The organism is Thioalkalivibrio sp. ALJ12, assembly GCF_000378305.1.
GTDB lineage: Bacteria > Pseudomonadota > Gammaproteobacteria > Ectothiorhodospirales > Ectothiorhodospiraceae > Thioalkalivibrio.
On the sequence record NZ_KB899539.1, the window covers coordinates 211,197 to 616,569 of the forward strand.

The 405,373-nt window shown below is 65.1% G+C and carries 359 protein-coding genes, 6 tRNA genes, 1 other RNA gene and 3 pseudogenes (1 of these 369 running past the window's edge); 212 read left to right on the forward strand and 157 right to left on the reverse strand.

The genetic code is table 11. The features are described from left to right. The 3 genes from F467_RS0108365 to F467_RS0108375 form a co-directional block, all read left to right on the forward strand. On the forward strand, nucleotides 1–165 hold the final stretch of the coding sequence (locus F467_RS0108365; protein WP_018139657.1) for a histidine phosphatase family protein. The gene continues 408 nt to the left of window position 1, outside the view; only the last 165 of its 573 coding nucleotides appear in the window; its start codon lies off the left edge, out of view; it ends in the stop codon at nucleotides 163–165. A gap of 109 nt (nucleotides 166–274) precedes the next feature. Next, nucleotides 275–1,045 carry an adenosylcobinamide-GDP ribazoletransferase gene (gene cobS, locus F467_RS0108370; protein WP_018139658.1) on the forward strand — a complete coding sequence of 257 codons (771 nt, stop codon included), beginning with the start codon at nucleotides 275–277 and terminating at the stop codon, nucleotides 1,043–1,045. A 74-nt stretch (nucleotides 1,046–1,119) separates the two neighbouring features. Next, nucleotides 1,120–1,749, forward strand: coding sequence for a YIP1 family protein (locus F467_RS0108375; protein WP_018139659.1), 630 nt, complete (start codon nucleotides 1,120–1,122; stop codon nucleotides 1,747–1,749). Between the two features lie 187 nt (nucleotides 1,750–1,936). Here the strand turns inward: F467_RS0108375 and F467_RS0108380 are convergent, their stop codons facing one another. Both F467_RS0108380 and F467_RS0108385 read right to left on the reverse strand, forming a co-directional pair. Further along, nucleotides 1,937–2,434 (reverse strand): hypothetical protein, encoded by a 498-nt coding sequence (locus F467_RS0108380; RefSeq protein ID WP_018139660.1) that lies wholly within the window; start codon nucleotides 2,432–2,434, stop codon nucleotides 1,937–1,939. Next, the gene (locus F467_RS0108385; protein ID WP_018139661.1) at nucleotides 2,431–2,730 is read right to left on the reverse strand and encodes a nucleotidyltransferase family protein; all 300 of its coding nucleotides are present in this window, start codon (nucleotides 2,728–2,730) and stop codon (nucleotides 2,431–2,433) included. The genes F467_RS0108380 and F467_RS0108385 overlap by 4 nt, the downstream gene beginning before the upstream one ends. Before the next feature lie 648 nt (nucleotides 2,731–3,378). Here F467_RS0108385 and F467_RS13885 point away from each other — a divergent pair. The 5 genes from F467_RS13885 (at nucleotide 3,379) to F467_RS0108410 (ending at nucleotide 7,998) form a co-directional block, all read left to right on the forward strand. After that, nucleotides 3,379–4,755: a flagellin gene (locus F467_RS13885; RefSeq protein WP_018139662.1), complete on the forward strand. Its 1,377-nt coding sequence runs from the start codon at nucleotides 3,379–3,381 to the stop codon at nucleotides 4,753–4,755. Nucleotides 4,756–4,830: 75 nt separating this feature from the next. Then, entirely contained in the window at nucleotides 4,831–5,265 is a 435-nt protein-coding gene (locus tag F467_RS13510; RefSeq protein ID WP_231362277.1) for a flagellar protein FlaG, read from the forward strand. A gap of 495 nt (nucleotides 5,266–5,760) precedes the next feature. Continuing rightward, nucleotides 5,761–7,110, forward strand: a complete 1,350-nt coding sequence (gene fliD, locus F467_RS0108400) for a flagellar filament capping protein FliD (RefSeq protein WP_018139664.1) — start codon at nucleotides 5,761–5,763, stop codon at nucleotides 7,108–7,110. Between the two features lie 41 nt (nucleotides 7,111–7,151). Continuing rightward, complete coding sequence (fliS, locus tag F467_RS0108405; RefSeq protein ID WP_018139665.1) at nucleotides 7,152–7,565, forward strand: flagellar export chaperone FliS; 414 nt, start codon at nucleotides 7,152–7,154, stop codon at nucleotides 7,563–7,565. Between the two features lie 49 nt (nucleotides 7,566–7,614). Continuing rightward, nucleotides 7,615–7,998, forward strand: a complete 384-nt coding sequence (locus tag F467_RS0108410) for a flagellar protein FliT (protein ID WP_020614800.1) — start codon at nucleotides 7,615–7,617, stop codon at nucleotides 7,996–7,998. A gap of 110 nt (nucleotides 7,999–8,108) precedes the next feature. Here F467_RS0108410 and F467_RS0108415 read toward each other — a convergent pair whose 3' ends face one another. After that, a complete protein-coding gene (locus F467_RS0108415; RefSeq protein WP_018139667.1) occupies nucleotides 8,109–10,310 on the reverse strand; it encodes a bifunctional (p)ppGpp synthetase/guanosine-3',5'-bis(diphosphate) 3'-pyrophosphohydrolase in 2,202 nt (733 codons plus the stop codon). A gap of 118 nt (nucleotides 10,311–10,428) precedes the next feature. Between F467_RS0108415 and F467_RS0108420 the strand changes: the two genes are divergently transcribed. From F467_RS0108420 to F467_RS0108470, 11 genes are all read left to right on the forward strand, one after another. Further along, the gene (locus F467_RS0108420) at nucleotides 10,429–11,286 is read left to right on the forward strand and encodes an alpha/beta hydrolase (RefSeq protein ID WP_018139668.1); all 858 of its coding nucleotides are present in this window, start codon (nucleotides 10,429–10,431) and stop codon (nucleotides 11,284–11,286) included. Between the two features lie 164 nt (nucleotides 11,287–11,450). After that, nucleotides 11,451–12,344 carry a hypothetical protein gene (locus F467_RS0108425; RefSeq protein WP_018139669.1) on the forward strand — a complete coding sequence of 298 codons (894 nt, stop codon included), beginning with the start codon at nucleotides 11,451–11,453 and terminating at the stop codon, nucleotides 12,342–12,344. Nucleotides 12,345–12,416: 72 nt separating this feature from the next. Further along, entirely contained in the window at nucleotides 12,417–13,163 is a 747-nt protein-coding gene (locus F467_RS0108430) for a class I SAM-dependent methyltransferase (protein WP_018139670.1), read from the forward strand. Between the two features lie 5 nt (nucleotides 13,164–13,168). Then, complete coding sequence (locus F467_RS0108435) at nucleotides 13,169–13,426, forward strand: DUF167 domain-containing protein (RefSeq protein ID WP_038038896.1); 258 nt, start codon at nucleotides 13,169–13,171, stop codon at nucleotides 13,424–13,426. A 66-nt stretch (nucleotides 13,427–13,492) separates the two neighbouring features. Next, on the forward strand, nucleotides 13,493–14,530 hold the full coding sequence (gene pyrC / locus F467_RS0108440; protein WP_018139672.1) for a dihydroorotase: 1,038 nt from the start codon (nucleotides 13,493–13,495) through the stop codon (nucleotides 14,528–14,530). A 123-nt stretch (nucleotides 14,531–14,653) separates the two neighbouring features. Beyond that, nucleotides 14,654–15,118, forward strand: coding sequence for a hypothetical protein (locus tag F467_RS0108445; protein WP_018139673.1), 465 nt, complete (start codon nucleotides 14,654–14,656; stop codon nucleotides 15,116–15,118). A 7-nt stretch (nucleotides 15,119–15,125) separates the two neighbouring features. Then, nucleotides 15,126–15,617: an O-acetyl-ADP-ribose deacetylase gene (locus F467_RS0108450; protein WP_018139674.1), complete on the forward strand. Its 492-nt coding sequence runs from the start codon at nucleotides 15,126–15,128 to the stop codon at nucleotides 15,615–15,617. Between the two features lie 3 nt (nucleotides 15,618–15,620). Beyond that, nucleotides 15,621–15,989: a DUF1992 domain-containing protein gene (locus tag F467_RS0108455; protein ID WP_018139675.1), complete on the forward strand. Its 369-nt coding sequence runs from the start codon at nucleotides 15,621–15,623 to the stop codon at nucleotides 15,987–15,989. Between the two features lie 287 nt (nucleotides 15,990–16,276). Next, nucleotides 16,277–17,362 (forward strand): PA0069 family radical SAM protein, encoded by a 1,086-nt coding sequence (locus F467_RS0108460; protein ID WP_018139676.1) that lies wholly within the window; start codon nucleotides 16,277–16,279, stop codon nucleotides 17,360–17,362. Between the two features lie 57 nt (nucleotides 17,363–17,419). Then, nucleotides 17,420–18,226 (forward strand): hypothetical protein, encoded by an 807-nt coding sequence (locus F467_RS0108465; protein ID WP_018139677.1) that lies wholly within the window; start codon nucleotides 17,420–17,422, stop codon nucleotides 18,224–18,226. Between the two features lie 11 nt (nucleotides 18,227–18,237). Then, a complete protein-coding gene (locus tag F467_RS0108470; protein WP_018139678.1) occupies nucleotides 18,238–19,176 on the forward strand; it encodes a mechanosensitive ion channel family protein in 939 nt (312 codons plus the stop codon). Here F467_RS0108470 and F467_RS0108475 read toward each other — a convergent pair. Continuing rightward, the gene (locus F467_RS0108475; protein ID WP_018139679.1) at nucleotides 19,173–20,837 is read right to left on the reverse strand and encodes an ExeM/NucH family extracellular endonuclease; all 1,665 of its coding nucleotides are present in this window, start codon (nucleotides 20,835–20,837) and stop codon (nucleotides 19,173–19,175) included. The genes F467_RS0108470 and F467_RS0108475 overlap by 4 nt on opposite strands. Before the next feature lie 24 nt (nucleotides 20,838–20,861). Next, on the reverse strand, nucleotides 20,862–21,293 hold the full coding sequence (locus F467_RS0108480) for an Rrf2 family transcriptional regulator (protein ID WP_018139680.1): 432 nt from the start codon (nucleotides 21,291–21,293) through the stop codon (nucleotides 20,862–20,864). 258 nt (nucleotides 21,294–21,551) lie between these two features. Between F467_RS0108480 and F467_RS0108485 the strand changes: the two genes are divergently transcribed. Then, nucleotides 21,552–22,433 (forward strand): undecaprenyl-diphosphate phosphatase, encoded by an 882-nt coding sequence (locus F467_RS0108485; protein ID WP_018139681.1) that lies wholly within the window; start codon nucleotides 21,552–21,554, stop codon nucleotides 22,431–22,433. A gap of 15 nt (nucleotides 22,434–22,448) precedes the next feature. On the opposite strand, the gene F467_RS0108490 is transcribed toward F467_RS0108485, so the two are convergent. Continuing rightward, a complete protein-coding gene (locus F467_RS0108490; RefSeq protein ID WP_018139682.1) occupies nucleotides 22,449–24,971 on the reverse strand; it encodes an ABC transporter permease in 2,523 nt (840 codons plus the stop codon). Next, nucleotides 24,968–25,678 (reverse strand): ABC transporter ATP-binding protein, encoded by a 711-nt coding sequence (locus tag F467_RS0108495; RefSeq protein WP_018139683.1) that lies wholly within the window; start codon nucleotides 25,676–25,678, stop codon nucleotides 24,968–24,970. The genes F467_RS0108490 and F467_RS0108495 overlap by 4 nt, the downstream gene beginning before the upstream one ends. Between F467_RS0108495 and F467_RS0108500 the strand changes: the two genes are divergently transcribed. After that, nucleotides 25,677–26,444 carry an arylesterase gene (locus tag F467_RS0108500; RefSeq protein ID WP_018139684.1) on the forward strand — a complete coding sequence of 256 codons (768 nt, stop codon included), beginning with the start codon at nucleotides 25,677–25,679 and terminating at the stop codon, nucleotides 26,442–26,444. The two genes, F467_RS0108495 and F467_RS0108500, sit on opposite strands and share 2 nt — an antisense overlap. Here F467_RS0108500 and F467_RS0108505 read toward each other — a convergent pair. The 5 genes from F467_RS0108505 to F467_RS0108525 all read right to left on the reverse strand — a co-directional run bounded on the left by F467_RS0108505 (nucleotide 26,352) and on the right by F467_RS0108525 (nucleotide 29,833). Next, on the reverse strand, nucleotides 26,352–26,678 hold the full coding sequence (locus F467_RS0108505) for a hypothetical protein (RefSeq protein WP_018139685.1): 327 nt from the start codon (nucleotides 26,676–26,678) through the stop codon (nucleotides 26,352–26,354). The two genes, F467_RS0108500 and F467_RS0108505, sit on opposite strands and share 93 nt — an antisense overlap. Before the next feature lie 332 nt (nucleotides 26,679–27,010). After that, nucleotides 27,011–27,087, reverse strand: a tRNA-Arg gene (locus F467_RS0108510). A gap of 75 nt (nucleotides 27,088–27,162) precedes the next feature. Next, the gene (locus F467_RS0108515; protein ID WP_018139686.1) at nucleotides 27,163–28,068 is read right to left on the reverse strand and encodes an HPP family protein; all 906 of its coding nucleotides are present in this window, start codon (nucleotides 28,066–28,068) and stop codon (nucleotides 27,163–27,165) included. Nucleotides 28,069–28,187: 119 nt separating this feature from the next. Next, complete coding sequence (locus F467_RS0108520) at nucleotides 28,188–29,006, reverse strand: OmpA family protein (protein ID WP_018139687.1); 819 nt, start codon at nucleotides 29,004–29,006, stop codon at nucleotides 28,188–28,190. Nucleotides 29,007–29,008: 2 nt separating this feature from the next. Further along, nucleotides 29,009–29,833, reverse strand: a complete 825-nt coding sequence (locus F467_RS0108525; protein ID WP_018139688.1) for a motility protein A — start codon at nucleotides 29,831–29,833, stop codon at nucleotides 29,009–29,011. 139 nt (nucleotides 29,834–29,972) lie between these two features. Between F467_RS0108525 and F467_RS0108530 the strand changes: the two genes are divergently transcribed. The 4 genes from F467_RS0108530 to F467_RS0108545 all read left to right on the forward strand — a co-directional run bounded on the left by F467_RS0108530 (nucleotide 29,973) and on the right by F467_RS0108545 (nucleotide 35,095). Continuing rightward, nucleotides 29,973–30,557 (forward strand): LemA family protein, encoded by a 585-nt coding sequence (locus F467_RS0108530; protein ID WP_018139689.1) that lies wholly within the window; start codon nucleotides 29,973–29,975, stop codon nucleotides 30,555–30,557. Nucleotides 30,558–30,566: 9 nt separating this feature from the next. Beyond that, nucleotides 30,567–32,540 carry a M48 family metallopeptidase gene (locus tag F467_RS0108535; RefSeq protein WP_018139690.1) on the forward strand — a complete coding sequence of 658 codons (1,974 nt, stop codon included), beginning with the start codon at nucleotides 30,567–30,569 and terminating at the stop codon, nucleotides 32,538–32,540. A 43-nt stretch (nucleotides 32,541–32,583) separates the two neighbouring features. Further along, nucleotides 32,584–32,670 (forward strand) — tRNA-Leu (locus tag F467_RS0108540). A gap of 148 nt (nucleotides 32,671–32,818) precedes the next feature. Next, nucleotides 32,819–35,095 (forward strand): diguanylate cyclase, encoded by a 2,277-nt coding sequence (locus F467_RS0108545; protein WP_018139691.1) that lies wholly within the window; start codon nucleotides 32,819–32,821, stop codon nucleotides 35,093–35,095. Between the two features lie 26 nt (nucleotides 35,096–35,121). On the opposite strand, the gene mnmD is transcribed toward F467_RS0108545, so the two are convergent. The 4 genes from mnmD to F467_RS0108565 all read right to left on the reverse strand — a co-directional run bounded on the left by mnmD (nucleotide 35,122) and on the right by F467_RS0108565 (nucleotide 40,433). Next, on the reverse strand, nucleotides 35,122–36,981 hold the full coding sequence (gene mnmD, locus F467_RS0108550) for a tRNA (5-methylaminomethyl-2-thiouridine)(34)-methyltransferase MnmD (protein ID WP_018139692.1): 1,860 nt from the start codon (nucleotides 36,979–36,981) through the stop codon (nucleotides 35,122–35,124). Nucleotides 36,982–37,041: 60 nt separating this feature from the next. Continuing rightward, a complete protein-coding gene (locus F467_RS0108555; RefSeq protein ID WP_018994337.1) occupies nucleotides 37,042–38,412 on the reverse strand; it encodes a peptidoglycan DD-metalloendopeptidase family protein in 1,371 nt (456 codons plus the stop codon). A 264-nt stretch (nucleotides 38,413–38,676) separates the two neighbouring features. Beyond that, nucleotides 38,677–39,459, reverse strand: a complete 783-nt coding sequence (locus tag F467_RS0108560; protein WP_018139694.1) for an ABC transporter permease — start codon at nucleotides 39,457–39,459, stop codon at nucleotides 38,677–38,679. Further along, nucleotides 39,456–40,433, reverse strand: a complete 978-nt coding sequence (locus F467_RS0108565) for an ABC transporter ATP-binding protein (protein ID WP_018139695.1) — start codon at nucleotides 40,431–40,433, stop codon at nucleotides 39,456–39,458. The genes F467_RS0108560 and F467_RS0108565 overlap by 4 nt, the downstream gene beginning before the upstream one ends. A gap of 88 nt (nucleotides 40,434–40,521) precedes the next feature. Between F467_RS0108565 and F467_RS0108570 the strand changes: the two genes are divergently transcribed. Beyond that, complete coding sequence (locus tag F467_RS0108570) at nucleotides 40,522–41,913, forward strand: M17 family metallopeptidase (RefSeq protein ID WP_018139696.1); 1,392 nt, start codon at nucleotides 40,522–40,524, stop codon at nucleotides 41,911–41,913. Between the two features lie 8 nt (nucleotides 41,914–41,921). Here the strand turns inward: F467_RS0108570 and F467_RS0108575 are convergent, their stop codons facing one another. Together F467_RS0108575 and F467_RS0108580 are read right to left on the reverse strand one after the other, a co-directional pair. Beyond that, nucleotides 41,922–42,725, reverse strand: coding sequence for a creatininase family protein (locus tag F467_RS0108575; protein ID WP_018139697.1), 804 nt, complete (start codon nucleotides 42,723–42,725; stop codon nucleotides 41,922–41,924). 32 nt (nucleotides 42,726–42,757) lie between these two features. Then, nucleotides 42,758–43,546 (reverse strand): FkbM family methyltransferase, encoded by a 789-nt coding sequence (locus F467_RS0108580; protein ID WP_018139698.1) that lies wholly within the window; start codon nucleotides 43,544–43,546, stop codon nucleotides 42,758–42,760. A 123-nt stretch (nucleotides 43,547–43,669) separates the two neighbouring features. Here F467_RS0108580 and F467_RS0108585 point away from each other — a divergent pair, with 123 nt between their 5' ends. From F467_RS0108585 to F467_RS0108595, 3 genes are read left to right on the forward strand one after another with little or no spacing between them, the layout of a single operon-like run. Then, nucleotides 43,670–44,800 (forward strand): ChaN family lipoprotein, encoded by a 1,131-nt coding sequence (locus F467_RS0108585; RefSeq protein ID WP_018139699.1) that lies wholly within the window; start codon nucleotides 43,670–43,672, stop codon nucleotides 44,798–44,800. 13 nt (nucleotides 44,801–44,813) lie between these two features. Further along, nucleotides 44,814–46,790, forward strand: coding sequence for a M1 family metallopeptidase (locus tag F467_RS0108590; protein WP_018139700.1), 1,977 nt, complete (start codon nucleotides 44,814–44,816; stop codon nucleotides 46,788–46,790). Continuing rightward, entirely contained in the window at nucleotides 46,787–47,206 is a 420-nt protein-coding gene (locus F467_RS0108595) for an HIT domain-containing protein (protein ID WP_018139701.1), read from the forward strand. The genes F467_RS0108590 and F467_RS0108595 overlap by 4 nt, the downstream gene beginning before the upstream one ends. A 6-nt stretch (nucleotides 47,207–47,212) precedes the next feature. On the opposite strand, the gene F467_RS0108600 is transcribed toward F467_RS0108595, so the two are convergent. Both F467_RS0108600 and F467_RS0108605 read right to left on the reverse strand, forming a co-directional pair. Next, a complete protein-coding gene (locus F467_RS0108600; protein WP_018139702.1) occupies nucleotides 47,213–47,863 on the reverse strand; it encodes an OmpW family protein in 651 nt (216 codons plus the stop codon). 92 nt (nucleotides 47,864–47,955) lie between these two features. Continuing rightward, complete coding sequence (locus F467_RS0108605; RefSeq protein WP_018139703.1) at nucleotides 47,956–48,660, reverse strand: SDR family NAD(P)-dependent oxidoreductase; 705 nt, start codon at nucleotides 48,658–48,660, stop codon at nucleotides 47,956–47,958. Nucleotides 48,661–48,720: 60 nt separating this feature from the next. Here F467_RS0108605 and F467_RS0108610 point away from each other — a divergent pair, with 60 nt between their 5' ends. The 4 genes from F467_RS0108610 (at nucleotide 48,721) to F467_RS0108625 (ending at nucleotide 52,334) form a co-directional block, all read left to right on the forward strand. Further along, nucleotides 48,721–50,241 carry a DUF1538 domain-containing protein gene (locus tag F467_RS0108610; RefSeq protein ID WP_018139704.1) on the forward strand — a complete coding sequence of 507 codons (1,521 nt, stop codon included), beginning with the start codon at nucleotides 48,721–48,723 and terminating at the stop codon, nucleotides 50,239–50,241. Beyond that, nucleotides 50,238–50,585, forward strand: a complete 348-nt coding sequence (locus tag F467_RS0108615; protein ID WP_018139705.1) for a hypothetical protein — start codon at nucleotides 50,238–50,240, stop codon at nucleotides 50,583–50,585. The genes F467_RS0108610 and F467_RS0108615 overlap by 4 nt, the downstream gene beginning before the upstream one ends. A 13-nt stretch (nucleotides 50,586–50,598) precedes the next feature. Continuing rightward, nucleotides 50,599–50,991 (forward strand): CBS domain-containing protein, encoded by a 393-nt coding sequence (locus tag F467_RS0108620; RefSeq protein ID WP_018139706.1) that lies wholly within the window; start codon nucleotides 50,599–50,601, stop codon nucleotides 50,989–50,991. Between the two features lie 68 nt (nucleotides 50,992–51,059). Further along, complete coding sequence (locus F467_RS0108625) at nucleotides 51,060–52,334, forward strand: sensor domain-containing diguanylate cyclase (RefSeq protein ID WP_018139707.1); 1,275 nt, start codon at nucleotides 51,060–51,062, stop codon at nucleotides 52,332–52,334. 78 nt (nucleotides 52,335–52,412) lie between these two features. Here the strand turns inward: F467_RS0108625 and F467_RS0108630 are convergent, their stop codons facing one another. After that, a complete protein-coding gene (locus tag F467_RS0108630; RefSeq protein ID WP_026182236.1) occupies nucleotides 52,413–53,174 on the reverse strand; it encodes a class I SAM-dependent methyltransferase in 762 nt (253 codons plus the stop codon). Nucleotides 53,175–53,357: 183 nt separating this feature from the next. Between F467_RS0108630 and F467_RS0108635 the strand changes: the two genes are divergently transcribed. Together F467_RS0108635 and F467_RS0108640 are read left to right on the forward strand one after the other, a co-directional pair. Then, nucleotides 53,358–54,704 (forward strand): phosphomannomutase/phosphoglucomutase, encoded by a 1,347-nt coding sequence (locus F467_RS0108635; protein ID WP_018139709.1) that lies wholly within the window; start codon nucleotides 53,358–53,360, stop codon nucleotides 54,702–54,704. Nucleotides 54,705–54,709: 5 nt separating this feature from the next. After that, nucleotides 54,710–56,140, forward strand: a complete 1,431-nt coding sequence (locus F467_RS0108640) for a mannose-1-phosphate guanylyltransferase/mannose-6-phosphate isomerase (RefSeq protein WP_018139710.1) — start codon at nucleotides 54,710–54,712, stop codon at nucleotides 56,138–56,140. A 21-nt stretch (nucleotides 56,141–56,161) separates the two neighbouring features. Here F467_RS0108640 and F467_RS0108645 read toward each other — a convergent pair whose 3' ends face one another. Continuing rightward, entirely contained in the window at nucleotides 56,162–59,296 is a 3,135-nt protein-coding gene (locus F467_RS0108645; RefSeq protein WP_018139711.1) for an error-prone DNA polymerase, read from the reverse strand. 113 nt (nucleotides 59,297–59,409) lie between these two features. On the opposite strand from F467_RS0108645, the gene F467_RS0108650 reads away from it, so the two are divergent. Together F467_RS0108650 and F467_RS0108655 are read left to right on the forward strand one after the other, a co-directional pair. Further along, complete coding sequence (locus F467_RS0108650) at nucleotides 59,410–60,021, forward strand: bifunctional 2-polyprenyl-6-hydroxyphenol methylase/3-demethylubiquinol 3-O-methyltransferase UbiG (RefSeq protein ID WP_018139712.1); 612 nt, start codon at nucleotides 59,410–59,412, stop codon at nucleotides 60,019–60,021. A 464-nt stretch (nucleotides 60,022–60,485) separates the two neighbouring features. Next, complete coding sequence (locus tag F467_RS0108655) at nucleotides 60,486–61,085, forward strand: hypothetical protein (protein WP_018139713.1); 600 nt, start codon at nucleotides 60,486–60,488, stop codon at nucleotides 61,083–61,085. A gap of 96 nt (nucleotides 61,086–61,181) precedes the next feature. Here F467_RS0108655 and ubiG read toward each other — a convergent pair whose 3' ends face one another. From ubiG to F467_RS0108670, 3 genes are all read right to left on the reverse strand, one after another. Further along, complete coding sequence (gene ubiG, locus F467_RS0108660; protein WP_018173895.1) at nucleotides 61,182–61,940, reverse strand: bifunctional 2-polyprenyl-6-hydroxyphenol methylase/3-demethylubiquinol 3-O-methyltransferase UbiG; 759 nt, start codon at nucleotides 61,938–61,940, stop codon at nucleotides 61,182–61,184. Between the two features lie 392 nt (nucleotides 61,941–62,332). Beyond that, a complete protein-coding gene (locus tag F467_RS0108665; RefSeq protein WP_018139715.1) occupies nucleotides 62,333–62,686 on the reverse strand; it encodes a hypothetical protein in 354 nt (117 codons plus the stop codon). A gap of 606 nt (nucleotides 62,687–63,292) precedes the next feature. Continuing rightward, nucleotides 63,293–65,584 (reverse strand): EAL domain-containing protein, encoded by a 2,292-nt coding sequence (locus F467_RS0108670; RefSeq protein WP_018139716.1) that lies wholly within the window; start codon nucleotides 65,582–65,584, stop codon nucleotides 63,293–63,295. A gap of 863 nt (nucleotides 65,585–66,447) precedes the next feature. Between F467_RS0108670 and F467_RS0108675 the strand changes: the two genes are divergently transcribed. Both F467_RS0108675 and F467_RS0108680 read left to right on the forward strand, forming a co-directional pair. Then, nucleotides 66,448–66,726 (forward strand): type II toxin-antitoxin system Phd/YefM family antitoxin, encoded by a 279-nt coding sequence (locus tag F467_RS0108675; protein ID WP_018139190.1) that lies wholly within the window; start codon nucleotides 66,448–66,450, stop codon nucleotides 66,724–66,726. Next, a complete protein-coding gene (locus F467_RS0108680) occupies nucleotides 66,701–66,970 on the forward strand; it encodes a Txe/YoeB family addiction module toxin (RefSeq protein ID WP_018875306.1) in 270 nt (89 codons plus the stop codon). The genes F467_RS0108675 and F467_RS0108680 overlap by 26 nt, the downstream gene beginning before the upstream one ends. 37 nt (nucleotides 66,971–67,007) lie before the next feature. On the opposite strand, the gene F467_RS0108685 is transcribed toward F467_RS0108680, so the two are convergent. From F467_RS0108685 to F467_RS0108700, 4 genes are all read right to left on the reverse strand, one after another. After that, nucleotides 67,008–67,958 carry a PDC sensor domain-containing protein gene (locus F467_RS0108685; protein ID WP_018139192.1) on the reverse strand — a complete coding sequence of 317 codons (951 nt, stop codon included), beginning with the start codon at nucleotides 67,956–67,958 and terminating at the stop codon, nucleotides 67,008–67,010. A gap of 502 nt (nucleotides 67,959–68,460) precedes the next feature. After that, nucleotides 68,461–68,724 (reverse strand): Txe/YoeB family addiction module toxin, encoded by a 264-nt coding sequence (locus tag F467_RS0108690; RefSeq protein WP_018139193.1) that lies wholly within the window; start codon nucleotides 68,722–68,724, stop codon nucleotides 68,461–68,463. Continuing rightward, a complete protein-coding gene (locus F467_RS0108695; RefSeq protein ID WP_018139194.1) occupies nucleotides 68,721–68,963 on the reverse strand; it encodes a type II toxin-antitoxin system Phd/YefM family antitoxin in 243 nt (80 codons plus the stop codon). The genes F467_RS0108690 and F467_RS0108695 overlap by 4 nt, the downstream gene beginning before the upstream one ends. A gap of 291 nt (nucleotides 68,964–69,254) precedes the next feature. Next, complete coding sequence (locus tag F467_RS0108700) at nucleotides 69,255–70,157, reverse strand: complex I NDUFA9 subunit family protein (protein ID WP_018139195.1); 903 nt, start codon at nucleotides 70,155–70,157, stop codon at nucleotides 69,255–69,257. A gap of 234 nt (nucleotides 70,158–70,391) precedes the next feature. Between F467_RS0108700 and F467_RS0108705 the strand changes: the two genes are divergently transcribed. The 57 genes and pseudogenes from F467_RS0108705 to F467_RS0108970 all read left to right on the forward strand — a co-directional run bounded on the left by F467_RS0108705 (nucleotide 70,392) and on the right by F467_RS0108970 (nucleotide 136,209). Next, nucleotides 70,392–71,177 carry an HNH endonuclease gene (locus tag F467_RS0108705; protein ID WP_018139196.1) on the forward strand — a complete coding sequence of 262 codons (786 nt, stop codon included), beginning with the start codon at nucleotides 70,392–70,394 and terminating at the stop codon, nucleotides 71,175–71,177. Between the two features lie 177 nt (nucleotides 71,178–71,354). Continuing rightward, on the forward strand, nucleotides 71,355–73,334 hold the full coding sequence (locus tag F467_RS0108710) for a class I SAM-dependent DNA methyltransferase (protein ID WP_018139197.1): 1,980 nt from the start codon (nucleotides 71,355–71,357) through the stop codon (nucleotides 73,332–73,334). Next, nucleotides 73,331–74,749 carry a restriction endonuclease subunit S gene (locus F467_RS0108715; protein ID WP_231362278.1) on the forward strand — a complete coding sequence of 473 codons (1,419 nt, stop codon included), beginning with the start codon at nucleotides 73,331–73,333 and terminating at the stop codon, nucleotides 74,747–74,749. The genes F467_RS0108710 and F467_RS0108715 overlap by 4 nt, the downstream gene beginning before the upstream one ends. After that, on the forward strand, nucleotides 74,746–75,696 hold the full coding sequence (locus F467_RS0108720) for a GIY-YIG nuclease family protein (protein ID WP_018139199.1): 951 nt from the start codon (nucleotides 74,746–74,748) through the stop codon (nucleotides 75,694–75,696). The genes F467_RS0108715 and F467_RS0108720 overlap by 4 nt, the downstream gene beginning before the upstream one ends. Nucleotides 75,697–75,864: 168 nt before the next feature. Continuing rightward, nucleotides 75,865–79,407, forward strand: a complete 3,543-nt coding sequence (locus F467_RS0108725) for an AAA domain-containing protein (RefSeq protein ID WP_018139200.1) — start codon at nucleotides 75,865–75,867, stop codon at nucleotides 79,405–79,407. A gap of 472 nt (nucleotides 79,408–79,879) precedes the next feature. Continuing rightward, entirely contained in the window at nucleotides 79,880–80,143 is a 264-nt protein-coding gene (locus tag F467_RS13520; protein ID WP_081601219.1) for a BrnT family toxin, read from the forward strand. Next, nucleotides 80,133–80,402 (forward strand): type II toxin-antitoxin system BrnA family antitoxin, encoded by a 270-nt coding sequence (gene brnA, locus F467_RS0108730; protein WP_018139201.1) that lies wholly within the window; start codon nucleotides 80,133–80,135, stop codon nucleotides 80,400–80,402. Before F467_RS13520 ends, brnA begins: the two co-directional genes overlap by 11 nt. Before the next feature lie 147 nt (nucleotides 80,403–80,549). Next, nucleotides 80,550–83,756, forward strand: coding sequence for a type I restriction endonuclease subunit R (locus F467_RS0108735; RefSeq protein ID WP_018139202.1), 3,207 nt, complete (start codon nucleotides 80,550–80,552; stop codon nucleotides 83,754–83,756). Nucleotides 83,757–84,000: 244 nt separating this feature from the next. Beyond that, nucleotides 84,001–85,590 carry an AAA family ATPase gene (locus F467_RS13185; protein ID WP_038050444.1) on the forward strand — a complete coding sequence of 530 codons (1,590 nt, stop codon included), beginning with the start codon at nucleotides 84,001–84,003 and terminating at the stop codon, nucleotides 85,588–85,590. Beyond that, nucleotides 85,577–86,455 carry an HNH endonuclease gene (locus tag F467_RS13820; RefSeq protein WP_026182222.1) on the forward strand — a complete coding sequence of 293 codons (879 nt, stop codon included), beginning with the start codon at nucleotides 85,577–85,579 and terminating at the stop codon, nucleotides 86,453–86,455. Before F467_RS13185 ends, F467_RS13820 begins: the two co-directional genes overlap by 14 nt. Nucleotides 86,456–86,798: 343 nt before the next feature. Next, nucleotides 86,799–86,915 (forward strand): annotated as a pseudogene (locus tag F467_RS13920) (hypothetical protein); the annotation flags it as partial. Between the two features lie 241 nt (nucleotides 86,916–87,156). Continuing rightward, complete coding sequence (locus tag F467_RS0108755; protein WP_018139206.1) at nucleotides 87,157–88,389, forward strand: DUF6361 family protein; 1,233 nt, start codon at nucleotides 87,157–87,159, stop codon at nucleotides 88,387–88,389. Further along, complete coding sequence (locus F467_RS0108760; RefSeq protein WP_018139207.1) at nucleotides 88,389–90,191, forward strand: phospholipase D family protein; 1,803 nt, start codon at nucleotides 88,389–88,391, stop codon at nucleotides 90,189–90,191. Before F467_RS0108755 ends, F467_RS0108760 begins: the two co-directional genes overlap by 1 nt. Continuing rightward, on the forward strand, nucleotides 90,178–93,318 hold the full coding sequence (locus F467_RS0108765) for a helicase-related protein (RefSeq protein ID WP_018139208.1): 3,141 nt from the start codon (nucleotides 90,178–90,180) through the stop codon (nucleotides 93,316–93,318). The genes F467_RS0108760 and F467_RS0108765 overlap by 14 nt, the downstream gene beginning before the upstream one ends. A gap of 172 nt (nucleotides 93,319–93,490) precedes the next feature. After that, nucleotides 93,491–93,567, forward strand: a tRNA-Val gene (locus F467_RS0108770). Nucleotides 93,568–93,703: 136 nt separating this feature from the next. Next, a complete protein-coding gene (locus F467_RS0108775; RefSeq protein WP_018139209.1) occupies nucleotides 93,704–95,266 on the forward strand; it encodes a phospholipase D family protein in 1,563 nt (520 codons plus the stop codon). Between the two features lie 38 nt (nucleotides 95,267–95,304). Beyond that, nucleotides 95,305–95,775, forward strand: a complete 471-nt coding sequence (locus F467_RS0108780; protein WP_018139210.1) for an SgcJ/EcaC family oxidoreductase — start codon at nucleotides 95,305–95,307, stop codon at nucleotides 95,773–95,775. Nucleotides 95,776–95,798: 23 nt separating this feature from the next. Then, on the forward strand, nucleotides 95,799–96,356 hold the full coding sequence (locus tag F467_RS0108785) for an RDD family protein (RefSeq protein ID WP_018139211.1): 558 nt from the start codon (nucleotides 95,799–95,801) through the stop codon (nucleotides 96,354–96,356). A 136-nt stretch (nucleotides 96,357–96,492) separates the two neighbouring features. Then, a complete protein-coding gene (locus F467_RS0108790) occupies nucleotides 96,493–97,497 on the forward strand; it encodes a class I fructose-bisphosphate aldolase (RefSeq protein ID WP_018139212.1) in 1,005 nt (334 codons plus the stop codon). A gap of 475 nt (nucleotides 97,498–97,972) precedes the next feature. Continuing rightward, nucleotides 97,973–99,706: a thiosulfohydrolase SoxB gene (gene soxB, locus F467_RS0108795; RefSeq protein WP_018139213.1), complete on the forward strand. Its 1,734-nt coding sequence runs from the start codon at nucleotides 97,973–97,975 to the stop codon at nucleotides 99,704–99,706. A 96-nt stretch (nucleotides 99,707–99,802) separates the two neighbouring features. Next, nucleotides 99,803–100,897, forward strand: coding sequence for a 23S rRNA (cytidine(2498)-2'-O)-methyltransferase RlmM (gene rlmM, locus F467_RS0108800; protein WP_018139214.1), 1,095 nt, complete (start codon nucleotides 99,803–99,805; stop codon nucleotides 100,895–100,897). Nucleotides 100,898–100,915: 18 nt separating this feature from the next. Beyond that, nucleotides 100,916–101,276: a transfer-messenger RNA gene (gene ssrA / locus F467_RS13525) on the forward strand. 54 nt (nucleotides 101,277–101,330) lie between these two features. Further along, entirely contained in the window at nucleotides 101,331–101,750 is a 420-nt protein-coding gene (locus F467_RS0108805) for a secondary thiamine-phosphate synthase enzyme YjbQ (protein WP_018139215.1), read from the forward strand. A gap of 86 nt (nucleotides 101,751–101,836) precedes the next feature. Next, nucleotides 101,837–105,712, forward strand: a complete 3,876-nt coding sequence (gene purL / locus F467_RS0108810; RefSeq protein WP_018139216.1) for a phosphoribosylformylglycinamidine synthase — start codon at nucleotides 101,837–101,839, stop codon at nucleotides 105,710–105,712. Between the two features lie 70 nt (nucleotides 105,713–105,782). After that, the gene (locus F467_RS0108815) at nucleotides 105,783–106,316 is read left to right on the forward strand and encodes a PilZ domain-containing protein (RefSeq protein WP_018139217.1); all 534 of its coding nucleotides are present in this window, start codon (nucleotides 105,783–105,785) and stop codon (nucleotides 106,314–106,316) included. 86 nt (nucleotides 106,317–106,402) lie between these two features. Further along, nucleotides 106,403–107,791 carry a sigma-54-dependent Fis family transcriptional regulator gene (locus F467_RS0108820; RefSeq protein ID WP_018139218.1) on the forward strand — a complete coding sequence of 463 codons (1,389 nt, stop codon included), beginning with the start codon at nucleotides 106,403–106,405 and terminating at the stop codon, nucleotides 107,789–107,791. 185 nt (nucleotides 107,792–107,976) lie between these two features. Beyond that, nucleotides 107,977–109,350 (forward strand): sigma-54-dependent Fis family transcriptional regulator, encoded by a 1,374-nt coding sequence (locus F467_RS0108825; RefSeq protein ID WP_026182223.1) that lies wholly within the window; start codon nucleotides 107,977–107,979, stop codon nucleotides 109,348–109,350. A gap of 121 nt (nucleotides 109,351–109,471) precedes the next feature. After that, the gene (gene fliE, locus F467_RS0108830) at nucleotides 109,472–109,801 is read left to right on the forward strand and encodes a flagellar hook-basal body complex protein FliE (protein WP_018139220.1); all 330 of its coding nucleotides are present in this window, start codon (nucleotides 109,472–109,474) and stop codon (nucleotides 109,799–109,801) included. A gap of 29 nt (nucleotides 109,802–109,830) precedes the next feature. Next, nucleotides 109,831–111,489, forward strand: coding sequence for a flagellar basal-body MS-ring/collar protein FliF (gene fliF, locus F467_RS0108835; protein WP_018139221.1), 1,659 nt, complete (start codon nucleotides 109,831–109,833; stop codon nucleotides 111,487–111,489). After that, nucleotides 111,476–112,492, forward strand: coding sequence for a flagellar motor switch protein FliG (gene fliG / locus F467_RS0108840; protein WP_018139222.1), 1,017 nt, complete (start codon nucleotides 111,476–111,478; stop codon nucleotides 112,490–112,492). The genes fliF and fliG overlap by 14 nt, the downstream gene beginning before the upstream one ends. Further along, entirely contained in the window at nucleotides 112,489–113,190 is a 702-nt protein-coding gene (locus F467_RS0108845) for a FliH/SctL family protein (RefSeq protein WP_018139223.1), read from the forward strand. Before fliG ends, F467_RS0108845 begins: the two co-directional genes overlap by 4 nt. Continuing rightward, nucleotides 113,187–114,563, forward strand: a complete 1,377-nt coding sequence (locus F467_RS0108850; protein ID WP_018139224.1) for a FliI/YscN family ATPase — start codon at nucleotides 113,187–113,189, stop codon at nucleotides 114,561–114,563. Before F467_RS0108845 ends, F467_RS0108850 begins: the two co-directional genes overlap by 4 nt. Before the next feature lies 1 nt (nucleotide 114,564). Then, nucleotides 114,565–115,017, forward strand: a complete 453-nt coding sequence (locus F467_RS0108855) for a flagellar export protein FliJ (RefSeq protein WP_026182224.1) — start codon at nucleotides 114,565–114,567, stop codon at nucleotides 115,015–115,017. Between the two features lie 63 nt (nucleotides 115,018–115,080). Further along, the gene (locus F467_RS0108860; protein ID WP_018139226.1) at nucleotides 115,081–116,166 is read left to right on the forward strand and encodes a flagellar hook-length control protein FliK; all 1,086 of its coding nucleotides are present in this window, start codon (nucleotides 115,081–115,083) and stop codon (nucleotides 116,164–116,166) included. 289 nt (nucleotides 116,167–116,455) lie between these two features. Then, on the forward strand, nucleotides 116,456–116,944 hold the full coding sequence (gene fliL, locus F467_RS0108865) for a flagellar basal body-associated protein FliL (protein ID WP_018139227.1): 489 nt from the start codon (nucleotides 116,456–116,458) through the stop codon (nucleotides 116,942–116,944). Between the two features lie 8 nt (nucleotides 116,945–116,952). Then, a complete protein-coding gene (gene fliM / locus F467_RS0108870) occupies nucleotides 116,953–117,927 on the forward strand; it encodes a flagellar motor switch protein FliM (RefSeq protein WP_018139228.1) in 975 nt (324 codons plus the stop codon). A gap of 12 nt (nucleotides 117,928–117,939) precedes the next feature. Then, entirely contained in the window at nucleotides 117,940–118,539 is a 600-nt protein-coding gene (gene fliN / locus F467_RS0108875; RefSeq protein WP_018139229.1) for a flagellar motor switch protein FliN, read from the forward strand. Nucleotides 118,540–118,542: 3 nt separating this feature from the next. Then, entirely contained in the window at nucleotides 118,543–118,986 is a 444-nt protein-coding gene (gene fliO / locus F467_RS0108880; RefSeq protein WP_018139230.1) for a flagellar biosynthetic protein FliO, read from the forward strand. Continuing rightward, complete coding sequence (gene fliP, locus F467_RS0108885) at nucleotides 118,986–119,753, forward strand: flagellar type III secretion system pore protein FliP (RefSeq protein ID WP_018139231.1); 768 nt, start codon at nucleotides 118,986–118,988, stop codon at nucleotides 119,751–119,753. Before fliO ends, fliP begins: the two co-directional genes overlap by 1 nt. Before the next feature lie 11 nt (nucleotides 119,754–119,764). Continuing rightward, nucleotides 119,765–120,034: a flagellar biosynthesis protein FliQ gene (gene fliQ / locus F467_RS0108890; RefSeq protein WP_012982568.1), complete on the forward strand. Its 270-nt coding sequence runs from the start codon at nucleotides 119,765–119,767 to the stop codon at nucleotides 120,032–120,034. A gap of 18 nt (nucleotides 120,035–120,052) precedes the next feature. Next, a complete protein-coding gene (fliR, locus tag F467_RS0108895; RefSeq protein ID WP_012982569.1) occupies nucleotides 120,053–120,814 on the forward strand; it encodes a flagellar biosynthetic protein FliR in 762 nt (253 codons plus the stop codon). Between the two features lies 1 nt (nucleotide 120,815). Then, nucleotides 120,816–121,967: a flagellar biosynthesis protein FlhB gene (gene flhB / locus F467_RS0108900; RefSeq protein WP_018139232.1), complete on the forward strand. Its 1,152-nt coding sequence runs from the start codon at nucleotides 120,816–120,818 to the stop codon at nucleotides 121,965–121,967. After that, nucleotides 121,967–124,078: a flagellar biosynthesis protein FlhA gene (gene flhA, locus F467_RS0108905; RefSeq protein ID WP_018139233.1), complete on the forward strand. Its 2,112-nt coding sequence runs from the start codon at nucleotides 121,967–121,969 to the stop codon at nucleotides 124,076–124,078. The genes flhB and flhA overlap by 1 nt, the downstream gene beginning before the upstream one ends. Before the next feature lie 104 nt (nucleotides 124,079–124,182). Then, nucleotides 124,183–125,433 (forward strand): flagellar biosynthesis protein FlhF, encoded by a 1,251-nt coding sequence (flhF, locus tag F467_RS0108910; RefSeq protein WP_018139234.1) that lies wholly within the window; start codon nucleotides 124,183–124,185, stop codon nucleotides 125,431–125,433. Beyond that, nucleotides 125,420–126,244, forward strand: coding sequence for a MinD/ParA family protein (locus F467_RS0108915; RefSeq protein WP_038049714.1), 825 nt, complete (start codon nucleotides 125,420–125,422; stop codon nucleotides 126,242–126,244). The genes flhF and F467_RS0108915 overlap by 14 nt, the downstream gene beginning before the upstream one ends. Then, a complete protein-coding gene (locus F467_RS0108920; protein WP_018139236.1) occupies nucleotides 126,241–127,002 on the forward strand; it encodes an RNA polymerase sigma factor FliA in 762 nt (253 codons plus the stop codon). Before F467_RS0108915 ends, F467_RS0108920 begins: the two co-directional genes overlap by 4 nt. Before the next feature lie 59 nt (nucleotides 127,003–127,061). Beyond that, nucleotides 127,062–127,442, forward strand: a complete 381-nt coding sequence (gene cheY / locus F467_RS0108925) for a chemotaxis response regulator CheY (RefSeq protein ID WP_018139237.1) — start codon at nucleotides 127,062–127,064, stop codon at nucleotides 127,440–127,442. A 102-nt stretch (nucleotides 127,443–127,544) separates the two neighbouring features. Further along, the gene (locus F467_RS0108930; RefSeq protein ID WP_018139238.1) at nucleotides 127,545–128,321 is read left to right on the forward strand and encodes a protein phosphatase CheZ; all 777 of its coding nucleotides are present in this window, start codon (nucleotides 127,545–127,547) and stop codon (nucleotides 128,319–128,321) included. A 79-nt stretch (nucleotides 128,322–128,400) separates the two neighbouring features. Then, nucleotides 128,401–130,533: a chemotaxis protein CheA gene (locus F467_RS0108935; protein ID WP_018139239.1), complete on the forward strand. Its 2,133-nt coding sequence runs from the start codon at nucleotides 128,401–128,403 to the stop codon at nucleotides 130,531–130,533. A 2-nt stretch (nucleotides 130,534–130,535) separates the two neighbouring features. Further along, a complete protein-coding gene (locus F467_RS0108940; protein WP_018139240.1) occupies nucleotides 130,536–131,642 on the forward strand; it encodes a chemotaxis response regulator protein-glutamate methylesterase in 1,107 nt (368 codons plus the stop codon). After that, on the forward strand, nucleotides 131,643–132,386 hold the full coding sequence (locus tag F467_RS0108945) for a flagellar motor protein (protein WP_018139241.1): 744 nt from the start codon (nucleotides 131,643–131,645) through the stop codon (nucleotides 132,384–132,386). A gap of 7 nt (nucleotides 132,387–132,393) precedes the next feature. Continuing rightward, nucleotides 132,394–133,311, forward strand: coding sequence for a flagellar motor protein MotD (gene motD / locus F467_RS0108950; RefSeq protein ID WP_018139242.1), 918 nt, complete (start codon nucleotides 132,394–132,396; stop codon nucleotides 133,309–133,311). Further along, nucleotides 133,308–134,114 (forward strand): ParA family protein, encoded by an 807-nt coding sequence (locus tag F467_RS0108955; protein ID WP_018139243.1) that lies wholly within the window; start codon nucleotides 133,308–133,310, stop codon nucleotides 134,112–134,114. The genes motD and F467_RS0108955 overlap by 4 nt, the downstream gene beginning before the upstream one ends. Further along, nucleotides 134,111–134,842, forward strand: coding sequence for a chemotaxis protein CheW (locus F467_RS0108960; protein WP_018139244.1), 732 nt, complete (start codon nucleotides 134,111–134,113; stop codon nucleotides 134,840–134,842). Before F467_RS0108955 ends, F467_RS0108960 begins: the two co-directional genes overlap by 4 nt. Nucleotides 134,843–134,926: 84 nt before the next feature. Next, nucleotides 134,927–135,385 carry a chemotaxis protein CheW gene (locus tag F467_RS0108965; protein WP_018139245.1) on the forward strand — a complete coding sequence of 153 codons (459 nt, stop codon included), beginning with the start codon at nucleotides 134,927–134,929 and terminating at the stop codon, nucleotides 135,383–135,385. Nucleotides 135,386–135,484: 99 nt separating this feature from the next. Then, complete coding sequence (locus F467_RS13530) at nucleotides 135,485–135,706, forward strand: hypothetical protein (RefSeq protein ID WP_081601217.1); 222 nt, start codon at nucleotides 135,485–135,487, stop codon at nucleotides 135,704–135,706. Between the two features lie 83 nt (nucleotides 135,707–135,789). Beyond that, nucleotides 135,790–136,209 (forward strand): DUF2802 domain-containing protein, encoded by a 420-nt coding sequence (locus tag F467_RS0108970; RefSeq protein ID WP_018139246.1) that lies wholly within the window; start codon nucleotides 135,790–135,792, stop codon nucleotides 136,207–136,209. A 21-nt stretch (nucleotides 136,210–136,230) separates the two neighbouring features. Here the strand turns inward: F467_RS0108970 and F467_RS0108975 are convergent, their stop codons facing one another. Both F467_RS0108975 and F467_RS0108980 read right to left on the reverse strand, forming a co-directional pair. Beyond that, nucleotides 136,231–136,590 carry an EscU/YscU/HrcU family type III secretion system export apparatus switch protein gene (locus F467_RS0108975; protein WP_018139247.1) on the reverse strand — a complete coding sequence of 120 codons (360 nt, stop codon included), beginning with the start codon at nucleotides 136,588–136,590 and terminating at the stop codon, nucleotides 136,231–136,233. A gap of 9 nt (nucleotides 136,591–136,599) precedes the next feature. Beyond that, entirely contained in the window at nucleotides 136,600–137,835 is a 1,236-nt protein-coding gene (locus F467_RS0108980; RefSeq protein WP_018139248.1) for a flagellar hook-length control protein FliK, read from the reverse strand. Nucleotides 137,836–138,058: 223 nt separating this feature from the next. Here F467_RS0108980 and F467_RS0108985 point away from each other — a divergent pair, with 223 nt between their 5' ends. Further along, on the forward strand, nucleotides 138,059–138,553 hold the full coding sequence (locus F467_RS0108985; RefSeq protein ID WP_018174324.1) for a low molecular weight protein-tyrosine-phosphatase: 495 nt from the start codon (nucleotides 138,059–138,061) through the stop codon (nucleotides 138,551–138,553). Nucleotides 138,554–138,627: 74 nt separating this feature from the next. Here the strand turns inward: F467_RS0108985 and F467_RS0108990 are convergent, their stop codons facing one another. Beyond that, a complete protein-coding gene (locus F467_RS0108990) occupies nucleotides 138,628–141,462 on the reverse strand; it encodes an Rne/Rng family ribonuclease (protein ID WP_018139250.1) in 2,835 nt (944 codons plus the stop codon). 432 nt (nucleotides 141,463–141,894) lie between these two features. Between F467_RS0108990 and F467_RS0108995 the strand changes: the two genes are divergently transcribed. From F467_RS0108995 to F467_RS0109005, 3 genes are read left to right on the forward strand one after another with little or no spacing between them, the layout of a single operon-like run. Next, complete coding sequence (locus F467_RS0108995; protein WP_018139251.1) at nucleotides 141,895–142,869, forward strand: RluA family pseudouridine synthase; 975 nt, start codon at nucleotides 141,895–141,897, stop codon at nucleotides 142,867–142,869. Between the two features lie 8 nt (nucleotides 142,870–142,877). Beyond that, complete coding sequence (locus tag F467_RS0109000) at nucleotides 142,878–143,576, forward strand: HAD family hydrolase (protein WP_012982591.1); 699 nt, start codon at nucleotides 142,878–142,880, stop codon at nucleotides 143,574–143,576. 9 nt (nucleotides 143,577–143,585) lie between these two features. Next, on the forward strand, nucleotides 143,586–144,551 hold the full coding sequence (locus F467_RS0109005) for a S49 family peptidase (protein ID WP_012982592.1): 966 nt from the start codon (nucleotides 143,586–143,588) through the stop codon (nucleotides 144,549–144,551). A 40-nt stretch (nucleotides 144,552–144,591) separates the two neighbouring features. Here F467_RS0109005 and F467_RS0109010 read toward each other — a convergent pair whose 3' ends face one another. The 5 genes from F467_RS0109010 to F467_RS0109030 form a co-directional block, all read right to left on the reverse strand. Next, nucleotides 144,592–145,254: a CsiV family protein gene (locus F467_RS0109010; protein ID WP_018139252.1), complete on the reverse strand. Its 663-nt coding sequence runs from the start codon at nucleotides 145,252–145,254 to the stop codon at nucleotides 144,592–144,594. After that, nucleotides 145,255–148,728: a transcription-repair coupling factor gene (gene mfd / locus F467_RS0109015; RefSeq protein WP_018139253.1), complete on the reverse strand. Its 3,474-nt coding sequence runs from the start codon at nucleotides 148,726–148,728 to the stop codon at nucleotides 145,255–145,257. It abuts the gene before it with no gap. 99 nt (nucleotides 148,729–148,827) lie between these two features. Beyond that, nucleotides 148,828–149,727, reverse strand: a complete 900-nt coding sequence (locus F467_RS0109020; protein ID WP_018139254.1) for a carbon-nitrogen hydrolase — start codon at nucleotides 149,725–149,727, stop codon at nucleotides 148,828–148,830. 6 nt (nucleotides 149,728–149,733) lie between these two features. Beyond that, nucleotides 149,734–150,804, reverse strand: a complete 1,071-nt coding sequence (locus tag F467_RS0109025) for an agmatine/peptidylarginine deiminase (protein WP_038049141.1) — start codon at nucleotides 150,802–150,804, stop codon at nucleotides 149,734–149,736. Then, nucleotides 150,801–151,199 (reverse strand): hypothetical protein, encoded by a 399-nt coding sequence (locus F467_RS0109030; RefSeq protein ID WP_018139256.1) that lies wholly within the window; start codon nucleotides 151,197–151,199, stop codon nucleotides 150,801–150,803. Before F467_RS0109030 ends, F467_RS0109025 begins: the two co-directional genes overlap by 4 nt. A gap of 91 nt (nucleotides 151,200–151,290) precedes the next feature. On the opposite strand from F467_RS0109030, the gene F467_RS0109035 reads away from it, so the two are divergent. Together F467_RS0109035 and F467_RS0109040 are read left to right on the forward strand one after the other, a co-directional pair. Next, nucleotides 151,291–152,541, forward strand: coding sequence for a lipoprotein-releasing ABC transporter permease subunit (locus F467_RS0109035; protein ID WP_018139257.1), 1,251 nt, complete (start codon nucleotides 151,291–151,293; stop codon nucleotides 152,539–152,541). Beyond that, entirely contained in the window at nucleotides 152,534–153,247 is a 714-nt protein-coding gene (locus F467_RS0109040) for an ABC transporter ATP-binding protein (RefSeq protein WP_026182225.1), read from the forward strand. The genes F467_RS0109035 and F467_RS0109040 overlap by 8 nt, the downstream gene beginning before the upstream one ends. 68 nt (nucleotides 153,248–153,315) lie before the next feature. Here the strand turns inward: F467_RS0109040 and F467_RS0109045 are convergent, their stop codons facing one another. Continuing rightward, on the reverse strand, nucleotides 153,316–153,885 hold the full coding sequence (locus tag F467_RS0109045) for a DUF2062 domain-containing protein (protein WP_018139259.1): 570 nt from the start codon (nucleotides 153,883–153,885) through the stop codon (nucleotides 153,316–153,318). 113 nt (nucleotides 153,886–153,998) lie between these two features. On the opposite strand from F467_RS0109045, the gene F467_RS0109050 reads away from it, so the two are divergent. The 17 genes from F467_RS0109050 to galU all read left to right on the forward strand — a co-directional run bounded on the left by F467_RS0109050 (nucleotide 153,999) and on the right by galU (nucleotide 173,725). Next, complete coding sequence (locus tag F467_RS0109050; RefSeq protein WP_018139260.1) at nucleotides 153,999–156,329, forward strand: DNA internalization-related competence protein ComEC/Rec2; 2,331 nt, start codon at nucleotides 153,999–154,001, stop codon at nucleotides 156,327–156,329. 12 nt (nucleotides 156,330–156,341) lie between these two features. Beyond that, nucleotides 156,342–157,418 (forward strand): S-methyl-5-thioribose-1-phosphate isomerase, encoded by a 1,077-nt coding sequence (gene mtnA / locus F467_RS0109055; RefSeq protein WP_018139261.1) that lies wholly within the window; start codon nucleotides 156,342–156,344, stop codon nucleotides 157,416–157,418. A 141-nt stretch (nucleotides 157,419–157,559) separates the two neighbouring features. Next, nucleotides 157,560–160,172 carry a DNA gyrase subunit A gene (gyrA, locus tag F467_RS0109060; RefSeq protein ID WP_018139262.1) on the forward strand — a complete coding sequence of 871 codons (2,613 nt, stop codon included), beginning with the start codon at nucleotides 157,560–157,562 and terminating at the stop codon, nucleotides 160,170–160,172. After that, nucleotides 160,169–161,254, forward strand: a complete 1,086-nt coding sequence (gene serC / locus F467_RS0109065; protein ID WP_018139263.1) for a 3-phosphoserine/phosphohydroxythreonine transaminase — start codon at nucleotides 160,169–160,171, stop codon at nucleotides 161,252–161,254. The genes gyrA and serC overlap by 4 nt, the downstream gene beginning before the upstream one ends. Before the next feature lie 38 nt (nucleotides 161,255–161,292). After that, complete coding sequence (locus F467_RS0109070; protein WP_012982605.1) at nucleotides 161,293–162,456, forward strand: 3-phosphoglycerate dehydrogenase family protein; 1,164 nt, start codon at nucleotides 161,293–161,295, stop codon at nucleotides 162,454–162,456. A gap of 60 nt (nucleotides 162,457–162,516) precedes the next feature. Beyond that, entirely contained in the window at nucleotides 162,517–163,575 is a 1,059-nt protein-coding gene (gene pheA / locus F467_RS0109075; protein WP_018139264.1) for a prephenate dehydratase, read from the forward strand. Between the two features lie 12 nt (nucleotides 163,576–163,587). Then, entirely contained in the window at nucleotides 163,588–164,745 is a 1,158-nt protein-coding gene (hisC, locus tag F467_RS0109080; protein ID WP_018139265.1) for a histidinol-phosphate transaminase, read from the forward strand. Next, entirely contained in the window at nucleotides 164,742–165,623 is an 882-nt protein-coding gene (locus F467_RS0109085) for a prephenate dehydrogenase/arogenate dehydrogenase family protein (protein WP_012982608.1), read from the forward strand. The genes hisC and F467_RS0109085 overlap by 4 nt, the downstream gene beginning before the upstream one ends. Nucleotides 165,624–165,626: 3 nt before the next feature. Then, the gene (aroA, locus tag F467_RS0109090; protein ID WP_018139266.1) at nucleotides 165,627–166,931 is read left to right on the forward strand and encodes a 3-phosphoshikimate 1-carboxyvinyltransferase; all 1,305 of its coding nucleotides are present in this window, start codon (nucleotides 165,627–165,629) and stop codon (nucleotides 166,929–166,931) included. Then, complete coding sequence (gene cmk, locus F467_RS0109095) at nucleotides 166,928–167,635, forward strand: (d)CMP kinase (RefSeq protein WP_012982610.1); 708 nt, start codon at nucleotides 166,928–166,930, stop codon at nucleotides 167,633–167,635. The genes aroA and cmk overlap by 4 nt, the downstream gene beginning before the upstream one ends. Before the next feature lie 82 nt (nucleotides 167,636–167,717). Continuing rightward, the gene (rpsA, locus tag F467_RS0109100) at nucleotides 167,718–169,388 is read left to right on the forward strand and encodes a 30S ribosomal protein S1 (protein ID WP_012982611.1); all 1,671 of its coding nucleotides are present in this window, start codon (nucleotides 167,718–167,720) and stop codon (nucleotides 169,386–169,388) included. 39 nt (nucleotides 169,389–169,427) lie between these two features. Beyond that, nucleotides 169,428–169,784 carry an integration host factor subunit beta gene (locus F467_RS0109105; protein ID WP_255349327.1) on the forward strand — a complete coding sequence of 119 codons (357 nt, stop codon included), beginning with the start codon at nucleotides 169,428–169,430 and terminating at the stop codon, nucleotides 169,782–169,784. A gap of 5 nt (nucleotides 169,785–169,789) precedes the next feature. Then, a complete protein-coding gene (locus tag F467_RS0109110; RefSeq protein WP_018139267.1) occupies nucleotides 169,790–170,107 on the forward strand; it encodes a lipopolysaccharide assembly protein LapA domain-containing protein in 318 nt (105 codons plus the stop codon). 342 nt (nucleotides 170,108–170,449) lie between these two features. Next, nucleotides 170,450–171,676, forward strand: coding sequence for a tetratricopeptide repeat protein (locus tag F467_RS0109115; protein WP_012982615.1), 1,227 nt, complete (start codon nucleotides 170,450–170,452; stop codon nucleotides 171,674–171,676). 23 nt (nucleotides 171,677–171,699) lie between these two features. Next, the gene (pyrF, locus tag F467_RS0109120; protein WP_018139268.1) at nucleotides 171,700–172,431 is read left to right on the forward strand and encodes an orotidine-5'-phosphate decarboxylase; all 732 of its coding nucleotides are present in this window, start codon (nucleotides 171,700–171,702) and stop codon (nucleotides 172,429–172,431) included. 63 nt (nucleotides 172,432–172,494) lie between these two features. Then, nucleotides 172,495–172,779 (forward strand): ComEA family DNA-binding protein, encoded by a 285-nt coding sequence (locus tag F467_RS0109125; RefSeq protein WP_012982617.1) that lies wholly within the window; start codon nucleotides 172,495–172,497, stop codon nucleotides 172,777–172,779. 55 nt (nucleotides 172,780–172,834) lie between these two features. After that, nucleotides 172,835–173,725, forward strand: a complete 891-nt coding sequence (gene galU / locus F467_RS0109130; protein WP_012982618.1) for a UTP--glucose-1-phosphate uridylyltransferase GalU — start codon at nucleotides 172,835–172,837, stop codon at nucleotides 173,723–173,725. A 4-nt stretch (nucleotides 173,726–173,729) separates the two neighbouring features. Here galU and F467_RS0109135 read toward each other — a convergent pair whose 3' ends face one another. From F467_RS0109135 to hspQ, 3 genes are read right to left on the reverse strand one after another with little or no spacing between them, the layout of a single operon-like run. Beyond that, nucleotides 173,730–174,416, reverse strand: coding sequence for a rhomboid family intramembrane serine protease (locus F467_RS0109135; protein ID WP_012982619.1), 687 nt, complete (start codon nucleotides 174,414–174,416; stop codon nucleotides 173,730–173,732). A gap of 11 nt (nucleotides 174,417–174,427) precedes the next feature. Continuing rightward, nucleotides 174,428–176,113: a dihydroxy-acid dehydratase gene (gene ilvD / locus F467_RS0109140; RefSeq protein ID WP_018139271.1), complete on the reverse strand. Its 1,686-nt coding sequence runs from the start codon at nucleotides 176,111–176,113 to the stop codon at nucleotides 174,428–174,430. 40 nt (nucleotides 176,114–176,153) lie between these two features. Next, nucleotides 176,154–176,474, reverse strand: a complete 321-nt coding sequence (gene hspQ, locus F467_RS0109145; protein ID WP_012982621.1) for a heat shock protein HspQ — start codon at nucleotides 176,472–176,474, stop codon at nucleotides 176,154–176,156. Between the two features lie 124 nt (nucleotides 176,475–176,598). Here hspQ and F467_RS0109150 point away from each other — a divergent pair, with 124 nt between their 5' ends. After that, entirely contained in the window at nucleotides 176,599–177,147 is a 549-nt protein-coding gene (locus tag F467_RS0109150; RefSeq protein ID WP_018139272.1) for an NUDIX domain-containing protein, read from the forward strand. A gap of 1 nt (nucleotide 177,148) precedes the next feature. Here F467_RS0109150 and F467_RS0109155 read toward each other — a convergent pair whose 3' ends face one another. After that, nucleotides 177,149–177,811, reverse strand: coding sequence for an L-fuculose-phosphate aldolase (locus tag F467_RS0109155; RefSeq protein WP_018139273.1), 663 nt, complete (start codon nucleotides 177,809–177,811; stop codon nucleotides 177,149–177,151). Between the two features lie 229 nt (nucleotides 177,812–178,040). Here F467_RS0109155 and F467_RS0109160 point away from each other — a divergent pair, with 229 nt between their 5' ends. Both F467_RS0109160 and F467_RS0109165 read left to right on the forward strand, forming a co-directional pair. Further along, entirely contained in the window at nucleotides 178,041–178,508 is a 468-nt protein-coding gene (locus F467_RS0109160) for a cytochrome c (RefSeq protein WP_018139274.1), read from the forward strand. Between the two features lie 3 nt (nucleotides 178,509–178,511). Further along, on the forward strand, nucleotides 178,512–179,438 hold the full coding sequence (locus F467_RS0109165; protein WP_020404939.1) for a cytochrome c: 927 nt from the start codon (nucleotides 178,512–178,514) through the stop codon (nucleotides 179,436–179,438). Between the two features lie 64 nt (nucleotides 179,439–179,502). On the opposite strand, the gene F467_RS0109170 is transcribed toward F467_RS0109165, so the two are convergent. Both F467_RS0109170 and F467_RS0109175 read right to left on the reverse strand, forming a co-directional pair. Beyond that, nucleotides 179,503–179,578 (reverse strand) — tRNA-Asn (locus tag F467_RS0109170). A 55-nt stretch (nucleotides 179,579–179,633) separates the two neighbouring features. Next, nucleotides 179,634–180,824 carry a pyridoxal phosphate-dependent aminotransferase gene (locus F467_RS0109175; protein WP_018139276.1) on the reverse strand — a complete coding sequence of 397 codons (1,191 nt, stop codon included), beginning with the start codon at nucleotides 180,822–180,824 and terminating at the stop codon, nucleotides 179,634–179,636. Nucleotides 180,825–180,926: 102 nt separating this feature from the next. Between F467_RS0109175 and uvrB the strand changes: the two genes are divergently transcribed. The 5 genes from uvrB (at nucleotide 180,927) to F467_RS0109200 (ending at nucleotide 186,016) form a co-directional block, all read left to right on the forward strand. Beyond that, nucleotides 180,927–182,960 carry an excinuclease ABC subunit UvrB gene (uvrB, locus tag F467_RS0109180; RefSeq protein ID WP_018139277.1) on the forward strand — a complete coding sequence of 678 codons (2,034 nt, stop codon included), beginning with the start codon at nucleotides 180,927–180,929 and terminating at the stop codon, nucleotides 182,958–182,960. Between the two features lie 78 nt (nucleotides 182,961–183,038). After that, entirely contained in the window at nucleotides 183,039–184,046 is a 1,008-nt protein-coding gene (gene nagZ, locus F467_RS0109185) for a beta-N-acetylhexosaminidase (RefSeq protein WP_018139278.1), read from the forward strand. A gap of 126 nt (nucleotides 184,047–184,172) precedes the next feature. Continuing rightward, on the forward strand, nucleotides 184,173–184,541 hold the full coding sequence (locus F467_RS0109190) for a DsrE family protein (protein WP_012982643.1): 369 nt from the start codon (nucleotides 184,173–184,175) through the stop codon (nucleotides 184,539–184,541). A 157-nt stretch (nucleotides 184,542–184,698) separates the two neighbouring features. Further along, a complete protein-coding gene (locus tag F467_RS0109195) occupies nucleotides 184,699–185,250 on the forward strand; it encodes a hypoxanthine-guanine phosphoribosyltransferase (RefSeq protein WP_018139279.1) in 552 nt (183 codons plus the stop codon). Between the two features lie 13 nt (nucleotides 185,251–185,263). Next, complete coding sequence (locus F467_RS0109200) at nucleotides 185,264–186,016, forward strand: S-methyl-5'-thioinosine phosphorylase (protein WP_018139280.1); 753 nt, start codon at nucleotides 185,264–185,266, stop codon at nucleotides 186,014–186,016. A 138-nt stretch (nucleotides 186,017–186,154) separates the two neighbouring features. Here F467_RS0109200 and F467_RS0109205 read toward each other — a convergent pair whose 3' ends face one another. Genes F467_RS0109205 through F467_RS0109230 form a run of 6 tightly spaced genes read right to left on the reverse strand, consistent with a single transcriptional unit; the run spans nucleotide 186,155 to nucleotide 191,274 of the window. Further along, on the reverse strand, nucleotides 186,155–187,129 hold the full coding sequence (locus F467_RS0109205) for a hypothetical protein (RefSeq protein ID WP_018139281.1): 975 nt from the start codon (nucleotides 187,127–187,129) through the stop codon (nucleotides 186,155–186,157). A 9-nt stretch (nucleotides 187,130–187,138) separates the two neighbouring features. Beyond that, nucleotides 187,139–188,644 carry an FHA domain-containing protein gene (locus F467_RS13255; RefSeq protein ID WP_026182226.1) on the reverse strand — a complete coding sequence of 502 codons (1,506 nt, stop codon included), beginning with the start codon at nucleotides 188,642–188,644 and terminating at the stop codon, nucleotides 187,139–187,141. Next, on the reverse strand, nucleotides 188,641–189,444 hold the full coding sequence (locus tag F467_RS0109215) for a PP2C family serine/threonine-protein phosphatase (protein WP_018139282.1): 804 nt from the start codon (nucleotides 189,442–189,444) through the stop codon (nucleotides 188,641–188,643). Before F467_RS0109215 ends, F467_RS13255 begins: the two co-directional genes overlap by 4 nt. After that, nucleotides 189,441–190,073 carry an FHA domain-containing protein gene (locus F467_RS13825; protein WP_020614801.1) on the reverse strand — a complete coding sequence of 211 codons (633 nt, stop codon included), beginning with the start codon at nucleotides 190,071–190,073 and terminating at the stop codon, nucleotides 189,441–189,443. Before F467_RS13825 ends, F467_RS0109215 begins: the two co-directional genes overlap by 4 nt. 25 nt (nucleotides 190,074–190,098) lie before the next feature. After that, the gene (locus F467_RS0109225) at nucleotides 190,099–190,905 is read right to left on the reverse strand and encodes a MotA/TolQ/ExbB proton channel family protein (RefSeq protein WP_018139284.1); all 807 of its coding nucleotides are present in this window, start codon (nucleotides 190,903–190,905) and stop codon (nucleotides 190,099–190,101) included. 3 nt (nucleotides 190,906–190,908) lie between these two features. Next, nucleotides 190,909–191,274: an FHA domain-containing protein gene (locus tag F467_RS0109230; protein ID WP_018139285.1), complete on the reverse strand. Its 366-nt coding sequence runs from the start codon at nucleotides 191,272–191,274 to the stop codon at nucleotides 190,909–190,911. 162 nt (nucleotides 191,275–191,436) lie between these two features. On the opposite strand from F467_RS0109230, the gene F467_RS0109235 reads away from it, so the two are divergent. The 6 genes from F467_RS0109235 to F467_RS0109260 all read left to right on the forward strand — a co-directional run bounded on the left by F467_RS0109235 (nucleotide 191,437) and on the right by F467_RS0109260 (nucleotide 201,431). Further along, a complete protein-coding gene (locus F467_RS0109235) occupies nucleotides 191,437–193,032 on the forward strand; it encodes a protein phosphatase 2C domain-containing protein (RefSeq protein ID WP_018139286.1) in 1,596 nt (531 codons plus the stop codon). After that, nucleotides 193,029–195,314 (forward strand): M4 family metallopeptidase, encoded by a 2,286-nt coding sequence (locus F467_RS0109240; RefSeq protein ID WP_231362279.1) that lies wholly within the window; start codon nucleotides 193,029–193,031, stop codon nucleotides 195,312–195,314. Before F467_RS0109235 ends, F467_RS0109240 begins: the two co-directional genes overlap by 4 nt. Nucleotides 195,315–195,332: 18 nt before the next feature. Next, the gene (locus tag F467_RS13540; protein ID WP_018994338.1) at nucleotides 195,333–198,014 is read left to right on the forward strand and encodes a protein kinase; all 2,682 of its coding nucleotides are present in this window, start codon (nucleotides 195,333–195,335) and stop codon (nucleotides 198,012–198,014) included. 322 nt (nucleotides 198,015–198,336) lie between these two features. Then, nucleotides 198,337–198,888 (forward strand): hypothetical protein, encoded by a 552-nt coding sequence (locus F467_RS0109250; RefSeq protein ID WP_231362283.1) that lies wholly within the window; start codon nucleotides 198,337–198,339, stop codon nucleotides 198,886–198,888. Further along, on the forward strand, nucleotides 198,885–199,721 hold the full coding sequence (locus tag F467_RS0109255; RefSeq protein WP_018137565.1) for a hypothetical protein: 837 nt from the start codon (nucleotides 198,885–198,887) through the stop codon (nucleotides 199,719–199,721). The genes F467_RS0109250 and F467_RS0109255 overlap by 4 nt, the downstream gene beginning before the upstream one ends. Nucleotides 199,722–199,733: 12 nt before the next feature. Further along, a complete protein-coding gene (locus F467_RS0109260; protein ID WP_018994339.1) occupies nucleotides 199,734–201,431 on the forward strand; it encodes a serine/threonine-protein kinase in 1,698 nt (565 codons plus the stop codon). 345 nt (nucleotides 201,432–201,776) lie between these two features. On the opposite strand, the gene F467_RS13830 is transcribed toward F467_RS0109260, so the two are convergent. From F467_RS13830 to F467_RS0109275, 3 genes are all read right to left on the reverse strand, one after another. Continuing rightward, entirely contained in the window at nucleotides 201,777–202,061 is a 285-nt protein-coding gene (locus F467_RS13830) for a hypothetical protein (protein ID WP_018139431.1), read from the reverse strand. A 455-nt stretch (nucleotides 202,062–202,516) separates the two neighbouring features. Continuing rightward, nucleotides 202,517–203,215 carry a LuxR C-terminal-related transcriptional regulator gene (locus F467_RS13835; RefSeq protein ID WP_038038767.1) on the reverse strand — a complete coding sequence of 233 codons (699 nt, stop codon included), beginning with the start codon at nucleotides 203,213–203,215 and terminating at the stop codon, nucleotides 202,517–202,519. Nucleotides 203,216–203,438: 223 nt separating this feature from the next. Continuing rightward, nucleotides 203,439–204,800 carry an adenosylmethionine--8-amino-7-oxononanoate transaminase gene (locus tag F467_RS0109275; protein ID WP_018139429.1) on the reverse strand — a complete coding sequence of 454 codons (1,362 nt, stop codon included), beginning with the start codon at nucleotides 204,798–204,800 and terminating at the stop codon, nucleotides 203,439–203,441. A gap of 178 nt (nucleotides 204,801–204,978) precedes the next feature. Here F467_RS0109275 and F467_RS0109280 point away from each other — a divergent pair, with 178 nt between their 5' ends. Beyond that, nucleotides 204,979–206,097, forward strand: coding sequence for an aminotransferase class V-fold PLP-dependent enzyme (locus F467_RS0109280; protein ID WP_018139428.1), 1,119 nt, complete (start codon nucleotides 204,979–204,981; stop codon nucleotides 206,095–206,097). A gap of 21 nt (nucleotides 206,098–206,118) precedes the next feature. Here the strand turns inward: F467_RS0109280 and F467_RS0109285 are convergent, their stop codons facing one another. The 10 genes from F467_RS0109285 to fabD form a co-directional block, all read right to left on the reverse strand. Beyond that, complete coding sequence (locus F467_RS0109285; protein ID WP_018139427.1) at nucleotides 206,119–206,457, reverse strand: PilZ domain-containing protein; 339 nt, start codon at nucleotides 206,455–206,457, stop codon at nucleotides 206,119–206,121. An 83-nt stretch (nucleotides 206,458–206,540) separates the two neighbouring features. Then, nucleotides 206,541–207,548, reverse strand: coding sequence for a hypothetical protein (locus F467_RS0109290; protein ID WP_018139426.1), 1,008 nt, complete (start codon nucleotides 207,546–207,548; stop codon nucleotides 206,541–206,543). Continuing rightward, nucleotides 207,515–208,174 (reverse strand): dTMP kinase, encoded by a 660-nt coding sequence (tmk, locus tag F467_RS0109295; protein ID WP_018139425.1) that lies wholly within the window; start codon nucleotides 208,172–208,174, stop codon nucleotides 207,515–207,517. The genes F467_RS0109290 and tmk overlap by 34 nt, the downstream gene beginning before the upstream one ends. Continuing rightward, complete coding sequence (mltG, locus tag F467_RS0109300) at nucleotides 208,171–209,208, reverse strand: endolytic transglycosylase MltG (RefSeq protein ID WP_018139424.1); 1,038 nt, start codon at nucleotides 209,206–209,208, stop codon at nucleotides 208,171–208,173. The genes tmk and mltG overlap by 4 nt, the downstream gene beginning before the upstream one ends. Beyond that, nucleotides 209,195–210,004 (reverse strand): aminodeoxychorismate lyase, encoded by an 810-nt coding sequence (gene pabC, locus F467_RS0109305; RefSeq protein WP_018139423.1) that lies wholly within the window; start codon nucleotides 210,002–210,004, stop codon nucleotides 209,195–209,197. Before pabC ends, mltG begins: the two co-directional genes overlap by 14 nt. After that, nucleotides 210,001–211,332 (reverse strand): aminodeoxychorismate synthase component I, encoded by a 1,332-nt coding sequence (locus F467_RS0109310; protein WP_018139422.1) that lies wholly within the window; start codon nucleotides 211,330–211,332, stop codon nucleotides 210,001–210,003. Before F467_RS0109310 ends, pabC begins: the two co-directional genes overlap by 4 nt. Before the next feature lie 9 nt (nucleotides 211,333–211,341). Continuing rightward, nucleotides 211,342–212,562 (reverse strand): beta-ketoacyl-ACP synthase II, encoded by a 1,221-nt coding sequence (fabF, locus tag F467_RS0109315; RefSeq protein WP_018139421.1) that lies wholly within the window; start codon nucleotides 212,560–212,562, stop codon nucleotides 211,342–211,344. Nucleotides 212,563–212,692: 130 nt separating this feature from the next. After that, nucleotides 212,693–212,932 (reverse strand): acyl carrier protein, encoded by a 240-nt coding sequence (gene acpP / locus F467_RS0109320; protein WP_012982657.1) that lies wholly within the window; start codon nucleotides 212,930–212,932, stop codon nucleotides 212,693–212,695. A 130-nt stretch (nucleotides 212,933–213,062) separates the two neighbouring features. Further along, the gene (gene fabG, locus F467_RS0109325; protein WP_026182229.1) at nucleotides 213,063–213,800 is read right to left on the reverse strand and encodes a 3-oxoacyl-ACP reductase FabG; all 738 of its coding nucleotides are present in this window, start codon (nucleotides 213,798–213,800) and stop codon (nucleotides 213,063–213,065) included. A gap of 46 nt (nucleotides 213,801–213,846) precedes the next feature. Continuing rightward, complete coding sequence (fabD, locus tag F467_RS0109330) at nucleotides 213,847–214,791, reverse strand: ACP S-malonyltransferase (protein ID WP_018139419.1); 945 nt, start codon at nucleotides 214,789–214,791, stop codon at nucleotides 213,847–213,849. A 205-nt stretch (nucleotides 214,792–214,996) separates the two neighbouring features. On the opposite strand from fabD, the gene infA reads away from it, so the two are divergent. After that, nucleotides 214,997–215,215 carry a translation initiation factor IF-1 gene (infA, locus tag F467_RS0109335; protein ID WP_012982660.1) on the forward strand — a complete coding sequence of 73 codons (219 nt, stop codon included), beginning with the start codon at nucleotides 214,997–214,999 and terminating at the stop codon, nucleotides 215,213–215,215. Nucleotides 215,216–215,325: 110 nt separating this feature from the next. Here infA and clpA read toward each other — a convergent pair whose 3' ends face one another. From clpA to icd, 3 genes are all read right to left on the reverse strand, one after another. After that, nucleotides 215,326–217,593 (reverse strand): ATP-dependent Clp protease ATP-binding subunit ClpA, encoded by a 2,268-nt coding sequence (gene clpA, locus F467_RS0109340; protein ID WP_018139418.1) that lies wholly within the window; start codon nucleotides 217,591–217,593, stop codon nucleotides 215,326–215,328. Between the two features lie 5 nt (nucleotides 217,594–217,598). After that, nucleotides 217,599–217,925 (reverse strand): ATP-dependent Clp protease adapter ClpS, encoded by a 327-nt coding sequence (clpS, locus tag F467_RS0109345; protein WP_018139417.1) that lies wholly within the window; start codon nucleotides 217,923–217,925, stop codon nucleotides 217,599–217,601. 143 nt (nucleotides 217,926–218,068) lie between these two features. After that, nucleotides 218,069–219,325, reverse strand: coding sequence for an NADP-dependent isocitrate dehydrogenase (gene icd / locus F467_RS0109350; protein ID WP_018139416.1), 1,257 nt, complete (start codon nucleotides 219,323–219,325; stop codon nucleotides 218,069–218,071). A gap of 125 nt (nucleotides 219,326–219,450) precedes the next feature. Between icd and F467_RS0109355 the strand changes: the two genes are divergently transcribed. From F467_RS0109355 to F467_RS0109385, 7 genes are read left to right on the forward strand one after another with little or no spacing between them, the layout of a single operon-like run. Then, entirely contained in the window at nucleotides 219,451–219,912 is a 462-nt protein-coding gene (locus F467_RS0109355) for an NUDIX hydrolase (RefSeq protein WP_018139415.1), read from the forward strand. Beyond that, complete coding sequence (mnmA, locus tag F467_RS0109360; protein ID WP_018139414.1) at nucleotides 219,909–221,030, forward strand: tRNA 2-thiouridine(34) synthase MnmA; 1,122 nt, start codon at nucleotides 219,909–219,911, stop codon at nucleotides 221,028–221,030. Before F467_RS0109355 ends, mnmA begins: the two co-directional genes overlap by 4 nt. Nucleotides 221,031–221,083: 53 nt before the next feature. Beyond that, nucleotides 221,084–221,713: a high frequency lysogenization protein HflD gene (gene hflD / locus F467_RS0109365; RefSeq protein WP_018139413.1), complete on the forward strand. Its 630-nt coding sequence runs from the start codon at nucleotides 221,084–221,086 to the stop codon at nucleotides 221,711–221,713. A gap of 16 nt (nucleotides 221,714–221,729) precedes the next feature. Beyond that, a complete protein-coding gene (acnA, locus tag F467_RS0109370) occupies nucleotides 221,730–224,477 on the forward strand; it encodes an aconitate hydratase AcnA (protein ID WP_018139412.1) in 2,748 nt (915 codons plus the stop codon). A gap of 15 nt (nucleotides 224,478–224,492) precedes the next feature. Then, the gene (locus F467_RS0109375) at nucleotides 224,493–224,885 is read left to right on the forward strand and encodes a hypothetical protein (protein ID WP_018139411.1); all 393 of its coding nucleotides are present in this window, start codon (nucleotides 224,493–224,495) and stop codon (nucleotides 224,883–224,885) included. Then, a complete protein-coding gene (locus tag F467_RS0109380) occupies nucleotides 224,882–225,721 on the forward strand; it encodes an HDOD domain-containing protein (RefSeq protein WP_018139410.1) in 840 nt (279 codons plus the stop codon). Before F467_RS0109375 ends, F467_RS0109380 begins: the two co-directional genes overlap by 4 nt. 45 nt (nucleotides 225,722–225,766) lie before the next feature. After that, on the forward strand, nucleotides 225,767–227,716 hold the full coding sequence (locus F467_RS0109385) for a bifunctional diguanylate cyclase/phosphodiesterase (protein WP_018139409.1): 1,950 nt from the start codon (nucleotides 225,767–225,769) through the stop codon (nucleotides 227,714–227,716). Between the two features lie 3 nt (nucleotides 227,717–227,719). Here F467_RS0109385 and F467_RS0109390 read toward each other — a convergent pair whose 3' ends face one another. Further along, the gene (locus F467_RS0109390; RefSeq protein WP_018139408.1) at nucleotides 227,720–229,108 is read right to left on the reverse strand and encodes a lyase family protein; all 1,389 of its coding nucleotides are present in this window, start codon (nucleotides 229,106–229,108) and stop codon (nucleotides 227,720–227,722) included. A 118-nt stretch (nucleotides 229,109–229,226) separates the two neighbouring features. Between F467_RS0109390 and purB the strand changes: the two genes are divergently transcribed. Both purB and F467_RS0109400 read left to right on the forward strand, forming a co-directional pair. After that, nucleotides 229,227–230,594, forward strand: a complete 1,368-nt coding sequence (gene purB / locus F467_RS0109395; protein ID WP_018139407.1) for an adenylosuccinate lyase — start codon at nucleotides 229,227–229,229, stop codon at nucleotides 230,592–230,594. A gap of 4 nt (nucleotides 230,595–230,598) precedes the next feature. Continuing rightward, nucleotides 230,599–231,762, forward strand: a complete 1,164-nt coding sequence (locus F467_RS0109400) for a cupin domain-containing protein (RefSeq protein WP_018139406.1) — start codon at nucleotides 230,599–230,601, stop codon at nucleotides 231,760–231,762. Nucleotides 231,763–231,773: 11 nt separating this feature from the next. Here F467_RS0109400 and dusA read toward each other — a convergent pair whose 3' ends face one another. Further along, nucleotides 231,774–232,751 (reverse strand): tRNA dihydrouridine(20/20a) synthase DusA, encoded by a 978-nt coding sequence (gene dusA, locus F467_RS0109405; RefSeq protein WP_018875309.1) that lies wholly within the window; start codon nucleotides 232,749–232,751, stop codon nucleotides 231,774–231,776. Nucleotides 232,752–232,814: 63 nt separating this feature from the next. Here dusA and F467_RS0109410 point away from each other — a divergent pair, with 63 nt between their 5' ends. Beyond that, nucleotides 232,815–234,242 carry a Glu/Leu/Phe/Val dehydrogenase gene (locus F467_RS0109410; protein WP_018139404.1) on the forward strand — a complete coding sequence of 476 codons (1,428 nt, stop codon included), beginning with the start codon at nucleotides 232,815–232,817 and terminating at the stop codon, nucleotides 234,240–234,242. A gap of 41 nt (nucleotides 234,243–234,283) precedes the next feature. On the opposite strand, the gene ribA is transcribed toward F467_RS0109410, so the two are convergent. Further along, nucleotides 234,284–235,429: a GTP cyclohydrolase II RibA gene (ribA, locus tag F467_RS0109415; RefSeq protein ID WP_018139403.1), complete on the reverse strand. Its 1,146-nt coding sequence runs from the start codon at nucleotides 235,427–235,429 to the stop codon at nucleotides 234,284–234,286. 146 nt (nucleotides 235,430–235,575) lie between these two features. Here ribA and F467_RS0109420 point away from each other — a divergent pair, with 146 nt between their 5' ends. After that, entirely contained in the window at nucleotides 235,576–236,364 is a 789-nt protein-coding gene (locus F467_RS0109420) for a RibD family protein (RefSeq protein ID WP_018139402.1), read from the forward strand. A 37-nt stretch (nucleotides 236,365–236,401) separates the two neighbouring features. Here F467_RS0109420 and thrC read toward each other — a convergent pair whose 3' ends face one another. The 3 genes from thrC to alaC are packed head-to-tail and all read right to left on the reverse strand — an operon-like array spanning nucleotide 236,402 to nucleotide 240,199. Next, nucleotides 236,402–237,544: a threonine synthase gene (gene thrC / locus F467_RS0109425; protein ID WP_012982677.1), complete on the reverse strand. Its 1,143-nt coding sequence runs from the start codon at nucleotides 237,542–237,544 to the stop codon at nucleotides 236,402–236,404. Between the two features lie 38 nt (nucleotides 237,545–237,582). Beyond that, nucleotides 237,583–238,896 carry a homoserine dehydrogenase gene (locus tag F467_RS0109430; RefSeq protein ID WP_018139401.1) on the reverse strand — a complete coding sequence of 438 codons (1,314 nt, stop codon included), beginning with the start codon at nucleotides 238,894–238,896 and terminating at the stop codon, nucleotides 237,583–237,585. 55 nt (nucleotides 238,897–238,951) lie between these two features. Next, nucleotides 238,952–240,199 carry an alanine transaminase gene (gene alaC / locus F467_RS0109435; protein ID WP_018139400.1) on the reverse strand — a complete coding sequence of 416 codons (1,248 nt, stop codon included), beginning with the start codon at nucleotides 240,197–240,199 and terminating at the stop codon, nucleotides 238,952–238,954. A 195-nt stretch (nucleotides 240,200–240,394) separates the two neighbouring features. Between alaC and F467_RS0109440 the strand changes: the two genes are divergently transcribed. Continuing rightward, a complete protein-coding gene (locus tag F467_RS0109440; protein WP_018139399.1) occupies nucleotides 240,395–240,775 on the forward strand; it encodes an Mth938-like domain-containing protein in 381 nt (126 codons plus the stop codon). 24 nt (nucleotides 240,776–240,799) lie between these two features. Here the strand turns inward: F467_RS0109440 and rpoS are convergent, their stop codons facing one another. From rpoS to surE, 5 genes are read right to left on the reverse strand one after another with little or no spacing between them, the layout of a single operon-like run. Continuing rightward, nucleotides 240,800–241,876, reverse strand: coding sequence for an RNA polymerase sigma factor RpoS (rpoS, locus tag F467_RS0109445; protein WP_018139398.1), 1,077 nt, complete (start codon nucleotides 241,874–241,876; stop codon nucleotides 240,800–240,802). Nucleotides 241,877–241,901: 25 nt separating this feature from the next. Continuing rightward, a complete protein-coding gene (locus F467_RS0109450; RefSeq protein WP_018139397.1) occupies nucleotides 241,902–242,642 on the reverse strand; it encodes a peptidoglycan DD-metalloendopeptidase family protein in 741 nt (246 codons plus the stop codon). Nucleotides 242,643–242,673: 31 nt separating this feature from the next. After that, entirely contained in the window at nucleotides 242,674–243,258 is a 585-nt protein-coding gene (locus F467_RS0109455) for a YqaA family protein (protein WP_018139396.1), read from the reverse strand. A gap of 47 nt (nucleotides 243,259–243,305) precedes the next feature. Continuing rightward, complete coding sequence (locus F467_RS0109460) at nucleotides 243,306–243,971, reverse strand: protein-L-isoaspartate(D-aspartate) O-methyltransferase (RefSeq protein ID WP_026182228.1); 666 nt, start codon at nucleotides 243,969–243,971, stop codon at nucleotides 243,306–243,308. Then, entirely contained in the window at nucleotides 243,961–244,734 is a 774-nt protein-coding gene (gene surE, locus F467_RS0109465; protein ID WP_018139394.1) for a 5'/3'-nucleotidase SurE, read from the reverse strand. The genes F467_RS0109460 and surE overlap by 11 nt, the downstream gene beginning before the upstream one ends. A gap of 125 nt (nucleotides 244,735–244,859) precedes the next feature. On the opposite strand from surE, the gene F467_RS0109470 reads away from it, so the two are divergent. The 3 genes from F467_RS0109470 (at nucleotide 244,860) to F467_RS0109480 (ending at nucleotide 246,872) form a co-directional block, all read left to right on the forward strand. After that, entirely contained in the window at nucleotides 244,860–245,420 is a 561-nt protein-coding gene (locus F467_RS0109470) for a Smr/MutS family protein (RefSeq protein WP_018139393.1), read from the forward strand. Nucleotides 245,421–245,638: 218 nt separating this feature from the next. After that, nucleotides 245,639–246,247 (forward strand): DUF3365 domain-containing protein, encoded by a 609-nt coding sequence (locus F467_RS0109475; protein WP_038038771.1) that lies wholly within the window; start codon nucleotides 245,639–245,641, stop codon nucleotides 246,245–246,247. A 181-nt stretch (nucleotides 246,248–246,428) separates the two neighbouring features. Further along, nucleotides 246,429–246,872, forward strand: coding sequence for a PAS sensor domain-containing protein (locus F467_RS0109480; RefSeq protein WP_018139391.1), 444 nt, complete (start codon nucleotides 246,429–246,431; stop codon nucleotides 246,870–246,872). A 13-nt stretch (nucleotides 246,873–246,885) separates the two neighbouring features. Here the strand turns inward: F467_RS0109480 and truD are convergent, their stop codons facing one another. Genes truD through mrcB form a run of 5 tightly spaced genes read right to left on the reverse strand, consistent with a single transcriptional unit; the run spans nucleotide 246,886 to nucleotide 253,501 of the window. Beyond that, on the reverse strand, nucleotides 246,886–247,935 hold the full coding sequence (truD, locus tag F467_RS0109485; RefSeq protein ID WP_081601220.1) for a tRNA pseudouridine(13) synthase TruD: 1,050 nt from the start codon (nucleotides 247,933–247,935) through the stop codon (nucleotides 246,886–246,888). Continuing rightward, a complete protein-coding gene (gene tsaB / locus F467_RS0109490; RefSeq protein ID WP_018139389.1) occupies nucleotides 247,932–248,633 on the reverse strand; it encodes a tRNA (adenosine(37)-N6)-threonylcarbamoyltransferase complex dimerization subunit type 1 TsaB in 702 nt (233 codons plus the stop codon). Before tsaB ends, truD begins: the two co-directional genes overlap by 4 nt. Beyond that, nucleotides 248,624–250,567, reverse strand: a complete 1,944-nt coding sequence (locus F467_RS0109495; RefSeq protein ID WP_018139388.1) for an ATP-dependent DNA helicase — start codon at nucleotides 250,565–250,567, stop codon at nucleotides 248,624–248,626. The genes tsaB and F467_RS0109495 overlap by 10 nt, the downstream gene beginning before the upstream one ends. A 43-nt stretch (nucleotides 250,568–250,610) precedes the next feature. Next, on the reverse strand, nucleotides 250,611–251,159 hold the full coding sequence (locus F467_RS0109500) for a tetratricopeptide repeat protein (RefSeq protein WP_018139387.1): 549 nt from the start codon (nucleotides 251,157–251,159) through the stop codon (nucleotides 250,611–250,613). Then, nucleotides 251,159–253,501, reverse strand: coding sequence for a penicillin-binding protein 1B (gene mrcB / locus F467_RS0109505; RefSeq protein WP_155987371.1), 2,343 nt, complete (start codon nucleotides 253,499–253,501; stop codon nucleotides 251,159–251,161). Before mrcB ends, F467_RS0109500 begins: the two co-directional genes overlap by 1 nt. Nucleotides 253,502–253,653: 152 nt before the next feature. On the opposite strand from mrcB, the gene F467_RS0109510 reads away from it, so the two are divergent. Genes F467_RS0109510 through F467_RS0109525 form a run of 4 tightly spaced genes read left to right on the forward strand, consistent with a single transcriptional unit; the run spans nucleotide 253,654 to nucleotide 257,177 of the window. After that, nucleotides 253,654–255,216: a bifunctional aminoglycoside phosphotransferase/ATP-binding protein gene (locus F467_RS0109510; RefSeq protein WP_018139385.1), complete on the forward strand. Its 1,563-nt coding sequence runs from the start codon at nucleotides 253,654–253,656 to the stop codon at nucleotides 255,214–255,216. A gap of 51 nt (nucleotides 255,217–255,267) precedes the next feature. Then, nucleotides 255,268–256,041: a hypothetical protein gene (locus F467_RS0109515; RefSeq protein WP_018139384.1), complete on the forward strand. Its 774-nt coding sequence runs from the start codon at nucleotides 255,268–255,270 to the stop codon at nucleotides 256,039–256,041. Nucleotides 256,042–256,087: 46 nt separating this feature from the next. After that, on the forward strand, nucleotides 256,088–256,618 hold the full coding sequence (locus tag F467_RS0109520) for a C40 family peptidase (RefSeq protein ID WP_231362281.1): 531 nt from the start codon (nucleotides 256,088–256,090) through the stop codon (nucleotides 256,616–256,618). 40 nt (nucleotides 256,619–256,658) lie between these two features. Further along, a complete protein-coding gene (locus F467_RS0109525; protein ID WP_018993886.1) occupies nucleotides 256,659–257,177 on the forward strand; it encodes a DUF302 domain-containing protein in 519 nt (172 codons plus the stop codon). Nucleotides 257,178–257,258: 81 nt separating this feature from the next. Here the strand turns inward: F467_RS0109525 and secF are convergent, their stop codons facing one another. From secF to queA, 5 genes are all read right to left on the reverse strand, one after another. Next, nucleotides 257,259–258,206: a protein translocase subunit SecF gene (gene secF, locus F467_RS0109530; protein WP_018139381.1), complete on the reverse strand. Its 948-nt coding sequence runs from the start codon at nucleotides 258,204–258,206 to the stop codon at nucleotides 257,259–257,261. 13 nt (nucleotides 258,207–258,219) lie between these two features. Beyond that, entirely contained in the window at nucleotides 258,220–260,088 is a 1,869-nt protein-coding gene (secD, locus tag F467_RS0109535; RefSeq protein ID WP_018139380.1) for a protein translocase subunit SecD, read from the reverse strand. Between the two features lie 11 nt (nucleotides 260,089–260,099). Further along, nucleotides 260,100–260,429, reverse strand: coding sequence for a preprotein translocase subunit YajC (gene yajC / locus F467_RS0109540; RefSeq protein WP_018139379.1), 330 nt, complete (start codon nucleotides 260,427–260,429; stop codon nucleotides 260,100–260,102). 98 nt (nucleotides 260,430–260,527) lie between these two features. Continuing rightward, a complete protein-coding gene (tgt, locus tag F467_RS0109545) occupies nucleotides 260,528–261,643 on the reverse strand; it encodes a tRNA guanosine(34) transglycosylase Tgt (RefSeq protein ID WP_018139378.1) in 1,116 nt (371 codons plus the stop codon). Next, nucleotides 261,633–262,700: a tRNA preQ1(34) S-adenosylmethionine ribosyltransferase-isomerase QueA gene (gene queA, locus F467_RS0109550; protein ID WP_018139377.1), complete on the reverse strand. Its 1,068-nt coding sequence runs from the start codon at nucleotides 262,698–262,700 to the stop codon at nucleotides 261,633–261,635. The genes tgt and queA overlap by 11 nt, the downstream gene beginning before the upstream one ends. A gap of 102 nt (nucleotides 262,701–262,802) precedes the next feature. Between queA and F467_RS0109555 the strand changes: the two genes are divergently transcribed. Together F467_RS0109555 and F467_RS0109560 are read left to right on the forward strand one after the other, a co-directional pair. Further along, nucleotides 262,803–262,889, forward strand: a tRNA-Leu gene (locus F467_RS0109555). A 45-nt stretch (nucleotides 262,890–262,934) separates the two neighbouring features. Then, nucleotides 262,935–263,010 (forward strand) — tRNA-Thr (locus F467_RS0109560). A gap of 70 nt (nucleotides 263,011–263,080) precedes the next feature. Here F467_RS0109560 and F467_RS0109565 read toward each other — a convergent pair. Beyond that, nucleotides 263,081–264,469 carry a TolC family outer membrane protein gene (locus F467_RS0109565; RefSeq protein ID WP_026182227.1) on the reverse strand — a complete coding sequence of 463 codons (1,389 nt, stop codon included), beginning with the start codon at nucleotides 264,467–264,469 and terminating at the stop codon, nucleotides 263,081–263,083. Nucleotides 264,470–264,878: 409 nt separating this feature from the next. Here F467_RS0109565 and F467_RS0109570 point away from each other — a divergent pair, with 409 nt between their 5' ends. Both F467_RS0109570 and F467_RS0109575 read left to right on the forward strand, forming a co-directional pair. Beyond that, nucleotides 264,879–265,556: a transglutaminase-like cysteine peptidase gene (locus F467_RS0109570; protein ID WP_018139375.1), complete on the forward strand. Its 678-nt coding sequence runs from the start codon at nucleotides 264,879–264,881 to the stop codon at nucleotides 265,554–265,556. A 10-nt stretch (nucleotides 265,557–265,566) separates the two neighbouring features. Continuing rightward, nucleotides 265,567–267,474, forward strand: coding sequence for a LapD/MoxY N-terminal periplasmic domain-containing protein (locus tag F467_RS0109575; protein WP_018139374.1), 1,908 nt, complete (start codon nucleotides 265,567–265,569; stop codon nucleotides 267,472–267,474). Between the two features lie 62 nt (nucleotides 267,475–267,536). Here the strand turns inward: F467_RS0109575 and F467_RS13260 are convergent, their stop codons facing one another. The 13 genes from F467_RS13260 to F467_RS0109645 form a co-directional block, all read right to left on the reverse strand. Then, on the reverse strand, nucleotides 267,537–269,210 hold the full coding sequence (locus F467_RS13260; protein WP_051068176.1) for a retention module-containing protein: 1,674 nt from the start codon (nucleotides 269,208–269,210) through the stop codon (nucleotides 267,537–267,539). A gap of 209 nt (nucleotides 269,211–269,419) precedes the next feature. Then, nucleotides 269,420–271,276 carry a retention module-containing protein gene (locus tag F467_RS0109590; RefSeq protein WP_018139371.1) on the reverse strand — a complete coding sequence of 619 codons (1,857 nt, stop codon included), beginning with the start codon at nucleotides 271,274–271,276 and terminating at the stop codon, nucleotides 269,420–269,422. A gap of 144 nt (nucleotides 271,277–271,420) precedes the next feature. Next, nucleotides 271,421–271,753, reverse strand: coding sequence for a hypothetical protein (locus F467_RS0109595; protein ID WP_018139370.1), 333 nt, complete (start codon nucleotides 271,751–271,753; stop codon nucleotides 271,421–271,423). 97 nt (nucleotides 271,754–271,850) lie between these two features. Then, nucleotides 271,851–276,071 (reverse strand): retention module-containing protein, encoded by a 4,221-nt coding sequence (locus F467_RS0109600; protein WP_018139369.1) that lies wholly within the window; start codon nucleotides 276,069–276,071, stop codon nucleotides 271,851–271,853. Nucleotides 276,072–276,381: 310 nt separating this feature from the next. Beyond that, nucleotides 276,382–276,996, reverse strand: a complete 615-nt coding sequence (locus tag F467_RS0109605; protein ID WP_018139368.1) for a response regulator transcription factor — start codon at nucleotides 276,994–276,996, stop codon at nucleotides 276,382–276,384. A gap of 5 nt (nucleotides 276,997–277,001) precedes the next feature. Beyond that, nucleotides 277,002–278,426, reverse strand: a complete 1,425-nt coding sequence (locus F467_RS0109610; protein WP_012982711.1) for an HlyD family type I secretion periplasmic adaptor subunit — start codon at nucleotides 278,424–278,426, stop codon at nucleotides 277,002–277,004. Beyond that, nucleotides 278,423–280,594, reverse strand: coding sequence for a type I secretion system permease/ATPase (locus F467_RS0109615; RefSeq protein ID WP_018139367.1), 2,172 nt, complete (start codon nucleotides 280,592–280,594; stop codon nucleotides 278,423–278,425). Before F467_RS0109615 ends, F467_RS0109610 begins: the two co-directional genes overlap by 4 nt. Before the next feature lie 215 nt (nucleotides 280,595–280,809). Beyond that, entirely contained in the window at nucleotides 280,810–281,337 is a 528-nt protein-coding gene (gene tadA / locus F467_RS0109620) for a tRNA adenosine(34) deaminase TadA (protein ID WP_018139366.1), read from the reverse strand. Then, entirely contained in the window at nucleotides 281,327–281,830 is a 504-nt protein-coding gene (locus F467_RS0109625; protein ID WP_018139365.1) for a glutathione peroxidase, read from the reverse strand. Before F467_RS0109625 ends, tadA begins: the two co-directional genes overlap by 11 nt. Beyond that, nucleotides 281,823–282,476, reverse strand: coding sequence for an ABC-type transport auxiliary lipoprotein family protein (locus F467_RS0109630; protein WP_018139364.1), 654 nt, complete (start codon nucleotides 282,474–282,476; stop codon nucleotides 281,823–281,825). Before F467_RS0109630 ends, F467_RS0109625 begins: the two co-directional genes overlap by 8 nt. A gap of 2 nt (nucleotides 282,477–282,478) precedes the next feature. Next, entirely contained in the window at nucleotides 282,479–283,492 is a 1,014-nt protein-coding gene (locus tag F467_RS0109635) for an MlaD family protein (RefSeq protein ID WP_018139363.1), read from the reverse strand. Further along, the gene (locus tag F467_RS0109640) at nucleotides 283,489–284,268 is read right to left on the reverse strand and encodes an ABC transporter ATP-binding protein (protein ID WP_018139362.1); all 780 of its coding nucleotides are present in this window, start codon (nucleotides 284,266–284,268) and stop codon (nucleotides 283,489–283,491) included. Before F467_RS0109640 ends, F467_RS0109635 begins: the two co-directional genes overlap by 4 nt. A 3-nt stretch (nucleotides 284,269–284,271) precedes the next feature. Then, on the reverse strand, nucleotides 284,272–285,420 hold the full coding sequence (locus F467_RS0109645) for an MlaE family lipid ABC transporter permease subunit (protein ID WP_018139361.1): 1,149 nt from the start codon (nucleotides 285,418–285,420) through the stop codon (nucleotides 284,272–284,274). 139 nt (nucleotides 285,421–285,559) lie between these two features. On the opposite strand from F467_RS0109645, the gene F467_RS0109650 reads away from it, so the two are divergent. From F467_RS0109650 to F467_RS0109660, 3 genes are read left to right on the forward strand one after another with little or no spacing between them, the layout of a single operon-like run. Then, entirely contained in the window at nucleotides 285,560–286,486 is a 927-nt protein-coding gene (locus tag F467_RS0109650) for a MoxR family ATPase (protein ID WP_018139360.1), read from the forward strand. Continuing rightward, the gene (locus F467_RS0109655; RefSeq protein WP_018139359.1) at nucleotides 286,468–287,502 is read left to right on the forward strand and encodes a DUF58 domain-containing protein; all 1,035 of its coding nucleotides are present in this window, start codon (nucleotides 286,468–286,470) and stop codon (nucleotides 287,500–287,502) included. The genes F467_RS0109650 and F467_RS0109655 overlap by 19 nt, the downstream gene beginning before the upstream one ends. Beyond that, on the forward strand, nucleotides 287,499–289,541 hold the full coding sequence (locus tag F467_RS0109660) for a DUF3488 and transglutaminase-like domain-containing protein (RefSeq protein ID WP_018139358.1): 2,043 nt from the start codon (nucleotides 287,499–287,501) through the stop codon (nucleotides 289,539–289,541). The genes F467_RS0109655 and F467_RS0109660 overlap by 4 nt, the downstream gene beginning before the upstream one ends. A 106-nt stretch (nucleotides 289,542–289,647) precedes the next feature. On the opposite strand, the gene iscR is transcribed toward F467_RS0109660, so the two are convergent. From iscR to leuC, 17 genes are all read right to left on the reverse strand, one after another. After that, nucleotides 289,648–290,127, reverse strand: coding sequence for a Fe-S cluster assembly transcriptional regulator IscR (iscR, locus tag F467_RS0109665; RefSeq protein WP_018139357.1), 480 nt, complete (start codon nucleotides 290,125–290,127; stop codon nucleotides 289,648–289,650). Between the two features lie 298 nt (nucleotides 290,128–290,425). Continuing rightward, a complete protein-coding gene (locus tag F467_RS0109670) occupies nucleotides 290,426–291,019 on the reverse strand; it encodes a L,D-transpeptidase (protein ID WP_018139356.1) in 594 nt (197 codons plus the stop codon). A 10-nt stretch (nucleotides 291,020–291,029) separates the two neighbouring features. Next, entirely contained in the window at nucleotides 291,030–292,538 is a 1,509-nt protein-coding gene (purF, locus tag F467_RS0109675; protein ID WP_018139355.1) for an amidophosphoribosyltransferase, read from the reverse strand. A 29-nt stretch (nucleotides 292,539–292,567) separates the two neighbouring features. Continuing rightward, nucleotides 292,568–293,146, reverse strand: a complete 579-nt coding sequence (locus F467_RS0109680; protein WP_018139354.1) for a CvpA family protein — start codon at nucleotides 293,144–293,146, stop codon at nucleotides 292,568–292,570. Nucleotides 293,147–293,240: 94 nt separating this feature from the next. Further along, a complete protein-coding gene (locus tag F467_RS0109685) occupies nucleotides 293,241–293,822 on the reverse strand; it encodes an SPOR domain-containing protein (RefSeq protein WP_018139353.1) in 582 nt (193 codons plus the stop codon). A gap of 102 nt (nucleotides 293,823–293,924) precedes the next feature. Continuing rightward, a complete protein-coding gene (locus F467_RS0109690; RefSeq protein WP_018139352.1) occupies nucleotides 293,925–295,247 on the reverse strand; it encodes a folylpolyglutamate synthase/dihydrofolate synthase family protein in 1,323 nt (440 codons plus the stop codon). Nucleotides 295,248–295,255: 8 nt separating this feature from the next. Beyond that, nucleotides 295,256–296,212 carry an acetyl-CoA carboxylase, carboxyltransferase subunit beta gene (gene accD / locus F467_RS0109695; protein WP_018139351.1) on the reverse strand — a complete coding sequence of 319 codons (957 nt, stop codon included), beginning with the start codon at nucleotides 296,210–296,212 and terminating at the stop codon, nucleotides 295,256–295,258. A gap of 35 nt (nucleotides 296,213–296,247) precedes the next feature. Beyond that, the gene (trpA, locus tag F467_RS0109700) at nucleotides 296,248–297,081 is read right to left on the reverse strand and encodes a tryptophan synthase subunit alpha (RefSeq protein WP_018139350.1); all 834 of its coding nucleotides are present in this window, start codon (nucleotides 297,079–297,081) and stop codon (nucleotides 296,248–296,250) included. Next, the gene (trpB, locus tag F467_RS0109705; protein ID WP_018139349.1) at nucleotides 297,078–298,286 is read right to left on the reverse strand and encodes a tryptophan synthase subunit beta; all 1,209 of its coding nucleotides are present in this window, start codon (nucleotides 298,284–298,286) and stop codon (nucleotides 297,078–297,080) included. Before trpB (F467_RS0109705) ends, trpA begins: the two co-directional genes overlap by 4 nt. Beyond that, nucleotides 298,283–298,912 (reverse strand): phosphoribosylanthranilate isomerase, encoded by a 630-nt coding sequence (locus tag F467_RS0109710; protein WP_018139348.1) that lies wholly within the window; start codon nucleotides 298,910–298,912, stop codon nucleotides 298,283–298,285. Before F467_RS0109710 ends, trpB (F467_RS0109705) begins: the two co-directional genes overlap by 4 nt. A 69-nt stretch (nucleotides 298,913–298,981) precedes the next feature. Next, entirely contained in the window at nucleotides 298,982–299,770 is a 789-nt protein-coding gene (truA, locus tag F467_RS0109715) for a tRNA pseudouridine(38-40) synthase TruA (RefSeq protein ID WP_018139347.1), read from the reverse strand. Nucleotides 299,771–299,846: 76 nt separating this feature from the next. Then, nucleotides 299,847–300,560 carry a hypothetical protein gene (locus tag F467_RS0109720; protein ID WP_018139346.1) on the reverse strand — a complete coding sequence of 238 codons (714 nt, stop codon included), beginning with the start codon at nucleotides 300,558–300,560 and terminating at the stop codon, nucleotides 299,847–299,849. 36 nt (nucleotides 300,561–300,596) lie between these two features. Beyond that, entirely contained in the window at nucleotides 300,597–302,981 is a 2,385-nt protein-coding gene (locus F467_RS0109725; protein ID WP_018139345.1) for a FimV/HubP family polar landmark protein, read from the reverse strand. A gap of 181 nt (nucleotides 302,982–303,162) precedes the next feature. After that, nucleotides 303,163–304,188, reverse strand: a complete 1,026-nt coding sequence (locus F467_RS0109730; protein ID WP_018139344.1) for an aspartate-semialdehyde dehydrogenase — start codon at nucleotides 304,186–304,188, stop codon at nucleotides 303,163–303,165. A 99-nt stretch (nucleotides 304,189–304,287) separates the two neighbouring features. Further along, entirely contained in the window at nucleotides 304,288–305,361 is a 1,074-nt protein-coding gene (leuB, locus tag F467_RS0109735; protein WP_018875312.1) for a 3-isopropylmalate dehydrogenase, read from the reverse strand. A 462-nt stretch (nucleotides 305,362–305,823) separates the two neighbouring features. Then, nucleotides 305,824–306,468 carry a 3-isopropylmalate dehydratase small subunit gene (gene leuD / locus F467_RS0109740; protein ID WP_018139342.1) on the reverse strand — a complete coding sequence of 215 codons (645 nt, stop codon included), beginning with the start codon at nucleotides 306,466–306,468 and terminating at the stop codon, nucleotides 305,824–305,826. 3 nt (nucleotides 306,469–306,471) lie between these two features. Further along, on the reverse strand, nucleotides 306,472–307,884 hold the full coding sequence (gene leuC / locus F467_RS0109745) for a 3-isopropylmalate dehydratase large subunit (protein ID WP_018139341.1): 1,413 nt from the start codon (nucleotides 307,882–307,884) through the stop codon (nucleotides 306,472–306,474). A 371-nt stretch (nucleotides 307,885–308,255) separates the two neighbouring features. Between leuC and F467_RS0109750 the strand changes: the two genes are divergently transcribed. Then, nucleotides 308,256–309,128, forward strand: coding sequence for a LysR family transcriptional regulator (locus F467_RS0109750; protein ID WP_018139340.1), 873 nt, complete (start codon nucleotides 308,256–308,258; stop codon nucleotides 309,126–309,128). Between the two features lie 26 nt (nucleotides 309,129–309,154). Here the strand turns inward: F467_RS0109750 and arsJ are convergent, their stop codons facing one another. The 3 genes from arsJ to F467_RS0109765 form a co-directional block, all read right to left on the reverse strand. Further along, on the reverse strand, nucleotides 309,155–310,384 hold the full coding sequence (gene arsJ / locus F467_RS0109755) for an organoarsenical effux MFS transporter ArsJ (protein ID WP_018139339.1): 1,230 nt from the start codon (nucleotides 310,382–310,384) through the stop codon (nucleotides 309,155–309,157). Nucleotides 310,385–310,389: 5 nt separating this feature from the next. Beyond that, nucleotides 310,390–311,403, reverse strand: coding sequence for an ArsJ-associated glyceraldehyde-3-phosphate dehydrogenase (locus F467_RS0109760; protein ID WP_018139338.1), 1,014 nt, complete (start codon nucleotides 311,401–311,403; stop codon nucleotides 310,390–310,392). Between the two features lie 74 nt (nucleotides 311,404–311,477). Next, the gene (locus tag F467_RS0109765; RefSeq protein WP_018139337.1) at nucleotides 311,478–311,954 is read right to left on the reverse strand and encodes a TspO/MBR family protein; all 477 of its coding nucleotides are present in this window, start codon (nucleotides 311,952–311,954) and stop codon (nucleotides 311,478–311,480) included. A 161-nt stretch (nucleotides 311,955–312,115) separates the two neighbouring features. Here F467_RS0109765 and F467_RS0109770 point away from each other — a divergent pair, with 161 nt between their 5' ends. Genes F467_RS0109770 through F467_RS0109780 form a run of 3 tightly spaced genes read left to right on the forward strand, consistent with a single transcriptional unit; the run spans nucleotide 312,116 to nucleotide 317,995 of the window. After that, the gene (locus F467_RS0109770) at nucleotides 312,116–313,345 is read left to right on the forward strand and encodes an efflux RND transporter periplasmic adaptor subunit (RefSeq protein WP_018139336.1); all 1,230 of its coding nucleotides are present in this window, start codon (nucleotides 312,116–312,118) and stop codon (nucleotides 313,343–313,345) included. Further along, nucleotides 313,342–316,416, forward strand: coding sequence for an efflux RND transporter permease subunit (locus F467_RS0109775; RefSeq protein ID WP_018139335.1), 3,075 nt, complete (start codon nucleotides 313,342–313,344; stop codon nucleotides 316,414–316,416). The genes F467_RS0109770 and F467_RS0109775 overlap by 4 nt, the downstream gene beginning before the upstream one ends. Next, the gene (locus F467_RS0109780; RefSeq protein ID WP_018139334.1) at nucleotides 316,409–317,995 is read left to right on the forward strand and encodes a TolC family protein; all 1,587 of its coding nucleotides are present in this window, start codon (nucleotides 316,409–316,411) and stop codon (nucleotides 317,993–317,995) included. Before F467_RS0109775 ends, F467_RS0109780 begins: the two co-directional genes overlap by 8 nt. Before the next feature lie 27 nt (nucleotides 317,996–318,022). On the opposite strand, the gene F467_RS0109785 is transcribed toward F467_RS0109780, so the two are convergent. Genes F467_RS0109785 through F467_RS0109795 form a run of 3 tightly spaced genes read right to left on the reverse strand, consistent with a single transcriptional unit; the run spans nucleotide 318,023 to nucleotide 320,262 of the window. Then, a complete protein-coding gene (locus F467_RS0109785) occupies nucleotides 318,023–318,787 on the reverse strand; it encodes an ABC transporter permease (protein ID WP_018139333.1) in 765 nt (254 codons plus the stop codon). Continuing rightward, nucleotides 318,784–319,746 (reverse strand): daunorubicin resistance protein DrrA family ABC transporter ATP-binding protein, encoded by a 963-nt coding sequence (locus tag F467_RS0109790; RefSeq protein WP_018139332.1) that lies wholly within the window; start codon nucleotides 319,744–319,746, stop codon nucleotides 318,784–318,786. The genes F467_RS0109785 and F467_RS0109790 overlap by 4 nt, the downstream gene beginning before the upstream one ends. Before the next feature lie 45 nt (nucleotides 319,747–319,791). Further along, entirely contained in the window at nucleotides 319,792–320,262 is a 471-nt protein-coding gene (locus F467_RS0109795) for an aminoacyl-tRNA deacylase (protein ID WP_018139331.1), read from the reverse strand. 123 nt (nucleotides 320,263–320,385) lie between these two features. Between F467_RS0109795 and F467_RS0109800 the strand changes: the two genes are divergently transcribed. From F467_RS0109800 to F467_RS0109830, 7 genes are all read left to right on the forward strand, one after another. Continuing rightward, nucleotides 320,386–321,384: an LLM class flavin-dependent oxidoreductase gene (locus F467_RS0109800; RefSeq protein ID WP_018139330.1), complete on the forward strand. Its 999-nt coding sequence runs from the start codon at nucleotides 320,386–320,388 to the stop codon at nucleotides 321,382–321,384. 83 nt (nucleotides 321,385–321,467) lie between these two features. Next, nucleotides 321,468–322,667 (forward strand): tryptophan synthase subunit beta, encoded by a 1,200-nt coding sequence (gene trpB, locus F467_RS0109805; RefSeq protein ID WP_018139329.1) that lies wholly within the window; start codon nucleotides 321,468–321,470, stop codon nucleotides 322,665–322,667. Nucleotides 322,668–322,733: 66 nt separating this feature from the next. Then, a complete protein-coding gene (locus F467_RS0109810) occupies nucleotides 322,734–323,000 on the forward strand; it encodes a DksA/TraR family C4-type zinc finger protein (protein WP_018139328.1) in 267 nt (88 codons plus the stop codon). A 36-nt stretch (nucleotides 323,001–323,036) separates the two neighbouring features. After that, nucleotides 323,037–323,966, forward strand: a complete 930-nt coding sequence (locus tag F467_RS0109815) for a histone deacetylase family protein (protein ID WP_018139327.1) — start codon at nucleotides 323,037–323,039, stop codon at nucleotides 323,964–323,966. 29 nt (nucleotides 323,967–323,995) lie between these two features. Then, nucleotides 323,996–324,553: a CPBP family intramembrane glutamic endopeptidase gene (locus F467_RS0109820; protein ID WP_018875313.1), complete on the forward strand. Its 558-nt coding sequence runs from the start codon at nucleotides 323,996–323,998 to the stop codon at nucleotides 324,551–324,553. Between the two features lie 67 nt (nucleotides 324,554–324,620). Further along, nucleotides 324,621–325,913, forward strand: coding sequence for a ferric reductase-like transmembrane domain-containing protein (locus F467_RS0109825; RefSeq protein WP_018139325.1), 1,293 nt, complete (start codon nucleotides 324,621–324,623; stop codon nucleotides 325,911–325,913). A gap of 7 nt (nucleotides 325,914–325,920) precedes the next feature. After that, on the forward strand, nucleotides 325,921–326,289 hold the full coding sequence (locus F467_RS0109830) for a cytochrome b5-like heme/steroid binding domain-containing protein (protein WP_018139324.1): 369 nt from the start codon (nucleotides 325,921–325,923) through the stop codon (nucleotides 326,287–326,289). Between the two features lie 6 nt (nucleotides 326,290–326,295). Here the strand turns inward: F467_RS0109830 and F467_RS0109835 are convergent, their stop codons facing one another. The 3 genes from F467_RS0109835 to F467_RS0109845 form a co-directional block, all read right to left on the reverse strand. Beyond that, the gene (locus F467_RS0109835; protein WP_018139323.1) at nucleotides 326,296–328,668 is read right to left on the reverse strand and encodes an HDOD domain-containing protein; all 2,373 of its coding nucleotides are present in this window, start codon (nucleotides 328,666–328,668) and stop codon (nucleotides 326,296–326,298) included. A 126-nt stretch (nucleotides 328,669–328,794) separates the two neighbouring features. Beyond that, nucleotides 328,795–329,820: a DUF2235 domain-containing protein gene (locus tag F467_RS0109840; RefSeq protein WP_018875314.1), complete on the reverse strand. Its 1,026-nt coding sequence runs from the start codon at nucleotides 329,818–329,820 to the stop codon at nucleotides 328,795–328,797. An 86-nt stretch (nucleotides 329,821–329,906) separates the two neighbouring features. Then, nucleotides 329,907–330,437: an Hsp20/alpha crystallin family protein gene (locus F467_RS0109845; RefSeq protein ID WP_018139321.1), complete on the reverse strand. Its 531-nt coding sequence runs from the start codon at nucleotides 330,435–330,437 to the stop codon at nucleotides 329,907–329,909. Nucleotides 330,438–330,578: 141 nt separating this feature from the next. Here F467_RS0109845 and F467_RS0109850 point away from each other — a divergent pair, with 141 nt between their 5' ends. The 4 genes from F467_RS0109850 (at nucleotide 330,579) to F467_RS0109865 (ending at nucleotide 334,651) form a co-directional block, all read left to right on the forward strand. Next, on the forward strand, nucleotides 330,579–331,196 hold the full coding sequence (locus tag F467_RS0109850; protein WP_018139320.1) for a rhomboid family intramembrane serine protease: 618 nt from the start codon (nucleotides 330,579–330,581) through the stop codon (nucleotides 331,194–331,196). 81 nt (nucleotides 331,197–331,277) lie between these two features. Next, nucleotides 331,278–332,645: a sialidase family protein gene (locus F467_RS0109855; RefSeq protein ID WP_018139319.1), complete on the forward strand. Its 1,368-nt coding sequence runs from the start codon at nucleotides 331,278–331,280 to the stop codon at nucleotides 332,643–332,645. Further along, nucleotides 332,645–333,568 carry an isoaspartyl peptidase/L-asparaginase family protein gene (locus F467_RS0109860; RefSeq protein WP_018139318.1) on the forward strand — a complete coding sequence of 308 codons (924 nt, stop codon included), beginning with the start codon at nucleotides 332,645–332,647 and terminating at the stop codon, nucleotides 333,566–333,568. Before F467_RS0109855 ends, F467_RS0109860 begins: the two co-directional genes overlap by 1 nt. A 75-nt stretch (nucleotides 333,569–333,643) precedes the next feature. Then, nucleotides 333,644–334,651: an adenosine deaminase gene (locus tag F467_RS0109865; RefSeq protein WP_018139317.1), complete on the forward strand. Its 1,008-nt coding sequence runs from the start codon at nucleotides 333,644–333,646 to the stop codon at nucleotides 334,649–334,651. 26 nt (nucleotides 334,652–334,677) lie between these two features. On the opposite strand, the gene F467_RS0109870 is transcribed toward F467_RS0109865, so the two are convergent. Further along, entirely contained in the window at nucleotides 334,678–336,207 is a 1,530-nt protein-coding gene (locus tag F467_RS0109870; RefSeq protein ID WP_018139316.1) for an amidase family protein, read from the reverse strand. A 216-nt stretch (nucleotides 336,208–336,423) separates the two neighbouring features. Here F467_RS0109870 and F467_RS0109875 point away from each other — a divergent pair, with 216 nt between their 5' ends. The 5 genes from F467_RS0109875 (at nucleotide 336,424) to F467_RS0109895 (ending at nucleotide 341,398) form a co-directional block, all read left to right on the forward strand. Then, a complete protein-coding gene (locus F467_RS0109875) occupies nucleotides 336,424–337,734 on the forward strand; it encodes a diguanylate cyclase (protein WP_018139315.1) in 1,311 nt (436 codons plus the stop codon). 143 nt (nucleotides 337,735–337,877) lie between these two features. Further along, nucleotides 337,878–338,627: a bifunctional 2-polyprenyl-6-hydroxyphenol methylase/3-demethylubiquinol 3-O-methyltransferase UbiG gene (locus tag F467_RS0109880; RefSeq protein ID WP_018139314.1), complete on the forward strand. Its 750-nt coding sequence runs from the start codon at nucleotides 337,878–337,880 to the stop codon at nucleotides 338,625–338,627. A 90-nt stretch (nucleotides 338,628–338,717) separates the two neighbouring features. Further along, the gene (locus F467_RS0109885) at nucleotides 338,718–339,035 is read left to right on the forward strand and encodes a hypothetical protein (protein WP_012982770.1); all 318 of its coding nucleotides are present in this window, start codon (nucleotides 338,718–338,720) and stop codon (nucleotides 339,033–339,035) included. A gap of 56 nt (nucleotides 339,036–339,091) precedes the next feature. Then, entirely contained in the window at nucleotides 339,092–340,351 is a 1,260-nt protein-coding gene (locus F467_RS0109890; RefSeq protein WP_018139313.1) for a GspE/PulE family protein, read from the forward strand. A 39-nt stretch (nucleotides 340,352–340,390) separates the two neighbouring features. Continuing rightward, the gene (locus tag F467_RS0109895; RefSeq protein WP_018139312.1) at nucleotides 340,391–341,398 is read left to right on the forward strand and encodes an MDR family oxidoreductase; all 1,008 of its coding nucleotides are present in this window, start codon (nucleotides 340,391–340,393) and stop codon (nucleotides 341,396–341,398) included. A 9-nt stretch (nucleotides 341,399–341,407) separates the two neighbouring features. Here F467_RS0109895 and thiI read toward each other — a convergent pair whose 3' ends face one another. Together thiI and F467_RS0109905 are read right to left on the reverse strand one after the other, a co-directional pair. Then, nucleotides 341,408–342,889 carry a tRNA uracil 4-sulfurtransferase ThiI gene (gene thiI / locus F467_RS0109900; RefSeq protein ID WP_018139311.1) on the reverse strand — a complete coding sequence of 494 codons (1,482 nt, stop codon included), beginning with the start codon at nucleotides 342,887–342,889 and terminating at the stop codon, nucleotides 341,408–341,410. Continuing rightward, nucleotides 342,882–343,820, reverse strand: coding sequence for a DUF523 and DUF1722 domain-containing protein (locus F467_RS0109905; RefSeq protein ID WP_018139310.1), 939 nt, complete (start codon nucleotides 343,818–343,820; stop codon nucleotides 342,882–342,884). The genes thiI and F467_RS0109905 overlap by 8 nt, the downstream gene beginning before the upstream one ends. A gap of 97 nt (nucleotides 343,821–343,917) precedes the next feature. Between F467_RS0109905 and F467_RS0109910 the strand changes: the two genes are divergently transcribed. The 5 genes from F467_RS0109910 to F467_RS0109930 all read left to right on the forward strand — a co-directional run bounded on the left by F467_RS0109910 (nucleotide 343,918) and on the right by F467_RS0109930 (nucleotide 349,089). Then, the gene (locus F467_RS0109910) at nucleotides 343,918–344,913 is read left to right on the forward strand and encodes a patatin-like phospholipase family protein (RefSeq protein WP_018139309.1); all 996 of its coding nucleotides are present in this window, start codon (nucleotides 343,918–343,920) and stop codon (nucleotides 344,911–344,913) included. Further along, nucleotides 344,910–345,893, forward strand: coding sequence for a pentapeptide repeat-containing protein (locus tag F467_RS0109915; RefSeq protein ID WP_018139308.1), 984 nt, complete (start codon nucleotides 344,910–344,912; stop codon nucleotides 345,891–345,893). The genes F467_RS0109910 and F467_RS0109915 overlap by 4 nt, the downstream gene beginning before the upstream one ends. Before the next feature lie 203 nt (nucleotides 345,894–346,096). Further along, the gene (locus tag F467_RS0109920; RefSeq protein ID WP_018139307.1) at nucleotides 346,097–346,510 is read left to right on the forward strand and encodes a hypothetical protein; all 414 of its coding nucleotides are present in this window, start codon (nucleotides 346,097–346,099) and stop codon (nucleotides 346,508–346,510) included. A 312-nt stretch (nucleotides 346,511–346,822) separates the two neighbouring features. Then, nucleotides 346,823–348,391, forward strand: coding sequence for an EAL domain-containing protein (locus tag F467_RS0109925; protein ID WP_018139306.1), 1,569 nt, complete (start codon nucleotides 346,823–346,825; stop codon nucleotides 348,389–348,391). Next, entirely contained in the window at nucleotides 348,388–349,089 is a 702-nt protein-coding gene (locus F467_RS0109930; RefSeq protein WP_018139305.1) for an OmpA family protein, read from the forward strand. Before F467_RS0109925 ends, F467_RS0109930 begins: the two co-directional genes overlap by 4 nt. A gap of 1 nt (nucleotide 349,090) precedes the next feature. Here F467_RS0109930 and F467_RS0109935 read toward each other — a convergent pair whose 3' ends face one another. Further along, nucleotides 349,091–349,888 (reverse strand): GGDEF domain-containing protein, encoded by a 798-nt coding sequence (locus tag F467_RS0109935; protein WP_018875317.1) that lies wholly within the window; start codon nucleotides 349,886–349,888, stop codon nucleotides 349,091–349,093. Nucleotides 349,889–350,406: 518 nt separating this feature from the next. On the opposite strand from F467_RS0109935, the gene F467_RS0109940 reads away from it, so the two are divergent. Further along, a complete protein-coding gene (locus tag F467_RS0109940) occupies nucleotides 350,407–350,853 on the forward strand; it encodes a PRC-barrel domain-containing protein (protein ID WP_018139303.1) in 447 nt (148 codons plus the stop codon). Nucleotides 350,854–351,100: 247 nt separating this feature from the next. Then, a complete protein-coding gene (locus F467_RS0109945) occupies nucleotides 351,101–351,838 on the forward strand; it encodes a Crp/Fnr family transcriptional regulator (RefSeq protein ID WP_018139302.1) in 738 nt (245 codons plus the stop codon). A gap of 46 nt (nucleotides 351,839–351,884) precedes the next feature. Here the strand turns inward: F467_RS0109945 and F467_RS0109950 are convergent, their stop codons facing one another. From F467_RS0109950 to F467_RS0109960, 3 genes are all read right to left on the reverse strand, one after another. After that, on the reverse strand, nucleotides 351,885–352,097 hold the full coding sequence (locus F467_RS0109950; protein ID WP_018139301.1) for a CsbD family protein: 213 nt from the start codon (nucleotides 352,095–352,097) through the stop codon (nucleotides 351,885–351,887). 243 nt (nucleotides 352,098–352,340) lie between these two features. Next, nucleotides 352,341–353,876, reverse strand: coding sequence for an L-lactate permease (locus F467_RS0109955; RefSeq protein WP_018139300.1), 1,536 nt, complete (start codon nucleotides 353,874–353,876; stop codon nucleotides 352,341–352,343). Nucleotides 353,877–353,948: 72 nt separating this feature from the next. Then, entirely contained in the window at nucleotides 353,949–354,572 is a 624-nt protein-coding gene (locus F467_RS0109960; RefSeq protein ID WP_018139299.1) for a hypothetical protein, read from the reverse strand. A 130-nt stretch (nucleotides 354,573–354,702) separates the two neighbouring features. Here F467_RS0109960 and F467_RS0109965 point away from each other — a divergent pair, with 130 nt between their 5' ends. Further along, nucleotides 354,703–355,080 carry an MliC family protein gene (locus tag F467_RS0109965; protein ID WP_018139298.1) on the forward strand — a complete coding sequence of 126 codons (378 nt, stop codon included), beginning with the start codon at nucleotides 354,703–354,705 and terminating at the stop codon, nucleotides 355,078–355,080. Here F467_RS0109965 and F467_RS0109970 read toward each other — a convergent pair. Then, a complete protein-coding gene (locus F467_RS0109970; protein ID WP_018139297.1) occupies nucleotides 355,022–355,699 on the reverse strand; it encodes a hypothetical protein in 678 nt (225 codons plus the stop codon). The genes F467_RS0109965 and F467_RS0109970 overlap by 59 nt on opposite strands. A gap of 194 nt (nucleotides 355,700–355,893) precedes the next feature. On the opposite strand from F467_RS0109970, the gene F467_RS0109975 reads away from it, so the two are divergent. Beyond that, complete coding sequence (locus tag F467_RS0109975; protein WP_018139296.1) at nucleotides 355,894–357,021, forward strand: flagellin; 1,128 nt, start codon at nucleotides 355,894–355,896, stop codon at nucleotides 357,019–357,021. A 17-nt stretch (nucleotides 357,022–357,038) separates the two neighbouring features. Here F467_RS0109975 and F467_RS0109980 read toward each other — a convergent pair whose 3' ends face one another. Beyond that, nucleotides 357,039–357,797 carry a hypothetical protein gene (locus tag F467_RS0109980; RefSeq protein WP_018139295.1) on the reverse strand — a complete coding sequence of 253 codons (759 nt, stop codon included), beginning with the start codon at nucleotides 357,795–357,797 and terminating at the stop codon, nucleotides 357,039–357,041. A 241-nt stretch (nucleotides 357,798–358,038) separates the two neighbouring features. Here F467_RS0109980 and F467_RS0109985 point away from each other — a divergent pair, with 241 nt between their 5' ends. From F467_RS0109985 to F467_RS0110000, 4 genes are all read left to right on the forward strand, one after another. Next, nucleotides 358,039–359,346: a PAS domain-containing methyl-accepting chemotaxis protein gene (locus F467_RS0109985; protein ID WP_018139294.1), complete on the forward strand. Its 1,308-nt coding sequence runs from the start codon at nucleotides 358,039–358,041 to the stop codon at nucleotides 359,344–359,346. Between the two features lie 222 nt (nucleotides 359,347–359,568). After that, nucleotides 359,569–360,711: a hypothetical protein gene (locus F467_RS0109990; RefSeq protein ID WP_018139293.1), complete on the forward strand. Its 1,143-nt coding sequence runs from the start codon at nucleotides 359,569–359,571 to the stop codon at nucleotides 360,709–360,711. A 19-nt stretch (nucleotides 360,712–360,730) separates the two neighbouring features. After that, nucleotides 360,731–361,678 carry a hypothetical protein gene (locus F467_RS0109995; protein ID WP_018139292.1) on the forward strand — a complete coding sequence of 316 codons (948 nt, stop codon included), beginning with the start codon at nucleotides 360,731–360,733 and terminating at the stop codon, nucleotides 361,676–361,678. A gap of 257 nt (nucleotides 361,679–361,935) precedes the next feature. Beyond that, a complete protein-coding gene (locus F467_RS0110000) occupies nucleotides 361,936–363,174 on the forward strand; it encodes a bifunctional diguanylate cyclase/phosphodiesterase (protein ID WP_018139291.1) in 1,239 nt (412 codons plus the stop codon). A 65-nt stretch (nucleotides 363,175–363,239) separates the two neighbouring features. Here F467_RS0110000 and F467_RS0110005 read toward each other — a convergent pair whose 3' ends face one another. Both F467_RS0110005 and F467_RS0110010 read right to left on the reverse strand, forming a co-directional pair. After that, nucleotides 363,240–363,635: a DUF4168 domain-containing protein gene (locus tag F467_RS0110005; RefSeq protein WP_018139290.1), complete on the reverse strand. Its 396-nt coding sequence runs from the start codon at nucleotides 363,633–363,635 to the stop codon at nucleotides 363,240–363,242. A gap of 332 nt (nucleotides 363,636–363,967) precedes the next feature. Then, the gene (locus tag F467_RS0110010) at nucleotides 363,968–364,672 is read right to left on the reverse strand and encodes a DUF4197 domain-containing protein (protein WP_018139289.1); all 705 of its coding nucleotides are present in this window, start codon (nucleotides 364,670–364,672) and stop codon (nucleotides 363,968–363,970) included. Between the two features lie 428 nt (nucleotides 364,673–365,100). Here F467_RS0110010 and F467_RS0110015 point away from each other — a divergent pair, with 428 nt between their 5' ends. Then, nucleotides 365,101–366,189, forward strand: coding sequence for a lecithin--cholesterol acyltransferase (locus F467_RS0110015; RefSeq protein ID WP_018137593.1), 1,089 nt, complete (start codon nucleotides 365,101–365,103; stop codon nucleotides 366,187–366,189). A gap of 19 nt (nucleotides 366,190–366,208) precedes the next feature. Here F467_RS0110015 and F467_RS0110020 read toward each other — a convergent pair whose 3' ends face one another. Both F467_RS0110020 and F467_RS0110025 read right to left on the reverse strand, forming a co-directional pair. Beyond that, nucleotides 366,209–366,907: an ABC transporter substrate-binding protein gene (locus F467_RS0110020; RefSeq protein ID WP_018137592.1), complete on the reverse strand. Its 699-nt coding sequence runs from the start codon at nucleotides 366,905–366,907 to the stop codon at nucleotides 366,209–366,211. A 103-nt stretch (nucleotides 366,908–367,010) separates the two neighbouring features. Further along, nucleotides 367,011–368,534, reverse strand: coding sequence for an NAD(P)H-dependent oxidoreductase (locus F467_RS0110025; RefSeq protein ID WP_018137591.1), 1,524 nt, complete (start codon nucleotides 368,532–368,534; stop codon nucleotides 367,011–367,013). Nucleotides 368,535–368,648: 114 nt separating this feature from the next. Here F467_RS0110025 and F467_RS0110030 point away from each other — a divergent pair, with 114 nt between their 5' ends. Beyond that, the gene (locus F467_RS0110030) at nucleotides 368,649–369,110 is read left to right on the forward strand and encodes an SRPBCC family protein (RefSeq protein WP_018137590.1); all 462 of its coding nucleotides are present in this window, start codon (nucleotides 368,649–368,651) and stop codon (nucleotides 369,108–369,110) included. Here F467_RS0110030 and F467_RS0110035 read toward each other — a convergent pair. Continuing rightward, nucleotides 369,107–369,655: a cyclin-dependent kinase inhibitor 3 family protein gene (locus tag F467_RS0110035; protein WP_018137589.1), complete on the reverse strand. Its 549-nt coding sequence runs from the start codon at nucleotides 369,653–369,655 to the stop codon at nucleotides 369,107–369,109. The two genes, F467_RS0110030 and F467_RS0110035, sit on opposite strands and share 4 nt — an antisense overlap. 102 nt (nucleotides 369,656–369,757) lie before the next feature. On the opposite strand from F467_RS0110035, the gene F467_RS13755 reads away from it, so the two are divergent. The 4 genes from F467_RS13755 to F467_RS0110055 all read left to right on the forward strand — a co-directional run bounded on the left by F467_RS13755 (nucleotide 369,758) and on the right by F467_RS0110055 (nucleotide 371,971). After that, nucleotides 369,758–369,901 carry a hypothetical protein gene (locus tag F467_RS13755; protein WP_018137588.1) on the forward strand — a complete coding sequence of 48 codons (144 nt, stop codon included), beginning with the start codon at nucleotides 369,758–369,760 and terminating at the stop codon, nucleotides 369,899–369,901. Between the two features lie 35 nt (nucleotides 369,902–369,936). Further along, nucleotides 369,937–370,557 (forward strand): phosphoribosyltransferase, encoded by a 621-nt coding sequence (locus F467_RS0110045; RefSeq protein ID WP_018137587.1) that lies wholly within the window; start codon nucleotides 369,937–369,939, stop codon nucleotides 370,555–370,557. 126 nt (nucleotides 370,558–370,683) lie between these two features. Then, complete coding sequence (locus F467_RS0110050) at nucleotides 370,684–371,337, forward strand: phosphoribosyltransferase (protein WP_018137586.1); 654 nt, start codon at nucleotides 370,684–370,686, stop codon at nucleotides 371,335–371,337. Next, nucleotides 371,324–371,971 carry a dienelactone hydrolase family protein gene (locus tag F467_RS0110055; RefSeq protein WP_018137585.1) on the forward strand — a complete coding sequence of 216 codons (648 nt, stop codon included), beginning with the start codon at nucleotides 371,324–371,326 and terminating at the stop codon, nucleotides 371,969–371,971. The genes F467_RS0110050 and F467_RS0110055 overlap by 14 nt, the downstream gene beginning before the upstream one ends. Here the strand turns inward: F467_RS0110055 and F467_RS0110060 are convergent. The 5 genes and pseudogenes from F467_RS0110060 to F467_RS0110080 all read right to left on the reverse strand — a co-directional run bounded on the left by F467_RS0110060 (nucleotide 371,946) and on the right by F467_RS0110080 (nucleotide 375,951). Continuing rightward, nucleotides 371,946–372,398, reverse strand: coding sequence for an SRPBCC family protein (locus tag F467_RS0110060; RefSeq protein ID WP_018137584.1), 453 nt, complete (start codon nucleotides 372,396–372,398; stop codon nucleotides 371,946–371,948). The genes F467_RS0110055 and F467_RS0110060 overlap by 26 nt on opposite strands. Nucleotide 372,399: 1 nt before the next feature. Continuing rightward, nucleotides 372,400–372,879 carry a VOC family protein gene (locus F467_RS0110065; protein WP_018137583.1) on the reverse strand — a complete coding sequence of 160 codons (480 nt, stop codon included), beginning with the start codon at nucleotides 372,877–372,879 and terminating at the stop codon, nucleotides 372,400–372,402. Nucleotides 372,880–373,265: 386 nt separating this feature from the next. Continuing rightward, a pseudogene (locus F467_RS13925) lies at nucleotides 373,266–373,568 on the reverse strand (VOC family protein); the annotation flags it as partial. 88 nt (nucleotides 373,569–373,656) lie between these two features. Continuing rightward, on the reverse strand, nucleotides 373,657–373,845 hold the full coding sequence (locus F467_RS0110075) for a hypothetical protein (protein WP_018137790.1): 189 nt from the start codon (nucleotides 373,843–373,845) through the stop codon (nucleotides 373,657–373,659). A 48-nt stretch (nucleotides 373,846–373,893) separates the two neighbouring features. Then, nucleotides 373,894–375,951, reverse strand: coding sequence for a sodium-translocating pyrophosphatase (locus F467_RS0110080; RefSeq protein WP_018137791.1), 2,058 nt, complete (start codon nucleotides 375,949–375,951; stop codon nucleotides 373,894–373,896). A gap of 452 nt (nucleotides 375,952–376,403) precedes the next feature. On the opposite strand from F467_RS0110080, the gene F467_RS0110085 reads away from it, so the two are divergent. Then, nucleotides 376,404–376,940, forward strand: a complete 537-nt coding sequence (locus F467_RS0110085) for an HIT family protein (protein WP_018137792.1) — start codon at nucleotides 376,404–376,406, stop codon at nucleotides 376,938–376,940. Between the two features lie 53 nt (nucleotides 376,941–376,993). On the opposite strand, the gene F467_RS0110090 is transcribed toward F467_RS0110085, so the two are convergent. Then, the gene (locus F467_RS0110090; RefSeq protein ID WP_018137793.1) at nucleotides 376,994–377,764 is read right to left on the reverse strand and encodes a hypothetical protein; all 771 of its coding nucleotides are present in this window, start codon (nucleotides 377,762–377,764) and stop codon (nucleotides 376,994–376,996) included. Nucleotides 377,765–377,957: 193 nt separating this feature from the next. Between F467_RS0110090 and F467_RS0110095 the strand changes: the two genes are divergently transcribed. Next, nucleotides 377,958–379,241, forward strand: coding sequence for a hypothetical protein (locus F467_RS0110095; protein ID WP_018137794.1), 1,284 nt, complete (start codon nucleotides 377,958–377,960; stop codon nucleotides 379,239–379,241). Nucleotides 379,242–379,290: 49 nt separating this feature from the next. Here F467_RS0110095 and F467_RS0110100 read toward each other — a convergent pair whose 3' ends face one another. Beyond that, nucleotides 379,291–379,710 carry a CBS domain-containing protein gene (locus tag F467_RS0110100; protein ID WP_018137795.1) on the reverse strand — a complete coding sequence of 140 codons (420 nt, stop codon included), beginning with the start codon at nucleotides 379,708–379,710 and terminating at the stop codon, nucleotides 379,291–379,293. A gap of 297 nt (nucleotides 379,711–380,007) precedes the next feature. On the opposite strand from F467_RS0110100, the gene F467_RS0110105 reads away from it, so the two are divergent. The 4 genes from F467_RS0110105 (at nucleotide 380,008) to F467_RS0110120 (ending at nucleotide 385,405) form a co-directional block, all read left to right on the forward strand. Continuing rightward, entirely contained in the window at nucleotides 380,008–381,711 is a 1,704-nt protein-coding gene (locus F467_RS0110105) for an HAD family hydrolase (RefSeq protein ID WP_018137796.1), read from the forward strand. 234 nt (nucleotides 381,712–381,945) lie between these two features. Then, nucleotides 381,946–382,728 (forward strand): hypothetical protein, encoded by a 783-nt coding sequence (locus F467_RS0110110; RefSeq protein ID WP_018137797.1) that lies wholly within the window; start codon nucleotides 381,946–381,948, stop codon nucleotides 382,726–382,728. Between the two features lie 342 nt (nucleotides 382,729–383,070). After that, a complete protein-coding gene (locus F467_RS0110115; protein WP_018137798.1) occupies nucleotides 383,071–384,309 on the forward strand; it encodes an MFS transporter in 1,239 nt (412 codons plus the stop codon). A gap of 157 nt (nucleotides 384,310–384,466) precedes the next feature. Further along, complete coding sequence (locus tag F467_RS0110120; protein ID WP_018137799.1) at nucleotides 384,467–385,405, forward strand: hypothetical protein; 939 nt, start codon at nucleotides 384,467–384,469, stop codon at nucleotides 385,403–385,405. Between the two features lie 53 nt (nucleotides 385,406–385,458). Here F467_RS0110120 and F467_RS0110125 read toward each other — a convergent pair whose 3' ends face one another. Together F467_RS0110125 and F467_RS0110130 are read right to left on the reverse strand one after the other, a co-directional pair. Beyond that, nucleotides 385,459–386,583 carry a site-2 protease family protein gene (locus tag F467_RS0110125; protein WP_018137800.1) on the reverse strand — a complete coding sequence of 375 codons (1,125 nt, stop codon included), beginning with the start codon at nucleotides 386,581–386,583 and terminating at the stop codon, nucleotides 385,459–385,461. Nucleotides 386,584–386,759: 176 nt separating this feature from the next. Further along, nucleotides 386,760–388,301, reverse strand: a complete 1,542-nt coding sequence (locus tag F467_RS0110130; protein ID WP_018137801.1) for an AAA family ATPase — start codon at nucleotides 388,299–388,301, stop codon at nucleotides 386,760–386,762. A 200-nt stretch (nucleotides 388,302–388,501) separates the two neighbouring features. Here F467_RS0110130 and F467_RS0110135 point away from each other — a divergent pair, with 200 nt between their 5' ends. The 3 genes from F467_RS0110135 (at nucleotide 388,502) to F467_RS0110145 (ending at nucleotide 391,985) form a co-directional block, all read left to right on the forward strand. Further along, nucleotides 388,502–389,512, forward strand: a complete 1,011-nt coding sequence (locus F467_RS0110135; protein ID WP_018137802.1) for a TIGR00341 family protein — start codon at nucleotides 388,502–388,504, stop codon at nucleotides 389,510–389,512. Between the two features lie 236 nt (nucleotides 389,513–389,748). After that, nucleotides 389,749–391,200, forward strand: coding sequence for a diguanylate cyclase (locus F467_RS0110140; protein ID WP_018137803.1), 1,452 nt, complete (start codon nucleotides 389,749–389,751; stop codon nucleotides 391,198–391,200). Nucleotides 391,201–391,778: 578 nt separating this feature from the next. Continuing rightward, nucleotides 391,779–391,985, forward strand: coding sequence for a cold-shock protein (locus F467_RS0110145; RefSeq protein WP_018137804.1), 207 nt, complete (start codon nucleotides 391,779–391,781; stop codon nucleotides 391,983–391,985). 598 nt (nucleotides 391,986–392,583) lie between these two features. Here F467_RS0110145 and F467_RS0110150 read toward each other — a convergent pair. The 5 genes and pseudogenes from F467_RS0110150 to F467_RS0110165 all read right to left on the reverse strand — a co-directional run bounded on the left by F467_RS0110150 (nucleotide 392,584) and on the right by F467_RS0110165 (nucleotide 400,537). Further along, entirely contained in the window at nucleotides 392,584–395,256 is a 2,673-nt protein-coding gene (locus tag F467_RS0110150; protein ID WP_018137805.1) for an AMP-binding protein, read from the reverse strand. A gap of 392 nt (nucleotides 395,257–395,648) precedes the next feature. After that, nucleotides 395,649–396,365 carry a nuclease-related domain-containing protein gene (locus F467_RS0110155; protein WP_018137806.1) on the reverse strand — a complete coding sequence of 239 codons (717 nt, stop codon included), beginning with the start codon at nucleotides 396,363–396,365 and terminating at the stop codon, nucleotides 395,649–395,651. A gap of 24 nt (nucleotides 396,366–396,389) precedes the next feature. After that, a pseudogene (locus F467_RS13685) lies at nucleotides 396,390–396,473 on the reverse strand (DUF2442 domain-containing protein); the annotation flags it as partial. A gap of 121 nt (nucleotides 396,474–396,594) precedes the next feature. After that, complete coding sequence (gene ftsH / locus F467_RS0110160) at nucleotides 396,595–398,718, reverse strand: ATP-dependent zinc metalloprotease FtsH (RefSeq protein WP_018137807.1); 2,124 nt, start codon at nucleotides 398,716–398,718, stop codon at nucleotides 396,595–396,597. Between the two features lie 82 nt (nucleotides 398,719–398,800). Further along, complete coding sequence (locus F467_RS0110165) at nucleotides 398,801–400,537, reverse strand: HAD hydrolase family protein (protein ID WP_018137808.1); 1,737 nt, start codon at nucleotides 400,535–400,537, stop codon at nucleotides 398,801–398,803. 351 nt (nucleotides 400,538–400,888) lie between these two features. On the opposite strand from F467_RS0110165, the gene F467_RS0110170 reads away from it, so the two are divergent. Further along, a complete protein-coding gene (locus F467_RS0110170; protein ID WP_018137809.1) occupies nucleotides 400,889–401,149 on the forward strand; it encodes a diguanylate cyclase domain-containing protein in 261 nt (86 codons plus the stop codon). Between the two features lie 157 nt (nucleotides 401,150–401,306). Next, entirely contained in the window at nucleotides 401,307–402,662 is a 1,356-nt protein-coding gene (locus tag F467_RS0110175) for an MFS transporter (RefSeq protein ID WP_018137810.1), read from the forward strand. 10 nt (nucleotides 402,663–402,672) lie between these two features. On the opposite strand, the gene F467_RS0110180 is transcribed toward F467_RS0110175, so the two are convergent. Together F467_RS0110180 and F467_RS0110185 are read right to left on the reverse strand one after the other, a co-directional pair. Then, on the reverse strand, nucleotides 402,673–403,005 hold the full coding sequence (locus F467_RS0110180) for an antibiotic biosynthesis monooxygenase (protein ID WP_018137811.1): 333 nt from the start codon (nucleotides 403,003–403,005) through the stop codon (nucleotides 402,673–402,675). Nucleotides 403,006–403,063: 58 nt separating this feature from the next. Beyond that, complete coding sequence (locus tag F467_RS0110185; protein ID WP_018137812.1) at nucleotides 403,064–403,384, reverse strand: hypothetical protein; 321 nt, start codon at nucleotides 403,382–403,384, stop codon at nucleotides 403,064–403,066. Nucleotides 403,385–403,759: 375 nt separating this feature from the next. Between F467_RS0110185 and F467_RS0110190 the strand changes: the two genes are divergently transcribed. Then, nucleotides 403,760–405,229, forward strand: a complete 1,470-nt coding sequence (locus F467_RS0110190; RefSeq protein WP_018137813.1) for an amidohydrolase family protein — start codon at nucleotides 403,760–403,762, stop codon at nucleotides 405,227–405,229. Nucleotides 405,230–405,373: the final 144 nt, after the last annotated feature.

The following is a 405,373-nucleotide window of genomic DNA, read 5'->3' on the forward strand; positions in this document are numbered from 1 at the left end:
GTGGCGCCGGGCGGTCGTGTCCTCGTCGTTACCCACGGCGGGGTGATTCGCCTGCTGCGCGCACAACTGGAGGGCTGGCCGTTGGAGAAGCTATTGTCGATCGAAGTGCCGTTGGCCTCTTTGCACGTTGTCGAGCCGGGCCAGCGCGAGGAGATGCCCTCGTGATCAAGCAAAACAAATGTAGGAGGCCAGCCCTCTGGCCGATCGGGAATATGCCAACGCCCCATCGGCCAGGGGGCTGGCCTCCTACAGCAGGAATGGAAGGGGGGGCGCAATGAACTCCGTATTTGCGCCCTTCTGGCTGGCCCTGCAGTTCCTGACCCGCGTGCCGACGCCGGCACAGGAGCCACGGCCCGAGGACCTCGGCCGTTCGGTCCTGGCCTATCCGCTGGTGGGGCTGATCCTGGGTCTGGTTCTGGTGTTGGTGGGGATCGGTCTGTCCGCGATCCCCGGGGCGCCGGTGTTGCTGGTCGCGGCGCTGGTGCTGACATTCTGGGTTGCGCTGACCGGCGCGCTGCACCTGGACGGCCTGGCAGACACTGTGGACGCCTGGGTGGGCGGCCAGCGGCACCCGGAGCGGGCCCAGGCCATCATGAAGGACCCGGCCTGTGGCCCGATGGCGGTCGCGGCGCTGATCCTGATCCTGTTGCTGAAAGGCACGGCGCTGGTGGCGGTGGTCGAGACCGGCGCCTGGGTCGCGCTGCTGCTTGCGGTGCTGCTGGGGCGCGTGGTGCCGCCGGTGCTGTTTCTGACCACTCCCTACGTAAACCCCGTCGGATTGGGCGCGGACATGGCCAGGCACCTTCCACGCAGCGCCGCCATCGGCGTTGTCGCAGTCTCGGCCGCAGTGGTGCTGGTGCTGGGCCTGCTCTCCGGCCTTTGGGGGGTGATACCGGCCCTGCTCGCCGCCGGGCTGACGCTGTGGATTGCAACGCGCGTACTGCGACACTGGCTGGGAGGCTTCACCGGCGACACGGCCGGGGCCACGCTGGAGCTGGTAGAGACCCTGACCCTCGTGATTCTGGTGCTGACGCTCGCGGGCTGAGCCCGGGTCGATCAGGCCAGGGTCAAGGCAAGCGTTGTCACGAAACCGTCACGGGATTGCCACATACTGACGGGATGAGCTCATTCCCCTCTCGCCTGAACCCGGGCCTTCTGGTCCTGCGCACGCTGACGAACCCCCTGCGGGCGGTGCGGGAGGTGGGCGAACTGGAGGCGATACCCCCCTGGTGGCAAACCTTTCTGCGTCTGGCGCTCCCGGTGCTGCTGCTCAGCGTGATTGCCAGCCAGTGGCTGTACCAGGTCATCCCGACCGGGCTGCCGCCGGAGGCGATGCCGGGGGCCTGGGGCTTCGGCGTCTACAGCGTGCTGGCGATGAGCATCGGGGTGCTGGGTCTGGCCTGGTCCGCGCACTACCTGACCGAGCTGTTCCAGGGCTACTCCCATCCGGACCGGGCGATGCTGGCGGTGACCATCGGCCTGCTGCCCGCCTGGGTAGGCAAGGTGGCCGCCGCCTTTCCCTGGCCCTGGGGCAACACCGTCGGCCTGCTGCTGATCTTCTACAGCCTGTGGCTGCTCTACTGGTCGCTGCGCGGCATCCTCGGCCTGAAGCGCGGCAACCGCATCGGCCTGTTCGTGGCCACCGTCTTCTGTGGCGCCTTCATCACCCTCATCTTCGGCTGGCTGCTGATGGACCTGATCCCCGGCGCCACCCCCGAGACCCGCATCGGCACCACCTGGCTGATCTGAGACCCCTCGTTCGCGGGATAACACTCGTAGGAGCCCAGCCCTCTGGGCGATGGGGGGTTGGCCAGCCCCAATCGGCGAGAGGGCTCGCCTCCTACAGTAGCGGGATCACACCTGGGGGAGATGCTGATCTAATCGCCCGATGGGCAGGGGCTTGTGACGCCTCAAGGAAACATTGATCAGTGTTTCCTTAATGGCTGGCGGGCCCGATCCTCAGGTGCTCCTGCGCGTAGGTGCGCAGGGTCTGGTAGTCGGTGTGCATCTGGTCGGTGAAGTGGCAGGCGCGCTGCAGGGCCGGGGCCAGGTCGGCCGGCTTTTCCATGTATTCGTGGACCAGGCGGTTGCGCAACTGGCGCATCTGCAGCCATGCGTCGGCGTTCTGGATGAGGCCGAGCTTTTCCAGGCGGGATAGGTTGTCGATAGCCGGACCCGCGTTCTCCCCGGCGCTGGCGAGAAATGCAGGAATGAACTTGTCCATGATGGTGTCCTGCATACGGCCGAACTTTGCGCCAAAGGATTCGAGCCGGTCCACCCCGGTGTCGGTGGCGAGCAGCGCCTGAACGCGGTCGGGATCGACGGTGCAATCGCCTTCAAGCAAGCGTTCTCTCACCGCCAGCAGGTGCTTGTCCTCGCGATCCACCAAATCAATCAGCCGCGCGAGCCGCTGCGGTGGCGTCGCGACGGTCACAGGGCGACACCCGTGCGGTCGGCATGCGCATCGATGGGGCGGTGCGGCGTCCCTCGCGGATGCACCACGATGTCCACACGGCGTTCGCCCAAGCGGCGTTGCAATGCCGCAGACAGCCGAAGTTCCCGGTCCAGCAGGTCATTCGGGGTGCCGTCTGCCTCGATGTAGAGGTCGATGTCGCCACCGCGCGCGGTATCATCCACGCGCGAGCCGAACAGCTTCACGTGTGCATCCGGCCCGAATGCACGGGCCACTTCCTCGCGGATAATCGTCTGTTGTTCGTCGCTCAGGCGCATCGCTCAAGTATATCAAGGCCCTGGGCACATACCCGAACCGTCTCGCCTTCAACCACCACCGTCATCCCGCGCACCCACCACACCCCTGTCATTGCGAGGAGCGCAGCGACGAAGCAATCGGTCGGGAGCAGCAAGGTGCTGGAATCAAGCGGCTTGCCACATGCAGCCGATTGCCACGTCGCTGCGCTCCTCGCAATGACGGGGTGAAATCGCCACCCTTGAGGGGCCGGGGCGCGGCGCCCGTTTCCGTACCATCCTGCCACCCGAGTCATCTCGGAAGCCGCGCAGCCACCACTCCCACAGCACAGTCATTCCGGAAACCGCGCAGCGGTTATCCGGGATCTCTGCAGTGCGGGCTGCCCGGCGGTTGCGGGATGGTCCGGCGTGTGGAGATCCCGGCCGCAGCGCTGCGGCCGGGATGACGGGGGGTGTCTGGTGCGGATGATGGTGTGGCTGTGGCGCGTGGTGTGGCGCGTTGGAGGGCGCATGTGCCGCAGGCGGCAACGATTTGCCGCCCGCGGCGAAAAAAATTTGGTGGATGGGCTAAAGGTTCTGTGGGGGAGGTCGTTAAGGGTCCTGAGAGCGGGGATTGGCCCGTTCACCAGAACCGCCCGAGGCGGTGACGAACGACTCTACAGGAGAGCGATCATGTCCCAAGTAATTAACACCAACGTTCTTTCCCTGAACGCGCAGCGCAATCTGGGCAACTCCCAGGGCGCGCTGGCTCAGAGCCTGGAGCGTCTGTCCTCGGGCCTGCGTATCAACAGCGCCAAGGACGACGCGGCCGGCCTGGCCATTTCCGAGCGTTTCACCTCCCAGATCCGCGGCCTGAATCAGGCCGCGCGCAACGCGAATGACGGGATTTCCTTTGCCCAGTCTGCAGAAGGTGCGCTGGGTACGATTGGGGATGCAATGCAGCGAATTCGCGAGCTTGCTGTGCAGGCCGCTAACGACACCAACTCCTCTTCCGATCGTCAGGCACTGAATAATGAAGTTCAGCAACTGGTAGAGGAAATCAACCGGGTTGCGAACTCCACTGAGTTCAACGGCGAAAACATCCTTAATGGAGAACTGGAGGATTTGGTATTCCAAGTGGGTGCCAACCAGAACCAGACCATTTCCGTTGACGGTGTGGATGCACGTGGTTCCCAGTTGGGCACCGCCAGCCTTGGCGGGGACAGCTTGCTTCTCTCTGAGCTTCCAGAGGACGACGGTGATTTGAACTTGACGGACATCGAGATCAATGACCGCACGATCAGCCTTGGCTCAGCAGAAGACCTTGACGACGTCGTTGCTGCAATCAATGCCGCGACGGATGATACCGGCGTGACTGCGGCTCGGGCCGATGAAGTAGTTCACACGATCGAGACACTTAATACCGATGGCGGCGGCACTGTAACGATCAATGGTGCTGAGATCACGATCGCTGATGGCGCCTCTGACCAGGAAGTGCTTGACGCCATCAATGCCGAAAGTGCTCAAACCAACGTTACGGCTTCGTTTGATAGTGATGGTGATCTTGTCCTCACCGGAACTGGTGATGATATCGAAATCAGTGCTACGGATGCTGGCGATTTCGACTTCGGTGGTTTGGATAGCGACGGTGAAACCTACCTTCGTGCGATCGAATTGATGGCTTCGCCGGCCGACGGTATTGATGTTAGCGGGACCGATGCAGCAGATTTGGGTCTCGATGGTGATGTGGATGTGAACACCTTGGATGGTGTCAGCGTCGAGACCCGAGAAGATGCAACCGAAACCATCGGTACGATCGATGCTGCTCTTCAGCAGATTAGCGGGCTGCGTTCCGAACTGGGTGCGGTGCAAATCCGATTCGAGAACACCATCGCCAACCTGGAGATCTCCTCGGAGAATCTGTCGGCCGCCCGTTCGCGCATCATGGATGCCGACTTTGCATCCGAGACCGCAGAGCTGACCCGTGCCCAGGTGCTGCAGCAGGCGGGTACCTCGGTGCTGTCGCAGGCGAACGCCGTTCCGCAGAACGTGCTGGCTCTGCTCCAGTAAGCTCGATCACTCGAGCTTCCGAGTTGAGGCTGGATGGCGGTAACGCCATCCAGCCCTTCTGACGAGGACAGTGTCATGAGTGATGGTATTGGAAGTATCAGCTCGCCACTGGTGGCTGTGAATGTCCGGGGTGCCCAGGGTGGAGAACGTATGGCCACCGGTCTGGGGCAAATAGCCAAGGAAGGTAGCTCGGCGGTGTCGGCCAGCAGTGGGTCTAGTGCTTCGCGGGTGGCCGAGCAGGCCATAGCGGAGCGGACCAAGCCGGCTGAACCGGTCGAGGCCTCGGACATGGATCGTGTCGTGGAATCGATCAATGCCTATCTGCAGTCGACTAAGCGGGCGCTGGAGTTCAGCGTGGATGATGTTAGTGGCCGGACCGTGATCACCGTGATGGATGCGGATCGGGAGAACGTCATTCGGCAGATCCCGCCGGAGCAGATGTTGGCCCTGGCTGAACAGCTGCGCGACGAGCAGGTACTGGAGGGAACCGGGCTAGTGGACCGGGCCTGAGGGCCGTGGGTTTACCCGCACGTTTGATGTGTTGTTGAGCCGGACCCGGCAACGGGTCCGGCTTTTTTCGTTCCAGGACCCGGGTGTTCTTGCCTGGCAGGTCCTCGGCCTCTCTTTTCCTGCGCGGTACGCCCAGGCCGTCATCCCGGCCGGAGCGCAGCGCAGAGCCGGGATCTCGGGGGCTGGTGCCACCCCGGCAGTGTGGGTTGGTCACGCGCCGGAGATCCCGGATAACCGCTGCGCGGTTTCCGGGGTGACGGTAGTGGCGGTGTGGTGTGATCGGGGGATGGTTGTGCCGGTGGCGGTGGTGGGTGCTGGCTTATGGTTGTTCGCAATGACCGGTAAGGCCTGCGGCTGGAGGTTGGGCCTTGGGTGTGGGGGATGCCAGCGGGTTTTTTCTGCGCGGGGCTCAAGATTTGGGCTAGGCTGCCGTAATAGCAAGTACAAGCACGTGCATGGGGCCCGAGACGTCGGGTGCCGAGGAGCGGAAAGACGATGGCAATCAGTTCACTGGGTGTGGGTTCCGGGCTGGATCTCAATCAGATCGTCGGGGACCTGGTCAACGCGGAGCGCGCACCGCGCGAGGAGCGTCTGGACCGCCGCGAGCAGAAGGTCGAGTCACAGATTTCGGCATTCGGGGAACTGACCAGCAGCGTTGACCAGCTCGGCTCATCGCTGTCTTCGCTCGCGGGCTTCGAGCCGCAGCAGGTGGTATCAGTCGGTGACGAGAGCGTCGCCCGCGTAACCACGGATGGCACTGCCGAGAACCGCAGTTTTTCGCTGGAGGTGGAGCAACTGGCGCAGGCGGAGATTCGTGCGACGGCTTCAGGCGCGTTTGCCGATGGTGACGAAGAAGTGGGCGCCGGCCAGCTCACGATTCAGGTGGGCGGTAACGACGTAACGCTGGATATCGAGGAGGGCATGACCCTTCGCGACGTGCGTGATGCGATCAACGAATCCGGCGCGGGTGTTGCCGCGTCCATCGTGAACGACGAGAACGGCGCTCGGTTGGTTTTTGAATCGGACGAGACCGGCGCCGCCAATTCCATTGGGATTTCGGTAACCGGTGGCACGCCCGAGGGGCTGGGACGACTGGAAAATACTGAGGTGGCGCGCGAGGCGCAGGATGCCAGGGCGTTCATCAATGGTCTGGAGATCAACAGCGCCAGTAACACCCTGGACAACGCGATCGATGGGGTGGAAATCGAGCTGACCGGCACCTCGGGGGGCGCACCGACGACCGTCTCGATCGACGAGGACCGCGACGAGCTCCAGCAGCTGCTGGAGGGCTTTGTCGAGAACTACAACGCATTGGTCGGACAGACCAGCCAGCTGACCCGGTTCGATCCGGAATCGGAAGAAGGCTCGGTACTGACCGGCGACAGTACGGTACGCAACATCCGCAGCCGACTGGGCAATGCGCTGATGGGGAACGCACAGGTGCCGGAAGCGACGGCCTCGACGTTTGCGGAACTGGGCATTGTCTCCAACCGGGACGGGACGCTCAGCTTTGATTCCAGCCGTTTCAACGAGGCACTGGACCGGGATGGATTCGACACGGTGGCTGACGTGGTGCGCGACATCAGTGGTCAGGCGGAGGGTATCGCGAACAGCTTTACCGGGCGTGATGGCTTGATTGCGGCGCGCACCGATGGCCTGCAAGGAGAGCTGCGCCGCATCGGGTCGCAACGTGAAGACCTGGACATGCGTATGGAGCAACTGGAGCAGCGACTGGTGCGGCAATTCTCGCGGATGGACCAGATGGTGGCCCAGATGCAGAGCACTGGCGATTACCTCACCAACCAGCTGGCGAACATGCCGCTGGCCAACAACAACTCTCGTTGATGACCGCCGCCACGCGGTGAATAGATAACGGAGACACGCAGATGTATGGACCGGGGATGAATCGCGGCGTGAATCAGTACCGCCAGTCGGGGGCGTTGGCCGAGGCGCAAGTGGCCGACCCGCACCGGTTGATTCAGATGCTGTTTGAAGGTGCGCTGGAGCGGATTGCTGTAGCCAAGGGGGCAATGCAGCAGGGCAACGTGGGCCTCAAGGGCGAGAAGATCGGTAAGGCGATTGATATCGTCGAATCGCTGCGGGCCGTGCTGGACCACAAGCACAGCCCCGAGCTGTCCGGCAATCTGGATGCGCTATACGAATACATGAGCCGCCGTCTGCTGGAAGGCAACGCCCAGAACGACCCGGCGGCGCTGGACGAGGTCGCCAAGCTTCTGCGCGAGATAAAGGCTGGCTGGGACGAGATTCCGCCCGAGGAACGTCAGCGCAAGGCCGGTTGAGGCGTCCGATCTTGACCGCGGGGTTGCCGCGTGCTGTCGTTCGCCGATCATGACGACAAACGATGCGGGTACAGAGGACTCCGGTGCAACGCTGGAGGATGCGGTGGAGGCCGTACGCGGCCTGATGGACCAGGCCATCCGCGAAGAAGACTGGGACCGCCTGGAAGAGCTGGATCTGAAGGCGCGTGTGCTGGTCGAGCGCGCCTTTGGCGAAGAGCCCGTACCGTTGCGCGATGACACAGGCGAGGCACTGCGCAGCGCACTGGAACGCCTGTCGGCGTTCTACGAAGAAACTGTCCCGATCCTGGCCGAACGCCGCGGCGATGCCAGCCGCCAGTTGCGCGAACTGCGCGCGGGGCGGAAAGGCACCAACGCCTACGAGAACACCCGCCGCAACTCCATGCGCTCCGGGCCGATGAAGCCCGGCGGTTAGGGGCCTGTTCTACGTTGGATCGCGCAGAGGGCTGCGCTCCTACAGGTGGCCGTGTTGGCGTAGGAGGCCAGCCCTCTGGCCGATGCAGTAGTGCTTACGCAGCCGGAAGCTCAGGCTGATGGATTGGGGATGCGGCGCACGGACTGGACGCTGCCGAGGGATTGCAGGCGGTCGAACAGGGCGCTGAGTTCGCCGAGGTCGGTGATCTCGGCTTCGAGTTCCATGTGGACGCTGCGGTCGTAGGGGTCGGTGCGGGTGTTCACGCGCAGCAGGTTGATGCCGCTGGCGGAGAAGGCATTGCCGACTTCGCCGAGCAGGCCGGCGCGGTCGTGGGCCTCGAGTTCGAGGGTGATGGGTTCGCGTTCGGGTTCGTCGCCCCAGGAGACGGGGATCAGGCGGCCGCGCTTCTCCTCCGGCATACGCAGGATGTTGATGCAGTCGCTGCGGTGGACGGATACGCCGGCGCCGCGCGTGATGAAGCCGACGATCGGGTCGCCCGTTTGCGGGTTGCAGCAGCGCGCGCGGGAGGTCAGCAGGCCGCCGACGCCGCGGATGCGGATCTCGTCGTCCTGGATGCGTTCTTCCCGGCGCGGTTCGGTGGGCTGGGGCGGGGCCGCCTCTTCGGCACGGGCCTTTTCCGCCTGGCGCTGCTCGCGCAGTTGCTGGGAGATGCGCCCGGCGATCTGGCTAGTGGTGATATCCCCGGCGCCGAGCGCGATCAGCAGCTCGTCGAAGGTCTGGAACTTCATGGCCTCGGCGAGCGCGGTGCGATCCAGGTTCGAGCCGCAGCCCAGACGCTGACATTCCCGGTCGATCAGGTGTTTGCCGGTGGCCAGGTGTTCGTCCTGGTGCTGCTGGCGGAACCAGGTGCGTACCTTGGAGCGGGCGCGGGCGGTGTTCAGGTAGCCGAGATTGGGGTTGAGCCAGTCGCGGCTGGGGCCGCCCTCGCGGGTGGTCAGCACCTCGACGCGTTCGCCGGATTTCAGCTTGTAGGTCAGCGGGACGATATGCCCGTCCACCTTGGCCCCCCGGCAGCGGTGGCCGACCTCGGTGTGCACGGCGTAGGCGAAGTCCAGTGGCGTGGCGCCCTGGGTCAGGTCCATTACCTCGCCCTGGGGTGTGAGCACGAATACGCGCTGGTGTAGCGGCTCGCTCTGGATCTCGTCGAGCAGGTTCTGGTCGGAGTTGTCGGCGGCCTCCAGCAACTGGCGCAGACTGCTGATCGCTCGGTTCAGCGCCTGATCCTCGCGCCCACCTTCCTTGTAGCGCCAGTGCGCGGCGACCCCGAGTTCGGCGAAGTCGTCCATCTCGCGGGTGCGGATCTGCACCTCGACGACCTTGCCCTCGGGGCCGACCACCGCGGTGTGCAACGACTGGTAGCCGTTGTCCTTGGGATTGGCGATGTAGTCATCGAACTCGCTGGGCAGGTGGCGCCAGTCGTTGTGCACGATGCCGAGCACGGTGTAGCAGGTGGCGAGCTCATCGACGATCACGCGGGTGGCGCGCAGGTCGTAGAGCTCGTCCAGCGAGGTCTGCTTGCGCTGCATCTTCTTCCAGATGCTGTAGATGTGCTTGGGCCGCCCGAACACGCGCGCCTGGATGCCGGCTTCGGCCAGCCGGTCGCGCAGGGTATGGGCGAAGCGCTCTACATACGTCTCGCGCTCAGTGCGGTTCTCCTCCAGCCCCTTGGCGATCTCGCGGTAGGTCTCGGGTTCGAGGATGCGCAGCGCGAGGTCTTCCATCTCCCATTTCAGCTGGCCCACGCCCAGACGGTTCGCCAGCGGGGCGATCACGTCCAGGGTCTCCTGGGCGAGCACGCGCGCGCCGTCGTCCGGCTCCTTCACGGTCAGGCGCAGGTGCTGCACCCGGTAGGCGAGCTTGATCAGCACCGCGCGCACGTCGTCGACCATCGCCATCAGCATGCGGCGCAGGCGTTCGGCCTGTTCCGGTCGTCCGACCGGGGCCTCGAAGCGACGGCTGACCAGGGCCGCGACGTTGACGGTCAAGCGCGCAATCGAGTCGCCAAAGCGCTCCTTGAGGGCGCGCTCGTCGATCTGTCGGGCCAGATAGGCGCTGACCAGGAGCGCGGCGGTGATGGTCTGCCGGTCCACGTTCAGATGGCGCAGGACCTCGGCCACGTCCAGCGGATGAGACTCCAGGCCGGAGGCATCCACCGAAGCCAGCGCCAGGTCCAGCGCATCCGCCAGCGCGGTTGCCGACGCGGCATCGCCGTTGGGCCCGGCAAAGCGCGCGACCAGCTGGTCGCGGTCCAGGCCCTGCAGCTCGGTGTTGGTGAGTAGCGAATGGCGCATGATCGCTAGGTATTGTACGTCAGCCGTCCGCCGGGCAAAGGCTTTGTCTGAAGGGGATTCATACGACGGCCTACCGCTTTGGCTTGCCATCGGACCCCTGCCGGGTCACGATCGGATCATGCTGAACCTGTTCAAACTGGCGCTGATTCTGGCGGTTGGGTACGCCCTGTTCGTGGGGCTGATCTACCTGACGCAGGACCGGCTGATCTACATGCCCAGCAGCAATGTGGTCGGCAGTCCCGCGAACATCGGGCTGGAATACGAGGATGTGGCGCTCGAGACCGAAGACGGCGTGCGGCTGCACGGGTGGTACCTGCCGGGTCCGGAGGATGATGCGCCGGTCTTGCTGTTCCTGCATGGCAATGCGGGGAATATCGGCCACCGCCTGGAGTCGCTCGAGCAGTTCCATCATCTGGGGCTCGCGGTGCTGATCATCGACTACCGTGGGTACGGCAACAGCCAGGGGCGACCTGACGAGGAGGGCACCTATGAAGATGCCCGTGCGGCGTGGAACTGGCTACGCGAGCATCTGGAGTACGAACCCGAGGAGATCGTACTGTTCGGCCGTTCCCTGGGCGCAGCCGTGGCGGCGCGGCTGGCCGAGACCAAGAGCCCTGCGGCCGTTATCCTGGAGGCGGCCTTCACCTCGGCAGCCGATCTCGGCGCGGAGGTCTACCCCTGGCTCCCGGTGCGTGCGTTGATCCGGCATGAATACGACGTGCTCGGACGGGTCGGGGCGATTGAGGCGCCGCTGCTGTTTGCCCATGCGCGCGACGACGAGATCGTGCCGTTTGCGCATGCCGAACGCCTGCTGGAGGCGGGCGGCGATGGGGCACAGTTGATGGAGATGGACGGCGGGCACAATGACGCCTTTCGGGCGACCGGCTCGCGCTACATCGAGGGGCTGCGCGAGTTTCTGGAGGATGCAGGCCTGGAGCTGCGCCCGCGGGATGCGACGAATGGGGACGGGGAGTAGGTGCGGTGCTAGAATCGGCGTCTTTTGTGCCCGTCTTGAACGGCATGGACGCATGAATGCCTCAGCTTGAATTAGGCCCACCGGGGCTCGCGATCAGCCGGCAGGAAGGCCGGGGTGACGCACCGGTACTCACGCTGCGTTTCGGTCCCGTTACCGGGGCCACGTTGCGCCCGGACGGGATCGATATTGCCCTTGGCCTCGAGCCACTGGAGATCCCGGAAGGCCGCGAGGCGGCGCCCGAGCTCTGGTACGCAGCGGGTGCGGTGCGCACCGAGCAGATCGATGACCTGATGCTGGCGCATGCGGGGGACCGGCTCGTGGGCTGCTGGTATCGGCCGCATGGCGCCGCCGAGGACCCCGGGGCCATCACCGAGCAGGCCTATCATGCGATCCTCGAGGCCTGCCAGGAGCGGGGGTTCGGACACCTGGTGCGGGCCTGGAACTACTTCCCTGCGATCAACCAGGAACTGAACGGCCAGGAGCGCTACCGCAGTTTTTGTGCCGGGCGCGCCCGGGTGTTCGAGGCCCTGCCGGATTTCGAGCGGCACCTGCCGGCGGCGACGGCCATTGGCACGCATGCCGACGGCATGCTGATCTACTTCATCGCCATGCGCGAGGCCACGCTGCGGATCGAGAATCCGCGCCAGGTCAGCGCGTTTCGCTATCCGCGGCAGTACGGGCCGCGCAGCCCGTCGTTCGCGCGGGCGCGGATGAGCCAGGAGGCGTGCGGGGCCGCGGAACTGTTCATCTCCGGCACGGCCAGCATCGTGGGCCACGAAAGCCGGCACGCGGAGGATCTCGAGGCCCAGATCGACGAGAGCCTGCGCAATATCGGGGTGCTGCTGGCGGCGGCCTCCGAGGAGGGCGCTGTGGCTCTGCGCGATCCCGGCGACCTCTCGATGCTGAAGGTCTATCTGCGCCACCGAGCAGACGGTGCTCGCGCGCAGCGGCATCTGCGCGAGTGCCTGGGCGAAGACGTCGACATCCTGCTGTTGCATGGGGATATCTGCCGCAGCGAACTGTTAGTGGAAATCGAAGGGCTGTACCGCGAGGGCTAGCCCGCAGGGCCCCGCCTCTCGCGGGCATTGAACTGGCATTGGGCGCGCGCGGCGCGCAGAAGGGGGAAGTGGATGAATGATCCGGGGTACAAGCCGCATCCGGTATTGAAGGACTATTACGGCGACGAGTCGGAAAAGCGGGCGTTTGTTGATGACCTGTTCGACCGGACGGCACCGCATTACGACCGCATCCTGCGCTGGGGCTTTCTGGGCACCGGCCAGGCGTATCGCCGCTACGCGCTGAAGCAGTCCGGCCTGAAGCCCGGTATGGATGTCCTGGATGTCGCGACGGGCACGGGCCCGGTGGCGCGCGAGGTGCGCAAGGTGGTCGGTGACGAGAACATCACCTGTGTCGATCCCAGCCGCGGCATGATCGACGTGGCCCGGCGCTCGATCAAGGCGCGCTTCATCGAGGGTCTGGGCGAGCAGTTGCCGCTGCCGGACAAACAGTTCGACCGCGTGTACATGGGGTACGGCCTGCGCCATGTGCGCGACCTGCACGAGCTGTTTGGCGAGTACTTCCGTGTGCTCAAGCCGGGCGGTCGCTGCATGATCCTCGAGGTCTCGCGCCCCAGCACGGAGCGCCAGTTCAAGATGGCGCGGTTCTACTTCCGCGACTTCATCCCGTTTCTCAGCCGCCTGCTGACCCGTGACCCGGATGGACATCTGCTGATGCGCTATTTTTGGGACACGATCAACGAGTGCGTGCCGCCGGAGAAGATCATGGGCGTGCTGGAGGATGTCGGTTTCCGCGAGGTCGAGCGCGATGTGCAGCTCGGCGTATTCAGCGCCTACCTGGCGACGCGGCCGGCCGACTAGGCGGTTTGGCTCGCCTTAGGGTCCGCGTGGCGCCGGGCAGCAAGCGCGATGCGATTGGCCCCTGGATGGGGGATATCCTCAAGCTTCGCGTGCAGGCCCCACCAGAGAAAGGCCGGGCAAACGAGGCCGTTTGCGCCCTGCTGGCGAAGACGCTGGGCTGCCCGGCCCGTGACGTGACCGTCGTGGCGGGTGCGACCGCGCGCGACAAGACCGTGGCGATCGAGGGTTACGGCGAGGAGCAAATCCGCCGCGCGTTATCCTGATCGCCGGATACAATCAGCGTTTCCTCAATGGAGCCGCCAGGGCTCCCGCGACTCTTCCAGGATCCCATGAACCGTCTGACGATTACCCGACCCGACGACTGGCACCTGCATCTGCGCGATGGCGATGTGCTCGGCAGCGTGCTGCCGGATACCGCCCGGCGTTTTCGCCGCGCGATCATCATGCCGAACCTCAAGCCGCCGGTGACGACGGTCGAGGCGGCGGCCGAGTATCGCGAGCGCATCCTCGCGGCGCTTCCGGAGGAAGCGGACTTCGAGCCGCTGATGACGCTTTATCTGACCGAGGCGACCACGCCCGGGATGATCGAGGCGGCAAAGGCCAGCGGGTTCATTCACGGCGTGAAGCTGTACCCGGCGGGGGCGACGACCAACGCAGCCAGCGGCGTGTCGGATATCCGGCGTTGCTACCCCGTGTTCGAGGCGATGCAGCGGGTCGACCTGCCGCTCCTGGTGCATGGAGAGGTGACCGATCCGGAGGTCGACATCTTCGACCGCGAGGCGGTGTTTATCGAACGCCACCTGCAGCCGCTGATTCGCGAGTTTCCGGACCTGCGGGTGGTGCTGGAGCACACCACGACCGAATCGGGGGTGGCGTTTGTCGAATCGGGCCCGGAGAACATCGCGGCGACCATCACCCCGCAGCACCTTCTGTACAACCGCAATGCGCTGTTCGTCGGCGGCATCCGGCCGCATCATTACTGCCTGCCGATCCTGAAGCGCGAGCGCCACCGCCAGGCCCTGTTGCGTGCTGCTACCAGCGGGCACCCACGCTTCTTCCTCGGGACCGACAGCGCCCCGCACCCGCGGCATGCGAAGGAGTCCGCCTGTGGCTGCGCGGGCATCTATTCAGCCCACGCGGCGATCGAGTTCTATGCCGAGGCCTTCGCCTCTGTGGATGCGCTGGACAAACTGGAGGGCTTCGCCAGCTTCCACGGCCCGGATTTCTACGGGCTGCCGCGCAACACGGACACCATCACGCTGGAGCGGGTGGACTGGACCGTGCCCGAAGCGGTGCTGTTCGGCCATGACCCGGGCGTACCCCTGCGTGCGGGCGAGACGGTCGCCTGGCAGCTGGCGCGCCACTGACCTCGCGGCGTGACGGACCCGGCACCGACGGTGGCGGGTCCGAACCTCGAGCCGTCCCCGTGGTCCCCGGTAGTACAGACATTGTTTGCATGACGTATCCAATTCCGACCCCAGGGAGGGCACATGACCGAACCGGACGTACAACGCGGAACCCTGTGGTTCTGGCTGCTGATCAGTGTGGGGGTAGGCCTGCTGATCATCGCGCTGGGCGTGGGCCTGGAGCCGCATGGCGCGGCTATCCTGCGCGCGCCGCTGGAGTCGCCGGCCGCAGGCGCGCTGGCGTTTGGCATGGTGATGGTCTGGGCCGCCTATGGCTACGCATTGACCGCGGGGCGTGCCGCCGGCTCGCAGGAGCTGGGCGTGGTGTTCCTGAATCTGGCGCTGCCGGTGGCCTTGATCGTGCTGTGGAGCAACGAGATCTTTGCACTGGCGTTTTTCGTCGCCTTCGGCTGGGCCCTGACGCTCATCGGGATGGCCTTCCGCCTGTTCCGGCGCGAGGCGCTGGCCGGAGTCATGATGCTGCCGGTGATCGGCCTGAGCATGACGGCCATTCTGCTGTCACTGACCCTCTGGATGGTGCCGGCGTAGGGCAGCCATGATCTCGGTCGTACAGGGCGACATCACCACCCTGGAGGTGGATGCGATCGTCAACGCCGCCAACGAGAGCCTGCTGGGCGGCGGCGGTGTCGACGGGGCCATTCATCGCGCCGCTGGCCCCGAGCTGCTGGAGGCGACCCGGGCCCTTGGTGGCTGCCCGACCGGCGAGGCGCGCATCACCCCCGGGTTTCGCCTGCCGGCCGAGTACGTGATCCACACCGTCGGCCCTGTGTGGCAGGGCGGCCAGGCGGGCGAGGACACGCTGCTGGCCTCCTGTTACCGCGCAAGCCTGGAACTGGCGATCGAATATGGCCTGCGCGAGGTGGCCTTTCCCCTGATCAGCACCGGCGTCTACCGCTTTCCCAAGGACCGCGCGGCCGGTATCGCGCTGAAACAGCTGCGGGCGCAGGAGGACCAGTTTCGCAGCTTGGTGGTCTGCGCATTCAGTGCGGCGGATGCGGATGTCTACCGCATCCGGCTCGAGCGGTGACGCATGCTGCTCTCCGAGACACAAGTCGAGGCGAAGCTCGCCGAGGCCGCTCGGCGGGGCGAGTTCGATGATCTGCCCGGGGTCGGGCGGCCGCTGGAACTCGACGATGACCGCGATGTGCCACAGGAGCTGCGGCTGGCGTTTCGAGTGATGAAAAACGCAGGGTATGTGCCGGAGGCCGTGCGCCTGCGCGGCGATATCGCCTCGGCGGAGGCCTTGCTGCAAGCCGCTGACGACGCGGCCACCCGCGACCGGGCGGCGCGGCGCCTGCGGATGCTGCTGGATCGGCTGAACCAGTCGGAAGAGGGGCGCGGCCTGATCTCCGAATCCGGGTATTTTCGCCAGCTCTGCGAGCGGCTAGGGAAACACTGATCCATGTACACACTCGCGTTGGCACCCCAGGTTTTCCGAGACAGGGCGCGGTGCGTAGCCGGTAGTGGTTCTACCGACAAGGGACGCAACGCGGGATCGGGGAACCTGGGGTGCCAACCCCGAAGGGGCTCGGCCGCCCGTTGTTATCAAAAACGGGTGCGCGCACGGCGTTGCGGCTCCCTTGTGCAGAATGACTGCACGGCAGTCGCCGCGCCTTGTTCGCACGCTAAAGCGACTCGAGCGCGAGCGTGTACATGGATCAGTGCTTCCCTTGACGGCCCGCGCCGATGAACCAGCGTGATGGACCGGTTCGTGGCCGCGGCGCGACGATCCAGCCCCTCGCGCGCTTCGAAACCACCCACCGCGAAGCGTTTGACGATGGCTGGGTGGGCGACGACGAGGAGCCTCGGCCGCTGCGCACCGAGGTGACACCGGAGCACCCACGCAAGGCGCTGTCCTGGAACCAGTCGCCGGATGTCCCGTTCGAGCTGTCGCTGAACCCTTACCGGGGCTGTGAGCACGGCTGCGCGTACTGTTTCGCGCGACCGGCACATGCCTATGTCGGGCTGTCGCCGGGGCTGGATTTCGAGAGCCGATTATTCGCCAAGGTGGGCGCGGCCGACTGCCTGCGCCGCGAACTGGCACGCCCCGCGCACCGCGTGACCCCGTTGGCTCTGGGCATCAATACGGATGCCTATCAGCCCGTGGAGCGCGAGTGGCGTATTACGCGGGAGGTCCTGGAGGTGCTAGCCGAGGCGCGGCATCCGGTCTCGATCGTGACCAAGTCCGCGCTGGTTGAACGGGACCTCGACCTGCTGGGACCCATGGCGGAGGAGGGGCTGGTTCAGGTGGCGGTCTCCGTGACCACGCTGGATCGGGCGCTGTCGCGCCATCTGGAACCCCGCGCGGCCGCGCCCCAGCGGCGTCTGGAAACCATGCGGCGACTGAGCGAGGCCGGGGTGCCGGTGGCGGTGCTGGTCGCGCCCCTGATCCCGGTGCTGACTGACGGCGAGCTCGAATCGTTGCTGGACGCAGCGCGCGAGGCCGGGGCGAGCAGCGCCGGCTATGTCCTGTTGCGCCTGCCGCGGGAGGTGGCGCCGTTGTTCGAGGACTGGCTGCGCACGTACCACCCGCTGAAAGCGGACCATGTGCTGCAGCGCTTGCGCGAGGCGCACGGGGGCCAGTTGTACGATTCGACCTTCGGCCACCGGATGGTCGGGGCGGGCCCCTATGCAACACTGCTGCGTCAGCGCTTTCGCCTGGCCCGGCGCCGTGCGGGTCTGGCCGGCCGCCTGGCGGAACTGGATACGACGCGCTTCTCCCCGCCGGCAGCACCGGAGGCCGACCGCGGCCCCCAGATGGATCTGTTTTAGGAGTGCGCTACAGTGGTCGTCGAGCACATCGGCAACGGACACAGGACACCACCAGGGATGACCGACAAGGACAAGACAGGGAAGCGGCCGACCTGGTGGGGGCGCTGGTCGTTGCCACAGGGGCGTATCGGACGCTGGTCCGTCGGGCCGCTGGATATCTGGCTCGAACATACCCCGGCGGAATGGCGCCTGGGCCTGGATCGGCCGCGCGACGCCGCCGATGCGACGCTGGATATCGAGGTACCGACCGACGCCGAGTGGCCCGAGTCGCTCTCCGAGCGTCTGCGCTTCGCCGGTGCTACCGGCGACACCCAACCGGAACTGCGGATCGCTCTGGCCGACCGTCCGATGGTCAGTCGGCCGGAAAACCCGTTCTACGTGCCGGCTCAGGGCCGGGTCACGCTGTTTCTGAGTTCGCCCGCCTGGGTCCAGTTCTATCTGGGCGATGCGCGGGCACATGAATTCCCGGTCTATGTGCCTTCGGACACCTGGTTCGGTCCCAGTACGGTCGAGGGGGAGCTGTGCTACGCCACGCGCACCCAGGCGCGGCTGGCTCTGGAGGATGTCCCGGAGCGTCCGCACCGCGTGGTCACGCCGCTGACGATCCACAACAAGGCGCTCGATGCGCTGTTCCTGGAGCGCGTGAACCTGCCGGTGCCGCGTCTGCCGGTCTATGCCGATCGCCACAACCGCCTGTGGACCCCGGCGGTCCGCATGGAGCGCGAGGAAGACAAGGACATGGCGGCGATGAAGATCGATGCCGGGCCGCCCGCTGAGGCCGAGGGGGCCGAGCGGATCGCCGAGCCGCGCGAGGTGGGCGGGCGGCATGTGATGGTGCGGGCGTTCAGCGCCCTGTTCCAATAGGGAAACACTGAATGGACGGCTGGATACAAGGCACCATGGACTTTCTGACCAGCGACGGCTTTCTGGCCGCGCTGCGGGCCTCGCTCTACATCGTCGTCGGGTTGATCGTGGCGCGACTGGTCTCGCGCAACCTTACGCGTGCCTTCGGCCGGCATATGGATGCCCAGCAGATCATGCTGATGCGCCGCATCAGCTTCTACGTGATTATCGTCCTGGCGGTTGTGTCCGGGCTGCGCGAGCTGGGTTTCGATCTCACCGTGCTGCTGGGGGCGGCCGGCATCCTGACGGTCGCGCTGGGCTTTGCCTCGCAGACCTCGGCGTCCAACCTGATCTCGGGGCTGTTCCTGATCGGGGAGCGGCCCTTCTCGGTGGGTGACATCATCAAGGTGGGGGACGCGACCGGGGAGGTGCTGTCCATCGACCTGCTGTCGGTGAAGCTGCGTACCTTCGACAACTTACTGGTGCGGGTTCCGAACGAGAGCCTGGTGAAGTCGCAGATCACCAATATGACGCGCTTCCCGATCCGCCGCCTGGACATGCAGATCGGGGTGGCCTATCGCACCGACCTGAAGGCGCTGCGCGACATCCTGATGGACGTGGCGGATCGCAATCCGGTCTGTCTGGAGGAACCCAAACCGCTGTTCATCTTCCTCGAGTACGGGGATTCCGCGCTGAAGATTCAGCTGTCCGTCTGGGCGCGGCGCGAGAAATTCCTGGATCTGCGCAACAGCATGCACATGCAGGTGAAGGGCGCTCTGGACGAGGCGGGTATCGAGATCCCGTTCCCGCAGCGCACGCTGAGCCATATCGATGGCGGGCCGATCCCCGTGCGGCTTATCCAGGACAACCTGAGCGACGAGGAGACGGAGGCCGCCGAGAAGGTTGGGGAAAAAGCCACCGAGCCGGAGGCCGACGCAGGAGCGTCAGAACAACTCCCGACCCGTGACTAGTCGACCCGCAGGTCCAGCCAGACGGGGTCGTGGTCGGAGGCGCGCCATGGCCCGTCGACGGGCTGGCTCCCGTCAAATCCCAGAAAGGCCGGTTCGTCGGCGTTGATCGCCCAGGAGCCGGCGTCCCCGACGTGTTCAGCGATTCCCCCGGGGCCGAGCAAGTAGTCCAGTTGCCCGGACTGGCCGCGAAAGACATAGCTGTAGGCCCGGTCAGGCTCGGTATGGACCAGATCCCGTTTCCCCGCCTCGCGTAGCACACGGAGCGGGTCTTCCGCGGCGTAGGCGTTCAGGTCGCCGGCAATGATCACGGGCAGCCCGTCGCGACGCTCCTGTTTGATCCACTGTGCCAGGCGTTCGGCCTGGGCCGTGCGCCGCTCGTTCCAGCAGCCCTGGCCGTGATCGACGTCACCGCTGGACGGACATCCGGATTTGGCCTTGAAGTGCACCGCCACGACTCCGAACAGGGGTTCACCTTCCGGTGTGCCGAACCATGCAAGCAGCGGTGGACGGTGATGCACACGGTCTTCGTCGGCGACGACTTCCAGTAATTTCAGCCGATCGGGGCGGTAGGTTATGCCCACCTTGATCGCGTCTGTCCCCGGCGCGGGATGCCGTACCGCCTCGTAGGTGAGGTCGCCGTGCTGATTCAGGCGCTCGATCAGGCGTTCGCGGGCGACGGGGCGGTTTTCCAGTTCGATGGCCGCAATCAGGTCGGCGTTCAGAGGGAGCAGGGCGGCATTCAGCTTGGCCTCCTGCCGCTGGCGTGCGGCGCGATTGGCCGCGCCACGCTCGCCCAGCGTGACAAAGTCATTCTCCATGTTGGCAGTAACGATGCGCAGTGCACCGCCTGTCGCCGGGTTCGGCGCCTCGGGTCGGGTGCCCCCCTCCCACTCAGGCGTTTCGGTCGGATGCAGGCGGTGGGCATCGAAGGCGTGGGTCAGGATGCCGGTCAGGCCCGTGACCTGGCTGCCGACGCGCCGCGTCCCCTGGTCGTCGAGATAGGGGATGGGGTCCGGACGGGCGCGGTAGCTGCCATCGTCCAGCACGATGCGGCGTTCGGCATGGTCGTGGTCGTCGAACGCGCCCGTTTGTCCCGGGTGCCACAGGCGCCCGCCGGCGGAGAGTTTCAGGTTGCCGTAGCGCTCGAGTTCATGGTGGCCCGATACGGTCAGCGTCTGATCAAAGCGCACGCGCACGTCCTCGAAGTCAGACAGTCGTTCGGCGTCGCGCGGGAGCTCGAGTGTCACCGGCTCGGGCAGCCGACCGTTTCCGCAGGTCTCGATGCCGTCGATGCGGGCGAGCTGGGGACGGCCGTGGTGATGGCCAAAGCGGCCCTGTACGCGCAACCGATCACCCGGCGTAACCGGCTCTTGGCGCGGGGCATAGACGAACAGCCCGGTTGGCCTGTCGGACTCGTCGTTCTGCAGGTAGAAGCCGCCCAGTTGATCGTCGCCCATGAAGACGCCGGTCACGATGCCCTCCAGAACGACGGAGGCGTCGTCCGCCGGAGGTTCGGCCAGCAGTTCGTCGGTCGTGAGGCTGGCTCTGTCGGACGGGCAGGCGGGTGCCAGCGCAAGCGCAGGCGGTGCGGCAAGCGCAAGGGCCACAAGCAGCGGGGTTGCGGCCGATAGCGGTCGGCGGGAGGTCACGTGCCGATCCATGGCGGCGTCCTCGGGGCAGTGGGGTCAGGCGCTATAGCGTAGCAGGGACCGCAGGTGCTCGGGTGACTGGGTGACATCGCGCACCGTGTATTGATCGAGCACCGCGAGGAAGGCATCGCGGGCGTCGTCCAGTACCCCGCGCAGCTGGCAGCCGGGCAGGATCGGGCACATCGGGCTCTCGCAATCGACGACCTTGAGGTTGGGCTCCATGTCGCGTACGACGGCCCCGATATTGATCGACTCGGGTGCGCGAGCGAGCGAGATGCCGCCGCCCTTGCCACGGCGGGTGATCAGATACCCCTTCTGGCCCAGCTGGTGAACGATCTTGACCAGGTGGTTGCGCGGAATGCCGAAGCGTTCGGAGATCTCGGTGACGGTGACGCGCTGGTCGTCGGGCTGGACCGTGAGGTACATCAGGACGCGCAGGGAGAAATCAGTGAAGCGAGTTAGTTGCATGGGGTGACTCGTTGGCGGTTTGCAGGCCAGATCGGCGCTCGCCAGGTCCCGTACGTTCTCGCGGGTCGCACGGGTTCGGTTGGTCGGCTGCCAAATATACGGCTATGTGAATGTATAACGGCAAGATAAGGGTGTACTGGCGCAAAAACAAGTACGTTGGGTATATGAAAGCGAGTGCCGGGGCGCGAACCCGGTAACACCGTTTCCCGGGCCGTTTCCGTATACTGCGCCCGCCTTTGGGACAAAACCGGAATCGGAATGACAGTTTGGGTTGCCACCCTGCTCGGCGTCGTGCAGGGCATCTTCATGTTCTTGCCGGTCAGTTCGACCGCGCACCTGGTGCTCACCCAGCACTGGCTGATTCTCAGTGGCGAGCCGCTGCCGCCGCCGGAAAGCCCGGAGATGATCCTGTTCGATCTGGTTGTGCATGTCGGCACGCTGGTATCGATTATCTACGTATTCCGCCAGAGTCTTTGGCGCCTGAGCGGCGGGATCGCCCGCGAGAGCTGGCAATGGGCGTCGGCCGGTGGCAGCGCGGGCCGAGAGATGCTGTTCCTGCGCCTCGCGCTGCTCTGCGGCTTGTCGGTTTTCGCCACCGCCGCAATCGGCTTTACGCTGAAGGCGAGCTTTGAGCACGTGTTCGCCAATCCGACGCTGATCGCCGGCACCCTCACGCTGACGGGCATCCTGCTGTGGTGGACGGATCGCCTGAGCCGACGTCCGCTGGGGCTGCGCAAGCTGGGGCCGAAGATCGCCACGGTGATTGGCGTGGCCCAGGGCTTTGCGCTGGTCCCCGGGCTGAGCCGCAGCGGGATGACCATCACCTTCGCGCTGTTCTCGGGCCTCAAGCGGCGCTGGGCAGCCGAATACAGCTTTTTCCTTGCAATCCCGACGATCCTGGCGGCCACCGCCGTTCAGTCGCTGGATGTCTGGACGAATGGCAATGGGCTGGGGGATCTGACCTGGACGCCGCTGATCGTCGGGTTCGTGGTCTCCGCGGTGGTCGGGGTGGTCTCCCTCAAGATGGTGCTGTTCTTCCTCTATCGCGCGCGCCTGAAGGTCTTTTCCTTCTATGTCTGGGCGCTGGCGGCCCTGGTGCTGTTCGGCTTCCTCGACGTGGACATCATGTACGGCCACTGATGGTCGTCGGGCGCATCACTCGGGGCCGCGCAGGACCCCGAGTGGCGCCTGGCGCAGTACGCTGCGCGTCCCCAGCCATCCGGCCAGCGCGATCCCCAGGGTCCCGCCGACGATCCCGAAGACGAAGGTCATCGGATTGATCCGGTAGTCGAACTCGAACACCTGCCAGGCCAGCAGGGCCCCCACCGCGGTGGCGATGATGGCTGCCAGCAGACCCGCCAGAAAACCCAGGCTGCCGAACTCGGCCAGCAGTGCCCGTCGGATGTGGTGCCGCCGCGCCCCCAGCGTGCGCAGCAGTGCGGTCTCGCGGCGGCGGACGTCGCGCGTGGCCTGTACCGCCGCAAACAGCACGGTCAGGCCCGCGACCAGGGTAAACAGAAAGACGTACTCGACCGCGCGGGTGGCCTGGTCCATCACGTCGCGGACCTGCTCGATGATCGCGCCGACGTCGATCGCGGAGACGGCCGGGAATTCGCGCAGCCAGCGGTTCTGCTCCGCTCCCATACCTTCCGGCACATGCAGCGCGGTGATATAGGTGCGCGGCTGCTCGCCCAGCAGGGCGGGCGGGCCGATCACAAAGAAATTGACCCGGAAGCTGTCCCAGTCGACCTCGCGTACGTTGGCGATGACCCCGCGCACGGGTTGCCCGCCCACCCGGAAGGTCAGGCTGTCGCCGATCTCCAGTCCAAAGCGTTCCATCAGCCCGGCCTCGACGGACCAGGCACCGTCGGCCGCCTCGCCGGTCGGCCCGTGGTGGAACCAGTGGCCCTCCGTCACGCGGTTGTGCTCCGGCGGTTCCTCCGCGTAGGAGAGGTTGAACTCGCGATCCACCAGGCGCCGGGTCTGGTCGTCGTCAAAGTCATCGGGCTGGACCGGCTGGTCGTTGATCGCGATCAGGCGTCCGCGAATCATCGGGTCCATCTGCGGGCGTTCGAGCCCGGAGGCCTCGATCCGGTCGGCGAACGCCTCTTCCTGTCCGGGCTGGATATTGACGAAGAACTGGTTTGGTGCATCGGCGGGGATGCTGGCATCCCAGGCCGAGAGCAGGTCCACACGCACAATCGCCAGCAGCAATAGCGCAAGGATGCCGATGCTGAAGGCAACCAGTTGCACGGCGCTCAGCCCGCCGCGGCGGGAGAGGTTGGCCAGACCAAAGCGCATGGCCATGCCCCCGTGATTGCGCAGCGGGCGCAGGGCCAGCACCAGCAGCAGGCCCAGTGCGCCGAGTACGACCAGGGCGCCCGCGGTCCCCAGCAGGACCCAGGCGGCCAGGCGCGGGTCGGCCGCCTGCCAGTACAACAGCGCACCGAAGGCCAGAAGGGCCAGCAGCCCCGACAGCCAGACGGAGGCGGGCGGGAGCCCCAGATCACGGCGCAGTACGCGCAGGGGGGACACCTGGCCGATGCGCAGCAACGCGGGCAGGGCGAAGCCGATCGCGGTAATCAGGCCCACACCGAGGCCCGCCGCTACTGGGCGTAACCCTGGCGGCGGCAGGTCGCCCGCCAGCCACTCACCGAGCAGCGCGGAGAGCACGAACTGCGCCGCGAACCCAATGACCAGGCCCAGTGCACTGGCCAGCAGCGCAATGATCAGGACGTGGCCAAAATAAAGCCTGAGTACATGGCGTCCGCTGGCCCCCAGCGCGCGCATGACCGCGGCGGCGTCCGCACGGCGCTGGGCAAAATGATGGGCGGCCACCGCGATCGCCGCGCCGGCCAGCAGGACCGCCATCAGAGAGGCCAGCCCGAGGAAGCGCTCGGCTCGCTCGATCGCGACCTGCAACTGCGGATTGGCGTCGTCCAGCCCGCGCAGTCGCTGGCCCGGCTCCAGGCGCTCCTCGATCCAGTCGCGGTAGCTTTCGATCGGGGCCGCCGGGCCGGTCACGAAGAGCTCGTAGCGCACGCGGCTGCCGGGTCCGATCAGGCCGCTGACCTCGAGATCCTCATAGGCGAGCATCAGCCGGGGTGCGATATCCAGCAGGGCGCTGCCGCGGTCCGGCTCCCGCGTGATCTCGCCGGCCACTTGCAGTTCCAGTTCGCCGACCTCGACGGTATCGCCGACCTCCAGTTCCAGCGCCTGCAGCAGGGCGCCCTCCAGCCAGGCCGTACCGGGTTCCGGTCCCTGGGTGCGTACCTCGGGGTCCGCGTCCGGGTCGGTTCGTACGAGGGCCTCGCCCAGCAGGGGCCAGTCACGATCCACCGCGCGCAGCGCGGACAGGCGGGAGTCGTCCTCGGGGGTGAACAGCACGCTGGGCAGGGCCGCGGTGCGGGCGGTCTGCAGGCCTCGACGTTCGGCCTCCGCGAGCCAGTCCTCCGGGATCGGCTGGTCGCCGACCACGGCCATGTCACCGCCCAGCAGCAGGGTCGCCTGCTGCGCCATGCCGCGATCCACCCGATCAGTGAAGAACCCGACCGCCGCGACCGCCGCCACCGCGACGACCAGGGCTGCGGCGAGCACACGCAGTTCGGCACTGCGCCATTCGCGCCAGGTGCCACGAATCCATTCGCGCGGACCGCCGCGCCTAGAAAGCCAGGTCATGCCAGCACGCCGTCCTCGATATGAAGGATGCGATCGCATTGCTGCGCGAGATCGGCGTCGTGTGTCACCAGGATCAGCGCCGTGCGCTGGCCCTGGTCATCCGGTTGGAGGGCCAGGCTGAACAGCAGTTCGATGATGCGGCTGCCGGTCTGGCCGTCGAGATTGCCGGTGGGCTCGTCCGCAAACAACACGGCCGGGCGATCCACAATCGCGCGGGCGATGGCGACCCGCTGCTGCTCGCCTCCCGAGAGCTGGTGCGGGTAGTGGGCTTCGCGCTCGCTGAGCCCGACGCGCTTCAGCGCGTCGCGGGCCCAGCCGGAGATCTCGGTTTGCGAGCGCGCCTCGTGCTCGGGGTTAAGCTCCAGCGGCAGCAGCACGTTTTCAAAGGCCGTCAGTGCCGGGAGGAGCTGGAAAGACTGGAACACGAAGCCGACGCGCCCGGCGCGCAGGGCTGCCCGGCCATCTTCGTCCAGCTCACTGATCGTTTGGCCGAGCAAGCGAACTTCTCCGGCACTTGGGGCGTCCAGACCTGCAAGAAGTCCGAGCAATGTGGACTTGCCGGAGCCGGAGGCGCCGAGGATCGCGACCGTCTCGCCGGCGTGCACCGCGAGCGAGACTCCGCGCAGAATATCCAGTACACCGCTGGGGCCGGCGATCCGCTGTTGCAGGTCGCGGGCTTCCAGAACCGAAGATGAGGATGCATCCATGTGGCGTTATTCCCTGGTCATTTTTGCGTGGCTCGCGTTGCTATGGAGTCCGCTTGGCCTTGCGAATTCCATCAGCTCGGAAAATTCAGGGGAAGAACCCGCGAAGGTGCTGGTGTTCGGTGATTCCCTGAGCGCGGCATTCGGGATGAACGATTCCGAAAGCTGGGTGGGGCTCCTGGAGGCGCGTCTGAGCGAGCGCAATCATCCCTGGCGTGTGGCCAATGCCTCGATCAGTGGCGAGACGACGGCCGGGGGGCGCGAACGGCTGCCGGAGGTCCTCGAACGCGAGAACCCTGACCTCGTGATCCTGGCCCTGGGAGGCAATGACGGCCTGCGCGGGCTCTCGCCACGGGCCATGCGCGAGAACCTGGAGGTGATGCTGGAGGCGATCGACTCGGCGGGCGCCCAGACGCTGTTGCTCGGGATTCGCATTCCGCCCAACTACGGCCCCCAGTACAGTCAGCGCTTCGAGGCCGTCTTCGCCGATCTGGCCCGGGAGCGTGGGCTGGTGTTCGAGCCCTTCTTCCTGCACGAGGTTGCTCTTCGCGACGGGATGATCATGGATGACGGGATCCACCCGACGCCCGAGGCGCAGCCCTACATGCTGGATGCCGTGTGGCCTCATTTGGAGCCCATGATGCGCGGGATAGAGGCTTGTCTGGACGACGGGGTTTCAGTTTCCGAGCGCGCGGCGCAGATCGGTCAGGACGTCCTCGGGGAGGAGCTGGCGCAGCACTGGATGGATATCGCGTTCGACCTCGGATAGCAGCGGCAGGGTGCGAACCAGCGAGTGCCGCGAAAGTGGGTCGCCGTACTGATTCGTCTGAATCGGGCGGTCCAGGCCGGTCTCCATCAACGCGATACCCGGCTCGCCGCGGGGGCCCTCGTCGAGGACCTCGACCAGTTCCACCATGCGGCCATCCACTTCCCCCTGCACCCCGATCAGCGGTGCCAGGAGATCGACCAGTCGTTCGGCCTGTTCCGTGGTGAGCGTCTCCATTGGGGTACCTTACGGTGGATTTTCCGCCGACACCAGTTCGTTAAGGAAACACTGATCAACGTACACGCTCGCGCTCGAGTCGCTCTTGCATGCGAACAAGGCGCGGCGACTGCCGTGCAGTCATTCTGCACAAGGGAGTTGCAACGCCGTGCGCATGCAAAAGCGGCCGAGCCCCTTCGGGGTTGGCACCCCAGGTTCCCCGATCCTGCGTTGCGGCACTTGCTGGTAGAACCACTACCCGCTGCGCACCGCGCCTTGTCTCGGAAAACCTGGGGTGCCAACGCGAGCGTGTACGTTGATCAGTGTTTCCTTAAGGAAACACTAATGGAAGGTGGTGTCCCCGGCAGGATTCGAACCTGCGACCTGCCCCTTAGGAGGGGGCTGCTCTATCCAGCTGAGCTACGGAGACAGCCGCGCCGCGAGTATAAGCATGTGTCGGGATTCGCGCCAAAGCGATGTGGCGGTTCCCAGGCTGTGGCGACGGTCACCCTTGAACGTCCAGGCGATGGTGGGCCCAGGCGACAAAGTCCATCACAGGGCAGCGACCTTCCTCGGGGACGCCTGCGCCGCTAATGACGCGATACGTGATCAGGTCGCCATCTCGCGCCAGGACCTTGCGCACGCTCCAGGCGTGGTCCGCGGCGCCGTTGCTGTAGCACTGTCCGGGACGAACATCCGCAGGATCGATCGCGTCCGGGTGCGCATGGTGGCGTCGTGCCAGGAGGTACAGGCGGGCCAGGTCGTCCTCCGTCATGTCGAGATACAGATTGAGATCGCGCATCGCGTGTTCCAGGTCGGCCTGGCTGAGGCCGGCACGCTCCAGTGCACCGGATGGGCCGGCGGGCGAGGGCTCGCCCAGGCGCGCCAGGGCGGCCGGGTAGCGGCGCCATGGAAACGGGTAGTTGATCATGAAGGCGACCAGCAGCATGACGGCCACGCTGGAGAGAACGGGGTGCAGGATGAACAGCAACCCCAGCTCCTCGACCGAGGCGCCGCCCAGCACGGCATACAGCGCCGTGGCACCCCCGGGAGGGTGCAGGCAGCGCAGGTAGTACATCGCGTAGACGGTGAGGCCGACCGCGAGTGCGGCGGCCACCAGCGGGTGATCGACCAGGTGACGGACGGCGACCCCGACCATAGCCGCAATGGCATGCCCGCCGAGGACATTCCAGGGCTGCGACAGCGCGGCCCGGGGTGCGGCAAAGAGCAGGACGGCGGTAGCGCCCAGGGAGGCGAGGATGAGCCCGTTGATCCCGCTTTCGGTGACCGAGGCCGCGACCTCCAGTGACAGATACAGGCCGATCACGGCCCCGATCAGCGCGATCAGCTTGTCCTTGTGATTGGTGGTGTCGAGGAAGTCGCCGAGTAGGAGGCCGCGTCCTGTGCGCATGTCTGCCCGTTGCTCATAAGTTGAATAAAGTGCACAGCTTTAGGGGCGCAGGGCCCGTGGTCAAGTGGTGGGTTGCGTGCTGCGGGATTCCCGGGGAAGGCATGGGAATCCTTTGGGCGTCATGGATCCGCGGCGGTTGGAGACTCGAGGATCAGCGCGACGCGCCGATTCTCGGAACGGCCGCGTGCGGTGTCGTTGCTGGCCACAGGCTGGGTGTCGGCGCGGCCCACGGCGCGCAGTCGCTCGGCGTCGAGTCCCTGGTCCAGCAGGTAGCGGACCACGCCGCTGGCGCGGGCGGAGGAGAGCTCCCAGTTGGAGGGAAAGCGCTCCGTCCCAATCGGGATGTTGTCGGTGTGCCCCTCGACGGTAACCAGGCCGTCGTGCTCGTCCAGTAGGGTCTCCAGCTGCGCCAGTAGCGCCCGGCCTTCCGGTTGCAGGTCGGCCTGTCCGCTGGCGAACAGGATCTCGTCCTGGATGCGCAGCTCGGTGCGGCCGGGGTGCTCGACGACCTCGACGCCCTGAGGTGCCTGCTCGCGCATCCTGGATGCGGTCGTGGCCGTGCCCTCGGGATCGGGGTCGTCCACTTCCGGCAGCAGTTCATGGAGCCGGCCTTCGAGATCGCCCAGGTCTCCTGTTAGGGGCGCGACCAACGGGTCGAGGAGGGCCTGGTGATCGGGGTGGGCGAGCTGGATCGGTTGGGCCGCGCTGGCCAGTGGGCGGTCGTCGCGCGGGTCCATGAAGGTCAGCATGATCACGAATATGACGATGACCAGGGTGAGCACGTCGAGATAGGTGAGGATCCAGGCGTGCTCGTCGTCGCGCTGGCGCTCGCCCGGATAGGAGCCGAGAAAGGCCTGTTCCGGTCGCGTGGCCGCCTGGGCATCCATCTCGGCCTGCATGGCCGCGCGGTTGGAGGTGGAGTATCCGGGGCTGGGCATGCTCAGGTGCGTTCCTGGCGTTCGGCTTCATCCGGATCGGGTTCGCCGTTGGGCTCGGTCTGGCGGATCTCGTCGCGGTGGTTCTCCATGAACGAACGCAGGGTCTCGCGGATGTACCCCGGGGTGCGGCCCTTGCGCATCAGCATGATGCCTTCGAGCACCATCGTCATCAGCACCACGCGGCCCTCGGTGCGCCGTTCCAGCTTGATCGCGATCGGGCGGAACACGAGGTTTGCCAGCAGGATGCCGTAGAACGTGGTGATCAGGGCGATCCCGAGGTTGACCGCGATGATGGTGAAGTCATCGGTCTCGGTGGTCAGCAACAGGTTAATCAGTCCGATCAGCGTCCCCAGCATGCCGAAGGCCGGGGCATAGGTGGCCATGGTGCGAAACATCTGCGCATCGGCCTGTTCGCGGGCGCGCAGGCGGGCCATGCGCCAGTTGAGCAGGTCCTGGATGTCGTCCATCGGGGTGTCATCGATCACCAGCTGGATGCCGGTGCGCAGGAACGGATTCTGGACCTGCTCCAGGCGCTGCTGGACGCCGCGCAGGTTCTGCGAGTACCAGTAGCGCGAGACCTGAACGATCTCTTCCAGGTCGCTGGCGATGTCGTAGCGCTCCTCGCGGATGGCATGCGCCCCCGCACGGAAGACTCGCACCACCTCGTGAAAGGGATAGCTCATCAGGGTCGCGGCGATCGTACCGCCGAGCACGATACCCAGCCCCGGCAGGTTCAGGAAGGCATGCAGGTCCTGCGAGGAAAAGGCGATCACGCTGCCGAAAACCAGCAGGCTGCCGATGATGCCGAGAAGGGTCGAGAGATTCATTCAGGAATCCGTAAGGCTCCGGGATTGATGGGGGTCAGGGTATAGCACGGCCGCGCCGGGTTCACGCAGTCCCGGGCGTTCGCCGGCGGCGTCGTTCCTGCGTACACTCGGGGCTTTGTTTGCTGAGGGAGAGGCCGGCATGGAATGGGTGCTGATCGCGATTGTGGTGCTGCTCGTGGTCTGGGCGGTCTGGACATACAACCGGCTGGTGACGGCGCGCAACCGCTACAAGAACGCGTTTGCCCAGATCGACGTCCAGCTGACCCGCCGCTACGACCTGATCCCGAACCTGGTGAAGGTCGCGGAACGCTACATGAGCCATGAGCGCGACACGCTGGAAGCAGTGATCCAGGCGCGCAATCAGGCGATGGACCGGCTGAAGCAGGTGGGCGGGGACCCCACGAACACCGAGGCCGTGCGCCAGCTGTCCGGGGCCGAGCAGGGGCTGTCCGGCGCCCTGGGACGCTTGTTCGCGCTGTCCGAGAACTATCCGGACCTGAAGGCGAACGAGAACATGATGCAGCTCTCCGAAGAGCTGACCAGCACCGAGAACCGGGTGGCCTTCGCGCGTCAGGGCTATAACGATGCGGTGATGCAGTACAACATCCTGCGCGAGATGTTCCCGAACACCCTGATCGCGAACAACTTCGCCTTCCGCCCGGCGCAATTGCTGGAGATCGAGGACCCGCAGAAGCGCGAGCCGGTCGAGGTCAACTTTTCCTAGGGACAGGGCATGAATTTCTTTGAACATCAGGACCGTGCCCAGCGGCGCACGCGGGTGCTGCTGGGCCTGTTCATGCTGGCTGTGCTGGCGATTGTGGTGGTGATGAACCTGATCGCGCTGGTGCTGTTCGGCCAGGCGCAGGCGACCGCACCGGGCGAACCCTGGCTGACCCGGGCGTTTCTCCGCGACAACCTGGACGTGGTTGGCTGGACCAGTGCGTTCACCGTGGGGCTGATCGGTCTGGGCAGTCTCTATCGCATGCTGAGCCTGCGCGATGGCGGTGGCGCGGTTGCGCGCGAGCTTGGGGGCACGCGGATTGAAGGGGACACCCGTGATCCGTTGCGCCGCCGCCTGATGAACGTGGTGGAAGAGGTCGCGATCGCCTCGGGGGTTCCGGTGCCCGAGGTCTACGTGCTGGAGCAGGAGCCGGGCATCAATGCCTTCGCGGCCGGGTATTCGCCGTCCGATGCCGCGGTCGCGGTGACGCGCGGCGCGCTGGAACACCTGAACCGGGACGAGCTGCAGGGCGTGGTCGCCCACGAGTTCGGGCACATCCTCAATGGCGATATGCGCATGAACATTCGCCTGGTGGGGATGCTGTTCGGGATTCTGGTGATGGCACTGATCGGGCAGCGTGTGCTGTTGGCGATGCGCTTTTCCCGCAACAACCGGAACGCCGGTGGGATCGTGGTCGCGGGCCTGGTGCTGATGATCGTGGGTTACATCGGTCTGTTCTTCGGGCGTTGGATCCGGGCATCGGTTTCGCGTCAGCGCGAATACCTGGCGGATGCCTCAGCCGTGCAGTTCACGCGCCAGCCGGAGGGTATTGCGGGGGCGCTGAAGAAGATCGGGGCCAGCTACTCCGGGCTCAACGCGGACAGCGAAGAGGTCGGACACATGCTGTTCGTCAATGGGGGGCTGGGCCGGATGTTTGCGACCCATCCGCCGCTGGAAGATCGTATCCGCAAGATCGAGCCGAGTTTTGATCCCTCGGAGCTGGAGGCTGTACAAAAGCGCATGCAGGACGATGCGCGGCGCCGGCGCGAGGAGCAGGAGGCCGAGGCCGCGCGCGAACAGGCCGAGCCGAAGGCCGGGGGTGGGCTGGCGTTGCACCCCGAGGCCCTGCTCGAAGCGATTGGCGACCCCGGCCTTGCGCATATCCTCGGCGCCGGCTTCCTGGTCGCCGCAGTGCCCAGCGCCCTGGAACGCTCGGTGCATTCCGATCGCTGGGCCGCCGAGGCCGTGCTGTATCTGTTGATCTCCAATGACGCGGAGGTGCGAGATGCCCAGCTGATGCGCATCCTCGAGACGCGCGGCGAGGACAGCGAGAAGCGCGTGCGCGACCTGCTGCAGGCAGTACCGGAGCTCAGTCCCGATCTGCGCATCCCGGTGCTGGAGATGGCCTTCCCCGTGCTCCGCCGTCACCCCCCACAGGAACGCGAGGTCTTGTCAGGGCTTGTAGATGAGCTGATTCAGGCCGATGGACGGGTGTCGGCCTTCGAGTACGCGCTCGGGCGCCTTGTACGGCGTCAGCTGCAGGATATCGAACGGCCGTCGCAGGCCCGTTCAGGTGGCCGCCGCCGGCTGGCCGACAACAGTGGACAGGCACGCTACGTGCTGGCGGTCCTGGCCCACCACGGGCACCCCGACGATCCCGATGCGGCCATCACGGCGTTCAATGCCGGCGTGGCGGCGCTGACCGGCATCATGCCGCTGGAGTCGGAGGCCCCGCCCGAACTCGAGCAGGCCACCACCGGCAATGCCTGGGCAGCCGTGCTGGACAAGGCCCTGGAGCGGCTCGACGACCTGCGGGTCAAGGACAAGCGGACGCTGGTAGAGGCGATGCTGGCGACGGTTCAGCGCGGCGGTGGCGTCCAGGTAGCCGAGATCGAGTTGCTGCGCGCGATGGCCGCTGCGCTGCACATCCCGTTGCCCATCGCCGAGATGGCGGATGGCTCGCAGGGGAGCGGGTCAGCGGGATAAGGCTCCACACCCGGCTGGTGTAGCCGGTATGATGCGAGTCCCCGGGGGCGTGGCGGAACGGGTAGACGCAAGGCACTTAAAATGCCTCGGCCGCAAGGCTGTGCCGGTTCGAGTCCGGCCGCCCCCACCATTATCTTTCCTTGCACTTGAAGTGCCACGGCTAATCGTCACTTCCAAAAGCATATTTCTGCGCCTCGGGTGAGCAGCGATCTCACCGTTCACAGGGGGGTGTTTTAGGCGCATAGTGGGTACTACCGCTGGTAGTGACAGGTCTGGGCATGGATGACAGCACCCACACGCGCACGGAAGCCCCGCACGACGCGCCTCGGCACAGGGGCCGGGATTCGGGGTCCACGGCGGGCCCCTTTGCCCTGGGCCTGGTGGCCGCCCTGATATTCCTTGGGCTGTTTCTGCTGATTGATCGCGCCTGGAAGATCGAGCTGGAAGATCGCCAGAGTGCCGCGGTGGCGAGCGAGCTCGCCAGTCTGCGCACGCAGGTGGAAAGCGTGATCAATGGGCTGGTGCATTCGACCATCGGGCTGGCGGCCTACGCCTATGTTCATCCGGACCTGGGGACCGACGAGTTCGAGCGCGTAGCCGAGCGCATTTACCGCGGGCATGAAGACCTCGTGATTTCCCTGACGCTGGCACGGGGGCCGATCGTCGAATTTGTCTATCCCCTTGAGGGGAACGAAGGCGTGGTCGGGCTCAACCTCGCCACTCACCCGGAACAGGCGGATTCCTTTCGCCGAGTCCTGAACGAACGAGAGGTGGTCGTAGCGGGCCCCTGGCCGCTGGTTCAGGGCGGTTATGGGCTCCTGGTGCGCGCCCCGGTCGACACGGAGCCCGTTCCAGACAGTCCTGCTCACCTCGCCGCTGACGAGCCTATGGACCAGCTGAGTATCAGCAGCATAGCGCTGGATTTTGAGGCCTTGCTCGAGCGTGCGGGCATCGGCGAACAACTGGGTACGCTGTTGCTTGCCCTGCGCGGCCGGGATGGTGTGGGTGAGGCTGGCCCGTTTTTCTACAATCCTCATGACCTCGCCGAGGAGGCGCCACACCGGCATCGGATTCGTTTCCCGGGGGGCGAATGGCAACTCCTGGCCGATGTAGATCCGGCGCACAGGGATACGGATCGTCCCATGGCCTGGTGGGCATTGGGGTTCGTGGGCGCACTGGCAGTGGGCGGCTACACCTATCGCGTCGGGACGGGCATGCAGGCACGTCGACGTGACCTTGATCGCTACCGGGGCCTGGTGAATCGCTTGGAAGACCCGACGCTCGTGGTGTCCGGGCGACGTATCCTCTGGGCAAACCCGGCGTTTGTTCGAATGCTGGGACAACAACCGCCTGTGAATACGGAGCTGGCACAGTTGGACCTTGTGCACCCGGATGATCTCGACCGGCTTCCACCCAACCTCGATTTCACCGATTCACCGCCCGAGACGCATGGACGCGAGGTACGGATATGCGTGTTTCACGGGGGATGCCGCTTTTTCCTGTTGCGCTGGGTGCCTGTGGACTGGGAGCGAGGCCGTGCGTGGCTGCTGACCTTCGTCGACGTCAACGAAAACCGATTGCTGTTCGATGCCCTGACCGCCGCGCGGGATCTGCAGGATGCGATGTTCGAGGCCATTCCGGGGTATGCCTTTGTGGTCGATTCGGAGGGCACGGTTCGACACGTGTTCGGGGAGGCTTGCCATCGACAGGAGATGGCCCCGGCCCTCCTTGGCGACACCCTGGATCAGTTGTTTCCCTCGGACGTGGCGGCGAACTTCCTCGAGATGGTGAACCGGGCGATCGATGAGGGGACGCTGCAGATGCACGAATACCGCCTGGATGTGGATCTGTTGAAGCGCCTGGGGATTCCCGAGCATGAAACCGGCGCGCGCTGGTTCGAGGCACGGATCCGGCCTCTGGCGCGCGCAATCAACGGCCTCCCCGCAGTCGTCTGGCACGCGCTTGATGTCACGGATCGGCGGGAGCTGGAGGTCAAGCTGAAGACCATGGCCTGGGAAGACCCCCTGACCGGGATGGCCAATCGGGCGGCACTGGATCGTGCGTTCCCGCGGCTTGTGGCGCGTGCCGAGCGTCAGGGGGGACGCCTCGCGCTGCTGTTCATCGATCTGGACCACTTCAAGCCGGTGAATGATCGCTATGGCCATGTCGTGGGCGATCAGCTCTTGCGCCGGGTCGCGGAAAGGCTGAAATCGCATCTGCGCCCGGACGACGTCCTCGTCCGTCTGGGCGGGGACGAGTTCATCGTCCTGACCGCGCCGCTGGAGGAGCGTGAAGAGGGCCTTCATCTAGCCCAGCGGGTGCAGCAGGATCTCGATAACGCGTTCGAGGTCCACACCGGTCCTGGCGAATTCGTGGAGCTAAAGGTCACATCCAGTATTGGTGTGGCCTTCTATCCGGATGTGGGCCGGCATCTGTCGGACCTGATGGTCGCAGCCGACCGGGCCATGTATCAGGTGAAGGCGCAGGGGCGCAATGATGTCGGCCTGGCCGGTGATGCCCCCCCTAACCATGGGCGCCCCACGCCGAGGGTGTAGTCCACAACAACCGGCGAATGGGACGACTAGGCGAGCGGGCGTTGCGGGTCGAGGCGGCCGGCGGTGCTGTCCAGCAAGGGCTCTGGCAGACCCAACAGGCGGTCGGCCACCAATTCCGCGGCCAGGGGTGCGTACAACAGCCCGCGCGAGCCGTGGGCCACATTGAGCCAGACGCGGCGGCCGGGGTCGCGAAGACTCGCACCGGCCAGAGGCAAGCGATCACGTACCACGGCACGGTTACCCGCCCAGCGTTCCAGCGTCACGACCTGGGTGGGGTCACCCAGACCGGGAACCCAGCTCAGGTGCTCGAGGTTGAGCTGGTCGTCCTCGCGGCGAGGCGTGGTGTCGGGTGCGGCTTCCACTGCATCCGGCATCTGTGTCCGCCGATACGTAGCGCCAATCCAGGCCTCGCCCGGGCCTAGCGGGATGCAGTACCCCTGGCCCGTCGTGACCTGGCCACCCCAGTCTGGGAGCGGGGCACGGATCCGGGTCATTTGCCCCGACACGGTCGATACCTGTTCCAGTTCGGGGCACAGGGCGTGTAATCCGGGAGCCGCTGTCGCGACCACTACGTGATCCCATGGGAGAGAATCGGCGCTGGACCCGGCCGGTTGGCCTTCCAGTATCAGGCCCTCGTCGGTGAGGCGCAGGCCGGCGATCCGGCGGGTCTCCACAGGCGGGAGCGACTGCGCGAGGGCCGTACAAAGCCGGGCGAGATTGAGGCCGCAGCCCCCGGGATAGTACAGACGTGGCTCCGGACCCGAATCCGGTCCGCCCTCGAGGTCGAACAAAGCCCCGGTGTACTCCCGCCCAGCGCGCAGCAGGCGCTGCACCCGTTTGCGGCCGTGGGCGCTGACACCATGAAAGGAGACCCCTTCCGCCAGCACGGGGTCAATGCCGGTTTGCGCGGTAATCTCGCCGAGCAGGCCCCGGGTCGAGCGCATGCCGGCCAGGGCCAGATGATTCAACTCCGTGTCCCTGGGGTGGGGGTTCGGCAACAGGACCGCGGCCGGGTTTCCGGATGCGCCGCCCCCGGCGCCGGCAGGGTCGAACAGTCGAACCTCGCAGCCTCTGTTATGCAATGCAAATGCAGAGGCCAGCCCGGCAACGCCGGCACCGATGATCGCAACCCGGGGCCGCTTGAGCGCGTCGGGTACAGGTCCGCGATAGCTGCCTTCCAGGCGTTCACGCTTCTGGCCATGTCCCGGGGCACGTTGGACTTCAAATCCCACTGCCTCCAGATCCCGGCGTACCTGTCCGGCGGCGGTATAGGTGCCAAAGGTGGCGCCGGGGCGCGAAAGGCGCGCGATCTGGCGAAAGACCGCCGTGTTCCACAGGCCCGGGTTCGAGCGTGGCGCGAAACCGTCCAGGAACCAGGCATCGATACCGCCGCGGATCTGCGCCAGCAGGGGAGCGGCATCGCCCAGGCCGAGCGTCAGGATTGCGCGGGCTCCGGGAAACACAATCCGGTGCAGGCCACTGATCGGTGGGGGGTACTGCGCACGGAGGGCCCGGCTATCGGCGTCGTCCAGGTCCAGGTGCCGATGGACCTCCCGCAGATCGTCGAGTGACAATGGATGGGCTTCCAGACTCAGTATCGACAGGAAGGCCCCGGGCGGCGCGTGTTGCCGCCACTGTTGCAGCGTCAGCAGGACGTTGAGGCCTGTACCAAAACCAGTTTCCCCGATGGTGACCGTTCCGCCGGCGGCAAACCGACGCGGGAGGTCGTTGGCCTCGATGAAGACCTCGAAGGCCTCGGCCCCGGGGTCGTCCGAGCCGAAATAGGCGTCCTGGTATTCGGGTGCGTACGGTCGCCCGTCGCGCCAGACGAGGCGCGCGTGCGCCAGTGGTTCACATGGAATAGCGGGAGAATGTGCGGGGGTCACAATCGAAGCGCGCCCCACCTGTAAAGGGGTGGGGCGCCGACCTTTGGCAAAAGCAATGCGTTACTGGCTCAGCAACTCGTCGTAGGGTGTGAACGCGACCTGCGTGTTGCGCACGCCGTTGTCGAGTTGCGCCAGGAGGGTCCGGCTCAAACTCTTGAACTTCTCCAGTTCCTCGCCCGCGAGCGACTCGCTTTCGGGGAGCTCCACACGCATCGGGTCGCGCGGCTGGTTGTTCACGTGGACCTCGTAGTGCAGGTGTGGCCCGGTCGAGCGGCCGGTGTTGCCGGACAGCGCGATACGGTCCCCGCGTTCCACGGTGTCTCCGACGCTGACCAGTTGCCGGTGCAGGTGGAGGTACCGGGTAGAGTAGCCCTGCCCGTGCTCGATCACGATAAAGCGGCCTGCGTAGGGATGGTTCTCCACACGGGTGACGCGGCCGTCAGCTGGCGCGTTCACCGGGGTGCCGATCGGCATGGCGAAATCCGTCCCGGAATGCGGTGCCACACGGCCCGTGACCGGATGCCGCCGACGCGGATCAAAACCGGAACTGATGCGGTAATTGCCCGAGAACGGACGACGATCAAATGGTGGCAAAAGGCTTTCGCCGTCCGGCGTGTAGAAGCGGCCATTGGAGTTGCGGGCCGCGCGTACCGTGATGCGCTGTCCCTCGTAGTCGAAGGCAAGCAGGCGGAGATTGTGCGGGGTGTCGTCACCGACCAGGGTTTCCATCTCCAGCAGCAGAGTGAACTCGTCGCCGGTACGGGCGTGTGTGCGGACCGGGAGGTAGCGGTCCAGCAGCACGGCGATGGCGCCGGCCGCGCGAGGCGAGAGGTCGGTGCGTTGTGCTAGCGCGGCGGACACATTGCCCTCAATCTCGGCACTGATCACCATGTGGCTGACTTCGCGCCCGTTCTCGACCTCACCGCGCTGGAAATCCCAGCCATCTTCCTCGCGGACCCATTCGTAGCCGCTTGCGCGGTCGGTCCAGAGACGCAGGTGGGTCAGGTAGCCGTCTTCGTCCACCTGCCACTCGATCTCCTGCCCCGGCCGTATGCGGTTGAGGATCGATGCGTTCTCGTCATCGTCCAGGAGTCGGTAGAGGGTTGCCAGCGGCAGGTCCCAGTCGCGTTGCCACAGGCTGGTCAGGCGCTCGCCGCTCTCGAGCTTGTGGTTGTTCCAGTCCGAGCGGTCCTCTTCGGCCACGCGGTCCTCGCCTTCGTCGAGGTCGAAGGTTTCGTATGAAGTGGGGTAGTCGGTCTCGTCGTCGAACCCGGAATCATTAATCAGGTCGGTTGCGTAGGCGACCTTGGTGGCTTCGGCGTCGAAGTGCGAACCGGCAGATCCGGCCGCTCCCGGTCCATGCGGCTGGGAGAGTTGCTCGGCCTGGCCGTTCTGGCTATCGGGGGAAACGGTGGGGACCATCGGCGACATCTTGCCGTTGGCCCCGGCTTGCAACGCCGCGATATCGAGCGGTTGCGAGGTTTCTGCGGGCTGAGAAGCGAGAAGAAGACTGGCGCTGATTGCAACAGCGACCCCGGCTGCGCCGAGAAGAAAGACGGGTGGGATCTTTCGTTTGACGCCCATATGGCCTCTGCCCGGAAAAGTTTCCGCTTTATACCACGTTTTTTCCGGTAATAAACCCCCTCTTGCCCACGTTGCGCGGTGTCGCAGGCAGGGTGGCGTTCTCGTGATGCATCAGGACCGGATCCCGATGCCCTTGTTCAACAGTATCAGGGCCGCCGTGTACAGGGCCGCGATGAAGGCCACAATTACGGCAAACGAGACCATGATCGGGAAGTCGCTGGACCCGAGGCTGCCGTAGCGGAAGCCGTCCACCATGTAGAGGATCGGGTTGAGCATCGATACGCCCTGCCAGAACTCCGGGAGCAGGCTGACGGAATAGAACACCCCGCCGAGATAGGTCAGGGGCGTGAGCACGAAGGTGGGCACGATCGCGATGTCGTCAAAGGTACGCGCGAACACGCCGTTGATCAGCCCGGCCAGTGCGAACAGGATCGAGGTGAGCAGGACCACGATCAGCATCACGCCTGCGTTGTGGATACTCAGAGGGCTGAAGAACAACGAGACCAGCAGCACTGCCACGCCGACGCTGAGCCCGCGGGCGACACCCCCGAATACAAAGCCCAGGATGATCACGCTGTTGGGGATCGGCGAGACCAGCATCTCCTCGATGTGGCGCTGGAACTTGGAGCCAAAAAAGGACGAGACGACGTTCGAGTAGCTGTTGGTGATTACCGCGAGCATGATCAGCCCGGGGACGATGAAGTCCATGTAGCGAAAGCCGTCCATGTCTCCGATGCGTTCGCCGATCAGCCCCCCGAAGATGATGAAGTACAGGGCGGTGGTAATCACCGGCGGCAGGATGGTCTGCACCCAGATACGCGCGAAGCGCAGCACCTCCTTGGTCACAATGGTGCGAAAGGCGACCCAGTAGTCATGCAGGTGGCGCTCGCTCATTGCGGGTTCTCCGGCTGCTCGGCGGCGCCCGTGGCCCCCTGCGTCAGGTGGCTGGGGGCGGCGTCACTGCGGGTCATGCGCAGAAACAGCTCTTCCAGCCGGTTCGACTTGTTGCGCATGCTCTGAACCCGCAGCCCGGCATGGTCCAGGACACGGAAGAGGTCGTTCAGGTGCTGCCCGCGCTTGATGTCGGCCTCCAGGGTCAGTTCGTCGATTTGCCGCAACGGGATCTCGGAGTCGTGGGGCAGCTGCCGGACCGGCTCGCTCAGGTCCAGAACCATGGTCTCGGTCTCGAGCTTCGCGAGGAGCTGCTTCATCGTGGTGTTTTCGACGATCTGGCCGTCATCGATGATCGCGATGTTGCGGCAGAGGGACTCCGCCTCTTCCAGATAGTGCGTGGTCAGGATGATGCTGCGGCCATCGGTATTGATGCGACGGAGAAAATCCCACATCGAGCGACGCAGCTCGATGTCCACTCCGGCCGTGGGTTCGTCCAGGATCAGCAGTTTCGGTTCGTGCACCAGGGCGCGGGCGATCATGAGCCGGCGTTTCATCCCGCCGGACAGGGTGCGTGCCATGTCCTTGCGCTTCTCCCACAGCCCCAGCTCGCGCAGGTAGTGCTCGGTGCGGCGCCAGGCCTCGTGGCGCGGGATGCCGTAGTAGCCGGCCTGGTTCACCACGATCTCGCCGATCGGCTCGAAGTTGTTGAAGTTGAACTCCTGCGGGACCAGGCCGATCGAGCGCTTCACGGACTGTTGATCACGGTCGAGGTCGTACCCGAACACGCGCACCTCACCGGCCGTCTTGTTGATCAGCGAGGTGATGATGCCGATGGTGGTCGACTTGCCCGCCCCATTGGGCCCGAGCAGGGCGAAGAAACTCCCGGGCGCCACCTCCAGGTCGATGCCCTTGAGGGCCTCGAATCCGTTCTTGTAGGTCTTGCGCAGGCCGCGAATTTCCAGCGCTGGTGTCATGCTCACATCCTGTGACGGTGGGTGTACCGGCCGGGGCGGCCGACGGGCGTTATTATGGCCGTTTTGACCGAACCGGGAGGAAAGCCGCGTGGATTCTGCCTTTGTTGAAGCCGCCGACGATGCCATCGATCTGGTACCCGTCACCACCGACACCCTGGAGTCCCGTCTCGAGGCGGCCCCGCCAACGTGGCGCGCCTGGGCCGAGGCGGGGCGCTTCGAGGGCAAGGACGGGCAGGTCCTGCGTGTTCCCGGGGATCAGGGACAGCTTGCCGCGGTCCTGGTGGGATTCGATGCCGAGACACCCCTGTGGATGCTAGCCGCGGCGGCCGAGACCCTGGCGACGGGCCACTATCGCCTGGTCACGGCGGGTCTCGACCCGACCATTCAGGAGCAGGCCGCGATCGGCTGGGGGCTGGGGTGCTACCGCTTCGACCGCTATCGGGCGGCCGAGGATCGGCCGGCGCCCAGGCTGGTCTGGCCCGAGGCGGTCCATCGCAAGCGAGTGATGGCCTATATCGACTCCATCGCCATGACCCGGGACCTGATCAACACCCCGGCCGCCGACATGATGCCAGCGAACCTCGCCCTGACGGCGCGCGAGCTGGCCGAGGCCTTTGGCTGCAGCCTGCACGTGGTCAGCGACAGCGACGCGCTGGAGAAGTCGTTCCCCTGCGTGTACGCGGTGGGCGAGGCGAGTGCGCACGGCCCGCGGGTGATCGAACTCACCTGGGGCCCCGCGGGTGCTCCGTCCGTCGTGCTGGTGGGCAAGGGCGTCTGTTTCGATTCCGGAGGCCTGAACCTGAAACCGGGCAACTCCATGCGCCAGATGAAAAAGGACATGGGCGGGGCTGCGATCGTGCTGGGGCTCGCGCGCCTGATCATGGCGACGGAACTGCCGGTTCGGCTGACAGTACTGATCGGCGCGGTCGAGAACGCGGTGGGTTCGCGTGCGTTCCGCCCCGGGGACGTGCTGACCGCGCGCAATGGCAAGACGATCGAGGTGGACAACACCGACGCGGAAGGAAGGCTGGTGCTCGCGGACCTGCTGGACCGGGCGGGCAGCTTCCACCCGGACCTGCTGGTCGACTTTGCCACCCTGACCGGCGCGGCCCGCGTCGCGGTGGGGACGGAGATCAGCGCTGTCTTTGCCAGCGATGAGAACTGGGCGAACGCGCTGGAAGCCCCGGCCAGAGCCTGGGACGACCCGGTCTGCCCGCTACCGCTGCATGCCCCGTATCGCTACATGCTGGACAGCGATGTCGCCGACATCGTCAACAGCTCGACCGGTGGCTACGCCGGCGCGATCACCGCAGGGCTGTTCCTGAAGGAGTTCGTGCCGGAAGACGTGCCGTGGCTGCACTTCGACATTATGGCGTTCAACGTGCGCGCCCGGCCGGGCCGCCCCAAGGGGGGCGAGGCGATGGGGCTGCGCGCGCTGCACGGGGCACTCGAAGAGCGCTACGCCAGCCAGAAAGCGTAAGCGGGGATTCAGCGGGCGAGGCGTTCGATCGGGAAGGCGGCGGTATCAGTGATCGCCTGGGCCAGCCCCTCGGCGTAGTGGTCGATCAGGGCCTGACCCAACTCGGGCGTGGCGCGGTCCGCGGCGCCTACGACGCCCTCTGGATTGAGGTCATCCGCCATCCAGGCGAACGCAGTCTCGCCGGTGGGACCCAGGCGTCCGGTCGTGCCCTCGAGATCCTCGCCCAGCGAACGGGCGTCCGGCGCGCGGTCCATCTGGACGAGTGTCGGTGCCAGCACACGCATCATTGCGGTCTCGCTAAGACCACCGTGCAGGCCATGTCGGCACTCGCGTTCGGGGATGTCGATGGTGTCCGGCAGTGGCTGCAGGAAGTAGTGGTGCTTGGTGACCAGCAGTCCATGGTCCCGGCGCAGATCCAGTGCGGCGAGCTCCATGATCGCGGTGTTGCCCCCGTGGCTGTTGGCCAGCACCAGGCGGCGAAAGCCGGCGTGGGCGACGCCCGCGCCGATCTCGCGCAACACCGCGAGCGCCGTCTCCGGTGTGAGGCTCAGCGTCCCTGCGAAATGGGTGTGTTCGGCGCTGGTAGCGATCGCCAGCGGCGGCAGCACCAGCGGCTCGAGATCGCTCGGGAGTATCGTCGCCGCCGCGTCCAGCAGGCCCAGGCCGATGCGCAGGTCCGTTTCCAGCGGCAGGTGGGGGCCATGCTGCTCGATCGCGGCCATGGGCAGCACCACGACCGCGTCGCGACGGGCATGGTCGGCAATGGCCTCGGTGGTCAGGTCCTGCCAGCGGATCAGGGTGCGGGTGTCCATTCAGGCAGCGTTGTCCGCGAGCGCGGTCCGGGTCAAGCCCCGCGCAGCCGGGCGTAGATGTCGCCGGAACCTACACGCTCCACATGCTGTTCCAGCCAGGCGCGGATGGCATCCGCGCTCTGCCAGGTGTCGAACCGGAAGCGGCGCTGTTCACCCACGATCAGGTTGTACTCGTAGTCACCCAGGGCGGTCAGTTGCGCCAGGCACTCCTCGGTGACCTCGTCGGCGCCGGCGACGAACTCGAAGGACAACGCCGGGACGGGTTGGCTGAGTCCGCGCAGGACCTCGGCCTCCAGACCCTCGACATCGATCTTGCAGAAGGCCGGCAGGCCGTGATCGGCGATGAGCTGGTCCAGGGTGACCATGGGAACCGCGATCTGGTCGTCCCAGGTCACCTTGCGGAAGCTGCGATTGCGTTTCGCGATCTCGCTTGTGAAACGTCGCGAGACCGAGGAGACGGTCGGGGTGCTGCGACTGACCTCGAGCTGCGCGGTACCATTCTCGGGGCCTACGGCCTCGCGGCGGACCCGCACGCCCGGGAGCCTGGCGGTGGCTCTGCGCAGCAGCCGCAGGATATGGGGCTGCGGCTCGAGCGCGATCACGTGCGCCCCGAGTGCGGCGAAGGCGCGGGTGCGATCTCCGATATGGGCGCCGATGTCGAACACGAGGTCACCGGGCCGCACGAACCCGGCGTAGAGGCGGCGCAGGCCGGCCTGGCGCCCGGGTCGCCAGTAGATCGCCATCGAGCGCAGGGTGCCCAGCCATGCCTGCAGGTGCTGGGGGAGCCGGTTGCGCGCGGCGGTGTCCTCGGGCGTGTCCATGTCGGCAGGCTACCGGACGCGGAACGTGCCGGCCATCGGGGGGTCCGAGAGTAGGTCTACCACCGGGGATGGTGCCTCAAACAGGAGAATTGCATGCAAGGCAGAGTAATCCGACGGCATGGCATGGGCGTGATGCTGGCCGCGATGCTGGCCGCGCCGCTGGTGCCCGGTGTGGCCAGCGCGGCGTGTCCGGCCCCGGGGCAATGGGCCACGCCGGCCGGCGAGGAGCTGGATCGCGCGGAGCTGTTCGCCGAGTTGGCGCAGGCGGATGCGGTGCTCCTGGGCGAGCGCCACGATCGCATGGATCACCATCGCTGGCAGTTGGGAACACTGGCTGCCCTGCACGGGCAGCGCCCGGACATGGTCATCGGCCTCGAGATGCTGCCGCGCTCCGTGCAACCGGTGCTGGATCAGTGGGTGGCCGGCGAACTGGACGCGGATGCATTTCTGCGCGACAGCGACTGGTATACCCACTGGGGCTTCGACCCGGAGCTGTACTGGCCGATTCTCCATTTTGCCCGTGTACATGATGTCCCGCTGGTGGCGCTGAACGCCGAACGTGCACTGGTTCAGCGGCTCGGACAGGAAGGCTGGGACGCGGTCCCGGAGGATGAGCGCTACGGCGTCAGCCAGCCGGCCGATCCGCCCGAGGCCTACCGCGAGTATCTGGTGGAGGTGATGGAACGCCATCCGGCGGGCATGGAGCGCGACTCCGACCGGTTCATCGGGTCGCAGCTGGCGTGGGACCGCATGATGGCCGCCGGCATCGCCGAGGTCCTGGAGGCTTCGGACGAGCCGCCACTGGTGGTCGGGATCATCGGTTCCGGCCACCTGCAATATGGCCATGGCGTGCCGCATCAGCTGGCCGATCTGGGCTATGAACAGGCCCCGGTCCTGCTGCCCCGCGAGTACCGGGAGGACTGTTCCGCGGCCGATCCGGGCCTGGCCCGGGCGGTATTCGGCATCACGGATGGAGATCGCTTTGACCGCGCTTCACCGATGCTCGGCGTGCAGCTGCGCGGCGACGAGGACGGCGGAGTGACCATCCAGGGTGTGCAGTCGGGCTCCGTGGGTGAGGCCGCGGGCCTGGAGGGGGGCGACCGAGTCCTTCGTGCCGGCGACCAGCCAGTGGAGCGCCCGTCGGATCTGCAACGGATCGTCCAGCGCGTGACACCGGGCACCTGGCTGCCGCTGGAGATCGAGCGCAACGGCGAGGCCGAAGAGCGCGTAGCCCGATTCCCGTACGCCGATTAAACGAGGGGGCAATATGCGCGCGGCATGGTGGATCTCGATGGGCCTTATGGCGTTGCTGGGCTTCCCGGTCGCTTCGGCGGCCGGTAACGATTACGCCGAACCCGATTCCGACTTCCCGCTCGGCCTGAGCGTGCACCTGCACCCGGGCGAATCGACCTTCGACGGGCGTCTGGCGCTGGATCTGGAGCTCCTGGACCGGGACCCGCCGAGCCGATTGCGCCTTGATCCCGCCATGGGGATTGATGCCGTGACCCTGGATGGTGAGCCCATCGAACACGAGCTGACCGAGTCGGGCTGGCTGGAACTGGGGAGTGTGCTGTCCGATCGCGATGCCGGGCTCCTGGTGATCGCGTATGGCGCTCGGTTGTCGCGGCCTGATCAGGCGCGTCCCGGCTCGGGATTCCTGGGCGAGGAAGCCGGGTTTCTGCCAGCGGGGGCGGGCTGGTATCCCGCGCTGGAGGACGAGCCCGTGCCCATGCGAATTCAACTGACGGTGGACGGTGGCCAGAAGGCTGTGGTCTCCGGCTCGCTGATCGATGACACGCGCGAGGGCGAGCGCTATCAGGCCCGTTACGAACACCCCGCTGCGCGCCACCTGGCGCTCGCCTCCGGCATTTGGGAGTTGGGCGTGATCGAGGGCGACGGGTGGCAGGTGCGTACCCTGTTCCCGCAGTCGCTGCATGAGGCCTTTGGCGAGACCTACCGCGAGAAGACCGTCGAGTACATCGAGCGTTTCGAATCGGAGATCGGGCCGTATCCGTACAGCAGCCTGACCGTGGCGGCCTCGCCGCAGCCGGTGGGGCTGGCGTTCTCCGGTTTTACGCTCTTGGGCGAACAAGTCATCCCGCTCCCGTTCATTCCGCATACCTCGCTGGGGCACGAGGTCCTGCACATGTGGTGGGGCACGGGGGTCTATGTCGATCGCTCGGGCGGCAACTGGTCGGAGGGGCTGACCACCTACATGGCGGACTACCAGTTCAAGCGCGAGGCGGGTGAGGGGCGCGAGGAGCGAGCCCAGTGGCTGCGCGACTACGCGGCACTCCCGGCGGACGAGGATCGCGCCCATGGGGAGTACCAGGGCGGCAACCAGGGCGCGTTGCGCATCGCCGGCTATCACCGGGGCGCGATGATCTGGCGGATGCTGGAGGACTGGATCGGGCGCGAGGCGTTTTTGGAGGGTGCTCGCACGCTCTACAACGACTGGAAGGGGCGTGAGGCGGACTGGGATGCGCTGATCGCGGCCTTCGATTCCGCCACCGACGAGGATCTGGAACCGTTCTTCCGCCAGTGGGTTGATCGGCGCGGTGCGCCGGCACTCGAACTGGCCGCTCTTGCCGTCGAACAGGAGACGAATGGGTGGACGCTGTCGGGTACGTTGCGTCAGTCCCGTGATGACGACCCCTGGGATCTGCGTGTACCCCTCGTGGTCGAGACCGAACAGGGGGCGGAGACGTTCTGGATTGCGCTGGCCGACCGTGAAAAGGCGTTCGAGGTGGATCTGGATGCCAAGCCGCTGCGCGTCGCCGCCGATCCCGACTGGCGGCTATTTCGCCATCTGGCCGAAGGCGAATCCCCGGCGATCCTGCGCCGCGCCGCACTAGACCCGGACACACAGGTGATCGCATTGGGCTCGGCGCGGCCGGTCGAGGTGGCGCCCTGGCTGGGGCGCGCACCCGAGCAGAGCCAAAACATGGAAGGGACCCGCATCGTGCTCGGCGAGCCGGACTCGGTTCGCGACTGGCTGCGCGCCCGCGACTGGCCGGAATCGCCGGCGGCGATCGACAGCGACCTGCCCGAGTCCCCGGACGCCGCAGCCTGGGCCGTGCCCGGCGAGGATGTGATCGTGATTGCGGGCTCGGATGCGCAGCAACGCCGTGCGCTGGCGGGCGAGCTGCGCCACCGGGCGCATTACAGCTATGTCCTGCTGGAAGGCGAAGAGCGCCGCACGGGGCACTGGGCCACGCCGGGGATCTGGAAGGAACTGCAATGACGGAGGCGTTCGAGCTGGATAGGCGCCTGCACGCGGATACCTGGTTCGTCGCGGACTGGCCCCTGTCGACGCTGCTGATGATGGATCATGCGGCAATCCCGTGGTTCATCCTGGTCCCGCGCCGCGCAGGTTTACGCGAGTTGCATGACCTTGGGTCCGACGATGCGGCAATGCTGGCACGGGAGTCTTTGGTCCTGGCGCGGGCGATGCAGGCGGCCTTCGAGCCGCAGACGCTGAATGTGGCCAAGCTGGGCAATATCGTCGGGCAGCTGCACCTGCACCATATCGCCCGTCAGCCGGGCGATCCGGCCTGGCCGGGCCCGGTCTGGGGCGTCCCCGCCGAGCGGGGCCTGGAAAAGAACGAGGCCGAGGACCGCATGCAGCGGGTCCTCGGCCTCGTGGAACGACTGGGCTAGGCCGGCTTAGAAGCGGTAGCCGACGTTCATCCCGAAGGTCCACGGGTCGATCTCGACCGTCCCGATACGCTGGCCGTCGAGACGCGCGGTGCTCTCGATGTCGATCCAGCGCACCTCGGTGTTCAGGAACCAGTTGTCATCCAGCGCGATGTCGATCCCGGCTTGCAGAGCGACACCCCAGGAGTCGTCGAGCCGCAGGCGGCTGTCGGACAGTGCACCGCGGGTGGTCGTGTCAAAGAAGTGGGTGTAGTTCACGCCCGCCCCCAGGTACGGGCGGAACGCCGAGCCGGTGTTGAAGTGGTACTGCAGGCTCAGGGTCGGCGGCAGGTGTCGGGTGTAGCCGACGTTGCCCAGACCTTCCAACGCGATGTCGTGCTTGAACGGGATCCCGACCAGCAGCTCCAGACCCAGGTTGTCAGTGAGCATGTAGGTCGCAGTGCCGGTCGGGCGCGTGCTGGAACCGACGTCCACGCTCAGGTCATCTCCCGTCAGTTCGCCGTTGTCGGACTTCGGCGAGATGTAGGTCAGGCCGCCGCGCAGCAGCCAGTCGCCGGCGGAGACATCCGCGCTGGCGGCGGCCGCTTGGGCCGGGATGAGGGCCGCCGGGGCCAGCAGGCCGGCCAGGGCTAGGGCACGAAAGGTCAGGGTACGGCGCATGTTCGGTTCCTCCGACAATGTGATGGTTCAGAGGTACTATTGCCCGCCTGGTATTAGCACTTGTTGATGCAGATCACGAGCGACAATAGTTTTCAGAACGGCAGCCGCTGGCCCTCGAAGTCGTAGAAGTTCCCGGAGTCCGATGCCTCCAGACGATCCAGCACCTTCAGGAGTTCGCCGGTGGCGTATTCCGGCGCGAGCACTTCCGGGGCGCGGGCCCGATAGGGCTCCGACAGGCGGGTCGCACAGGTCCCCGGCTGCAGGGCGATCACCGCGGCCTGGCGATGGCTGAAGCGCAGCTCCAGCGCCGTCGTGCGGACAATCTGGTTGAGCGCGGCCTTGGAAGCGCGGTAGCTCACCCATCCACCCAGCTGATTGTCCTCGATGGAGCCGACTCGGGCCGATAGGGTCGCCAGGATGCCCTTGCGCTGACGCGGCAACAAAGGTGCCAGGTGTTTGAACAGCAGGGCCGGGCCGATGGCATTGATGGCAAACGAGCGCGCCATGATCGCCGGATCGAGATCGCGCAGACGCTTCTCCGGGCCGTGGCCGTCGATGGTCAGGATGCCGGTGGCGTCCAGGATTAGATCCCATTCGGGCGCTTGTTTGCGTAGCCAGCCAGCGGCGCGTTCGATGCTGGTTTCGTCGAGGAGATCGACGGGCGGTTCGCTGTGGCGGCCAAGTGCCACTACGCACCCGCAGTTCGGGTCGTTTTCAAGATGCTCAGCAAACGCGGCGCCGAGCCCGCCCGTGGCACCGACGACCACGGCGCGATAGGGTATCTGCAGGGATTCCATACTGCCTGCGACCACGGCGCGGGGAATTGATTCCGGGGCCATGCCTCGGCAAGGGAGCGCATGAACTTTCTCCACACGCTGGGCCATGCGGCGCGCAATCTTGCGCCCATCGTGATCGTGGTTGCGGTGTTCCAGGCGCTGGTGCTGCGTACGGTGCCGGATGGCCTGCTGTCCATGGTGATCGGGCTGGCCATCGTGGTCTTTGGCGTGGCGCTGTTCCTGCAGGGCCTGGAGATGGGGATCTTCCCCATCGGCAAGAACCTGTCCAACGCGCTGGCCCGGCGCGGTTCGCTGCTCCTGCTGATGGCGTTCGGCTTTACCCTCGGCTTCGCTACCGTGATCGCGGAACCGGCCCTGATCGCTGTGGCGGAGCAGGCGGAGCTGATCAGCGAGGGACGGATCGAGGGCTTGGTCCTGCGCCTGATTGTCGCGTTGTCCGTGGGTGCCGTGGTGGCGCTGGGCATCCTGCGCACGGTCATGGGCCATCCGCTGCACTGGTACATTCTGAGCGGCTACGTGCTGGTGGTGCTGGTGACCTTCTTTGCCCCCGAGGAGATCGTCGGTCTGGCCTATGACTCGGGCGGGGTCACCACAAACATCGTGACGGTGCCGCTGGTGGCGGCGCTGGGCCTCGGCCTGGCGGCCTCGATCAGCGGGCGCAATCCACTGCGCGACGGCTTTGGCCTGGTGGCGCTTGCCGTGATGGTGCCAATGATCACGGTGCAGCTCTACGGAATCATTGTGTTCGCCGGCGCGGAGGTCGACGCCCCGGGCAATGGCGAGACCGCGGCCATGGATGCGGACACGGACCTTCCGGGTGCGGGCGAGGAACACTGGCTCTCCGCGATGGGGATGGACCTGCTACTGATGCTGCGCGATGTCGCACCGATCATCGCGGTGATTGTGGTATTCCAGTACTTCGTGCTGCGCAAGCGCATCCCGTATCTGCCGCGGGTGATCTTCGGCTTCGTGCTGGTCGTGCTGGGCCTGTACGCCTTCGTGGTCGGGCTCAAGCTGGGCCTGTTCCCGATCGGCGAGAGCATGGCCGAGCAGTTGATCACCAACGAACTGTTCCTGTGGGTCTACCTGTTCGCGTTTTCCATCGGATTTGCGACCACGATGGCGGAGCCCGCGCTCATCGCGATTGGCCAGAAGGCCGAGGAGGCGGCGCGCGGTTCATTACGCGGCAATGTAATCCGCATCCTGGTGGCGCTGGGGGTCGCAATCGGTATCACCATTGGCGTGCACCGCATCCTGGTGGGCGACTCCATCCATCAATACATCATGGCTGGCTACCTGCTGGTGATCGTGCTGACGATCCTCGCCCCCAAGCAGATCGTGGCGCTCGCCTTCGACTTGGGCGGGGTGACGACCTCCGAGGTGACCGTACCCCTGGTCACAGCCCTCGGGATCGGTCTGGCCACGCATCTGGAAGACCGTAATGTCCTGATCGACGGCTTCGGCCTGATCGCCTTCGCGTCGATCTTCCCCATCGTCACCGTGATGGTCTACGCCATCCTGGTGGATATCTACGAGCGCTGGACCGGCAGGGGCCGCGCACAACAGGAGGATTCGCCATGAGATTTTCGGCATTGATCGCCGTGCTTCCGGATGACCTCGAGCAGCGGGCCATCGAGACGGCCAAGGCCGCGGGCGCCGGCGGCGTCACGATCATGGATGCCCGCGGTATCGGCGCGGAGGCCCGCAAGACGTTTCTGGGCATGACCTACGAGGGCAGCCAGTCGGTGCTGATGTGGGTGCTGGAAAAGAAGGTCGCGCTGAACGTGCTCAAGGTCATCAGTCAGGAGCTGGAACTCGAAGGAGACCCGCGCGGCGTTGCATTCACCGTGGATATTGCCCACCTGGCCGGGATCGGGCGCAAGCAGATCGAGCAGTTCCAGGAACACGTTAAGGAAGAGATCTGAGGAGGACTCGAGCATGCTGGTAAGCGACATCCTGAAGCCCAATGTGATTACCGTGTCGCCGCTCGCGCCCTTGCGCGAGGCGATGCAGCTGATGCGGCGGCACAACGTGAAGTCCCTGGTGGTGGACAAGCAGCACGAGCACGACGCCTACGGGATCATCACCTACACAACAATCCTGAAGACCATCGTGGCCGAGGAGGGCGATATCGACCTCTCCAACGTCTACGATGTCTGTGCGAAGCCGGTGATCACCGTGCCGGCCGAGATGGACGTGAAGTACGTGGCGCGGCTGATGGTCAATCAGGGCATCCGGCGCCTGGTCGTGCTGCGGGGCAATACCCTGGAAGGAATCGTTACCACCAGCGATATCGTGGGCTCGATTCTCGAAATGGCGGATATGGAATGAACCTCCCCGCCGCGGGACACTCGGACCGGTAGTGCCGGTCCCAGGCTGATCCATTTCTAAGGAGTCCCGTGGCCACTGTCGCGTACATCGAGGGGTTCGAGAAACTCCGGCTGCTGGATGCAGCCATCGACCAGTCGAGCCACTCTGTTCTGATCACGGACGCGGACCTGGACGACGGGCCACGCATCGTCTACGTGAATGCCGGCTTCGAACAGATGACCGGGTACGCGGCCGACGAGGTGCTGGGCAAGACCCCGCGCCTGCTGCAGGGGCCGCGGACATCACGGGTAATCCTCGACCGCCTGCGCGCCGCGCTGGATGCGGGCGAGATGTTTGACGGCGAGGCGATCAACTATCGCAAGGATGGCAGTACCTACGTGGTGCGCTGGCATATCTCGCCCGTGTATGCCGACGATGCGCCGGAACGGATTACGCATTACGTATCACTGCAGCAGGACGTGACCGCCGAACGGGAACGCGACGAGCAGTTAAGACTGCTGTCGACCGCGCTGGAAGTGTCGGGTGATCCGGTCCTGATCACCGATCCTGAAGGTACGATTACCTACGTTAATGCCGCCTTCGAGGAGCTCATGGGCTATTCGCGCCGCGATGTCCTGGGCGCGAATCCGCGACGCTTCAGATCGGGCAGTCACGACGATGTCTTTTATCGCGGGATGTGGGAGTCGCTGGAGCGCGGCGAGACCTTCCGGGGCGAGTTCGTGAATCGGCGTCGCGATGGATCCCTGATCCATCTGGAGCAGACGATCACCCCGGTACTCGATGACCACGGCGAGATTTCGCATTACGTCGCCCTGGGCAAGGACGTGACCGACCGGGTGCGCATGGAGGACGAGATCCGGCGTGTGGCGAATACCGACTGGCTGACCGGCGTCGCGAATCGCCTGAGCCTCGGGAACACGCTGGAGGCGGAGATCGAGCGCAGCCAGCGCTATGGTCGTCCGCTGAGCCTGATCATGTTCGATCTGGATCACTTCAAGGCGGTGAATGACCGTTACGGCCACGATGCCGGCGACGAAGTCCTTAAAGCGCTGGCGAAGACCGTGAGTGCGGAACTGCGCGACGCGGATACCCTGGGTCGTTGGGGCGGAGAAGAGTTCATCATCTTGGTGCCCGAGACCCGGCTGGTGGGTGCGACGGCCATGGCCGAAAAGCTGCGCCAGGCGGTCGCTGCGATGAGCGTGCCCGGGGTGCCGGGCGTCACCGCCAGCTTCGGGGTCGCCGAACGGGCCTCCGGTGACAGCGCCAAGCTCCTCGCGCGGCGGGCTGACGAGGCGATGTACCAGGCCAAGCGGGCAGGGCGCGATCGTGTGGTCGCGCTCTAGGTATCCGGTGACGGAGACACAAAAAAGGCCGGCGAACGCCGGCCTTTTCCTTGATGCGCTGAAGGCGCCGGTAACGGCTTACCCGCGGCGACGCAGCACCCAGATTTCCAGCAGGGCCCAGTCTTCGCCGGGGTAGTTTTCCTGCTCCAGCGGCGACATACGACGGTGACGGGTTGCAGTACTGCCGACAAAGTCCAGACGATCCAGCAACAAACGCTTGGTGGCGTCCGCTTTTTCTAGTGCGAAGGGGTTGAGAAAATTCACCAGCATGTAGCCTTCGCCCTTGCCGCGCGCGAAGGCGTCCACCAGGCTCTCGATGGCCGGCGGGTCCAGATAGACCAGCGATGCGGTGGAGATGACGATGTCTGCCTCTTCCATCGACTGCTCGATCGCGTTGCGCGTGTCGGCGTCGGCCTGGTTCAGGTCAGCCTCGAAGGTCTGGTCGAACAGACCCGAGCTCTTGCCGTAGGCGAGGGCGTTGCCGGAGATGTCGATGCCGGTCGTTTTGATGGGCAGACGGCGCGGGGCAGCAACCGTCTTGCAGGCCTGCTCGTCGGCCCAGTTGGCGCGGATTGCCTCGACATCCATGCCGTGCACGGCCGCCATGGTGGTGTTGCCAAAGCAGCAGCACAGATCGACGTAATTCAGGGTCTTGCCTGCGTCAGCCTGTTGCTGCGCCCAGGGGAGAATCAGCCGGTCGAAGGTTTGCCGGTTGAAGTCGTCGGAGATGTAATCGAGCGCGTCGATGATGCGCTCCTTGAACGGCACCGGGGTCTCGGCGACGTAGATATCGTCGAAATGCTGCTTCTTCTCCTCGGTCTTCACTTGCGGCTCACTCATCGGCTTCTCCTCGTTGGATAAACCCACCATGTTCAGGGGCATGAGCCGCAAGCGTCAAGTAAACCTACTGAAGTCGTTGTAACCTCCGTCGCATCATGCTGCGGCTCTGCTATGTATCATGAGGAGAAAGGAGTGCGCGCTGCCGGCGGTGCCGGGAGTCGGAGGGGGCCGGAAGGGAACTGCATGAAGATCGATTGCTTCAAGGCGTACGACGTACGCGGCCGCGTGCCGGATCAACTCAACCCCGAGGTGGTATACGCCATCGGACGCGCCTTTGCCGAAGAGGTCCGGCCCGGCCGTACGGTGGTCGGACACGATATCCGCCTCTCCAGCCCGACACTGGCCCAGGCCCTGACCGAAGGACTCACCGCCGGCGGTAGCGACGTGGCCGATATCGGTCTGTGCGGGACCGAAGAGGTCTACTTTGCGACTGCGCACTACGGGGCTGGTGGCGGGGTGATGGTTACCGCGAGCCACAACCCACTGGATTACAACGGGCTCAAGCTCGTGCGCGGCGAGTCGCGACCGATCAGCGGGGACTCCGGGCTGCAGGCGATCCAGGCATGCGCAGAGCGCGGCGACTTCCGCCCCATGCCACAAGGCCAGGTACATCCGCTGGACCATCGGCCGGACTATATCGCCCGGCTGCTCGCATCGGTCGACCGGGAGGCGCTGCCGAAGCTGCGCGTAGTCGTAAACCCGGGCAATGGCGGTGCGGGCCCGGTGCTGGAGGCACTGGAGCCTCATCTGCCGTTCGAACTGATCCGCGTGAATTTCGAGCCGGACGGACATTTCCCCAATGGCATCCCCAACCCGCTGTTGCCGGAGAACCGTGCGGCCACGGCCGACGCCGTGCGCAAGCATGGCGCGGATCTGGGTGTGGCCTGGGATGGCGACTTCGATCGCTGCTTCCTGTTCGATGCAGTGGGGAATTTCATCGAGGGCTACTACATTGTGGGGCTTCTGGCTCAGGCCTGCCTGGAAGGCGGGCAACCCGGCGAGCGGATCGTCCACGACCCGCGGCTGACCTGGAACACCATCGAGATGGTGCGAGCGGCGAGTGGCGAGCCCGTCCAGTCCAAGACCGGGCACGCATTCATGAAGGAGCGCCTGCGCCACGAGGACGCCATCTACGGCGGCGAGATGAGCGCGCATCACTACTTCCGGGACTTTTACTACTGCGATAGCGGGATGCTGCCGTGGCTGCGGGTCGCCGAGTTGATGGGGCGCCGAGGTCAGTCGCTGGGCGAAATGGTGGCCGAGCGCATGGCGCGCTACCCCTGCAGCGGCGAGCTGAACTTCGAGGTCGCGGACGTCGAAGCCGCCACGGATCGCGTTCTCGCGGCCCTTGAGGGTCAGGGTGGCGAGGAAGATCGCACCGACGGCGTCAGCCTCGAGTTCCCGGACTGGCGCTTCAACCTGCGCAGCTCCAACACCGAACCGCTGTTGCGGCTGAACGTCGAGACCCGCGCTGATCCGGCCCTGCTGGAGCGTCGCGTGGAAGAGCTTTCCCGCCTGATACGGGGATAACAACGATGGCGCCTGCCGATACCCAGAACCAGCTGCAACCGGTGATCCTGGCCGGCGGTACCGGCACGCGGCTGTGGCCGGTGTCGCGCAGCCATTACCCGAAGCAGTTCCTGCCCCTGACTGGCGACCAGACGCTGCTGCAACAAACTGTCGCGCGCCTGGAGGGCCTGCATGCGGCGGCACCAATGGTGCTGGCCAACGTGGAGCACCGCTTCCTCGCCGCCGAGCAATTGCGCGCGATTGGTGTCGAACAGGCGCGCATCCTGCTGGAACCAGAGGGGCGCAACACGGCCCCGGCGATTGCCCTGGCGGCGCTGCAGGCCCGCGCGGAAGGCGACGACCCGTTGCTGCTGGTCCTGGCCGCGGATCACCACATCGGCGATGGCGATGCCTTCAAGGCTGCCGTGGGCCGCGCCGTGGCGCTGGCGGAGGCCGACTATCTGGTCACCTTTGGGATCGTGCCGGTGACACCGGAGACCGGTTATGGCTATATCCAGCAGGGCGAGTCGCTGGGCGAGGCCGGTGCGCGGGTCGCGCGTTTTGTCGAAAAGCCCGATGCTGCCACGGCGCGCGAGTACCTGAGCCAGGGGGGCTATCTCTGGAACAGCGGCATGTTCGTATTCCGTGCCTCGCAGTATATGCAGGAGCTGGAGCGCTTCGAGCCCGAGATCGTTACGGCCTGTCAGGCCGCGCTGGAGGGGGCGCGCGAGGACCTCGATTTCCTGCGCGTAGCCCCGGAGGCGTTTGCCCGGGCCCCGAACATCTCGGTGGACTACGCCGTGATGGAGCGCACCGACCGCGCGGCGGTCACGCCCCTGGCCGCGGGCTGGAGCGATATCGGGTCCTGGTCCGCGCTGGCCGGGGTGCGCGGGACCGACGCGCAGGGCAATACCCTGCGTGGCGATTGCCTGCTGGAGGACAGCGAGGGCTGCGTGGTCGATGCCGACGGCCTGCTGGTTGCGGGGATCGGCCTGCGCAACCTCGCGGTGGTCGCCACCCGCGATGCGGTGCTGGTGGCGGACCGCGACCGCGTGCAGGACGTCAAGCGCATCGTCGAGCGGCTGAAGTCGGACAACCGCAGCGAGCATGTGGACCACCCGGCGGTGTATCGCCCCTGGGGCTGCTACGAGTGCGTCGACGTCGGGCGGCGCTATCAGGTCAAGCGCATTACCGTGAAACCCGGGGCGAAGCTCTCGCTGCAGATGCACCACCACCGCGCGGAACACTGGGTGGTCGTCAGCGGCACCGCGCGGGTGCGCAACGGCGAAGAGACCTATCTGGTGACGGAGAACCAGTCCACCTATGTGCCGATCGGGCAGATCCATTCGCTGGAGAACCCGGGCGCGATCCCGCTGGAGCTGATCGAAATCCAGTCCGGCAGCTATCTGGGCGAGGACGACATCGTGCGCCTGGAGGACCTCTACGGCCGCGTCTGAGCGTCGCCCGAGGCGCAATCCCTATCCGAAGTCGCGGGAGCGGGTAGTCAGCTCGCCCAGCCAGGCGCTGCGATCGATCAGGCGCTGTACGATCAGGTGCCCAACCCCCTCGCTGTACTGCCATTCCCCGTGGGCCTCCAGCAGGCGGCCGTGCAGTACCTCGGCGCGAAAGCGCTCCACCCGGTCCGGCCAGACGATCAGGTTCAGCGTGCCGCTCTCGTCCTCCAGGGTCAGGAACACTGTGCCGTTGGCCGAGCCCGGCCGCTGGCGGGTGATCACGAGCCCGGCATAGCGGGCACCGGGATGCCCGGGGCACTCCAGCAGCCGGGCGGCGGTGGGCAGCCGCCTGCGCTCCAGGAACGGGCGCATCAGCGCCAGTGGGTGCGGACCCAGGCTCAGGCCCTGGGTGGCGTAGTCCTGTACCAGGTCATCCACCGCATCCGGGCGCGGCAGCAGCGGGGTCACGTCGGCCTCGCGCACTGTGTCGGTCGGGGCCTCGGCGAACAGGGGCAGGGGTTCCTCCACCGCCTCGGTCGCCCAGCGCGCCTGGTGGCGGTTGCCGGCCAGTCCCTTCAGGGCGTCGGCGCGGGCCAGGCGGTTGGCCTGGGCACGGGTCAGGGCGGCGCGGGCGACCAGATCCGGCACGTCCGCGAACGGGCGCTCGGTGCGCGCGGCGACGACGCGCTCGGCCACGGCCCGCGCGAGCCCGCCGACCCGGTTCAGGCCCAGGCGCAGGGCCAGCGCGTCGCTCCCGGCCACCGGCTCCACCGTGCAGTCCCAGTCACTGCAGCGCACATCCACCGGGCGCACCTCCACGCCGTGGCGGCGCGCGTCGGCGACGATCTGTGCAGGGGCGTAGAAGCCCATCGGCTGGCTGTTCAGCAGCGCGCAGGCAAAGATCGCCGGTTCATGGCACTTGAGCCAGGACGAGACATAGGTGATCAGCGCAAAGCTGGCCGAGTGCGACTCGGGGAAGCCGTACTCGCCAAAGCCAAGGATCTGCTTGTACAGCTGCTCGGCGAACTTCTCCGGATAGCCGCGTTGCCGCATCCCGTCCATCAGGCGCTCGCGGTAGCGCGCGAGCTGGCCGGTACGGCGCCAGGCCCCGATCGCGCGGCGCAGCCCGTCCGCCTCGCCGGCGGAGAAGCCGGCCGCGACCATCGCCAGCTCGATCACCTGCTCCTGGAAGATCGGCACCCCCAGGGTGCGCCCCAGCACCCGCCGGATCTCGGGATTCGGATAACGCACCCGCTCCGGGTGGGCACGGCGCTTCAGATATGGGTGCACCATCTCGCCCTGGATCGGGCCGGGGCGCACGATGGCGATCTCGATCACCAGGTCGTAGAAGTTCGCGGGCTTCAGTCGCGGCAGCATGCTCATCTGCGCGCGCGACTCGATCTGGAACACGCCCAGGGTGTCGGCCTTCTGCAGCATGTGGTAGACCGCCGGATCCTCGGCGGGGATGTCGGCCAGACCCCAGTCGCGGCCCCGGTGGCGCGCCATCAGCTCCAGCGCGCGGCGCACGCAGGAGAGCATCCCCAGCGCCAGCACGTCGATCTTCAACAGCCCCACCGCGTCGAGGTCGTCCTTGTCCCACTGGATCACCGAGCGCTCCGGCATCGCCGCGTTCTCGATCGGCACCAGCTCGTCCAGCCGGCCCTCGGCGATCACGAAGCCGCCGGTGTGCTGCGACAGGTGGCGGGGGAAGCCCAGCAGCTCGGCGGTCAGCGCCTGCCACTGTCGGGCCAGGGCACCATCCGGATCCAGCCCGACCTCGCGCAGGCGCTCGGCAGGGATGCCGTCGTCCCACCAGGCGAGGTTGGCGGTCAGCGCATCCAGCCGCGCGCGCGAGATGCCCAGGGCGCGGCCGACGTCGCGCAGGGCGCTGCGCCGGCGGTAGCGGATCACCGTGCAGGCCAGCGCCGCGCGCTCGCGGCCGTAGCGCCGGTAGATGTACTGGATCACCTCCTCGCGGCGCTCGTGCTCGAAGTCGACATCGATATCCGGCGGCTCGCCACGCTCGGCGGAGATGAAGCGCTCGAACAGCATGCTGGAGCGCGAGGGGTCCACCGCCGTGATGCCGAGGGCATAACAGACCGCGGAGTTCGCCGCCGAGCCCCGCCCCTGGCACAGGATCCCGCGACCGCGGGCAAAGCGCACGATGTCGTAGACCGTCAGGAAGTAGGGCTCGTAGCCGAGCTGCGCGATGATTCCGAGCTCGCGCTCGATCTGCTCCGTTACCTTCGGCGGGATGCCGTCGGGCCAACGTCCTCGCGCGCCCTTCAGGGTCTCCTTGCGCAGGTAGGCGGCCGGGCTCGTGTCCCGGGGCAGGGGATCGGTCGGGTAGCGGTAGGTGACCGCGTCCAGCGAGAAGTCGCAGTCCCGCGCGATCCGCACACTGGCCGCGAGCCAGGCGGCGGGATACAGCGCGGCCAGGTCGTCGCGCGGGCGCAGGCAGCGCTCGCCGTTGGGGAAGCGCGACGGGGCCGCCTCGGCAACTGTGGTGCGCAGGCGCAGCGCGGTCAGCACGTCCTGCAGGGCACGCCGGCCGCGAGAATGCATGTGCACATCGCCGCAAGCGACGATCGGGAGTCCCACCGTGTCGGCGAGCTGCTGTGTGCGGGTTGCCAGCGCGGCATCCTCCGGCGTGCGCAGCTGGCTGACCGCCAGATGGGCCTGCCCCGGCGCGGCCCACCCGGCCAGCCAGCGGGCCGCTTCGGCGAGCGTCGGCTCCGCGATCTCGGGCTCGATACGCAGCAGGACGTGCCAGCCGGCACGCGCCTCGGCGGGCAGGGCGTCGAGGTCCGCCTGTGTCAGGTGGTAGTGCCCCTTGTCCGCCGCCCCGCGTGCATGGGTGATCAGCCGGCACAGCGCGGCATAGCCCGCCGCATTGCGCACCAGCAGGGTCAGGGCGGGGCCGTGTGCCAGCTGGAAGGTCGCCCCCAGGATCAGGTGCAACCCGCAGTCCTTCGCCGCCGCGTGCGCGCGGACCACGCCGGCCAGCGAGGCGATATCGGTCAGCGCCAGCGCGCGATAGCCCAGCGCTCGGGCCCGCTCCACCAGCTCCTCCGGGTGCGAGGCCCCGCGCAGGAACGAGAAGTTGCTGACGGCCGTCAGCTCGGCGTACTCCGGTGGTTCGGGGGTAGTGGCATCCATATACTGTTTATATAAACAGTATTACGGGCTGGCAAGAAACCCTGGCTTCGAGCCGGTGCGCCGGCTCCGGTATGGTAGGCCCGCTACCGGCCCATCCCAGTGACGAATCCCCTATGCGCAGCGCCCTCTACAACCTGCTGATCCTGCGTCTTACCTCGCAGTGGTATGCCGAGGTCATGCGGCGGCTGCCGGACGGGACGGCTCTGCTGGACGTGGGCATTGGCACCGCCGGTGCGCTGCTCGCCAATGCCGCCACGGCACGCGAGAAGGGGCTCGTCATCACGGGGATCGATATCGATGCCGACTACATCCAGCACGCCCGGCGAGCCCTGCGCGACTCGCCCCTGGCCGATAGAGCCGAGGCCCGACTCGAATCCATCTACGACCACACAGGTGGCCCGTACGACGCGATCTACTTCTCCGCCAGCTTCATGCTCCTGCCGGACCCCGAGGGCGCTCTGCGCCACTGCCGCAGCCTGCTGAAGCCGGAGGGGAAGGTCTTCTTCACCCAGACCTTCCAGACCCGCCCCTCCCGCTGGATGGAGCGCTTCAAGCCCCTGCTCAAGCGCATCACCACCATCGATTTCGGTCGCGTGACCTACGAAGAAGCGTTTCGGGAACAGGTGGCGGGGGCCGGGTTTGTGATCGACGAGTTCACCACACTCGGACGCCACGGGACGCGCGCCTCCGTCCTTGCCATCGCCCGACCCGCCAGCTCCGCCTGAAAGCACGCCGGTTCGCCGCCGAGGCTGGGACCTACCACTGTAGGAGGCGAGCCCTCTCGCCGATCGGGCATGTCCAGCGCCCCATCGCCCAGAGGGCTGGGCTCCTACGAGAGAAAGCGGCTGTGGCGGCGGGTGAACAATATGGGTGTCCTCTTTCTCGCTTCTCGGGAAGAAGGCGGGTGTCCTTTATGTTGCTTCACCTTCAAAAAAGTACATCTGTGCCCGTCCTCGTCGCTGCTTGACCCATTGGCTGTTATTTCGCAGGCTCGATGTCCATGTCTCGCGCGGTCGGACCGCAAGGAACTGCGTGGGCTTTCAGTCGTGGGGGTGCTGGCCCGGGTTCGAGCGGAGTGTAGAGCAGGCGCCGTTCGCGAATGCTTTTGTGCAAGGGTCTCACGGGCGCTCGCTGCTCGGGATATCGCCCGGCCGAGCGACCAACCGCGTGACGCCCGCCAGGACAGTGCATGACAGAGATGATCTCGCGTAAAGAGGAGGTAACAATGAAGCACTCTTTTGGCTTCGCACTAGTCGCAACGATCTCGTTGATCTCCGGCTCGGCGGCTGCGGAAGATGTCGTGGTGGTCGATCAATCGATTCTGAAGCAAGACGTTCTGGCGGCTCAGGACGCTTGGTGCGAGGCGCTTGTCGATATCAGTACCACCTATGCTGAAAGCGGGCATGAAGCCGCCAAGGCGCTCGCCGCAGACATCATCGACGAAGCATATGCCTACCAGATGGGCACGGTTCTCTTCAAACCCACGCTGGCACAGAAACCGGACACGTTCCGCATGACCCGGGAAGGTGCATTGTCGTACTTCGTGGGGGGCGATTCCTCTTTTCCTGACGACTCCGGGTTTGCTCTCGAGGCCTGGAAGGAGTGCGAACCACAGAATGCCGGAATCTTCATCGATGGCAAGAGCGCGATCACGATGGGGAAGGTGCATTTCGCGGACCAGGATGGAGAGGTTACAACCGTCGACAAGACCTGGGGTTTTGTGCGCGATGACGCCGGTGCATTGCGCATCAATCTGCATCACTCGTCGCTGGAGTATCAGCCGGATTAAGGGACTACTGGCCCGATGGAAAAGTGGGTGTCCTCTTTCATGATCGTGTAACCCGGATGAGGGATCGGCGGAATCGGCATACAGCGAACCCGTCCTTCAGGCTTCGGGCTTCCGTGCCAGCAACATGTAGTTGACGCTCATGGAGCGCGACAGCCACATCCGGCGGGAAAGCGGATTCACCTTGACTCCCGTCTGCGCCACGGGCTCCAGGCCGTCCCGCGCGAGCAGCGCCCTCGTTTCCCGCGGTGTGACAAAGCGCTTCCACTGATGGGTGCCCCGGGGCAGGATGCGGAACAGGTACTCGGCACCGACAATCGCCACCACGAACGAGACCGGATTGCGATTGATCGTGGCCACGAAGGTGTGGCCGCCGGCGCGCAGCATGCGGTTGACGCTCGCCATGAACGCGGGCAGGTCCGCCACATGCTCCACCACCTCCATGTTCAGGATCACGTCGAAGGTCTCGCCTCGTGCCGCGAGGGCTTCCGCGGTGTTCACTTCGTACTCGATATCCAGGCCCTGCTCCGCGGCATGAAGCCGAGCCGCGGCGATGTTCCGGTCGACGACGTCCACGCCCAGTACATTCGCGCCCAGGCGGGCCATGGCCTCGCTCAGCAGCCCGCCGCCACAGCCAATATCGAGGATGCGCAGGCCGTCCAGGGGGCGCTCGGCCTCCGCGTCCCGCCCGAGCGAGTGGCAGAGTTGGTCGCGGATGTAGTCACTGCGCAGGCCGTTCAGCACGTGCAGGGGCCAGAGTCTTCCATCCGGTTCCCACCACATCTCGGCCAGGGCGCGGTAGCGTTCCACCTCGGCGGGATCAACGGTTCGGTCGTGTTCCACATTCGGAGAAGTCATGGGCTGGGTCGCTCGCCATCGGCACAAAGGTCTCTATCCGACCACACGCTGCCAGTTTCGATCGCAGCGGCGGGCGCACCGAACGATCATGTACCCCTGATCACTCGCCATAGGCCTGAGCGATTCTGGGCCCGGTAGGCGCCTGCAAGCAGGCTCCCTCAGGATGCTTTTGGTGTCCCGGGGCGACCGGCAACCGCGCAGCGGTAAACGGCCCTTGGAAACAGGCGAGGTGACGTCAGAGAGTCCGGCTCTCCGCGGTCGTATTGGCCGGTTACCGGGGTCCAACCCTGTCATTGATCAGCACAACGGTCGGAACTTGCTGTGCCGTCGGGTCAACCAACGAGTTGAGGAAATCGCCATGGTCACCTAAAACACGGGTTAGGTGCGATCGCTCAACAGGTTGTCCAGCAGGAGAAAGCGTCATGAGTTGCCAGGAACATCCGAATCACGATCATGAACACGGACCCGGCTGCGGACACACCGCGGTGGAGCACAATGGACACGTGGATTACCTGCATGATGGCCATCTCCACCACCCGCATGGCGACCATGTTGATGAGCATGTCATCGAGGTGAGCGAAACGAACCCCGATCACTGCACCCCGGACCATCAGTGCCAAGGTCACGACCCGAATCACGTGCACGGTCCCGGCTGCGGCCACGAGCCCGTTCCGCACGGGGACCACGTCGACTACCTGGTAGACGGCCACCTGCATCACCCCCATGGTGACCACTGCGACGACCACGGACCCCTCAAGGTCGTCGCATCGGGGACCTGACTCGCGCCATCCGGGCCACCTTCGCGATGCGGCACCGCGTCGCCGTGCATGCGTTTGACCTTACCTTGGTCCGGCCCCGTCATGCCCGCGATATTCCGTCATTGCGAGGTCTCGCAGAGACCGCGGCAATCTGCCGGACCGTTCCGAGAGGTAGCTGTTCGCTCGGTACCGTAGGTGGCCCTTGTGACCGACCGCAATGATCGACGAGCCAAGGCACAAGGTCAGATCCTGGTTTTCGTCCCCGTGTGGCCGGAACAGAGCCCCTCGGAATCCGAGCCCCCCTTTGCGCCAAAGTTGGCCGGGCAGGGCAACAGGCAAGGTCTGACCCCGTGTCCGCGCCGGTTCGTCGCCGAGGCTGGGGCCTGCCCACAGTAGGAGGCGAGCCCTCTCGCCGATCGGGTGTGTCCGGCTCACCATCGCCCAGAGGGCTGGGCTCCTACAAGAAAAACAAGAAAAAGGGCTGGGGCGGTGTGCGCGCAAGATGGGCGACCTCTTCCGCTAACGCGGCGGTCTGCTCAATCTGAAGGCAGACCCCGGGCCCTCCTGCGACTGAAGACACCACCGCACCGTGCGCTAGAACTCGATGTCGTAGCGCAGCTCTTCGTCCGGCTGACGCAGGAAGTTGCCCTGCACCAGGTCGATCTGCGATTGCCACAGCAGGGCCAGGCCGTCCACATCCTCCACATAGGCCGCCATGGTGCGTGCGCCGCTGGCCCGGGCGATGTTCAGCAGCGGCTCCAGGCGCGCGAGCTTGTCGGCGGCATCGTGCAGCCCGTGGGTCAGTGGACGCGCGACCTTCACGTAGTCGGGCTGCAGGCTGCGCAGTAGCTGCGCCGGCTGTTCGCTGGAGAGTCCGAAGTGCTCCACGGCCACTCCGACATGGATATCGCGCAGTGTCCCAATGACCCGTTCGGCCTGCTGTAGGTCCGCCACGATGTCTTCCTCCGCCAGCTGCAGTACCAGCGCTCGGGCTGGCAAGGCCGCCTGGGCGAGGATGCGCCCGAGCCAACCTGCCAGGTCCTTGTCGCGCAGCGACCCGCGCGACAGTTTGACGAAGAACACCGAGTCCGGATGGGTGCGCAGTCGTGCGCCCAGGATGTCCACTGCGTTGGCCAGCACCCAGCGGTCCAGCGCCCGGTCGAGGTCCAGGTGTCCGGCCATGTTGACGAACGGGCCGGGTAATTGGGTGTGGCCTTCCGGATCGCGAATCCGGAGCAGCACTTCGTAGCGCTCCGTGTTGTCGGAGCCGGCGATGTTGGCGATCGGCTGATACACCAGAAAAAGGCGGTGCTCGTGAATCGCCCGAGTGATCACCTGGCGCCAGTGCTGCTGCTGGGCGGCACCGCACTCCGGCGTGATCAGCGCCGGGTCCAGCTGGATACGGTTTCCGCCCTCCCGGCGGGCCTGCGCACAAAGCGCCAGAGACTGGTCCACTGCATCTGCCGCGGGTATGTCGGCCAGTGCCGTGATCCCGATGCTCAGGCCCGGGTACGGCGCGTGGCTCGGGGCACCATGCGGCGCCGGGACCTTCGCATAAAGGGCATCGCCCCAGCCTGACAGGGCTTCCGCGTCGGCTCGGTTCAGCAGCACGAGGGTCGCGTTCTCGCTGAATCGGGTGATGCGCTCGCCCGCGGCCAGGCCTGACGCGATTCGCCCCAGCAGGCGACGCTGAAGCAGCGAGAAACCGGCCACTCCCTGTTCCCGGATCAGACTTGAGGCCTCGTCCCATTCGACGCAGGCGAGGGCGACGATTCCGGGCTGAGTGGCCAGCCCCGCTCGCCAGTGGTCCAGCAGGGGCGCCAGGTCGCCGGAGCGCAGGGTGGCGGGGGCCCGCCCGGCCCGACGACGTCGGCGGCAGAGGCGCGCCTCGGCGCGGACACGCGCGGGCGCCGCCTCCGGCGATATGTGCGCAAGCCGAGGGCCCGGCTCGGCTCCAGGGCCTTCTGGTGGCGTCAGCAGAACGCGCGGGATGTCGAACAGCGATGGGTCCTGATCAAGGGAGCGGGACAGGGCCGCGGCCTGACCGGGCGTGATGTCCACGTCGATCACAATGGCCTCGGGCAGGCTCTCCAGGGCTTGGCCCGGCACATCGTCCTCCGGCAAGAGACGCTGGATGTCGAGTGCCGGGGCCTCCTGCAGGGCGCGGGTCGGGGAGACCGACTGCCCGGTGGTGACCAGCATGATCCGCAGCGGATCCCATGGGCTGGAGTCGACCAGGCCCTCCAGTGTCGCGGCGATCTCGGAGGGAATCGTGGGCATCGACAGGACCGCGTCCCAGTCATCGATCGTGGTTGGCTGTTCCCCGACCTGGGAAGCTTGCAGGATCAGGATATTGGGCAACGCTGCATCGTCATCCGGTGTTGGCGGGCCCGGCGGCGCCGCCAGGACGACGCGTGCATGAGGAGTCGCTGTCGATTCGGCATGCACCGCCTCCTGCAGGCTGGCGAAGGCGTCCACCCGAAAGCCACAGGCCACCAGTTGCAGTGCCAGTTCGTCGCGTTCCGCGCCGGCCGGCCCGAGCAACTGGACCCGCAGTCGGTCGGGAACCGGAGTCGGCATACTGTCGGGCTCCGGAGCCGCCGGGAGCCCCTCCGACGCGGCGAGATCGTCCGGAAGCGTCCCCTGCAGGCGCAGGATCAGGGCGCCAATGGTCTCCTGCTCGTTGGAGTTGGGAGGCAGCGGGCTTTGCAGATGCTGGGCCACACGCTCGTCAATGCGCCGTGCGGTGTTCAGCGCTTCCTTCAGCGCCGTCCCGGCCAGCCCTCCGGCGATCACCCGGGTCAGCGCGCGGATCTCCCCCAGGTCCACATGGCGGCAGCCACGCTGCCGGATCATGTACCACCGGTCGGCCAGGTCGGCGACCATCCGTGGCAGGCCCCGGACAAACTCCCGGCTGGTGGTGTTATCGGATGGAGTTGGAGAGGACTTCGCCTGCGGGGTGCTGCCGGAAACATCGGCCATGTGATTCGAAGTCCTCTTGGAATGTGTCTTGTGAACTATAGACAACCCTTGCACGCATGGTTGAGTTTTTTGGTACTGCCTCGACCCATTAGCGGCCTGCGCCGGAATCCAGCCTCCAGCGAAACGGCGATACCGCCCCAAAGCGCTTGCGCCTGTGCGTCATCGAGGCTGGGGTTTACCCACTGTAGGAGGCGAGCCCTCTCGCCGAGCGGGCATGTCCAATGCCACATCGCCCAGAGGGCTGGGCTCCTACAAGAGAAAAGGGCTGTGGCGCCATGTGAACAAGACGGGTGTCCTCTTTCTCGTCCTCAAGCGGCGATACCGCCCCAAAGCGCTTGCGCCTGTGCGTCATCGAGGCTGGGGCTTACCCACTGTAGGAGCCGAGCCCTCTCGCCGAGCGGGCATGTCCAGTGCCCCATCGCCCAGAGGGCTGGGCTCCTACAAGAGAAAAGGGCTGTGGCGCCATGTGAACAAGACGGGTGTCCTCTTTCTCGTCCTCAAGCGGCGATACCGCCCCAAAGCGCTTGCGCCTGTGCGTCATCGAGGCTGGGGTTTACCCACTGTAGGAGGCGAGCCCTCTCGCCGATCGGGCGTGTCCAGTGCCGCATCGCCCAGAGGGCTGAGCTACTACGAGAGAAAGGGGCTGTGGCGGCATGTGAACAAGATGGGTGTCCACTTTCGCATGCTTCCAGCCATGTTTGGCGATTGAATCACCCCCAATAATTGGTCTATTCTCGTACTGAATTACCGTACGGTTCGGAGCGACCATGGAAACAGTAAGCGTCAACCGGTTTCGTGAGAACCTGAAGGCCTTTGTCGAGGAAGCGGTATCCACGCACACCCCGCTCAAGGTGACGCGGCGCGCGGGTGAAGCCTTCGTAGTGATGAGCGCGGATGACTGGGAGCGGGAGCAGGAAACGCTCTATGTGCTTCAGAACTCCAGCTTGATGCAGCAGATTGCGGACTCCGCCGCCACCCATCGGAAGGGAGACGGTTATCGACCCACGGAAGGGGAGATCGATGAGATCACTGGTATTCGAGGGTAATACCTGGGCCGCGTACGAAACGCTCCGGGAGCGCGACCCAAAGCTGCATCGAGCCCTGCGCCGGATCCTGAAGGAGATGCTCCGGAACGACCCGGCCACCGGAACCGGGAAGCCGGAACCCCTCCGGCATTCGCTCTCGGGCTTCTGGTCCCGACGTCTCTCCGCCCGGGACCGACTGATCTACCGCTTCGACGATCAAGCCATCTATATCTTCGCGATCGGGGGCCATTACGACGCGTTGTGATTCTTGCCCAGGTTGCCCTTCCCCGGAGGCCGAGGGATTACGGGTGTTCGTGCTCTGCTCCGGAGCCCAGCCAGAAGTCCAGGCGTTTGGCCAGAAACTCCTGCCCGCTCATGTAGTGGGACCCGTCACAGGAGAAGTTGAGGCCAACCATGCCGTTGAAGATATTGAGGGAGCCGGAGCGCAGGTAGATCGTGTCGTCCATGAAGCGCAGCTCACGGAAGGTACGGAACACCGCTGCTACCTGCTCCGTGGAGAGTAATGCCTCCTCGGGGTAGGACCGCTGAGGATAGGCGAGACAGATCCCGGGATCCGTGAGGTCCTCGTAGTCCAGCAAGCGGTAGCGGAATGGATCGTCGCGCAGCCACAAGGTGGCCCGGGAACTGGAGAAATGCAGCTTGCCGTGGAATACACCGTGGGCGGCCACCAGCTCAGTCAGGAGGTCCAGTACCTCGTCGATACGGGTGTCGAGCGGGCTGTCCACCCGATGCTGGTTGAACAGGCCCCCGCGGATCGCTGGATCCCCCTTGAGCTGCATCCATTGGTCCGGCTGCTGATAGAGGTCGCGGGTCAGGGGCAGCTCCCGCAGGTCGAAGTCCGCCCCCAGGAACCCCAGCAGTGTGCCGTCGCTTTGAGTCAGCCGTTGCACGGCCGTCAGGGTAGGGCGGCGCCGGTTGCGGCTGATATAGGCCGACGACATGGAGAACTCGGCACCGGCCAGGGCATCGGCCACGTAGGGCCGGGCGCTGCGATCCCGCCCGGCCTGGTCTGGCAAGGGGCCTTCCGGGGATACGTTGGCGGTCACCTGGTGAGCGCGATGATCGAGCACATAGAGGTACTTGCAGGACGGCAGCGCGCCCAGAGCCACCGCGAGTCGCTGCTCCAGGGCCTCGCGATCACCCCATCTCTCGGCACAGGGGGTCACCAGCCGCGCCAGTGCGGTCGACAGTTGCCCCTGGAGCAGCAGTCGCTGCCGGGCCACCGCCGTCATTGTCGCTTCACTCATGGCCTTCGCTCGGAGGATACCGTTGGGAACGCGCCCGCCAGGCGCGGAAGTCTCGCGAGGGTGCCGCAGGACCGGCGGTGGCGCAACAACCGACTCGATGCATCCTGTGGTCGGATAGCGCCAGGCCGTTGGGTGTGTCGCCATTAAGGCCTTTCAGTGGCGTCTTGATGGGAATGCTCGTCGAGACAGCTACCACAACGCGGCGCGCGTTCAACAGCTCCAGGCCCGCCCTCTGGCCGAGACAGCGGCAAAAGACAAGCGCTGACCCTATGGACAAAAGGCAAGGCCTGACCGCGGAGCCCCTTGTAGGAGGCGAGCCCCCTCGCCGATCAGACGTGCCCAATGCCCCATCGCCCAGAGGGCTGGGCTCCTACGAGAGAAGGGGCTGTGGCGGCATTTGAACAAGGCGGGTGTCCTCTTTTCCGGTGTTCCGGATGGGCGATCATCTCGAAACCGCGCAGGGGCTATCCGGGATCGTGTAGCCGGGTTACTCGTAGTGGCTCCATAAACGAATCACCTTGACGACTCCCTCGTCTTCAAGCACCTGGTACACAAGCCGGTGTTGAATATTGATGCGCCGCGAGTACGCGCCGGAGAGATCACCCACCAGCTTCTCGAATGGTGGGGGCTTTCGATACGGATCTTCCGCGATCAACGTCAGCAGTTCCTGTGCTTTCGGCTTCAGGCCGCTGGCCGCCAGCTTCTTCGCATCCTTTTGGGCCTGCCGGGTGTAGACCAACTTCCATGTCACCAATCCAGCTCCTCGTGGCATTCATCCGCCGGAGTATCCATCCCCTCGCGGATCGACTCGCGCATACCCGGCACCGATAGCAGGTACAGGGTCTCCTGAATGGCCGACCAGTCCGACTCGGATAGCAGGACCGCGTTGTTCCGCTTGCCGGTGATCACAATCGGCTCGTGGGATTCCGCCGTTTCGTCGATCAGCCGGTAGAGGTTGCTGCGCGCCTCTGTAGCCGTAATTCCCGTCATGGCGCACCTCGCAAGTGTGTGGGCTTCGACCAAGAGTACGCCTTGGCGTACGTCCCGTAAACCGTACGGGTATTCCGTCACCGCCAGCAACCGCAGCAACCGTTCGGATCGTTCCAGGAATTGTCATTTCGCCCAGCTTGGAAGGTCATCCCGGAAACCGCGCAACGGTTATCCGGGATCTCGGACACCGAGGCAGGAGCGGACGCCGGCTCTCCCCTTGCTGCGGCCGGGATGACGAGGGGCTCCCACAGGGGGAGACGGGCAACAGTGGAGTGATGTATTTGGGTGGGGTTAGTGGGTTGGGAGGCAGTCGGGCAGGGATTGTTCGAACGAGTGAGGGGTGATGCCGAGGTCGGCGAAGGCGCCGAGGGTGGGGTTGGCGATGTTGTCCTGTTGCATCAGGTAGAGCTGATCGCGCGTCAGGGGTGGGTTGGGGAGTAGCGATCCCACGGCGGCTAGGGCGTGCCAGAGGATGAATGGAATGGGCAGCATGGGGCGTTTGCGGCCCAGGTGCGTGAGGACCAGGCTCACGATCTGGCGATAGTTGAGGATGTCCGGGCCGCCGAGTTCGTAGATGGGGTGTGTGGGCGGCTCGTCTGCGCACAGGCGGGCGAGGGCGCGGGCGATGTCGCTGACGTGTACCGGTTGCAGGCGGGTGGTGCCGCGGCCGAACAGGGGTATTACGGGCAGGGGCGCGAGGCCGGCGAGGTTGCGCACAAAGGCGTCGCCCGGGCCGAAGAGTACGCTGGGGCGCACGACGATGGCGTTGGGGAATTCGCGGAGGACGGCGGCTTCGCCTTGCGCTCGGGCGCGGATGTACGACGAGGGCGAGCGGCTGTCGGCGCCGATGCCGGAGACCTGCACGACGCGCTCCAGGGCCGCGTTCCGGGCGGCACGGGCGAGGCGCGCGGCGCCTTCGACGTGGATGGAGGTGAAGCGCAGGTCGCGTTGCTCCACGTACAGGCTGACGGCGTTGATAACACCCTTGGCATCTTCCACGGCGCGGGCGACATCGGCATCGTCCCGGATGTCGGCGCGGCAGTGCTCCACTCGGGGGTGATCTTGCAGAGAATCGGGTAGTACGGGGCGGCGCGAGGCGATGCGCACGGTGTGCCCGGCGTCGAGCAGTGCGTGCACCGTGGCGCGGCCGAGAAAGCCGGTGCCGCCGAATACCGTGATCAGGTTCGGGCGCATGATGAGCCCCCTCCAGGCAAATCCGATCGTTACGGGGTGTGGATGCTTGTCGATCCGACTGACAGATGGCCTATAGGTAAGACTGGCGTGTAGGGAGAATGATCCCGGTGGGGTATGGAAGAAGAGGGGTGTCCTCTTTCCTGTTCAAGAGCCTTCTGCTCACCCCCGGAAGTCAGGTTCGCTTACCCATACGCTGGTGTTGGTCCGCACACTGCAGGAGTAGGGAGTGACTGGATGAAGACGATTCTTTTTGCCTGGAACCCAAGAAAGTGGGTCTGGGATGAGCTTCCCCGGGCGGTTGTTCGGGCGAACCAGGAAGGTTCTTACAGAGATGAATGGAGCTGTGGAGTAACCAAGAACGTTCAGCCTGGAGACCGCGCGTTTCTGATTCGGCTGGGTGAGTCACCCAAGGGTTTGATCGGGTCGGGTATCGTGCTGTCGAGTCCGCGCGAAAGGCATCACTGGGATGCAGAGCGGCGTGCGAAAGGCGATACCGCCAACGTTGTGGAGATCGAGTTTGATGTTCTGAGTGAACAGCCTGTGGTGGACGAGGCTGAACTCCGCTCAAAACCGCTTGATGCTCAGGACTGGTTTCCCCAGGCCTCCGGCGTGACGATAGCGAGCGACGTGGCTGAGGTGCTGGAAGCTCGCTGGGCAGAGCGCGCGCAGCGCCCTGCATATTCGGCATCGATGGGCGTGGTGGAAGGGAAGAGGCTATTGACCGTGGCGACGCGGTACGAGCGTAACCCAGAAGCGCGGCGGAAATGTCTGGAGCACTATGGGCTGACTTGCCAGGCCTGTGGGATGTCCTTCGAAGAGCGATATGGGCCCATCGCAAAGGACCTAATTGAGGTTCACCACAACGTTCGCCTGTCCGACATCGGGAAGGAATATACCGTCGATCCTGTCCATGACCTCATTCCGCTGTGCCCTAACTGTCACGCGGTGGTGCATAGGCAAGTACCGCCGCTTGCCGTGGACGAACTGAAGAAGCTCATCAAGGCGCGGATGGGTGCGTAGCCTGACGGGCGCTCTTGGGCCTGCGGCCGCAATTGTTACCGTCACATAGCAGGGTTGTGGGTGGCCGATAAGGCGGCTGTCGTTCCTCTGTTCGCCGCGTGCCTTCGTTTGCTGCAACAATGTCCCCATCACTGGGGCTTGGTGCCCGGCATGGAAGAACGAACAGGGGAGCAGGGCTTGAACACGGAGAATCATTCAGAGACCGCCGCGTGGATCTGGTCGGTGGCGGATCTGCTGCGCGGTGACTTCAAGCAGTCGCAGTACGGGCGGGTGATCCTGCCGTTCACGCTGCTGCGACGGCTGGAATGCGTGCTGGAGCCGACCAAGGATGGCGTGCTGGCTGCTGCCAAGGAGCACGAGAACAAGTCGGAGACGGTCCGCGAGCAGTTTCTGCTGCGCGAGGCGGATCAGCCGTTTTTCAACACCTCGCCGCTGTCGCTCGCGAGTCTGTCGGACACGCAGACGGCCGAGGACCTGATGAGCTACATCGAGTCCTTCAGCAAGGACGCCCGCGAGATCTTCGACCACTTCCACTTCGAGGACTACGTCGAGCAGCTCGCCAGCAACAACCTGCTGTACCAGGTGGTGCAACGCTTCTCCGCCATCGACCTGCGCCCGGCTCGGATCTCCAACTTCGGTATGGGGCTGGTGTTCGAGGAGCTGATCCGCAAGTTCGCGGAGAGCTCCAACGAGACCGCCGGGGAGCACTTCACCCCGCGTGACGTGGTTCACCTGACCACCTCGCTGGTGCTCACCGGGCAGGACCACAAGCTCCAGCCGCACGGCATCGTCACCGTCTACGACCCGACCTGCGGAACCGGCGGCTTCCTGTCCGAGAGCGAGGAGTATATCCAGCAGATCAGCCAGGATGTCAGCGTGTCCCTGCACGGGCAGGAGCTGAACCCCGAGTCCTACGCCATCTGCAAGGCGGACATGCTCATCAAGGGCCAGGACGTCGAGAACATCAAGCTCGGCAACACCCTGTCGGACGACCAGCACGCGGACGAGCACTTCGACTACATGCTCGCCAATCCGCCGTTCGGCGTGGAGTGGAAGAAGGTCCAGAAGCAGGTGGTGGACGAGCACCAGCACAACGGCTTCAACGGCCGCTTCGGCCCCGGCCTGCCGCGCGTGTCCGACGGTTCGCTGCTGTTCCTGCTGCACCTGGTCAGCAAGATGCGGGACCCGCGCGAGGGTGGCTCGCGCATCGGCATCATCCTCAACGGCTCTCCGCTGTTCACCGGCGGGGCCGGTAGTGGCGAGTCCGAGATCCGCCGCTACCTGCTGCAGCACGACATGGTGGAGGCCATCATCGGTCTGCCCACCGACATGTTCTACAACACCGGCATCGCCACCTACATCTGGGTGCTGAACAACAACAAGTCGGCCGAGCGCCGCGGCCGCGTACAGCTCATCGACGCCACCGAGCGCTACGCCAAGATGCGCAAGTCGCTCGGCTCCAAACGCCAGTTCATCGACGACGCCAATATCGATGCCATCGTGCGCAGCTACGGCGCCTTCGAAGAGAGCGACAAGAGCAAGATCTTCCCGAACGAGGCCTTCGGCTACCGCCGCATTACGGTCGAACGACCGCTGCGCCTGAATTTTCAGGCCAGCCCCGAGCGCATCGAACGCATGCTGGCCGAAAAGCCGATCCAGAAGCTGGACGAGACCACCCGCCTGGGCGTGCAGGCCGCCTGCGAGCGCCTGGACGCCGAGCGCGTATACACCAACCGCGAGGCCTTCCTGCAAGACCTGAAGGCCCAGTTGAAGGCGCTGGACGTGAAGCTGCCCGCCACCGCGCTGAAGGCCGTGTGGAACGGCCTGAGCGAACGCGACCCGGAAGCCGACATCTGCACCGACAGGAAGGGCCACCCGGAACCGGACAGCGACCTGCGCGACACCGAGAACGTCCCGCTGGGAGAGCACGTGTTCGAGTACTTCGAACGCGAGGTGAAACCGCACGTCCCCGACGCCTGGATCGACCAGGACAAGCGCGACGAGCAGGACGGCGAAATCGGCATCGTCGGCTTCGAGATCCCCTTCAACCGCCACTTCTACGTGTTCCAGCCCCCGCGGCCGCTGGAAGAGATCGATGCCGACCTGAAGGCCGTCACCACCCGCATCAAGCAGATGATCGAGGAGCTGTCGGCGTGAGTTTCCCGAAGTATCCCGAGTACAAGGACTCCGGCGTCGAATGGCTGGGCGAGGTGCCGGCGCATTGGGCCCTTTCAAGAGTAAAATATGATTCTCACGTGAAAGCCCGTATTGGCTGGCATGGGCTTACCAGTGATGAATTTACAGAAGTGGGTCCGTATCTTGTGACAGGGAGTGACTTCAAAGGGAAGTCTGTTTGTTGGTCGGAATGTTATCATTGCACTGAGGAGCGGTACGCCCAAGACCCTCATATCCAGCTGAAAGAAGGCGATCTTCTAATAACCAAAGATGGAACTATTGGTAAGTTGATTCTGGTTGAAGGGCTTCCTGGTAAGGCCACCCTAAATAGTGGTATTTTTGTTGTTCGCCCGCTGAAAGAAAAATACTCGACTCGATTCTATTATTGGTTGCTACAGTCTCGTGTTTTTAAGGACTATATCGGCATACACAGAACTGGTAGCACGATCCTTCACTTGTATCAGGAGACATTCGAGAATCTTGCCTATGCGCTGCCGCCGGTTACTGAGCAGACGCGTATAGTTGCCTTCCTTGATAACGAGACTGGGAAGATCGATACGCTGATCGAGGAACAGCGGCGACTGGTCGAGCTGCTGAAGGAGAAGCGGCAGGCGGTGATCTCCCACGCCGTCACCAAGGGCCTTGACCCCAACGTGCCCATGAAGGACTCCGGCGTCGACTGGCTGGGCGAGGTGCCCGCGCATTGGGAGATTCGGAAGCTGTCTACCGTTACGGAAAAGATTACGAATGGATATGTTGGGCCGACGCGGGATATTTTCGTCAGTGAAGGGGTTCCCTATCTTCAGTCCCTTCATATCAAGAATAATCAGATCGTTTTTTCACCCAAGTATTTCGTGTCTGAAGAGTGGAGTCGCCTTCACCATAAATCGATATTGCGGGCAGGGGATGTCCTGATTGTGCAGACTGGTGATATTGGCCAGGTGGCGGTGGTCACTAAGGAGTTTACAGGTTCGAACTGCCACGCATTGATCGTCGTGTCACCAGTTTCCGAGTTTTTATATGGGGTATGGCTATCTTGGGTATTGAACTCGGATTATGGCTATAACTCCCTGCTTTCTATAAAGACAGGAGCTCTACATCCTCACCTTAATTGCGGGTACGTGAAAGATGTTTATGTACCTCTTCCGCCACTTGGGGAGCAATATGATTTGGTCGGTCATATAGAACGTGAGTTAGAGAGTTTTTCGGGCCTAATATCTGAAGCAGAAAAGGCCAAGTATTTGCTTCAGGAAAGGCGATCAGCCCTGATCTCCGCCGCCGTCACCGGCAAGATCGATGTCCGCGGCTGGTCGGCCGGGGCCGAGACGAAAGAGCCGGAACTGGCGATGGTCGCCGAGGAGTCAGCGGGGTATTCGGCGCGAGGCGGTGCGGCATGAGCCAGGGCCGCAGCATCCGCCTGTTCCTGGTGGACGGTACGCCGCACGGGCTGCTGACGGCGGAGATCATGAACTGGACCGGGCATGTGCTTACCGGGCCGCGCGGCAAGCTGAGCGAGCTGGTGCAGCGTCCGGAGTGCGGCCGCACCGGCGTGTACTTTCTGGTCGGGCCGGATGCGGAAAACAGCGCGCGCCCGCAGGTGTACATCGGCGAATCGGATGATGTCGGCAAGCGACTCAAGCAGCACAACCGCACCGAGGAACAGGGCGGCAAGGACTTCTGGGAGAAGGTCTGCCTGATCACCAGCAAGGACCAGAACCTGACCAAGGCCCATGTGAAGTACCTGGAGAGCCTGCTGATCCAGCAGGCCCAGCGCGTGGGCCGCTGCACTCTGGTCAACGGGACCCGCCACGACTACATCGGCCTGCCCGAGGCCGACCAGGCCGACATGGCCTTCTTCCTGGAACAGATCCGTACCGTGCTCCCTGTACTCGGCTTCGAGTTCCTGCGCGATGCGAGCCGGCCGCCTTCCCACGAATTGAAGGATGGCGCAGCGACAAGTGCCGCGGATGTTTCGGAATCCCCCCGGTTCCGCCTGTCCCTGCCCAAGCACGGCATAACCGCATTCGGGCAGGAGGCGGAGGGTGAGTTCTTTGTGCTGGAAGGCTCAATTGCGCGGTCGGAGTGGGTGGGCCCCGCCCACGGCTATCAACGCCTGCATCAGCAGCTCTGTGAGGAAGGCGTGGTCGTGGGAGGCGAGGATGGACTGCTGCGGTTTACCCGCGACTACGCCTTTTCCAGCCCAAGTGCCGCTGCGGCTATGGTGAGTGGACGAACAGCCAATGGCCGCGCTGAATGGAAGCGGGAGGACACCGGCCAGTCCTACGGGGAGTGGCAGGACCAGTTGGTTAGCGAAGTGGCCGGAGCCGACGGGGACGAGCCTTAACAACAGAGAGCATCATGGCAGGCAGAGGAAGCATTTCTTCTTCGTGCCAGCGCGGAATCTGGATGGGTGGCGGGGCCGACCGGGACCAAATGGTCAAAGTCGGGCCAGACCTCAGGGAGAAAGAAGTATTCTTCTCCGCGACGACACCACAAGACCACTGACCCCTGTATGAATCGACCGTACCTCCAGAAGCGCTTCCGAGAACTGGAAGCATTGTTTCGCACACAGGCTTGCGATCCCAATGTCTTGCGCGCATTGCTGGCTGAGCTTGATCACCGCCGGACGCCAAAGGCGAGGGGGCTGCGCGAGCGCGTGGAGGCCGCGCTGCGCGATGTGTCCAAAGACTTCGAGTTGGTATCTCCTACCGCTCAGGACTTCGAGTCCCGTCAAGATACTCGGCCGGAGCCATCTAGAAAGGCAACGGCCCCGGCCGTTCCTGACCCGAGTGAGGTGCTACCCAACGAGTTCCGCAGGGTTGCTGCCCGTGGATGCACAGGCCGCCCAGCCAAGTACGTACCAAAGCTGAAGACGGACCTTAAGCTCGCCGAAGCAGAGGCATCGCGCGCGGCGCGCTATGTAGATGGGCTCGAACTGCTGGTCGAGGAGATACGGCGCAAGGGGTACGGCGAGCTCCGGATAGAACTAGAGAACGGCCTGCGAAAGCCCTTGGACGGCAGCAAATGCGGCTATCTGTTCGACTTCAGTGAGGAAGCCAACCTGTTCGAGGGTGCGGAGGTCCAGGTGGTCGTCGGCGGTCGTATGGCCCCCGGGCAGGTCGTCTCATTGTTGCCGAACAAATTGCTGCTGGCCCTCGATGAGGATTTTGGCGAGCACTTGAACCACTGTTTGCTCAAGACGGACAGCGCTGCGCTACTGGTCTCCCTGAAGGATCGCCTGTCGCAGGCTGAAAAACGGGAGCTGACGGGGTTCAACACATCGTTGGCCGAGAACGTGCTGGAAGGGGCGCCGCGAATCTTGGAGCGTGTGCCCTTGCCTCGGGTGGCGGATAATTACGGGCTCAACACTAAGCAGGTGCAGGGCGTCGAACGAGGCCTGGGTAGCGAGGCACTCTATCTCTGGGGGCCACCGGGGACAGGCAAGACGCAGACGCTCGCGGCGCTAGTGCACTCCTTGTACGCGCAGGGGAAGCGGGTCCTGGTCTGTTCGAACACCAATCAGGCCGTGGACCAACTGCTGCTCAAACTCGCTCGAGTACTTCAGGCTCATGATCCTCAGGTTCTCGATACGGGTCATGTGGTTCGTGTGGGCCGAATTAGTCACAACGAGCTTCAGGGCGAGTTCAGCGCGTACGTTGGTCTTGAGGGCATCGTCGAGCGCAAGTCAGAGTCTCTGCGTGAACGTAAGGCCGAGGTGGAGCGCCAGCTTGCTTGCCTTGCTCAGACTGTGGAGGGCGCGCAGGGCCTGCTGGAAGTGTTCAAGCGGTTGGACCAGTACCAACGCAGCCTGGAAAAAATTCGGCAGTCGGAGGCAGAGGCACGCAAGCGCGAGACGGACAGTCTCGACGCGATTGAAAGGAAGGAAGCTACGCTGACGCAACTGCGTCAGGAGCTGGATGCACGTGCGGCCGCCGGCATGCTCCGCCGCATGCTTATGCGTAGTGAGCAGAATGTGCGGGAGGACATACAGAGAAATGAGCGTGCGCTTCGTGTGGCGCAAGATGAGGCGGCGACCGCAAAAGCGGATTGTGAACGGCTTGCTCGGAAGTTTTCTGATGCGCAGGGGGCTATTGCGCGCATGCAGGAACACTTGAGAGGCCAGGATCGCACCGCACTGGCGCGGCAGGTGGAGGAGTATGAGAAGCAGCGCCAGCCTTTTAGCGAAGAACTGGCCGACCTGAATCGTCAGATCGACGATGTTCAGCGTACTGCTCTTGAGCAGGCGCGCGTCATCGGGGCCACTGTGACCAAGAGCTATCTTAGCCCTTCTCTGTTTTCCGGCTTCGACGCGGTTGTTATCGACGAAGCATCCATGATTCTGCCACCGGCAGTGTTCTACGCTTCGGGCCTTGCTAAAGAGAAAGTTGTGGTTGCGGGCGACTTCGCCCAGTTGCCACCGATTGTGCAGACGGAGCAGCAGGCATTGGCGGATTTGTTTGCAACTACCGTGTTTGCGACGGCAGGTATCGAGAAACAGTGCGCGGATGGGGCCCTTGATGAGCGTGTTGTCATGCTGGATGAGCAGTACCGTATGGATCCAGCTATCTGTGGACTCATCTCTGGACTGTTCTACCGCGGTCAACTCCGGACAGGAGACAGAGAGAAGAAGGAAAAGGCGCCGCCTGATCCTTTCGCGGGACCACTGACGGTCATCGATACATCGAGGATCTGGCCATTCGCAGCACGCGACCGCGTAAAGTCCAGATTCAACATGATGCATGCTCTGGCCGCGCGTAACCTTTGTCGCTATTTGAAGCGAGAGGGCTTCATCGAAGGCACGACAGACCTTGGTATCTGTACGCCGTACGCTGCTCAGGCGAAGCTGTTCCGGAAGATCCTCTCCGGCGAAGGCCTAGGGGACAGCATCGCGGCGGGTACGGTGCACCGCTACCAGGGTGACGAGAAGAACATGATGCTGCTCGATCTGGTCGACAGCGTCGGCGACCCCAATGCCGGAATTTTCCTCCAAGCGACGGCGATGGCCGATGCAGGTGCCAAGCTGTTCAATGTCGCGGTGAGCCGAGCCGAGAATCATTTGGTCGTGCTTGCGAACCTGACCTACCTTGATGAAAAACTTCCATGCGACGCGTATCTGCGTGAGATCCTGTACGAGATGCAGCGGAAGGGTCGTGTCATTGACGTGCAGGAGGTTCTCGACCTCTATCCGATTGAAGAGGATTTGCCATCGCGCACCCACATGTCGGCGGACTTGAACTTCCGTCACGGTGCTGTCAGCCAGCGCGAGTTTGAGGCTCTGGCTCAGGAAGACATGACTGAGGCAAAACAGTCGATCACGATCTTTTCTGGCTTTATTACGCCGAGGCGCGTTGCGAGTTACGGCGACCTTTTCCGCCGCAAACTCGCTGAAGGGCTGAAGATTCGCTGTGTTACCCGCCCGCCGCGGGACAACGGCTCGATCCCGGAAGAACAGGGACGTGAGGCCCTTCGAGCGCTGGAGGGTATTGGCGTAACGATCGATCTTAGGCGTTACATCCATCAAAAGTTGGTGTTGATCGATGACCAGATAGCTTGGATTGGTTCTCTGAACCCGTTATCCCATACCGCCCGCACTGAAGAGATCATGATGCGGATGGACAACCGTGAAGCGGTTCAGCAAATCATCGAGCTTGTAACGGTTACCCGTGCAAAGGAGGTTGAGGTACACCAGAAAGAGAATCCGGCCTGTGGTAGCTGTGGAGGATGGACGATCTATGCCATGGGGCGTTATGGGCCTTACTTCGCGTGTGAAAGTGAATGTGGTTGGACTCAAAGCTTCGACCGATCCAGCAGGGCCCCGAAGAAGGTTTCTGGGGGAAAAGGCGGTGAGCCAAAGCCAGCCGTGAACGGGCCCGCGTGTCCGAAGTGTGGCAAAACCACACGCCTCAGAGAGGGCCGATACGGACATTTTTATGGATGCGTCAAGTATCCCGAGTGCAACGGGACGGCACAAGTTAAGGGCAAGAAAACTACTGGACGGGTTAAGGCGAAAAAGTCTAGTGAACGGGGACGAAAGGTGAAACGGCGCGTTGTATAAGCGAAGCTTCGCGACGCGCTCGTCCGATACTCTCTTTCGCCGATCCTTGAGTCACCGAGACATGGGATAGCATCGGTACAGTGTCTACCATGGGGCGTCCCGGATGGTAACGGCACCCGCGCCCGCCACTTGATTGCAACGCGGGTGCCAGCCCCAGTGCTGGCGCGGGACCTGTAGTGCGAAGGGTGGCCAACGGCCGCATCGAGTGGAAACGTGAGGACACCGTCCAAAACCTACGGCGAATGGGCAGGAGCAGTTGGTCACCGAAGCCGCAGAAGGCACTCTAGAAGTTCTCTGATCCACCGCATGTGTTACCGGCGAGCGATCAATTTCGCACGCGGTTGGTCGGTTCCTGCTCCTGGCGGAACACGCGCATGTTCAGCCGACCGACTGCGCGGCACCCGCTGGCGGTTGGCGGTGTCGCGCCTAAACCGTTCCTTCCGAATGAGCGGAAAAGGTATAATTACCACTCATAGCTGAGTTTCAGTTTGACGAGGCCAAAAGCAGGGCCAATCTGGAAAAGCACGGTATCGATTTCGAGACCGCCCAGGCGCTGTGGGAAGACCCGAACCTGCTGGAGATCCGGGCAAGGTCCGAGGGCGAGCCGCGATTCCTGCTGATCGGGAAGATTGCTGGAAGACACTGGTCGGCTGTCGTCACCTACAGGGAAGGCCGTACTCGCCTGATCTCCGTCAGGCGCTCCCGCAGGAAGGAGGTGGAGCTCTATGAAAGCTAAAGACTTCGACAAGAAATTCGACGAAGGGCAGGAAGATATCGTTGGCGATCTCGACCTCTCGTCGGCGCGCCGCGTCAATCAGGAACAGAAGCGCATCAACGTCGACTTTCCCGCCTGGGTGGTGGAGTCGCTGGACCGCGAGGCGGCGCGCATCGGCGTGACCCGTCAGTCCATCATCAAGGTGTGGCTGGTCGAGCGCCTCCAGGAAGAAGCCACCAGGAACCCGCTGAAGGGTGACGCCGCAGGCGGTGCGCATTAGCCAGGCGCCGGGCGCGTTTTGGAACCGCATTACCGTTCTCCATAAGGACTCTGGGGCGGGCCACGGGAATGGCGGTTTGCCGTTGCGCGCATAACCCTGCAAATTGGGAGCCATCGGAGGCCGTAACCACCAGGAAGGGAAGCATTGATGGCGGATAGCAGGGAAGCCCAGTTTCAGCAGGACATCATCGAAGCGATGACCGCCGATGGCTGGCTGACCGGTCCGGCCAGCGGGTATGACGCCGCCAACGCCCTGTACACCGAGGATCTGGTCGCCTACCTGCAGGAGGCCTGGCCGGAGCGCTGGGAGAAGTTCGCCGCGAAGAACGCGCAGGACCCGCAGAAGGCCCTGGTGCGCGCGGTCACCCGCGAGCTGGAGCACGACGGCACGCTGGAAGTGCTGCGCCACGGGGTGAAGACCCCGGGTGTAAAGCTGGATCTGTGCAGCTTCAGGCCCGACCACGAGATGAACCCCGAGTCCCTGGCGCGCTACCGCGCCAACCGCCTGCGGGTGGTGCCGGAGGTCTCGTACTCGCCGCATGCGCGCAGCGGCGAGTACAACCCCCGGCTGGATCTGGTGCTGTTCGTCAACGGCATCCCCACCGCCACGCTGGAGCTGAAGAGCGAGTTCAAGCAGTCGGTGGAGAACGCCAAGCGCCAGTACCGGCGCGACCGCCCGCTGAAGGACCCGGTCACCCGCAAGCCCGAGCCGCTTTTGACCTTCAAGCGCGGGGCGCTGGTGCACTTTGCCGTTAGCCAGGACCAGGTGGCGATGACCACGCGCCTGAACGGCAAGGACACCTTCTTCCTGCCCTTCAACCAGGGCACCGAGGAGGGCGGCGCCGGCAACCCCGCACCCCCGGACCCGGACAGCTACGCCACCGGCTACCTCTGGCAACGCGTGTTCCAGCCGGATGCCTGGCTGAAGATCATCGGCCGTTTCCTGCACCTGGAGGACAAACCGGAGGAAGACTTTCACGGAAAACGGCGCAAGAAGGAGTCGCTGATCTTCCCGCGCTTCCACCAGTGGGACGTGGTGAACCGCCTGATCGAGGCGACGCGCGAGGAAGGCGCGGGGCAGCGCTACCTGATCCAGCACAGCGCCGGCTCCGGCAAGTCCAACTCCATAGGCTGGATCGCCCACCAGCTTTCTGCGTTATACGACGATGCGGGCGACAAGCTGTTCAACTCCGTGATCGTGGTCACCGACCGCACGGTGCTGGACAGTCAACTCCAGAAGACTATTTTCGACTTCGAGCACGCGCATGGGGTGGTGCGGCCGATCACCCGCGATGTCGGCAGCCAGAGCAAGTCGGAGCAACTGGCCGAGGCGCTGGCCGAGCAGACCCGCATCATTATCGTGACCATCCAGACCTTCCCGGCGCTGTTCGACGCGCTGGACAAGCGCCCGGACCTGGCCGCCGGGCGCTACGCGGTGATCGCCGACGAGGCGCATTCCTCGCAGACCGGCTCCTCCGCCACCAAGCTGAAGGCGATTCTCGGAACGGACAAGCCGGAGGACGAGGAGATCAGCGCCGAGGAGCTGCTGGACGCGGCCGTGGCCGCGCGCAAACCCGCCGAGGGCATCAGCTACTACGCCTTTACCGCCACCCCCAAGGCGAAGACTCTGGAGCTGTTCGGCCGCCCGCCGAATCCGGAACTGCCGGCATCACAGGACAATAAGCCCGAGCCCTTCCACCTCTACTCCATGCGCCAGGCCATCGAGGAAGGCTTCATCCTCGACGTGCTGAAGAACTACACCACGTACTCCACCGCCTGGAAGCTGGCGCACCCGCACGCCGACGAGCAGGAGGTGGAGTCGCGCAAGGCCTCGACCAAGATCGCCCGCTGGGTGCGCCTGCACCCGTACAACATCTCGCAGAGGGTGGAGGTGATCGTCGAGCACTTCCGCGCCAACGTGCGCCACCTGCTGGACGGCCAGGCCAAGGCCATGGTGGTGACCGGCAGCCGCCAGGAGGCGGTGCGCTACGCGCTGGCCATGCGCGCGTACATCCAGCACAAGGGCTACACCGACGTGCACGCGCTGGTCGCCTTCTCCGGCTCCGTTCTGCCGGACGAGGTGATCCCCGAGGAGGTGACCGAGACCAGCTCGCTGCTGAACCCGGGGCTGAAGGGCCGCGACCTGGCCGAGGCGTTCAAGACCGACGAATACAACGTGATGATCGTCGCCAACAAGTTCCAGACCGGGTTCGACCAGCCCAAGCTCTGCGCCATGTACGTGGACAAGAAGCTGCAGGGCGTGGAGTGCGTGCAGACCCTCTCGCGCCTGAACCGCATCTTCCCGGGCAAGGAGGCCACCTTCGTCCTCGACTTCTTCAACGATGCCGAAGACATCCTCGAGGCCTTCCGCCCGTACTACAACAAGGCCGAGCTGGCCGACGTCTCCGACCATCAGATCGTCTACGACCTGCAGAAGAGCCTGGACGCCGCCGGCATCTACCACTGGGACGAGGTCGAGAACTTCGCCCGCGCCTTCTTTGATCCGAAGGCCGGCGCCAGCCAGCTCAGCTACTACTGCCAGCCCGCGAAGGAGCGCTACCACACCCGCTACAAGGCGGTGCTGGAGCAGATCCAGACCTGGAAGGCCGCCCATGCCGAAGCCGAGCGCAACGGCGACAAGGCCGGCCTGCACCGCGCCGAGCAGGAGCTGAAGGACGCCCACACCACCCGCGACGAGCTCGACCTGTTCCGCAAGAACCTGCAGAGCTTCGTGCGCAGCTACGAGTTCCTGTCACAGATCGTCGACTTCGAGGACCACGAGCTGGAACAGCTCAACGTCTACGCCCGCGCCCTGCACCCGCTGCTGCGCATCGAAAACATCGAAGAAGACGCCATCGACGTGGACGAACTGGAGCTGACCCACTACCGCCTGAACAAGCGCGCGGAGCAGCGCCTGAGCCTCGCAGAGGACGGCGCCGACTACGACGGCCTCAAGCCCGTCTCCGACGTCGGTTCCGGCAAGCCCCACGACCCGGAAAAGAAACGCCTCTCCGAGATCATCGACCAGCTCAACGAACTGTTCGGCGCCGAAGTGAGCGACGAAGACAAGCTCCAGTTCGCCAACGGCATCGCCGACCGCATCCGCCGCGACGACGCCGTGATGGCCCAGGTCGAGAACCATAGCCCCGACCAGGTGATGCACGGCCTGTTCCCCAAACGCGTCACCGACACCGTCCTCGACGCCATGACCGAACACGAGAAACTCTCCATGCAGGTCCTGGACGACCCGGAGCGCCAACGAGACTTCGCTCTCCTGATCCTGCGCCTGCTGACAGCACGGTCGCGGAGCCAAGGCAAGACCGATACGAGTATCGATGGAGGAAAAGTCCTCTAAAACCATGCCGCGCCCCACCCCTCCGCTCACAAAAAGAGTAATGAGACGAGCCGGAACTCACGCTCCCTCTTTGTCACGTCAGAAACAATATCCACGGCCAGCGTGCAGACGGCTTTTTCTCAATGCGCGGGGCCGCCTACGCATTATCTGGGATCCTCGGAATGGAATGGTCCACGCCTTCTCATAAACCATCAGAAAGCGGAGTGTGGCTGCGTTCGTCTATCCTGTTAGAGGTGCGTTATAAATGAAGTTCTATATTATTCAGCGGTCCAGTGCCCTTCCAAGCGAAGGAAAAGACTCCGCATATCTGAAGATAGATCATTGGGATGATTACTCATTCGTTACAATGTTCCATCTTTCGGTCCATGATAGTTATGGTGTTTTATACGACATTGGGGACGTGAAAATCGCCTTTAAGGATCAGGTTCCAGGCGAGGCTACATACGAAAGAGTTGCACATGAGTTTGACGCTTTGCCCGCTGGGTTCTTTTCGCTCGGTCAGGGCGTCGAGTATTACCAAAATATAGCTTCGCTACCAAACAGTATCGGTAAAGAACTTCTCCTCCGCTTGGGGGATATAGTTATTGAGCCAGCGCTCATCGAGGCGCATAAGCGTGAGCAATCGTTCAGAACGTCATTGCTGCGTAACGTCAGCCTCTCCTTGGTGAAGGGGCAGTACGCTCGCGTTCTTGGAGGAGGCGCGACGCTTACTGATTTTAAATTTCAGTTCACGAGGCCGGAGACCCCGGAGCTGTCTGCAATAGATTTGGACTTCAGCGTGGAGGTGGATTCCACACCAAGCACCAAAATCCATGCATTGATAGGACGAAACGGTGTCGGCAAAACAACTATCTTAAATAGCATGATAGAAGCGATCGTTCAGCGAGAAGAAGCGGCAGGGGAATTTTTCGATACTTCTGGAATCCGCGCGGAGCAAATATCGAGCGACTACTTCAGTAGCCTTGTTTCGGTGTCATTTAGCGCGTTTGATGCTTTCTCTCCGCCGAAAGAGCAGCACGACCCGACACAGGGAACATGCTATTTCTATATTGGACTGAAAGACCCGCGGAATGACGGGGGACATCGAACGATAGCCGACCTTCAGGGAGACTGTTTGAAGTCTTTGGTGAATTGCTTCGCGGATGAAAAGAAATCCAAACGTTGGCATGATGCTATCGAGAAACTTGGATCAGATGGAATATTTGAATCCATGGATCTCGGTTACCTGAGAGTGGCCTACGAAAGAGTCAGGGAGGAAACGGGTAGCGACTCACAGCATTATGTGTCAACCTTTCGATCGGCATATGATAATCAAATTTCGCCATATCTTAATCGGATGAGCTCCGGTCATGCTGTGGTGCTGTTGATTGTAACGAGATTAGTCGAGACAGTTGAAGAGAAGACTCTGGTTCTGTTAGATGAACCCGAGAGCCACCTGCACCCTCCGCTGTTGTCTGCATTCGTTCGGGCCTTATCTGATCTTCTTCATGATCGTAACGGTGTGGCGATAATAGCGACTCATTCGCCTGTGGTTTTGCAGGAAGTCCCGAGCTCGTGTGTGTGGAAGGTTTATCGTTCCGGAAGGTCGGTTAGTTTGGGGCGCCCGGCTATCGAGACGTTTGGAGAGAATGTGGGTCTGTTGACCAGCGAAGTCTTTGGGCTTGAGGTCGCTCGATCAGGGTTTCATGACATGCTCGCTCGCTCGGTCTCGTCGGGCGGATCATACGATGAGATTATTAGGCGATATGGCGGGAAGCTAGGCTTCGAGGGCCGAGCCATCCTTAAGGTGCTTGTGGCGGATCGAGACAAGGGTGTGCAAGATGATGAAGCTTGATGATCCTTCTTACAGCTTTGAGCAGGCTCTTGAAGAGTGTGAATTAGGAATTACGGGAAATAGTTCACTTCAAGTTAGGTTGGGTTTCAGCCGCCCCAGACTTTTAGCTCTTGGGGAGCAGTATGCAGAAGCGGCGCGGGAGGGTCATCTTTTTGAGATTGAGCCCATACCCAGTGGGTGTAGCTCAGACGCTTCTCTAGTTGGCGTCTTGAGTAGAACGGATTTAATCAAGCTCTATGATCAATATTTCGTTGGAGAGAAGAAGCCTGGTAGGAAGGTGTACGACTTCTTACTTAATTCAGCAAAAGAGAAGTGCCCGTTCTGTGGGGGGATTGGAACTGCAAGAAATATTGACCACTTCCTGCCGAAAGCGCACTTTCCTCAGTTTTCAATATTGCCACGCAATTTGGTCCCGGCTTGTCGAGATTGCAACATGGAAGGAAAAGGGAGTGGTTTTGCGCGTCGGGCAGAGGATCAACGGATACAGCCATACATTGATCATGACAGGTTCTTTGTTGAACAGTGGATTTTCGCGCGGTATCACGGCGAGGCTCAGGGAGAGCCGGGTAGATTTGAGTACTTTGTGGATCCACCTGTGGGCTGGTCGGAGAAAGATAAAAAACGGGTCTGGAATCAGTTTGAGGCGTTTGGGCTCGCGAAACGGTATGGGACAAAAGCTGCTGAGACCCTTTTGACTGTTCTGAGGCAAATGGAAAACCTGACGGCGATTGGTCTCGATGGAAAGGCGATCTCGACCGTGTTGCTGGAGCCCGGCGTGGAGCAAGCGCCCTTCGTTAACCATTGGCAAAGAGGAATGTACCAAGCGTTGATAGCGTGTCTGGCGGATGCCGGCGTGGGTGAATGACAGTGAAGGCACGGAGCGATTGGGGGTCAGGCCTTGCCTTTTGGCCGCGGCAGGTGTAGGCCTTCCGGCGCGATATCATCGATACCGATGGCCCTGTTTCATACACCCGAGACGCGGTCTTGCTAACTTCCATGTTCAATTTCGCACCCAGTTGACTGGAGCTTGGTATCGGGAGTTGGGGTGCTGGTATTCTGAGTATTCAGGGAGTGCGACTTAGAAATGCAGGGACATCTGGTCAAAATCCGTTACATGACAGAATATGTACACAAAGCAGTCATTTAATGGAATATACCATATTACAATCGGCGGTAATGTCATGTGAAAGAAGAATCGCGTCAACTTCCGCCGCATGTTGCGCAAACACGGGTTCCCGCCACACTTGCAAGCTGATGCAATCAAGAAGGTGGTCCAGCAGGCTGAAGTCCTCGCTCGCGAGGTTGCGTACTGCGACCGCCCATAGAAGAAAGAATCCCGATGTCAGAAGGGCAGCTTGAAGAAATACGCTCCGCCTTGGACGAGGACCTGTCCATGCAAACCAAGTTGGGGTCGGACCTCGGTAAGTGGCCGAAAGTAAAAGGGTTAACGGGTTTGCAGCCGCTGCTGTGGAGCTTAGTGGCGCGGTTTTGAGGCGGAAACGGCCGTTTGGGTCTGTGGTTTGGGTTGGCATCTGGTGAAGCCGCCGCAGGGGAGAGGGAAAGAGAATGCTCCAGTCCAGAATTGCCTGGCTTGATCACGATGCGGAGGCGCGCGAGCGGAGTATGCGTGTGCTGGCGATGTTCGGGGAACGCGATACGCGCGATGAGCTTGGGCTAGGGGCGGTTCGAGACAATCTGGCGGATCTGCTGTTTCCGGGCACGAGTACGATTCAGACGCGCTTGCGCTACATGCTGTTGGTGGCGTGGGTGTATCAGCAGGTAGAGGCGGAGTTGGCGCAGGGCGCGCTTGCGGCGGAGAAGGTGCCGGCGCGGGCGGCGGATCTGGAGTTTCGCATTGTGGATGTGCTGCGCGAGGCGGACGACCGGGCCGGTGTTTTCGGGATTGGATCCGGGCGGACGCTGCAGCGATTGCCCAGCTCGGTGTACTGGGCGGGGCTGGCATCCTGGGGCATTCGGGAGGTGCCGCTTTCGCAGGAGCGCTACCACCGCAGCGTGGCCGGCCTGGTGGAACGGCGGCGCGAGGGTGTGGCTCGGGCGGGCGAGGGTGAATCGGGCGACAGCGGTTCGGAGTATCGCACCTGGCATGCCGGCCTGCCGGAAGCGCCGGAGCGGTTCCCGGCAGATGTGTCGCTGGCGCTGGGCCGTGCGGAGGCGGCATTCATCCTGGACCGGGTGCGCGAGTGTCATCCGGCGAGCCTGCTGGCCCATCTGTTCGAGCGCTGTGCGCCGGCGGACGTGGAATACCCTTGGGAGCACCCGGATCGGGCGGGTTTCAGCGACCGGCAGCAGGCGCTCCTGGATCAGGCGGAGAAGCTTGCGGTGCTCGCGCAGGGGGCGTTCCTGCTCTACAACCTGGCGCTGTCCGAACGGCGCGAACGCGAGGACTGGGTCGAGCACTACGAGCAGCGGATGGATGACTGGACCGAAGCGGCCCGGGCGCTGCCGCTGGAGGAATGGGATCTGGACGAACTGTTTGCGCTGACGGAGGGGGGAGCGCTGCGGGTACAGCAGGGGGCGCGCGACTTCCTGCGCGACTGGCGCGAGCGGGTATTGGCCTGTGGCAGCGACGGGACGCGGCTGCGGGCGGACGAGGCGGCGCGTGATCTGGTGCGTCGGCGCGAATCGCTGCTGAAGAAGGCGCGTTCGCGCTTCACCAACCCGCAGGCGCTGACGCAATGGAGCGGCCAGTCGGGTGCCTATCGCTACAACTATCGCTGGCCGACGGTGAGCCGATTCCACCGTGACCTGTACGCGGCATTTCACGGGGACGACGGGTGATGCTCGATCCGAATGGCCGCAACCTGTACACGAGCCTGCTCACACCACCGCCCGGGTATTCGCTGGACCAGGCGCTGGGCACGACCTTCTCGCTGGATATTCCGACGCTGCTGACCATCCCCGTGCATCTGTCGCTGCTGGGGGCGGAGCGGCGGGATGACGGGATCGCGGTGTACGAGTCGGTCCGCCGCACGATGGACCGGGTCACGCTCTATCTCCAGCGCGGCGAGATGCGCGCGCCGAAGGACGGCAACCATCTTTTCGGGCTGCTGGAGCCGTGCATGGTGGAGGTGGAGCCGCCCGGGGACGGGGTGTTTCACCCCAAGGTCTGGCTGCTGCGCTTCCGGCCGGACGAGGGGGTGCGCGAACCGCCGCTGCTGCGGGTGGCGATCCTGTCGCGCAACGTGACCGACGATCGCTCCTGGGATCTCTCGCTGCAGCTCGATGGCGAGCTGGGTGAGGAAAGCATCGAGGCGAACCGGCCGCTGGCGCGGCTGCTGGAGAGCCTGCCGGGACTGGCCACGCGCGAGGTCGATGCGGACCGGCGGGCGCAGGCTCGGGGGCTGGCGCGGGATCTGATGGCTTGCAAGTTCGCGTTGCCCCCTGGTGCCGAGAGCCTGGAGTTTGCGGTTCCGGGCCTGCCGGGCATGCGCTGGGAACCGGAGGCGAGCGATCGCCTGGCGGTGATCTCGCCGTTTCTGAAGGATGCCGCGCTCGGCCGGCTGGCCGGCGCCAGTGGCGGTCCGGTGGCGCTGATTTCGCGTCCGGAGGAGCTGGAGCAGGTTTCGCCGGATGTCTGCGGCGGCTTCGGTGGCTGTTACGTGCTGCACGAGGCGGCCGAGACCGAGGACAACGAGGGCGAGATCGACCACGACACCCACGGGCTGCACGCCAAGGCATGGATCAGCGAACGGGGTACTCGCACGTCGATCACGCTGGGATCGGCCAACGTGACGGATGCGGCGTTGCTGGCGCAGCACAACCTGGAGGTGATTGCGACCCTGAAAGGCCCTCGGCGCAAACTGGGTGGCATCGACGACCTGCTGGGCGAAAAGGGCCTGGGCGGCGTGTTGCAGCGCTGGGAACCTGGGGAGCGAGCGGAGCCCGAGGCTGCAGAACTCGTGAGGGCGCGCGAGCGGCTGGAGCGGGCGCGTACCGAGCTTGCGCGGGGTGGGTTGCGGGTGGTTTGCGAGGCCGGTAATTCGGAGGATATGTGGCGGTGGTGGCTGGTCGGGCAGGTGGAGCTGCCGGAGTCGGTGAATTGCCGCGTTTGGCCGGTGAGCCGGTCACCCAGTGATGCGGTAGCGCTTGGGGAGGGCGGTGACACAGGGAGAAGCGAGTTGCCATATGGCGGCGTGGCCTACCTGACCGGGGTCATTGCCTTTGAGCTTACGGATCCGGCGGCGGACCACGCGCTGCGCTTTGCACTGAACCTGCCGATCGAGGGCTTGCCGGTAGAGGAGCGCGAGGCGGCCATCCTGCGTGCCGTGGTAGAGAATCGCGACGGGTTCCTGCGGTATCTGATGCTGCTACTGGCAAATGACGATGCCGCCGCTGGCGCCTTTATCCCGATGGCGGGAAGTGGACACGGGCACTGGCAAAGGGTGGTGCTGGACGAACTGCCGCTTCTGGAAGAGATGACCCGCTGCTACAGCCGCGAACCGGAGCGCCTGCGGGATATCGCGGAAATGATCGAGCGCCTGCAGGGGCGCCTCGGCACCTCTGACCTGGTGCCGCCGGAGTTCGAGGCGTTGTGGCGGACGTATCAGGAAGCGATGGAGCACCGCGATGGCCGGGATTGAGGGTTTCGATGCCCAGCCGGTGCTGGACGGGCTCAAGCCCTTTCAGCGCCGCACCGTGGATTACGCCTTCCAGCGGCTGTTCGACCCGGCCGGCAGCGGGCGCTTTCTGGTGGCCGACGAGGTTGGGCTGGGCAAGACGCTGGTGGCTCGGGGGGTGATCGCGCGCAGTCTGGAGGCGCTGAGCGGACAGGGCGAGCGCGTCGACATCATCTACGTGTGCTCGAACGCGGCGATTGCGCAGCAGAACATCCGCCGGATGAATGTGCTCGAGGACAACGAGTTTGCGCTGGCCAGCCGCTTGACCCTGTTGCCCGAGACGGTTCATCAGCTCAACCGGAATCCGGTCAATTTCATCAGCCTGACCCCGGGGACCACCTTCAACCTTCGCTCCAGCACGGGGATCGCGCGGGAGCGGGTGCTGCTGTTCCATCTGCTCGATGGGCTGGAAGGTCTGAGCTCGGCCGGTCTGAGCAAGGTGCTCCAGTGCAACGTCGGGGAACGCTGGCCGCAACTACTGAAAGAGGGGCCGGAGGAGATCGAGGCCGACCTGGCAGCCGCGTTTCTGGAGGATATGCGCCAGCAGACGGAATTGCTCGGAGAGCTGCGGCGACTGTGCGAGGTCTTTGAGGTACCAGAATCCGAGCGGCCGGCGGAGACGAATGCCGAGCGCAATGCCCTGGTGGGTCGGCTGCGCCGCAGGCTTGCTCGCGTCTGTCTGGATGCGCTGCGCCCATCGCTGGTGATCCTGGACGAGTTCCAGCGGTTTTCCGACCTGCTGAACGGGGAGACAGAAGAAGCCGAACTGGCCAATGACCTGTTCTCGCTGGAGGGTGCGCGGCTCCTGCTGCTGTCGGCAACTCCGTACCGGATGCTGAGCATGCACGGAGAGTCGGACGAAGATCATCACCAGAACTTCCTGGATACGGTGGGGTTCCTGTACGGCGACGAGCACGAGGTGGACGGCCTGCGTTGGGCACTGGAGACCTATCGCCGCGGCTGCCGGCAACTGGCAGAGGGCGATCACGAGGGTATTCAGCAGGCGCGTGAGGGTCTTCAATCGCGGTTGCTACGGGTGATGTGCAGAACGGAGCGCGTGGGCTTGACGCGCCGGCGCGATGCCATGCTTTCCGGGGACGAGCGCACCGTGGAGCTGGCGCCCCTGGATCTCGAATACGCCCGGAACATCGATTCCACGGCGCATGCGGCGGGGTTGCCGGATGTCATCGAGTACTGGAAGTCGGTGCCGTACATGCTCAGCTACATGCGCGGCTATCAGATGCGCCGGGAGCTGGATGCCATTGCGACCAAGCCACCAAAGAAGCTTCGGCGGGCGATCGCGCGGGGGAAGGGGCTCAGTACGATCGACGTAAATCGCATTGAGGCCTACGAGCCGCTGGATATCCCGCATGCCCGGATGCGGGGATTCATCGACGAAACCGTGGGTGCTGGTCTGTGGGAGCTTCTGTGGTTACCGCCTTCGTTGCCCTATACGCAGCTGGCCGGGCCGTGGGCGCGGGCAGGAGAGGTCACCAAACAGCTAGTGTTCTCGGCCTGGAATGCCGTGCCGGATGCGATTGCCACGCTGTGCTCGTACGAGGCGCAGGCGAGGGCGTTTGGCCAGGTGGGCGGGGATGTCGGGTACAGCAATACCTACGAGCGGGTCCGGCCACTGCTGCGATTTCAGACGGACGCGGATGGGCGCCTGACGGGAATGCCAGCCCTGGCCCGCATCATGCCGGCGCCTCGCCTTGCTCGCGAGGTGGATCCTTTGCATCTAGCCATCGCCTTTGGCAATGGTGAACCACCGGCCCTCGGCGTACTCCTTGTGGAGGCCACGCGGCGCTGTCGTGACCTGCTCGACGAACTGCCACAGGGGGACGAGTACGGGCGGGTCGACGAGCGCTGGTACTGGGCCGCGATCGCGATGCTGGAACGGGATGCGGGCCTGATCGAGTGGATGCAGGCGGCGAGCGGCTGGCCCGAGGCCATCCCCGAACAGGAAGGGGGCGAGCACTTTCGCGCCCATCGCGACCAGATGATCCAGGCCATGCGGGGGGGACTGGACCTGGGGCGGCGCCCGTCAGACCTTGCAGAAGTGCTGGCCCGGTTCGCGCTTGGAGGCCCCGGGGTTTGCGCGCTACGTGCACTGCGGCGGGTGGCTACGGATGTCGATTGGAACGATCCGGCATTGTTGCTGGGGGCCGCGCGGGTGGCCAACGGCTTTCGTACGCTGTTCAATCTGCCCGAGAGCGTGGTGCTGATCCAGAACCGGGATGAACAGCCCTACTGGCGGCAGGCACTGGACTATGCGGTGGAGGGCAATCTGCAGGCCGTCCTGGACGAGCAGGTGCATGTGCTGCCGGAGCAACTGGGGAGGGTAGAGGCACCCGCCGCCGAGCGCATTGATGCGGTGGCGCGCGCTGTGACGGAATCCTTATCCATGCGTTCGGCGCAGCTCAAGGTGGACGACGTTCGAGTGAACAAGCGCCGGTTGGAGGTCGCGGATCTCTCCATGCGTTGCAGGTTCGCACTGCGGTTTGGCGATATGCGCGATGACACTGGCGGCGCTCTCGCTCGTGCCGACTCCGTGCGGGCGGCGTTCAATTCGCCCTTTCGACCTTTTGTGCTGGCCAGCACCTCGGTCGGGCAGGAAGGCCTGGACTTCCATACCTGGTGTCACTCGGTGGTGCACTGGAACCTCCCGTCGAATCCGGTGGACATGGAACAGCGCGAGGGGCGCGTTCATCGCTACAAGGGCCACGCGGTGAGGAGGAACGTCGCCCAGCACATCGGCCTGGCCGCGCTTGCGGACTGGCAGGGGGAAGGAGACCCGTGGGCCCGCCTGTTCGAATGCGCTGAAGCGACGGAGTTTGGCCAGCAATCCGACCTGGCACCGTGGTGGATCTACGAGGCCGGGGACGCACGCATCATGCGGCGGGTCCTGCTGTTGCCATTGAGCCGAGACGTGGGGCGCCTCAAGCGCATGAAACGCCAGCTCGCGCTCTACCGCATGGTATTCGGTCAGCCGCGACAGGAAGACCTGATCGCCTATCTGGATCATGCTCTGCCGGAGGATGCGCCTGAGGACTGGCAGATTTCTTTGCTCCCGCCTGCTCTGCCAGGTTGAACCCGTGCGCATGCGTTTTGGGAAAGCTGATCAATGGACACGCTGACGTTGGCACCTCAGGTTCTCCTAGGCAAAGCGTGTCTTGCTACGGATAGAGCTGCGGCGAGCGCCGCGTTACAAAGGGCTTTGACAGGGGGCGGGGAGCGCGTAGAATACGCGGCTCGAAGACGACAGGCGCGTAGCTCAGTTGGTTAGAGCACCACCTTGACATGGTGGGGGTCGTTGGTTCGAGTCCAATCGCGCCTACCAGTATTTTGAGAAAGCGAGCCAGGGTCTCCCGGCTCGCTTTTTTGTTTTGGGGATACGGACCATGGAAAGGTTCGCAGGGTGGGTACATGCTTGCGGTATGGGTGCTTCGTTGGGGGCGGGTGTCGGACATCTGCGAATGAACGCGCGTACGTTGCTTCAGCCGCTGGTCGCGGCGTTGCTGCTGGCGTTTCTGGCGGCGTGTACCCCGATGCAGCCGGCGTCGGACCGGGTGGACCGTACCCCGCAGGCGCCAGCGGTACAGGGCGAGCTGGCGACCTGGCTGGATACGCTGCCGGCGGTCGAGGAAGGGCAGACGGGGTTCCGGCTGCTGGATACCGGGGCGGAGGCCTTTCAGTGGCGGGTGCAGAGTGCGCGCAAGGCGCAGGAACGCATCCATATCCAGTACTACATCTGGCGCGATGACGTGGCCGGTCGCACGCTGCTCGGGGAGCTGCTGGATGCGGCGGACCGGGGCGTGGCGGTGTCGCTGTTGCTGGACGACATGGATTTGCGCGGCAGTGATGACCTGCTGGCCGCGGTCAATCAGCATCCCAATATCGAGGTTCGCGTGTTCAACCCGTTTCGTACGCGCCGGGGTGCGGTGCGTGCGGGGGTGGAGTTTGTTTTTCGTGGCAGCGACCTGAATCGCCGTATGCACAACAAGGCCTGGGTGGTCGACGGGCACCTGGCGATCATCGGCGGGCGCAACATCGGCGACGAGTACTTCGAGGTCAGCCCGTATTACAACTTCACGGATCTGGATCTGGTGATGGTCGGCCCGCTGGCGACGGAGGTCGATCATTCGTTCGTGGAGTACTGGAACAGCCGCGCGGCGATCGATCTGCGGCGGATGCGTCGGGTGGAGCAGGACCCGGAGAAGCTCGCGCGCCACCGGGAGAAGCTCGACGCCTGGCTGGCCGAGCACCAGGAACATCCGCTGCTGACACTGGAGCCACTGAATGGTGTGCCCCTCGCCGAGCCGATTGATGATGCCGGGGCTTACACCTGGACGGACCAGGCCAAGCTGGTCGTGGATGACGTTGGCAAGGCCAAGGGCTACGAGCATATCCGGGACGGGGTCGCCGAGGCGGTGGCACGGCGACTGGATGCGGTCGAGCACGAGTTGTTGATGATATCGCCGTATTTTGTGCCGCGGCGGGATGGCACGGCGCAGCTGATCGCGATGCGCGAGCGGGGCGTGCGGGTGAGTGTACTGACAAACTCCCTGGCGGCGAATGATGTGGCCTTTACCCACAGCGGCTACTCGCGCCGCCGTCCCGCATTGCTGGAGGCCGGGGTGGAGCTGCACGAGTTGCGCCCGACTGCGCTGCCGCCACGCGCAGCCGCGGATCGCGAGATGGGGATTGGCTCCTCGCATGCGAGCCTGCATACCAAGGCGCTGATCATCGATCGCGAGGAGGGATTCGTCGGCTCGTTCAATCTGGACCCACGCTCGCGCTATACCAACACCGAACTGGGCGTGTTCCTGCGCGAGCCGGAGATCGTGCAGGAGCTGCTGGAGCTGTACGAGCACAGCACCCGGCCGGAGCTGGCGTATCAGGTTCGGCTGGACGACGAGGGCTGGCCGATCTGGACGGACGACGAGGGCACGCTTTACCGCACCGATCCGAAGGCGGGTATCTGGCGGCGCTTCTTGTCCGGGATTACGCGACTGGCGCCAGTGGAGCCGCTCCTGTAAACAGGGGGCCTGTCTTGCCGTTCACTATAGGAGTTGTCATGTCCAGAAAAGCACTCTCGCTTCTCGCCCTGCCGTTGGCCGCGCTGATCTCCACCGCAGGTGCCGATGAAGGCGAAATCCAGCGCATCCTGGAGGCCAAGGAGGCGGCCTGGGAGGCCGGTGATGGCGAGGCCTGGGCGCGGGACTATCAGGAAGACGCGGGGCTCGTGAACCTGTTCGGCACGCGCTTTGATGATCGCGCGACGAATGCCAAGCGGCATACCGAGGTCCTGCAGGGGCCGTTTGCGGGCAGCTCGTTGAGCGTGGATGTCCAGGATATTTCGATGCTGAGCGAAGACACGGCGTTCGCCGAGGCCGTGCTGCGGGTATCGGACATCGAATCCATGCCGGCCGGGTTGCCGGATCGCGGCGATGGCGTGCTGTACACCCGCATGAGCTTTCTGCTCGAGCGGGATGATCACCACGGCTGGCAGATCCGGTTCGGGCATAACACGGTCGTGCATCCGTAGGGCTGTAGTGTCAGGGGGGTTACATGGAATGTAAGGCATGCGGGCGGGACAACCCGCCCGAGGCGCGCTACTGCAATGGCTGTGGAGCGGATCTGGTCGAGGTGGCTGCAGCGTCGCCGGCGCACGCCGGGCCGCCGGAGGATCGCGCCGCCTTTGGCGGCTTCTGGCGGCGTGTGCTGGCCACCCTGGTCGATATGGTGGTCATCGGGGTGCCGCAGATCGTGGCGCAGATGGTGATCAGCCCGGAGACGATGGCGCCCAAGGGGCCGGAACCCGAGTTGATGGCGGCCGATATTGCCTGGATGCTGATCAACATCCTGGTGGCCTGGCTGTACTGGGCGGGGATGCACAGCTCCCGCTACCAGGCGACGGTCGGCAAGATGGCGGTGGGGCTGCGTGTGGTCGACTATCACGGCGAGCGCATTACCTTCATGCGCGCGACAGGACGCTATCTCGCGGAGATCCTTTCGGGCCTGCTGTTCGGCATCGGCTACCTGATGGTGGCGTTTACCCGCCGCCGCCAGGGGCTGCACGACCTGATCGCCGAGACGTTCGTCGTGCGCAAGGAGTGGCTGAACTAGGCCACCGCTGCGGTTGTAACGGCAGCGACGGTTTGTGAACCGCTCCCGGGCGTTGGGAGTCCGTATGGAATAACCCCGAGTGGGGAACTAGTCTCCAACGGAAATCCATACGGGTACCCCCGCCCAAGGAGCAGAGATGAAAATCGACACACTGATCGAGACGGCCGAGGCCATGGTGGCCCCCGGCAAGGGCATTATTGCCATCGACGAATCCACCAGCACGATTGCCAAGCGATTCGAAGCGGTGGGCGTGGAGAACACCGAGGAGAATCGCCGAACTTACCGCGAGCTCCTGCTCACCACACCGAAGCTGAACGAATACATCTCCGGCGCCATCCTCTACGACGAGACCCTTCGCCAGTCCACGCGCGACGGCAAGCCGTTTGTGGATGTGATGCGCGAGGCGGGCATCCTGCCCGGCATCAAGGTGGATACGGGCGCCAAGGACCTGGCGGGGTTCCCCGGCGAGAAGGTTACCGAGGGCCTGGACGGGCTGCGCGAGCGCCTGCAGGAATACGCCCGGATGGGTGCGAAGTTCGCCAAGTGGCGCGCCGTGATCACTATCGGCGAGACCATGCCCACCGATACCTGCATCGAGGCCAATGCGCATGCGCTGGCCCGGTATGCGGCGCTTTGCCAGGAGCAGGGGCTGGTGCCGATCGTGGAGCCCGAGGTGCTGATGGACGGCGATCACGACATCGAGACCTGCTATGGCGTCACAGAGGCGACGCAGCGGGCGGTGTTCAGCGCGCTGTACGAGCATCACGTGTTGCTGGAAGGCACGATCCTGAAGGCCAGCATGGTGATCCCCGGCAAGGACTGCCCGGAGCAGGTGGGTGTGGACGATGTCGCCCACGCAACGCTTCGCTGCCTTGCCTCCGCGGTGCCCGCAATCCTCCCCGGTATTGTGTTCCTGTCGGGCGGGCAGAGCGACGCGGATGCAACTGCGCACCTGGATGCAATGAATCGCATTGGGGGCACGCCCTGGCCGCTCTCGTTCTCCTACGGCCGCGGCATGCAGCAGGCCGCGATGAAGCTGTGGGGCGAGGACATGCAGGCGAATTTCGAGAGCGCGCAGAAGACGGTATACGAGCGTGCCCGCGACAATGGCCTGGCCGCGGAGGGCAAGTACGCGGCCTAGGGCGTGCGGGTCACGATGGGCGGGTGCAACCTGGAACCTGCGGCGTAGTTGATCTGAATCAATTCCCGCCGGGTTCCAGGTTCATAGACTGTAGCTGCCGGGCATGGGTCGGTCGGCGAGGGCACAAGGATCAGCGCTGTCGGCGCCGTGCCCCCGTATCGATTCCTCCGGCGGTGTATGTCGCGTCTTGGCCTGTTACCCCCAGGGTGACAGGCCTTTTTTGTGACCTGCGTTGTGGCTCTGGCAGGCTCCCGGAGCATTTTTTTGTCAGCGCAGATCGGATTGGAATGGGTTCGATTTTTATACGATCCCGCGCGAACTCGCGGTAACTCCGGTAGGCTGCGCACCCGATGACGACCAGGCCGATGGAACAAAATTGGCCAAAGCACGTCCGGAATAACCGGGAAGAGGACCGGAACAGGTCCAGCTAGAAATTGCGGTTTATCCAATTCAAACCACCAATAGGAGCCAGTCAATGAATCTGACTCGGAGAGAATTCCTGCAGGCCATGGCCGTGGCGAGCGCCGCCGGCTTCTCGATGAATGCCTGGGCCGGCGAGAAGGGATCGTGGAAGCCCCTGAGCAGCGAGATGTACGACATCCCGAAATTCGGCAATGTCTCGTTCATGCACTACACCGACTGCCACGCGCAGCTGAAGCCGATCTACTTCCGCGAGCCGAACGTGAACATTGGCGTGGGCGACATGAAGGGCAAGCCGCCGGTGCTGGTGGGCAACGAGCTGCTCGAGTGGTTCGGTATCAAGCCCGGTACGCCGATGGCGCATGCCATCACCCATCTCGACTACGTCGACGCGGCGGAGAAGTACGGCCGTATGGGCGGTTTCTCGCACCTGTCCACGCTGGTCAAGAAGTTGCGCGCCGACCGGCCGAACTCGTTGATGCTGGACGGTGGCGATACCTGGCATGGTTCTGCGGTGTCCCTGTGGGACGACGGTCAGGACATGGTCGATGCCCAGAAACTGCTAGGTGTGGACATCATGGTCGGCCACTGGGAGTTCACCTTCGGTGACGAGCGCGTGATGGAGATCGTCGAGAACGACTTCAAGCCGAACGGCATCGACTTCCTGGCGCAGAACATCGAGGACCGCGACTGGGGCGACCCGGTGTTCGAGCCCTACACCATCCGCGAGATGAACGGTGTGCCGGTGGCGGTGATTGGTCAGGCCTTCCCGTACACCTCGGTGGCCAACCCGAGCTACATGTTCCCGGACTGGAGCTTCGGCATCCGCGACGAACACATGCAGCGCATGATCAACGAGTGCCGCGAGAAGGGCGCGAAGGTGGTCGCGATCCTGTCGCACAACGGCATGGTCACGGACATGGAAATGGCCCGCAACCTGGAAGGCGTGGACGTGATCATGGGTGGTCACACCCACGACCCGATCCCCGGTGCGGTCGAGATCGAAAACGCCGGTGGCGACATCACGCTGGTGACCAACGCTGGTTCGAACGGCAAGTTCCTGGGCCTGCTGGACCTGGATGTCGGCGAGAGCGGCGTGCGCGACTACAAGTTCCACATGCTGCCGGTGTTCTCCAACCTGCTGGATGCCGATCCAGAAATGGAAGAGCACGTGAAGAAGGTCCACCAGCCGTATGAGGATAAGCTCAACGAAGAGCTCGCGGTGACCGACGGCGTGCTGTACCGCCGTGGCAACTTCAACGGCACCTTCGACGAGGTGATCCTGGATGCACTGCGCGAGAAGCTGGATGCCGAGGTGGCCCTGTCGCCGGGCTTCCGCTGGGGTGTCAGCGTGCTGCCGGGTCAGCCGATCACCTTCGAGGAGGTGATGAGCCAGACCGTGACCACGTACTCCGAGGTCCAGCGTAACGAGATGACCGGCGAACAGCTGAAGAACACGCTGGAGGATGTGGCCAACTCGATCTTCAACCAGAACCCGTACCATCACCGCGGTGGCGACATGGTCCGGACCGGTGGGATCAAGTACACGATCGATCCGCACGAGTCGATGGGTTCGCGTATCAGCGACCTGGAGATCAATGGCGAGCCGATCGACATGGACAAGAACTATGTCGTGGCTGGCTGGGCGAACGTGCACGAGCCGCTGGATTCCGAGCCGGTCTGGGAACTGGTCGCGGACTACCTGCGCGAGAAGGGTACGGTTGAGGTCAGCAAGCCCTATCTGCCGAAGCTGAAGAACGTCGAAGGCGATCCGGGCCTGGAGGTCTGATCCCGACGGTGGATTGGTGACCCGGATGTTCGGTCCGGTTACCCTCGAAGCCGCCTCACCCCTCTCGGGTGTGGCGGCTTTTTTCATGGAGGAGACATGGTGGCGATCGAGGCGACCGCGTCCGAACTGCTGTTTTACTGCCGCCCGGGTTTCGAGCCCGACCTGATTGCCGAGCTGACGGAGCGGGCGGCAGAGGCGGGTATGGCCGCCTATCCGCGCGCGAAGCCCGATACCGGATTTGTACGCTTTGTCCCGGCGGATGGCGATCTTGTGGGGCTGGCCGCGGCACTGCCGCTGGATGAATTGATTTTTGCCCGGCAGCGGCTGGTGGCGCTGCACCCACTGGAACGGCTGAGCCGAGAGGATCGAGTGACGCCGATCCTGGATCAGCTTCAGTTGACGGGGATCTGTTTCGACTCGCTGTGGCACGAGTGCCCGGACACCAACGACGGCCAGTCACTGGTTCGGCTGGCGCGCGCCCTGGATCGACCCTTGCAGGCCGTGTTGCGCAAGCGCGGCCTGCTGGTCCCGGATGCGGCCGGGTTGCGGGCGCACCTGTTCTGGTCCGCTGGCGACCGGGTACAGATTGCATTTTCCCGGCCGGGAGAACGCAGCGACTGGCCGGAGGGCAAGCCGCGCCTGCGGGCGGCATCCGATGCGCCCAGCCGCTCCGCGCTGAAGCTGGAAGAGGCCTGGCACACATTTATCCCGGCGGAGCAGTGGCCGGAGCGACTGGCCGAGGGCATGCAGGCCGTGGATCTGGGGGCCGCTCCGGGCGGCTGGACCTGGCAGCTGGTGCGGCGCGGGATGCATGTGCATGCCGTGGACAACGGCCCGATGGACGAGCGGTTGATGGCGACCACCCAGGTGGAGCATCACCGCGAGGATGCCTTTGTCTGGGAGCCGCCGAATCCGGTGATCTGGCTGGTCTGCGATATTGTGGACAAGCCGGCACGTGTTGCGGCCCGCATGGGGGACTGGCTGGAAAGACAGTTGTGCCGCGAGGCGATCTTCAACCTGAAACTGCCGATGAAGAAACGCTGGCAGACCGTGCGGGACTGTCTGGAACACCTGCATGAACGGCTGAGCGACGCGGGGCTGGCTTATGAGGTCCGGGCACGACAGCTGTATCACGATCGGGAGGAGGTCACCGTGCATATTCGTCTGGTCGGGGAACCCTTGGCGCGGTAGACTGTCTCTGTACTGTAAGGGGGCGACTTGGATTCGACGCGGGTCGCGAAACCTGAGGTGCATGCCGAGGATGTGGTGAGCCTCGTAAAAATCACTGCAAAAAAATAGTTGCCAACGACGACAACTACGCACTCGCCGCTTAAAAACCGGTAGATGCCGTCCGACTGGAGCCGTGCTTGTGCGTCCAGTATCGGGCGTCGACTCTCACAAGCTCGTGGTGAAGCGCGCCCGGCGTGGATCCATTAAAACTAAACCGGGATCGCCAGTTGTTTTCCCTGCCTGTCGGGTAGCGGCTGGTTAAACTCAAAGACAGAATAAGCATGTAGAGCCGAAGGCGGAGGGCCTGCGGACGCGGGTTCGATTCCCGCCGCCTCCACCAAATTAGCAAGTCCAATCAAGCGCCTTCGGGCGCTTTTTTGTTGGAGAGCCGGGTATGGCCGTGCATCAGGACAGCTTTCGCGTACGCACCGAGGGGCGGGGCACGATCAACATCACGCGCCAGATCGACGAGATCGTGGCCGCCAGCGGGATCACTACCGGTACCTGCCATGTCTTTCAGCACCACACCAGTGCCTCGTTGTTGGTGACCGAAAACGCCGATCCCGATGTCCGTCATGACCTGGAGACCCTGATCGCGCGCATGGCCCCGGACGGCGATCCCGCTTACCGGCATGACATGGAAGGCGACGACGACATGGCCGCCCATGCCCGCGCGATGCTGACCCACAATGACCTGACCGTCCCGGTCGGGATGGGCCGGCTGGTCCTGGGTACCTGGCAGGGCCTGTTTCTGTGGGAGCACCGCTACGCCGCGCACACGCGCACGCTGACCGTAACGGTCCACGGAGAGTGACCGAGTAGGCGGGCGGCGGTCCCGGCCCGGCGCCGGGTCCGGTACAATGCGCAGCCTTTGTCATCTCCGGGTATCGAGGAAGCGCAATGCGGTTTGTGGAAGGGGGTATCGCCGTCTCGCCATTTCGGTTGCAGGCACTGGAAGCCGGCCTGCGGGCGAGTGTCCCTGACGCGGGTCCGCTCGCGGCGCGGTTTGTGTATTTCATCGAGCCCCGGCGCCGCCTGACGGCGGAAGAAGACGCGATCCTGGACCGCCTGTTGTCCGAGGGCGAGGCCTGGCGCGCGCCGGACTTCGAGATCCAGCGCGAACTGGTGGTGATCCCGCGTTTCGGCACGATCAGCCCGTGGTCGTCCAAGGCCACCGAGATCGCACACCATGCCGGCCTCGAGGAGGCCGTCGTGCGGATCGAGCGCGGCATCCACTGGCAGATCGGCGGGCAGGGGGCCAAAGGCGCGGCCCTCGAGGCGCTCGGCGATGTCCTGCACGACCGGATGACCGAGACCGTGATCGAGGATCCGGCGGAGGCGGCGCGGCTGTTCCAGACCGAGACGCCGCGCTCGCTGGGCCGTGTAGAGCTGGGCGATGACCCGCGCCGGGCGCTGGAAGCCGCCAATGTCGATCTGGGTTTGGCGCTCTCGCCGGACGAGATCGAATATCTCGCGGATGGGTACGCGGGGCTCGGGCGCGCGCCCACCGACGCCGAACTGATGATGTTCGCCCAGGCGAACTCCGAACACTGCCGCCACAAGATCTTCAACGCCGCCTGGATCCTGGATGGCGAGGCGGACGAGCGCACGCTGTTCGGGATGATCCGCAGTACCCACCAGAAGCATCCGGAGCGTGTGCTGTCGGCCTACAGCGACAACGCCTCGGTGATCGCCGGGCATGCGGGCATCCGCCTGATGCCGGATGCGATCAGCGGCGAGTATCAGCGCGAATCGCTGGATCTACCGATCCTGATGAAGGTGGAAACCCACAACCACCCGACCGCGATCTCGCCGTTCCCGGGTGCCGCCACAGGCTCGGGCGGCGAGATCCGCGACGAGGGGGCCACCGGACAGGGCTCCAAGCCCAAGGCGGGGCTGACCGGCTTTACCGTATCCAATCTCCAGATCCCGGAGTTGCCGCAGCCGTGGGAGCGTGACTTCGGACGTCCGCAACGGATCGAGAGCGCGCGCCAGATCATGCTGGACGGCCCGATCGGTGCTGCCGCATTCAACAACGAGTTCGGCCGCCCGGCGCTGGCGGGATACTTCCGTACCTTCGAGATGGCTCTGCCGCGCCCGGACGGGAGCGAGGCCCTGTACGGCTACCACAAGCCGATCATGCTGGCCGGCGGCCTGGGGTCGATCCGCGGCGAACATGTGCACAAGAAGGATGTGCCCCCGGGGACGCCGATCGTGGTGCTCGGCGGCCCGGCGATGCTGATCGGCCTGGGTGGCGGGGCGGCGTCGTCAATGGCCAGCGGCGCCAGCGCCGAGCAGCTCGATTTCGCCTCGGTGCAGCGTGGCAATCCGGAGATGGAACGGCGCTGTCAGGAGGTGATCGATCGCTGCACCGCGCTGGGGGTGCAGAACCCGATCCGTTCGATCCATGACGTGGGTGCGGGTGGACTGTCCAACGCCATTCCCGAGATCCTCGACGATGCCGGGCGCGGCGGCGTGATCGAGATGCGGGAGGTCCCGACCGCCGAGCCGGGCCTGTCGCCGATGGAGCTGTGGTGCAACGAGGCGCAGGAACGCTACGTGCTGGCCGTGGACGACGGCCGTCTGGAGACCTTCCGTATGCTGGCCGAGCGCGAGCGGGCGCCGTTCGCGGTGGTCGGTCGCGCCACCGAGGAAGGCCACCTGAAGGTCGAGGACCGGCTGTTCCACGAGCCGCCCGTGGACATGCCGATGGGCATGCTGCTCGGCAAGACGCCGCGCATGACGCGCGAGGACCGTCGCACGGCACCGCCGGCTACCGACTTTGACGCGGTCGCTTGCCCGCTGGATGAGGCGGTCCGCCGCGTGCTGCAGGTACCTGCGGTAGCGGCCAAGCACTTCCTGATCACGATCGGTGATCGCAGCGTGGGCGGGCTGGTCGCGCGCGACCAGATGGTGGGCCCGTGGCAGGTGCCGGTGGCCGACTGCGCGGTCACGCTGACCGACTTCGAGGGCTATACCGGCGAGGCGATGGCCATGGGCGAGCGCACGCCGCTGGCGATCCTCTCCGGCCCCGCCTCGGGGCGCATGGCCATTGGCGAGGTCGTGACCAATATGGCCGCCGCCGATATCGACAGTACCGAGATGATTCGGCTGTCGGCCAACTGGATGGCCGCCGCCGGTGTCTCCGGCGAGGACGCCAACCTGTTCGATACCGTGCGCGCGGTGGCCGAGGATGTCTGCCCGGGCTTGGGTATCTCCATCCCGGTGGGCAAGGATTCGCTGTCGATGCGTACGGTCTGGGAGACCGCCGATGGCGAGGCGCGGGACATGTATTCCCCGGTCTCGCTGATCGTCTCGGGCTTTGCCCCGGTCGCCGACGTCCGGCGCAGCGTGACGCCCGAGCTGAATCCGGGTGCGGACTCGACCCTGTGGCTCATTGACCTGGGCGAGGGGAACACCCGCATGGGTGGCTCGGCGCTGGCCCAGGCCTGGGGGCATATCGGGAGTGAGGCACCGGATCTGGTCGATGTGGCGCGCCTGCGCGGCTTCTTTGACGTGATCACGGGGCTGCGCCGCAAGGATCTGCTGGCCGCGTACCACGATCGGTCCGATGGCGGCCTGTTCACGACGCTTGCGGAGATGGCCTTCGCCGGTCGTTGCGGGCTGGAGGTCACGGTGCCCGACGACCACCGCGCTCAGGAGTGGTTGTTCAACGAGGAGCTGGGTGCGGTCGTGCAGCTGGCCCCGGGGGCCGAGGCGGCGCTGCGTGACGGGCTGAACGCCGTGGGCCTGGGCGCGCACCTGCATCGCGTTGCGACCGTGCGCGCGGATGACCGCGTGCTCGTGCGCCAGGGACCGAAGGATTTGCTGGAGACCACGCGGGCGCAGTTGCAGGGCGACTGGCAGGCAACCTCGGCCGCGATGCAGCGGCTGCGCGACGACCCGGAGTGTGCCGAAGAGGAGTTCTCGCGTGTCGACAACGATGGCGGCCTGACCGCGCGCCTGGGGTTCGACCCGGCGGAGGATATCGCCGCGCCCATGATCGCGACCGGCGAGCGGCCGCGCGTGGCGATTCTGCGCGAGCAGGGGGTGAACGGCCAGCTGGAGATGGCGGCGGCATTCGAGCGTGCGGGGTTTCAGCCGGTGGATGTCCACATGACGGACCTGCTCTCGGGACGGAGGGCGCTGGACGAGATGCAGGGCCTCGCTGTCTGTGGAGGATTTTCCTACGGGGATGTGCTCGGCGCCGGGGGCGGCTGGGCCCAGACCATCCTGAACCACGCGGCGTTGCGCGATCAGTTTCAGGCCTTCTTCGACCGCGCCGACAGCTTTACGCTCGGGGTCTGCAATGGTTGCCAGATGCTGTCCCATCTGGCCCCGCTGATTCCCGGAGCGGATCACTGGCCGCGCTTTGTGCGTAATCGCTCGGAGCAGTTCGAGGCCCGGTTGTCACTGGTCCGGGTGGAGCCGGGCCCCTCGGTCCTGCTGGACGGTATGGGTGGATCCCTGCTGCCCGTGGTGGTCTCGCACGGGGAGGGCCGCGTGCAGTATCGGGACGATGTCCCGGTGCACGACCAGGCGGCGCTGCGCTACGTGGAGGCGGACGACACGCCGGCCACCCACTACCCGGCGAACCCCAATGGCTCCCCGGGCGGCGCCACCGGTTTCACTTCGCAGGACGGCCGTGCCACGATCATGATGCCGCACCCGGAACGGGTGTTCCGGACCGTGCAGCACAGCTGGCACCCACAGGACTGGGGTGAAGACGGCCCCTGGATGCGGTTGTTCCGTAACGCGCGTGTGTTCGTGGCCTGATCGTCTATAAGCGTCTGTACAAACCGCGCAAGCGGCGGGAACGCACCCTGCCGGTAAATCAGGAGGTCCGATGACGGCGAGCGAATGGAGCGAGTACCTGGGGGATGATCTGCGGGTGAGCAGTGCGCTCGCGGTCGGCCCATCGGAGCGCGCCTTGACGGACCCGGGGCTCGCACAGCGCCTGATCGAAAGCCTGGACCTGTTCGACGACACTCACCCGCGCTCGATCCCGCACGAGGACGAGACCGCACCCGAGATCCAGCGCATGGAGCACAAGCTGGACCTGCTGCTGCATCTGGTGGCCGAATCGCTGCACCCGGAGCGTCCGGCACCCGTGGAGGCGACCTTGTCGCGCCACGGGATTGTACTGCCAGCGGGCACTGTACCCGAGGACTGTGATCGTCTGGAGATCTATCTCAGCCGGCTGTTGCCGCAGCCTTGCGTGCTGGGTGTCGAGAGTCCGACAACGGCTGGAGACGTACAGCTGATGCGGTGGATGGGCATGGAAGACACCCTCAGAGAGGCTCTTGGACGCTGGATTTTTCGCCTCCATCGGCGCGAGATTGCCGACAAACGACAGAAAGTTGACGCCGGTCACAACTAGCCGGATACTGAGACGCTCATCACACCTTTGTATGGGTCGGCTTTGGACCCTGCATGAGTCAACTCAGTCTACGAGCGGTGGCCGGTATGACGGATCTGAATGGACGCAGCCAGGAACTACGGATTGCTCTCACCGGTGAACCAGGCGCTGCCCGCGACACGCAGGCGATTCTGTCCTGTCTCGGTTGTGAAACCGAATCCCATCAATCCCCCGAAGCCCTGATCGACCAGGGTTCCGACGCCGCAGCGGTGTGGTGGTGCGGCCCGGCCGCGGAGTTGGACCAGCGCCTGTTCGAGGGACTCAACGGGCAGACGACCGTGGTCGTGCAGCCCACCGATGGCGAGAAGGTCAGCGCCCCGGGTTCGGGTTGCGTGGTGGAGCACCCGTTGTCGATTGCCCAGGTGAGCCAAGTCTTGCAGTGGCTGCGGTACGGCCGCGAGCCCGGGCATGACGACATGCCGGGCCTGGTGGGGGTGCATCCGACGATGCTGGCGGTCAAGCGCCTGGTCGCGCAGGTGGCCCGTACCGATGCCACGGCGCTGATTCTGGGCGAAACCGGGTCCGGCAAGGAGGTCATTGCGCGGGCGATCCACGCGGCCTCCGATCGTGCGGACAAGCCCTTCGTCGCCGTCAACTGCGGCGCAATCCCGGCGGATCTTCTCGAAAGCGAGTTGTTCGGGCACGAGAAAGGGGCCTTTACGGGTGCCTTCACCGCGCGTACGGGCCGCTTCGAACTGGCCGGCGACGGGACGCTGTTCCTCGACGAGATCGGGGACATGCCGTTGCCGATGCAGGTCAAGCTGCTGCGTGTCCTGCAGGAGCGCGTGTTCGAACGCGTTGGTTCCAACAAGTCGATCTCCACCAATGCACGGATCATCGCGGCCACGCATCGCAATCTGGATGACGCGGTGACCGAGGGCAGTTTCCGTCAGGATCTGTTCTTCCGGCTCAATGTATTCCCCATCGAGCTACCCCCGTTGCGCGAGCGCGCGAGTGACATCCCGTCCCTGGTGGCTGCGCTGGAGGATCGGTTGCGAGAGCAGGGTATGACTCCGGCCCACCTGACCCCGGCCGTGATGGCGCACCTGAGCCAGCTGCCGTGGAAGGGCAACATCCGCGAACTGGCAAACCTGCTCGAGCAGTTGGCCATCATGTATCCGGACCTGCCAGTGGACCTCGGGCAGCTCCCTCCGCGGGTCCGCCCGGAGGGCATCGAAGACCTGACCATGCCGCCGCAGAGCGATGCGAATGGACAGGCCGGCAGCGCGCCGAATGGGGCATTGGGTCTGGCCCGCGAGGGGTTGCCCCCGGAAGGCGTGGACCTGCGCGGCTATCTGAATGACCTGGAGCGCGAAATGATCGTCACGGCGCTGAACGAAACCGGGCAGGTCGTCGCCCGTGCGGCGCGCCGCCTCGGTATGCGCCGCACCACCCTGGTCGAGCGTATGCGCAAGTTCGGATTGGGCAAGGCCTGAGGTTCTGCCCCTTGGCCCAGCATCGTCGGGAAGCCGTCAGGTGGGGGCCGCGTTGATACCGGAACGCCCGACGAGGATTTGACGACGCGCATCCGGACCCCTTGTTAAGTAACTGTAGTTATTTCGTTTCTTCTTTCTGGCTTGGTTCTTGCTGGTTGCCTCCTGAACTTCCGAGGAACCGGTATATGTCCAGAGCGACCATTCTCCTAGTCGATGCGGAACCCGCGCTGCGCGAGGCGGTGGTCCGCGTATTGGCGACGATCCCGCGCGTGCGGCTGGAATCTTGCCGGAGCGAGGCGCTACCGGTCGCACTGGAGACGCATCGCCCTCGTGCGGTTTTGGTGGCGCGCAGGGATGCCCCGGGCCACTGGGCTGAGTTGGGGGCGCGGATGCCGGTCGCCGCGGTCGGGCACGACGCCACGCAGGACGCCGAGATCGGGGCCTTGCGTGAAGGCTTGGCCGCGCATTTCGCCCTTCCCGAGATGGCCGAGTCCATGGCTGAATGGCTGCGTTCGGTGGCCAGGCCGTCGCCCAGCATTGTGGTTCCACGGATGGTGGCGCAGAGCGCCTCAATGCAGTTGTTGGACGCCTTTGTCTCGAGGATCGCCGCAAGCCCGGCGACGGTATTCGTCACCGGCGAGTCAGGCGTTGGCAAGGAGGTGCTGGCCCGCCAGGTGCATGCCCGCTCACCACGTGCGAACGGCCCGTTCGAGGCCGTCAACTGCGCGGCACTGCCGGAGACGATGCTGGAGGCCCTGTTGTTCGGGCATGCGAAGGGGGCGTTTACCGGGGCACTGGAGGCGCGGCCCGGGAAGTTCGCCCAGGCCCACGGCGGGACGCTGTTGCTCGACGAGGTCACGGAGATCCCGGTGAACCTGCAGGCCAAGCTGCTGCGGGTGCTGCAGGAACGCGAGGTAGAGCCACTGGGCGGCCGGCAGGCCCGCCGAGTGGATGTACGGGTGATTGCGACCTCGAACCGCGACCTGCGCGAGGCACTGGCGGAAGGGGTGCTGCGCGACGACCTCTACTACCGCCTGAATGTCTTTCCTGTCTGGATCCCGCCGCTGCGCGAGCGCCCGGAGGATATCGTGCCGCTGGCGCGCACCCTCTTGCGCCGGTTGAGCGGCAATGCCTTGACCGATCTCGATGCGTCTGCCCGGAAACGGCTGGTCGAGCACGACTGGCCGGGCAATGTGCGCGAGCTCGCCAATGTGATGGAACGTGCGGTGACGCTGCACGATGCGGCGCGTGGACCCGTTATCGGTGTCGAAGCGATCTGGCTGGACCTGGACATGCTGATGCCCTGGGGCACGCACGAGTGTCGGCCATCGGACGCTTCGGACCCGGATGACCGCGACTCGGTCGACGAGAACTCGACGCCCATGCTGGAACAGACCCTGCAGACACAGGAGAGTCGGGTGATTCTCAATGTCCTGCGCGAGTCGGGCGGGCGCCGCAAGGAGGCCGCGGAACGTCTGGGAATCAGCCCCAGAACATTGCGTTACAAGATTGCCCGGTTGCGGGAATCGGGCTTCGCGGTGCCTTCGTCGAGTCACTAGTGAGACCACTGGCACGGCCTTTGCTTCGTGCTGTTTCGACGCCAACAGGCCACATCGGGCATTGGCGCGAAGGGTAAGACACGCACACGTGGGCGTGGATGGCGAATAGGGGAGTCGAATCATGAGCGAGATGCAGATTCAGAACGTTCTGGCCCAGATGCGCCAGCTGACGCAGAGCTCGGGCGTGGAAGGGACCAATCCCGCACAGCAGCCGGGCAAGGTCGGCGGGGCGGATTTCCAGAACGTGCTGCGCGACTCGCTGCGCGGGGTGAATGATGTTCAGCAGAGTGCGACCGATCTACAGACTCGCTTCGAGCTGGGCGACGAGAACGTCAGCCTGCCCCAGGTCATGGTGGCAATGAACAAGTCGAGCATCGCGTTCGAGGCCACGAACCAGGTACGCAACCGGCTCCTGAATGCGTATCAGGAAATCATGCGGATGCAGGTCTGATGCGCGGACCGCACGGAGAATAAGTACTCATGGCCGAGAACGCACAATCCCTGCCGACCGTAATCACGGGTGGTATCCGCGAGTTCAATGGCATGCCGGCGGGGCGTCAGCTTGCGCTTCTGGGCATGCTCGCCGGCGCGATCGTGGTGATCGTGGCGGTACTGTACTGGGCCTTCCGGCCGACGTATGTGCCGCTGTTTCCGCGCATGGAAAGCGAGGAGGCAGCGGAAGTCGTGCAGGCGCTGTCCCAGGCCGGTATTTCATACCAGGTGGATGCCACGACCGGACAAGTGAAGGTGCCCCAGGGGGATCTGGCCGAGGCGCGACTGCAGCTGGCATCGGAAGGCCTGCCGCGCTCGGGCGATGTGGGCTTCGAGCTGCTGCAGGAAGACACCGGGCTGGGTACCAGCCGTATGGTGGAGGGGGCGCGCTTTCATCGCGCGATGGAGGGCGAGCTGGCGCGCACCGTTGCGTCTCTGGACGCGGTCGAACGGGCACGCGTGCATATCGCGCAGGCCGAACAGTCGGTATTCGTGCGCGATCGCCGCCCGGCCACTGCCTCCGTGGTTGTTCATCTCCGGGGTGGTCGCTCGCTTTCCGAGTCGCAGGTGGCCGCGGTCGTGCATCTGGTGGCCTCCAGCACCTCGGAGCTCGAGGCGGAGCGGGTGACGGTGGTCGATCAGCGTGGCCGCCTGTTGACGCAGGACGGCGCCGATCGTGGCGGCATGGCCAGCAGTGACCGCCTGTCGTTCTCGCGCGAGGTCGAACAACGCTACGCCGAGCGCATCCACGATCTGCTGGCGCCGATCGTGGGTTCGGACAAGGTGCGTGTCCAGGTCAATGCCGATATCGATTTCTCGCAGGTGGAACGCACCGAGGAGCTCTACGATCCCGAGACCATCGCCCTGCGTTCGGAGCAGACGCGCGAGGACGAGCGCACCGGGATGGATGGTGGGCCGGCGGGAGTCCCCGGCGCCCTGACCAATCAGCCGCCGGAGGGCGGGGCGGTTGAGGGCGCTGAGGGTGAGGTGGCCCCGGCGCCGCTGCCGACGAGCCGCAGCGCCAACGTTACGCGTAACTACGAGGTCGATCGACGCATCAACCATATCCGCGAGGCGCCGGGCGGTATCCGCCGGGTGTCCACCGCGGTCGTGGTGGACTTCCGTGAGCAGCTGGGCGAGGACGGAGCCAGCGAGAGCGTGGCGCGCGATGCGGAGGAGCTGGAAAGGATCGAAGCGCTGGTGCGAGAAGCGGTTGGATTCTCGGAGGCCCGAGGCGATACGCTGAACGTCGTGACGGCGCCCTTTGAGGCCCCGGCGGAAGAAATGATCGAAGACGAGGTGCCGTTCTGGTCTCAGTCGTGGTTCCTCGAGATGGTCAAGATCGGCGCAGGCCTGTTGTTGGCGTTGATTCTGTTGCTCACGGTGGTTCGCCCGGCGCTCAAGCAGCTGATGGCAAGTCCGCCGCGTGATCCGCGGGCCGACCAGCAAAGGGCGCTGACGGACCAGTCGGACGAAGATAGTCCCGGTGCGCCGGCGGGCTCGCAGTCGGCCGTGGCCGCACTGACGGGCCCCAAGGGGCCCGATCAGCAGGAGATGGATCTCGAGGCGGTACGCGAGATGGTGCGCGAGGATCCGAAGCGCGTGGCGCAGGTAATGAAGACCTGGTTGGGTGATGATGGCCGTTGACAAGCAACCCAAGAAGCTCGATGGCGCGGAACGCGCCGCGGTGTTCATGATGAGTCTCGGCGAGGATGCCGCCGCCGAGGTCATGCGCCATATGGGGCCCAAAGAGGTCCAGAAGATCGGGACCGCGATGGCCTCGATGGACCGCATCTCGCGCGCGGATGTGGACTCCGCGCTGCACGAGTTTTCCGCGCATGTGCAGGAGCAAACGGCGCTCGGCGTGGGTGCGGACGAGTACGTGCGCAGCGTGCTGGAGAACGCCCTTGGCGAGAAGGCCTCGGGCGTCATCGACCGGATCCTGCTGGGGCGCAATTCCAAGGGGATCGAGGCCCTTAAGTGGCTGGACCCGCGCGCGATCGCCGACATGCTGCGTAACGAACACCCACAGATCGTCGCGATCGTCCTGTCGCACCTGGATTCCGATCAGGCATCGGACACGCTGCAATACCTGCCTACCCGCGTGCAGACGGACGTCGTGATGCGAATCGCGACGCTGGACGGCATCCAGCCGCAGGCGCTGCAGGAGCTGGATGAAATCCTCGATCGTCAGCTTTCGGGGAATGCCGCCAGCAAGACCTCGATGCTGGGTGGGGTTCGCACGGCGGCCAACATCATGAATCTGATGGAAGGGTCGCGCGAGGCCGAGATCATGGAATCCATCAAGGAGTCCGATTCGGACCTTGGCGGGCGGATCGAAGAAGAGATGTTCGTCTTCGAGAACCTGGTGGATATCGACGATCGCGGCATCCAGACTCTGTTGCGCGAGATCTCGACAGACTCGCTGGTGCTGGCCATGAAGGGCGCCGAAGAGGAGCTCCAGGACAAGATTTTCCGCAATATGTCGAAGCGTGCGGCCGAGATGCTGCGTGAGGATCTGGAGGCCAAGGGCCCGGTCCGCGTGAGCGAGGTCGAGGCGGCGCAGAAGGAGATCCTGGCGGTGGCCCGTCGCCTCGCCGAGAACGGCGAGATCGTGCTCGGCGGGCAGGGTAGCGAGGCGATGTTGTGACATCCCGTCCCGGCGCCCAGGTGCGGGTCCATGACCCCGACGCGTCGGTTTGGGAACCGCCAGAGATTGGCGATGAAGGCCTGCGGCCGCCCCGACGACTGCCCACGGCCGCCGAGATCGAGGCGATCGAGGAACAGGCACGTCAGAATGGCTTCGAGGCCGGATACGCCGAAGGCCACGAGGTCGGGAAACAGGAGGCCGAGAAGGCCGCGCGGGCAAAGTCGGACAAGCAGCTGCGCGAGACGGTCGCCAGACTGGAGTCATTGGCGGGTGGGCTGACCGACCCGTTGGCCGAAGCAGCCGACCAGCTGGAGCCGGAGCTGCTGGCGTTGACCGTCGCCCTGGCCCGCAAAGTGCTGTCTGCCGAGCTGGAGACCCGACCGGAACTGATCGAACAGGTATTGCATCAGGCCTTGGCACAACTGCCTGGGCGGAATCAGGAAGTGCGGGTGCATGTGCACCCGGATGACCGCAACCTGCTGGAAGAGTATGTCCAGTCGCTGGATACGCGGGTGCGCTGGGTCGCGGATACGAACCTTGTTCGGGGTGGCTGCCGCGTCGAGTCGGGCGCGGCGTCTGTGGACGCCTCGCTGGAGCGCCGCCTGCAACAGGCGGTCGAGGCGGTCTGGGGCGATCTGGCTGAGCCTGCCCGTTCGACGGCGCCCGAGGATACTTCGGTATCGGGGGACGATTCATGAGCTCGCCCCTCGATACCCTGCGCAAGCGTGGGCAAGAGCAACTGACCACCGGGCTTCTGGATCGTCTGCAGCAGTCGCGTGGCCGGCTGGAGCGCGTGCAACCGCCACAGTCCGAAGGCCGCCTGTCGCGGCTGACGGGCCTGACCTTCGAGGCCGAGGGGTTGCGCCTTCCGATGGGTGGCCGGGCGCTGATTCACGGCGAGAATGGCGCGGCCGTCCCGGCGGAGGTGGTGGGGTTTCAGAACGACCGCACCTTTCTGATGCCGGAGGAGCTGGCCTCGGGCCTGACGCCTGGTGCGCGCATTGAACCACTGGATATCCAACGCGAGATCCCGGTCGGGGACGCGCTGCTCGGGCGCGTGATCGATGCCAATGGCCAGCCGCTGGATGGCAAAGGGCCCTTGCGCGCGCGTGACCACAGTCCGCTGTCGGGGCGCCCGATCAACCCGCTACAGCGGGCGCCGGTGCGGGAACCGCTGGATGTCGGGATTCGCTCGATCAACGGCCTGCTGTCGGTCGGCCGTGGGCAGCGGCTGGGCCTGTTCGCCGGGTCCGGTGTCGGGAAGAGTGTTCTGCTCGGGATGATGACGCGCAATACCAACGCCGATGTGATCGTGGTTGGTTTGATCGGCGAGCGTGGTCGTGAAGTGAATGAATTCATTCATGAGATCCTGGACGAGGAGTCCCGCCAGCGCACCGTTGTCGTGGCCGTGCCCGCCGACCAGTCGCCGCTGCTGCGCCAGCATGGGGCCTGGGTGGCCACCACGGTGGCGGAGTCGTTTCGTGACCGTGGGCTCAATGTGCTGCTGTTGATGGATTCGCTCACGCGCTTTGCTCAGGGGGCGCGCGAAATCGCGATGGCGATTGGCGAGCCACCGGCCTCGAAGGGCTATGCCGCCTCGGTGTTTGCGCGTCTGCCGCAATTGGTGGAGCGGGCCGGTAACGGGGATGTGGGCGGTGGTTCGATCACGGCGTTCTATACGGTGCTGGCCGAGGGGGATGACCAGAACGACCCGATCGTGGATGCGGCGCGTGCGATCCTCGATGGGCACGTGGTCCTGTCGCGCGAGATCGCGGAGACCGGGCGCTATCCCGCGATCGACGTGTCGGCGTCGGTCTCGCGAGTGATGAGCGCGCTGATCACGCCGGAGCACGAGCAGGCGGCCCGGCGCTTCCGGGATCTGGCCTCGACCTACATGCGCAACCGCGACCTGATTGCCGTGGGTGCCTACCGCAGGGGGGCGGATACCCATCTGGACGAAGCGGTGACGATGCACGAGCGGCTGGAGGCCTATCTTGGGCAGGGCCGCGACGAGGCGGTCGGGTTTGATCAGGCCCGCGACGAACTGCTGGCCTTGATCGGGGGCGCCTGAAATGGATTCTCGGCGGCTGGAACGTCTTTTGCGTCTGCGACGCATCGAGGAAAGTGAAGCCACGCGCCAACTGGGAGCGCGACTGCAACAACTGGACGCTGTCGAGACCCAGCGGACCCAGCTGGAGGGCTATCAGCTCGAGTATCTCCGCGCGCCACTGCCCGATGACACAAATCAGCTCAAGTGGCTTTCCGGGATGCGGGATCAACTGCGGCATGCCCTGGAACAGCAGGATCTTCGCGCGCAGGCCGCGGGTGCCCAGGCGGAGCAGGCACGCCAGGAGTGGCTGCTCCGCCACCGGGCGGTGATGTCCCTGGAAAAGCTCCTGGAGCGCCGAATTGCTGAACAGGAGCGGGAGGCCGACCGCCGACGCCAGCATGAGCAGGACATGTGGGCGACCCGGCAGGTGCACACGCGCACGCAGGATGCGAACAACGACTGGCAAGAATCTTGAATAAGCTGACCAGGAATGCCCGGCAACGGTTGCCAGCCGGGCAATGAATCAGAGGATCCATTGATGATCGCGACAGGCAATGCCGGTCAGGGGATGATGCCGCTGCTGCAGTTGTTGGGGGCTGGCAGTGACCTCAAGGACCTTCAGGCGCTCGAAGGGCTGAAGGACCTGAAAACCGCAGACGGCGCGGGCTTCCTCGATATTCTTCAGCCGCAGCTCGAGGCGCTGCTGGTCGATCTGGGCGTCGGTGAAGAGGAGCTTGAGGGGCTCGATCTGGAGGGCATGCTGGCCCGCTTGCAGTCCCTGATGGACGAGGGAGAACTGGCCGTCGAGATCGAGCCGGGCGGCAAGGATTTGCCGCTGGCCGCGCTCATGACGGCAGTGGATGATCGCCCTGGTCCGCCCGCTGCGCGGATGGACCGCGCCGATGACAGCGGTGGTGCGCGCGAGATCAAGCCGTTGCCGGCGGCGGTCATGCGGCTGTTCCTCGAGTCTAGCCAGGGCCCGACTGGCGCGGCTGGTTCGGGCAGTGGGGCGGGTACCGAGCTGCTGGGTCCGAACAGTCGCCTTTCGCGTGAAAATGTGCTGGAACTGCTGGCGCAATGGATGTCCCAGGGGACGGACACGCAAAGGGGGCAGGGACGCGCGGAACCCCTGGCCGGTATTCTGCCGGCGCATGCACAGGCTGCGGAAGGTAGCGAGGGCTCACGCAGTCCGCTGCGCCTGGACCTGGCGCGGCTGCTGCAGCCGGGTGGCGAGCGCGAGCTGACGGACCAGATCCGCATGCTGGCGCGTGCCCAGGGCGGCCGTACGGAGATCAAGCTGCACCCGCCGCAACTGGGGACACTCGATGTCCGTCTGAACGTCGATGGTGATCGGGCCACAGTCCAGTTCATCAGTGCAAATCCGGTGACCCGCGAGGTCCTGGAGGCGGCGATGCCCCGGCTGCGTGAGAGTCTCGCCCAGAGTGGGCTTACGCTCGAGGATGCGACCGTGTCCGATCAGGCGACCGAAGAGCGCGAAGGTCAGCAGGCATTGGCTGACGGGCAGCGGGCTGGGAACGAGGCCGATGAGCCCGAGGCCGAGGGCGAGCAGGCCACGGGTAGCACCCTTTCGATCCTGAACCGCCGGCTCGACCTCTTTGCCTGAGTAAGTCTGTTTGTAAGAGACCGGGTGCGTAAACCCGCCCGGTCGTTCCTACCCCCGGTTGTTGTGCCGCCAAGATCCCGTCTTCTGCCGGGTTCGGGGCGGCTGAATCTTGACGATTCCCTTTTTTGTTCCTGGCTGCACCCCTCCAGTGTTCTCTTGGATTCCGCGTAAGTAGCGGAAATAATTATATAAAATGATGTTGGCACTGCCTTTGCTATGAGTTCAGGCAATAGTCAGCGCGATCCCGTGCCGTCAACATGGACGGATTCACGAATCTCGAGGGTGGGAAATGGCGGAGAAGGAAGTCGAACTGGGTGAAGAAGGCGCCGGCAAAAAGGGCAAGAAGGGGCTGATCTGGATTGTCATTTTACTGGTGCTCGTGTTCGCCGGGGCCGGCGCCGCGGCAGCGTGGTTTTTCTTGTCCGGCGGTGGCGAGGAAGAGACCGGCGAAGAAGGCCCTGCCGAGCGCCACTACCACGGACTGGAGCCGATGACCGTGAACATTGATGGGCCCGGACGCATTCGCTATCTCCGGGTCGAGCTAAGCGTCGTCACCACCGACCCCGAGGTGATTGAAGCGCTGGAGCGGCATATGCCGGCCGTTCGCAACGATGTGCTGGGCCTTCTTGGAGAGAAGCACTACGACGACCTCAATACGCGTGACGGGAAGGAGTCGCTCGCCGTGGAGCTGCGCGAGGCGATCGCCGAGATCCTTGAGGAACGGGACGCACCACATGATGTGGAAGCGGTGCGCTTTAACGAACTGGTCATGCAGTAGGCAGAACCATGGCGCAAACGGACATCCTCAGCCAGGACGAGATCGACGCCCTCCTTCATGGGGTCGATGACGGCGATATCGAAACGGATGACCCGTTTCCGAATGACGGAGAGGCCCGCGAGTTCAACTTCGCGACGCAGGATCGGATCGTGCGTGGGCGGATGCCCACGCTGGAGATGATCAACGAGCGCTTTGCACGACACCTCCGGGTACGCCTGTTCAATATGCTGCGTCGCTCTGCGGAGCTCTCCGTGGTCGGCACTCGGGTCTCGAAGTTCTCGGAGTACATGCACTCCTTGTTCGTGCCGACCAGCCTGAACCTGGTGCGGGCGCATCCGCTGCACGGGACTGGTCTGTTCGTGTTCGACCCGAAGCTGGTGTTCATCCTGGTCGACAACTTCTTTGGTGGCGACGGTCGCTACCACACGCGCATCGAGGGACGGGATTTCACGCCGATGGAGATGCGCGTGGTCCACGGCATCCTCGAAGGCGCATTCGAGGACATGGTCAAGGCCTGGCAGCCGGTGATGGATCTGCGCTTCGAGTTCCTGAACTCGGAGGTGAACCCGCAGTTCGCCAATATCGTCTCGCCCACGGAGATCGTCGTGATCAGCGAGTTCCATATCGAGCTCGATGGTGGCGGCGGCAATCTGCATTTCACCTTGCCGTACTCGATGATCGAGCCGATCCGCGAGCAGCTGGATACCGGGCTGCAATCGGACCGGTCCGACGTGGATCAACGCTGGATGAAGGCGCTGGAAGAAGAGATTCAGGACGCGGAAGTCGAGGTGAGCTCCACCCTGACCGAGACCGAAGTGACGGTGCAAGAGCTGCTCGACATCCAGCCGGGGGACATCATCCCGATCAATCTCCCCGAGACCGTTACCTTGAGAGTCGAAGATATCCCGCTGTTTCGTGGGAAGTTTGGCGTATCCGATGGCAAGAATGCGATCCAGGTGACGGATCGCATTATCAAGCGATAGAGGGCTGCACCCATGGCAGACACCGAAGACAACAAGAAAGACGACGAGAGCCTGGCTTCCAGTGAGGACAGTGACGTGACCACGGAGGCAGCCGAAGGGGAATCCGAAGAGGACCAGGACGCCCTGGCGGACGAATGGGCCGCAGCGCTGGCCGAGCAGAAGGACACCGACGGTGAGCCGGCCGCCGATCCGGACGAGCTGTTGAATCAGGCCCAGGCCAGCAGTAGCGGAAGTGAATCGGCCGATCCCCTGATGGGAGCGGAGAAAAGGGAGCGCAAGCACAAGCCCGATCCGGAGGCCGAACCTCTGAAGCCGGAGGAACTGGCGGCGTCGGCCGGCATGTCGGCCGAGGACATTAATCTGCAGATGGTGCTGGATGTCCCGGTCACCATCTCGATGGAGATCGGTCGCAGCCGCATCCCCATTCGCAATCTGCTGCAGTTGAACCAGGGGTCGGTGGTGGAGCTCGACCGACTCGCGGGGGAGGCGTTGGATGTGCTCGTGAACGGGACGCTCATCGCGCATGGCGAGGTGGTCGTGGTCAACGAGAAGTTCGGCATACGGCTGACTGACGTGATCAGCCCCAGTGAACGCATTCGCAAGCTCAAGTAACTGATGAAACTACGATTTGCACATTGGCTGGCAGTCCTCGGACTGACCGGCACAGGGGGGCTCTGGCCTGCGATTGGCCTCGCCGAGGAGGCGAACGGCGGGATCTCGGCCGCCGCCCACCTGACGCAGATGATCGGCGGGCTGGTCATCGTGATCATCGCGATCGTCGTTCTGGGCTGGATTCTTCGCCGGACCCAGGGTGGCCTGAGCCGGGGTTCGCAGACCATCGAGCTGGTGGCGGTGCGCTCGGTGGGGACGCGCGAGCGCCTGATGCTGGTCCAGGTAGGGGAGGAGCAGGTCCTGATCGGGGTCGCACCCTCGGGGATGCGGACCCTGCACACGCTGCGGGAGCCGGTCAGCGTCGAGGAGGCAACGACGCCTGACTTCTCCAGTGCGCTGCGCCGAGCCGTCTCGGGTCGGCGCGAGGCGGGAGGCGAGCGGTCGTGATGGCGGGTCGGCTCAGGTACCTGCCGCGCGCCGTTCTGGCGCTGGCGCTGTTGCTGCTTCCGGGGCTGGCCTGGGGTCAGTTCGGCGGCGAGGGGATCGAGGCGCTGACGGTGACCACCGACGGCGAGGGCGGCGAGACCTATTCCGTCACCCTGCAGATCCTGCTGCTGATGACGCTGCTGACGTTGTTGCCGGCGGCGCTGATCATGATGACGGCATTTACCCGCATCCTCGTGGTGCTGGCGATCCTGCGCCAGGGGCTGGGGACGACGCAGACCCCCTCGAACCAGATCCTCATTGGCCTGGCGTTCTTCCTCACCCTGTTCGTGATGGCACCCGTATTCGACGAGATCTACGAGAGCGCCGTGGTCCCGTACATGAACGAGGAGATGGGGACCGAAGAAGTCCTGCAGGCCGGTGTGCAGCCCCTTCGCGAATTCATGCTCGCGCACACCCGCGAGAGCGATATCCGCATGTTTGCCGAGATCAACGGCATCGACGGATTCGATGACGCTGATGACATCCCGTTGCGCCTGCTGGTGCCGGCTTTCGTAACCAGCGAACTGAAGACGGCCTTCCAGATCGGATTCCTGATCCTGATTCCGTTCCTGATTATCGACCTGGTGGTGGCGTCCGTCCTGATGTCGATGGGGATGGTCATGTTGTCGCCGCTGATCATCTCGCTGCCGTTCAAGGTGATGCTGTTCGTCCTCGTCGATGGCTGGGCGCTGATGATGAACACGCTTGCCACCAGCTTCTTCGTTTAGGGGGATACGCGATGACACCCGAAATGGTGGTTGATGTCGGGCGCGAGACGCTCACGGTCGTGGTCCTGCTGGCCGCGCCGCCGCTGCTGACGGCCCTGGCCGTGGGCCTGGCGATCGGGATGCTGCAGGCCGCGACCCAGATCCAGGAGATGACGCTGTCCTTCATCCCCAAGCTGCTGGCGATGTTTGCCGCCTTGCTGATCTCCGGACACTGGATGCTGGCGCTGATCATCGAATACACGGAGCGACTCTATGATGCCGCGCCGGGCATGGTGGGGTAGGCAGCCGTGAACCTCGCCATGGAGCAGATCCTCGTGTGGGTGGGGGCGGTCATGTGGCCGTTTGCCCGCATTGGGGCGATGCTCCTGGTGATGCCGGTGTTCGGCGGTGATCAGCTCACCGCGACGGTGCGCATCCTGTTTGCCCTGGTGCTGGCGATCTTCGTGGCCATGCAGGGGCCGGCGCTGCCAGCAGTGGACCCGATCAGCATCGAGGGCGTGGTGGTGACCGTGCACCAGATCCTGATCGGTCTGGTGATGGGCTTCATCCTGCAGATGGTCTTTTCCGCACTGACGCAGGCCGGCGAGGTGATCGCACTGTCGATGGGTCTTGGTTTCGCCTCGATCGTGGATCCGGCACAGGGCGTGCAGGTGCCGGTGGTCTCCACGATCTTCGTGATCATGGCCACGTTGATCTTCCTGGCAATGAATGGGCATCTGATCGCGCTCGAGCTGCTTCTGACCAGCTTCGAGACGCTGCCGGTCGCCCCCTCGGGGCTGGATGCCGAGGCGCTGGCGTCGCTGATCGCGTTTGGCAGTGTCATGTTCCAGGGGGCCGTGCTGGTTGCGATCCCGGCGGTGGCCTCGCTGCTGCTGGTCAACCTGTCGATGGGGGTGATTACCCGGGCCTCGCCGCAGCTGAACATCTTCGCGGTGGGCTTTCCGATGATGATCCTGATGGGCTTCATCCTGCTGATGCTGACCATGCCCGGGTTGCCGGAGCGGCTTGGGGATCTGTTGTTCGACGGCTTTGGCCTGATGCAAGCGATGCTGGGGTTCTAGGATGGCCGAGAACGAGAGCGGACAAGAGAAAACCGAACAACCGACTCCGAAACGCCTGCGCGAGGCGAAGGAGAAGGGTCAGGTCCCGCGTTCGCGGGAGCTGTCGACCTTCCTCGTACTGATGGCGGCCGGCGGATTCATGACGTTCTTCGGCCCGACGATGGGCGGGCAGCTGGCCGAACAGACGGCCGGGCGCTTCGACATCGAGCGTGATCTGGCCTATGACAGCTCGCTGCTGCTGCCGTATCTGTCGGAACAGATCTTTATGACGTTGCGCACGCTGCTGCCGCTTTTTGGCGTGCTGATGGTCGCGGCGGTACTGGCGCCCATCCTGATCGGCGGCGCCAACTTCTCCTGGCAGGCGGCGAAACCCAAGGCCTCCAAGCTGAACCCGCTCAAGGGTCTCAAGCGCATTTTTTCGTGGCAGGGTTTGATGGAGTTTGGCAAGACCTTCGCCAAGTTCGTGCTCATCGCGGGTGTCGCGATGTCGGTGTTGTGGGCCTTTTCGGATCGCCTGCTGATGCTCGGCTACGAGCCCCTTGAGCAAGCGATCGCGCACGCGGCGCAGCTGGCGCTGGGGACGTTCGTGGCGGTCTCGGCCGCACTGATCCTGGTGGCCGCGATCGACGCGCCGTTTCAGATGTGGAACCACCAGAAGCAGCTGCGCATGACGCGCCAGGAGCTGAAGGACGAGTACAAGGAGACCGACGGCAAGCCGGAGGTCAAGCAGAAGATCCGGCAGCTGCAGCAGGAGATGGCGCAGCGCCGGATGATGGAGGAAGTCCCGAAGGCCGACGTGGTCATCACCAACCCGACCCACTACGCGGTAGCGATTACCTACGAGGCCTCGCGCATGGCTGCGCCGAAGCTCGTGGCGAAGGGCGTGGACGAGGTCGCGGCGTCGATCCGCGCGGTCGCGGACGAACACAAAATCATTCGCGTCGAGGCACCCCGGGTGGCGCGTGCAATCTACTTCACCACGGACCTGAACCAGGAGATCCCGAACGGGCTGTTCGTCGCAGTCGCGCGCATCCTCGCCTACGTCTATCAGCTGAAGCGCGCGGATGCAGACGTCGCGATGCCGGATGACCTGCCGGTGCCGGAAGACTATCTCGATCCGCAGCAGCCGCGCGGCCGTCGGAGGAACCGCTAATGGCCTTCTTCGACCGCCTGGGGACTGTCGGCAAGTGGGGCCTGGGGGCGCCGATCCTGCTGATCGCGATGCTCTCGATGATGGTGCTGCCGCTGCCGCCCATCGCCCTGGACGTCCTGTTCACCTTCAACATCGCGCTGTCGCTGGTCGTAATCATGGTCGCGGTCTACACGCCGCGGCCGCTGGAGTTCGCGGTCTTCCCGACCGTGCTGCTGGTCGCCACATTGCTGCGCCTGGCGCTGAACGTGGCCTCCACGCGCGTGATCCTGCTGGAGGGGCATACCGGGACCGATGCTGCGGGCCAGGTGATTCAGGCCTTCGGCGATTTCGTCGTGGGCGGCAACTACACCGTCGGTCTGGTGGTGTTCGCCATCCTGATCATCATCAACTTTGTGGTGGTGACCAAGGGCGCCGGGCGTGTCTCCGAAGTGAGTGCTCGATTCACCCTGGATTCCATGCCGGGCAAGCAGATGGCGATCGACGCCGACCTGAATGCCGGAATTCTGACCCAGGAAGAGGCGCGCAAGCGCCGCGAGGAGATCGCCAGCGAGGCGGACTTCTACGGCTCGATGGACGGTGCCTCGAAGTTCGTGCGCGGGGACGCAATCGCCGGGATTCTCATCCTGTTCGTGAACATCATTGGCGGCCTGACTATCGGCACGCTGCAGCACGGCATGTCGATGGGCGACGCCGCGACGAACTACGTGCTGCTGACCATTGGCGATGGTCTGGTCGCGCAGATCCCGTCGCTGGTGCTGTCCTCGGCCACCGCGATCATCGTGACCCGTGTCTCCAGCACCCAGGACATGGGCCAGCAGGTGTTCGGGCAGATGTTCTCCAACCCGCGCGTGCTGTACGTGGCAGGTGGCGTGATCGCCGCGCTGGGGCTGGTGCCGGGTATGCCCAATGCCGTATTCCTGGGTCTCGCCTCGCTGGCCATCGGATCGGCCTACCTGATGCAGCGGCGCGAGCGCGAGCAGGCCGTGGAGGTGGAGCGCGTGCCTGACGAAGCGGCGGACACCAGTCCGGAAAATCGCGATCTCACCTGGGACGACGTGCCGCCGATCGACCTCGTCTCCCTGGAAGTCGGCTATCGTCTGATCCCGCTGGTGGATCGCACTCAGGACGGTCAGCTGATGGGTCGGATTAAGGGTGTGCGCCGCAAGCTCTCCCAGGAGCTGGGGTTCCTGCTGCAACCGGTCCATATCCGCGACAACCTGGAACTGAGTCCGAATGCCTATCGCATCTCCCTGCTGGGTGTCACGGTGGCGGAGGCCGAGGTCTTCCCCGATCGCGAGTTGGCGATCAATCCGGGCGAGGTGTTCGGCACCGTTCCGGGCACGCCGACCAAGGATCCGACCTTCAATCTGGACGCCTTGTGGATCGATCCGGCGGATCGCGATCAGGCGCAGGGCGCCGGCTACACCGTGGTCGACTGTTCCACCGTGATCGCCACGCATCTGTCGCAGGTCTTCCGCGAGAACGCCCATCGCCTGATTGGTCACGAAGAGGCCCAGCATCTGCTGGACCAGCTGGCACGGCATTCGCCGAAGCTGGTCGAGAATCTGGTGCCGAAGACACTCTCGCTGTCGGTAATCCTGAAGGTCCTGCAGAACCTGCTGGCCGAGCAGGTCTCGATCCGCGACCTGCGCACGATCGCCGAAACCCTGGCAGAGGAGGGCGTGAAGAGTCAGGATCCCGGCGTTTTGACTGCGGCCGTGCGTGTCTCGCTGTCGCGCTCGATCGTGCAGGACCTAGTGGGGCCGGACGATGAGCTGCCATTGATCGCGCTCGATCCCTCGTTGGAACAGCTCTTGCATAAGTCTCTTCAGGGCAGTAATGGCGAGACCGTGGGGCTGGAACCGGGCCTGGCGGAACGCCTGCAGCGGTCGGTGTCCGAGGCGGCCCAGCGCCAGGAAGCCAGCGGGCAGCCGGCCATCCTGGTGGTGGCCCCGGAGATCCGCTCCTGGATTGCCGGGTGGCTCCGCGGAGCCGTGCGCAGCCTGGCGGTGCTGGCCTTTACCGAGATCCCCGATAACCGGCGGATCCGCGTGGTGGCCACGGTGGGCCAGGAAGACTCGGCCCGGCAGGCAACGCCCACAGGTGCCTGAGACGAACAGTAGCGATCGGATACGAGAGGGAAACACTGATCAGTGTTTTCCTTGAGCGGAGCGGGAGAACAGCGATGAATGTGAGACGGTACCGGGCACGCGACATGCGCGATGCGATGCGGCAGGTGCGTGAACAGCAGGGCGAGGATGCCGTGATCCTGTCGAGCCGCCGTGTCGATGGTTGGCTGGAGGTTGTCGCGGCGCTGGAAGATGGCGATGCGGGGGTCTCGGAGCGCGAGCAGCAGGCTGCGGTGAACGCGGTCCATGCCCCGCGTGAGGCGCCGGCATCCGCCTCGCGTCCGAGCCCGGGCTCGGGCTCGGCCTGGCCCGCGGACCCCGAGCTCGCCGCGATGCGCCAGGAGCTGCGGGATCTGCGCAGCCTGCTCACCCGCCAGCACAGCGACAACGAGGCCGCACAGTGGGCGGCGCGGCATCCGCTGGCGGCGGAGTGCAAGGCGCGTCTGATGGACCGTGGGTTCAGCGAGTCACTGGCGCGCAGTCTCGCCGGGAGTATTCTCGACGACAGCACGGTGGAGCAGGCCTGGGAGAGGCTGCGCGCACGCCTTTCCGGGGCGATCGCGACCCGCCATCCGGACATCCTGGATGAAGGTGGCGTGCTGGCCCTGGTGGGGCCTACGGGGGTGGGCAAGACCACTACACTCGCACGCATTGCCTTGCGTCAAATCCGTCGTATGGGTGCGGATTCGGTTACGCTGGTCACACTGGACACCCAGCGCATTGGGGCCACGCGCCAGCTGCAGGCGTTCGCGCAGATGGCGGGCGTGTCATTGCGGGTGCTGCAGAGCCCGCGCGAGTTGCGCGACATGACCGCGCGGGCAGAGGATGGGCATCTGATTCTGGTCGACACCGCCGGGCAGGCACCTTCCGCGGTGGGCGACGAGTCGCTGTTTGCCGGCTGGCCGGACCGTGTCCGGCGCGAGAGCTGGCTGGTCGTCTCCGCGACCACTCAGGCGGCGGCGCTGCGAAGGGTGCTGGATGCGTTCCGGAAGACGGAGCCATCGGCGCTGGTGCTGACCAAACTCGACGAAGCCGAACAGTTGGGGGAGACGTTGTCGGTATTGCTCGATCAACACCTTGGGCTCACGTTTGTCAGCGATGGACAGCGGATTGCCGAAGACTTCCACCGGGTCGAGACGGGCGATCTGACCCGGCGGGCGCTCGGCGAAGAGCGCGGCCCCGCGCGTCGATCCTCCCGCGATGAACGATGGACCGATGCAAGCCTGGCGGAGTTCTCGAATGCCGGCCGCAATGCGCCGTCGCCGCGCCGTACTCAGGATGCGGGCGTTCTGGAGATGATCCATCCGGTGGGGAAAGGACGCTATGCCACGCACTAATCAGCCGTTGAAGGTCATTGCGGTTGCCTCCGGCAAGGGCGGCGTCGGCAAGACCAATGTGTCGGTCAACCTGTCCGTGGCGCTCGCGCGGCTGGGCCGCGAGGTCATGCTGTTTGATGCCGACTTGGGGCTGGCCAATGCCGATGTGCTGCTCGGACTGCGACCCGAGCGCACCCTGCATGACCTGGTGACCGGACAGGTGGACGACCTCCAGGATGTGCTGATCGAGGGCCCGGAGGGGATCAAGGTCATCCCGTCGGCCTCGGGGATCGCGGCGATGGCGAATCTCACGCAGCTCGAGCACAACGGTTTGATCCAGGCATTCAGCGCCTATTCCAAGCCGCTGGATGTGCTGGTGGTGGATACGGCAGCGGGCCTGCAGGAATCCGTCACGACCTTCTGTCGAGCGGTCCAGGAGACCCTGGTCGTCGTCTGCGACGAGCCGGCGTCCATCACCGATGCCTATGCCTTGATCAAGGTGCTGCATCGAGATCATGGCATGCGGCGTTTCCGGCTGGTCACGAATATGGTCCAGGACCGCGCGGGCGCCGAGCGCTTGTTGCAGAAACTCACCACGGTTTGCGACAACTACCTGCCGGAAGTCATCCTGGATCTCGCCGGTTACATCCCGATGGACGAGCATCTGCGCAAGGCCATCCAGAAACGGGCACCGGTCGTGCAGCAATATCCGGGCAGCCCGGCGGCCAAGGCCTTTACCGAACTCGCCCGTGCGGTCGACCGCTGGCCGGTGGCCCGTGGTGCCGATGGTGGTGTCGGGTTTTTCGTCGAACGGATGCTGCAGAGCGCATGATGGCGACGCGTAATCGCCTCCACGGATACGAGAACGTGGCCGCAGCCGGCCACGAGCAGCGCGTCGCGGAACATATCGAGCTGGTGCACCGCATCGCGCACCATCTGATGGCTCGCCTCCCTTCCTCGGTCCAGGTCGATGACCTGATCCAGGCCGGCATGATTGGCCTGCTGGAGGCCGCGCGGCAATTCGAGGGCGGGCAGGGCGCGACGTTTGCGACCTACGCCGGGATTCGCATCCGTGGCGCGATGATCGACGAGTTACGCCGCAGTGACTGGACCCCGAGATCGGTGCACCGCAACAGCCGCAAGATCGCCGAGGCGATCCAGACGGTCGAGGCCAGGGAGGGGCGTGCGGCGCGCGGGGTCGAGGTGGCCGAGGAACTCGAGGTCCCGATCGACGAGTACTACTCGATGCTGCAGGACCATGCCGGCGCCCATCTGTTCGCGCTGGATGATCTGGGCGGCACCGATGGTGATGCGGACCGGGTGATCGAGGGGCAGGAGGCCTCGCCCTCGCGCACGATCGAGGCCGGGGAGTTTCGCGAGGAGCTGGCCGCCGCGCTGGGCGATTTGCCCGAACGCGAACGTCTGGTGTTGTCGCTTTATTACATCGAGGAGCTCAACCTGCGCGAGATTGGCGCGGTACTCGGGGTGACCGAGTCGCGCGTCAGCCAGATCCGCAGTCAGGCCGTTATCCGACTGCGCGCGCGCCTGGGCTCCTGGCTCGAAGACGGCGAGGCTTTGCAGTTATTCTGAAGGCCAAGCTCTAGTACTCATATGAATCATTTATCCCGGAGTGACCTGTGGACAAGGGAATGAAAATTCTCATCGTGGACGACTTCTCCACGATGCGACGGATCATCAAGAACCTGTTGCGTGATCTTGGCTTCAACAACACCCAAGAGGCCGATGACGGCAGCACGGCATTGCCGATGCTCCAGAACGGCGACTTCGATTTTCTGATTACCGACTGGAACATGCCCAATATGCCGGGCATCGACCTGCTGCGGGCGGTGCGTGCCGACGAGAAGCTGAAGACGATGCCGGTGCTGATGGTGACGGCGGAGGCCAAGCGGGATCAGATCGTCGAGGCGGCCGAGGCGGGCGTGAACGGCTACGTGGTGAAGCCCTTTACTGCGGAAACCCTCAAGGAAAAGATCGACAAAATATTCGAACGCATTGAATCCCAAGGCTAGTTTGGGATTCGGTGTCGAAGTCTCCTGGTCCAGACAAATGGATGGCCGGGGGATCGATCCCGGTCATCACGTTCGGGATGGGGAGCGAGCAAGGGGCTTTGGATGACAGACCAAGAACAATCGATCAGTGAGCAGCAAATCGCTCGCGCGCGGGAGCTCGTGCAGGTTCTGGAGGCGGGGGATGAGGTGGCCGCGCGCGCGTTGATCCAGGATCTGGCGCGCCCCTACGACCGCGAACTCTTCGACGAGCTCGGAAAACTTACGCGCGACCTGCACGAGGCCTTGCAAAGCTTCCGGGGGGATTCGCGGCTGGTCGAGTTGACCCAGGCCGAGATCCCGGATGCCCGCGAGCGTCTCAATTATGTGGTCACGATGACCGAGAAGGCCGCGCACGAGACCCTGACCGCGATCGAGACGAGTCTCCCCATTGCCGAATCGTTCAGCCAGCAGGCCGGCCAACTGACGGCGAAGTGGACCCGTTTTCGCAATCGGCAACTCTCGGTCGACGAGTTCCGGGAGTTCGCTCGTGAGCTGGACGAGTTTTTTGCTCAGGCCAACGACGATACCGAAGAGCTGCGCCGCCTGCTGTCGGAGGTTCTGATGGCGCAGAGCTACCAGGATATTACCGGGCAGGTGATCCGGCGCGTGATTCAGCTCGTGACCGACCTGGAGGAGAACCTGGTCACGCTGATTCGGCTGTCCAGCGGGCGTATGGAGACGGTCGAGGCTGCGGAGAAGACGCTGGATGACGATGCCGAGCGGCGTGAGGGCGATCGGCGTGGACACGGGCCAGCAGTGCCGAAGACTCAAGATTCCGGCCAGGATGTCGTTCAAGGACAGGACGAGGTGGACGATCTGTTGTCCAGCCTGGGCTTCTAGGTAGCCCGCTGATCCCTGAATCGGCGGCTTCCCGGCGCCCACCCCTCAACGGCAAGCCTCACCGGAACGGAGAGACCGAATGGCCATCGACCCCAACGACGAAATCCTTCAGGACTTCCTGATCGAGGCCGGGGAACTGCTCGAAGGACTCAACGAGCAGCTGATCGACCTGGAACAGCATCCCGATGACCGGGATCTGTTGAACGCGGTATTCCGCAGCTTTCACACGATCAAGGGTGGCGCGGGCTTTCTGAGCCTGGATCCGCTGGTGACCGTCTGCCATCACGCAGAGGATGTGTTTAATCTCCTGCGCAATGGGGAACGTCAGGTCGACGGTCACCTGATGGATACCATGCTGCGGGTCCTCGATACGTTGAACGTGATGTTTGGCGACCTCCGCTCCGGGGTCGATCCGACGCCCGCGGAGGCCGATCTCGTCGAAGACCTGCGGCGGATGGCCAAGAATGAAGACGTGGCCGGCAATTCCGAACCCGCCGCAATCGCGACGCCAGACGTGCCCCCCGAACCGGAGCCGGAACCGGCACCCCCCGCCGAGGTGGAAGCCACTGCGAAGGCTGGAGGGGATGAGTCGGGGCTGGTCGGTGCCGATGACGAGATTACCGATGACGAGTTCGAGGCCCTGCTGGATTCGCTGCACGGCGATGGTTCGCCGCAGGCGGCCCAGGACTCCGCTACGCCGTCGACTGAGGACGCCGGGTTGCCCGGCACCGATTCGGATGCAGCCGGGCCAGGGGACGACGGCGAGGACCTGATTTCCGACGATGAGTTCGAGAACCTGCTGGACGAGTTGCAGGCACGAGGTCATGGGCCTCCTGCCACTGCAGCGCCGGCACCCGCTGTGACTGAGTCGTCCCCGCATGAAGAGCCGAGCGTGGAGCCCGAAGCCGCTGGCGCGACACAGGAACCGCCGGCTCCCGAAGCCAAGCCACAGGCGTCTTCGCCTGCGGCCGCGGCGGCCGGCGCCCGGCAGGCCCCTCAGGGCGAGGCCTCGGTCCGTGTGAACACCGAACGTCTCGACGAGATTATGAATCTGGTCGGGGAGCTGGTGCTCGTGCGCAACCGCCTGAGCATGTTGCGAACCCAGCACGTGGATGACGAGCTGGGCAAGGCCATTAGTTCGCTGGCGCTGGTCACGTCGGATCTTCAGACGTCGGTGATGAAGACCCGCATGCAACCGGTGAACAAGGTCTTCAATCGCTTCCCGCGCGTGATCCGCGATCTGTCGCGCAGCCTGGGCAAGGAGATCGAGCTGGAGATCTTCGGCGAGGACACCGACCTCGACAAGAACCTGGTCGAGGCCCTGTCCGATCCGCTGGTGCATCTGGTGCGCAACGCCGTGGATCATGGGATCGAGACTCCGGAGGTGCGCGAGAAGGCCGGCAAACCGCGCAAGGGTACGGTGGTGCTCGGCGCGGCGCAGGAAGGCGATCACATCGCCTTGCTGATCAAGGACGATGGGGGTGGCATGGATCCGCAGGCCCTGCGGCGCAAGGTCGTCGAGAAGGGTCTGATGGAACCCGCGATGGCCGAGCGGATGACCGATCGCGAGGCCTTCAACGTCATCTTCATGGCCGGGTTCTCCACCAAGACCGAGATCTCGGATGTGTCCGGTCGCGGGGTGGGGATGGACGTCGTCAAGACGAAGATCTCGCAGCTCAACGGCACCATCGAGATCGATTCCGAGATCGGTGTCGGGACCACGCTGCGGGTGAAGCTGCCGCTGACCCTGGCGATCCTCCCTGCATTGATGGTCATCCTCGACGGGCGGCGATTCGCGATCCCGCTGGCGTCTGTCTCGGAGATCCTGGACCTGGATCTGACCAAGACCCATTACGTGGATGATCAGGAGGTCATTGTCGTAAGAAATCAGGCGCTTCCGGTTCACTATCTCAAGCGGTGGTTGAAGCCGGGGTTCATCCCCGAAGCCAAACCGGAATCGCATGTGGTCGTGGTGCATACCGCGGATCGCAAGGTAGGGCTGGTCGTCGATGATCTGGTGGGGCAGGAAGAGGTGGTCATCAAGCCACTGGGGCAGAACCTGCAGGGCGTGAAGGGCCTGGCAGGCGCGACCATCACGGGTGATGGAGGGATTGCGCTGATCCTGGATGTCGCCGATCTCGTGGGTTTGTTGACGCACAAGATCCCGTCGGCGGGCCGCACCCGGCGGCCTGCGCAAACAATCGAGGGCTAAGGATGCCGGTTAAGGTACTGGTGGTGGATGACTCCGGGTTTTTCCGCCGTCGCATCAGTGAAATTCTGGACGCCGACGCGGGGATCGAGGTCGTCGGCAGCGCGGAGAACGGCGAGGAGGCGATTCGCAAGGTCAAGGAACTGGACCCGGATGTCGTGACCATGGATATCGAGATGCCCGTGATGGACGGCATCACCGCGGTGCGCCGGATCATGGCCGAGAACCCCCGGCCGGTACTGATGTTCTCGAGTCTGACCACCGAGGGGGCCCAGGCGACCCTGGATGCGCTTGAGGCAGGGGCGGTGGACTTTCTGCCGAAGCGCTTCAGCGACATCGCGTCCGACGAGGACAGCGCGCGCATGCTGCTGCGCCGGCGGGTGCGCAGCCTTTCGCGCAGCCGGGCCCGTTCGGTCAGCCAGCCAGGGAGCGTTCGACCAGCGGTCGAGGCCCGCCCTTCTGCGCGTCGTGAAGAGTCCGACCGCAAGGCGGCCGAGGTACAGCGACAGGCCCCGCCGGTCAGTCGGCCCGCCGTGCCGCTGCGGCAGGTCCGCGCGGTGTTGATCGGGACGTCCACCGGGGGGCCGGTGGCCTTGCAGGAAGTGCTCAAGGCCCTGCCGGCGAACTTCCCACAGCCGATCTTGCTGATTCAGCACATGCCTGCGAGCTTTACGCCGGCCTTCGCGGAGCGCCTGGACGCCATGTGCCAAATTCGGGTCAAGCAGGCACAGGATGGCGATGTCATGCGCCCTGGGGTGGCCCTGTTGGCCCCCGGCGGTCTGCAAACCACGCTGGAGCGCGGCAGCCAGACAACGGTGCGCGTGACCGAGAGCCCGTTGGGCACGATCTACAAGCCCAGCGTGGATGCCGCGTTCAGCTCGGCGGTCGAGGCCTTGCGCGGGCAGGTGCTCGCCGTGGTGCTAACCGGGATGGGCGCAGATGGCCGCGAAGGTGCGCGGGCTTTGAAGACCGCCGGGGCGCAGGTCTGGGCACAGGACGCGGCCACCTCGGTGGTGTATGGGATGCCGGCTGCAGTCGCAGAGGCCGGGCTCGTGGACCAGGTGTATCCGTTGCCGGATGTGGGTCCGGCACTGGTCAAGGGGTTCTGCTAGATGGATATCCTGAGCCTCATCGGGATCACCCTGGGGCTCGTCGCGGTGCTCGGGGGGAGTATCGCGAAGGGGAGTGGTCTGGGCGCACTCTGGAACGCGGCCGCGTTTGTGATCGTGGTCCTGGGGACGCTGGGGGCAACCCTGGTGCAGGCGCGCATGGCGGTGTTTCTTCACGGGATGCGCATTCTGCCCTGGGCATTCAAGCCGCCGCGGATCGACAACGAGGCGATGCTGGCTCGCATCGTGGAGTGGTCCAACGTGGCACGCAAGGAAGGGCTGCTGGGTCTGGAGACGCTGGCCGACGAGGAGACCGACGAATTCGCGCGCAAGGGTCTGCAGTTGCTGGTGGATGGCTCCGAGCCGCAGACCATCCGCCAGATCCTCGAGGCGGATCTGGACAACCGCGAGCATTTTGATACCCAGGGGGCCAAGGTATTCGAGAGCATGGGGGTGTACGCCCCGACGCTTGGCATTGTCGGCGCGGTGATGGGTCTGATGGCGGTCATGCAGAACCTGGCTGACCCCAGCAAGCTGGGAGCGGGGATTGCCGCGGCCTTTGTCGCCACGATCTACGGGATTGCTTCGGCAAACCTCCTGTTCCTGCCGGTGGCGAACAAGCTGAAATCAATCATCCAGAAGCGCTCGCAGCACCAGTTGATGCTGATGGAGGGGCTGATCTCAATCGCCGAGGGCGAAAACCCCCGCAACATTGAAAGCAAGCTTAGCGGCTTCATCCACGAGTGAGGTCGCGATGGCCCGGCGCAAACGCCAAGAAGAAGCGGAGAATCACGAGGCCTGGGCCATCCCGTATGGCGACCTGGTCACGCTGCTGCTGGCGTTTTTCGTGGTGATGTACGCGATCTCCTCGGTGGATGACGGCAAGTATCGTGTGCTGTCGGAGTCGCTGGTGGACGCCTTCCGGGCACCGGCGCAGACCGATCCGATCCAGGTGGGAGAACCGACGGTGTCGCGTGAGCAGTCCCTGGACGAGATGCGCGCGCTGGTTCCGATTGATGTGCAGCCCGGCATCGTTGACGACGGTGTAGCACCCATCGACATGGCCTTATCCGGGCTACTGGACGATGCGGGTACGGATGACGAGCTGCAGGAGTTCCTGGAGGCACTGGCCGAGGTCGCCGACGAGCTGGAAATGGCGATGGCCCCCTTGATCGAGGAGGGTGATCTCCGGGTAAGCCGCGAGGCGTACTGGCTGGAGATCGAGATCACCAGTCGGCTGTTGTTCGGGAGCGGTTCGGCTACGTTGAATCCCGAGGCCCGGGCCCTTCTGGACGAGGTCGGGGCGATCCTCGCGCCGCGGGTGTCGCGGGTGCACGTGGAGGGCCATACGGACAATGTCCCGATCCAGACGGCGGTCTATCCTTCCAACTGGGAGCTTTCTTCGGGGCGTGCCGCGGCCGTGGTGAGCGTGTTTGAAGACGCGGGCATCGAGCCGAAGAATCTGGTGGCCCTGGGATATGGTGAGCATCGTCCGGTCGCGAGCAATGATACCGAGCAAGGACGGGCGGAAAACCGGCGGGTGGCCATCGTGGTCCTGCCCGGCGCGCGCCCGCGCGAAGACGGGGCGCAGGAACCCGAGCAATTGCGCGAAGACCTTCCGCTCGCGCCGGGTGCACCAACGATGGATGGGGACGAGGGGGATACCGAGTGAAGATCTGGGCGGTGGCCAACCAGAAGGGCGGGGTGGGCAAGACCACGACCACAGTCACCCTGAGTGGCCTGTTGTCGGGTCCGGAACAGCGCGTCCTGATGGTCGACGTCGACCCCCATGGCTCGCTGACGGCCTATTTCGGCCACGACCCGGAGACCGCCACCCGCGGTGTGTACGAGCTGTTCAGCCAGTGCGCAGAGGGGAAGCGTCCTGATCCGCGGGGGTTGATCCGCGAGACCCGGTTCCCGGGGCTGGACCTGCTGACGGCCAGTACGGCACTGGCCACACTCGACCGGCAGCTTGGTACGCGCAGCGGGATGGGCCTGGTGCTGCGCCAGGCGCTGGAGCAGGTCGCCGACCAGTACGACTACGTGCTGATGGACTGCCCGCCCATGCTGGGCGTGTTGATGGTCAATGCCCTGGCGGCCTGTGACGAGCTGCTGGTCCCGGTGCAGACCGAGTTCCTTGCCCTCAAGGGCCTGGAACGCATGATCAATACCCTGAAAATGGTCCAGAAGTCGCGCAAGGCCGAGTTGCAGTACCGGATCATTCCTACCCTGTTTGATCGGCGCACGCGCGCAGCGCACGAGGCGTTGGCCGAGCTGCGCCGCCTTTATGGCGATGAGGTCTGGCCCGGCGTGATCCCGGTTGATACGAAGTTTCGCGATGCGTCGAGCGCAGGCCAGCCGCTGTGCTTCATGATTCCGGACGCCCGGGGCGTACTGGCGTACTCGGACTTGCTGGAGGCGATTGGCGGGCAGCTTTCGCAGCCTCATGCCCGGACCCGGAGTCAGAAGGGATGAACCGTTCGCGTGATGACAACCTGGCACTCAAGGCCGAACCTGAAGCCCTGCATGACTATTTTGGCAGCCTGCTGGACGAACCGGCGCCGATCGCCCCGGCGCACCTGCTGCGCCCGGATATCCTCGAACCGAGACCGGCGCCCGCTGAACCGGAGCCGTTAGACGAACCAGAGCTCCCCGTGGTGGCCGAAGCGGTCGCGCCCCCCGTGCCTCCGCGCACGATTGTCGAGAGTGACGAGTATCCGCGTCCGTCCGAGCGATTCTCCGCCCTGGTGCTGGAGGCCGGGAATCTGACCCTGCTGGCGCCGCTGGCCTCGCTCGGCGGCGTTGCGCCGCTTGGGGATCTGGATGTGCGCCCCACGCCCAACCACTCCGTCTGGTATCTGGGTCTGGCGGATACCAAACAGGGGCGAGTGCAGTTGATTGATCTTGCGGCCGTGGTGACCCCCGAGGATCGGGAATATGAGCCGGAGACAGCCCGCCATGTCGTGTTCCTGGCCGGTTCGCGCTTCGCGCTGGCCTGCCGCTCGATTCAGGGGACCCGCGTGATCGACCCTCAGAATCTGCGCTGGCGCAGTCACCGCAAGCGCCTGCCCTGGCTGGCCGGGGTGGAGCGGGAACAGATGGCCACCCTGCTGGACCTGGAGGCCCTCGACCGGACCCTGGACCAGGGCAGCTGGGAAATGGGCGGTACTCCGGACTCAAGCCGGGACGAGCGCGGCCGATAACGTATTCAGGAACCGAACACCGGGCCCGCAACAGGGTCCGCGAGCGACGAGGACGACATGAGCAGCGCACAAGACGTAGAAGCGATGGCCAAGGCCGATACGGCCCCGTATGTGACGTTCAGTCTCGCGGAGGAGACCTACGCGATTGACGTCCTGCAGGTGCAGGAGGTGCTGAAGGTCACCGAGATCGCGCCTGTTCCCGGTGTGCCGGACTATATCCTTGGCATTATCAACCTGCGGGGCAACGTCGTGACCGTGATCGACGCGCGCCGCCGTATGGGCCTGGAGGACCGCGAGCCGGACGAGGCCTCGCGCATCGTGATCATCGATGTCGACAACCAGAATGTCGGCATCCTGGTGGACTCGGTCTCGGAGGTCGTGCGGATCTCGCTGGATTCGGTCGAGCCCGCCCCGGAAGTGGGGAATGACGACAGTTCGCGGTTCATCCAGGGGGTGACGAGCACGGAGCAGGGGCTCACGATCCTGGTCGACCTGAACAAGCTCCTGTCTGACGAGGAATGGGCCCAGTTGCGGGAGCTGTAGAAACCGCGGGGCATTCGGCGAACTGGAACCGCCGCGTATTGGAGAGGATCAAACCTGAGAGTGGCTCCGAAACGCGGCATGCGGAGGGGAGGTGGGACGATGGTGGATGAGCTGCAGCCGGATCGTACGGTTCGCCCTGTGCAGCCGCCGACCGCAAACTCCTCGGTCCGACCGGTCCATACGACCGTGCCCGGGCGGACGCTCAGTGATGACCACGACCGGGACCCCGTGCTGCGTCCGGCCGTAAAGCCTGCGCAACAGCGTTCCCCGCGCGACCGACGCCAGCGCCCCCGTAAGGGCTTGATCGACGATTACGCCTGACGGACCCCTCCAGTCGGCCCCGGCTGGTGTATCAGTGCATTTCACGCGACAATCGACTCTGAGTCGCTGGGAGTATTGGGTCGATGGGGGAAGGCATTCTGGTTTGGATTGTCGCGGCAATCGCCCTGGTGGCGACCGTCGTCGCAGTGCTGTCCGTCTCGCTTGTGCTGACCCTGCGGCGCCAGCTCGCGACGTTGCGCCAGGACTACCAGCGTCAGGCGACCTCGGTGATGGCGCTGCAGGGGGCGATGAAGGTCATCTCCCAGGGGGTGGTCAACCACAGCCAGGCGCAATCCGCGGTGCAGCGCGCACTGGAGCGCCTCAACGACCAGCAAAGCGAGCTGCGGGCCCGTGACGCCGATGATGGCGCCTATCAGCAGGCGATCGAGCTTATTCGGCAGGGCCGTGAGCGCGAAGAAGTCCGCCGGATGTGCGGCCTGACCACCACCGAGCTGGACCTCCTGTACAGTCTGCACGCCCCCGGCTCTGCGGGTCGTCGTTAGTCCCTGCTACTGCTTGTGTCTTCACTCGCCCGATGTTGAATCGTCGCGGCGGTATCCCTGTTCGCGGTCCTCGGGTGTGATGCCCGCAAGCACAAATACAAACGCCAGGACCTCGGCCACCGCGACATAAAGACTCTCCGGGACCTCTTCGCCCAGCGGTACCTGTGCGAGCGCCTCGGTCAGGCCCGGGTCCTGGTGCAGGGGAATCCCGTGTTCGTCGGCGATTCGCAGGATCTGCTCGGCGGTGACACCACTGCCGCTCGCGGTGATCCGCGGCGCTCGTTGCCGATCCCATTCCAGTGCCACCGCTTGCTGCCGGCGGGGGCCGCGGGGGGCGACGTACGGCTCGTCGTGATCGTGAGGGGGGCGTCGCTTGCTCATCTCAAGCCTTCAGGCGCGCTCGTCCAGCAGCCCGTCACGCAAGGTAAGGCTCGCCGGATCCTGTGGCTCCACCTGACCTTCTCGCACCGAGAGCGATCCGACGGTCAGGTCCCGCCCGGCCAGGCGCTGATGGAGTTCCGGCGTGCCGGCGCGCAGGCGTTGGGCGGTTTCCGGGCGTTCTGCGGTGAAATGAACGGATACCCGTTCATCGCGCAGCGCAAGGGCGACACGGGTAGGGCCGAGGGCCTGCAAATCGAGATCCAGCACAAGAGTCCATCCTTCGGCGCGTTCGGGGGGGCGGCCAGCCTCGTGCTGCAACTGGCCGGCCAGCGAGTGAAGCCCTTGCGGGCTGCGAAAGGGTAGCTCGAAGAACCAGCGGGGGTGCGACTCGTCGTCTCCCTGCGTGCTGGGCTGCAGTGAATGCAGTTGCAGCGTGGTAATGCGCTTCAGCATCCCTTCGATGAGCCCGGCCAGCGCCCCCGTGGGAGGCAGGCCCGCCGTGGTGGGCGCGGGTGGGGCCGGCGTCGCAGCCGCGGGGGTTGGCAGAGGGGAACGGGTCTCGGCCGATTGGCGCAGGTGTTCGGCGACGCGCAGCAGCTGGGCCTTGAGATCCTGAGCGGCCGTGCCAGAGGTATTGGTTCGAACCCCCTGAGCGAGCATGGCCTCCAGCCACAGGCCGGACTGCTGGATATGGCGATTCAGGCTATCGGGGCTGGTCAGGCGAACGGCAGGAGGTGTCAGTTCGATCAGGCGGTTCATCGCCGGCAGCAGTCGGGCTTCGCTTGCTGTGGGTGGCGCGCCGGCTGCTATGGCCGTGGCCAGCGTGTTCTGAATCGTTTGCAGGCCACCGGCCAGGCCTCGCGCCCCCGGTATCTGGTGGCGCAACTCGCGCAACAGCCACTGCGTGGCGTCGTGCTGGCCGACCGACGGATTCGATGGTGAAGTCGGCACCGGGGGCGAGGGCGAACCGGTCGCCAGGGCGGTGCCAGAGGGCAGGGGTAGCAGCCTCACCTCCAGGCGCGGCTCTGTGCGGGTCACCTCGGCGAGGGCGATGCGTGGACCGGACTGGTTGCCGGGTAGCAGGGCGTTGGTTAGTGGAGTCGCGAGCTGGGCATTGAAGGTGGGCGCGCGGGTGTCCACGCTTTGCGCGCCGGACGACGTCAGCGGCCGCAGTTGAACTCCCCGTTCGGCCAGTTGCCCGACGATCTGGACCTGCAGCCGGGTGCCGGTCTCAAGCGTCGGCATCGCGCTCGCTCGCGGGGCTACCCGATCAAGGCCGCCTGCGGGCAATCCGGTTGGGCGAGGGCCGGTAAAGTCGGGCATCGGTGCTCCGAGTCGCTTGGGAAGCGGCTGCCCGCACAGCAGGCATGCCAACAGCATCGCACACCGCGTCCGCCGCGCCTACGGGCGGGCATCGGAGCGGGGCTTTGCTATGCTGTGTGTTCATTTCGCGAACACAAAAGAAGGCATGCAAAAGATTCGAGTGCTGATGGTTTGTCTGGGCAATATCTGCCGCTCGCCCATGGCTCACGGTGTCTTCCAGGCACGCGTGCGCGCGCATGGTCTGGAGTCCGCCATCGAGGTGGATTCGGCGGGTACGGCGGGTTATCACGTTGGGGCACGGCCGGACCCGCGCGCCCGCGAGGAGGCGAGCCGCCGAGGCTACGATCTCGACCAGTTGCGGGCGCGGCAGCTGGAGGCGGACGACTTCGAGACGTTCGACTACATCCTGACGATGGACGAGGCGAACTATCGCAATGCCCAGCAGATCCAGCCGAATGGCGCCCGCGCGCGGTTGCACCGTTTCCTGGAGTTCGCCCAGGACCATCCCGAGCGCGAAGTACCGGACCCGTACTATGGCGGGCCGGATGGCTTCGTTCATGTGATGGATCTCGTCGAGGCCGCCAGCGACGGCCTGCTGGACCACATCTGCCGGGAACACGCGCTGGAGCGCGTCTCCTGAAGACCCTGGTCAGGCGGCCGGGGCGTTCTCCCGCCGGCCGATAACGCGATAAACGTTATCGGCCGGTTTCCAGCTCAATCGCGCGGCTTGTCGTCCGGGCTGCTCGAAGACTCAGCCGCCGGTTCCGGCTTGCTGGCCGGCTTGTCGGTCGGGGGTGCCGAGGCCGGCTCCGACCGGGCAGAACCGCTGGCCTCGGCGGGTGCGGCCTTCTCGGGCGTGGGCTTGGCATCGCTTTTCTTGCCACGAGACGGCTTTGATGCGGAGCTGTCATCCGTTTTGGCGGCTTCGGAAGGGCGATTCTCGGTGTGCGATCCAGAATCACCCTTGTCCTTCGCGTCATCCGTTTTGGACGATTGAGCGCTTCCCTTTGCCCGACGTGTGCCGGAGGCAGCCTTGGGCGCCTCTTCCGACCCTTTTTCCGCCTTGCCAGGCTCGCGGGTTGGCTTCTCCTGGGCCTGAGGCTTGTCGCTTACCGCACCTTTGTCTTCAGGCGCCTTTTCGCTTTTGCCACCGGTTTCCTGGCCGGAGTCCTTCTCGGCTGATTTTTCCCTAGCGGCCGGTTTGGACTCGCCGCTGGGTGGCTGGCTGTCGCCCTTGCCCGAGTCCTTCACGGCCGGCTTCTTGGTGGTCTCGCTGTCCTGGGGCGAGGAGGCGGACTTGTCACCTTCCTTCGAAGTACCGGCATCCTGGTTCTCGGCGTTTTCATTACCCGAGCTGTCGTCACCGCTTCCGGAGCGGCCGCGGCCGCCACGACGGCGCCCGCCCCGGCGCGAGCGGCGCGAACGGGCACGGCTCTTGCCGCTATCGTCGTCGGAAGTGGACGGGCCGTTCCCGGAAGGCGATGCCGGTTCCTCGGATGTTGCGGCTGCCTCGCCCCCTTCCGCCTTCGGTTTGGCGGCCTTGGGTTCGGTTTCGCGAGCCTTGGTGCCGGCGCCACCACTGGCGCTACCACGCCGTCGCGATCGGCCGCCTTTGCCGCCGTCTTCACTACCGGCGCTGCTGGCGTCCTGACGGGGCTCGCCTTTGCCGTTACCTGACGGCTTCGCTGCATCGCGCTTGTCACCGCCGTCGTCTCGTGCGCCACGGCGCCGGTTGGAGCCGCCCCCACGGTTGCTTCCATTACCGCGGCTGGCGCGCTGCTGCCCGCCTTTGCCGCGCTTGCGCCCCTCGTCTTTCTCTTGCTCTTCTGCTTCAGGCTCCGGGGTCCGGGCCGCGTTGGGGAACAGGGAGGACCAGATGCGGGTAAAGAACCCGGGTTGCTGCACCGGCTCGCTGGGCGTTTGAGGGGCGGGCGACTCGGCCATCGGGGCCGGGGCCTTGACCTTCACACCCTGGACCAGGGGCTTCTCCACTTTGCCGCGGCGTTCGCCGTGCGGGTCGACATCCTCTTCGACGGACTCCACGAGTTCGTGCGATCCGCGGCCACTGACGACCTCTTCGCGTTCGTCGCCGCGCACGCGCTGGACCTCGAACTTCGGTGTCAGGTACTGCGGGTTCGGGACGATACTGATATCGACCCGATGGCGTGCCTCGATCTCGTTGATCGATGAACGTTTTTCGTTCAGCAGGAAGGTGCCGACATCGACCGGGACCTGCGCCAGGACGAGGCCGGTGCGGTCTTTCATCGCCTCTTCTTCGATCAGGCGCAGGATCGACAGGGCTAGCGACTCGACGCTGCGCACCTGGCCATGCCCCTGGCAGCGGGGGCAGGTGATCTGGCTGGACTCGCCGAGCGACGAACGCAGGCGCTGGCGCGACATCTCCAGCAGCCCAAAGCGACTGATGCGGCCCACCTGGACCCGCGCGCGATCGAGCTCGAGCGCTTCGCGGAGACGGTTTTCCACTTCTCGCTGATGCTTGTTGGCGCTCATGTCGATGAAATCGATCACGATCAGGCCGCCCAGATCTCGCACGCGCAGCTGGCGCGCCACCTCTTCAGCGGCTTCCAGATTGGTGTGGAAGGCGGTCTCCTCGATATCGCCACCCTTGGTGGAGCGGGCGGAGTTCACGTCGATGGAGATCAGGGCCTCGGTATGGTCGATGACCAGGGCGCCGCCGGAGGGGAGCTGCACGTCGCGATCGAAGGCGCTCTCGATCTGACTTTCGATCTGATAGCGGTTGAACAGCGGGACGGGGTCGTCGTACTTCTTCAGCTTGCGCTGGCTGTTCGGCATCACCAGTCGGACGAAGTCCTCCGCCTGCTGATAGACGGCTTCGTCGTCGATGATCACCTCGCCGACGTCATTGCGCATGTGATCGCGCAGGGCGCGGATGATCACGTTGCTTTCCTGGTGGATCAGCGCCGGGGCGTTGGCCTTTTCCGCCGCCTCGGTCACGGCCGACCAAAGGGCCGTCATGTAGTCGAGGTCCCATTGCAGTTCTTCGGTGCTGCGGCCTACGCCGGCGGTGCGGGCGATCACGCCCATGCCATCGGGCATGGTCAGGCCGGACAGGGCCTCGCGCAGTTCCGCGCGATCTTCGCCCTCAATGCGTCGCGAGACGCCACCGGCCTTGGGATTGTTCGGCATCAGGACCAGGTAGCGCCCGGCCAGGCTGATATAGGTGGTCAGCGCGGCACCCTTGTTGCCTCGTTCTTCCTTCTCCACCTGGACGAGAAGCTGGGTCCCTTCCTTTAGCAGCTCGCGGATGGGCTTGTCGCTGTCGGCCGGCGCGCCAACCGCGGAGGGGGCGATCTCCTTGAACGGGAGAAAGCCATGGCGCTCTGCGCCGAAATTAACAAACGCGGCTTCGAGGCTTGGCTCGACGCGGGTGATCTTGGCCTTGTAGATGTTGGCCTTCTTGCGCTCGCGCGAGGGCAGTTCGATATCGAGGTCGTACAGCCGCTGGCCGTCGACCATGGCCACGCGCAGCTCTTCGGGCTGCGTGGCATTGATCAGGATGCGTTTCATGCAATGGACTCGGTCGGTCGTCCTGTACGTCGGTCACAAGCCCGGGGCCACGTGGTGCGGAACGGAGGCGGCACGTCGACGTTTCGAGACGCATGCTCGCCATGGCGGCGCGAAGAGGAATCCAACGCGCCAGCCAGGTGTTCACCAATAGCCACGGGACCAGCCGTCCGCGGGATGCGGGGCCGGGGAGACAGGACTGGGTTAGAAGAAATAGTGTCACAGGTTCGCTTTTGGGCGATGGCCGTCTGGTCGCATGTAGTCGCACTGTGCAGGACCAGATCGGCGGGTAATTCGAGGCGCCCGGGCGCAATATCCGCCAGCAGGTACCGTGCGCCAATGTAGGGCATAACCCCCCGATTGGGCAAGTTTTTTCGTCGCGGAAATGCCAGGGTACATGGTTAGGATGGCGCGCCTGAGGTAGGATCGCGCCCGATGAAAGCACGTCCCCGTCAGCCGCAATCTCCCTCTGGGCCTCGTACGCTCTCGGTCACCGAGCGCGGGGATGGCCAGCGCCTGGATAACTTCCTCCTGCGCGAGCTCAAGGGAGTTCCCAAAAGTCTGATCTACCGCCTGGTGCGCAAGGGGGCGATCCGGGTCGATGGGCGCCGTGCCAAGGTGACCCAGCGGCTGAGTGTCGGCTCGGAGGTGCGCGTGCCGGACCTGGACCGGCCCGAGGCCGTCGAGCGGGACATCCCCCCGGGGGTCCTGGACCGACTGCGCCGCTCCATCTTGCATGAAGACGACCAGGTCCTGGTCCTCGACAAGCCCTCGGGCCTTGCGGTGCATGGCGGCAGCGGCCTGGCCTTCGGGATCATCGAGGCGATGCGCCAGCTGCGTCCCGGTTGCGAGCTGGAGCTGGGGCATCGGCTGGATCGCGAGACCAGCGGCTGCCTGCTGCTGGCCAAGACTCGCGCGGGATTGCAGGACTTCCACGCGGCGCTGCGCGAGGGGCGTGTGGAGAAGCGCTATCTGGCGCTGCTGGTGGGGGCGTTCCCCAACGATCAGCCCATTGTGTGCGACGAACCGATTGCCTCCAGTCGGGGTCAGGACGGGAAACGCCGCATGCGTGCGGGGGAGGATGCCGACCCCGAGAGTGCCCGCTCGGCGATCAGCCAGTTCGTGCCGCTGGAACGTTTTGGATCCTTTCAGTTGGCCGAGGTACGGATCGGTACCGGACGGACCCACCAAATCCGCGTACATGGCCAGGCGATTGGCCATCCCGTTGGCGGCGATCACGACTACGGATTGCCCGATGCAAACCGGGTACTGCGCGGGGCAGGCCTGAAACGCCTGTTTCTGCACGCCCAGGCCCTGCAGTACGAGGATTCGGCCGGCGAGTCGCATGTGTACTCCGCGCCGCTGCCGGACGAGCTGCAGTCGATCCTCGATGCGCTCGCAAGCCCCTAAGCGTCCGGATGAGCACACTGCTGCCACCGGAGGGGGATGCCTTGCGCCTGGTCGTATTCGACTGGGACGGGACGCTGATGGATTCGCCACGCCGGATTGTTCACTGCCTGCAGCGGGCCTGTGCGGCCCTGGGGCGCGAGACGCCCGCGGAAAGCGAGCTGCGCGATATTATTGGCCTGGGCGTGGAGGCCGCGGTAGAGAGACTGTTCCCGGGCGCCGACTCTGCGTTCGTGGGGGCGTTCGCCACCACCTATCGCCAGTGCTATCTGGGCGCCACCGATGCGCCAGAGACGCCCCTGTTCGCGCATGTCGAGCCCTTGCTCGACTGGCTTGACGAACGCGGCGTGCTGCTGGGCGTTGCGACCGGCAAGTCGCGGGCGGGGCTGGACCAGGCCCTGGAAGCCGCCGGCCTCATGGGACGTTTTGTCGCGACGGCCTGCGGGGACGAGCATCCGTCGAAACCCAGTCCGGTGATGCTGGAACATGTGATGGCGCGCTGCGGGGTGGAACGTTCCCGGGCACGGATGGTCGGTGATAGCGTTTATGATCTGCAGATGGCTCGCGCAGCCGGCGTCCCGTCGCTGGCCGTGACACATGGGGTCCACGATCACCGCCGGCTGAGCGCCGAGCGCCCGCTGGCCGTGGCCCGCGACCTGAAGGAACTGCTGGATCTCCTGCGGCAGTCGGAGCCGCTTCCCGAGGACTGAGGACAAACGATGGGTTGGTCGAACGAGAACAAGCCGGGCTGGGAGCGCGAGACGCTGGAGCGTCTGGTCCAGGCCCAGGTGGTGGAACAGCGGCGTGCCCGGCGCTGGGGAATCTTCTTCAAGCTGCTGCTGTTCATCTATCTGTTCGCCCTGCTGGTTCTGGTGCGGGGCGGCGATATGGGCTTGACCGCCTGGTTCGAGGACGACCGCGAGCCCGAAGAGCACGTGGCCGTTGTCGAGGTCGACGGACTGATCGCGTCGAGTGCTCGGGCCAACGCCGAAGAGCTCAACAAGACCCTGAAACGGGCGTTCGAGGCGGATGGCACTCGCGCCGTGATGCTGCGCATCAACAGTGGGGGCGGGAGTCCGGTGCAGGCCGCCGCGATCCATGACGAGATCCTGCGGCTGAAGGACGAGCACGAGGACATCCCGGTCTATGCGGTCGTCACCGATATCGGGGCCTCGGCCGCCTACTACATCGCCGTGGCGGCCGACGAGATTTACGCCAGCCAGGCCAGCATGGTCGGTTCGATCGGGGTGCGCCTGGACAGCTTTGGCGTGGTGGATCTGCTGGAGAACATTGGTGTCGAACGGCGGCTGTTCACCTCCGGGGAGAACAAGGCCCTGCTGGATCCGTTTCTGCCGCTCGACGAGGGTCACGTGAGCCATATCCATGACCTGATGGACGGGCTGCACCAGCAGTTCGTCGATGTGGTCCGCCAGGGGCGGGGAGATCGTCTGGCCGAAAACGAGGAGCTGTTCGACGGCCTGATCTGGACCGGTCAACGCGCGGTGGATCTGGGCCTTATCGATGGTCTGGGGACGGATCAGTCGGTCGCACGCGACGTGATTGGTGTTGAGAAAATGGTGACCTTCAAGCCGCGCCGCAGCGCCCTGCAGCTTCTGTTCGAGGACCTGGGCATGTCGGCGCTGCAGAGCTGGCTGGCGATGGAGACCAAGCCCAACTGGCGCTGAGCCGGCAAAACAGGCGGGGTGACGCCTGTTTCCGTCCGGACTAGCTGTCCAGCCGCGTCACGCGGGCGATGATCCCGACGACCGGGTGGTCCAGGTAGAAGAGCTGGCTGCCGGAGTTCATGCGCTGGTGGCCGCGCACGGCCACCCCGAGCGGTTCGGCCCCGTCACGGTCGATGTGATAGACGAGGTCGGTCTCCAGGTGGAGGAAACGCCCGACCCATACCCGTAGCCGGCCCTCCAGTTCGTAGCGGTCTTCGTCCACTACGATCGGCTGCGCTGCGGTGGTGGAATCGCCAAACACAGCCTGACGCGCCCCAAGACGGCGGCCCTGCTGCACCTTGAGCCAGGGGGTGGCGCTATGATCGCGGCCCAGCTGATCCCAGGCCAGACGCGCGATCACACGCCCGGTGCCGGAGTCTTCGACCCGACTGGCCGCCCGTTGCAACTCGAAGCCGCGCCGAGAATCCTGATAGATGCGCCCACCCAGTTCGGATCCTGCCAGGTTGGGTTCGCGCACGGAGGCGATCTCCTCCTGCAGGCGCCGGCTCTCCGCGGTCGTGTGCTCGAAGATGACCAGCTCGATGCGGTAGCGGCGGCCGACCTGGGCGGTGGCCGTTGTCCCAAGCCCGAGTAGTGGCAGGAGGGCGAGGCTGCTGACGAGCCTGCGGCGGTTCGGGTCGGGGCGATTGGTGTTGGCGGGCATTCAGGCGGCCTGTTGTTTCGGGCTGATGGTATGGATCAGACGCTGGACGGCCTGAGAGCGAGCCTCCAGAGTCTCCATTTCGGCATAAAAGCGGAAAGCCTTCTGGCCATCCAGTTTGTAGGCATTCGGGTCGGATTGCACCAGTTCGATCAGGGCGGCGATATCGATTTCGGGATTGGGTCCAAAAACGAAGCGTCCGCCGGCCGGGCCCAGTTCCAGTTTGCGGATCCCCAGCGGCGTCAGCTTGAGCCGCAGGCGGGCCGCCTCGAACAGGGCCTTCGCCGGATCGGGCAGCAGGCCGAAACGATCCACCAGTTCCACCTCCAGTTCGCGCAGTGCATCGCTGTTCTCGGCGCTGCTGACGCGCTTGTAGAGGATCAGGCGTGTGTGCACATCCGGCACGTAGGCATCCGGGAGCAGGGCGGGCAGCCCCAGCTCGACCTCCGTTCCGGGGGTCTCCGGGGTCTCCAGTTCGGGCATCTTGCCGGAGCGCAGGGCGTTGACCGCGCGGTTGAGCAGGTCGTTGTACATCGAGAAGCCGACTTCCTGGATCTGGCCGCTTTGCTCGTCACCCAGCAACTCGCCAGCGCCCCGGATCTCGAGGTCGTGGCTGGCGAGCGTGAAGCCCACGCCGAGATCCTCCAGCGAGGCGATCGCCTCCAGGCGCTTGCGCGCGTCGGCCGACATGGCTTTTTCCGGCGGCGTGACCAGGTAGGCGTAGGCCCGGTGGTGGGAGCGCCCGACGCGGCCGCGCAGCTGGTGCATCTGGGCGAGGCCCAGCTTGTCCGCGCGATTCATCACGATCGTATTTGCGGTGGGTACATCGATGCCGGTCTCGATGATGGTGGAGCAGACCAGGATGTTGTAGCGCCGATGGTAGAAGTCGAGCATCACCTGTTCGAGTTCGCGTTCGCGCATCTGGCCGTGGGCGATACCGATGCGGGCGCCCGGCAGCAGCGCACGAATCTGTTCCGCCATGCGTTCGATGGTGTTGACCTCGTTGTGCACGAAGTACACCTGGCCACCGCGGCGAATCTCGCGCAGGCAGGCCTCCTGGATGATCGCGTCGTTCCACTCGTTGACGAAGGTCTTGATTGCCAGGCGTTCGCGCGGCGGGGTCGTGATCACCGAGAGGTCGCGCAGCCCGGACAGGGCCATGTTCAGCGTGCGCGGGATCGGGGTTGCGGTCATGGTCAGCATGTCGACCTCGGCGCGCAGTCTCTTCAGCGCCTCCTTGTGGCGCACGCCAAAGCGTTGTTCCTCGTCCACGATCACGAGCCCGAGGTTGGAGAAGTCCAGGTTCGACTGCAGCAGCTTGTGCGTGCCGATCACGATATCGACCTTGCCTTCCTTCAGCCCTTCCAGCACGGCGGCCTGCTGCTTGGCACTGCGAAAGCGCGACAGGGACTCGATGCGGACGGGCCAGTCGGCGAAGCGGTCGCTGAAGTTCTGATGGTGCTGCTGGGCGAGCAGGGTGGTCGGGACCAGCACGGCCACCTGGCGATTGTTCTGCACGGCGACGAATGCGGCGCGCATCGCGACCTCGGTCTTGCCGAAGCCGACATCGCCGCAGATCACGCGGTCCATCGGCCGCGTGTCAGCCATGTCGGTCAGTACCGCGTCGATTGCCTGGAGCTGATCGGCGGTTTCCTCGAACGGGAAGGCGGCCGCAAAGGCGTGATACTCGGGGGTCTCGGTCGCAAACGCCGTCCCCTGCTTGGCGGCGCGCCGAGCGTGGACCTCCAGCAGCTCGGCGGCGACATCGCGCGCCTTCTCGGCGGCCTTGCGGCGGGCGCGGTTCCACTGCTCGCTGCCCAGGCGGTGGAGTGGGGCGTGTTCCGCGTCGGCTCCGGTATAGCGGCTGATCAGGTGCAGCGAGGAGACCGGGACATAGAGCTTCGCGCCATCGGCGTACTCCAGTGTCAGGAACTCTGACGGCTGGCCACTGAAATCCAGGGTCTGGAGGCCCAGGTAGCGGCCCACGCCCTGTTCTTCGTGGACGACCGGGGCCCCGATTGTCAGGTCGCTGAGGTTCTGGATGACGGCATCGGCATCGCGGGTGGGGCGGTTGCGCCGGCGGGATTGCCGCGCGCGCTCGCCGAGGATCGCGGACTCCGGCACGAGCACGATCCCGTCCGGCAGCCGGAAACCTTCGCTCAGCGCACCGACTGTCACGCTGAGGCCGGGCTCGCCCCCCAGGAAGGCCTCCCAGTCATCGACGGCGTGGTGCGGCACATCCTGTTCGCGCAGCAGTGTGAGCAGGGCCTCGCGCCGGCCGGCGGACTCGGCGGTGAGCAGGACCCGCTCCTGTTCCCCGACAAAGCGCTTCAGGCGTTCGGCGGGGGCATCCTTGCCGTGTTCCATTCCCAGTTCGGGGAGGGGGTCGCAGGTGAAGGGCACGGTCCTGCCTCGGTCTGCCGGTAGCGGCTGCGGCGGCTCGCCGCCCAGGGCAATACCGGCGCGGGCGCGCAGCGCCTCGTTCAGGGCCGACTCGTCGAGATAGAGGCGCTCCGGTGGCAGCAGGGGGCGTTCCACCTGGTGGCTCAGTTGCTCGAAGCGGTCGGCGATCTCGCGGGCATACTCCTGCGCGGCGTCGGCGATATTGCCGGCCTGCACGACGCGAGCCTGAGGGGCGTAGTCGAATACGCTGTCCATGCCCTCGAAGAACAGGGGCAGGTAGGCCTCGATGCCCGGGGGAACCAGGCCTTCGCTGATGTCCCGGTAGATCGGGTGGCGACTGGGATCGCCACTGAACTGCTCGCGGTAGCGGGTGCGGAACGCGCGGATGGAATCCTCGTTCAGCGGAAACTCGTGGCTGGGCAGGATCTCGACGCGCTCGACCTTTTCCGTGGAGCGCTGGGTCTCCGGGTCGAAATGGCGCAGGGAATCGATCTCGTCGTCGAGAAACTCGATGCGCACCGGCTGCTCGGCGCCCATCGGGAACAGATCGAGGATCTCCCCGCGTGCGGCAAATTCGCCGTGGCTGATCACCTGGTTGACTGCGCTGTAGCCCGCCTCGGTCAGCCGTTCCCGCAGCTGCATGCGGTCCAGGCGCTGGGCACTGCGCAGGGAGAGACCCTGGGTGGTCAGCCAGTCGCGCGGGGGCAGGCGCTGCATCAGTGTGGAGACCGGGATCAGGATGATCCCGCGCTCCAGCGACGGGAGGTGATACAGCGTGCGCAGCCGCTCGGAGATGATGTCCTCGTGTGGGGAGAAGACATCGAACGGCAGGGTCTCCCAGTCGGGGAGACGCATCACTGGCAGGTCGAGCCCGGCACCGAAAAAGTCCCACTCTTCCTGCCAGCGGTCCGCGGCCTCATTCGACTCGACGACGACCAGCAGCGGCCATTCGGCCGATGCGGCGGCGCGTGCGAGTGCCAGGGGCGCGGCCGAGGTATTGAGCCCCGACCAGATCTCGAATCCGTCGCCGGGAAAGCGACCGGGTTTTAGCGGGTTGCGCGGCTGTTCGGACATGCAGTGTCGAGAATCCGGGAAAACGGGCCGGCATTATACGGATTCGATCCTGTTTGCGGCGGAACCCCGTCGGGAAGGCGCTGAATTAGCCGGTAGCGGTCAGTCCGTGCGGTCGATGTAGCGCTTGAGGATCGGGCTGTAGGCGTCGATGCGACGGTCGCGCAGGAAGGGCCACATCCGGCGGACCGCCTCGGTCTGACCCAGGTCCAGGGTGGCGCGGAGGGTCTCGGGCTGATCCTCGCCCGCCTGCGCCAGGAACTCGCCCTGCGGGCCCGCAACGAAGCTGGTGCCCCAGAACCGGGCCCCGGGACTGGTCTCTGACGGGTCCGTTTCGTGTCCGGTGCGATTGCAGGCGAGGACCGGCAGGTTGTTCGCGACCGCGTGGCCGCGCTGGACGGTGATCCAGGCCTCGCGCTGACGGGTTTGCTCGTCCGCCTCGTCGCGCGGGTCCCAGCCAATGGCGGTCGGGTAGATCAGGCACTGCGCCCCGGACAGGGCCATGATGCGCGCGGCCTCCGGATACCACTGGTCCCAGCAGACCAGCACGCCCAGCCGGCCGACCGAGGTGTCGATCGGGACGAAGCCGGTATCACCCGGGGTGAAGTAGTACTTCTCGTAATACCCGGGGTCGTCCGGGATGTGCATTTTGCGGTAAAGGCCCGCCGGGCGGCCATCGGCCTCGAAGACGATCGCGGTGTTGTGGTAAACGCCGGCTGCGCGCCGCTCGAACAGCGAGGTCACGAGCACCACGGCGTTGTCGCGGGCGATCTGTCCCAGGCGCCTGGTGGACGGGCCGGGGATGGGCTCGGCGCGGTCGAAGACCCCCGGGTCTTCGGTCTGGCAGAAGTAGGGGCCGGTGTGCAGCTCGGCCAGCACGACCAGGCGAGCCCCGCCCGCCGCGGCATCGGCTACGGCCTGGGCGGTCGCGTCCAGGTTGGCCTCGACGCTCCCGGCATCGCGGTGCTGGATCAGGGCCACGGGAAGGGTATCGGTCGTCATCACAGATCAGTCTTCCGGGATGCCAAGGGCGCCCTTGGGGTATTGCATGGTCAGGCAGTGCAGGCTGCCACCCTGACGGATGATGGCCCGGCAGTCGATTTCCACGATTTCGCGCCCCGGAAAGGCCTCGGTCAGGCGATCGAGCGCGATGGCATCGGCGGGGTCGTCGTAGGCCGGCATCAGGACGGCATCGTTGAGGATCAGGAAGTTTGCGTAGGTCGCCGGCAGGCGCTGGCCATCGGGGCCGCGCTGCGGGCGAGGCCAGGGCAGGGGAATCAGCCGGTAGGGCGCGCCGGAGGCCTGGCGCAGCGAGCGGAGTTCCTCCTCCATGGCCGCCAGTTCGCCGTGGTGCGGATCATCGGGGTCGTCGCACTGGACATAGGCGATCGTATCCGGGCTGCAGAAGCGGGCGAGGGTGTCGATGTGGCTGTCGGTGTCGTCCCCTTCGAGGTGGCCATGTTCCAGCCACAGGACCCGTTGTGTGCCCAGATGCTCGTGCAGGCGGCGCTCGATCGCCGCCTTGTCCAGATCCGGGTTGCGTGTTGGCTGCAGCAGGCATTGGGCAGTCGTCAGGAGGGTGCCGTCGCCGTCGGACTCGATGCTGCCACCCTCCAGCACCATTGCGATGGGCTCCGGCACGTTCGGGCCGAAGACGCCCTGCTGGGCCAGGGCAGTGGTGATCGCGTTGTCATGCTCTGCAGGGAATTTGCCGCCCCAGCCGTTGAAGGTGAAGTCGAGCAGGCGGGGCTGCGGCCCTTCCAGTACGGTAATCGGGCCATGGTCGCGAGCCCAGGTGTCGTCGGAGTCGGCCAGCGCGAACCACAGACGGTCGTTGCGGATGGCGGCCTCGACCAGAAATCCGGAGATCTCTTCGATGTGTTCCGGGTCGCGGGCGACGATCACCACCGGCTCGAAACGGCTGATCGCAGCCGCGAGGGTGGCAAAGACAGGGTGGACCCGGTCGAGTTCTCCGGCCCAGTCGGTACCGCTATGCGGCCAGGTGAGCTGAACACCGGCCTGCGGTTCCCACTCTGCTGGTAGACGCCGGGTATGGGGGGAAGATGCGCCGCCCGTCACGGCCGACGCGGGGTCTGTTCGCCGTGCACGATGCTGTGCAGCACGTATTCGCCCTCGAACACGACAGAGAAATCGCTGTAGTCCCAGCGGGTGATCGGCGGATCACCGACCGTGGGATGGCGCTGGCTGGGCTCGCCATGACGACTGCGCACCCCGGACTGGCTCTGGCCACGGGCTGGCAGCCCCTCACGGGTTTGCACTTCGAAGTCTCCGCTTGTGCCCCGCAGGATCTCGGCCTGCGCCTCGTTGACGGTCAATGGGGTCAGTGCCGTGGTCATGACCAGGACCGCCGCGGCAGCGACGGCGAGCAGGCCGCGCGGACGGGTAAGCGTTGGCTTTGCATGATTCCCTTGCATGAGACAAATCTCCGATGGCTCGCGGACGATAAACCACATGGTAGCGTCATCCTGTTGGCTGTGCCTCCCATCGTGAAAGTCTGTGCCATCGGGGATAGGCGCGCCCGTGTAACTCTGGCATGATTTCTCGATGTTCCGCCCGCTCCCGCTCGCCATTGGTCTGCGCTATACGCGCGCCAAACGGCGTAACCACTTCATCTCCTTTATCTCGGTCGTCTCGATCCTCGGCCTGGTGCTGGGTGTGATGGCGCTGATTACCGTGCTCTCGGTCATGAACGGCTTCGAACGCGAGCTGCGCGATCGCATCCTGGGCATGGCGTCGCATGCGACCATCCAGGACGTGAATGGTGGCTTGCGCAACTGGGAGTCGCTGAAGGAGCAGGTCGAGACGATCGACGAGCGAGTACTGGCGGTCGCTCCGTATGTCCAGGGCGAGGCGATGCTCAGTGCCACCGGGAACATCTCCGGTGCGCTGATCCGCGGGGTGGACCCGGGGGCCGAGGAGCGCGTGGCGCGGATCGGCGAGCACATGACTCAGGGCCGGCTCGGGCAGCTCGAACCCGGTGCCTACCGCATTGTGCTGGGGCGCGAGCTGGCAGCGGAACTGCGCGTGAGGGTAGGCGATTCTCTGATCCTGATGGCGCCACAGGCCTCGGTGTCGCCAGCGGGTGTAATGCCGCGCATGCGACGATTTGAGGTGGCGGGGATCTTCGAGGTCGGGATGTACGAGTACGACCGCGGGACTGCGTTTATTCATCTGCAGGACGCCCAGGCGGTCTTCCAGACCGGCGAGAGCGTCACCGGCCTGCGCCTGCGCCTGACGGACATGATGCGGGCGGGTGTGGTCTCGCGCGAGGTGGCCAGTCAGCTTGACGGGCTGTTCCGGGTGTCCGACTGGACGCGCCAGCACGCGAACCTGTTTCGCGCGATCCAGATCGAGAAGATGGTGATGTTCATCATCCTGTCCCTGATCGTCGCGGTAGCGGCCTTCAATATCGTTTCCACGCTGATCATGCTGGTGACCGACAAGCAGGGGGATATCGCGATACTGCGAACCCTTGGGCTGTCCCCCTCGGGGGTCATGCTGGTGTTCGTGGTCCAGGGGGTGGTGATCGGCGCGATCGGCATCCTGCTCGGCTCGGTCGCCGGTGTCGCGCTGGCGCTCAATATCGATGTCGTGGTGCCCTTTATCGAACGCGCGATGGGTATCGAGTTTCTCGCGGCCGATGTCTACTACATCAGTGACTTGCCGTCGGAACTGAAAGCATCCGATGTCTTTCGGGTGGGCGGGATTGCGTTCTTGCTGACCGTCGTGGCGACGCTGTTCCCGGCCTGGCGGGCGGCCCGTACACAGCCGGCGGAGGCCCTGCGCCATGACTGAGACTGTGCCTGTACTGGAGGCCATGGGGGTCGAGCGGCGTTTCCGTGATGGCAAATTGGATGTGGCCGTGCTGCAGGGCGTCGATTTTCGCCTGGAGCGGGGCGACCAGACGGCGATCATCGGTGCCTCGGGTTCCGGCAAGAGTACGCTGCTGCATCTGCTCGGGGGACTGGATCGCCCCACGGCGGGCGAGGTTCGGCTGCTGGGGCAGGAGTGGTCGCGCATGGGCGAGGCGCGCCGGGGCCGAATGCGCAACCAGCACCTGGGGTTCGTCTACCAGTTCCATCACCTGCTGCCGGAGCTGACGGCGGTCGAGAATGTCGCGCTGCCTCTGCTGATCCGGGGGACCTCCAGCCGTCGGTCGCGCCAGGAGGCAGAGCACTGGCTCGGGCAGGTCGACCTCGGGCACCGTGGTGCGCACAAGCCGGCCGAACTGTCGGGGGGCGAGCGCCAGCGCGTGGCGATCGCGCGGGCGCTGGTGACGCGGCCGTCCGCGATTCTGGCCGACGAGCCCACCGGGAATCTGGATCAGGAGCGCGCCCAGCATGTGTTCGCGCTGCTGCGCGAGATGAACCGTTCGACCGGCACCGCGCTGGCACTGGTGACGCATGACATCACCCTCGCGCGCGAGCTGGATCGGTCGGTACAGCTGGTCAAGGGGCACCTGGAGCGCGAGCACTTCCACGGCCAGCTGGCCGACGACTGATCCGTCCGCTCGGGAGCGCTGGGCAAAGCCTTGCTGATTTACAGTCACCGTGTGTTGTGCGCCGACGGTCAGCTCGAATCGTCTTTTTCCGCTTTTTCCTTTTCCTTGTTCCTCTCCTGGCGTAACCGCCGCAACGCGCGACGGGTCCGCAGGCGCTGTACGACATTCACGCGCCACAGCACACGCACCAGCAGATATCCGGAGAGGCTGGCCAGCGTCGCGAAGAGCAGGCTGCCGAGCAGTAGCGGCTGCCAGATGGTCAGCAGCTCGGTACTGAACCATTCCCAACTCCAGTCGAGATGCACATCGCGGGGCGGCTCACCCAGCAGCTTGCGGCCGACGGTATAGGCCATATACAACATGGGGGGCATGGTGATCGGGTTGGAGATCCAGACCAGGATCACCGAGATGGGCAGGTTGACGCGCACAATCAGCGCGACAATCGCGGCGACCAGCATCTGCATAGGGATAGGCAGGAAGGTCACGAACAGCCCAACGGCAAACGCACCAGCCACGGAGCGGCGGTTCAGATGCCACAGATCCGGAGACCGCAGGCGCGGCCCCAGTGGGGAGAGTGCGCGATGGCCGCGCACGCCCTCCATGCCGGGGAACAGCCTTCTGATGATGTGCTTCGCCATGTCTGTGGGTATCTGTCGGACTCTCGCAGGCCCAATCCTGGGCGTGCATCCTACCTGCTAGGACTGGGCCCTGGGGAGAGGATTCCAACTCTTCCTGGACGGGACCGTGCGCCATGATGGTCGCGGTCCTGGGTCTGATCGCCGGTGTGTGGGGGTTGCACCAGCTCCCCGTCCTGCCTGTCTTGCTCGAAGGTCCATTGAGAGTGTTCCTGCCTGTCGCTGGCGCGCTGGTCGCACTTGGCTGGGTCCAGGCGGCTCGGCGAGGTTCTCCTTTCACGTGGTTGCCAGCAGCCTCGCTGGGGTTGCTCGCGGGCGTGTGGCTGGCACTCCCGCATGCGACGGACTGGTCGGGCAAGGTCGTGGGTCCCGAGTGGTCGGGAGTCGAGGTCTCGGTGCGGGCACAGGTGGTCAGTTTGCCGGAGCACGGGGAGCGGCGCAGCCGGTTCCGGGTTGGGGTGTCGGAGATCGAGCAGGGCAGCCCGGGGCTGGAGCTTGAAGGCCGCGAGTTGTGGGTGAGCACCTTCCCCGCGCGGCCGGCGATACAGGTGGGTGATTCGCTGCGGCTGGACTTGCGATTGCGTGGTGTCGACGGCCCCCGCAACCCCGGGGGATTCGATGCCGCAGGCTGGTTCTACCGCGAGGGGATGCACGGCAGCGCCGTTGCGCGTTCCGTTACCCCACTGGCAGGCGTGCACGAGGGGGCCAGGGGCCGCGTGATCATGCACCGCCTTCGGGCCGCAATGCAGGCGCGTCTGGAGCGCGCGGCACCGGATTTGCGTCACCCGGGCCTGGTGCAGGCGCTGGTCATCGGCAATCGTCAGGCCATGACCGAGAGTGAATGGCAGGCCTTTCTACACACCGGGACGAATCACCTGATGGCGATTTCCGGGTTGCATGTGGCCCTGGTGGCGGGGTTTGCCGGCGGCATTGCCGGATGGTTGTGGTCCGGGGTGGCCGTTATAAGACGGCTGCGGCGCTGGCTGTTCATGGGTGTGGTCGGGCTGGTGGCCGCCACGGGCTATGCGGTACTCGCCGGTTTCAGCATCCCGACCCAAAGGGCTTTGCTGATGCTGATTGCGCTCACGCTTGCGGTGCTGTCGCGTCGCGAGGGTGTTGCCTGGCGCGCCCTGGCCCTTGCCGCGGCCATGGTGCTGATTGTGCACCCACCGAGCGTGCTGGCCCCGGGGTTCTGGTTCTCGTTCGGCGCAGTGGCCGTGATCCTGCTGCTGTTGCAGGGTCGGGTCGGGACGACCGGCTGGCGCGAAGGCCTGCGCATCCAGGTCGTGCTGGCGATTGCGATGCTGCCGCTCAGTCTGGCCTGGTTCCAGCTGGGGTCTTGGGTCGCACCCGTGGCCAACCTGGTCGCGGTGCCGATGGTGACGCTACTGATCTTGCCGTTGTTGCTGGTCGGTGCCTTGCTCGCGTGGGGGTGGCCGGCCGCAGGTGGCTTGTTGTTATGCATTGCGGATGGCCTGTTGGCACTGCTGGTGATGACGCTCGAGGCACTGGCAGGGATCCCTGTCCTGGTGGACCAGCGCCATGTGCCGGTGGCCGCGTCCCTGCTGGGCGGGGTGGCTGTTTTCCTGGCCTTGCAGCCGCTCGCCCGGCGATTGGCGCCCTGGATTGCAGTGGCTGCGATCGCCTTGGTCGCGCCGTTGCGCCCGGACTTTGCGGCCGGGCAGTGGCGCGTTCAGGTCCTGGACGTTGGCGCCGGGCAGGCCACCATCGTCGAGACCCGACGACACGCGCTGTTAATTGATGCGGGTCCGGGCCGGGAGGGCGGCTTCAGCGCGGGTGACCGAATTGTGGTGCCGGCCTTGCGGGCGGGCGGCATCCGCTCCCTGGACACGCTGATGGTGACGCACGAGCATGCCGGGCACGCCGGCGGCGTGGCGGTAGTCCGGGAACAGATCTCGGTGAGGCGCACGCTGCGGCGCACCCCGGTGAGCCATGGCACTGACGAACGTTGCGAAAAGGGGGATCAGTGGAACTGGGACGGTGTGCGCTTCGAGATACTCCATCCGCCGCCGGGCTGGAATGACGACTCGTCCGCGTCCTGTGTGCTGAAGGTGGAGGGGGCGGACGCGACCCTGCTGGTCATGGGCGGGCTGGATGGTCTCGGCGAGGCCGTGATGCGTCGGGGCACCGCAGGATTTGCGGTTGACTTGCTGGTAGCGCCGAGGACTTCCAACCCGCGCGCCCTGCAGGACGACTGGCTGGCGCAATTCCCGCCCGGTCAGGTTTGGGCTGCGACGACTGCCGAGGGTGCCGGTTTGCCCGACGAGGCACGGAAACGGCTGGAGCTAAGCGGTATTCCCCTGTACGAGACTGGGCGCAGCGGGGCGCTGGTCACGAGCAGTACCCAACTCGACAGCGCTCCGGCGACAGGCCGTCCGCGGCTGCGATTCTGGCATCCAAGAAGCCCTGACCGAAATGAGCCCTGATAGAATAACGCCATGACCGAACACCGCTCCGACACGATCCGCCCGATTCGCTTTGAAGACGGCAACCTCTATCTGCTCGACCAGCGCCTGTTGCCGGGCGAGGCCGTGCGCCAGTGCTACACCGATGCCGGCGAGGTGGCGACCGCGATACGCGACATGGTCGTGCGCGGTGCGCCCGCCATCGGGATCACGGCCGCGTTCGGGGTCGTGCTGGCCTGCCAGAAGGCCCGGGGTCGGGACGACTGGCGCGAACGCGTGGCCGCGGACATGGATCGCCTGCGGGCCTCGCGGCCCACGGCGGTGAATCTGTTCTGGGCACTGGACCGCATGGCCCGGGAGGTCGATGGCGCCCCGGATCCGGAGGCCGCCATTGAGGCGACCACGACCGCGGCCCGGCAGATGCTGGACGACGACATCGCGGGCAACCGTCGCATGGGGCGGCACGGGGCTTCCTTGATTGAGCCGGGACAGGCGGTGCTGACCCACTGCAATACGGGTTCGCTGGCCACCGGGGGCTATGGCACGGCCCTGGGGGTGATTCGGGCGGCCTGGGACGAGGGTCGGGTGACCGAGGTCTTTGCCGACGAGACCCGCCCGTGGCTCCAGGGGAGCCGGCTGACCGCCTGGGAACTCGTGCATGACGGTATCCCGGTACAGCTGCTGTGCGAAGGGGCGGCCGCCAGTCTGCTGCGTTCCGGACGCGTCGGCTGGGTGATCGTGGGTTCCGACCGCATTGCGGCGAACGGCGATGTGGCGAACAAGATCGGCACCTATGGGCTGGCCCTCCTGGCCCGTGCCCACGGCGTGCGCTTTATGGTCGCGGCCCCGTTGTCGACCATCGACTTCGACATGCCGGACGGGGAGGGTATCCCGATCGAGCAGCGCGCCGAAGACGAGGTTTTGGCTCTCGCCGGGAAGCGCGTGGCCGCGGACGGCGCCCGGGCCTACAACCCGGCGTTCGACGTCACGCCGGCGCACCTGGTCGACGCGATCGTGACCGAGCACGGTGTGGTCGAGGCGCCGGATCGGGACAAACTGGCCGCCCTGCGGCGGAAAGCCGTCGCTGGAGAGCCTGTTGTGGAGGGCTGACAGCGCCGGATCACGGTGTTTCACAGTGGTGCACCCCGGCTGAGAGCTACGGAGGGGCGATTTCAGGCCCATTTGCTAGGTCCCAGTGGTTACCCCTGTGGTATGATCGCGAGCTTGTTCAGACGGACGGCGTAACCCTCGATGGCTGAATTTGCCAAGGAAATCTTCCCGGTCAATCTCGAAGACGAGATGCAGCAGTCCTACCTCGATTACGCGATGAGCGTAATCGTGGGCCGGGCCCTCCCCGATGTCCGTGACGGCCTCAAGCCGGTCCATCGCCGCGTGCTCTACGCGATGCGCGAGCTGGGCAACGACTACAACAAGCCGTACAAGAAGTCGGCGCGCGTGGTCGGTGACGTGATCGGTAAATACCACCCGCATGGTGACTCCGCCGTCTACGACGCCATCGTGCGTATGGCGCAGCCGTTCTCGATGCGCTACATGCTGGCCGACGGGCAGGGCAACTTCGGCTCCATTGACGGTGATTCCCCGGCGGCCATGCGTTATACCGAGGTGCGCATGGCGCGCATCGCGGCCGAGCTGCTGGCCGATATCGACAAGGAAACCGTCGACTTCATCGACAACTACGACGGCTCCGAGACGGAGCCGGCGGTACTGCCGAGCAAGTTTCCCAACCTGCTGGTCAACGGCTCCGCCGGGATCGCGGTGGGGATGGCGACCAACATCCCGCCGCACAACCTGCGCGAGGTGATCAACGCCTGTGTGGCGCTGATTGATGACCCGGAGATATCCATCGAAGGTCTGATGGAGCACGTGCCGGGCCCCGATTTCCCGACGGCCGGGATCATCAACGGCGTGGAAGGCGTGCGCGAGGCCTATCGCACTGGTCGTGGCCGGGTGCTGATCCGGGCGCGCTCGCATGTCGAGCCGCTGGAGGGCGGACAGCGCGAGGCGATCGTCGTCACCGAACTCCCGTACCAGGTGAACAAGGCCCGCCTGACCGAGAAGATCGCCGAGCTGGTCAAGGAAAAGCGCATCGACGGCATCTCGGAGCTGCGCGACGAGTCGGACAAGGACGGCATGCGACTGGTCATCGAGCTCAAGCGCGGCGAGATGGCCGAGGTGGTCCTGAACCACCTGTACATGCACACGCAGATGCAGAACGTCTTCGGCATCAACATCGTCGCCCTGGTTGACGGCCAGCCGAAGGTGCTGGATCTGCGTCAGGTGCTGGAGTCCTTTCTGCGGCATCGCCGCGAGGTGGTTACCCGCCGCACGATCTTCGACCTGCGCAAGGCGCGCGAGCGCGCCCATATCCTGGAAGGCCTGGCGATCGCGCTGGCCAACATCGATCCGGTGATCGAACTGATCCGTGCCGCCCCCAACCCGGCCGAGGCCAAGGCCGGCCTGCTGGCGCGCAGCTGGCCGCTGGGCGTGGTCAGCGACATGCTTGACCGGGCCGGGGCCAGCGCCTCGCGTCCGGAGGATCTGGCAGCGGACTACGGCGTGGGCGACGACGGCTATCGCCTGTCCGAGGCCCAGGCGCAGGCGATTCTGGATCTGCGCCTGCACCGTCTGACCGGGCTGGAACAGGACAAGATCCTCGACGAATACCGGGAGCTGCTCGACTTGATCGAGGACCTGCTCGACATTCTCGGTTCGGGGGAGCGCCTGCAGCAGGAGATCCGCAACGAACTGCTGGCCGTGGCCGAGCAGTTCGGCGACGAACGCCGTAGCGAGATCCGCGAGCGCCAGGCGAACCTCACCCTGGAAGACCTGATCGGCGAGGAAGACGTCGTGGTGACGCTCTCCCACGCCGGCTATGTGAAGTACCAGCCGGTGGCCGACTACCGCGCGCAACGCCGAGGCGGTCGCGGCAAGGCGGCCGCGAGCTTCAAGGAAGAGGACTTTGTCGACCGGTTGCTGGTCGCGAACACGCACGACACGGTGCTGTGTTTCTCCAGCCGCGGGCGGGTCTACTGGCTGAAAGTCTATGAACTGCCGCAGGGTTCGCGCGCCTCGCGTGGCAAGCCGATCGTGAATCTGCTGCCGCTGGAAGCGGACGAGCGAATCAACGCCATCCTGCCGGTGCGCGAGTACGACCCGGACCACTATGTGTTCATGGTGACCGCGCGCGGAACGGTCAAGAAGACCCCGCTGACCGACTTCTCGCGCCGCCGCTCGACCGGGATCATCGCGGTGGATCTGCGCGACGACGATTACCTGGTGGACGTTTCGCTTACCGATGGCCAGATGGACGTAATGCTCGTTACCACGGCCGGCAAGGCAGTGCGCTTCTCCGAGAACGACGTGCGGCCGATGGGCCGTACCGCCTGCGGTGTGCGCGGCGTGCGCATGGAATCGGATCATCGCGTGATTGCGCTGCTCAATGTCGCCGAGGGTGCCGCCTTGCTGGCCACCGAGAACGGCTACGGCAAGCGGACTCGCTTCGACGAATTCCCGGTCCACCGTCGTGGCGGCCAGGGCGTGATCGGGATCCAGACCGAGGGGCGCAACGGGCCACTGGTCGGGGCCGCGCGCGTGCTGGAAGACGACGAGGCGATGCTGATCACCACGGGCGGTACGCTGGTGCGTACACCGGTGGACCAGATCCCGCTGATCGGGCGCAATACGCAGGGTGTGCGGCTGATCCGCCTGGACGAGGGCGAGCGCCTGGTGGAACTGGCCCGGGTCGAAAAGCTGCAGGGCGAGGATGAAGACCTGGACGACGACAGCGAGAGCGAGGACGACGAATCCACGCAGAACACCATGGACAACGGAGATCCGGAATGAGCCGAGTGCATAACTTCAGTGCGGGGCCGGCTGCGCTGCCGCAGGCGGTCCTGGAACGGGCACGCGAAGAACTGATCGATTTCCATGGCGCCGGGATGTCGGTTATGGAGATGAGCCATCGCGGCAAGCCGTTCATGCAGGTTGCCGAGAAGGCGGAGCAAGACCTGCGCAAGCTGATGAACATTCCGGACGACTACAGTGTGCTGTTCCTGCAGGGTGGGGCGACCGGCCAGTTTGCGGCGATCCCAATGAACCTGCACTCGGGCGGAAAACCGATGGACTACATCGACACCGGGGCCTGGTCGGGCAAGGCGATCAAGGAAGCCCAGAAGTTCGGGCCGGTGAATATCGTCGCCAGCTCGCAGGCCAGTGGCTACGCCTCGATCCCGGCGCGCGACAGCTGGAATCTGGACCCGAATGCCGCCTACGTGCACTACACCCCGAACGAGACGATCGGTGGCGTGGAGTTTCACGAGGTCCCGGATGTCGGGGGCAAGCCGCTGGTGGCGGACATGTCCTCCACCATCCTCTCGCGCCCGATCGACGTGTCGAAATTTGGCGTGATCTACGCGGGCGCGCAGAAGAACATCGGGCCCGCCGGGCTGACCGTGGTGATTGTTCGCAATGACCTGCTGGACAAAGAGTCGAATCCGAATCTGCCGGCGGTGGTCGACTGGACGCTGCAGGCGAAAAACGACTCCATGTACAACACGCCGCCGACCTTCGGCTGGTACTTGGCGGGACTGGTCTTCGAGTGGCTTCTGGAGCAGGGCGGGCTGGACAAGATGGCCGAGATCAACCAGCGCAAGGCCGAGAAACTCTATCATTTCGTGGATAACTCGGCGTTTTATCGCAACCCGGTCGAGCCGGATGCGCGTTCGTGGATGAACGTGCCGTTTATCCTCGCGGACGACTCGCTGGATGGTACGTTCCTGAACGAGGCCGATGCCGCCGGGCTGTCGTCGCTGAAAGGGCATCGTTCGGTGGGCGGTATGCGCGCTAGCATCTACAACGCCGTGCCGGAGAGTGCTGTGGACGCGCTGATCGAGTTCATGGCGGACTTCGAGAACCGCCACGCCTGAGCGTGTCCCCCTGGGGTAACCGATCACGGAGGACCCGGATGTACCGCATACAGACCTACAACAATATCGCCATACGCGGGCTGGATCGCTTCCCGCGGGACCGTTACGAGGTCGCCTCGGACATCAATCAGCCCGACGCGCTGATGCTGCGCTCGTTCAATCTGCACGATGTCGATATCCCGGAGTCCGTGCTGGCCGTCGGGCGGGCTGGCAGCGGGGTGAACAATATCCCGGTCACGGCGCTGTCGGACCGTGGGGTCGCGGTATTCAACGCGCCCGGGGCCAATGCCAATGCCGTCAAGGAGCTGGTGATCGCCGGCCTGCTGCTGGGCGCGCGCAATCTGCTCCCGGCGGCCGGCTATGTGCAGGAGCTGGACCCGAGCAAGGACGACTTCATGGCCGCGGTCGAACACGGCAAGAAGCGGTTCACGGGCTTCGAACTGCCCGGGCGCAAGCTCGCCGTGCTGGGACTGGGCGCCATCGGTGTCGGCGTGGCCAATGCGGCCAAGGCCCTCGGCATGGAAGTCGTGGGTTTCGACCCCAAGGTCACGGTCGAGAATGCCTGGCGCCTCGATTCGGACATCGAGCGGGCGCGCTCCGTGGAAGCTGCCCTGGAGGGTGCCGACGCGGTGACGGTACATGTACCGCTGACCGAGAACACTCGCCATATCGTCAATGCCAAGGGGCTGGCTGGTATGAATCCAGGCGCGATGGTGCTGAACCTGGCGCGCGAGGGCATCGTCGATGACGAGGCCGTGCGCGAAGGGCTCGATGCCGAGCGGCTGCACGCCTACATTACCGACTTCCCGGTGCCCAACATGCTGGGCCACCCGCGGGTCATCACGCTGCCGCACCTGGGGGCTTCGACGACCGAGTCGGAAGAGAACTGCGCGGTGATGATCGCCGACGAGCTGCGCGACTATCTCGAGAACGGCAATGTGGTCAATTCGGTGAACCTGCCGACCCTGGTGCTGGACCGCAAGGGCGACACCCGCATCGCGGTGGTCAACCGCAATCTCCCGGATCGCGTGGCGCGCATCTCGCATGTCCTGGGCGAATCCAACCTGAACATCCTGCACCTGATGAACGATTCCCGTGGGGATCTCGCGTATACGCTTCTGGACGTGGACGGCAAGCCCGACCCGTCCACGCTGGATGCGTTGCTGCAGATTGATGGCGTGCTGCGCGCACGGGTGCTGTAGATCGTGACGAAGAAGGGGCCATCGCCGAAAGCCGCTACGGGGCCGGAAGACCTCGGGTCCTTGCGCAACCGCATCGACGCGCTGGACGGGCAGTTGCTGGAGCTTCTCAGCGAGCGTGCACGCTGCGCCGAGGCGGTCGCGCGGGTCAAGCGCGACTTCGAGCCGAATCCGGTCTTCTACCGGCCGGAGCGCGAGGCCGAGATCCTGCGACGCGTGCGCGAGGAAAATCCCGGACCCTTGTCCGGCGAGGCCGTGGTCCGGCTGTTCCGGGAGATCATGTCCGAGTGCCTGGCGCTCGAGCACCCGCTGACGGTCGCCTATCTGGGCCCCGAGGGTACGTTTACCCACCTGGCGGCACGCAAGCACTTTGGTCATGCGGTGGAGGCCACCCCGCTGACCTCGATCGATCAGGTGTTTGGCGCGGTGGAAGCCGGGCGGGCGCAGTTCGGTGTAGTGCCGATCGAGAACAGCTCCGAGGGCGTGGTCACGCATACCGTGGACTGTTTCCTCGATTCGCCGCTGCAGATCTGCGGCGAGGTCGTGACGCCGATCCATCATCATCTTCTGGCGCAGGCCGAAGACCTGAGCCAGGTTCGCCGTGTCCGCGCGCACGCCCAGGCGCTGGCCCAGTGCCGGCAGTGGCTGGACACCCACCTCCCACACGCGGAGCGCGAGGCGGTGTCCTCCAACGCGCGGGCGGCGGAGGTCGCGGCGAAAGATCCGGAAAGCGCGGCGATCGCCAGCCGCGTGGCCGCCGAGCACTATGGTGTTCCACTGCGGGTGCAGCATGTCGAGGATCGCGCGGACAACACCACGCGCTTCCTGATTATTGGCACCGCGTCCACCGATCCGAGTGGTGCGGACCGGACTTCAATCATGCTCAGTACCGCGAACCGGCCAGGGTCGCTGTATGCACTGCTCAAGCCGATCGCAGAGGCCGGCATCAGCCTGACCCGGATCGAGTCCCGGCCCTCGCGCTGTACCCAGTGGACCTATGTGTTTTTCCTGGATCTGGTGGGCCACCAGAAGGATCCGGCAATCCAGGATTGTCTTGAGCAGCTGGGCCAGACCGCCGATACCGTCAAGGTGCTGGGGAGCTATCCTCAGGCCGCTACCTAACCGAGGCATTCCATGGCTTCACGCAACCCCGTGTCCGACCAGAACCCGGGTGGTTTTGATGCCGCCGCGCTTGCCGTGGATGGCGTTCGGGGCCTCACGCCCTATCAGCCCGGCAAGCCGATCGCGGCGCTCGAGCGGGAGCTGGGCATCCAGCAGGCGATCAAGATGGCCTCCAACGAGAATCCATTGGGGCCCTCGCCCCAGGCGGTGGAGGCCGCACGCGCGGCGATGAGCGAGGCCCACATCTATCCCGATGGGGCAGGCTTCGAACTGAAGGCCGCGCTGGCCACCCGGCATGGTGTCGAACCGGATGCCATTACCCTCGGCAATGGGTCCAACGAGATCCTGGAGCTGATTGCGCGGGCCTGGCTGGCGCCCGGTCGGGCCGCGATCTTTTCGGCTCATGCCTTTGCCGTGTATCCGCTGGTTACCCAGGCGGTGGGGGCCGAGGCCCGGGTGGTCGAAGCGCTGCCTGCGGCCGACCTGAAACAGCCATACGGGCATGATCTGGCTGCGATGCAGAAAGCAGTGGATGACACCGTGCGGGTGGTGTTCGTGGCCAATCCGAACAACCCGACCGGGACCTGGGTCGGGCGCGCAGCACTCGAGGCTTTCGTGGCAGCGATGCCGGCCACTACGCTGGTCGTGATCGACGAGGCGTATGCGGAGTACGTCGAGCAGGAAGACTATCCCGATACCACCCAGTGGGTCGCGCGCTATCCCAATCTCATCGTGACCCGCACGTTTTCAAAGATTCAGGGCCTTGCCGGTCTGCGCCTGGGGTATTCCGTCAGTTCGCCCGCGGTCGCGGAACTGCTTAATCGCGTGCGCCAGCCGTTCAATGTGAATGCGGTTGCACAGGCCGCAGGTCTTGCCGCACTGGGGGACTCCGCGCATATCGAGCGTTCGGTGCGCGTCAACCGCGAGGGGCTGGCGCAGCTTGACGAAGGTCTCCGCGAGCGGGGACTGCGCGTGATCCCGTCGGTGGGCAACTTCATTACCTTTGACACCGGGCGTGATGCGGGGCCGGTGTACGAGGCGTTGCAACGCGAAGGCGTGATCACCCGTCCAGTGGAGAACTACGGGCTGCCCGGGCATCTGCGGGTAACGGTCTCCACGGCCGAGGACAACGAACGCTTCCTGCAGGCGCTGGATCGGGCCCTGGCATGATCGAGCGGCTGGTCATCTTCGGGGTTGGCCTGATTGGTGGCTCGCTCGCGCTCGCCTTGCGCGAGGCGGGAGCGGTACGCGAGATCGTGGGCTGTTCGCGCAATGCGGACAACCTGCGCGAGGCCGAGCGTCTGGGCGTGATCGACCGCTGGACGACCTCGGTGGCGGAGGCCGCGGAAGGGGCGGATATCGGCGTACTGGCAGTGCCGCTGGGGGCAATGGGCCCGCTGGCACGCGACCTGGCCGGCTGCTGGCCGGACGACAGCCCGTTGACGGACGTCGGCTCGAGCAAGCAGGCCGTGATCGACGCGGTGACCGAGGGCTTTGGCACCACGCCGCGCCAGTTTGTGCCTGGTCACCCGATTGCCGGGACCGAGAAGAGCGGGGTGGCGGCGGCATTCCCCAGCCTCTTTCGGGACCGGCTGGTGATCCTGACCCCGGCGGATGCGACCAATCCGATGGCCAGCGATCGCATTGCACAGATGTGGCAGGCGACTGGTGCGCGGGTGGAATTCATGACACCCGCCCACCACGACCGGGTGCTCGCGGCGACGAGCCATCTGCCTCACGTGCTGGCCTACACGCTGGTGGCGTCACTGTCGGACATGAGCGAGCGCGACGAGATCTTTCATTATGCGGCGGGCGGCTTTCGCGATTTCACCCGCATTGCCTCGTCGGACCCGGTGGTCTGGCGCGATATCTGCCTGGCCAACCGCACGGCCATCCTCGAGGTGATCGAACGCTACCAGGGTGACCTGGAGCAGTTACGCGGGATGATCGAATCGGCGGACGGGCCCGCGATCGAGACGCGCTTTCGGCACGCAAAGGAAACCCGGGATCGTTTTTGTGACCCGGCGGATGCACAACTGGATACCTGACAGATGAACACCTTTACCGTACAGCCGGGGGGCACGCTCTCCGGTGTCGCCCGTGTGCCGGGCGACAAATCCATTTCCCATCGCTCGATCATGCTGGGTGCGCTGGCCGAGGGCGAGACGCGTGTCACCGGCTTTCTCGAAGGGGCCGATTGCCTGGCGACGCTGGAGGCCTTTCGCGCGATGGGTGTGCCGATCGAGCGCAAAGGGCCAGGCGAGGTCGTGATCCAGGGCCGGGGCCTGCAGGGCCTGCAGGCCCCGGATCGCCCGCTGGACATGGGTAACTCGGGGACCGCCATGCGGCTGCTCTGCGGGGTGCTCGCCGGGCAGTCGTTCGATAGCGAGCTCATCGGCGATGAATCCCTGACGCGTCGCCCCATGCGCCGGGTCACCGAGCCCCTGGCGCTCATGGGTGCACAGATCGAGACCAGTGAGGCCGGTACGCCGCCTTTGCGCATCCGTGGCGGCGCACCCCTGCGGGGCACCGATCATGTGCTGCAGGTGGCCAGCGCACAGGTCAAGTCCGCGATCCTGCTCGCGGGATTGTGGGCAGAGGGGAAAACCTGTGTGACCGAGCCCGCGCCCACCCGGGACCACACCGAGCGGATGCTGAATGGCTTCGGCTGTGTCGTTACCCGGGATGGTCCCAAGGCCTGCGTGACCGGTGGCGGGCGCCTGCAGGCCAGTTCGGTGGATGTCCCGGCGGACATTTCCTCGGCCGCGTTCTTCCTGGTGGGCGCCAGCATCGCGACGGGCTCGCAGATGCGCCTGGAACACGTCGGCATCAATCCGACCCGGACCGGTGTGATCGACATCCTGCGCCTGATGGGCGCGGATATCCGCGTGGAGAACGAACGCGAAGCCGGCGGCGAGCCGGTGGCCGACATCGAGGTACATGCCACGCGCCTGAAGGGGATCGAAATCCCGACCGAGCTGGTGCCGCTGGCGATCGACGAATTCCCGGCCATCTTTGTCGCCGCGGCCTGCGCCGAGGGCGAGACGGTCCTGACGGGCGCGGAAGAACTGCGGGTCAAGGAGAGCGATCGCATTCAGGTGATGGCCGATGGGCTTCAGGCGCTGGGTGTGCAGTGCTCGGTGCAGCGCGATGGTATTCGCATTCTGGGCGGCGAGGGTTTCGCCGGCGGAGAGATCGACAGCCATGGCGACCACCGTATCGCGATGTCGTTCGCGATGGCCGGGCTGCGGGCCAGTGGCCCGATTCGCATTCGTGACTGCGCCAATGTGGCGACATCATTCCCGGGTTTCGTGGACCTTGCCCGTAATGCCGGTCTGTCGCTGGAGGCGGCATGACGGCGGCGATCCCGGTGCTCGCCATTGACGGCCCGGGTGGTGCCGGAAAGGGGACGGTGTGCATGCGCGTCGCCGCGGCGATGGGCTGGCACCTGCTCGACAGTGGGGCCCTGTACCGACTGCTGGGCCTTGCCGCGCGCCAGCATGGGGTGGAGCTGACCGATATCGAAGGACTCGAACGCCTGGCCGGCGCACTGGACGTCAGCTTCGAGATCGACGGCGATGCGGCAAGGGTAACGACCCTGCTTGAGGGCCAGCCGGTGGACGTGCTCCTGCGCACCGAACAGGCGGGTTCCGATGCCTCGCAGGTCGCCGCGCTGCCCGCTGTACGCGAGGCATTGCTCGATCGCCAGCGATGGTTTGCTCAGGCCCCGGGGCTGGTCGCGGACGGGCGCGACATGGGCACCGTGGTGTTCCCGGATGCGGACCTCAAGATCTTCCTGACGGCCTCGGCGGAGGAGCGGGCGCGCAGGCGTTACATGCAGTTGAAGGAACAAGGACTTAGTGCTAATCTTTCCGCCCTTCAGGATGAGATGGAGGCGCGCGACCGCCGTGACCGCGAGCGTAGCGTGGCTCCCCTCAAGCCCGCCGAAGATGCCTGGGTGCTGGATACCACGGAACTCGACATCGTCAGCGTGGTGGACATGATCCTGGAGCGCCTCCGGGACGTACTCCCGGAACAAAGCCCCCGAATCGAGGGATAGCCTCGAAGCGGGTACATTAACGTTCAAACCCTCTTGTAGGAAGTTTCTTCAAGAGTTTGTTTAATCACAGGTTTTTAAATCCATGAGTGAAAGTTTCGCGCAACTGCTCGAAGAGAGCATGGCCTACACCCAGATGCAGCCGGGTGCCATCCTCAGTGCCACCGTCATTGAGGTCACCCCGGATGTGGTCGTGGTCAATGCCGGCCTGAAGTCCGAGGGGGTCATCCCCACCGAGCAGTTCATGAACGACGAGGGCGAGCTCGAGGTCAAGGTCGGCGATGTCGTCGAAGTGGCCCTCGAAACCCCCGAAGACGGTTTCGGCGAGACGCGCATGTCGCGCGAGAAGGCCAAGCGCGCCAAGGCCTGGGATCGTCTCGAAGGTGCGATGGAAGAAGAGCAGTACGTCACCGGCAAGATCTCCGGCAAGGTCAAGGGCGGGTACACCGTCGAGCTGGGAGACATCCGTGCGTTCCTGCCCGGTTCACTCGTGGATGTACGTCCGGTGCGCGATACCGCGTACCTGGAAGGCAAGGAACTGGAATTCAAGCTCATCAAGCTGGATCGCCGCCGCAATAACGTGGTCGTATCGCGCCGCGCCGTGGTCGAGCAGGAATACAGCGCCGAGCGCGAAGAACTGCTGAAGAACCTGCAGGAAGGCGCGGTCGTGAAGGGCATCGTGAAGAACCTGACCGACTACGGTGCGTTCCTGGATCTGGGTGGCATCGACGGCCTGCTGCACATCACCGACATGGCCTGGAAGCGCGTGAAGCACCCCTCCGACGTGGTCGAGATCGGCCAGGAAGTCGAAGTCAAGGTGCTGAAGTTCGACCGCGAACGCATGCGCGTCTCGCTGGGCCTGAAGCAGCTGGGCGAGGATCCGTGGGAGAACATCACCCGCCGTTACCCGACCGGCACCCGTATTTTCGGCAAGGTCACCAACATTACCGACTACGGCTGCTTCGTGGAAATCGAAGACGGCGTGGAAGGCCTGGTGCACGTGTCCGAGATGGACTGGACCAACAAGAACGTTAATCCGGGCAAGGTCGTGGCCATCGGCGACGAGGTCGAGGTGATGATCCTGGACCTGGACGAAGAGCGCCGCCGCATCTCGCTGGGCATGAAGCAGTGCCAGTCCAACCCGTGGGACGACTTCGCCGCCAACCACAATCGTGGCGAGAAGGTCCGTGGCCAGATCAAGTCGATCACCGACTTCGGTGTGTTCGTCGGTCTGGATGGCGGCATCGACGGCCTGATCCACCTGTCCGACCTGTCCTGGCACGAGGCCGGTGAAGAGGCGATCCGCAACTTCAAGAAGGGCGACGAAGTCGAGGCCGTGGTGCTGTCGGTGGATCCGGAGCGCGAGCGTATCTCCCTGGGTCTGAAGCAGCTGGACCGCGATCCGTTCTCCAACTTCGTGGCCGAGCACACCAAGGGCAGCATCGTGAAGGGTACGGTCAAGGAAGTGGACGCCAAGGCGGCCGTGATCGAGCTGGCTGACGGTATCGACGGCATCCTGCGTGCGGCCGATATCTCCCAGGACCGTGTGGAAGATGCGCGGACCGTGCTGAACGTTGGCGAAGAGGTCGAGGCCAAGTTCATGGGTGTGGACAAGAAGACCCGTGCGATCAGCCTGTCGATCAAGGCCAAGGACCGCGCCGAAGAGGCCGAGATGGTCTCCGACTACTCCGCGAGCGGTAGTGCGACGACCTCCCTTGGCGATCTGCTGAAGGAACAGATGGGCAAGAACGACTAAGTCCGTCACAATAAAGTCCACGGTGTCCGTACGGATGCCGTGGACTGTTTTTTATCCGCACACTGCGGATCTCTTTCTTCTGTCTGTGACGAGCGTCAGATGACCAAATCGGAATTGATCGAAAGCCTCGCCCAGAAATCGCCTCACCTGCCCGCACGGGATGTCGAGATGTGCGTGAAGGCGTTGCTGGAACGGATGAGTCAGGCCCTGGCGCATGGTCAGCGAGTCGAGATTCGTGGCTTCGGCAGCTTCTCCCTGCATTTCCGCCCGCCGCGTCTTGGACGCAATCCCAAGACCGGGGAAGGGGTGGCACTGCCGGGCAAGCATGTCCCGCATTTCAAACCCGGCAAGGAACTGCGCGAGCGGGTCAATAGCCCCGCGGTTGTCGACGAGTAATCGGCATGTCCGATCGACGGCGCCAGCAGGTCCGCAACGTAGTCGCGTTTGCCTTGCTGATCCTGATCTCTTCGGCGATCGGTATTCTTGTGGTGTTCAACGAGGGCCAGGTCACCCTGAGCCTGCCATGGGTAGACGTGCAAGCGCCCCTGGTAGTCCTGCTGGGCATTTCCGCGCTCGTGGGTGTGGTCGTCACGGCCGCCATTCTGCTTCTCCGTATCCGCCGACTGAACCAGAAGGTGGCGGACCTGCGCGCGGAGAATCGCGCATTGAAGACCGAGGTCGAGCAGATGCGAACGGCCCCGATGCGGGATTTTTATTAGTGCAATGCGGATCACTGTGCATGCCCGCGCTGGAGTCCATTTCGCCCACGTGCACAGTGCAGCCGGCGAAGGCTAGCCTTGAGGCACACTAGCCTTGAGGCACAAACGACGCGCCATGTCTTCCGCTACGTCCGAGAATCGATCGACCATATGGTTGGGATGGCTCGTTTCCTCTCCCGTGAACGCTCGTTTATTGATCACCCGATGTAACAAGATTGGTTGGCCAGGCCCTTCTCGTGGGTCATGTTGCAGGGTGTGGAAACGGGTATGCCTCGCAGCGTTCGCTCGGCCCTGTGGCCCGGCGCGAAAGCTGGGGTCGCTGTCCGAGTCCGGGAGCGTCACGTGATCAACGACTGGTTCTGGCTCTTGCTGCCCGTGGCGGCGGCAAGCGGCTGGTGGGTAGCCCGTCGCGTCCACCCGGAAGACCCGGGGGACCAGGAACCTTCCCTTCACCGTTACCTTGAGGGCGTCCGATATCTGCTGGACGACCGTACCGATGATGCCTTGCAGGCCTTCATCGAGATGGTGGAGGTCGACCACGAAACCTTTGAGACCCATGTGATTCTTGGACGCCTGTTCCGGCGTCGAGGCGAGGTCGATCGGGCGATCCGGATCCATCAGAACCTGGTGGCGCGTCCTTCTCTGAAGGACGAGCAGCGGGCCCAGGCGCTGAACGAGCTCGGGCAGGACTTTCTGCTAGCCGGCGTTCTCGATCGGGCCGAGGCGGTCTTCCGCGAGCTTGCGGACTCGCCGCATCAGGCGGTGCAGGCGCTGAAGGGCCTGCAGCATGTCTATGAAACCCAGCGTGAATGGGAGCGCGCGATCGAGGTCGGCACACGACTGAAAGCGCATAACGTGCCGAATGAACATCTTCGAATCGCGCATTATCACTGTGAGTTGGCGACTATTGCGCTGGAGCAAGGTGACCGCTCAACCTCCGCCGAGCGAGCGGCACAAGCAGAGGGGCTGGTCCCTGGGCTGTCGCGCGCACTGCTGATCAAGTCCGAGATCGCGGAACGCGAAGACCGCATCGCCGATGCGATTGCATGCGGCCGTGAGGCCGTGGCCCGTACGCCACCGCTGGCACCCCTGGTCGTGCCGCGCCTCGAGCGGCTGCACCAGGCACTGCCAGGTGAGAACCGCCTGGGGCAGCTGGAGCAAACCCTGGAAGATCTGGCGAACAGCCGCGGTATCACCGTGGCGCGGATCGCACTGATGCGGTTGTACCGTCGCACCGGGCGGCTGGATGCCGCACTCTCCGAACTCGGGATGATCCTTTCGCAACGCCCGGTGCCGACATCGGGCTTGCTCGAGGCCGTGCGCTGGATGAAGATTCTCCCCGCGGTGCAGGAATACAGTGTGGAGTTCGCCGCGTTCGAGAAAGCGCTTTCGGATCAGCTCGGAAGCCAGCATCTGTACCAGTGCATGAACTGTGGCTACCAGGGTCGAGCGCACGTCTGGCAATGTCCGAGCTGTCGCCGATGGGATACCCTGCGGGGGCTGGATTTTGAACTCGATGCCTCTACCGAGGAGGCTGAAGATGCGCTGGTCCGCGAAGGGACGCGCTGAAACCCATTTAATCAGGAAGAGCCATGCGAGCAGTCGTTCAGTCCCCAGCCCCGCGTCTGATCGTGGCACTCGACTTTGCCGATGCCGACGGTGCCATCCAGCTGGCGCAGCGTCTCGATCCGTCATTGTGCGCCCTGAAGGTCGGGTTCGAGTTGTTTGTCGTGGCCGGGCCCGATTTATTGGGCAGGCTGCACGATCTCGGCTTTCGGGTATTCCTCGATCTCAAGTTTCACGATATCCCCAACACAGTGGCCGCCGCCTGCAGGGCAGCGGCGCGAACCGGCGTATGGCTGGTAAATGTGCACGCCAGTGGTGGCTTGCAGATGATGCAGGCGGCGCACGAAGCGGTCCGCGAGGTCAATGATCACACCGCCGTTCTGGCGGTTACGGTTCTGACCTCCAGCGACGCACACACGCTGCGCGAGATTGGCGTTCAGCGCAGCCCGGAGGCCCAGGTGCGCCTGCTGGGCAATCTGGCCATCGCGCGGGCTGGGCTGGAGGGGCTGGTGTGTTCTGCGCAGGAGGCAAGCCTGCTGCGTGAGGAGCTGGGCTCTGGCCCGATGCTGGTGACCCCCGGAATCCGGCTTCCGGAGGCCGAAGGAGACGATCAGCGCAGGGTGATGACACCGGAGAACGCGATCAAGGCCGGTGCCAGCGCCATTGTGGTGGGGCGACCCATTACCCGGGCGGCCGATCCGGCGGCAGCTGCGACCGATTTCGCACATCGCCTGGAGAGGGTTTTCCAGAGCCACTGATCCCGTTAGGATGACCTTGGCGCAAGGGTTGCGCCGGTTATCACTCAACATGGAGCAGTTAACATGAAAAATGCCATCTACTGTGTGAAATGCTGGTTCTTCGCCGCCTTGTGCGTGCTGCCGCTGGCGCTGGTTACGGCATCAGGCGGGCAGACGCCGGTGAATGTGAACTCGGCATCGGCGGATGAACTCGCGACGCTGGACAACATCGGCCAGGTCAAGGCCGAGGCGATCGTCGAGCATCGCGAAGCCCACGGTCCGTTTGCCTCGGTGCAGGCGTTGACGGACGTATCCGGCGTCGGCGAGCGCACGGTGGAGATGAATCTCGACCGTATCGAGGTCGAGTAGCCCGATCGAGGACGACGGGGCCGATCCCCGTCGTCTTTTCCCACCTGGAGTCAGGATGAACCCGAATACGCCACCGATCCGTACCGCTGTTTTTCCTGTCGCGGGCATGGGCACCCGCTTTCTTCCGGCCACCAAGGCCAACCCCAAAGAGATGCTCCCCATTGTCGACAAGCCGCTTATTCAGTACGCGGCCGAGGAGGCCGTGCGTGCGGGTATCGAGACCCTGGTGTTCGTGACCGGTCGCAACAAGCGTTCCATCCCCGATCACTTCGACAAGGCCTACGAGCTTGAAACGGAGTTGGAAGAACGCGGCAAGACGGAGATGCTGGAGAAGGTGCGCAATATCGTGCCGTCCAACGTGACCTGTGTGTACGTGCGTCAGGCCGAGGCACTGGGTCTGGGACATGCGGTAGCCTGCGCGCGGCCGGTGGTACGCAACGAGCCCTTTGCGGTGATCCTGGCCGATGACCTGATCGAAGAAGAGCAGGGCGGTGCCACGAAGCAGATGGTCGAGGCCTTTAACCAGCATGGATGCAGCGTGCTGGGCGTGGAAGAGGTGCCGGCGGACCGCACCCATCAGTACGGCATCATTGATCCGGTGCAAACGGGCCCGCGCACCTGGGACGTACGCGGGATTGTGGAGAAGCCGCAGCCGGCGGACGCACCCTCCAATGTCGCGGTCGTGGGCCGCTATATCCTGACCCCGCGCATCTTCGAGCTGCTGGCGGAGCAGGAGCCCGGTGCTGGGGGCGAAATCCAGCTGACCGACGCAATTGCCAAGTTACTTCAGGAGGAGCGTGTAACTGCCCTTAATTTCGAAGGTCGCCGCTTCGACTGTGGAAGCAAGCTGGGCTATCTGGAGGCGACCGTGGAGTTCGCGCTGATGCACCCGGAGCTGAAGGACGACTTTGGCGCCTATCTGAAATCCCGCGCCAGCACCTCCTGAAGCCTCACCACCAGAACCTCCGCTGACGCGGACGTATCGGAAGCCTTCCGCGCCAGTACTGGATGGCGAGGAAGCCGAACGCCATCCCGCCCAGATGCGCGAAATGCGCAATACCGGCGAGGGTGCCCGAGATCCCCAGGTAGAGTTCCAGGGCGCCGTAGGCGATGACGAAGTACTTTGCCTTGATGGGGATCGGCAGGAAGAACAGATAAAGCCGCTGGTTGGGGAACATCATCCCGAACGCCAGCAAGACCCCGAACACGCCGCCGGATGCCCCAACAGTGGGATAGACCATCCCATTGTCGCCATAGGCGGTGACCATAAGCTGTACCAGCCCTGCGCCGATCACGCAGATGAGGAAGTACAGGGCGAAGGTCCTGGAGCCCCAGGCGTTCTCGATCTGCACTCCCAGCATCCAGACGGCAAACATGTTCACCGAGAGGTGAACGAGGCCTCCGTGCAGGAACCCGTAGGTCAAGAGCTGCCAGAGCTGGAAGTCCGGCACACGTAGCCATTGCCCGTCCTGGAGGATCATCGAAGGCGTTCCGATGGGCCACAGAGCGAAATGGGTCATCAGCCAGTCGCCCAGCCAGGGCAGGGCAAGAAAGAGCGCCACGTTGGTGATTAGCAAAAAGCCGATCACCGGTGGCATCATGCTGAAATCGGGGTGGCGCGGGTCCGGGTGCGTCATCGGGGCCGGGATCAGCGAAAGTCGTCGGTGACCGCGCCGCGACTGGCGGATCCGACCTGACGGCTGTACTTCCCGAGCACACCTCGATCAAAGCGCGGCGGGGGTGCCTGCCAGGCACTGCGGCGACGCGCCAGTTCGTCCTCTGGTACCTCGAGCGCGAGACGATTACGGTCGGCATCGACCTCGATGATGTCGCCCTCGCGCACCAGGGCAATGGGCCCACCTTGCGCCGCCTCGGGCGCGACATGTCCGACGACGAGACCGTAGGTGCCTCCGGAGAAGCGTCCGTCGGTAATCAACGCAACGGAGTCGCCGAGACCCGCGCCGATGATCGCTGCCGTGGGGGCGAGCATCTCGCGCATACCGGGCCCCCCACGAGGACCCTCGTGACGGACCACGATGACGTCTCCAGCCTGAATACCACCCGCCAGGATGGCGTCCAGGCATTCCTCCTCGGATTCGAATACGCGCGCGGGCCCGCGAATCGAAGTGGACTTGAGCCCGGTGATCTTGGCCACGCTGCCTTCCGGCGCCAGATTGCCCTTAAGGATCGCCAGGTGCCCCTGCGGGTACAGGGGGGCATCCAGCGGGCGGATGATGGTCTGGTTCGATGGTGGTGCATCAGGGATGTCTGCGAGGACCTCGCTTAGGGTCTGGCCGGTAATGGTCAGGCAGTGCCCGTGCAGAAGACCGGTGTTCAGCAGGATCTTCATGACCTGCGGTGTGCCCCCCACCGCATGGAATTCCGTGGTCACGTGTCGACCGGAGGGCTTCAGATCGCACAGTACCGGGGTTTTCCGGCGGATCCGTTCTACGTCATCCAGAGCTAACGGCACGTTGGCACAGTGGGCAATGGCGAGCAGGTGGAGCACGGCATTGGTCGATCCCCCGACGGCCATAACCACGGCCAGGGCGTTCTCGAAGGCCTCGCGCGTGAGGATGTCGCGCGGCTTGCGGTCGGCATGGATCGCCTCCAGGAGGACCTCGGCGGAACGGGCGGCGGAGTCGGCCTTTTCCGGGTCCTCGGCCGCCTGGGTCGACGAGCCCGGCAGACTCATGCCCATCGCCTCGAAGGCGCTGGACATGGTATTGGCTGTGAACATGCCGCCACAGGAGCCGGCTCCCGGGCAGGCATTGCGCTCCACGCCGGCCAGGTCTTCATCCGACAGCTTTCCCGCCCCATGCTGTCCGACGGCCTCGAACGCACTGACGATCGTCAGGTCCTGGTCCTTGTAGCGTCCCGGCTTGATCGTGCCTCCGTAGACGAAGATCGCGGGCACGTTAAGCCGGGCGATCGCCATCATGGCGCCGGGCATGTTCTTGTCGCAGCCGCCGGTGGCCAGCAGCCCGTCCAGACTCTGGCCGTTGACGACCGTCTCGATCGCGTCGGCGATCACCTCGCGCGACACCAGGGAGTACTTCATGCCCGGGGTGCCCATCGAAATGCCGTCAGAGATGGTGATGGTGCCGAAGGTCTGCGGCATGCCGCCCGAGGCTCGTACGGCCGATTCCGCACGTTCGGCCAGTGCCCCGATCCCCATGTTGCAGGGAGTGATGGTGCTGTGGGCGTTGGCAATGCCAACGATGGGGCGCTGGAAGTCGTCGTCACCGAAGCCCACGGCCCTGAGCATGGCGCGGTTGGGGGTGCGGCGTGGCCCTTCGGTGACGACGCGGCTGCGTCGATTGTCCTGGGTCATCGAGTCGTCCTGTCCGTTGTCCGGCCCGGGAGAGGGCGGACTAGTGGGTGCGAGAATTGCTTCCCCGGCAGTAGCGCCCATTGAGGAAGTGATCGAAGAACTGGCCCAGTGCCGGATGGTCGATCTGCTGGCCGGAGGTGTCGGGTTCCAGGTGGCGTTCGGCCACATACGTGCTGTGCGAGTACCCGTCCACCAGCACGTGGTACCACGGCCGGTCCTTGGGGGGACGGCTCCTGGCCACGGTTTCGTACCATTCGTCCGAGCCGGAGTAGACCGGGTCGACCTCGACGATCACACCGCGGTAGCCGAACTTGGTATGGTGGACCAGTTCACCCACGGTGAAGCGTGTTCCCTGTGTCATCGCTGCCCCCTGGCGGCGTTTGGTGCATTAATTGTGCTGCATTGACAGTGTCTCTCAGAAAAGACCATCGCCCGGGTCTCGCGTTCCGGCGCGTGGTCCTGAACCCGCAAAGCGAACGTATACCATGTCCCGTGACGTCAGCATCCCCCGCCCCGAATTTCACCGGGCCGTGCCCGAAAATGATGACCGCGAACGCAAGATCTGCAGTCACTGTGGCTTCGTGGACTACGAGAACCCGCGGATTGTGGTGGGCGTCGTGGCCACATGGGGAGAGCGGGTCCTGTTGTGCCGCCGGGCGATCGAGCCGCGCAAGGGTCACTGGACACTGCCCGCAGGATACATGGAGCTTGGCGAGTCGACCGAGCAGGGCGCCGAGCGAGAGGCCTGGGAGGAGGCACGCGCCCGGCTGCGTATCGATCGCCTGCTCGCGGTCTACAGTCTGCCGCATATCGGTCAGGTGCAGATGATCTACCGTGCCGAGCTGCTGGGCGACGATGTCGCTCCCGGACCGGAATCGCAAGAGGTCGCGCTGTTCGACTTCAATGATCTCCCCGGGGAGCTCGCATTTCCGTCGGTCGCCTGGGCTCTGGCGCACTATCAGCAGACGCGCCACCTGAACGAATTCGCGCCGATGGGCGCCCCGGAGTCCGCGAGCCCGCTGGGCGGGTTGTAGTTCAGCTGTCCTGCGCGCGCCGGGACGGCCCGTAGTCTTGGAATTTTTCCAGCACGCGCGCCATTTCATCATCGCCGAGCAGCTGCGGGCCGCCAATTTGCAGGCTCAGCACATACTGCTGCGCGAGCAGTTCGACCTCTTGGGTCAGCCACAAGGCCCGCGCGAGATCCGGCCCTGTCGCAATCATGCCGTGGTTGGCCAGCAGGCACGCGAGTCGATCCTGCAGGGCCTCCACCGCGTTGCCTGACAGCTGCTCCGTGCCGAACGTGGCATAGGGGGCACAACGGATCGAATTGCCCCCGGCCGCCGCCACCATATAGTGCAGGGCGGGGATATCACGACCCTGAATCGCGACCACGCTGGCATAGATCGAGTGGACATGCACCACGGCGTTCAACTCCGGGCGCGCCTGGAGGATCGCCCGATGAAAATGCCACTCGCTGGAAGGCTTCTGGTGATCCGGCCAGCGTCCCTGTGCATCGACGGAGACCAGGTCCTCCGGACGCAGGGCTTCATAGGGCACGCCGGACGGGGTAATCAGCATGCCGTCGCCCAGACGCGCGCTGACGTTGCCCGAGGTGCCCTGGTTCAGGCCACGGCGATTGGTCTCGAGCGCGGTGTCGATAATCGCTTGGCGCAGGGCCAGTTCATCGGTGGCAGGCATCGGAATCCAGGGGGATAGATGGAAGCCGGATTGTATCGCGACAGGCGCGAAGGATGTCTCGGGGAACACCCGTTAGTTTATGGGGTCAATGTCGAGAGGCCGGCGTGAGCGGGACGTGAAGACGCGGATGGCGCGCACGCCACCTGGACATCTATATTGAAGGCTGTACTTGGCAGGCCGCAGCCGTTGCGCGGCACTTTCGATGTTCCTTGAACAGGGAGGACAACCCATGAAAAAAACCCTTCGTTTTCTGACTGCGGCTTCCGTTGCCGGAACCCTCGCGCTGGGCCTGGGCGCTGTGCATTCCGTGCATGCCTTTGACGAGCACGAGGCAACCATTGATTACCGTCAGGGCGTGATGCGGTCCATCGGCGGCAACGTCGGGTCTATCGCCGCAGTCGTTGTCGACGGCGCCGAATTCGGCGACAACCTCGAGATGCACACCAGGCATTTGGTGGATCTAACCGCGGACATCCCGGCACTGTTCCCTGAAGGCAGTGATTTCCCCGATACCGATGCCAAAGAGGAGATCTGGGACGACTGGGACCGGTTCAAGGAGCTCTCTCAGGACACCAAAGATGCAGCCGAGGCATTGCATGCCGCGGTTGAAGCCGGTGACGACGACGAACTCCCGATTCGCTTCCGTAACCTGGGGCAGTCCTGCCAGGCCTGCCACGACGACTTCCGCCGCGACTGATCGGTGGCGGTGACCACAAGGCGCACAGGGCCGGCCGCCTGGCTGCCGGCCCTGGCCATTGCGGCCTTTGCATGGAGTTCCGTCGCACAGGCGGAGGTGGAGATCGGTGAAGAGGACCCCCAGGCCGGAGAGGACGAACGTATTGCCTACGGTGAATACGTCTTGCGCGCCGGCGGGTGTGTGACCTGTCACACCGCGGAGGATGGCGACTTCCTGGCCGGTGGTCGGCCGATCGAAAGCCCGTTCGGCGTGTTCTACGGCCCGAACATCACCCCGGACGAAGAGCACGGCATCGGCGGCTGGTCGGAGGGCGACTTCAAGCAGGGCCTGAGGGAAGGGCGCAGCCCGAACGGGACCCATTACTACCCGGCATTTCCGTACACCGCATATACGAAGATGACGGACCAGGACGTGGAGGCGTTATGGGCCTATCTGCAGTCCGAGGTCGAGCCCGTCGCCCGCGAGAATACCCCGCACGATCTGGACTGGTTCGTGCGCTTTCGGCCATCACTCAGTGTATGGAAGTGGTTGCACTTCGAGCCCGGCGAGTTCGAGGCAAATCCTGACGAGTCCGAGGAGTGGAACCGTGGCGCCTATCTGACTCAGGCCCTGGGGCACTGCATGGAATGCCATACCCCGCGCACCCGGACGGGCGGGCTGGACCTCGAGCGTCTGGGGGCAGGGGCGCGCATGCCGGATGGCGACGTCGCACCGAATATCACGCCGGACCGGGAAACCGGCATCGGCCGATGGGGCGCGCGTCATATCGCCCGCTACCTGGAGATGGGCATCACCCGTGACGGCGATTTTGCCGGGAGCAGCATGGCCGACGTGATCGAGCACGGGACGTCCTACCTGACCAGTGACGACCGCCGGGCAATCGCGGCCTATCTGCAGTCGCTGGACCCCATCGAACACGAGCCGGACTGAACGGGACGAAGGCCGCATAAAAAAGGGCCAGGCTGCAGCGCAGACCTGGCCCTTTCTCTTTATCTGGCTCCCCGGGACGGGCTCGAACCGCCGACCTAGTGATTAACAGTCACCCGCTCTACCGACTGAGCTACCGGGGAATTGGCCGCAGATCCTAATGGGGGGCGGCCACCCCGTCAAGCTTCAATTATTGCTTCAGCGGTGGGTCGAGGCGAATTGCCTGAGCCGGTCCAGTGCCTTGTCGAGCATGTCGACGCTGGTGGCGAACGAGACGCGCACATGACCCGGGGCGCCGAATGCACTGCCGGGCACCAGGGCGACTCCGACTTCGTCCAGCAATTGCTTGGTGAGGGCGACATCGGTGTCGATGTCGGCCGCCTGCATCAGGCCGGTGACCCGTGGAAAGCAGTAGAAGGTGCCGTCGGGCATCAGGCAGTCGATGCCGTCGATCGCATTCAGGCCGTCGACCACGTGCCGCGCCCGTTCGGCGAAGGCCGAACACATGGCGATCACGCAGCCCTGATCGCCATCCAGCGCGGCCTGCGCTCCGGCCTGCGCAATCGAGGTGGGGTTGGAGGTGCTCTGCGACTGGATCTTTTTCATCGCCGCGATCAGATTCTTCGGTCCACCGGCATAACCGATACGCCAGCCGGTCATCGCGTAGGCCTTGGACACGCCATTGAGCACGACGGTGCGCTCGAGCAGATCCGGAGCCACATTCACGATGTTCACAAACGGCGTGGAGCCGAAGCGGATGTGTTCGTACATGTCGTCGGTGGCGATCACCACCCGGGGGTGTTCGCGCAGCACGTCGGCCAGGGCCTTCAACTCGTCGGCCGAGTAGGCCGCTCCAGTGGGGTTGGACGGGCTGTTGATGAACACCAGGCGGGTATTCGGCGTGATCGCCGCCGCGAGTTGCTCGCCCGTAATCCGGAATCCCGCCTCCTGGGTGGCGCTGACCACTACGGGCCGCGCACCGGCCAGAAGTGCGATGTCGGGGTAGGAGACCCAGTAGGGCGCCGGGATCACCACCTCGTCGCCCGGGTTCAGCAGGGCCTGGCAGAGGTTGAAGATGCTCTGCTTGCCACCAGAGGAGACCAGGATCTGGTCACGCTCGAACGTAAGCCCGTTGTCGCGATCAAACTTGCGGATGATGGCGTCTTTCAGGCCCTGCGTACCATCCACTGGAGTGTACTTGGTTTCCCCGCGGGCAAGGGCGTCGATGGCCGCCTGCTTGATATGCTCCGGGGTATCGAAATCCGGCTCGCCGGCCCCCAGACCGACGATATCGCGGCCCTCGGCCCGCAGCTGCGCGGCCAGCGCGCTGACGGCCAGGGTGGGGGAGGGCTGGATGCGCTGAACGCGATCGGAGAGCTCGATATCCAAGGCGGGCCTCATGCGGGTTGGGCGGGGTGGGCGGCCGGGCGCGAATGCATAACCGGCCGCAAGTGGCGAAATAATACTGAAATCAGGCGCGGAGGATAAGGCGTGCAGCCAGATGAAGGCGAACAATTCAAGGTGGTATCGCAGTATCAGCCTGCCGGCGACCAGCCCGCGGCGATCCGCGCGCTGATCGATGGCATCGAGGCGGGGCTGGCGCATCAGGTCCTGCTGGGTGTGACGGGGTCGGGCAAGACCTTCACGATCGCCAACGTCGTCGAGAACCTGCAACGCCCGACTATCATCCTGGCGCCGAACAAGACCCTGGCCGCGCAGCTGTATGGCGAGTTCAAGGAGTTCTTCCCGAACAACGCGGTGGAGTACTTCGTCTCGTACTACGACTACTACCAGCCGGAGGCCTACGTCCCGTCCTCGGACACCTACATCGAGAAGGATGCCTCGATCAACGACCACATCGAGCAGATGCGACTGTCCGCGACGCGCGCCCTGCTGGAGCGCCGGGATGCGATCATCGTGGCCTCGGTCTCCGCCATCTACGGCCTCGGCGATCCGCGCAAGTACCTGTCGATGGTGCTCCACCTCCAGCGCGGGGATCGCATTGACCAGCGCGACCTGCTGCGGCGTCTGGCAGAGCTGCAGTACACCCGCAACGACACCGAGCTGCGGCGCGCCACCTACCGGGTACGTGGGGAGGTCATCGACATCCATCCCGCCGAATCCGAAATCGAGGCCGTGCGCATCGAGTTGTTCGACGACGAGATCGAGCGGCTGTCGTACTTCGATCCGCTGACCGGCGAGCAGCTGCGCACCGTCCCGCGCCTGACCATCTACCCGAAGACGCACTACGTGACCCCGCGCGAGACACTGCTGGAGGCGGTGGACCATATCCGCGACGAACTCAAGGAGCGTCTGGATTTCCTGCGCAAGGAGGATCGCCTGGTCGAGGCGCAACGCCTGGAGCAGCGCACGCTGTTCGACCTGGAGATGATCCTCGAGATCGGCTACTGCAACGGCATCGAGAACTACTCGCGTTATCTCTCCGGCCGGGCACCGGGCGAGCCGCCGCCCACCTTCTTCGACTACCTGCCGAAGGACGCGCTGCTGGTGGTCGACGAGTCGCATGTGTCGGTGCCCCAGGTGGGCGGGATGTACAAGGGCGACCGCTCGCGCAAGGAGACGCTGGTGGAATACGGTTTCCGACTGCCTTCGGCACTGGATAACCGCCCGCTGCGCTTCGAGGAATTCGAGGCCCTGCAGCCGCAGACCATCTACGTGTCCGCCACACCGGGGCCGTACGAGCGCGAGCATGCCGGGGCCATCGTCGATCAGGTCGTCCGGCCCACGGGGCTACTGGACCCGATTCTCGAGGTGCGCCCGGCGGGCAGCCAGGTCGACGACTGTCTGTCCGAGGTGCGCGACCGGGTGGAGCGCGACGAGCGTGTATTGATCACGACGCTGACCAAGCGCATGGCCGAGGACCTGACTGACTATCTTTCGGAACACGGCGTGCGGGTGCGCTATCTGCATTCGGATATCGACACCGTCGAGCGTATGGAGATCATCCGCGACCTGCGCCTGGGCGAGTTCGATGTGCTGGTGGGGATCAACCTGCTACGCGAGGGCCTCGACATGCCCGAGGTCTCGCTGGTGGCGATCCTGGACGCCGACAAGGAGGGCTTCCTGCGCTCCGATCGCTCGCTGATTCAGACCATCGGGCGTGCCGCGCGCAACGTGAACGGCAAGGCGATCCTGTACGCCGACAAGGTGACCCGATCGATGCAGAGGGCGATCGACGAGACCGAGCGCCGGCGGGAGAAGCAGATCGCCCATAACAAGGCGCACGGCATCACCCCGCAGGGCATCCGCAAGAATGTCGCCGACATACTCGAGGCCCGCAACGCTACGCCAGGCTCCGGGCGGCGTCGTGGCCAGAAGAAGGTGGCCGAGGATGCGCCCGACTACATCGACGCCCCGGAGCAGGCCGCCAAGGAGATCGAGAAGCTGGAACAGGAGATGTTCCAGAAGGCCCGCGACCTGGAGTTCGAGGAGGCCGCGCGGATCCGTGACCGCATCGAGAAGCTCAAAGCACTCGCGTTCCGCCCGGAAGCCTCGCTATCCTAAAAAGATTGCTCGGGTCACGAGCGCCAGTTGAGTACAGGTTCAATGGCTACTCCCGTATCCCTGCCCCTGGGGCCGGTCATGCTCGATGTGACAGGCCTGGAACTGACCCCGGAAGACCGTGAACGCCTGCGCCACCCGGCGACAGGCGGCGTCATCCTCTTTGCCCGCAACGCCGGTACGCCCGAGCAGGTGAGGGCACTCACCGATGCGATACGCGCGGAGCGACCCGGCATCCTGATCGCGGTGGATCAGGAGGGTGGGCGCGTACAGCGTCTGCGAGACGGTTTCACCGCGCTCCCGCCCATGCGCGAGCTGGGGCATGTCGATGATTACGATCGCAACAAGGCCTGTGAGCTGGCCCATGCGACCGGGGAATTGCTGGCGCTGGAACTGCGCGAGGTGGGAATCGATTTCAGTTTCACGCCTGTACTGGACCGGGACATCGACGTTAGCGAGGTGATTGGGGATCGTGCGTTCCACCATGATCCCGATGTCATCGCACGCCTGGCAGGCGAGCTGATTCGCGGGCTCGCGGCCGGCGGCATGGCCAGTGTGGGCAAGCATTTCCCCGGACACGGGGCCGTCCAGGCGGATTCCCATCTCGCGCTCCCGGTAGATGACCGCCCGCTGGCCGAGATCGAGGCCGATGACATCGCGGCCTTTCGCCCGGTGCTGGGCGATCTCGATGCCGTGATGCCCGCGCACGTCCTGTACCCACAGGTGGATGACCAGCCCGCCGGATTTTCGCGGATCTGGCTACAGGACATCCTGCGCCGCGAACTTCGGTTCCGCGGGGCAATCCTCAGCGATGATCTGGCCATGGCCGGCGCCGAGGCCATCGGCAGCCCGGCCGAACGGGCCGCGGCAGCGCGTGCGGCAGGCTGCGACATGGTGCTGATCTGCAACCAGCCCGAGCAGGCCGACGCCATCCTCGAGGCGCAACAGGGGCAGCCGCTCGATGCCCAGGCATTGCGAAGAGTCGAGGCATTGCGCGCACAGTCCACTGCGCATGAACCCAGGCGAATTCACGCCCTTCGCGCTCAGCTGCATCACTGGCTCGCGGCCCGTCAGGCAGCGACGGCCTGAAACCCCGTTCCGCGGCGGGGGAGTCACTCATTGGCGCACAGGCGCTCGCGCGCCTATAATGCGCCACCGGTTTGCGCTTGAGCAGCTGTTAATATTCACACTCACCACTGAAGTTGGAGATCAAAAATGGCCGACAAGCTCCTGATCGTCATGGTTAATACCGATCCGAGCAACCCGTCTGAACTGGGTGCCCCGTTCTTCCAGGCCACCGTGGCCGCCGCGATGGAATATGACGTTGAAGTCGTCATGACCGGCCGTGCCGGCGAGCTGGCCAAGAAGGGCGTTGCCGAAAACCTGTTTGTCCAGGAAGGCTCCAGCAAGAGCGTCTACGATTTCATGAAGGACGCCCACGAAGCCGGCGTGGTGATGAAGGTCTGCACCCCGACTCTGGATCTGTGGGGCAACGACCTGATCCCGGAAATCGAAGAAACCGTGGGCGGCGCCTACGTGATTTCCGAAGCCATGGACGACGACACCGTGACCTTTACCTACTAAGGGTCCACACGTCCGTAGCTTTGCCATCCGGCCGGCCCTTGTGCCGGCCGGTTGCGTTTAAGGGCCCTGTAGGGCCCGCGCATACCGGACCCAGACCTTGCCGTCTGCCAGACGCTCGGCCAACATCCTTCCTCCACCCCCCACCGCAGGACCCTTGATGAGCCCGGAACAGGCCCGTGCAACGCTCCGAGATGCCGACTGCCTCTATAGCCGCGATGCAGTCGAGACCGCGATCGACCGCCTGGCCGAACGCTCGGCGCAGGCGCTCAAGGACCGTAACCCCCTGGTTCTGGGCGTGATGAATGGCGGGGTCGTCCTGATGGGCGGGCTGCTGACTCGCTGGTCGTTTCCAATGCAGGTCGACTATCTGCACGCCACGCGCTATCGCGGCGGCACGCGGGGAGGGGAGCAGCTGCACTGGCTGGCGCGCCCCCAGACTCCGATCCAGGGGCGCACCGTAGTGATCGTGGATGACATCCTCGACGGTGGCATTACCCTGGAAGGCATCCAGGCTTTCTGCGAAGAGCAGGGCGCCGAGAAAGTTTATTCCGTGGTGCTGGTGGACAAGGCCAACCCGGAACGCGATCCGGCCATTACCGTCGATTTTGCGGCCCTGGAGGTGCCGAATCGGTACGTGTTTGGCTACGGGATGGATTACCAGGATTACCTCCGCAACGCACCCGGCATCTTTGCCGTCGCGAACCACTAGGGATACCCGCCATATGTCGACACCCCGTCTTGCCGTGATCGGCGGCACCGGACTGACCCAGCTGAAGTCGCTGGAGATTACCCGCAGGCAGGTCATGCATACCCCGTATGGCGAACCGTCGGGGCCGCTGGTCTTCGGGCGGCTGAATGACACGGAAATCGTGTTTCTGCCGCGCCATGGCGCACGTCACACTATCCCGCCGCACCAGGTGAACTACCGGGCCAACATCTGGGCCCTGAAGCATGCCGGGGTCGACAACGTGATTGCGGTGGCCGCCGTGGGCGGCATTACCGAATCGATGAAGCCGGGCATGATCGCGATTCCCGATCAGATCATCGATTACACCTGGTCACGCGCCAACACCTTTTTCGAGGGCGGTGACCTCGAAGAGGTCACCCATATCGACATGACCTGGCCTTACAACCAGGGCGTGCGGGAGACGCTGCTGAACGCGATTGATGACCTGTGCATCGAGGCGGCAGACCGAGGGACGTATGGGGCCACCCAGGGCCCGCGGCTGGAGACGGCGGCCGAGATCGACCGCATGGCGCGTGATGGCTGCGACCTGGTGGGAATGACCGGCATGCCGGAGACGGCGCTGGCGCGCGAACTGGAGCTGAACTACGCCTGCTGTGCCGTGATCGCCAACTGGGCGGCCGGTCGTGCCGAGGGCGAGATCACCATGGACGAGATCGGCCGCAACCTGGATCACGGGATGGCGCGGGTGAAAGATGTGCTGACGCACGTGATCGAGACGCTTTCCTGAACCAGCCTCAGCGCGAGGCCTGGATGTGATCTCTCAATAGGTTGTCCACGGGGGACTTCCGCGCGTGGTGCAAACCACGAGCCATAGGTTATCCCGTGTGGCCAAGCAGGCGACGCAGGGCGAGCGGTCGCGGCAGTTCTACATCGCGGTGCGGTCGCGAACCACAGCGAGCAGTAGTGCGGCAAGCACGGATCGGCCCTGGTTCTGATCGACATAATGGCCATTGCCGGCGGCCGCCATCGCCTCCAGTAGGTCGCTGGTCTGGCGATCAAGGTCTTCCCAGAATTCATTGCCCTCGGGTATTTCGTGTCTGACCTGGACCGTCGATACGAAGTGTCTGTCATCCGCCTCCGCAAAGGCCCGGGTGGCTTCCAGCGTACGCTGTTCGAATCCTGCGCGCGCCGGCGCGTCCGTGAACACCACCACATGCCGTTCTTCGGCCTCGCTGCGCCACTGGATGCGTGATACCTGTTCCATTGCCAGATGGATGTCCTCGGGGACGTTTCCGGAGTGGCGACCGGTCCCCATGCCGATGTTGATGGCGAGAATGTTCTTCAGGTAGTGGTTCAGCTCCTCCTCGGCCGCCGGGACATCGATATCGGAGACGGCGAGCGGAGCGGGCGGATAACTGTCGCCCGGATTGCAGAGCGTCAGGGGATTGTGCACCGTCACGATGCATTGAAACTCCTTGTCCCCAAAGGTCATGACACCGAACCCCAGTGAGGGGGACATCCGCTGGAGGACTGCCAGCAGTTCCGAGGTCTCGTTCTTGATGCCGTCAATCGCGTGCTGCATGCTGCCGGTCACGTCGACCACCACCACCACGTCCATCGGCCTGACCTCAAGCCGCTGTACGACCTCGGCCAACCGTTCCGCATCTGTCTGCGCATCTTCCAGCGCTGCCTCCAGCTCCTCCTGCGCGCTGGCCGCCTGTTCCAGCTCGGCCTCGAGTTCACCCAGCCGCTCCATCAACGCCTCATCATCGAACTGGCTCGTGTTGGGGAAAAACGGCAGGGCGATCACGGCCAGAACGATAAAGGCACCCAGCGCGGAGGCGAACAGGTCCAGCGCCGACATGCTGAAGATATTGAGGTCCCGGTTGCGTATTTTCATACGAAGACCCTATCCCAGCACGTGTACATGCAGGGTGATTGACCCCAGGATCAGACGATCCCCGTCTGACAGCGACATTTCGTCCCCAGATCCGAGCACGTGTTCGTTTACCTGCGTGCCATTCTGTGAACCCTGATCGCTCACGCGCAGTTCGTTGTCTCGAACCCGGAACCGCAGATGTCGCCGCGAGATTTCCGGCAGATTGAGGACGTAGTCCACCTGGCGCGGGTCACGCCCCAGCGATTGTCCGTCAGGCGAGCGGATGAGGCTGTTGCCGTGGAGCTTGATGCGGATCGGCTGGCCTTCGGGGTCTGTTCCGTCCAGGACCACGTCGGGGAAGGTTGCAGTCGCCGCGGACAGCTGGTCATTCACGCGTCCCAGCTTCTGCCGTTCCGTGTTCAGCAGGGCCTTGCGCCGACGCAGCGTCAGCAGAGCCAGAGCCACCAGCCCGAGGAGCAGGCCAATACCGGCAAGGGCCAGCCAGTTTTGCTGCTGGCGCAGCGCCTGCTCCCGTTCCAGCTGCGCGTGGCTTTCCTGCTGGGCCCGCTCCAGCTCGGTGGCCCTCTGGCGGATGGTTGCGGCCGTGTCTTCCAGCTCGGCCTTCTCCGCACGTAGCGCTTCCAGTTCCGATTCGACCCCCGCGAGGCTTTCCAGGGCCTCATTGCGTGCCTGTTCGAGTTCGGCTGTGAGGCGTTCGAGTTCTTCCCGGGCTGCGCCTTCGCGTTCGGCCTGTTCGATCTGTTCTTCCAGCTGCTGCTGCAGGGCCTCGGCGGCGGTCCGGTGCTGTTCCGCCTGCTGCAACTGCTCTTCCAACTGCCGTTCGAGGTCCTGTGCCGCCGCGCTGTCCTCTTCCGCCCGTTCAAGCTGAATCTCCAGCGGGAGACAGACCGTATCGGCGCGATTCACGTGAACACCAACCGACTCCAGCGCGGCTGCGATGCGATGAACCGATGTCGCCGTGTAGGGTGAGGCTGGATCGGCCAGGCGCCGCCGCAAAAAGCCGCCCCGTTCCTCGCGGCTTATACCGATCAAATGATTGCAGTGATCAAAGACGGGTGCCGCGCGCGCGTGCAAGGGGTAGCCGGCCCCGTGATGGAATGCGTCGGCGTTGTCCGGAAGGGAGGAAAGGAACAGCCCACGGCCGCGGTCGCCATCCGCAGAACGTGTATGGACAGGCTGCTCGTCTTTCGGGAGTTCACGTGCAAGCCGGACTGACGGCCCCGGGAGATTCGGCACTTCCAGCACGACCAGGTCATGTTCCGGCCATTGCAGCAGGACGGTCCCCGGGAGACGGGCCCCGCGTTCCGTTCGGACTTCCCAGTCGCCACGCTGGATCAGGGTGTAGCTGGTGACACCAATGCCGTCGCCGACTACGGTCAGGCTGCCACGTTCCACGATGCTGCCCGCGCGGTCCTGGACCACAATCTCCTGCACAGGTACGGCAGCGGCCGGGACGGTCCACAGCAGTATCACCAGGAACAGGCCAAGGGTCGCCGAGCGGTGGATCGGCTTCATGGGCGGGTGTCCCCTGTTTCGTTCGCGGCAGGCTGGGCAGAAAGGCAGGCCATGACGATCGTCGCGTTGTCCTGATGGGGTCGCTGCTGTTCGTTAATCGCCGCCAGCACTCCGTTGATGCGGTCGGCGGCGGTCAGGTCTGCCTCGTCCAGGAGGCGGGCGAGGACAGAAAGGGACAGGGTCTCGATGCCATCGCTGGCCAGTACGATGCAATCACCAGGCGCCAGAGGCAGTGGCGCGTTTGGCCGGTCCACCAGGTGGATGTCGTTACCCATCACCGCTTCCAGGAGTTGAGCACGATTGCGGTGATCGCGAGCCTCCGCGAGGCTGATTTCCCCTGCAGCCGCCTGCTGATCCAAGCGCGCGCCCACGGAATGGATCGCATTGAGGCGCCGCAGGGTGCCTTTTCGGAGGAGCCAGAGGGGGCTGTCACCGATGCTGAGCCACTCCAGAGACTGGCCATCGAAGGTGGCCGCCACCAGAGTCGAACCCATCCCATCCTGTTCCGGGTGCGCATCCCGGAAGGCATCGACGGCCTCGTTGGCGGTCTTGAGCCCGGCGATGAGGCGAGCCGGGTTATCCGCGCCCTGTGCCTGAATGAACCCGTCTCGCATCCCCTCGGCCACGAGCCGGGAGGCATGGCCGCCCCCAACGTGCCCGCCCATCCCATCGGCGAGCACGAACAGGTGGAAGCCGTTGTCCCACCGTGTAACCAGTGCGGTGTCCTGCTGTTCGCTTCTGCCACCCGGGATCTGTGCCCAGGCGGCATCAACCCGAAGGTCGAGTTCAACCTCCGTCACCGGTCCTGCCACGAGAAATCGGGGCCGCAAAGCGCCACGAATCGCAGGCGCGTCTGGCCGAGCAGCATTTCCTGACCGGATTCGATGCGGGTGGGGCTGAGTACCAGGTCGTCATCGAGGTATACCAAGTTCTTGCCACTGCCCTGCTGCATCAGAAACTGGCGGCCCCGCGGGTCGTAGATGATTGCGGCATGGTGTTCACGGGAGATCTCGGCATCACCGAAGTCGATACTGATGCGTTGCGTGGCTGCGCGCCCGATGCTGTTCTGCCCTTGCCCCACGGTGAGGACCGAGCCGAGACCGGGCCCGTCGACGATCACGAGCCATCCCGCAACCGGATCATCCAGCCCCTCTGTCTCCGAGGTGGCGTGCCGACGGCTGCCCTGAATAACTGTCAGGTTCTCGTCGCGTGCGGCGACCGGTGCGGGGGAGGGGGTTCCCGGTTGTTTCGCGACCGGGGTGCCGGGCGGTTGTGTGGGTGCTTCTTCCGGGAAGAGGGACGCTCGGCGAACCGGTGGCGGATCGGTTTCCGCATCGTCTCCTTGGGCCGGGTGCGGTGAGGGTGCCGCTCGGTCCAGATGCGTCGGCACATCTACCGGGGTACCGTCGGGTCCGCGTTTCTTCGCCATGCGAAGCTCCTTTAGCGATCAGGGGTCAGTCGTCTTCGTACAGACGGTTGATCAGGTTGTCGAGGCAAGTCTGGCCGGCCCGGTTCAGAGCCGCTTCCTCGCGACCCTGAGCGATATGCATCAGGAACACCAGTACCGCAGCGAGCAACAACGCAACCAGGGTGGTATTGAATGCGAGCCCAAGACTGCCCGTCAGGGTCGTGACCCACTCGCCGACAGCCACCGAATCCTGCAGGTCCGGCATGTGGCCGGCGTTGGACAAAGCGAGAGCGATCCCGATCACCGTGCCGATGAAGCCCAGAGTGGGAATCAGCCACATGATGTAGCGCAGCATGTTGTATTTGAGGTCGATCTCGTGCTGCATCAATTCTAGGCTGGAGTTCATCAGGCTGTTGGCCTGGTTGATGGACCCACTGCTCTGGAATTGCAGAATCGTCCGCTGTATCAGCCGGGGCAGGGCGTATTCCCCGGCTCGGGGTGTCTGCTGGATCGCGCTGTAGATCGGGCCCAGGTCCTGGCTGCGCAGCATGGAACTGTCATCATCGGGTAGCCAGAGGGTCTCCTGCAGCCGCAGTTCCGCGGAACCGCGCTGGAAACGCACCCACAGCTCGCCGAGGCCGACAAAAAAGATCAGCCACATCAGATTCTGGATGGTGACCGGGTAGATACCACTGGCACGGTCCAGGAGGATGGCCGCCGCCGAAATCTCGCCGCGGTGCTCCGGAGTCGCGAGTGCCAGCGAAGCCAGCGTGATCACTGCCGCTCCGATGATCAGTGCCGCGAGTGCCACACTGATGCGGTACTGGCTTTCGGCACGACTGCTGATTCCCATGGCCTACCTTCCCGAGGAGGCGAGTTCTACCTCGCCGGTGGTGGATTTACGCCGGGGCCGGACCGAAACGGGTTCGTGTACCGCAACGGCAGGCATCGGCTGGCGATCCGGTAGCCTCGCGATCAGCTCGGACAACTGCAGGGAACGGCCCCCCAGCGTCAGGCGATCTTCAGGCTCGAGAAAACCCTGGCGCAGGGGCTGCCATTTGTCGCTTCGCCATACGCGCGTGGGGTTGCTGGTGGAACAGGATACGGCGTAGAAACGCCCGTCCTCGGTACGGGTGAGCTCGAGCTGGCGCCGAGAGACGGAGGGATCGTCCAGCTGGATATCGGAGGACGCAGAACGCCCGACCATGAACGTCCTGAACATCGCCGCCCCGTGTCGTCAAGCCCTGATAATTTTGACTTATAGCAAAAGCCGTTAGGGGGTACAACCGGCGCCAGAAGGCGCCATGAGGCCATCCTGCGTCTCCGGCCCGACTTGTGGGCCAGGCTTTCACGCAGTAGTTTGATGGGAAAACGAGGGCCCCGCATGCCGATATGGGACGCATGGGCGAGCAGCCACATCGGCGGTCGCGACGAAAACCAGGATGCTACGATCATCCTGTCCACAGATGAAGGCACGGAGCTGCTGGCAGTCATCGCCGACGGTCTTGGCGGGCACGGGGGCGGCGCGGACGCGGCTGCCTGCGTAATTCAGGCCGCCCGCGAGGTCTGGGATGAGCGCCGTTCGGATGTAACACTCAAGGCCCTGTTGCAACGATTGGTGGCGACGGCCCAGGACAAGGTCCGCAGCTTGAACGTCGAGCGCGGGACCGATGCGGGCAGCACGCTGGCTGCGCTCTGGCTACGCGACGACCATGCGGCATCCATCCATGTCGGTGACAGCCGCGTTTGCCAGTTCTGCGCGGACGGCTTTGTGGAACGAACGCTGGATCATTCCATCGCCCAGCTCCAGGTACTGCAGGGCAGGATTTCCGAGGATGAACTGGCCTCCCATCCCGACCAGCACCGCCTGACAACCAGCATTGGTAGCGACGAAGAGCCCCAGGCGGAGTACCGCGACTGGTCCCTGGCGGCAGGGGACCTCTTCGTACTCGCCACTGACGGCTTCTGGGAAATCGCCGACGGTGAACAGCAGCACCGGGTGCTGGACAGCGCGGCGCCCGGATCGGCGCTGGACGCGCTGATTCAGGACTGCCTGGAGGCCACCGATGAGGGTCACGACAACACCAGCGCGATTGTGGTGCGGCCGTTGGCCGGCGATACCCCCAGTGCATCCGTGCGGCGTCGATGGTGGAGCCTCGCGCTGGCCGGGATTTTCCTGGCTGCTGCCCTGCTGCTGGGGGCCTATCTCCTGCTGGGAAGCCCACAGATCGAGCCGGCCCCGGAAGTCGCGGAGCGCGCATTGCCGAGGGCTACCCCACCAGCGGGAACGGACTCTGAGCCGGCAGGGCACTCGGGCCCTATGGAAGCACTTGCAGATGAAGCGGCCGAGGAACTGGCGCTGGAGCAGGCCCCGCCCGAAGGCGACGCGCGCGCCGCCGATCCGGAAGGGCCGGCCAGAGAGGACGAAGTCCACCGGGGCGCACCGCGGGGCCCGGACCCGGGCGGGCTGGACGCGTTCGAGCAGCGCGTACAGATACCGTATCTCGCAGACGAGGAGATGGACGGCGAGACCCTGTCTGCGGCCCTGCGTGAAGCAGACGTGCTGGGAGACGACGAATCCCTGCGGATGCGCCGGGGCCAGCAGATACTTGAGGGGCGAGAGTCCATCCGCTTTGACCTGTACTTTCAGGGATTGCCAGTGTGGGGGAGTGTGGTTAACGCCCGTGTCGAGCAGGGTCAAATCGTAATTCTCCGGGGCGAGCGGCCCCATGCGATCGACCTGCCAGAAGAAGCGACCCTGTCATATCGGGAGGCCCTGGCGCATGCGGAGGCGTCACTGGGCAAAGCGCTGTCTCCGGCCGACGAGGGGCGCCTGTACGTGTACCGGTACGACCCCGAAGGCAATCGATATACGCGCGCCTGGCACGGACTGGTGGCGAACGATACCTATGTCCTGATCGATGCCCACCGCGGCACGCTGTTACAGAGCTGGTCCGCGATCATGGAGCGCTCGATGTGATCTGGAGGTGCAGCCCTTGCGACCGGCCGCGGCACCGCACCTCCTGGTGGGGCTATGCGGTGTTGTTGCTGCTGATCTGGCCGCTTGTGGGGCTGGCCGGGCTCGATAGCACCGACAGTCCCCGAGCCGGTTTTGTCGACAGCGGTACGTTCCTGGTGGACCTGCCTGCATCAGGCCCGCTCAACACCTCGGCCGACGTACAGCAGTGGCTGGATGCGGAACTGAAACACGTACTGGGGCTGGAGGCCCGTGATCACCTGGAGCTCGAGCCTGGACGTGCGGATGCCGCCGGCTTTGTCTACTACCGAACCCAGCAGCTGCACGCTGGGCACCCAGTGATCGGCAATGACGGAGTCGTAGCGATCGATTCCGCCGGTATTCCCGGTGTGTTTCTTGGCCGCCACGCGGCGCTGGGCGATGTGTTAGTGGAAGCCGGGATCGATCACGAGGAGGCCCGGCGACGATCCGGGGTCCTGCCCCTGACCGAAGACGCGCCCGCCCTGGTGTACTGGCCCGGTGAAGACCGCTTCCATCTCGCCTGGAAGTTCGCTGGTTCCCGGGTTGAAGGCGAGGAAATGTCTCGGCTGTACGTGGATGCCGGTACCGGCGAGTTTCTGGGTTCGTTACCGCTGGTATTCCACACCAGGGATCGTCACGTCCACGACATGTCCGCGGCCTGCTCGGCCCAACGTGTCACGGGCCTTATGACGCCGGGCGGCAGCAGACTATTCATCCAGCTTGAGGTTCAGCGCCCCGAATACACCCGCAGTGAACATGATCGTCCGACCGGGCGAGCGCATGTCGATCGCATGCACGATCTGATGGGGGACCTGTATACCTTTATCGAAGCCGAGTTTGGCATGAGCAGCATCGACGATAACGGCATGCCGCTGCGGGCAGTCGCGGGCGCGCGCTTCAGCCATCTCCCGAACGTGACGTGGCCGCAATGCGTAGGGGATGGCTTCAATGCGCAGTGGCATCCAGCGATCAATACCATGGTGGTTCCGGAGTCGGTACTGAGCCACGGCCTCGTCGAGGTGGTCGCACACGAACTCGGGCATGGCATCGTCAGCAACGGGAGCCGGTTGAACAACAGTGCGCAGGCCGGCGCACTGAACGAGTCGGTATCGGACCTGGTCGGGGTCGCGTTTCGGGCCTGGCGTCAGGCCGGGGGGCGCATGGACCGGCCGATTGCACAAGGATTTGACTCCACGCGCGAGGTATGGGGACTGCGGTATACCGATGGGTTGATCCGCGATATGGCCAACCCGCGCAATGCCGACCCCGGTTATCCGGATCACTTTTCCGGTTTCCTAGCGCCAACCGAGGGTAACAACCGCGCACACGCCAACGCGAACATCCTGAACCATGCATGGTTCCTGATGGCAGAAGGCGGCCAGCACCGGCGGCTCCGCAGCGGACCGGCGGTAGAGGCGATCGGGCTCAGAAAGACGGCGCAGATTGCGGCGCATGCGGCCTCGCTCACCATGTCCTCCGCGACCAGTTACTACACGGTCCGCAATGCACTGGCCCAGAGTGCGGAGAACCTGTTCGGAGAACATTCGCGGGAGTGGCAGACGGTGCACGAGGCACTGGACGCAGTCGGGATTCCCGGTAACTGGCGCCGACCGCCCGTGATCGAGTCGCCACCCGTCCCTGAACCGGAGCCGGCCCCTGCCCCGGAACCGCCACCGGTACCCGAGCCTCCCGTGGTGCCGGAACCGCCACCGGTCGAAGAGGTTCCGGAGATTGCCGACGAGACACCCGACCAGCCCCTGCTGTTTGCGCTGCTCGCACTGCTGGTTGCAGCAGCCCTGGGGGCCGTCATTCTCTCGAGGCCGCGCCACCCGGACGCTCGACCATCGGCTCCGCGCTTCGTGGCCCAGGGGGAGCAGCCGGCACGGAGGGACGAAACGAATGTACCGGCCGCAGCGGCATCCTCCCATGGCCTGGCCGAACCGACCTGGTCACTGCGGGCAATGGACGGCTCCGAGTCCATACCCCTGCACGGCGACCTTTTGCGATCCGGCGAGGGGGTTGTGATCGGAAGGGCGCCGGAACTTGCTCATGTATGCATGCAGAGCCGGCAGGTATCCAGGCGCCATCTGCGCCTGTTTGAACGCAATGGTCAGTTGCGCTTCGAGGATCTGTATTCGAGTCATGGAACGCAGCTGGACGGACATACGGTTCCGCCCTTTTCACCCGAACCCCTCAACGAAGGCCAGATCCTGGGGTTGGCGGGTTTCAGCTATCAACTGGTGCGATCGCGCGCGCCGCAATGAATATGCCGGGGCTAGGAAATGACTGACCACAAGAACGCCTTGCCGGCGGGGACGGTGCTGGATAACCGTTTTCGGATCGAAGGCCTGCTGGGGGCCGGTGGTTTCGGCATGGTCTATCGGGCGGTGCACGTGCATCTGGAGCAGGTCCGCGCGATCAAGGAGTACCTGCCACAGGAAGTGGCGATGCGCGAGGGCGTCACGGTGCATCCGCTGAGTCGGGACAGCCGGGGCGACTACGAGGAAGGGCGGCAGCGCTTTCTGCAGGAGGCGCGCCAGCTGGTGCGCTTTTCCAGTCATCCGAACATCGTCACCTGCACCGACTTCTTCGAGGCCAACGGCACCGCCTATCTGGTCATGGAGTACGAGGACGGGCTGCCGTTGTCCGGGCTACTGGCGGGCCGGGAGGCCCAGGGGCGGCCCCTCGAGGAGTCGGAGATCCTGGGCCTGTTGCGTCCTATCGTCGCAGGGCTTGCCGAGGTGCACGCACAGGATGTCCTGCACCGCGACATCAAGCCGGGGAACATCTTCATCCGCCGCAGTGACGAGCAGCCCGTGCTGCTGGATTTTGGTGCGGCCAAGGTGGAGTTTTCGAAGCACAGCAAGTCGCGTCACGCACTCACGCCGGGCTATGCGGCCCCGGAGCAGATCACAGACATTGGCAAGCTCGGGCCGTGGACGGACATCTACGCCATCGGGGCGGTAATGTGGCGCATGGTCACGGGCGAAAACCCGGTAAAGAGCGAGGCCCGCGGGCACACGCTGTTCCGTGGCGGCGAGGACCCGGTGGCTCTGGAGGGCCGGGCGGGCGCAAGCCGCTTCAGCCAGGGCTTCCTGCAGCTGGTTTCCGACTGCCTGAACTACGACGAGACCCAACGGCCGCAGAGCGCGGAACAACTGCTAACGCAATTGGACGCCGTGGCGCGAGGAGAGGCATCGCCAGTCTCGCCCGGTCGGGAACAAGCGGCGGATCCTGCGCCGGAGAAAAGTCCTGATATTGCCCCCGTGGAAGGGTTGCGCTCGGGTAAAAGGGACCCGGTGAAAGGCCATTCCGTTCCCGCGTCTCCGGGGCGGAAGATCGGCCTTGGCGTTGCCGGTCTTGTCGTGGCGGCGGGCATTGGAGGCGTGCTCTGGACGATGATGCCAACGGAACATCCGTCCGACAGTGCCGAAAGCGGTGCTGCCGAAGTCGAGACCGTGGACCAGCGACAACCCAGTGATGCCTCTCTGGTGGAGGTGGAGGAGGATGCCTCCGCAAGCGCCGAGACTCAGCCGAGTACGGAAGCGGGGGCAGAGACGGACTTTAGGCGAGCAGTGCAGGCGTGGTATTTCGATCATGATCGAGATTCCACTGTGATTGACAGGCTCGAGAAGGCTGCGGCCGCTGGCCATGTTCTGGCTCAAGTGGAGCTGGCCCGACACTACTGGTACGGCAAGGTCGATTACATTGACACCAGCCAGGTTGAGGGAGACCGCGAAAAGGCCCGCGCACTGGTTGCAAATGCCTTTTCCGAGCTTATGCAACTGGGCGAAGAAGGCGACCCCCATGCCCAATATTTGCTGGGTGAAATTCATTACTTTGAAGATTGGGGTCCGTCAACGGACAGAGAGCAGGCGATGGAGTGGTTCCGCCGTGGGGCAGAACAACAGTATCCGCCCTCAATGCTGGAGTACGGGTATCTCCTGTTGAACGGAGGGAGCTCGGAAGACGACCGGGAGGCGGGGAGGGACTGGCTTCGCCAGGCGGCGGAGATGGGTATGGCGGATGCGCAATATCGTTTTGGCGAGACACTGTTGTCTGATCGCAAGACGCGACATGAGTGGCGTACACGCGCTGCCGAACTTGGCCACCGGGGTGCCCAACGCCAGCTGGCTTTTAGTTACCACGCGGGTGCGGGCCCAAGCCTTGAACGAGACTTTGAGAAAGCATCATTTTGGTTCGAGAAGCTTGCCAGGGCGGGGGATTCCGGAGCGCGGGGCATGCTTCTTGGTATTTACGAGAGCGGCGGGAATGGGCTCGAACCCGATTTCGCAAGTGCGTGGGAGTGGCTGCAAGAGCACGAAGGACCTTACAGAGACTACCGCATGGGTTATTACCTGGAGCACGGGCTGGGTGTCGAGCGGGATCTGGAGGCGGCAAAGTCGTGGTACCGCAAGGCAGCAGAGGAGGACTTTCCTTCCGCCATCGCACGGCTCGGCTACCTGGAGCGATTCCCAATCGCAAGTTTCGAGCCCTACCAATTTCAACCCAGCGGCACGGTCGTCGATACGCATAGCGGGCTGGAATGGGCCCGCTGCCTGGCGCCTGCGCGGTGGCAGGGATTGGACTGCGATGCTGACTACTGGCAGTTGCGTGTTGGCTCGTCCAATTTCGACCATCAGCTTGACGAGCTGTTGAAAGAAACGGCGCTCGGAGGCTTCGATGACTGGCGCGTGCCCACCAGCGCCGAACTCCGAGGAGTGATTTTCTGCTCTAATGAATCCGGCGCGAGACCTGGTCCTGCTGGATGCCGCGAGCACGGTGATGATTTTCTGAGCCCGGCGCTCAACTCGGCGGTATTCCCACTGAAGCAGCGAAATCGCGGAGCCCCCGCTTCCTCCACACTGCTGTTCCGTGACGGCGATGAAATTGGGGGTGTCGATATCAACACCGGGGAGACGATTATCAACCCGACCCGCGGCGTTATCTTGACGGTTCGATGATCTGCGTCGATTTCAGGGCAGGCGCCGCCCGCGGTGTTTTTGCCGTGGCACATGGATTTGGCGGAGGACCAATGCATTGTGATGTTCGGCCCGGGCTCAATCACAATGAACGCTATCACGCTACTGATTTTTCAATAGCTTCGGTGCCAGATATCGATCCAAATGGTGAGATGGCGTGAATTGCGTTCGACAATTACTGGTTGCCGCCGTGACTCTACTGTTGGCCGCCTGCGGGCCTTGGCAAACAACACCCGTTGCGTTGCCGGATACGCGAGGGACAATAATCGACGGGCTCTCCGGCGAACCGCTTGCCGATATACGCGTGCAGGCCACATCCGCTGCCGGAGAGCCGCTCTCCGGTGCAATCACGACCACTGACAGTGAAGGCCGGTTCCATCTGGTTCGCATGGACCGGCCGGGGCGGGGTGAGCGAGGGCCAGGCCATGCCGCCTACATGGTGCATGTCCCGTTGGTGGCCGAGATTCCCGGCTCCGCCGTGGCGTATGGGCGCGTTTCCTTCGTCCATCCCTCGGCCCGCCCCGTGGATGGGGTCATCCTGTTCGCCCTGCAGGACGTCACGCCGCTGAGCGATCATCCCGGCCTGCAGGATTGTCGTTCCTTGCCCCGGCAGGATTACGCCTATGCCTTGTCCATCGCCTACCCAACCATGCGACGGCAGGACTGGTTTGCCGAGCTTGCGGACAAGACCGCGAGACTGGATGACCGCATCATCGACTTTGTCCGCGATGAGCTTTCCATTTTCTCGCGCGCTTGCGGGCTTGCGCCCTCGGACCATGACGCCCTTATGGGCGAGTTTGCCGGTATTTCCCCCAGCAGTCCCTCCTGGCCACGAGCAACCGGGGCACGTGTATGAGCTCGGTGTTCACGAATCAGCTCCCGCGCCTCGGCCTGGCGTTGTTGCTGTGCTGCATGGCCAGCCCGCTTGCGTGGGGCAGCCCCTGCGACGACGTCCTGGAACGGGCAGAGGGGGCGGCCACCAGTGAGGAGGCCGATCGCATACTCGGCGGCTGCCTGGCCGCCAGCGGTCCCCCGCAGACGCATCTTCAGGTCGCGCACACCCTGCTCCAGCGTACTGACGACGAGGGACTGGCACTGGCATGCCGATACACGGAGATCATCCTGCGTATGCTCGACTACGACATGCCGGAACTGGAGGCGTCTACACGCCACCGCATCAGAGAGGCTGCCGACGCGCAGGCCTGCCATTGTGATCGCCAGTGGAGCCAGGCAATTCGTCAGCAAGGCGGCGACCCGGCCCTGGGCGGCGTCTCCTGGCTTGGCGATGACTTTCAGCAAAGCGAAAGTTTTTTCCTTTCAGATCAGCAGATGGGGAAGGATCTGGAGCTTCGGGTCTTTTACCGGCAGGCGATGGACCACGCCTGCATCTTTGTGGATCACGAGCTCCGTATTAACGAGTCCCGGGGCAGCGTGACTTCCGGCTTCCAGCGCGGCGAGTTCTTCGTTCACCGAAATCACGGACAGGACGGGCTGCGCGCCATCCTGCTCTGGCGACTCGGCGTCCATGGCGAGGCCCTGCAGCTGCTTGACCTGGAGCAGAGGCTTCCAGTCTGGGAGAAGCGCAGTGACTGGCCGGTGGAGTTCACCCTCGGAGACGACGGCCTGACCTATCGCTATTTTCGCGCGGGCGAGGGGGGAGACCCCGAAGTGATCGACGGAAGGTACTGACCAGGACATCCGATGAATGATCACAAGAATGCCTTGCCGCCCGGAACGCTGTTAGGAGGTCGCTACCGGATCGAAGGCCTGCTGGGCGCGGGCGGTTTCGGAATGGTCTACAGGGTGGCGCATCGGTATCTGGACCAGGTCCATGCGATCAAGGAGTACCTGCCGCAGGAGCTGGCGATGCGCGAGGGCGTCACGGTGCATCCGCTGAGCACTGAAAGCGGTGTCGATTACGAGGAAGGGCGACAGCGCTTTCTGCAGGAGGCGCGCCAGCTGGTGCGCTTTTCCAGCCATCCGAACATCGTCACCTGCACCGACTTCTTCGAGGCCAACGGCACCGCCTATCTGGTCATGGAGTACGAGGACGGCTTGCCCTTGTCCGGCCTACTGGCGGGCCGGGAGGGGCAGGGGCGGCCCCTCGAGGAGTCGGAGATCCTGGGCCTGTTGCGACCTATCGTCGCGGGGCTTGCCGAGGTGCACGCACAGGATGTCCTGCACCGCGACATCAAGCCGGGCAACATCTTCATCCGCCGCAGTGACGAGCAGCCCGTGCTGCTGGATTTTGGTGCGGCCAAGGTGGAGTTTTCGAAGCACAGCAAGTCGCGTCACGCACTCACGCCGGGCTATGCGGCCCCGGAGCAGATCACAGACATTGGCAAGCTCGGGCCGTGGACGGACATCTACGCCATCGGGGCGGTAATGTGGCGCATGGTCACGGGCGAAAACCCGGTAAAGAGCGAGGCCCGCGGGCACACGCTGTTCCGTGGCGGCGAGGACCCGGTGGCTCTGGAGGGCCGGGCGGGCGCAAGCCGCTTCAGCCAGGGCTTCCTGCAGCTGGTTTCCGACTGCCTGGCCTACCACGAACGTGAGCGGCCCCAGACCGCGGAGCAGCTGCTCCGGCGAATTGAATCGCTATGCGCTCCACCGAAGCGGCCGGCCGCTTCGGCACGAACAGAAGCCCTGCAGGCAGGCCAAAAGGGGCCACCCCGGTCGCGGAAAACGAGCGGCGGTACCGGGGCAAACGCCGCCGTCCGTCGCGAGCCTCAGGCCCCGGGTGCGCAGGCGCCCCGGTTTGCGGCCTCCCGAGAGGCGAGTCTCCAGAATCTCGCAGACTTGCTGCGTCTGATTGCAGCGCAGAAGCAGGCGAACGCGAAAGCGGCACGCGGCAAGGACACGCCCCCCACGACGGCATTTACCGACAAGGAAGCCATTCGCTCTGGAAACTTCGTAGGTCGCGGTGATCATCCTTTGATCATCCCGCCTGGAACGCAAACGGTCCGCGAGACCCATCAGTCCGGGGAAGGTCACCCATGTCGTGATGGATCCGAATCAGGCGACCTGGACAGCGACCGCAAAGTGAAAGCCAATCCCGTGCGTTTTCTGAAGCGTCTTGCGGCGGGGGAGTTCGGCCTGGCGCGAACACTCTGGATGGGGACCGTGCTTCCCATTATTGGTCTTCACATCTTCAGTGAATGGTTTCACAGCTCGGATATCAGTGCCTACACGGTTGCCGCGATTGTCGGCGGCTTCATTCAGCTTTCTTTTCCGTTGTTCTGGAGCCTGTCCGCGCTGGGCGTGTTCCGGGCTGCCCGTTCGTTCACCGGCCCATGGAAATGGCGTTTCGGTGCTCGTCTGATCGCATTCCTGGCGTTTTGCTATGCCCTTCTTCTTGTTTTCCTTTTTCTAATCCTGGGTTATGCCAACTCGGTATAACTCCGACCCTATCGCAGGCCGCACCGTGGTCTGCACAGTGATCGTTGCCGAGGGTGGTCGCCCACGGCTCGCGGTCGCTGACCTGTCACACCTGGGCAGTAATCAAGTGCGACTGGCGCGAAACGAGGACTGGTACGAGTCCTGCACCTGGGAGGTTTCCCTCAGAGTGCTTGAACGGCACAACGTCCAAATGCTGCTGCAGGAAGAGCAGAAGCGTTAACCGTTGCAGGGGGCTTCCAGCAAAACCAAGCGGAGGCCATTGCTTTCACCCTAACCGCTTAGCCCTATCCTTTTACATAATATGTATTATGCGTCGTAATGGGTGGCGTTAACCAAGAGCCCCTGTCACCGGATTCGCAGATTCATTGTGCTGTTCAGACCATGGCAACGCGAACGCGTGACATGCCCATTCTTCGTCAGGACCAGGTCCAGATATCCCGGCCCACTGAGTTGTACGACCCTGCAATCCACTCCGATCCCTTCAAATTCCACTTCCAGTGGCACGACGCCTTCGAATTCCACTTCCTCGACGTCGTGGATTCGGGTGACCGTGCATGTAATGGAATACGCAGTACCCTCGGGCCCGGAGGCTTGCAGGCCGATACGCGATTCGTTGGGCGATGTCGACATCGCGTGAACACCTCCAGCCAGGGGCAATCCGGCAGGGATCGCCAGGAACACGACGGATCAGGATGTCTGGCCGATCGCGGGCGTCGGGTCGGTGCAAGTTCCGGCATCGCCGCCAGGCAGGCTTGAGTGCCCCTTGCGGCAATTGCAGGAATGAGGCGGCCTCCGACCGTTAATCCAACTGCAGTATGGCGGTCGGATTGGCAGCAGGCATCAGAATAACGGGTGGTTTTCCGGGAGAGCTTTGTCGGTCGTTATCAAGCGAGAAGTATGAGCCATGTGGGTGCGACTCGACCGAGGATCGCGGGCTACGCCAGTCGTTCGTCCTAAGCTCCCGGTGTGACCGATGGCGCAGGCACATCAGCTTCGGGCATTGCACCCGTTTGGTGAGGACGGTTCGGCAATTGCAGCCGCCCTCACCCCTATCGCCCCGCCCAGGGGCCAGGAGCCAGCGCGCGTTAGACGGCGCGCGCCTCGGCACGACGGCGACGCCACATCACCTGGGGTGGCGGAGCGCCCAGATGATCCTTGGCCCAGTTGATCGCCTGCGTGCGGTTTTTGACCTCGATCTTGCGGAAGATGTTGTACAGGTGGGACTTGACCGTGTGTTCACTGATGAACAGCTGCTTCGCGATATTCATGTTCGTCTCGCCTGAACCCAGCATGGCCAGAATCTCCAGCTCGCGCTGAGTCAAGCCACAGGCGGGCCGATAGGTGTTGGTGCGCTGCTGACGATACAGCCGCACCAGCCGTGTCATCAGGTGCCGGGACATCCAGAAGTCACCGTTCAGCAGGCACAGGATCCCCTTGCACAACAGGTCCAGCTGATCGGTCTTGTAAAAAATGCCCTGCAGGTACAGCACATCGAGGAGCCGGAGTGCCTCGTCCTCGCTGGGAATATTGAATCCGGCAAAGACCGTTTTTGCCCCGTCCGCAACGGCCTGCTGAACATGCCCAATGTCACGCTCGTCAAGGGAACTGGCGTCAAACAGGGCAAGGCTGTAATCCCTGAGCGTCTGGGCGACCTTTGGGGACCCAGGCTCTAATCCCGTTACCGAACATTTGGTTTTCTCGGAAACGTACTCGATAAAAAGGGCCGACTGGGGGGATGCCGACGTTACAATCAGTACTTGTGAATCATCGTTTGAATCGTTCATGACGTCACCTGCTCTCCACATTTGAACCATTGATATTGGAAAGACGAGGCGGGTCCGAGTCAACCGATTAGATTTTTCAGACTTACCTCGGGTGCCCTTCCGATGGGCCTAGTACCAACTGCGTATGCGTACTTTTAGAAAGTATATAGACACAGGTCCGATGGTCCGTCAAGCACAGCGCGATGAAACTCATCCAACGGGCACACAAAGTGATTAGACGGCGTTAAGGCCGATGTGTGGCGCGGTCGATACCCTCGGTCATCACCTCGACAAGGAAGTCGATCTCATCCTCCGTGATTACGTAGGGCGGCATGAGGTACGAGACATTGCCCAACGGACGCAAAAGCGCACCTCGACCAAGGGCATACCGGTAGATTTCCAGGCCTCGACGTTCCTGCCAGGGGTAAGGCGTACGGGAGGCCTTGTCTTGTACGAGTTCAACCGCCGCAATCATGCCGTGTTGTCGCACGTCGGAAACATGGGGGTGATCCATAAGCGGAGCAAGACGTTTGGAGATGTGGGAGGCCAGCCCCTGGTTCCGCTCAAGAACGGGTTCTGTAGTAAAAATGTCGAGCGTGGCCAGGGCAGCACGACACGCTAAAGGATTACCCGTGTAAGAGTGCGAGTGGAGAAACATATTGAGTTTCTCATAGTCATCATAAAAGGCGCGGTAGATTTGCTCCGACGTCAGCACAGCTGCCATGGGCAGGTAACCGCCTGTCAGCCCCTTGGAAAGGCACATAAAATCCGGGATGACCGGCCCCTGCTCGCAGGCGAACATGGTGCCCGTGCGCCCAAAGCCCACCGCGATCTCGTCTGCGATCAGGTGAACGCCATAACGGTCACATGCAGCACGAAGCAGGCGCAGATATTCAGGGTCGTACATACGCATGTGCCCTGCGCACTGCACCAAGGGCTCCACGATGACCGCACAGACTTCATCCGAGTGTTCCGCGAGTGCGGCCTCCATATGGATGAACTGGCGCCGGGCCACATCGGCACAGGTCTCCCCGGGCTCGCGCTCGTAGCAGTCCGGAGCCGGTACGGTGATGACATCCAGCATCAGGGGCTTGTAGGTGGCGCTGTAGAGCGGGACATCGCTGACGGAAAGTGCGCCCAGGGTCTCACCGTGGTAGCTGTTCGACAGCCGTATGAACCGGGTCTTTTCGCTCCGGCCGCTGTTCAGCCAGTAGTGGAAGCTCATCTTGAGCGCGACCTCCACGCCGGCACTGCCGTTGTCCGCCAGGAAGACCCGGTCGAGTCCATCGGGGGTGAGGTCGATCAGCCGCTCACACAGCTCCACGACGGGTTCATGCGTACAGCCCGCAAGGATCACGTGCTCGAGCTGGTCCAGCTGGTCGCGCACCGCGGCATTGATTCGCGGGTTTGCATGGCCGAACAGGTTGACCCACCAGGAGCTGATGGCATCGAGGTACCGATTGCCGTCGAAGTCGTACAACCAGACGCCCTCCCCGCGCTGAATCGGGAGCAGGGGCAAGGTCCCCTCCTCTCCGTAATCCTTCATCTGGGTACAGGGGTGCCATAGGGCACGCAGGTCCCGGCGTTTGAGCTGTTCGTTATCCATGCGGTGAACTCTTTGGCGCTGTGGGCCCCTAGCCGCTGGAAACGCACCGGAGGGGCCAGTTTTCGATGGGCGGAAAGTAGCAGGGGGTCCCTGACCGGACAAGGCATCGCGCATGCGCCCCGGGATTCAGCCGGCCCCCTCTTCTGAGGTACTCTTTTCTGCCGGCCAGGAGGATCCCATGCATCCCGAATTTCCACAGCAGGACATCATCCATCTGAACCACGCGGCGGTCGGCGCCTGGCCGAGGCGTACGGAAGAGGCCGTTTGCGAGTTCGCGCGCGAGAACGTACGCCAGGGCTCGAAGGACTATGGCCGATGGCTCAAGCAGGTGGATGCGACGCGCGAGCTGGCACGCGCCCTGATCGGGGCCCGCGACGCGGCGGATATCGCCTTCGTCAAGAACACCTCGGAAGCGCTGTCGATGGTGGCCTTCGGCCTGCCGTGGTCGGAGGGGGAGAACATTGTCTTTCCCGCTGGGGAGTTCCCGTCCAACCGGGTCGTCTGGCACGCGGCGGGTGAGCGGTTTGGCATTGAGGTACGCGAGGTCAAGGTGGGTGATGAACCCGAACGCGACCTGCTGGCTGCCTGCGATCGCCGGACACGGCTGGTCGCGACCAGCGCGGTGCGCTATGACTCGGGCATCCGCGTGGATATCCAGGCACTCGGGGCAGAGCTGCGCGCCCGCGGGATCCTGTTCTGTGTCGACGCGATCCAGCACTTGGGGGCGCTGCCCTTCGACGCCCCGGGTTGCCACGCGGACTTTGTGATGGCGGATGGCCACAAGTGGATGCTGGCACCGGAGGGGATCGGGATCTTCTACGTCAATCCGGAGGTTCGCGACCAGCTCCGGTTACAGGAGTACGGGTGGAACATGCTGGCGCACGCCGGCGACTTCGCGAATCCGAGCCTGACCCCGGCCCCGTCGGCACGCCGTTTCGAACCGGGCAGCCACAACATGCTGGGCATCCATGCGCTGCATGCCAGCCTCTCGCTGCTCCTGGAGGTCGGGATCGAGAACATCGACCACGACATCTGCTTCCACTGGCACCACCTGGCCGAGGAGCTGGAGGCGATGGGGTGCGAGGTGCTTACGCCGCGTGGCCGCCGCGCGGGGATCCTGACTTTCCGGCCCCCTGCGGCGGATCTCGACGCCGTCTATGCGCGGCTTCAGGCCGGCGGAGTCCTGTGCGCGGTACGGGGCGGGGGCATCCGCTTCTCGCCCCACTACTACCTAACGGATCAGCAGATCGGGCGTGCCCTGGATCAGGTGAAAGAGGCGCTTGGGATCGCGGCCTGACGGGCCGCAGGGGTCGGATGCTCAGAACGTGTGGGTCTTGCGGTCGGAATTGAGCATGCCGCCCAGGTGTTCCTCGATCCGTCGGTGCGTCACACCCTTGTCGGACTTGTTGAACTGCACGCCAATGCCGCGCAGGCGGTTGCCCTGCGCCCTGGGCGGCGTGATCCACACGACCGTGCACGGGGTCGGCAGGCGGTCGGAATCCTCCAGCAGAGACAACAGCAGGAAGACCTGGTCCCCGAGCTTGTAGGATTTGTCCGTGGGGATAAACAGCCCGCCGTTGGTCACGAAGGGCATGTACGCGGCGTACAGCGCCGGTTTTTCCTTGATTGCCAAGGTCAGCATGCCCTGCCCGGCCATGTTCCCTCCCGTGACGGTGTCTGGACTCGCGAGTATCCCCTATCCCGCGTGGCGCGCGCCACCCCCCCTTTGGGGCATCGCTGTCAGCGTCGCCCCAGCGCAAGCGCGATGGTCTCGCTGCGAAGCGCCGGATTCAGGTTTGCGCCACTCTGGCGTTGCCACTCCAACGCCTGCTGCGCGAGCCATGCGAGACGACGCGCGCCCCGCGCGCGTGCGAAGTCCAGCAGCCGCTCACGCGGGAACTGCTCGCCAAAGGCATCCAGCTGCCCCACAAGTAGCAGGCGCTGCGCCGACAACAGCAAGGCCTGCAGGCGAGGGATCAGGCGTTCCGGCACGCTGCGCTGCAGGGCAGCAGCGGTGGAATGCAGATCCGCCGCACTCAGGAGCCCCGTCAGGATCTGTCGATCGGTCTCCCAGGCCTCCAGCGCCGCGGAATCGGTCAGGATCTCCCGCGCCAGGAGCGGACGATTGAGGCTCGCAGCATAAGCCTCCGCGACTCGTTCATACTGATCGGTTTCAGCCGCAAGCCACTCGTGGACCTGTTCTATCGAGGGACAGGCGACATCGACTTGCTGGCAACGACTCCGAATGGTTGCGGGGAGACTGGCCGGACGCGCTGCCTCGAGAAACAGCGTGGCCCCGGCGGGAGGTTCTTCCAGCGTCTTGAGCAGGGCATTGGCTGCGTTGACGTTCAGTGCGTCGGCCGGACGGATAATCAGCGCGCGCAGCGCCCCGCCCGAGCCACTCAGGGTGAGGAATTCCGTGGCGTCGCGTACGGCATCGACCAGGATATCCTTGCCGGGCTCGGCGGGCTCCAGTAACCGTACCTCCGGGTGCACGCCGCCCTCCAGGCTGCGACAGGCGTTGCACTCGCCGCAGGCGGGTTCATCACTGGACACACGCTGACACAGCAGGCTCTGGACCACGCTGGTCGTCAGCAGGGCCTTGCCCACCCCGGGGCTCCCGCTGATCAGAACCCCGCTGGGGAGCCATCCATCCCGCCCGCGCAGCACGAGCCGCTGGCGGATGGGTTCGAGCCAGGGTGGCTGGGTCGACATCAGGCGCCCCGGGGCATGATCTTGGTGCGCCACTCTTGCAGCGCCTGACGAACCCGTTCCGCCACCTGTTCAGGATCGGCATGCCCATCAATAATCCGGTAGCGATCCGGGTAGGCGCGGGCCCGCTCCAGGTAGGCCTCACGCACCCGTGCGAAGAAATCCAGCGCCTCGCGCTCGATGCGGTCCCGTCGACCCCGCTGCACGGCGCGTTCCAGCCCGGTGGCCGGATCGATATCCAGCAACAGGACCAGGTCGGGCCGCAGATCGCCCTGCACCCATTCTTCCAGCCGGGCCACGCGCTCCATCCCCAGTCCTCGCCCTGCACCCTGATAGGCAAAACTGGCGTCGGTAAAGCGATCACTGACTATCCAGCGGCCCGCCGCGAGTGCAGGCCGTATCACCGAGGCGAGATGTTGCGCACGGGCGGCAAACATCAACAGCAGCTCCGCCTCCGGACACATACCGGGAAGGTCGGGATCGAGCAGCAACCCCCGCAACCGCTCGCCCAGCGCCGTACCCCCCGGCTCACGCGTGCATTCAGGCTCGATGCCCATGGCGCGCAGGGCCTCCACCACCGTGGCGAGCTGCGTGGATTTGCCCGAGCCTTCGATGCCTTCCAGTACCACGAAGCGTGCATTGCTGGATGCGTCGGTGGTCATTGGCGGTTCCGGATACCGTAGCGGCTGCCATCGCCGCCGAGTTGATAGCGAATTACGGCCTGGCGATGCTCGCGATACGTTTCGGAGAAGTGGTGCGTGCCGTCGCCCCTGGAGACGAAGAACAGGTCGTTCGTCTCGGCCGGCTGCGCGGCCGCCTCGATCGCCGCTCGTCCCGGCAAGGCGATGGGGGTCGGTGGCAGCCCGGTGCGAGTGTAGGTGTTGTAGGGGTGATCGCGCTGGAGCTCGGCGCGGGTGAGCCGTTGCACGCCGGGCTCCTGGACATAGAGCAGCGTCGGATCGGTCTGCAGCAGCATCCCGCGGCGGAGCCGGTTCACGAACACGCCTGCGACTCGATCACGCTCCTCGCCGCGGCCCGTCTCGCGCTCGATGATCGAGGCCAGGATCAGGAGCTCGTACGGTGACTCGACCGGGTGGTCCTCGGTGCGGGAATCCCAGGCAGAGTGCAAGGTGGCATCCATCGCGCGGTACGCGCGCCGCAACACATCCAGGGCATCGGTCCCGGAGCCAAAGAAGTAAGTGTCCGGCAAGAACCAGCCTTCGGGATGCTCCAGCTCTTCGAGGCCCAGCGCGTCCAGCAGGTTATCGACCCCGACGGATTCGGCTGGTCCTTCGATCTCGGGATGCTGGCGCAAGGCGCGCAGGGCCTGAGCAATCGTCCAGCCTTCCGGGACGGTCAATCGATGCTGGACGACCTCTCCACGCGCCATGGCGTGCAGCAGGCTGCGCGGGGTCGCACCCGCGTCCACCGCGTATTCGCCCGCCTGTAGCCGCGGTGCCAGTCCCTGGCGCCGCCCGTACAGCTCGATCATCCAGGCTTGCTCGACCCAACCGCGCCGCTCGAACTCCTTGCTCACCTGACGCAGTCCTTGCCCGCGTTCAAGCTGGAACCGCTCTGTCTGGTCGAGCGCCAGTGGCTGGTTGAGATCCTGGTGATAGCGATCGGCAAACCACCAGCCTCCAGCCATCACGCCGACCAGCACAATTCCGATTATCAGACCACTAATCCGCTTCATGGAGCGCCATACTCAGAACCCTAACCGGGTCATCCTGCCACGCCGTGTCCGGCATGTCCGTTTCGATCAGGCGGGCTGGGTGTAATCCCAGGCGCGCATTGCTGACATAAAGCCCGTCCACCTGATCCAGCGCCTGCGGTTCCGCACTCTGCTCGTGCACGGCGAAGCCACAGGAAGCCGCATGGTCAAATATCCAGGCCCTGCGCGTACCCGCGATCCCGGCCTCGTCCACCGGGGGGGTGAACAGGTCCATCCCCTGACGCCACCAGAGATTGCCTTGCGTGGCGCTCACCAGCCGCCCCTGCGTATCGCAAACGACCGCCTCGTCCCAACCGGCCTCCCAGCTTTGCCGGATCACCACCTGCTCCAGGCGGCTCGTGTGCTTGAGTCCTGCCAGCGCGGGCTGAATCGCCATGGCGACCCGCGACCAGCCCATACGCAGTGGCTTCGGTTCGGCACCGCGAGACTGACGCAGCACGGGACCCGCGGACACAACCCTCGTCATCTCCACATTTTCGGGTGGCGCGTAACCCCGGGGCCCCTGCCCCCTGGTCACAGTAATGCGCGCCATACGCTGCCCCTCTGGCGCCACCTGCTGCAGTTCCTCGCGAAGGAGCGCTGCGTCAACGCGCGGAAAGCCGAGTCGTTTCAGTCCCCGTTCAAGCCGTGCGACATGATAAGGCCACAAGCGTGGCTGGCCGCCCTCCATCATGATCGTCTCGAACAGACCGTCGCCCAGCAACAGACCCCGATCGTCGCCCGGCACACAGCTCTCGACGCCGTTCACGAGGATCACGCCCGGTTCTCCAGTGCATCCAGCAGACCATGGGCCTTGTGGCGGGTCTCGGCGAGTTCACGGTCGGGATCCGAGTCCGCCACGATGCCCGCGCCGGCACGAAAGCGCAGTTCGTTGCCGCGCAGCACCAGGGTACGGATCAGGATGTTGGTATCCATGCGCCCATGCCGGCTCAAATAGCCACAGGACCCGGTGTACGCCCCCCGGGGCGCGCCATCCTCGAGCTCCTGAATGATCTGCATGCTCCGTATCTTGGGACACCCGGTAATCGTCCCGCCCGGAAACACGGCTCGGAGCACATCGCCCGCGCGCGTCCCGGGCTTCAACCGCCCCACGATACTCGAGACGATGTGATGGACCCGTCGGTAACTCTCGACGGTCATCAATTCGGCTACCCGCACGCTCCCGGCAGAGGCCACCCGGCCGATATCGTTGCGTTCAAGGTCGACCAGCATCACGTGCTCGGACCGTTCTTTAATATTGCCCTGTAGCTCGCTAAAAAGACGAGAGTCTTTATCCGCGTTGTCGTCGCGGCGACGCGTGCCGGCGATCGGCCGCGTCTCGACCTCGCCACCATCCACAGACACCAGACGCTCGGGCGATGAACTGATCACCTGACCCTCGGGAAACTGCAACCAGGCGGCGAACGGTGCTGCATTTGCACGCCGCAGGCGGGCGTACAACGAAGCCCCATCGAGTGCCTCTGGGCTGGTGGCCTTCCACTCGCGCGACAGATTCACCTGAAAGGTATCGCCCGCTCGAATGTACTCAAGTCCCTGCTTCACCGCCTCGCGATAGCGCTCGGGCGTCTCCTCGTCGATCACGAGCTCCGGCAAGGCCCCTGGCACCAGCACATCCTCGCGGCACAACTCGACATCGGCCCGCATCTCCGCGAGCGGGTCGGGTCCCTCCTCGCTCACCAGAAAGGTCTGATCGTCGTGGTGATCCACAATGATGGCGGCGGGAAAGCGGATGGCCCGGGCGGTGGGCAGCCAGGGATCCGCGCGGCAGCGGCCCAGGGCCGGTTCCAGCTGCCATGCCCATTCATACCCAAAATAGAGAAACCAGCCGCCGAGAAAAGGCAGATGGTCATAACCCGGCTCGATTTCAGAGGAGGCCCTTGAACCGCTCAGGTCCTGATCGAGCACGGCCAACAGATCGTCATCCGTTCGGGCATCGACCGTTACACCCGGAAAGGCGAACAGGATGGAGTAACGAGCCGGCGCCTGACCAATCAGGGCCGACTCGAGCAGGTGGGGATAGCGCTCCGGAAAGCGCCGGGCCAGGGGCGCCAGATCGATCCCGCGCCCCAGGCGTTCGACTGCCATATGGGCGGACTAGAGGGTGCGGAACACCAGGGTGCCGTTCGTGCCCCCAAAACCGAAGGAGTTCGACAGGCCGACCTTCGTGTTCATCTCACGCGCCTCGTTGGCCACATAATCCAGATCGCAGCCTTCACTCGGGTTTTCGAGGTTGATTGTCGGCGGAGAGACCTGATCGCGAAGCGCCAGTGCCGTGAACACACCCTCGATGCCACCCGCCGCTCCCAGCAGGTGTCCGGTCATCGACTTGGTGGAATTCACCAGCAACTTGTAGGCGTGGTCGCCAAAGGCCTTCTTCAGGCCCTGCGTCTCGGCCAGGTCGCCCGCGGGGGTGGAAGTACCGTGGGCGTTGATGTAGCCCACCTCTTCCGGGTTCACGCCGGCATCTTTCAGTGCGCGAAGCATGCACTTGGCGGCCCCCGCGCCATCTTGAGACGGCTGCGTCATGTGGTAGGCGTCAGCGTTCCAGGCAAAACCGGCGACCTCGCAGTAGATATGAGCCCCGCGCGCCTTGGCGTGCTCGTATTCCTCGAGCATCATCACGCCGGCACCGTCGCTGAGCACAAAGCCGTCGCGATCCTGATCCCAGGGGCGCGAGGCCCGCTCGGGGTCGTCATTCCGGGTCGACAGCGCGCGCGCCGCCGCAAAGCCGCCGATCCCCAGTGGCGTGGTGGCCATCTCGGCTCCGCCGGCCACCATCGCATCCGCATCGCCATAGGCAATCATCCGAGCCGCATCGCCAATGTTGTGCGTCGCGGTCGCGCAGGCCGACACGATCGAGATGTTCGGGCCCTGCAGGTTGCGCATGATGGAGAGATTACCCGCCACCATGTTGATGATGGCGCTGGGCACGAAGAACGGCGAGATCTTGCGAGCACCGCCCTTGAGATAGGCGGCATAAGACCGTTCGATATACGGCAGGCCCCCAATGCCGGACCCAATCGCGACCCCGATGCGGTCCGCGTTTTCCTCGGTTACTTCCAGACCCGAGTCGTCCAGCGCCTGAATCCCGGCGGCCAGACCGTAGAGGACGAACGTGTCCATCTTCTTCTGGTCTTTCGTCGGAACATAGTCATTAGCGTCGAAGTCCCGCACGGCTCCGGAAATCTTGACCGGCATCTCCGATGCATCGAACACGTCGATGGGAGAGATGCCGCTCTTGCCGGCCTTGATGTTGGACCAGGCCTTGTCGATGGTAGAGCCGACCGGGGACACAATGCCCAGTCCGGTAATCACGACACGTCGCTTAGCCAATGATGTTCTCCTCGGAAAGACTGAAATACGCGCTCAACGAAACGACGAAGGGCCACTCTGCTCGCAGAGAGGCCCGTCCGCGTCCTGTTCGAGCGCCCAGGGGGGCGCCCAATCAGTCCTTCATGTGCTCGTTGATGTAGTCGATCGCCTGCTGCACGGTGGTGATCTTCTCCGCCTGCTCGTCCGGGATTTCCGTCTCGAACTCTTCTTCGAGCGCCATCACCAGTTCCACGGTGTCCAGCGAGTCGGCACCCAGGTCGTCGACAAAGGCGGCACTGTTGGTGACGTCCTCTTCCTTGACGCCCAGCTGCTCGACAACGATCTTCTTGACGCGTTCTTCAATGCTACTCATGGTTCAGAAATCCCCTTCCAATTGAGGCGGCTTCGTTTGAAGGTTCGCCATTCTAGAGAAAAGCCCGGCTGCGTTCCAGGGAGACGCGAACCTCTCGGGCCTGCGCGGGACCGAGGGCCCCGCGGGTTGATCAGTGCATGAACATCCCGCCGTTCACATGCAGTGTTTCGCCGGTGATGTAGCCCGCCTCCTCGGAGGCGAGAAAGCCCACAGCAGCCGCGATCTCATCCGGCGCGCCCAGGCGCCCCAGCGGGATCTGGCCCAGCAGGTGTTCCTTGGTCTCGTCCCCGAGTTCGCGGGTCATATCAGTATCGATGAAGCCCGGCGCGACCGTATTGACGGTGATGTTCCGGCTGCCCACCTCGCGCGCCAGCGAGCGGGCGAATCCCGCAAGCCCCGCCTTGGCCGCGGCGTAGTTCGTCTGGCCGGCATTGCCGGCGGAACCGACCACCGAGCCGATCAGAATGATCCGCCCGCGGCGCAGCTTCATCATGCCTTTCAGCAGGCGCTGCGTCAGCCGGGCGGCGGAGGACAGGTTCGTGTTGATGATCGCATCCCACTCCTCGTCCTTCATCCGCATGAACAGGTTGTCGCGGGTAATGCCGGCATTGTTCACCAGCACCTCCACCGGTCCTTCCTGCTCCTGGATACCCGCCAGACCGGTCGCGACCGAATCGGCGTCCGTGACATCCATAGCGATACCGCGCCCGTTCCATTCGGACAACGCCTCGCTGATGCGCTGGGCGCCGGATTCGCTGGTCGCGGTTCCCACGACCTGCAGGCCCTGCTCCGCCAGACGACGGGCAATGGCCGCGCCAATGCCGCGGCTGGCCCCGGTCACCAGGGCCACTCGTTTGTTATCGGACATCATTCGCCTTCTGTAATTGGACGTACTGGGAATCGAGTGTAGAGGGTCAGCCGGCGTTCAGCCGGTTCACGGTGGCATCCAGGGTATCGCGATCGGCCACATCGAACAGTTCCAGCCCGCGATCGATCCGCTTGGCCAGGCCGGTCAGCACGCGCCCCGGTCCGCATTCTACCTGTACCGCAACACCCTGGCCGCGAAGCCCCTGTATGGTCTCCACCCAGCGCACCGGCCGGTAGAGCTGAGCGGCCAGATTGGCCTTGATCGCATCGGCCGTCTCGGCGGGCGCCGCGGTCACATTCTGCCAAACGGGGATTTGCGGGGCCGCAAAGCTCGTAGAGTCGAGAACCGACTGCAAACGCTCGGCGGCCGGGCGCATCAGCGCGCAATGGGACGGCACGGATACGGGCAGCTTGAGCGCCCGTTTCGCCCCGGCGTCCTTGGCCGCACCGACCGCTCGGTCGACCGCCGCGGCCGCCCCCGCGATCACCACCTGCCCGGGGGCATTCAGGTTGACGGCCTCCAGGACCCCGCCGCTCGCGTTGTCCGCACAGAGCTGCTCGACCGCAGCATCGTCGAGACCGAGAATCGCAGCCATTGCGCCCTCGCCCTCGGGCACGGCGGCCTGCATGGCGCGGGCACGTTCGGCCACCAGCCGCACGGCATCGGGGAAGCGCAGCACGCCGGCCGCGACCAGCGCGCTGTACTCGCCCAGGCTGTGGCCGGCCACAGCCGCGGGGCGCGCGTCCGCCTGCTGCGTCAGCAGCCGCCAGGTGGCCACGCCGGCAGCGAGCATGACCGGCTGAGTCCATTCTGTCTGGTTCAGTTGTTCGACCGGACCGTGCTGGCACAGGCTCCAGAGGTCGGCATCGAGGCAGTCCGACGCCTCCTGGAAGGTATCGCGTACGACCGCGTGGTCGTCGCCCAGATCGGTGAGCATGCCGGTGGACTGGGAGCCCTGCCCCGGAAAGACTGCGGCCCAGGTAGTGGTCATTCGCTATTCATCTCGCGCGTAAAAAGCGGGCGTAGTGTAGGGCCACGGGAAACACTGATCAATGTACACGCTCGCCATCCTCCGCGAATGGCGGCCACTCGGCGACCGGCACGGAGCCCTGCCACGCCGAAAACCCCGTGTTGACTTGTGTTCGCGCGTGGCATCCGGATAATGTCGCCACCGAATTCAATACGCGAGGAACTGCATGGCGAAGGAAGACGAAATCGAGCTGGAAGGAACGGTGGTAGAGACCCTGCCGAATACGACGTTCCGGGTAGAGCTCGAAAACGGGCACACCATCACCGCCCACATCTCCGGCAAGATGCGCAAGCACTACATCCGCATCCTGCGTGGCGACAAGGTGATCGTGCAGATGACCCCCTACGACCTGACCAAGGGCCGTATCGTCTACCGCAACAAGTAGTTCCGCCCCGGGGGTTGCGGGGCCGCTCGTAAGACATAAGGGTCGATCCCCCGAATGACGAAGCCCCGGCTGGACCGGGGCTTCGTGGTTTCTGCAGGCCGGGGTTTGGCTCAGGAGACAGCCGGCTCGCGGATATCGAGCTCCAGCCCGGATTCGCCCACCCGGACCACAACCTCGCCCCCCTGCGCCAGGCGCCCGAACAGCAACTCGTCGGCCAGCGGCTTCTTGATGTGCTCCTGCAGCGTACGCGCCATCGGACGCGCGCCCATCTTCACGTCGTAGCCATGCTCGGCCAGCCAGGCACGGGCATCCGGCTCCACCGTCAGGTGCACCTTCTTCTCGTCCAGCTGGGCCTGCAACTGCGTCAAGAACTTGTCGACGACATTCAGGATGGTCGCCTCGTCCAGCGGACCGAACTGGATGGTGGCATCCAGGCGGTTGCGGAACTCCGGCGTGAAGGTCCGCTTGATCGCCTCCGTGGAATCGCTGGAGTGATCCTGCTGGGTAAAGCCCACCGACGGGCGGCTGGCCTGCTCCGCACCGGCATTCGTGGTCATCACCAGGATCACGTTGCGGAAGTCCACCTCGCGGCCATTGGCGTCCGTCAGCGTGCCGTGGTCCATCACCTGCAGCAGCACATTGAAGACATCCGGATGGGCCTTCTCGATCTCGTCCAGCAACAGCACCGAGTGCGGATGCTTGAGGATGGCATCGGTCAGCAGCCCTCCCTCGTCGTAGCCGACATATCCGGGCGGCGCCCCGATCAGGCGCGAGACCGTATGGCGCTCCATGTACTCGGACATGTCGAAGCGCGCCAGATGAATCCCCAGCTGCTGCGCCAGCTGACGCGTCACTTCGGTCTTCCCGACCCCGGTCGGCCCGGCGAACAGGAACGAGCCGATCGGCTTGTCCATGTCGCCAAGCCCCGAACGCGCCATCTTGATCGAGGTTGCGAGCGTCCCGATCGCCTCGTCCTGGCCGAAGACGGTCATCTTCAGGTTGCGTTCGAGGTTGCGCAGCGTCTCCTTGTCGGAGCTGGAGACCGATTTCGGCGGGATGCGCGCGATCTTGGCCACGATCGTCTCGATATCCTGCACGCCGATGGTCTTCTTGCGCTGACTCATTGGCAGTAGCTGCCGGCTGGCACCGGCTTCGTCGATCAGGTCGATCGCCTTGTCCGGCAGAAACCGGTCGGTGATGTAGCGATCCGCCAGTTCCGCCGCGGCCCGCAGCGCCGGACGCGTGAAGCGGACATTGTGGTGTGCCTCGAAGCGTGACTTCAGCCCCCGCAGGATCTGCTCGGTCTCGTCCACGGTCGGCTCCGGCACTTCGATTTTCTGGAAGCGACGGGCCAGGGCGCGGTCCTTCTCGAAAATGCCGCGATATTCCTGGTAGGTGGTCGAGCCGATGCACTTCAGCTCGCCCGAGGCGAGCATCGGCTTGATCAGGTTGGAGGCGTCCATCACCCCGCCGGAGGCGGCACCCGCACCGATGATGGTGTGGATCTCGTCGATGAACAGCACCGCGCCGGGTTCCTTCTTCAGCTGCGCCAGCACGCCCTTCAGGCGCTTCTCGAAGTCACCGCGGTACTTGGTGCCCGCCACCAGCGCGCCCAGATCGAGCGCATAGACGGTCGCGGATTCGATCGCCTCGGGCACCTGTTCGTCGACGATACGGCGCGCCAGGCCCTCGGCGATCGCGGTCTTGCCGACACCGGCCTCGCCCACCAACAGTGGGTTGTTCTTGCGTCGGCGGCAGAGGATCTGGATCGTGCGCTCGATCTCGTGGTCCCGCCCGATCAGCGGGTCGATCTCGTCCTTGCGCGCCTTCGCGTTGAGATTGGTCGCGTACAGCTGCAGCGCATTGGTCTTTTCCTCGCGCTCGCCCTCGACCTGCTCCGGCTGTGGGTCGTTCGGGTTCTGCTGGGCCCCCAGCTCGTCTTCGCCCACCTTGGAGATGCCGTGCGAGATGAAATTCACCACGTCCAGGCGGCTGATGTTTTGCTGTCCGAGCACGTAGAGGGCCTGGCTGTCCTGTTCGCCGAACAGCGCGACCAGCACGTTTGCCCCGGAGACCTCCTTGCGGCCACTGGACTGCACATGAAAGACCGCCCTTTGCAGGACCCGCTGGAACCCCAGGGTCGGCTGCGTCTCGCGTGAGTCATTCGGCGGGATGCGCGGGGTGTTCTCGTCAATGTACACCTCGAGCTCGTCGCGGATGCGGTCGAGGTCGCCCCCACAGGCGCGCAACACCGTCGCGGCACTGGGGTTTTGCGCGAGCGCCATCAGGAGGTGCTCCACGGTCACGAACTCGTGGCGCTTCTCTCGCGCTTCCTTGAAGACCATGTTCAGGCTGAATTCGAGTTCCTTGTCGAGCATGGGAGTCAGACCTCCTCCATCGAGCAAAGCAGTGGATGCTGGTGGCTACGGGCGTAATCGTTCACCTGTGCCACCTTCGTCTCGGCCACGTCCCGGGTATAGATGCCGCATACTCCCTTGCCGCGTGTATGCACGTGCAGCATCACCTGGGTGGCCTTTTCGCGATCCATACTGAAGAAGGTCTCCAGCACCTCGACCACGAACTCCATTGGCGTGAAGTCGTCGTTGAGCAGTACCACCTTGTACTGCCGCGGTGGCTTGAGCTCCGGCCTCGATTCTTCGACCGCGGTATTGCTGTCGTGATCGGGGATCTGGGGCTTTTTCTCACTCATCGGTCGAACTCACGCCTTCAGCGGTTTAGTCATGCCAGTTCGGCCATCCAGGGAAACACGAATCCAATGTCTCCCTGGCTCCTTAGGCCACGTTCATGGTCGTTCGGTTCCGGGCTCGGACCAAGTGCCCGCACCCGCTGTCGTTACATGTGCTTGATCAGGGCCTCGCCAAAGGCCGAGCAGCTCACCGGCTCGACGTTGTCCATCAGGCGCGCGAAGTCATAGGTCACCTCGCCCGCGCTGATCGCGCCGCCCATACCCTTCACCACCAGATCGGCGGCCTCGGGCCAGCCCAGGTGGCGCAGCATCATCTCGGCCGACAGGATCAGCGAGCCCGGATTGACCTTGTCCTGGCCGGCGTATTTCGGGGCGGTCCCGTGGGTCGCCTCGAACATCGCCGTGGTGTCGGACAGGTTGGCGCCGGGTGCGATCCCGATACCGCCAACCTGCGCGGCCAGCGCATCGGAGATGTAGTCGCCGTTCAGGTTGAGCGTGGCGATCACCGAGTAGTCCTCCGGGCGCAACAGGATCTGCTGCAGGAAGGCGTCCGCGATCACGTCCTTGATCACGATGTCGCGGCCGGTCTTCGGGTTCTTGAAGGTCTGCCACGGACCACCGTCCAGATCCTTCGCACCAAACTCCTCGCGCGCCAGTTCGTAGCCCCAAGCCTTGAACGAGCCCTCGGTGAATTTCATGATGTTGCCCTTGTGCACCAGCGTCACCGAGGGGCGATCGTTGTCGATCGCGTACTCGATCGCCTTGCGCACCAGGCGCTTGGTGCCCTCGCTGGAGACCGGCTTCACGCCGATGCCGGCGGTATCCGGGAAGCGGATCTGGGTTACGCCCATTTCGTTTCGCAGGAAGTCAATGACCTTCTTCACCTCCGGCGTGCCGGATTCGAACTCGATGCCGGCGTAGATGTCCTCCGAGTTCTCGCGGAAGATCACCATGTCGGTCTTTTCCGGCTCCTTCAGCGGGCTCGGGGTGCCCTCGTAGTAGCGCACCGGGCGCAGGCAGACGAACAGGTCCAGCTTCTGGCGCAGCGCGACGTTAAGCGAACGAAAACCGCCGCCCACCGGGGTGGTCAGCGGGCCCTTGATGGACACGCGATAGTCCTTGACCGCCTCCAGGGTTTCATCCGGCAGCCCGGAGTCGTCGTCGTAGACCTGCGTGGCTTTCTCGCCCGCGTAGACCTCCATCCATTCGATCGCCTTCTGGCCACCGTAGGCCTTTTCCACGGCCGCATCGGTCACCCGGCGCATCACCGGCGTGATGTCCACACCGATCCCGTCCCCCTCGATAAAGGGGATGATCGGGCGTTCTGGCACCACCAGCTTGCCCTGCTCGTCGACGGTGATGCGTTCGCCCTTTTCCGGGACCTGAATGTGCTGGTAGGCCATGCAAACTCCTTGTGCGCAAGAATTGAAATCGTTCTCCCGGATTATACATACCCATCCGCCCCCGCCGAGGGGAACGTGGTCTCGAGAACGCCAGCAAGACGGGCCGCTGCGTTATCATTCACGGCATGACCGAACGCCTGCCCTGCCATATCACCGTCGCCGCCGTCATCGAGCGGGACGGGCGCTTCCTGTTCGTCGAGGAGACCGACGACGGCCGCCATGTACTGAACCAGCCGGCCGGCCATCTCGATGCCGAAGAAGACCTGGTCGAAGCGATGATCCGCGAGGTCCGCGAAGAAACCTGTCTGGACTTCCAGCCGGAGGCCCTGCTTGGCTGCGACCTGCTCGCGCTGGCGAATGGCGCGGTGACGCTGCGCGTCGCGTTCTGCGGCACGGCAAGCGAGCCCAGCCATCCGCCGGCCCGCGATCCCGCCATCCATGCCCTCCACTGGCTGACACCGGATGAGGCGCGTCGCGGATGGCCGCTGCGCAGCCCGCTGGTCCTGCGCAGCATCCGCCGCTATCAGGACGGGATGCGCCTGCCGCTCGCGGCGGCCGGCTCACTGGTTCATGCGGAGGGGCCGTGAGCGGTCCCGATCGGGTCATCGTGGGCCTGTCGGGCGGGGTGGATTCGGCCGTGGCGGCCAGCCGCCTGCTGGAGGCCGGCTATCGCGTGGAAGGCCTGTTCATGAAGAACTGGGAGGATGACGACGACGCGGAATACTGCGCGGCCGAGGCCGACTACGAGATGGCCCGCGAGGTCGCGGACTGTCTCGAGATCCCCCTGCACAAGGCGAACTTCGCCGAGGACTATCGCCAGCGGGTGTTCCGCCACTTCCTGCACGAGTACGAGGCTGGCCGGACGCCGAATCCGGACATCCTGTGCAACCGCGAGATCAAGTTCCGCTCGTTCCTGGAGCACGCCCGGCAACTCGGTGCGCAATGGATCGCCACCGGCCATTATGCCCGCGTGCGCCACCTCCCTGACCACAGCGAACTGTGCATGGCGGCGGATGCCAACAAGGATCAGACCTATTTCCTGCACACCCTGACGCAGGAGCAGCTGCGCCCCGCGCTGTTCCCGCTGGGGGACATCCCCAAGGATCAGGTCCGGGCGCGTGCCCGCGAGCTGGGTCTGCCCAACCACGCCCGCAAGGATTCCACCGGCATCTGTTTCATCGGAGAACGTCGCTTCCGCGATTTTCTGGCGCAGTACCTGCGGGCGCCGGAGGGCGAGATGCGCACACCGGAAGGTCAGGTCGTGGGGCACCACCAGGGCCTGATGTTCTACACCCTGGGCCAGCGCCAGGGACTGGGCATCGGCGGGATCGACGGGTTTCCCGAGGCCCCCTGGTATGTCGTGGACAAGGACCTGGGAGGCAATCGGCTGATTGTCGCGCAGGACCCGCAGCATCCGCTGCTGATGAGTCCCGAGATCGAGACGGAGGCCGCCCACTGGATTCACCGCCCGCCCGAACCGGGACAGCCAGTCATGGCGCGTCTGCGTCATCGCCAGCCCTTGCAGCCCTGCCGGCTGGAATCCGTCGATGGGGACCGTCTACGCGTTCGCTTCGAAGCCCCTCAGCGTGCGGCCACGCCCGGTCAGTCGGCGGTTTTTTATGACGGCGACGTGTGTCTGGGGGGGGGCGTGATTGCCACCCGCCGCACACTCGCCAGTGAGTCAGAAGCCCCGGTTCCGGTATAGTAGGCGCGTTTTCCGTATCCACCCACTCACGCCTGCTCCGGGAGCCCTCCGGCTTGGACCGTAACGACCACAACCGCACCCTGGCGCTGGCCGCCCTCTTCCAATGCGCGAGTCTGGTCAAGGACCTGGCCTGGCGCGGCAGCTGCGACGAGTACGAATTCGAGATCCTGATCGGCAGCCTGTTCGCGTTCGACGCGGAGACGCCCGAGGATGTCTACCGCGGCGCCAGCAGCTTGCGCCCGGGCCTGGAGCGGGTGCAGAGCCAGCTGCAAAACGGCGGCAAGCCACCGGATATGGAGATCACCCGCTACGCGGTGGGCCTGATCTTTCTGGAGCGCAAGCTGCAAAAACGCCCGGACATGCTGCAAAAACTAGGCGACGGCCTGCAGGGTGCCCAGCGGCAGGTGGACTATTTCACCATCACGCACGAGAGCGTGATCGCGCGCCTGGCCGAGATCTACAAGGAGACCATTTCGGAGCTGGGCCCCCGGATCGTCGTCCAGGGCGAACAGAATCATCTTTCCAATCCCGAGATCGCCGCGCGCGTGCGCGCCCTGCTGCTGGCGGGCATCCGTGCCGCCGTGCTCTGGCGCCAGGCGGGTGGATCTCGGTGGAAGCTCCTTCTGGGCCGCAAGCGACTGATTCGCCAAGCGGACCACATCCTTCAACGACTGAACACCTGACAGCGGATAGCGCATCATGAGCCACGCAGAACCGAAAAAGACCGAAAACCTCTCTGCCGGCGGCCGCGAGTGCCGTTACGTGCCGATTACCGATGACCCGCGCGCCCGGGACCTGCCCTACGCGCTGAAGATCCTGCTCGAGAACCTGATGCGCTTCGAGGACGAGCGCACGGTCAGGCGCGCCGATATCGAGGCCCTGCTTGACTGGGACCCGAAGGCCGAGCCCACGCAGGAGATCGCCTTCCGCCCGGCCCGCGTACTGCTGCAGGACTTCACCGGTGTGCCCGCGGTCGTGGACCTGGCGGCCATGCGCGACGCGATGGAGGCCCTCGGCGGCGATCCCAAGAAGATCACGCCGCTGCAGCCGGCCGAACTGGTAATCGACCACTCGGTGCAGGTCGACGAGTATGGCAATGCGAACGCGATGAACCTGAACGCAGAGCTGGAATACTCCCGCAACCGCGAGCGCTACAGCTTCCTGAAGTGGGGCCAGCAGGCGTTCGATACCTTCAAGGTCGTCCCACCGGACACCGGGATCGTGCACCAGGTCAACCTTGAACACCTTGCGCGCACCGTGTTTGTCGAGGACCGTGAAGACGGTTCCTGTCTGGCCTACCCGGACACCCTGGTCGGCACCGACTCGCACACCACGATGATCAACGGCCTGGGCGTCCTGGGCTGGGGCGTCGGCGGCATCGAGGCCGAGGCCGCGATGCTCGGTCAGCCGATCTCCATGCTGATCCCGCAGGTAGTGGGTTTCCGCCTGACCGGCCGGCTGGCCGAAGGGGCCACCGCCACCGACCTCGTGCTGGTGATCGTCGAGATGCTGCGCAAGAAGGGCGTGGTCGGGAAGTTCGTCGAGTTCTTCGGGGACGGGCTGGCCGATCTGCCGCTGGCGGACCGCGCCACCATCGCCAACATGGCACCGGAATACGGCGCGACCTGCGGCATCTTCCCTATCGACGACGAGACCCTCGAGTACCTGCGCCTGACCGGCCGCGAGGCGGGCCATATCGAGTTCATCGAGGCCTATGCCAGGGCCCAGGGACTGTGGCGCAATGACAACGCCCCGGTGGCGCGCTACACCGACATGCTGGAACTCGACCTTGCGACGGTCGAGCCCAGCCTGGCCGGGCCCAAGCGCCCGCAGGACCGCATCGCCCTGAGCCAGGCCGGAGCCGAGATCAGCCGCCACCTGGACACCATGCTCAAGGAGCGCGACAGCGGCGCGGACGAGCCGGAGGAGGCCGAGCGCTTCGCGGCCGAGGGTGGTCATACCGCAGTCGGCGTTGAGCATCAGGCCGAAGAGCCGCGCCATACGGCCATCGAGATGAACGGCGAGACCTTCACCCTCGACCACGGCGACATCGTGATCGCGGCCATTACCTCCTGCACCAACACGTCGAACCCGTCGGTCATGCTGGGCGCCGGCCTGGTCGCCCGCAAGGCCCGCGAACGCGGCCTGCAGGTCAAGCCCTGGGTGAAGACCTCCCTGGCGCCCGGCTCCCGGGTGGTGACCGACTATCTGCAAAAGGCCGGGGTGCTCGAAGATCTCGAGGCGCTGGGTTTCCACGTGGTCGGTTATGGCTGCACGACCTGTATCGGCAACTCCGGACCGCTGCCCGAGCCGATCAGCGAGGCCATCATCAAGGATGACCTGATCGTCAGCTCCGTGCTCTCCGGCAACCGCAACTTCGAGGGGCGGATCCATTCCGAGGTGCAGATGAATTTCCTCGCCTCGCCGCCCTTGGTGGTCGCCTATGCGCTGGCCGGGCGCAGCACCCTGGATCTGTACAACGACCCGATCGGAGAGGACGCACAGGGCAACCCCGTGTTCCTGAAGGATGTCTGGCCAACCACCGAAGAGGTCAACGAAGCTGTGCAGGCGCATGTCGATGCCCAGAGCTTCACCAAGGCCTACGGTGATCTCTACAGCGGCGAGGATCGCTGGCGCAACTTGGAGGCCCCCACTGGGGACCGCTTCGAGTGGCAGGACGACTCCACCTACGTGCGCAACCCGCCCTATTTCGACGGCATGGGCATGACGCCCGAGCCGTTGACCGACATCCAGGGTGCCCGGGTGCTGGCCCTGCTGGGTGATTCGGTGACCACCGACCACATCTCCCCCGCCGGCTCCATTGCCAAGGACAGCCCGGCCGGACGTTACCTGGAAGAACAGGGCGTGAAGCCCGCAGACTTCAACTCCTATGGCTCGCGGCGCGGCAACCACGAGGTCATGATGCGCGGCACCTTTGCCAACGTGCGCCTGCGCAACCTGCTGGCTCCCGGCACGCAGGGGGGCGTCACGGTCCACCTGCCGGATGGCGACCAGATGTCCATCTATGACGCGGCCATGCAGTACAAGGAGCAGGACACGCCCCTGATCGTGATCGCCGGGCAAGAGTACGGCACCGGCTCCTCGCGCGACTGGGCGGCCAAGGGCACACTGCTGCTGGGCGTGAAGGCCGTGATCGTGGAGAGCTTCGAGCGCATCCACCGCTCCAACCTGGTGGGCATGGGTGTGCTGCCGCTGCAGTTCCTGGCGGGCGACAACGCGGCCAGTCTGGGGCTGACCGGTCGGGAGACGTTCTCGATCACCGGCGTGAACAACGGCGAGGCACGCGAGGCCACCGTCACCGCCGTGGCCGATGACGGCGAGCGCACGACCTTCAACGTCCGTGTGCGGCTGGATACCCCGCAGGAGATCGACTACTACCGCCACGGGGGCATCCTGCCCTACGTGTTGCGCCAACTGGCGCAATGAGACTAAGGTCACAGCATGACGCGTCGGGTATCCATAGAGGACGTGAGGTCCGGCAATACACTGGCGACTGCGGTTTATGACCGCTCGGGCAGGCTGCTGATCCCCGCTGGCATGGTCCTCCAGGACAAGCAGATTCGAGTACTGCTGTCCTGGGGAATCACAGCGGTTGAAGTGCTCGACGAGGGTGCCGACGACGTCTCCATGTCGTCCCCGCACGAGCCTGATGAGCCCCCCGCCACCGAGCCCACCCCAGAGATAGAGGCCCGCGCCGACGAGATCCTGGCCGAGCGTTTTCAGCATTGCTCGATCGAGGATCACCCCATGTCTGGCATCTACCTTCTGGCGCGGAAAGCCCTGCTGGATGACCTGTGCCGCTACGCACCGAGAAGGCAGAGTGAACAGGCATGACCGTTGACGAGTTCCTCGCCACCGACGATGCCCTGTGCAGCTTCTCCGGAAGCTACAACACCATCTTCACGCGCCTGAGCGACCCGACGGCCAACGTCGCGGCCATCACCGAGGCTGTGGAACTGGACCCCACGATCGCGGCCAAGACGCTCAAGGTGGCGAACTCCTCGCTCTATGGCTTCCCGGAACCGATCGACACCCTGCACAGGGCCGTCTCCATCATCGGCCTGCAGCAGATGCGCCAGATCGTGATATCGACGGTCGTGATCGAACACTTTCGCGGCGTGCCGGTGATCGGCGTGGACATGGAGTCCTTCTGGCGGCACAGCCTGGCCGTCGGCGTGCTGAGCCGCTCGATCGCGCGATTCCGGCGCGAGGCCAACATCGAACGGCTTTATCTCTACGGGATCATGCATGACCTGGGACGTCTGCTGATGTTCCTGCATCTGTCCAGTCGCACCGAGGAGCTGATCAATATCCGCGAGCGCGAACGCATGCTGCTGTTCGAAGCGGAAACCGAATTTCTCGGCTTCGACCATGCCGCCATTGGCGCGGAATTGATGGAGCGCTGGGGCATGTCACCGGCACAGGTGGAGGCCACCCGTTTCCACCATGCGCCGGGTGACGCACAGGCCTTCCCGGTCGAGACCGCGATCGTCCATGTGGCGGACAGCATCGCCAACGCCTTGCGGCTGGGCTCGTCTGGCGAACGCTTCGTTCCGCCCGTGGAAGCAGAGACCTTCGACCGCATTGGTCTGGAGATGGAGACCTACGAGGCCGTGATCGGCGATGCCCGGAAACAGCTCGGACAGATGCAGGCGATCCTGCTGGACTGACGAGGGACGGATGAGCGCACGGATGCAGGTAAAGGACGACCCGGCATGAGCCCTTCGTACAAAACGCCTGAAGAGGTCAATGCGCTGCATGAGCGCATCCGTTTCCTCGAGGAAGCGCTGGAGGCGAACGCCTACGCGATGGACGTGCTCGCCTCGACTACCGCGATCTTTGGCGACACCGACCGCAATCGCAGCCCAGACCTGATCATCCAGAGCAGTCTGGAATCCATCCGGCGTCTGCTGCCGGCCCGCGACATGGCCGTCTACATCCTCGACGGCGAGTCTTCGTTTGATCTCGCCTATCAACAGCATCCTCAGGAGGATGAATACGACCTCGCGGATGCCGTCGAGGATCTGATTCAGGAAGGCACTTTCTCCTGGGCGCTGCATCAGAATCATCCGGTCTGCCTGCCTTCACGCTTCGACGGCGAGAACGTGCTGCTCCATGTCATCTCGACCCGGACCCGCATTCGCGGCATGTTTGCCGCCCGCTTTCGCCAGAACGACCTCCAGCGCCACGAGATGACCCTCTCGACCCTGACGATGGTCCTGTTCAATACCGCCTATGCCCTCGAGAGCGCCGACCTGTTCCAGATGATGGACCGGCGCCAGAAGGCCTTGCAGCGGATTACCGAGCACCAGTCACGCGAACTGCTTCATCACCAGTCCCACGACTCGCTGACCAACCTCCCCAACCGGATGCTGTTCAGTGACCGTCTGTCCCAAGCCATTACCCGCCATCAGGGAACCGATCATCACATCGCGTTGATCCTGCTGGATCTGGACAACTTCAAGCGCCTGAACGACTCGCTCGGCCATCGCGCCGGCGACGAGCTGATCCGCAAGGTGGCACAGGATCTCGGACAGCTGCTGGATCGCAGCCACGACCGATCGGGGCGTCCCTTGCGCGCGACCCTGTCGCGCCTGGGGGGCGACGAGTTCGGCATCCTGGTCGAGGATCTACAGGGTCTCGAGGGCTGTGTGCGACTGGTCACCGACGTCGTGCGCACGACCGCGGTCGAACGTACGATCTTTGATCGGCCCGTGGTGACCAGCGCCTCCTGCGGGATCGCCGTGTTTCCCTACGACGGGGAAGACTCTGATGTCCTGCTCAGCAACGCCGATGCGGCCATGTACGAGGCCAAGCAACGTGGCCGCAACGGCTTCCGCTTCTACACCCAGGACCTGAATTCCCGCACCTTTCGCCATTTCGAGCTGGAAAAGGAACTGGGGACCGCCATTGAGCAAGATCAACTGGTCCTGCACTACCAGCCAAAGGTCGACCTGCATACCGGCGATATCCTCGGCGCAGAGGCGCTGATCCGCTGGCAGCACCCGAAGCTTGGGCTGTTGCCCCCCAGCCACTTCATCGAGCTGGCGGAGGACATGACCCTGATCGAGGCCATTGGGGAGTGGGTGCTGCGCCAGGTCTGCCAGGACCTCAAGCGACTGCCCTCGCAGGGCCGGGATCACGCCTTCCGTGTCGCCATCAACGTCTCCGCACGGCAGCTACGCCAGCCCGACCTCGCCGGAGACTTTCACGCCATCCTGCAGGCCGCGAACGTCGCGCCCGAGTGCATCGAGCTGGAACTGACCGAAACCACCATCATGGATGACCCGAAGGGTGCCGCCCGCATGTTTGAGCGCCTGCGCAAGATCGGTATGCGGCTGGCCGTGGACGATTTCGGTACCGGCCATGCCTCGCTGATTCAGCTGAAGAAGCTGCCAGCGGACACCCTCAAGATCGACCGTTCCTTCGTCCAGGACCTCGAACGCAGCGACGGCGACGCGCGGATTGTTCAGGCCATCATCCAGATGGCGCATACCCTGGGGCTGAACATCATCGCCGAAGGCGTCGAAACCGAACGCCAGGCCGAAATCCTGCGCGAATTCGGCTGCAACGAGGCACAGGGCTATTTCTTTGCGCACCCCATGCCCTTCAATGACTTCCACACCCTGCTGCAGGACCGGACCCGCCTCCCGTGGGCCGGATAAGCCTTACCCGCCGGCACCCTCCGGGCCCGTCAACTTCGCCGGATCCAGCAGTACCTGCAGCCGCTCGCGCGGGATATCCGTGTGCTCCGCCGCGACGTCCAGGATGGGCCGCCCGGTGGCATAGGCCTCCTTGGCGATGCGCGCCCCCGCCTCGTAGCCGATCTCGGCGTTCAGGGCCGTGACCAGGATCGGGTTGCGATCCAGCGCGGCCCGCAGGTTGTCCTCGTTCACGGTGAAGCCCGCGATCGCCCGATCCGACAGATGGGTAGAGGCCCGTGCCAGCAGACCGATCTGACTCAACAGATTGTCGGCAATCAGCGGGAGGCCGACGTTCAGCTGGAAATTGCCCGCGGCGCCGGCGGCGGTGATCGCCGCATCCAGGCCGGTCACCTGTTGCGAAGCCATAATCACGGCCTCCGGGATTACCGGGTTCACTTTGCCCGGCATGATCGAGCTGCCTGGTTGCAGGGCCGGCAAGGCAATCTCGCCCAGCCCCGCCAGGGGGCCCGAGTTCATCCAGCGCAGATCGTTCGCGATCTTGGTGAGCCCGACGGCCACCGTGCGCAACTGCCCGGAAAGCTCCACCGCACTGTCCTGACTGGCCAGTGCCGCAAAACCGTTACCCTCGTGCACAAACGGCAGGCCGGTTCGCTCGGCCAGGCGCCCTGTTACACGCGCGCCGAAGGCCGGCGGTGCATTGATGCCGGTGCCCACTGCAGTCGCGCCAATGGCCAGACGCTGGGTGCGCACACGGGTGTGCTCCAGGCGATCCAGGTCCAGTTCCAGTTGGGTACGCCAGCCGGAGAGTTCCTGCCCCATCGTCACGGGCATCGCATCCATCAAGTGCGTACGCCCGGTCTTGACTAGCGCCCCCACATCGCGCTCGCGGCGGGCGATCGTGGCAATCAAGTGGCGCAGCGCAGGGACCAGTTCCTCCTCCAGCGCCAGCGCCGCAGATACATGCAACGCGGTCGGGATCACGTCGTTGGAGCTCTGCGAGCGATTGACATGATCGTTCGGATGGACCGGTTCCTCACTACCCGATGCGATCCGCGCGAGCACCTCGTTCATGTTCATGTTGGTGCTGGTGCCCGACCCCGTCTGATAGACGTCAACCGGGAAGGCGTCCGCATGCTCGCCCGCCGCGACCGCCTCGGCCGCCGCCACAATCGCGTTCGCCACGGCGTCCGGGAGCTGCCCCAGTTCCTGGTTGGCCTCCGCACAGGCCGCCTTGGTCAGCGCAAGGGCCCGAATGAACGCCTGCGGCATGGGCCGGCCGGCAATCTGAAAGTTGTCGATGGCGCGTTGGGTCTGTGCGCCCCACAGGGCATCCCTGGGGACTTCCACCGGTCCGAGGCTGTCCTGCTCCTGGCGGGTCGGGGACTTCGACATGCACTCCTCCAAATGATCGGGCGTAGCTTTGTATTATACTGCGCCGCGTCAATCGACCGTCCGCAGAGCGCATGCCCCACACGCCCTGCGGACCCACCCATTCCGACTCGAGTGCATCATGTCCCTGAGCCCCCTGTCCGCGATCAGTCCCGTCGATGGCCGCTACGCCCGGCACACCCGCGACCTGGCCCCCTATTTTTCCGAACAGGGTCTGATGCAGGCCCGGGTACGGGTGGAGATTGCGTGGCTCAAGGCCCTGGCGGCGGAGCCCGCTATCCCCGAGGTCCCGCCGCTAACCGCAGAGGCGGAGGCGTTCCTGGACGAGATTGCCCTGGAATTTGACGAGGTCGCCGGCACCCGGGTGAAGGAGATTGAGGCCACGACCAATCACGACGTCAAGGCTATCGAGTACTACATCAAGGAGCAGATGCGCGACCGGACCGATCTGCAAAGCCAGATCGAGTTCGTGCACTTCGCCTGCACCTCCGAGGACATCAATAACCTCGCCTACGGGGTGATGGTCCGCGAGGCGCGCAATCACGTGATGCTGCCGGCGCTCGATGCCGTGCTGGAGCCGCTGCGCGAGCTCGCTCGGCGCTTCGCCGATCAGCCCCTGCTGGCCCGGACCCACGGTCAGCCGGCCTCGCCCACGACCATGGGCAAGGAACTGGCCAACGTGGTCCACCGTCTGGAGCGGCAGCGCGCCGCAATCGCCGCCAACGAATGCCTGGGCAAGATCAACGGTGCGGTGGGTAACTTCAATGCCCACTACGCGGCCTACCCGGAAGTGGATTGGCCGTCGCTTTCGCGGCGCATGGTGGAGAGCCTCGGGCTAGCCCCCAATACCCACACCACCCAGATCGAACCGCACGACTTCCTGGCCGAGCTGTTTCACGCCTTCATGCGTCTGAACACGATCCTGCTGGATGCCTCGCGCGACATCTGGGGCTACATCTCGCTGGGTTACTTCAAGCAGAAGGTCGTGGCCGGCGAGGTCGGGTCCTCGACCATGCCGCACAAGGTCAACCCGATCGACTTCGAGAACGCGGAAGGCAACCTCGGGCTGGCCAATGCCGTGTTCGATCACCTGGCGAGCAAGCTCCCGGTCTCGCGCTTTCAGCGTGACCTGACCGACTCGACCGTGCTGCGCAACATCGGCATGGGCTTCGCCTGGTCGCTGATCGCCTACAAGGCCTTCCAACGCGGTCTGGGCAAGCTGGAGATCGAACCCGGCCGCCTGGACGAGGATCTCGACCAGAACTGGGAGGTGCTGGGCGAGGCTGTGCAGACGGTGATGCGCCGTTACGGGATCGATTCTCCCTACGAGAAGCTGAAGGCGCTGACCCGTGGCCAGCGCATTACGCCGCAGGCGCTGGCCGAATTCATCGACGGCCTGGAGATCCCGGACGAGGCGAAACAGAGCCTGCGCAAGCTGACCCCGGGCCGCTACACGGGGATCGCCAGCCAGCTGGCGCGCGACGAGTAACGCGTTGCCCGCCTACGACCCGAATCAGGCCCTGGAGCTGCTGGGCGGGCTCTCACCGGCGGAGTTTCTCCGGGACTACTGGCAACAAAAGCCTCTGCTGGTGCGCGGCGCAATATCGGGCTTTTCCAACCCCATCGAGCCCGACGACCTGGCCGGACTCGCCTGTGATCCGGATGCCGGCGCCCGGCTCGTACTCGGCCACACTGACCACGGCGACTGGGAAGTCGAATACGGCCCGTTCGAAGAAGATCACTTCGCCTCCCTGCCCGATCGCGCCTGGACCCTGCTGGTCAGTGACGTCGAGCGCTTCTGGCCCGAGGGGCGGGACTTCCTGGCCCGGTTCGACTTTGTCCCGCGCTGGCGCCGCGACGATCTGATGATCTCCTACGCAGCACCCGAGGGATCGGTCGGGCCCCATGTCGATGCCTACGATGTCTTTCTCTTTCAGGCGGCCGGGCGTCGGCGCTGGCAGATCCAGTCGCCACCGGGACCGCTGGACTGCCACGACGACCTGCCGCTGGCGATCCTGCGCGAGTTCGAGCCAAGCGAGAGCTGGGATGTTGAACCCGGTGACCTGCTCTACCTGCCCCCCAACCTGCCCCACTACGGCCTCTCCCTGGATGATCAGTGCATGACCTGGTCGGTCGGCTTTCGTGCCCCGACCTACCTCGATCTGCTGACCGGGTTCCTGGAAGAACGGGCCAACCGGGTCGGCGAAGCGCCCCGATACAGCGATCCCCAGCGCCCGGTGTCCGCCTACGCGAGCGAACTGCCGTCACACGACCGCACCCGGCTGCGCGGCATCCTGCGCGAGATGCTCGCCGCCGACGACACGGAACTGGATGCCTTCCTCGGGCGCGTACTGAGCCGGCCTGCGGGGAACGTCGAACTGCATCCCGGAGATCCTCTCGCCGCAGCGAGGGCGTGCCGTATTCACCCGGGTATTCGGCGCCACTGGCTGAAGACGCCGACGGGGCCGGTCCTCTGCGCCGCCGGGCACAGCTACCCGGCCGACACCCTGTCGCCGGACCAACTGGAGCAGCTGTGCGCTACGGAGACGCTCGATCCGCGGCACTGGGAACACCAATGGCCGGAGATTCACCAAATGCTTCGCGACGGCCTGGAGGAAGGCTGGCTGGAGCCCGCTGAGGACTCCACGCAGACCTGAGGCCCGGACATTCAGGCACAGGCCCGCAGGCAGGGCTCCGCCGCACGCTCGATCAGCTCCGGTCCGGCATCCGGCCGATGTGCACCCTCGGTCAGGATGCGCCGCCACTGGCGCGCTCCCGGCTCGCCGTGAAACAGACCCAGCACATGCCGTGTCAGCCGTGCCAGCGGGACGCCCTCGGCGCGCATCTCGCGGGCCATGTCGATCAGACCCTGCAGCACGGCCTCGCGTGTCACCGTCCCGGGCTCGTCGAAATAAAGCTGGTCGACCTCGGACAGCACCCACGGCTGGTGGTAGGCCAGTCGCCCGAACATCACCCCGTCCACCCGCTCGAGATAGCCGTGCGCCGCGCGGACATTGTCCAGGCCGCCATTCAGCACGATGGTCAGTTCCGGAAACTCCGCCTTCAGACGGAACACGCGCTCGTAGTCCAGTGGCGGAACATCGCGGTTGTCCTTGGGGCTCAGGCCTTGCAGCCACGCCTTGCGGGCATGCACGATGAATTGCTGGCAGCCGCCCCGCGCCACAGTTTCGACAAACGTGCGCAGATCGGCCTCGGAATCCTGTTCGTCAATCCCGATACGATGCTTGACGGTCACCGGAACGTCGACCGCATCCTGCATCGCGCGCACCATTTCGGCCACCCGCTCCGGTTGCGCCATCAGGCAGGCGCCGAACGTGCCCGACTGCACGCGGTCGGAGGGGCAGCCGACGTTCAGGTTGATCTCGTCAAAGCCTCGCTCTGCCGCGATGCGGGCGGCCTGAGCGAGCGTGTCGGGATCCGATCCACCTAGCTGCAGCGCCAGCGGGTGTTCCGCCGCGACATGGCCCAGCAGCCGGTCGCGATCACCGTGAATCACCGCGTTGGCGTGTACCATCTCGGTGTACAACAGAGCGCGCCGGGTCAGCAGCCGATGGAAACGCCGGCACCAGGAGTCGGTCCAGTCCATCATCGGCGCCACCGAAAAACGCGGATCGGGAAACCGCAACGATTCAGTCACGGCGCCGCCCGCCCTGCGGGTGGTGCCCGGAATGCCAAGGGATAAGTACGCATGTCGGAAAACGAAACGCCGGAAACCTTTCTGGACAGTGTCTCACACATGGTCGATCGCGCCATGCATTTCCTCGAGTTGCCCGAAGGTGCGATGGATGCAATCAAGGCCTGCGACTCGGTCATCCAGGTGAGCTTTCCGATCCGCTTTCGCGACCGCATCGAGGTCTTTACCGGCTGGCGTGCCGTGCACTCCTCCCACCGTCTCCCGGTCAAAGGGGGGCTGCGATTCTCCCCCACCATGGACCAGGGACATGCGGAGGCCCTGGCCGCCCTGATGACCTACAAGTGCGCGATCGTGGATATCCCGTTTGGGGGTTCCAAGGGCGGGCTGCGCATCGATCCGCGCAAGTATGACGAGTGGGAGATGGAGCGGATCACCCGCCGTTTCGCCCACGAACTGATCCAGCGCGACTACATCAGTCCCGCGCAGAACGTGCCGGCCCCGGACGTCGGGACCTCGCAGCGCGAGATGGCGTGGATCATGGAGACCTATCGCGAACGCCATCCGGAAGACGTCAACCACAGCGCCGCCGTGACCGGCAAGCCCGTCGACCTGGGCGGCATGCGGGGTCGTCTGGAGGCCACCGGGCGCGGCGTTCAGTACGCCCTGCAGGCCTTCTTCCGCGAGGGCAATGCCGCGCGCGAAGCCGGGCTGGAAGGCGGCCTGGGCGACCAGCGCATCATCGTTCAGGGCTTCGGCAATGTGGGCTATCACGCCGCCCATTTCCTGCAGAACGACGACCACGCCAAAATCGTCGGGGTGATCAAGAGTGATGGCGGGGTCTATTGCGAGGACGGGATCGATGTCGACGCCCTGAACGACTACGTACGCCGCTCCGGGACCATGGAAGGCTTCGCCGGCGTGGAATTCGAGCGCAATGGCAACCGGATCATGGAACGCGAATGCGACATCCTGATTCCGGCGGCACTCGAGGGCGCGATCCATCGCGAGAATGCGCCCAACATCCAGGCCCGACTGATCGCGGAGGCCGCGAACGGCCCGGTGACCTTCGAGGCCGACCAGATCCTGCAGGACCGCGGCATTACCATCCTGCCGGATGTCTTCGTCAATGCAGGCGGCGTCGTGGTCTCGTACTTCGAGTGGGTGCGCAATCTCGCCCACATGCGCTTCGGACGCCTCGAGCGGCGCTATGACCAGTCGCAGGGCCAGCATCTGGTCACCGCGATCGAGATGTCCACGGACCACAAGCTGCCGGACTGGATACGCGAATCCATCGTGCGCGGCGCAGAGGAGATCGACCTGGTCCGCTCCGGCCTCGATGACACCATGCGCGAGGCCTTCAGCGAGATGTACGAGACCCGCGAGGTGGAGAGCAATGGAGCGGTGCTGGATTACCGTACTGCGGCCTACCTGATTGCCCTGCGCAAGATCGTGCGGGCCCGCAGTGACCTGAGGCTGATCTGACCGATATCCCGGTCCGGTCCGCGCGGAGGCGGGAGGGCCGTTTAGCCCCGCTCGGCCTCCGACGCAAGCAGTTCCTGCAGCCAGTGACCGCCGCGGTCCGCCTTGGTACTGAGGTAGCGCAGGTTGTGGGGGTTGAGCGTGCCGTGGACGGGCTCGCGGGCCACCACCTGGATGCCCCCGGCGCGCAGCGCCTCGATCTTCGCGGGGTTGTTGGTCAGCACGCGCACCGTGTCGATGCCGAGAAACTCCAGCATCTCCACGGCGGCATCGTAGCGACGCCCATCGGCCTCGAACCCCAGCTGGCAGTCGGAGTCAATCGTGTCCAGACCCGCCGTTTGCATCGTGTAGGCGCGCAGCTTGTTGGCCAGGCCGATGCCCCGCCCTTCCTGGGCCAGATACAGCAGCACCCCGCCACCACTCTCGTTGATCGTCTTCACACCGAGACGCAACTGATCGCCGCAGTCACAGCGCAGGCTGCCAAACAGATCGCCCGTCAGGCAGGCCGAATGCAGCCGTACCGGGACGGCCTCCGGCCATTCGTTCGGCTCGCCGATGACCACCGCCACGTGTTCCAGGATCCCGTTACCCTCCCGGAACAGCATGAAGCGGGTCACCGGGGCATCGGCCAGGGGTACCGGGGCTTCGCTCACGTAGGCCAGTTCCAGGCGTGGGTGATGTGCGACCGCTCGTGCCTCGCGCTCGTCCACGTCCAGGAACATCCCGTCGGCCAGCGCCGAGTGGATGGCCTCGGGTACGGGTTCGGGCACGCGCGCCGATACGACGGCCGGCAGCAGACGACCGGCGCGGGCCAGCTCCAGCGCCGCGACTTCCGCGGGCTCGGCGGGCCGAACGTCCGCCTGGTCCAGCGCGTGGGTCGGGTGCTCGCCCTCGTTAGAGGCCTCAGGCGCACTGGCCAGGGTAAACAGTGCCTCGGGGTCCGTTCCGGGCGCAAACTCCAGCGCCACGCCTTCCCATCCCTCGGCCAGTGGTTGCGGCCAGCCCATTGCGGACGCGCGGTGGGGCGTTAGAATCAGACGGGGGCGGCCGCCGGTCATATGCGTCAGGCGATCCAGCAACACCGGGGTCAGACCTTCAACGGCAGCAACCAGTACGCTGGACTGCTCGCCGCTCAGCAAAACCGGATGGCCCCGGCGAAGGTCGAAAATCCCACGATCGGCGTTGTGCATCAGGTCCTTCCCAATGGAGTTTTTCTTATGACCAGCCCGCAGGACGCGAATTCCACTCTGTCCAGCCGTGACCCGTCACCCCTGTCGTCTCCCCCAAGCCTATCGCATGTGCCCCTAAAGGGTCGCGAAACCCGGGTTTTCCAGGCATGACCGCCTATCCGGTGACCGAGGAAGAGGCCTGGCGCTGGCTGCTGGCCCAGCGTGCCGATCCGGGCTGCTGCCCCCTGCCCGGCCCCCTTGCCCCGGCTGCGCACGACCTGCTGGAGCTCTACGGCCCGATCATCGAGGCGGAGAGTATCACCGTCGCGCAACTGGGCCAGAGCCTGGACGGCCGCATCGCCACTCAGAGCGGGCACTCCCAGTATGTAACCGGCCCCGAGGACATCGAGCACCTGCACCGCTTGCGTGCGTTGGTGGACGGCGTCGTAGTGGGTGCCGGCACCGTAGTCGCCGACGACCCGCGTCTCACCGTCCGCAAGGCCGAGGGCGTCCATCCGGTGCGGGTCATCCTCGACCCGGATGGACGAATCCGGTCCAGTGCCCGCGTCTTCCAGGACGGCGAGGTGAAAACGCTGGTCGTCCACGCCGAGGGCCACGGCCCCTGCGACATGCCCGGCCACGTCGAATGCATGGAGATGCCCGTCGATGCCGATGGCCGCTTTGCGCCGCCCGAGCTCCGCGACCGCCTGGCGGCCGAGCATGGGCTGCATCGACTGCTGGTCGAGGGCGGAGGCCGGACGGTGTCGCGCTTTCTCGCCAGTGACACTCTCGATCGCCTGCATCTGACGATCGCACCGATGCTGATCGGCTCCGGGCGCCAAGGCATCACCCTGCCCGAGATCGACACCCTCGATCAGGCCCTGCGCCCGCCCTGCCGCATCTTCCGGCTGGGTGGCGACACCCTCTACGACCTGGACCTGCGCAGCAAGCCCTGAGCACTTCGGGGCTGCTCGCTGCGATTATTAAAGGGTCTCAGGCGAGGTTGTCGCGGATCGCGCGGGAGACCGCGTCCAGCTCCGCCGGGACCTTGGTCGGCTGGACCACGCTCTGTGCGATGGCCGTGTCGGGATCCTTCAGGCCGTTACCCGTGAGGGTGCACACCACGGTGGAGCCCTCCCGAATCTTGCCCTCACGGATATCGCGCAGGGCGCCGGCCAGCGACGCCGCCGAGGCGGGCTCGCAGAACACGCCTTCCTTCTCGGCCAGAAGCTTCTGCGCGGCCAGGATCTCGTCGTCCTGGCACTCGTCGAACCAGCCGCTGGATTCCTCGCGCACCTTCCAGGCCATGTCCCAGGACTGTGGGTGCCCAATGCGGATCGCAGTGGCCACGGTGTCCGGGTCGTCGACCATTGCGCCGCGCATGAAGGGCGCGGAGCCGGCCGCCTGATAGCCGACCATGTGCGGGCGGTTACCCACCATGCCACCACCGGCGTACTTGCAGTGGCCCTTGCAATAGGAGCAGGCATCCGTCACGTCGTCGCTGCTCTTGGCGGCCATTTCGCTGTAGCCGATCCAGTGCGCGGTGATGTTGCCCGCATTGCCCACCGGCAGACAGTGATAATCCGGGGCGCGGCCCAGTTCCTCGACGATCTCGAAGGCCGCGGTCTTCTGGCCCTGCAGGCGATACGGATTGACCGAGTTCACCAGGGTCACCGGCGTGTTGGAGGCGACCTCCTTCACCAGGCGCATGCCATCGTCAAAGTTGCCCTCGATCTGGATCACGGTGGCGCCGTGCATCATCGCCTGGGCCAGCTTGCCCATCGCGATCTTTCCATCTGGGATGACGACGAATGCCGTGATCCCGGCGCGTGCCGCATAGGCGGCGGCCGCGGCGGAGGTGTTACCGGTGGAGGCGCAGACAATCGCGCGCGAGCCTTCTTCCACGGCCTTGGTGACCGCCATGGTCATGCCGCGGTCCTTGAACGAGCCGGTCGGGTTCAGGCCCTCGAACTTCACGTAAATCTCGACCTCGCGCGCCAGGTCCCGCGGGATATTGTTCAGGCGGATCAGCGGTGTATTGCCCTCGCCCAGCGAGATGATGCGCGTGTCGTCGTGCACCGGCAGGCGGTCACGGTAACGTTCGATCAGTCCGGTATAGCGATGTCCAAAGGCCATGGTGTTCTCTTTAGCGTGTTGCGCAGGAAACTCGGAGCCTAGCGGCCCAGCGCTTCCATGCGGATACGAGTAATCGGGGTTAGCAGGTGATCCAGCGCCTCGAGCGCGGCGATCGCCTCGTTCATCGCGCCCTCGCGGACCTTGTGCGTCAGCATGATGATCGTGGCCTCGCCGCGCTCCGGATCCGGCTCGCGTTGCAGGATCGCCTCGATACTGATGCCGTGCTCGCCCAGGATACGGGTGATGTCGGCCAGCACGCCCGGACGGTCCTGGGTACGCAGGCGCAGATAGAAGGACGTCTCCACCTCGGACAGATCCAGCACCGGCTTGTCCGACAGGGCATCCGGCTGGAAGGCGAGATGCGGGACCCGGTTCTCGGGGTCCGTGGTCAGGGCGCGCACGACGTCGACCAGATCGGCCACCACCGCCGAGGCGGTGGCCTCGGCACCGGCACCCGCGCCGTAGTACAGCGTCGGGCCCACCGCGTCGGCATTGACCAGCACCGCGTTCATCACGCCGTCGACGTTGGCGATCAGCCGGCGCTCCGGGATCAGGGTCGGGTGCACGCGCAGTTCGTAGCCCTTGTCGGTGCGCCGGGCAATCCCCAGATGCTTGATGCGGTAGCCCAGTTCGGCGGCGAAACCGACGTCCTCGCGGGTGATATTGCTGATGCCCTCGACCGCAACCCGGTCGAACTGCAGCGGGATACCGAAGGCGATGGACGCCAGGATCGCCAGCTTGTGGGCGGCATCGATGCCCTCCACGTCGAAGGTCGGGTCGGCCTCGGCATAACCGAGCGCCTGGGCTTCGGCGAGGACGTCGTCGAAGTCGCGGCCCTTGTCACGCATCTCCGTCAGGATGAAGTTGCCGGTCCCATTGATAATCCCGGCGAGCCACTCGATCTGGTTGCCGGCCAGGCCCTCGCGGATGGCCTTGATGATCGGGATGCCCCCGGCCACCGCGGCCTCGAACGCGACCATCACGCCCTTCTCCTGGGCGCGCTGGAAGATGGTGTTGCCGTGCAGGGCGATCAGGGCCTTGTTCGCGGTGACCACGTGCTTGCCGGCGTCGATCGCAGCCAGCACCAGGTTCAGCGCCGGGTCGGTGCCGCCCATCAGTTCGACGACGACCTCAACCTCCGGGTCGTTGACGACCGCCGCGGGGTCCGTGGTCAGGCGAATCTGCGAGCAATCGCAGTCGCGCTCACGCTTGATATCACGCGCGGCGGCTGCGACCACCTGGATGCCACGGCCAGCCCGGCGCGCGATCTCGATTCCGTTACGGTCCAGCACATTGACGGTGCCACAGCCAACCGTGCCCAGCCCCAGGATTCCAATCTTTACCGGCGTCATAAAAGCCTTGTCTTGTCTGCGTGCGGGCGCTACCGCCCGAATGAGTGCTTGATTGCTATTCGCCCCGAGCCGGCTCGGTCGGCTCGGTCGGCTCGGTCGGCTCGACGGTGGCATCCGCCAGGATCGAGTCAGCGCGGAACATGGCCTTGATCCCGCGCAGGGCCTGCCGCGTGCGCTGTTCGTTCTCGATCAGGCTGAAGCGCACGAAGTCGTCGCCGTAGTTGCCGAAACCAACGCCCGGCGAGACCGCGACCTTGGCGTCCCGCAACAGCTTCTTGGCGAACTCGAGCGACCCCATCTCGCGATAGGCCTCCGGGATCGGCGCCCAGACGAACATGGTCGCCTTCGGCTTCTCCACATGCCAGCCCAGCTTGCCGAGCCCCTCGCACAGCACGTCGCGGCGAGAACGATAAAGCTCGCGAATCTCGTCGACGCAGTCCTGCGGACCCTCCAGCGCGGCGATCGCGGCGACCTGGATCGGCGTGAAGGTGCCGTAATCCAGATAGGACTTGATGCGCGCCAGTGCGGCTACCAACGTCGGGTTGCCACACATGAAACCGACTCGCCAGCCCGGCATGTTGTAGGTCTTGGACAGGGTGTAAAACTCGACCGCGATATCCTTCGCACCCGGCACTTCCAGAATCGACGGTGCCTTGTAGCCATCGAAGCTGATCTCGGCATAGGCAAGATCGTGCACGATCCAGATGCCATGCTCCTTGCAGATCGCCACGACCCGTTCGAAGAAGTCCCGGTCCACGCACTGCGTGGTCGGGTTGGCCGGGAAGTTCAGGATCAGCATCTTCGGCTTCGGCCAGGAATCCTGAATCGCCCGCTCCAGCTCGGCGAAGAAGTCGACGTCCGGCGTCAGCGGCACATGGCGTACGTCCGCCCCGGCAATCACGCAGCCATAAGGGTGGATCGGATAGGCGGGATTCGGAACCAGCACCGCGTCCCCGGGCCCCAGGGTGGCCAGCGCCAGATGCGCGAGACCTTCCTTGGACCCGATGGTCACGATCGCCTCGGTCTCCGGGTCCAGCTCCACATCGAATTCGCTCTTGTACCAGCGCGTAATCGCCCTGCGCAGCCGCGGAATGCCCTTGGACACCGAATAGCGATGCGTATCGCCGCGCTGCGCGGCCTCGCAGAGCTTGTCGACGATGTGACGCGGGGTCGGCTGGTCCGGATTGCCCATACCGAAGTCGATAATGTCCTCGCCGCGGGCACGCGCCTCGGCCTTCAACTGGTTCACGATGTTGAAGACGTAGGGCGGGAGGCGCTCGATACGGGGAAAGACGTCGGTCACAGGTCAGGTCCTGGTTGGGCCAAGCGAGCCGGCAGCAGGTCGGGGAGACGCCGCGGAATCCCCTTGAATACCGCACCGGAAAGCGCGCCAAAGTATAACCCGGGCCCGCCTCTGTCAACGAATCGGGCACCAAACTGGCCCGGCTACAAATGCCTGATCTTGAGCCTGCCTCGCGCGCGGAGTAGCGTGTAGCGCATGCTGTTCTCCGAAGTCACCAGCGAAGAGACCTACATCGTGACCGGCTACGAGTCGGGTGCGGTGGGGATCAACCAGGTGGGGTACACCCGCAGCCTGATCGTGCGCCCGAATGCGCTGCAGCAAGACTGGCCGGTCGATTCCGTCGACGCGCTGGCGGTCGAACACCTGCAACCCGTGATCGATCATCCCCCGGAGGTGCTGCTGATCGGTACCGGCGAGGTGCAACGCTTTCCGGACCGGGCCGTATGGCGGCATTTGCGCCGCGAAGGATTCGGCGTGGAGATCATGGATACCGCTGCCGCCTGCCGGACCTACAACCTGATCATGGCCGAGGGTCGCGAGGTGGCGGCCGCCCTGATCATCGACGGCGGCGACTGAGCTAAGCCTTACGGCACCTCGCCGTCAGGAGTTGGGCAGTACCTCGTCGCCCTTCATACCGCGTGACTCAAGCAAACGCCGCAAGCGCTTCAGGGCATCCATCTGAATCTGGCGCACCCGTTCGCGTGTCACGCCGATCTCGGCCCCCACCTGCTCCAGGGTCGAACGCTCGAATCCATGCAACCCGAAGCGTCGCACAAGCACCTCGCGCTGCTTGTAATCCAGTTCACCCAGCCACTCGTCCACCAGGTGCTGAATGTCCTGATCCTCCAGCAGCGACGACGGCTCCTGCGCATTCACGTCCGCCAGGATATCCGTAAGCGAACGTTCGCCGTCCGGCCCGGGCGGCAGGTCCATGGAGGTTGACGGCTCCGACATCGCCCGGAGTTTCTGGATCTCGGCCACGGGCTTGCCCAGGCGCTGGGCCAGCTCTTCCTCGGTGGGGTCACGGCCCAGTTCCTGCGTCAGGTTGCGGGCGATCCGCGCGTGCATCCGCAGCTCCTTGCTGACATGCACCGGGATGCGAATCGTGCGCCCCTGGTTCATCAGGGCGCGCTCGATCGTCTGCCGGATCCACCACGTCGCGTAGGTCGAGAACCGAAAACCGCGTTCGGGGTCGAATTTCTCCACCGCGTGCATCAGGCCCAGATTGCCCTCCTCGATCAGATCCAGGAGCGGCAGACCGCGATTCAGGTAGCGCCGCGCGATCTTCACCACCAGCCGAAGGTTGCACTCGATCATGCGGCGCCGCCCGGATTCGTCGCCATCACGGGCCAGGCGCGCGTACTTGCGCTCTTCTTCGGGGGTCAGCAGGGGCCGGTATTCAATGTCACGCAGGTAAATCTGGATGGCGTCGAGCTCGGCCGGCCGGGCATCGCGCAGTGTTCGGGGGCGTACTGGAACATCCTGTTCCGGGGAGAGTTCCTTCTCGTCTTCCGGGGGCGGGACCTCGACCTCTTCGGGACTCTCTCCAGTCGCCAGAGGATCGCCGTTCGCGCCGAGGTGTTCGGCAGGATTCTCCTCACCCGACTGACCGGTTCCGTCATCCATCAGGTGTTCTTCGTCCAGCGCGGAATCGACCGGCTTCCGGGATTTAGCCATGGATGCCCTGTACTCCCTTTTCTATCTAGCGATCCGGCAGATATCGGGTCGGATCCACGGGTGTTCCGTCTACCCGTATCTCGAAGTGCAGCATTGGGCGCTCCGCACCCGATGAACCCAGACGCGCTATCGTCTCGCCGGCCTCGACCTGATCCCCTTCGGAGACCAGGAGCTCGTCGTTGTGGCCATAGGCGCTCAGAAAGCGCGCGTCGTGTTTCAAGATGATCAGTCGACCATACCCCACGAGGCCGCCACCTGCATAGACCACCTCTCCGGACCGCGTCGCCCGCACCTCGTCGCCGCGTTCTCCGCCAATCGCGAGCCCTCGCCGCGTTCCGCTGCTGGAGAAACCACGAAGGACGTCGCCATCCGCCGGCCAACGCCACCCACCCGGGTCATCCGGCGGTGGATCCGAGCGCGCGGCTTCCCGCGATGCACCACTATCACCGTCACTGCTGCTCGCGGTTGAGGATTCCTGCCGCTGCTGGCGTGGGGCCTGCGGCGGCGACGAGCGCGCAGCCCCGCGCAGACGCAGTTCCTGCCCGGGGTAGATGATGTACGGCGCGCTAATCGCGTTGCGCTGGGCGACTTCACGCCAGTCCAGACCGTAGCGGTGGGCAATGCGGTAAAGGGTTTCTTCGCGCTGAACCGTATGGGTCGCAGGCACCGGGCCACTGGCACGCGACGTGTCGCTGCTGCCGCTGGGGGCACGTGTCGCGCAACCGCTGACCAAAGCGACAACCAGGCCCGCGATGGCCACCAGCATGAGCGTTTGCAAGAATCGCCGACTCAAGGCGTCATTCCATCAACAGCACGATCACCATCGCGCCCAGCAGCACGACCACACCTGCCCAGCCAATACGTTCCATATAGGGTCGCAGGTGCTGCTCGGCTCGAGGCCCCGCCCAGGCCATCACGAGTGCGACCAGGAAGAACCGCAGCCCCCTCCCGATCAGCGATGCAATCACGAATGGGATCAGGGCCATCGACAGGGCCCCGGCGGTCACCGTGAACAGCTTGTACGGGATGGGCGAGAACCCGGCGATCAGCACCACCCACACGCCCCAGACGGCAAACCAGGCCTCGGCCTGCGCGATCTCGCCGCCGTATCCCCAGCGTTCCAGCCATGGTCCAATCCATTCGAACGCGGCCCACCCGATCAGATACCCCAGCAAGCCGCCCAGTACGGAGAAGATCGTCGTCAGGGCGGCGAGGCGCCAGGCCGCCCGTGGTCGGGCGGCCGCCATCGGCGCCAGCATGACATCCGGTGGCACTGGAAAAAAGGAGGATTCGGCAAACGACAGTGTCGCCAGGTAGCGCGGGGCATGACGGTGGCGGGACCACTGCATGACCCGATCGTACAACGGCTCAAACAGCTTCATGCCGATCCCCGGTGGCTGCAGACATCACGCCTCGGCACCCGCGCACCTCACTGCTCGGCCCCGGGTAACATAGGAACGAACATGACCGCATCGAGGATATCGCGCACATAGGCCTCTTCGGTCCGCGTATAGCGCACCAGTTGCTGGCGCCCGTCCGGTCCCTCCACAGGGGCTACCAGACGGCCGTTGAGGGCCAGCTGTGTCAGCAGGGTCTCCGGAACGTTGTGCGGTGCGGCGGTCAGGATGATGCCGTCGAACGGCGCGCGCTCGGGCCAGCCTTCCGCCCCATCGCCGTGCCGCAGGTTCACGTTGTTGATCCCCAGGCGGCTTAACAGCTCCCGCGCGTTGCGGCTGAGCGCCTGGATGCGTTCGACGGAGTAGACGCGGTCCACGAGCTTGGCGAGAACGGCCGCCTGATAGCCGGACCCGGTGCCAATCTCCAGCACCGTGCTCACAGGACCGCCCTCCAGCAGGGCCTCGGTCATGCGCGCGACAATAAACGGTTGCGAGATCGTCTGACGATGCCCGATAGGCAGCGCGATGTTCTCGTAAGCCCGATGGCTCAGCGCCTCCTCGACAAACAAGTGGCGAGGGACATCGCGAACGGCCTCGAGCACCCGGCGGTCATGGATACCCTGACCTTCCAGCAAGCGGATCAGTCGTTCTCTTGCTCGGCCCGACGTCAAACCGGCCCCGCGCGCATCAGGAACCATGATGGCTCCCGGGCGTTGCATCCTCCAGCCAGCGGCCCACCGTATCGATGGCGTCGTAACGCGTTAAGTCCACCTGAATAGGAGTCACCGACACATAGCCCTCTCGCACCGCATGAAAATCCGTACCCGGCCCGGCGTCCTGTTCCGACCCCGCCGGGCCCACCCAGTAGATCGGTCGCCCACGCGGATCGGCGTCCGCGATCATCGGCTCGGCCCGGTGCCGGTTACCCAGGCGTGTCGCCTGTACACCGCGGATCTCGTCACGCGGCAGATCGGGGACATTGACGTTCAGGATCGTCGCGGCCGGCAGGGGAACGCGATGAATCCGGTCCAGCAGATCCAGCACGATACGGCCGGCCGCGTCATAGTTCGTGAGGTCCGTGCCGACGAGCGAGACCGCAATAGCCGGCAAACCCAGGAAACGCCCTTCCATCGCTGCGGCGACGGTGCCGGAATACAGCACATCGTCACCCATATTGGCACCGGAGTTGATCCCGGAGATCACGACATCCGGCTCCCACTCGCCCAGCAGGCCGGTCAATGCGAGATGCACACAGTCCGTCGGCGTCCCGTCCACCTGAATCCCGTCATGCCCCACTTCCCGTGCTCGCACCGGACGCACCAGCGTCAGGCTGTTGGACGCACCACTGCGGTCACGATCCGGCGCCACAACCCGCACCTCCGCGACTTCACGCAGACATTTGGCCAGGCACTGGATGCCGGGCGCATGGATACCATCGTCGTTGCTTACCAGAATGCGCATTCGGATTGGGGTCGCTGGGAAGTGGCCTAATATACTGGATTCGGAACACCGAGCGCGGTCACGAACCTCACCGTCTGCCTGAGGTTCTTCTCCGTCCACGCCACGGAAAACGCGAGTATCCTGCCATGAACTCCGGTGATGATCCCAACGATATGCCCGATGACGCGGACGAATTCCTGCGTGCGATTGGCGATGTGCGACGCCTGCACCATGACCAGGCCGACACCGGCAAGCCGCGCCCCCCTGCCCGCGCCCATCAACGTGACCGCGACGAGGCGGCCGCCCATTCCGACTGGCTCAGCGATCCGATCGGCGCCTCCGAGCTCCAGCCGGGTGACGAGCTGCGCTATGCCCGCGACGGCATCAGCCACCGCATTTTTCGTAAACTTCGCAGTGGCCACTACCGCGTGGAAGATGAACTCGACATGCACGGCATGTTCGCGGACGAGGCGCGACAGGCGATCGGGCAGTTTCTCGATCAAGCCCGCGCGCATGGGCGCCTCTGCGTCCGTGTGGTGCATGGCAAGGGCATGCGCTCGCGGCAAAAAGGACCCGTCCTGAAGGGGCTCACGGATCACTGGCTGCGCCAGCGCCACGACGTGCTGGCGTTCTGCTCCGCGCCGCCCGCCGATGGTGGTACGGGCGCCGTGTATGTCCTCCTGAAGCGGCCGAAAGCGCAGCGCTAGCACGCGCATTACCACGCCCACCAGCTATACTTAAGTCACATATTCCCATTCGCTGATTCTTAGGCTTAGACTGATTCCAGGCTGGGGATTCAGCGCGGGACTGGTTCACGTTTTTCCTACGCCAGTCCTTGCAATCTTCGGTAATCCGTACCATGCTCTGTACAAGTCTTGTACAGTTCTACGGGACGCAACGGACACTGCAATGGGAGGTCCTGTTCATGAAGAATTGGAAGCTAGCCCCGATCGCCCTTGGCTTGGCCGCGTTCGTCAGCACTAGCGGACACGCCCTTGGCGACGATCACGCAAAAGAAATGACCGAAGCAGAACTGCAAGAACGCATCGCCGAAACTCGAGCGGCGATCGAACAGTTCGCAAGCACCCTCCAGGGGGAACTGGTCGCCGCCATGGAAGAAGGCGGGCCGACCCAGGCCATTGAGGTCTGCAACCAGCGGGCTCCCGAAATTGCGGACGAGATTGCGGCCGACACCGGCTGGGAAGTCGGTCGCACGAGCCTGAAGATCCGCAACCCTGACAACAGTCCGGACGAATGGGAACGCATCCAGCTGGAGCATTTCCAGTCCCAGCATGCCGACGGCACCCCCGCCAACGAGCTTGCTCCGCGCCACGAAGTGGTCGAGGGCGACGATGGCGCCCGTTTCCGCTTCATGGCGGCGATTCCGACCGGCGGTGCCTGCCTGGCCTGCCACGGTTCGGACATTGGTAGCGACGTCAAGCACGCGCTCGAGCGTCTGTATCCGGATGACCAGGCAACCGGGTACAGCGAAGGCGACGTCCGCGGTGCATTCACTATCACGCAAGAGATGTAATCCAGCGGGCATCTCGCCCCCTGAAAGGCCGCCTCCGGGCGGCCTTTTTCGTATCCGGCGCAAAAAATGCCCCGCGAGGGGGCACATTCGTGATATTTTCGAGACACTTGATTCTCAAACACGGGCATCCCCCTGAAGGACGGTCCCGCCCGCCAGACCCGAACACGAACGTGACCGAACTATGACGCGAACGATTGATGCCGAACTCCTGGCCCTCGCGATAGACGCCTCCAACGACGGTGTCGTAATCGCCGAACGCGAAGGCGATGACAACATCCTGATCTACGTCAATCGCGCCTTCGAAGAACTGACCGGCTATCGCTCCGAGGAGATCCTCTACCGTGATTGCCGCTTCCTGCAGGGGGGCGATACCGATCAGGAGGCAATCGCCGAGATCCGAGCTTCAATCCAGGAGAACCGTCCCTGCCGCGTCACACTGCGCAACTACCGCAAGGATGGCTCGCAGTTCTGGAACGAGCTTTCGCTTACGCCGGTGTTCAACGACGAAGACCATCTGACCTACTACATCGGTATCCAGAAAGACATCACGGCCCGGGTCGAGGCCGAGCAGCGCGCCGAGAAAGCCGAACAGAAGCTCAAGCAGACCGAGGCCCGCTCCGCCTGAGCGCGGCCACTCCCTAGGGGGTATCCGCTTTCGGTGCGCTGTCCATCAATGCGTCGATGACGCTGGTCGCGTACTCGCCGGGGCCAAGTTCCAGCTCAAGCCGCAGGTCATTCCCCTGCCACTCGAAACCGAGTGACCCCGGAAGCATGCGCAGGGCACGGCGTGCCGGCTTCACGCCCTGGGCCTCCAGACCCGACGCCAGGCTCTCGAAACGACCGGCACACTCTGCCTCCCGCGCACGCACATCGCCCGCCGTCAGTGGCTCGCCACGACCCCACAGCGGGCCCGTCGGGTGTATCACCCCCTCCGCCAGGCGTTGTTCGATATCAGCAGTCACCTCCGGGACGGCAAACACACTGCCGGAGCCTTGAAACGTCGCCACGTCACCGGGCAGAAACCGTGCCCAGGAATCGTCGGCTACCCGTTCTGCCAGAACGGCATTGAAGATCGCGGAGCGCGCCGCAGAGAGCAGCAGGCTGCGCTGGTTGCGCCCCCGCGGCGCCCTCCCCCCGCTTAGCCACTGCTCGGCCTGTTCCAGGTTTCGGCGGCCAAACCGCTGCTGACCGAAGTAATTCGGGACCCCCTCCTCCCGGATACGCCGAAGGATCTGCCCCGCCATGTCCCGATCGCCCGCAACGTCCCGCAGCCAGACGACAAAACGGTTCCCCGCGAGGTGTCCGGTACGCAGCTTGCGCGAATGCCGCTCGGCCCGCAGCACTCGGGCCTCGCCCACAGCGTCCTTGCCCATGCGTTGTATCAAGGTCGCTGGATCTTGCCAGTCCGGTTCGGCAGCGGCCGTGCACTGCACGCTGAACCACTGCCGCGTCACGGCCTGCCGGTCCTTGCGCCCGGCATAGCTCACCTGGCCGCGCGGCACCCCGCAAGCCCGCGCCAGCGCGACGGCGACATCTTCGGTGTTGAGCAGCCGCTTTTCGATCTCCAGCCACAGGTGCTCGCCACTGCCTTCCGGTTCGGTCGCAGGAAGCTCGAATACGCAGAAATCTTCCGGGGCCTCTTTCATGCGCCCGGTAATCGGTGGCGACCATGGATATACCGGCGTCATGTCTTCGCCCCTCGCGGACTGGGCGGCGCGGCAACGTTATCGCGCAGGTAAACCGGCTGCGCCTGTTCGGGCGGAATTGCCTCGCCCCGTGCCCATGCATCCACGGCCAGCATGGCCACCTCGCGCGCCCGCGGCAGTGCGTCCGGATAGAGCCGCTCCTCGCCCAATCCGCAGCGTTCGCCCAGTTCAGGATAGGCGGCAAAACCGGAACCGATGCCACGGTCGGGTGCGCCACGCCAGGCGGGGGATATCTGTCCGGGCGCCGCGACCTGTTCCGCCGCTGCCTGCGCACGCCCTTCGACGACCGTATTCAGACTCCAGTACACCTCGCCCATGCGGGCGTCGAGGGCCGCAAGGATCTCGCCCGACGGTGAGTCGGGCCGTTCGCTGACCAGTTGCTGCGCAAGCGCCTGCAGGGTCGATATCGGGAGCACCGGGCAATCCAGGGCGAAGGCCATGCCCTGTGCGACACCCAGCCCAAGGCGAACGCCGGTAAATGCCCCCGGTCCACGGCCGACGGCAACGGCATCCAGGGACGAGCGTGCAATATCCGACCGCGCCAGCAGCTCCTCCACCTGCCGGAGTATCAGTTCGCCATGCTTGCGTGGGGCACGCACCTCGACGCTTTCCAGGGCCCCATCCACCCACAACGCGGCGGAGCACATCTCGGTGCAGGTCTCGATGGCGATCAGTCGCATTCGACACGCTCCCGTGCGGTCGCCAGAAACTGCAGAGCCGCGATCGGGTCCCGCGTCCGATAAAACGGTGGAAGGCTGGCCAGGAACCGGCGTCCATAGGACTTTCCGGTCAGCCGGGGATCACAGATCGCAAGGATGCCGGAGTCATCCGCATCACGAATCAGGCGTCCAGCCCCCTGCTTCAGGGCCAGCACCGCCTGCGGCAGGCTGAACTCCATGAACGGCGAACGCCCTTCGGCCTCCAGGGCCTGCGCGCGGGCTTGCAGCACCGGGTCGTTTGGCGCCGCAAACGGCAGGCGGTCGATGATCACCACCGACAGCGCCTCCCCGCGGATATCGACGCCCTCCCAGAAGCTGTGGGCACCCAGCAACCAGGCGTTACCACTCTCGCGAAACCGTGCCAGCAGGTCGTTACGGGGCTGCTCGCCCTGTACCAGCAGTTCGCGATCGGGCAGCTCGGCCCGTAGCAGTGCCGCCGCCTCCTGCAGAGCACGATGGCTGGTGAACAGAAAAAACCCGCCGCCCGGGTTGTCACGCAGCAGAGGCCAGGCCCAGGCGACACAGGCGCGCGTGTATTCGGGGCTGTTCGGGTTGGGCAGCGGAGGCTGCGGATGCACCAGGCAGGCCTGCCGGGCAAAGTCGAAGGGGCTCTCCAGGCGTTCCTGGGCGACGTCCGCGGGCAGTCCCAGACGGCGCGAGGCATGGGTGAAGTCCTCTCCAACGGCCAGCGTAGCCGAGGTGAAGACCCAGGCAGCCGGGCGCGCGGCCCGCCGTTGCGCCAGCGGTCGCGCGGCATCCAGCGGCGTCCTGTGCAGGATCAGACTCTGCGCGAAGCGCTCCACCCAGGCTACGGTATCCGGCGTGTCCTCGCGCCAGGTCTGCAGACGTTCCCGCATCAGCAGTACCCGCCCCTGCACCTGCTCGAGGCCGGGTCCGCGCTCGGTGGCCGGGGCCAGCGCATCACTCAACCCGCAAAGGGCCTCGTCCAGCTCCTCGATCGACGGCTCCACCCGGCCCTTCTCGTTCACCACGTCCCAGGCGGCGCGCGGTTCCATGCCCTGTGTCGCGTCGAGCAGCTTCTTCGCCACAGTCTCAAGCTCGACCGCAGCCTCGCGGATCACCACCATCTCCGGGGCGGCCTGCTCCTGCTCCCGGCGCACATCGCGCGCCAGGTCGCGCAACGCCCGGCTCCCCACGGCAACGCCGAAGAACGCTCCGGCGATCTCCGGCAGCTGATGGGCCTCGTCGACGATCACGGCATCCACCTCCGGCAGGAGCTCGCCGAAACCCTCTTCCTTCAGCGCCATATCGGCGAGCAGGAGGTGGTGATTCACGACCACGATTTCGGCGTCCTGCGCGCGCTTGCGCGCCTGCACCACGAAGCAGTCGTTGTATTGCGGACACTCGCTGCCCAGGCAGTTGTCGACGGTGGAGGTCACCTGCGGCCACAGGGGCGAGTCTTCGGCCAGGATGCCCGCTTGTCCCAGATCGCCCGTGGCATGGGTGCGCGCGAACTGCCGCAGCGCCTCGATAACGGGCATGCGCTCGCGCTGCGCGCTACGTTGCGTCTGGCCCCCGGCCTCGGCGGCCGCGAGTTCCAGGCGGTAATGGCACAGGTAGTTAGCGCGGCCCTTTAGCAGTGCGGTGCGCGGGCGATAGCCCAATGCTTCGCATACGGTCGGAAGATCCCGTTCGAAGAGCTGGTCCTGCAGCGTCTTGGTGCCCGTCGACACCAGGGCCTTGCGGCGTGACTGGAGGACCGGCACCAGATACGCAAAGGTCTTGCCCACCCCTGTGGCGGCCTCCACGAGCAATGCAGTCGGGGCCTGCCCCAGGGCCAACTCCACGGCCGCCGCCATGCGCTGCTGCGGCTCGCGCGGGCGAAACCCGTGCAGTGCCTCGGCCAGATCGCCGCCGGGGCTCAGCGCGCGCACGGCCGCCGACCCGGATGGGGCCGTCGCGGGTGATTCGGCGGACTTAGACAACGCCGGTTTCCAGCCTCTGAATGGCCTCCTGGGCCTCCCGGACGCCTTCTTCGTCACCCATCGCCTCGCGCGCGGCCTTGATCACACGCCAGTTCTCCAGAGCAAGCGAGCGATCCCGTTCGCCGCCCAGTTGCAGCGAGCGCCCTGCCAGACGGTCCGCCTGCGGGTAATTGCCCTGCTCCAGCCGGATGTGGGCCATCTGATGCCACAGCGAGGCATCGCGCGGCGCAATCCGCAGCGCACGCTCCAGCTGCTGGGCGGCGCGCTCGAGGTTCCCCTCGCTGCGCGAGCCTTCAGCCTGCTCGGCCAGGGCCAGCGCGGCCGACGGCGTGGCGTCCGGCTCCGCCGCCGGTTCAGGCTCGCGCGACTCCTCGTGCGGGATCGCCTCAGGCTCCGGTGCCTCGGCCGCCGGCGGCTGCTCGGGGGCCGGGGCCCGTGTCTCCGGCACCGCACAGGCCGCCAGAAACAGCACCGTCAGCAGTGCGGCGACCGGGCGAGGTCGAAACGGCAGGCTCGAGCGTAAGGAGGTGGTTGAAGTCATCAGCGGAACAATCTCTCGAAAAAGCCCCGCTCATCCGGGGTACGGCCCGTGTCGCAGTCGGCACGGCTCTCGGGGATGGAATTCTGCCAGAACGGGAGCGTTTTCACCGCCTCGCAGGCATGGTCGTCCTGCTCGACACGGAGCCCGGACTTCAGGTCAATCGCCTGATAGGCAATCTCCGGATGACGGTCGAGGCGCAGCGACTGGGCGCCGAGACCTGCCATTATGTCCGCCCAGATGGGGGCGGCGGCCGCCCCTCCGGTCAGGCCGGTCGCCTCGTTGTCGTCCATCCCCAGCCAGACCACCGTGACATGGCGATCATCGAACCCGGCGAACCAGCTGTCGCGGAAGTTGTTCGTGGTGCCGGTCTTGCCGGCCACGACGCGCCCCGGGAGGCGCTGGCTGATCTGCCGCCCGGTCCCCTCGGTAGTCACATCATGCAGGGCGTGGGTCAGCAGGCTGACCGCCCCATCGGGTACGGCACCGCGCAATTCCAGCCCGTAGTGGGACAGGACCTCGTCCTCGAGATCGAGGACATCGCGAATCGCGCGGGTGCCGGTCGCATAGCCGCCATTGGCAAGCGCCTGGTACAGCCCGGCCACCTCCAGTGGCGACAACTCGATCGCCCCGAGGGCCAGCGAGGGCAACGGCGCCGGGGTGCGCTGCAAGCCGAGCGTCTGCAGCACGTCGATCAGCTGCGAAATACCGATCTCTTCGGCCAGCTGGACCGTGGCGACGTTGTAGGACTGGACCAGTGCCTCCCACGCCGTCACGTCGCCGCGGTGCTCGCGATCGAAGTTGCGCGGCGTCCAGGGTTCGCCATGCGGCAGCTGGATGGTCATTGGGCTGTCATCCAGCAGACTTGCTAGCGTATAGCGCCCGGGTTGCGTGAGCGCGGCCAGATAGACGAAGGGCTTGAGTACCGACCCGACCTGACGTTGCGCCTCGACCGCCCGGTTATAGCCGGGATACTGCGGATCGCGGTCCCCGACCACCGCGAGCACTTCCCCCGCCTGGGGATCCGTCACAACGGCAGCCGCCTGCAGGCGCTCCAGGCTGGACCCGCGCTGCTCGATCACCCGATCCACACCTGCCTTCACGCGCTCCTCCAGCGTGAGCTGCACGACCGGGTCCATCGTGGTGAAGATGCGTAGCCCCTCGCTGCGCAGATCTTCGTCCGCGTAGTCAGCGCGCAACTCGCGGCGCACCATGTCGAGAAACGCCGGGAATCGGCTGCGGCCCTGTGGCACCACGGGGGTTACATCGAGTTCAGTATCGAGCGCGGCCTCGACCTGGTCGGCATCGGCCAGCCCGGTCTCCAGCATCGCCCGCAGCACCTGATCACGGCGCGCCTCGGCACGCTGGGGGTGACGCCGGGGGTCGTAGTAGCTGGCACCGCGGGCGAGCCCTACCAGAAGCGCCAACTGGTCCAGGCGGAGTTCGTTCAGCGGACGTTGATAGTAGAACTGGGACGCCTGGCCGAATCCGTGAATCGCGCGCTCGCCCGACTGGCCCAGGTAGACCTCGTTGATATAGGCCTCGAGGATCTCGCGCTTGGAATAGCGTCGCTCCAGCAACAAGGCCATGACCGCCTCGTTCGCCTTGCGCGCCAGGGTCTGGTCCCGTGTCAGGTAGAAGTTCTTGACCAGCTGCTGCGTCAGCGTGCTGCCACCCTGCACCGTCCGCCCCGCGCGCAGATTCGCCATGGCGGCCCGGGCAATCCCCGCCGGGTCCACCCCGCGGTGCGACATGAAGCGACGATCCTCAATTGCGAGCAGTGCACCGATCAATTCACGTGGCACCTCGTCTATGGCCACGAGGATGCGATCCTGGCCATGGGTCGGGTAGATGCTCCCGATCAGCAAGGGCTCGACCCGCATCAGATCGACGCGCTCTCCGTTCCCCTGCTCCTGGACGGACTGCACCCTTCCACCTGAGAAATCCACCCGCACCGAATGGGCCGGTTCCGGACCGTCGCCGAAGGTGAACGGGCGCGTGGTAAACGACACCCGGTTGCCGTCCACGCGATACTCGCCCGGGCCACTTCCCTGTGCGCTACTGCGGTAGTTCAGTGTCTCCAGTTCGGTTTCCAACGCCTGGGGCGTTAGCGCCCGACCCTCGTACAGCTCCAGCGGTCGCGCGTAGACGCGCGCCGGCAAGGCCCAGCGCTGGCCTTCGAAGCGCTCGCGAATCTCCTGATCGAGCGAGACGACATAGATCGCCCCAACCCCGACGCCGGCCAGCACCAGACCGGCGAACAGCCACACCCCGGCACCAAAGAAACGGCGCAGGCCTCCGGATCGGCCACCTCGGCGGGAACGGGTCGTACGTTTTCGGGGCATGAGGGCTTCTGGAAGCGGCACAAGGAAAGGGATCAGTCCCAATGTTAACCTGACCGGGAACAGCAGACATGCCGCAAATGCCGCGTTTCCGGGAACGAATCGGCACAAAACCCGTCCACCCGATCGCGATCTGCCAATCCCATGGAGGCGTGATGAGCGCGCTGGAACAACACCAACAACAACTGCAGGCCCTGATTGCGACACTGGGATTCCCGGAGCCCACACCACCGAAAGATCAGGTACAGCGCATCGAGACCCACATCTCGACCGTCATTCTCGCCGGTGACTATGCCTACAAATTCAAGAAGCCACTCGCACTGGGATTCCTGGACTTCTCCACGCTCGACGCGCGCCAGCACTTCTGTGAAACCGAGTTGAAGGTGAATCGCCGCCTCGCCCCGCAAATCTATCTCGATGTGGTGACCCTGAACGGAGATGCCTCGGCTCCCCGCATCAATGGCGAAGGCCCGATCCTCGACTACGCCGTATGCATGCGCCGATTCGATCGCCGCAAGCAACTGGATAACCTGCTGGACCAGGGCCAGTTGCCCACCGAGGCCATGGAGGCACTGGGCCACTACATCGCTGCCTTTCACGAGCGCACCGAGCGCGCCGGCGCCGACTCGCCCCATGGCACCCCGGAAGCGGCAACCCAGCCCATGCTCGACAACTTCCCGGCCCTGGGCGAAGCGATCCATGGCGAGGTCGACAGGGCCCGGCTCACGGCGCTGGAGCGCTGGACCCGGAACGAAATCGAACGCCTGGGCCCGCTTCTCGAATCACGCCACCGCGAGGGCTTCATCCGCCACGGGCATGGCGACCTGCACCTGGGCAACATCGTGTATGTCGACGATCCGGAAAACGGCGAGACCCTGGCGGCGTTTGATGCGATCGAGTTCGATCCCGAGTTGCGCTGGATCGACGTGATCTCCGAGATCGCGTTCACCACCATGGACCTGCTGGCACGCAAGGCCCGGGCGCATGCCTGGCGCTTGCTGAATGCCTACCTGGACGGTCGTGACGACATCGCCGGGCTCCGGCTGCTGCCCCTTTATCAGGTCTATCGCGCTCTGATCCGCGCCAAGGTGCAGGGCATCCACGCGCAGGAGTCGCATCTCCCCTCGGACGAACAGGCGGCCCACCGCGCCGAAATGGGGCGCTATCTCGCACTCGCCGAACGCCTGACCGAGCCGTCTGCGCCGCGCCTGGTGCTGATGCATGGCGTATCCGGCAGCGGCAAGACCGTGATCAGCACGCAGATCGTTGAGGCCCTCGGGGCGCTGCGGCTGCGCTCCGATATCGAGCGCAAGCGCATGGGCGACGCGGTCTCCTACAGCGAAGAGGCTCGCGGGCAGATCTACGACCACCTGCGCGCCCGCGCGGACACCCTGCTGGCGCTGGGGCACACCGTGATCGTCGACGCGACCTTCCTGACCCGTGCCCAGCGGGCACCCTTCCAGCAGCTCGCTACCCGGCACCAGGCGGGGTTTGCAGTCGTCGCCTGCCACGCCAGCGATCGCGTCCTGCAGGAACGCCTCGAGCAACGCTCTGCGGCCGGTAAGGATGCGTCCGATGCCGACTACCAGGTGATGCAGCAGCAACGCCCGCAGCAGGAATGGCCGACCGGAGCGGAGGGCGTCGTGGAGGTTGCCCCGGAACAGCCGCTGGATACCGATGCCCTGGCACGCCAGCTTCTGCAACCGGTTTCCGCCTAATTGTCCGCGTACGTGCCAAAATACAGCCTGACACAACATCTGCGAATGCCTATGTCCCGTACCCTCGCCCTACTCCCGGCTGCCTGTCTGATTGTCCTGGCGACCGCCCTGCCGGCCCAGGCTGACGCCCTTTTGCACTACATCGACGACGAAGGGCTCGAGAGCCAGATCCTCGTGCGCGATCACATGATCCGCATGGAGCTGAACGAGGCGATCAGCGGAACTTCCGGGTACATGCTGTTCGACGCGCGCAACGACCAGCTCACCGTCGTGGATGACGACGAGCAGACCTATCTGCCGTTGACGCGCGAGGTGATGGATCAACAGATCCAGGCGATGACCGACATGGTCAGCGACCTGCGCCGCCAGATGGACCAGCTCCCCCCGGACGTTCGCGATCAGCTCAAACAGCAGCTTGGGATCGGCCCCGAGGGGTTCGAGGCCGAAATCAGTACCCGCGAGACCAATGAGCAACGCGAGATCGGGGACTTTGTCTGCAGCGAAATCGAAGTGCTGATCGATGACCGCCCCCAGAGCACCGTTTGCGTCGCCGACGCGCAATCCTTGGGCCTGGAGGCGTCCGATTTTCAGACCCTCGGGGCCTTGATGGATCGCCTCTATGAGCTGTCCTTGCGCGCCCTTGAGGCCGGAGGCCCCATGGCCTCCCAGATGGGGGCGTCGCTCCTTCCCCGTGTGGAGGGCATCCCTCTCGAGGTCCGCGAACACGATGGCGTCACGACCCGACTGGCAGGGCTGTCGACGGACGCCCTTAGCGAGGCCTTGTTCCAGGTACCGGAAAGCTATGAAGAAACCGAAATGTTCTAGTGCTCCGGGGCCAACGCCCTCCCCGGCCTACGGGTCCCAATCCGGCATACCATCCTCCCACAGCGTTCTCCCCTTGCTAGGGGCAGCGCTCGTACTGGCCGGGTGCGCAAGCAGCCCTGAACCACGCGGGCCGGCACCGGAGCCCCTCAAGGTCGATCCGGAACCCCGGGTAGCCGAAGGCCCGATGAGTTATGTTCCCGAGGCCGAGCTGAAGCGCTCCGAGGTCGTACTGGCGGCGCTCGGACACCTCGACACGCCCTACCGCTACGGCGGCACCGACGCCAACGGGCTCGACTGTTCCGCCCTGGTACAGCGCGCCTACCGCGAGGCGGGTCAAGATGTCCCTCGGACCACGGGCGAACAGGCCTCGGCAGCCGTAAAGCGCGATGGCGACCCGAGCCCCGGAGACGTCGTGTTCTTCGCGATCAACGGGAATCAAATTGACCACGTCGGGGTCTATGTCGGTGAAGGCCGATTTGTCCACGCGCCAAGCTCGCGCGGGCAGGTCCGCATTGAGGAACTCGACAATCCCTACTGGGCTCCACGCACCCGATTCGCGGGCCATTTCTTCGACTAATGGGCCTTGGGCCCCTGGAACCTACTACGAGGAAGGAACCATGAAGGCATTCCCTAATTTGTCCCAACTGCTGCGCCGTTCGGCGCTCGCCCTGACGCTGGGCGCCGGCCTGGCACTGGGTGCCACTGCCACCGCGTACGAAACCGTGATGGAAACCGACGAACGCGTGATCTTCAAGATCGAAGGCGAGTTCGATCACTACTTTGAAATGGTCGAGGAAGCCATCGCATCCGAGGGCCTGGTGATCAACAACGTCGGCTACATCGCCAACATGCTGGACCGCACCGCTGGCCAGGAGAGTGGCGAGGGCATTTATCTCAATGGCAAGTCCCTGGACTTCTGTAGCGCCAGCTATTCGCGCGCCACGATGGAGGCCGACCCGCACAACATGGTGTTCTGCCCCTACATCATCACGGTGTACGAGCTGACCGATGAGCCCGGCGTGGTGTACATGGGCTACACCCCTGTCCCCGAGATCGGTGAAGAAGACTCCAAGAAGAGCCTGCGCGACGTAAACGAACTGGTGGAGCGCATCATCAAGGAAGCGCTGTCGTTCTGACCACCGCCTGAACGCGAAAAGCCCGGCTAGCCTCGCAGGCTGCCGGGCTTTTTTGTGCCCACTGATTCCAGCGGATGTCCGCTAAGGCGTCTGATCTTCCTCGGCGCCTTCCTTCTTCACCGGGAGTAGCACCTGGCGGTCCACGCCTAGCAGCAATGCCGCGGTGGCCGCGATAAAGATCGACGAATAGGTACCCACAATCACCCCGATGATCAGCGCGATCGAGAAGTTCTGCAGCGCAGCGCCACCCAGGAACGCCAGCGCGAACAACACCAGCAGGGTCGTCGTACTGGTGACAATGGTACGCGCCAGGGTCTTGTTCACCGCGATGTTCATCACCTCTTCGGTGCCCTTCTTGCGCAATATTCGGAAATTCTCGCGTATTCGGTCATACACCACGATCGTGTCATTCAATGAATACCCGATCACCGCAAGCACCGCCGCCAGGACCCCCAAGTCAAACTCGAGCTGCAGCAGCGAGAAAATCCCGAGCGTGATCACCACATCGTGGATCAACGCAAGCACCGAACCGATCGAGAATCGCCACTCGAAGCGGACCGCGACGTAAATCAGGATCCCGGCCAGGGCGTAGATCATCGCCAGCCCCCCCTGCTCGCGCAGCTCCTCGCCCACGGCAGGCCCCACGAACTCCACACGCCGCAGATCCGGGTCATCCGGACCTCCATCCTGCAAGACATTGAGTACGCGGTTGGACAGCGTGGCCGGATCATCGTCGTCCTCGCTCGGGGGCAGACGAATCAGGACATCGCGTGAAGTACCAAAGGTCTGCACCTGGGCCCCGGCGAAGCCGCCATCGGCCAGCGTCTCGCGGATCGGATCGAGCTCGACCGCCTCGGGATATCCGACCTCGACCAGCGTGCCACCGGTAAAGTCGATCCCGAAATTCAGCCCGCGCGTGGCCAGAAGCGCCACAGAAATCAGGATCAGGATCAGGGAAACCGTGATCGTGATCTTGCGCTTGCCGAGAAAATCGAGATTCGATTCGGCGAAATTCAAATGCGGAAGCATGTCGTTCTCCGCCTCAGATAGCCAGACGGTTCAGCCGACGCTGCCGCCCGTAGGTGAGGTTGACGATGGCGCGGGTCACGATGATCGCCGTGAACATCGAGGCGATGATCCCGATCGACAGCGTGATCGCGAACCCCTTGATCGGGCCGGTGCCGAACAGGAACAGCACGAGCGCCGCGATCAGCGTGGTCACATTGGCATCCGCAATCGTGGTGAACGCGCGATCATAGCCCGAGGCGATCGCGGCCTGTGGTGACAACCCGTTTCGCAACTCTTCGCGTATTCGCTCGAAAATCAGCACGTTGGCATCGACGGCCATACCCACCGTCAGCACGATCCCCGCAATGCCCGGCAAGGTGAGTGTCGCCTGCAGCATCGACAACACCGAGACAATGAAGATCAGGTTCAACGCAAGCGCGACGTTCGCGATCACCCCGAACACCCGGTAGTACAGCACCATGAAGATCATCACGGCGATGAAGCCGATCACCACCGACTGCATACCGCGATCGATGTTCTCCTGACCGAGGCTCGGGCCCACCGTACGTTCTTCGACGATCGACATCGGCGCGGCGAGCGCCCCGGCGCGCAGCAACAGCGCCAGGTTGCGGGCCTCGCGGCTGCTGTCGAGTCCGGAGATCTGGAAGCGACGCCCCAGCGGCTCGTTGATGCGTGCGACGTTGATTACCTCTTCGCTACGCGAGGTGCGCATCACCTGCTCACCGTCTTCCTCAACGGTCTCGGTCGAGGTCTCGATGAACACGGTGGCCATCAGCCGACCGACGTTGTCCGAGGTCACGCGGGAGAAAATCCGCGCACCCTGACCGTCCAGATTAATGAACACCGCCGGACCGCCCGTATCCTGGGCAATGCCCGAGGAGGCATCCGTGATGTAGTCACCGGTCAGCATGACCTGACGCTGCAGCAGCACCGGTGTCCCGTCGCGTTCGTGGTAAAGACGCGTGCCCGACGGCGCACGCCCGGTCTCGTCAGCCTCCCGCGCATCACCGCTCTCCGACACGAGGCGGAATTCCAGCGTCGCAGTCGCGCCCAGGACCTCCTTTGCCCGTGCCGTGTCCTGCACGCCCGGGAGCTGCACCACAATCCGGTTCTCGCCCTGCTGAGCGATGATCGGTTCCGCCACGCCCAGCTCGTCGACCCGCGAACGCAGCGTGGAGATGTTTTGCTGCAGGGCCTGACGACGCAGTTCCGTCAGGTGGTCGTCATCCAGCGTGGCTACCAGTCGGCTGGTGTCCCCGGACCCACGCGACTCCCAGACCAGTTCCTCGCGATACTGGCGCTGTAGCCAGCTCTCGGCCGCTTCGCGGTCCGCCTCGCTCTCGAACATCACGGTCAGATCGCGGGAGCCGCGTTCCACGGTGTCGAACGAAATACGCTCTTCCCGCAGGCGTCCGCGCAGCTCGTTCGAGTAACGCTCCATCGCGGTACCGATCACCGCGTCCAGGTCCACTTCCATCAGGAAGTGGACCCCGCCACGCAGGTCGAGGCCGAGAGCCATGGGCTGGCCATTGATGGCTCGCAACCAGCGCGGGGTGGCCGGGGCCATGTTCAGGGCGACGGTGTGATTGTCATCCAGCGCGTTGCGCAATATCTCGGCAGCGGTGGACTGCTCGTCTGTGGTCTCGAAGCGCAACAGGATCTGGCCGTCGTCCTGCTCCTCGACCGTGTGCGGCGTGACGCCCTGGGCGCCCAGGATGGTGCCCATCAGTTCACGGATGTTCTGATCGATCTCGCCGGTGGTCGGGTTCCCGATCTGGACCGACGGGTCCTCCGGGAACAGGTTGGGCGCGGCATAAAGCCCCGCGCCCAGGATGATGACGACGATCAGGGCGTACAGCCACGCCGGATAGGAATTGCGCATATTCGAAGACCCTAGAGGTCCTTGAGGGTGCCCTTGGGCATAACCTGTTGAACCGACTGTTTCTGCACGGCGATGTTCACGCCATTGGCGATGTCGACCTTGATGAAGTTCTCCCCTACCTCGGTGATCGTGCCGGCCACACCGCCATTGGTCACGATCTCGTCACCCTTGGACAGCGACTCCACCATCGACCGGTGTTCCTTCGCGCGCTTGCTCTGCGGGCGAATGATCAGGAAGTACATGATCGCGAAAAAGATCAGGATCATGATCAGGAATTCGATCATGCCACCACCGGCGCCACCACCGTCCTGGGCATGCGCTGCAGAAATCAGAAAATCCATTGGAACACTCCCGTCTAGCGAATCGGTTCAGGGCCGCCGGGCCTGGCGCCCGGCGCCCGCGAGACCCGTGATCGGGCTCGCGAAAATTGCCGCGCGGATTATGGCACAGGCGGCACTTCCATGCCGCGCCGACCATAGAAATCGGCGACGAACGCCTGAAGCGTGCCCGCCGCAATCGACTCCCGCAGGCTGCGCATCAGGTCCTGGTAGTAATGCAGGTTGTGGGTCGTCGCCAGGCGCGACCCGAGAATCTCGTTACATTTGTCGAGATGTTTCAGGTAAGCCCTTGAATAATTGAGGCAGGTGTAACAACCACACTCCGGATCGATCGGGCCCGTGTCGTCACGGAAGCGCGCATTACGGATACGCAGGACCCCTTCCCGGGTGTACAGAAATCCATTGCGTGCGTTGCGGGTAGGCATCACGCAGTCGAACATGTCCACGCCGCGGCGCACGGCTTCCACTATGTCCTCGGGCCGCCCCACGCCCATCAGGTAGCGCGGGCGGTCCTCCGGCAGTAGCGGCAGGGTCACATCCAGCGTGGCGAGCCGCTCATCTTCCGGCTCGCCCACCGACAGCCCGCCGATCGCATAGCCGTCAAAGCCAATCTCGCGCAGACCGGCGGCTGATTCCCGACGCAGCGCCGGGTACATGCCACCCTGCACAATACCGAACAGTGCCGCCGGATTGTCACCATGCGCCTCGCGCGACCGCGCGGCCCAGCGCAGCGACAGCTCCATCGACTTGCGCGCCTCGTCCTCGGTGGCCGGATAGGGCGTGCACTCGTCGAAGATCATCACGATGTCCGACCCCAGCTCGCGCTGGACCCGCATGGACGACTCCGGCGTCATCAGCACTTTCGACCCGTCCACGGGCGACTGGAAACGCACGCCCTCCTCACTGATCTTGCGCATCTCGGCCAGCGAGAAAACCTGGAATCCACCGGAGTCGGTCAGGATCGGTCCTTCCCAGTGCATGAAGTCATGCAAGTCACCATGTGCCCGGATCACTTCGGTACCCGGCCGCAGCATCAGGTGGAAGGTGTTGCCCAGGATGATCTGTGCCCCCAGCTCGCGCAGCTCCTCCGGGGTCATAGCCTTTACGGTCCCGTAGGTCCCAACGGGCATGAAGGCCGGCGTCTCGACTTCACCGCGCGGGAACCGCAGTCGGCCTCGGCGTGCCGCGCCATCCCGCCCCAGGTGTTCAAACTCCATCGTGTTCCTCCCGGACACTCGGCGGCAGATCCGCGGGATCGCCCGGTGCCAACCACATGGCATCCCCGTAACTGAAAAAGCGATAGCGATTCGCGACCGCATGGGCATAGGCGTCCAGGATCCGCCGATATCCTGCAAAGGCGGCTACCAGCATCAGCAGCGTGCTCTGCGGCAGGTGGAAGTTCGTCACCATCCGGTCCACGACGCGAAAACGATATCCGGGCTGGATGAACAGTCGTGTTTCACCCTGAAAGGGCTTAAGCCCGCCCTCCGCCGCGGCCGTCTCGAGCGACCGTACACAGGTCGTGCCCACAGCCACCACGCGCCCGCCACGCGCTTTGCAGGCCGCCACGGCGGCACAGGCCTCCGGCCCCACCTCCAGCCACTCGGCGTGCATCTCGTGGCGCGAGGTGTCGTCCACCTTCACCGGCTGAAAAGTCCCCGCCCCGACATGCAGCGTCACCGTGGCCGTCTCGACCCCCTGCGCGCGCAGCCGGTCCAGCAGTGCATCGTCAAAATGGAGCCCAGCCGTCGGCGCCGCCACCGCGCCCTCCTTGCGGGCGAACACGGTCTGGTAGCGTTCGGCATCGCTGCCCTCGTCCGCCCGCTCGATGTACGGCGGCAGCGGGATATGACCATGCTGCTTCAGCAGTGCGAGCATGTCGGCGCCGTCCACCAGACGCAGCCGGAAAAACGGCCCCTGACGATCCGTCACCTCCACCGTAAAGGCATCCGCCAGGTGGAGGCAGGTGCCGGGCTTCGGTGCCCGACTGGCCCGCACCATCGCCAGCACCTGGGTCGGTGACTCGATCCGTTCCACGAGGACCTCGACCTGCCCACCGCTCGCCTTCTGCCCGAAGACCCGCGCCGGGATCACGCGCGTGTCATTCAGCACCAACAGATCGCCCGGCCGCAGCAGTGACTCAATCGCGTCAAACGCGGCATCTTCCGCCCGTTGGTCTTCCAGCACGAGCAGGCGCGAGCTGGCTCGCTCGGGCAGCGGATACTGGGCGATCAGCTCCTGCGGGAGCTCGTAGTCGAAATCGGAAACACGCATGGCGCGCGATGCTACCACGCACCGGCGCCCTGAATGCGGATCAAGCGAAGGCGCAATCTCCCTTGCCACACCCTGCTCGTGCGCTACACTAGCGCCTCGAAAGCCGGGATGGCGGAACTGGTAGACGCGCCGGATTCAAAATCCGGTTCTGGCAACAGAGTGCGAGTTCGATTCTCGCTCCCGGCACCACCTCTTTATCTCGGGCCCTCCGCCAGGCTCGAAACCGCGCACCTGGCCGGTGTAGCTCAGTTGGTAGAGCATCTGATTTGTAATCAGAGGGTCGCAGGTTCGACTCCTGTCGCCGGCTCCATATCGCACACAGCAAAAGGGCCAGCCGAAATGGCTGGCCCTTTGCTTGTCTGCACTCCCGCGGGTCGGTCCTAGCGGAAGATACTTTCGTGGCGGGCTTCGCTCATCTGCGGCGCATCCGCCGGGCAGACCGACTCCGGATCAATCCGGGCGGCATCATCCACGAGCCCCAGCTCGGCAGCAGTCGGCATGTCGCCACGCGAGATATCGAGATATTCGAGCAGTCGGCCCATGCCATTCAGCGCCCGTGCCTTGGCGATCTCCATATCGTGCTGGGCGTTGATGTAGGCACGGCTCGCCTCGAAATGCTCGTTCTCGGTGTCTAGCAGGTCCAGCAGGCTACGCTGGCCAATGCCGAACTGCTGACGATAGGCGGTACGCACGCGGTCGGACGAGTCCCGATGCTGGCGCAGGAAGCGCAGCTGACTGTCCAGCGAACGCATGTCGTTGTAGGCCACCGACACCGTTTGGCGCACATTGCGACAAACCGACTCTTGCTGATCGCGCGCCTGGTTGAACTCTTCGGTGAACTGGCGGACCCGCGCCTGGTCAGTGCCGCCGCGGAACAGGTTCCACGTCATCACCACCAGCGCCGAGGTGTCATGGATACGGATGTCCTCGCGTTCGAGCACATCATTCTCATAGGCATGACGCAGCTGCAGGTCCAGACGCGGATGGAAGGCCGAACGGGCCACGTTGCGCTGTTCCTGGGCCGCTTCCATGTTGCGCAGCGAGGCGAACATGGCCGGGTTCTTGGTGATGGCCTCGGTCAGGGCCTCCTGAACCGTCCCGGGAATCGGCTCGTCAGAGAAGGTCCCGACCAGATCCACCCGGTCGTCCGCGGGCATCTGCCCTACGATCCGGTAGTACCGCGCATTCACGTCGTGCAGATTCTGGCGCTCGGTCAGCAGGTTGGACTCGGCCAGAGCCAGACGCCCCGAGGCCTGCTCGAGGTCAACGCCCCGGCCCACGCCGCGATCGGTCTGGTCCACGATCTGATCGTAAACCTCCTTGTGCGCGTCGTAGTTCTCCTGCGCCAGGTCGACCAGGGCGCGCTGACGCTGGACATCGGCGAAGGCACGCACGGCTTCCAGTGCAATCTCCTCGGTCGTCTCGCGCAGCTCGAAGTAACGCACCCGCTGAATCTCGCCCAGACGGCTCACTTCGCTTGCGGTCTCGAAGCCGTCGTACAGCATCTGTGTCAGCGTGATATCGACACCACGCGGGTTACGCGAGAACGAATCAAAATTGTCGTCGCTGGAGCGCTGGCGCTGATAACCGGCACGGGCGTTCAGGTCGATTTCGGGCAGGAAGCGCCCGCGCGCGCCCGTTTGTTCTTCCCCGGAGGCGCGAAAGGCATGCCACCGCGACTGCACATCGGGGTTGGAGAGTACCGCTTCCATCGCGGCGTCACGCAACGGCTCCGGGGCGTCGGCCTGCGCCGAACCACCCACTACCATCGCCACGGCCGCCGTCAGGGCCAGCAAACCACCTTTGCCAACCGCAGGCCTAATTCGGTTCATCATTTTTGTCCTCCCATAAAACCTGTTCGCCCACTCTTTTTGTCACCGAGCCAGCGCATACCGCTAACCGGAAGAAACGCTTATGTGCGCCTCACACATTTGAACGATAGGCCTAAGCCCTTACCCGCGCAATCATTTTTGAAATGGTTCACATAACGGCAAACAAACGCCTGATAAGGCGAGAAACACCGCACAGCACTACGCTTGGGATTTATGTTTCTGGCTTTCCACAAAGGCGTAGCCCATCATTCGGGAAGTAGTGCTTTTTTCAGCCACCGGAGAGCGCGCCGACGTGCCTGGCATCTGGCCCCGCAACCCGTCCCGACTGATACGGCGCGCAAGCCTCGTGCTCGTGCTGGTCGCCGGGGCGTGGCTACTGGGCGCCAGCCATGCGGGCCTCGAAAGCTTCGCTCAGCTCGAGCAGGTTGCGGCCGACCGATATGGGCCGGAAACCGCCGAGCGCGTGCGGCGCTGGCGCGAGCTGCTGGAGGGTCTCGCTGATGAAGACGAACAGACCCAGATCACGCGGGTGAACGAGTTTTTCAATCGTCAGCTGCGCTACCAGGACGACCAGGTCACCTGGGGCCAGGAAGACTTCTGGGCCACCCCCCTGGAGGCCCTGGACAAGGGTGCTGGCGACTGCGAGGACTACTCCATCGCCAAGTACGTCAGCCTGCGCAAACTGGGTATCCCCGATGAACGCCTGCGGCTTTTCTACGTCCGAGCCCGCCTTGGCGGGCCTGGAAGCAATCTCAGCCAGGCGCACATGGTTCTCGGCTATTTCACCGACCCGCGAGACGAGCCCAAGGTCCTGGACAACCTGGTGACCCGAATTGAACGCGCCTCCCAGCGCGACGACCTGACGCCGATCTTCTCGTTCAATAGCGAGGGACTCTGGCCCGACGGGCAGGCACAGTCCGCGGCCGACCCCACGGCCCGCCTGTCACGTTGGCGCCGCGTCCTGGAGCAGCTGGACGAATACGGCCTTGATCTCGACCGACCCATCAACTCGACCCCGGAATGAGGGCGCAGTCATGACGCTGAGAAAACAACTCTGGATCGCGGTAGCCATCATTATGCTGCTGGCGTTACTGGTCAGCATCGTGGTGAGCACCCTGTCCGCCCGCGACTACCTGGCGCAGCAGCTGCTGACCAAGAACATCGACAACGCCGCATCCCTGGCCTTGTCGCTTTCCCAGCTGCCCAAGGACGAGACCACCGTGGAGCTGCAAATCGCCTCGCAGTTCGACACCGGCCACTACCAGCACATCCGGCTGATCGATCCGACCGGCGACCTCATGATCGAACGCCGCAACCCCGAGCCACCCCAGGGCGTGCCCGAATGGTTTGTCGAGCGCCTGGCCTTCAACGTGCGCCCCGGGATCGCGCATGTGTCCGATGGCTGGTCTTCCTTCGGCACGCTGATCGTCGAGAGCCAGACGAATTACGCCTACGAGGCCCTGTGGGACGGCACCCTCCGCCTCACCGCGATCTTTGCCGGCGGTTTGTTGATCATCGGCCTGATTGGGTCGTTCCTGCTCGGCCGGCTGATTCGGCCTCTGAAGCAAGTGGTGGAACAGGCCGAGGCCGTCGGCGAAAGGCGGTTCGTGACCACCCCGGAACCCCGCACCTGGGAGTTCCAGGCACTGGTCCGCGCCATGAACCGGCTGACCGAGCACGTCCGGATGATGCTGCAGGAAGAATCCACGCGTTTAGAACGCCTGAAAACTCGCCTTCAACACGATGATGTAACGGGCCTTTTGAACCGCGAATCCTTCCTGGCCCGATTCCAGTCGACCCTCGAAAATCGGCACGCCGGTTCCGCCGGGAGCTTTGTCGTCCTGCGCGTCGCCAGCCTGCCCGAGCTCAACCAGGCGATCGGACACGACAAGCTGGATGAGCTTCTGGCACGCATTGCCGAAGTCGCGGAACAACAAACCAGCGTGACCGATTACGGCGCCGCAGGGCGCCTCAAGGGTTCCGATATTGCCGTCTTTGGCGACGGCATAGGGGACAGCCGCCGTTTTGCCGAGTCCCTGCTGACGGCGATCCGCGCGGAGCTGGGCCCCAAAGCTCCCGAAGCCATGGCCTTGCATTTGGCCGGGACGCCCTACCACCCCGACGACACCACCGGAGAGGTGCTCAGCCGCGTCGACCAGGCGCTGGTCCGCGCGGAACTGGAGCCGGGCGATTCCATCGCCGAAGAACCTCATGCCGTGCTGCCACATGCCAATCAGAACGAATGGCGCACCGCGATCACCGTGGCCATGGCCACGCATGGCGTGAAGCTCGCGCGATTCCCGGTGATAGACGCCGACCACCAGCTGATGCACCACGAAGCGCCGATGCGCCTGCTGCTGGATGGCGAATCGCGCCCGGCGGGCTATTTCATGCCTTGGGCCGTACGCCTGGACCTGATCCGGCAGCTGGACGACGCCGTCCTCGATGCCGCCATCGATCAGCTACGAGCAGGAAACGAGCGCCTCGCAATCAATTTGTCGGTCGACAGCCTGCAGGACACCGACTTTCGCCAACGCCTGGAATCCCGCCTGGCCTCCGACCCGGAAGTGGCCGGTCGACTGTGGCTGGAATTCCCGGCCCGGGGCGCCCTGGCGCATCCGGCCGAACTGCGCGACCTGTGCCGTATCGCGCGTGTCACGGGCTTCGTGGTCGGTCTAGAGCACGCGGGGCCGGAGGCGTTCCGCTCACACGACCTTACCGCGTATGGGCTGCATTACGTGAAGCTGCAGGCCTCGCTGATCCAGGGTGTCCATCGATCCACGGAGACCCAGGCGCTGATTCGCGGGCTTTGCACCCTCGCGCACTCGATCGGCATTCTGGTGATCGCCGAAGGCTGCGACAGCACCGACGATATCGAGCCCCTGATGGAGCTTGGGATCGACGGCGTGACCGGCCGAGCCGTTCAGTCCCTCAAGGCTTGATCGCCACAAAAAAGCCCCGCCAACAATGGCGGGGCCTCGCGGACAAAAACGAATCGCGCGTTCTACTGGTCGATCTTTAGCTGATCGTTAGTCAGCAACGCCTGGATGATGGCATCGGAACTGTCACCCAGATCAACGCCCTGCAGCGTGATGATCTGATCCGCATTGTCCTTGTCACCGTTGAGACCGCCGTTCGAGTGGACGTACAGCACAGTGTTTCCGTTTTCTGTTTGCGCGTACAGGTAATTGTCGAGGTTGTCCTCGCTTTCACCTTGCAACAGGTCCGAAAGATCCAGCACATCACCCGACGTCCCGTCCCAGGGCTTGAAGTCCGTGACGGTATCTTCGGCCGGCTGCCCCGCAACATTCGCCTGGTCTCCCGCATTCCAGACGAAGGTATTGTTGCCGCCTCCGCCCGTTAGCGTGTCGTTTCCGGCCCCACCGATCAACGTATCGTCGCCGCTGCCTCCGAACAGGACATCGTCCCCATCGCCGCCAATCAGCACATCATTGCCGATCGAGCCGATCAGAGTGTCGCTGTCTTCCGTCCCGACCAGAGTCACCCCCAGCGGTTTGACCGAATAAGCGCTCTGATTGGGCCCTTCCCGACCGCCAAAGAAGGCAATGTAGGCGAAGCTTTCGTCGTGCTCGATCGTCGCCACGCCGTCGACCACCACCAGATCTCCTGTCGCAATCCGGTCGCCCTGTTCGTCATACAGGGCGTACGTCGCACCGGTAATCGGGCCTTCCACGGCGAACTGAACCCCATCGACCGGCTGCACTAGTTCGAACAAAAGCCCTTCGTTGTGCTCAATCGCGTTGGGATCATCCGCATTGCTTTGATGATCCACTGCATAGAAGCCATTTTCGCTGACGGAGACGGAGGCACTCTGGTGCCCAGTCTGTTTCAAGCCAGAAGCCGTTGCAGCGGTGCCTTGCGTCGAGCTACCGACCGTATGCGCCGTCACGTCACTATAGATTTCGCGCGGATCGGGATCGCCTGGATCCTCATCACCCGGGTCCTCATCACCCGGGTCCTCATCACCCGGATCCTCATCACCCGGATCCTCGTCGCCTGGATCCTCATCACCCGGGTCCTCATCACCCGGGTCCTCATCACCCGGGTCCTCGTCGCCTGGATCCTCATCACCCGGGCCCTCATCACCCGGGCCCTCATCACCCGGATCCTGGTCGCCAGGCACGTCCTGCGGCGGTTGTTCATCGACAACGATCTCGTCCGCCGAGGCAACAGACCCGCCCGAGTCGGTACCCTCTCCGGGTTCCGGCTGGCCCAGTGCATTCACGGGAAAAACGTACTGCACCGGCGGCACTTCATCATTCACGCGGACGACCCGGACAAAGCTACCGCCTTCACCGGGTGCTCCACCTTCTACACCCGCAGCCGGCGCGTCCAGCAGATCATCCAGGCTCTCGCCCCGATCCAACGCCGCGATAACCTCCTCGACCGTGGCATCGCCTATTTGTGACGCCATCGGATCCGCGTCTGCGGACTGCACCAGGTCCTCTGTGAGTGTCGCCGCTTCGCCCTCCGCCAGGGTGACGCTCGAACCATCCGCCAACGCGAGCTCCACCAAGCCGCCAGACTGGGTTGTAACCTCCTCTCCAGCATAAACCGGGTCACCCTGCTGAAGTACCCGCGAGTTGCCCTCGGCGTCACGAACAGTCACGGTCCCGATCACCGCCTGAACCGTTGCAACAATCATTTCCGGGCTCATGGCCTTATCCCTCATCATGCTCCCCCGCACTGGGGTGCTCATGATTGAATTGTTACGCCTAGCGTCAAAATTCCGTTAGCTGTACTGAAGTACAGGTCGTGGATTCGCCTCACGCAACCGTCAACACACTGGCGGTCTCGGTTGCGTATGAACAAAAAAGCCCGGGTCCGCGATGCGGCCCGGGCTTCTTCCATCAGGCAGACAGCCCCTTACTGATCGATTGTCAGGTGGCCGTTCTCGATCAGCGTCTGAATGAAATCATAGGACGAGTCGAAACCGTCCATGCTGACCCCTTCCAGCGTAATCGCGTAATCGGCCCCGCCCGTATCCGTCCCGAGCATGCCCCCGGAACTGATGTGCAGCACCGTATCTTCTCCCTGCGACTCGGCCATCAGGTACTGGTCGATGGTCTCCTGGCTCGCGCTCGACAGGAGCTCGCCGAGCGTAATCTGGGCGGCGCCGTTGTCGCTTTCCAGACTAAACCCCTGGATCACGAACCGAGCGGGGTCGTCCGTCGTGCCCTGCCCGCCTTCCGCAACCACGAAAATGTCCTGATCCGAGTCCACCGTCAGGAAGTTCGCGCCAAAGTCATCGGCCTCTTCGAGCGTCTCCACCGAATCGGCAACCAGGGCTTCATCGCCTCCGGCAGGATAGAAATCGGCATCATCGCCCTCGCCAACCTGGACCGACAAATCCACCGGTCGAACCGAGAACTCGCTTCGATCCCCGCTCCCTCCCGAACCTGTACTGCCGCCCTGAAATGCAATATAGGAAAACGTCTCGCCGCTCAGCTCCAGGAAACCGTCTTCGTTCACATCCGCGGCAAGATCACGAGCCTCGCCGATGCGCACTCCATCGGCATCGTAAAGGTGATACGAGCCGCCATTGATTGCACCTTCAATCTGGAACACCGCGGTGTCGGTCGGTTCTCGAAACTCGAAGAGCAGGGCTTCGATAAAGTCAATCGCACTGGGATTATTGTTGCCTTGGTGATCTACGGCGAAAAACCCCTCTCCGTAAGACACGGCCGCACTTTGGGCACCTGTGTCCTTCAAGCCATGAACGTTTGCCATCGTTCCGATGGCGGGACTGGCCCCGACCACGTGCGCTGAGGCGAAAAGATCCGCCTCAACTGGGGGCTCGACAATCCCCGGCTCGGGAACCGGCGCAAAAGCGTTGTCGGTATCCACCAGATCGGGAAGGTCCACCAGTTCAATCGTGCCCTCCACGATCACGTTCAACTGGTTACCGTCCACCACACCTGCCCGGATTGCGGCCGCCCCGGCCTCGGTCAGCACCACCACCCAGTTGCCCGCCCCATCCTGAGCGAGCGCAAGATACGCCGTATCGCCGCCGACAATGCTGTAGACGATTGCGCTGGCTAGAGCGGGGTCCAGCCCATCCAGATTCAGGGTATGGGAAACCTCGAAGACCACATCGCCCGCAGCCGCATCGTTCGCGTCGTCATAGCCGTATCCGGCCGCCACGGATACCGACACCGTTAGCGTCGGGTTGGCGGTCACCGGAGGGGGCGGCTCAACCGGTGGTTCTACTGGTGGCTGCCCGGGAGGCACAACCGTGTCCGCCGTTTCTCCTCCCGGCACCGCGACGGTCTCGCCCAGAGCATCGGGACGACCGAAGACGTTTTCCGGAAAAGTGTAGTTAATCGGCTCTACTGGCTCGTTAATGCGTGCGACACGCACGAAACCGCCGCCATCGCTATCACCACCTTCGAGACCGGCCGCCGGTGGCGCAATCAGCGCATCCAGTGACTCACCACGCTCCAGGGCCGCAATCACTTCTTCCGCCGTCGGAATCTCTGGATTGTCCGCACGGCCGCTATCCGCCAGAGCTTCGCCCACCAGGACCTGCTGACCCTCCCCGAGCGACAAGACACCACCTTCCATTGCCTGCAGATCAACCGACGCCCCCTGCAGTGGGATCACCTCTTCCCCCGCATACACGGCATCGCCGACGGCGAGCACCCTGGAATTGCCGTCGACATCTCTCGCAATCACAGTCCCGGTCAATGCCTGGACGGTGGCCACTACCGTATTCACTGCCATCGAATCCCCCTCATGCGCCAGCCCTCAAGACCGGCTCAAACAGACGCCTTCGCGTCCATAATCGATCCAACCTCAGTGCCTGGTCTGGGTCCATCGCCACCGGCACACCGTCGTGCATGACACGTGATGTTCTAGCCAGCCTTTCTAGAGAAGGCCTTCGTCGTCTTCCACCAAATTCAGTCGCCGAGCCGAAGCCCGAAGATCCTTGCGGCCCAGCAGCTTCTGCTGCGCCGCATCCGGCAGGTCTGTAAACCGGATCACACCCTTATCCGTGAGCACTTCCACCAGATCTTCGAGCACCCGGATCAGTTCCAGATCCGATGCCTGTAACGCAGCGGGCGGCGCGGGCTCGTCGTCAGTACTCGACAAGAACGCCAAAAGCTCCGGTGCATCGGCCGCCACGAATTCGGCACACTCGGCATCCGCATCCCGGCTCACCAAATCGATCCTGCCCTCTGCATCCCGTCTCACATACATACGCGGCCCTCCGGCCGTCCGTTGCCCCAACTCTCAGCCTACACCCTCAGACACGAGAAAGCCCCGCCAATTGATACCGGCGGGGCCCCTCAACCACTTACTGATCTATCTTGAGCTGGCCGTTGGTCAGGAGTTGATTAATCACCGCCTCAGAATCGCTCCCGCCAAGATCGCTGAATGACTTGCCCTCGAGCCGGATGGTCTGGTCCGCATTGTCCGCATCACCCCCGAGGTTGCCCTCGGAGTTGATGTACAGAACCGTATCGTCTCCATCCTCCTCGGCAATAATGAAGTCGGCGACGTCAGACTCGCTGGCGCCATCCAAGAGATCGGAGACATCAAGGACATTGTCACCGTTGCCAAAGTCGGTTACGACATCGTTGGCCGGCTCATCCGTGGACCCTTCGTCACCCGAGTTCCAGAGGAAAACGTCATCCCCGGCGCCACCGGTAAGGAGGTCATCTCCTGCACCCCCGATGAGTATGTCATCTCCCTCACCGCCAAACAGGACGTCATCATCGTTAGTACCTACAATGACATCGTTAGCCTCTGAGCCTTCGAACACGTTATTCGGACTAAAAGTCAAGTCGAACTCGCCTTTGTCCTCAAGCTTGTCTCCGTCCCCATCCTTCACGTCAAAACTGACCGGAAGCGAGTAATCGAGTTGTTCACTGCCATACGAAACATCGAATTCATCGATCCGAATACCGCGCCGCCCCGAAACGGGCTGACCCGTGTTAGAAAGTACAACCTTGTCGAACGATTCACCTGGTTCAATCACGTAAGGGGAATCGAAGTCAGACCTAGAGCCATCACCGACTTCCTCACCATCACGGTAGGCAACCCAAGAAAGCTCTTGATTTTGCGCATTCGTGTCGAAGTCCGTGATCACAAACTGGGACACCAACTGGTTAAAATCGGCCGTAACACTCTGCCCCGACTCCAAGTATTGGTTGCCAACCCCAATACCCCCGCCAGACCAATTCACTTCATCATCGTCAGAGGAAAACGTGATTACTAGATCACTGTCATCTTCGTTTTCACCGTCGTACACGGAGACTTGCGGGCCTTTGCCCCCGTCAGTACTCAGATCACCGGAACTGGCGGTGACCTGTGCCACCGAATCGAGATCCTGATACAGATTCACGGTGTACTCACCCGTGTCAACATCCAAGAAGATCGAGAAAACTTCTTCTTCCTCCGATTCGGTTACCGCGACCCAACGCCCTGAGCTATCTTCATCCTGTTGCCATTTCAGTGCATCTCCATCTGACGTAAGCAAAACTTCATCTTCGGTGCCAACACCTTTAACCGTAATGAAGCCTTCATCGTTGGTAGACACCTCAATCGAAGTGACTTCGGCGCCATCACGATCTGCACCAATCCGAAGCCCGGAGTCAGCCATCAATGTCGTACCGGATTCAGTCCCGAGGACGCCATTGAAGGGGTCCTCGGCGACCGGAATATCGTCAACAATTGTGATGTCAATGCTATTTTCGGCTGTCCGATTGGTGTTATCGGTTACCACGACGTTAATTGCCTCTTTTTCGAGCTCATCCCGCCCCTCATCCGGATGATCGGCAGGCGCGGTCAGTTCGTAGGTATAGTCCACCGTATAGGTGCCATTACCATTGTCCTCGAAGTCGGTAATCGACAGCACACCCTTGTTGGTTTCCACCGTCAGAGGTTCCGATGCCGAAGCCCCATTGAGGTCGTTAATTCCCCAGGCCTCACCGGCGATAGCAAGAGTCTCCACACCTGATGCCGCAGTGATCGTAAACTGACCGCTCGCCTTGGTACCGGCGTCCTCGGGTGCGTCGTCACCGACTACACCGGTCCCATTCTCAAGGAAGGTCTCGTAGACGAACCCATCGCCACCATCACCGACCAAGCCATCAATGCTCGGCTCGGGGATCACCGTCAGTTCGGCATCGTCATTCGCCGTGCGGCCGGCGTCATCCGTCACCGTCACGTCCACGTCCGGCAGCTCACCACCACCATTCACATGGTCCGCACCGGCCTCGGTCAGCGTCACCTCGCCAGTCTCGTCATCGATGGCGTAGTAACCCGCCGCATTGCTGTCACCGGTGAAGGCATAGGTCAGACCCTCGCCCAGCGGATCCTCCGCCGCGCTGGTCGCCACCACATCCCCTTCAGACGCATTGCCTTCCAGGACATCATCACCCGCCGTCACCACGATCGACGGACCATCTATCGCCACGACTTCGTCTACCAGGTGCCATTCAGCCGTACCCGTCGCCGAGACCTCTTCGCCAAGTTGATCATCGACCGTCGCGGTCACTGTCAGCGTGCCCTCACTCAACTCGGAGATGTCCACAGGGCCCGCGCTGTAGTTGCCGTCATTATCAACCTGCGCGGGAGGAACAATCTCCACCTGCTTCCCGGACTCGTCCGTGATCAGCAGCGTGACCTCGTTGCCCGTAGGCACATTCGTCGTGCTACCACTGATCTCCGCATAACGGCTGTCGCCTTCCTGCGATACCTTCAGCGTCGACGCGAAGTCCTGATCGCCCGCCGCCTTGGTGTTCGTCCAGTCACCCACCGTCATGATGTGCGTCGCCGCACCATCCGACTCCGGACTCAGGACATAGGTGTCCGTCCCCGCCGGCAGCTCGTAGTACGCCTCGTAGTCCGTACCCACCGCCGACAGCGACGCCACCTCGTCACTCTCCGTACCATTGCGAAGACGCCAGACGGTGTACTCCTCGCCTTCCACCGTCACCTTGCCCATCGACGTCAGATTCAGCCCGTCCGCATCCGTCTTCACGGACACACCCGTCTCCGAATCCGCTTCCAGCAACTCATCCAGCTCCGAAAAGCCCTCCGTCAACGACAGCGAGACATCAATGTCTCCAGGCTCCAGAGGCAGGTCTTCCTGCGCGATGGTGGTGGAGAAGCTATCGGACTCCACCGTGAAGCTGTTTACGTCACCCGTGATCTCGATGTTCCCACGTACTGTCACGCTCAGTTCATTCCCGTCCACCTCTCCGGCGAGTAGTGCCTGGGCGCCGGCTTCCGTGAGGACGACCGTATCTCCGTCAACCTCCATGTAGGCCTCACCTTCCGGAGATTCCGTCGCCTCAACGATCTCGTACACGATGTCACTGACGCTCACGGCTGCGGGGTCAATCCCGTCAAAATTCAGATCCTCAATAGCGAGCTCGAACAGGACAAAACCACCAGCGATCTGCCCCCCATCGGATTCTGCGGGCGTATCGAACGTGCCAACACTAAAGGCCTGAGGACCTTGAACCGGGTTGCCTTCCACTTCGCTGTCGGTCTCGCCATGGCGGGGGGTCACTGAAATCTGTAATTCAGGTTCCGGTACTTCAACCGAAATATCGGCCTCATCGGTCGCTACAAGCTCGCCGAAACCGTCAACCTCGACCGTCCCCTGAACAAACACCTGCAATTCGTTGCCTGAGACCTGGCCATTCTGTACCGCTACCGCACCCGCTTCCGTCAATACGATGACGGGGTCACCCTGTTCGTCTTCCCCAATCGCAAGCAGATCGGTATCGCCCCCGATCAACGAATACGAAACCGGGCCAGCTGTCGCCGGGTCGATACCATCCAAGTCAAGTGAGGAGGCAAGAGAAAAGACCTCCGTTCCAATCAGGCTCTCGTGCCCACCAGGGACCTCGACCTGCATCGTCGAAACGCCCTCAAAATTCTGCAGCCCTCGCTCATCCTCCGGTGCCCAGTGGGTCCCTTCTTCACGCACGGAAGCGCGCCCTACGACGTCTCCGAAAGGCGAAACCTGCACGGTCAGGAACGGGCTCGGGCCATCCTCCGACGGGTCCTCATCATCTCCCAACGTTGCACCGTCGTCTCCGACGGACTCACCCGGACCGCGAAGCACATTCGCGTCGTAGGCATAGTTGACCGGGGCCACTTCTTCGAAGCCGCGAGCAATGCGGACAAAGCCGCCGCCTTCTCCGGCGGCACCACCGGCGGCACCGGCGGCTGGGGCTTCGATCATGTCGGTGATGTCTTCACCGCGCTCGAGGGCTTCGATGATCTCTTCGACGGTGGCGTCGGCGATCTCGGCATCTTCGGGTGCCGGCTCGGCGGATTCCGCCAGGTCGTCGGTGATGGTGGCAGACTCGTTGCCGGCGAGGGACATGGTGGATCCGTCCTCGAAGGCCATTTCGATGAAGGCGCCATCTTCGGCGATGACTTCTTCGCCGTAGAAGATCTCGTCTCCGGGTTGCAGGACCCGGGTGTTGCCGTCCTCGTCTCGAGCAATGACGGTACCCACCACGGATTCGACGGTAGCTACGACGACTTCAGACATGACCTTCTCCTTGGACTCGGAAGTACTTCACAGTTTTCGATGGGTACGAGCCTAGGGGAGTCGGCGTTGGCACGACAGGTGTACCGAAGTACAGGGTTTGTGGGGTTATGGGAGAACCGATATGAGGCTCGGTTGGATGAAAACGGATGGAAGCTGCGGGGCGCGGGCCTTAGGTTGATGCGATTCGCTGCGCTTATCGGCATCCTACGACCCTCGTCAAACGAAGAGGGATAGCGTCACGTAGGATGCTGATAAGCGCAGCGAATCGCATCACCGCCGCTGGAGGCGAGCTACGCGTATCGCACCTGAATCAGACGGTCGGGTGCGATTCGCGCAGGCGGGTCAGGTGGAGCACAAGCTGAACGCGGTCATCCACGTTGAGCTTCTTGAAGACGGAGCCGAGGTGCATCTTGACGGTGCGTTCGGTCATGCCGAGCTGGCGCGCAATCTCCTTGTTGTGCGCCCCCGTGGTCACGGCCAGCGCCACTTCCCGCTCGCGGGGCGTAAGGTTCTCGAACCCCTCCGGCGGTGTTTCCGGATCGCGGGGCTGGGCGCTGCGGACTGTGCGAATCATCCGGGTCATCAGGTCGGGACCCACCCACAAGCCACCCCCGGTGACGGTGGCTGCGATCGTTCGCAGCTGGGCGACGTTGGCCAGTGTATGGCAGTAGCCGTGGGCCCCCGCGTCGAATGCACGGATGCCTTCTTCGTCATTCGGGTGTCGCGACTGCACAATCACCCGATGCACCAGAGTCCTTTGTTTGACGTACTCCTCCCAGTCGGCCAGATCCGTACCAATCCAGCAGGCTTCGGTGCCCTCCGGCAGGGTCGACGGAAATGGCGGGCGCAGCACCTGGGCATCCGGAAAGGCCTCTTCCCAGCGAGACGACGGCCGCGACGCTCGGTCCATCATAAAGATCTGCATGTTGCTCAGCGCTCCGTAAAAGCCAGCTCGCCCGCGCGGAGGATCGGCTTCAGCAGGTACTGCAGGATGGTGCGACGCCCGGTGATGATATCCACCTGCGTGACCATCCCGGTCATGATCGGATGCTCCTCGTCGAACCCAGTTTCCTCGGTTCTTACGCGGACCTTGTAATAGGTGTTGCCGTCGTCGTCGGTAATCGTGTCCGGGCTGATGTGCTCCACGGTGGCATCCAGGCCGCCGTAGATGGCGAAGTCATAGGCGGTAAACTTCACCTTGGCGTTAAGCCCCGGGCGCAGATAGGCAATATCACGGGGCGATACCCGCGCCTCGATCAGCAATTCGTCCTCCAGCGGCACCACCTCGGCCACCTCGCGCCCAGGCGAGATCACGCCACCGCGCGTGGTGATGAACATCCGCTGCACAATCCCCGCCATGGGTGATCGCACCTCGGACAGCCGCACGCGATCCTCCAGGCCCTCGGTGCCCTCGGCCAGCTCCTGCAGACGCCCAAGGGTGTCGGCGAGCTCCGAACGCCACTGATTGCGGAAATTCAGCCGGACTTCGCGGATCTTCTCTTCCGCTTCCTCGATCGCGGCGTCCAGACGGGCAATCTGCGCCGTCGCCTGATCACGATCGCCGCGGGCGTTGGAGACTTCGCGGCGCAAGCGCAGGATCTCCACTTCGGATACCGCCCCGCTTTGCACCAGCGGTTCGGTGACCTCCAGCTCTCGACTGGCCAGCTCCAGGGCACGGATAGCCTGGCTGCGTCGCGCCCTTACCTCGTTCAGCTCCTCGCGCCTTTGCCGCATCTGCTCTTCGGCAATGCGAATTCGCGAGCGCAGCTCATCCAGGCTTTCTTCGTAAAGCTGCTGTTCCTGCTCGACGATGGCCTGCGGCCCTTCCTGCAGGTCTGGTGTGATCAGGAACGGGGTTTCCGTCAGCAGCGCCATCAGGCGCGCCCGGCGCGCCTTCAACGCGAACTCGCTCGCCCTCGCCTCGCCCAGGTCGGACAAAAACCGCGTCGGGTCCACACGCACGAGCACGTCGCCCTGTTCCACGACATCCCCCTCGCGCACCAGCACCTCGGAGACCACGCCCCCGTCCATCGACTGCAGCACCTGAAGGTTCTGCGACGGGATCACCCGCCCATCCGCGCGGGCCACCTCGTCAATCTCGGCAACGGAGGCCCAATAAACCAGCAGGCCCAGCGTAATCAGGATCCCGTAGAGGAGCGCGCGGGCGCGGATCGGACGCTCCTGTATCTGCGTCCAGTCGGCGTCCGATGCCCAGTTGCGGTGGTCGCCACCCCCCTTGGTCAGCCACGGGCGAAAGATGCGGTCCACCATCGGTGCACCAACCTTTCCGGTCTGATCCATACCGCGGCCAAGCGCCTCGAATCCCTGGCCGTCCCTGCGCGTGCGCTTGCTCATGCCTGCGCCTTGCCCACGCGGCCTTCCCGCAGCGCCTGGATCACCTGCTCCTTCGGCCCGTCGGCCACCACACGGCCCTGATCCAGCACGATGATCCGGTCCACCAGCTCTAGCAGCGAGGTGCGGTGCGTGACGATCACGGTCGTGCGACCCTGTATGAATTCCGCCAGACGGCGCTTCATGCCCTGCTCGGTGGAGTTGTCCATGGAGCTTGTCGGCTCGTCCATCAACAGCATGCTGGGCTCGTGCAACACGGCCCGCGCCACACCAACACTCTGCTTCTGCCCGCCCGAAAGCCGGCCCCCGCGCTCCCCGACCTGCAGATCGACACCTTCTGGGTGGGTGTTAATCAGATCCTCGATCCCGGAGATCGCGATCGCCTTGCGGATGGCCTCGTCGCTGGCCAGTGGATCGGCCGCCACCAAGTTCTCGCGCAGGCTCCCGTAGAACAGCGTGACTTCCTGGCCCACATAGCCCAGCGACCGCCTCAGCTCGGCCGGGTCCAGCTGGCGTACGTCAATCCCGTCCACCAGTACCGCCCCGGAGGTCGGCTGATAAAGGCCCATGATCAGCTTGGCCAGCGTGCTCTTGCCCGAGCCCACGCGACCCAGCACGGCGACGTGTTCGCCCGCCTCGATCTTCAGCGAAACCCCCTGCAACGCCGGTGTGGCGGACTCGGGATAGGCGAAGCCGACATTGCGAAACTCGATCGCGCCCTCGAAGCGATCACGACTCAGGAAGTGCGAGTCCGCCGGGCGCTCGACCGGCAGCGCCATGATCTCGTTCAGCGAACCGAGCGCGGTCGAGGCCTGGTGATACTGCATCAGCAACCCGGCGGTCTGGCTGATGGGCGCCATCGCGCGCGAGGAGATCAGGTAGGCGGCAATCAGCCCGCCCATGGAGAGATCTCCCTCCATCAGCAGGAACACGCCGAGCACGATGATGGCGACGCCGACCGTGTGCTGCGCCCACATCGCCGTGTGCGTCACGCTTGCGGTCAGCAGTCGATTCTGCGCATTGGTCCGGGCCAGGTGCGTCGTGGCGCGTTCCCAGGTCGCCTGCACCCGGCCCTCCGCTCCAAGGGCCTTGAGCGTCTCGGCCCCCGTCAGGCTCTCGACCAGCGTCGAATTGCGCTGCGCCGCCACGCGGTAGCTCTCCTCCGCGAGTCCGTGCAGCTTGCGATGGATGGCGGTGGCATAGAACAGCAGTAGCAGCGCGCCAATGGCCACGGGGATCGCCAGCGGCCAGGCGATCAACGCGATGATGGCGATGAACATGAACGCGAACGGCAGATCGACAAAGGCGATGATCGTTGCGGACGATATAAAGCTACGCACCGACTCGAACGCGCCGATATTGGATGCGAACGACCCGACCGACGCCGGGCGGTTCTCCATACGCAGCCCGAGCACGCGCTCCATGATGTGCGAGGAGAGCTTTACGTCCGCGCGCATCGCCGCCTTGTCGACGAAGTGGCTGCGCATGGTGCGCAGGATCAGGTCCGCGATCAGCACGATCACGACACCCGCCGCGAACATGAACAGCGTCTCGGTCGCGTGATTCGGGACCACGCGGTCGTACACGTTCAGCACGAACAGCGGCATCGCCAGCGCGAACAGGTTGATCATCACCGCCGCGATCAGCACATCGCGATACAGCGGCCGGTTCTCGCGAATGACCCGCCAGAACCAGTGCCCCTTGCTCTCCTTCGAGACCCGCGGGGCGCGGGCATCCATGCGGAATTCGGGCCGCACGTAGATAGCCCGCCCTACGTAGCGCTCTTTCAGCCGCTTCAGCGGCACATCGATGACCGCATCACCCAGCTCGGGATCGATGACCCGCGCCACGCTCTTGTCTTCGTTCCAGCCTACCAGCACCCAGGCTTCGTTCTGGTCCAGCAGCAGCAGCGCGGGCAGCAGGTCGTCCTTCAGCCCGCGGGCGTCGCGGGTAACGGTGCGTGTGGTCAGTCCGGCACGCTGTGCCGCACGCGGGACCAGGGAGGGGCACAGCCGCCCGTCGTCCAGCGGAAGCCCCGCAAGCGCGGAATCCGGGGTCAGGCGCAGCCCGTGCATGCGGGCGATCAGGATCAACCCACCAAGAAGGCTGTCCGAACGGCCCTCCCCGTCCACAATCGGGAACTCCGGCTCGCGGCCATCGGCATCGCCCATGGACCCCGACTCGGATGCGCCCGTGACCGAATCCAGGACAGGATCCCCGCGATCATCATTGGAAGGAGGCTGGCTAATCGGTACACCCCTGTGGCCGGACACAGAATCTCGGCGTCCCCGCGCACCATTGATGTGCAGAACGTGAACGCCTTCTCATATTCGCTTGATTCTGCGCCCCAACGTGCCGCCGGGCAACGCCTTTGCATCACGGGGATCTAACGCTTTCGGCGTAGACGAAAGAAATTACGCAGCAGCTCGGCAGAACGCTCCGCCGCCACGCCTTCGATGCATTCCAGACGGTGGTTATGAGCGGGGTGATTAAGCAGGTCGATGGCACCTCCGGCGGCCCCTGTGCGAGGGTCCGAAGCGGCAAACACCAGCCGCTCCACCCGGGCGTGGATCATCGCCCCCGCACACATGGAACAGGGCTCGAGCGTCACGTAGAGCGTGGTACCGGTCAGCCGATAGTTGGAACACCGCTTTCCGGCGCTACGGAGGACTCTAATCTCGGCGTGCGCAGTGGCGTCATGCTCGCCGATCGGTGCGTTGTGAGCGGCGGCCAGACAATAACCCTCCGCATCCACCAGAACAGCACCCACCGGCACCTCGCCGACCTCCGCGGCCCGCTCGGCCTGCGCGAGCGCGACATCCATCCAGTAGGCATGCGCACCGGGTTCCGTGGGCGCCGGACCTCGCTCGCCGGGTTCCATGTTCCGCGGGTCAGGCGCGACCTCAGCCGCCATCGCCCGGGCGCGGTGCGGCGAGTGCGCGTTCGATTGCGTCGACCAGGTCCTGCGGCTTGCGCTGGGGGGCGAATCGGTCGACTACGGAGCCATCCCGGCCGACCAGGAACTTGGTGAAGTTCCACTTGATCCCCTGCGTGCCCAATGCGCCGGGCGCCTGCTGCTTGAGATGCTGGTACAACGGGTGCGCACCCTCGCCGTTCACCTCGATCTTGGCAAACACCGGAAACCCGACCCCGAAACGCGCACCACAGGCCTGTATGGCCTCCGCATCACCCGGCTCCTGCCCGCCAAACTGGTTGCAGGGAAAGCCGAGTACGCGAAAGCCGCGTCCGGCGAACTGTTCCTGCAGCGCCTGCAGCCCCTCGTACTGCGGGGTGAATCCGCACTCGCTGGCCACATTGACGATCAGCAGGACATCCCCGCGATACGCCCCTAGGGGCTGTTCGGTGCCATCCGCCGCCGGCACCGAGAAGTCGAAGACATCAGTCATCGCGCGTGGCCTCGACATCTTCCAGGATCGCATCCTCCAGATCCGCCAGGACCTCGGCCGTCGCGCGCGACAGAGCCCCCACCAGCTGCGAGGCCGAGCGCCGCTCCAGCGCCTGCTCGGATTCCAGATGCACCAGACGACTGCGATCGCCCTGGCTCAACTGGGCGCGCAGACCCATGTGCCCGGTCCCCGTCACGGCCAGCCCATTGGATTCGACGGCTTCAGCCCCTTCTAGATCACCGTACAGCGCGGTGATCAGGACATGGACCCGCACGGCAGGACGCCCCTGTTCGCGCACCGCCGATGCGTTGTCGACCAGCTCCAGCGCGGCACCATTGCGCGTCCAGCGTTCCCGCAGCAGCTGCTCAAGCTGCTCCGACGGCTTCAGGAACCATTCGTTGTAGTAATCCGACTCGTACTGGTGATTCCCCAGCCGGTATACCAGTCCATTGCCGGCATAGGCCGGCGCGACCCTGACCGACCCCAGTTCGACGGCCACCGGCTCCTCCGCCGTACGTGCGGGTGGCTCGTCCGGCAACTCCAGCAGATACCAGGAGCGATCGAGCGGCTCGCGGTCCGGCAACAGCGTGCACCCGCCCAGGACCAGCGCGGCGAGCATCAGGGTCGGTACTTTCCACCAGTTCATGCTTACTCCTCGTCCATGCGGCTGCGCGGTGGCGGGGCACCGAACAGCGCGCCACCGGGGTTGCGGCGTACATCATCCGACAGGCCGCGCAGGCCCGAGATCGCGCCTTGCAGCTCGTCCAGGGTCTCCAGCAGTTTCGACTCACTGACATCCATGCCGCGATCAAGTCGCTCGACCATCGAGTCCATCCGTTCGACCAGGCCCGCGACATCGGCGGCCTCGGCCGTACGGCGCAGCTCCTGGATCGCCTTGCGGGTCTCGGTCGGAAGTGCCTGTGTGTCCGGATGCTCGACCAGGTTCTCGACCGACTGCATCACCCGATCCGCCGTGCGCATGGTCTGTTCGAGTTCCGAGATCAGGTCATCCGCTCGCTGGTTCAGCCCACCGGTGTCCAGACTGGACACGGTGTCGTCGACGGTCACCAGTAACGAGTTCAGGTTCTCGATCACGCCCTCAATGTCCAGCCCGTCGATCCGCTTGAGCAGATTCTCGGCGTACTCCATGAACTGCACGGCGATACTCGGGGACGACGGGATGTAGGTCGACCGCGGTTCCCAGTCGTGCTCCAGCGGTGGGTGTTCTTCCGGATCGGAGAAGTCCGCCTCCAGATAGTTCATGCCCGTGATGCCCTGCGCCGCGATGCGCACACGCAGTCCTGCGTCCACCAGGTTTTTCAGGACTTCGGCCTCGAAGTCCTGCTCGCGGGCACTGGCCGCGAAGCGGTCCGGCCAGAGCCTGGCCTCGACCATCACATAGCGTTTGCGCTCGCGCGGATCCACGTCTTGCTGGTACTCCACCGAGGTAAAACCGAGGTTCGTGATCTCGCCAATGGTCACGCCCCGGAACTTGACCGGCGCACCGATCTCCAGCCCCTGCACGGATGAATCCACGTAGGTCTCGATCGGGATCGATGCGCGAAAGATATTGCCTGCGGTCATGATGATCAGCGCGGTCACCAGCGCCACCAGGCCACCGACGATGAACAATCCCAGGCGAAAATGTTGTCGGGCACTCATGTAGATCTCTCTTCGGAGTCGGCCGAATCGGCCCGCTGCAGGAACCGCTTTACCCACGGGTGATCGGATGTGTCACGCAGAGTCGCCGGGTTCCCTTCGGCAACGATGCCCTTGCTTTCCTTGTCGAGCATAATGACCCGGTCGGCAATCGCAAAAATACTGGCCAGCTCGTGGCTGACGATCACGATGGTCATATCCAGGCTGCGCGCCAGCCGCAGAATCAACTGGTCGAGCTCCGCCGAAGTGATCGGGTCCAGTCCGGCCGAAGGTTCGTCCAGGAACAGCACTTCCGGGTCCAGCACCATCGCGCGCGCGATCGCCGCGCGCTTTTGCATGCCTCCGCTGATCTCCGAGGGCATGAAGTCCGCAAACTCGCCGAGCCCGACCAGCTGCAGGCGCGCCTTGGCGATCGCGTCCATCGCCTCGCGCGGCAGGTCGGTATGGACCTCCAGCGGCAACCGAACGTTCTCCAATAGCGTCATGGAGCCAAACAGCGCCCCCATCTGGTACATCACACCCACCCGGCGCAGGATCGCCGCGCGCTCTTCGCCATCGGCAGTCGTGATGTCGGCACCGGCCACCCAGATGTTGCCCTTCTGCGGCGTATACAGTCCGATCATGTGCTTGAGGAGCGTACTCTTGCCGCTCCCGGACCCGCCGAGGATTACGAAGATCTCGCCGCGCTGGACGTCGAAGTTGACGTCCCGCATCAGTACAAAGTCACCGAACCCCATGGTGAGGTCGCGCACCTTGATCACCGGCTCCGCGCTCGCCACCCGTCAGACCCCCATGTGATAGAACAGGACGGCGAACAGGCCGTCGAACACCACGATCAGGATGATCGACGTCACCACCGCGCTGGTCGTGGAGATCCCTACGGCGGCCGCCCCGCTGGCCGTTTGCAGCCCGCGCAGGCAGCCCACGCCGGCGATCAGCAGGCCAAAGATCACGGCCTTGAACAGCCCCGAGAACAGATCCGACAGGCTGAGCGCGACGGTCACCTGATTGAAGAACGCCGTCCAGGGGATCCCGAAGCCCTGCATCACCACTGCAGCGCCCAGCAGGCCGATCATGTTCGCGTACAGCGCAAGCAACGGCGCGACCAGAATGCCGGCGAGCACCTTGGGCAACACCAGAAAACGAACCGGGTCGAGCCCCATCGTCTTCAGGGCGTTAACCTCCTCGTTCACCTTCATCGTGCCGATCTCGGCGGCGAACGCCGCCCCGGAGCGCCCGGCCAGCAGTATCGCCATCATCAACGGCCCCAGTTCGCGGAACAGCGAAACCGCCACCAGATTGGCGACGAAGATCTCGCCACCAAACTGCCGCATCGCGATCGCGGACTGGAATGCCAGGATCACGCCCAGCAGGAAGGCAATCAGGGAGACGATGGGCAGCGCCTGGAATCCGGCCGCCTCGGCGACCCGGAAGGTATCGCCCCAGCGAACCTGGCGGGGATGCACCAGCGCCGAACCCAGCGCCCGCGTCAGTTCGCCAATGAATCCGAACTGCGAATAGGCCGCCTGCCCGACCCGGGACACCGCCTCCAGCGACTGGGCCCACAGTCCCCCACGTGTTTCGTGACGTGCCGGTTCAACGGTTTCCAGCTCTCGGTACGGGGTCAGCTGCTCCTCCACCAGGCCCTGGACACCCACCAGCTCCACCTTGCGCCCCGCCCGCTCGATATCGCGCTCCAGGGCATGGAGTAACGCCGCCCCGGCACCATCGCAATACTCGAGGTCCCCGACATCCAGCATCACCGCGGCCTGCGTACCCTGGGCCAGCTCGCGGGCGCGGCGGCGCAGAGGCGACCAGGCCCGCTCCACTGCATGCACGTCCAGCCGACCGGCCAGGTGCAGGCGGGCATCCGGCGAGGCTGTGGCATCATAGCGAAACGTCTGACCCGAATCGGCGGCCTGCTTGTCCATACTGTCGCTCGTGGGGCAATTGCGGCCATGGTAGCCGCAAACTCACCCGGCACGCGAAGCGGGGCTTAAATCTTTCCCACGCATCACGCTGATCGGTCTGCCCCTTTTCCGCCCGACACCATCCACCACGAGGAGCCCAATGCCCGCGGCCAACGAAGCTCTCCACCAGGTCGAAAGCGCGCTGAACGACATCCTGCTGGGCAAACCCGATCGGGTCCGGCTGGCGTTGACCTGCCTGCTCGCCAATGGCCACCTGCTGATTGAAGACCAGCCGGGCGTTGGCAAGACAACCCTCGCACACGCGCTGGCCGCAGCGATGAACCTCGATTACCGCCGCGTGCAATTCACCAGCGATCTCCTGCCCGGCGATGTCCTCGGGGTGTCGGTGTTCGAGCAGAGCTCCGGCGAGTTCCGCTTTCACCCCGGCCCGATCTTTACCCAGGTTCTGCTGGCCGACGAGATCAATCGCGCACCCCCCAAGACCCAGAGCGCCCTGCTCGAGGCGATGGAAGAACGTCAGGCCAGTGTGGAGGGCGCAACCCGCCCCCTGCCCCAACCGTTCTTCGTAATCGCCACGCAGAACCCGGAAGAACAGGTCGGCACACATCCCCTGCCGGAATCCCAGATGGATCGCTTCCTGATGCGCATCGAACTGGGCTATCCCGATGCCCGTGCCGAGCGCGCGTTGCTCGAACGCGGCGGTGGCGCGGCGGCACCCGTTGCGCATCCTGCCCCGAGCGCGATCGTCACACCCGAGGACCTGCAGGGCTGGCAGTCCCGAATTAACCAGGTGCATGCCGAGCCAGTGGTGCTGGACTATCTGCAGGACCTGATACAGGCGAGCCGCGACCGCGCACGCTTTGCCCACGGGCTCTCGCCCCGCGCCGGGCTCGGCCTGCTGCGCGCCGCACGGGCCCATGCCTTTCTCGATGGGCGCGACTACGTCACTCCGGATGACCTGGCGGACGTCCTGCCGGCCGTGTCCGGCCATCGGATCCGAGCCCGCGAACCGGACACCCCCGCACGCACGGTGGAACGGCTGTTGGAATGCGTGCCGGTTCGTTAGCCCTGCACAAGCGCTTCCGATCGCAGGGGCAACGCCTGCGTGAAGGCGTGATCCGCTGGATCACGCGGCGCCACCGCGACGATGGCTCGGAGGCGACGCTTGGCCGCGACCGCATCTACATCCTGCCGACCCGGGCCGGTTACACCCTCCTGGCGATCCTCGGGGTGATGCTGCTGGGGGCGATCAACTACTCCAACAACATGGCGTTCCTGCTGACTTTTCTCCTGGTCGGGATCGGCCATAACGCCATCTGGTATACCCATCGCAACCTGCTCGGGCTCAAGGTGTCGTCGCTGCCCACCACACCGGTTTTCGCCGGACAGCCGTTGTCCGTCTCCCTGCGCCTGGAGGATACGCGCGGCCGCGACCGGGAAGCCCTGCACCTGAGCATTGGCGAATACACAAGCGTGCCCGTTGCAGTACCGGCCCGCGGGCAGCAAGTGGTCAGCCTGCCCCTCCCGCCGCTCGGCCGCGGAGTCTACCGGCTACCCCGTCAACACCTGGGCACCCAGTATCCGCTCGGCATCCTGAATGCCTGGAGCTGGCTTGGGTTGGCCGCCGAAATCCTTGTGTACCCGCAACCCGTGGACCCGGGCGCCGCCCATACCGGTCTCGGAGACGAAGCCGGCCCCCAGCGGCGTCAGGAAGCCTCCACACCCGATCACATCCGCCCGTACCGCCCCGGAGACCCGCCCGGCCGGATCCTGTGGAAGGCCCTGGCCCGCACCGGCAAGCTGCACATCCGCGAAACGGTCGCAGGAGGCCGTGACACGCTCTGGATCGACTGGTCCTCCATGCCAGCCAGCGACACCGAGACGCGCCTCTCCATGCTCTGCCACCAGATCCTGGCCGCCGAGGCCGAAGGCCGCGCCTGGGGGCTGCGCCTGCCCGACCAGATCCTCCCGCCCGGACAAGGCCCGGCGCAGCGGGAGCGGGGTCTTCGCGCCCTCGCCGAATTCCGCTTCGAGCCGATCCCCTTGCCGATCCCAGAAACGCCCAGGAGAACGAAGGAGTGAACCGCGCAGGCCAGCACCGATCACCGGAACTACGAGGCCTGGAACTCGCCCTCCTGGCCCTGCCGGTGGCCGCGCTCCCGCATGCCTGGCACCAGCCACCGTGGGTGACGTTGCTCGTGGCGGCCGCCATCCTGCTGCGGACCTGGCTCCATCTGCGCGACCGCAGGCCGCCCGCCCTTGGTTTGATGGCTCTTCTGGCCGCGTTCGCGGGGGCAATGACCTTTCTGCAGTACGGGACCCTGTTCGGGCAGGAGGCGGGTACCGCGCTACTGCTGGTCATGATGGCCCTCAAACTGCTCGAGACCCGTAACCGGCGGGATATCGTGATCGGCCTGTTCCTTGGCTACTTCGTGGTCGTCACGACCTATTTCTTCGATCAGTCGCTGCTGATCGCTGCGTGGTCCCTGCTGTCCGCCTGGCTGCTGACCGCCGCCCTGGTCCAGGTACACGCCGGACGCGCCCTCGAACGGTGGCGCCTGGCGAAGCAGTCCGGCTGGATGATCGTCCATGCCCTCCCGTTCATGCTGATCCTGTTCCTCGCCTTCCCGCGCGTTCAGGGACCACTCTGGGGCGATCCGCAGCGTGACGAGGTGGCCACCACGGCCCTCTCGGGCGAGCTGAATCCCGGCGACATCGCGGAACTCCTGCAGGACCAAACCACCGCGATGCGCGTCCAGTTCCACGACACCGTGCCACCGCCCCCAGCCCAGTACTGGCGTGCACTGGTCATGACGGACTTTGACGGGCGGCGCTGGCAGGCCGAAGGCGGCCAGTCCAGCATCGAGGTTCCGGAAGCCGACGACCCGGACAACGTGGTGGCCTATACCGCCACGCTGGAACCCACCCGTGTGCGTTACCTGCCGGTGCTCGACTATCCCGTTTCGCTGCCGGATAACGCCGAGTACCGCGACAACCATCAGGTCATACGCGATCGACGCATCGTGAACCGCATCCAGTACGACGCCGAGGCCGACCTGTCGCGCCCACCGGGTGGCGAGGAAGCCCTAAGCAGCTCCGCCCGTGAACGCGCCCTTGAACTCCCACCCAGCGCAGCCCCTCGCTCCCGTGCCGAGGTCGCCCTCTGGCGCGCCACGCATGGCGATGATGACCGCGCGATCATCCAGGCCGCCCTGGATCGCTTCGCCGCCGCCCCCTATCGCTATACCCTGCAGCCCCCCACCCTCGCGGGGGATGTCACCGACCAGTTCCTGTTCGAAACCCAGGCCGGTTACTGCGAACACTATGCCTCCGCGTTCGCCGTGCTGATGCGCTCGGCGGGGATCCCGACCCGCGTGGTCACGGGCTACCAGGGCGGGGAATGGATGCAGCGGGGCGAATATCTGCGCCTGCGAAACGCCGACGCGCATGCCTGGAACGAGGTATGGCTGGATGGCGAGGGCTGGATTCGCGTCGACCCCACCGCGGCGATCGCTCCGGAGCGGATCGAGGCCGGTATTGGCGGCCTGACCGGTGGCGAGGGCGAATCCGTGCCCGATTTCCTGCGCCGTGACGGGCTGGGCTGGGTGCAACAGCTTCGGTTTGGGTTCGAAGACTGGCGCGATTTCGCCCGGTTCCGCTGGGAGAGCTGGGTGCTGGCATTCGATCCCGAGCGCCAGCGCGAGCTCTTCGCGCATTTCGGGCTCGACGCAACGGACTGGCGCGACGTCGTCACGGCACTGGGCGCGGGGTTTGGGCTGCTGGCGGTCGCGGCTTTGGCCTGGGCCGGCTGGCGCCGACCTCGTCGTCCCCTCGACGCAGCGGATCGACTCCTGCAACGCCTGTCCCGTCGCATCGAACGCCAACAGACGGGACTCGGCCGCCACGCACACGAGCCCGTCGTCACCTGGACCCGACGGATCAAGGCTGCACGGCCCGATCTCGCGCCCATCGTCGACGCCTTCGCCGAGCACTACAACCTGGCCCGCTTCGCGCCCGCGCGGCCCGACGACCAGGCCGGACATCTGATGGCCCTGCGCCGCCTGGCGGCATCCGACCTTCGGAAGCCACCCGTCGGCCAGCCTGCACCGCGGACGACATAGGATGCGCCAATGGAAAAGGCCCGGCCGGATTCAGCACCCGGTCGGGCCTTCAGGTCTTGCGCAGCGGCGCCGGGAGCCCCGGGGCCGCTGGGTCGTCCGGCCGCTATCAGGCCGCGTCGTTACGGAAGATGAAGTGGTGCCGCGCGCCGCGGCGCTCATCCTGACGACGAGCGACCTTCTGCACTTCCGGACGGTTGGCAAACTGCGCCAGCGTAATGCCGTCGAGGAAGTCGTACAGCTGCTGGCTCAGGTCATCCCACAGCTCGTGCGTCAGGCAGCGTTCGCCATGCTGGCAGTCCTTGTGACCCTTGCAACGGGTCACGTCGACTGATTCATCGACTGCCGTGATGATGTTGGCAATGCTGATCTGGTCCGCACGCTTGGCCAGGCGGTAACCGCCGCCGGGCCCCCGCACGCCTTCCACCAGGTCAGCCTTGCGCAGCTTTGCAAACAGTTGTTCCAGATAGGACAACGAGATGCCCTGGCACTGCGAGATGTCGGCCAGGGTCACCGGTCCGACCCGATCATGGATCGCGAGATCCATCATGGCGGTCACCGCGTAGCGGCCCTTGGTTGAGAGTTTCATGTCTTAAAGCCTCCGAGAAACCGTGATCGTGCGTGTCGAGGTCGACATCCATTCACAGATTCGAATCCGTTCACCTTTCCTGACAATCATAGTCAGGAATAATTCCCTTTTTACCTGACAGTTGTTGTCAGGAATAATTCCCTGATTGTATCAGGCGATTGCCGCGAATTCACGTACGCCAAACGCAGGTTATTGTGAGAGCCGTCTGATGCTGACGGAGTTCCCTCGGAAATTGTTAGAAAATTAGGGATTTCTGGATCACGCCGAACGCGAGCCGCGCTGGGCCGCCGGACGTGTGCTAAACCGGAAGGATACGACCGGTTTCGTAATCCGGGCCGTTCAGGATCACGACGAGGGTCCCCACCGGGAGGCGAGGAAACAGTTCGATGACCTCGTCGTTGCGCATACGTACGCACCCTACGGAGGCCGGCTGGCCGATCCGCCCCTCTTCATCCGTACCGTGGATGTAGATGTAGCGGTGGTAGGAATCGATGCTGCCCCCACGATTGAGGCCAGGCTCCAGGCCCTCGAGCCAGAGGATGCGCGAGGTGATGTTGTCGCGCTGGCTGCGCTCGCCTTCGCCGGTCAGGATCTCGGCAATCTCGCCAGTGTTCGCGCGCGCCCGGAACACCGTGCCGCGCTCGGCACCATCGCCGAAGCGCTCGGCAATGCGATGCAGCCCCAGCGGCGTCTTGTACGTGCCATCCTGGTTCCCGATGCCTCGCTCGGAGGTCGAGACATCGAAGATTTCCGTGACCTTGCCGTCTTCCCAGACGTACAGGCGCTGCTGGTCCACGCGTACCACCACCGCCGGCAAACCTTCGCCGCTTCCCGCCTGCGCCCGCGCCGCTTCCACGACCGGTTCGATCCACTGCAAACTCGGCAAGGTCACTACTCTCTCGTCACTTCTTGTTGGCCAGATCCAGCACCTCGCCCGCCACGGGCGTATTCACCAGTCCTTCGCCCCGCAGCGAGGCCAGATACTCGAGGTAATCAGGGGGCAATCCAGTCACGTACTCGCCGGTAAACACGGAGCAGTCGAAGGTCTCGATGTTTCGGTTCCCCCGCCGCACGGCCTTTTGCAGATCTTCCAGGTCCTGGTAGATCAGGCGGTCGGCGGCGATCGCCTCGCATACTTCCTGTTCGTCTCTGCCATGGGCAATGAGTTCATGCGCCGCGGGCATATCAATCCCGTAGACATTCGGATAACGCACCGGGGGCGCGGCGGAGGCGAAGTAGACCTTCCTGGCCCCGGCCTCGCGGGCCATCATGACGATCTCGCGCGAGGTGGTTCCGCGCACGATCGAGTCGTCCACCAGCATCACGTTCTTGCCCCGAAACTCCAGCGAGATCGCGTTGAGCTTCTGGCGTACCGATTTCCGCCGCTTCGTCTGGCCCGGCATGATGAACGTGCGGCCGATGTAGCGGTTCTTGATGAACCCCTCGCGATACTTGATGTTCAGTTCGTGCGCCATCTCCAGCGCCACGGTGCGGCCGGTATCAGGGATCGGCACGATCACGTCAATGTCATGATCCGGCCAGATGCGGCGGATCTTCTCGCCCAGCGCGGTGCCCATGCGCATGCGCGCGCGGTGCACAAACACGTTGTCGATCACCGAATCGGGCCGGGCAAAGTACACATGCTCGAAAATGCAGGGGTTGAGCTGGGTGTCCTCGGCGCAGACGCGCGTCGAGACCTCGCCCTCGGGGGTAATGAACACGGCCTCGCCGGGCGCCAGGTCGCGTTCCAGCTCGAAGCCCTGGGACTCCAGCGCGGCGCTCTCGGAGGCAACCATCCATTCGCGCCCGCCCTCCTCGGCTTCACGCGAGCCATAGACGATCGGACGGATACCGTTCGGGTCGCGAAAGGCCAACAGGCCGCGCCCGGCGATCATCGCGACCACGCCGTAAGCGCCCTTGGCGCGCTCGTGCACGCGTTCGACTGCGTTAAAAACGGAGTCGGCGGTAAGGCCGTTATCCAGATAGCGCAGGAGCTCCTGCGCGAAGACGTTCAGCAGAATCTCGGAGTCGGAATCCGTGTTGATATGCCGACGATCGGTCGCAAACAGGGCCTGTTTCAGTTCGCGGGCATTGGTCAGGTTGCCGTTATGTCCCAGCGTAATACCGAACGGGGAGTTCACGTAGAACGGCTGGGCCTCGGCAGAACTGGAGCTCCCGGCGGTCGGATAGCGCACATGACCAATGCCCATGTTGCCGATCAGCCCCTGCATGTGCTGGTCGTTGAATACATCCCGCACCAGGCCGTTGTCCTTGCGCAGGTGCAACCGACCCTCGTCGTCGCAGGTCACGATCCCGGCGGCATCCTGCCCGCGGTGCTGCAACACCAGCAAGGCATCATAAAGCGGCTGATTCACCGGGCCACGCCCGACGATTCCGACTACTCCACACATACGGCTCAGGGCTCCATCAAGGCGATCGACTAGAGATCTTCGGCGGGGGGTTCGGGTTGTGGTGCCGGCGCATCATCGGCAGGGGCATCCGGAGGCGGTTCTACAGGATCGGAGGCCAGCAGCTCACCAATCTGTTCCTGCCAGCCCTCCGGCAATTGCGCGATCATCCAGTCGACCAGACGCTCGAACTCGGGGATCAGGCGGCTGTTTTCCCACCAGCCCTCCTCGGGCATCAAGGTCAGGGACGCAGCGAAAACCAGCACGGCGACCAGTACCACCCCGCGCAGCAGACCAAAGATTACGCCGAGCGAGCGGTCGGTACCCGTCAGGCCACTCCCGCGTACGAGACGATTGGCCAGCACTCCGAGAATGCCGCCCACAATGAGGACCCCGATGAAGATCAGCGCGAACCCCACGCCCAAGCGCAAAGTGGCATCCGACAGCGCCTGCGGCAGGACTTCGGCAACCTCGGCGGCATGTCGAATACCCAGCCAGATGCCCACAATCCAGGTCGCGAGCGAGAACGACTCGCGCACGAAGCCACGAAACAGACTGATAAGCCCCGAGACAACGATCAGGGCAACAATGACCAGGTCGATCCAGTTCACGCGCGGCGGACTTCGGGTGCGAAAAGGCTGCGTAGTGTACCGCAGCGAATCGCAATTCGCAGGCGCTCGCCCGCGCTTGTGGAATGCCCGGGCCTCACGGGAAGGTCACCACGATGCCGGTAATATCGAGCTCGTCCTTCAGCTGCTCGCCCAGCTTCTGGGCCTCGTCGCGCTGCGCCACCGGTCCAACCTTGACTCGATAGATGCTGCGCCCCTCAGCCTCCGACTCGTCGATGAACGCCGGCAAGCCGGCCTCGCGCAAGCGCGCCTCCTCCTCGCGCGCATTGTCTCCGTCCCGATAGCTGCCCACCTGGACAGCCCAGCCGGCCTCGATCGCCCTGGACTCCGGAGCGGCTTCCACTGGTTCGGGGATCGGCCCATTGTCCTTGTCAGCTGCGGTCTCGCGACCCTCCTCGCCGTTCTCCAGCGCATGCAGGTCAGCAATTCGGCTCTCCCCTTCCCCCTCACGCTCGGGTCGCGGAGGCGTTGCCTCGCGTTCGGAAGGAAGCGCGATATCGGGTGCGGCGAAGGTCGGGGCATCGGGGACCGGGTCATCGATACCACTCATGTGTTCATAGCCCGCGCCATCAAACAGCCACGGGAGAAAGATCACGGCGATCACGATCAGGATCACCGCGCCTGTGAGGCGAAAGCGAATGGGATTATCGGTGGTCATGCCATGTTCGCATTGGGGTCCCGTGCGTCGGGTCTTCCCAGCGACCTTACGCCGCACGCGCCCGCCCGGGCAAGGCGAATGATCCGCTTCAGCCTCGCCATGTCACACTCCCTCCGCTACCGCTGAGTCCGGGAGTGACTCTCTCAAGGCCGCAGCAGCCAGCTTCGGTGCCTGTTCAAGGACCGCAGCCACCGTGTGAAACGAGCCGAATACGACGCAACGACCCTGTGAACCTGCCGATTCGGCGGCCTGTTTCAAGGCCTGCTGGATATCGCCAGCCGGACGGACCCCGGACTGACCCACCTGTTCCAGCTCCCCGGCCAGATCGGAGGCAGGAAGGGCCCGAGGGAGATCGAGCGGTACCGGAATCCAGATATCGATTAGCCCGTCCAGGTCGCGCCACATGGCACTGCGATCCTTGTCGGCCATCACCGCCACCAGCGCAACGGTCGGGCCTGCCGACGGGTTCTCGCGCAGCCAGCGGGCGAGCTCGGCGACGGCCTGGGCGTTGTGCGCCACATCCAGCAGCCAATCGGGCGGGCCATTCAGGCGCTGCAGACGGCCCGGCGGGCGCACCTTCAGAGCCCGCTCCATTGTGGCCGCACTCAGCCCGGCGTCCATGCCAAGCGACTCGACCACCGCCAGCGCGGTGGCGGTATTTGCCAGCGCCGCACCACTCAGCCCACGCGCCAGCGGGACATTCCACTCGACCTGGGCCCCATTCCAGCGCCAGACGAGCCGCTCCTGTTCAACCAGCAGGTCGAAATCGCGGCCCAGGCGGACGGTACGACACGCAAGCGCCTGGGCATGGTCCAGCACACTCTGGGGAGGCGACAACTCGCCGAGCACCACGGGGCGCCCCGCACGCATGATGCCGGCCTTCTCGTGCCCGATCACCTCGCGCGAATCACCGAGCCAGGCCTGGTGGTCGAGATCGACGGCGGTAACCGCCGCCACATCCGCATCCCAGATGTTCACAGCATCCAGCCGTCCACCAAGCCCGACCTCCAGCACCTGCACGTCGACCCGAGCCTCACGGAAGAGCCAGGCCGCAGCCAGGGCTGCAAACTCGAAATAGGTCAGCGAATCGTGACCACGAGCCTGGTCAATCGCCTCGAATGCCCGGCACAGGTCTGAGTCCGAAGCCGGGCGGCCGTTCAATCGGATGCGTTCGTTGTACTGGAGCAAATGAGGAGAGGTGAAAAGCCCGACATTCAGGCCCTGGGCCTGCAACAGCGCTGCCGTGCGCGTGGTGACCGTGCCCTTGCCGTTGGTCCCCGCGACAATGACCGTACGGGGCGTCCCCGGACCACGCAGCCCCAGCCGATCGGCGACCAGGGCGATGCGCTCCAGGGTGAGGTCCATCCCCACCGGGTGCAATCGCTCCTGGAAGGCCAGCCATTCAGCCAGTGTGGCGTAGCGCACGGATGGAATCAGGTAGAGCGCGGGGCATCCGTCGATTCGCCGGTGTCCTCCGCACGAATCACTTCCACCTCCGGCTCTTCTTCCTCGACCGGAGGCGCCTCGGGGGCCGGGGCCGGCCCGTGCGTCAGCATGCCGAGCACAGAGGCCAGACGACGGCGCATCTCGCCGCGTTCAATGATCATGTCGACCGCACCGTGCTCGAGCAGGAACTCGGACCGCTGAAAGCCCTCCGGCAACGTCTCGCGGACGGTCTGCTGGATCACGCGCGGACCGGCAAAACCGATCAGGGCGTTGGGTTCGGCGACGTTGATATCGCCGAGCATCGCAAGGCTCGCGGAGACGCCGCCCATGGTGGGGTCGGTCATCACCGAGACGAACGGGATACGTTCCTCGCGCATCCGCGCCAGCACCGCGCTGGTCTTGGACATCTGCAGCAGCGAGAACAAGGCCTCCTGCATCCGCGCCCCGCCAGACGCACTGAAGCAGACCAGCGGAATGCGCTGCTCCAGAGAACGGTTGGCACCGCGGACAAAGCGCTCGCCCACCGCAGAACCCATGGACCCGCCCATGAAGCGGAAATCAAAAGCGGAGGCCACCAGCGGGCGCCCCATCAGCTGGCCCTGCATGACGACCAGCGCGTCGCGTTCGCCGGTCGACTTCTGCGCGGCGACCAGACGGTCCTTGTATTTCTTGGAATCGCGGAACTTCAGGACGTCGGAAGATTCGATCTGAGCGGCGATTTCCTCGCGCCCCTCCTGATCGAGGAAGGTCTCCAGACGACGCCGCGCGCTCATGCGCCGGTGATGCCCGCATTTCGGGCAGACATCGAGATTGCGTTCCACCTCGGGGCGGTACAGCGTGGCGTCGCAGCCCTCGCAGCGCACCCACAGCCCCTCGGGCACGCCCCGCTTGCTGCTGTTGTCGGTACGGATGCGCGAAGGCATCAGTTTTTCAAACCAGCTCATCCTGAATCCCTTAGTCCTGCGAGCGCCGCATTCTACTACACCGACGCCTCGACGCCGGACGCGCGCACGCGGTCCATCTCCACGCGCATCCCCGCGACGACCTCGGACGCGGCATGAGCGAAACCGACCGGGTCACCGTCAAATTCCTCGGCGAGACGCACGATCGCGCTGCCCACGACCACGGCATCGGCCACGCGCGCGACCTGCCCGGCCGTCTCGGCGTCGCGAATTCCAAAACCCACACCCAGCGGGAGATTCGTATGCTGGCGAATGGCCTCAAGGCGCTCGGCCAGCGCGGAGGTATCCAGCGTCTGCGAACCAGTCACGCCCTTGAGCGACACGTAGTAGATGAACCCCCGCCCCGCGCGCGATACATGGGCAATGCGTTCGTCCGAGGTCGTGGGCGCCACCAGGAAAATCGGCGCGATCTGCGCGTTTTCCAGCAGCCCCGCGACGTCGTCGCATTCCTCGGGCGGCAGGTCCACCGTCAGCAGGCCGTCCAGCCCCGCCTCACGGGCCTTTTCGGCAAAAGTCTCGTAACCCATCCGCTCGACCGGGTTCAGATAGCCCATCAGCACCACCGGCGTCTCGGGATCGGTCTTGCGAAACTCGGCGACCATGCCCAGCACATCCCGCAGGCTCGTGCCGTAGCGCAGCGCCCGCTCGCAGGCCTTCTGGATCACCGGCCCATCCGCCATCGGATCGGAGAACGGAACCCCCAACTCGATCAGGTCCGCACCGGCCTTCACCAGCGCATGCATCAGCGGCACGGTGGCGGCCGGCTCCGGGTCTCCCGCGGTCACATAGGGCACCAGCGCAGCGCGGTTCTCCGACCGCAGCTTGGCAAAACGTTGCTCGATGCGAGTCATAGCGTGATTCCTTCGCGTTCCGCCACGGTGTTGAGGTCCTTGTCACCCCGGCCCGACAGGTTGACGATGATGCTCTGGTCCGGGCGCATGGTCGGGGCGAGCTCCAGGACATGCGCGATGGCGTGGGAGGTCTCGAGTGCCGGGATGATGCCCTCGGTACGGGTGAGCCGATGAAAGCCCTCCAGCGCCTGGTCGTCGGTCACGGCGACATAGCGCGCACGGCCCGTATCCTTCAGCCAGGCGTGCTCAGGTCCGACGCCCGGATAATCGAGCCCGGCGGAGACCGAGTGCGTCCCGACGATCTGCCCATGCTCGTCCTCCATCAGGTAGGTGCGGTTGCCATGCAGCACGCCCGGCTGCCCCGCACAGAGCGGAGCCGAATGCCGGCCGGACTCGATGCCCGCGCCCGCGGCCTCGACGCCGATCATTTCCACGGACTCGTCATCCAGAAACGGATGGAACAGGCCGATGGCGTTGGAGCCCCCACCTACGCAGGCCACCAGGGCATCCGGCAGCTTGCCGGTCATCTCCAGGTGCTGCTCCCGCGCCTCACGGCCAATCACGGCCTGAAAGTCCCGCACCATGGCCGGATACGGATGCGGACCCGCGACGGTACCGATGATGTAGAAGGTGTCGTCGACATTGGTGACCCAGTCGCGCATCGCCTCGTTCAAGGCGTCCTTCAGCGTGCGCGTGCCCGATTTCACCGCGACTACCTCGGCCCCTAACAGACGCATACGGAAAACGTTCGGAGTCTGGCGGCGCGTGTCCTCCTCGCCCATATAGATCACGCATTCCAGCCCCAGGCGCGCGGCCACGGTCGCGGTGGCCACGCCATGCTGGCCGGCACCGGTCTCCGCGATGATGCGGGTTTTGCCCAGGCGCTTGGCCAGCAGGGCCTGACCGATGGTGTTGTTCACCTTGTGCGCGCCGGTGTGGTTCAGGTCTTCGCGCTTGAAGTACACCTGCGCCCCGCCCAGCTCCTTCGACAGGCGCTCGGCGTGGTAAAGCGGATTGGGCCGCCCGACGAACTGCTTCAGATCATGGTCCAGCTCTGCCATGAAATCGGCATCGCCCATGTACTGCTCGTACGCCTTTTGCAGCTCGTCCAGCGCACCCATCAGCGTCTCGGACACAAAGCGCCCGCCATAGGGCCCGAAATGCCCGCGGGCATCCGGGAACGCCGCCCAGTCGATCTTGCTCATTCGTTCACCTCGCATTGGCGCACGGCCTTCACAAAGGCCTCCATGCGCCGTGCATCCTTGATTCCCGGGCCACTCTCGACCCCGGAGCTTACGTCGACCCCGTACGGGCGCAGGTGTTCCAGCGCCTCGCGTACCGAATCCTCGTCCAGCCCCCCGGCCAGCAGCCAGGGCCGGTCCAGCCCATCGGGCACCGTGTCCCAGTCGAACCGGTGGCCGGAACCGCCACTACGTCCGGCTCCATGGCTGTCCAGCAGAAAGCCCTGCGCCTGGGGGTGGGCGTCCATCACCGGCCGCGGATCACCCGTCTCGTTCATCGACACCGCTTTGAGATAGGGGTACCCGAAACGCGCACATTCCGTTGCCGATTCATGACCGTGGAACTGCAGGCAGTCCAGGCGCACCCCGGAAAGGATCTCCTCGACGCGCGCCGGCTCCGGATCCACGAACAGCCCCACCGTCGTCACGAAGGGCGGCAGCGCCGCAGCGATCTCCGCCGCCTGGTCGGGCTCGACATAACGGCGGCTGGGCGGATGGAACACCAGGCCAATCGCGTCGGCCCCGGCACGCGCCGCGGCCACCGCCTGCTCCGGCGTCGTGATCCCGCAAATCTTTACCCGATAGCGCATCCCGCTCCGGCCTCATTCATCAAGCGCCAAAGCCTACCAGAACCGCGGCCCGCGACCCCTTTCCCGCAATCAGATCGCCCCATTGCCGGGGATCCCTTCCAGCATCGGCCCCTCGGCACTGGGGAGAGCGAACTCGGGCGGATAGTCGACGTGCACGAAATAAAGCCCCCCGGCCGGCGCCGTGATCCCCGAGACGCGCCGGTCGCGGGCCGCAAGAATCCGTGCAGCCCAGCCCGGCTCTTCGCGCCCGTCGCCGATCGCCAGAAGAACCCCGGCGATGTTGCGTACCATGTGATGCAGGAAGGCATTGGCATGGATATCCAGAATCACATACGAACCCCGCCGCTGGACCGCAATCAAGTGCACCTCCCGGATCGGCGACTTGGCCTGGCACCCGGCGGCGCGCAAGCTGGAAAAGTCGTGTTCGCCCACGAAGACCTGCGCCGCGTCGTGCATCCGCGCGGCATCCAGCGGACGGCGCCACCAGGCCACCCGCCCCGCTTCCAGTGCAGGCCGCACCGCTCGATTCGCGATCACATAGCGATAGCGGCGACCGAATGCCTTGAAACGCGCATGAAAGTCTTCAGCGACCGGCTCGGCCCAGCGCAGGGCAATCCCGTCCGGTAGGCGACTGTTTACACCCAGCACCCAGGAATGCCGCTCCCGCACCGCCGAAGTGTCAAAGTGCGCCACTTGAGCGGTCGCATGCACACCCGCGTCCGTGCGCCCCGCGCAGCTGAGCTCGATCCCGTGATTCGCCACGAAACTCAGCGCCGCTTCCAGATGCCCCTGCACGCTGGGGCCGTCTTTCTGGCGTTGCCAGCCCAGCAGCCCACGCCCGTCGTACTCGACCCCCAACGCCCAGCGCTGACAAACCGTTCCAGGCACCCGGTCTGCATCACGCATTGTCGAAGTCGCATTTGTCATCACCCGATCACCACCACCAGGCGATCCAGCCACCTGCAACCGCCACTGTCCACAACCACACCACGGCCCCCGCGCCCTCTTTCCGAACCTCGTCCATGTCCTGGTGGGACTCGCGAGCCCCTGGCGCTGGCACCTCCCCACTCAAGGCCCGATCCAGCCGAGCAATCAGCCAGTCGCGCGCCGCCTGCAGTCGTTCCCGCCATCCACCCCGGAGTTGCTCACGTTCGCGCTCGGTATTAACCCGATCCGACTCGAACAGCGCCAGAGCCAGAAAAAGCCGCTGCGCGAAGCGCGCGCCCCACGCGCCAAAGCAACCACGAGGACCCGCCAACAAGGTCGACAGCGCCCAGACCAGCTCGCCGCGCGAGAAACGCTCCGTCAGCCAGACCACCAGCACCACCACCAGCGCCAACGCCCCGATCCGCCAGGCGGCCTCGCTCAGGCCGGCCAGCACCGAATCCCCGCCTGCTTCGACTGGCCATACGCCGAAGAACACCAGCAACGAGAGATAAAACCATTTCAGTCGCCAGAGCAGGCGCCCGCATCGCCGCCAGGCGAACGGCCCGACCCATACCAACCCGACCGCGCCAACCAGCACTGCCAGCACCACGGCCGGCTTCGCGGTCGCCAGCACCACCGACACCAGCAAAACGGCCGGGAGCGCCCACAGGGACGCCGACCCGGCCGTTTCTTGTTGCCTATCGAAACCCTGCCGCATCATCGCGACAGGATACTCTTCACAAGACAGATGGACGGCTCAGGAGCCGTCCAATTGCTGACGAATCGCCTCCGCCTGGGCCTTCTGGTCGTCCGACCCGGTGGCCACAATCTCGTCGATCAGTTCACGCGCGCCCTCGTCATCGCCCATGTCCGCATAGGCCTGCGCCAGGCTCAACCGTGTCTCATTGTCTTCGTCCGCCCCGATGGGCGCAGAGGCATCGCCCTCCAGCGGCAAGTCCCCTTCCTGGCCGGCAGCCGGCAAATCGTCGGCTCCCAAATCCAATGCCGGGATGTCACTCCCAGCCGCGTCGCCCCGGGTCTCTTCATCCAGGTTCGGCAGATCGCTGTCGTCGATATCGAATGACAAGTCGTTCAGGTCGTCGCTCCGCGCTTCGTCCGTTTCCGAAGACGTCTTCTCCGCAGGCGTCGAAGCCCCTTCATCGAAGGTCTCGTCGAAATCAAAGGCCAGCCCGGAATCGGTCTCTTCTTGTGGCTCGGCGGTGTCCCCGAGATCTTCGGTTTCGGATTCCACATCCGGGAGATCCAGGCCGGAGAAGTCGATTTCGTTCGGCGCTTCGCCGTCACCCGCCGCCTGCGGCTCCACCGCAGCACCCAGACCTTCGACACCCGCCGGAGCGCCCGCAGGTCCAGCGCTGTCATCATCGGCGCCACCGATACGCGATTCCAGTTCCGCCAGATGATTGCGGGTTTCAACATCGTCCGCCGGCAGGCGTTCGCGCAGGGCGGATGCCGCCTCGCGGGCGCCCTCTTCGTCGCCCAGCGCCACGCGCGCCTCGACCAGCTTCAGACGATACTGGGAATTATCCGGATCGCGCTCGATGGCCTGGGTCAGCGTCTCTTCGGCCTGATCATTCATCCCGTAGGCCAGGCAGACATCCACTTCCGCCAGCACGTCGTCCACCGAAGCGTCGCCACTGGAGCTCACCACGACAGGCTCACTCACCGACTCCTCCGGCTCGTCCGACTGCTCGCGATCATCGTCCTTGCCCGCGACCGCTCCGGCCGCCAGGCCCGCTGCGGCCCCTCCGGCTACGGCTGCACCGGCGCCGCTCGATCCCGCGCCCGCACCATCGATCTCACGCGCTTCGTAGCCGACGGGATCCGCGGCCGCGGCCCGCACACCGCTGTTGTCCGCCCGCGCCGGCATGCCGGCGGCACGCTCTTCAACCACCACCTCGCGCCGACCACCGCGCGCAAAGGCCAACAGCACCAGCAGCAGCAGGATCACCAGTGCAATCGCCATCATCAGCAGCAGCGGATCGTTCATGATCCGCTCGTGCAGCGGCGCATTGCGTTCGGCATCGGCCCGATCGAGCCGTGCCATCAGTTCATTGCGTTCCGCCCGCAGCTGGCTCAGCTGCTCCTCCAGCTCGGCCATATTCTCGCTCGAAAGCTCCGCAAGACGGCCTCGCTCACCCAGTTCCTCGCGCAGTTCTGTAATCTGATCGCGCATCCCCTCCATCTCGGCGCGCTGGGACAGCATGGCTTCCTGGAGCAGATCGGGGGACTCGGCCGCGGCAGCCGCGCCTTCATCCGTCTCCGGCAGGAGTTCTGTCACAATCTCCAGGCGGTCGTCAGCCGCGGCCGCTTCATCGTCCTCGTCCGTAGCGGCCACGGCGTCATCCGCGGCGGCCTCGTCGTCCTCCGCTACCGTCTCATCCTCTTCCGGGACCGCTTCGACTTCCGTCTCGACTTCCGCTGCTTCTTCAGGCTCGGGTTCTTCGCGGGCTGCCGTCACCGTTCCGTCGCGCCAGGCCTGAACCTGCCGCTGCACTTCCTGCCGCGCCTCGGCCGCACTGCGCGACTCAAGCTCCGAACGCGACGGGACGGTCAGTTCGGCACCCGCGCGCAGGCTGTTGATGTTCTGGTCAGAAAACGCGTCGGGGTTGGCCTCCAGGAACGCCACCATCGCCTGATCCGCCATACCGGCCAGACCCGCGCGCTCCACGATGCGATAGAGGGTATCGCCGCTACGCACGGTATAGGCCTCGCCTTCGCGCGGCATCGGCGTGTCTTGTCGACGCGGTGCCCCCCGAGCGGTGTCACGCGGGACCGGAGCGGCCGCTCCGGAAGGCATGGTGTCCGGCGGATCGAGCAACAGGGAGACTTCGCGCATCGAGCGCCCACCATCCCAGCGGGCCTCGAGGAGGATGCCCACATAGGGCTCGCGCACCGGCTGACGCGTGGTCAGTACCACCCGACGATCGGACCCCTCACCCTGAACCTGGATGTTCAGGTCACCAGGCACACTGCCGCGGCTCATGCCTGCGCGCCGGTATTCGTTTTCCGAAGCCTGGCGCACCTGCAGCGAATCACTGGCTGCGGCACCCCCTCGCAGCGGAATCTCCGCCCGCAAGGTCTGGTTCAGATGGGATTGCAGGTTGACCTCACCGAAACTCACCGAATTCGATGATGCCGGTGCAACCAGCAGCAAGAGCAGTAGCCCGAGTAGTAACTTGCGCACGAATCCCCCCTGAATGTGCCGCGCGGCCTGTCATCGCCTGGGGCCATCTTCCTGGCCCCAGCGCCCCCTGGCCGCGTGTTGCCGGGTATGAATTTTCCCGGACTTTTACCGGATTAAATCACAGGTAATCCCGGATCAAAACCTCGGCAATCTGGATTGTGTTCAACGCGGCCCCCTTGCGCACGTTGTCGGACACCACCCAGAGGTCCAGCCCGCGGGGATGCGAGATGTCCTCGCGGATGCGTCCGACGAACACCGCATCCTTGCCGGAACCCTCGGTCACGGCGGTTGGATAGCCCCCGTCCTCGTGCTTGTCCAGCACCGTCACGCCGGGTGCGGCGGACAGGATCTCGCGCGCTTTCTCGGCGCTGATCTTCTCGCGGGTCTCGATGTGCAGGGCCTCGGAATGGCCGTAGAACACCGGGATGCGCACGGCGGTCGGGTTCACCAGGATGGACTCGTCACCCATGATCTTCCGGGTCTCCCAGACCATCTTCATCTCTTCCTTGGTGTAGCCGTTGTCCTGGAAGACGTCGATGTGCGGAAGCGCATTGAATGCGATCTGCTTGGGATAGACATTGCACTCCACCGGGCGGCCGTTCAGCAGCGCCGCCGTCTGGTGGGCCAGTTCCTCGATCGCATCCTTGCCGGTGCCGGAGACGGCCTGGTAGGTGGCGACGTTGATGCGCTCGACGCCGACCGCGTCATGCAGCGGCTTCAGCGCCACCAGCATCTGGATGGTGGAGCAGTTCGGGTTCGCGATGATCCCGTGCTTCTTGTAGCCGGCGACGGCCTCGGGATTGACCTCCGGCACCACCAGCGGGATCTCCGGGTCGTAGCGAAACTGCGAAGTGTTGTCGATCACCACGCAGCCGGCCGCGGCCGCCTTCGGGGCGTACTCCGCGGACACCGAGGCCCCCGGCGAGAACAGCCCGATCTGCACGGTGGAGAAATCGAAGGTGGCCAGATCCTCCACCTCCAGCTCGCGGCGGCCGAAGGCGACCGTCTTGCCGACCGAGCGCGAACTGGCCAGCGCATGCACACGGCCCAGCGGCAGGTCGCGCTCTGCCAGGATGGAGAGCAGGGTCTCGCCGACGGCGCCGGTTGCGCCCACCACGGCCACGTCTAACTTGCGGTCACTCATCGTTCATTCCCGGTTTAAGTTCTAACTGCAAAATATTGATCCGTTGAAACATTCGTAGGATGCGTTGAGCGCAGCGAAACGCATCATTGGCTACAACGCCTAGCCCTCCAGCGCAGCCACCAGGGCATCACCCATCCCCTGGGTGCCCACCAGCGTCATGCCCTCACCAAAGATGTCCGGCGTGCGCAGCCCCTGATCCAGCACCCGCCCCACAGCCTGCTCGATGCGCTCGGCCAGGTCATTACGATTCAGGCTGTGGCGCAAGAGCATCGCGACCGACAGCACGGTCGCCATCGGATTGGCCTTGCCCTGCCCCGCGATATCCGGCGCGGAGCCGTGGATCGGCTCGTACAGACCGACCCCCTCGCTGTTCAGCGAAGCCGAGGGCAGCATCCCGATGGACCCGGTCAGCATGGCCGCGGCATCGGACAGGATGTCGCCGAACATGTTGCCAGTCACCATCACGTCGAACTGCTTGGGGTCACGCACCAGCTGCATGGCCGCGTTGTCCACATACATGTGAGACAGCTCGACCTCGGGGAATTCCTTCCCGACGCGCTCGACCACCTCGCGCCACAGCTCCGAGACCTCGAGCACATTGGCCTTGTCCACCGAGCACAGGCGCTTGCCGCGCTTCATCGCGGACTCGAAACCAACCCGCGCGATGCGTTCGATCTCCGATTCGCTGTAGGCGGCGGTATTGAAGCCATAGCGCTCGCCATTGCGCTCCTCGATCCCGCGCGGCTGGCCGAAGTAAATCCCGCCGGTCAGTTCGCGCACGATCAGGATATCCAGCCCGCTGACGACCTCCGGCTTCAGCGTGGAGGCCGAGGCCAGCTGCGGATACAGGATCGCCGGCCGCAGGTTCGCGAACAGGCCCAGATCCGAACGAATACCCAGGAGTCCGCGCTCGGGGCGCAGGTCGCGTTCCAGCGATTCGTATTGCGGGCCGCCGACCGCGCCCAGCAGGATCGCGTCGGCGCGGCGCGCCGCCTCGCGGGTTGCCTCCGGATACGGGTGACCTGCCGCATCGTGCGCCGCGCCCCCGATCAGGCCCTGCTCGATCTCAAGATCCAGGCCGCCGATCTCGCCCACACGCTCCAGCACCTTCAGCGCCTCGGCCACGATCTCGGGCCCGATCCCGTCCCCGGGCAATACCAGAATTCGGCTCACAAACCTCTCCTAACCAACTGTTAGCTTTTACTTGTACGATTCCAATAGCACCGTCATTGCGAGGCCCCGCCTGGGGCCGTGGCAACCTCCGGACGGAACCACGACGTTCGTCCCGGCCGACGCCGGGGCCACCCACAGAGATCGCCACGTCGCTGCGCTCCTCGCGATGACGGTGCGCCCCGGCCCCGTCGTTGCGAGGCCCCGCCAGGGGCCGTGGCAACCTCCGGAAGCTGGCAGAGCGCCGGCACATGGATCCGGTGGTTCCGGACGGAGGTTGCTTCGTCGCAATGACGGCACCTCCACCTCGTCATTGCGAGGCCCGTAGGGGCCGTGGCAATCTCCGGGCGAAACCACCGGATCCCGCTACCTGCGCTCGGCCATTGTTTGAGAGATTGCTTCGTCGCTTCGCTCCTCGCAATGACGAGGCTCGGGTTCAAGCCACCCGCGCCATCTCTATCGTTTCTATCGTTGCTCCGCCATCCAGGGCCACTCGCGGCGCTGGCGCTCCTCATAGACGCGGATGTCATCGGCGTACTGCAGCGTCAGCGCAATGTCATCCAGGCCGTTCAGCAGGCGGTGGCGCCGGTCCTCGTCGAGCGTGAAACGGAACACCGTACCGTCCGGCGCCGTTACGGTCATCTCTTCCAGGTTCACCTCGACCTGCACGCCCGGGTTCGCCTCGACCTGCTCGAACAGCGCCTGCACCTCGTCCTCGGCCAGCACCACCGGCAGCAGCCCGTTCTTGCAGCTGTTGGAGAAGAAGATGTCCGCGAACGACGGCGCGATCACCGCGCGAAAACCGAAGTCGGTCAGCGCCCACACCGCGTGCTCGCGCGAGGAGCCGCAGCCGAAGTTCTTGCGCGCCAGCAGGATGCTCGCCTGGTCGAACGGCGCCTGGTTGAGCACGAAATCCGGGTTGATACGGCGCTGGGAGCTGTCCATGCCGGGCTCGCCCGGGTCCAGGTAGCGCCAGTCGTCGAAGGCATTGGGCCCGAAGCCCGTACGCTTGACCGACTTCAGGTACTGCTTCGGGATAATCGCGTCGGTGTCGACATTGGAGCGATCCAGAGGCGCGACAATCCCCTTGTGTACGGTAAAGGCCTGCATCGCTTACGCCTCCTTCAGTGCCGACGGTTCGACGAAGTGCCCGGCCACGGCGGCCGCGGCGGCCAGCGCCGGGCTGACCAGATGGGTACGCCCGCCCTGCCCCTGACGGCCCTCGAAGTTGCGGTTCGAGGTCGAGGCGCAGCGCTCGCCCGGCTCCAGCCGGTCCGCGTTCATCGCCAGGCACATGGAACAGCCCGGCTCGCGCCACTCGAAGCCGGCGTCCAGAAAGATCCGGTCCAGCCCTTCCTGCTCCGCCTGCTGCTTCACCAGCCCGGAGCCCGGCACCACCATCGCCAGCTTGATGTTGTCGGCCTTCTTGCGGCCCTTGACCACCTCGGCAGCCGCACGCAGGTCCTCGATTCGCGAGTTCGTGCAGGACCCGATGAAGACCTTGTCCGGACGAATCTCGGTCATCGGCGTGTTCGGCTGCAGGTCCATGTACTCCAGCGCGCGCTTCATGCCCTCGGCGCGCACCGGATCGGACTCGGCCGCCGGGTCCGGCACGCGGCCGTCGATCGGCGCGACCATCTCCGGCGAGGTGCCCCAACTCACCTGCGGGGCGATCTCGGCGGCATCCATCTCCACCACCGCGTCGAACTCGGCATCCGGGTCGGAGACCAGCGTGCGCCAGTATTCTGCGGCCTGTTCAAACAACTCGCCGCTCGGCGCCTGCGGCTTGCCACGCACGTATTCGATCGTCTTCTCGTCCACCGCGACCATGCCCGCGCGGGCCCCGGCCTCGATGGACATGTTGCAGATGCTCATGCGGCCCTCGACCGACAGGCTGCGGATCGCCGAGCCGGCGAACTCGATCGCATAGCCGGTGCCGCCGGCGGTGCCGATGCGGCCGATGATCGCCAGCACCACATCCTTGGCGGTCACGCCCGGGCGCAGCTCGCCCTCCACGCGGATCTGCATGGCCTTGGTCTTTTTCTGCCACAGACACTGCGTGGCCAGCACGTGCTCGACCTCGGAGGTGCCGATGCCGAAGGCCAGCGCGCCCAGCGCACCGTGCGTGGAGGTATGCGAATCGCCGCAGACGACCGTCATGCCCGGCAGAGTGGCCCCCTGCTCGGGGCCGATCACGTGCACGATGCCCTGGCGCACATCGGCCATCGGGAAGAACTTCAGCCCCAGGCTCGTGACGTTGGTCTCCAGCGTCTCCACCTGGGTGCGCGAGACCGGATCCTCGATCCCGCGGTCACGGTTGGCGGTGGGAACATTGTGATCCGGCACCGCCAGCACGGAACCCCCGCGCCAGGGCGTGCGCCCGGCCAGACGCAGCCCCTCGAAGGCCTGCGGGCTGGTTACCTCGTGCACCAGGTGGCGGTCGATGTAGAGCAGCGTCGAGCCATCCGGCTCTTCGCGCACCACATGCGCCTCCCACAGCTTGTCGTACAGTGTCTTGCCTGCCATTACCTGCTCCCGCGGCCACGCCGCGTTCTATCGTTCTTGCGCCCCAACGCCGATGATCTACCAGCGCCATACCGGCCCGCCCTTGCACAGCGTCGCCACTAGCACCGTCATTGCGAGGAGCCGAAGGCGACGCGGCAACCTCCTGAAGCTGGCAGAGCGCCAGTACCGGGATCGGGTGGTTCCGGATGGAGGTTGCTTCGTCGCTGCGCTCCTCGCAATGACGTCATTTCAGGACGACCGTTTAAGCAGAGTCTGCGGCCGCCCTTCCATTCTTTCAAATCCGATTTATTATCTTTACCATTCCATATGGTTATGGATTGGCAAACCGGCACCGCATCAGTCAGCGGGTCATTATCCCACGGAGGCGGCGGATGCGCCCGGAACAACTAAGCATCGAGTCCCTGCAGGCCTTCGTGGCGGTGGTCGACACCGGTGCCTTCTCCGCCGCAGCCGAGCGGCTGCACCTGACCCAGCCGGCGATCAGCAAGCGCATACAGTCGCTGGAGGCGACGTTGCAACGCCCCCTGTTCGAGCGCCAGGGCCGCCGCGTTCGGCCCACCGAGGTCGCCGAACGCCTGCTGCCCGAAGCGCGCGAGATTCTGGCCCGCCTGCACGCAATCGAGCAGCAGGTGGCGGACCTCGACCACGTCGTTCGTGGCCGCATCCGCCTGGCCACCTCGCACCACATCGCCTTGCACCGTCTGCCCGTCCCGCTGGCCCGCCTGCGCACCCGCCACCCCAAGCTGGAGCTGGAACTCGCGTTCATGGATTCCGAGGCCGGCATCGAGGCGGTGATGCACGGCGACGCCGATCTGGCCCTGGCCACCCTGCCTGACGACCTGCCGAAGGGCTCGGAGGCCCAAGCCGTCTGGACCGATGACCTGGTCCCGATGATCGCCCGCGGCCGCGCCCAGGATGCCCCGCTGGAGACACTGCAACGGCTGCATGACTGGCCGGCGATCCTTCCGCCGGTGGGCTCCACCACCCGCCGCCAGATCGACCACGCGCTGGCCGCAGAGGGCCTGCACCCCGCCGCAGCACAGGAAAGCCCGTACCTGGAGGTCATCCGCATGATGATCGCCGCCGGCCTCGGCATCGGCTTCCTCCCCCGCACCATGGCCACCGCCGAGCTGGCCATCCTCGAATGGCCCGCCCCGCCCATCGCCCGCCAGCTCGGCTGGGTCCGCCACGCGGACCGCTACCGCTCGCGAACCCTCGAGGCGGTCATCGAGGAATTGCAGTAACCGGAACCATGCGTGGGGCCACCCTTTCAGGCCCGAGCAGGTACCCGAGGGAGCAGGGAGGAGATCATCCAGGTGGCGAAGATGAACAGCGTGGAGGCGATCAGCGCGCCCTCCAGGCCCCAGACCATGAAGATGGCACCGGAGGCGACGGTGCCGATCAGACGCCCACCGGCGTTGGCCATGTAGTAGAAGCCGACCTTCATCGCGACCCGGTCGGTCTCCGCATAGTCGAGGATCAGGAACGAGTGCACGGCGGAGTTGATCGCAAACACCACGCCGAACACGCCCAGCCCGACCATCAGTACCCAGGCCGGGTCCAGCTCCGTCTCCAGGCCGATCACGATGCCGATGGGCAGCAGCATCAGGATGAAGGCCCACAACCGCGCGGTCAGCCCGGTTGGATGCAGCCCGCCCCGACCCAGCAGACGCGGCACCGACGCCTGCACGATGCCGTAGCCGATCACCCACAGCGCCAGGAACGCCCCCACCTGCATGTGGTTCCAGTCCAGGGTCGCGCTGAGGAACACCGGCAGGGCGACCACGAACCAGACATCGCGCGCGCCGAACAGGAAAAAACGCGCGGCGGAGAGCACATTGATCGCCGCGGAGTTGGAGAACATCCGGGTGAATTTCGGCTTGCCGCCGACCTTGCCCAGCCCGCGCGGCAGCCCGACGATGGAGAACAGCATCACCACCGCCAGCATCGCGGCCAGGATCACCAGCGCCAGCTGGAACCCGACCGAGTACAGCAGCGCGCCGCCGGCAAAAAAGCCCACCCCCTTCAATGCGTTCTTCGAGCCGGTGAGCACGGCCACCCAGCGAAACAGCCGCCCCGCCCCGTCGCCGGCGACCAGCTTCACCCCGGACTTCGCACTCATCTTGTTGAGGTCCTTGGCGATGCCCGACAGGGCCTGCGCGAACATCACGTACGCCACACCCAGCCACGCCTCCGGCACCGTGAGCATCAGCAGCGCGGCGACCTGCAGCAGCGTCCCGGCGATCATCGTCGTGTTCACCCCCAGCCGCGCGGCCAGCCAGCCGCCGGTCAGGTTGGTGATCACCCCGAACAGCTCGTAGAGCAGGAACAGGAACGCGATCTCCAGCGGGCTGTAGCCCAGCTGGTGGAAGAACAGCACGACCAGCATGCGAATCGCACCGTCAGTGACGGTAAACGCCCAGTAGTTCGCGGTGATGCGCGCGTAGGCGCCCAGCCCCAGGGTGGGCGGTGCGTTCGGCGTTTCGGCCGGGCTGCCCATCCGTCCTACACGCCCTGCTCGGCCACGCGCGCGACCAGTTCGACCAGCCGGTTGGCATAGCCCCATTCGTTGTCGTACCAGGCCAGCACCTTCACCTGCGTCCCATCCACCACCATCGTCGACTGCGCATCGACAATGGACGAGCGCGGGTCGGTGCGGAAGTCGCTGGAGACCAGCGGGCGTTCCTCAAAGCCCAGGATGCCGGCGAGTTCGCCCTCGGCCGCCGAGCGCAGCAGTTCGTTCACCTCCTCCGCGGAGGTCTCGCGCGCCGCCTCGAAGGTGAAGTCCGTCAGCGAGGCATTCATCAGCGGCACGCGCACGGCATGGCCATTCAGCCGTCCGTTCAGTTCCGGGAAGATGTCACCAATCGCCTTCGCCGAGCCGGTGGTGGTCGGGATCAGGTTCAACCCGGCCGCACGGGCCCGGCGCAGATTGTCGCGCGGCAGATCCACGGCCGACTGCGTGGCGGTCATGTCATGCACCGTCAGGATCGACCCGTGGCGGATCTCCAGGGCCGGGTGCAGCACCTTGACCAGGGGCGCCAGACAGTTGGTGGTGCAGGAGGCAGCGGTGACGACGCGGTGCCGGGCCGGATCGTAGGCCGAATCGTTGACGCCCATCACTACGTTCAGCGCAAGCTCGTCCTTCACCGGCGCCGCGACGACCACACGCCGGGCCCCGCGATCGAAGTGCGGCTGCAGGGTCTGCATGGTGCGAAAGGCGCCGCTGGCATCGATCACGATATCTACACCGGACTCGGCCCAGGGCACCTGCCCCGGTTCGCCCAGCTGCGTGTGGCGCAGGCTGCGGCCGTCGATCTGCAGCGCATCCGGCTCGGCCCGGATGCCGCGATCCCAGCGCCCGTGCACCGAATCGAACTCCAGCAGGTGCCCGGTAACCGTGCCGTCCGCCGCGACCTCGTTCAGGTGCACGATCTCGAGGTCATCGCGATCCCAAGCCGCACGCAGCGCCAGGCGGCCGATCCGCCCCATCCCGTTGATGCCGACCCGTACGGCCATGACGCCCTCCCGCGAAAAATCGCGTCAGGATACCTCCCGATCATGACAACCGCATTACAGGCTGAGCAGTGCCCCTAGTTGAGAGCGACGATAGCCGCGTTCAGGTAGATCGCAAAACCTACCCACAGCAGGTACGGCACCAGCAGCGCGCTCGCGATTCGGTCGTGGCGCCAGAAGACGATCAGGGTCGCGAGGATCAGGGGCCAGAGGATCAGGATCTCGACCAGTGCCAGATCGGGCCGTTGCATGCCGAAGAACAGCACGGACCAGCCCAGGTTCAACACCAGCTGGGCGAGGAACAGCCCCATCGCGAGCGGTGCACCCGCGAAGCCGGTGCGACGCCATACCCGCCAGGCGGCCACGGCCATCAGCGCAAACAGGACGGTCCAGACCGGGCCGAATAGGGCATCGGGTGGATTCAGCGCGGGTCGCTCCAGCGTCTGGTACCAGTCCTGCACCGACAGGCTGGTCGCATACCCGCCCGCGGAGGCCACCAGGAACACCAGGGCCACCCAGCCCACCAGTCCGACCCCATCCCTTGTATTGGTCATCGACCCTCCTCTCTCGCGCGTCCCGTACCCTTGCTTGTAGACGCCGGCCCAGCGTATTTGAACCGAAATCAGCAAAATGAACGAGGTTCATGCGCGATTCAGCGGCTTGCGGCACACTCGCAGCATAACGTGATCCCGTTCACCCATTTCGAGCCGCGTGCATGCCCAAGCTGTCCACCGTGATCACCCTGGTCCTGTTCCTCCTGGCGGGCGGTGTGCTCGCCTGGCTCTTTTGGGGCCCGGATGACGAACAGGCCTCTTCCTCGCGCGCGGGTGGCGGCGAGACACGGCCCGTGGCCGTCGCGGTGGCCACCGTGCAACAACAGGATCTGGTGGAGCGCCGCCGATTCACCGGCAGCATCGAGGGCGCCGACCGTATCGTGATTACGCCGCGCGTCGGGGGCCGTGTGGCCGAAGTCTTCGTCAACCTGGGCGACCGAGTCGAACCGGGCGCCCCCCTGCTGCAACTGGATACCGAGGAATTCGAGCAGGACGTCACGCAGGCCGAGGCCGAGCTGGAAGTGGCCGAAGCCAGCCTGGCGGAGGCCGTCGCCAGCCGTAACGCCGCCCAGCGCGACCTGCAGCGCACCCGCGAATTGCGCGACCAGGGGATCGCCTCGCGCTCGGAGCTGGAGGCCGCCGAAACCGAACTCGCCCTGGCACAGACCCGCGTGGCCCTTGCCGAGTCCCAGATTCGACAACGCCGCTCTGCCCTGCGCACCCGCGAAATCCAGCTAGGCTACACGCGTATCGACGCCGACCCGGGCAGCACCACCCGCTGGGTGGCCGAACGCCTGGTTGACCCCGGCTCGGTGATCAGCGCCAACGAACCCGCGCTGGCACTCGTCACACTGCAGCCGGTCCGCGCGATTCTGGCAGTCACCGAAGCGGACTATTCGCGGATCTCGCGCGGCCAGGAAGCGACCGTGCGCACCTCCTCGTACCCCGACGCGCTATTCGAAGGCACCATCACACGGATCTCCCCCGAGTTTCGCCCGGGTTCGCGCCAGGCACGAATCGAGGTCGAAGTACCGAACGACGATGAACGCCTGCGGCCCGGGATGTTTGTCGAAACCGCGATCACTCTCGGCCAGCGCTCGGACACGCTGGCGATACCGCGGGACGCCATCATCCAGCGCGAGGCGGGTCCCACCCTGTTCAGCGTAGACCGTAGCGGCGAACGGCCAGAGGCGCGCCGCCACATGGCCGTTACCGGCGTGCGTGACGGCAACTGGATCGAGCTGTTGGAACCCGAGTTGCCCGAGGGCACCGAGGTGGTGGTGCTGGGGCAACACCTGCTCGCCGATGGCACCCCGCTGCGCCTGACCGACCCGCGCAGTGTGCCCGGCGCGGACTTCGCCCCGGACCTGTCGGAGACCGAAGAGCCGTGAATCCGGCTCGACTTACCGTCCACCGCCCCGTGCTGACCAGCATGGTGGCCCTGATCGTGGTGATCCTGGGCCTGACCGCGCTGACCCGCCTCCCGGTCGACCTACTGCCCGACATCACCTATCCGGTGGTCACGGTGATGACCTCCTACCCCAACGCCGGGGCCGAGGAGGTCGAGCAACTGGTGACCCGCCCGGTGGAACAGGCAGCGGCCGCAATCACCGGGGCCCAGGAGATCCGGTCCACTTCGGCCGAAGGCAACAGCAATGTGCGCGTCAACTTTGCCTGGGGCACGGATATCCGCCAGGCCGTTGATGACCTGCGCGATCGTCTGGCGCGTATTGAAGGTCAGCTGCCGGATGGGGCGGATCGCCCCCTGGTGCGCCAGTTCGACACCCAGGACTCGCCCATCATGCGCCTGGGCGTCGGCTCGCAGCTCGATGCCATTCACCTGCGCACCCTGATTGACAACCGCATTGCGCCACGCCTGGAGCGCATCCCCGGCGTGGCTGCGGTGGATACGTTTGGCGGGCTCGAACGCGAGGTCCGCGTGGAGGTCGATCCAGACCGGATACAGGCGATCGACCTGGGGCTGGACGACCTGCGCAACCGCATCCGCGATGCCAACGTGATCACTCCGGGTGGCCCGATCATGGACGGTCGCCGTGAATACCGGCTGCGTACACCTGCCGAGTTCCGCTCGGTGGGCGAGATACGCGATACCGTGGTTCAGCGCAGCGAGGATGGCGTGACCTACCTGCATCAGGTCGCCGAGGTCCGCGATACCCACCAGCGCGTCACCCGTCGTTTCCGAGTCAACCAGGAAGAAGGCGTCCAGCTGGCCGTGCGCAAACTGGCGGACGCCAATACAGTGGAGGTCTCCGCAGCGGTCCACGCCGAACTGGTCCGTCTCAACCGCGACTTCCCGCAGATCGACATCCGCGCCGTCACGGACGAGGCGGGATTCATCCGCAGCTCCATTACCAATGTCGGGCAGTCCATCCTCTACGGGAGCGCACTGGCCGTCCTGGTCCTGCTCGTCTTCCTGCGCAATATCCGTTACACGCTGGTGGCGGCCACCGCGATTCCTCTGGCGGTCATCTCAACCTTCGGGCTGGTCTACTTTGGTGGACACTCGCTCAACCTGATGACCATGGGCGGGATCGCATTGGGTGTGGGCCTGATGGTCGACAACGCGATCGTGGTGATCGAGAGCATCGCCCGAAGGCGAGAGGAACACGCGGAGCAAAGCGCGGTCGAGGCGGCTGTCAGTGGTACCGGGCGCGTGGCGCCCGCGATCATCGCCAGTACGCTGACCACCGTCGCCATCTTTCTGCCGTTGTTCTTCGCCCAGGAACTGGCCGGGCAGCTGTTCAAACCACTTGCCGCCGTAGTCGCCTTCGCGCTGGCCGCCTCGCTGATCGTGGCCCTCACCGTGGTGCCGATGCTGATGGCGCGTGCCCCGATGCCGAAGCGCGACACCAGCGCCCTCGCCCGCATGGAACAGCGCTATCAGGGGCTGCTGCGCGGCACCCTGGCGCATCCCTGGATGGTGATCGGGATCAGTGCCTTGCTGATGGTCATCGCACTGGCCGGGCTGCGCGGCGTCGGCACCGAGTTTCTGCCCGCCACCGACGAGGGTGAATTGCGCGTGCATGTCTCCATGGAACCGGGGACACCACTCGACGAGCTGTATTCCACCATGGCCAGCCTGGAAGAGGTGATTCGCGACGAGGTGCCGGAGCTGCAGAACCTGGTGTCCAGCTCTGGCGCCTCTGCCTTCCGAGCGTCGTCGCCCGCGTCCGGCAACATGCGCGTAATGGTCGGTTCGCGCGACAGTCGCAGCCGTTCTTCCGAGGAGATTGCCGCTGCCCTGCGCGAGGCCCTGGGCACCCCGCCGGGAACGGAGATCCGTGTCCGCGCATCCAGTGGCATCTTCTTCCGCGGATTCGGGCGTGGCGATGACGAGGAACGCCTGTCGGTCGAGGTGCGCGGCTTCGAGCTGTCGACCATGAATGCGGTGCTCGAACGGTTCGAGGAGGCGCTGGCCGATGTCCCCGGTATTACGGATACGCGGGTGGGGACCGATGGCGGCCAGCCCGAATTCGCCACCCGTATCCATCGTGACCGCGCCGCCGACCTCGGCGTGGATGTGCGTACTATTGCCCAGACGCTGGAGACCGCGCTGGGCGGCTCCAGCGCCGGGCAGTTGCGCGCGGGAGGCGACGAGACTCGCATCTGGGTGCAGCTGCGCGACGCGGACCAGAGCTCGCTGGACGACCTGCTCAACCTGACCGTGCGCAGCGAGGACGGCGAACGCGTCGCCTTGCGCAGCCTGATTTCCTTCGACACCGAGATCGGGCCCGACAGCATCGAACGACGTGAACAGGCCCGCGTACGGACGCTGTTCATCAATCTGGGCGACCGCTCGCTGGGTGAAGTCGCGGCCTCGGTCCGCGAGGCCCTGGCCGACATCCCGCTGCCCGAGGAGATCGACTACTCCGTCACGGGCGACATCGAAGAACAGGAAGCCGCCTTCTCGGAGCTGCTGCTGGGTACGATGCTGGCTACCTTGCTGGTGTACATGGTCATGGCCAGCCTGTACGAATCCCTGCGCGATCCCCTGATCGTGATGTTCTCGATCCCGCTCGCGATCATCGGGGTCACCGGGGCGCTGATCGTCACCGACACCACGCTCAACGTGCAGTCGTTGATCGGGGTCCTGCTGCTGGTCGGGATTGTGGTGAACAATGCGATTCTGCTGGTGGACCGCATGGCCCGGCGACACCGCGACGACGGCATGGACCTGCACGAGGCCGTCGTGGCCGCCGCCGGCGAGCGTCTGCGACCCATCCTGATGACCACGCTGACCACGATACTGGCCCTCTCGCCCCTGGCCATCGGCATGGGCGACGGTGGCGAGGCCCAGGCGCCAATGGCGCGGGTAGTGATCGGCGGGCTGCTGTCGTCTACCCTGATCACCCTGGTGCTGATCCCGACGCTCTACCTGCTGTTCCACCGTCGCGGCGAGCGCCCGCAGCCCGTCTACCGAGCCGGAACCGAAGATGCCTAGCCCGTACCGAGTCGCCCTGCCACTGCTGGCTTCGCTCGCCCTGGCCATTCCCGCCACGGCAGAGGAAGACGAGCCGACCGGCAACGGGTTGCGCCTTTCACTGCCGGCCGAGCAGCTGATGGCGATCGATCCGTTCGCCCGCGAACCGGTCGGTGAGGAGACGCTCTCGCTGGAAGAAGCCGTGGCGCGGGCACTGGAAGGCAACCGTGGCCTGCGCGCCGAACGCCTGCAGACCGCGATCGCGGGTACCTTCGAGGCACAGGAGCGCGCCGTGTTCGACCCCGAGCTGTTCGCCGAGGTCGAGGTCAGCCGGGACCAGAGCGTGCGCCTGCTGGAGGAAGCCGAAGAAGACACCGACGAGGTTACCTCGACCCAGCGCTTCGGCGAGGCGGGCGTTCGTCAGTCGCTCCCGACGGGTACCGACCTGAGCCTGTCCGTGCGCAGCCAGCGCGCCAGCAGTTCGCGGGTCGACCAGACCCAGTTCTCCTCCCGCGCCGGCCTGACGCTGACCCAGGCCCTTCTGCGCGGGGGCCGAATCGAGTCCAATCTCGTGCGCCTGCAGCAGGCCGGGCTGGACGTCGAGGCCACGGAGTACGAGGTGCGCGCCTTCGTCGAGCAGCTGATCACCGACGTCGAGACGGCCTACTGGGACCTGGTCCTCGCCGGCGAGCAGATCGAAATCTTCGAGGAGGCCCTGGCGGTCGCCAGCCAGCAGCTGGACGAGACACAACGCCGCATCGATGCCGGTGATCGGCCGGAGACCGAGGCCGTATCCGCACGCGCCGAGGTCGCCCTGCGTCGCCAGGGGCTGATCGATGCCCGCAGCGAGCGCGCCCGCGCCCAGGACACCCTGGCGCGCCTGCTCCAGGGCGACGGGGGCCTGTGGGACACGCGGCTGCTGACCAGCTCCGAACCGGCGCTGGACCGTTACGAGATCGAGCCGCTCGATACCTATGTGGCACTGGCGCGCGATCACCGCGCGGACTTGAACGAGACCCGCCTGCGGGTTCAGCGCGACGAGCTGGAGGTCATCCGCACCCGCAACGGACTGCTCCCCCGGCTGGACTTCTTCGTCACGCTAGGACAATCGGGCTATGCGGACAGCTTCGGGCGTACCTTCCGCGACACCCAGGGCGACGGCTACGACCTCGCCGCGGGGCTGCGCTTCGAGATGCCGATCGGCAACCGTGCGGCGGAAGCCGAACACACCCGCGCCCGCCTTACCCGGCAGCAGATCGCCGAGACCCTGGCCAATCTGGAACAGCTGGCGATCGAAGACGTGCGCTCGGTCTGGTTCGACGCCGCCCGCGTGCGCGAGCAGATCCGCGCGCAGGAAGAGACCATCGAGTTGCAGGAGGAACTCCTGCGAGTCGAACAGACCCGATTCCGGGTCGGAGCCGGCACAGCACTGGCCGTGGCGCAGGCCCAGCGCGACCTGCTCGAGAGCCGTCTCCGCCTGACCGAGACCGTGGTGAGCTTTCGCCAGTTAACCACCGAACTCCTGAACGCGAGCGGTACGCTGCTGCTGCACCGCGGCATCGACGCGCCAGGCTCCGAACGCGTGGACCTGCGCATGTGATTCCGGGTTAGCGCTTTACCCGAGCCCCTATCCCCGGGCCAGACGCCGATTCAGGGCCCAGACCGACAGTGGTGCAAAGATCACCGCGATCGCTGCAGCCCAGACAAGGGTCCACAAAGCGGGCTCCAGCGCGTCGCCTCCGCTCAACAGGGCGCGCGAGGCGTCCGCGAGCAACGAGACGGGGTTGGCCTGCACGAAGGGCTGCAGCACGGTGGGCATGGTATCCAGCGGTACAAAGGCGGTGGAGACGAACGTCACCGGGAACAACGCCGTAAAACCGAACAGCTGCACATGTTCGGGGTCGCGGGACAGAACACCCACCAGGACCATGATCCACGATGCGGCCGAGGCGAAGACCAGCACCAGCGCCACCATCGCCAGCACCTCCCAGACCGAGGTCTCGACCCGGAACCCCAGCAACACCCCCACGATCAGTAACAGCGCGATACAAAGCGCCTGCTTCAAAAGATCGGCCAGGATGCGCCCGGCCAGCGGCGCCCAGCGCGGAATGGGCAGGGCCCGAAAACGGTCGAACACCCCGCGTGTGAGATCCGTATTCAGGCCGTGCCCGACATACACGGTGACAAACAGCATGTTCATCGCGATCACGCCCGGCAGCACGAACGGCAGATAGGCTTCGGTCGAGCCGGCCACTGCCCCGCCAAACACGTACAGGAACAGCACCAGAAACAGGATCGGCTGGATGGAATAATCCCCCAGCTCCCAAGGATTGCGACGTACCTGCACGAGACTGCGCCAGGCCAGCGCCAGCGTCTGGTCCAGTGCCTTCATGCGCCCTCCTCTGTCGTCTCGGACGTGACCTCGGCCGCATGCCCGGTCAGCGCCAGAAAGACATCGTCCAGGCTCGCAGTGCGCAGACCGAGTTCGACCACCTCGATCCCCGCCTGATCCAGGGCCCGCAGCACCTTCGGCACAACGCTACTGCTCGTCACGGCGACACTCAGGGTGTTGTCCCGCGCCTGCGGGCCCTCCCCGACGATACGTGTGATCTGCTCGGCCGCATCATCGAGCCGGGCCGAGTCGGCCACCACCACGAACAGCGAGCGGCCACCCACACGTTCCTTCAATTCCGCCGAGGTCCCCTCGGCAATGATCCGCCCACGGTCCAGCACCACGATCCGATCCGCCAGGGCGTCCGCTTCGTCCAGATACTGGGTCGTCAGCAGCACGGTGGTGCCTTGCTCCCGCAGTTCCGCCACCAGGCGCCACAGGTCGCGGCGTGCCCGCGGGTCCAGCCCCGTGGTCGGCTCGTCGAGAAAGAGGATGGCGGGGTTCCCGACCAGGCTGGCCGCCAGATCCAGTCGGCGCCGCATGCCGCCGGAATAGGTCTGTGCCGGACGGTTTGCCGCACCGCAAAGGTCAAACTGCCCCAGCAACTCGTCCGCGCGCCGGCGCGCATCGCGACGACCCAGACCCAGCAGCCGCGCGATGAGCAAAAGGTTCTCGCGTCCAGTCAACTTCTCGTCGACCGAGGCGTACTGCCCGGTCAGCCCGATGATCTCGCGCACGTGCGCCGCATCGCGGACGACATCGAAGCCGCCCACCTCGGCTGTTCCCGCATCCGGACTGATCAGGGTGGACAGCATGCGCACGATGGTGGTCTTGCCGGCACCATTCGGCCCCAGAAGACCGAGGATGCTCCCGCTCGGGACTTCCAGATCAACACCATCGACCGCGCGGGTGCCGTTATAACCGCGCACCAGCCCCTGCAAACGAATCGCGATATCCATCGGCGCAGCATTCACCGCACACGCCGATGGTGCAACCGACAGCGGCTACAAATGCCGACTGAATAACCCGTGCCGGGCGGCACCCAGGAGGTCCCGCCAGGCAAGGGCCGGCAGCTTCACCAGGGTCTCGTGATCGCCACCCTCGAGATATACATCCCCCTCGGTGGGGGCATGTTCGTCCAGCATCGCCTCCAGGCCGTAGGGCTCGGCCAGCGCCGGGATCGCGCCCAGTGCACAATCCGGGAAGAGTTCCGCCACCTCCCTTTCGGTGGCCAGCCCGACGTGTTCGCCAATCAGGTGGTGGAGCTGCCCGAAGTGCAGGCGCCGCGACGACGGGAGGATCGCCAGCATGTAATGGCCGGCATCCTCCACCAGCACGGCCTTCGCCAGCCGATCACCGGGCACGTGCGCGGCCTCTGCCGTTCGGGTGGCACTGCTGGAATACGGGTGCCGAACCAGTTCATAAGCGACACCCTGTGCCGCCAGATAGTCACTCAGGGTTCTCGCGATGCCCATGCTGCGGCCCTCTTGCCGTCCCTACCCCGGACTATAGACCCACTCTGCCCGCACGGTGCCTCGATTCCCCGCTACCCCGTCAACCGACAATCGGCACAACACTCCCTGTCCTACAATGCCCCGATGACGGACTTCTCCATACTCGATCTCGCACCGATCACCGCGGGGTCGGACGCAGGGCAGGCCCTGCACAACACCCTCGACCTGGCCCGGCGGGCGGACGAACTGCGATTCACGCGATACTGGCTCGCCGAGCACCACAACATGCCGGGGATCGCCAGTGCGGCGACTGCTGTGGTGATCGGCCAGGTCGCGGCCGCCACTGCGCGCATCCGCGTGGGTGCAGGCGGCATCATGCTGCCCAACCACGCGCCGCTGATCGTCGCCGAGCAGTTCGGGACACTGGATGCCCTGTTTCCCGGTCGGATCGACCTCGGGCTTGGCCGTGCACCGGGGACAGACCCGGCCACGGCCCGCGCCCTGCGCCGCAGCGCGGAGAGCGACCCCAACCAGTTCCCACGCGATGTGGTGGAGCTGCAGGGCTACCTGGCGGACCCCGCTCCGGACCAGGCCATTCGGGCGATACCCGGCGCCGGTTCGCATGTTCCGGTCTGGATCCTCGGATCGAGCCTGTTCGGGGCCCAGCTTGCGGCGCACCTGGGGCTGCCCTACGCCTTTGCCTCGCATTTCGCCCCGGGTCAGCTGCATGACGCGATCGCGATCTACCGCCGCGAATTCCGACCCTCCCCGGACCTGGATGCGCCCTACGTGATGGCCGGCTACAACGTCTATGTGGCCGACACCGATACCGATGCGCAGACGCTGGCCAGTTCCATGGAGCAGGCCTTCATCAGCCTGCGCCGCGGCCGACCCGAACCGATCCAGCCCCCGATCCCGCACTACCGCGAACAGCTCGACCGGGCTGAACGGGCGATTGTCGAACAGACCATGGCCTGCTCCGCGATCGGGGCACCCGACACCGTCGAGCGGGAGATGCGCCGCTTCCTTGAAGCCACGCAGGTTGATGAGCTGATCCTGACCACCACGACCTTTGATCACGACGCCCGTCGTCGCTCCCTGGAGCTCACCGCCCAGGTCTGCGACCGCCTGTCACCCCCCTGAGGGCAGCGTTTGCGCGAACGGGCTTGGCAAGGGGCGCCTGGCACAGGATCATTCGCCCTTTCGAACATGCACGAGGGCGGGAGATGTCATACCTGAAGGATTTTCCGAACCAGGAAGGTTATTTCGGCGAGTTCGGGGGTGCGTTCCTGCCTCCCGAACTGGAACCGCATTTTGCCGAGATCAACCGCGCCTACCTGACGCTCGCCCGCTCGGCCGACTTCCTGAACGAGCTGCGCTACATCCGCAAGCACTACCAGGGCCGACCCACCCCGGTGTACTACGCGCACAATCTGAGCCGCGAGGCCGGCGCGCATATCTATCTCAAGCGCGAGGACCTGAACCATTCCGGTGCGCACAAGCTGAACCACTGCATGGGCGAGGCCCTGCTCGCCAAGCACATGGGCAAGCGCAAGCTGATCGCGGAGACCGGCGCCGGCCAGCACGGCGTCGCGCTGGCCACGGCAGCTGCGTACTTCGGCATGGACTGCGAGATCCACATGGGCGAGATCGACATCGCCAAGGAAGCGCCCAACGTCACCCGCATGAAGCTGATGGGCGCACAGGTCGTGCCGGTCTCCTTCGGCGGCCGTTCGCTCAAGGAGGCCGTGGACTCGGCCTTCCAGTCCTACCTGTCGCAGGCCGATGAGGCCCTGTTCGCGATCGGCTCCGTGGTAGGCCCGCACCCATTTCCGCTGATGGTGCGCAACTTCCAGTCCGTGGTTGGCATCGAGGCGCGCGAGCAGTTCATGGAGATGACCGGCGGCGAGCTGCCCGATCATGTGGTCGCCTGTGTTGGCGGCGGCTCCAATGCGATGGGCATGTTTGCCGGCTTCATCGAGGACGCCGGCGTCCAGCTGAACGGCGTCGAGCCACTCGGACGCGGCACGAAGCTGGGCGAGCACTCCGCTACGATGACCTACGGCAAGCCCGGCATGATCCACGGCTTCAAGTGCATGCTGCTGGCCGACGAGGAAGGCAATCCGGCCCCGGTCCACTCCATCGCCTCGGGGCTGGACTACCCCGGCGTGGGCCCGGAGCACTCCTACCTGAAGACCATCGAACGCGTGGCCTACCATGCGATCAGCGACGACGAGACGCTGGAGGCCTTCTACCGCCTGTCGCGTGCCGAGGGCATTATCCCGGCGCTGGAGAGCGCCCATGCCGTGGCCTGGGCGATGAAGTACGGCCGCGAGAACCCCGGCGTTACGATCCTCGCCAACCTGTCCGGCCGGGGCGACAAGGACATCGACTACGTCGCCCGCGAATTCGGCCACGGCGACTAACACCTCGGGAACTCCCTGCCAGGGCCTGGGTATCTAACACCCAACAGGCTTTGACGGAATGGTGTGATGGCGGGTGGCTGGTCCAAAGACGGCGCGGAACAGGAACAGATCGACGACACCGTCGAGGACGCACTGGCGCGCGTGCGCAGCCAACTCCCCGAGGGCGAGAGCCTGGAGGCGTGCGAGGAATGCGGGGCCACAATCCCCGAGGCCCGCCGCCTTGCCCTGCCCGGCGTACGCCTGTGCGTCCCCTGCCAGGAGGCGCATGACGAGACGGACGCGGCCTTCAGCCCCTACAACCGGCGCGCCTCCAAGGACAGCCAGTTGCGCTGAACCCTGCCGTACCCCGCGGCCACTACGCAGAGGTCGATGGCGATGGCCCGTACCCTGTACATCACCCACCCCGCCTGCCGGCTCCACGATGCCGGACCCGGACACCCGGAATGCCCGCAGCGACTGGCCGCGATCGATGCCGCGCTGCAAAACCTCAATGGACTGGAGCGCATCGAGGACCCGCCGGCGGCCACGGACGAGGACCTATTGCGCGCCCACTCCCGTACCCATGTAGACGCGATCCACGCGGCCCAACCCGACCCGGGCGTTCGCGTTGCCGTGGACCCCGACACGCACATCAACGAGCATTCCATTCGCGCCGCGCACCATGCGGCGGGAGCCACAATCGAGGGTACCCGCCGCGTCCTCGAGGGCGAGGCCCGTAATGTCTTCTGTGCAGTTCGGCCCCCGGGACACCACGCTGAGCGGGACCGGGCAATGGGCTTTTGCCTGTTCAACAACGTGGCAATCGCGGCACGCTGGGCCCTGGACGTACACGGCCTGAGCCGTGTCGCAATCGCGGACTTCGACGTCCATCACGGCAACGGGACCGAAGACATCGTTCGCGATGATCCCCGGGCGCTGTTCTGTTCCAGCTTCCAGCATCCGTTCTATCCGGACCGGCCGCTGTCCCGGCGCGAACACCTGGTCCATACCCCACTCGCGGCGGGTACAGACGGCCCCGCCTTTCGCGCGGCGATCGAGCGCGACTGGCTGCCCGCCCTGGAACGATTCCGGCCGGAGTTGATCCTGATATCAGCCGGGTTCGATGGCCACCGGGACGACCCGCTCGCCGGGCTCAATCTGCTCGAGAGCGACTTCGAGTGGGTCACGCGCCAGCTGATGGCGATTGCCGAGCGGCACGCGACCGGCCGTCTGGTCTCGGTGCTGGAGGGTGGCTACGATCTCGCGGCGCTGGCGCGCAGCGTACGCAGCCATGTGCATGCGCTGACGGAAAACACGTAACCACCCCATGGGTGCGCTACCCTGCGCCCATGAACCTGCGCAGCCACCCCCTCCTGGTCGGCCTGATGTTCCAGGCCGCCCTGATCCCCCTGGCATTCTTCCTGGCCGCAATCGCCGGGGTTCCGCTGGGCGAGCACCTGCACTGGGATCCGAATCATGCGCTGATCGGCGTGATCGCGGTGCTGCCGATGCTGGCGATGCTGGGGCTCATCGCGCATTTCGGCGGGTCCGCCTACGACACCCTTTCCGGACAGGTGCGCGATTTCATCGCGCGACTGTTCGGAAGCGCCTGGCCAGGGGCCATCCTGCTGATTTCGTTGCTGGCCGGACTCGGCGAAGAGCTCCTGGTTCGCGGTGTCCTGCAGACCTGGCTCGACACCCACCTGCCGGCGTTCCTGGCGATCCTGATCGCCGGGGTGGTCTTCGGCCTCGCCCATGCGATCACGCGGCTCTATTTCGTCTTTGCGACAGCCATCGGGCTTTATCTGGGGCTCGTCTATTACCTGACGGGCAACCTGCTGGTGGTCATCATCACCCACGCGCTGTACGACTGGATCGTGATCCACTGGTACCGGCGCAAGCTCTGACGCCCACTTGCGAAGCGCACGAGGCATTTCCATACTCGACGGATGGTCACCCTTCAGGGGCGCCGCCGTGAACCGACTCCACCGGGGCGATTTTCTGTTACTGCTGGCGCTGCTCGTCCCGCTCTGGGCCGGTGGCCACCTGGCGCCCATCATCTGGGAGCGCGACGAGGTCATCCGCTGGCTGACGCAGGTCTCCGGGGTACTCGCCCTCACCTGCATGCTGCTGGCCGGCATCCTGAGCATCCGGCTACCGCACAGCGACCGCCCGTTCGGCGGGCTGATCGACCTCTGGAGACGCCACCACGCCCTGGGCGCCGCCGCCCTGCTCCTCGCGATCGTGCACGTCTGGTTCGCCGCCGCCGGGGGGCTGGGACACTCGGTGGCATCCGCCGTTCACCGCCTGTTCCCGGGCCCCGATCACTGGCCCATCCTGGCCGGATGGGGCGCACTGGTCGTGCTAGTCATCGTGCTGGCCCCGACCTTCAAGTTCTTTGGCGAGCCCGGGTACGCCCGCTGGAAACGCCTGCATGTGCTGTCCGGCCTCGCGCTTCTGCTGGGGGTTGTCCATGCCTGGCCGCTGGCGCAGGCGACCTGGCCCTGGTGGCTGCTCGGGATCCTGGCTCTGGCCGCCTACCTGTGGCGCAAGCTGCTCTCGCCCCGCATCGGACGGCATGACTACCGGGTCGACGGAGTCGAGCGGCTGACCCCGACCATGGTCGAGCTGCGTCTGCGTCCCGAAGGAGAGCCGCTGGCGCATCAACCGGCCCAGTTTGTTTATCTGACGCCGCTCGACCCGGGACTGGCCAACGGCCAGGGCGAAGAACACCCCTTTACCATCGCCTCCGCACCCGGGGAGGAATACCTGAGGATTGGAATCAAGGGCCTGGGCGATGGATCGCGCGCGTTGCAGACGGTCGCCAAGGGTAGCCCGGTCCAGGTCGAGGGCCCGTACGGCACCTTCCTGCAGGGGCATGACCGCAAGCGGCCGGCCGTCTGGCTGGGCGCGGGAGTCGGCATTACCCCCTTTGTGTCTGCGGTACGCGCGCTGGCGCACGAAGGACGTTCGGCCAACCCTCCCGTGCACCTGTTCCAACTGGCCGATCGCCGGGAAGCAGCGGCCTACCATGACGAACTCGAGCGTCTCGCCAACACGATCGAGGATCTGGACCTGACATTGCACCTGCGCGAACGGGACGGCCTGCTCAGCGCCGATTTCCTGCGGCAGCACTGTGCGGATTTCGCATCCGCCGAGTTCTGGATCTGTGGTCCGGGGGTTGTCGATCGTTACGTCCGCGGACTCCTGCATGCCGAAGGCGTGCCGAACGCGCGCATCCACTCCGAGGCCTTCCATCTGCTGTGAGAACGCCATGACACGAACCGGCCAGACTCTCTACACGCTCCTAGTCGCGTTCATCGCGAGCCTGCTGACCCTCCTGGCCGTGCACCTGCTGGGCCCGGACACCACCCCACCGGTTGTGGAGGGTGACGAGGGCATCACGCACGAGGAACTGGCCCGCCACGCCAGCGAAGACGACTGCTGGATGGCGATCCATGGCGTGGTCTATGACTTCACTGAGTACCTGCCGCGCCATCCGACGCCGATCGAGGACGACTGCGGAACGGATGCCTCGCACGGATGGGATACGAAGGGTACCGGCCGCCCCCACAGCCGCCGTGCCCACGACATGCTCCCCGACTACCGCATCGGCGTACTCGCCGGGGAGGGGTCGCCTTGAATCGCGTCAGGAACGCGCCTCGCAGATCGCCAGGGCCAGCTGATTCCGAACCGATTTCAGAGCGCGCAGCACCAGCGGGTCCAGTTCCGTACTGCCCGGCGCCAACTCCAGGTACAGCAGCCCCACACAGCGCTCACGAACTCCCAGGGGCAGCAAGAGAAAACTACGCGCATCCAGCACATCACGGACCTCCCCCGGAATGTAGCGGCTGATCGCCGGGTCCGAACTGTCGCTGATCACCATATCCTTGCGCTGTGTCATGGCCAGCGAGAGGACATTGCCGGAGCCGGACAGAGACAAGCGCAAGCGCCCGGACAGGGATTCCGCCTCATGCCCGAACGCGGTATGGGCCACCAGCGTGCGGCGTTCCCGATCCGCCAGCATCAGCATCGCGCGGCGCAACCCCAGCACCTGGTAGATGTTTTCCAGCGCGGCCTGCACCAGCGGGTTCAGCTCGAATCCCTCGACCATCGCATCGAGCATGTCCGTCAGCGACTCCATCAGCGCCGCCGCCTGCTCGGCCGGTGACGCCGCCCGGGAGCCCGGGCCGTCGGCCGCCAGGCCACCATTGGCATCCAGCAGGGCCTCCTCGTCCGGAACATCGCCACCCTGCGCGGTCTCGCCAACCCCCAGATTCCGTCGCAGTTGCCGCAGATGTTCCTGCCCCTCGCGCGGCAGCTTGACCACGCTCAGAAACTGCTCGAGATGCTCGCGCCCGTCCTGAATGGCCCGGCGCATACCCGTAGCTTCGACGTCCAGCGACGCCTTGTAGCGGCGCCGCAGTTCGGCCAGGGCGAGATCCTGCTCCGCCGGGTCCTGGTGGATAATCCGGCCCGCCATCTCGCTGGCCAGGGTCACGATCCGGTGCAGACGCTGGTCCGGGTCGCGTACCGCCGGCAACGTGCCCTCGGGCGCCCGTTCGACCGCCTGCACGATCTCGCGCGGGAAGTTCCAGTCCTCCAGCACGGCACGCGCCAGTGCCTCGTACGAGAGCCCAAGCACCTGGCGCGCCGCACTGCCCTCGGAAACGCCCTGCGTCTGCCGGATCTGAATCTCGTCGGCCTCCTCGGGGAGGTAGTAGAGCGCCAACATCCGCCCGATGTCGTGGAACAACGCGCAGACGAACGCCTGTTCGCTTTCGACTCCGCCGAGCTGCCGGGCCAGCGTGCGCGCCAGCATCGCGCTGAACAGCGTCTGCACCATCGCCTGCATCAGGCGAGCGGACTGGCTCCCGCCCTTGAGGTTTTCCAGCAGGACGAGGCCTAGCGCCGCCGTGCGCACCTGCTCGAATCCCAGCAGGACGACCGCACGGGACACCGTGCGGATGTTGCCTCCGAAGTTGCTGTAGAAAGGGGAATTGGCCAGCCGCAGAAGCTTCTGGGTCGTCGCGTAGTCCTTCAGCACGGCATTCGACAGTTCGGCGACCGAGCGCTGCTGGCTGTCGCCCGAGCACTGGGTAATCTCGCGGATGTGGGCCGAGACCCCCGGGAAATCCGGCTTGCGCCGGATCCTTCGAAGGATGAAGTCGCCCGGATCTCCCGCGTCGGACTCGCGGCCCTCGGTCACGGCGAGAAACGCCTCGCGCAGCGCCTGGGCCGTTGCGTAACGCTCGTGCGGATCGGGCCGCAGTGCCCTCAGGGCGATGGCATCCAGGCGTTCGTCGCCCTCGCCCGTGTGCTTCGACGGCGGTTCGAAGACGCCGGTTTCCATCGTATCCAGAACACCCTGGTCGGTGTCCCCGGGAAAGGCCCGACGCCCCGCCATGAGTTCGTAGAACAGCGCCCCCAGCGAGAACACGTCCCCTGCCAGTGCAGGCGTGCCGCCGCGCAGCTGCTCCGGGGCCAGGTAATGGCGCGTCTGTGTCTGATGCCCCGCGGCCTGTTCGCTACCCTGGGGCAACGCGAGCCCCAGACCGGTGACTCGCGCATGACCATCCGCGCCCACCGTGATGTTCGCGGGCTGCAGCGACCCATGAACAATCCCCTGCTCGTGCGCCGCCGCCAGGGCATCGACAATCTCGCGCATCAGCGCCAGGGCGCGGTCCAGCGGCAGCCGTCCCCTGGCGAGCAGGGCATCCAGCGTTTCGCCCTCGATGTACTCGCATACAAGGTAGAGGCCCTCGTCCCAGGGCCCCGCTTCGAAGATCGCCGCGCTGTGGGGGTGCCGGAAGCGGCTCACCGCGCGGGCGGAACGCATCAGTTCATCACGCGCCTCGGCATCGCCCAGGGCCTGTTGCGTCAGCGTACGCACCATCACGCGTCGGTCCAGCACGCCGTCATGCGCGACATACAGGCCGTCGCGCGCACTCTCCCCCAGTGTCTCCAGCACACGAAACCGATCGATCCAGCGTTCCTGGCTCGCGTCACGCGACCTCGCCATGCCCCCTCCCCAAAGTCGTTGCCACTCTCTCGCCCCGAGCCCCGTACCCCCGCCAAAGCGGCGGTTATACCTCCAAACGCCCCCGTGCCGGTACATTCATGATGACACGAGCCGGGGCCAGTGAGGTCACAGGTCGCGGGATCGCTTGTCGAGATAGGCCTTGAGGTTTGGAGGCCGGTAGTCGCGCGACTGCCGGTAGCGTTCTTCGACCGAGGGGTGCAGCCGGGTCGGCAGCTCCGCCGGCTCGAGATCCCGGACCAGTGTGCGGCGCAGGCGATAGATGTGGCGCCGGGACTGGTGGATCGCGGCCCGAGCGTCGGGGCGCAGGCTGGCCGGGAGGTGTGGCTCGAACTCCAGCCCTGCGGCGGATGCCTGCTCCAGCATCCAGTCCAGGGGTATGTCGGCGACCTGCAGCCCCTGGGCGTCGGGTGGATAGCCACCCCCGATATCCGCGTGCACGCCCGCGAACCACTGCTGGTCCAGATCCAGCCCTTCGCGGGGTGCCCACAGGGTGGGTTCGAAGTCCGCGCGGCGCTCGTCGATGGCCAGTGCATGCCGGGCGATCCGGACATTCGGGCCCAGCTTGGTGTCGTAGAATTCATCGGTGCGGTCGAACAGCCCGAGCACCGAAAACGGGATGCCCAGTGCCCCGACGGTATCCCAGACACCCACGAAACGGATCGTCCGCGAGGGATGGCTGTGGCCCTCGCGAAAGGCGCGCGAGTGCTTGCCCTCGGGTTTGTACGCCGCCCCCAGCCGCTTGTACAGGCGAAAGGCCTCCTCGATCAGGCGTGCGTCCGGGCGCCGGAGGATCCCGCAGTTGTTGATCAGGCCGCACAGGCTGCGCACGGTGTACGCACCCCGGCTGAACCCGAACAGGAAGAGCTCCGTGCCGGAGGCGTAGTTCTGCACGATGTAGCGATAGGCATCGGTGATGTTCTTGTGGATGCCCCGCCCGGTCACCCCGCCACTGACCCGGGCGTGGTATGACCCCACGCCCCAGTCATAGAACACCTGCTGGGTGTCGCCAGCGGCGTCGACCGGCGCCACCGCCCGAGCCAGGCGCAATACGTTCGTCGGGACGTCGGACTCGACGTCCTCCTCCGGACGGTTCCAGGTCCCGTCCGCGCAGATCACGATACGGCGCGTCATCATCAGCCTCCCTGCCGCTTACCTGTCCTTCAGCCTAGACTGCACAGGGCCGATGCGCATGTCCCGACCGGTTCCCCCATGCAACGCTAACGTCCAATCTCGATTCGCCGCACCCCGGGGCGCTCGCCATCCTTGCGACGGGGGACATGGACATCCAGCACCCCGTTCTTGAAGCGGGCGGATATGCCGTCCGTGTCGGCGTCGCCGGGCAGGCTCAAGACCCGGCGAAACCGCCCGTAACTGCGCTCGATCCGGTGGTAGCCTTCCTCGTCCTCTTCGTGTTCCTGGCGCTTTTCGCCCGAGACGATCAGGTCGTCGCCATCGATCGAGAGGTCGATCTCCTCCTCCGCGATCCCGGGCACCTCCACCGAGATCCGGTAGGCCTTGCGTCCCTCGGCGATGTCCACGCTGGGCTTCAGCCACAGTGGGCCGGTACGCCCCGCGAGGGCACCGCCCCGGGCACGACCGAAGAACTGCTCGAACATCCGGTCCATCTCCTGGTGCATCCGCAGCAGCGGGTCGCCCGTGGCTTCGTCGCGCCGCGCGGGCAGGACCTCGGGCTGTTCCTGTTCCTCGCGCTTGAACCAGTTCCACGGCTTGAGCTTTTGCAGGTCCATGCGGTCACCTCCTCGTATCGTGTGTCGTACGCACTTGCATTCAGGGCTCCTACCCCGATACGTAGGAAGTCGAGCGAACTTTTCAATATCCAGGGCCGAACCCATCAGAAAAATCGGCCCCCCGACCGTGGCCGATCATCAATGGAACAGGACTTTTACATCACGCTGTTCATCATCGCGGGTACCGTGGCGACCTCCGTCTGGGCCTGGCAGCGACCGCGCGTGATGGAACGGATGATCTACTGGCCACCGGCGGTGGCCCGCGGGGAATACTGGCGGCTGATCACCCACGGGTTCATTCACGCGGACGGCACCCATCTCGCGTTCAACATGATCACGCTGTTCTTCTTCGGGATGGCCATGGAGCGCGTGCTGGTCCCGGAGATCGGCGTACTGGGCTTTGTGGCGTTCTATCTGGCCGGCATCGTGCTGGCGATCCTGCCCACCCACCTGCGCCATCGGGACAACCGCTTCTACCGCAGCCTGGGCGCCTCGGGAGCGGTCTCGGCCGTTCTGTTCGCCTATATCCTGCTGCAGCCCTGGTCGATGCTGTTCGTGTTCTTCATCCCGATGCCGGCGATCGTTTTTGCGGCGGCTTATGTGGCCTATTCCTTCTGGGCGCAGCGCCAGGCGCGCGACAATGTGAACCACAGCGCCCACCTGTGGGGCGGTGCCTGGGGCGTAAGCTTCATGCTCCTGCTGGAACCAGCGCTGTTCGGCCGTTTCGTCCAGGAACTGTTGTCTCCCCTTGGGGGATAGACGTGAATCCTTCCCGGCACCCGGTGGTCCCATAAAGCGCAGCCGCACGTAACCGGCCCGGATTTCATCCCAGGAGGTCGCATGGCTCGTACCGCACACGCACACGCCCGGCCGGCCATTGGCCTCGTGGCCGGCCTAGCTTTCGCTATTGCGCCCACACCGCCACTGGCGGACCACGAAGCCCAGAACCGGATTGTCTGGCAGGATCCCGGCGAAGTCGCCCGCGGCGAGGCCTACCGAGGCCCCTGGCGCATGAATGCCTCCGAGTTTCGCTATGTGGACGATGCCTCGGTGGCGATCAACGATCATGGCGAGGTGGTGGTCGTCTGGGTTGACCAGGTAGAACAGGCGATCTTGCTGCAACGCTACGACCGCGACGGCCAGGCCGTCCTGGATGAGCCCACCCGTATCGGCGGGGAACCGGACACCTTCTCCTGGCTGCCGCGCGTCGCGATCGAGCCGACACCGGATGACGAGGACGCATTCACCGTTCACCTGCTCTGGCAGGAGATCCTGTTTACCGGGGGCGACCACGGCGGGGAGATCCTCTATGCCCGCTCCCGGGACGGGGGACGCTCCTTCGAGGATCATCAGAATCTGTCCAACTCGCGGGACGGTGCCGGCAAGGGACGCATCACCGCCCATCGCTGGGACAATGGCAGCCTGGACCTGCTGCTGGCCGCCGAGGGTCAGGTCGTCGCGGCCTGGACCGAGTACCAGGGTCCGCTGCGCGTCACCTACTCGTCCGACAATGGCGAGAGCTTCGCGGAACCCGAGACGATCAACGAAGGGGCCTACAAACCGGCCCGCGCACCGAGTCTGGCTCAGGCCCCCTCGGGACGGATCCTGCTCGCCTGGTCGGAGGGTGACAGCCCGTATGCCGACATCCGCATCGCGACCTCGGATGAACTGGGCGAAGGCTTTGCCGCACCTGCGACGGCGGTTGAAACGCCAGGTCATGCCGACGCCCCTTCGCTAGTAGTGGATGACGGAGGTACCGTGCATCTGGCGTTCGGGGCCATCCCTGCGAACGACCTGGAGGACTACCGCCAGCCCTACCACCGCAGACTGCACATCACCCAGGCCGATGCCGACACCCTGGAGTTCGGCCCGGCGAATGAGCTCGACGCGGGTGACTGGCCGGGCGGCTTCCCCACGCTGGCGCGCTCCGCCGACCGGCTCTATCTCGTCTGGCAGCGCTATCAACACCCGACCGATCGCCCGTACGGTCTGGCGTTTACCCACGCCACGCTGGACACCCTGGCGTTCGCGCCCGTCGAGCCCGTCCCGGGCACCGTCGACCGGCCCTACAGCGGCGGGCTTCAGGGGCAGCTGAAACGGCGGATGGCGGTCAACGCGGCGGGCGAGATCGCGATCGCCCAGAGCCGCTTTGTCCCGGGCAGCCACAGCGACATCCTGTTCATCCGTGGCCAGGTGCAGGACCGCTGATGGCCTCGAAATCCTTCTCGCTGATGATCCACGGCGGTGCCGGGCGCATCCGCGAGGCGCAGGACCCGCTGGTTGCCGAGCAGCACCACGCCGCGATGCTGCGGGTACTGGAGGCCGGCCGCGAGCGCCTGGCCCGCGGCGAGCGGGCACTCGATACTGTTGAATACTGCGCGGCACTGCTTGAGGACGACCCGCTATTCAACGCCGGCATCGGAGCCGCGCTGACCCGCGAGGGCACGGTCGAGCTGGACGCCGCGATCATGGAAGGTGAAACCCTCGGTGTGGGGGCTGCGGGCGCCGTTCGCGGGATCGCCAATCCCATCCGCCTGGCCCGCGCAATCCTGGAGGACGGCGCGCATGTGCTGCTGGTTGCGGAGGGTGCCGCAAGCTTTGCTCGGCAGGCCGGGCTGCCCCTGATCGACGAAAGCCGACTGATCACGGCGCAACGGCGGGAGCAACTGGAACGAACACTGCGACGCGGCACAGTCACGCTGGACCATGACGAGCCCGCCCCGGGGACCATCGGCGCGGTCGCCCGCGATCAGCACGGCCACCTGGCCGCGGCAACCTCCACAGGCGGCATGAATGGCCAACGCCCCGGCCGCGTCGGGGACTCGCCCATCGCAGGTGCGGGCGTCTACGCCGACGATCACACCGCCGCCATCTCGGCGACCGGCCTCGGCGAGCATTTTCTACGCAGTGTCTTCGCCAAAGACCTGGCCGACCATATCGAGCTGCTGGGCCTCGGTGCCGCCGAGGCCCTCACCGCGAGCCTGCGACGGCTGCGCGAGCGACTGGACGGCTACGGCGGGGCGATCGTGATCGACCGCGAGGGGCGCTGTGCGGCCGGCACGACCACCCCACGCATGATCCGTGGCTGGATCGAGCACGGCGGCGCCAGCGAGACGCGTATCGACCCGTAATCGCGGCCCATCAAGCGCGATCCAGAACAAGCCGTTACCATTCCTCGCCCACGCACGAAACCACAGGCCGCCACCATGCAAGACGCCATCGCCCGCCTCCCCAAGGTAGAGCTGCACCTGCACATCGAGGGCGCCCTGGAACCGGAACTCCTGTTCCGGCTGGCCGAGCGCAACAACGTGGAACTGCCCTATGCCTCGATCGACGAGGTGCGCGCGGCCTACCAGTTCCAGGATCTGCAGTCGTTTCTGGACATCTATTACGCGGGGGCCTGCGTCCTGCTGACCGAGCAGGACTTCTACGACCTGACGTGGGCCTATCTCCAGCGCTGCCAGCAGGATCACGTACGCCACACCGAGATCTTCTTCGACCCCCAGACGCATACCGAACGCGGCGTGGCGTTCGCGACGGTGATCGACGGCCTCACCCGCGCCCTGGGCGACGGCGAACGCGAGCTGGGCATCTCCAGTCGCCTGATCCTGTGCTTTCTGCGCCACCTGAGCGCCGAGGCCGCGATGGAGACCTTCGAGGCGGCCCTGCCCTACCGCGACCGCATTGCGGCGTTCGGCCTGGACTCGGCCGAACAGGGCAACCCGCCGGAGAAATTCCGGGCCGTCTTCGATCGCGTGCGCGAGGCCGGCTTCCATGTCGTCGCCCACGCCGGCGAGGAGGGCCCGCCCGAATACATCCACCAGGCCCTGGACCTGCTGCAAGTCGATCGCATCGACCATGGCGTGCAGGCCGAACAGGACCCCGCCCTACTGCAACGGCTTGCGAAGGAACAGATCCCGCTGACCGTCTGCCCGCTGTCGAACATCAAGCTCTGCGTGTTCGACCAGCTCGAGGACCACAACCTCAAGCGCCTGCTCGCTGCCGGGCTGCGGGTCACCATCAACTCCGACGACCCCGCCTACTTCGGCGGCTACATCGGCGAAAACTTCCGCGCAACGACCGAAGCGCTAAGCCTGTCGCTCGACGACCTGGAGCAACTCGCCCGCAACGCGGTCGAAGCCGCCTTCCTGGACGATCCAGCCCGCCAGCATCTGCACGACGAAATCACGAACTGGCGCCGCAGCGTCGCCTGACCCGAATCGGACGCAGGGACGATGCTTCAGCCCTGCCCTGTGCCCGGCAGGGGTGGCGGCACCCGGTCAAACCAGGGCTGCGCGGCCTCCAGCTGGGTCGCCAGTGAGAGCAGCCGTCCCTCTTCGCCCCAGGGCGCCATGAACTGCACACCCACGGGGAGTCCATCCCGATCCCAGTGCAGCGGCACCGACATCGCGGGGATTCCGGCCAGGTTGGCGGCCAGGGTAAACGGGGTGCGCTCCAGGTTCTCGAACGTCATCCGCTCCAGAAAGCGGCTGTTCAGCATCCAGCGGCCCACAGGCAGGTACAGGGCAAGCCGTTGCAGGGCGCGGACCAGGGGGGCTGGCTCCAGCTCGCCGATCCGCGGGGGCGGCATCGCCACGGTCGGCAGCAGCAGGACGTCATAGCGCTCGAACAGCGTCGCCAGCGCCAGACTCACGCGATTCCAGCCCTGCCGGGCGCGGGCGTATTCCCCCGCGGTCAACGCCCGCCCCAGCCGCGCCAGCGTACGCGTATCCAGCTCGAAGTCGTCCCAGCGCGCACCCCGTTCGCGCGCCCGCGCCACAAACGCCGCCACCTGTCCGTACAACAACGCCAGTACCGACCGCGCCACATGCCGGCCATCCACTGGCCAGTCCGTTACCCGCTCGACGACGTGGCCCTGCGATTCCAGCAAAGCGCCGGCCCGCTCCACCGCCTCCACACAATCGCGATCGACTCTTCCGCCAACGGGCGAATCGACGTTCCAGCCGATCCGCAGGCGTCCCGGCTCGCGTCGGGCGAGTTCCTCGAAGCTTGCCGAAGGTGGCTCCACCCGAAAGGGCGCGGAAGCGCTCTGCCCCGAGGACAGGACATCGAGCATCCGGGCACTGTCACGCACACTGCGCGAAAGCACCCCCTCGCTCACCGCGCCTTCCCAGGCCTCGCCCGCCAGCGGCGTCACCGGCACCCGACCGCGCGAAGGCTTCAGTCCGAACAGGCCGCAGTACGAGGCGGGGATGCGAATCGATCCAGCCCCGTCGTTGGCACCGGCCATGGGCACGATCCCGGCCGCCACGGCTGCCGCCGCCCCGCCGCTGGAACCACCGGGCGAGCGATCGATATCCCACGGGTTTCGCGTCGGCCCCCAGAGCGCGGACTCCGTAACCCCCTTGAGCCCGAATTCCGGGGTCGCGGTCTTGCCCAGAATCACCAACCCTGCATCTTCGGCTCGGTGGACGGTGTCAGCACTGGCCGGCGCAATCACCTGACGGCAGGACCGACTGCCCAGGGTCGAGGGAAGCCCCTGGACGTCCTGCAGGAGGTCCTTGACCAGGTACGGGACCCCGGCGAATGGTCCCTTAACGCCCTCGTCGATTCGCGCCTTGGCACGCGATCGGGCATCGATGCAAACCGCATTGAGCACGGGGTTCACCGCATCCAGGCGCTCCAGCGCGCACCGCAGCAGAGACCCGGGCGCGACCTCCCCGTCACGCACGGCTGCCGCACAGGCGCAGGCATCCCATTGGCGATAATCGCGCGCTCCCGGTGCCTTGCCAGCGTCGTCTCCTTTCATGACGGAACTGTACCGTGGGTTGGCTTATGCAGTCAGGCGACCCACGCTCCATTCATGCCCCGGCAACACAGCCGAAGTACCGCAGTTGTTGCAAACGCTGGCAACGCGCACTATACGGAGCGGCAGCACGGACGCTGCGGTTTCCGAACGGAATGGGAGCAAGGACATGCACGGGCACAGGGGGCCACGGCAGGATCGCCCACAGGATCCGGGATCATGAGGATCCTGGTCGTCGATCGCTCGCGCGTGTTCCGGGCCCTTTGGAGCCGCATGGTGGGCACCGCCGGACACGAAGCCAGCATGGCCGGCACCGGCGCCGAGGGGCTCGCACGCCTGGACATCTTCCGCGCAGAGCTGGCCTGCGTTTCGCTAAGCCTGCCCGACATGGATGGCCTGGAATTCTGCCGCGCGGCGCGCAAGAAGCGTCACGGCCGCGGGCTGCCACTGATCCTCCTTACGTCCAACCCCGATATGCGCATTCGCGAACGCGCCTTCGCCGCGGGCGCGACCGATGTCCACGACCGAACCAACATTGGGGAACTGTTCCAGCAGGCCGAACGGTACGCGCAGCCGCTGGAGAACCTCCACAGCGGACGGATTCTGTTTGTGGAGGACAGCCCCACCGCCGCACGCTACCTGCGCCGCGCCCTGGAGCCGATGGGCATCGATATCGTGCACTACGCCAGTGCCTCCGACGCCCTCGCGGCCTTCGATCCCTCGCAGTTCGACCTGGTCCTGAGCGACATCCTGGTTGAGGGCGAGCTGAGCGGGATGGGGCTTGTGGGGTGCATCCGTCAGCAATGCCCGGACATGACCGAGATGCCGATCGTCGCCATGTCTGGCCTGGATGATCAGCACCAACGCGCGGAGCTATTTCGCCTTGGCGTCAATGACTTCATTACCAAACCTTTCCAAGGGGATGAACTTCGGACGCGCCTGTGCAACCTGCTGAACAACAAACGCCTGATGGAAGAGGTCCGCCTTCAGCGTCAGAAGCACTACGAAATGGCAATGGTTGATCCACTGACCGGTCTGAGCAATCGCAATGCACTAACCGAGTTCGCCAGCCGTTTCTTCGATGAGCCCTGCAGCCGGGAACAACCGCTGGCCCTGATCCTGATGGATCTCGACCACTTCAAGGACATCAATGACCGTCACGGTCACTTGGTCGGCGACAAAGTCCTCGCGGCCATTGGCGAACTCCTGCGCGCCGTGGCCGCGCCCGGCGAGGTCCCTGTCCGCTTCGGCGGCGAGGAACTGCTGATCCTGATGCCAGGCAACGACCTGTTCGATGCCCATACCCGTGCCGAGGACCTGCGCCAGCGGATCCAGGACCTGCGCCCGGCGGGCCTGCCGCTCACCGCGTCCTTCGGAGTAACCAGCCGGGAACCCGGAAGTGATGTAGAAATCAACGACCTGTTCCGCGCGGCCGACGAGGCCGTCTATAACGCCAAGGCCCAAGGGCGGAACTGCGTGGTGTCGGTCCCCACGCGGTCACAGGAATCCACGGAACAACATTTCGGCTGATCGACATCGCCCCAGGTAAGCGCTCCCTTGCGTGGGCGAAACCCGGACGCCGTTCACAGCTTCCCACATGCGCCCCCCGGTCTCCGCCATGGAGCGTCACAGAATCCCTATACTCTTCACATATTCGCACCCCGGAAATCTGCTTGTCTGATCCTGCCTCCCCGCATACCGCCGATCACGATCGGCTGCTCGACACCAATCGCCGTTTCTACAATGACTTGTGGAAAGACTCGCAACTGGTGTCGCCCGACCAGTTCAATACCTGGCCGCTGGTCTGCCGACTCAATCGCGACGGCTGCGAGCGCCTTGAGGTCGGGCCCGGCATGCGGCCGCGGCTGCCCATCGCCGGTACCCACTTCGCCGACATCAGCGAGCCCGCCCTGCGCACGCTGCGCGCCGAAGGCGGTCACACGGAATCTGCGGTCATCAGCGACCTGCCCTACGAAGACGGCCGCTTCGACCTGATCTCTGCGCTCGACATCATCGAGCACGTCGAGGATGACGAGCAGGCCATGCGCGAACTGACGCGTGTCGCCGCCCCGGGGGCGCGCATCCTGCTCTCGACGCCCCTCCATCCGGAGTACTGGACCCGCTTCGACGAAATCGTGGGTCACTACCGCCGCTACACGCCCAACAGCCTGTTCGCGTTGCTGGAACGCCATGGTCTTACCATCGATCAGAGCGGCGTCTTCGGCATGAAGCCCCGCTCGTCACTCCTCACCCGTCTGGGCATGTGGTTCCTGCAGCATCACCGCGATACGGCCATGCATTACTACAACCGCTACTTCATGCCGCTGGCCCTGAAGCGTCAGAAGACGCTCCAGCTCTATCCGGGCATGATCCCCACAGAAGACGTCGGCGAGGTCTTTCTCGTCTGCCGCCGAGTGACCTAACGCGCACTCGCGGCCGGAACATGGTTGCTTGAAGGAACCCGCTCCCGCGGGTATTGTCCATGGATCAAGACCCTTACCCAGGCTGCATCGATGTTCGATACCCGTCCGCTGCATACGGCCCAACAACAGCACCCGTTTATCCTGTCGCTGCTCGTGCTCGCGACCGGCTTCGTGCTGACGATGCAGAATCCGCAGGCCCAGGACGCCACTGCCGAGCTGGTCTCGAAGGTTGAGCTGCCCACCCTCGCGCAGGTCATGGAAATGCGGCCTCAAAGCCCGCCGCCCGGGGTCGAGGGTGACCAGATGGTCAGCGAGGAGACTGAGGAGACGCAGGCCCTGATCATGCTGGACCGCGAGGCACAGGTCACCCGTTCCGCGAGCGACCTGCGCGAACGCCCGCAGCGGTAGCTTTTGCCGGTTTCGACCGGTATCGCGACATCCCCAATCCTTTCACCGGGGGCTGAATGCCGGAATCGCTCCGACCAACGCCCGGTGACGGGCGTGCACTGAAACCCCATCTGGTCCCCGGCCTGCGCGAGTACCTCAACGAGGACGAGCACGCAGAAGGCCGGCTCGAGGCCCATGCCCTGATCGAGGACGCCGTCGCCGTACGCGCCTCCGACATCCATCTCGACCCCGAACCTCACGGCTACCGCATTCGGCTGCGCATCGATGGCCTGATGGTCGACGCCACGACACTCGAGTCCGGCCTCGGCGAACTGCTGTCCAATCAGCTCAAGACGCTGGCCAGTCTCGACCCAATGCCCACCCTGAACTCCGCGGAAGGCAGCTTCGCCTGGCGCGGCGAGGACACAGGGCACCTGGATCTGCGCGTTACAACCGTACCCTGCGTCAATGGCGACAAGCTGTCCGTGCGCATCCTGGCCGAGCCCGATGCCTTCCAGGACCTGAGCGACCTGGGTCTTCCGGAACAGGAGGTCGAGGCCATTCGCCAATGGACGCAGACAGCCGGTGGCGTACTGCTGGTGACCGGCCCCACCGGCAGCGGCAAGACCACGACCCTGTACGCCCTGCTGCACGAAATCGGCCAGACATCGCAGCAGATCATCACGCTCGAGGACCCGGTCGAGTACGCCATCCCGGGCGTGAACCAGATCCAGATCAATACCGACCAGGGACTCGACTTCGAGCAAGGCACCCAGACCCTGCTTCGACTCGACCCGGATTACGTACTGGTCGGCGAGGTCCGCGACGGGCCATCCGCCCGCGGCGCGATCAACATCGCCACCAGCGGGCGTTCCCTGATGGCCACCCTGCACAGTCGTGATGCAGTCGGTACCGTCGCCTCCCTGCGCAACATGGGCCTTGAAGACTTCGAGATCGCACCGACACTCGAGCTTGTGATCGCACAGCGGCTCGTGCGACGTCTTTGCCCGCATTGCCACGAGCGCCGGGCACCGAACGACCGAGAGCAAAAGTGGCTCGGCATCGGCGGTCGCGAGACCCCCGAGACGGTCTGGGCCGCGCGCGGCTGTTCCGTCTGCAACAATCTGGGCTACTACGGCCGCATCGGCATCTTCGAGGTCTGGCACCTGGACGAGTCCGACAGCGCGGCCATCCTCGACCACCACGACGACAGGGGCCTGCGCCAGCGCCTGGCCGACAAGGGCCAGCGCATGCTCCTTGATGACGGCATGGACAAGGCCGAACGCGGCCTGACGACCTACGACGAGTTGTTCCGCGCCGGCCTGCTTTCCCCGTAGCGCAACCACACATCGTCAAACCTCGATTACGTTCCCCCCATGGCCCAAAACGACACATTCAACGCATTGCTGCTGCAAGAGGGCGATCCTCGACCGATCACCGAGGTATCCACCCTGAACCCGGCCGACCTCCCGGCAGGGGAAGTACTGGTCGCCGTTGAACACTCGGGGCTGAACTACAAGGATGCAATGATCCTCAACGGACTGGGTCGCCTGGTGCGGGAGTATCCCCATGTGCCGGGCATCGACCTGGCGGGCACCGTGACGGAATCCAGCGATGCCCGCTACCGACCCGGGGATCACGTCCTGCTGACCGGCTGGCACGTCGGCGAACGCTACTGGGGCGGCTTCGCGGAATACGCCCGAGTCCACGGGGACTGGCTGACCCCGATGCCGGACACGCTGGATGCGCGTGGCGCGATGATCGTGGGCACGGCCGGGTTTACCGCCATGCTGGCGATCGAGGCCCTGGAACACGGCGAGATCACCCCCGGGACCGGAGAGATCCTGGTCACGGGCGCGTCCGGCGGCGTGGGCAATCTGGCGATCGCACTCCTTGCCGCGCTGGGCTATCGCGTTGTGGCCGCCACCGGCCGGCCGGAAAACGCCAGGCACCTGGAGGCCCTAGGCGCCCGGTCGATCGTGCCCCGAGGCGAGCTTGCCGAGCGGCCCGACCGCCCGCTGCTTTCCGAACGCTGGGCGGGCGTGATCGACAGCGTGGGTGGCGATACCCTGGCCCATGCACTCGCCGAGACCCAGGCCCGCGGCGTCGTCGCCGCCTGCGGACTCGCGGGCGGGGCGGGGCTGACGACCACAGTCATCCCGTTCCTGCTGCGCGGCATTCGGCTGCAGGGCATCGATTCTGTGCAATATCCCGCGACCGACCGCGAACGGGTCTGGCAACGGATCGGCCGCCTCCTCTCGCCGGAGACGCTCAAGCGGTGCCTGGCGGAAGAGATCGGCCTGTCACAGCTCCCGGAGCGCGCGGAGGCGCTGCTGGCCGGTCAGATCCGCGGGCGTGTCCTCGTCACTCCAACAGACCACTGACGAGAGCGCTCAGGCATCCACCTCAGTCACGGGCTGCCTGTCCCACTGCCGGCGAAGCCTGCTCACATCGCCCGCGAAGGCCCGCGCATCATAGCCCGCAGCACGCATGCGCTCGGCCAGTACCGCGGACTGCGTACCACGAAAACAGTAGAGCACGTACGCGCGGTCGCGCGGGAACTGCTCGAAGCACGCCACGAGTTCATCGGCCGGGTGATTCACCGCGCCCGGCAGGTGCCAGTGCCGATACAGATCGGGCGGCTGACAATCGATGATCTCCGCCGCCGCGGGGATATGCTCGACCAGAAGCGGGCTCGTGCGATCCGCGGATGGGGCCGGCGCCCCCAGGTCATGCATCCGGGCCTCGGCAACGGCGCGGTCCAGGCAGCCGTCACTGAGCGCGGCTTCCAGCCTTTCGATGTGTGCGCGCTTGCTGGTCACCATCGGCCGCTGATTCGCGATTGCGCAAAACTCGGGGACCTTCTCGCACACCTCGAACGTGCCGATCGCGCGCGCACGGTTCATGATCTCGGTCTTGTCGAAGCCGATCAGTGGCCGCAATACAGGCAGATCGGTTACCGCATCGATGGTTTCCAGGTTGGACAGGGTCTGAGACGAGACCTGACTGAGCGCCTCGCCGGTCACCAGCGCCTCCGCGCCACGCTCACGCGCGATCGGCTCGGCGGCCCGATACATCAGCCGTTTCAGCACGATCTGCCAGGCATCGCCGGGCACCTTCGCGCGCAGGTCGTCGACCACGCCGGAAAAGTCGACACTGAACATCCTGGGGCGAATGCCCGCGCCCCAGTCGCTGACCAGACGGCGACAGACCGCGAGCACCATCTCCTCGTGCACGGACCCACCAACGTTGCAGAATACGAAATCCACGGCGGTCCCGCGGCGCATGATGTACCAGGCCGCCACTGCCGAATCGAACCCGCCCGAGATCAGGACCATGGCGCGCCCCTGCACGCCCAGGGGCAATCCCCCACCCCCCTGCTCGCGCCTGGAGTAAATCCAGGCCTGTTCGCGGTCGAGATCGATCCGGACGACGACCTCGGGGTTGTCCAGGTCGACGCGACCGGGCCCATCCAGGACCGCACCCACCCGGCGCTCGACCTCGGTCGCCGAGATATCCTTGCGGCCATGGCGCTTGCAGCGAACGGCATACCGGCGCCCGCGCACCGCCTCCGTGAAACGGGCGCCCACGACCTCGCAAAGGCGTTCCACCGAGACCTCTTTGAGCACCGCCTCGACCGGCGAAAAGGTGCTGACCCCGAAGGCCTTGCGCAGGATCGACTGGCCCGCCTCGGGCTTCGGTGTATAGAGCACCAGCCGGCCCTGCTGGGTACGCAGATCATGCGGGATGCCGATCAGAGCCCGCTTGAGGTTCCGCCGCAGGACCCGCGTGAAATGGCGCCGGGTGCTGGGCGACTTCAGATGAATCTCCGGGGCCAGGCGAACGATGATCGGGGTTGCAGCGACGTCAGTCATGAATGTCTTCGGTCAGGAGTTCCTGGGGAAACGGGTTGAGGATGCTTTGCTCGCGCACCCACTGGACATCCAGCTCTTCTGCCAGGGCACGGATTCGCGCGTAGACATGCCGTGGCGGACACTCGCCGCGGCGGCAGGCGTCGATCGCTTCATGCAGGGCCGTCGAGCGGGATGGGTCCAGGCGATCGCGAAAGTGCCCGGCCATATGCTGCAGCACATTCACATGTTGGCCGACCGACACGGGTCTTGCCAGCACCCCCATAAACCGCCGCGTGTATCCCGGCGCGACCTCGTCCCGCGGCTGCCCAGCGGCTTGTGCAACAAAACGCCCCAACTGATCGTAGCCGACCCGGTCATGGGCGAGCAGCAGCATCTTCTCGCGCGTATGGAAACGCATGAGGTCTCCCAGGGTCCACCGCGCGGCAAACAGCTCGCGAACCCGCGCATGCGCAAAGATGCGCTCGAGAAAGGCCTCGCGAGCATCCGGACCGGCCAGCCCGGCCTCCTCGACGACGGGCAGGTCGGGTAGCGCATCGGTCAGTGCGGTGGCGAACAGGCCCGCAGCGGGCTCGGCCTCGTTCGCCACCCGAACCTGCAGCCCGCAACTGGGTGATCGTGCCTTGAATATGTAGCCATCCAGTCCGGCCGCCGCGAGGACTGGCACACGGTCTTGAACAAAGTCCTGGACGGGGCCTGTGCAGTCCCCACCCGTTTCGTTCCCGCTCAGCGCCAGGCGTCCGCCTTCACGAACCAGGTGCATCGGCTCGCGCGGCGTGCCCAGCACCGCCTCCGGACAGACGGGCACCCAGGTGACATGGCGTGCCAGCCGTTCGACCACAAAGGCCTCCCGCCGATGTCCACCGTCGTAGCGAACGGGTTCGCCGAGCAAACACTGCGACACACCGAGATTGGGGGTTGGTTGCGGATTCATCTGCCATGCGGGTGGATGTGCAGGACATTCAGGGTAGCAAGCCGCGCCATGCGACACCGACCGCTATACTGCGAACAGTATCTGCCGGAGCATCCGCGTGTTCGCGATCAAGCCCCTCCAGCGTCGCATCTCGAAGACGCATCCTGGCCCGCTCCTGCTGCTGGCCCTGACGCTGCTGCTGACGTGGGTGGCCATGCCGGCGAACGCCGGCGACGCGGAACCAACGAGCGATACGCGTCCCACCATTGGTCTGGCCCTGGGCTCCGGCGGTGCGGGTGGCCTGGCCCACATCGCGATACTGCAGGCCTTCGATGAGCTCGGCCTGCAGCCGGACTATATCGCGGGGACCAGTATTGGCGCGATCATCGGCGGCCTGTATGCCGCCGGCCTCAGCGCGGAGGAGATCCTCGACATCTTTGACGACTTCGCCGGTTCAGAGATGGACGCCCTCTCGCGCCTGGCCCGATCCGATCTCGAGCTGTTCGAACTGATCCCCCTGCGCCTGGGCCGCAACGCCCTGCTGGACGCCGATACCTTCCTGCGCTTTCTCGCAACGCACACCCCGACCCGCAGCTTCGACGAACTGCGCATCCCGCTGACGGTGGTAGCGACCGACTACTGGACCAGCCAGACGGTCACGCTCCAGGAAGGTGAGCTCTTTCCGGCGATTGCGGCCAGCATGGCGGTGCCCGGCCTGTTCGCACCCGTACCGTCGGACGACGGCCGGTTACTGATCGACGGCGGGGCCTCCAATCCATTGCCATACGACCTCCTCCGGGACAAGGTCGATATCGTGATCGCGGTCGACGTATCCGGCGCATGGAACGTCGCCAACCAGCCACTCCCCGGGCTGACCGACCTCCTGTTCAAGACCTTCAGCATCATGCAGAAATCGCTGATCCGCGAAATGATCCGGCGCGAACAACCGGACCTTTATCTGGCACCCGATACCGGTGGCGCGCAACTGCTCCATTTCAACCGCATTCACCTGATCCTGGAGGCTGCCCAGCCAAGCGCCGCCGAGCTGCGCCAGCACCTGAAGGACTGGCGACCCGGCGACGCCGTCACGCGTGATCAGGGGACCCGCCAGTGACCACGCAGCCTTCCGATCCATCGGAAACGACCCGCGAGGCGACGGACCCGCCCCCCTCCTCGTCCGAGGCCGTGCGCCACGAGCGCTGGTTTCTGCGCCGCCCGGATGGCGTCTGCGGGCCCTACCCGGCTCGCCAGATCGGCCGGTTCCTCATCCTTGGGCGCCTGAACGAACAGGACGAGATCAGCCAGGACCGGGAATTCTGGGTGCCGATCGCCGAACGTCCCCACCTGATTCCCGAGGAAGTGCGTCTGGCCAACACCCCGGGTGGCAAGGAACGCCTGGAGCGCGCCCGGCTGCGCGAGGACGAACGCCTGCGGGAACGTCGTTCGCATGCCTCGGATTCGTTCTACCGCGACCAGCGCAAGGGCGACCGCCGCTGTCCCGAGAACCTGGAGACGTTGAACCATCGCCAGCTATGGGCCGCCCTGCTCGACCGTACGCCATTTCCCTGGCGCCAATGGGTACAGGGTCCGCGCCCCTGGATCCTGTCTGGCGTTGCGCTTTTCCTTGCCACGGGCCTGCTGGTCTGGTTCGCACAGCAACAGGAAATCACGCCGGCACCGGATTGCGATGCGCCACCCGGACCCTCGGTGAACTGGAACTACTGCAACAAGTCCGGGGCTGCGCTGCGCGGAGCTGACCTGGCCGGTGCCAGCCTGTATGACACCCGCCTGAGCGCCGCACGGCTGGAGCGCGCGCAACTCGCGGATGCCGATTTGCGCTACGCAAACCTCGACCGAGCCCGCCTGGACGGGGCCGATCTCTCACGCGCCCAATTAACTGGTGCCGACCTGCGGAGCGCTCGACTCCGGAGCACCCGCCTGGAAGATGCGGATCTGCGCCACGCCGACCTTTCCGGCGCCGATCTGACCGACGCCCGGCTGGAAGGGGCTCGGCTGGACCGCGCCATCTGGATCGATGGGCGCATCTGTGCGGCAGGCTCCGTTGGCCATTGCGAATCCAGCGCGACCGACTGACCATACCGGGAAATAGTTTGACCGAGGTTCGATTCCTCCCCTCGGCGCAGTGAAGGCGTTCGCACCTTCCCGTCCATTCCCTTTCGTCCCCCTGCCCGGGGGAGCTAGACCTGTACACGCAGACCGACACGAGCCGATGGCCGATCGGTCGGTCGCGAGGCACGGAATGACCGTTCCTCAATCCGAAACAGGAGGTTGTACTGATGTATAGCTATCGCAAGACTGCAATTGCCTTTGCCCTCGCCTCGATGTTCGCGCTGGGTGGACTCGCCACCGCGCAGGCGCAAAACCTGGGTGCGGCAGCCGAAGGTGCTGCCGAGACCGGTGCCGAAGCCAGCGGTGGAGCCGCCGGCGGCTCCGAAATGGGCGGCGAAGCCAGTGGCGGGACCGCCGGCGGTGCGGCGGCCGAAGGCCAGGCCCCGGGTGCCGAGGGTGGTGCTGGCGCGAGCGGCGATGCCGGCGCCAGCGGTGACGTCCGTCAGGACGACGATGCCCGTGGCGGCATGGGCGCCGATGCAGGTGCCGGGGCCGGTGCTGGCGGTGAAGCCGAAGGCGACGACGGCGGTGCCGAAGCCGGCGCCGAAGGTGGGGCCGAAGGCTCCGTCGAGGTCGAGTAATCACCTCCCGGCCGGGCGGCACTTGCCGCCCGGTCCGGCTTGTCCGACTGCGGATCGATCCCCATTTCCGCGGCAACCTCCCACCAATAGGGCTCCGCCTCGCAGGAGCAACAGTCGCAGGCCACCGACACCCCTTCGTGCTGGCTCAGTGATGACCCTGATTTTTCCCTCACAGTGACCTTTTCGTTCATCGTGATTCCTCACGGTGTGGCCATCCTTCTCACCGTCCTCCCGGATGCGGCAGGATCCCAATAACCCCATGCTACACTCTTGAAATCCCGTCTATTCGGGACTTACGGAGGATGGAACGCCATGGCTACACGGCGCGACAAGCTGCTGTTTGCCGTCTTTGGCGTAACCGTCCTGGGGCTCCTGCTGCCGCTGTTTCTCCTGGGCTGGTATCTCTGGCAAGGGTCCGTGGTCGCGGAGGAACAGCGTCTGGACGAACTCGCACAAAAGCTCGGCCAGCAAACCGAGCAGGCGATCCTCGACGCGCGCGACCTGCTCGACGAGCTCAATGCCCTCGATGTGACCCCCTGCTCGCCGCAGCACCTGAACCAGTTGCAGGAAGCCGCGATTTCGCGGCCGCATATTCGCGCCGTCGGTTACTGGCGGGCAGTGGAACGCGAATGCGGCGCCGGTTTTGTCCAGGGCGATGCCCTCACTCCCCCCCAGGCCAGCCGCATCTACGACAGCGGACTGGTGGCCTGGTGGCCCGGCCCCACGACGGCGATCGGCGGCGTAGAGCTCTTCCTGATGCGCTATGGCCAGCACGACGTGGCCATCGACCCGCGCCTGCTGGTAAACCCAGGCCTGCTGGAGGACCAGGAAGTCGGGCTCTGGGTCGAATCCATGCCCATGATCACCCATCCCCCGGGGGCCGATGTCCCGGATCCCGAGTTATTCGAACCCGGGCTCACGGTGGATCACGCCGAACAACGGCTGGTCAGCCGCTCGTCGCTCGATACTATCCTGCCGATCGACATCATCGCCGTGCAGCCGATGGCGCAATTCTGGCAGCGCTACCTCCCCACGCTGGCCGGGGCCGGGGCCTTTGGCCTGTTACTCGTTGGTTTGTGGCTGTTTCTGATCCTGCGGTACTTCCGCCACCAGCTCAGCCTGGCTCAGGAGCTGCGCGAGGCGATTGCGCATGACCAGCTGCAGGTGGTGTTCCAGCCCATCGTCGACCTGGAAACAGGCAGCTGTCAGGGTGCCGAGGCCCTGGCGCGTTGGCGGCGCGATAACCGGGAAACTATTGGCCCGGATGTCTTCGTGCCTCTGGCCGAAGATACCGAACAGGGGACCGACTTGACCCTCGCGATCCTGCGCTGTGTCCTCCACGAGCTGGGGCCACAGCTCCGCGACCGGCCGGATTGCCCGATCAACCTGAACATCACCGGACAGGATCTGGCCTCCACCCGCTTTAGCGAAGCCCTCCAGCGCGAGCTTGAACAGGCCAAGGTTCCGGCCCACGCAATCAAGCTCGAGATCACCGAGCGCTCGCTGCTCAACACGGATGACGTTCGCAGGAGAATCCAGGATTTGCGCGCGCGCGGCCATCGCATCGCGATTGACGATTTTGGCACCGGCTACTCCAGCCTGGCCTATCTCGAGAGCTTCGAACTGGACACCCTCAAGATTGACAAAACATTTGCCGATGCCATTGGCCACGAAGCAGTGACCAGCAACATCATTAGCCATATCATCGTGATGGCACGCTCGCTGAAGCTGAACATCGTCGCCGAAGGCATCGAGTCCGGGCATCAGGTCGAGTGGCTGCGCCAGCAAGGGGTCGGATTCGGGCAAGGCTATCGCTTCAGCCGCCCCCTCTCGGCGCGCGCATTCCGTGATTGGTGCCAACAAGCCGGGGACTCGAAGTGAACGCCATTATTCGCCACAACACACTTGCCGCCATCGTCGCGGCACTGTTGTTGACCGGGTGTAACGCCATGCCCACTCAGGGAGAACGTTCACCAGATGCAGCCGCCAACGGCGAACAAGCCCGGGATACCCCCCATCAGGACGATGCTTACGGGACGAGCCGGAACGCGGTTTATCTGGCGCGCGATGACGACGCCGTCAACGCACGTCGTCAGCACCTGCTGGACGAGGGGCACGAATCCGTCGCCCTGGATCGGGTGGGCTTCTATATGGACGTGCTGACCGCACGGTTGCGCCAGGAGCTTTCGGGATACGATGTGCAAATGGAACGCGAGGGGCGAATCATCACCCTGATATTTCCGGGCGCCAAGGCCTTCGAGACCAACAGCGCGGAGATTCACCCGGACATGATACCCACCCTCGATGCCCTGGGGCAGGTGCTCGAGGAGTACGACGCCAGCCTGGTGACGATCGCCGGACATACCGACTCTGCGGGCGCACGCGGTTACAACCAGCACCTGTCGGAACAACGGGCCCTGTCGGTCGGTCGTCACCTGCACGGCAATGGCGTCGGAGAGGCGCGCATCATTGCGATCGGCTACGGACCGGACCGCCCCATCGCCGAGAATGAAACGTCACATGGGCGCGCCCTGAACCGCCGCGTGGAGCTACGCGTGGAGCCACTAACGGCCACCTGACTCACAAAGCGTCTGGGGGGCCCTCCGCGCGGTGGACCTCGACACGATTTCGGCCACGCGCCTTGGCGCGATAGAGCGCCGCATCGGCCTTGCGCACGAGATCTTCCAGGGAATCTCCGGGTTCGCGAGACACCACCCCCAGGCTGATCGACATCGGCTGGCCATGGGCCGCCGGTGGGTCCGCAATGGCCTGGCGGAGTTTTTCCGCCAGCAACGCTGCACGGCCCGAGTCGGCGTGCGGCACGAGGATCAGGAACTCCTCGCCGCCCCACCGGCCGAGACGGTCCGAGTCGCGCAGGCACGCCTGCAACCGCTGGCACATCTCCCGCAGGATGGCATCCCCCATCGCGTGACCGTAGCGATCGTTGACCTCCTTGAAGTAGTCGAGATCGAGAAAAATCAACGAAAGCGGCAGGTTGTAACGCTCCGCACGAGCCACCTCGTGTTCCGCCTCGGTCTTGAACTTCTGGCGGTTCCAAACCCCGGTCAAGGCGTCCGTATTGGCCAGACGCACCAATTCCTCCTGCTGCTGGCGCAGTGTTGTCTCGACCTCCTTGCGCAGAGCGGCCTCCTGACGCAAACGGCGACTGACCCGCACGTAATGCAGCAGGAGCAGGCTAACCAGGAGCAAGGTAGCGCCTGCGATCAGCGCAATCCGGTACCACCATGCGTGGTCGACTGCGACGCGTACCGCCTGCCGGCGCGGCAGGTTTGGTCTGTCCCGGTTGACCCCACCGCGGCTGGCGCTCTGATCATCCGCCCGGTCCGACGAATTCCGGGCCGCCTGGGCCGGAAACAATTCCCTGCCCCACCGTTCCTCCGGTCCACCGGACCCCGATAACCGCCAGGGGGCCTGGCGAGCCTGGATATCACTGTCCTGCAGCAAGACCCCGGCGTGAGACGAAGGCGGCGGGCTGGCGCAGACGGGGACGAAGAGGAACAGCCACAACAGCCCCCCGAAGCCAAGCCGCAAGCCTTGGCTGCGAAAGCCACGGTTCTGGACGAGCGTCATCGGCATCCCTCGGATCGACTGGCGCTTGCGTGCCGGCCCTTCTGCTGAGCCTAGCACCCCGTCGGCGAAACAACCTGCGGGTCACACCGCGTTTGGTCGGGCCAGTCACGAATCATCCTGGCGACAAACCAGCGTTCATCGCACTCCTGGCCGCTATTGCCTCGATTTGTGGGCCGCCGTACAGACCGACATTGCAGCCAGCCACATGATCGGGGACGCGTATACATCGTGCGGGTCGAGTGCCCGAACGATGAGCTTGACACTGACCGCCGGCGTTAACGCCGGCCCCTTCAAGGAGCGGAACCATGAAGAAACTCACCTCACTCAAACTCGCCGCCGCGATGATCCCCGTTCTCGCCTTTGGCATGAGCACCCCCATGGCGGGCGAACAGGAGATGAACGGCAATGACCGCAACGCAATGGAAGAGCGTGATGCCGACGAGCGCCATGATGCCCCCCATATTGACCGCATGCCGGCGCAAGGACTGCATGCCTCCGACCTGATGGACAAGAAGATCCACAGCCGGACCGACGATGAAGAAGTCGGCGAGATCAACGACCTCGTCATCGATCAGGACGGCCGGATCATCGCCGTCGTAATCGGCACCGGCGGCGTCCTGGGTATGGGCGAGAAGGACATCGCAATCGCCTGGGACCGGATCGACCGCACGACCGAAGGCGACGAGGTCAAGCTGTACATCGATATGGATGAAGACACCCTGAAGGAAGCGCCCGAGTACGAACGCGACTAGGGCTCGCACTACCCGGCCCGAGGGATTGCTCTTCCCTCGGGCTCGGTCTTCCGCTACGCCGGCCTGGCCAGTGCAGAACGTTGGGCGTCGCTACGCCAACTGCCTTAACGCGAAAATGGTCCGCCAGTCTGGAAGATTTCAGTCGGGGATACGGGGTTTGGCCCACCGCGAAGGACTATCCTTAAACTATTAATTATCCGAATCTTTCGGACCGTCGAACGCTCCCGACCAACAAACGGACGCACCGGTGCCCTTAACCCGACCGACCGGGCGAACGCCCCTCGACAATGGACTGCTCGCGGCCCTGCCGGACAGTGAATACAAGCATCTCCAGCCACACCTGAATCCGGTCCTGTTGCCACTGGGCACCAGCCTTTACGAGGGCCCGTCGGAGACCCACTACGTCTACTTCCCCACCGAAGCCATCATCGCCTTGATGTGTGTAATGGAAGACGGCAAGTGTGGCGAGATCGCGGTGGCCGGACGGGAGGGACTGGTCGGGATCTCGCTGTTGATGGGCGGCTACACGACCCCCACCCGGGCCTCGGTACGCATGGCCGGGCACGCCTATCGAATCCGCAGCGCCATCATCAGCGAGGCCTTCTCGCGCACAGGCGAACTGCAACGCCTGATGCTTCGCTACACGCAGGCCTTGTTCACGCAAATCGCACAGACCTCCGCCTGCAATCGACACCACTCGGTGGAGCAGCAGCTCTGCCGCTGGCTGTTGCTGAGCGACGATCGCTCACCACATCGCGAACTCAAAATGACCCATGAACTCATCGCGAGCATGCTGGGGGTTCGCCGAGAAGGCGTCACCGAGGCCGCCGGGCGGTTACAAAAGTCGGGCTTGATCACCTACCACCGAGGTCGCCTGGTCATTCTCGACCGTCCGGGGCTCGAGCAGCACAGCTGCGAGTGCTACGGGGTCGTATCTCGAGAATACGCCCGCCTCCTCGATGAACCGACGACGCCACAGTACTAGTCCCGGAACGCATCAGTCCCGGGGCGTCGCCAGCGGGCCGCTTCGCTCAGTGTTCGTCCCGGTCGATCTTCTTCTCGAACTCTGCCAGCTGCTGCTCCGCTTCGTCCTTCGTCACGCCATAGCGTTCCTGAATGCGGCCTGCCAACTCTTCCCGCTTGCCAGCCACGGCGTCGAGTTCGTCGTCCGTCAGCTTCCCCCAGCGCGCCTTGACCTTCCCCTTGAACTGCTTCCAGTTTCCTTTAACGATGTCCCAGTTCATTCCCCGTCCTCCTCCAGTCGCTGATCGGCGACATTGCCAATCAACACCCGAGCGTAAGCAGACCACCTGGCTGGCGTCTGTTCGGCGACGCACAGACGTTCCACCCCCGCGTGTGACTCACTGGTGTGCCAACCAGCCAGTCAGGCCATCTACTCATGATGACCAACATCATCTGGCTCGTCGGCTTTGTCGTAATCGTGCTGGTGACCCTGAGCTTTCTCGGTTTCCCAGGGGGCCGGAGCTTCACCAGACGAGCGCCAGCAAGCCGGCCCCGAGACAGACCACCACCACGGGAACAATCGTCTCCCGTACCACCTGCCCTTCGCGCGCCTGGAGGCCGCAGGCCGCGGCCGCCATTGCGATGTTGTGCAACGAGATCATGTTGCCCACGCCTGAGCCGATCAGCTGCAAGGCGAGAATCGACGGCAGCGACAATGCCACTGCTTCCGCGGTGTCGGCCTGCAGGCGGGCAAAGAGCAGATTGGAGACCGTGGCACTTCCGGTCATGAACGACCCCAGCGCCCCCAGAAATCCGCTGAACAGCACGAACGTGCCCCCCAACCACCCGGCCAGGCCCTGCCCCAGTACCTGCGGCATCGAGGGGAGCCCCGCCGCGTTGAGCTCGGACATCAGCAGGATCTGGGTGAGCGCGATGATGAAGATCAGCACGATCGCGGCTACCCGCAGCTTGCGTCCAGTAGCCACCACGGCCTCGCCCAGCGTGGCGCGCCCCACGCGAAAAAGGATCAGTGCAGTCAGCAGCGCCAGGGCAAAGTAGAAATACGGCGTGTACAGCGGGGCCAGGCTCTGCCCCAGTTCCACCCCCTGAAACTCGCCCAGGGACCAGCGCACCGATTGCAGGGCCTCACGCAGCGGCATCACCGTGCGCGAGGCAATCAAGGCCACCGACATCACGGCGAACGGCACAAACGCCACGAGTACCCGCTTGATCGGGGCGGGTTCGGTCTCGGTGTGTTGCGGGCTCGATGGCAGCAGAAAACCTTTGTGCGCGGCCAGTGAGATGACGACCATCGCGACGACGCCACCGACAATCGAGGGCAACTCCGGCCCGATCAGCCAGGCGACCAGGGCGTACGGAATACCGAACGCGAGCGCGGAGAGCACCGCGAATGGCACAAACTCGCGAAAACGCCCCTTCTCGTCCCCCAGCGTGGCAACCCAGGTCATGAAAATGGTGATGAACACGGCCAGCAGCGCGAGGATGAACGCCGTGCGCACCACCGCCTCCTGCACCACCGCATCGTCCAGTCCCAGCCCCGCGAAGCCGATCACCACCGGCGTACCCGCCGCGCCAAACGGCACCGCGGTACTGTTGCCGATCAGCGCGATCGCCACGGCCTTCAGCGGCTTCATGCCGAAATAGACGAGCAGTGGTGCCGCCAGCACGGCCGGGGTCCCGAATCCGGCGATACCCTCCACGAATCCGACCAGGCCCCACCCCAGCAACATCGCCAGAACGCGCGGATCGCGCGACACGCTGGCAATCACCGACTGGATCGCATCCATGTGGCCGGTTGCGATCATCACGTTCAGCACCAGCAGCGCGACGGCCACAATCAGCATGACCTCGACAAACACCACGCCCGCATCCAGCAGGCTCGCGCCCAGCACGGCCCCCGGCATCTGCCAGACCCACAGGGCAATAACCAGTGTCGCCAGATAGGCCAGTGGCGCGGCCTCGTAGGCCGGCCTGCGCAACGGGACCAGCCAGACAAACAGCACCACAAACGGCACCAGGGCCACCCAGAAAAGCGTCATGCGTGCGACATCCTCGAGAAAACGTTATCGGGAGAGTATCGCCTGTCCCGCGCAGAGGCCCACTGCGTCAGATCAATCGCGCGTATCCTCCTGATCCGGATGAACACGCCCAAAGCGACCCATGCCCCACCAAAGCATGCGATGGCTCAACCACCAGACCAGGGCGCAGCCGGCCATCAAGACCGCCAGCCACACATAGGGATGCACCAGATCCTGCGGCCGCGCCCAGGGGCCCAGCACCCAGTTGACGTTCGCCTCGGGCGTCGACAGCAGGTACGACACCAGCAAGACGGCCCAGCCCACCAGGATCCACAAACGCCCCGCCACCGGGTCGTATCCCAGGCGCCAGACCATCCACAACAGCACCAACGGAAGCGGCAGGTGGTACAGGGAGAACAGCCGCAGGTAGAGCGGAACCTCCGGATCGAACATGTAGGCGACAAAGCCGAAGGGCGGGTTCCCCAGCAGCACAAGCCCCAGCAAGAAATCGATCACCCACCCCATCTCGAGCAGGACCACGCCCACCGCCAGCATGCTCGCCAGGCGCCGGCTCTCCAGCCACGCCGCCGCGCACCCGGCGATCAGCGCGAGATTGGACAGCCAGAGGAAATTGAGCCAGCCATACTGGACCGCATAGACCGGTACCAGGACGCAGACAAACAGCAGGTAGGCAACCAGAAACCAGCGAGGAAACAAAGCGTAATCGCCTGACGGGGCCGGGCTCTCACTATAACGGTTCGAACCCGGAGTCACAGTGTTCCTTCACGTGCGACAGCCCGTTACGCGTATGATGAAAAGTCCATTCGACCCGCGGGAGAACCGGCGCGTGAGAACCTGGATTGCCATCAGCGCCACGCTGGTACTCGCCGCCTGCGGCACCCTGCCCCCGACCGCCGAACAGGCACGCGATGTGCCCTACAGCTGCGATCGTGGCCCGAACCTGATGGCGAGCTTCAGCGACAATGAGGCCAAGCTGCGCTTTGGCCGTTCCAAGGCCGTATTACAGGCGACCGAGGTCGCCTCCGGGGCACGCTACGCCAACCCCGGCGAGCAGATCGTCTTCTGGACCAAGGGCGAAGCCGCCATGCTCGAATTCCACGGCATCTACTGGACCTGCCGCATTCGCCAGCCCAATGCCGATGCAGCTACTCCGGCTCCACCGGCGCCACGGCACTGGAGTGCCGCGGCGGGTGTTCCTGAATAAACGCCTCCAGCCGGCCAAGCGCCTCGCCAGCACTGGAAAAGCCTTCCAGACCGCATTCGACCGAGCCTTCCAGATACGGTCGCATGCCCTCGCCAATGCTCGGCGTGTAACCCACGCCCGTGGTCGCCAGAAGCTCCGGATCCAGGCGCCCATCGGCATGGATGCGCTGGATCTGCAGTACCGCGATCCCCTCCGAGGTCACCCGGTCCTCGCGCACCAGTAACGTCTCGCCGTTATCGCACTCGGCGATCTGCAGTGCACCTTCCCTGGCCGTTTGTGCCATCTGGTGCTCGTAGCTGCGCGCCTCGGGGTCCTGCAGGATCACGCGAGCACCCTCGAAGGCCAGGGCCGCCAGCAACAGCATCCCCGCCAGCCCGAACAGCGTAGCCGCCACCCGCCGCCAGCCCAGCACATAACCGACAGCACCAACGACCAGCAAAAGCGGCGTACCCCACTCAAAGGTCCGGGCCAGCGGTACGGGCATAAAGTCGATCCCGCCGCCGAGCCCCAGCAGGGCGGTGACATAAAGCCAGACGATCCCCAGCCCGACCCCGAGCAGGATCGCGATCAGCGCGCGCCAGAACAGCGACTGCCTGCGCTCGGGTTGCGTATCGGCCATGCCCCTCTCCAATCCAGTCCAATCGGCGCAGCCTAAGCAAACACGCGCCGATGTGCACGCCGTACATCGTTTCGTGGCCTTGCAAGCCTAAAGTTTCCTCAAACCCCGCCGTTAAGCGAATGTAGACGGGAAATTCCGGCTGCGGAATCCGGCCCTTCGCCGGATCGCCCTTGTGGCGTGCGAGACCCGACAACATGGCCCAGGTGTTGAGTGTTGCCACCAACCTCCTGTCGCTCAATGCCCAGCGCCACCTGCGCCAGTCGCAGGCCGCCCTGCAGACGGCCTTCCAGCGCCTGTCTTCAGGCCAGCGCATCAACTCGGCGCGCGACGACGCCGCCGGGCTGGCCATCTCCGAACGCTTCACAACCCAGATCCGCGGCCTGAACCAGGCCATGCGCAACGCGCAGGACGGCATCTCGCTGGCCCAGACCGCCGAGGGCGCCCTGGGCTCCATGACCGGCAACCTGCAACGTATCCGCGAGCTGGCGATACAGGCGGCCAATGCCACCCTGTCGGCCTCGGACCGCGGCGCCATCGACCGCGAGGTTCGCCAGCTCCTGGCCGAGAACGACCGCATCGCGACCCAGACAACCTTTAACGGCCGTTCGCTGCTGGACGGGTCCATGGGCACCGCGTTCTTCCAGATCGGCGCCAACGCCGGGCAGACCCTCGCCATCGACCTCGGCAACAGCATGCGCAACCGCTTCGTGGGCGACATTGCCAGTGCCTGGTCCGGCGAACTGGAGGCCGCCTTCGCCGGCAATCCGCTGGAGGTGGATCAGGATTTCTCCATCCGTGTGGGCGAGCGCGACCCGGTGGACATCCCTGCGGGACCCTATCGCTCCCCCCAGGAACTGGCGACCGCGATCGACCGCGCCCTCGGATCAACCGGCCGCGCGATCCTGACCGACGACGGCCGGCTGAACCTGATCGCCCGCGAGACCCTGACGATCTCGGGGGAGACCGCCCTCGCCACGCTCGGGCTGCCGGCCACCACCGAGCCCGGGGGGAGCCTGAACGATATCGACCTGACCTCGCGCCAGGGGGCCAGCGACGCCCTGTCACGTGTGGATGCCGCGCTGGATGCGGTCAACGCGCGGCGCAGCCAGTTCGGGGCCATCCAGAACCGCTTCGAGTCGACCATCACCAACCTGGGCATCACCAGCGACAACCTGGCGGCGGCCCGCAGCCGCATTCTGGACGCCGATTACGCGGCCGAGGTCAGCCGCCTGGTGCGCGCCCAGATCCTGCAACAGGCCGGGCTCGCCGTGCTCGTTCAGGCCAACGCGCTACCCCAGACCTTCCTGCGGCTGCTCCAGTAATCAGGGGGCCGGCGCGCCTACTCCCCTGCGGGTCGGGCCGCCGCGCCAGAGAACTCCGGCCCCCGGACATCGTCATCGGTCCACCCACGGTCCTGGTCACGACTGGTCACCCACCATTCGTGAACGAACAGCCGAATCGGCCCAAGCACGCGTTCTTCGAAACGCGATGGCAGCGTATACGGGCCGACCTCCTCGTACTCCAGGAAGGTCGTATCGACATGGGCATTCCGGGTCGGCTCGAAGCCGGTCAGGGTGATATGCACCCGATAGAGCCGATCGGTTTCGGGGTGGATCCACATCACCACCTGATCCTCGTCCGCCTTGCCAAAGCCCGGCTGGATGGTCGCCAGCACGCGACGGTAGTCCACGCCGCCCTCGCGGCGATCCGCCAGCCGCGTCATTGAGGTCGCGCGGTGTTTCACGAAGGTCGGTCCGTAGTGGAACAGCTTGCCGGCATCGGTCGTCATCGCGGTGGCACGAATCCGGTCCTCGTCCTCGCTCCGCTCGCCGTCGTAGTACACGCGAATCTCGTCACGCTGGCGGATCACCGTCTTGGTGCCCTCCGGCCCCGTGTAATGGACTGCGTACAACTCGTCCGCCGGGCGGTAGCGCTCCTCGCCCTGGCCACGGTAGCCACCATCCGCCACCAGCGGCTGCACACGCTGAACCATTCGCCCCCACTCGCCGTCCGTAGCCTGGTTCAGGTCCCCGTCGTACTCGCGAAGATCCCCTCCGTGCGCGGCCATGGTCCGGTCGAACAGTTCCTGGGCCGTCATTCCGTCGGCGAAAGCCCGGCCCTCATCGGGCTCCGGGAAAGTAGCGGCACAACCCGCCAACAGCAGTACAGACACCACCAGAAGCGGCACTACCCATGCGCTCGCTCGCAACACCGGCAATGTCGTCTTGTTCTTCTTTTCCATTTCTGCACCCTCGAAAACCCTTTGTGTATAGTTCTTGTACAATGTGTGTACATGAAGTTCAATAGGGCATCATCAATCAACCGCTCAGGACGTACCCATGTGTGCAAATGCCACCCGGTTCCCCACCCAGGGGGCGCCCCTTGCGGTTTCCAGCGACGACGCTACGGCCATACTCGCGGCCGTCCGCGAGGCCGTCGCCTATATCGAATTTGCGCCGAACGGTACGGTGCTCGACGCCAACTCGCACTTCCTCGAGACTGTCGGTCATCCCCGCGAGGATGTGATCGGCCAGCACCACCGGATGTTCTGCGACCCGGACTACGTTCGCTCCATGGAATACCGCCAATTCTGGCGGCAGCTGGCTACGGGCGAGTCCCACGCCGGCACCTTCCCCAGGGTCACGCGGGCTGGCGAGACCATCTGGCTGGAAGCCACCTACTTTCCGGTACGCGATGCCCAGGGCGACGTGTACAAGGTCGTCAAGATCGCATCGAATGTGACCGGCAAGATGGAGACGCTCCACGACCAGGCAGCCGTATTCGAGGCGCTGGATCGTTCCCAGGCGGTCATCGAGTTCACGCCGGACGGCACCATCCTCAAGGCCAACGACAACTTCCTGCAGGCCGTCGGTTACCCGCTCGAACACATTCAGGGCCAGCACCACCGGATGTTCTGCGACGACGCCTTCTACCGCGAGAACCCGAATTTCTGGCAAGACCTCGCCCGCGGGCGCTTCATGAGCGGCAAATTCCGCCGTTTCAAGTCCTCCGGCGAGGAGATCTGGCTGGAGGCCACCTACAACCCGATTCTCGATGACCAGGGTCATACCGTGAAGGTCATCAAGTTCGCCACGGACATCACCGCCAGCGTGCACATGGCCGAGCGCACCCGGGAGGCCTCCGCCATCGCCTGCGAAATGGCCCAGAAAACCGCGGATGGCGCGCAACGCGGAGAGGCCTCGCTGGAGGCCAATGCGACCAACTCCGAACAGATCCGCCAGCATGTGGCCGAAACCAAATCGGCGATCGATCGACTCAATGCCGAGGCGCGCAGTATCGAGTCGATCATCGAGACCATCCGCAGCGTGGCGGAAACCACCAAGATGCTGTCCCTCAATGCCGCTATCGAAGCCGCGCGTGCCGGAGAGCAAGGGCGCGGCTTTGCCGTGGTGGCACAGGAGGTCCGCAAGCTCGCGTCCGATACCCGCGACGCCACCAGTCAGATCGCCGAGGTCATTCATGGCAACCTGCAAAGCACCCAGGCGATCGCAGAGCGCATCGACACCGTGAACCAGGTGGCCGAGCAAGGGCGCCAACAGGTCCTGTCGGTACAGCAGATCATGGCCGAGATTCGCGAAGGCGCCAGCCACGTCGTCGAATCCGTCTCCTCGATCCCGCGCACATGACCCGGCCTGCGAGAGGCCTCGCACACCCGGAAGGCAAATCCATCCGGGCAACGGGCCGCTCCTGACCATCGAAGCCCCGCCATCCCCCCTTCATTCCCTCATTGACCGCGAGGGTTCTCTCGCCTAGTCTTTCCTTTGGGTGGCGATCCCGAGCGATCGGCGGCAAACATTCCGGAACGGATCCGAATGGCTGCGACCACCCGACAGGGAGGGAAACGCCCCATGCCAGCGCGCATGTTCGGCTTGTTCGCGAGACTCGGGCCCCTGGCCGGCCTCAGCCTGTTCGGGCTGACTGCGCTGCTGCCCGCACAAGCCCTGTCTGCGGTCACCCCCGCCCCCCTGCCGCACAACACCGGCTTCTACCTCTCGCCTTATACCGCCTCCGGAGAGCTGGCCGGGTGGGTCGACGAGGCACTGGGCGAGTCCTCGCGCGACATCTCCGGGCTGGCCGGACGCCTGCTGCAAACGGCGGCGATGGCCTATGGTGCGCAGCAGTCGAATCGTCTGGGCGGCATGCTCGACCAGGCCAGCCGGTCGTCCGGCATACCCGCGATGGACTTCGGCCATGCCCTTGCCGCGGCCACCGAACCCGGCCGCACCTCGGCCGGGGGACTTGAGCAGGCCACCGCCATCCTGGGCGAGCTGGGGAGCCGTGGACTGGTGGGCGAACACGCCGGCCATCAGGTCCGGCGGCTTGCGCAGGTGCTGGAGGACCCGGAGGCCGCCGTGCGCGGCGAGCTGGAACGCCTGCAGATCGGCTCGCGGGACATCGCCGGGGTACTCCGCGAACTGGAGCGCCTCCCGCAAGGCCAACGCCGAAGCGTACTCGGAGCCCTGGACCACGACACCGCCCCGGCGCTGGAACTCCTGCTGGACGCCGGCCACCAGCGGCTTGACCAGCAGATGCACGAACTGGCCCAGCCCCGCAGCGCATCGTCCGGCTCTGCCGCCAGCGTCTTTGGCTTGCTGGCCCGTGACCACGATGCCGGGCTGTTCGGCGCCGGGGAGCTGCTGCAACGTCAGCTGGGCGATCACGCCCTGCGCCAGGGCGCCGAGCTGGGCATGGGGTTCTTCGCCCTGTTCGACGGGCTCTCGCAAACCCACCGTCAACTCGAACTGACCCCGGAGCGCATGTTGCGCTACCGCCAGTCCGCCGACCGTTCGTTCAACGACCTCGACAGCCTGCTGGTACACACCATGGTGCACTACCGCACCCGGCGCGACTTCGCCCGCGCCAGCGAGGCCGTGATGCTCCTCTACCCCGAGGCACGCCCGCGCATGGACGCCGCCCATCGCGTGGCGGGCGACATCATCACCGCCGAATGGCACCGCATGCAGCAACGCATGGACCTGCAATGGCAATAAACCCACGGAGAACCCACTGATGCGAATCCACCTGACGCCTGCCCGCATGCTCGCCATGGGCGCGATCCTGAGCCTGGGCCTGACGACCTCGCTCGCCCACGCCACGCCGGGCGCCGACCGCCAATTCGACCGCAATATCCAGGCGGTCGACACGGGCCTGCTGGAACCCGGCACCCGGGCGCTGCTGGACGCCTATCGCAGCGAACGTGGATCGCGCGAGGCGCGGCAGATCAGCCGTCAGGCCCTGCCGGGTCGCAGTGCCACGCAGTGCGCCTGGGACGATCGCTACCGCATCATGGCCAACCTCGAAGCGCCGTCCGAGGTTATCTTTACCCGCGCCCTGGTCACCAACAAGGGACGCGGCTCGGTAGACTTGGGCTTTGACCGCTTCGAACTGCACGCCGACGGCGCCTGCCCGGATACGGTCGACAACGGGCCCGTCAGTTTCTGGATGACCTGGTACCAGAACCACCAGGCCATGGAGCCGGCGGCCGTCTCCAGCATCGAGGAGGCGCGGCGGCTGTACGCCGCCTCCGCCATGGACAGCAGCATGAAGATGGTTATGCGCTTCGACGGCGAGATGCGGGACGGCCAGCCCCACGGTCGCTTCCGACTGATCCAGACCAATCACGCACCCGAGATGCAGGGCATGCGCGGCGGCAGTGTCAGCAGCCATGCGCTGGGTTATGTCGAATTCGAGGCCGGCGAGCGGATCCGGCGGCTGATCGTGACCGAGATGGCCCACGGCGCCACCCTGGTCTACCTGGAACAGCCCCATGGCGAGGCGAACATGCTCAACTACTGGGTCCTGCACGGGGCCGGCATGCACATGGGCGACCATTACCCGACCAACGCCGCTGGCGAAATCGATGGCCTCTTCGTACGTATGCGCAGCAACGAGAGCCCACCCGAGATCAGCGCCTGCGTGCGCGGCAACCTGCCCGCCGAGCGTTCCGCCTGCGACTAGGCCACGCTGACGGCCGCGGGGCAGGACCTCCCGCCCTGCGCCGTTTCCCTCAAGCCCCGAAAAAAGCACCCGGCTCAATCACTGATGGGCCCGGACGTCTCGTTCCGGCGCATATGAACTACACTCCCGGAACAACCACTTATAGCTGCGTGTAAAGGCCCGGGCGCGAACCGGTAAAGGACCGTGACCGCGCCGCCATACCCGCCCTGCCGCAACAGGGTGCAAAGCCGGCCAGGAAGGCCAAAGGATGCCACGCAATGTCCAGGTTCGAGTCGGCTCAACCCCTGGCAGGCAATACCCGGTATTCCGACTACCTGGCTCGAACGACGCTCCGCGCCTGGGTCGGGATGTCCTTTGTCTCCGCGACACTGATCATCGTCGCAGGCCTGCTGCTCTCCTGGTTGATCCCGTACCTGGCGGGTGGCGCCGACAGCATCGTGCCGCACTTCTACTACGTGCCAATCCTGTTTGCCGCCGCGCGCTTTGGGCCCGGCGCCGCCCTCGTCGTGGCACTGGTGGCCGGCGTACTGGCCGGGCCCCTGACCTATGTGGACGTCGCCGCCGCCACCGCACAGGAGACCGAACGCTGGCTGACGCGCACCGCCTTCTTCGTCGGGATCGGGCAATTGATGGCCTGGCTGGTCATTCCCGCGCTGCATCCGGTCACCGAGGAACTGCGGCGCATGCGTCAGGAATTCGATATCCGCCGGGGCCTGAAACACAACGAGTTCTTTCTGCGCTACCAGCCGATCTACTCGATCCGCCAGCATCGATTCGTCGGGGTCGAGGCGCTGATCCGCTGGCAGCACCCGGCACACGGCGAGCTGACGCCGGCGGACTTTCTCGACGTGGCGGAGGACTCCTCGCTGATACACGACATCGGCGCGCAGGTGATCGCCGAGGCCTGCCGACAGACCGAGGAGTGGAAGACCCTTGCGCAGGTCCATGGCCGCGAACCCTGGTACACCGCGATCAATCTCTCCGCCCGCGACTTCATTCGCCCCGAACTCGCGTACGACGTCGCATCCGCGCTCAAGCGCCACCACCTGCCACCCGAACTCCTGACCATCGAACTCACCGAGACCGTGCTCGCGCTCGAGGACGCCGAACCCGCCCTCGAGGCGCTGAAGCACCTGGGGGTACAGCTCGCCATCGACGACTTCGGCACCGGGTATTCGTCCCTCGCCTATCTCAATCGGTTTCCGATCGATACGCTGAAGCTCGACCGCCAGCTTGTATCCAGCCTCGGCCACGACCCCTCGGCCGAAGACCTCGCACGAGGCATCGCACTGCTGGCCGGATCGCTCGGGCTGAAGACCGTTGCCGAGGGCATCGAGACCCGGGACCAGATCGGCCTGAGCGAGGAACTCGGGTTCGACCGCATCCAGGGGTTTTACTTCGCCCGGCCCCTGACCGCGGACGAAATCCCGTCCCTTCTGCTGATCGAGGAGGTTGACCCGGACCACCCGCCGACGCCGAGCGGCGCCCGGGCGTAGAAAACCCCGGTGGGCGGTTCGCCCACCGGGGTCCTGGGAGATAGCAGGCGTAGTGCTGGTGGAGGCTACGAGTCCCCCGCCACCTCGGCGAATTGCTCACCAAGATCGCTGTCGTTGTCGATCAGGTAAGCAATCTCCTGGTATTCCTTGACGGTCAGCCCTTCATCCTCGATTGCGGCGACCATCTCGTCGTTGGCCTCGTCGCGCAGCTCCTGGGCCCCCTCGCCTTCTGCTTCCGCGATGTCATCTGCGTATTCCGCGCGGATGTCCTGGGCCGCATCCGCAGCCGCCAGAAAGCTTTCCAGATCGCTTTCACTGACGTCCTCGGCGGACATTTCGGGATCATCGGTCCATTCCTGCTCGAACACATGCGGATCATCCGCTGCCACTGTGCCCGCACCACCCAATGCGAGCCCGAGAGCCAGGGCGATCGAATAAGTTGCACCGGTCTTGTGTCCCATTCTGCGCCTCCTGCTTCTTCAGATTGGTTGGATTGCGTTAGCCCGTCGCAATGAACGCGCCGTCTGACCCGTAGCGATGCAGCCTCCGTGCCAACATGGCCTGAATGCCGCATGCCGTGCCGCCAGGCGGTTTCCGCACCTGGATGCAGTGATCGGACGGGTCCCAATCACATCCAGAGGTGGGTCATTCAGACACATGCATCGCCCCGACCCGTGTCGCTCCGACTCACTCCCTGGGGCCGCCTCGTTCAACGCCGGCAAGGCCCTTCACCCACAAAAAAGCCCCGAGGCGCAATGCCACGGGGCCCGGCCGTTTGCGCTCGGCGCCTGGGTTAGCTTGACCCGAAGTACTCCCGCAGGAGCTGCGTCGTGCGCGCGGCCGGATCCTCGCGAATGCGACGTTCCTCGTCCGCCAGAATGGTAAACAGACCATCCAGTGCGTGGTCGGTCACATAGCGATCCAGGTCCACATCCAGATCGGCCAGGCCGGGGATACGGCTGGCTGCATCGCGCAGCGGCTGGTACACCCGGTACACCCCGGCACCCTCCATATGCTCGCGCACCACGGGCGCATAGCGCTCGCGCAGATCCGACTCGGACGCACCGCGCAGGTACTGGGTCGCGGCATCGTCATCACCGCGCAGTACCGCGTGCACGTCGGACGGCTGCATGCCCCGAATCGCACTCACAAACACCGGGGCCGCCTCCCGTGCGGCCGCCTCGGCGGCCCGGTTCATGCGCCGCTCGAGATCATCCACCTGGCTGCCCATGCCAGCGCTGCGCAGCACATCCCCGGCCTGCCGCAACTCCTGCGGCAGACCGATCCGTATGGCCTGGTTGCCCCAGTAGCCGTCTTCCTGCCCCGTCCGTTCCACGGTTCGTTCGGTGCCGACTCGAAGGGCCTCGCGGACCGCCTCTTCCGCCCGGTCACCACCACTCCCCTCGCCGTTCAAACCGAAGTCGCGGACATCCAGTCCGGCACAGGCCGAGAGAAAAAACGGCAGAAACAGCAACAACAAGAGCGGCGAATTACGCATGCGGACACTCCGACAGAATCATACGGGGCATGATACACATCACGCCTCGCATACCCCGTGCCCCGCTTGTCACATCCAGCACCGCGCCAGGCTTGCGATCCACCCGCGCATGCTCAATTGTTAAGGAAACACTGACTAATGGACACACTCGCGTTGGTACCCCAGGTTTGCCGAGGCAAGGCGCATCGTGCAGCGGGTAGAGGTACTACCCGCAAGCGGCGCAACGCAGGATCGGGGAACCTGGGGTACCAACCCCACAACTCAATAAACGAAGGGGCTCGGCCGCTCGTTGTTATCAAAAACGGGCGCGCGCACGGCGTTGCGGCTCCCTTGTGCAGAATGACTGCACGGCGGTCACCGCGCCTTGTTCGCACGCAAAAGCGACTCGAGCGCGAGCGTGTACATTAATCAGTGTTTCCTTGAGTGATATGACCCACAGACCGCGCCGCCAAAGACCCGCCCGCAAGCGCCTGTACGCTGCCGCCGTCCTGTTCGGCTTGCCGCTACTCGCGTTCATCGCCTGGGTCACATGGACGGAGCAGCACCCGGAGCAGGAGCGCGAGTTGCGTGTGGAGGTCCAGGACCGCCTGCACGAGTGGTTTCCGGAGGTCATGGAGCTACCCGACGAGCTTCGCGGCTTTGTCCCGCGATCCACGGTATTCGACGACAGCACCCGCCCCGAAGTCGTGATGCTGCACGGGCTCGACGAGCCCGGCGATATCTGGGACACGCTGGCGTCCGCCCTCGACACGGCCGGCATCAATGGCTGGGAGTTTCGCTACCCGAACGATCAGGCGATTGATCACAGCGCCGACCTCCTGGCCGAGTACTGGGAGACGCTGGAGGCCGAACAGCCCGTGATCCTGGTGGGCCACAGCATGGGCGGCCTGGTGATCCGCGACTTTGTCACCCGCTGGCGACACCCCATCGACGAGGCTCCGCGGGTCGAAGGGCCACCCATTGCCGGCGTAATCCTGGTCGCCACCCCGAACCAGGGCTCCGACTGGGCACGCCTGCGCGTCTGGCTCGAGGTGCGCGAATGGCTGGCCGACATACGTGAGCAACGCTTTTCGCTTTTCGCCGGTCTTCGCGACGGCACGGGCGCGGCCAAGATCGATCTGCGGCCCGACAGCGAGTTTCTGGCGGACCTGAATCAGCGCCCCTGGCCAGAGGACATTCCCGTGCGAATCATCGGCGGCGTGGTACCCGAGCCGACCCCGGCGATGGAGGCCAGCCTGCGATCCCTGAGCGAGCAGTTCGGCATCGAGGACTTGCCCGCGCGCATCGAAGAGTGGTGGGAGGACACCAGCGAAGGACTGGGAGACGGGGTCGTGCCGATCGATTCCCTGTCACTGGAGGGACACCCCGAACCCGAGATCCTGGAGGCCTCGCACCGCGGTCTCCTGGTTCCCGGCCCCCTGACGGAATACCCCCCCGCGGTCGAACCGATCCTGCATATCCTGTTCGACTGGCGGGACGAGGACCGGCCTGTCCCCGCGATTGACCCGCAGGACTAACGTCTCTCCAGCGCAGGGGTCAGATCCCCAGCTCCCGCAGGACCTTGTCGATGCGTGGCACCAGGTGCGCATGCGGCGAGTCCTTGCGTACCAGCAGATGCATCGAGGTCACGTCCAGCACGTTCGAGGAGGCCACCAGCCGACCCAGTGCATCCGCCTCGTCGGGATAGGCCCGCTTCAACTCCCGGATCGTGTGTTCCGTCACCTCACTCATGTTGATCAGCACGTCCCCCTCGCCGACCGCCAGACGTCGCAGATTCTCCGACAGCGTGCCCTCGCGCTGCACGTCCAGACCCTCCAGGTTGGCCTTGCCCCAGCCGTTCCCGGCGTAGTCCAGTACGCGGTATCCAGTAAAGTCCTCCAGCCGTTCCTTGGCCAGCAATTCGTCGCGCTCGGGGTGGTCCTCGCGCACGAAGGCCACCCATTCCGGTTCCGCCAGGGCGACCTCGCTCGCGATCAGATACTCCTCGCGCTCCGGCGTCATGGTGGTAATGATCGCGTCGGCCTTGCCCTCCTTCACCAGCCGCTGCGCCTCCTCCCATTCGTAGGGCTCGTGGCGCAGTGGCACCCACAAGTGGGCAAAGGCCTCCTGCATCAACTGGACATAGTGGCCCGCGAAGCGCCCATCGCGATTGATGTACCCGTACGGCGCCTCGTCCCGGTCGCCCGCGATATGGAAGGCCTCGCGGTGATCGGCCACCGCCGGCACCGACAGCATGCCCAAGACCGCAATACCCGCTAAAAGCCGTCCAAACATCGCTCAGTCCCTCCATACCGTGCCGTCCGGGCCCCGAATCCGCCGGAGGTCGGCATCCCGTCACTCAAGCCGCGGCAAGATTTACCAGCGGCACCAGACCAAACCAAAGCACATAGGCTAGCGATACCGCCATCAAGCCGTCGATACGCCCGCCCGGTGCCCCGCGCTGACGCTCGCGCCACAACATCCATATCAGCCAGGCCGCATGCGGCACCACGAAATAGGCAATGCCTGCATAGGCCCCCTGAGCCCAACCGGTCAGGTGGAATGCCGTTCCCGCAACCGCCGCCAGACCGGTGAACACCAGCGCCACACCGAGCGCACCACCATTTCCCAGCCGCACCGCCAGGGTCCGTTTGGCCACAGCCGCGTCCGCCTCGCGATCGGGGATACCAGACAGCGTAATCGACGGGATGATCGCCAGAAACAACGGCAGGCTCAGCCACCAGGGCAAGGGGTCCGTCCAGTCCCCCGCGAGGAACACGTACCCGCACAGCAACACGCCCAGGCTGTGGGTCAGCGCGACATCCACCTCCCCGAGCCCGCGATAGCTGAGCTTCAGGGGCGGCGCCGTATACCCGATCGCGAGCACCGCCAGCACGCCCGTTACCCACAGCATGGGACCGGCATCGCCGGGCGCGACCGCGAGCAGCGCGGCAAACGCCGCCGCGAAGCCCCCCAGTGCCACCGACGTACCGGCGTTGATCTCGCGCAGGGACAGCCGCCCCTCCACCAGCACCCGCGAGCCGCCGGTAAAGGCGCTGTAGAAACGGTTCTGGCGATCGGAGCCGAAATCTACCCGTTCATTGACCAGGACCGTCGCCACCTCGAGCAGGAACAGGCACAGATAACCCAGCCAGAAAACCGGATTGCGCGACACACCGCCGTCCGGGGCCGCCGCCAGGGCCCCTGCGGTGTAGGCCACGAAGGTCATCGGGTAGAACTGCAGGCGCAGTGCCTGCAGCCAGCCCCCCAGCTTGAAGGCCGCCCGTTCGCGCAGGCTCTCGCGGCCATGCTCCAGGCGCAGCCCTTCCTGTCGTGCGCGCTCGAGCCACGCCTCGCGCTGGCGGTCATCGGCCTCGCGTACCGAACCCAGCATCAGCGAGCGCACCGGGCGGATGCCGCAAAAGCCCAGGGTCGCGCGCGCCATCGCGTTGATCCCCGGCTGGCGATACAACAACTGATGGATCAGTACCGGGGTATCCATCGTGGTAATCAGCTGTGCGGAGCGTCCCTGCAGCAGCCCCTCGTATCCGGTGCCGCCCTCGCAGCTGCGAAAGGCAAACTCGGGCGTCATCACGCGATCGAGAAAGCCCTTGAGCAGCGCTGGCATGGTGCCCCACCAGGTGGGAAAGACGAATACGAGATGATCGGCCCAGGCGACCAGTTCGCGCGCCGCGTCCAGATCGTCTTCCAGCGGCTGCTGATTCGGCGAAGGCGTGTGAACGTGCGGGTCGAACTCGAGATTCGCCAGCTCCAGGGAGCGCACTTCCGCCCCGGCGGATCGGGCCCCGTCACGGTAGGCCTCGGCCAGCGCGCCGCACAGGCTGTCGGTACGCGGGTGGCCCAGGATCACGAGCACCTTCACGCGAGGTGGCTCCCGGAAAGGGCCTTGCGACCGCTACGCCCCGGAACAGGGCACGTGGTGCATACCGGGTTGCCTCCCTGCATACTCGAAGTCCTCCGAACCCCGTCTCTGATCATGCCCACGATCGAACACCAGGCACACATCCGCGCGGACCAACCCGATGTATTCGCCCTGATTACGCGGGTCGAGGAGTTCGTCCATTACAGCGAGGCCATCGAAACGATAGCGCGCGTCGGGGAGGCCCGCTACCGATGGGTCGTCCGCATCGCCGGCATTCCCCTGAGTTTCGATGTCGAGATCACAGAAACGGAACCACCGGAGCGCTTTTCCTGGCAATCGCTGACCGGCGTGCAGAATCGCGGCACCTATCACCTGACACCCGCGCAAAACGGCACGACGATCCACCTGCGTCTGGAGTACGAGCTCGACAATCCGCTGCTCGAAGAGACCGTCCGCCAGGCGGCCAAACCACTGATCCAGACCCTGAGCCGCGAGATCATCGACAACGTGGAAGCGGAGCTGCAGAAGTCACCGGGAAAAGGCATCGATCAGGAGGGTCCGCGCCCGGATCGTTAGACCCCGGTAGCGGACAGGCTCAACAAATAACGCTGCTGGTCCGGGCTCTCGATCGCGCCGGGGCGCGCCCCGCGCACCATTGCGATGGCCTCCTCCGGCGCGAGGCCCCGTTCGATCAGCGTCAAGGCCGCAATCGTCCCTGCACGGCCAAACCCGCCACCGCAGTGAAAAATCACCCCTTCGCCCGCACGCAGCCGACGGTGTACCTCGGGGCCGACTTCGCGCCAGCGCAGCTCCCAGGGGCGATCCGGCGCCGCCATGTCACCGATCGGCAGGTGCAGCCACGCCATCCCCGCCGCACGCACGGCCTTGCCCAGCTCGGGCACACCCAGCTTGTCCAGTTCATGCCCCTGGTTCAGCGTGACCAAGGCCGTCGCTCCCCAGTCCCGGATCGCTGCCAGATCCGCCGCCAGGTCCCGCTGACCACCGGGCGCCTCCGGCTCGCACTTGCCGGGGCAAAGCGTCATCCCGATCGTTCCGCCTTCGGGCAGGCTCACCGTGCCGATCTCCAGGGAGCGGGCGGGATTGTCGCTAGTCTGAGTCATCAAGCCTCTCTCAATCGTCCGGCGCCAAGGCCAGTCGTTCCGATCTCGGGCCCGCAAGGGCCCTTTCTGCGAACCAACGCCGCATCTCCCAATCCTACCGGTATGGACACCCCGTTACTCATCCTGGGCCTCCTGCTGGTCGCCAGCCTGGCCGCATTCTTTACCGGCGTACTGCCCTATCCCATCGGATGGATCATCCTGACCATCGCCTTCATCGCACGCTTGCTCTTTCTGGCCGGCCGATAACATCCTTGCTGAAGCCGCGATGGAGAGCGCCCGCGATGTCTGAAGCCCGCAAGATGCCGGTACAACTGATCAGTGTGGACGCGGTGGTCGACGCCGCGGACCGCCTCGCCCGCCAGATCCTGGACAGCGGCTTCCGGCCGGACACGATCGTCGCCATTGCCCGTGGTGGCTTCATGCCGGCGCGATTCCTGTGCGACTTCCTGCAGGTGCACAAGCTGCTGAGCCTCAAGGTGGAGCACTACACCTCCGGCGCCCGCAAGAAGCAGGCCGCGGCCGTGACGGTGCCGCTGAGTGGTGATGTCCGCGGTGAACGCGTCCTGCTGGTGGACGACGTCAACGACAGCGGCGATACCCTGGCCGCGGCACGCCCGCATCTGGAGACCTTCAAGCCCAAGGCCGTGCGTACCGCCGTGCTGCACGAGAAGACCACGACCACCTGTCCGGCGGACTTCCGCAGCCACACCGTCCGCGAGTGGCACTGGCTGCTCTATCCCTGGGCGGTCGTCGAGGACGTCGGCCAGTTCATCCAGCAGATGGACCCGCCGCCCAGCCACCGTGTGGAACTGATCGAACGCCTGCGCCTGGACTACGGCCTGGAACTGCACCCCGGCGAACTCGATCGCGTGATTCGCTACCACAGTCTCGAGATCCGCTAGGCCGAACACCGCTATGGGGTTAAGGGCACCGGCCGAGGCCTCCTATTTTGCTCAGACCCGCCCGTTTTCCTGCCCTCTCGGGCCTACACTCCAGGACAGTTCAACTGCGTACTGACCGGAGGGCCCATGCGTTTTCGGGACCGTACCGACGCCGGCCGGCGGCTGGCGCAAGCGTTAAACCGCTTCCGCGGTCAATCCGGCGTGGTGTATGCCCTGCCGCGCGGCGGCGTCCCGCTCGGGGCCGAGGTCGCGCGGCACCTGGATATGCCGCTGGATCTGCTGATCCCGCGCAAGATCGGCCACCCGTTTCACCCCGAATACGCAATCTGTGCGGTCCCGGAACACGGCGAGCGCGTCTGCAACCCCCGCGAGGAGGAGCGCATCGACCCGGAATGGCTGGAGCGGGCCGAGGCCCGCGAACGCGCCGAGGCCCGGCGACGACGCGAACTGTACTGCACCACGCCCGCCCCGGACGTCGCTGGCAGACTGGCGATCATCGTCGATGATGGCATTGCCACCGGCCTGACCATGCGCGCAGCCATCCGCGACGCCCGGCAACGCCACCCCAGCCAGATCGTCGTCGCGATCCCCGTGGCCCCGGCCGACACGGCGGAGCTGCTCGAGACCGAGGTCAACCACGTGGTAACCCTGGACCGCCCGGTGTACTACCGGGGCTCGGTCGGGTCCTATTACGAATCCTTCGAACAGACCTCGGACGACGAGGTGATCGACCTCCTGGCCACCGCCCACCGCTCGCGCAAATCCGATGTCTCGCGCTGAGCAACACGATGTGACCCTCGCCCTGGACGGGCGTCCGCATCAGGGGATCCTCGGCCTGCCGGAGACCCCGGCCGGGCTGGTTGTGTTCGCGCATGGAAGCGGCAGCAGCCGCCTCAGCCCGCGCAACCACCAGGTGGCCCACGTGCTGCAGGCGGCCGATCTCGCCACGCTGATGTTCGACCTCCTGACCGAGACGGAGGATCGCACCTACGAGAACCGGTTCGACATCCCGCTGCTGGCCCGTCGGCTCGTACAGGCCTGCGAATGGGCCGCTTCGCAACCCCGACTCGCAGGGCTCCCGATGGGCCTGTTTGGCGCCAGCACCGGGGCGGCGGCGGCATTACAGGCGGCCGCGGCGGCCCCCGATACCATCCGCGCCGTCGTCTCCCGCGGCGGCCGCCCGGATCTGGCGGGCGAGGCCCTGCCGCGGGTGGCGTCACCCACCCTGCTGATTGTCGGGGGCGACGACACCATGGTGATCGAGCTCAACCGCCAGGCGCAGTCCCGCATGCAGGCCACCTGCAGGCTCGCGATCATCCCGGGCGCCACTCACCTGTTCGAGGAACCGGGCACCCTGGAGCAAGCGGCCGATCTGGCCACGGACTGGTTTACCCGGTGGTTGAATCCCGAATAGGGAGGGCCGGGTTTCCTTCCAGCAGCACCTTCAATTGGTCCAGGTCCTTCTCCACCGCGCACCGGTCCGAATCAAACTGCTCGTCGGACATCCCCGGCTGCCGGAAAAGGCTGAACACCAGCTCGCTCCCCTCGCCGTTCGGCAGGACACGCATGGGGTTGTGAACGATCACGCCCGAGGGGAGCTCGACATCGTGATCCATCACACCGAGATCGTTGGGCGCCGCAAACCGTACCGTCACCCTCCCAACGGGCCCTTCCACGACCCACGCATCCCCCTCCTGTCGAACCTCCGAACGCGCGAGCCCCTCGGCCCATAACGGGAGATTTCTCGGATCGGAGGCAAAGGCATAGACATCTGCGGGAGTGCGCGCGATGGATACGGTCAGGTGCAGCACCTCGGCCATGCTGGGCCCGCAGGCGTCCATTTCACCGGCCCTCAAAGGCTCGAACCAGGGCCGCGATGTCGAACTTCTTCATCTTCAGGAACGCCTGCGTGATCCGGGCCAGCGCCGCGGGATCACCGGGCTGCATCATCTCGTCCAGCACCGCGGGGACTATCTGCCAGGACAGGCCGAACTTGTCCCTCAACCAGCCGCATTCCACCTCCTGCCCGCCATCGGCCGTCAGCTTGTCCCAGTAGTAGTCGATCTCCTGCTGCGTATCGCACTTGACCATGAACGAGATCGACTCGTTGAACGGGACCAGCGGACCTGCACTGATGGCCTGGAACTCCTGCCCCAGCACGAAGAAGGTGACGACCTCCACCGAACCGGACGGGGTGCCTTCCAGGGTGACCGAGCTCTCGACCCACGAGTTCTCGAAGACCGAGGCGTAGAACTCGGCCGCCTCCCTGGCCTGACGCTCGAACCACAGGTGCGGAACGAGTTTGTGCCGAATGGTCGCCATCACGTATCTCCCGCAAGGGCCGGGGCCTACTACTCTGACCTTACTCCCACGTGTTGGCTCCCTGCTCGAAGCCGCCCCGATAGGGACTGCCGACACAAAAACGATGCCCATTAGGGAGACACTGACTGAGTGGCGCATTCGCGTTGGTACCCCAGGTTTTCCGAGACCAGGCGCGCCGTGCAAGCGGGTAGTGGTTCTACCCGCAAGCGGCGCAACGCCGGATCGGGGTACCTGGGGTGCCAACCCCGGAGGGGCTCGGCCGCTTTTGCGCGCGCACGGCGTTGCGGTTCCCTTGTGCAGAATGACTGCACGGCAGTCACCGCGCCTTGTTCGCACGCAAAAGCGACTCGAGCGCGAATGCGCCACTCAGTCAGTGTCTCCCTCAGCGCCTGCATCACCACCCACTCTGCATGGCGCGCCACCACGGTTGCGCCCAGACTCTGCAAACGCGCGACCTCCGCCTCGACCGAGTCGGAGTCGATATCCAGGTGTGCGCGCGGATTGTGATCCACGCGCTGGATGATGACCTGCACTTCCCCGGGCGGCGTGACGAGCTGGATAAAGCCGCTGGCCGCATCGAAGTCCTCGGGCATCGGATAGCCCAGTGCGCTGGCCCAAAAACGCGCCTCGGCGGCCAGATCCTCCGTCCGGCAGTCGATCACGATGTTTCCGAGTCGGCTCTTGTGCATGGTGTCAGGGGGAACACGGCACTCGCGTGCCCCCAAAGACCACCTTCGGTTCGGGAGAACACACTGACGTGCGTGCCCTCCCGCCTCGTTAGCGCGGCTTGCAGGCCAGGCCGAACTCGAAGGTATGGATCTTGAAGCCCTCGGGAAACGCGGCCTTGAGCCGGCGCTCGAACTCGGCGTAGATCTCGGCCTTGTGCTGCTGCACGTCCCAGTCGCGGCTGTCGCAGTCGACCCCCTCGACGTCCAGCTCCATGTTCAGCTCCAGATCCGGGGCCATTTGCAGTCGGATTGTCGGCATCTCGGTTCTCCTTGCGTTTCGCGGGCCCTACAGGACGGGCACCAGCAGCAGCGCCATGATGTTGATGACCTTGATCAGCGGATTGATCGCAGGGCCCGAGGTGTCCTTGTACGGGTCGCCCACCGTGTCGCCGGTGACCGCCGCGTGGTGGGCCTCGGAGCCCTTTCCACCATGGTGTCCATCTTCAATGTACTTCTTCGCGTTATCCCACGCCCCGCCACCGGCGGTCTGGGAGATCGCCACAAACAGGCCGGTCACGATCGTTCCGATCAGCAGCCCGCCCAGCGCCTCGGTACCGAGGAACACACCCACCAGTACCGGTACCAGCACCGGCAGCAGCGAGGGCAGGATCATCTCGCGGATCGCCGCGCCGGTGAGCATGTCCACGGCACGGGTGTAATCTGGCTTGGTGGTGCCCTCCATGATCCCGCTGATCTCGCGGAACTGGCGCCGCACCTCGTTCACGATGCCCGAGGCCGCCCGGCCCACGGACTCCATGGTCATCGCCGCGAACAGGAACGGGACCAGCCCCCCGATGAACAGGCCCACGATGACATTCGGGTTACTGAGCTCGAAGTTGTGTACACCGCCCGTGTGGCGCACCAGCTCGTGGGTGTAGTCGGCGAACAGCACCAGGGCCGCAAGCCCGGCCGAGCCGATCGCATAACCCTTGGTAACCGCCTTGGTCGTGTTGCCCACCGCGTCCAGCGCATCGGTGGTCTCGCGCACCTCGGAGGGCAGATCGGCCATCTCCGCGATGCCGCCTGCGTTGTCCGTAATCGGCCCGTAGGCGTCCATCGCCACGATGATCCCGGTCATCGACAGCATCGTGGTCGCGGCGATGGCGATGCCGTACAGGCCGCCAAAGGCATAGGCCACCAGGATCGCCGCGCAGACCGCCAGCACCGGCGCGGTGGTCGCCTTCATCGACAGCGCCAAACCGGCGATGATGTTGGTCGCGTGGCCGGTGGTCGAGGCCTCGGCCAGATGGCGGACCGGGCGGAACACCGTGGAGGTGTAATAGTCGGTAGCGACCATGATCACCCCGGTCAGCACCAGGCCCACCAGCGCCGCGCCATACAGTCTCATCGCCGCGCCACTCTCGATGCCCATGCTGGTGGCCAGCGCGTTGTCCGGCACCAGCACCAGCGTAATCGGCAGGAAGGCCACCGCGGCGAGCCCGCCGGAGACCATCAGGCCCTTGTAGAGTCCCTTGATGATCTCGGAACCCTGCCGTGCCTTCACCGCGAAGGTACCGATGATCGAGGCCAGGATCGCCCCGCCGCCCAGCACCAGCGGATACACCGAGGCCATCAGGCCCAGCTCGGGGATCAGCAGGGTCCCCAGTATCATCGTCGCGATAATGGTCACCGCGTAGGTCTCGAACAGGTCCGCGGCCATCCCGGCACAGTCCCCGACGTTGTCGCCCACGTTGTCCGCGATCACGGCCGGGTTGCGGGGATCATCCTCGGGGATGCCCGCCTCGACCTTGCCCACCAGGTCCGCTCCAACATCCGCGCCCTTGGTGAAGATGCCACCGCCGACACGCGCGAAAATCGAGATCAGCGAGCCGCCCAGTGCCAGCCCCACCAGCGGCGAAAGCCCGACCTCGCCACCCTCCGGTGCAAGCCACCAGAGCACGGCAAAATAGCCTGCCACCCCCAGCAGCCCGAGCCCGACCACCAGCAGGCCGGTCACCGCGCCCCCGCGGAAGGCCACGTCCATCGCCGCTTCCAGCCCCGACTTCGCGGCCGCCGCAGTTCGCACGTTGGCCCGTACCGCCACATGCATGCCAATAAAGCCCGCCGCACCCGAAAGCACTGCACCGATCAGGAACCCGATCGCGGAGCCCACGCCGATCACCAGCCACAACCCGATGAACAGAACCACCCCGACCACTGCAATGGTCGTGTACTGCCGCTTCATGTAGGCCGATGCGCCTTCCTGCACGGCACGGGCAATGCGCTGCATCTCCTGGCTCCCCTCCGACTTCGAGAGCACCCAGCGGATGGAAAACAGACCATAGGCCAGCGCAGCAACGCCGCACAGCAGCGCGAATACGAGGCCGAAAAATGGCATGGACATGGACTCCCCCTTCGATACGTCGTGACACAAAACATCCGGGGCGTCGGGCACTCGCGGCGGCCGACAAGCAGGCTGTCGACGCGACACGGCCGCCCGGCGCGAATCCGGGCATCCGGTTTGTGCTGCCGTCGCGCATCCGCGCGACCGTCGAGGCGCGCGGCCACCGCTGGCGCGGGGCGTACAGCCTCGACAAACGTATCGGGGGATGGTGGGTCTGGCCGCAGGACGGCTCGAAGGAAGGACCGCAAAAACCCCTTACAATGCTAGGGAACTTACGTGGTGACTTGCAGGTCGTCAAGCACGATGGGTGCAAACCGCGTGTGTTCGGCACCTTACAGACCATGGACCGGGGCATACCGTGAGGTGAACTTCATCGGCCGCAGGCGAACGAATAGGTGAAAATCCCGTAAGATCGTTGACTTACAAAACAAACCGATCAACCAGGCGTTTTGATGACCAGTGCCACACCCATCAAGGATTGTTACTTCTGCCGCGTCGCGGCCGGACTGGCCGATCCCCTCATCTACGAGAACCGCTCGTTCGTCGCCCTGTTCGACACCAACCCGGTCAACCCGGGGCACGCCCTCGTCATCCCGCGGCGGCATGTGGTTTCCCTTTTCGAACTCAACGAGACCGAACAGTCGGACTACTTCGACGCCATCCATGGCGTACGCCAGGTGATCGAGTCAACCGACCTGGCCAGCCTGTACCGCAGCATGCTGGTCCGCGAGGACCTGAGCGAGCGCCCCAAGGACCATATCGAAGGCGTGCTGGAACTCCCTTTTCTGGGCAATCCACCCGATGCCTACACCGTCGGCAACAACGACGGCCGCATGGCCGGGCGGAGCATCGATCACCTGCACGTAATCCTGCTGCCCCGCTACGAGGGCGACGTGGAAGACCCCCGTGGCGGCATCCGCAACGTGATCCCGGATCGAGCGAACTACCACCGACACGCCCACCCGGGCGTTCGCGCCGACCGCGCCTGACCCAGCCACTCGATCCGCCCGAACCATGCGACAGGGGCCCGCGCCCCTGATGGTCAGTCCGGCATAGCCGACTTACCGGCTGGATCAAACACCCACCTCTCCTCGCCCAGGCGAAATACCAGCTTCCCGTCGGCCCACTCGACCACCTCGTAGTCTCGATGCTCTGGCTCGCGGCCCTCATGCTCGGGGGCACGCACCGGGATCGTGTTCGCTTCCACCAAGTCACCCAGCGATTCGCGATCCACGACCGTCAGCGTGCGGTCCCCGGCAGGCCCTTCCTGCGCGAACACCACATGGCGCCCATCGTCGCTCCAGGGGCCGATCGTGACGCGGCCCCCGTACTGAAACGCCGCGGGGCTCGCCTCGCCGCTGTCCACTCTTACCAACCAGCCGCCGCTGTGAGCGGCACCGCTGGTAACCACCGCCACCCAGGCATTGTCCGGGGATGCGTGGGCCTCCCGAAACCGATTCGTTGCTCCGAAGGCGTTCTGCTCGTCCACCTGGATATCGCCGGGCAGATCTTCAATGCCAAGGAGCGTGGTGCCCTCCACCGTCCGAACAGACTGCTCACCAATGTCCAGCGGCGCGAGCACCGACGCCTCATCGGCCTCTGACGGTTGATCCTCCTCCCCCGACGGCACGCAACCACTGGTCACGATCAGCGTGACGACGACGCCCGCCGCGAGCCAGGGCGCGATGCGTCGAACAGAGCACCTATGCCCGAGCCGCAATGCCCCCGCACCCGATCGCTCCGCCAGCGCATCCTCTCGTTCTCGAATGTTCACCGGACCTCGCATCACTCCACCATCGACGCACACCTGCATCCGGGTCAAACCGCCCGTTCCGGCTAATGCCCAAGCCCGGAGCACGGTGTCACGTGTACCCCAGACAGGCCCGCCCGCCTTGTTTACAGGTGCGGAATGTGCCGGCAGCGGCTATCTTGTTATCGCGGGACAGGGCAGTCCCGCTGTCGGGCCGGCTGTCACGAGCCCGAACAAGCAACCGCAGGGGGAGAACATGCCAGGGAAATGGATCGTGGGCGGCCTTGCCGTGGTCGCCGCGGGTATCGGCTACTACCACTACGAAATCCGCCAGGTCGAACAGAAGCTCGACGATATGGCGCAGATGCTGGAGCCGCTCGGCACACTGCACTACGCCGGGGTGACTGTCGGCCTGGGCAGCGATCTGCACGTCAACCGGCTCCTGTTCGAGCCGCGCAATACGGCGATCGGCCGCATGCGGGCCGAACGCATCACCCTGGAAACCGGCAACCTGTGGCAGCTCCTCCGGCTGCGCCACACCCTGGATGCCCGCCGTCTGCCCCGGCAACTGGGCTTTGCGGTCAACGGCCTGACCCTACCGCCCGGCCTCGCCACCGGCGCGCAGGACGGCATCCCGGCCCTGTGGCTGGACACCGCCGGCTGCGGCGCCTACCACGCGGCCCCTGCGGACGACCTGCTGGCTGCCCTCGGCTATCGCGACATCCCGCTGGACATGAGCATCCGCTACCATCTCGAGGAGGACCAGAACCGCCTGACCGTGCACAGCACCTTTGGCATGGGTCCCCTGGGCCTGGGCACATCCACCGCGCATTTCAACATCCAGGCCGCCTCGAATCGGGCCCGTGACCTCGCGCCCGCCCTGATGGCCACCTCATTGCAATCCATGACCGTGGATTACGAGGACCGCGGGTACTATCCCGCCCTGATGGAGCTCTGTGCGGCCGAGATGGACATGGAGCACCGGGACTACCTCAAGCACCACCAGGCGGCCTGGGTCGAAGCCTGGGAACCCCTCGGCCTGCAGCCGGGGCCGCTGATGATCGAGGCCTATGGCCACTTCATCCAGGAGCCTCGAGGTTACTCCGTGCGCATCGGTCCGATCGACAACCCCGCCCTGCTCTGGGCCGGCCTCGACTCCCCGACGCAGTGGCTACGGCAGGTCGAATCCAGCCTGAGCGTGGCCGGCCGGCCCTTTGGGCGCGTCGACCTGCGCCAGGTCACGCCACGCCCCGGGAGGCTCGCCGCGACACCGAACGCAGGATGGAACGCCACGCCGGCCCTACCATCCGATTCTGCCCGCCACCCGCATTCGGCGCGGGACCCGGTGATCGCGTTGAACGCACTGGGCGACCACATCGGCCGCAACCTGCAGATCACCCTCGCGGACGGTCGCGCCCGCAACGGCGAGCTGCTCGAGATCGATGAGGGGCATATCCGCGTACGCCGCCGCATCGGCAGCGGCTACATGGTGATGCCGATCGCCCTGACCGACATCAGCGAGGTACGGCGCCTTCGTTGATGCTTTCCCCGCGGCAACACGCGGACCGCACCGGAGCAAGACCTCGACGTTACGAGGTGGACGCATCCCCTTCGCGGATGACCTCGATCAACGCATTCAGGGCGTCGCTCGCCGTAAAGATACCCAAAAGGCTCCCGTCTTCTTCATTGACGATAACGCTGCCGATCTTCTTCTCGGACATGGCATAAGCCACCTCGTCCAGGGGCGTGGCTGCCGACACCGTCAAGGGGTCGGCTGACATGATATCGGACACGCTAACCTGGCCGATGTCCTCTATCGGCAAGCCCATCACGATGCGCACATCCCGGTCGCTGACCAGCCCGACCACCGACCCACCGCGGACCACCGGAAGATGGCGGACCCCATGCTGTTCCATCAATGCCCGAAGATCAGCGATCGTCATGTCTTCGTTCGCGGTGATCGGGTCGGGGGTCGTGAACTCTTCCACCGGCACACTCTTCGACACCATGGCTCCATCTCCTGTCCTCGTCGCAAGCCAGCAGCTCCGGCTCGCCTCCATCTCTGAATCTAGCAAATCTCCGCAAGCGGTCAGGCCATGAGGTTTTGCTGCGGCTACAGGTCCGATCACGTTATCTGTTCGCCGTTGCTCATGGATGTCATCTTCTTCGCTCTTCATCGGTTCCCAATCGACTGCCATTTCTCATGCGATCCAGAAGACCGAACTGGGCTATAACTCATTGAACGGCCTCAGAACAGGGCTGCAACCCCATTAACCGCACCGGTGCAACAGGAAGGTGGCAGGCACATGCGTTATCTCGCCCTGGCGGCAGACTATGACGGAACCCTCGCCTCGGATGATCGGGTTTCGGAGGACACCGTTCGTGCCGTCGAACGGCTCAGAAAATCGGGACGACGGGCGATCCTGGTCACCGGGCGGCGGGTGGATGACCTGTTGTCAGTCTGTCCTTGTGCGCGCCTCTTCGACCTGGTCGTGGCGGAAAACGGCGCCATTGTCTACAACCCTGCGACCCGGGAGGAAGCGCGTTATGCCAACCCCCCGCCGAAGCTGTTGCTCAAGGGTCTCCGAGAGCGCGGCGTGGAGCCCCTGGAGATTGGGCAAGTGGTCGTCGGGACTCAGGCAGCACAACGAGCGGCCGTGCAGGGCGTGATCTGGGAACTCGGACTGGAAGCACAGGTGATCGCCAACCGTGGCGCCCTGATGGTCCTGCCGGCCGGCGTCAATAAGGCCAAGGGACTGGAGCGTGCGCTGCGCAAGCTGGGGCTTTCGCGTCATGAGGTGGTGGGAATCGGCGACGCCGAGAATGACCACTCGTTTCTGGACTTGTGCGAATGCTCCGTGGCAGTCGCCAACGCAGTGCCGTCCCTGAAGGCGTCCGCCAGCCTGGAGACCGCTGGCGAGAACGGGAACGGCGTCATCGAACTGATCGACGACTTGATCGCAAACGATCTGCGCCGGCTGGACAGCCGGCTCGAACAGCACCTGATCCCGCTCGGCACAGCGGCAGACGGGAGGCTGATCAACCTGTCGCCATTCGGGCACAACATGCTGGTTGCCGGGCCCTCGGGCAGTGGCAAGTCCACGTTCGCCGCGGGCATCATCGAGCGGTTAATCGAGAAAGACTTCCAGGTCTGCATCGTCGACCCGGAAGGCGACTACGGAACGCTGGCCGACGTGGTGGCACTCGGCAACCAATGGCGTGCTCCAGCCGTCACGGAGATCCTCTCGATCCTCGAGGATCCGAAGATCAACCTGAGCATAAACCTCCTTGGCATACCGCTTGGGGACCGGCCCCAGTTTTTTGCGCAACTCATCCCCAACCTACAGGCCATGCGCGCACGCACTGGGCGGCCACACTGGCTGGTGCTCGACGAGGCCCACCACATGCTCCCCGATACATGGGGGCATACCGGATCCGCGTTGCCGAAACGGATCGGCGAGAGTGCCCTGGTAACTGTGCATCCAGAGCATGTCGCATCGGAGATCCTGGCGCCGGTCGACATTGTCATCGCCATTGGATCTTCACCCGAGGAGACACTGGCCAAGTTCGGGCGGGCCACGGGCAGAACGGTCCCGTGGTCCGACAGCCTGACACAAGAGCCGGAGCAGGTGATCGCCTGGTTTATCGATGAACCCCCGTTCGCCATGCGCCCCATGCCCGGGCGCGCAGAGCGCGTGCGCCATCATCGCAAGTATGCCGAGGGCGACCTGCGGTGGCACAGCTTCTATTTCCGAGGGCCCGACAGCCGCCACAACCTGAAGGCACAGAACATGGCCATTTTTTGCCAGATCGCCCAGGGCATCGACGAACAGACTTGGCTATTTCACCTGCGCCGCGGCGACTATTCGCGCTGGTTTCGGCACGCGGTCAGAGACGAGTTCCTGGCGGATGAGGCACAGCGCGTCGAGCAGCGCACCGACCTGGCACCGGCACAGACGCGCCAGATGATCACCGAACTGGCGCAAGCCCGCTACACCCTGCCGCCATGAGCCGGCGGGACGGCCGGCGCAAGCGCACCACCAGTCGCGTCAGGCTCGAGCACGTCAGGTTTCTTTCCAGACAGGCGCTCGGGACCCGGGAATGCTGCGCTCGCAATCGTATAACTGACTGTTTGTTCTTTCTTCCCCTTGGTTGGCATGGGCTTCGCTTGGGCCGTGTCGTCGGGCGTTGGTGGCGGATTGGAGCCGCTCAAGGCCTGGCCAGCCAATCCAGGGAACCTATTGATGAAACGCGCCCACAATCACAGCCGCTCCCTCTTCTTCCTTGTCGGCATTGCGCTCGCCGCCTCCGGCTGTGGCCAGCCAGACGAAGCCGATGCAGCCAATGCGGCGGATCCGGAGGATGCAGAGGAAACCCGCAGCCTCGGCCCGCCCAACCCCTATCTGAAGAACCTGCCCGAACTCGAGCAGGCGCGCTTCGATGAATCCGCGCAGTTACAGCAGGAACTGCGACAGATGCAGGCCACCGACTGGGAGCAGGCCGAAGCGTTCCGCAGTCACGTCGCCGAAAGAGAACGGCACTGGGACGAGAAGATCGCCGCGTACGTTCACACGAACCTGGTGGGACAAACCATCCCATTGACGCCGATCGACGCCAGGCCATACACCGTTGACGAGCTCAGGATCGAAGGAAGAAGGCCCATGCCGTTCAATCACCTGATCCTGACCGGAACAGCCACGCTGACGCAGGACCTGACCGAACCGGACAGCGACGAACCTGCCCCGCCAGCCTTCACCCTGAGGGGGCCGCCGATCATCGGTGCGGGGGATTTCCTGGATCACCGAGGCCAGACGCTTACCCTGTTCGTCCAGGCAGCGGACCTGGATGGCAACAAGATCCCCGCGATCAAGGCACGACTGACATCGACCGGGACTGCACAACGCGAAGAGCTCGTCGCAGGCAAGACGTTCGAACTGCAGATGAGTGTCGACCGGAGCGACGTCGCCCGACTGCGCAGCTTCGGCCAGTTTGTGGAAATCACGCGAGAAGAATTCGACGCCAGGTGAACGCGCGCCGACATGCTCGTTGCGGGTCGCACCAATACACGGGCGCCCTCTTCCTACGCCGGATCACTGGGCGGCAACACGGGCTGTTGGGCTGACCAGAGCCCCGCACTCGACGGGATGGGTGCCCGATCCACATACACCGGCTGTGCCGGGGAGCCTGTACCGGCTCTTCCTGTGCCAGCAGAGCAACTGGTATAGCCCGATGCCGCCTCTCGCAGCCCCGCCAAGCCCTGCCACTCCGGCAAGCCCACCGCCTGAACGGTATCCACCCGATTTGACTATTGCGCTGTCCCGCGCCAACCCTTGCCGGAGTCCTTCCGGAAACCTTGGCAGGCGGCCCCCATGACCGAGACCTCGGACATACGCAGAAAGGGCTTCATCGCCCACATGGCGACCGTCTTCATCAATGCCCTCAACGACAACTTCTTCCGGCTGGTGGTCATTTTCATCGCCATCCGCCTATTCGTCGCCGAGGGGGAAGGCACCTTCTACTACAGCCTGGTCGGCTTCGTTTTCCTGCTGCCATTCGTGCTGTTCTCGCCCTGGGCAGGCTATATCTCGGACCGCTACAGCAAGAAGGCGGTGATCGTCACCACGCGTCTGGCCGAGGTCGCGGTACTAATGGCCGCCGCGCTGATGCTGATCACCGAAAACTTCACCGGCTTGTTGGTGACGACCTTCCTGATGGGCCTGCAGAGCACGTTCTTCAGCCCGTCCAAATTCGGCATCCTGCCGGAGATCGTGCGCTACCAGCAGCTCTCGCGCGCCAACGGGCATATCCAGCTGTGGACGTTCCTGGCCATCATCCTCGGGACAGCTCTGGCCGGCTTCGTGATGGAGTTCGCCCGCGAGGACCTGTGGATACCGGCTGCACTTGTCGTGGCACTGTCCATCACTGGCCTGGTGACAAGCCTCTTCATCACCCCGACCGTGGCCACCGACAACCCCGCGCCGTTCCGAATCAACCCGTTTGCGACGATCGTACAGTCCATCAACGAGATTCGCCCGCATCGAGTCCTGTTCCTGGTGATTCTCGGCATCGCGTGGTTCTGGGCGCTGGGCACGCTGTACCAGCTGAACGTTCCCCTGTTCGCAGAAATCCACCTGGAGCTCGGCGAGCTTGCAACCGGCATCATCCTGACCACGCTGGCGCTGGGCATCGGTGCCGGCAGCATCCTCGCCGGCTATCTCTCGCGTGGGACCATCGCCATGCACCATGCCCCGGCCGGAATGATCGCCGCAGCCCTGCTCAGCGCACTGCTGTACTTCGCCGCCGACAGTTACCACGCAACCCTGGTGCTCATGGCCCTGCTGGGTGTCGCCTCCGGCTTTTTCATCGTGCCGATCACGGCCTACCTGCAGGGCCACAGCCCCGCCGAGCGACGCGGCCGCTTCATCGCCGCCAGCAATTTCCTCGCGTTCGCCGCGATGCTGGTGGCCCCGGTACTGTTCTGGCTGCTCACCGGCCCGGCAGGCATTACACCGGCACTGGTCTTCGTGACCGGCGGGCTGGCTTCGCTACTCGTCGGCCTGACGGCCTGGCGGCTGTATCGCCGGCACCAAGCAGAAGCGAATGCCTGACACCGCCAGACATCGGCATCGAACTTCGAACATCTGGCCCTGCCGGTTCTTCCAGTCAGCGTGACCCGACCTCATTCGTGCTTACCGCGTCGCACAGCAGGTGCTGGCACTTTCCGCCGGCCTTGACCAATCTCACCGTATGGACACGGAACAACCCTTGCGCCTCCACCTGCCGCCGGAACGGTCGCCCCCGCGGCGTAGCCGCCTGATTTCAGCCGTGCTGGCCCTAGCGGTACTCGGCAGCGCGTGGGTCCCGGCGTCTGCCCTCGAGTACGGACCACTGCCGGAGCGAATCGAGGACGCAACCGCGGGCATCGAGCGCACGCCTCTGGATGCCGAACCGATACGGCTGGACTCCGATCAGCAAAACGACACCGTCATGGTCCGGGTGGATGCCATCCTCGACCATCCCTTCCATCAGGTGTCCCAGGAATTCCACTCCGCGGCCGTATGGTGCGACTCCCTCTTCCTGCATATTAATGTGAAGGCCTGCGTCCACCACGGGGACGGCGAGCGGTCCGGCATCGAACTCTACATCAGCAGAAAGCGCTTCCAGCGCCCGGAAAACGCCTATCGGGTGGACCTGGACTTCCGGGTGCAGATCGCCGTGGAGGACTATCTGGCCGTGAAACTCGCAGGGGACCGGGGGCCCTACGGCACCCGCGACTACCGCATGACCCTGGAGGCCGTACCTCTGGATGCCGAGCGGACCCTGATCCACGTTCGGCATGCCGTTGATTACGGAGCCCTGGCCCGGGGCTTCCTGAACCTCTATCTCCGCTTCGGCGGCGGGGATCGGGCCGGCTTCACCGTGGTGGGGGAGGATGATGCCGGAAGGCCGATCTACGTCGACGGTCTGCAAGGTGTCATCGAGCGCAACGTGATGCGCTTCTACCTGGCATTCCAGGCCTATCTGGAGAGCCTTGAGGTCGCGGAAGAGGATCGTCTGGCGTTCCGCATGGCGCGCTGGTTCGAACTCACCGAGCGCTATCCCGAACAGCTGCGGGAGCTGGACCAGGACACCTACCTCCGGCAGAAGGAGATGGAATGGCGCGAACAGGAGAGCCTGCAGACACAGCGCGACCACCGCAATTGATCCTCCATCCGCCTCCTCGGGCTCCCTGAGGACAACCTATTGAGAGATCACACCTAACGCTGGAGCTCCATGTGGATCTCGATCGTGCGCAGGAGCTGCTGGCGATCGATCCAGCCGATGGCTCGACCGGATTCATCCATCACCGGGATCTGATTGAGGTTGTGTTCGCTCATGACCTGCAGGATCTCCTCCGCCTTCGTGTCGGGCGCGACACGGCTCAGCGCATCCACGGGGGTCATGATCGCGGCGATCCGGGTGGTCGGCCACCGCTCCCGCGGCACCTTGCGGCTGTCGCTGAGGGTCACCAGTCCCTGAACCCGCTCCGCATCGCCCACCAGAAAGGAGCGGCGCCCACCCGGCAGAACAAAACGGTCAATCCACTCCTCGACCGATACATCCTGGCCGACAAATGGCGGATCCGGGTTTGCCAGATCCCGCGCACGGACATCCACCAGCCGCTCGCGCATGTCATACATCCGCCCCTGCATCTCGGCCATGTTCAGCAGGAACCAGGCGATCAGCATCACCCACAGGCCCCCGATCAGGTTGCCCAGCACCACGACGTTCCAGAAGGCGAAGCCGAACAGGAGGTAGGCCACCATCCGCCCACCCCGTACTGCGGCCTCGATGGCCCTGCGCGGGTCGCCCGTCAACTTCCAGATCACTGCCCGGAACACCCGCCCGCCATCCAGCGGAAAACCCGGGATCAGATTGAAGATGGCCACGATCATGTTGATCAGCGCGAGCCAGCCCAGCGCCACCGGTACCGGCTCGAACCAATCCGCGGTGAGCAACGCGAGCCACCAGAAGAGCAATGCCAGGGCCGCACTCACCGCCGGCCCGGCAATCGCTATCCAGAACTCGTCCTCTGCCCGCTCGGGGTCTCGCCCCATCTGGGCCAGTCCCCCGAAGATGAACAGGGTGATGGACTCCACCGGCACACCACGCCGCAGCGCTACCATGCTGTGGCCCAGTTCATGGGCGAGGATGGAAGAAAAGAACAGCAGGGCCGTCACCGCCGCGGTGCCAACCGCCATCGCCAGGCTCCACTCCGGATACTGGTGATAGAAGCCGGTGCTCATGCTCGCCAGCAGCAGGATCAGGATGAAGATCCAGCTGATGTGGATCTGAATACGGATGCCACTGACATGGCCCAGGACTAGGACGGTCTTGAACATTCTTTGGCTCCTTGCATCACAGTACCGCTACCGGCCAGCGTGACCGGTGCCGCCTCACTCGACCGGGCTTCTGACGTGCCGACCGGCCCTGTGAAACGCCCGTCCGCCTCGATTCCCGGCCCCACCGCGGACCCCCGCGCGGTCTACCCCATCCATCCTCTGTGACCGCTACTGACTCAATGCTCCTGCCGTGGCGCCTTCGGCGCACTGGAGGCCACGCTCCCCGCCGCCTCCGTCCTGGAGGCATTGATCGCACGCTGGAACACCCAGCTCTTGATCTCGCGGATCTGCTCCACCATCGTCCGCGACAGCGGCACGGTGTTGATCACGTTGCGGATCACGTCGCGCTGGTTGAACACCCGCCCCTCCTGGTAGGCGTCGATACGCGCCGACTTCACCGCCTGTTCGATCTCCGCCCCGCTCCAGTCCTCGGTGCTGGCGGCCATGTAGTTCAGGTTGAACTCCTCGATGTTGCCACCGTAGCGCTCGACATGAATCCGCAGGATTTCCTTGCGCTCCTCTGCCTGTGGCAGGTCCAGGAAAAACAGCTGGTCGAACCGACCCTTGCGCATCAGCTCGGCCGGGAGCTGATGGATGCGGTTCGCGGTCGCCGCCACGAACACCCGGGGCGACTTCTCCTGCAGCCAGGTTAGAAAGCTCGAAAAAATGTTCACGTTACCGGCGCTGCCCGGTGCCTGGCTGTCGAAGCCAAAGGCGTTCTCCAGCTCGTCCACCCACAGCACCATCGGCGCGATCTCCTCTGCAATCCGCGTCGCCCGGGCAAAGGCATACTCCGGCGTGCCAAAGCTGCCGGACAGCACCAGGCTCATGTCCAGGCGCACCAGCGGCAGGCCCCAGGCGGTCGCGATCGCCTTCGCCGCCATGCTCTTGCCGCAGCCGCTGACCCCCATGAACAGCACGCCGGCCGGGAGTGGCACGTTGTCGCGCCAGGCCTTCTCGGTAAAGAGGTCCGCGCGCGTGCGCACCCACTCCTTCAGGTTCTCCAGCCCGCCGATGTCGTCCAGCGAGCGCTGCGGCGGGTAGAACTGCAGGCAGCTCTCCTTGCGCAGGATCTGGCCCTTTTCCTCCTGGATTTCGGCCAGCATCTCGGCCTCGCCCATCGGCTTGCCGCCAAACAGCCGCGCACTCAAGTGCCCGACCTCGTTCAGCGACAGCCCGCGCATCCCGGCCGCCACGCGAAACAACTGCTCGCGCGGGACCCCGGACGCGCCGCTCGCGGCCTCCAGCTGCTCCAGCACCTCCTCCTCCGACGGCAGGTCAACCTCGATCAGGAAGACCTCCTTCTTCAGGATCTCCGGCAGCTTCAGCAGCGGACAGCTGAGAAACACCACGTCGCGGCTGTTCTTCAACCGGTAGTACAGGTCGCGCACCCCGCGGACCAGCGCCGGGTTGCCCTCGAACCCGGTGGGCAGATCCTTCAGCAGCACCATGCGCGGGCCTTCGGTGCGCCCCTTCGCCACACGTGCCACCGCCTCCAGCGGATCGGTCGTCAGGGCGTCGGGGGCATCGCTGTCGAACCCTGTACCCGCGGACCACACCTCCAGGTGCCCGTCCTCGCCGTAGTACGAACGCGCGACCGCCCGCAGCAGCCGCTCCATGCGGTCCTCGTCCCACCCTTGCAGGTAGAACACCGGATAGTGCGACTTGAGCCCGCGCAGGATCTTGCGCGCCGTCTGATTCTGAAGCGCCGTTGCCATTCACTCCCTCCGTTCCCAACACCGGCTCCTGCCTGCGAATGCCACAGACCCGTGACGCCCATGTTGTCGACTTCCCCGATCCGGGTCCACGCTTAGTTTGAGCGATGCTGCGTACCCCGTTCGCGCATGCCCCCGGTTCTCTTGCCGCGCCCGGCAGCTCCAGCCCCCCCTGCTATGATGCCGGAAGCAAAGGGGGGCCCATGAGTAGCAAGATCATTGAAGTCGTCGGCCCGGCCGGGCATCTGGATACCGTACTGGGAATCGCCGACGGGCTGGCCATCGATGTCCTCTGGCACGGGGTGGACGAAAACCGTGACCGCATGGCCGTGCACATGCTGGTCAGCACGGATTACCGCCAGCGCCTGCTGGACGACCTCTATCGTGTGCTGGGCGCGGTCGAGACCGCGCGCATCCTGGTCCTGCCGGTGGAGGCGGTCCTGCCCGACCCACTGCAGGACTCCACCGCCGACGATAAGGATGCTGCACGCACCGGCAAGAAGGCCCGCGCCATCTCGCGTGAAGAGCTCTATACCAACGTGGCCGGGGGCGCCGACCTCACCGGCCAGTTCGTCCTGTTGACGGTGCTGTCCACCATCGTCGCGGCCATTGGTCTGCTGGAGGACAACGTGGCCGTGGTGATTGGCGCGATGGTTATCGCTCCGCTGCTGGGTCCCAACCTGGCACTGGCGCTCGGGACCTCCATGGCCGACACGCGGCTGATCGGACGCTCCCTGCGCACGAACGTGGTGGGACTCGGCGGGGCCATCCTGATCGGGATCCTGCTCGCCACTGTCATGTCGGTGGACGTCGGCGCGCGCGAACTGCAAATGCGCACCCAAGTCGGTCTCGACTCGGTCGCTCTCGCCCTTGCGTCCGGAGCCGCCGCAGTGCTGTCGCTCACCACCGGCCTGCCCACGGTTCTGGTCGGCGTGATGGTGGCCGTCGCCCTCCTGCCGCCGGCTGCTACCGTTGGCATCATGCTCGGCTCCGGCGAGTTCTCCGCCGCCTACATGGCCTTCCTGCTACTGGCGGTCAACGTGGTGTGCGTAAACCTGTCGGCCAAGCTCGTGTTTCTCTATCAGGGCGTGCGCCCGCGCGGACGCGCTCAGCGGGAGGCCGCTGCGCAGAGCATGGCCGGCTATCTGCTGCTTTGGGCCGTCACCCTCGCCCTGCTGGTGTTCCTGATCCTGGAAGCCGACATCACACTGTAGGCCGCTCCAGCCTCATCGGCATCTGAAACACGATAACCCGCTGCATTCAAAGTCTTTATTCAGAACCAACGCCTCCAAAGGGGGAGGCATTGGTCGTCCTTTTCTGGGTGCGCCCGCCCGTTTCATGCCTGCCCTGCTACAACCTTGCTTCTGGTTTAACTCATGCTTGCCCCGACCGGACTTTCTGGCATTCTGACAACATGGAGCGTGATCACTCGCCTGGCCAGGGGGCATCGATGGCGTATGAAGATCAGGACCCGTTCAACGCGCTGATCGTCGACAACGCAGCGGTCTGGATCAATTCACTGGATGTGGACGGCCGCATCACCTTCTGGAACCGTGCGGCCGAACAGATCAGCGGCTACTCCCGCGAGGAGGTGCTGGGGCACGACCGCGTGTGGGAATGGCTATATCCCGATCCCAACTACCGCGAGGCGGTCTTTGCCCGCGCGTGCCAGATCATGGAGCGGGGCCAGGGCCTGCAAGGGTTCGAGAGCACGATCCGCACCCGCACCGGCGAGGACCGCACCCTGGAGTGGCACTCCGAGCAGCTGTTTGCCGCGGACGGGCAATTGCTTGGAGCAAGCGCGGTCGCCGTCGACATCAGCGACCGCCGCCGGCTGGAGGCGGCCCACGATCGGCAGTATCGCCTGCAAGGCATGATCGCCGAGATCTCCGCCGCACTGATCAACATCACGGCCGGAGACGTCGACCGGGTGATGGAAGAGAGCCTGGCCCGACTGGGAGTCTTCTTCGGCCTCGGGCGCGCCTACGTGTTTCGCTTCGACCTCCCCGCCCATCAGATGAGTCTGGTCAACGAATGGTGCGCCCGCGGCGTACAGCCCTACCGGGAGCACCTTCAGGCGATTCCTCTGCAAGAACATAACTGGGTCACCTCACAGGTCCTCGCAAGAAAGGTCGTGCACGTGCCAGACGTCGACGAACTGCCGGCGGAGGCGGCGGTGGAACAGGAGGAGTTCCGCCGCGAGGAGATCCGCTCCCTGCTGCTGATCCCGCTGGTCAGCGACCAGAACGCCTTCGGCATGCTCGGGTTCGATGCCGTAGAGGCGCCGCATTGCTGGACCGACGACCAGATCACCGCGCTGCGGCTCGTCGCCGACATGATCGCCGGCACCCTGGCACGCAAGCAGGTGGAGCAGGAACTGGCCCGCCAGGCGCGCGTGGACGGGCTGACCGGCCTCGCCAACCGACGCGAGTTCGACCACCAGCTCGAGCGGGAATGCGCTGCCCGGCGCGAACGCTCCCTCTCGCTGCTGATGATCGATATCGACCACTTCAAGCCGTACAACGACGCCTTCGGCCACCAGGCCGGGGATGACTGCCTGCGGGCAGTCGCCGACGTCATCCGCTCGGTACTGAACCGCCCCGCCGATGTCGGCGCCCGCTACGGTGGCGAGGAATTCGCCTGCGTATTGGCCGACACCAACCCCGAGGGCGGGCTGCGGGTCGCCGAACGCATCCGCGAGGCGGTGTACGGGCTCGACCTGAAACAACCCGACACCGACGAAGGACGCGTGACGATCAGTATTGGCGTGTGCAGCGTACACACCCGGTGGCCCGTGGAGCCCAGGGCCCTGCTGCGCCAGGCGGATGAGGCGCTCTACCGCGCCAAACGCGCCGGCCGCAACCGGGTCGAGACACTGACGCTACCCGAGGCCTCCTGGTAGCGCGGGCACGCCCCTCGCCGGGCGGCTCGCTTAGCTCGCGAAGGTTCGCATCGGGGTCGCCCCAGGTGCCGCGCACATGATCCGAGCGCAGCCACCGCTCGATAGGCGGCAAGTCGTAACTCGTGACCGCGTGAAGCCCTACATTCATGACAACTCCCCCGCAATACTCGGCCAATTGGAGCTGTCCGGATTGTTCAGCTCCAGGGCTCCACAGGCGCCGGGACCATGACTTCAGCGGAACGCCCGTTCTCCTTGCCACGTCCTGCAACTCGGGCATCTTCTTGGCGCAATCATGGGTGCCCCCTTCGTCGCCCTTCTTCGGTTCGTAAATCATGCGACTGCGCGGGCGTTCCGGATCCAGGCGTAATCGCCCCGCTTCCCGCGCGAACTGCTATAAAACAAGCAAGGGCGACATCCCGCCCCACCCGCGCCAGCAGTCGCGCTGACTGGCAGGCCCTTGCCCTACTCTCGCGGCACAGGGACTGCCGCCAGACAGACACTGCAGCGCAGCACCGTGTCGACGGACTCGGCCGGAAACGCCTGTCCGCATCGACTCCAATCGCAAGGAGCAGGACAGAATGGCTACCGGTACAGTGAAATGGTTCAGTGACGAAAAGGGCTTCGGTTTCATCGCCCCCTCGGATGGTTCCAAGGACGTATTCGTGCATCACAGCAATATCCAGGGCAGCGGCTTCAAGACCCTCGCCGAGGGACAGAAAGTCTCCTACGAGGTAGAACAAGGCCCGAAGGGCCCGAGCGCGACCAACGTGATGCCCGAAGCGTAGGCACCAGTTTCTGCAAACGCCCAGAAAACACGGCGTAAAGGGCCAGCTCCTCCGCGCGTAGAGGCAATCGGGCCTGGCCCCGAACAGGGCAGCCCGGGAGAACGCCTCAGCAGGTCATCGGTGTCCGGGTCGTGTCCTGAGCAAGCAGCGTTTCCCTGGAAACCATGCGTGGCCGTTTTTAAGGCACGAGCCCGTGCCATCGGCCGCGACCACGGCATCCTCGACTAACGGGGACAAAAGTCTGGTCCGGCATCCCGCCCGGTTTCCTCTTCGTCCTGCGCGCCGTGCTAAAACTCATGGGTGCCCTCTTCCTGGGCATCGCTCCGACCCATTCAATGTCTGATAGCGGCGCCACCGGACGGCCCAAGCGACCTACAGCCACCCCTGCCCCAGGCACACGCGCAGGAGCCCAGCCGCCCTGGACGATGCGGCGCCGGACACACCACTCAGCGAGCCAAGTCATGGGTGCCCCCTACTTCGCCATCTCCCTTCTCGACTGGTTTCCCGAGATTCTCCCAACGTTACCGTGGTCCGACCCCGTCATTAATGCGTGTGGCACGAGATGCCCCCTTGGCACGGCCTCGCCGCGTGCGCGCCCCTACCGATTGTCTTCGGCCGCGGGCTCCCCTCCCAGCTCCCCGAGTGCAGCCTGAAGGGTCTGCACGATCTCGCGCTCATCCTGGCCGTAGGCATCGACCGAAATCGGCTCGCCAATGATCACGCGCACCCTCTTGCCAGGCCGCGGGAAGATCCGACCCGGGGCCATCACCTCGCGTGTACCCTCAATCCATATCGGCACCACCGGCACGGGCTGTGCTGCGAGCACCAGCCCGATGCCGGGCCGCAGGCGCTGGAGACTGCCGTCCGGGGAACGCTGCCCTTCCGGAAACCAGACCAGGCTGTGGCCGCGCCGCACAGTCGCGGCGGCCTGCAGGAGACTGCGCCGCGGTGCCGCGGCGGGATCGACCGGCAGAATGCGCGCGACGCGGCTGAACGCGCGGGAGAACCGGTTGGAAAACAGATAGGCCTCCAGGCCCGCCCAGTACAGCGCTTCCAGGTGTCGCGTGCTGAACGCCGGCAGCAACGCCAGCGGGTCCACGAAGCTCAGATGGCGCGGTGCAAGGATATGGGGACCCGCATCCGGATCGGGGAGTCGGCCCCGCACCTCCACGCGCATCAACAATCGGCTCAGCAGCCGCGCACCTCCCAGGAGCAGACGCCCGGCCACCCGGCCGGCCGTCCCCGGCGGCTCCAGAGCACTCTGCTGAGCAGGATCGAGCAAAGACTCGGGATCCTGGAGCTGCTGCTTGAGCTCCCCTCGCCCTTCCTTCGCCTCCGCGGCTCCGGCCGCCTCCTTCAGCAGGTCGCGCACCGTCTCCACGCGCTCGATCGCCGAATCGTCGAGGTCGATGCCCGCGCGGTCCTCCAGCGCAAGCGTCAGATCCACCCAGTTGAGCGAATCGATCCCGAGTTCGTCCGCCAGCATGCTGTCCGGCGTCAGACGCAGGTCATGAAACCGTTCGGCAAGATAGGCCCATGTCTGCTCCGCTGCAGGATCCGACAGCAGCTGCTGGTCTTCCGGCGCCCAGGATTCGGGCGAAACCGGCTCCGGCAGCGCCTCGGAGACCGTGTCCTCCCGGCCCAGCTCCGCGAACAACTCTTCCAGCTTGTGCCGACGCAGCTTGCCCAGGCGCGTGCGCGGCAACGGGTCGAGCGCAACGCGCACCGTGCCCGGGCGATGATGGCTTGGCAGTTCCTTCGCCGCCCGGTTCACCGCCTCCCTCAGGCGCTTCTCGAGATCGTCGCCGGTCACCTCGCGCAGCAGACCCGATTCGGGCACAACGACAGCGGCCAGGCGATCTTCGTGCGCCAGAATACCGGCCTCGCGTACGTCCTTGATCGTCTTCAATGCATCTTCCACCCGTTCCGGATCAACGTTCTCGCCGCCCGAGAGGACGATCATCGAAGATTCCCGCCCGAGCAGGTGCAGGTAACCGTCATCGTCGATCTCGCCGGTATCGCCGGTGCGGAACCAGGCGTCTTCCTCCAGGACCTCCTGGGTCTTGTCCGGCAGGTTCAGGTAGCCGGAGAACACGTTCGGCCCGCGCGCCATCACCTCGCCACGCCCGTCGCCAGACTGCGAATCGTCGATCTTGAGCTCGACTCCGGGCAACGGCAGACCGGCGGCCTCGATTTTGAGCCGATCCGGCGGGTTGTAGGTCAGGATCGGGGAGGTCTCGCTGAGGCCGTAGCCGGTCGCCACCTCCCAGCCCAGCGCCTGCAGGTTGCGCGCCAGCTCCGGATCGAGCGCCGACCCGCCAGCGACGACCAGCCGCAGGCGCGGGGCCAGGCGACTGTGCAGGCCCTTCAGCAGCCTCCGGCCGAGGTTGAGACCGAGCCGGCGGCGCGCCAGCCTGGAGACACCGATGATCCGCCGGAACACGAACGCCGCCAGCCCGCCGCGCCCCGCGACCCGATCTTCCAGGGCCTGCCACACGGCCTCGTACAACCGCGGCACCCCAAGCATCACCGTGGCCTCGCCCTCGCGAAGCGCGCGCACGATCTGCGGACCCACCAGCGAGAACGGCACGATGATGGTCGCGCCCAGGGTCAGCGGAATCAGGATGCCCACGGTAAACGGATACACATGGTGAAACGGCAGGGGCACCAGAACCCGATCGCGATCGTCCGCGAGTTCCTGGCCGCACAACGCCTCCACGTTGCTGCTCAGGTTGGCATGCGTCAGCGGGACCCCCTTCGGCGGCCCCGTGGTGCCGGAGGTATAGAAGATCGCCGCGATATCATCCGGGCCCGCAACCGGGTCTGCCGGCGCCTTCGCGAGAAGCCCCTCCCAGGCATCCGCAGCATCGGCGTCCGCATCGAACCGGTAGATGCGTACCTCGCCAAGGGCCTCGGGGAGCCGGTCCCTGAGCTTCGTGGTGGTAAAGATGAACCGCGGTGCGGAATCCGAGATCGCGTGGTCCAGGTCCTCGCGCGGCATCTGGGTATCCAGGGGTACCAGGACCGCACCGGCATTCATCACGCCCAGGGCCGACACCACCCACTCGGCGCTGTTGGGAGCCAGGATCAGGACCCGGTCGCCCTGCTCGACTCCGGCCTCCTGCAGCCCGGCCGCCAGGCGCCCCGCCCGTTCGAGCAGTTCCCCCCGAGCGAGGGCATCGGCGCCATCGCGGCTCATGGAGACGACTGCGTCCTGGTCCTCGCGAACGGAACGGGAAGACAGCAGTTCCCCGATGGTTTGCGCACTCACCCTGAACTCCCCTGTACCGGAGCCGGCTCCCCCCGCCAGGCCGTGAGGCGGCGGCACGGTAGCCTCGCCAGCAGGGCCTCGCGGTGTCCATCACTGCATCGTCGAGGCATGATTCGCCGTCTCTGTCATCCCCTCGAGTCTGGGAGCATAGAACACAGAGGAGGATCTCGAGTTTCACAATACCCGTTCTGGCCGGGCTGACGAGGGCGCCAGGTCCTCAAGGCCCCCGCGCCTTGAGGACGCCGCAGAACAAGAAATCATGGATGTCCCCTTCTGCCCGCCACCGAACAGAAGATTCGTCCACTCATGCAGGAACTCGTCACCGGCGAACCGGCCGAGGAATAACCGCCCGCGCGGGACCGGCCGGCCCTGTCCGGGGCACGCCCCCGCCTTCATCCCTTCAGCGCCGCGATGGCCCGAACCGTGTTCTCCTTCACCGGGCGCGGGCGCTCGGGGCGGAAGCTGCGGATGTACTCCACCAGCTCCGGCCCCGTCAGCACCGGCACCGACAGCTCGCCCGCACGCCCAAGCGACACCTCCGGGTGCGTGAACAGCACGATCGGCTGGATCCAGCGCTTGGCCTTGCGGCCCTTCAGGTACTCGCTCAGTAGCCACACCTGCTTCTTCACCTGCCGCACCGGGTTGCGCATCTGCTTGGTGTAGCGGCTGCCGCGCCGCCCGGTCTTGCTCACCGTCCATTGCGAAGTCTGCTCGTCGCAGTCGATGGCCCCGCTGTTGTGCTTCACCTCGATCACGAACAGCGCCTCCGGCCCCACCACCACCAGATCCGCCTCCGCCACGCCGGTACGCGAGCGTTCATCCGGCAAATCCACCTGGTTGAAGACCGTGAACGAGCCGGGAAGCTCCGCCAGGTACTCCAACGCCGCATCTTCGCCCCGCGCACCCGCCTCGATGACCGCGCTGCCGCCAACCAGGCCCACCAGCGCGACCACCCCTGCCAGTGTGATCAGGCCCACCAGCGGATGCACGAAGAACCCACCGAGCGCGACCGGCAACCCCAGGAGCAGCACCAGGTTGCGCCCGCGCCTCTGGATCGCCTTCGACTCCTCAGTCAGACGGTTTGCGGTGACGTAGCGAGTGTCTGCCATTAGCGTTGGGGTGTTGAGGACTTAAGGTTCGGGAGTTCGACGGCCATCCATCAGACCATGCTCGGTGAAATCCACAGACGCAACACGCTCATCCGCGTTCGTGGCCAAAGAACCTCATTCCAGGCCTCCAACAGCCCCGGCTGCCGACCCTCGAAAACTTGCCGAATCCGCCACGATTCGTGCTCCGCTCTCTCAGGATCGTGCTTGCACGGGGTCGGGGTTGCCTGTCTCAGGGGGTGCCAGAGACTCCGGTGTTGCCGGACTTTTCGGCTGCGGGCTGCCCCGGCCCGTACTGGTCGACGATCGCCTCGATCTCCTCGCGGGTCAGGGTCTCGTGCTCTTCCAGCGCGCGGGCGAGGGCATCCAGGGCGTCGCGGTGATGTTCCAGCGTGGCGCGGGCGTTGCCCTCAATCTCCTCCAGCAGGTCGCGCACCTCTTCGTCAATCAACGCCGCGGTGGTCTCGCTGTGTTCGCGCGGGCGCGCGATCTCACGCCCGAGGAACACATGCTCCTCGCTCTGCGGCAGCGACACCGGCCCGACGCGCTTGCTCATGCCCCAGTGCGCCACCATCCGCCGCGCCAGCTGGGTCGCCTGACGCAGATCGTTCTCCGCCCCGCTGCTGACCTCGCCGAACACCAGCGACTCCGCCAGCCGCCCGCCGAACATCACGCCGATCCTGTCGCGCAGATAGGACTCGTTGTAGGTGTGGCGTTCCTCGTCCGGCACCTGCGAGGTCACGCCCAGGGCGAACCCGCGCGGGATTACCGTGACCTTCTCCAGGGTGTCGGCATGCGGTAGCAGATACGCCAGCAGCGCATGCCCGGATTCGTGATAGGCGATCACGTGGCGCTCGCGCTCGGAGATCTTCTCCTCGCGCTTCTCGCCCAGCATGATGCGGTCGCGAGCATCGAAGAAACAGGCGCGATCCACCTGCTTCAGCCGGCGCCGCCCCGCTAACAGCGCCGCCTCGTTGACCAGGTTGGCAAGCTCCGCGCCGGAAAAGCCGATGGTCGAGGCAGCAACCTGGTCGAGATCGACGTCGTCCGCCAGCGGCACCTTCCGGGTATGCACGCCGAGAATCGACCGGCGCGCCTCGCGGTGCGGGTTTTCGAGGGTGATCTTGCGGTCGAAACGCCCGGGGCGCAGCAGCGCGGCATCGAGCACGTCCGGGCGGTTGGTGGCGGCCAGCACCACCACCGACTCCTCGTGCTCGAAGCCGTCCATCTCCGACAGGATCTGGTTCAGGGTCTGCTCGCGCTCGTCGTGTCCGCCGCCGACGCCGGCCCCGCGCGAGCGGCCGATCGCATCCAGCTCGTCGATGAAGATCACTGACGGCGCGTTCTCCTTGGCCTGGCGGAACAGATCGCGCACGCGCGAGGCGCCGACGCCGACGAACATCTCGATGAACTCCGACCCGGTCACGGTGAAGAACGGCACCCCGGCCTCCCCGGCCACCGCGCGCGCCATCAGCGTCTTGCCGGTGCCCGGCGGCCCCATCATCAGGATGCCGCGCGGGATGGTGGCCCCCAGGTCCTTGAAGCGGTCCGGCTCCTTGAGGAAGTCGATCACCTCCTGCACCTCGCGCTTGGCGTTGTCGCAGCCGGCCACGTCGTCCATGCGCACGCGACTCTTCTGCGGCTCCACTCGCCGCGCGATGGACTTGCCGAACTGCAGCGGGCCGCCGCCCACACCTGACATCGCCCGTTGTTGCATGCGAGACCAGAACCACACCAGCAGTCCAAGCAACAGCAGCAAAGGGAGAAAACCCACCAGCAGTGCCTGCCACCATGGCGGGTCCGCGGCCTCAGCCGAGATCTCCACCCCGCGGTCTTCCAGCTTGCGCAGCAGCTCCTCGCCGGTCAGCTCCGGGGTGAAGGTACGGAAGTGCCCGGGATCGTCGATGCCCAGGTCCTGGCGCCCGACCACAGTCAGCGTGCCCTGCACCTCGTGGCCGCGCATCTTCACCTCGTGCACCTGACCCTGGTCCACCGCGCGCACGAACTCGCTGTAGGTGAGTTCCGCTCGGTCCGGCTCCTGCACCAGCGTCAGGAGCTGGAACAGCACCAGTACGCTGATCGCGATCCACAGCACGAACAGCCACTGTGGCCGCCCACCCTTGTTGCCCGGGCCGTCCGGTTCGGGCCCACCCGGGCCGGGACCGAGGTCGGGGCCGCGACGCGGTGGCATGCCGCCAGGTGAGTCGCCGGGTCGCTCCCCGCGCGACGGCTCGGGCGAGCCTCGGTCTTCCCGGTCGCGGTCTTCCGAGTCGCGATCGTCCCCGCCGGGGTGTCCCGGCTCCTGGTCCTCCTGGTCCTCCCGGTCACGATCTCCGTTGGAACGATGGTCAGTCATCTCGTCCCTAGGGGGCGGACTCGCAAGAACGTCGGAGAGGATCATCTGGGTTCGTTGCATGTCCCGCGCACCCGGCATTCCCTTAAGCCTCATGCCTGAATGCATAGCGCGACTGGACGGCCTCGATGATGGCTTCATGGATGTCGGCTATGCGCCCCGCCCGATAGGCGTCCTCCAACTGACGGATTCGGGCGGCCAGGGGCCGATCTCCGAACACCCCCTCGATCCAGTTCGAAAAGTCGCGGCGCTGCAGGTGGCCATGGAACCGCTTGGGCTCCATCCACGCCAGCGTGTCCACAAACTCCTTAAGCGTATGGGCGCGCTGGCCTGACGGGTGGCCGTCTGTCGAAAACACAAACGCGTGATGCGCGGCCACCGGGACATCGATGTACTTCATGCGATGGCGGACGTGGGGTGTCAGGCGCTCGGCCAGACGCATGATCCGCAGCCGGCCTTCGGCCTCCTCTGGCCCCGGCAGGAGGGCGACCTCATTGACCGCCAACCCCGCCAGGAGGCTCTTCCATTCCTCCAGATCCACCGATACCCGGGCGGCCCTTGCCAGGGCGGCCACTTCCTCAGGATCGGTCGCCCTCGAGACCAGCATGACGTCGGCCACCTGCAGGACATCGGGGTGCAGCTGTGATGCCCGATAGGTCACCATCGTGCAGCCTCCCGCCCCCACGTCCAGCAGCGACATGGCCTGCGGGTCGCAAAGAAAATAATGCGCCTCATCGACCAGTACCCGATGCGGCAGCCCGGTACGGTGGCGCACCACTGTGATCTCCGGAAGAATGTCTCTGAGGTAATCGAGCTTTTCCAGATGAGAAAGCTGCGACAGGTTAAGGATGACGCTGCGGTCCGGATACCGCAGCAACCGCGTCAGCTCATGCGGCTTGGGCGGCGGATCATCGCCACCGGTCATCAGCACCCGGGGCAGCCCCTCCAGGCCGGCATAATCGCCTTCAGGGTCAACGATGCACAGACTGTAGCCATGCAGGATCAGCTGCTCGCACACCAGACCGGCCACCCATGACTTTCCGGATCTCGGATCTCCGCTGATAACCACGTTCCGACCCGACACCGCCAGCGACACGTCATTGCCGCCACGCGTCGTTCCCAACACCAGTCTTCGACGGGGATAGCCCGAGCGGAGCGTGTCCGGCCCCTCCAGAATTGCATCGATGTAGTCGGCCACCGCGGCCGGCCCTTTGCCCGGCAACACCTCGTCGGCGATCGACTGGAGCGCGGCACTGCCCCACTCGACCGCCACTCCGACCTCGGCGCTGCGAAGCAACTCATGATCGTTCTCCGCGTCGCCGATCGCCAGGACGTTATGAGGAGAGAGGCGAAAGGCCTCAAGGGCGACCGCAAATCCCGTGGCCTTGCTGATCGCCTGGGGCAGGATCATCATGCGCCCGCGATTGAACAGGATCGCCAGCGGTAGCTCGAGCCGCCGGATCAGTTCCAGGGCCTCGGGGGCAGCGGACGCGGCGGCCTCCACCACAACCTCGCCGCACTTGAACTCGACGCTGCGCTCACTCAATCCATCGAGAAACGCCGGCGGCGGCGGTTCGTGCAAGGCCGTCGAGCGCCCGCTCCGGGGAAAGGTGATTACTGCGCCGTTTTCACCGACGACCGCTTCGGCGAAGGTGAGATCGCCAGCTAAATGCCGCAGCTCACCAATAATCCGCCCCGTAACGATCAACACCACCAGGCCAGCCGAACGCGCACGCTCCAGCGCCCCGCGCACGGCAGGGTTCAGCCGCCCGTCCTCGGCGATCGTCCCATCGTAATCCAGGGCCAGGGCTTTGAGTTTCATGGGGTTGCGGAACCATAGACCGAATCCGAGGGAACACCCGCCTGACAGACGCATGCAAACGAGAACGGAGAGATCGGAAACGACCGAATCATCTCTTCATCCCTCGGTACCCCGAACACATGGGAGGGAGGCATTCGTGCCTCGTCATTATGTTTCCAATGTAGACGATGCCGCGCTTCAGTGCCGGTCCGGGCCGGTGATCCTGCCCCCCATGTTCACCGCTTGGGACGGACCAGGGAGAGGGGCGTCGATGTCCCCTTCTTGTCTGGATAGATCCCTTGCGCCCGGCCGCGTACGGCCCAGCGGAAATCGGAAACAGCACCGTGCCGCGCAGCGGAAACGAAACAAAACATGGGTGTCCCCTTCTTCCGGCACGGCACGGGTCCCCGAGATGCCGAACAGCTGCGCTCGCGCTTCGAACGCGAGCCCCTCCCCGACGACGGCTCGGGGCACCCCCCTGTCCCCCTGACCGTCTCGATCGGCATCGCGAGCCAGATCCCAGAGAGCCCGGAAGCGCTGGACACGCTGCTGACCCGGGCCGACGATGCCATGAGCACCGCCAAGCGTCATGGCCGCAACAAGGTCGTCCTGGCACCATCACAACGATACTGACCGCCCATTGAGTACGCCCTGCACCCGCCCGGCTCGTAACATCAAGAAATTCTAGTTGCCCCCTACCCTAGGTGGTTCCCCGGCCTGGCTCGGCTTGTCGGCCGGCCCGGGGCTGGCACAAACTGCCTGTATCGCCCGCCCATCGAGACCCGACGCGTTGGCCCGCCTGCTCATCCCCATCGTCGCCCTGCTCGCCTCCGTCACCATCCTGGTGATGGGCAGCGGCCTCATGGGGACGCTAGTCAGCACACGCCTGAGCCTCGAAGCCATCGACCCCCAGCTCAAGGGGCTCATCATGTCCGCCTACTACATCGGGCTGGTCATCGGAGCCCAGCAGGGCGACTGGGTAATACGGCGCACCGGCCACATCCGCGCCTTCGCGATCTTCGCGGCGATCGCCACCGTCGCGATCCTCCTCCTGGGCCTCCATGTTGACGTCTGGGCCTGGTTCGCTCTGCGCGTGGTGATCGGGTTCTGTCTCGCAGGCGCCTACCTGGTGGTCGAAAGCTGGCTCCATGCCCGCACGGAGAACCGAACGCGCGGTCGAGTCTTTTCGGTCTACCAGTTTCTCGCCTACCTGGGGCTGGCCGCCGGCCAGCCCCTGCTCAACCTCTACGAACCCGTCAGCACCGAACTCTTCATGGTCGTGGCGGCACTGTTTGCCCTCTGCCTGGTGCCAGTGGCCCTGACACGCACAGGGATGCCGCAGGACACCCCTGGCCACAAGCGCATGAAGTTGCGCCAGGTGGTGACCGCCTCGCCCCTGGCGGCAACGGTCTGCGTCGCCGCCGGACTGGTCAGCGGCGCCGCCTTCACGCTGACGCCAGTCTTCGCCCTGCGCATGGGCCTCGACATCGCTGGGGTATCGCTGGTCATGACCAGCCTGATTCTCGGTGGAGTGGTGCTCCAGTGGCCGATCGGCTACTTCTCGGATCGCTTCGGCCGCCGGACGCTGATGATCGTGGTCGGTGGTGGCGTGGCACTGATATCGCTCGCGCTCGTCGCCACCATCGGCGCTGTCCCGCTCTGGGCCATACTCACACTTGCAGGGGTGTTCGGCGGGCTCGCGTTCACCCTTTACCCGCTGGCCGTCTCCCACGCCAACGATGTCCTCCAGCCCAACGACTTCGTGGCAGTGACCGCGGCCCTGCTCTTCCTCTGGGGCCTGGGGGCCGTCGCGGGCCCGATACTCGGCGGGTGGGCCATCGCCTTGCTGGGCGGGCCCGGGCTGCTGGCCTACATGGCCACCATCGGCGCGCTGGTCGCACTGATCGCATTGCTGCTCAGGCGCGACACGGCCGCGGCCCGAGAGCCCTTCCGCACCCTCACCCGCACCACCCCGGTGATCCACCATCTCGACCCGCGTGCGCTGCCCCAGACCGAAGGCGAGGCGGAGGAGGAAACTCGCACGCAAGCGTCAGACAACCCGCCGTCGAAGGACCCTCACGGTCACTCACCTTCTTCGACAGAACAGCGGGGAAAGGGCGGTTTTGGTGGCACGGGACCTCCCTGAGGCCGAAGACTCAGCAGATACTCGTGTCATCCATTGCGGGTGGGTCGACGCACCATTCGGCGTCCTCGAACTCGCCAATGACCCGCACATCCACGCAAGCCGCCTGCTCTGCAATGATGCGGCGCACGTGGTCCGGCTGGTCCGCCTCCATCGCATCGCGCTGGTCCTTCGAGTCCCAGTGCGCGATGGCCAGCAGTACGTGCGGATCGCCAATCTTCCGGTGCAATCGGGTGCCACGAGCACCTGGGGCCTGCTGGATGATCCGGCTGGCCCGCACCCAGGCATCCGCATACTCCTCGGCGGTACAGCCGGGCCGGAGATGGATCTCGAACACAAAGATCATCCGCCCCTCTTCGCAGTCGGCAAGGCCATGCGGTCGCGGCGATGCGTTACCGGACGGGTCAGTCGTGGAAGATGATGCGCGCGCCGGCGGGGTCGATATCGACGCGACAACTCGCGTACTCGCAGGCGTCCGCAATGTCGTTCAGCTTGGGCATGTCGTTGAGCTCGGCCAGCTTCCGCACCAGGCCTGCACCCTCGCAGCCGCGCTGCATTCCGCTGTCCGGGTCCGTCTTGCACCCAAATTCGCTGCCATCCACCGACCAGTCCATACCCGCTGGCATCATCAAAACCACCGGCTCCTCGTGCATCACCTGGAATTTCACCCGTCCCGCGTTCCGTCCGTCCTGCCAGTCCACGGTCGGGATGTTATCGCTGGCCATGAGGTCACTCCTTCCCGGTATCCCGGGCGGTCTTTCGGCCTTCCCTGTGACGCTAGACGGCTTGCCGACAATGCTCAAGCAACGACGCCCCGTTATTGGGCCTCGCGAGCTCATATCGAGACGAAATCACGGCTGTCCTCTTTTCTTCCGCAGGCGGTCCGTCCTTCACCCCCCGCGCACGTTCACCAATAGCCCGGTCCCGCCAGTAGACGAACGCCCAAACAGGGGTATGCTGCAAGCATGCCCCCGGCCGTCGCCCGCAATCGGCGGCGCCCGGGATTCATGTACCCGCAAGGCACCGGGGCACATCCCGCACTACCCGGCAGCGTGCGCCGAGTCCAGCCGCCAGGTGCCGTCACCAGGAGCCACACCATCATGGGCATGGCCTGTTGTGCACCGCACGGCGCGAACGCCGGCATCAACCCCTGCCATTGTGGCGCGGCCCACACCCAGGCAGCCTTCCGGCGCATCGAGGCCGACCTGAACCGGCGCCAGTTCCTCGGCGGTGTCGCCGCCGTACTGGGCATGTTCGCGGGCTTCGGCCTCGCCCCGCGCGAGCTCAAGGCCGGCGCGCCCGGGCAGCCGCTGCTGCTCACCCACCTGCGGCTGTTCGACGGCGAGACCCTCTCGCTGCGCGAGGACGTGGACATCCTGATCGAGGACGGCCGCATCGCCGCGCTGCCCCGGCGCGGCGAGGGCCCAACCGGTGCGCGCGCAATCGACTGCGGCGGGCGCGCGGTCATCCCCGGCCTGATCGACGCCCACTGGCACAGCACGCTGGTCGGGGTCAGCCAGATGACCGCCATGACCGCGGACATCGGCTTCCTGCACCTGATGGCCGGGCGCGAGGCCGGCGCGACCCTGATGCGCGGCTTCACCACCGTGCGCGATCTCGGCGGCCCGGCCTTTGGCCTGAAGATGGCCATCGACCGCGGCGCGGTGGCCGGCCCGCGCATCTTCCCCTGCGGCGCGATGATCTCCCAGACCTCCGGGCACGGCGATTTTCGCCAGCGCCACGAATTGCCGCGCATGCCCGGCACCCCGCCGAGTTACATCGAGAGCAGCGGCGTCGCCGCGATTGCGGACGGCGTGGACGAGGTGCTGCGGCGCACCCGGGAACAGCTGATGCAAGGCGCCAGCCAGATCAAGATCATGGCCGGGGGCGGCGTCTCCAGCCTGTACGACCCGCTGGACACCGCTCAGTACCTGGAAGAGGAGATGCATGCCGCCGTGCGCGCCGCTGCCGACTGGGGCACCTACGTGTGCGCCCATGTCTACACGCCGCAGGGCATCCAGCGCGCAATCCGCGCCGGGGTGCGCTCCATCGAGCACGGCCAGCTGGCCGACGAGGAGACGGTGCGCATGATGGCAGATGCCAACGTGTGGTGGAGTATCCAGCCCTTCCTGGACGACGAGGACGCCAACCCGAAGGCGGACCCCGTCTCCCGGGCCAAACAGCTCCAGGTGAGCGCGGGCACCGAGCAAGCCTTCGAACTGGGCCGCCAGTATGGCGTGCCCATGGCCTTCGGGACCGACATCCTGTTCAGCCCCGAGGGCGCCGTCAGCCAGGGCCGCCAGTTGGCCAAGCTGACCCGCTTCATGCCCCCGCTGGAGGCCCTGCACATGGCCACCGGCGCGGCCGGCCAACTGCTCGCCCTGTCCGGCGACCGCGCCCCCTACCCCGGCCGCCTCGGCGTGATCGCCGAAGGGGCCCTGGCCGACCTGCTCGTGGTCGATGCCGACCCGGCGGCCGGGCTGGACTGGCTGGATGCACCCGACGACCACCTGCACCTGATCATGAAGGGCGGCGCCATCGTCCGGAACAAACTGGACCGCGCTGAATAGATCAATATCCTTCGCTCTGCCTGAAAGTCGATTCTCCGGTGCACCACCAATCGCCCATGGAGGCATGCACGAATGATGGAAAGAATGTTCACCAGCAGCCGGCTGCTGGTACTGGTGACGGTCGTGGTCAGCACCATTGCGGCT

Coding starts and splice junctions, on each gene's coding strand:
- cobS (WP_018139658.1), top strand. CDS start 275: ATGAACTCCGTATTTGCGCCCTTCTGGCTGGCCCTGCAGTTCCTGACC.
- F467_RS0108375 (WP_018139659.1), top strand. CDS start 1,120: ATGAGCTCATTCCCCTCTCGCCTGAACCCGGGCCTTCTGGTCCTGCGC.
- F467_RS0108385 (WP_018139661.1), bottom strand. CDS start 2,730: ATGCGCCTGAGCGACGAACAACAGACGATTATCCGCGAGGAAGTGGCC.
- F467_RS13885 (WP_018139662.1), top strand. CDS start 3,379: ATGTCCCAAGTAATTAACACCAACGTTCTTTCCCTGAACGCGCAGCGC.
- F467_RS13510 (WP_231362277.1), top strand. CDS start 4,831: ATGAGTGATGGTATTGGAAGTATCAGCTCGCCACTGGTGGCTGTGAAT.
- fliD (WP_018139664.1), top strand. CDS start 5,761: ATGGCAATCAGTTCACTGGGTGTGGGTTCCGGGCTGGATCTCAATCAG.
- fliS (WP_018139665.1), top strand. CDS start 7,152: ATGTATGGACCGGGGATGAATCGCGGCGTGAATCAGTACCGCCAGTCG.
- F467_RS0108410 (WP_020614800.1), top strand. CDS start 7,615: ATGACGACAAACGATGCGGGTACAGAGGACTCCGGTGCAACGCTGGAG.
- F467_RS0108415 (WP_018139667.1), bottom strand. CDS start 10,310: ATGCGCCATTCGCTACTCACCAACACCGAGCTGCAGGGCCTGGACCGC.
- F467_RS0108420 (WP_018139668.1), top strand. CDS start 10,429: ATGCTGAACCTGTTCAAACTGGCGCTGATTCTGGCGGTTGGGTACGCC.
- F467_RS0108430 (WP_018139670.1), top strand. CDS start 12,417: ATGAATGATCCGGGGTACAAGCCGCATCCGGTATTGAAGGACTATTAC.
- pyrC (WP_018139672.1), top strand. CDS start 13,493: ATGAACCGTCTGACGATTACCCGACCCGACGACTGGCACCTGCATCTG.
- F467_RS0108445 (WP_018139673.1), top strand. CDS start 14,654: ATGACCGAACCGGACGTACAACGCGGAACCCTGTGGTTCTGGCTGCTG.
- F467_RS0108450 (WP_018139674.1), top strand. CDS start 15,126: ATGATCTCGGTCGTACAGGGCGACATCACCACCCTGGAGGTGGATGCG.
- F467_RS0108455 (WP_018139675.1), top strand. CDS start 15,621: ATGCTGCTCTCCGAGACACAAGTCGAGGCGAAGCTCGCCGAGGCCGCT.
- F467_RS0108460 (WP_018139676.1), top strand. CDS start 16,277: ATGAACCAGCGTGATGGACCGGTTCGTGGCCGCGGCGCGACGATCCAG.
- F467_RS0108465 (WP_018139677.1), top strand. CDS start 17,420: ATGACCGACAAGGACAAGACAGGGAAGCGGCCGACCTGGTGGGGGCGC.
- F467_RS0108470 (WP_018139678.1), top strand. CDS start 18,238: ATGGACGGCTGGATACAAGGCACCATGGACTTTCTGACCAGCGACGGC.
- F467_RS0108475 (WP_018139679.1), bottom strand. CDS start 20,837: ATGGATCGGCACGTGACCTCCCGCCGACCGCTATCGGCCGCAACCCCG.
- F467_RS0108480 (WP_018139680.1), bottom strand. CDS start 21,293: ATGCAACTAACTCGCTTCACTGATTTCTCCCTGCGCGTCCTGATGTAC.
- F467_RS0108485 (WP_018139681.1), top strand. CDS start 21,552: ATGACAGTTTGGGTTGCCACCCTGCTCGGCGTCGTGCAGGGCATCTTC.
- F467_RS0108490 (WP_018139682.1), bottom strand. CDS start 24,971: ATGACCTGGCTTTCTAGGCGCGGCGGTCCGCGCGAATGGATTCGTGGC.
- F467_RS0108500 (WP_018139684.1), top strand. CDS start 25,677: ATGTGGCGTTATTCCCTGGTCATTTTTGCGTGGCTCGCGTTGCTATGG.
- F467_RS0108495 (WP_018139683.1), bottom strand. CDS start 25,678: ATGGATGCATCCTCATCTTCGGTTCTGGAAGCCCGCGACCTGCAACAG.
- F467_RS0108505 (WP_018139685.1), bottom strand. CDS start 26,678: ATGGAGACGCTCACCACGGAACAGGCCGAACGACTGGTCGATCTCCTG.
- F467_RS0108515 (WP_018139686.1), bottom strand. CDS start 28,068: ATGCGCACAGGACGCGGCCTCCTACTCGGCGACTTCCTCGACACCACC.
- F467_RS0108520 (WP_018139687.1), bottom strand. CDS start 29,006: ATGCCCAGCCCCGGATACTCCACCTCCAACCGCGCGGCCATGCAGGCC.
- F467_RS0108525 (WP_018139688.1), bottom strand. CDS start 29,833: ATGAATCTCTCGACCCTTCTCGGCATCATCGGCAGCCTGCTGGTTTTC.
- F467_RS0108530 (WP_018139689.1), top strand. CDS start 29,973: ATGGAATGGGTGCTGATCGCGATTGTGGTGCTGCTCGTGGTCTGGGCG.
- F467_RS0108535 (WP_018139690.1), top strand. CDS start 30,567: ATGAATTTCTTTGAACATCAGGACCGTGCCCAGCGGCGCACGCGGGTG.
- F467_RS0108545 (WP_018139691.1), top strand. CDS start 32,819: ATGGATGACAGCACCCACACGCGCACGGAAGCCCCGCACGACGCGCCT.
- F467_RS0108555 (WP_018994337.1), bottom strand. CDS start 38,412: ATGTCGCCGATGGTCCCCACCGTTTCCCCCGATAGCCAGAACGGCCAG.
- F467_RS0108560 (WP_018139694.1), bottom strand. CDS start 39,459: ATGAGCGAGCGCCACCTGCATGACTACTGGGTCGCCTTTCGCACCATT.
- F467_RS0108565 (WP_018139695.1), bottom strand. CDS start 40,433: ATGACACCAGCGCTGGAAATTCGCGGCCTGCGCAAGACCTACAAGAAC.
- F467_RS0108575 (WP_018139697.1), bottom strand. CDS start 42,725: ATGGACACCCGCACCCTGATCCGCTGGCAGGACCTGACCACCGAGGCC.
- F467_RS0108580 (WP_018139698.1), bottom strand. CDS start 43,546: ATGGACACGCCCGAGGACACCGCCGCGCGCAACCGGCTCCCCCAGCAC.
- F467_RS0108585 (WP_018139699.1), top strand. CDS start 43,670: ATGGGCGTGATGCTGGCCGCGATGCTGGCCGCGCCGCTGGTGCCCGGT.
- F467_RS0108590 (WP_018139700.1), top strand. CDS start 44,814: ATGCGCGCGGCATGGTGGATCTCGATGGGCCTTATGGCGTTGCTGGGC.
- F467_RS0108595 (WP_018139701.1), top strand. CDS start 46,787: ATGACGGAGGCGTTCGAGCTGGATAGGCGCCTGCACGCGGATACCTGG.
- F467_RS0108600 (WP_018139702.1), bottom strand. CDS start 47,863: ATGCGCCGTACCCTGACCTTTCGTGCCCTAGCCCTGGCCGGCCTGCTG.
- F467_RS0108605 (WP_018139703.1), bottom strand. CDS start 48,660: ATGGAATCCCTGCAGATACCCTATCGCGCCGTGGTCGTCGGTGCCACG.
- F467_RS0108610 (WP_018139704.1), top strand. CDS start 48,721: ATGAACTTTCTCCACACGCTGGGCCATGCGGCGCGCAATCTTGCGCCC.
- F467_RS0108615 (WP_018139705.1), top strand. CDS start 50,238: ATGAGATTTTCGGCATTGATCGCCGTGCTTCCGGATGACCTCGAGCAG.
- F467_RS0108620 (WP_018139706.1), top strand. CDS start 50,599: ATGCTGGTAAGCGACATCCTGAAGCCCAATGTGATTACCGTGTCGCCG.
- F467_RS0108630 (WP_026182236.1), bottom strand. CDS start 53,174: ATGAGTGAGCCGCAAGTGAAGACCGAGGAGAAGAAGCAGCATTTCGAC.
- F467_RS0108635 (WP_018139709.1), top strand. CDS start 53,358: ATGAAGATCGATTGCTTCAAGGCGTACGACGTACGCGGCCGCGTGCCG.
- F467_RS0108640 (WP_018139710.1), top strand. CDS start 54,710: ATGGCGCCTGCCGATACCCAGAACCAGCTGCAACCGGTGATCCTGGCC.
- F467_RS0108645 (WP_018139711.1), bottom strand. CDS start 59,296: ATGGATGCCACTACCCCCGAACCACCGGAGTACGCCGAGCTGACGGCC.
- F467_RS0108650 (WP_018139712.1), top strand. CDS start 59,410: ATGCGCAGCGCCCTCTACAACCTGCTGATCCTGCGTCTTACCTCGCAG.
- F467_RS0108655 (WP_018139713.1), top strand. CDS start 60,486: ATGACAGAGATGATCTCGCGTAAAGAGGAGGTAACAATGAAGCACTCT.
- ubiG (WP_018173895.1), bottom strand. CDS start 61,940: ATGACTTCTCCGAATGTGGAACACGACCGAACCGTTGATCCCGCCGAG.
- F467_RS0108670 (WP_018139716.1), bottom strand. CDS start 65,584: ATGGTCGCCGACCTGGCCGACCGGTGGTACATGATCCGGCAGCGTGGC.
- F467_RS0108675 (WP_018139190.1), top strand. CDS start 66,448: ATGGAAACAGTAAGCGTCAACCGGTTTCGTGAGAACCTGAAGGCCTTT.
- F467_RS0108680 (WP_018875306.1), top strand. CDS start 66,701: ATGAGATCACTGGTATTCGAGGGTAATACCTGGGCCGCGTACGAAACG.
- F467_RS0108685 (WP_018139192.1), bottom strand. CDS start 67,958: ATGACGGCGGTGGCCCGGCAGCGACTGCTGCTCCAGGGGCAACTGTCG.
- F467_RS0108695 (WP_018139194.1), bottom strand. CDS start 68,963: ATGACGGGAATTACGGCTACAGAGGCGCGCAGCAACCTCTACCGGCTG.
- F467_RS0108700 (WP_018139195.1), bottom strand. CDS start 70,157: ATGCGCCCGAACCTGATCACGGTATTCGGCGGCACCGGCTTTCTCGGC.
- F467_RS0108705 (WP_018139196.1), top strand. CDS start 70,392: ATGAAGACGATTCTTTTTGCCTGGAACCCAAGAAAGTGGGTCTGGGAT.
- F467_RS0108720 (WP_018139199.1), top strand. CDS start 74,746: ATGAGCCAGGGCCGCAGCATCCGCCTGTTCCTGGTGGACGGTACGCCG.
- F467_RS0108725 (WP_018139200.1), top strand. CDS start 75,865: ATGAATCGACCGTACCTCCAGAAGCGCTTCCGAGAACTGGAAGCATTG.
- brnA (WP_018139201.1), top strand. CDS start 80,133: ATGAAAGCTAAAGACTTCGACAAGAAATTCGACGAAGGGCAGGAAGAT.
- F467_RS0108735 (WP_018139202.1), top strand. CDS start 80,550: ATGGCGGATAGCAGGGAAGCCCAGTTTCAGCAGGACATCATCGAAGCG.
- F467_RS13185 (WP_038050444.1), top strand. CDS start 84,001: ATGAAGTTCTATATTATTCAGCGGTCCAGTGCCCTTCCAAGCGAAGGA.
- F467_RS13820 (WP_026182222.1), top strand. CDS start 85,577: ATGATGAAGCTTGATGATCCTTCTTACAGCTTTGAGCAGGCTCTTGAA.
- F467_RS0108755 (WP_018139206.1), top strand. CDS start 87,157: ATGCTCCAGTCCAGAATTGCCTGGCTTGATCACGATGCGGAGGCGCGC.
- F467_RS0108760 (WP_018139207.1), top strand. CDS start 88,389: ATGCTCGATCCGAATGGCCGCAACCTGTACACGAGCCTGCTCACACCA.
- F467_RS0108765 (WP_018139208.1), top strand. CDS start 90,178: ATGGCCGGGATTGAGGGTTTCGATGCCCAGCCGGTGCTGGACGGGCTC.
- F467_RS0108775 (WP_018139209.1), top strand. CDS start 93,704: ATGAACGCGCGTACGTTGCTTCAGCCGCTGGTCGCGGCGTTGCTGCTG.
- F467_RS0108780 (WP_018139210.1), top strand. CDS start 95,305: ATGTCCAGAAAAGCACTCTCGCTTCTCGCCCTGCCGTTGGCCGCGCTG.
- F467_RS0108785 (WP_018139211.1), top strand. CDS start 95,799: ATGGAATGTAAGGCATGCGGGCGGGACAACCCGCCCGAGGCGCGCTAC.
- F467_RS0108790 (WP_018139212.1), top strand. CDS start 96,493: ATGAAAATCGACACACTGATCGAGACGGCCGAGGCCATGGTGGCCCCC.
- soxB (WP_018139213.1), top strand. CDS start 97,973: ATGAATCTGACTCGGAGAGAATTCCTGCAGGCCATGGCCGTGGCGAGC.
- rlmM (WP_018139214.1), top strand. CDS start 99,803: ATGGTGGCGATCGAGGCGACCGCGTCCGAACTGCTGTTTTACTGCCGC.
- F467_RS0108805 (WP_018139215.1), top strand. CDS start 101,331: ATGGCCGTGCATCAGGACAGCTTTCGCGTACGCACCGAGGGGCGGGGC.
- purL (WP_018139216.1), top strand. CDS start 101,837: ATGCGGTTTGTGGAAGGGGGTATCGCCGTCTCGCCATTTCGGTTGCAG.
- F467_RS0108815 (WP_018139217.1), top strand. CDS start 105,783: ATGACGGCGAGCGAATGGAGCGAGTACCTGGGGGATGATCTGCGGGTG.
- F467_RS0108820 (WP_018139218.1), top strand. CDS start 106,403: ATGACGGATCTGAATGGACGCAGCCAGGAACTACGGATTGCTCTCACC.
- F467_RS0108825 (WP_026182223.1), top strand. CDS start 107,977: ATGTCCAGAGCGACCATTCTCCTAGTCGATGCGGAACCCGCGCTGCGC.
- fliE (WP_018139220.1), top strand. CDS start 109,472: ATGAGCGAGATGCAGATTCAGAACGTTCTGGCCCAGATGCGCCAGCTG.
- fliF (WP_018139221.1), top strand. CDS start 109,831: ATGGCCGAGAACGCACAATCCCTGCCGACCGTAATCACGGGTGGTATC.
- fliG (WP_018139222.1), top strand. CDS start 111,476: ATGATGGCCGTTGACAAGCAACCCAAGAAGCTCGATGGCGCGGAACGC.
- F467_RS0108850 (WP_018139224.1), top strand. CDS start 113,187: ATGAGCTCGCCCCTCGATACCCTGCGCAAGCGTGGGCAAGAGCAACTG.
- F467_RS0108855 (WP_026182224.1), top strand. CDS start 114,565: ATGGATTCTCGGCGGCTGGAACGTCTTTTGCGTCTGCGACGCATCGAG.
- F467_RS0108860 (WP_018139226.1), top strand. CDS start 115,081: ATGATCGCGACAGGCAATGCCGGTCAGGGGATGATGCCGCTGCTGCAG.
- fliL (WP_018139227.1), top strand. CDS start 116,456: ATGGCGGAGAAGGAAGTCGAACTGGGTGAAGAAGGCGCCGGCAAAAAG.
- fliM (WP_018139228.1), top strand. CDS start 116,953: ATGGCGCAAACGGACATCCTCAGCCAGGACGAGATCGACGCCCTCCTT.
- fliN (WP_018139229.1), top strand. CDS start 117,940: ATGGCAGACACCGAAGACAACAAGAAAGACGACGAGAGCCTGGCTTCC.
- fliO (WP_018139230.1), top strand. CDS start 118,543: ATGAAACTACGATTTGCACATTGGCTGGCAGTCCTCGGACTGACCGGC.
- fliP (WP_018139231.1), top strand. CDS start 118,986: ATGGCGGGTCGGCTCAGGTACCTGCCGCGCGCCGTTCTGGCGCTGGCG.
- fliQ (WP_012982568.1), top strand. CDS start 119,765: ATGACACCCGAAATGGTGGTTGATGTCGGGCGCGAGACGCTCACGGTC.
- fliR (WP_012982569.1), top strand. CDS start 120,053: ATGGAGCAGATCCTCGTGTGGGTGGGGGCGGTCATGTGGCCGTTTGCC.
- flhB (WP_018139232.1), top strand. CDS start 120,816: ATGGCCGAGAACGAGAGCGGACAAGAGAAAACCGAACAACCGACTCCG.
- flhA (WP_018139233.1), top strand. CDS start 121,967: ATGGCCTTCTTCGACCGCCTGGGGACTGTCGGCAAGTGGGGCCTGGGG.
- flhF (WP_018139234.1), top strand. CDS start 124,183: ATGCGCGATGCGATGCGGCAGGTGCGTGAACAGCAGGGCGAGGATGCC.
- F467_RS0108915 (WP_038049714.1), top strand. CDS start 125,420: ATGCCACGCACTAATCAGCCGTTGAAGGTCATTGCGGTTGCCTCCGGC.
- F467_RS0108920 (WP_018139236.1), top strand. CDS start 126,241: ATGATGGCGACGCGTAATCGCCTCCACGGATACGAGAACGTGGCCGCA.
- cheY (WP_018139237.1), top strand. CDS start 127,062: ATGAAAATTCTCATCGTGGACGACTTCTCCACGATGCGACGGATCATC.
- F467_RS0108930 (WP_018139238.1), top strand. CDS start 127,545: ATGACAGACCAAGAACAATCGATCAGTGAGCAGCAAATCGCTCGCGCG.
- F467_RS0108935 (WP_018139239.1), top strand. CDS start 128,401: ATGGCCATCGACCCCAACGACGAAATCCTTCAGGACTTCCTGATCGAG.
- F467_RS0108940 (WP_018139240.1), top strand. CDS start 130,536: ATGCCGGTTAAGGTACTGGTGGTGGATGACTCCGGGTTTTTCCGCCGT.
- F467_RS0108945 (WP_018139241.1), top strand. CDS start 131,643: ATGGATATCCTGAGCCTCATCGGGATCACCCTGGGGCTCGTCGCGGTG.
- motD (WP_018139242.1), top strand. CDS start 132,394: ATGGCCCGGCGCAAACGCCAAGAAGAAGCGGAGAATCACGAGGCCTGG.
- F467_RS0108960 (WP_018139244.1), top strand. CDS start 134,111: ATGAACCGTTCGCGTGATGACAACCTGGCACTCAAGGCCGAACCTGAA.
- F467_RS0108965 (WP_018139245.1), top strand. CDS start 134,927: ATGGCCAAGGCCGATACGGCCCCGTATGTGACGTTCAGTCTCGCGGAG.
- F467_RS13530 (WP_081601217.1), top strand. CDS start 135,485: ATGGTGGATGAGCTGCAGCCGGATCGTACGGTTCGCCCTGTGCAGCCG.
- F467_RS0108970 (WP_018139246.1), top strand. CDS start 135,790: ATGGGGGAAGGCATTCTGGTTTGGATTGTCGCGGCAATCGCCCTGGTG.
- F467_RS0108975 (WP_018139247.1), bottom strand. CDS start 136,590: ATGAGCAAGCGACGCCCCCCTCACGATCACGACGAGCCGTACGTCGCC.
- F467_RS0108980 (WP_018139248.1), bottom strand. CDS start 137,835: ATGCCGACGCTTGAGACCGGCACCCGGCTGCAGGTCCAGATCGTCGGG.
- F467_RS0108985 (WP_018174324.1), top strand. CDS start 138,059: ATGCAAAAGATTCGAGTGCTGATGGTTTGTCTGGGCAATATCTGCCGC.
- F467_RS0108990 (WP_018139250.1), bottom strand. CDS start 141,462: ATGAAACGCATCCTGATCAATGCCACGCAGCCCGAAGAGCTGCGCGTG.
- F467_RS0108995 (WP_018139251.1), top strand. CDS start 141,895: ATGAAAGCACGTCCCCGTCAGCCGCAATCTCCCTCTGGGCCTCGTACG.
- F467_RS0109000 (WP_012982591.1), top strand. CDS start 142,878: ATGAGCACACTGCTGCCACCGGAGGGGGATGCCTTGCGCCTGGTCGTA.
- F467_RS0109005 (WP_012982592.1), top strand. CDS start 143,586: ATGGGTTGGTCGAACGAGAACAAGCCGGGCTGGGAGCGCGAGACGCTG.
- F467_RS0109010 (WP_018139252.1), bottom strand. CDS start 145,254: ATGCCCGCCAACACCAATCGCCCCGACCCGAACCGCCGCAGGCTCGTC.
- mfd (WP_018139253.1), bottom strand. CDS start 148,728: ATGTCCGAACAGCCGCGCAACCCGCTAAAACCCGGTCGCTTTCCCGGC.
- F467_RS0109020 (WP_018139254.1), bottom strand. CDS start 149,727: ATGACGACCGATACCCTTCCCGTGGCCCTGATCCAGCACCGCGATGCC.
- F467_RS0109030 (WP_018139256.1), bottom strand. CDS start 151,199: ATGTGGTTTATCGTCCGCGAGCCATCGGAGATTTGTCTCATGCAAGGG.
- F467_RS0109035 (WP_018139257.1), top strand. CDS start 151,291: ATGTTCCGCCCGCTCCCGCTCGCCATTGGTCTGCGCTATACGCGCGCC.
- F467_RS0109040 (WP_026182225.1), top strand. CDS start 152,534: ATGACTGAGACTGTGCCTGTACTGGAGGCCATGGGGGTCGAGCGGCGT.
- F467_RS0109045 (WP_018139259.1), bottom strand. CDS start 153,885: ATGGCGAAGCACATCATCAGAAGGCTGTTCCCCGGCATGGAGGGCGTG.
- F467_RS0109050 (WP_018139260.1), top strand. CDS start 153,999: ATGATGGTCGCGGTCCTGGGTCTGATCGCCGGTGTGTGGGGGTTGCAC.
- mtnA (WP_018139261.1), top strand. CDS start 156,342: ATGACCGAACACCGCTCCGACACGATCCGCCCGATTCGCTTTGAAGAC.
- gyrA (WP_018139262.1), top strand. CDS start 157,560: ATGGCTGAATTTGCCAAGGAAATCTTCCCGGTCAATCTCGAAGACGAG.
- serC (WP_018139263.1), top strand. CDS start 160,169: ATGAGCCGAGTGCATAACTTCAGTGCGGGGCCGGCTGCGCTGCCGCAG.
- F467_RS0109070 (WP_012982605.1), top strand. CDS start 161,293: ATGTACCGCATACAGACCTACAACAATATCGCCATACGCGGGCTGGAT.
- hisC (WP_018139265.1), top strand. CDS start 163,588: ATGGCTTCACGCAACCCCGTGTCCGACCAGAACCCGGGTGGTTTTGAT.
- F467_RS0109085 (WP_012982608.1), top strand. CDS start 164,742: ATGATCGAGCGGCTGGTCATCTTCGGGGTTGGCCTGATTGGTGGCTCG.
- aroA (WP_018139266.1), top strand. CDS start 165,627: ATGAACACCTTTACCGTACAGCCGGGGGGCACGCTCTCCGGTGTCGCC.
- cmk (WP_012982610.1), top strand. CDS start 166,928: ATGACGGCGGCGATCCCGGTGCTCGCCATTGACGGCCCGGGTGGTGCC.
- rpsA (WP_012982611.1), top strand. CDS start 167,718: ATGAGTGAAAGTTTCGCGCAACTGCTCGAAGAGAGCATGGCCTACACC.
- F467_RS0109110 (WP_018139267.1), top strand. CDS start 169,790: ATGTCCGATCGACGGCGCCAGCAGGTCCGCAACGTAGTCGCGTTTGCC.
- pyrF (WP_018139268.1), top strand. CDS start 171,700: ATGCGAGCAGTCGTTCAGTCCCCAGCCCCGCGTCTGATCGTGGCACTC.
- F467_RS0109125 (WP_012982617.1), top strand. CDS start 172,495: ATGAAAAATGCCATCTACTGTGTGAAATGCTGGTTCTTCGCCGCCTTG.
- galU (WP_012982618.1), top strand. CDS start 172,835: ATGAACCCGAATACGCCACCGATCCGTACCGCTGTTTTTCCTGTCGCG.
- F467_RS0109135 (WP_012982619.1), bottom strand. CDS start 174,416: ATGACGCACCCGGACCCGCGCCACCCCGATTTCAGCATGATGCCACCG.
- ilvD (WP_018139271.1), bottom strand. CDS start 176,113: ATGACCCAGGACAATCGACGCAGCCGCGTCGTCACCGAAGGGCCACGC.
- hspQ (WP_012982621.1), bottom strand. CDS start 176,474: ATGACACAGGGAACACGCTTCACCGTGGGTGAACTGGTCCACCATACC.
- F467_RS0109150 (WP_018139272.1), top strand. CDS start 176,599: ATGTCCCGTGACGTCAGCATCCCCCGCCCCGAATTTCACCGGGCCGTG.
- F467_RS0109155 (WP_018139273.1), bottom strand. CDS start 177,811: ATGCCTGCCACCGATGAACTGGCCCTGCGCCAAGCGATTATCGACACC.
- F467_RS0109160 (WP_018139274.1), top strand. CDS start 178,041: ATGAAAAAAACCCTTCGTTTTCTGACTGCGGCTTCCGTTGCCGGAACC.
- nagZ (WP_018139278.1), top strand. CDS start 183,039: ATGCTCGATGTGACAGGCCTGGAACTGACCCCGGAAGACCGTGAACGC.
- F467_RS0109190 (WP_012982643.1), top strand. CDS start 184,173: ATGGCCGACAAGCTCCTGATCGTCATGGTTAATACCGATCCGAGCAAC.
- F467_RS0109195 (WP_018139279.1), top strand. CDS start 184,699: ATGAGCCCGGAACAGGCCCGTGCAACGCTCCGAGATGCCGACTGCCTC.
- F467_RS0109200 (WP_018139280.1), top strand. CDS start 185,264: ATGTCGACACCCCGTCTTGCCGTGATCGGCGGCACCGGACTGACCCAG.
- F467_RS0109205 (WP_018139281.1), bottom strand. CDS start 187,129: ATGAAAATACGCAACCGGGACCTCAATATCTTCAGCATGTCGGCGCTG.
- F467_RS13255 (WP_026182226.1), bottom strand. CDS start 188,644: ATGAAGCCGATCCACCGCTCGGCGACCCTTGGCCTGTTCCTGGTGATA.
- F467_RS13825 (WP_020614801.1), bottom strand. CDS start 190,073: ATGGCGAAGAAACGCGGACCCGACGGTACCCCGGTAGATGTGCCGACG.
- F467_RS0109225 (WP_018139284.1), bottom strand. CDS start 190,905: ATGGGAATCAGCAGTCGTGCCGAAAGCCAGTACCGCATCAGTGTGGCA.
- F467_RS0109230 (WP_018139285.1), bottom strand. CDS start 191,274: ATGTTCAGGACGTTCATGGTCGGGCGTTCTGCGTCCTCCGATATCCAG.
- F467_RS0109235 (WP_018139286.1), top strand. CDS start 191,437: ATGCCGATATGGGACGCATGGGCGAGCAGCCACATCGGCGGTCGCGAC.
- F467_RS13540 (WP_018994338.1), top strand. CDS start 195,333: ATGACTGACCACAAGAACGCCTTGCCGGCGGGGACGGTGCTGGATAAC.
- F467_RS0109255 (WP_018137565.1), top strand. CDS start 198,885: ATGAGCTCGGTGTTCACGAATCAGCTCCCGCGCCTCGGCCTGGCGTTG.
- F467_RS0109260 (WP_018994339.1), top strand. CDS start 199,734: ATGAATGATCACAAGAATGCCTTGCCGCCCGGAACGCTGTTAGGAGGT.
- F467_RS13830 (WP_018139431.1), bottom strand. CDS start 202,061: ATGTCGACATCGCCCAACGAATCGCGTATCGGCCTGCAAGCCTCCGGG.
- F467_RS13835 (WP_038038767.1), bottom strand. CDS start 203,215: ATGAACGATTCAAACGATGATTCACAAGTACTGATTGTAACGTCGGCA.
- F467_RS0109275 (WP_018139429.1), bottom strand. CDS start 204,800: ATGGATAACGAACAGCTCAAACGCCGGGACCTGCGTGCCCTATGGCAC.
- F467_RS0109280 (WP_018139428.1), top strand. CDS start 204,979: ATGCATCCCGAATTTCCACAGCAGGACATCATCCATCTGAACCACGCG.
- F467_RS0109285 (WP_018139427.1), bottom strand. CDS start 206,457: ATGGCCGGGCAGGGCATGCTGACCTTGGCAATCAAGGAAAAACCGGCG.
- tmk (WP_018139425.1), bottom strand. CDS start 208,174: ATGACCACCGACGCATCCAGCAATGCACGCTTCGTGGTACTGGAAGGC.
- mltG (WP_018139424.1), bottom strand. CDS start 209,208: ATGAAGCGGATTAGTGGTCTGATAATCGGAATTGTGCTGGTCGGCGTG.
- F467_RS0109310 (WP_018139422.1), bottom strand. CDS start 211,332: ATGGCAGTCGAACGCCTGGGGCGCGGGATCGATCTGGCGCCCCTGGCC.
- acpP (WP_012982657.1), bottom strand. CDS start 212,932: ATGAGTAGCATTGAAGAACGCGTCAAGAAGATCGTTGTCGAGCAGCTG.
- fabG (WP_026182229.1), bottom strand. CDS start 213,800: ATGTCCGATAACAAACGAGTGGCCCTGGTGACCGGGGCCAGCCGCGGC.
- fabD (WP_018139419.1), bottom strand. CDS start 214,791: ATGACCACTACCTGGGCCGCAGTCTTTCCGGGGCAGGGCTCCCAGTCC.
- infA (WP_012982660.1), top strand. CDS start 214,997: ATGGCGAAGGAAGACGAAATCGAGCTGGAAGGAACGGTGGTAGAGACC.
- clpA (WP_018139418.1), bottom strand. CDS start 217,593: ATGCTCGACAAGGAACTCGAATTCAGCCTGAACATGGTCTTCAAGGAA.
- clpS (WP_018139417.1), bottom strand. CDS start 217,925: ATGAGTGAGAAAAAGCCCCAGATCCCCGATCACGACAGCAATACCGCG.
- icd (WP_018139416.1), bottom strand. CDS start 219,325: ATGGCCTACCAGCACATTCAGGTCCCGGAAAAGGGCGAACGCATCACC.
- F467_RS0109355 (WP_018139415.1), top strand. CDS start 219,451: ATGACCGAACGCCTGCCCTGCCATATCACCGTCGCCGCCGTCATCGAG.
- acnA (WP_018139412.1), top strand. CDS start 221,730: ATGAGCCACGCAGAACCGAAAAAGACCGAAAACCTCTCTGCCGGCGGC.
- F467_RS0109375 (WP_018139411.1), top strand. CDS start 224,493: ATGACGCGTCGGGTATCCATAGAGGACGTGAGGTCCGGCAATACACTG.
- F467_RS0109380 (WP_018139410.1), top strand. CDS start 224,882: ATGACCGTTGACGAGTTCCTCGCCACCGACGATGCCCTGTGCAGCTTC.
- F467_RS0109385 (WP_018139409.1), top strand. CDS start 225,767: ATGAGCCCTTCGTACAAAACGCCTGAAGAGGTCAATGCGCTGCATGAG.
- F467_RS0109390 (WP_018139408.1), bottom strand. CDS start 229,108: ATGTCGAAGTCCCCGACCCGCCAGGAGCAGGACAGCCTCGGACCGGTG.
- purB (WP_018139407.1), top strand. CDS start 229,227: ATGTCCCTGAGCCCCCTGTCCGCGATCAGTCCCGTCGATGGCCGCTAC.
- F467_RS0109410 (WP_018139404.1), top strand. CDS start 232,815: ATGTCGGAAAACGAAACGCCGGAAACCTTTCTGGACAGTGTCTCACAC.
- ribA (WP_018139403.1), bottom strand. CDS start 235,429: ATGCACAACGCCGATCGTGGGATTTTCGACCTTCGCCGGGGCCATCCG.
- F467_RS0109420 (WP_018139402.1), top strand. CDS start 235,576: ATGACCGCCTATCCGGTGACCGAGGAAGAGGCCTGGCGCTGGCTGCTG.
- thrC (WP_012982677.1), bottom strand. CDS start 237,544: ATGGCCTTTGGACATCGCTATACCGGACTGATCGAACGTTACCGTGAC.
- F467_RS0109430 (WP_018139401.1), bottom strand. CDS start 238,896: ATGACGCCGGTAAAGATTGGAATCCTGGGGCTGGGCACGGTTGGCTGT.
- F467_RS0109440 (WP_018139399.1), top strand. CDS start 240,395: ATGCTGTTCTCCGAAGTCACCAGCGAAGAGACCTACATCGTGACCGGC.
- rpoS (WP_018139398.1), bottom strand. CDS start 241,876: ATGGCTAAATCCCGGAAGCCGGTCGATTCCGCGCTGGACGAAGAACAC.
- F467_RS0109450 (WP_018139397.1), bottom strand. CDS start 242,642: ATGCTGGTGGCCATCGCGGGCCTGGTTGTCGCTTTGGTCAGCGGTTGC.
- F467_RS0109455 (WP_018139396.1), bottom strand. CDS start 243,258: ATGAAGCTGTTTGAGCCGTTGTACGATCGGGTCATGCAGTGGTCCCGC.
- F467_RS0109460 (WP_026182228.1), bottom strand. CDS start 243,971: ATGGTTCCTGATGCGCGCGGGGCCGGTTTGACGTCGGGCCGAGCAAGA.
- surE (WP_018139394.1), bottom strand. CDS start 244,734: ATGCGCATTCTGGTAAGCAACGACGATGGTATCCATGCGCCCGGCATC.
- F467_RS0109470 (WP_018139393.1), top strand. CDS start 244,860: ATGAACTCCGGTGATGATCCCAACGATATGCCCGATGACGCGGACGAA.
- F467_RS0109475 (WP_038038771.1), top strand. CDS start 245,639: ATGAAGAATTGGAAGCTAGCCCCGATCGCCCTTGGCTTGGCCGCGTTC.
- F467_RS0109480 (WP_018139391.1), top strand. CDS start 246,429: ATGACGCGAACGATTGATGCCGAACTCCTGGCCCTCGCGATAGACGCC.
- truD (WP_081601220.1), bottom strand. CDS start 247,935: ATGACGCCGGTATATCCATGGTCGCCACCGATTACCGGGCGCATGAAA.
- tsaB (WP_018139389.1), bottom strand. CDS start 248,633: ATGCGACTGATCGCCATCGAGACCTGCACCGAGATGTGCTCCGCCGCG.
- F467_RS0109500 (WP_018139387.1), bottom strand. CDS start 251,159: ATGACTTCAACCACCTCCTTACGCTCGAGCCTGCCGTTTCGACCTCGC.
- mrcB (WP_155987371.1), bottom strand. CDS start 253,501: ATGCCCCGAAAACGTACGACCCGTTCCCGCCGAGGTGGCCGATCCGGA.
- F467_RS0109510 (WP_018139385.1), top strand. CDS start 253,654: ATGAGCGCGCTGGAACAACACCAACAACAACTGCAGGCCCTGATTGCG.
- F467_RS0109515 (WP_018139384.1), top strand. CDS start 255,268: ATGTCCCGTACCCTCGCCCTACTCCCGGCTGCCTGTCTGATTGTCCTG.
- F467_RS0109525 (WP_018993886.1), top strand. CDS start 256,659: ATGAAGGCATTCCCTAATTTGTCCCAACTGCTGCGCCGTTCGGCGCTC.
- secF (WP_018139381.1), bottom strand. CDS start 258,206: ATGCTTCCGCATTTGAATTTCGCCGAATCGAATCTCGATTTTCTCGGC.
- secD (WP_018139380.1), bottom strand. CDS start 260,088: ATGCGCAATTCCTATCCGGCGTGGCTGTACGCCCTGATCGTCGTCATC.
- yajC (WP_018139379.1), bottom strand. CDS start 260,429: ATGGATTTTCTGATTTCTGCAGCGCATGCCCAGGACGGTGGTGGCGCC.
- tgt (WP_018139378.1), bottom strand. CDS start 261,643: ATGGAGTTTGAACACCTGGGGCGGGATGGCGCGGCACGCCGAGGCCGA.
- queA (WP_018139377.1), bottom strand. CDS start 262,700: ATGCGTGTTTCCGATTTCGACTACGAGCTCCCGCAGGAGCTGATCGCC.
- F467_RS0109565 (WP_026182227.1), bottom strand. CDS start 264,469: ATGGTAGTGGGTGGTTCGGCGCAGGCCGACGCCCCGGAGCCGTTGCGT.
- F467_RS0109575 (WP_018139374.1), top strand. CDS start 265,567: ATGACGCTGAGAAAACAACTCTGGATCGCGGTAGCCATCATTATGCTG.
- F467_RS13260 (WP_051068176.1), bottom strand. CDS start 269,210: ATGAGCCCGGAAATGATTGTTGCAACGGTTCAGGCGGTGATCGGGACC.
- F467_RS0109590 (WP_018139371.1), bottom strand. CDS start 271,276: ATGGCAGTGAATACGGTAGTGGCCACCGTCCAGGCATTGACCGGGACT.
- F467_RS0109595 (WP_018139370.1), bottom strand. CDS start 271,753: ATGTATGTGAGACGGGATGCAGAGGGCAGGATCGATTTGGTGAGCCGG.
- F467_RS0109600 (WP_018139369.1), bottom strand. CDS start 276,071: ATGTCTGAAGTCGTCGTAGCTACCGTCGAATCCGTGGTGGGTACCGTC.
- F467_RS0109605 (WP_018139368.1), bottom strand. CDS start 276,996: ATGCAGATCTTTATGATGGACCGAGCGTCGCGGCCGTCGTCTCGCTGG.
- F467_RS0109610 (WP_012982711.1), bottom strand. CDS start 278,426: ATGAGCAAGCGCACGCGCAGGGACGGCCAGGGATTCGAGGCGCTTGGC.
- F467_RS0109615 (WP_018139367.1), bottom strand. CDS start 280,594: ATGGGCGATGCCGATGGCCGCGAGCCGGAGTTCCCGATTGTGGACGGG.
- tadA (WP_018139366.1), bottom strand. CDS start 281,337: ATGGCGGCTGAGGTCGCGCCTGACCCGCGGAACATGGAACCCGGCGAG.
- F467_RS0109625 (WP_018139365.1), bottom strand. CDS start 281,830: ATGACTGATGTCTTCGACTTCTCGGTGCCGGCGGCGGATGGCACCGAA.
- F467_RS0109630 (WP_018139364.1), bottom strand. CDS start 282,476: ATGAACTGGTGGAAAGTACCGACCCTGATGCTCGCCGCGCTGGTCCTG.
- F467_RS0109635 (WP_018139363.1), bottom strand. CDS start 283,492: ATGAGTGCCCGACAACATTTTCGCCTGGGATTGTTCATCGTCGGTGGC.
- F467_RS0109645 (WP_018139361.1), bottom strand. CDS start 285,420: ATGGACAAGCAGGCCGCCGATTCGGGTCAGACGTTTCGCTATGATGCC.
- F467_RS0109650 (WP_018139360.1), top strand. CDS start 285,560: ATGCCCGCGGCCAACGAAGCTCTCCACCAGGTCGAAAGCGCGCTGAAC.
- F467_RS0109655 (WP_018139359.1), top strand. CDS start 286,468: ATGCGTGCCGGTTCGTTAGCCCTGCACAAGCGCTTCCGATCGCAGGGG.
- iscR (WP_018139357.1), bottom strand. CDS start 290,127: ATGAAACTCTCAACCAAGGGCCGCTACGCGGTGACCGCCATGATGGAT.
- purF (WP_018139355.1), bottom strand. CDS start 292,538: ATGTGTGGAGTAGTCGGAATCGTCGGGCGTGGCCCGGTGAATCAGCCG.
- F467_RS0109685 (WP_018139353.1), bottom strand. CDS start 293,822: ATGACCACCGATAATCCCATTCGCTTTCGCCTCACAGGCGCGGTGATC.
- accD (WP_018139351.1), bottom strand. CDS start 296,212: ATGAGCTGGTTTGAAAAACTGATGCCTTCGCGCATCCGTACCGACAAC.
- trpA (WP_018139350.1), bottom strand. CDS start 297,081: ATGACTCGCATCGAGCAACGTTTTGCCAAGCTGCGGTCGGAGAACCGC.
- trpB (WP_018139349.1), bottom strand. CDS start 298,286: ATGAGCAAGATCGACTGGGCGGCGTTCCCGGATGCCCGCGGGCATTTC.
- F467_RS0109710 (WP_018139348.1), bottom strand. CDS start 298,912: ATGCGCTATCGGGTAAAGATTTGCGGGATCACGACGCCGGAGCAGGCG.
- F467_RS0109720 (WP_018139346.1), bottom strand. CDS start 300,560: ATGATGCGGCAGGGTTTCGATAGGCAACAAGAAACGGCCGGGTCGGCG.
- F467_RS0109730 (WP_018139344.1), bottom strand. CDS start 304,188: ATGAGTGACCGCAAGTTAGACGTGGCCGTGGTGGGCGCAACCGGCGCC.
- leuD (WP_018139342.1), bottom strand. CDS start 306,468: ATGCAGGCCTTTACCGTACACAAGGGGATTGTCGCGCCTCTGGATCGC.
- leuC (WP_018139341.1), bottom strand. CDS start 307,884: ATGGCAGGCAAGACACTGTACGACAAGCTGTGGGAGGCGCATGTGGTG.
- F467_RS0109750 (WP_018139340.1), top strand. CDS start 308,256: ATGCGCCCGGAACAACTAAGCATCGAGTCCCTGCAGGCCTTCGTGGCG.
- arsJ (WP_018139339.1), bottom strand. CDS start 310,384: ATGGGCAGCCCGGCCGAAACGCCGAACGCACCGCCCACCCTGGGGCTG.
- F467_RS0109760 (WP_018139338.1), bottom strand. CDS start 311,403: ATGGCCGTACGGGTCGGCATCAACGGGATGGGGCGGATCGGCCGCCTG.
- F467_RS0109765 (WP_018139337.1), bottom strand. CDS start 311,954: ATGACCAATACAAGGGATGGGGTCGGACTGGTGGGCTGGGTGGCCCTG.
- F467_RS0109770 (WP_018139336.1), top strand. CDS start 312,116: ATGCCCAAGCTGTCCACCGTGATCACCCTGGTCCTGTTCCTCCTGGCG.
- F467_RS0109780 (WP_018139334.1), top strand. CDS start 316,409: ATGCCTAGCCCGTACCGAGTCGCCCTGCCACTGCTGGCTTCGCTCGCC.
- F467_RS0109785 (WP_018139333.1), bottom strand. CDS start 318,787: ATGAAGGCACTGGACCAGACGCTGGCGCTGGCCTGGCGCAGTCTCGTG.
- F467_RS0109790 (WP_018139332.1), bottom strand. CDS start 319,746: ATGGATATCGCGATTCGTTTGCAGGGGCTGGTGCGCGGTTATAACGGC.
- F467_RS0109795 (WP_018139331.1), bottom strand. CDS start 320,262: ATGGGCATCGCGAGAACCCTGAGTGACTATCTGGCGGCACAGGGTGTC.
- F467_RS0109800 (WP_018139330.1), top strand. CDS start 320,386: ATGACGGACTTCTCCATACTCGATCTCGCACCGATCACCGCGGGGTCG.
- trpB (WP_018139329.1), top strand. CDS start 321,468: ATGTCATACCTGAAGGATTTTCCGAACCAGGAAGGTTATTTCGGCGAG.
- F467_RS0109810 (WP_018139328.1), top strand. CDS start 322,734: ATGGCGGGTGGCTGGTCCAAAGACGGCGCGGAACAGGAACAGATCGAC.
- F467_RS0109815 (WP_018139327.1), top strand. CDS start 323,037: ATGGCGATGGCCCGTACCCTGTACATCACCCACCCCGCCTGCCGGCTC.
- F467_RS0109820 (WP_018875313.1), top strand. CDS start 323,996: ATGAACCTGCGCAGCCACCCCCTCCTGGTCGGCCTGATGTTCCAGGCC.
- F467_RS0109830 (WP_018139324.1), top strand. CDS start 325,921: ATGACACGAACCGGCCAGACTCTCTACACGCTCCTAGTCGCGTTCATC.
- F467_RS0109835 (WP_018139323.1), bottom strand. CDS start 328,668: ATGGCGAGGTCGCGTGACGCGAGCCAGGAACGCTGGATCGATCGGTTT.
- F467_RS0109840 (WP_018875314.1), bottom strand. CDS start 329,820: ATGACGCGCCGTATCGTGATCTGCGCGGACGGGACCTGGAACCGTCCG.
- F467_RS0109845 (WP_018139321.1), bottom strand. CDS start 330,437: ATGGACCTGCAAAAGCTCAAGCCGTGGAACTGGTTCAAGCGCGAGGAA.
- F467_RS0109850 (WP_018139320.1), top strand. CDS start 330,579: ATGGAACAGGACTTTTACATCACGCTGTTCATCATCGCGGGTACCGTG.
- F467_RS0109855 (WP_018139319.1), top strand. CDS start 331,278: ATGGCTCGTACCGCACACGCACACGCCCGGCCGGCCATTGGCCTCGTG.
- F467_RS0109860 (WP_018139318.1), top strand. CDS start 332,645: ATGGCCTCGAAATCCTTCTCGCTGATGATCCACGGCGGTGCCGGGCGC.
- F467_RS0109865 (WP_018139317.1), top strand. CDS start 333,644: ATGCAAGACGCCATCGCCCGCCTCCCCAAGGTAGAGCTGCACCTGCAC.
- F467_RS0109870 (WP_018139316.1), bottom strand. CDS start 336,207: ATGAAAGGAGACGACGCTGGCAAGGCACCGGGAGCGCGCGATTATCGC.
- F467_RS0109875 (WP_018139315.1), top strand. CDS start 336,424: ATGAGGATCCTGGTCGTCGATCGCTCGCGCGTGTTCCGGGCCCTTTGG.
- F467_RS0109885 (WP_012982770.1), top strand. CDS start 338,718: ATGTTCGATACCCGTCCGCTGCATACGGCCCAACAACAGCACCCGTTT.
- F467_RS0109890 (WP_018139313.1), top strand. CDS start 339,092: ATGCCGGAATCGCTCCGACCAACGCCCGGTGACGGGCGTGCACTGAAA.
- F467_RS0109895 (WP_018139312.1), top strand. CDS start 340,391: ATGGCCCAAAACGACACATTCAACGCATTGCTGCTGCAAGAGGGCGAT.
- thiI (WP_018139311.1), bottom strand. CDS start 342,889: ATGACTGACGTCGCTGCAACCCCGATCATCGTTCGCCTGGCCCCGGAG.
- F467_RS0109905 (WP_018139310.1), bottom strand. CDS start 343,820: ATGAATCCGCAACCAACCCCCAATCTCGGTGTGTCGCAGTGTTTGCTC.
- F467_RS0109920 (WP_018139307.1), top strand. CDS start 346,097: ATGTATAGCTATCGCAAGACTGCAATTGCCTTTGCCCTCGCCTCGATG.
- F467_RS0109925 (WP_018139306.1), top strand. CDS start 346,823: ATGGCTACACGGCGCGACAAGCTGCTGTTTGCCGTCTTTGGCGTAACC.
- F467_RS0109940 (WP_018139303.1), top strand. CDS start 350,407: ATGAAGAAACTCACCTCACTCAAACTCGCCGCCGCGATGATCCCCGTT.
- F467_RS0109950 (WP_018139301.1), bottom strand. CDS start 352,097: ATGAACTGGGACATCGTTAAAGGAAACTGGAAGCAGTTCAAGGGGAAG.
- F467_RS0109955 (WP_018139300.1), bottom strand. CDS start 353,876: ATGACGCTTTTCTGGGTGGCCCTGGTGCCGTTTGTGGTGCTGTTTGTC.
- F467_RS0109970 (WP_018139297.1), bottom strand. CDS start 355,699: ATGGCCGATACGCAACCCGAGCGCAGGCAGTCGCTGTTCTGGCGCGCG.
- F467_RS0109975 (WP_018139296.1), top strand. CDS start 355,894: ATGGCCCAGGTGTTGAGTGTTGCCACCAACCTCCTGTCGCTCAATGCC.
- F467_RS0109980 (WP_018139295.1), bottom strand. CDS start 357,797: ATGACGGCCCAGGAACTGTTCGACCGGACCATGGCCGCGCACGGAGGG.
- F467_RS0109985 (WP_018139294.1), top strand. CDS start 358,039: ATGTGTGCAAATGCCACCCGGTTCCCCACCCAGGGGGCGCCCCTTGCG.
- F467_RS0109990 (WP_018139293.1), top strand. CDS start 359,569: ATGCCAGCGCGCATGTTCGGCTTGTTCGCGAGACTCGGGCCCCTGGCC.
- F467_RS0109995 (WP_018139292.1), top strand. CDS start 360,731: ATGCGAATCCACCTGACGCCTGCCCGCATGCTCGCCATGGGCGCGATC.
- F467_RS0110000 (WP_018139291.1), top strand. CDS start 361,936: ATGTCCAGGTTCGAGTCGGCTCAACCCCTGGCAGGCAATACCCGGTAT.
- F467_RS0110005 (WP_018139290.1), bottom strand. CDS start 363,635: ATGGGACACAAGACCGGTGCAACTTATTCGATCGCCCTGGCTCTCGGG.
- F467_RS0110010 (WP_018139289.1), bottom strand. CDS start 364,672: ATGCGTAATTCGCCGCTCTTGTTGTTGCTGTTTCTGCCGTTTTTTCTC.
- F467_RS0110015 (WP_018137593.1), top strand. CDS start 365,101: ATGACCCACAGACCGCGCCGCCAAAGACCCGCCCGCAAGCGCCTGTAC.
- F467_RS0110020 (WP_018137592.1), bottom strand. CDS start 366,907: ATGCTGTCGGTGCCGGCGGTGGCCGATCACCGCGAGGCCTTCCATATC.
- F467_RS0110030 (WP_018137590.1), top strand. CDS start 368,649: ATGCCCACGATCGAACACCAGGCACACATCCGCGCGGACCAACCCGAT.
- F467_RS0110035 (WP_018137589.1), bottom strand. CDS start 369,655: ATGACTCAGACTAGCGACAATCCCGCCCGCTCCCTGGAGATCGGCACG.
- F467_RS13755 (WP_018137588.1), top strand. CDS start 369,758: ATGGACACCCCGTTACTCATCCTGGGCCTCCTGCTGGTCGCCAGCCTG.
- F467_RS0110045 (WP_018137587.1), top strand. CDS start 369,937: ATGTCTGAAGCCCGCAAGATGCCGGTACAACTGATCAGTGTGGACGCG.
- F467_RS0110050 (WP_018137586.1), top strand. CDS start 370,684: ATGCGTTTTCGGGACCGTACCGACGCCGGCCGGCGGCTGGCGCAAGCG.
- F467_RS0110055 (WP_018137585.1), top strand. CDS start 371,324: ATGTCTCGCGCTGAGCAACACGATGTGACCCTCGCCCTGGACGGGCGT.
- F467_RS0110060 (WP_018137584.1), bottom strand. CDS start 372,398: ATGGACGCCTGCGGGCCCAGCATGGCCGAGGTGCTGCACCTGACCGTA.
- F467_RS0110065 (WP_018137583.1), bottom strand. CDS start 372,879: ATGGCGACCATTCGGCACAAACTCGTTCCGCACCTGTGGTTCGAGCGT.
- F467_RS0110075 (WP_018137790.1), bottom strand. CDS start 373,845: ATGGCCCCGGATCTGGAGCTGAACATGGAGCTGGACGTCGAGGGGGTC.
- F467_RS0110080 (WP_018137791.1), bottom strand. CDS start 375,951: ATGTCCATGCCATTTTTCGGCCTCGTATTCGCGCTGCTGTGCGGCGTT.
- F467_RS0110085 (WP_018137792.1), top strand. CDS start 376,404: ATGACCAGTGCCACACCCATCAAGGATTGTTACTTCTGCCGCGTCGCG.
- F467_RS0110090 (WP_018137793.1), bottom strand. CDS start 377,764: ATGCAGGTGTGCGTCGATGGTGGAGTGATGCGAGGTCCGGTGAACATT.
- F467_RS0110095 (WP_018137794.1), top strand. CDS start 377,958: ATGCCAGGGAAATGGATCGTGGGCGGCCTTGCCGTGGTCGCCGCGGGT.
- F467_RS0110100 (WP_018137795.1), bottom strand. CDS start 379,710: ATGGTGTCGAAGAGTGTGCCGGTGGAAGAGTTCACGACCCCCGACCCG.
- F467_RS0110105 (WP_018137796.1), top strand. CDS start 380,008: ATGCGTTATCTCGCCCTGGCGGCAGACTATGACGGAACCCTCGCCTCG.
- F467_RS0110110 (WP_018137797.1), top strand. CDS start 381,946: ATGAAACGCGCCCACAATCACAGCCGCTCCCTCTTCTTCCTTGTCGGC.
- F467_RS0110115 (WP_018137798.1), top strand. CDS start 383,071: ATGACCGAGACCTCGGACATACGCAGAAAGGGCTTCATCGCCCACATG.
- F467_RS0110125 (WP_018137800.1), bottom strand. CDS start 386,583: ATGTTCAAGACCGTCCTAGTCCTGGGCCATGTCAGTGGCATCCGTATT.
- F467_RS0110130 (WP_018137801.1), bottom strand. CDS start 388,301: ATGGCAACGGCGCTTCAGAATCAGACGGCGCGCAAGATCCTGCGCGGG.
- F467_RS0110135 (WP_018137802.1), top strand. CDS start 388,502: ATGAGTAGCAAGATCATTGAAGTCGTCGGCCCGGCCGGGCATCTGGAT.
- F467_RS0110140 (WP_018137803.1), top strand. CDS start 389,749: ATGGCGTATGAAGATCAGGACCCGTTCAACGCGCTGATCGTCGACAAC.
- F467_RS0110145 (WP_018137804.1), top strand. CDS start 391,779: ATGGCTACCGGTACAGTGAAATGGTTCAGTGACGAAAAGGGCTTCGGT.
- F467_RS0110155 (WP_018137806.1), bottom strand. CDS start 396,365: ATGGCAGACACTCGCTACGTCACCGCAAACCGTCTGACTGAGGAGTCG.
- ftsH (WP_018137807.1), bottom strand. CDS start 398,718: ATGACTGACCATCGTTCCAACGGAGATCGTGACCGGGAGGACCAGGAG.
- F467_RS0110165 (WP_018137808.1), bottom strand. CDS start 400,537: ATGAAACTCAAAGCCCTGGCCCTGGATTACGATGGGACGATCGCCGAG.
- F467_RS0110170 (WP_018137809.1), top strand. CDS start 400,889: ATGGGTGTCCCCTTCTTCCGGCACGGCACGGGTCCCCGAGATGCCGAA.
- F467_RS0110180 (WP_018137811.1), bottom strand. CDS start 403,005: ATGATCTTTGTGTTCGAGATCCATCTCCGGCCCGGCTGTACCGCCGAG.
- F467_RS0110185 (WP_018137812.1), bottom strand. CDS start 403,384: ATGGCCAGCGATAACATCCCGACCGTGGACTGGCAGGACGGACGGAAC.
- F467_RS0110190 (WP_018137813.1), top strand. CDS start 403,760: ATGGGCATGGCCTGTTGTGCACCGCACGGCGCGAACGCCGGCATCAAC.